The sequence below is a fragment of the Leminorella richardii genome, assembly GCF_900478135.1.
In the GTDB taxonomy this organism is placed as follows: Bacteria; Pseudomonadota; Gammaproteobacteria; order Enterobacterales; family Enterobacteriaceae; genus Leminorella; species Leminorella richardii.
Genome location: NZ_LS483470.1, coordinates 2,378,360 through 2,839,732 on the forward strand (window position 1 = coordinate 2,378,360; position 461,373 = coordinate 2,839,732).

Sequence of the window (461,373 nt, forward strand, 5' to 3'; positions counted from 1 at the left end):
CAGGTCGGATTTAGCGAAACCTTTACCTATGAGATTAACGTTCAAACAGACTGGGACGACATGTTTACTGAATGTCAGTCTCTCAGCCTGTTTTCCAGCCGCAAGATTTTCATTCTGTCCCTGCCTGAAACTGGCGTCAACGCCGCCATTGGCGAGCGCCTGATCGCACTGAGCGGCCTACTCAACGTCGACGTTCTGCTTATCCTTCGCGGCCCGAAGCCGACAAAGGCGCAAGAGAACGCCGCCTGGTTTAAAACGCTGGGAGAACACAGCGTTCTCGTTAGCTGTCAAACGCCTGAACAGGCTCAGCTACCGCGCTGGGTAGCACAGCGGGCGAAAATGCATCAGCTAACTATCGATGAAGCAGCCGTACAGCTACTCTGTTACTGCTATGAAGGAAACCTGCTGGCGCTGTCTCAGGCGCTTGAAAGACTTTCCCTTCTGTTCCCTGACGGCAAGCTGACGCTGCCGCGCGTGGAGCAAGCCGTCAACGATGCCGCCCACTTTACGCCCTATCACTGGGTAGACGCCGTTCTGGCTGGGAAAATCAAACGTGCCTATCACGTTTTGCACCAGCTCAGGCTGGAAGACGTCGAGGCGCTGATCCTGATTCGAACTCTGCAAAGAGAGCTGCTTCAGCTGCTTCACTTGCAGAGAAAAATGCAGGATACCCCCCCTCAGAGCGCTGTTCGATCGGCAGAAGATATGGCAAAATCGGCGCCCTTTGATAACTCAGGCGCTACAGCGTCTGAATGCAGCTCAGCTGGCGCAGGCCATTTCTCTGCTGACCCAGATAGAGCTCACCGTAAAACAGGACTTTGGTCAGTCCGTCTGGGACGAGCTTGAAAGCCTGATGATGCTGCTGTGCGGCAAACCCTTACCCGAGGCGGATTAAACATGTCTGACAGGACTGATAGTCAAGAGGCGATCCACGCCCTGTTTGGGGGAACGTTCGATCCCATTCACTACGGTCACCTTAAGCCGGTTGAGGCGTTAGCCAAAGAGGTCGATCTGCAACATATTACGCTGTTGCCAAACCACGTTCCGCCTCATCGCCCTCAGCCAGAAGCCAACGCCCAGCAGCGCCTAAAGATGGTAGAGCTCGCCGTTGAGGGAAATCCGCTGTTCTCTGTGGATGAAAGAGAACTTCACCGCACAGCGCCCTCTTACACTATTGATACACTGGAAGAGATCCGTCGCGAAAAGGGCGCTCGACTGCCGCTGGCGTTTATTATCGGTCAGGACTCGCTGCTAACGCTGCACTACTGGCACCGCTGGCAGTCTCTGTTGGACTACTGCCACCTGCTGGTCTGCGCCCGTCCCGGCTATGCCAGTCGACTTGACACGCCGGAGCTTGAACGCTGGCTGGAAAACCACCGTACTGCTAACGTCAGCGACCTCAAGCAGCAGGCTCACGGTCTTATCTATCTTGCCCACACGCCGCTACTCGACATTTCAGCGACTGACATTCGGCTGAGAAAGCACAGAGGCCAGAGCCTCGACGATATGCTTCCCCCGTCAGTGCAGGCCTATATTGAGCAACAGGGCTTGTACATGTAAAACCGGAATCATGCTATGATTCCAGCAACACAATACCGAGTTTAAGCGCATCTCGTCAGATGTGGGGGTACACGCCTACCGCATTGACGATCTTTTTTTGCGCAGCCTCTACTGACGGCTGCCTTATGAATATATGACTTAAACATTTATTTAAATGAACGACTGGGACATTTTGGGGGAACCTTTGCAAGGCCGCGAGCTCCAATCATTTGTTATCGATAAAATCGAAGACGTAAAGGGTCAGGACATTGTGACTATCGACGTCAGCGCCATCTCCAGCATTACTGACTGCATGATCGTCTGTACCGGAACGTCGAGTAAACATGTGCAAACCATTGCCGACCGCGTTTTTCAGGCGGCTCGTCAGGCAGGTTTAGACCCGCTAGGCGTTGAAGGCGCCGCTGACGGCGACTGGATTGTCGTTGACCTTGACGACGTCATGGTGCACGTCTTGCAGGAAGAAAGCCGCAAGATATACGAGCTGGAAAAACTCTGGAGCTAACGGGTGAAGCTACAGCTTATCGCCGTCGGCACCAGAATGCCCGATTGGGTGCAAACCGCGTTTGACGACTATCAGCGCCGATTCCCTAAAGACATGCCGTTTGAGCTGGTAGAGATACCCGCAGGAAAGCGCGGTAAAAATGCGGACATTAAGCGTATTCTTGATAAAGAAGGCGAGCTGATGCTGGCCGCTGTCGGCAAGGGTAACCGTATTGTCACGCTGGATATCCCAGGTAAGCCCTGGGATACGCCGCAGCTGTCTCAGCAGTTAACCCAGTGGAAGCTGGACGGGCGTGACGTCAGTCTGCTTATCGGCGGTCCAGAAGGATTGGCGACAGCCTGTAAACAGGCTGCGGAACAAAGCTGGTCGCTGTCTCCGCTGACACTACCGCACCCGCTGGTGAGAATTGTGGTCGCTGAAAGCCTTTATCGCGCATGGAGCATTACCGCGAATCACCCGTATCATCGCGAATAATCATTGTGAATAGCCATTTGAATAATGTAGTTTTTGGATGAAAAAAGAACCTAACGCCTTCCGTGATCACACGGCTGAATCAGCACTTTTTCTACGTCGAGCCCTGATCGCGATCGTCATCGTTTTTATCCTTATCGCTATTCTCATCGCCAACCTGTATACCATCCAGATTGAGCGCTTCGAAGATTACCGCACTCGTTCCAACGATAACCGCATCAAACTGGTGCCTATCGCCCCCTCTCGCGGCCTGATTTATGACCGTAACGGTACTGTGCTAGCGGAAAACCGCACTATCTATCAGCTCGAGCTGGTGCCTGAAAAAATCAATAATCTAAAAGGCGTCATGGAACAGCTTCGCCCTATCGTCAATCTCGACGATGAGGACATTGCCAACTTTCAGAAAGAGCGTAAAAACTCACGGCGCTTCACGCCTATTGCCCTGAAAACCAAGCTGACTGAGCTGCAAATTGCCCGCTTCGCCGTCAATCAGCACCGCTTTCCCGGTATTGAAATTAAGGGCTATCAGCGTCGCTACTATCCCTACGGCTCGGCCCTTACTCACGTCGTCGGTTATGTGTCTAAAATCAACACGCAAGACTTAGAGCGTCTGGCAGCCAGTGACAAGCTACAGGACTACTCAGCGACCCACGATATCGGCAAACAGGGCATTGAAAAATATTACGAAGACGTGCTGCACGGCAAACCAGGCTATGAAGAAGTTGAGGTCAACAGCCGCGGCCGCGTTATTCGTCAGCTCAGCGAAAAACCGCCTCAGGCGGGTAAAGACATTTACCTGACTATCGATCTGAGCCTTCAGCAGTATATTGAAGAATTACTCGGCAGCCGGAGAGCGGCGGTCGTTGTTAGCGATCCCCGCGACGGCGGCATTCTCGCTATGGTTTCAAGCCCCAGCTACGATCCAAACCTGTTCGTCGACGGCATCAGCTACGCAGACTACCAAGCCCTGCTTAACGATCCTAACCGCCCGCTTATCAACAGAACCACGCAGGGGACTTATCCCCCTGCGTCAACAGTGAAGCCCTATATCGCTGTTGCTGCGCTGTCTTCAGGAGTAATCACCAAGAAAACGACGCTCTTCGACCCCGGCTGGTGGCAGTTACCCAATACTGACAAACGCTATCGCGACTGGAAGCGTTCTGGTCACGGCCAGCTAGACGTAACGCGTTCGCTGGAAGAGTCCGCCGATACCTTTTTCTATCAGGTTGCCTATGATATGGGCATTGATCGCCTTTCATCCTGGATGAAGAAGTTTGGTTACGGTGAATACAGCGGCATCGACATTGCTGAAGAGTACCCCGGCGTGATGCCAACCCGTGAATGGAAGATGAAACGGCATAAGAAGCAGTGGTATCAAGGGGACACCATTCCCGTTGGGATAGGTCAAGGCTACTGGACCGCCACGCCGATTCAAATGTCCAAATCGCTGGTTACGCTGATTAACGACGGTCTGGTTAAAACACCTCATCTACTGTTGGGTACTAAGGTTAACGGCAAGCTGGAACCCTACCAGCAGACGGAAAACACTCATATTGGCGATATTCACTCTGGCTATTGGGAAATTGCTAAAGACGGTATGTACGGCGTTGTTAGCCGTCCTAACGGTACCGCACGGCGCATATTCGCCGGCACTCCCTACAAGGCGGCAGGTAAATCCGGTACAGCGCAGGTCTTTGGCCTGAAGAAAAACGAAGTTTACAACGCGAAAAGAATTTCTGAACACCTGCGCGATCACGCATTGTTTATTGGCTATGCCCCTTATGAAAATCCTAAGGTGGCCGTATCGATGATTCTGGAAAACGGCGGAGGCGGAGGCGGTAACGCAGGACCTATCGTGCGCCGCGTTCTCGACCACATATTGCTGAACGACCAGAATACCGCGCTGCCCGAATTAACGTCGTTGCCGCATGAAGGCGATTGAGAACAGTCATACAGGTAATCAATGAGCGATAATAAGAAGCCGTCGTTTTGGACCAAAATCCATATCGACCCGATCCTGACCTTTTTTGTGCTGACCCTTTTAGCCTACAGCTTCTTTGTCCTGTGGAGCGCCAGCGGTCAGGATCCAGAAATGATGCAGCGCAAGATCAGCCAAACCGTGCTGGGGCTCACCGTGATGCTAGTAATGGCGCAAATTCCGCCGCGCATCTACGAAAACTGGGCGCCCTATCTCTATATTTTCTGCGTGATTTTACTCATTCTGGTAGACGTATTCGGGCAAATCAGTAAAGGCGCTCAGCGCTGGCTGGATCTGGGGTTTGTTCGCTTTCAGCCTTCTGAAATTGCAAAAATCGCCGTGCCGCTGATGGTCGCCCGCTACATAAACCGAGACTCTTGTCCCCCCTCGTTAAAGAATACCGGTATCGCTTTGGTGCTGATCTTTTTCCCCACTCTTTTGGTGGCTGCCCAGCCTGACTTGGGAACGGCCATTCTGGTAGCGGCTTCAGGGCTATTCATTCTGTTTCTTGCCGGCATGAGCTGGCGACTGATTCTCATCGCCGCGCTGGCCCTCGCTGCATTTATCCCGATACTCTGGTTTTTCCTGATGCACGACTACCAGCGTGGGCGAGTGATGATGCTGCTTGACCCGGAAAGCGATCCGCTAGGCGCGGGCTATCACATTATTCAGTCGAAGATTGCTATCGGCTCTGGCGGCCTGTGGGGCAAGGGATGGCTGCACGGCACGCAGTCACAGCTCGAGTTTTTACCGGAGCGCCATACTGACTTTATTTTCGCCGTGCTGGCTGAAGAACTGGGGCTGGTTGGCGTTTTGGTGCTGCTGGCGCTTTATCTTTGCGTCATTATCAGAGGCTTTATGCTGGCCGCCAACGCGCAAACCAGCTTTGGTCGAGTGCTTATCGGCGGCATTGTGATGATTTTGTGTGTGTATGTTTTTGTCAATATCGGTATGGTGAGTGGAATTTTACCCGTTGTTGGCGTACCGTTACCGTTTATCAGCTACGGCGGCTCGGCTCTTATCGTACTTATGGCAGGGCTGGGTCTTGTGATGTCGATACACACGCACAGAAAGCTGCTTTCCAAAAACGTTTAAGGGGTGTTTGATGCGTAAATCTTGGCTATGGATTGGAACAATGAGCCTGTTTCTGGCGGCCTGTCAGACAACGCCGCCCACCAGCACCCTGCCGCCGCTGCCCCAAAACGGCCCGGCCAAAGAGATCGGCGGCGCTGAGCCGCGCTACGAGCCCTACAATCAGGGCACGATGAAAGACTATAAGGTCAACGGCAATACTTATCGCATCGTGACCAACCCGGAAAACTTCAGTCAGGTCGGCCTAGCCACTTGGTACGGCAAAGAGCTTCACGGCAATAAAACCGCCCTCGGAGAAGTCTTCGACGCTAACGAACTGACTGCTGCACACCCTACTCTGCCTCTCCCCAGCTATGTTCGCGTGACGAACCTAAGCAACGGGCGTCAAATTGTCGTTCGGGTTAACGATCGCGGGCCCTTTACTAAAGGCCGCATAATCGACCTGTCCAAAGCCGCTGCCGATCGCCTGAACGTCACCAGTCAAACTAAAGTCCGCCTTGACGTTATTATTGTTTCACCGGACGGCAGTCTGTCTGGCCCCGGCACCATTGGTTCTACAGTCGTTAAACAGAGCTATGCTCTCCCCTCTCGACCTGACTTTGGCAACGCCAACGGTTTGAGCGCCCAGCAAAGTGAAAGCGTTAATCTTCCTGCGCAGCCGGACAATAGTCTCTCTATTCCAACACCACCTCCGGCTGATGCGCCAACAACCCGATTAAATGCTCCTACTCAAGGTGAGAACGTCACGCTACCCACCGCGCCAGACAGCCAGCTCTCAATTCCCGCTTCTCCTGATGCGGTTGCCGTAGTGCCTGCGCCGGTAAATGCGGATAACGCCCGTCAGGTTAGCGACAGTACTTCAGCACAGGGCTTTGTCGTTCAGGTTATGGCGACCAACGATCGCGCCAGAGCGCAAGCGCTACAGCAGAACCTCAGCAGCCAGTTGAGCGTTCCCGGTCGGATAACGGAAAGCGGCGCGTTTTATCGCGTTCAGATGGGGCCTTTCACAACGAAAGCTCAGGCTCAGTCCTTACTGCAACGCCTTTCTGACAGTGGGCATGCAAACAGTTTTATCACTACCGCCAGCGCTCGCTAGCGTGGTGTAGGCAGGGTCACATACCCTGCCTATTGCAATATTTCTAAGTCTTTTAACGCGTCTGAACAGCTCTTTGCGCTGCATCAGATGCTCTCTGGAATGTCACTTGCTATACTGTGGCCGTTTTTAACTTTTTTACGGATAATGTTGTCCCGCTTATGAAACCGATCTTTGCACACCAGAACGTTAGCCATCCGTTAATGAAAAGCCTCGCATTAAGCGCACTTATCGCCTTTAGCGGTGCCGCTGCGGCCGACCCTAACGACGTCAACCTCACTACCGTCATTCCCGCGGTTCCGCAAATTGACGCTGAGTCCTATATCCTGATGGACTACAACTCAGGAAAAGTGCTGGCAGAAATGAACGCTGACGCGCGTCGCGACCCTGCTAGCCTGACGAAAATGATGACCAGCTACGTTATCGGCCAGAGTATCAGGGCCGGAAAAATCAGTCTGGACGATCAGGTCACCATCAGCAAAGAAGCGTGGGCAACGGGTAACCCAGTCTTTAAAGGCTCTTCACTGATGTTCCTACAGGCGGGTACACAGGTTAAAGTGGCCGACCTTAATCGCGGCATTATCATTCAGTCCGGTAACGACGCCTGCGTCGCAATGGCGGAACACGTGGCCGGAAGTCAGGACGCCTTCGTCAACATCATGAACAACTACGTTCAGGCTCTGGGGCTGAAAAATACACGCTTTGAAACCGTACACGGTCTTGATGCTCCGGGTCAGTACAGCTCAGCGCGCGACATGGCCATTTTAGGTCAGGCGATCATTCGCGACGTGCCGGAAGAGTATTCTGTCTACAAAGAAAAAGAGTTCTACTTTAACAATATCAAACAGCAGAACCGTAACGGACTGCTGTGGGATACCGGGCTCAATGTTGACGGTATCAAAACCGGGCACACCTCAGCAGCAGGCTACAATCTGGTGGCTTCCGCGACAGAAGGCAACACTCGCCTGATTTCTGTCGTTATGGGTGGTCGCACCTTTAAAGGACGCGAAGCAGAAAGCAAAAAGCTGCTGACCTGGGGCTTCCGCTTCTTTGAAACCGTAACGCCGCTGGCGGCAGGCAAAGAGTTTGCCTCTGAGCCAGTTTGGTTCGGCGATACCGATCGCGTTCAGCTGGGTATCGATAAGAATGCCGCCCTCACCATCCCTCGCGGACGCTTAAACGACCTGAAGGCCAGCTATACGCTGACCGATCCGGAAATTAACGCACCGCTGACGAAGGGTCAGGTTGTCGGCACCATCAACTTCCAGCTGGACGGCAAAACCATTGAACAGCGTCCGCTGGTGGTTCTGAATGAAGTCCAGGAAGGCGGCTTCTTTGGTCGTATGGTTGACCACGTCAAGCTGATGTTCCACCGCTGGTTCGGCTAGCAATTTGATAATGTTTATCTCAAACTCGCCGCGGAATACCGCGGCGAGTTTTTTATGTAGCTTTAAAAATTTCCTGATTCAGAAAGAGAACCCCGCGCTCAGCGTTCCCACAACGCCAGCGCTTTCACGACCTGCCGCTATGGCCTTTACGCTTACACCCGCAGTAAAATTTCTGCGTTTAGCGCTCAAAGAGACTCCCGCCTTATACATATTGCGATCGTTTAGCGCAGAGGACTGTTCAATTTCCCATTCATAAATTTCCCCGTGGCTAACCGCGTTCGAGCAGCTGAGACGACGCTCATAGCCAACGTTTATACTGGGACGAATGCTCCATTCGCTAATTAGCCAGTCAGGTATTTTCGCTTCTAAACCGCTCACCAGACGCGTCTGGGTCTCGCTCACGCCATTTATGTCTAGCGCCAGTTCGCTTCCCCTTTCTCTAAAACCGTTCAGATTCAAATGGGAAACCTGTACGCCTAAACGGGGATCCAACGTTACGCCGCCCTGTGTCAGCAGCCAGCCAACGGAGGCGCGGGCGCCCAAAAGCTCTCCGCGACTATCGCCTTTAGCGGTACCGAGCCCTTCACCTAACGAGCGGGTACTTTGGTAGTCCACATAGCCGACGTTGCCCTGCAAAGCGCTATAAGGCCCCTGCTGTAAATCACTCAATGCCGCACGGACGCCAAACGTCATATAGACACTGTCTGTTTTTACATTACCACCCGCGCTGCTTATAGAGCCATATCCGTAGCCAACGCCCGCATTCGCCGAAATTCGCTCGTTGAAACGATGCGTTCCTCCAATCAATATTCCGGTCGTGTGCTCTGTGCTGCTGTTTTGCGCCTTGGAGCCGTCAGTCCCCATATAGCCGTTTATTTAGCTTAACCAGACTGTACTTTCCCCCGGCAGCAACCTATCGCCGACAGCCCAAGGGGCAATCGTATCGTCTATTTGCGAAATTTGCCGAAGCAGATAGCTTTGCGCATCGGCATGAACCTGCCCGCCAACTCGCTTCTCCACGCCGCCAAGCGTTCCCCGATCGATCGCCGACTGTAAGTAATAGTTATACTGGGTATAGCGTCCGGACAGTGGCGAGTCCTGTAGTGCGTTCAGCAGCGACGCCCCTGAAGCGCCGTTGCCGCTCAGAGACGACTCGCTGGGAAGCTGCCTATAGCGCACCATTTTTCCACGCAGCGCATATATCGTTGCCTGATCCAGACCTAATCCCTGCTTTAAATAGTTATCGAGCGAGCCGTAACTTTGGGTTATCTGATCAAATCCCGCCTGCAGCCAGCTGGCCTGAACGCTCATCAACTGCGCATAGCTGGGTTGCAAAGCGGGCGGCAGAGCGGCAAGCGTGGCCGAAATCCTTTCGGCGGTATAGTCGTTTGTAGCCAAATAGTCCTCAAAGATGGTACTCCGATCCACCCCGGCAATTGACTGTAGGAGCGCGGCCGTCCAGCCGGTACGATCTTTACCTGCGGTACAGTGAAACAGCGCTGCATTTTCTGCGCTAGCCATTTCCCGCAGTACTTGGCCAAAGCCCTGACGTGAATAATCGCTGGTGACAAAATCCCGCTCAACCTGCTCCATCATCGAATTAATGTCTTCTGGGGTCATACCGGCAAGCGTTGAATTAATAGCGCCACTGCTTGCCGTACCGATAATATCAACGTGGATATAGCGAGCGCCGCTGGGAAGCGTATCGGGTATTTTGGCAATCTCATCGTCAGTGCGAAGATCGATAACTTTATTGATACGTAACCCGTTTAACACGTTCAGATCTGACGCGGTTGGCGTTAACGCATTAGAGCGATAAAACACGCCCTGACGCATTTCTCCCCCCTGGCTCGTGGCGTAGGCAGCGGTTGTCCCAGCCACGTCGCGGAAATTATCCATCCCCTGTAGATGTGGCGTTAATAAAAGAGTTTCAGCAGCAATAGATGGATAAGAAAGAACAAGAGCGGTCAGAGTAGCGATATACGTTTTTATCAGTTTCAAAACCAGTTCCTTAGGTTAATCATAAAAAAATCACGCTGATTCTAGGTAGCCAACGTGAATGAAATATGACAAACGGATAAACGAAATATGACAGCCAGAAACGGCTTTCCAACCTTCCCCAGCCGTCATTGTTAAGAACAGAAAACAGTACGACCGCTTGAAAAATGCGATTTCGTCGCCATATAGTAAAAATAACGAACGCTATTGGAGTCGCCATGAAAACGAAACTGAATGAACTGCTCGAATTCCCTGCTCTTTTACTTATAAAGTCATGGGGCTAGCCAAACCAGAGCTGGTCGATCTGGTGGTGGAGGTCGTGCAGCGTCATGCTCCCGGCGACTACACCCCACAGGTCAAACCCAGCAGTAAGGGAAACTACCACTCGGTTTCCATTACTATCAATGCTACACACATTGAGCAGGTAGAAACGCTGTATGAAGAGTTGGGCAACATCGAGATTGTCCGTATGGTGCTATAATACAGCGCCTGTATTCTTACTGAGAAAAGTCGGGTTCTGCCCGACTTTTCTTTAGCTATCGTTTCTCTACTCAATTCCTATGCTGCATGTCCCCGGTTTTCCTTAATCAGCAAAGCTGCCTACGCCAGTTTTGCCCATAACTGTACTATGTTGTTCGATTTCATCTGGAGCAATGGATAAACGACGGGTATAATATCGTCATTAATTTTTAACGTTACGATGACTTCTTTGCAACAAAACACGCTTATCCTACGTCAGCTTGGCACTCAGCCCTATCAGGCGGTATCCAATGCGATGCACACCTTTACCGATCGGCGCGACCAACAGGCGCCCGATGAGCTCTGGCTGGTGCAGCATCCCCGCGTGTTTACCCAAGGGCAAGCCGGCAAACCAGAGCACGTGCTGGCAGCAGGCGATATCCCAGTCATACAAAGCGACAGGGGCGGCCAAGTAACTTATCACGGCCCCGGTCAGCAAATTATGTATGTGCTCATTGACCTGAAAAGAAAGAAAGTCGGCGTTCGAGAACTGGTCACCGCGCTAGAAGAAACTGTCATTAATACCCTCGCTGACTTCAGTATTGCATCTGCCGCCCGTCCCGATGCGCCAGGCGTTTACGTCAAAGATAAAAAAATCTGCTCTCTGGGGCTTCGCATCCGCAGAGGCTGTTCCTTCCACGGGCTAGCGCTAAACGTGGATATGGATCTGGAACCCTTCACGCGTATCAATCCCTGTGGCTATGCAGGTATGCAGATGACACACATGAAACAGCTTAACGCGTCGGTCAGCGCGTCTGCCGTCCCGCCGATTCTGGTGCGGGAATTCACTCAACGACTCGGCTATCAACATACTGAGCAAGGCAACTGGAATCTTAAAGACTATGAGTAAACCCATTCAGATAGAGCGCGGCGTCAAGTATCGCGATGCCGATAAAATGGCCCTGATCCCGGTCAAGTCCGTCGAAAGCGAATCTCCGCAGCCTCTGCGCAAGCCTGAGTGGATGAAAATAAAGCTGCCCGCCGACTCCACGCGCATTCAGGACATCAAGTCCGCCATGAGAAAAAACGGTCTGCACTCCGTTTGTGAAGAAGCCTCATGCCCTAATCTGGCAGAATGCTTTAACCACGGTACGGCAACCTTTATGATCCTCGGTGCTATCTGCACCCGACGCTGCCCGTTCTGCGACGTTGCCCACGGTCGACCACTGCCGCCGGATGCCGGAGAGCCCAGCAAGCTGGGGCAAACCATTAAAGATATGGCGCTGCGCTACGTCGTTATTACCTCTGTTGACCGCGACGACCTTCGCGACGGCGGTGCTCAGCACTTTGCTGACTGTATTAGCGCTATCCGCGCACAGAGCCCTAATATCCGGATAGAAACGCTGGTTCCAGACTTTCGCGGCAGAATGGATCGCGCGCTGGAGATCCTGAACGCTACGCCTCCCGACGTGTTTAACCACAATCTGGAAAACGTCCCGCGCCTGTACCGTCAGGTTCGTCCCGGTGCAGACTACGCGTGGTCGCTCAAGCTGCTTGAACGGTTTAAAGAGGCTCATCCAGAGATCCCAACTAAATCCGGTCTGATGGTCGGTCTTGGCGAAACCAATGAAGAAATTATCGAAGTGATGCGCGATTTGCGCGCTCACGGCGTAACAATGCTGACTCTGGGCCAATACCTCCAGCCAAGCCGTCACCATCTTCCGGTTCAGCGCTATGTAAGCCCAGAAGAGTTTGAAGAGATGAAGACTGAAGCACTGTCAATGGGCTTTACCCATGCTGCCTGTGGCCCTTTTGTCCGCTCATCCTACCACGCCGATCTTCAAGCTCAGGGTGTTGAAGTGAAATAAGATCGTCGGTATATAAACATGAAAAAGCGCGCCGCTGGCGCGCTTTTGCGTTCTATTGAAGCCGAAATATTCAGGAAACTTTCTTGTTTTCCACCTGCTCGGCGTGCGTCTCACTGGCGTTACTGTCAGAGGGCGTTTCGTTTTCCATGGCCTTTTTAAAGCCTTTGATCGCTGCACCAAGGTCGCCACCGAGTGTGCGCAGTTTGTTCGTCCCAAACAGCAGGACAATCAGTGCCCCGATGATTAGCAGCTTAGTAATGCTTATACCCGCCATATTAACCTTCTTACTTTATCTCTTGTTGATTGACTCAACGTCATTAATCCCACACCTGTTGTACGACAAATATAGCCTAATCACAATCTTGAAATGTAACAGATTCCAAAAAATTCGAATTATCAAACCTTAAGGAATAGTCATCCCTTAAAAAAGGCGTCATAACGCCTATGATTTTATATTGTTGTTCTATTTTTACGACGAATATGTATAAAAAACTCCCTTTTTCGGCATCAAGTGAAAGCTTTTTATTAAAGAATAATATAAACAGGCCTGCTTATAAAAAAATGCAATTACTGATTACCCTAATATATTATTTTTTATAAAGAAATGATAACTATTCATATCTACACGGCGTGGATTTTCATCCCCAAAAACCGCTAACTTACCGTATTACTGCACCTTCTGACATTTTGAAATCTATTGTGCAAATAACTGTTGGAAATCAAAACAGCGCGTACTTTATCTTTAGTGTGTTAGAAGATTTCATTCAGAAAGCAACATGTTCAGAAATGCTACACTCAACCTGCCACGACTAGCGCCATTAGCGTCAATATCCACTGGGTTGCCACCCCCGCAGCCGCGCTAAACAGCAGTCGCCGAGCTCCCCGCCAGCGCACCTCCATGCCCACATCGGGAATAGCTTTCCTTCCCCAAAACAGCCCTAGGGCGGCGTCAAACTCAGCCTCTCGCTCCGGGTGTCGGTACAGCAGCGCAAACAGTCGGCAGTCCATCCACATTCGCCAGCAGTAGTACTGAGCAAATAGACCGCCCCCCATCGCCATGGCAAACAGAAACGAACCTTTTCCGCTGCTAACCACCAAGCACAGGCCAACAATCACCGCTGCCGCAGATAAAGCCGCAATATAGCGCCAGCTTTTTAGTGCCGTAATCAGCACCGTTCCCGCCACTGGATGTTGTATCATGCCTGCTCCTTATGGTTTCACGTACTCTTTTGCCCACTGGTCTAACACGGCAACATGAGACTCTCTAAAGATGACTCCAGGGCGCTTCTGCTGAACGCACTCCACTGCCTGAGCCACAGTAACAGCCACCCGCTGCTGCAAAAGCCAGGCAGCCACCACCGTCGCACTGCGGGATAGCCCCAGCGCACAGTGCACCAAGACATTTCCTTTACCGCTGAGCCTGTCGAGAACCTGTACCGACTGCTGCAGCTCCTCCACACTTGGCGCCAGCAAATCCAGCTGCGGACATGCGGTGTAAAAGGCGCTGTGTGCATGTCGACTACGGGGCCATTCTGACGTCATGTCCAGCACTGCGCCCGCTTCAATCGGCGTTTTAGGGTAGCACCCTAGGACAATCCCAGGAGTGATTTCATTACTTGCTGGGAACTTGGCGCTGAAATATCGAAACGAGCACCAGGCACCCAGCCAGTAGGGAGCAAGTAAAACTCGGGCTGAGGGAGAAACATTGCCACGTTCGTTTTTTTGGAAAACCCCATCCCCTAAGCCAAGATACCCCAAAGACACCATCAGCAGCGCAAAGGACGGCCAGAGAAACAGCCAGCCTGCCCCGCCTAGCCCTACTGCCGATAGGGCGCAGACACTGCCACCAACAAAATAGTAACTCGCCAGCCGTCGAGCAAACGGATCGCGGCTTGGCTTCCAGCGCCAGCGTTGAGCTATCGGCAGCGCATAGCTAATCACGATACCGACAAACAAACCGGTTACTACGTCGATAGCATGATGCTGCCAAGTGGTTAATACCGAAATACCAATCAGGGAAAACCAGCTGTGCAGCAGCCAGCGCCAGCGCGCCGCCACGTGGGGGCAAAAGCGCAGCCACAGCAGCCAAAGCAAAATAATGTGCAGAGAGGGAGCCTGATTATAGGGTAAGTCGAACATCTCTAACTGGGCAAACAGCCAGCCGAACATCCCATCACTTTGCGGCCGCACAAAGCTAAAGCGTAGCGGAAACAGCAGAAAACCAAGGCAGGCCACCGTTGACGCCGTCAGCAATCGACAGCCGTGAACCCACAGTTCCCGGCGCGATGTACAGACAAACAGCGAAATGCCGTACAGCAGGTCAATGCTCCAATAGGGAACAATCGTCCAGGGTAAAAACGGAATGGAAGACTCCCATCCAAAAGCGAAAATCGCCACGTCGCTGCGGGTAGCCGTAAACTGATTCACCTGGCCGTAAGTCAGAAAAAAATAAGGGCCAAGAAACAGCAGCCAAAGCAAAGCCCGAGGCCAAAGCTCACGCCTGACGCTCGAACCTGATGCGTTTTCTTTTATCATTCGTTAACCATTCTGGCAAAGCGCAGAGTTCGGAGGGAAGGCCACCTTAGCAAGCGGCCTTTCCATCAGATCCATGCGCGCTAGCGCTTCTCGGCGATAGATACGCTGAAAATGCCCCACTCGTCGATAAGCTCCAGACGCTTCACGAAGCCCGCTTTTTCCACCATGCTGTCCATTTCACCCTGCGTTCTGCGGCGCATCACCCACGGCTTACCGCTCTGATGGCTGGTTAGCAGACGTGCAATCGTCTCCAACTGAGGATGCCAAGGCTGGCCGGTATAAACCAGCATGCCGCCGGAAGGAATTGCGTCCCCCAGCCCCATCAGTGATGCCTGAACCGGACCGTTATCGGGAAACAGCTCGTACAGGCCTGAGACAATACCCAGCGTTGGTGAAGGATCCAGCGTCGCCAAACTCTGACGGTCAAAAGCGTCGCCAACCACAAAGCGCGCTTTGTCCTCAAGACCGCGAGAAATAATCATCTCGTTGCCCTTCGCCACGTTCAGTTCGCTGTAGTCCCGCAGCAAAATGGACTCTACGCCTTCAGCGTTGCCGATCGCGTCAAGGATATAGCGCCCGTGCCCAGCGGCAATGTCCACCATGCGAATGGGCAGTCCCTTGGCCTGAAGTTCGGCTATCGCCTGACCAATCAGCGCCTCAATATTCACTTTTCGCTGGCGAATACCGCGCCAGCCGATGCTATTAAGGTAAATTTTATCGACAAAAAGACCAAAGGCGTTACTTCCCTCTGGCTGGTTACGATACACATAGTCAAGAGTGCTGCCGGAGTCAAAGCCGGTCTCAAAGCCGAGCCGTACCCCCTTGGATGATGTTCCTAGCGCTGCCATGGCCTTTTGCATACCGGCATAGGCATAGCGCTTGATAGAGTAGTGAGGCAGCGGTGCCTGTAGGGTACGGTATTCATCCGCTGTTGGGCTCCACCGATCTTCTTCGGCATAGTCGTGATACACCGGAGCCTGTGCAAATACGCAATCGATAAACGCTCGAATTTTATCAAACGCTAGCCTGCGGTCTTTCTCCCCAAGGGTATCGTGATAGAAGCCGCCTAAAACGTGTTTTTCTTTCACTGTCGTATTCAGGCGCTCGTAAAACTGATGCTGAGGCTTGTGGTGAACCACGTAGTCATCGCCGGAAATTAACAGCTGTGTTGGTACGGTAATCGCCGAAGCGTCCGCGACGATGCGTTCAGAAGTCTGGTAAAGCTCCAGCAGAATGTTCACAGCAATAGCGCGCGTAATCAACGGATCCTGATTAAACGATTCAATGCGCGCTTCGTCGTGGGTCAGATACTTGCCCTTCACGTAAGAATTCACATAGAACAGGCCGCGGAAATTCTTCATCAACCCCAAGCCGGCTCGGGCAAAGGGCACGTAGAGCTTCACCTTGAAGGCTGGAGAAGCAAGAACCAGCGCGCGAATTTTAGGCGCATAGTCGTGAACCCAGGTTGCGGCCAGCACAGCGCCAACACTCTGGGCAATCACCACCAGGTTTTCCATCGGCACGCCGCTGTCTTGAACAACGTAGCGAATAAACTCGTCAACGTCCTGCACCGACCGCCCAATGCTTGGGCTGTGGCCGCGAGGCCCCGGTGACTTGCCGTGCCCTCGAGCATCCCAGGCATACATAGGAACGCCGGGCATATTCAGTTCATCAACAATATGCTGCAAACGGCCTGAATGCTCATGGCCGCGATGAAAAAGAACGATGACGCGATCGGACGGCTCCCCCTCAGACTGCCAGCAGCGAAAAAACAGTTCTGTTCCATCAGAGGTCTTAAACTGACGCTCTTGCGCCACTCTCGGTTGAGATAAACTCATGACTTACTCCCTTGTGCTCTGTCTTGCAATGCGATAAACCGCTCTTGGAGAGCCTGTATAAACTCTCCCTTCTCTTCGCGGCAGTAGACGGGACTATCGATAAATACGTCGATAAAAAAGGGAACGGGTATCCACTGCCCTTTTCCCATCGCTTTTCCTAAACCGTACATAAATACGGGGGTCACCGGCACGTCGGGAAACTGCCGACACAGGTACCAGAGGCCTGACTTAAACGCAGACAGCGTTTCGGGTTCACCTCGCGTTCCTTCGGGAAACAGGATCAGAATTTTTCCCTCCTTCAGCGCCTGAACGCAGCCCGCCAGAGGATCGGACTCCTGAGGGTTGCCGCCCCTAACCACCGGAATAATGCCGACCACCTGCGTGGCAAACCAGGCCATCAGGCGGTTTTTCAAAAAGTAGTCCGCCGCTGCTGCGGGCTGCACCAGATGTACCTTAGACAGAGGAAACAGCGTCAGCAGCGTTAACAGATCCAGATGGCTGTTATGATTGGCAATAATAATCGCTGGCCCTTCCTGAGGCAGACGGCGACGGTTTATCACCGATACACCGAGCCAGGCCAGCACCACCGGGTATGCCACCAGAATCACAAACAGACGACGCAGCCATGGGTTCACGTCACCACCTCCCCCGTTCAAAAACGCGACATCATTAAAAATGCAGCCTGTTTAAAAGTGCAGCCTGTTTAAAAGTGCAGCCTGTTTAAAAGTGCAGCTTGTTTAAAAATGCAAATAGTACAGCACGTGGAAAAACAGCGGCGCGGTATAAATCAGAGAGTCCAGACGATCGAGAATACCTCCGTGCCCCGGCAGCATGCTGCCGGAATCCTTCACGCCAATGTCTCGCTTCACCGCGGACATCACCACGTCACCAATAAAGCCGGTTACACCAATAAGAAACCCCATCCCCAAAGACTCCCAGCCCGACAGCGGCGTCAGCACGCCCCCCAGCAGCCAGGCTAGGAACATGGTTGTAGCAATGCCCCCCAGTAGCCCTTCCAGCGTCTTATTTGGGCTAACTTTAGGGATCACTTTGATGCGCCCTAGGCTTTTTCCCCACAGGTACTGAGCAATATCGTTACACTCCGTCAGCGCCACCAGATAGATAACCAGCAGCGGCCCGGTTTCCGGCGCCTTGCTTGGTAAAACGGTCAGGTAGGCAACGTGGCTAATGGAGAATACCGTCGTCATGACGCCCCAGTGCAGCATCGACGCAGAGTGAAGAAAATTTTTGTTGTTGCCGATCAGCACCATGCGCATCGGCAAAAACAGGAACACATAAACCGGGATAAACACCAAGAACATGCTGTACCACTCAATGCCAACCCAGTAATACTGGATCGGAATGGCGATATAGGCCCACAGAAGCGGCATGCTGTCAGAACGGCGTGTGGGAATAAGCGTTAAGTACTCTTTCAACGCCAGAAAGCTGATAGCCGCAAAGACGGTAAGAGACAGCGCTCGCGGTGTGGCAATGGCCAGCGCGAAGACAATGACGATCCACCACCAGGTGGTAATACGCTTTTTCAGCTCGCTCCAGTCCTTTTCCGGCGAGCGCTGGGCCAGCACGCCAATCGTTACGCTAGCAACGACTAAGAGCGCAAACAGAATAAGCAGCGCGCGAATGAGTATTGGGCTCATTTTACGACTCCCTAAAGATTAGCGAACTTCCGCCAGCGCTCTGCGGCAGCGGTTGATACAGGTCCAGACCAGCAAAACGCTGACTGCCACAAACACCAGCCAGCTCCAGGCTAAAAGCTGCGGCCAAAGCGCCAGAGCTAAGCCGTAAGCACCAAAGACCAGCGCCCGATCGCTTTTCCCCATCGGCCCGTCATAGCGGCGAGAAGCGCCGATAGTCTGCGCCAGCACGCCGCAAAATTCAGTCATTGCCGCCAGCAGCACCGCCACAACCACCAGCCAAGGCGTCGCCCCGGGCAGTAGCGCAAAAGGCAGGTAGAGCGCCGCATCGGATACCACGTCCCCCACTTCATTGAGCAACGCCCCCAGCTTAGACTGCTGGTGATACTCGCGCGCCAGCAGGCCATCGATAGCGTTAAGAGCCATTCTGATAAAAAGGAAAACGGGGAGAATAACGAACAGAGAAGCGATAGGGAAAATCGTCAGCAGCGCGCCAACGACAACCGAAGCAATCAGCGCCGCCAGCGTGACCTGATTTGCCGTCACTCCTGCACGATACAGTCGATGAAGCAGTGGCCGAAGCAGTGCCTGAAATTTGGGTTTAAGATCGTATACAGTCATAATTCCCTTTATCTATGCCGACGCTTAATGTCGTCACGCTACAATAGAGCCCACACACAGGCAACAAGAAAGCGTAGGTTTTCCGAAGTGTTAACAGCCTAAATTGTAACATTTCTCTGCCATTTCCCCTAAAGACTGACAAAACTTCACTTTGGCTTCACGGATAGACAATAGTCTGCTCGGCAGAATAATAAAGCAGGACGTTATACCTATGACTTCTCGTCACCGATTAGCACTTTATTCCCTACTGGTCTTCGCGCTTCTGGCGCTGTTTATTCCGTCAGGCCGCAGCTATGAGCCTCAAACGGGCGATGTGATTTTTCACACGTCTCGCTCGTCACAAAGTCTGGCTATCCAGCAGGCAACAGACTCCCCCTACAGCCACATGGGCATGGTGGTTATTCGTAACGGTAAGCCCTATGTATTTGAGGCCTCACGTCAGGTTGTCTATACCCCCCTCAAAGAGTGGATAGCCAGAGGCTCTCGCGGCGCCTTCGTTGCCAAGCGCCTGCAAACAGCGCTGACACCGGCACAGCAGGCTGCGCTGAGTAAAATGGCAAAGCGCTACGTAGGAAAACCCTACGATCTTACCTTTTCCTGGTCAGACGATCGCCAATATTGTTCTGAAGTCGTCTGGAAGGTGTACTTCAAAGCGCTGGGAATGGAAGTCGGTCATCGGCAAAAGCTGGGGGATTTTGATCTTAGCCATCCCGCCGTCAAGGCTAAGCTAAAAGAGCGCTACGGCAGCCGCATTCCCCTTAATGAAACGGTTATTTCGCCGAAAGCCATGTTTGACTCAGGATTGCTTTATACGGTCGCGGAAAAATAGCCTGCCATTTATAACTTGTTATTTATAGCTTGCTATTTATAAGAATGCGCCCTAACATGCGCCGGTTTCTTACACCCAATCACTTTTACCCGCAAAGGAGGTATAACATGCAGCAAACTCAACGTAATACCCTTTGCAGGCGTATTCAGGGCTAGTTACTTCTCGTTCTTTCCCCCTGGCTTCGGCCTGCCAATTCTCTTTTTTATTATTTACCTTTCCAGGAATTGGTTATGGGCAATTTTATTCGTCCTCTATCCGAGCGCGTCTCTTATATCGCGTCGGATAACCTTTGGATCGAAGGTTTAGCGATCCAACAATTACATACAGTGGCAGAAATGCCGGGCATGACACGCGCTGTCGGCATGCCGGACTTACACCCAGGCAGAGGCTACCCGGTCGGCGCCGCCTTCTTTTCTGTGGGCCGCTTCTATCCGGCGCTAGTGGGTAACGATATCGGCTGCGGCATGGGTCTGTGGCAAACGTCAATGCCGCAGCGACAGACTCGTCTCGACAAGTTGGAGAAACGCCTAAGCGCCTTGAGCGACTTCGCCTCTTCGGAATGGCTTGCAGAGCACCTAGCGCCGGACATACAGCAGCATCCGTTCAGCTATGCGCTGGGCTCAGTCGGCGGCGGCAATCACTTCGCCGAGGTGCAGGCAGTAGATCGCATTTACGATGACAGTGAAGCAAGTCGCCTTACTCTCGATGCCAGCACCCTGCTGCTTCTGGTTCACAGCGGCTCTCGTGGGCTTGGGCAGGACATCCTGCGGGCTCACGTCGACCGCTTTAATCACAGCGGTCTTGAGGAAGGCAGCGACGAAGCGCTGCGCTACCTTGAAGCACATCAACAGGCGCTCGAATTTGCCAGACTGAATCGTCGCCTTATCTCGCTTCGCCTGCTGGAGCAGATTAAAGGCGAAGGCCGCCTCTTGACGGACGTCGACCATAATCTGGTTGAATCGTGCCGTCTGGGTAAACAGGACGGCTGGCTGCATCGCAAAGGCGCAACGCCGTCTCATCGCGGCCCGGTTGTTATTCCCGGCTCGCGGGGAGACTACAGCTATTTGGTCAGGCCGATAGTGTCAGAACAAAGTCTGTACTCACTGGCGCACGGTGCAGGCCGCAAATGGATGCGCTCAGAGTGTAAAGGCCGACTGTCTGCACGCTTTACGCCAGAGCAGCTGGGCCGAACTGAAATGGGTAGCCGAGTTATCTGCCAGGATCGCCAGCTAATTTATGAAGAAGCCCCACAGGCCTATAAGCCGATAGACAGCGTTATCGATACGCTGGCAGGGGCAGGCCTTATCGCCCCAATAGCCCGCCTGAAGCCAGTGCTGACTTATAAAACCGGAGGAGGAAAAAGTAAATGATACTGCTACAACTCTCCTCTGCTCAGGGGCCTGAAGAGTGCTGCCTAGCGGTCAGTAAAGCGCTGCATCGGCTTAATAAAGAAGCCGATGCAGCACAGGTCAGATTGGAATGCTTAGAACAGGAGCCAGGTCAAAACCCCGACACGCTACGCTCAGTGCTGGTCTCTCTCCAAGGTGAAGGTGCCGAAAATCTGGCTGAGCGCTGGTGCGGCTCTCTGCTGTGGATATGCCAAAGTCCCTATCGGAGTCATTATGGTAGGAAAAACTGGTATATCGGCATTGCCAGCTTTAAGCAGACCGATCCTACGTTAGAGGGGCAGATTCGCTTTGAAACGCTGAGATCGTCTGGGCCCGGAGGGCAGCACGTCAACAAGACAGACTCAGCCATTAGGGCTACGCATACGGCAAGCGGGATTAGCGTTAAAGTCCAGTCAGAACGTAGCCAGCACGCCAATAAAAAACTTGCCTTATTGCTGATATCACACAAGCTCGCTCAGTTACAGCAGCAGGCTCAGTCGGATTTAAAAGCCAAACGGCGTCTGTTTCATCACCATATTGAAAGAGGAAATCCTTCACTCATTTTTAAAGGTGAAGCATTTACTCCCGCATAAACCAATATTTATTAATCCCACGCCGCTTGCTTAGACAGAAGCGGCAATAAAACGCTGAGGTTCATCGTTATCACAATTCTTCTGTATGTATAAGAAGCTTATTAAAGGCAATATCGCAATAGAAGATAGGCTGTTATTACGTAAACGTAGAATAAATAGTGATATAAATAAAGAAAAGTTATTAAGCGCCAGCTGTATAAAACACGGCTGAATAAAACACGGCTGAATATGAAATAGTGGAGAGGAAATTTATGAGGGTGATAAATAAAACCACACCGCAAAAAGTTTGCGGTGTGGTTTTAAACGAAATTAGCAGCCCAGTTGAGACAGGGTCGGCTTGAACGCATCCATAGCAGCTTTGCAGCTGTTCTTCAGAGCTTCTTTATCAGCCATCTGCTTCCAAGACTCGGTAGCCTGATCCATCTGAGTTTTAAACTGATCGGCCATTGCCTTGTTGTCTTTACCCAGCTTGTTTACACAAGCAGTGATGGTGTTCACGTACTCATTACACTCAGCCGGTAGACCGTTGTCAGCTTGAGCAGCAGGCTTGTCTTTTTCACCACAGCCGCTTAACGCCAGCAGAGAAAGGGCAACAACAGAAGAGAGAAGAATGCGAGAAGGTTTCATGTATTCATTTCCTTGAAATATATTTATCTAAAATAACACGTTAGAACAACATCATGATTGTTCTTCAGAAATTATATCACTAATTAATTAGTATGAGTAGCCTCAACGAAGCCAACGTGTTTTAACATAGAGATACAGCACATCTAATAATGTTAAGAAAATATTTCATTCCAACGGCGTCATTGCCGCAGAAACCGGAAATTAAAAAATTTTTTTAGTCATAGGCAACACATGAAAAAGTAAGCAATAAAAAAGCCAATGTGTTGTGATTAACCAAAGAGATAACAGTAGCGCTTGGCAACAGCGTTTAGACCAACGTTCGCATCAGATACGGGTAGCAATACACACTCCCCTTTATTTTCCACAGTGTTTAGCCACATAGGGATTGTCATTTCCCTGCACCTTCTGGATGCGCCTATTTCGTTCACATTCCCAAGCCGTGGCCGGATAAAGCATATCCCACACGCGAAAAAGCTCTTCTTGCCGTTTAGACAGGTTTAAACGATAGCGATCGCGCATATAAAAGTAGGTTCTTGCTATCGCGCCTCGTGCTCTTTCAGGTGGTTCTGCAGCGCGCTGCTTAAAATCGATCTTCATCTGGCACTGGCCGTATTGAGAAGCGACCCCGTTCCACTGCTCAAAACGAAAGTTAGAACGATCATAGTTCACTTCACCAATCGCAGGCTGCAAATTGTGTAGGTCGGTCTCCATCTGGTTATAAACCGGATCTTTAGTACAGTTTTTTCGCCCCCCGCTTTGCCAACATCGCCGCTGGTGGCCAAACTGCCAGGCGGGAACCACGTGCTCCCATTCAATTCTTCCGGCTCGTTCTACATTGCTGCGGATCCGATAGCCGCAGCCCTGCAAATCAGGGATACCCTTTTTACCCTGCCAGCGAATATTACAGCCGCAGTAAAACGTCTTGGCCTTGTCTTTATGAATATCAATCGCCAATCGCTTCGCTTTACTAAAGCTGATGCCTGACGACGCGCCGCTCTCTTTCCCATAAAGCGGAGAAATGAAGAAAGCGATAAGAAGCAGACATGCGGCGCGGTAATGCATAACGTAAACGCTCGGTAGCAACAGCAAAGGTCGGCAGAGTAGCGGATTTAGCTATGTTAGACAACCGCGCTCTCAGGCCAAAAAGATAAATACCGTTTCGTATAGAGAAGTTTATTTAAATATAAACACCTAAAATAGCGTTAGTTTATATATTTTATAGAGAAAAGCGTTATTTTACCGGAAAATATAAATCCGCTTAGTGTACTAAAGAACACCTGTACTTACTGGGGTTATATGATATAAATAGCCTTAGCAAAGTGACCCTTAAAATATAAAGAGGTTTCTATGTATCCCGACTTTACGTTTCAATGTTCAAAGTGTGGGCATGACGCTTTTCGCTCCGAACACCCGGTAAAGTCACTGGACGACATACACGGCGCCATCTGTTCAAGATGCTGCAAGCCCGTTGCACTAAAGGATATTACCGCCCATAAAATACGCAGAATACAGCTCATTATTCAAAGAAAAGTGACTGAAGGAGCATCTATGGCTTAGATCTAACGAGTTGTGTAAAAATTATCTCTTGTTTTAAAATTAACAATCAAACGTAATGATATAAATTACAAAAAAGTTGATTTAAAATATAAATTCCGCAAAAAATAGAATTAACCTATAACAATAGGCAATGCTTAAAGGGCCTTAGATGACGACTCTAAAATATCCCCGATTATCAATAATCGGGGATGTATAACGTCTCATACAGCTACTGTGAAAATCCTCTACGGATAGCATCTACTGGCAGCATCACCGTATCAAAGAGAAAAGACAGTGGAACGTCGGCATAGTAAACCGGAGAACCTTCTCTAGCCTGATCGAGTGAGTACTGGGTTCCCGAATAGTACTCATCACCGTGCCCGTTGAATCTACTAGTAAAGCTGCCGCAGCCAGCTAGCCCCGCCAGTGCAAGCGCCAGAATCCCAACTCTTATTCGCATACGCCCTTCTCACTCTTCATCAACAGTCGCGAACAAAGACACTCACTCAACGATCACTGACAGGGAACAACCTCTCCAGTCACTTCGAGAATGCACATATCCTGTCTATTTCGAACCCGATAGCAGCCGGAATCGTCACACCAGCGGTCTACGGCATACGTTGATTCATCAACAACTCGCACGCGACCCCGGCGATCGGAGCCAGAAGTTACAGAAGAAGAGCGCGCTGCACGAGGATTAAAATAGTAGTTATTCCCCTTACAGTCGTTAAATGACGCAGACCGCTGACCGGAAGCATCCGTGTATTTTTCTACACAAACCTCATAGCTCTCAGCCTGAGCCAGCGATGAGCCCATCATGACAGCGGCTCCAGCGAGTATAAACAGCAGACGTTTTTTCATTGTTACATCCCTTCTTTACAACTTCCCTAAGTTAAAAATCACCGCGCTACAGCGTTATGACGTTGTTAGCGCCAGCTTCAGGCCAAAGGCCAGAAACAGAGTCCCGATACATCCATGAGATAAACGGGCAAGGCTGTAACGCTGTTTCAGCGCTGCGGCTAAAGTTGCTCCACCAAAAATGAGCACCGACAGATATACCATACTGAACGTTTCTAAAATAGCGCCCAGAACAAAAAACGGCATTGCCGTACCCGGATAGGCAGGATCGACAAACTGCACAAAAAACGATACGTAAAAAATAATCATTTTCGGGTTGGTCACGCTCAACAGCACTGCCTTTCTAAAACAGTTCGTTTTTACTAACGCAATGGCCGCCGCCTTTTCTCCACTACGGCGCTTTGTCAGCGTGGCATAGAGAATTGTCGCCCCTAAATAGAGCAGATAGGCCGCCCCTGCATATCTAACAATATTAAAGAAAAGCGGAGAGGTTTTTACCAAAGAGGCTACGCCTAAAAACGCGAGAAAGATCAGTGTTGCATCCCCAAGAAAAACGCCTAGGGCAGCCTTATATCCATCTTTAACACCGTATTTTGCACTGCTGGTTAACACAAACAGAGAGTTTGGCCCAGGCACTAGAGTGATAAAGGCTACGCCAATAACGTATGTCCACAGATTGATCACACCCATGCTTTCCAACATGTTTTTCCACTCCACCCGCTAAATAACAATCACCGGTTTTCATACGCCTTGTACCGGTTCAGATGAAGAGAAATATACAGACAAATAAACCAAAATCAACGCAATATAAAACAATTTAAAACTGCATTTTATAAAAAATGCAAACCATAAAACCAATACCAAGGCTTAACTATGAAATAAAAAACCAATTAAAAATAAAAAGCAGACAAAAGCATGATATTGCACGATAGAAGAAGAATTTTTCTTTTAGCTATCACTGTGCCTGTAAAGATGACGAGACGGTTTGTATTACATACCACGGAGCCTATGACATCCCGTAATGGTAGACAACATAGCACACAGAGAGGGTGAAACTAACGGCAGCAATGAGGAAAAAAAGCGGTAAAAAAGACACATTCTTTCCCCCTACTCCGGCAGCATAGCGAATCAGTAACGCCAGCGCGGCAGGAAAGATAATAAACATCAAGAGGGGTAGACCAGCCATTCGCGTTGCTCTCGTCTATCGTAAAAAATTTACTGTTGCTTCTATTATAGCCCACGCGAAAAACAGCCATGTTCACTACAGATCGCTTAACTGGTAGCTCACCGTATTCTTTTTCATGGTTTCATCATCGACATAGCTCACATCAATACCGCCGCTCTCAACCAGTCGATAGGACATCTCCATTGTGCCAAACTTTTCCTGCGCATCCCCCCAAACAATACGATTTCCGCTGGTACGACACAGATAGCTGAACGTAAGCTGCCTGGATTTCTTAAAAGTTACTAGGTAATCGCCGCTTTTACGCTGCTCAGAGACAGAAATACGTGCGTTAACCTCACGACCGCTAAGCTCGAAGTAACTGGCAATCGCTGCCTTACACTTCTGTTTATCATCCATGACGGGCTTGGCTAGTGCACTTCCAGACAGCGCGGCAAAGGCCAACACAACCATCTTTCCCAATCGGATCCCTTTTCGCTTCCCTGTCATTATCCTATTCCTAACCTGTGCACACGAATTGAACATCATATGACAAAGATTTTTGAAAGAGAATGCAATTTAGGTAGTTAATGCTTAGTGAAAGATGAAAAAATCGGGTTACTAGGTGGTAAAAAAAGAAAAGCCCCGATGGCGATCGGGGCAAAGCGAGCAATTTAACAGTATATCTAATCAAGCCATTCGGTGAGGATGTGCCTAATCGCTGTATAAATTATTACATAACGATAAGTAAGTCAACACAGGGAATGACGTAACCCTATTTATTTTTAAAACACATCAGCCGTTATGATTTGCCCGATACAGTTCCCAGGAATCGACCTGAACGCCGTCAGAGAAAGAGCAAAGAGAGTAAGTGCCATCGGCATTCTGCCGCGTCACTACCTTTCCACCAGCCTGAACACAGTATTCATCAGCCGGGTTACCCTTTCCCCCAATTGATGCACTGCTGGGCGACTCCGTCGCCGATGAACATCCTAACAGAGTCGCAGCAGCCAACAGGCCAGTGCCAAGGCAAAGCCCTTTCCCCCAGTTTTTCATCGTTATGTCCTCATTCGCCAAAAATCCTGCGTTCAACGTGTCGGCATGAAGCGCTCTTCCTACTAAGTCGACGCAAAAACCAGTCAGTGCGGTGAAATAGACTACTTCTCTACCAGTTCAGCAACGTCGGAAGAGTTAATCTGACGCTCATTGCCTTCTAAATCCGTATAGCGTGTCATCCCAGTTTCTTTATCCAGTTCAGGCTTACCGTCCGTGACTATTGTCTGACCGGTTTTAGTGGTCATAACGTACTCATTTGCACAGCCAGACAGGCCGAAAATCAGCATCAGCCCAGCGATCGCTACCATCATGTTTTTCATGCTCACCTCCACATTTTAGCAACAGAGCCTTACGCCCGGCAGAAAAAACAACCGGTGCAATTATTAACATAGTCTCGTTTTCTCCTATGGGATAAACATCTAATGCTAATTTTGGAATCAATATCACGGGCAAATTTATCGCTCTTACTTGCCTGTTCACTTTGTGACCCCGCTCCGATCTCTGCTGTAGTGGACTTGATATAGTGAATATTGGGTTAAACAACCATTAAGGAGGTATTATGTTTCCAGAATACAGAACGCTGATCTCCCATCTTAAAACTGTCCACCCCCGTTTCCACTCTCTGTTCGAAAAACACAACACGTTAGACCATGAAATCATTAGGTTAGAATCTCAAGGAGGCTCTTCTCTAAGCGATAAAATATCCCAGCTAAAAAAAGAGAAACTGCGGATTAAAGACGAGCTTTACCGCATCTTGAAAGAACAGGATACTGCCGCAGAGGCCTAGTCGGGTTAAGCCCTCTCCTATAAGAGTAAATTGGTACACAGCCCTGACTGTGGGGCTGTTATGCCGACAACACACCTTAAGAACCATATTTACCGTCTTTAAAAACGCAATAGCATCCACATTTACCTTGGGTATAATAAAACCGATTTTGTAAAGAGACTGGCACAATAATCAAAGCGTATCGTGCCCGAGCCTGTACCGCACTGTGTACAATACGACTCTCTCTTTCCGTTTATTTGCGGGGCAAAAGCAGCGAAACAGGCCCTTAGAAACAAATCAAAAAGGAATTGATATGAAAAAGATGATGCCCGTTCTTCTGATACTATGCGCAACCTCAGCCTATGCCGCAGAAGAAAACACGCTTAAAGAAGGCGTAAAAAGCACCGTCTCCGGCATCATTTCCGCCGGCAAAGACATGATGAGCGGCGCAAAGGACGGTGTTGATGAAGGACGGAAAAGCGGTGACAGCATTGATGGCGCCGTACTTGTCAACGACGGAGAAAACTTGAAAAAATACCTGAATGTCTCTGCGCTGAAAGTCGAAAAAACGGGTGACAAAGAGTATCAGATCACGCTGGCACTGCGTAACGATACGGACAAAATCATCAGATTAACCAATCTGGAAGAACAAAAGTCGCTTCAGCTCTTGGATAAAGATAAGTTCGTCGCCTACCTGAAAGTTCCGCATATGGACGTCAGCGTTCCAGCTAACGCTGCACTGAGGGAACGCTTCGTTTTTGCCCAACAGGAAGAGGTTCCAACTGTCCTACGCCTCTATGGTGTTGATATTACCCTCCCTGCACCTAGCGCCCCCTAACCACCGTTAAAAATAACTGAAACCGAGGAGCGGTAACATACGCTAACGCCCCTCGGTTAATTTATCCCTCTCAGCGAAGCCCCACGCTCTCGCAGTACGACTACTCCCGAATCTGTTCAATCACTTTACAACTGCCTGTCGCAAGCCCTGTTTCTTGTTCTAGAGTGCCGTCTATACACATGTTTTTCATTCTTAACGTTGCCAGACGGGCAAACTCTTCAGTTCGCTGCTGATACTCAGGAGAATTTACCTTTACGCTGTTTTCCTTTGCAATTTCTCGCGTGAGATGGCGTAAAACAATTCTTACGCGCAAATCTTTTTTCACCACTGGGCGAGCGTCAAGATAGTCGTTGAGCGCATCGGCAAATGCCGAACCACCATATAAAGAGCAAAATGCCAACGCCATCGCGGCTATTCCCTTATTCATTTTTTCCCCTTTCCCTAAACGTTCACCCACACATTATATCCCCAAACGTCGTGTGAGTTTTCTTTCCTTTACCTCACAGCAAACCCGATTAAAACTTCTCTTTAAAAACGTTAATTCCCTTATCTTTGACCAAAAGCAAAATGATAATGAAAATAATTATCACTCTCCATTGTATGTACCCCTATAGTCTGATTCAATAAAGCCCGCCGCCGAGGGGAAACGTCGCCTCGTTATCCCATTCTTTTAATGCGCTCGCGGTCAATTTAATCAGCTTTATTCAAGGGAAAAAGACATGAAGAACTATAAACTATTGGCAGGGCTGCTTCCCGCAATGATGGTAGCGGGAGCGGTAAATGCGGCCGAAGTCTACAACAAAGATGGCAATAAGCTGGACGTTTCCGGTCAAATTGAAGGCAATCACTACTTTTCAAGCGATAAGGGTGAAGACGGAGACAACAGCTTCGTTCGCTTTGGCATCATGGGTGAAACTCAGGTTAACGAGCAAATCACTGGCTATGGATTTTATCAAGCAGAGCTGACCGCTAGCTCCGCCGAAAACAGCGGTGACAACGGCTCAACCACTCGCTATGCCTATGCCGGTATTAAAATCGGTGACGCAGGCTCGCTGGACTACGGCCGCAATAACGGCATTCTGTACGATATCGGCGGATGGACTGACGTCCTGCCTGAGTTTGGCGGCGACTCCTATCAGCAAACCGACGTATTCATGACCCAGCGCGCTGGCGGTTTGGCAACCTATCGCAATAAAAACTTCTTTGGCATGGTTGAAGGCCTAGACTTCGCCGTTCAGTATCAGGGTCGTAATGACGCTGGCGATCGCAACGGAACTGACCGCAACGGCGACGGCTGGGGTATGTCAACAACCTACGATTTGGGTATGGGTTTATCCTTTGGCGTTGCCTACGCGTCATCTGACAGAACCGACGCTCAAAGCGCAGACGGCCGCGGTGACCGCGCAAACGCCGTTAGTACCGGCTTTAAATACGATGATAATAATATCTATTTAGCCGCTATTTATGCCCAGACTTACAACATGAATCTATACGGTAGCGATGACGAAGTCGCTAACAAGACTCAAAATATTGAACTGGTTGCCCAATACCAGTTTGAGTCCGGCCTGCAACCCTCTCTGGCCTGGGTTTATTCGAAAGGTAAAGACCTGCAGCACGATATCGGCACCAAAACCTATAACAGCGAAGAGCTGGCTAACTATATTGACGTAGGCGCTAACTACTACTTCAATAAAAATATGGCTGCCAAGATCGACTATAAAATCAACATGCTGGACGACAACACCTTTACCAAAAACGCGGGTATCTCTACAGACGATATCGTCTCTGTCGCGTTTGTTTATCAGTTCTGATAAACCCTGTTCTCCACAAAGAAAGGCGCCTTTGGCGCCTTTTTTATCAATATGTAACCCGTCCTGAATAGGGTTAACACATTCTGCTACTTTTGCGCGACTTTCTTCAGCGCTAGGGGCAGCAGTTCGTCCAGCTGCTTCTCAACAGTCCGGTAGGCTTCAAGAGGCTTACCATAAGGATCCGAAAGATCTTCCTGCTTGTTGGCTGCAAATTCAGCTAGGGTATAAACCTTATCCTTCGCGGCAGGGAAATTGGCTAGGATTTTATCTTTATGCCCCTGAGTCATGGTCAACAGCAGGGTCGACTTATCGATGTCAGCCTGCGAAAGCTGGGTGGCCTTGTGGTGAGAAATATCAATACCGCGCTCTTTAAGAACGGTTTCCGTTCCCTTTTCTGGCGTCGTTTCTTTTGGATCGACATTCACGCCACGAGATTGAACCAAAATATTCAGGTTTTCCTTTTTAATCAGATCGGAAGCCAGCGCCTCTGCCATTGGGCTGCGACCAGTATTTCCGGTACAGACAAAGGTCACCAGCGGCTCTGCGGCAGATGCCACCATACTAAAAAGCGACAGCGCGCCAGCGATCATTAAATGATTAAGTTTCATGCTATTCCTTTTGATGTGTTGCATATCATCGGTAACGGTAAACCTGAACGTTGGCGTAGCCGTTCCGAGGTATTTTTATAACGATAACGAACCCTCACCTCTACTGAGTGATTATTTATGCAATAAAAGAGAGGATTTATACTATACGATTGACGGAACTGTCAGGCAACAGGTTAAGCACAGGGGAGAATAAATTTACTTTTAGCGGATGCCGTTAACGTTTATCAACGGCACCCGCTTTTGCACTTTTTTATATTGAGCCTATATCATCAGGCCTACATCGGATCGTGATACATTTCGCACGCCTGTAGCGTATTCTGCATCAGCGTTGCAACCGTCATAGGACCAACACCGCCGGGAACCGGCGTGATCCAGGCCGCACGCTCTGCCGCCGTATCATATTCCACGTCACCGACGACTTTGCCGCTTTCCAACCGGTTAATGCCGACGTCAATCACGATCGCACCCGGCTTGATCCACTCACCGCGCACAAATCCGGGACGCCCAACTGCGGCAACGATCAGATCGGCCTCGCGCACTTTCTTTTCCATATTTTGCGTAAAGCGATGAGTGATGGTTGTAGTACATCCCGCTAGCAGCAGCTCAAGCCCCATTGGGCGGCCAACAATGTTAGAAGCGCCGATAACCAGCGCATCTAGGCCATAGGTATTGATGTCACAGCGCTGCAGCATGGTGATAATGCCGCGCGGTGTACAGGGGCGCAGCTTCGGAGCCCGCTGGCACAGGCGACCAACGTTATAGGGATGAAAACCGTCAACGTCCTTTTCAGGAGAAATGCGCTCTAAAATGCGGGTATTGTCAAAGCCTTCTGGCAGAGGAAGCTGAACCAGAATACCGTCAATAAGCGGGTCGTTGTTCAGGGAATCAATCAGCGTGAGTAGCTCACTCTCAGAACAGGTGCTGTCGAGATTAAACGAACGCGAGAGAAAGCCAACTTCTTCACAGGCGCGGCGCTTGCTGTTGACATAAATCTGCGACGCGGGGCTTTCCCCAACCAGAACCACCGCCAGACCGGGCGCTCTCCTGCCCGCCTGGAGCCGCTGCTGTACGCTAGCGGCAATTTCCGCTCTTAGCTGCTGAGCGATTGCCTTACCATCAATAATCTTTGCTGACATCTGAGAATCGATCCACTTTATTAACCACGGGGGAGACTATTCTGTCAGATGAACGGCGTTCTGTCAGGGGTAATTGAGATCAAATATCGCCTGCGTAGCGCTCAGGTTATCGCCAGTTAAGAGAGAAGCGGCGCATTATCGACCGCTTAGCGGCTAAAATTATTGACTGACCGAGGAAGAGCCGTATAATCCCAGCCCACTGACGCGTTTGTCGCGTCGCTCTTCCCAACGCTCCCATAGCTCAGCTGGATAGAGCAACGGCCTTCTAAGCCGTAGGTCGAAGGTTCGAATCCTTCTGGGGGCGCCAATAAAATCAATGAGTTACTATTAAATCATCTTTTTGAAAAGAACCAGCAGGCGCTGTATCTAGATATAGGTTGGCCTGATTCTATTCCTTCTTCAATAACGCCAGTACCTTCAGCATACATCCCAAGTTGGATACCGTGTATTTCAACACTTCGTACTAATTACTGCAGTTTCCAGTAGTCATCGGCAATCCAAACGCTTTTGACATATTTGATTTAATCGTTGGGTATTCACATCGGCCCTTTTTTCTAACGACAGATATAGGGCACTTTCCCCGCTTGCGATATCACGAAACTCAAGGCGATCGTCTTGAGCAATCGTCAAAAACTCAGTGGAGAAACGAAACTCGGGTGAGGCATATTTTATTCTAATCTCACCCTCTACGCTGTTCATCACCATTTCACGCTTTCTTTCCTGAGCCCCAGATTCAACTTCAGACAGCCACAGGCGCTCGTTTTCTACATAGAGAATAAGAGAAACACTGTTATTTACCCAGCAGCCGATAGAAAGCTCATATTTCTCAATGAGGCTGTCACACTGGTTTCCACTGCCAAAGGCAGGGTTCAAAGCACAGCCCATAGTGAGAATGGCTATCAGGCCTCTGAGCGCCCTTTTCATATTCTTAAGCATATCTATCTCTTCCCTGAATAATAGATTTGGCAGGCTAGCAAAAGCCGCTGAACGTTACCAGCGGCTTAATAAAAGCTAACTATCGGGCTAAATAGCCTCCGTCAACCGGGTAAACTCCTCCGGTACAGAAGCTGGCTTTATCAGAAAGCAGAAACGCAATAAATTCAGCAATCTCTTTTCTTTCCGCCATTCTCTCCATCGGGTGGCTGTGGCTAAACGCCTTCCTGACGTCGTCCGGTAACGCTTTCATTCGCGGTGTATCAACATATCCCGGCGCGACAGCATTAACGCGAATATTCTTGGTTGCAAACTCTAAGGCAGCCGTTTTGGTCAATCCCACCACACCGTGTTTGGCAACTGTATAGGGTGCCAGTCCTTCTATCCCTACAAATCCGTTCACTGCTGACAGGTTAACAATGGCACCGCCCCCACTCTTTAACATTGCCGGTATTTCATATTTTAGGCAGTAAAAGACGCTGCTAAGCGTGTTAGAAATAACCCGATCCCAGTTTTCTAAAGACTGTTCGGGAATACACAGGTTGTGATCTCCCGTCGTACCGGCGTTATTAACGGCACAGTCGACTCTGCCGAATCGTGCCATCACGCTTTCAACCATACTTTGTACCGAAAAGGGATCTGAAACATCGCACTCTACGCCAAATGCGGTTACGCCAGTGGAATCAAGAAAGAAGGCTTTTTCTTCTGACTGTGCTTTGTTTCTGGAGGCAATAACGACCGATGCCCCCTGTTCATGGAGTATTTCTGCAACAGTTTCGCCAATACCGTTAGTACTTCCCGTTACGATGGCGACGCGCCCCGTAAAATGACACATATCTCCTCCAAGGTTGTCTTAATGTACCCTCTAAAGACTCTACTCCTGGATCCCATGAGATAATAGAAAATATGCTCACTGACGCTGCCGTACGGTTAACGACGTTTGCCCTCTAACAGAGGCAGTGCGCTCTGCGCTACAATGCCCATGACAATAAGGGCAATGCCCCCTAGAGCCAGCGGGTTAGGCATAAGCATGCCTAAAATCAGCGTTTCCCCCAGCAGCGTAAAAATCACCTCACCGGACTGCGTTGCCTCCACTGTCGCCATCTTTTTCATATCCCGCCTAACCAATTGGGTCGCGGCAAAGAAAAGCACAGTGGCAATGACGCCAGCAAACAGCGCCACTAGGAAGGACTGTGTCATCTGCCCCGCACTGGGCAAACCGTGATCCCAATATCCCCACAGCATGATCAGCAGCCAAAAAGGCTGACTGGCCAGCGTCATGTTAAACACTCGCTGGAGGGTATCCACATCATCCTGACAGACAAACATCATCTGGCGATTTCCCAGAGGATACATAAACGCCGCAAACACTACCGGCAGCAGGCCAAGCAGTACCTGATACAGACTAGCCGAGACGGCCTGCTCCCAAAGCATCATGACTACACCAAACAGGATCAGTAAAGACCAGCGCAGCTGTCGCCAGGGAATGTGGTGTCGAACACCGTCGGCGCTCGACAAAAAGGGGATCAATAAAGTGCCCGCAATAATGGTTATCTGCCAGCTTCCCGCCACTAGCCAGCCCGGCGAGAAAACGCTGGCAAACGTCAGAGGCGCATAGAACAGGCCAAAGCCGACAGTGCTCCAGAGTAAATAAGCTTTCTTGTGCGCCAACAGGTGACGAAGACTGTGGCGAAGACCGCCGCGCACCGCCAGCACAGTCGCCAGAATGGGCAGCATAAATACAAAGCGCAGTGCTGTACTCCACAGCCAGCTGCCGCCTTCAAGCTCCATCGTACGGTTCAAGATAAAGGTAAAAGAGAAGAAAAACGCCGCAAGGATACCGAAAATAAACGCCTTCATGCCCTCTCCCGATAGGTGACATTCTCGCACAACTCTATTAGGCTGTGCGTTATAACGCATGTTTAAGACAGCTTATCACTGTGCGCTATAACGCACAATCAGCAAAAAGAGGCTTGGATGAGTGAACTCACCAATTTTATTGGGGAAAGACTAAGATCGGCTCGGCAAGAACGCGGCTGGAGCCTCGACAAAATGGCTGAAATCTCTCAGGTCAGTAAGGCCATGCTGGGGCAAATCGAAAGAGGTGAATCTAATCCAACGGTTCTGACCCTTTGGAAGATCGCCACAGGATTTCAAATCCCTTTTAGCGCCTTTTTACCCAATCAAACAGCCGAAGATAAAGACCTCACTTTAGCGTCAGGACAAGAAGTCATCGAGGCCAAGTCTATTCAGCCCTTCGATCCGGTTTTAGGCTATGAAATACTGCTGATTGCACTACGCCCCGGCGGCTATCACGCCTCGTGTGCTCATGAAGAGGGGGTTATTGAGGACGTGATGCCCATCAGCGACAGCGTTGTTATCGAGGCCAACGGCGTCAGCCACACTGTCGCGCCGATGGCCTCTCTTCGCTTTAACGCAAGCAGAGAGCACAGCTATGCTAATCCCAGCGCTGACGTCGTGCACTTCTATAACGTTGTTCACTACCCATCGCGTCGAAAATAACGCGGCTACTGGGTCAACGGTTCGCCCTTCAGCGGCTGGTTTTCCCGCCAGTGGCGCACCTTGTCCAGCTCAAACAGCGTCGACTGTTTGAAGTCCATTGACCACAGCTGCAAATACCCTTCGACAACGCGGTAGTGTTCATACTCCATCGGAATGATGGTTTCCCCCATCTCACTGACGATACCAAGCTTTCGCTCCTTACTGTCGTAATCACCGAGAGTAAGCGCATAGGCGTCAATGTCGGGAATATACTGAAGCTCGCTGCCTTGGTGGCTAAACAGCACGTTCCCTTGCCTATCAATTAGGCTAACGCTTCCACTTTCACTCGCGACAATGAGACGGTTTCTCCCGTTAACTTCCTCGATTCTTTTCCCTTGGGCTAATAGTCGCCCTTCTTTATCAAACAGATAGTCGCGCAGATAATCGACTGATGTGATGCCCCCAGACTCTACTTCTTTTATATCGGAAGCGAGAAACACGCCGTCTTTCCAAGACAGCTGACTGTGCGACGGCGCCAGCAGCCACTTCTGAGCCTTCAGGTCGTAAATCCCTAATTTCCCTTTATCGCCCGCAATAGCCAAATGCTGTTCGACAATCTCTTCAAACGCCGCCGTATGAAGCAGCAGCTTGCCGTTTTCATCAAAGATAAATCCTTCCGGCGTCCTGCGGTAAGTTCCCTGCTGGTTTATTTGCTTCCACTTGGTACCAACAATAAAGGGCGGCGTTTCGCTAAACTCAAAATAGCCGTCTTTAGGATTTGCAACAATCAGGTTGCCCTGCCTATCAATCAGCCCCTCATACAGCGCAAAGTGACGGTCGTCTGGCTCGCTGCTGGCATAACGCTTCTGGCTATACTTAAACAGGTTTTTCCGCTCTTCTGGCGAAATCACCGGAAACTTAGTCAAATCGAGCTGCCTAAAAACGTGCAGAAACAGCATCCTTTCTAAGACATTACCTGACTCGTAGGGTACCGTAAGCTTCAGCGTTAACCCATCGCCCACGTCCACATAGTAGTCGTAGTCCTTACCCTCCTCATCGCCATAGGTAAAAACGTTCCCTACTAGCTTGCCCTTAGGATTGCGCTTTTGTGAATCAGCAGTTAATTTCGCGATAGGTTGCCCATAAAGCTCAATATAAACACTCTTCTCAAACGTTTCTGACGGGTATTTTACCCGCACTGACGTCATGGAATCGCCCCGCTCGATAAAGCGATAGGGCTTTTCCAAAATCTGGTCGACGCTTTGCCAAATCGCCTGATGAACATCCGCAACGTTAAAATAGTCACTCACTTTGGCCTGATACTTTTTTTCCAGCGCGGATTGAGAAAGCGACAGATCGTCCATCGTCACAACGTTCTTACCGCGGTAGCGCTCATCCATCGTGCGCAAGATAGAAAAGACCTGTACCGCGGCCTCTACCGTTTGCACGTTTGCCAGACCGATAAAGTAGCGTTGAATTGACTCATCATATTGAAAGTAAAATACTTCCATAGCACCATGCTGATTGTAATACACCGCACCGTTCTCGGACTGAAACAGCACGTCACTTTGGCGGGACAGCCATGAAGTCAGATTAAAATCGTTTTTTTTCGCACTGACGACAAACAGCTCAGCGTTAATATTATTTTGCCTGTTGTTGAACCGGTAGATAGACGTATCTTCATTATTCAGGTCGATCAGTAATCCTTCCATTTTGCGCACATAAATCCCTGAATTTCTCAGGCTGAGCGTGTCGTATACATCAACGGGAAGTTTAATGTTAAAGCGCCCGTAGGGAGAAAATAGGATACCGGGAAAATCCTTCATCGGTGCGCGGTTAAAAGTCTCTTTTTCTTTAAGCAGTCTCTCTTGATAGGCCTTTTCCTGCTGCTCAAAGCGCTGCTTCATTGACACTAGCTCGGGCGTTTTTTCATCCACACTTTTCAGCGTCATGGTGATAACGCAGTCATAAAAGCCGCAGGTCATCTCCTTGTCCGACACCAGCTGGATAACGCCCTTTCCGTCCGTTTTTACCGTAACCCAGCCGTCGTTTATCTGTATCCGACCGTCCTTAACGCTCTCGATACGCTTGCCGTCAACCGTGTAGTAAGACACTTCCGCTGGCGTGATATGGAAATAGATATCGTCTTTGACCTTACCAATACTCTCGGCGATCCCTTGCTGGAGAGACATTCGCCCTTCGGCGTCGTCTTTCTCGTTACTGTTGTCGAACTCCACGCGGATGTCGTCAATCAGGTAGTCACCGTCTTTAGGCTGGCTCTCTCCGTCGCATCCTGACAGCAACAGTGCAAACAGCGCTGCGTTAAGATATTTTTTCATGATCTCGCCTCTTTCGCGAAAAAAAGCCTCTGAACGCGCGGGCGTCAGAGGCCATTAGCCAAGCATTGCGTAACCGACGGCGTTTTATCTACTTACGTCGCCAAGTTGTGCCGCCCGCGCCGTCTTCCAGCACGATACCCATCTCCGTCAGGCGATTGCGCGCTGCATCGGCAGCGGCCCAGTCTTTTGCGTGTCTGGCGTCATTGCGCTGTTTAATCAAGGATTCAATTTCAGCCACTTCATCGTCGTCACCGGACTGAGAGGCGCCCTGCAAAAACGCCTCTGGCTCCTGTTCCAGCAGTCCCAAAACGCGAGCAATCCGGCGCAGTTCCGCCGCCAGCTGGTTTGCCACTGCTGCGTCTTCAGCCTTTAAGCGGTTCACTTCCCGCGCCATGTCAAACAGCACGGAATAGGCCTCTGGAGTATTAAAGTCGTCGTCCATCGCTTCGCGAAAACGCGACTCGTACTCCGTATTGCCCTGTGCCGCAACAGACTCGTCAGTACCGCGCAGCGCAGTATAGAAGCGCTCAAGTGCCGCTCTGGCCTGTTTCAGGTTTTCTTCGCTGTAGTTAAGCTGGCTACGATAGTGGCCTGACATCAAAAAGTAGCGCACGGTTTCCGCATCGTAGTGCTTAAGCACGTCGCGAATGGTAAAGAAGTTGCCCAGAGATTTAGACATTTTCTCCCTGTCGATCATCACCATGCCGGAGTGCATCCAGTAGTTCACGTACGGTCCATCATGGGCGCAGGTAGACTGGGCAATTTCGTTTTCGTGGTGAGGGAACATCAGGTCAGAGCCGCCGCCGTGAATATCAAAGTGTTCACCCAGCTGCTTACCGTTCATCGCAGAGCACTCAATGTGCCAACCAGGGCGACCCGGCCCCCAGGGCGATTCCCAGTTTGGCTCGCCCGGTTTAGACATCTTCCACAGCACGAAGTCCATGGGATTGCGCTTAACGTCAGCCACTTCAACGCGAGCCCCGGCCTGCAGCTGCTCCAGATCTTGACGAGACAGCAGCCCGTAGTCCGGATCGGTATCCACGGCAAACATCACATCGCCGCTGTCTGCCACGTAGGCGTGATTGCGCGCCAGCAGTAGCTCCACCAGCTCGATAATTTCTTTAATATGGTGAGTTGCCCGCGGCTCCAGATCGGGGCGAAGGATATTCAACGCGTCGAAGTCAGCGTGCATCTCCGCCAGCATGCGCGCCGTCAGCTGGTCGCAGCTCTCTTTATTTTCTGCCGCGCGGCGAATAATTTTGTCGTCAACGTCAGTCACGTTGCGCACATAGGTCAGATCGTACCCTGCAAAGCGCAGATAGCGAGCCACAACGTCAAACGCGACGAAGGTTCTACCGTGGCCGATATGACACAGATCGTAAATCGTTACCCCACACACGTACATCCCCACTTTACCGGGGTGAATAGGCTTGAATTCCTCTTTCTGTCTGCTCAGGGTGTTAAAAATCTTTAGCATGGGGTAACCGTTATTCTGTGTTGTGTGGTTAAACGAAGCCGCCCGTACAAACGTTAATCGTCAGGGCGTTAATCAACATATTGAAACCTGATTAAAAGACCTTTGCAAGAGAAAGGCCAAGATCTCGAACGATGCATAAAAACAAAAGCCGCTGAACACAGTGCGCAGCGGCTTAATCATTCACGTCAGAAAACGCTAAAACCAGGGAGACTGGCTCATCACGCCGTAGTAGAACAGCATCCGACCGCATACCGCAGCAGAAAGCACCACCAGCATCAGAATGCCGCCAGTCGCCGTTGACAGTGTAGGTTTACGCAGCAGATAAAATGCCAGCGCGCTTCCCGTCAGTACGCCGCCAAAAATCAGCCAGCCAAACAGCCCTGAACTAAAGATAACTATTGCGCTCTGCATCAGCTGATCCTGTCGTACTAGCCCTTGGCCGTACCACAGAATAACCACCAGCAGCGCCGCAGCCCCCAGCAGAATACCGCACGGTAAAAGGCCCGGCAGCGCGCCGCTCTCCTCACTGCTGACGGCGTTACGAACGCTTATTACCAGACTCAATGTCACAAAGCCCAGCAGCATCGCAGTCGCGATAAAGCTCAAGTGAGTCATTACAGAGTGCCACATCGGGTGGCTGCTCATCTGATAGTAAACCTGTGCTGATACCAAAACAGCGGCAATCCCCACGAAAGAAGTCAGCAGGCTAAGCCCTTTAAGCAGCGCCTGTCGACGGCCGAGAAACACAAAGGCTACTGTCCAAAAAAACGCGACCGCATTCAGCAGGAAAAAAGCCACCACTTCGCGGCTAAGCCACGAGTGCTCGATGCCCAAAATGGCGCGATAGGCGCCGGTTGGCGTCCCCAAGTGCAAAAGCGACAACAGAGAACCAATAGCGTTAACAATAAATACGCCGACAGCAAGCTTTCGCAGGCAGGCGAAGCGCCGTTCATCCGTCAGCCACGCTGGCTGAAGGTAAACAAGCACCGTGATGGCAACGATTGTGCCCACGGCCCACTGGCAGAGCACGGTAAAGAAAACCAAAGGAAGTTCATATTCAGACATGGCGTTACTCCTTATCGCCTGCGGGAATGATGACGATATTCGGGCCGCTGATGCGATGGTCCGGCAGCTTATAGCGCGTTTCAATACGCGACAGATCGGCACTGTGGCGACGGCGCAGCTCATCAATGTCGCCAAACTGCAGAACGCCAGCCGGGCAGGACTCCACGCAGCGAGGCATTAGCCCCTCATCTAAACGCTCCGCGCACATATTGCACTTGCTGGTCTTACCCTCAACTGGGTCAAACACCGGCGCGTTGTATGGGCAGGCCATAATGCACATCCGGCAGCCGATACACTTTTCGTGATCCTGCACCACGATGCCGTCAGGCCGCTTGGTGTAGGTACTTGCCGGACATACCTTCAAACACTGAGGGTCGTCACAGTGGTTACAGGACATAGAGATATAGGCGATGCTGTTCGGATCGTCAGAGCTGAACTCTCTAACCTTTCGCCACTGCACTCCGGGTGGCGTGACGTTTTCCGATTTACAGGCCATCGAACAGGTTTTACAGCCGTAGCAGCCGCGCATATCCACGAGAAATCCATACTGTCTAACCATGATTATGCCTCCGCCCTGACGTCAACCAGGGTGCTGTTACAGCAGTGCCCAGTACTTAATATTTCGGAATAGTCGTTAGTGACATGACTGCTGCTGCCACCCTGCTGTTCCCACCAGCCGTTGTCCAGACAAACAACGCCGCGCTTGATTTGGCGCGTAACGATAGCGATAGCGCGATGCTCTCCCCGGTCGTTGAAGGCAACCGCCCACTCGCCGTTTTGAATATTGCGCTTCGCCGCATCGTCAGGATGGATCAGCACATTGGGCTGATTGCGCTGTATTTCCAAGATCCATTCATTCATGCCGTGGCTAGAGTGAATGCTGCGCGCCAGCTTGCGCTGAACCGCCATCAGTGGATATTTCTGCGCCAGCTCTGGCGAGCCCTTGGGCGACTCTTTCACCTGCATATAGGTCACGATGGGCGAGAAGTTCTTTTTCTGCCACTCTTCAATAAAGAAGTGTGCTTTTTTGGTCGGAGTACGGAAAACGCCGTCCTTAAAGGGTATCCACGGTGCCTCAACAGGCTTTACCGGGCCTTTTTTCAACTGCTCAATGGTGACGCCGGTGCCCTTCAGACAGTTTTCAATGTAGTGCTCGATCGGCTGATTAAACACTTCACCGAAGCCAAAGCGCTCCGCCAGACGGGCAAAGATCCAGTAGTCAGGTTTAGCCTCGCCCACTGGTTCAACGGCTTTTTCCATCAGTTGGATATAGTGACTGCGCACGCCGGCCATCAGGCTGACGTCCTCAAAAATGGTCGTTACGGGCAATACCAGATCGGCATACATCGCCGTAGAGGTCATCAAGTTGTCAGCCACCACCACAAAGGGCACCTTCTTCAATGCCTTTTTGACCATATTGGTGTTAGGCAGCTGAGTGACAGCACTCAGCGTCATAATCCACCAGAAATTGATCGGATGCGGGCGTTCATTAACAATCCAGTCCCCTAGCTTGGCGACGGGAATAGAAGGGATCTTTTCGGCATTGGGTGCAGGCGGGACTGGCGCATTAATTTTAGCCATCTGACGAACGCCACCGGCATCACACACACCGCCACCGGCTTTGCCAACATTACCGGTCAGAAGCGCCAGATAGAACTGGCTGGCGGCCACGTAGGTACCAAACTCCGTACGCTGTGCGCCGGACATGTTCTGCACGATCATTGACGGCTTGTTGTTAGCGTATTCCCGAGCTAAACGCAGCACTGTCGCGGCAGGTACGTCTGTTTCGGCTTCAACTTTTGCCACATCCCACGGCTGCGCTTCAGCACGCATCAGTTCAAATACAGTGGTGTAATCGGCGTTAGCAGGCAGCTCTGCCTGAGTTAATGCAGGTACGATGCCTGGCACATCGTGACGAACAAGACGCTGACTTGCCGTATCGTAGACAAGATAGCTTTCTTTATCCTCAGCACTTTCTCGCTTTTGCTTTTTATCAGCATCCACCAGATAGGGTGCACCGGTGTGTTGACGCAGATAGTCAGCGTCGTAAAGCGCCTCATCCATAATGATTTTAATCATGCCGAGCGCTAGCGCAGTGTCCGTACCGGGAACAATCGGGATCCACTCGTCGGCCTTAGCTGCCGTTTCACTGTAACGAGGATCGATGACAACCAGCCTCGCCCCGCTAGCCTGTGCCTTTAAGTATTCTTTAAAGTAGGCCTGCATCGTTACCGCCGGGTTGTTACCCCAGCAGAGGATATAGCGGCTATCGGCAATGGTGTCACGGGTATCGGCATATCTCAGCCCAAGCATCGGTATCATTGCCGCCGTAACGGCTGCACAGCATAGCGATCCAGCCTGCTTCGTTGAACCGCCTAGGTAGTCGAAAAAGGCTTTCCCCATATCGTTTTTGATAGAGTCCATGTTGCCCGAGGCGGCCGAAATCAACATGCCCTTGTTGCCGTGGCTGGCAATGGTGTCGCGAATATTTTTTTCTATCAGATCGAGCGCTTCATCCCATGTAATGGGCTTGAACTTTCCTTCACCTTTCTCACCTATTCTCAGCATCGGCGTTTTTACCCGCAGAGGGTGAGATACCCACTTGGTGCGACTCATGCCCCGCAGGCAGCACTTGACGTTAAAGTCTTTGCTGGCCTCGATCTTCTTCAGCTCGCCCTGATGCACGTAGGCAGTCAGATTGCAGTGCAGACATTCCATTGCGCAGGTCGATCTGAATGTCTGGTAGTCACCCAGCTTAAGGCGAACAACCGGCAGTGGCTTCTTGTCCTCACTGGCCTGCGAAAACGCACAGGGAGACAGGGATGCCAGACCAATCACGCCGAGCCCTTTCAGCAGGGTCCGGCGCCTCATTCTGATCTCCGATAATTTTTTCATGATATTCCTCACCACGTTCTTGTTTTTGTCATCTTGCTCACATCGATGATTATGGGTCTTACAGATCAAATAAGACACCATAAGTAAACCATGGTTAACTTATGGTGTACTGATCGAGGTCAATTTAGTACCAAATAAGTGTCACCGAGATGTTGCAGATTTAAGCGTACAAAAAAGATGAAATAGATTTAAATCAGCTAATTAACGAGGTATACCTTGAATAACAAGAAGATAGTCAGGAATAAAAAGAGGTGTTAGGCTATGCCACTATTCACTCGATTCCTTAAGGCTTAAATGCATGTCAGAAACCCAGACTCAAGGCGTGAACTCTGTCGAAATCGCGGTTACCGTGCTGGATGCCATCGCTGAACTCGGCGCTTCCGCAAGGGCTATCGACATTGCCCGGCTGTCAGGGCTGTCGAAAAGTCGACTGCACAAATATCTGGTTTCGCTGTGTCGAAGCCAGCTTATCTATCAGGATCCAGAAACCAGCCTCTATTCTCTGGGCAACAAGCTCTCTCTTTTAGGAGAAGAGGCCAAGTCGCAAAACGGACTCATCATTACAATCAACAATGCGCTGTGTCAGCTGAGAGACGAGCTCAACATTTCTACTGGCCTAGCCGTTATCGTTAACGATGTGCCAACGCTAACTCACTACAACCGCAGTAATAAAAATATTGAGCTGGACTATAAAGACAATACGCCACTGCCATTAGCCAACAGTGCGGCGGGTAAAATATTTCTGACGTTTTCAGAGCGCTTTAAACATCAAGCAATCATTGATGCTGAAGAAAAAGCGCATATCCTGCAGCTAGGGTACTCAATGCGCTTAAGTGAAACGGAGGGTATCCCCGGCGCTCGCGCTATTGCCTGCCCAATCTTCAATACGGCGAAAAAACTCCTAGGGTCAGCTGTAATTATGGGTATTTTGCCCGACGATCGCAGTGAAATGCAGCGCCTTGCCGAGCGCCTGCTCAATGCGATAAAAGGTATTCATATAAACTAGAAACACTGCCGATGCGGGAAAAGCACCTCAAGAAATACGATAGTGCAGCCGCTACGGCCTTCATATACAATACCGCACGATGTACTCTAACCAGGCTTAGGATATTCAATGATTACTCTTCATACCAACCACGGCGATATCGCGATCAAACTGTTCAGCAACGAAGCGCCGGTCACCGCCGCTAACTTTCTGGACTACTGCCGCAGCGGTTTTTATAACAACACTGTATTTCACCGCGTGATCAACGGCTTTATGATTCAGGGCGGCGGCTTTGAACCCGGCATGGTTCAGAAAGAGACAAAGGCCACCATCAAAAATGAAGCCAATAACGGCTTAAAAAACAAGCGCGGCACGCTGGCCATGGCTCGCACCTCTGCCCCCCATTCTGCTACCGCACAGTTTTTTATTAACGTCGTCGACAATGACTTCCTGAACTTTCGTTCTGAAAGCATGGACGGCTGGGGCTACTGCGTTTTTGCCGAAGTTGTTGAAGGCATGGACATTGTAGACAGCATCAAGCAGGTTAAAACCGGGCGCAGCGGTATGCATCAGGACGTTCCGGTTGAAGACGTCGTTATCAACAGCGTTACCGTCAGCGAATAAGTCACTATCCACTTTCGATGACAGTTCTGTTTATCGCCGATCTTCATTTAAGCGAAGCTGAACCGGCAATTACTGCCGGTTTTCTTGCGTTCTTACAGCGCGATGCGGCAAACGCCAGCGCGCTGTATATTCTCGGCGATCTGTTTGAATTCTGGATTGGCGATGACGACCCGAGCGAGCTGCACGAGCAGGTTGCTCAAGCGTTGTCAGCGCTGCACGATCGCGGTGTCCCCTGCTATTTTATTCACGGCAACCGCGACTTTCTCCTCGGCAAACGCTATGCCGATCGCTGTAAAATGACGCTGCTTCCCGAGAAACAGGTGATTGACGTTTACGGCACTCAAACCCTTATTCTCCACGGCGACACGCTCTGCACGGATGACCCAAGCTATTTACGGTTTCGGCGCTATATGCATAACCGGTTTATTCAACGCGCCTTTCTGTGTCTTCCGCTTTTCCTTCGCCTTAAGATAGCCAACCGACTGCGCAGCCAAAGCACTATGAGTAACCAGACCAAATCTCAGGTCATGATGGACGTTAACTCGCTGGCCGTAATTAGTGAAATGAAAAAGTACGATGTTGTTCACATGGTTCACGGGCACACTCACCGCCCGGCTATTCACGACATGACTATTAAGGGAAAACTCTCTGAACGCGTAGTGCTTGGCGCCTGGCACTCTCAGGGCTCCGCACTATATGCTTTTCCCGACGGCAGCATCGATCTTACCAGCTTCCCACTGTAGTTTTTCCACCAGCATTTACCCGAACCGAGAAAACGCAAACGTTTCCCTTGCCTCGTCGGCATGATATGCTTGCGCCCCTGAAAGAGACTATTATGTTTACTCCCGCACGATTTTAGGAGCGTTCCCCCTATGCCAGCCAGCGCCGCCAAGGCCAAAATCGCCATTGTGATGGGTTCCAAAAGCGACTGGGCAACGATGCAGTTTGCCGCAGAAATCCTGACCGCGTTAGACATCCCGTTTCATACCGAAGTCGTCTCCGCACACCGCACGCCGGACAAGCTGTTTAGCTTCGCTGAAAGCGCAAAAGAAAACGGCTTTGACGTCATTATTGCCGGTGCGGGCGGTGCAGCTCACCTGCCGGGTATGCTGGCCGCTAAGACGCTTGTCCCGGTACTCGGTGTGCCGGTTCAAAGTGCAGCGCTCAGCGGCATAGATAGCCTCTACTCTATCGTTCAAATGCCGCGCGGCATTCCCGTTGGCACGCTAGCTATCGGTAAAGCCGGAGCGGCTAATGCCGCTCTGCTGGCGGCACAAATTCTGGCACTTCACGATAGCGCTATTCATCTCCGCCTTGCTGACTGGCGTCAGGCACAAACCGACGAAGTGCTGAACAACCCCGATCCCAGGGAGAACCCATGAAGCCGGTCTGCATATTAGGAAACGGTCAGCTTGGACGCATGCTGCGTCAGGCGGGAGAACCCTTGGGGATCGCTGTTTACCCGGTTGGGCTTGATGCCGAACCCGAAGCCGTCCCTTACCAGCATGCAGTGATTACTGCCGAAATAGAGCGCTGGCCGGATACGCCTCTGACGGAAATCTTGGCACGGCATCCGGGCTTCGTTAATCGCGACGTTTTTCCCCTCCTTGCCGATCGCCTGACGCAAAAGCGCCTATTGGATACGCTAAAGCTGGCGACGTCCCCCCTGGCAGCCTCTGGAAAAACACGAGCAGTGGCCAGAAGTCTTTCAGTCACTCGGGGAGCTTGCCATCGTCAAGCGCCGCGTCGGCGGCTACGACGGCCGAGGCCAGTGGCGGTTAAGAAAAGAAGATGTAAACACTCTACCGCAGGACGCCTACGGTGCAGCTATCGTAGAACAGGCGATTGCGTTTCGCGGCGAAGCGTCTCTTGTCGGCGCGCGCAACCATCGTGGAGAGTGCGTCTTTTATCCGCTCACTCATAACCTGCATGAAGAAGGGATTTTGCGCGCCAGTGTGGCTATTCCCGCTTCTGATGCACATCTACAGCATCAGGCAGAAACGATGCTCTCGGCTATTCTTAACGCGCTGGATTATGTCGGCGTGATGGCCATGGAGTGCTTTATTGTTGGCGATAGCCTGCTGATTAACGAACTGGCTCCTCGCGTTCATAACAGCGGACATTGGACGCAGAACGGCGCCTCTATCAGCCAGTTTGAGCTTCACCTGCGGGCAATCCTTGACCTTCCAATGCCCCAGCCGGACGTCCACAGCCTGTCTGTCATGATCAACCTGATCGGCACCGACGTGAACTCCCAATGGCTATCGCTACCGTTGGTTCACCTGCACTGGTACGATAAAGAGGTGCGCCCTGGCCGCAAGGTCGGTCATTTGAACCTGAATCACACCAGCGTTGAATCGCTCTGCGACTCCCTCACCCAGATGAAGCCCATGCTCGATGATGCCTATCAGTCCAGCCTCAAGTGGACGATAGCAACGCTGAGAGAGAATGGATAAACCTTCCCGGTATCCTCGCTTAACGGCGAGGTTACTGCTTTTGCCCCTCTTTCTTCTCTACCGTTATCATGGTGACAAACGGATGATACTGCCAGGGCACGCCTTTTCCCTTCTGGTACATTTTAGAGATAGTGCCGTCCAGATAAAGCATTTGGCGGATCTTCAGCTTTGATTTCGCGTAGCAGGCAAAATCATAAAAGTTGCTCCCCTGCTGGCTCATCATAAACACTACGTCACCGCTGTCGGTAATACCAACGCCGTTACGGATCTTGTGCGATTCCACGCTGGGCTTCAGGCGAGAATTAATCGCGCCATTCTCAATCAGTATTGGCCCAGACTGTACGGCAAAATCTACCCCTTTGAGGGATTTAAACGCCTTTAGCCGAGCGATACCGTAACGCTTGCCCTTAACGTAAAACACCCCTCCGGGGCGAATAAAAAAGTTGCCGCCGCCGGAAGCAAGGTTCAGCCCCACTTTTTGCTCACCGTTTTCCACATACAGGCCAAGAGGTGCATACTCCTTGTCATATATGCCGCCGTTCATCGCCATTTGCACTCGCCCGTCGTTATCGATGCTTGCCAGCAAAGAACGCAAAGAGCCATAGGCCTCGCCGTTCTCTTTCTGCCAGTACATTTTTACTTGCTCGGTTTGAGGCTTGAGAGTGTAGGTTTGCAGCGTTAGGGAGGGATCGGAAAGCGTGCAGTTGTCGGCGGCAAAAGTGCTAAAAGATAATAGTGTTAGAGTGGCTAGAACCCATATCGACGTCATGATGATTGCAATATCCCTATGATTTAGTCATGTCGATAGCATCACTTTTTTGCAGAATATACGGCATGATCTATCTCATTACCGCTTTGCCGGAATGAGCAATCATAACACTCCCCACTCTGAAACCAGCATTCTATGTATCCATCTTCACAGCACCACCTCGCTACACTCATTCCCCAATCCATCGAACAGCTTTTTTCTGGATGCACCCCGAGCTTTTCTTGAATATCACGCTCTGTCAGCCTAAGAAACTCTTCAGCATTCAGCGTGTTGAGAGCTGGCAGCACTGTTTGTGGTGGTAGCTCGTTATGCAGTGGCTGCTCATTTTTCTGATGTCTCTTTTCTTTTTCGCGCTCGTGCAGCAGTCGTGGTAAATGGTAGACAAACAGCGCAAATAAAACGAATAGGCGATATATCCAATAGATTGGTATCGCTACTAAAAAAAAGACAATGCCAATTAAAGACCGAAGTACATCAATAATTGGCAAAATTATTTTCATGGCGTGCCCCATCCACGTTGGCTCAAGCTCTATCCGATTGTAACGACATACTCAAGATCGACTCACCGAGCAATGAGCCTAGCATCAATCAGCTCCGCCACCAGTACCGTACCGGGGCCGTCCAAGAAGTATTCGCTTTCTTGAGGCTCACGCAGCGACATCACCAGCCCACCTTCTACCTCCATCGTATGGCCCGCAGCCATTGTTGCGCCGCTGTCCAACAGATAGCGCAAGACGCCGTTGAAGATGTCGCTGTATTTCTGCCCTTCGTCGTGCCCTGACGCCAGCGCGGCAAAGTCCGGCAGGCCGAAGTCGTTTGCACCGTAGGTCCGCATCCAGACGCCGTCAACACCTTCAACGTCATATTTCACAAAACCGCAGAACAGCATCGTTAACGGCAGGCCGTAGCGCAGCATATTAAGCCCATATTTCTCTGCTGCCATTTCGCCCAGCACGCCCGCAGGCAGTGAGGTATGGGCATTTTCATTCAATACTGCCAGAGCCCCACAGTTCTCTAACGCCCCAGCCACTAGAGCTAGCGCGACATACTGCTCCAGAACGCTATCGTCGTAACCGGCGTACCAAAGAATAATATGGCTCTGGCTGGCGCGAACATCTGCTTTCATGTCTGCACCATAGTGTGAAGGCGCAACACACTTCTCCAAGTGCTCTGCCGGGAAAGGAGCATTAAAGCCAACCATGCGAACAACGTGCTTTCCCCAGCCAACCAGTGCGAAGAAATCGCCAAGCTCGGGATCTCTCTGGCACTTCGCCTGCTTCATTGACGGATCAAAACCGCGTAGTGTTTGCTCAAGTTTGCCTTCATCAATAGAAAGCTCGCTGCCAAATACCACCTGCAGGCTGACGCCATTATCACTATCAGGGTTCGCTACCAGATCCGAGGACTGCTGATTGTCTTTATTATCACGACGACCAAAAAAACGGGAAAGAATGCTCATTAAACGCTCCTTGTTAGCATTGCCGAGTACGTCAGGCTCTATGAAGTGAACTCAGCGGCAATTATATAGAGTTGCTCCCGCATGAGTTACTACTTCTTGCTTGCCGTTCTTAAGAAAGTAGCTCATTCACAATTCGTTATGAAAAATTGACTACAGCATTAAATTCATTGCGATCTGCTTTCAAATAACACCATTTCCTTATTGCTCAACCCCAGTGAGCGCAGTACTGTCGCCTCCGCAAGAAAGGCAAAAACTATCTGATTTTTTTCGCTATTCCATCACGATAGCAGGAGTATTTTTAAATGTTCATGGCAAAATTTCTGCGCAATATTCAACTATCCAACTTGTACCGCACCCCATTAGGACCACAATAGACACACAGTCTATTGGAGAAAATATAATGAACAGTGCAATGTTAAAAGTTCGGGTATCTGAAGAATTAAAGGCCGCCGTCGCTAAAACTGCACATGAATACAACTTGGACATGTCCAGCTTTATTCGCCTCGTATTAACTCATGCGACAAAAACAAATCAGATTCCTAACTCCACTACTCAAGCGGCTATTCATGAGCTGGAAGACGGCCATGGTGAACGAGCCACCAGTGTTGATGAATTTTGGAAGGGGATTTTTAAGTAATCATGCTGAAAATTCGGTATGCAGCAGCGTTCAAACGGGATATGAAGAGCTATCAAAACGATATCTCAGCCATCACGGCAATCAACACGGTATTAAGGCTGTTGGTAACAGGATCGCCGCTACCATACAGGTATAAATAGCATCGACTAAAAGGATACTATGCCGGATATCTGGAGTGCCACGGAAAACCCGACCTTCTATTAATTTACCAACGAACGGAAAAAGAGCTTCTTCTATATCGAGTTGGCAGCCACGCGAAGTTATTTAAGATGTAATTCCGCTGAGACTCTTACTCCAAATCTTAATTTAAGTTTATTGCGATCTCTATCCAGAGAATTCAACGCAGCTCTTGTTCCACATAAATTACAGCTTTATCGTTCCTCTCTATATTTACAAAAACAAGCTTAATCAGCATACGGATACATCAGAAAAATAGGCTGTTTTTCATAAGTGACTGGGAATAAAACATCATGCTATAGTTGTGTTATTTATTAACACAGGAGGATCTATGCCAAGAACGACCAGTATCACTATCGGTGAACAGTTGGATGAATTTATCAGTCGCATGATCGCCTCCGGTCGCTATGGTTCAACCAGCGAAGTCGTACGTTCAGCGCTTCGTCTTTTGGAACAAAAGGAATCTGAAATGGATGCATTAAGAAAAGCGGTTCTTGCTGGAGAACAGAGTGGGGAGAGCAATATGACACTGCATGAAATCGCAGCTAAAATAAAGCAAAAGCACAGTGTATAAGCTGTCCCATCTGGCCGCTATTGACTTTGCCAGCATTTACGAATACACGCTAACTGCATTCGGTGCGGCCCAGGCCGACGACTATACAAACGCCTTAGAAAACATCCTAGGGTCAATCGTGCAGTCACCCTTTATCGGACGTGCCTATCCGGATATTCATCAAGAAATCCGTAGAGTAGACTATCGACATCACGCTATATTTTATCGGATTCGGAAGAATGACGTTTTTGTACTGCGTATACTGCATCAGCAGATGGAACCACTGATCCACTTTTCTGCGGAGGAATAGCTCATCATTCGATGTAGTAGACGCAGGCAGAAAACAGCTCGGCATCGCCCACAGAAAGACAATACACCTCGCTGTTTTCTCTCCTTTCTTTCCCTATCTACTCCTGATACCGCCGGTAGAGCGCCTTGCCGCCCAGCAGGCGAACTCCCAGCCAGCCACCGCACAGGGACAAAAGCCCGGCACAGAACGCAGGAAGCAGGATCCACATCGTGAAGTTTGGCTGCCACGGGAAGTCAAACAGCGTACGCTGTAGCCACCACAGAGAAAGCTCAGCGCCTACCGCAGCGACAATCCCAGCCGCCAGCCCCAGTAGAGCAAACTCACTCCACAGAGTGCGCCTAAGCAGCTTTTTACCTGCTCCCAGCGTGCGGTAAACCACCAGCTCCTGCCGCCGCTGCCGCATGCCAACCTGAACCTGCGCCAGCAGAAGCAATCCCCCGCAGACGATCACTAACGCTACCATCGCTTCTAGCGCACGTCCTACCTGTTGAAATACGGTCGTCACCTGTTTAAGCATACTGCCGATGTCCAACAGGCTTAAGGTTGGATATGTACGATACAGATCGACCAGCGCCGTGCCGTCCTGCTGGTAGCGGAAGCTAGTCAAGTAAGTCTGAGGCAAAGAGTCCAATGCTCCCTGAGGGAAGATAAAGTAAAAGTTAGGGCGCAGGCTTTCCCAGTCTACTCGGCGCAGGCTGGAGATCGTCGCGCTGAACTCCTGCGTATCGCCGGTAAAAGTCAGCTTATCGCCGATATCTAGCCCTAAGCGATCGGCCAGCCCAGCATCGATAGAGACTTCCCCACTTTTCGGCGGCCAGACTCCCTTGGTCACCACGTTAGGAGATGTCTTATCCCCGTGTAACCAAGTCAAGTTCAACTCGCGATTAACCGCCTCGCCCCCGGGATCGTCCTCTTTAACCCTTTCCGTCGCCTTTTGCTGGTTAATGCCGGTCAAACGAACGCGAACGATAGGATAGAACTCCCCCGGTTCAATGCCTTTCTCACTAAGAAACTGCTTGAGAGAAGGTAATTGTCCTTCTGTCATGTTCATCAGAAAATAGTTAGGGCTGTCTGGCGGAACCTGCTGCCGCCAACGGTCTAACAGATCGCCCCTCAGAACGATAAGCAACGCCAACAGCATAAACGAGAAAGAAAAGGCAGAAAGCTGAGCCGTCGTCACCCACGGCTGCCGCAGCAGGCGATTTACCGCCAACCGCGCCGCTAGCCCTTTGAGCGTCAACCGACGCAGCAGAAGCAGGCTGCACCAGCCAAACACACCCAGCAGAAGAGAGAGCGCCATAATGCCGAATAAAATACCCCACCAGGTCAAATCGAATCCGGCCACCAGCGCTAACAGCACCATGACGGTCGCCAGCATGGCGGGAATGTAAACTTTCAGCGGCCAAACGTTGGACATAGCGTCGGCCCGCAGCACGCGTAAAGGCCGGGTCGCCAGCAGCTGCACGTAAGGGCGAAGCCCCACCATCAGAGAAATAGTCAGCAGCGCGCCTAGGCTCCACAGCCACGGCCACGGCCCGGCAGGCGGCAGCGCTTTCGGCAACAGCGGCGCCATCAGCGCCATGAGCCCCTGTTCAAACAGAATGCCAATCAGGCTGCCAACCACCCCCGCCAGCGCCAGCACTGACAGCCACTGACCGATAATCAGCCTGCGCAGCGCTTTACGCCCCGCGCCTAGCGTCTTAAGCACCGCCACCAGACTGTACCGACTGCGGCAGTAGTGCCCCATCGACACAGCTACCGCAGCAACCGCCAGCAGCAGGGTCAGCACCGCCGACAGTAAGAGGAAATTTTGCGCGCGCTGTAAAGACTTGCCTACCGCCGTACCGGACTGTTCAGTACCGAACCACCGCTGATCGGGACGAAGCTGTGGCGTAATAAACTCACCAAAGCGGTCGAGCGCGTCCGTAGAACCCGCAAACAGATAGCGATAGGTTAAGCGACTGCCCGGCTGCACAGCGCCGGTTTTTTCGATGTCCTGATAGTGAATGAGAATGCGCGGCGCGGTTTGGAACGGATTAAACCCCGAGTCCGGCTCCTGAATCACCTCACCGTTAACGGTGAGTATAGTGTCCCCCACTTCCAGCCGATCGCCGTTTTTTAATCCCAGCAGAGCCATCAACCGTGGAGCGACCAGCGCCGTACCCGGCTGCGGCTTTTGTTGAGGCGGCAGCGTATCCAAACTGCCGTACAGCGGATAGTTCCCATCAACGGCCTTTACCGAAGAAAGCAGAGGCGCATCGTTGGCATAGGCCATTGTCATAAACGACAGCTGTCGGCTGACAACCAGCCCCTCTTCTTGAGCTTTCTTCAGCCAGGCATCATCAATCGGGCTGCTGGCCGTTAACACACGGTCAGCGGCAATAAAGTCCCTGCTTTGCTGACTCAGCCCCCTGATCCATACGATCGCTGACGCGCCCCAGCGCCAATACGCAGGCCACTGCCAGAGTTAAAGAAAGCCAGACAATCAGCAGCGACGGCGAACGCCACTCGCGCCAGAACCAGCGCCAAATCATGCCGCCTCCCAAAGCTTACCGTCACGAAGGCGCAGCTGGCGCTGACAGCGAGCCGCCAGCGTTTCATCGTGAGTAACCAGCACCAGCGTTGTGGCGAAATCTCGATTGAGAGAAAACAGCAGATCGGCAATTTTTACACCCGTCTGGCGATCGAGGTTACCGGTTGGCTCGTCAGCAAACAGAATGGTCGGCCGACTGATAAACGCCCTAGCAATAGCGACCCTCTGCTGTTCACCGCCTGACAGCTGAGCCGGTAAATGACCGGCTCGGTTGCCAAGCCCTAGCTGCTCTAACAGAGCCAGTGCCTGTACTTTGCTGTCGCGCTCAGCGTCACCACGCAGCAGCGAAGGAAGTTGAACGTTTTCCAACGCTGTTAGCGTAGGCACCAGCATAAAAGATTGAAAAACAAAGCCCACGTCTTTCGCTCGCAGAGCAGCTCTGGCCTCTTCGTCCATATTTGGCAAGTCGTGCCCTAAAAGCCGAACGTCACCGCTTGTGCCGTCGTCTAGGCCTGCCAAAATGCCCAACAGTGTTGACTTCCCCGAACCTGACTCGCCGATAAGCGCGATCGTCTGTCCTGAATTGACAACCAGCTCAACTCCGGTGAGGATGTTAAGCATGTTCTCTCCTTCACCAACAGACTTATTTAAATGACGAACTTCAAGAACGTAATTTTCAGACATCTACCAATCCTTTTGTTGCTGGGGCTGTCGTCTTTGCGCGTCGCGGCGGCGGACACGCTGCTTATTCTGGGGGATAGCCTGAGCGCAGGCTACCGGTTGCCTATTGAGCAGGCTTGGGCCACCCAGCTAGCCGAACGCTGGAAGGGGCAGCCCGGCGCGCCAACCGTTATTAACGCCAGCATTAGCGGCGACACTGCGGCTCAGGGCTTAGCCCGCCTGCCTGAACTTATCAAAACACATCAGCCCCGCTGGGTGCTGATCGAGCTGGGCGCTAATGACGGCCTGCGCGGCTTCCCAACCGCAGACATCGAGCGCGATCTCACGCAAATCATTACCACTGTCAAGCAGGCCAACGCCCAGCCTCTGTTGATGCAGATCCGCATCACGCCTAACTACGGCAAACGCTATACCGATGCATTCACGGCAATGTATCCCAAACTGGCGCAGGAACAAAACGTGCCGCTGCTGCCCTATTTTATGGAAGACGTGGTGGTCAAACCGGAATGGATGCAGTCCGATGGGCTTCATCCTACCGCAGAAGCCCAGCCGTTTATTGCCGACTTTATGGAAAAAGCGTTGGCTCCATACATAAGTTCCCAGTCTACAGCACAGTCGAAACAGAGCTAAGTCACGGAAAGGTAAAGTTATGCAAAAGGCAGTATTGATTACCGGCTGTTCCAGCGGCATCGGGTTGGTGGTTGCCAACGATTTAAAACAGCGCGGCTATCGTGTGATCGCTACCTGCCGCAAGCCAGAAGACATCGAGCGCCTTCAGCAGCTGGGGTTTGAAACCATCAGGCTTGATTTGGACGACAGTGACAGCGTTCATGAGGCGGCTGCCGAAGCGCTCAGACTCACAGAGGGTAAGATCTATGGCCTGTTCAACAACGGCGGCTTCGGCATTTACGGGCGCTTAAATACCATTACTCGCCCGCAGTTTGAACGCCAGTTCTCCACCAATCTGTTCGGCGCCCACGAGCTGACCCAGCTGCTTTTGCCCGCCATGCTGGCTCAGGGTGAAGGGCGCATTATCCAAACCAGTTCGGTGATGGGCATTATTTCTACCCCCGGCAGAGGGCTGTATGCCGCCAGCAAGTATGCGCTGGAGGCGTGGTCAGACGCGCTGCGCCTTGAGCTTTACGGCAGCGGCATTCAGGTTAGCCTGATTGAGCCGGGGCCCATCAGCACTTCGTTTACCCACAACGTCAATCAAACCCAGCAGGATAAGCCTGTGGAGAACCCCTCCATTGCCCGACGCTTTACCCTGCCGCCGGAAGCGCTGCTGCCTGCCATTCGTCACGCGCTGGAAAGCCCTCGCGCAAAAATCCGTTACCGGGTAACTCTTGTCACTACGGCAATGGCAATTTGTAAACGCCTGCTGCCCGACAGGCTGATGGACATCATCTTAAAAAATAAGGGATAGACTTCAGCAACAGTCTTGAAAAATACAGCTGAAAGCCATATATCGTTGATAGCTACGACAGATACGACAGCTACGATATAGCTACAAAATAAACAAACGTTTAAAAGAGAGTGCCACATGCCAGCGAACTTCGTTATTGACGTCAATGAGTCTAACTTCCAACAGTTATTGGAACAGTCTTCACAGACGCCGCTGCTGTTTTACTTCTGGTCTCCTCGCAGTCAGCACTGTCAGGTTTTAGAGCCCGTACTGACCAAGCTCAGCGCCGAGTACGGCGGTAAGTTTATTCTTGCCAAAATCGACTGCGACAGCCAGCCGATGGTCGCTGCACAGTTTGGCATCCGCGCCATTCCAACCGTTTATCTGTTTAAAGACGGCCAACCGGTAGACGGTTTCCAAGGGCCACAGCCTGAAGAGGCCGTTCGCGCCCTGCTCGACCGCGTTCTTCCCAAAGAGGAAGAGCTAAAGGCCGCCGAAGCGCAAGACCTGATGCAGGAAGGCCGCTTTATTGATGCCCTTCCTTTATTGAAAGAAGCCTGGCAGCTCGATCAAAAGCGCAGTGACATTGCCATGCTGCTGGCAGAAACTCAAATCGCCCTGAACCGCAGCGAAGAGGCAGAAACGGTTCTTTCCGCTATACCACTTCAGGATCGCGACACGCGCTATCAGGGGCTGATCGCCCAGATTGAACTGCTAAAACAGGCCGCCGATACGCCGGAAATTCAGCAGTTGCAAAAGCAGGTTGATGCGGAACCAGATAACGCCAAACTGGCAGTTCAGCTGGCTCTACAGCTGCATACCGTAGGCCGTAATGAAGAGGCGCTAGAGCTGCTGATGGGCCACCTCAAGCGGGATCTCACCGCCGCCGACGGCGACGCGAAAAAGACCATGATGGATATTCTGGCTGCACTGGGCACCGGCGACGCGCTGGCGTCCAAGTTCCGCCGTCAGATGTATTCGCTGTTGTACTAAGAGCGACTCATACACAAGACAAAAACCAAGGGCGCTGAAGCGCCTTTGGTTTATATCAAAATAGACGATATAAGCTATTCAAACGCCAGTCTAACAACGCCATTTTCATAAGCAACGCTGATTTGCTCCAGCGACGACAGCGCTTTATCAACACGCGCCAGATCCGGCGTGGCTTCCGCATTGACCGCAATGACTTTACAGCCCGCCGCTAGGCCGGAGGCAATGCCTGCTGCTGCGTCTTCAACAACAATGCACTCTTCGGGTAAAAAGCCCAAGCGCTGAGCGCCGAGAAGATAAGCGTCCGGCTCCGGTTTGCCTCTGGCAACCAGCTCGGCGGTTACAAATACCTCCGGCTGAGGTATCCCCGCCGCCCGACTGCGCGCTTGAGCAATAGGGATCGTGCCTGAAGTAACAATAGCCCAGGGAATACCCAGCTCATTGAGCCGGTTCAGCAGCAAAACAGCGCCGGGTAGCGCAACGATGCCGTCAGTATCAATCGTTTCCTGATGCTCCAGCGCCTTAAATTCCTTTTGAATGTCTTCATCGCTGTAGCCTGCCATAAAGTGGCGCAGAGAGGTGATAGCCTGCTTGCCGTGAATAAAATCTAACACCTCTTTTGGATTGAGCGCGTATTTAGCGGCCAGCGTCAGCCATGCCCGCTCTACCACCGCCAGCGAGCTTACCAGCGTGCCGTCTAGGTCGAATAGAAAACCTTTACCGTTCAAATTTTGCCTTCCCGTTTTTATCCAGCCAAAGAGAAAAGACCCGCATAAAGCGGGTCCTGTCATCAAGAATAAATCAGGCGTTGATAATTTGCGAAATCTCTATTGCGCAAAGGTGATACTGACGCGGGCAGGATTGCCAAATGGCCAGCATGCGCTGGTACTTGTCCCACATCTTGGTTTGAGAGTTGAAGCCGTGCGTACCGGAATCAAAGTGGGTATAGCGACCTTCGGTGTTCACCAGAAAACGAACGTAGCTTAAATAGCGCGCTTCAGTCGCGGCGTCGAAGCCTAGGAACGCAATGCGGCGTTCGTCAATTTCGGCCTTGTCTTTCAGATGCTCCCTCAGGTTTTCAAACGAAACGCGCAGGGCGTGGTGCATTTCCATAATGTTGATAATGGTGCGACAGGTTTCCTCACTGAGCTCACCGAACTCGCGCTCCAGCTCCTTCATCTGCAGGCCAAAACCGCGCTCAACAATAGTCTGCAAACGACGATAGCGCTCAGCGTTCTCAGGATCCAACATCGTCATCATTTTGTACTGATTAGAAAGAATCAGTCTTTGAGCATTGGTCATTTCCACAATAACAACTCCTACGCGTTGAAAACAAAAGATAATTCTGTCCAGGTCGCGCCGAGGGCGTCCTTAATAGCTAGAGAATGTCACATTGCGCTAAAGAGTGATACCCGTTTAGCGCAATTTTTTGTGCATATTTGAGAGAAAAGGCGGAGTAGATCAAAAAGCGGCCTTTAACAGATCGGGCCGCTGGCTGAAACGATTACAGATCGTCGAGAAAGGTTTTGTCTAATTGGCTAAAAGCCTGCTTGAGAAGCGCTGCTAAATGCTGGTAGGTAGGCTCCCCTTCCAGCGGTTCAAACGACTGCCCGGCTTCGGACAGTTTATCTCTTAGGGAAAAGAACCACTGCCTGAGTGAAGGAGGAAGTACGGTGCATGAACGCTTTCCTAACCACCAAAGACCCTGCATCGGCAAACTGCAGGCGAAAATGGCTGTCGCCACAGCAGTACCCAATGAGCCGTTCATAGCGATTTGCCACGCTAGCGTAAAGACAGCGATCGGCGGCATAAAGCGCACACCAAAACGCGTAGCGGTAACGATACGGCTTTCGGGAAATACCGCGTTGAGGCGCTTTTCAGTTGGCCAGGTTTTCATGTAGGTTTGGCCGCGCTGAAAAAGTTTCAGCCAGCCCAAAGAGCCTGAAGAACGTTTCATAGCGCATTGCCTCTAATTACCCACACACCACAGTTATACCCTATCGTGCGCCAACTGTCAGATACAATCGTGCGCTTGGGCATTGGACGAAATCAAAAAAAACAGCAAATTTTCAAAAAAACACATAAAAAACTTGATGTAGTTTAATAAATATCAATTTAATTTGTAATTTGGTTTTCTTTTTAACTGCGCCAGGATTATGCTAATCAGCGCCCCTCTGGGCCCGTTTAAAAAGTAATAAATAATAGCAATAACCTGTTTTCAGGCAATTGTGTACAATAGCAAGAAACACCACGCGGGTACGCGGCGAAAAGGCGATTTTAGGGGCATCTCCCCTACCGTCAGACGCTACGCTCCCGGCTTTTTTATTTCCAATCACGAATAAAATAGGTACTTCTCATGTCGAGTAAGCTGGTTCTGGTTCTTAACTGCGGTAGTTCTTCTCTGAAGTTTGCCATCATTGATGCTGCCAATGGCGAAGAACACCTTTCTGGTTTAGCCGAGTGCTTCAGTCTGCCAGAAGCCCGTATCAAATGGAAAATGGACGGAAGCAAGCACGAAGAAGCCCTTGGAGCTGGCGCTGCCCACAGCGAAGCTCTGAATTTCATCGTTAATACTATTCTGGCTCAAAAACCAGAGCTGTCAAACAGCCTGACGGCGATCGGCCACCGCATCGTACACGGCGGCGAGCAGTTCACTCAGTCAGTCGTGATTACTGACGATGTCCTGAAAGGCATCAAAGCCGCTGCGCCGTTCGCGCCGCTGCACAACCCAGCTGGTCTTATCGGCATTCAGGAAGCCTTCAAAGCGTTCCCTTCTCTGAAGAATAACAACGTGGCCGTTTTTGATACCGCTTTCCATCAGACCATGCCGGAAGAATCCTTCCTGTATGCCCTGCCCTACAGCCTGTACAAAAATCACGGCGTGCGTCGCTACGGTTTCCACGGCACCAGCCATTACTATGTGAGCCGTGAAGCAGCCAAGATGCTGAACAAGTCCGTAGATGAGCTGAACGTGATTACCTGCCATCTGGGCAACGGCGGTTCTGTTTCCGCTATTCGCAACGGCAAGTGTGTTGATACTTCTATGGGTCTGACCCCGCTGGAAGGTCTGGTCATGGGCACCCGCAGCGGTGACATCGACCCGGCGATCATTTTCCACATGTACGACGTGCTTGGTATGAGCATGGAACAGATCAACACCATGCTGAACAAAGAGTCTGGCCTGATGGGTCTGACTGAAGTGACTAGCGACTGCCGCTACGTTGAAGACAACTATGCCGAAAAGGCTGACGCCAAGCGCGCAATGGACGTTTTCTGTCACCGTCTGGCCAAATACATCGGTGCCTACACGTCACTGATGGACGGTCGTCTGGACGCGGTTATCTTCACCGGCGGCATCGGTGAAAACGCAGCTATGGTTCGCGAACTGACTCTAGATAAACTGGCTCTGCTCGGCTTCGCTGTTGACCACGAGCGCAACCTGGCTGCCCGCTTCGGCAAGTCAGGCAACATCGCCAAAGACGGCACTCGCCCAGCGCTGATTATCCCAACCAATGAAGAGTTGGTTATCGCGCAGGACGCAGCCCGTCTCGCTGCATAAGAATAGAAGGTCACACCGTCAGCTAAGGCTGGCGGTGTCGTTTTGACGAAAGCACAACCGAAAGAGGGTTAGCCGTGTCTCGTACAATCATGTTAATTCCTACTGGCACCAGCGTAGGCCTGACTAGCGTCAGCCTCGGTGTCGTACGCGCTATGGAGCGCAAAGGCGTCCGTTTGGGCGTGTTCAAGCCCGTAGCCCAGTCCCGCTCTGGTGACAACGTGGCGGATCAAACCACCACCATCCTGCGCGCAAACTCTAACGCCACCACAGCCGAACCGTTGAGTATGACGCTGGTTGAAAGCCTGCTGAGCAACAACCAGCAGGACGTGCTGATGGAAACCATTGTTGAGCGCTACCAAGAATGTGCCAAAGGCTCTGAGGTAGTTCTGATCGAAGGTCTGGTTCCTACGCCAAAGCACCAGTTCGCCAACGCTCTGAACTATGAAATCGCCAAAACGCTGGGTGCAGAAATCGTTTTCGTTATGTCTCTGGGCAAAGATTCTCCGGCTCAGCTGAAAGAGCGCATCGAACTGGCTCGCTCCAACTTCGGTGGCAGTAAGAATGAAAACATCACCGGCGTCATCATCAACAAGCTGAATGCTCCGGTTGACGATCAGGGTCGCACCCGTCCGGATCTGTCAGAAATGTTTGACGATGCCTCTCAGTCCAAGCAGATCGCCAACGTCGACACTGCCCAGCTGTTCAGCAACTCTAGCCTGCCGATTTTGGGCTGCGTTCCATGGAACGTTGACCTGATCGCTACGCGCGCCATCGATATGGCTCATCACCTGAAAGCGCGCATTATCAATGAAGGGCAGATCCGCACTCGCCGCATCAAGTCCATTACGTTCTGTGCGCGCAGCATTCCTAACATGCTGGCTCACTTCCGCCCTGGTTCCCTACTGGTTGCCTCTGCGGATCGTCCTGACGTTCTGGTCGCCGCCTGTCTTGCCGCCATGAACGGCGTTGAAATCGGCGCAATCCTGCTAACTGGCGGTTACGAAATCGACGATCGCACCGCTAAGCTGTGCGAACAGGCGTTCGAAACCGGTCTGCCTGTGTTTATGGTTGATACCAACACATGGCAAACGTCTCTGTCTCTGCAAAGCTTCAGTCTGGAAGCGCCGTCAGACGACCACGAGCGCATTGAGCTGTCGCAAAACCACATCGCTAACCACATCAACAGCGAGTGGATTGACCAACTGACCGCCAACACCGAAGGCTCACGCCGCATGTCTCCACCGGCGTTCCGCTATCAGCTGACCGAGCTGGCTCGCAAAGCTAACAAGCGCGTTGTGCTGCCAGAAGGTGACGAGCCGCGCACCATCAAGGCTGCCGTTATTTGTGCCGAACGCGGCATTGCTCAATGTATCCTTCTAGGTAACCCAGAAGAAATTAAGCGCGTTGCCGAAGCGCAGGGCGTTGAGCTGGGTAAAGGCATTGAAATCATCGATCCGGATGCCGTTCGCGAGCAGTATGTGCCTCATCTGGTTGAGCTGCGTAAGAGCAAGGGCATGACTGAGGTCGTTGCCCGCGAGCAGCTGCAGGATAACGTGGTTCTCGGCACGCTGATGCTGGAACAGGGTGAAGTTGACGGTCTGGTTTCCGGTGCTGTTCACACCACTGCAAACACTATCCGTCCGCCGCTTCAGCTGATTAAAACGGCTCCGGGTAGTTCACTGGTTTCCTCCGTGTTCTTTATGCTGCTGCCTGAGCAGGTTCTGGTTTACGGCGACTGCGCCATTAACCCAGACCCAACCGCTGAGCAGCTGGCAGAAATCGCGATTCAGTCTGCTGACTCTGCGGCAGCCTTCGGTGTCGATCCTCGCGTAGCGATGATCTCCTACTCTACCGGCAACTCCGGCAGCGGCAGCGACGTAGAAAAAGTGCGCGAAGCGACCCGCCTCGCTCAGGAAAAGCGTCCAGATCTGGTTATCGACGGCCCACTGCAGTACGATGCGGCCATCATGGCAGACGTAGCCCGTTCCAAAGCCCCTAACTCACCGGTTGCAGGTAAAGCCACGGTCTTCATCTTCCCTGACTTGAACACCGGTAACACCACTTACAAAGCGGTTCAGCGCTCTGCCGATCTGGTCTCTATCGGGCCAATGCTGCAGGGTATGCGCAAGCCGGTTAACGACCTGTCCCGCGGCGCACTGGTAGACGATATTGTCTATACCATCGCTCTGACAGCGATTCAGGCCGTTCAGATCGAAAACGCGGCTCAGTAAGACTGTGTAATAAAACGGGCCGCTGAAAAGCGGCCCGGAAAAAATGCATAGACTGATTAAAAAGCGCCGAAATCTACTTCGTTTCGGCGCTTTTATTCTGTCGAAAATAAAACAGAAAATACCGATAAAGACCTTCAACCTCTGAGATATCAGCGGAAAAACGTTCTGCAAATTGTTTGACCTGTATCGCCTCCAGTGCAGAGTTATACTCGCTGTCTTCAAGCTCGTTGAGCATACAAAAAAAGTATTCACAGTCTACGCTGTCTTCACTGCAACAATCGACGAAACGTCCTGATTCCAACAAAAATGACGCCCAGGAAATCATCCTGTAGTGATACTTGATAAATAAACAGGCCGCATAAAAATCAGCCGGTCGTTCGAAAACAACCGCCGGGCGCCAATAGGCATGGGAACGGGCGATGTTGATAGCATCCGGCTGATATTTTACTTCATAGAGATCCATTATCCAGTCAGGTGGGGAATCTTCGCGCCGAATAACCTCATTACACCAAGGAAGATAGTATTTGTAGTTGATCAGCTCGGCCTCCAGCATGAGGCCAAGCCGCACGGCAAACGCCTTTGATAAAGGCAATAAGCCGGATGGAAGACTATGGCTCAACCGAAGCCGCCTGACCCATTCCGTCAGGATTGCGCGTCAGCCACAGGTTCAGCGCCTTGATAGAGTCAGGAGTAAACTCTTCCTCGCGCTGGTTGATCTCTTCCAACGTCATCCAGTGAACGCTCTCTACTTCGTCTTCCTGTAGCGCAAACGGGCCATGAGACACGCAGCTAAACAGCGCGCCCCATACCATGCAGCTCTCGGACTCGTAGTAAAACGTCCCGTGATCGGCAAACGGCACATCGGCAATACCCAACTCCTCTTCTGCCTCGCGGCGAGCGGAAGCCAGCATATCTTCGCCCTTCTGCACAACGCCGCCTGCGGCAGCATCCAGCCATCCCGGATAGAAATCCTTATTTTGCGTGCGGCGCTGAACCAGCACCTTGTCCATTCCGTTATGCACAACAATGTAGGTCGCTCTGTGACGAAGATTTTTTTGCCGCATCTGCTGACGCGTGGCCTGCGCCATCACGTTATTATTTTCATCGACCACATCAACCCACTCGATGCGTGCTGCCTGGCTTTGCTCTTCCATCTATGAAAAACCTTTTATAAAGATACCTGAACGAGGGTTTGCCCCTGCGATAGCGTCATGACCCGAAGTTCCCCCTCATCCAGCAGCCCAAAGCTTGCCGGATGGCCGCCTTTGGGCAGACTGACCGAGCCGGGGTTAAACAGGAACAGCTGTTCCCATTTTTCTGCCTGAGGAATGTGAGTATGCCCGTAAACAAAAACGTCGCCTGCGCCCAACGGAGGCAGCTTTTGCGGATGATAATGGTGGCCGTGTGTCAGAAAAAGCCGCCGATCCTCAAGCAATACCTGCTGCCAGGTTGCCTCAATGGGAAACGTCAGCAGCATCTGATCGACTTCGCTGTCACAGTTTCCCCGTACGGCAATAATGCGCTCAGCAACGCTGTTAAGCCTATCGGCCACCTCAGCGGGCGCATACCCTTCGGGAAGAGGGTTGCGCGGCCCGTGATACATCAGGTCGCCCAGTAAAATCAACCGATCGGCCTTTAGGCGAACGAACTGCTCCAGCACCTTTTCGGTGGCGGGCAGAGAGCCGTGCAAATCGGAAGCAAACATCAGCTTCATTGATACGCTACCCTGAAACTAAACGTGTCGGCAAATATACCGCACTTTACCGCGTCATGCGATGGTTTCTCTATATAGCGATAAGCCCCGAAAGCACCTTATGAAACAGATAGAGCAATAAAAAATCTACTGATGTTGTGAGCCATCAAACGCTATTGCGCCACGAGTTCGCTATGATTAAGGTAGTCACACTGTATTTTCTCTTTTGTGCAAGACGGTTCAACCCGTTACGGCAGTTTCAGGAGATCGCCCATGCATATACTGATCACCGGCGCAACCGGCCTTATCGGACGCCCTCTCACCAAGAAGCTTCTTTCTCAGTCGCATGAGGTTACGCTGCTAACCCGCAGCTCTGACAAGGCCAGAGCGCTGTTTGGCGAATCAGTCTCTATCTTAAACTCTTTAGACCACCTCCCCTCATTGGACAACGTTGACGCTGTGATTAATCTGGCTGGAGAGCCCATTGCCGACAAGCGTTGGACCGACGAGCAGAAACATCGCCTTTGTCAGAGCCGCTGGCAGCTAACTGCTCAGATTAGCAAGCTGATACAGGAAAGCCACACACCGCCGTCGGTTTTCATCTCCGGTTCAGCGGTTGGCTATTACGGCGATCAGGGGCAAAGCATTGTGACGGAGGATGAAACGCCCCACAGTGAGTTTACCCACATGCTGTGCCAACGCTGGGAGGCCGAAGCCCTTCAGGCGCAAAGTGAAAAAACGCGAGTTTGTCTTCTTCGTACCGGCATCGTGCTGTCAACGGAAGGGGGCGCACTGGCTAAAATGATGCCGATCTTCAAGGCCGGGCTCGGTGGCCCTTTAGGCTCTGGGCTTCAGTATATGCCCTGGATACACATCGACGACATGGTGAACGGTATCCTGTTTTTACTCAATACGCCGGTTCTTCAGGGCCCTTTTAATATGGTTGCCCCTTACCCCGTTCACAACGAACTGTTTACCGACCTGCTAGCGTCCGCTCTCGACAGACCACACCTGTTCCGCACGCCAGCCTTTGCCGTCCGTCTGCTGATGGGTGAAGCCTCAATATTAGTTCTTGGCGGGCAGAGAGCGCTGCCCAAGCGGCTGGAAGATGCAGGATTTGAGTTTAGCTATTCCGAGCTGGAGAACGCGTTTAAAAACCTGTTTCCCGTTGGCTAACTGGAATAGCAGCCATCAGGACTTGCCGCCCTGCCAGCGGGTAAACAGATCGGTTTCAATATCGAACTGATCCAGCACGCGACAAACGGTTTGGTCGATGATATCTCCGATGGTTTCAGGCCGATGATAAAAGGCCGGCATCGGCGGCATAATAACCGCACCCAGTTCGGCAGCCTGAGTCATCAGGCGAAGATGGCCTAGATGCAGCGGCGTTTCCCGCACGCATAACACTAGCGGCTTTCTCTCTTTTAACGTTACGTCTGCTGCCCGGCTCAGCAGTTCGTCCGTATAGCTATTGACGATGGCCGAAAGGGTTTTCATCGAACAGGGAAGAATGACCATTCCGTGACAGCGAAAAGATCCGGAAGAGACGGAAGCGGCGATGTCACGCACGTCGTGAACCACGTCTGCCAGCTCGGTCACTTCGCGCAAAGAAAAGTCTGTCTCCAACGACAGCGTCTGACGGGCAGCCTGGCTCATGATCAAATGGCTTTCAATCTGCGGGCAGTCTTTCAATACCTGTAGCAGGCGTACGCCGTACAGTGCACCGCTGGCGCCTGAAATGCCAACAATCAGTCTTTTCATCATGGGGATCGCGTCCTTCCTCTCTGTTTGACCACAGACTTTGCCGCAATCACTGGCCTTAATCAATCTTAATCATAGAGAAACTTATTCATAGAAGAAAAAGGCGCGACCTTCACTTACCCGCAGGTAAAAACAGAGGATCGCGCCTATTTGGGTGCGGGGAACAACCGGCTGCTAAATCAGCCTTCGTTATAGATCTCGAGATTCTCTACGCTCTGATGCTCACGCTCTGCCTTCACGTCATCGTTGCGCAGACCGTCAAGATAGTTGAGATAATGCTGATCGATATCGTTAGTAACATAAATCCCGTCAAACACCGAGCTTTCAAACTTTTCGATGTCCTGATTATCATCTCGCACGGCCTCAACCAGATCGTCTAGATCTTGGAAAATTAGCGCATCGGCACCAATGATACGGTTAATTTCCGCCACGTCTCGGCCGTGAGCAATCAGCTCATTGGCGCTTGGCATATCAATGCCGTACACGTTAGGAAAACGAACTTCAGGTGCCGCAGAGGCCAGATAGACCTTCTTGGCTCCCGCTTCCCGCGCCATTTCAACAATCTGTTCAGAAGTGGTGCCGCGCACGATGGAGTCGTCCACCAGCAGCACACATTTATCGCGGAACTCGGCCCGATTGGCGTTCAGCTTGCGGCGTACGGATTCCTTTCTCTTCTGCTGACCGGGCATAATAAACGTGCGCCCCACGTAGCGGTTTTTCACAAAGCCCTGTCGGTATGGCTTATCCAGAATGCGGGCAATTTCCAACGCAATATCGCAAGAGGTCTCAGGGATGGGGATCACGACGTCGATATCCAAATCGTCCCACTCTCTGGCGATCTTCTCTCCCAGCGTTTTTCCCATCCGCACACGGGCACTGTAAACAGAGATTTTGCTAATAAACGAATCCGGGCGGGAAAAATAGACGTATTCAAACAGGCACGGGTGATTCTGCGGATTATCGGCACACGGTTCGGTAAACAGCTGCCCTTCCAGCGTCACGTAAACGGCCTCTCCCGGTTCAACGTCACGCATAAATTCAAAACCAAGCGTATCCAGCGCCACGCTCTCTGAGGCCACCATATATTCCTGCCTGCCGTCATCCAGCTTGCGCTTACCGATGACTAAGGGACGAATGCCGTTAGGATCGCGAAATGCCAGCATGCCGTGGCCGATAATCAAAGCAACGCAGGCATAGGCACCGCGGATCAGGCGGTGAGTATTGCGCACCGAGGTAAAGATATCCTCTGGCGTCAGCGGATAGTGACGAAAGTTATCCAATTCGCTGGCTAGAATATTAAGGAGCACTTCAGAGTCAGACGAAGTATTGACGTGGCGACGGGCAACTTCAAACAGCTTGTCTCGCAGCTCGTGGGCGTTGGTTAAATTGCCGTTGTGGGCTAAAGAAATACCGTAGGGGGAGTTCACATAAAACGGCTGCGCCTCTGAAGCGCTAGAGCTGCCGGCAGTCGGATAGCGAACGTGGCCGATGCCGAGCGTGCCCTGCAGGCGCTGCATGTGCCGCATTTCAAACACGTCTTTAACCAGTCCGTTGGCCTTTCTCAGGCGAAAGTTATTGTTTTCATCAATAGTGACTATGCCCGCGGCGTCCTGCCCGCGGTGCTGAAGCACCGTTAGTGCATCATAAATAGACTGGTTTACGGGGGTGAACCCGACAATGCCGACAATACCGCACATGCTGTCTCTTCCTCATCAGTATCGCCGACCGCAACCCCCGTTAACTCGCTAGGGTATTGCGTTCGGCAGAAAACTCGACGAACTCTGTAAATGGTCAAAGAACCATTTGATTAGTGGGCTAAATTGCGGGATCAGCTGAGACTGAACCCAGGCTTCGCTTTGAGAAAACGCCGTAAAGGAATCGAGGAAAAACAGCAGAGCAGCAACAATCAGCACACCGCGCAGCGCACCGAAGCAGATACCCAGTACGCGATCTGTACCGGAAAGCCCCGTATGTTTAACCAAAGACCCAATCACATAGTTAACGATAGCACCCACAATTAGCGTCGCAACAAACAACGCGGCAATGGCAATGGCATTACGTATCAGCTCGTCCTGAAACTGCGTAAAGTAGACCGTCAGGTAGGGATAAAAACGACTGGCGACAAAAAACGCCGCAACCCAGGTCACCAACGACAGCGCTTCACGAACGAACCCACGAATCAGGCTGACCAGAAGAGAAAAGGCAATAACGCCGATAATGACATAGTCAACCCAGTTCAGCATACCCACATCCATGCAGTGACGTAAAACTTCATACAATTTACCTATACAAAATACTACGCCGTCGCGTTGCGGCGCATTTTACCAGAAAAAGAAAACGTTTGCGTATCGATTTTATCGGTAAGCAAACGTTACCGTGCAGTTGTATATGCTTTAACCTGCCCGCTGAGGCCCGTCAGGCGATTAAGCTCCGGCAAAGCAGACTCCAGCTTCTGTTTTGACGGGTCAGGCCCAACGATAAGGCGCGTCACTTTACCCTGAACCGGCGTGGCAGGAATAGTGTAGACCCGATATCCCGACAGGCGCAGCGTTGCCACCAGCTCATTAACCCTGTCTGCATTCTTTAACGCACCGAGCTGAACAATATAGGCCTGCCCGACAGGCGCCTTTTCCTGAGGCTTGTCTACTGGCTTATCTTTGGGCTTGTCCTTAGGCTTCTCAGCTTCCGGCTTAGTCACCGGCTTCGCCTCGGCAGGTTTACTTTCCGGCTTTGTTGACGCTGTGGTACCTGTTGCGGTCGCGCCTGCGGTGCCTGCTGTTGATGTTTCTTTTGGCGGAGACGTTGGCGGTGCGGTATCTGGCGGGGTCGTTCCCGCTGTTTGAGCAGAAGCGCCCTGTCCCTGTTTGTCATCGGAACTACCGCTGGCCGCTGGCGGTGTCTGCGGCAGGTTATGGTTCACCGACGGTAAAATTTCGGTATTCTGATCGTCACCCTCTTTGGGCACCAGCGGAATAGAAGCAAACGTGTCTTCATAGTGCTTCTTTTTACCATCAAACAGGTTGGGCAGTACGATCACGCCAATGGCGACAATAATAACTGCACCAACCAGCCTGTTTTGAAACTGACTAGCCATGCTGTTCTCCCTCTGACTGTGCTTCCATCACGTGAGCAACGGTATGAAACGAGCCGCAAACCACAATAGTGTCTTCGGGGCGCGCATCTTTCAGCGCCTGCTGCCAGGCCTGTGCCACGTCGGTAAATATTCTGGCGCCGGGTAGATGCTCGGCCAAAAGTTCGGCCTTGGCGCCGCGAGGCCCCTCAAGGGGAGCGCAGTACCAGATGTCCACCTGAGGCTTCAGGCATGCCAGCGTGCCTGCGATATCTTTATCCGCCAGCATCCCCACTACGGCATAAACGCGACCGCCGGATTTTGGCAAAGACGACAGGCGCTGAGCTAGATAGGCCGCCGCGTGGGGATTGTGGGCCACGTCTAAAATTCTCAGCGGCTTCTCGCCGATGGTCTGAAAACGGCCGGGTAGCGATGCCTGCGTTAATCCTTGACGAATAGCGTCAGGCTCAACGTTCAGCCCAGAATAGCAAAGCGCCGCCAGCGCCGTCGCCGCATTCGGCAGAGGAACCAAGGGTTCCGGCAGGTTATCCAACTCAATATCCTTTGATTGCCAGCGCCATACGCCTTCTCTAGGCTCATCAAACGACCAGTCCACTCCACGCCGATAAAGAGTCGCTCTCGTCTCTGCGGCAACATCAGCAATAGAGCTTGGCATGTCCGGCTCGCCCACTACCGCAGGCTTATCAGCACGAAAAATACCGGCCTTTTCTCGGCCAATGGCTTCGCGATCGGCGCCAAGCCAGTCGGTATGGTCTAGCGCGATGCTGGTAACAACGGCAACGTTAGGGTCAACAATATTTGTGGCGTCCAGTCGACCACCCAGCCCTACTTCCAAAATCACAGCATCAAGCCCTGCGCGCTTAAACAGATCTAGCGCGGACAGCGTGCCAAATTCAAAGTAGGTCAGGGATGTGCTTCCTCTCCCCTGCTCAATGCGGGAAAAGGCCTGACTGTGTTCACTCTCCGCCAGCTCTACGCCCTGAATTCTCACCCGTTCGGTATAGCGTACAAGATGAGGAGAGCTATAAACGCCGACGCGTAGCCCCTGCGCCATAAGAATCGCTTCCAGCGTGCGGCAGGTGGTTCCCTTACCGTTGGTGCCAGCGACAGTGAAAATAAAGGGGGCAGGATGAAGAAGATCGAGTGATGCCGCGACGGCACGAACGCGCTCCAGTCCCAGTTCAATAGCCTGACTGTGCAAGCGCTCAAGATAGTAAAGCCACGCGGCGAGAGGCGACGTGGCTTGAGGTATGTCCAGCTCTTTCATGATTCCCGTTCACTTAGCTACGGTTTCACCCATCGGCCCGAACGCTCGGGCCGCTGATTGACAGTTTGTCGCGAACGAGCCGAAAAACTATTCGGCGGGCTGTTCGGGCTTCGCCACCGTTTCCGGCTCATCGCTTTCGGCGACAACGATCTCATCACCCTCGTGAGGCTGAGGCTGATGCGTCATCTTGGCCAGCAAACCCGCCAAGCGGTCGCGCATTTCTGTCCGACGAACAATCATGTCGATTGCGCCTTTCTCGATCAAAAACTCACTGCGCTGGAACCCTGGAGGCAGCTTCTCGCGAACGGTCTGTTCAATAACGCGAGGACCGGCAAAACCGATAAGCGCCTTAGGCTCGGCAACGTTGACGTCACCCAGCATAGCCAAACTTGCCGATACACCGCCCATCGTAGGATCGGTCAGAACGGAGATATAGGGAAGCCCGCGTTCCTGCATTTTCGCTAGCGCTGCGCTGGTTTTCGCCATCTGCATCAGTGAGAACAGCGACTCCTGCATACGAGCGCCGCCGCTGGTAGAGAAGCAAACTAAAGGACAACCGTCTTCCAGCGCCTGTTCAACCGCTCTAACAAAGCGAGCGCCGACAACGGACGCCATAGAGCCGCCCATAAAAGAAAACTCAAACGCGGCAGCAACGACAGGCATTCCGTGCAGAGTGCCCTTCATCACGACCATGGCGTCTTTTTCGTTAGTCTCTTTCTGAGCCGCAGACAGACGATCTTTGTATTTTTTAGAGTCTTTAAACTTCAGCAGATCCTTGGGCTCAAGCTCACTGCCCAACTCCGTTTCGCTGCCTTCGTCTAGGAAACTGTGTAAACGCGCGCGCGCGGTGATGCGCATATGGTGATCGCACTTCGGACAAACTTCCAGATTGCGATCCAGTTCGGCGCGATAGAGCACCTGCCCACAGCTGTCGCACTTGGTCCACACCCCTTCAGGAATACTGGCCTTGCGCGTAGGCGTGCTGCTTTTACTTAAAATTCTTTCAATCCAGCTCATGATGACCTTTCTGTTTAAATCGGCGACTCGCAGGCCTCGCTGCCAGACGAAAATCGTTCTTTAGCAGCGACAGCCGGTGTCGAACACAAAGACGCCGTCCATTAAACCATATCACCCCGACAGAGTGGAATAAAACTTGTCGGAGCCCCACATTCTCAACGTAATTTGTGCAGCGTTCGTTGTTTTACTGTACGTTTTTGTTCTTCGCTGCCGCCCTGCGGTGACGCAGCACCTCTATAACACCGGGCATAATAGAAATAATGATAATCGCAACAATCAGCAGTTTCAGGTTCTCCTGCACGATTTTCAAATCGCCGAAAATATATCCTGCATAGGTGAACAACACAACCCAGACCACTGCGCCAATCACATTATAGGCGGCAAAGTGACGATAGCTCATATGCCCCATTCCCGCCACAAAGGGCGCAAATGTCCGCACAATGGGGACAAACCTCGCTAAAATAATGGTTTTTCCGCCGTGGCGTTCGTAAAAGGCGTGGGTTTTATCCAGATAGCTTCTCCGAAAAATTCGGGAATTAGGGTTTTTAAACAGCCTCTCCCCAAACAGCCTGCCAATCGTATAGTTCACCGCATCACCGATAATAGCGGCAGTAATCATTAATAGCGCCATAAGGTGTACGTTAATATCGTTACCCGGCAGCGCAGCAAGTGCACCGGCGACAAAAAGCAGGGAGTCACCGGGTAAAAACGGTGTCACCACCAAACCGGTTTCACAAAACAGAATCAAAAACAGAATGCCGTAAACCCACATACCGTAGTTTTCAAAAATCTGCGCCAGATGCACATCGATATGCAGGATAAAATCAATCAGATAGGTAATGTATTCCATAACGGGATTTATTCACCAAGATCGTTATTCAAAAATAGCGGCCCAATAGGCAATGCAGGAAGCGCAAAACGCTCTGGATAGTCCACAGAAACCAGATACAGGCCTTCGGCCTTAGCCGTTGCCGCCGCCTGAGTGCGGTCCTTAGCCGCCAACAGCTCCGCCATCCAGCCTTCTTCCTGATTACCGCAGCCGATTTCCAACAGGCTGCCAACAATGTTCCTCACCATATGGTGAACAAACGCATTGGCCTTTATGTCTACCACGACGTAGGGCCCGTGTCGCGTGACCTTTAAATGATTTACATTCCTCCACGGCGTGCGGGACTGACACTGCACTGCGCGGAAAGAAGTGAAGTCATTTTCTCCCAGCAGACTCTGCCCAGCTCGGTGCATACGCTCTTCATCCAAAGGCAGATGAAAATGACTCACGCCGCGCCCGAGAATCGCAGGCCGCAGGCGGTGATTATAAATAATATAGCGGTAGCGGCGAGCCGTTGCGCTAAACCGCGCGTGAAAATCCGGCTCCACGTTTTTTACCCACCTTACGGCGATGTCCGACGGGAGATTGGCATTAACGCCCAGCGTCCAGGCCACGTCTTTTCTTTGCACCTCGGTTTCAAAGTGCACTACCTGCCCAGTCGCATGCACGCCAGCATCGGTTCTTCCGGCACAAAATACGGTGACGGGGCTGTTCGCAACCTGGCTCAGCGCTTTTTCCAGCTCGCCCTGAACGCTGGCAACTTCCTGTTGACGCTGCCAGCCATAATAACGGCTGCCGTCATACTCAATGCCTAACGCAATCTTCACGCCTGAAGACATCAGTACAGGTACTCCCGAACCAGGCTCTCCGCAGTTTTCACCGCCATCAGCGCGCCGCCAAAGCGGACATTATCCGCCACAGACCAGAATTGCAGGCGTTCCGGCTGGCCGTAGTCACCGCGCAGGCAGCCAATACTCAAATGCGGGTTTCCCGTCGCGTCGCCAACCTGAGTCGGGTAGTCGCCCTCTTCGCTGAGCTGAATGTCATCAGCGCCTTCTAAGGCCTGAGTGGCCTCTTCAGGAGACATTTCTCTCATGCCTTCAAAATGGACTATCTGCCCGTGACCGTAGAATACCGATGACAAAACGCATGAAACGGATACAGGTAAAGTGTCGTCCTGAAGAACTTTACGTACTTCATCTACCGCGCGACGCTCTTCAGGCACGCTGCCTTCTGCATCCGGCATAAGGGGAAGCAGGTTAAATGCCAGCTGCCGTGTAAAAATGCCCTCTTCTATCGGCAACCCGTTGAGCAGCTTGGCGCTTTGCCCTGCAAGTTCATCCACTGCCGCCTTACCGTAAGAAGACGCAGCCAGCATCACCGTGGCCTGTAGACGGGCGAGCCCAGCAGCTTCAGAAAGCGGTTTTACTGCTGTTAACAGTTGAGCCGTCAGGCTGCCAGCAACGGAAATAATGTTGCGGTTTCGGTACTCAGACAGCGCAGAGTCGTTAACACCAGGGACAACCAGTGGCACGTCAGGCTCCAGCGCGAAAATGCCGCTGCTATCGATAACAATGCAGCCATCGTCTGCTGCCGCTTGCGCATAGCGTAAAGACGCCTCCGAGCCCGCAACGAAAAATGCCATTTGGGCTAAAGACCAGTCAAACTCTGCCGCATCCTGTACGATATGACTCTTGCCATTAAAGCGAATATTTTCACCGGCTGAGCGCTCGCTGGCTAAAAGATAGAGCTCGCCAACGGGAAACTCGCGCTCTTGAAGCAGTTCGAGCAGCGCCTCACCCACAGCACCGGTTGCGCCAAGAACAGCAATTTGCCATCCGTCAGTCATACAGAATTCTCCGAAAATAAATAAACAGAATAGATAGTTAAAGCGTCATTACACAGAAACGCAACAACAGAGGCCTTTCAATAAAAAGCCTCTGTTTTCTTTATTTGCTGCGTAGATTACAAGAGCGAGGTCGTAAATCCCAACTGCCTCAGACGTTCTGCCGTTTCCGCGCTATCGCACTCTACCAGCAGTGAGGACCACTCTCGGCGCTCAACGTACTCTTTTCGCAGGCGGTCAAACTCGCCCTTGATGCCAGCGGCTCTGCGTAAAGGGCCATCATCGCGGCGAACATCATACACTAAATGCACCAGTCGTTTTAGCCGAGCTTCATCAAGCTCGCCACAAAAGCGAATTCGGTTAAACTCAGCCTGAGGCAGCAGCGACGACAGCGTGATTCGCTCTGGTCGACCTAGATACTCACTGAGTGCCTGATAAATCTGCGTAGTACCGCGTGCTTTGCCTTCTAACGAGTAGCCAGCAATATGGGCTGTGCCGATATCCACACGGTGCAGCAGCGGCACAATCAAATCGGGCTCCGGCTCCCAGACGTCAAGCACGGTATGAAGCTTTTTGCCTTTTTCCAACGCCCTAAGCAACGCAATATTATCAACCACGGCCCCCCGGCTGGCGTTAATCAAAATCCGCCCATCGGGGAGCGAAGAGAGTAAACTGTCATCAGCCATGTGAAAGGTTTTATACTCGCCGTCTTTAATTAGCGGCGTATGGAACGTCAGCACGTCCGCCTCTTTCACCAGTTTTTCCAACGGCCAGAAGGTTTCTCCATCGCTATTCTTATCGCCATTTTTCTCACGAGGAGGATCGCACAGCAGCGTTTTGACCCCCATAGCACTCAGGCGATTGTTCAGCCGCGATCCCACGTTACCTACGCCTACGATGCCAACAACCTTGTCCTTAAGGAGAAAGCCGTCGCGCTCGGCCAGCGTTAGTAAAGAGGAGATAACGTATTCCACTACGGCGATCGCGTTACAGCCGGGGGCACTGGAAAAACCAATGCCGTGCTGCTTTAGCCAAAGGTTGTCGACATGGTCAGTGCCTGCGGTCGCTGAACCGACAAACTTCACTCCCGTGCCGCTCAACAATTCGCCGTTAACCTTCGTCACCGAACGCACCATCAGGACGTCCGCACCATTGAGTCTTACAGGCGTCAAACCGCGCCCAGCAACAAGCTCCACCTCTCCCAGTCGCCCAAAAAGCTCTCGGGCATAGGGCATATTCTCATCCGCCAGAATTTTCACATTCGCATTCTCTTGTAATGTCCGCTCCCTGGGAAAACCACAGCTCAGACAGTGAAAAAAGTCTCAGCAGCACAAAAAGACGACCGTTCAGGCAACCGTCTATATTCTGTCAGTCACATCGCGTAACCCTTATACGCTTATACGATTGTCAACCAATTGGGTACAATGCTAATTCAGTACACTGTTATTTCAGTACACTGTTATTTCAGTACACTGTTATTTCAGTACAATGTAATGAAGAATGGCTCGAAAGTACATGGATGCAGAACGATTTGTCCGCCCTGCTCCTGCGCTCTGGGGCGTTTCTCCCCCCTCTTTCAACCTTCACTAATTTCTTTTTACGGAGCGAAATATGAAGCGTGCAGTCGTCGTCTTTAGCGGTGGTCAGGACTCAACAACCTGCTTGATACAGGCTCTGGCCAACTATGATGAAGTACACTGCGTCACTTTCGATTACGGTCAGCGCCATCGTGCAGAAATTGACTGTGCAAAAGCTCTTGCCCTAAGCCTGAAGGCTGCGGCACATAAAGTCATGGACGTCAGTCTGCTTAACGAACTTGCTGTCAGCAGCCTAACCAGAGACAACATCCCTGTACCGGCACAGGTTGAAGACGGCGTTCCCAATACGTTCGTGCCCGGTCGAAACATTCTGTTTCTGACACTGGCCGGCATCTATGCCTATCAAATCAAGGCTGAGGCCGTTATCACCGGCGTATGCGAAACCGACTTCTCCGGCTACCCAGACTGCCGAGACGAGTTTGTCAAAGCGCTTAACGTCGCCCTGCGCCTTGGTATGGACTACGATCTTAAACTAGTTACACCGCTAATGTGGCTCAACAAAGCCGAAACCTGGGCTCTGGCTGACTACTATGATAGCCTCGACCTGATACGCCACCAGACACTAAGCTGCTATAACGGCATTCAGGGAGACGGCTGTGGAGAATGTGCCGCCTGTCGCTTAAGGGCGAATGGCCTTAACCGCTATCTGGAAAACCGGCCGGTCATTCTGAGGGAGGTCAAGCAGAAGCTCGCCCTCCCGTAACGGAAACGCGCTACAGCTTCAGGCGAGAAAGATTGCGCTCAACGGTAGCAAGCCCAATGCCGGGAACGTCCTGAAGCTGCTCAATGCTGGAAAAAGGCCCATTCTGCTCGCGGTAGTTCACAATGCTCTGCGCTTTTTTCAACCCAATACCCAGCATCACTTCCGACAGCGCCTCCGCCGTTGCCTGATTGATGCTGACCTGCTCGTTTATCAGCGCCTTTTTTCCTTTGGCTGCGGCAGGCTGTTCCACTGTAGTGGGCGGCGTCGACGCTGCCTCCGGCTGACTCTCTTGTGCATATGCCAGGCTCGAAAACAGCAGAGAACCGGAAAATAGAACCGTCAATAGTGTTGAAACCGATTTTTTCATTGTATGACTCCTTCTCATTGGATTAATGAATGCGCCGCACGCTGCGGCAGGAGTACATTGCGGGGATCGGTAAAAATGAACAATCAGCAAAATATAAATATGGAAAAGGCCGCGAAAGCGGCCTTTAAGAGTTGAACTACGTTACATCAGGATGCGAGTCGCATCGCATTTATTTGATGCCCGCAGCCTCACCAATTTTGATTTTTGCCTTAGCCCGCAGACTGCCAAGCAGAGCATCAAGGGTAGCTTCACCGGCCTGCTTAGCCAGCTGTGTGGTCACAGCCTTCGCCTGCTCGCCTTCCAGCTTGCCCGCTTCTACCGTATCCAGAGCGACGATCAGCACGTTACCCTTCATATCGCTAGCCACGCCGAATTCCGGCTTGCTGTCCTTCGGTAACGGCATTGCAAAAACTGCATCAGCAATTTGCGCATCGTCTGAGAAACGGGTTACGTCCTGACGGTCACCAAACTTCACACCGGCAGCAGCCAGAGCCGCATCACCAGTGCCGCCCTTCAGAGCAGCGATCAGTTCCTGCGCCTGCTTGCGAGCCATTTCAGCAACGTTCTGGCGCTTAAGCAGCGCGGTAATTTCAGCAGAAACGCTGTCAAACTCTTTTACCGCTTCAGGGCGATGCTCTGCAATTCGCAGCATAAAGGCGCGATCGCCTTCAACGCTAATCAGATCGGAGTTTTGCCCCGGGGCGCCGTTGCCGCCGAAGAGGCTGCCGTCAAATATAGTCTGCACCACTTCAGGATAGTTAAGCTGCTGCGGTACGTCTTCACGAGTAAACCAGTCGGTCTCAACCACTTTCAGGCCAGAGGCTTTAGCAGCACCGTCCAGAGACAGGCGATCGTTGGCGGTTGCATCCATGATTTTAGACTGAAGGTCTTCAAACTTCTCGTAAGATTTGTCCTGCATCAGAGCCTGGGTAATCTCGGACTTCACGCTCTCCAACGGCTTCTCTTTCGAGGTTTCGGTACCGTTTAAACGAACCACAAGGTAGCCAAGATCGGAACGGATCACATCAGACAGTTGCCCGTCGGCCGTTAGCTTCGCTGCCAGAATGTCGTCTGGGATCGCAGTAGTTTCCAGCCATCCAAGATCGCCACCTTTGGCGCCAGAGTCTTTATCGATAGACTTCTCTTTTGCCAGTGTAGCGAAATCTGCCCCTTGCTTAAGCTGTTCAACAACAGCCTTAGCGTCACTCTCTTTCTCAAGCACAATCACGCTGTAGTCAAAGCGAGGCTTCTGAATAAACATTGGCTTGTTTTTCTGATAGAAGTCGGCAATTTCCTGCTCGCTCACCGTCAGGCCTTCGCTCAACGACGCTGCGTCAACTTCAATGTAGCTAACCTTTACGGTTTCTGGTGTGGTAAAGCGCGCTTTGTTCTGGTCATAGAACGCTTTTACCTGCTCAGCGGAAGGCTCAGCCTCTTTCTTTTCTGCCAGAGCGGTCATGTTGACAGGCGCCAGTCGAACGCCTCTCTTTTGCTGGATAAGCGCAGCAGCAGACTCAGCCTCTGTCGGTAGTGCAAAGTCGCTACCTGCGAAAGCGCGAACAATCTGCTGAGACAGCAGCTGCTTGCGCATAATTTCTGCGTACTGCTCCGGCGAAACCATAATGCGGTTCAGCAGGTCACGGTACTTCTCGTTGTCGAATTTTCCGTTAGTGAAAAAATCGGGAGAATTCTGAATCGCCAGCTTAACCTGATCGTCACCAATCGCCATGCCCAGACTGGCAGCGTACTGGTCGATAAGCAGGTCGTTAATCATGCGGTTCAGCACGTCCTGACGCAGCTGCTTCATATAGTCTTCGTTTGCCATCAGCTGGGAAAAGTTTTCACCAAGCTGTTGCTGAAGGCGGCTGCGCTCGTTATTAAAGGATTGCTCAAAATTCGCGCTACTGATTTCCTGCCCGTTGACTTCCGCCACGTAGTTTTCAGAACTGCCCAAGTAGCCGCCAACGCCGGTTAAAACAAACGACAGCATAATCAAGGCCAGAAGAACTTTAAGCACGACGTTATTAGAAGCCGCGCGTAGATTGTCCATCATAGGGTGACAACTCTCCGCTGTATTAAGTCTACATCATGAAACACCAGCAACATTGCCAACCCTATGGGGTGCTCTCAGCGGGCAATGGGGGTTTCTGTTTACGTTCGCCTTTTAAAAGGCACAAAAAAAGCGCATCAAATTGATGCGCTCCTATTCTACCAGTTCATTGCCGGAAGGTAATGCTCTACCGGGCAAAAACGGGAAAAATCTTAGTTCACGGCATCCTTCAGGGCTTTGCCCGGACGGAAAGCTGGCACTTTGGCTGCAGCGATTTTGATTTCTTTGCCAGTTTGCGGGTTACGACCGGTGCGAGCAGCACGCTCACGAACGACGAAAGAACCAAAACCAACCAGAGAAACTTGGTCACCGCTTTTCAGTGCTTCAGTGACTGCGTCAATGATGGCGTCTAATGAACGGCCTGCGGCTGCTTTAGAGATATCCGCTCCAGAAGCGATACGTTCAATCAGTTGTGATTTATTCACTATAAAATCCCCTTTACGATAAATTGTCGTCCCTGATTCGTGATAGGGATACGACACAGTTACATCAAGTAAAACAAGCGATAGCCTGCTAACCTGACAGGCTAATTTAACGGCACATAAAAAAACTGGCAAGAGAGAAATCTCCTGCCAGCCCCAGTTTTATCCAGAATATTTGCTCTACATCACTTTTTTGCCTTCTTGGCAGCCACTGGGCGAGCCCCGAACGGCGGGTTTTGCAGCGCGATCTCCAACACTTCTTCGATACGCTCAACCGGATGAATATCCAAATCGGCAATCACGTTATCAGGAATCTCTTCCAAATCACGTTTGTTTTCCGCTGGAATCAGAACGGTTTTAATGCCTCCTCGGTGAGCTGCCAACAGTTTTTCTTTCAGCCCGCCAATGGGCAGCACCTGACCGCGAAGTGTAATTTCACCGGTCATCGCCACGTCGGCACGTACTGGGTTACCCGTCAGGCAGGAAACCAGCGCGGTGCACATTGCCGTACCGGCGCTTGGGCCGTCTTTCGGCGTTGCGCCTTCCGGCACGTGAACGTGAATATCGCGCTTCTCGTAGAAGTCTTCGTTGATGCCGAGCTTTTCTGCGCGCGCACGCACAACCGTTAGCGCAGCCTGAATAGACTCCTGCATCACCTCACCCAAAGATCCCGTATAGGTCAGCTTACCTTTACCCGGCACACAGGCGGTTTCGATGGTCAGCAAGTCGCCACCCACTTCCGTCCATGCCAGGCCAGTCACCTGACCCACGCGGTTTTCGCTGTCTGCGCGGCCATAGTCGAAGCGCTGAACGCCCAAAAACTCTTTCAGGTTGTCAGCGTTAACGATGATGTGCTTCACCTTCTTGTTCATCAGCAGCGTTTTCACCGCTTTACGGCACACCTTGGAGATTTCACGCTCAAGGCTACGCACTCCCGCTTCTCGCGTGTAGTAGCGGATCATCGCGATAATGGCGGAATCCTCCACGGACAGCTCGCCCTTTTTCAGCGCATTGCGCTCAAGCTGCTTCGGCAGCAGGTGCTGCTTGGCGATATTGAGCTTTTCGTCTTCCGTATAGCCGGAAAGGCGAATCACTTCCATACGATCCAGCAGCGGCGCAGGGATGTTCATGGAGTTTGAAGTCGCCACAAACATCACGTCGGACAGGTCGTAGTCTACTTCCAGATAGTGGTCGTTAAAGGCGATGTTCTGTTCAGGATCGAGCACCTCCAACAGCGCAGAAGCCGGGTCACCGCGCATGTCAGACGACATTTTGTCAATTTCGTCCAGCAGGAACAGCGGGTTTTTCACTCCCACTTTCGCCATTTTCTGAATCAGCTTACCCGGCATAGAGCCAATGTACGTGCGACGGTGACCGCGAATCTCCGCTTCATCACGCACTCCACCCAGCGCCATACGGACGTACTTACGCCCGGTCGCGTTAGCGATAGACTGCCCCAGCGAGGTTTTACCTACGCCCGGAGGCCCAACCAGACACAGGATTGGCCCTTTGATCTTGCTGACGCGACTCTGTACTGCCAGATACTCAAGGATACGGTCTTTAACGCGATCCAGCCCGTAGTGGTCGGTATCCAGCACTTCTTGAGCTTTGAGCAAATCTTTTTTCACTTTGCTGCGCGCGTTCCACGGCACCTGAATCATCCAGTCGATATAGCCGCGAACCACGGTCGCTTCTGCGGACATCGGCGACATCATCTTCAGCTTTTGCAGCTCAGCTTCGGTTTTTTCCTTCGCCTCTTTCGGCATTTTTGCCGCTTCAATCTTGCGCTTGAGCGTCTCTATTTCATCCGGCGCATCGTCCATTTCGCCCAGCTCTTTCTGAATGGCCTTCATCTGCTCGTTCAGATAGTACTCGCGCTGGCTTTTTTCCATCTGCTTTTTCACGCGGTTACGAATGCGCTTTTCTACCTGCAGCAGATCGATTTCAGACTCCATCATCGCCATCAGGAATTCCAGACGCTCACCGATGTCAGCCATTTCCAGCACAGTCTGCTTATCACTCAGCTTAAGTGACATATGTGCGGCAATGGTATCGGCCAGCCGAGCAGGATCCTCAATGCCATTTAGCGACGTCAGAACTTCCGGCGGGATTTTTTTGTTCAGCTTGATGTAACCGTCAAACTGGTTAATCGCCGTACGGATAAGCACCTCTTGCTCCTGCTCATCCAGCCCGACGCTGGGCATATACTCCGCCTGTGCCGAAAAGTGTTCACCGTTGTCGCTGAGTGCGGTGATTTTGGCGCGCTGTAGCCCTTCCACCAGCACTTTCACTGTACCGTCAGGCAGCTTCAACATTTGCAGAATAGAGGCGACGGTCCCTACGTTGAACAAATCGTTCACGCCGGGTTCGTCCATCGTGGCGTCCTTTTGGGCGACCATCAAAACCTTTTTATCCTGCTCCATCGCCGCTTCAAGGCAGCGAATAGACTTTTCTCTGCCGACAAACAGCGGGATCACCATATGTGGATAAACCACGACGTCTCTCAGAGGCAGCGCAGGGATTTCAATGCGTTCGGAACGCTCAGCATTCATAGAACTCTCTCTTTGTTCGCTTTCACCGACGGGCTGTCGACAAAAAGTGGGATATGTTAATCACATGATACATGATGAGTATATGGGGACGACGGATTGACATTCAACCGTACATAAAGAGAAAAAGTCTCCGAACCGCGTTCAATGGCATAGAGCCTTATTTAACAGGGGATTATCAGAAGAGTAACGTAAGCAAGCGGCTGGCGAACGTAATAAAAAAGCAGAGCTTTCACTCTGCCTTTTTTATTAACGAGAATGCCCGAAAGCGTTTGGGGTATAAAACTACTCCCCTGCCGCCTGCGCTTCCTGCTCGGGCTGACCGTAAATCAGCAGCGGTTGAGACTGCCCTTCGATAACAGATGCATCGATGACCACCTTCTCAACGTTTTCCATTGAGGGAATGTCGTACATCGTATCCAACAGTGCGCCTTCAACGATAGACCGCAGGCCGCGAGCGCCGGTTTTGCGCGCCATGGCTTTTTTCGCAATCGCCCGAAGCGCCTCTTCACGGAACTCCAGATCGACGCTTTCAAGGCGGAACAGCGCCTGATACTGCTTGGTCAGTGCGTTTTTCGGCTCTTGCAGGATCTGCAACAGTGCGGCCTCATCCAGCTCGCTCAGCGTTGCCACAACCGGCAGACGACCGATGAACTCAGGGATCAGACCAAACTTGATCAAGTCTTCAGGCTCGACCTGCTTGAGCAGCTCGCCTTCGGTCGATCTGTCTGACGGATTTTTCACTTTCGCCACGAAGCCAATGCCCGCACCGGTTTCTACCCGACGATCGATCACTTTATCCAGCCCTGCAAACGCACCGCCGCAGATAAACAGAATCTTAGAGGTATCTACCTGCAAAAACTCCTGCTGCGGGTACTTGCGACCACCCTGAGGAGGCACGGAAGCTACGGTTCCTTCAATTAGCTTCAGCAGCGCCTGCTGTACGCCTTCGCCGGACACGTCACGCGTAATAGACGGATTGTCAGACTTTCGGGAAATCTTGTCGATTTCGTCGATATAGATAATGCCGCGCTGGGCCTTCTCTACGTCGTAGTCGCACTTTTGCAGCAGCTTTTGAATAATATTTTCGACGTCTTCGCCCACGTAGCCGGCTTCCGTCAGCGTTGTGGCGTCGGCCATAGTAAACGGCACGTCAAGGAAACGCGCCAGCGTTTCCGCTAGCAGGGTTTTACCGCTGCCGGTAGGACCAATCAGCAGGATGTTGCTTTTGCCCAGCTCAACGCCGTCGTTGCTACTGCCGTTACGCAGTCGCTTGTAGTGATTGTATACCGCAACCGCCAGCACCTTTTTCGCCTGCTCCTGACCGATAACATAATCGTCCAGGTGATGGCGGATTTCGTGCGGCGTCGGCAGTGAATTGCGCTCTCTGTGCGGAACGATCTCTTTAATCTCTTCGCGAATGATGTCGTTACACAGATCGACGCACTCATCGCAGATATACACCGACGGACCGGCAATCAGCTTACGTACTTCATGCTGGCTTTTGCCGCAAAAAGTACAGTAAAGCAGCTTTCCTGAACCGTCTTTGCCTTTATCTGTCATCAGCAAACCTCTTAAATTTCATCTTTTCTTTTGCATCCTGCGCCAAAAGCCCCAGCGAGACAAGGAGCATACCGCCTATTGCTGCGGTATGCCTCGCCTTTTTCATGCGGTTTCTGAATTCCTATATGGCGCCTGCCAGAGGAATTACAAGCGTGTGGTCAGAATTTCGTCCACCAGCCCGTACTCTTTGGCTTCTTGCGCCGACATGAAGCGATCGCGGTCGGTATCTCTTTCAATGATCTCGAAAGGCTGACCGGTATGCTGCGCCATCAGTTCATTCATGCGACGCTTCGTCTTAACGATTTCCTCAGCGTGGATCTGAATGTCTGACACCTGCCCCTGGAAGCCTCCCAGCGGCTGGTGAATCATCACGCGGGCATTCGGCAGGCAGAAACGCTTGCCTTTAGCGCCTGCGGTCAACAGGAAAGAGCCCATTGAGCACGCCTGCCCCAGACAAATAGTGCTGACATCCGGCTTGATAAACTGCATGGTGTCGTAAATCGACATACCGGACGTGATCACGCCGCCCGGCGAATTGATATAAAGATAAATGTCTTTTTCCGGATTTTCCGCTTCCAGAAACAGCAGCTGGGCGACAATCAGGTTAGCCATATAGTCTTCAACCTGACCGTTAAGGAAAATGATGCGGTCCTTTAACAGACGGGAATAAATATCGTAAGAGCGCTCCCCTCGGGAAGTTTGCTCAACCACCATTGGTACTAACGCCATATTTGGCTCCATGCCCGATGAAAAATTGTCTTGATTACCACTGTAGGACATTTGTGTCTCCCGATAAAAAATGGCCCGGAAACAGAGCCTCCGGGCCATATTTGCAGAAGTATAGTGATTAAGTCAACTATTAACCTGCATCCACAGTCAGCCTTATGCTGCCGGAGTCTGATTCATCAACTCGCTGAATGACATGGCTTTTTCAGTGACTTTGGCGCCAGCCAGCAGAGTTTCCACTGCGACTTCTTCCAGCGCCACGTTGCGCATGTTGTTCATCAGCTCGCTGTTCTTATTATAGAACTCAATCACCTCTTGTGGATCTTCATAAGCAGAAGCCATTTCTTCAATCAGCGCGCTAACGCGAGCCTGATCGGCTTTCAGCTCATTTTTACGGATCACTTCACCCAGCAGCAGACCGACCTGAACGCGACGCTTAGCCTGCTCTTCGAACAGTTCGCGCGGCAGCTCCATTGCCTGCTGTTGGTTACCGCCAAAGCGCTGAGCAGCCTGCTGACGCAGAACGTCAACTTCGCTGTCGATCAGAGAAGAAGGGATCTCAACGTCGTTAGCCTTAACCAGACCGTCGATAACCTGAGTCTTAACGCGGTTACGGATAGCGCCTTTCAGCTCGCGCTCCATGTTTTTGCGCACTTCGGTCTTCAGACCGTCCAGTGAGCCATCTGCAACGCCGAAGCGAGAAACGAATTCAGCAGTGAACTCTGGCAGTTCGCGCTCTTCTACCTTCTTGAGCACGATAGCGAACTGTGCCGCTTTGCCCTTCAGATTTTCAGCGTGGTAGTCTTCAGGGAAGGTGACGTCGATAGTGAACTCGTCGCCCTTCTTGTGACCAACGATGCCTTCTTCAAAACCTGGGATCATACGACCCTGCCCCATAGCCAGTGCGAAATCACTCGCCTTGCCGCCTTCAAACTCTTCGCCGTCGATGGTGCCAGTGAAGTCAACGGTCACTCGATCTTCTGCTTTAGCGTCAGTATCGATGTCTTTCCAGGTTGCCTGCTGCTTGCGCAGGGTGTCCAGCATGGTGTCGATGTCTTCTTCTTTTACTTCAACAACCGGCTTTTCAACTTCAATCGCGTCCAGATCTTTAAGCTCAACTTCTGGATACACTTCGAATTCAACGCTGTATTGGAAATCTTCACCCAGCTTGTACTCGCCTGGAACGTACTTCGGCGCGCCAGCAGGATTGATTTTTTCTTTGATGATGGCGTCAATAAAGTGACGCTGCATCAGCTCGCCCAGCACGTCCTGACGCGCGGAAGCGCCGTAGCGCTGAGCGATAATGTTCATTGGCACTTTGCCCTTGCGGAAACCGTCGATACGCACTTTCTTGGCGATATCAACCAGCTCTTTCTTGACAGCTTCTTCAATCACGTCCGCTGCGACGTTAATTGACAAACGGCGCCCTAGGCCTTGAGTTGTTTCAACTGAAACTTGCATCTTGTTACCTCAAAAAATCACAGTGCTCGGTCAACTCCAGAAGCCGCTTTTAGTCGACGCGCTGTCAGACCAATAGCACCTCTTAAGACCGGGAAGGCCGCACGGAACGGAACCTAATCCCTTATCGTCAGAAGCATCCCGAATGAAGTCAGGAAAAATAGACGCCGCATTATAGCCGCGCATTGTGCATGAGTCGAGAAAAGAGAGGCGCTTAGCGGCGATAAATCGCAATTTTGCGTTCTACCACGCGTTCTTATGACACCGCTAAAACCGTAATTCTGCAAAAAACAGCGCAGAGTACGTTTACCATCAACGCTTTTCTCACTTACCGCCGCTAGCCTTTACAGACAGGTGAGTCAGGCACATCATCTTGAGCGCTTTCCCACTCCTGTGGCGTATAAGTATGCAGCGCCAGCGCGTGTACCTGCTGCGCCATCTCTTCCGCCAGTAGTCGATACACCATTTGATGGCGAGCTACCGGGCGCTTGCCCTCAAACTCGGCTGATACAACGATAGCCTTAAAGTGCGTCTGTGAGCCCGGCGGCACGTGATGCATATGGCTTTCGTTAACCACTTCGATAAACGTCGGCGACAGCGCCGACAGCTTTTGTTCTATTTGCTGTTGCATCATTTAAACAGACTCCCCCTTTTATCTACCCGCAAAACGGTCAGTATTTCGGGACTGACTTCCCCCTTCGGCCTAGACAAACGGCATCTGGCGCAAGAAATGCATCATAGCCGTTTTCCCGACACTGTGCGTAAAAATCCGCGCATTTCCCTCACAGTCATTGGCGTTTACGCCCTAAACAGAGAAAAGTGCGCGACTTAACCTACACTTTCCTCTTTTCCAGACCGAGAGCAGTGATATGATATGCCCTGCTCGTGATGGGCATCCGCGATCTGGTCGCGGCAGCCACCAGCGCTACCCTGTTTTTAAAGCCGCTGTTTTTGTTAGAACATATTTTGTTAGAACATATAACAGCGGAATGAAATGGACTCCCAACTGACGATAATAAAGGCTTACCGTGAGAAAAATGACTTTATCCCAACGCCTGCTTTTTCCCCTGCTGGCGCTGTTTATTTTAGCCGGTTGCTCAACGCGTCCTAACACGACGCTGAACATCAATCCTGAGATGACGCTCCCCCAACAGGATACTAGCCTGATGGGCGCAACAATTAGTCTGGTCAGCGACGACCAGCGTCAGGATCCGTCTTTAGCCAAGCTTAATCGCGACGGTCAACTGCTTAGCCTGACGCCGTCTCGCGATATGCGCTTCCTGATGCAGGAAGTGTTAGAAAAGCAGCTGCGCGCTCGCGGCTACATGGTCGGCCCTGAAGGCAGCGTCAACGTGCAAGTGGTGATCAACAACCTGTTCGCTGACGTGCAGGAAGGCGATCTGCGCTACAACATCTCTGCCAAGGTCGATATTTCTATTATCTGTCAGGCGAAAAGCGGTGCAACGCAGACCAAAAACTTCCGCTCTACGCACAACGTCAAGGGCGCCTTCAGCGCAACCAATAAGAATGTGGAAAACGTGCTTAACGATGCGCTGACCTCCACCATCAAGGAAATGGCTGAAGATACCTCCATCAGCGACTTCATTCGCCAGAACGCGCGCGGCTAACTGCCAGCATGTCTCTCCCGCCGTTTCGGCGGGGAGACGGCAACATTATGACAAATCACTACTTTAAAGCGTTCACCGAACGTAACGCCGCTGTGCTTCTGCTGCTGGGCTTCGCCTCCGGTCTGCCTCTTGCTTTGACCTCCGGCACGCTTCAGGCCTGGATCACCGTCGCCGGAATGGACGTCACCACCATCGGCTTCTTCTCGCTGGTCGGTCAGGCCTACGTCTTCAAGTTTCTTTGGTCGCCGCTGATGGACCGCTATCGTCTACCGTTTCTCGGTCGGCGCCGCGGCTGGATGCTATTAACCCAAATTGCACTGGTTGTTCTGATTTTGGCGCTGGGCTGCCTAACGCCGCAAAGCGATCTTTGGCTGATGGCGGCTATCGCCATGCTGATCGCCTTTTTCTCTGCCTCACAGGACATTGCCTTTGACGCCTATAAAACCGATGTGCTCAGTGCCGAGCAGCGCGGTAACGGCGCGGCTATCTCCGTACTGGGCTACCGGCTAGCGATGCTGGTATCCGGAGGTTTGGCGCTGTGGATAGCCGACTACTATATTGGCTGGCAGAGCACCTATTGGCTGATGGCGTTACTGATGGTCGTCGGCATTATTGCTACCCTGTGGGCCAGAGAACCAGACACTACGCCATCGCCCAAAACGCTCAAGCTGGCGGTGGTTGAGCCGCTGAGAGACTTTTTTGGCCGCAATAACGCTTGGCTCATTCTGCTGTTAATTATTCTGTACAAAATGGGAGACGCCTTCGCCGGCAGCTTAAGCACCACGTTTCTTATTCGCGGAGTTGGTTTTCTACCCGGAGAAGTGGGACTGGTCAACAAAACGCTGGGGCTGTTCGCCACTATTATCGGTGTGCTGATCGGCGGCATTCTAATGCAGCGCCTGACGCTGTTTCGCGCCCTAATGCTATTTGGCATTTTGCAGGCGCTCTCCAACTTCGGCTACTGGATACTGGCGGTAACCGACAAAAGCCTTGTCACTATGGGCAGCGCTATTTTCTTTGAAAACCTGTGCGGAGGTATGGGTACAGCCGCGTTTGTGGCTCTGCTGATGACTCTATGCAACAAGTCGTTTTCTGCCACTCAGTTCGCTCTGCTTTCCGCACTGTCTGCCGTTGGTCGAGTCTATGTCGGCCCCGTCGCGGGCGTGCTGGTGAAGCACTACGACTGGGCGATCTTTTACCTGTTCACCATTGTTGCTGCCGCTCCGGGGCTTTTTTTGTTGGCCGTCTGTCGCCAAACGCTGGAACACACTCAGCAGACTGGCAGTTTCCTGCGCAAGAAACACAACGTCCGTGGCTACTGGTGGGCTATTCGACTAGTGGCCTTCGGCGCACTGCTACTGCTGCTTTGGCTGGCTCTGCTGTTAGTCTCGTACCTGACCAACGGCTCCGAGTTGATTGACCTTATTCAAAGCATTCTGGCCTATCTCGGACTTACGCTATGCCTGATAGGCACGGCAATAGGCTGCCTGCTGGACTACCTGTCCGTCCGGCAGTCCAGCCGCGCCGAGTTGCGAAATCCGTAAAAAAATGGCATCGCTTTCGATGCCATTTTTCACTCTTATCTCTACCCGTCCTACCGAACCGCCCTTTCTCTCAAGCGGCAGCTGCTTTCAAACTACTTCTGCCCGTAGTAAGCATTCTTACCGTGCTTACGCAGGTAGTGCTTATCCAGCAGCTCCTGCTGCATATCCCCCAGCTCTGGGGTCAGCTGCCGAGTAAACAGGTTCATGTAGGCAATTTCTTCCAGCACGACGGCGTTGTGCACCGCGTTGTCCGGCGAAGTGCCCCAGGCAAACGGACCGTGGGAGTTTACCAGCACGGCAGGAACGTCTTTTGGGCTGATGCCGCGAGACATAAAGGTATCAACGATAACGTTGCCCGTTTCCAATTCGTAGTCGCCTTCAATCTCTTGCGGCGTCATACGACGAGTACAGGGGATCGCGCCGTAGAAGTAGTCAGCATGCGTGGTGCCCCATGCGGACAGATCCCGCCCCGCCTGTGCCCAGATGGTGGCGTGACGTGAATGGGTATGCACAATGCCACCAATTTCAGGAAATGCTCGGTACAGCGCCAAATGGGTATCCGTATCAGAAGACGGCTTTTTGCTGCCTTCAACGACCTTTCCCGTATCTAGGCTAACTACAACCATATCCTCGACACCCATGTGTTCATACTCAACGCCGGACGGCTTGATCACTATGACGCCGTTTTCGCGATCGACACCGCTAACGTTACCCCAAGTAAACGTCACCAGATTATGGCGAGGTAGCGCCAGATTGGCTTCCAGCACCTGCTGTTTTAACTGTTGATACATGGTTCATATTCCAAATGTCGTAAAATGCCAAGGCTAAGCGCCGGATAACCGACGCTTAGCCCTCTAAAAATCCATCTGTTAGCGGCACAGCTTGTAATAAACTTCGTTCCAGCGGATCTCGTTCTTAAACGCTGGAATTCGCGTGTCATTGTCGATAACCAACAGTTCAATGCCGCACATTTCTGCATAAATGCGCAGGTGCTCGACGTCCAGTGCCTGAGTAAAGACTGTGTGGTGGGCGCCGCCCGCCAACAGCCAGGCTTCGACCGCCACGTCCAGTGAAGGATGAGATTTCCACAGCGCGCTGGCTACCGGCAGTTTCGGCAGCGCGTGCGGCGCTGTTACCGTATCAACAGTATTTACCAGCAGGCGGAATCGATCGCCGATGTCTATCAGGCTGGCGTTTAGCGCAGGCCCCGCCGGAGCGGTAAAGATTAGTCGAGCCGGATCGTCCTTGCCGCCAATGCCCAAGTGCTGTACGTCAAGCAGCGGCTTCTCTTCGCTGGCAATCGACGGACACACTTCCAGCATGTGGGATCCCAACACCAAGTCGTTACCCGCCGCAAAGTTATAGGTGTAGTCTTCCATAAAGGAAGTGCCGCCCTTCAGGCCAGAGGCCATCACCTTCATAATGCGCAGCAGCGCTGACGTTTTCCAGTCACCTTCGGCGCCAAACCCGTAGCCCTGCTGCATCAGGCGCTGTACGGACAGCCCCGGAAGCTGCTTAAGGCCATAGAGGTTTTCGAACGTCGTGGTAAAGGCGCCGAAACCGCCGCGTTCAAGAAACGTTTTAATCCCCAGTTCAATGCGGGCTGCATCAATCAGGTTAGCGCGCTTGGCTCCGCCCACTTTCACTACGTCAGTCAGACGGTAAGTAGCCTCATACTCGTCAATCAGCGCGTCAATGTCCCCTTGAGAAACGGCATCCACAACGGAAACCAAGTCCCCTAATCCATAGCCGTTTACCGCATAGCCAAAAGCGAGTTGTGCAGACACTTTATTGCCTTCGGTGACCGCCACTTCGCGCATGTTATCGCCAAAGCGCGCAACTTTCAGGTTTTGGCTTTCATACAAACCGGCCGCCACTCGCATCCATCGGTCGAGCTTTTGATGAACGCGCTTGTCCTGCCAGGAACCCACTACCGACGTAAACTCGCGGCGCATGCGGGCGCCAATAAAGCCGAACTCGCGACCGCCGTGAGCAGTCTGGTTCAGGTTCATAAAGTCCATATCGATGCTATCCCAAGGGATCTCATTGCGGTACTGAGTGTGCAGCTGTAGCAGCGGCTTTTCCAACACGTTCAGGCCGCCGATCCACATTTTGGCGGGAGAAAACGTGTGCAGCCAAGTAACGATACCCACACAGCTTTTCTGGTAGTTGGCTTCCCGGCACACGGTCAGGATTTCATCCGGCGTGGTAGCCAGAGGCTTCATCACCAGTTTGATAGGCAGCCCCGCCTCTTTATTTAGGCCATCGACCACTTCCTGCGCCTGAGAGGCAACCTGCTTGAGCGTTTGCGGCCCATAAAGATGCTGACTGCCGACAACGAACCAGACTTCTAACTGACTAAAAACACTCATATCGACTCCTCTCGGACGGGCGCGGCGCTATTGCGTCAGGCTCTGCGTCACATTCAACGGATTAGTTTGTTTTGGCGGCATAGCAGGGCTCAGCAACGCTGCCCCACTGCCGATAACGCTGATACAGCTGTTCATACTTGGCGGCTCTCGCCGGATCCGGCATCAGAGTGCGCTCCGTCGGGCTAGCCATGCTGGCCTGCGCATGAGGAATCGTCTCGTAAACTCCCGCAGCCACCGCGGCGAAAATGGCGGCTCCCAGCGCACAGCACTGATCGGAAGCCACAATCTGCAGCGGGCGATTCATCACGTCGGTACAGACCTGCATAATTACTGGAGACTTGCGGGCAATGCCTCCCAGCGCCAGCACGTTCTCTACCGGAATATTTTGCTCAACGAAGCACTCCATAATGGCGCGAGCGCCAAAGGCAGTTGAGGCAATAAAGCCGCCAAACAGGGTTGGCGCATCGGTGCCCAGATTCAGATCTGCTACTACTCCCTTTAGGCGCTGGTTGGCAAACGGCGTACGGCGACCGTTAAACCAGTCCAGCACCACCGGAAGGCGATCCAGAGAGGTTTCTTTTGCCCAGGCTTCCGTCAGCGCAGGCAGCAGCATGGATTCAACCTGCTTAAGGGAAGCGGCCATATCGGGATTCTGCTCTGCGGCATAGTTCAACGGCCACGCCAGCAGGCGGCTAAACCAGGCGTACATATCGCCAAAAGCGGACTGCCCGGCTTCCATACCGATAAGGCCGGGTACTACGCTACCGTCAACCTGACCGCAGATGCCTGCAATAGCGCGATCGCCAACCAGGCTTTCATCCGCCAGCAGAATATCGCAGGTTGAGGTACCAATCACTTTCACTAGCGTATAGGGCTGAGCCCCGGCGCCAACCGCCCCCATGTGGCAGTCAAATTCACCGCCGGAAATCACTACGTTCTCGGAAATACCGAGGCGCTGAGCCCACTCTTTACTGATTTTCCCAACCGGTTTCTCAGCGGTATGCGTGTCGGTAAACAGCGGATAATCAAGGTCGTTAACCAGAATAGGATCCAGCGCGCCCAAAAACTCCCGCGGCGGCAGCCCGTTCCAGTCCATATGCCACAGCGCCTTGTGCCCTGCGGCACAGCGGCTTCGCGTTACGCTTGCTGGCGCTTCAGTACCGGAGAGCAGCGCCGGCACCCAGTCACAAAGTTCGATCCATGAGACGGCGGCGTTACGCACCGCCGAGTCGGCTCTTGAAACGTGCAGAATTTTAGCCCAAAACCATTCGGAAGAGTAAACGCCGCCGATGTAGCGGGTATAGTCTTCAAACTGGCCTCCGTGGCACAGTCGGTTAATCTCTTCCGCTTCTTCGATAGCAGTGTGATCCTTCCACAGTACGAACATGGCGTTTGGGTTATTAGCAAACTCTGGCCGCAGTGCCAAAACTCGCCCTTCTCTATCAATAGGTGCAGGTGTAGAGCCTGTCGTATCCACGCCTATTCCAACGATACCTTCGCGCTGAGACGGCGTCAGCATCGCAACGACAACTTTGATTGCCGACTCCATGGATTCGATGTAGTCCAACGGATGGTGGCGAAACTGGTTGTCCGCCGGTTGGCAAAATAATCCCTGCTTCCAACGAGGATAGTAAACAACCTCGGTAGCCACTTCCGCACCGCTGGCGCAGTCTACGGCCAGCGCCCGAACAGAGTCACTGCCAAAGTCCAAACCGAGCGCGATGGTGTCTTTCGCCATGTAAACCTCTAGCGTCAAATAAAAGTAAAAAAGAAGAGTAAAAATAATTTGGGGATACCATAAGAAAAAGCGGCTATAGCGGCGAGGAGCCGTTGGCTAGATATATGCACAATATTGCTTTCTCTTTACAGATTGTGATCCAGCTCAAAATCGAAATACATCACTTTTTAACTGAATATATGAACTAAATTGCTGTAATTCTCATTTGTGATGGCGCTCTAATCTCTCATATGTTTTTACGTCTAATAATAAAGTCACGTTGTTAAAAATTTTGAAACTATCGGCTCAATATCCAGATAAATAGGTGAATCGATACAGGTCAACATTTTACAACTCAGGTACATCTCGCTGCATCACCCACTTTTATGACAGCTATTTTAGCTATACGGATACGAACAGGAGAGATAGACGATATGCATAAATTCACTAAAGCGCTCGCCGTGATAGGACTGTCTGCGATTATGTCACATTCAGCTATCGCTGAAACGATGAAGCTCGGCTTTCTTGTTAAGCAGCCTGAAGAGCCCTGGTTCCAGACAGAATGGGCATTCGCCGATAAAGCAGGTAAAGATCTTGGCTTTAGCGTCATCAAAATCGCCGTACCCGATGGAGAAAAAACCCTTAATGCCATCGACAGCCTTGCCGCCAGCGGTGCAAAAGGCTTCGTTATCTGTACTCCAGATCCTAAACTTGGCTCCGCCATTATGGCGAAAGCCAAGAGCTACAACCTGAAAGTCATCGCTGTTGACGACCAGTTTGTTAACGCCAAAGGCAAACCGATGGAAAGCGTGCCGCTAATTATGATGGCCGCAACAAAAATCGGCGAGCGCCAGGGGCAAGAGCTGTGGAAAGAGATGAACAAGCGCGGCTGGAACATTGCCGAAACGGGCGTGATGGCGATCACCTCAAACGAACTCGATACCGCTCGTCGCCGCACCTCCGGCTCAATGGCGGCACTGAAGGCCGCGGGCTTCCCCGAAAAGCAAATCTATCAAGTCCCTACTAAATCTAACGATATTCCCGGCGCCTTTGACGCTGCCAACTCTATGCTGGTGCAGCATCCTGAAGTGAAAAACTGGCTGATCGTCGGCATGAATGACAACACCGTTCTGGGCGGCGTGCGCGCAACCGAAGGGCAAAATTTCAAGCCTGAGAACGTTATTGGCATCGGAATCAACGGCGTTGACGCCGTTAACGAACTCTCCAAGTCTAGCGCAACCGGCTTCTACGGCTCACTGCTGCCAAGCCCAGACATCCACGGCTACAAGAGCATCGAAATGCTCTACAACTGGGAAACCAAAGGCGAAGAACCTGCTAAGTTTACTGAGGTCACCGACGTTGTGCTGATTACCCGCGACAACTTCAAAGTTGAACTTGAGAAGAAAGGGTTAGGGGGCAAGTGATCCTTTGGTGGGCAGGTCTCCCCTGTTCGCCCGATAAGGCACCCCAGCCATTACGTTGATAGTTGAAATGCGCCTGTCTTGCGGCCTTCTCGGCCGTCAAAACAGGCGCCACTGAGGAATCGACCTATGTCTGTGCAACAGTCTCCCTACATTGAATTTTGCGGCATCAGTAAAGCCTTTCCCGGCGTGCAGGCGCTATCGAACATTAGCTTTTCCTGTCACGCGGGGCAGATCCACTCGCTGATGGGGGAAAACGGTGCCGGTAAATCAACGCTGCTGAAAATTCTTAGCGGAAACTATACGCCGACCGAAGGCGAAATTCGGCTAAAGGGACAAACAGTCAACTTTAGCAATACGATGGATGCCCTGAACGCCGGTATCGCCATTATCTATCAAGAGCTGCACCTTGTGCCCGAAATGACAGTGGCGGAAAACATCTACCTCGGTCAGCTACCAACCAAGGCAGGTGGCATCGTTAATAAAAAGCTTCTTAACTTTGAGGCCCGCATTCAGCTAGAGCATCTGGGATTAGATATCGACCCAGACACGCCGCTAAAGTACCTGTCTATCGGCCAGTGGCAAATGGTGGAGATCGCCAAAGCGCTAGCGCGCAACGCCAAAGTGATAGCCTTTGATGAACCCACCAGTTCCCTCTCTGCCCGCGAGATCGACAACCTGTTTCGCGTGATCCGCGAACTTCGCGCCGAAGGGCGAGTGATCCTCTATGTTTCCCACCGCATGGAAGAGATTTTCGCACTGAGCGACGCTATCACCGTCTTTAAAGACGGCTGCTACATGAAAACATTTACTGATATTCCCAATCTTGCTCACGACGAACTGGTGCAAACCATGGTGGGCCGAGAGCTGGGAGATATTTACGGCTACAGCCCGAGGCCCCACGGCCCATTGCGCTTTGAGCTAAAAGACGTCAAAGCGCCTGGCGTGAAGCACCCCATCAGCTTTCAGGTTCGCCAAGGGGAAATCGTCGGCCTGTTCGGCCTGGTAGGCGCCGGACGCAGCGAGCTGCTTAAAGCGCTATTCGGCGCTACTCGCATTCAAGAAGGCACTGTCAGTCTTGATGGCCAACCTCTAAACATTCAGTCGCCAATAGACGGCATCACTCAAGGCATTATGCTCTGCCCGGAAGACCGTAAGGCTGAAGGCATCATTCCGGTGCACTCGGTGCGAGACAACATCAACATCAGCGCGCGTCGTAAAACGCTGTCTGCCGGATGTCTGATCAACGACGTTTGGGAGGCCAGCAACGCTGCCCTGCGTATTGATGAGTTAAACATCAAAACCCCGTCCGCCGAGCAGCTGATTATGAACCTTTCCGGCGGAAACCAGCAAAAGGCCATTCTCGGCCGCTGGCTTTCTGAAGAGATGAAAGTCATTTTGCTCGACGAGCCGACCCGAGGTATTGACGTCGGCGCTAAGCACGAAATTTATAACGTTATCTACGCACTGGCTAAAAAGGGGATCGCCGTGGTGTTCGCCTCAAGCGACCTGCCGGAAGTGCTTGGTCTCGCTGACCGCATTTTGGTCATGCGTGAAGGTGCCATCTCAGGCGAGCTTAGCCACGACGACGCCACCGAAGAAAAAGCTCTCAGTTTGGCCATGTTAACGACAGTCGCCAAAGCGGCTGCCTAAAAAAGGAATACGTCATGTCGACAATTACGCCTCCAACTACGTCTACGCCCTCATCTGTCAACATAAAACACAAGAGCGCGGGCGGCGGCGTCAGCCTTTCCCGCATTTGGGACAGCTACGGCATGCTGGTGGTCTTCGCCGTTTTATTTATCGCCTGCATGATTTTCGTCCCTAACTTCGCTTCCTGGATCAACATGCGTGGACTAGGACTGGCTATTTCCATGTCTGGCATGGTGGCCTGCGGCATGCTGTTTTGCCTGGCCTCTGGCGATTTTGACCTATCGGTCGCTTCCGTTATTGCCTGCGCTGGAGTAGCGACTGCTGTAGTCATTAACTATACCGAAAGCATTCTGCTTGGCATTGGCGCCGGGCTGCTGCTGGGGCTGGCATTCGGCCTGCTTAACGGTTTTGTCATTGCCAAACTCAAGATAAACGCGCTGATTACTACGCTGGCAACCATGCAGATCGCTCGCGGTCTAGCCTACATCATCTCTGACGGCAAAGCGGTCGGCATTGAAGAGGAAGGCTTCTTTGAGCTAGGTAACAGCAGCTGGTTCAGCGTGCCTGTGCCTATCTGGATCACGCTGTTCTGCTTTATTCTGTTCGGCTTTCTGCTCAACAAAACCACCTTCGGTAGAAATACGCTGGCGGTGGGGGGTAACGAAGAGGCTGCCCGACTGGCGGGGGTGCCTGTCGTGCGTACTAAAATCATTATTTTTGCCCTGACAGGCCTCATCTCAGCGGCAGCGGGCATCATTCTCGCATCGCGAATGACCAGCGGCCAGCCGATGACGTCTATAGGCTATGAACTTATCGTCATCTCCGCCTGCGTGCTGGGCGGCGTCTCCCTTAAAGGCGGTATCGGTAAAATTTCCTACGTCATTGCCGGGGTGCTGATTTTAGGCACGGTAGAAAACGCCATGAACCTGCTGAATATTTCTCCGTTCTATCAGTACGTGGTTCGCGGCCTGATCCTGCTTGCTGCCGTTATCTTCGACCGCTACAAGCAGTTGGCAAAACAGAAGGTCTAAAGGGTACACTAGGGCGCATACACCTTATCGGTTTGCGCCCGTTCTTATTACACACAGACAAACCGTCAGCCCTAGGAGTAAAGCGTGTACCAACGAATCGCCTCAGACTCGCAGCCAGACCCCCTACTGCCCGGCTACGCCTTTAATGCCTACCTAGTGGCGGGGCTTACGCCTATAGAAAAAGGAAGCCCGCTCGACTTCTTTATCGATCGCCCTAACGGTATGAAGGGATATATTCTGAACTTGACCACTAAAGGCCAGGGTCAGGTGCTTGAGGGAGAGGATGCTTTCTACTGTAACCCCGGCGATATGATGCTGTTTCAGCCTAAAGAGCCCCACTACTACGGACGGGCACCGGGCAGCTCATGCTGGTATCACCGCTGGATCTATTTTCGCCCCCGCGCCTACTGGGCCGACTGGCTGGAGTGGTACAGCCAAACGAACCGCATTGGTCGCCTGACGCTACACTCACAGGAACTGAGAGAAGAGTTTGAGCAGCTGTTTGTGTCGATTGAACAAACTCACCAGTCTGGTCGACGCCTGTCGGAAGAGCTGGCGATGAACCTGCTGGAAAGGCTGCTGTTGCGCTGCATTGAAGAAGACCCTCAGCTGCCGCAAAAAATCATGGATCCCAGAATTATTGAAGCCTGCCAGTACATGACCAGCAACCTGTCAGAAGACGTGCGCATCGAAGACATCGCCAACCACGTCTGCCTGTCACCATCGCGCCTCGCCCACCTGTTTCGCGAGCAGGTCGGCGTCAATATGCTGCGCTGGAGAGAAGACCAGCGGGTGATCCGCGCCAAGCTGCTGCTGCAAACAACTCAGGAATCTATTGCCAGCGTCGGGCGCATCGTCGGCTATGACGATCAGCTCTATTTCTCCCGCGTTTTCCGCAAGCGGGTTGGCGTTAGCCCTAGCGATTTTCGCCGTCGCAACCTAGCGCTGACTATGTACTCTGCTTCGGAGAACGAAGCGCTGGTTTAAACAATTCCAACTCTCATGCTTCTGGCCGCTCTTTTTTGGGCGGTCAATCCTCTTTTTATACATTTATCGATGGAAATGTGTCTTTAGGGCATCTCACCATAGCGATAGCCAACGTCGATACGCACTTTTTCATTTAAAATTCGAATAAAATAACATTCCTTAAATTATTTTATCGTTTCAGCATTTATATATAACTATGAATTCAGCATTGAAAAAGAAAAAATAAAATCTCGTATTGATTTACGATTTTATTTTTTCTTTTAATAAACCCAACAGGACAGCGATAAATAGGGAGGTCACCTCGCATCAACCCATATGATGCTAAATTGTGATCTTCATCTCAAATTAAAACAGCAGCGTTAGAATCCATATTTAAAGCAAAAAAATACATAACGGTTTTATCATTAAAACTCTACAGTCCTTTTGCGCAATGCCGGTTTCATCGGATTTCAGAAAGGATATGATAGCAACAGTGGGGAATTTTTCATTCGGTGAGTAAAGATTATGTAGCTAACTATTACATAGTCGAGCCCATTAATTATGGACTATTTTCACCTTTCGGTGCTTTATATTGCGCATTAAAACAGGCGGCATAGCGCCGTATTTTTATACGTTGTGATTTAAACCAACCTATTTTTTACCACCAAGCAGAGGTATGCGATGAGTAAAACGAATTTAAAAAAACTATTGTCGGCAAGCGTGCTGGGATTAATGGTCTGCGCTAGCTCGGCTATGGCAAAAGAGATTGAAGTCGTCAATATCTCTAAAGTTGCCGGTATGCCCTGGTTTAACCGCATGGGCGATGGCGTAGAGAAAGCGGGAAAAGATCTGGGTATCAAAGCCTATCAGATTGGCCCATCCAGCACCGATGCACCACAGCAGGTTAAAATCATTGAAGACCTGATCGCCAAAAAAGTCTCTGCTATCACTATCGTTCCTAACGACGCTGATGTACTTGAGCCGGTCTTCAAAAAAGCGCGCAGCCAGGGCATCGTCGTTCTGACTAACGAGTCCCCGGGGCAGCCGTCTGCCAACTGGGATGTTGAAATCATCGACAACCAGAAGTTCGCAGCCGATAACGTTGAAGAAATGGCGAAGGCCATGGGCGGTAAAGGCGGCTATGTTATCTACGTTGGCGGCCTGACTGTGCCTCAGCACAACCTGTGGGCAGACCTGTTCGTTAAGTATCAAAAAGAACACTATCCAGACATGTTTGAAGTGACCAGCCGTATGCCAGTCGCTGAAAACATCGATGACGCTCGTCGCACTACGCTGGATCTGATGAAAGCTCACCCTGACATGAAAGGCGTGGTTGCCTTTGGCTCTCAGGGCCCGATCGGCGCTGGCCGCGCGGTGAAAGAGAAGCGCGCTCGCGGTAAAGTCTTTGTCTTTGGCATGATGATCCCGTCTCAGGCGGCGTCTCTTATCAAGAGCGGCGATATCGCTATGGGCGTTACCTACGATCCGGGTACAGCTGGCTATGCGCTGACTGCCGTTGCCAACAAGATCCTGAAGGGTGAAGAAATCACCAAAGATCTGGAAATCCCAACCCTAGGCAAAGCTGATGTGGATATGGAAAAACGCATCATCAAATTCCATAACGTACTGCGCGTCACCAAAGACAACGTAGACAGCCTCTACTAAGTTCTTATCGCAGGCACCCGGCGTTAACCCGCGCCGGGTGTTTTTGCCATTCTGCTGTTTTAAGCGTCGGGCTCTTAACCATCCGACGCTTCTACTCTAAATAATTCGAGTTGCAGGAAGGCGACAAACGAGAGAATCCCAAGAGCTTACATAAGTAAGCGACTGGGGTAAGCGAGTGCAGTCAACGCATCTGCAGCTCGAATTATGACGAGTAGAGTGGGTTAATCCGTCTACAAGAGGTAATCATGAAGCCATTTATTTCACTGGCAAACATCAGCAAGACGTTCTACGGCGTCAAGGCTCTGGACAATCTGGCGCTCACTCTGCTGCCTGGAGAAGTTCACTGTCTGGCTGGGCAGAACGGCTGCGGAAAATCGACCCTGATAAAAATCATCTCCGGCGTCTATCAACCGGACGACGGTGCGAGCATCGAAATTGACGGTCGCCCCTACTCTCGCCTGTCCCCTGTGGACTCGGTCAAAGCGGGCGTTCAGGTTATCTATCAGGATCTTTCTCTATTCCCTAACCTAACGGTTGCCGAAAACATCGGTATTCATCAGTACCACAAAAAGGCCTGGGTTAACGGGGGAGAAATCCGCCGCATTGCCGAACAAACCGTTAAAAGCATCGGCGCCGAGTTAGATCTAGACGCCATGGTAGAAACGCTGCCTATCGCACAGCGCCAAATCGTTGCGATTTGCCGAGCGCTCGCGCAGGAAGCCCGGCTGATCATTATGGACGAGCCGACCGCCTCTTTAACCATGCAGGAAGTTAAAGGGCTGCTGAAAATGGTCCACGACCTGAAAAAGCGGCAAATTTGCGTGGTGTTTGTCAGCCATCGCCTTGACGAAGTGATGGACATTTCCGACCGCATTACCGTCCTCAAAGACGGCAAGCTTATCGGCACCTACCCTGCCGCAGAGATAGACAACAAAAAGCTGGCCTTCCTGATGACTGGCCAAGCGTTTTCCTACGAATGCCTGCCTCCGATTCAGCAGCAGGGTGAAGTGGCTCTAGAGGTGAAAAACCTGAGCCGCAGCAGTGAATACCGCAACGTTTCTCTGCGCGTGCATAAAGGGGAAATCGTCGCTGTGACCGGCCTGTTAGGCGCGGGGCGTACCGAGCTTTGCCTAAGCCTGTTTGGCCTTACTAAACCTGACTCTGGCGATATTCTAGTGGAAGGTAAGCCTGTTCACTTCTCCAGCAACCGCGACGCCATCAACGCAGGCATCGGCTACGTGTCGGAAGACCGCATGAGCACAGGGCTGGTGATGGAGCAGTCAATCAATGACAACATTATCTCCACCATCCTGTCGCGGTTAAAAACCGCGCTGAAGTTGATTAACAAAAGCAAGTCTGACGAGGTGGTAAACGGTCTGGTAAAACAGCTGACCATCAAAATCGGCAGCGTTAACCTGCCGGTCAACACCCTGTCAGGCGGGAACGCCCAGCGCGTCGCTATTGCCAAATGGCTGGCGATCAAGCCTAAGGTACTTATCCTCGACTCCCCTACCGTTGGTGTAGACATCGCCAACAAGGCAGGCATCTACCAAATCGTCTCTGCGCTGTCGGAAAACGGCATCGCTGTTCTGATGATTACGGATGAAATCGACGAAGCTTTCTTTAACAGCCACCGGATCCTAGTGATGCGTAAAGGCGAGCTAACGTCGGAATTCCTACCGGGAGAAACCACGGAGGCCGAGCTGGCAGAGGTAGTTAATGGTTAATAAATTCGGCATTAAAAAACACGAGATGTTCCTCGGCCTGACGATCCTCGTCATCGGAGGCTATCTTTCATTCGCTAGCCCTGACTTTATGACGCTGGGCAATGTTTACGATCTGGTTAATAACTACGCGATGCTGACCATTCTGGCCTGCGGTCTGTTCATCGTGTTAATTTCCGGCGGTATCGACATCTCGTTCCCGGCGATGACTATTATCTCCCAATACGTGATGGTTACGCTGATTCAAAACACCACCGGAAACTTTGCGCTAGCGTTCGCTATTAGCGGCGGCATTGGCCTGCTGCTTGGGCTTATTAACGCACTGTTGGTAAACCGGCTGAACGTACCGTCCATCATTATCACCATCTCAACGCTGAACATTTTCTACGGCCTGCTGCTGTACTTAACCAAGGGCGTTTGGCTGTACAGCTATCCAGAATGGTTTGAACACGGCGTCATGCTGTTTAAGTTCACCGCCGCTGACGGCTACGACTACGGGCTAAGCCTGCAGATCCTGACGGTCATTGCCGTGGTGGCGCTGACCGGCATCATCATGAACAAAACCAGCATCGGCCGCACCATTTACGCTATGGGCGGCAATAAAGAGGCCGCATCCCGCATGGGCTTCGGCATTCTAAAGCTGCAGATGTTCGTTTATGGCTATATGGGGCTGATGTCTGGCGTCGCCGGTGTGGTTCAATCCGCGACGGTTCTGACCGTTGCGCCGGACTCACTGCTCGGCTACGAGCTAACGGTTCTGGCGGCGGTGGTGCTGGGCGGCACCAGCATTGTCGGCGGGCGCGGTACACTGCTGGGCACCCTGCTGGGAGTTATCCTGCTGGCGGTGCTGCAAAACGGCCTTAATCTGCTCGGTATCTCTTCTTACTGGCATACCGTCGTTACCGGTCTGGTTATCGTCGTCAGCATCAGCATGACGGCCTGGAGCCAGCGTAAAAGTCAGGGAGTTGCGCTATGAGCGGCAGAAAAGTCAAAGACAACGTAGAGATTTACCTAAGCCTGCTAATTGGCGCAACCGTCGTCGCCTTCAGCTTTCTCATGCCCGGCGTCTTCTGGTCGGCGGCTAACTTCCAGTCTATCGCTTCCCAAATGCCGGTACTCGGCGTGCTGGCGTTAGCGATGGCAGTTACCATGCTGACCGGCGGCATCAACCTGTCGATTATCGCCACCATGAACGCCTGTGCGCTGGCAATGGCCTGGGTCGCAACCAACTATCCGCCGGACGCCTTCGGCATGTCGCTGATGCTGCTGGCAGGGCTTGCCATGGCGATGGTCATCGGCTTCGTCAACGGCTTTTTGATCGCCGTCGTTCGCGTGTCGCCGATTCTGGCCACGCTGGGGATCATGACGCTGCTTAACGGTATCAACATTCTGATCTCCAAGGGCTCGGCGATATCCAACTTCCCGGACTACATTCTGGTGATCAACAGCGCCAGCTTGCTGGGTATTCCGGTACCGCTGCTGGTGTTCTTGGCGGTAGTAGCCGTAATGTGGGTCATTCTGGAAAAATCGGCATTTGGGCGCACCGTTTACCTCATTGGCTCTAACGAGCAGGCCAGCCACTACTCCGGTATCAACACACGCAAAACGCTGATTTGGGTCTATATCCTCTCTTCCGTACTGTGCGTGATTGCCGGGCTGTTGATGATGTCCAAGCTTAACTCGGCTAAAGCGTCCTACGGTGAATCCTACCTGCTGGTGTCCATTCTGGCGGCAGTGCTGGGCGGGATTAACCCTGACGGCGGCTTTGGCAAGGTGTTCGGCATGGTGATGGCGCTGATCCTGCTGCAAATGCTGGAGAGCGGCCTGAACATTATGGGCGTGAGCAGCTATATTACGATGGCGCTCTGGGGCGGGCTGCTGCTGGCGTTTATTTTCCTGAAGGGGATAAATTTGTCGGGGCTGTTTGCCAAGTCCAATTAAGTTAATCTATTGGTCAGAGAACGGCGGGCAAATTGCCCGCCGTTTTATTTTTTTAAACTCCATTACAGTGTGAAAAACGCATCGATTTTCACACTGTCGCGTCTAGAGCATAAAGGTATAGTCTGATATAAAACAATTTCATTAAGATAATATTATTAATAGTCATTAGAAAGGATCTCGTATGTCCCCATCAAAGGCCGCGCTAGCCTCGCTAATTCTGGCGCTAGCCTGTAGTGCCCAGGCAAACATGCGCGCGGCGTTTAATTATATCGAAGCACCCTCTTCCCCACTAGCGCCGCCAAAAGCCTCTGTATCAATACCGCAGCTCATAGTGCAAAAAGAAACGCTGGATATTGACTGCGATGACAGCAGATGCTGGGTAGAAGCGGTTTACCATCTAACGTCAAGCGCCGACGCAATGCTTGAATTTGCTTTTATCATGCCCTCCAATACCCCCGTAGAGGCAAAAGTCGCAGGTCACTACAGCGCATCAAAAGTCACGTTAGAAAAAGAGGAAATTAATCAAAAGGAGTTGAAATATAGCTGTTCATCGTGGAGCCACTGCGCCGACAGTCTGCCGCTTTATCGGGCATCCTTTATTGGGAAAGTGTTCAAAGGCAAGAATACGGTTGAGGTCGCCTACTTTCAGCCTCTGACGCTACTGGAAAGGGACTACGGCTACTTCACCGACAGCCGCTATGTAGAAGTATTTATCTACGAATTAGCGCCGCTAAAAGAGTGGCAACTAGCCGACGACTTTACCCTTGACGTAACGCTGTCAGCGCTGCGTAAACGCCCTGAGAGGAACAAAGGCTGGAGCCTGTTCAGCTCGCGTTCTGTGAACTGTTTCCTTTCTGGTCAAAAAGTGGAAAAAGACGGTGACTACCTGAATTTGGCCGCAAGCCTTGATAAGAATTTTCCCAACACGCTGATTTGCAATATGGGAGACAGCGACCTGATAAAAGACAACTAGCAATCAATAGAAAAATATCAGGAGAGGTCGTTCACAAATCCCCGCCGAAGCGGGGTCAGACATCAGGATTAATCTCGGAAGTTGTTGAACTGGAACGGCTGCCCCAGCTCGGCACCCTTCACTAGGGCAATCACGCTTTGCAAATCGTCACGGGCTTTGCCGGTCACGCGCACCTGATCGCCTTGGATCTGAGCTTGCACCTTGATTTTGCTGTCTTTAATCAGCTTCACCAGCTTTTTGGCCATCTCACTTTCAATGCCCTGCTTAAGCTTGGCCTCTACGCTGTAGGTTTTACCGCTGTGCTCTATTTGCTCAGGGATATCCAACGCCGCGCCGTCAATACCGCGCTTGGCCAGCTTATCGCGCAGAATATCCAGCAGCTGCTGTACCTGAAACTCAGACTCGCTGGCGACCTTGATGGTTTCGTTTTTTTCATTTAGCTCAAAGCTGGCGGGCACGTTGCGAAAGTCCCAGCGGTTAGTCAGTTCACGGCTGGCGTTTTCTACGCCGTTGCGCACTTCCGGCATATCGACTTCAGACACAATATCAAAAGATGGCATACTCTCTTCCTTTTTCGTCGTATAACGCTTTTCATCATAGGTAATTTGTGCATGATAACCGTTATGTTCGCGCCTGCAAAATATCAGGCTAAATCTTTCCCGATAACGTTTCCCTATAAAGGAGTAAACCCATGGCACCTCGCGCTTTAGTCTGTCTGGCCCACGGCAGCGAAGAAATGGAAGCCGTCACTACTATCGACATTTTGGTCAGAGGCGGTGTTAACGTTACCACCGCAAGCGTAGAGGGGGACGGCTGTCTGGAAATCGTCTGTTCACGCGGCGTCCGCCTGCTGGCCGATCGCCCGCTGGTCGAAGTAGCCGATGAACAGTTTGACGCCGTGGTGCTACCCGGTGGCGTAAAGGGCGCGGAATGCTTTCGCGACAGCCCGCTGCTGGTCGAAAGAGTTCGCCAAACTCACCTTAGCGGCCACATTGTCGCCGCTATCTGCGCTGCCCCCGCGCTAGTGCTGGCCTATCACAACCTGTTCCCGGTCGGCAACATGGCGGTCTACCCCAGCTTTAAGTCCCAGATTCCGGAAAACCAGTGGATCGACCGCCGGGTTAACTTTGACGACCGGGTGAATCTGGTCACTAGCCAAGGGCCTGGAACCTCTATTGATTTTGGCCTCAAGCTGGTTGAACTGCTGGTAAGTCGGGAAAAGGCCGCTGAAGTGGCAGAACAGCTGATTGTAGCTCAGGGGATTTACGCGTATTTTTAGCGTCAAGATTAATGCAAGATCAGCACTTCTCTTCAATACGTCGCTGCTTTAGCCTAGATGTAGAAACGGCCAGCGACGTGCTGTATGGACAATCGTCACAATCCAGATGATACCTGCTTTATTATCTATTTGATAAACCATTCGGTAGTGTTCATGAGGAATCAATTCTCTTGTTCCCTCTATTTTCCCCTTCACACCTATCATCGGATATTTTACTAGCCTGACTACAGATTCGCTGAACAGTTCATCCAGATCAATCGCTGCTGTTGGATTTCTTTCTGACAAATACTCCCAAATAGCAATACGATCTAATAGTGCTTCTTTCGTCCATTGAACCTTCAAATTTTGCCTGCCAGCTTATTCCTTCGTGCAAGGAACATCTGTTCAACATCCTCATTACTTATACCTTCTCCTGCACGTATAGACTGTTGGCCACTCTCGACTTTCTTTGCTATGTAGTCATCATAATTCTGAGATTCTCGCTGCCGCTGTATATATTCTCGCATTAAATCTCGCATCACCTGCGAAGCAGGCCTGTGATTTGCCTTTGCGGCAGCCATAAAACTTTCACGCAGAGAAGGCTCCAATTTCATAGTGAATACGGCATCTTTAGGCATGATCTTTTCTCTGTCTGATTTCTTATACTGGCTAAGTATATACACTGTCATTACCTTTTACTCCTACCGTTTTTCATTGAAATAGCTGACATCTAGGCCATTAACTCTTGGTTACTAGCTGAAGCTATTCAATACCAGTTGACGAACAGAAAACACTATTGTCACTTGATTTCAATATGAGTCATAGCAGACATCCTCTATTTTGCGAGACATCACGAGACATAGCGTTCCGATAGAGCTTTTAGCCTTTTCACATACTCATTTCGTTTCATATCACCAATAAAAAAGGCTCGCCAAAGCGAGTAATGCCAGTCAGTTAAGCAACTGACTGGCAGTTTTTCTCCAGGCTTTACTGTATTTTTTTGGCCTTTCCTTTACCACTCTCGGGAAGGCTCGTTCTCTTCTCACTGGTAGCCTTACCAGTTGCCCCATGCTTTCAAGATCACGCATTAGCTCTGGGATACGCCCCGGCGAAGCGCCCTGTAGTGTCATCAGCATCCTCATCACCATTCCGCATGACTCCGAGAAGCTCAGTTGATTTGACCAGTAACCTTTCAGGCTTCCTGCCATTTTAATCATCTGATATCTCACAAGATTATAGGCCAGCAACACACCCCACAGCTCCTGCTCCACAAGCTCTGGCTTTTTACTTCTCAGCGTTAGCCTGCTCAGTTGCATCGTCTGTTTTATCTCCCGGTAACCCAGTTCGATTTCCCACCGATGGCTGTACAGGTCTGCCATCTCTCCACCCGGGAAGCGCATTGCATCCGTCATTGATGTCAGGAGATAGCAGGTTTTTCCTTTGCGGGTGAACGTCAGCAGTCGGGCCGTCATTTCTTCTCCCAGCTCCGGCCATTTTTTTCGTGCCTGTGGACTGGTTTTCAACCTTACCAGATGGTCGCCTTTACCCAACTTTCTCACTTCTTCGTATTGCGCACCCTTTCTCAGCGGTATCATCCAGTGCCGGTGCTCTCCCGCCTGATTCCAGGCATTCAACAGGCCAAGCGAGTAATAGCCTTTATCAAGCAGGGTCAGCGTATTATCGCCGGTCTGCTCTATCAGTTGCTCTGCGAGGACATTTTCACTCTCTTTCATCGTGCCGAAGGCGGCAGCAGTAAGCAGATGGCTGGTCAGTTCCATCTGGCAGACCATTTTTACCTGAGGATACATCCCCGGTTGTCCCGCAAAAGTCTGACGCGGGAAGGCGATATCATTTTCGGGTGTATCCTGCGTTCGCCAGACCACGCCATCCAGGGCTAGCAGAGTTAGACCGCACCAGTGCGGGTGTGTCGTGGCTCCATGCCAGAGCTGCGCGGTTTGTGTGAACACACGGCGAACAGCCTCGCTTCCCAGGCGCTGGCGGGCCTGGATTACGGCACTGGGGGCGACAAAGGGACGGTTGCCCGGCAGCATGATATCCAGCCGATTGACGATTTGGTGAAGCGGTTCTTTGCGTTCGAGAGCCATACCGACAATGCACCAGACCATCATTTCGAGCGGGAGACGACGTTTGCGCAGAGTGACGGAGCCAGATTCGGCAATGCAGCGGGAAATCAGTTCGGGGTCCAGAAAGTCACCCAGTGAAGTCATAGGGTTACGCAAAGAGTCGTAACGAGATACCAAATCAAGAGCCTGTCCGATGTGCATAAAAAATCCGGAAACGAGTGAACATTTCCGGATTCTTACACAACTACTGGAGCGGTCAATCGATCCTTAACTGATCAGCATTACTCGCCAAAGCGAGCCCCTTTCGTCATACCGGCAAAACCTACCTCGCCGCCCGATACACCTTCACGTTATTGAAGCCCTGCTCTTGCAGGTAAAGCGCCTGCAGGCGGCTCATCACGCCGCGTTCGCAGTAGAGCAGATAGGTTTTCGATCTGTCCAAATCGCCAAACGCGGTACCAAGCTTATAGAACGGAATGTGCTGGGTTTCAACACCCTCCAGCGCCAGCGGGCGGTTTTCTACTTCGTCCACTGAGCGAATATCGATAATCACATCGCTCGCGCTAAACGCCGCAACAGTCTCCACTTCAGCGACCTGTTCCTGTGCCTGCTCGGCGATCTGACGGATATCCATGTTGACTGCATTCGCCACGACGTTTTCAAGAATGCTAAAGTCAAACTTGGCCTCTTCTTCCTCGATCTTGGCCTTCACCGCCTTTACGGTCGGGCTTTTTGAGATCACGCCGCAGAACTCCGGCATGGTCTTGGCGAAGTCTTCAGTACCGATCTTGCGTGCAATATTGATGATGTGCTCTTTGTCGTGAGAAATCAGCGGACGCAGGATCAGCGTATCAGAAGCATTGTCAATCAGGCGCAGATTGGTCAGCGTCTGGCTGGACACCTGCCCCAGCGCTTCGCCGGTGACAATGGCCTGCACGCCGTAGCGCTCGGCCAGCGCCGAGGAGGCGCGCACCATCATGCGCTTGAGCACAACGCCCATCTGGCCGTCATCAACCTTTTCGAGGATCTCGCCAACCACTGGTGCAAAATCAACGGCTAAGAAACGCACCTTGTGGGAGCTGCCATAGCGGCTCCACAGGTAGTGTGCCACCTGCTTAACGCCAATCTCGTGGGTTGCACCGCCTAAGTTAAAGAAGCAGTAGTGTACACGGCAACCGCGGCGCATCAGCATATAGCTGGACACACCCGAGTCGAAGCCGCCGGAAATCAGCGACAGCACGTCTTCCTGTGAGCCAATGGGAAAACCGCCCAGCCCTTCGTAGCGAGCCTGGATCATAATCAGGCGATCGTCTTCAATTTCCAGACGCACCGTCACCTGTGGCGACGTCAGGTTGACCCTGGCGGATTCGATATGCTGATTCAAACCGCCGCCCACGTAGCGTTCTACGTCCTGAGAAGAAAACTCGTGCTTACCGCGGCGCTTAACCCGCACGCAGAAGCTTTTCCCTTCCAGCTGTTCCCGGTAGTTAGCCAGCGCCTGCTCGAAAATATTGTGCATGTCGCTATAGGGCTTCTCATCTACCTCTAGAATGTGGTGAATGCCGGGAATACGCACCAGCGCATCGCGCACTGTCGGCGCATCGGCCTCGTCTTTAATCCGGACTTCGATAAAATCCCAGTGACGAATGACGGCGCACTCTTCCAGACTTTGCCTGAGAACGTTGCGAATATTGCCGGTCAGCATTTTGATAAAGCGCTTGCGCACGGACTGGCTTTTAATCGTAATTTCGGGGAACAGCTTAATGATAAACTTCATGATCTTCGCGAATTGAATGGGTTAGATGGCTTAACGGGTCGTCGTTTTTAAGGCGAGCGTTTTTAGGGCGTGGATTATACACCCTGAAGGGGGCTAACGCATTAGTAATCAACACCAGAGCAAACCAGCAGCCGCTAGCTCGAACAGGACACCACTATCCCCTTCCCCTCGTCTGGAGGCGGCGCATCCAGCGACTCGAACTCTTTGGCATCCAGATAGGGATTAAGCAGGCTTCGATGCAAGAGAGACAGCGGCGCTACGTCGTCGCGCTCTGCACCTTCTATAGCCTGTTGCGCGAGATAATTACGCAGCACCCGGCGGGGGCTGGCGGCGCGGATGCTTTCTTGCCGCAGGGCATCGTCAACGTCTTCACGCCGCAGGCGCTCGCACCAGCGACGGTGCCAGTCATCAAAGGCGGCTCTATCAATAAAGTCGTCCCGCAGGGCAATCGACGAGCCGCTCTGCTCAATCTCAGACAGCCCGCGAAGCGTCAGCGTGTAGTCACGCCGCTCCTTTTCCATCAAATCTAACAGCGCGTTTAGCAGATCGCTGTCACCCTCTTCCCGTGTAAACAGCCCAAGCTTCGCCCGCATCCGCAGTCCGTATTCTTCCCTCAGTGCCGGCTCATAGGCCGCCAGCCCGGCCTGTAGCTGTTCAATGCTCATTATGCCTGAGAGTGCGTTAGCCAAACGGTGCAGGTTCCAGTAGGCAACTGAGGGCTGGGCGTGGAATGCATACCGCCCCTGATAGTCGCTGTGGTTACAGATAAAGCCGGACTGATAGTCATCCATAAAGCCGTAGGGACCGTAGTCAATAGTGATCCCCAGAATCGACATGTTGTCGGTGTTCATCACGCCGTGAGAAAAGCCAACCGCCTGCCAGGCGGCAATCAGCCTGCCGGTGCGTTCAGCTACGTCTTTAAACCAGAGGAAGTCGCGCTCTGACTCGTTAATCAATTCCGGCCAGTGGTGACACTGAACGTAGTCCAAAAACCGCCTAAGCTGTTCCTGCTGTCCGGTATAGAAAAAGTGTTCGAAGTGACCAAAACGAATGTGACTCGGCGCAATGCGCATCATCATGGAACCGCGCTCCACCGTTTCGCGGTAGACCGGCTCATCGCTTGCAACAATAGTCAGTGCGCGAGTAGTAGGGATCCCCAAACCGTGCAGCGCCTCAGAGGCGAGAAACTCCCTCACCGTAGAACGCAAAACTGCCCTACCGTCTCCCATTCGGGAGTAAGGGGTCAGCCCTGCGCCTTTTAAGTGCCAGTCCAGCCTGGTGCCGCTTTTGGTGACCTGCTCCCCCAGTAAAATGCCGCGCCCGTCCCCCAGTTGCCCTGCCCACGCGCCGAACTGATGACCGCTGTAAACCTGTGCCAGTGGCTGCATCCCCGGCAGCAGCGTCTCTCCAGCCCACACGCCTGAGTTTTCCGGCTCAAACAGCGCAGAAGGTAAATCCAGCTCTACCGCCAGCGGCTCGCTGTGGTACAGCAGCCGGGCGCCTTTAAGAGGCGTGGGTGACAGTGCTGTATAGCATCCCGGCAGTTCGTCAAAGTAGCTGTGAACAAATTGAGGCATTATTCTCTCTGCTTTTTCTAGGCATCTGAAAGCAGTGTAGAGCGCAAAGCCCATAATTAACACGGACGAAAAATAGGGAAATAGGCGGTAATTTCACTCTGAACCTACGGCGACGCAGGTTTAACGAAAGCGTAAAATGTTAAAATTATGTACAAGCGCACAATTTGACGGTTAACTCTGCTAACCCGAGGTGATTTAGTGGTAGACTCTGGCTCTGTCATTTTCCTTCAGCGATAGTGCTGCCGTAGCGCCTCAAAACGGCGCATATTTCCCCCCTTTTTGGGTAGAGAAATGCTGACGCGAATCTGGCCTGATATTATACTGCCTCGGTGTTGTCGCAAAGACAGAATGCTGAATTAAAGACTAGACGAATCAAAGCGATATCGGATATGCCCAAGATGCCCAAAAAAGCGCCGGAAGCGGCCAGTTTTGAAACTGCCCTCAGCGAGCTGGAACAGATTGTTAACCGACTTGAAAACGGCGACCTTCCGCTGGAAGATGCCCTGAACGAATTTGAACGCGGGGTTCAACTGGCGCGTCAGGGGCAGCAGCAGCTACAGCAGGCGGAGCAGCGCGTCCATATTTTACTCAGTGGCGATCCTGAAGCGCCACTGACGCCGTTTAATCCGGATGAAGCCTGATGACTACTTTCCTACAGCTTCAGTCCGTCTATCGCCAGCGCGTCGACAGCGCCCTTGAGCGCTACCTTTCCGAGCTGCCAGAGCCTCAGTCACCGCTGGTTGAAGCCATGCGCTACGGAGCCCTGCTGGGGGGAAAGCGTCTGCGTCCGTTTTTGGTTTACGCCACGGGAAAGATGCTGGGGCTGTCTACCGAAACGCTGGACGCCCCGGCAGCAGCCATTGAATGCATTCACGCCTATTCGCTGATCCACGATGATTTACCCGCCATGGACGACGACGACCTTCGCCGTGGGCAGCCAACCTGCCACATCAAGTTTGGCGAAGCCCATGCGATTTTAGCGGGTGACGCACTGCAAACGCTGGCATTTTCTATCCTTTGCGATGCCAACATGGCTGACGTCACTACTGCCGATCGCGTCGCCATGCTGAGCGAGCTGGCACAGGCCAGCGGCGCAATGGGCATGTGTGCGGGTCAGGCGCTAGACTTAGAGGCAGAAAAGCGTAAGGTAAACCTGACAGAGCTTGAGCGCATCCATCGTCATAAAACCGGCATGCTGATCCGGGCATCGGTTCGTCTTTCCGCGCTGGCTGCGGGAGCTCGCGCGGCGTCAGCGCTGCCGCTACTGGATCGCTACGCCAGCGCTATCGGTCTGGCATTTCAAGTTCAAGACGATATTCTGGACGTCATCGGCGCTACGGAAAAAACCGGCAAGCGCCAGGGGGCCGACCTCCAGCATGAAAAAAGCACCTACCCTGCCCTGCTGGGCATAGAAGGCGCGCAGGCCAAAGCGTTAGAGCTTTATCAAGAGGCGATAAGCGCCCTGTCTGAGCTCGCGTCGCAGTCCTATGACACGACGGCATTACAGACACTGGCCGGTTTTATTATCGAACGCGATAATTAAGCCGTACTTTTAAGCACACTATTGAACGAGTTTTGGATGAGCCTTGATATAACCCAATACCCTACGCTGGCGTTAGTCAACAGCCCCGACGATTTACGCCTAGTCGCTAAAGAGAATTTGCCCAAGCTGTGTGATGAGCTTCGGCAGTATCTGCTCAACAGCGTAAGCCGTTCCAGCGGGCACTTGGCATCCGGCCTTGGCACGGTAGAACTAACGGTCGCGCTGCACTACGTCTACAATACGCCCTTTGACCACATCGTTTGGGACGTGGGGCATCAGGCCTATCCGCACAAAATTTTGACCGGCCGCCGTGACGATATGCCAAGCATTCGCCAGAAAAACGGCCTGCATCCCTTTCCCTGGCGGGAAGAGAGCGAATACGACGTGCTGTCAGTTGGGCACTCCTCCACCTCTATCAGCGCTGGGCTCGGCATGGCCGTAGCCGCGCAGAAAGAGGGTAAAGGCCGCCGCACCGCCTGCGTAATTGGCGACGGGGCGATGACTGCCGGTATGGCCTTTGAGGCGATGAACCACGCGGGCGACATCAAGCCTGATATGCTGGTGATCCTCAACGACAATGAAATGTCGATCTCTGAAAACGTCGGTGCACTCAATAACCATCTGGCGCAAATCCTGTCCGGCAAGCTGTACGCAACGCTTCGCGAGAGCGGCAAAATGATGCTTTCCGGCCTGCCGCCGATCAAAGAGCTGGTAAAGCGCACCGAAGAGCACCTGAAAGGCATGGTGGTGCCGGGTACGCTGTTTGAAGAGTTTGGCTTTAACTATATCGGTCCGGTAGACGGGCACGACGTGCAGGGGCTGGTGCAGACGCTGAAGAATATGCGCAGCCTGAAAGGTCCACAGCTGCTGCACATTATGACCAAGAAAGGGAAAGGCTACGCTCCCGCCGAACAGGATCCCATTGGCTGGCACGGCGTGCCAAAATTCGACCCTGAAACTGGCACCCAGCAAAAAGGCCGCAGCGCCTATCCAAGCTACTCTAACGTATTCGGCGACTGGCTGTGTGAAGAGGCCGCTGTCGACGACAGGCTGATGGCGATTACGCCCGCTATGCGCGAAGGCTCAGGCATGGTGCGCTTCTCGAAAGAATATCCACAACAGTATTTTGACGTCGCCATCGCTGAACAGCACGCGGTCACTTTTGCCGCTGGCTTAGCGATTGGCGGCTATAAGCCAATTGTCGCTATCTACTCAACCTTCCTACAGCGCGCTTACGATCAGGTTATTCACGACGTGGCGATCCAAAAGCTGCCGGTAATGTTCGCCATCGACCGCGGCGGCATTGTTGGCGCTGACGGACCTACCCATCAGGGTGCGTTTGACCTGAGCTATCTACGCTGTATCCCCGATATGGTGATCATGACGCCAAGTGATGAAAACGAGTGCCGCCTAATGCTGCACACAGGGCATCACTATCAGGATGGTCCGACAGCGGTTCGCTACCCTAGAGGTAACGGCGTCGGTGCTGAACTGACAGCGCTAGAAGTACTGCCTATCGGCAAAGGCCGGCTCTGCCGTCAGGCTGATAGCGATCGACAGGGTAAAAAAGTCGCTATCCTCAACTTTGGTACTCTGCTGCCAGAAGCGCTGAAAGCGGCTGAACAGTTAGGCGCCACTGTCGCTGACATGCGCTTTGTAAAACCGCTGGATGAATCGCTTATCCGCACGCTGGCAAGTGAACACGACGCTCTGATAACTCTGGAAGAAAACGCCGTTATGGGCGGAGCTGGCAGCGGCGTTAACGAATGGCTGATGGCACAGCGCCTGAGCGTTCCGGTTCTTAATCTCGGACTGCCGGATGCCTTTGTCCCACAGGGTGGGCAGGAAGAGATCCGCGCCGACTTAGGGCTTGATGCAGACGGTATCGTTGAACGCTATCGCAAGTGGTCAGAAAACTAAGCCCCAAACCTCAATCCAGATAAGTCAAAAGCCCTCTTAGCGAGGGCTTTTTCATGTCTAGCGACCGCTTATCAATTATTGAAAGTGATCGTAACCGCGAGCGCCTGACTCTACCGGCTTCTCTCCATCAAACAGCCTGAAACCACCGTTAGCGGTAATCTGGCCAATGCAGGTACAGGGCTGAGCCAGCGCTGACAGGCCTTTTTCAACCGCCTCTCGATTTTTCTCGGAAACCGTGAAGCACAGCTCATAGTCCTCACCGCCGGCTAGCGCCCACTGCTGAGCCTGTTCCCGTGAACAGCTTCGCAGCAGCGCCTCGGATAGTGGCAGTTTGTCCAGCTGCACTTTCGCACCGCAGCCGCTGGCTTTGAGAATGTGGCCCAAATCGGACGCCAGTCCATCAGATAAATCCAACACGGAAGAAGCCAGCTGGCGCAGCGCCTGCCCTGCCAAAACGCGCGGAGAAGGCCGCAGGTGGCGCTCAAGCAGAAATCTGCGGTCAGTCTGGTCGTTCACGTCCAGCTTATCCAGCAGTATCGCTAGCCCTGCGGCGCTGTCCCCTAAAGTACCTGTCACATAGATCCAGTCCCCTGCTCTGGCGCCGCTGCGAGTGAGCGCCATATTCACTGGCACCCAGCCGTGAACGGTCAGCGTCAGGCTCAAAGGCCCTCGAGTGGTGTCGCCACCGATTAGCTGCATGCCATAATAGTCCAACAGGGAAAACAGACCATCGCTAAAAGCCGACAGCCAGGATTCATTCACCTCAGGCAGGGTAATCGCCAGCGACAGCCATGCAGGGTCAGCACCCACGGCAGCCAGATCGCTTAAGTTGACCGCCAGCGCCTTATAGCCTAAATCCGCGGGACTAATATCAGGAAGGAAATGGGTTCCACAAACCAGCGTATCGGTGCTGATCGCCAGTTCGTTTTGCAGGACGGGAACCAGCAGCGCACAGTCGTCGCCAATGCCGAGGCGGACATCCTTACGGTTATCTTTCTGCCGGTGGAAAAAGCGGGTAATCAGGTCAAATTCACCGCATGACATAAGCACGATACTCCAAACCAACGAAAAAAATCAGGCCAGCAATGCCGGCCTGAAAGAGCGTGTGCAGCAGCCTTGAGACTACTTATCCTTGCCTGCGTCTTTACGAACGCGCAGCCGGGGAACGACCTTGTCCAGAACGCCGTTAACGAACTTGTGGCTATCTTCCGCGCCAAAGGTTTTAGCGAGCTCAATGGCTTCGTTAATCACCACTTTATAGGGTACGTCTTCACGCTTGCTCAGCTCATAAACCGCAACGCGCAAAATCGCCCTTTCAATCTGCCCCAGCTCGTCCAGCGTGCGGGATAGATAGGGAGCCATCAGCTTATCCAGTTCAGAAGCCTGTGTCGCTGCCCCGGAAAAAAGCTCACGGAAATAGGTTAAATCAACGCCGTTGACGTCCTGTTCCGTCAGGAAGGCTAATTCGACATCGGCGATATCATTTTTCGATATCTGCCATGAGTATAGCGCCTGAACGGCGCACTCTCGGGCTCGGTGGCGAGCTGAAGGTTTCACTGATCTACCTCTTAAATTCAATCACACTTTCACAGCGCTCAGCGCGCTGTGTTTCAAGCTTTAATCGCCTTGATGACGTTAATCATTTCCAGAGCGGTCATTGCGGCTTCAGCCCCTTTGTTACCAGCCTTGGTACCAGCACGCTCGATCGCCTGCTCGATGTTTTCCGTCGTCAGTACGCCAAAGGCAACGGGAATGTGGCTGTTCATTGCCACGCTAGACAGACCAGAGCTGCACTCACCCGCTACATATTCAAAGTGGGCTGTGCCGCCGCGAATAACGGTACCCAGAGCAATAACCGCGTCATAGCGATCGGTTTCAGCAAGGGTGCGTACCGCTAATGGAAGCTCATAGGCGCCCGGCACCCATACGACTGTAATGTTGGCGTCAGAAACTTGGCCAATGCGCTTAAGGGCGTCAATTGCGCCTTCCAGCAGGCTGTCGTTAATAAAGTTGTTAAAACGCGCAATCGCGATAGCGACGCGCGCCTGCGGTGCAGCAACATTGCCTTCGATAACGTTCATACGTGTAATCCTTGGTGTTTTACTTTAATTACAGGGTCAAGGGGGCGGATTCTACCACATTCTTTCACGCGCTGCGCTGCGGATTTACACCGCCGCCGCTAGAATTCGGCGCGCGGCAGCAAACTCAGCCGCAGATCGTCACCGACGCGTTCAACGTCGCCAAAGGTAAAGCGCGGCGCGTCGGCCAGGCGCTCGATGCCCGGCAAGTGACACAGACCGCGCGCATCGTCTCCCAATAGCTTCGGCGCGGTATACAGCACCAGTTCGTCCACTAGCCCCTTGGTCAACAGCGCACCGGCAAGCGTAGCGCCCGCTTCCGTCCAGACACGGTTAATCTGCCGACGCCCGAGCTGCATCATCAGGACGACCAAATCGACACCACCGGCGGAGGACGGAACCAAAAATTGTTCAACATTGTCTGGCCAGCGCTCATCGCCCTTTTGAGTACGAACCAGCAAAATGGGCCCGGGTAGAGAAAAAACTTTCAAATCAGGCGTCAGCCGGTTTCTGGCATCCAGAATAACGCGAAGCGGCTGTCGCACACTCTCTTTGGGATAAGCTGACCGAACGTCGTCAGACAGATCTTCCCAGCGCACGTTCAGCGAAGGGTTATCCGCCAGTACCGTTTCGCTGGTGCTTAAAATCGCACAGCTCTGTGCCCGATACTGCTGCACGTCGCGCCGAGCAGCGGCAGACGTAATCCACTGGCTTTCACCGGACGCCATGGCCGTTTTGCCGTCCAGAGAAGCGGCCATTTTAAGCTGAAGGTAGGGAAAACCGGTTCTCATGCGCTTAAAGAAGCCGCGATTTAGCGCCTCCGCTTCTGCCATCATCAGGCCGTGCTCAACCTCAATGCCGGCCTGCTGTAGGCGATAAAGGCCACGCCCCGCCACTTCCGGATTAGGATCCTGCATAGCCGCGACGACCCGCGCAATGCCTGCGGCAATTAGCGCGTCGGCACAGGGTGGCGTTTTCCCATGGTGGCTACAGGGTTCTAGCGTTACGTAAGCCGTCGCACCGTGCGCTTTTTCTCCCGCAGCGCGCAGCGCGTGCACCTCTGCGTGGGGTTCACCGGCGCGATGGTGATAACCCTCACCAACAATAGCGCCGTCACGCACAATAACGCAGCCGACGTTAGGATTGGGTGACGTCGTAAAGCGCCCCCGCCATGCCAGTTCAATAGCCCGCGCCATATAAACAGCGTCGTTGTGCATAGCCTTATTACTCATAGCGTCTCAGTCCTGCAGTTTGGCGATCTCTTCACCAAACTCGCGAATGTCTTCAAAGCTACGGTAAACAGAGGCGAAGCGAATGTAGGCGACCTTATCAAGCTTGCGCAGCGCTTCCATCACCAGATTACCCACCATAGACGCCTGAACCTCCCGTTCACCGGTCGCCCTCAGCTGGGACTTAATATGGCTAATAGCCAGTTCAATATCGTCCGAACTGACTGGGCGCTTTTCCAATGCTTTCAGCATGCCTCGGCGCAGTTTATCTTCATCAAAGGGCTCGCGGATATCGTTGCGTTTGATGATGCGGGGCATAACCAGTTCGGCGACTTCAAAAGTCGTGAAGCGCTCATTACATACCAGACACTGACGACGGCGGCGAACCTGTGAGCCATCGCCCACCAAGCGTGAATCGATCACCTTGGTATCTACGGCGGCACAAAATGGACAGTGCATAACGTCTCCTGAAAAATGTCTGAAAGATCCGCCTGTAAGGCGGCGCCTCGGCCCTATTCTAAACGCCTGAGTTGAAGAGCGATATACCTCGGATGCATTGGAAGCCATATTTTTCTAACCGACAGATAAATAAAAACGCGAAACCGAGCAACATTTCCCTCTATCTCAACAAAATCCTTGTCATATCCCCTCAGCCCTATGCCGTTTCTCTTTATCTTACACTGACATCAGACCGATATTTTTATTATTTCATAACGTTAAGTTTATATCGCGAATTCGCATCCATAACCTACTTAAATAGGAGTGACGCTATGAACGAAAAATTTATTGGCTCGGTGATCAATGCCCTGCCGCTGGAACACATGATCGGCGGCCCGCTGCAGGCCATGATTAAAGCCCAGATTCAGGCAACTAAATCGTATACCGACTTCTTACTGTCGGTCTGTATTAAAGACGGAAAAGCAAACGCCGTTCAGTTTGACTACGACGAAACCGTCGTCGACGAACAGGGTGTTGTGCAGGGCGTGATGACAAAAACCATGCGCATTCCCCTGCTGGCTGCCGTCACTCACCCGATCATCTGTATTGAAGAGGGTACGATCGACTTTGAGTTAGAAATCTCACAGAGCGAATCAGATAGCAGCAGCACTGAAGCCGAAGCCAGTCTGGAAGCCTCTGTCGGCTGGGGGCCTTTCAGAGCCAAAGTCACCGGTCGCGTCTCCCACAAATCAGAACAAACGCGCAAAACTGATACCCGCGCCAAGTACAGCATCCACACACAAGTGAAGCGTCAAGACCCACCAGAAGCGCTGATGCGCGTCATTGACTTCTTAACGGAGTCAGCAACCAAGCCGGTGGTTCATAAGACAAATAGCGAGAAGCTTGGCGAGTTTCAAACAACGGAAACGCTGCAGCAGAAAGAAAAACAGGCCGCGTAGTTCCTCCTAGTTGAAGAACGTTGATTCATTAACGCCACCAAGAGGCGGCTTTTTGTAGCGCCTCTTTATGTCAGGAGTTTCTTATGTCATTGAAAGACTGGTTACGAGGAAAACCCGACGCTCAGGAAATGTCAGGTGAAGATATAGGCGGAGCGGGAGGCGGCGAGTCGCCTCAACCGCCGGAAAATCGCGGTTCGCCCATCACGCTGGCGGACATTACGCGCGGAATGCAGTACGCCGCTACCGCCGCCAACCAGCTTATTGCACACCAGTATATGCAGTCGCTGGAGCCCTTCTTCGAGCCAATGCCAGACGGCCGCCTGTCGCCCCGCACCGTACAAATGATGCTGGATGAAAAATACAACTTCGAGCTGCCCCTCATTGCGCTGGCGACCCCGCGCGGGCTCATGCTTGAAGAGATGAAAGTTCACCTCACCGTTAGAACCGATGCGGTCGAGCAGTTTGAAGGCGCTCCCGGAGAAAATAACGACACCGTCGGCCGCTTTCAGGTCAGCCTGTCACCCCATAGTAAAGACAAAGGCGGCAGGGACAGCCAACACGTTGACATCGAAATGCTGTTTAAAGTGCTGGAGCCCCCCGAAAGCGTCATGCGGCTGATTGAAGAGTATACCAACCGCGTACTGCCTAAACCTGTTGATACGGAGGAATAATCCATGCCTAAGCTTCCAGAATGTACCGGCCAGGCCGGTATCAACCTGATTAAAGAATTTGAAGGGCTTAAATTAGGCAAATATAAAGACGCCGTTGGGCTTTGGACCATCGGCTACGGGCACTTGATTCGCCCTGAGGAGACGTTCGATCGCCGACTCACAGAAGAAGAGGCGGAGTCCCTGCTGCGTAAAGACCTCCAAGAGGCAGAAAAGGGCATTAAGCGTCTGGTTTCCGTGCCGCTCACTCAAAACCAATTTGATGCGCTGGTCTCTTTCGTCTTTAACGTCGGCGTCGGCAGGCTTGAGAACTCAACGCTGTTAAAAAGGCTTAACGTCAAAGACTACCCCGCCGCCGCCGCCGAACTGCTGAAGTGGAATAAGGCCGGCGGAAAAAAGCTGGCGGGCTTAACCCGGCGTCGCAAAGAAGAAAAAACGCTGTTTACGCAATAAATACATCTATCAACGACATCCTAAGGAGATCGCCATGAAAGTACGTCATGCTCCCCTGTTCTTTACCACGATACTGCTCTTCACTATAACCAGTGCCCTTTGCCGAGCAGATGCGTCCGAAACTGTTAGCTGTGAGTTGGCAATCGCTAACGCTAACACTGCGTTTAAGCAGCAAAGCGGCAGCGAAATTAACGATGAAAAAAGTCTGGTCGCGCTGATACGCGTCCTCAACCGGGATAACGCCCTCCCCATTGACTACGTCACCACCAAAAAGGCAAAAGAGACTGGCTGGGATGGAACGGGCTCCCTGTGGAGCAAGTTCCTGCTGAATAAGAAAATCATCGGCGGAGATCCCTACTCGGGAAAACCCGTATCAGACAAAGGGAGCTGGTTTACCGCCGATCTGGAATCTGTGTCGGGCAACCGTAGCAGCAAGCGCCTTATTTACAGCCTGGACAGCAGAACCCGTTATTTATCCACCGAACTTTATGAAAGCTCGGTAGAAATCGTCCCCTGCCAGTAATACGGCGCTACAACACTTTATATTCTAAACAAGAGAAGAGTTATATGTTTTCCAAATACACCACTAAGCAGCCCGCTAGCGGCAACCTAAACCAGTGCGGCGGCTATGCGCTGGCAGCGTTGGCTCACGTTCACGGAACCTGCACAGCCGATCTTCCTGACGGTAGCGCAGTTTACGACAAAATAATCGCACATCAGGCGGATATTGGCCTAGGGAAGGAGTTGGATCTATTTGCTCCCGCAAATACTAAAGGGGCCAGAAGCCTGCCTTCCAGCCTGATAAAAGCGGCGAAAGAGCTTAGCTTTGCAAAGTACAAGCTCACCGTGACAAAGGAATACGGTGAAAAGCAACCGGAACTGATCGCATTTGAAAAAGTCCGTCTGGATGAAGAGGTGGAAATTACCGAAGGCAGCGTGAAGGCTTTCAACCAGTTGTTAAAAAAAGACGGCTACTATCTGGTTCTGGTCAACGACGGCAATCACTGGATTGCCATGGGGAAAAAAGGAGACAACACCTATTTCTACGATCCCGCTGATGGTCAAAGCGGAGTTTACGATGCATCAAAATCATCGATTAACTTCTCAGGCGTCATCATCCGGCTCAACTAAATATCACGAAATGTCTTAAAAAGTCGGCCCATAGCGCGCAGCGGTTCGCTATGGGTCAACGTCCAACACGACTTCCGTACGTGAGGCGCTATGGATACTACCCCGATTGACGCCGGCATCGGCGTCATCTTTTATCAAGGACTTTCTTCGCTGTCCGGCCTGCTTGGCGGGCTGAGCATCTCATTTTTTTGGCGGCCTAAAAAGCTCCACCAGCGCGGTCGATTTGCAGCGGGTTTAATCATCGGCAGCATCAGCGTTTCCGCCAGCTTCGCCTTTACCGGGCTCACGTCGCGCTGGCTGGGCATGAGTATAGGTGAAATCGACATTGCCTTAGGCATTGGGTATTTCATCGGCGCGATTAGCGTTGGGGCTATCGCCTGGCTTGGCAATTTTTTCAGCCACCGCGAAGACAGCGACCTGCTCGAGGTGGTTAGCGACATAAAAAGCACCGTTTCATGGACCACCCCGCCATCCAAAACGAGGCGGCGCGCCCTTTCATCAAAAACACGACAAAAAGAGGATGATGATGATGAATATAACCTTTGAATGGCTATTTTTCTTACTGCTGGCCATTATTAATATTATCACCGCCATGCTAATTTTTTGTAGTGCTCTCCATCCGTTTATATATCGGGGGCCAGCTTGGTACAAGCTAGCGTTAATTATTACAGCCTTCGGATTTTCGGCTCAAGGGGCATTAAGCCTACCTTATTTAATTTATGGAAGTGAAGTATATAATAATTCACTTCCCATATGGGCATTAAATGACATTGGCATTGCCGTAATTAGTGGACACTACTTCTATAAAATAATCATGAAAAAATAGCCTATGTCTTTTAGCGTCACCCCGCATGGACAAAGGCAAATATTATTTAATTTAGCATTAATTATATTTTCTCCTGCGAATCTCTCGCATAAAAACCTAAGGAGAAAATATGTTAACCACAACAAATAAGCCATTTATAAATAATATCATCTATTCCATTTTATTTATTTTTGGAATAGCGATATCAGGGATATCCTACTCTGCCTGTGTTGTACCAGATGGTGTAATTGGTAAAAATGGTGAGCAACTCACTCAAACCAAAATCGATAAAATAATATCGAAGGAGAAAGGCGCCCGATCCAAACCGGAAGAGTATCTGGATGGAGAGTATATCCGTTGTCATTTGAATAGTTTTTCCAACGGCGCGTCAAGGTTAGTAAAAAAGGAGGTACACGACAAATATGGTGTGGGCAAACCGGATGGAGAAAAAACAGAATTTGTTAGCACAAAAGAAAATATTGATCAAATATTAAGAGATACGGAAGGGGATAGAGTCGCTATCGCCAAGAGGCTTGGCCTTTACGACGAGACTTTTTCAGGTGATATTGTCAGAATTGATTTTATACCAACAGAAAAATACGTTCCCGCCATCCCTTCGGGGAATGAATTCGGCGCAAACGATAAATGGATACCAGGAGGGAAGTTACCAAACGGCGAGCTTGAAGCAGTAATTAAAACAAAGGGCATGACAGTAGGGGCTGACTATACGATTACGATACTGGACCTGAAGCCATAATGATAGACTGATTTTGCGCGGGCATGCTATTACTAGCATGCCTGTTTTTTCAATAAAATAAGGGAGTTTGCCAATTTGGATAACATAACAGAACTATGCTCATCCCAATGGAACTATATACTGTACAGTGTTAATGGACGTACGGTTATTACCGTTATATTTTTTGACATCGTTGACTACTACAGAAGCTTTTATTTATTAGATAGCGAAATAACACTGAACGAAAAGGCTTTGGTTAATTTAGCTGAAAACATAAGAAATAACGCAAAAAGTTATGAAAACAGAGAGCGCTTTCCCGCGGTGTTTGTGTAACCAGTCACGGACATTATGGCCGCAATGCGGCCATAACTAAGTCACTACTCTTCCTCAACAAACATCATCGCCGCCTGCGTGCGGTTATTAACGTTCAGTCGTCGAAAAATAGACTCCAAATGGGCTTTTACCGTACCTGCGCTAATGTTCAAACAGCGGCTAATCTGCTTGTTAGATTGTCCGTCAGCAAGCAAGCTAAGAATTTCTCTCTGACGTTCACTCAATGTTTCTATTGAGCGGTAGTGTTCATCATCAAGCACGGAGCTGTCGGGCAGGCATATCAATCCTGTTTCTGCAGCTCGCAAAACTTGAACCACGGCTTCCAGCGGCTGATCTTTACAAATAACGGCAACGGCGCGGTGTCGCAAATATTGACGCACCCGCGATTTTTTCACCTTTCGCAATGAAACGATAACGTGCACTTGCGGATATTTTATAGACAGCTCATCAAGCAACGCTATACAACAAATATGTTCCATTTCCCCGTCGAGTATAATAATTGAGATCCCCCCCTCATTTAATTCCAACCAGAAGCTGTCAATATTACTAGTATTAACTACCCTTGCCTCTGGCAACATTTTGACTAACCCGACGTTCAATCCATGTGCATAAATCGGCAATGTATCAATGATTAAAACATTCATTTGTATCCCCCTATGATTATTATAACATCCACTATCACCTACGCCGTAAAAATGAAAATATAGCTATTAAACAATAAAATAAAGACGACATTTGCCGTATGCCATTTCGCATAACAAGCTGTTAGCCTAGCAATGAAAAAAAATGAATAAATTAGTTAGAAAAGACTTCCTGTCATTTAAAAACCTATTATTAAAAAATAAAGTAAAAAAACCCATTACTATTTATATAAACCCCAAAAATAAATGGCTACATAAAACAGTTTAAGAAAGAAAAAATGGCAAACATTCCCGAACATACAGAAAGAAATGAAATCATACTTATAAAATGCGTTGAAACACTTAAGTTAAGAAAATACCGCAACACCGTTGGCTTGTGGACCATCAGCTACGGCCACTTAATCCTCCCCACAGAGACATTTTATCGCAGTCTTGCCGAAGAAGAGGGAGAATCTCTACTGCATGAAGACCTTTTACAAACAGAAAGAGGCATTAAGCGGTTGGTTACTGTGTCGCTCACACAAAATCAGTTTGATGCGCTGGTTTAACGTCGGCATCAGCTAGTTTAAAGCCTCAACGTTGTTAAAAAGGCTCAATGCCAAAAACTCCCCCAACGCCGCCAATGAACTGCTAAAGTGGAATAAGGAGGGAGGGTAGAGTACTGACGGGCTTATCTCGCAGTCGCATGGCCGAGATAGATTTGTTTAATCAAACAGAAACTCAAAGTCAGGAAGCCTAAACCGGCATGTTTATCTGCATGGCTCTCCCTGCCGCGCAATCCACCGTTGATGAACCCATAGCGTCGCCAAAAGGATCCCACCGCCAATCAGCGTCTTTCCCCACGGCGGCTGCTCCTGCCAGAGGGCGAAGTTCACTATTAAGCCTACGGGGATCATAGCGTTGTTCATGATAGCCAGCGTGCCGGCATCCACCCGACTAGCGCCATAGTTCCACATAAAGTAGCCCAGCCCGGAGGCGCCAAATCCCAGCCACAGCAGAATCAGCCACTGGGTCGTCGTTGTGGGCAGTTGACTTGCATCCCCCTGCCACAGCCAGGCTACCGCGGCAACACACAGAGCGCCGAGATAGAACAGCGCTCCGGCCTGTGTAGGCGGCAGTGTATAGCGCTCCATCGCACGCTTATAGCCCACCTGCCCCAGCGCAAAAAAGAAGTTCGCCGCCTGAATAATCGCCATGCCGAGCCAAAAACCCGGCTTAGGCTGGCTAAAGTTGATCACCCCTGCCCCCACTACCGCCAGCGCGGCACTGAACAAATAGCGCCAGCGCAGCGCCTGACCGCGAAGAGCATCGTAAATCAGCGTGATATAGATGGGCATGGTAATGCCAAACAGCAGCACCTCTTCCACACTCAGGTAAAGAAACGAATGATAGTAAAACAGGTACATGACGCCGAGCTGGCTGGCGCCCGAGGCCATAAAAGCTAAGGCGGGGAGTAAAGAAAGGCCTTTAGGCTTTAAAAAGGGAACGAACAGCAGGCTCGCCAGCCCGATTCGCATCAGAACGGAAAACCACGGATCCACCTGACCGGCCAGATAAACGCCGATTAGGCTGAAAGAAAACGACCAGATAATCGTCGTTACAATAAGAAAAGGCATAGAGGCTCCAGTGCCATCAGGCGCTGCGGTAGAGGGAATAGTCAGCAACCGCGGTGGATACGGCCTGCGTCAGTCGAGTCAGCTGTTCCGGGTGAATAATGTAGGGCGGCATCAGATAAATAAGCCGCCCAAAGGGCCGGATCCACACGCCGCAGTCAACGAAAAAGCGCTGTATTTTCGCCAAATCGACATCCTGCTTCATTTCCACTACGCCAATAGCGCCAAGCACTCTAACCTGCTGAACAAACTCGCTCGATGCCAAGGGAGCGAGCTCCCTCTTCATCTGCGCTTCAATCTGAGATACCTGATTCTGCCAGTGGTCTTCCGCAAGCAAATCAAGGCTCGCACAGGCAACGGCGCAGGCTAGTGGATTCCCCATAAAGGTAGGCCCGTGCATCAGGCAGCCTGCCTCGCCGTTGCTAACAACGTCCGCAACACTACGCCGGGCTATCGCTGCGGACAGCGTCATATAGCCCCCGGTCAACGCTTTGCCGACGCATAAAATGTCGGGTACGACGTCGGCGTGCTCACAGGCGAACAGCCTGCCGCTGCGGCCAAATCCGGTAGCTATCTCATCGGCAATCAGCAGTACGCCGTATTCATCACACAGTCGCCGTATGTGGCGGAGATATTCAGGGTGATAAAAGCACATCCCTCCGGCCCCTGAACAATAGGCTCTAGAACGATGGCCGCCAGATCTCGGTGATGCTCAGCCACTATTTGAGCAATCGGGACAATGGCCTTTTCCTGCCACGTGCCGCCAAACGGAATGTCCATTCCATCGATAAACAGTCCATCAGGCAAAAAGCCGCGATACAGGGAATGCATCGACGAAGCCGGGTCGCTAACCGACATGGCGCCAAAGGTGTCTCCGTGATAGCCCCGAGTTAGAGAAAGAAAGCGCCGCCGAGGCTCACCTCGTCCCTGCCAGTACTGAAGTGCCATCTTCATGGCGACCTCAACCGCTACCGAGCCAGAGTCAGCGAGAAAAACGCACTCCAATCCTTTGGGCACCATCTCTATCAGCCGCCGACATAGGGCAATAGCAGGCTCATGAGTTAAACCACCGAACATCACGTGTGACATGTTAGCCAACTGTGCCGTCACCGCCTGATTTAGCACTGGGTGGTTATAGCCGTGCACCGCCGCCCACCAGGACGACATGCCGTCAATCAGGCGTTCTCCGCTCTGTAGATAAATCTCACATCCCTGCGCACGGCTCACGGGATAACAGGGCAAAGGCTGTGACATGGAGGCATAGGGGTGCCACACGTGGCGACGATCGAATTCTTCATCAGTTAGCGTATTGGTCATCATGAGTTAATGGTCTTATTTAATATGTAAACTAAATTGACATTAATTTAGTTTACAAATATCTTTTTTCAAAACCAACACTTTTTACTGAGAAATAAATGGAAAGCACAATGACCGCCCCCTTACGCTGGACGCAGAGCGCTGCAGAGGCTCTGTTTAACGAACCTCTGCTGGAACTGCTGTTTCGCGCGCAGTCCGTTCACCGCCAGCACTTTAACCCCCGCGTTATTCAGCTCAGCACGCTGCTGTCGATTAAAACCGGTAACTGCCCTGAAGACTGTAAGTACTGCCCGCAAAGCGCGCGCTACCACACTGGCGTAGGCAGCGAACCGCTTATGGAGATAGAGCAGGTACTGGCCGCCGCCAGACGCGCCAAAGCCTCAGGAGCCAGTCGCTTTTGTATGGGGGCTGCCTGGAAAAACCCGAAAGACCGCGATTTACCGCACCTCGAACGCATTATCGACGGCGTTAAACGGCTAGGTCTGGAAAGCTGCATGACTCTGGGGATGCTGAGCGCCTCTCAGGCGCAGCGGCTAGCTAAAGCAGGGCTGGACTACTACAACCACAATCTGGATACCTCACGGGATTTTTACCCAAGCATCATTACCACTCGCCGCTACCAAGAGCGGCTCGATACCCTAAGCCACGTTCGCGAAGCGGGAATGAAGGTATGCAGCGGCGGCATTGTCGGGCTGGGTGAGTCCGTTCGCGATCGGGCCTCACTGCTTATCGAGTTGGCTAACCTGCCCGAACCGCCACACAGCGTCCCCATCAATATGCTGGTTAGCGTAGCGGGTACGCCGCTGGAAAACGGCTCACCGGTCGATCCGTTTGACTTTATCCGCACCGTTGCCGCCGCGCGCATTATGATGCCAACGTCCTACGTTCGGCTTTCTGCCGGCAGAGAGCAAATGAGCGAACAGACACAGGCCATGTGTTTTATGGCAGGGGCTAACTCCATCTTCTACGGTTGCCAGCTACTGACGACCCCGAATCCAAATGAAAATCGCGATCTGGCGCTGCTAAAAAAGCTGGGGCTGGAAACGGCTCACGGCAGCGTCGCACCGGAAGAAGATGAACGCCTTCACCGCCTTGCTGAACGGCCAAAAGAGGCTGACACAGCCCTTTACTACAACGCCGCACGCTGAGGAGATACGATGCCGCTACGCTGGTTTGTCACCGCAACGGATACCGATGCGGGAAAAACGCTCGCCACTTGCGCCCTGCTGCAGGCTTTCATTGAACAGGGCTATCGCACCGTCGGCTACAAGCCGGTTGCATCCGGCGCTTTTCCCACGGCTGACGGCCTAAGAAACGACGACGGTCTCAGGCTATGGGAGCAGGCCAACCCTCGCCCTCGCTATGAAGAAATCAACCCACTGCTGTTCAAAGAGGCCACCTCACCTCATCTCGCCGCCGCGCTGGAAAACAGAGAGATAGATCTCGATGCGCTCTCTTCGGGGCTATCGCGGCTCACTTCTCGCTACGATGTAACGCTCGTGGAAGGCGCTGGCGGCTGGCTCACGCCGCTTAACGAGCGGGAGAACCTGTCGGACTGGGTCATACGGGAAAATCTGGGGGTCATTCTGGTGGTTAATCTGAAGCTAGGCTGTATTAACCATGCCCTACTCACCCAGCAGGCAGTGCTGGGCGCAGGTCTGCCTCTGGCGGGCTGGATAGCCAATCGCACGACTGCCGATCCGCATCAGGAGTCGGCCTATATGGAGACGCTGACGCAGCGCATTAACGCCCCCATGGTGGGCAATATCCCCTATCTCACTCAGCCGTTTGACAAACATCTGGCACCGTTTATTCACCTTGCCCCACTTCTCTCTCACCCATAAAAAAACCCGCCTTCTAGCATCAGTAAGGCGGGTTTTTTAGTTAGCTAGCTCAGAAGGATTACGGCAGTAGTGAAGGCTGGTCGGCCCCCTCTTTTTCCACCTTGGTCGGCAGCATATGTTCGCGCTTCACGCCGAGCTTCAGCGCCATATAGGCAGCAACCCAGATAGAAGACGCTGTACCCAAAAGGATACCGATAGCCAGAGACTCCGAGAAGCCCTTCAGCATTTCGCCGCCGAAGAACAGCAGGCACAGCACCGCCAGCAGCGTGGTGCCGGAGGTCATCAGCGTACGGCTCAGGGTTTGCGTCAGCGAGACGTTCATGATCTCGTACGGCGTACCGCGACGGATCTTGCGGAAGTTTTCTCGCATCCGGTCAAATACCACGATGGTGTCGTTCAGCGAGTAGCCGATAATCGACAGCATTGAGGCTACGATAGTCAGGTCAACTTCGCGCTGGAAGAACGAAATGATACCCAGCGTGATCACCACGTCGTGCGCCAGTGCAAATACTGCGCCGGTCGCCAAGCGCCACTCAAAGCGAACGCCGACATAGAGCAGGATACACAGCAAACAAACGATGATCGCCATTAACCCTGACTGCGCCAGTTCTGCGCCAACGCTAGGGCCAACAAACTCAATACGCTTGATGGTCGCACCCTGATCCGCATTTTTGTGCACCACATTGAGGATCTTGTTGCTCAGCGTTTCGCTGTTCATCCCCTCAATGGGCGCCATGCGGATCATCACATCCCGACTGCTGCCGAAGTTTTGCACGATCGGATCCTTAAACCCTTCCGCACTCAGCTCTTCACGCACCTTCTCCAGATCGATCGGGTGGGTCAGCTTCACCTCAACGACGGTACCGCCGGTAAAGTCCAGACCCCAGTTAAAGCCCTTCATTCCCATAATCACGAATGAAGCGACAACCAGAATCATTGAGATAACAAAAGCGGCGTTCCCCACGCGCAGGAAGTCAAACACCCTGCGTCCGTGGTTAAGCTGCTCTACTTTATATTCCTCTGCCACAACAGACTCCTTAAATAGACAGCTTAGCGACGCGTTTGCCGCCGTATACTAGGTTCACGATGGCGCGAGTGCCAACGATCGCCGTAAACATAGAAGTCAGTACGCCGATTGACAGCGTAATGGCAAAGCCCTTGATCGAACCGGTACCGACTGCATAAAGGATAGCGGCGGTAATCAGCGTTGTCAGGTTGGCGTCCAAAATACTGCTGAAAGCGCCGTTATAGCCTTCATGAATCGCCTGCTGCACGCTGCGCCCGTTTTTAAGCTCTTCCTTTATACGCTCGTTGATAAGCACGTTGGCATCCACCGCCATACCTACCGTCAGCACGATACCGGCAATCCCCGGCATACTCAGCGTCGCCCCCGGAAGCAGCGACATGGTTCCGACGATCAGAATAACGTTCACCAGCAGTGCCATACTGGCCACGATGCCGAAGAAGCGGTAAACCAGCAGCATAAAGATAACGGAGACCATCAGTCCCCAGAAGCACGCTTCCAGACCCTGTTCGATGTTTTGTTGCCCCATGGAAGGACCAATGGTGCGTTCTTCAACGATCTGGATCGGCGCAATCAGCGCACCGGCGCGCAGCAGTTCTGACAGCGTCCGCGCTTCCTGTGGCGTTGAAATGCCGGTGATCTGGAACTTGTTGCCAAGGCGATCCTGGATCGTCGCAACGTTGATCACCTCTTCATGCTTTTCCATGATGGTTTTGCCGTTGGCATCTTTCTTACCGCTGTCTTTATATTCAACAAACAGCGTCGCCATTGGCTTGTAGATGTTGTCCTTGGTGAAGTTGGACATGATGTCGCCACCGGCGCTGTCCAGCGTGATATCAACCTTCGGACGCCCGTTCTGGTCCATGCCGGACTGAGCGTAGGTGATATGGTCACCGGTCAATACCACTTTCTTGTACAGCACGACCGGAGAGCCGTCCTGACGATACTTCACTTCAGACTTGCTGCGGTCGCGACCGCGCAGTACTGAAGCGGCATCAATGCTGGAGTTAACCAGACGGAATTCCAGCGTTGCTGTCGCACCAAGAATCTCTTTAGCGCGAGCCGTATCCTGAATACCCGGCAGTTCAACGACGATGCGCTCTGCGCCCTGACGCTGAACAACCGGCTCCGCTACCCCTAACTGGTTGACGCGGTTACGCAAAATAGTGGTATTTTGCTGAATAGCGTCTTCACGCGCTTCTCTCAGGCGCTCATCGCTCATCGTGGCCGAGAAGCTGTTGTTAGCCTCTGCGGTGAACACCAGATCGCGATGACGCGGTGTCAAATAGTCTATTGCCTTCGTGCGGCTGTCAGCATCTGGGAAACGGCCAATAACGCTGCCGTTACTGCCCTTTGCAATTTCTGAGAAAGGGATCTTCTGAGACTGAAGCTCGCTTTCAATACCGTCCAGCGTCTGCTCTTGCAGCTTGGCCATTGCTGTTTCCATATCCACTTCCATCAGGAAATGAACCCCGCCGCGCAGATCCAGACCAAGCTTCATCGGCTCGGCGCCAATGGCGCTCATCCAGGCAGGCGTAGTGGGAGCAAGGTTAAGAGCAACAACGAATTTGTCACCCAGTGCGTCCATCAGCACTTCTCTGGCGCGCAGCTGAACGTCGGTATTGTCAAAGCGGATCATCACTGTGCCGTTAGGCTCTAGCACAGATGACTTAAAGGCAATTGTCTCTTTGGTCAAAGCGTCTTCAGCCTGACCCAGAGTAGTCTGGTTGGCGATAGCGCCGCGAGCACCAGAAATCTGAATCGCCGGGTCTTCGCCGTAGAGATTAGGAAGCGCATACAGCAAACCAATGCAGATCACGAAGATCAGCATCAGATACTTCCATAAAGGGTAGCGGTTTAACACGATAGTTTCCCTTCGGGAAAAACAAAAAACACAGCGCCCCTTTTTACAGGGGCGCTTTCATAAATCAGAGCGCTTTCATGGTGCCTTTAGGCAGAACAGCGGCAACGAAGTCGCGCTTGATGGTCACTTCAGTGGTGTCGTTCAGCGCAATCACGATGTAGCCAGTATCAGAAACTTTAGATACGCGACCTACCAGGCCACCGTTAGTCAGCACTTCATCGCCTTTAGAAATAGAACTCATCAGGTTTTTATGATCTTTAGCGCGCTTTTGCTGAGGACGCAGGATCATAAAATAGAAAATCAGACCGAACACCACCAGCATGATGACCAGAGAGTAAGGGCTGCCTTGGGCTGGCGCACCGGCAGAAGCGACGGCGTCAGAAATAAAAAGACTCATTAATGAGATTCCTCTTTGTGTTATTGGGATGAATTCGCTAATAAAGGTGGAACGGGTTTCCCCATTCTGCCATAAAAATCGGTAACAAAGTGCTCTAATGTACCCTGTTCAATGGCCTCACGTAAACCCGCCATCAAGCGCTGATAGTATCTCAGGTTGTGAATGGTGTTTAAGCGAGCGCCGAGAATTTCATTACAGCGGTCAAGATGATGCAAGTAGGCCCTGCTATAATTGCGACAGGTGTAGCAATCGCAATGTGCATCAAGCGCAGATGTATCATCTTTATATTTTGCATTGCGGATTTTAACCACTCCATCGGTAACAAACAAATGTCCATTACGCGCATTGCGCGTCGGCATCACACAGTCAAACATATCGATACCGCGACGCACGCCTTCGACCAGGTCTTCCGGCTTGCCGACGCCCATCAAATAGCGGGGTTTGTCTTCCGGAATTTGTGGGCAAACGTGCTCTAAAATCCGGTGCATGTCTTCTTTGGGCTCACCTACTGCTAAACCGCCTACTGCGTAGCCGTCAAAACCGATGTCCACCAGCCCCTTAACGGAAACGTCCCGCAGATCTTCGTACACGCTGCCTTGAATAATGCCAAACAGAGCGTTTTTGTTGTTCAGCGAGTCAAAGCGATCGCGGCTGCGTTTGGCCCAGCGCAGCGACATTTCCATCGAGCGTTTGGCGTAATCCCAGTCCGCAGGGTAAGGCGTACACTCATCGAATATCATGACGATGTCGGAACCCAAATCGTACTGAATTTCCATCGACTTTTCCGGGCTAAGGAAAATCGCGTCGCCGTTGATCGGGTTGCGAAAGTGAACGCCCTCTTCGGTGATCTTACGAATATCTCCCAGACTGAAAACCTGAAAACCACCTGAATCCGTCAGGATCGGGCCGTGCCAGTTCATAAAGCCGTGCAGGTCGCCGTGCTGGCGCATAATTTCCTGCCCCGGACGCAGCCACAGGTGGAAGGTATTGCCGAGAATAATCTGCGCGCCGGTTTCTTTGACCTCTTCCGGCGTCATGCCCTTTACCGTTCCGTAAGTACCAACCGGCATAAAGGCCGGGGTCTCTACCGAACCGCGTTCAAAAACCAGACGACCGCGACGCGCGCGCCCGTCTTTCTTTTGTAATTCAAACTTCACTTAAAGCCTCCGCTACCAGAGAAACAGTCTGGCTCGATATAGTGGAGAACGCTAAAACCGCATTCACCCGTTGTTCCTAGCGGTCATGTTGACGCGCTGAGGCGTCGGATTTTACACGTTTTATGGATAAGCGGCGAGATGTCTACGCGTTTCTATAGCTCTTTTGAGCGCTCTAAGATAAAGAATGGCTGTTACACCCATTATTTAGCAATTCTTGTTAATAACCTCATCCACTGCCTGTAAATTCTGAGTAATAAACATCGCATCGCCGTAGCTAAAAAAGCGGTACTGCTTGTCTACAGCCCAGCGATAGGCCTTCATAGTGTTGCTGTAGCCGGCAAACGCGGAGACCAGCATAATCAGCGTCGACTCAGGAAGGTGGAAGTTGGTGATCAGAGCGTCAATCACTTTGAAGCGATAGCCGGGGTAAATAAAAATAGCCGTGTCGTCAAAGAAGGGCTTTAGCTCCCCTTCTCCTGAAGCCTGTGCGGCGCTTTCCAGTGACCGCACTGATGTGGTACCAACGGCAATCACGCGGTTGCCGCGCGCTTTACAGGCCAACACTGCGTCAACAACGTCCTGCGGTACCTCTGCATATTCCGAGTGCATGATGTGTTCTTTTACGTCGTCAACTCTGACTGGCTGGAAAGTACCCGCGCCGACGTGCAGCGTGACAAATGCCGTTTCAACGCCTTTACGGCGCAGCGCGTCAAGCAAAGGCTCGTCAAAGTGCAACCCCGCCGTTGGTGCAGCGACCGCGCCCGGCTTTTCGCTGTAGACAGTTTGGTACAGCTCTCGGTCAGCGTCTTCATCTGGGCGGTCAATGTAGGGTGGCAGCGGCATATGCCCGGCAGCGTTAAGGATTGTCAACACATCGCGGCCATCGTTAAACTGCACTTCAAACAGAGCATCGTGGCGGGCAACCATTGTCGCAGGAATCGACTCGTCGTCCCCCAGCAGCAGCTCAGTTCCCGGCTTGGGCGCTTTTGACGCCCGCACGTGAGCCAGCACGCGACGGTCGTCCAGCACGCGCTCGACCAGCATCTCGATTTTCCCCCCGCTGGCCTTTCGGCCGAACAGGCGAGCAGGGATCACTCTAGTGTTGTTAAACACGAGCAGATCGCCTTCTTCAAGCTTGTCCAGAATGTCAGTAAACACGCCGTCAGACAGCTCACCGCTTTCGCCATTGAGGCTTAGCAAACGGCAGGCGCTGCGTTTTTCCTGGGGATAGTGGGCAATTAATGACTCGGGAAGCTCAAATGAAAAATCGGATACGCGCATGATCTTTTACGTTTAGATAAACAGGCGGCCTAGTCTAGAGGCTGTCCTGACGGGCTGCAAGTAAGAAGTAGGCATAGAAAAGAATCTACACAAAAACGCCCCTACTCGAATATTTTAAATCAGTACCGCTTCGGCAGCAGAGAGACGCAGGGCTGACATTAGTCTATACTTGCGCCATGAATTTTCTTGCCCACCTTCACCTTGCCTCTCTTGCCGACAGCTCGCTGCTTGGCAACCTGATGGCCGACTTTGTTCGCGGATCTCCCAACGCCGACTATGCACCCGACGTGGCCAGCGGAATTATGCTTCACCGCCGCGTAGATAAGCTGACGGACAACCTGACAGAGGTCAAAGAGGCAAGAACGCTGTTTAGTCGCCCTAACTATCGCGTATCGGCAATCGCCCTAGACGTGCTGTGGGACCACTTTCTGTCAAAGCACTGGGCAACTATCACCCCACAGACTCCTTTACCTCTCTTTATTGAGCGCGCCAGAGCCGACATTGAGCCCTATCTTTTCACTACCCCCCCCGGCTTTCAGCACCTGAATAAGTACATCTGGCGGGATCGCTGGCTTGAACGCTACGCCGAACTGCCGTTTATTGCCGATACGCTACAGAGTATGGCCGCTCGCCGCCCTCGGCTTGAGGCGCTATCGCACTGTATGGACGATATCGAGCAGAACTATGCGCTGCTGGAAGCCTGCTTTAAACGCTTTTATCCAACCATGATGGTGCAGGCCAAAAGCCGTCAGCTATAGGCGCTGCCTTACTCGCGTTTTACGAGTAAGAAATGCCGTAATGAAGGATATTTTTCGATAAATAGCGAGCTATCCGTCGGTAAATTAACGTATAACGCCTTTACAGCCCCAAGTGTTATGGGTATGTTTATCAACTGTATAACAACAGGGCATCTATAGGTAGAAACTATCCCAATAATCGGTCAGATGACCTTTCAGCTCAAGACTCGACTGCCTATACTAGCCGCCATGTTTCGTATTCATTAACGTATTTTAACAGGAGAGTTATTATGGTTCTGGTTACTCGTCAAGCACCTGATTTTACCGCTGCTGCTGTTCTTGGTAACGGCGAAATCGTTAACAACTTCAACCTTAAGAATCATCTGAACGGCAAACCTGCTGTCCTGTTCTTTTGGCCAATGGACTTCACCTTTGTTTGTCCTTCTGAACTGATTGCTTTCGATCACCGTTACGAAGAGTTCAAAAAGCGCGGTGTTGAAGTTGTTGGTGTTTCTTTCGACTCTGAATTCGTTCACAACGCATGGCGTAAGACCCCCGTTGACAACGGCGGCATCGGCGAAGTGAAGTACGCAATGGTTGCTGACGTTAAGCGTGAAATCCAAAAAGCCTACGGCATCGAACACCCAGACGCAGGCGTTGCTCTGCGCGGTTCATTCCTGATTGACAAAAACGGTGTTGTTCGCCACCAGGTCGTTAACGATCTGCCGCTGGGCCGTAACATCGACGAAATGCTGCGCATGGTTGACGCCCTGCAGTTCCACGAAGAGCACGGTCAGGTTTGCCCGGCACAGTGGGAAAAAGGCAAAGAAGGTATGAAAGACTCCCCAGAAGGCGTTGCCAAGTACCTGTCTCAAAACGCTGCTGCGCTGTAATTCGCGCCCCGCGTAAGCAAAAAAGAGCCGCATCGCGGCTCTTTTTTATGCTCTCTCACCAGTCTAAAACTCATTTAAAAATAAATCGCGACGCTATTTCACTCTCTATCCACGTTGACTAAAAATAAGCAAACATAAATAAAAACACACCCTGCTTTTCATGGTAAGCCACTTCATTCTGCCTTACTCAGACGTTCATGCCTCCCTGTCCTGCTGTTGAATCTTATCGCTTATCGGGTATAAAGACACAAAAGCCCCAGGGTCAACCTTACCCCTGGGGTTTTATTTCCTACACACCTGCTTTAAGGTGCGAGTCCCACTACCAGCTATAGCGCACGTTCAGACTAAAGCTCGCATCACCGTAGCCGTGGCTACCCTTCTGACCGGTTCCCTGTGCGGTTATGCTCAGCTGTTCGCCCAGATTGGCCTGAATACCTGCCTTCAGCTCGGCTCTGTCAGCGGGAAGATCCTGCTTCACCTTCGCGCCGTCAAACGCAACAGAGACATCGTCTGCACCGTGCAGCCAGTTGGCTTCCACAAACGGTTGGATAACATTGCGATCTTTATCCAGCTTACCCGCCATCCGCAGGCCTAGACGACTGCTCCAGGCATCGCCATTCTGGCCGTCAACCCGAACGCCGTTAACCTCTACCGCATCGGCCCTGTAGTCCTGCCACACAACCTGCGCCTGAGGGATAAGGCTCAGCGTTCTGCCTTCAGCGATAACGATATCGTGGCGATAGCCGGTTTCCAGCGACACGGCATTTGCCGTTGAGTCGTAGCTCTCCGACCCCAAGTCATCATTATTCACCGTATTGTCATAGATACCGTACTGATACCAGCTGTCGACATACAGGCCTTGGTGAGTTTGAGCGTCAGCAAACCAGGTCGCGTAGACACCCAGATTGTAGCCGTCTGCGCTGCCGGACGCAGAGAACTGGCTACCGTCTGCACCGCGGTTGCCAGTACTGTCGGTATCCGCTTCAACATAGCTGCCCATTACGCCGACCTTCAGGCTTTGCGTGCCGCTGTTCCACACGGCGATATCGCCGCCCAGTTGAACCTGAGTATAGTGATTATCGATATCGACATTACCACTCGCCGCCGTAGAGTCTGCCTGCCCGGCTTTAAACCGCAGCCAAAGGCTGTCGTTCTCAGAGCGGTACTGACTCCCTTCACGGTCAAACAGCGTCTGCATTTGCAGGTTTTTCATCATTGACTGATTGCTAACAAATACGCCAATGTCTGGACGGTACTGTGGCGTGACAGGGCCAACGGGATCGACAGGATCAACGGGGTCGACTGGATCAACAGGATCTACGGGGTCTACAGGCTCATCTGGCGTCTTGGATATTGAACGCAAGTACCAGTTGCCGCTGTCCTTGTACAGCCGGTACTCATATAGCCCAATTTGTAGACGATTACCTTGAGTAAACGCACCGTCTGAACTGCCGCCGACGCTTACTACCTCAATGCCTCTATCAGTTAGCGCTCCCTGGCCACCGACGTTATTGACCATCAGCGTCGTGCTGCCAGAGGTGTTTCCGGTGACAATCAGCTTATCCGTTGGCGAGCTGTCATCCCCTAACTGTGAATTCAACGTTAGCGTACCGCCACTGCCTATATAGTCACCGTTAATCTGAAGTTTGCTTCCCGGTGTACTGTTGCTGCTCGCGATATTTCCCGCATTCGTCACGCTGCCGTTGACGGTAAATAATCCGTCGACGCTCAGTAGCCCTTGGTCGCTAATATTTACGCGACCGTTAACGACACCGCTACCCCCCAATACCGCTGAGCTCGCTACGTTCACAGCCTGCTGGCTGCCACTTGCACCAATGATACCGGAGCCCGTCAGCCACAGAGCTCCGTTCTGCACGTCGGTCGTGCCGCTGTAGGTGTTATTGTTGCTTAGCGTAAGAGTCCCTTCATCGATTTTCACTAAGCTACCGCTGCCGCTGACAATGCTGCTTAACGAGCCCTCACTCAGCTTCAGCGTGGCGTTGTTCTCCACGTTACCGCTGCCTAGCGCGCTGGCATTGTGCCCAATCAGCGTACCTTCGGTAATCACTGTGCCGCCGCTGTAGGTATTGCTGTCAGAGAGCGTCAGCGCACCCTCTCCTATTTTCACCAGCATACCGCTGCCGCTGACTGTGTTGCTTAACGAGCCCTCACTCAGCTTCAGCGTGGCGTTGCTCTCCACGTTACCGCTGCCCAGAGCGCTAGCATTGTGCCCAATCAGCGTACCTTCGGTAATCACGGTGCCGCCACTGTAGCTATTGCTATCAGAGAGCGTCAGTTCACCTTCTCCTATTTTCACCAGCATACCGCTGCCGCTAACAGTACTGCTCAGCGTCCCCTCTCCAATCTTAAGCGTCGCGCTGTTTTCAACGTTACCGCTCCCCAAAGACGCCGCTCTTTCAGCCACCAGCGTCCCACCATTTATTACGGTACCGCCGCTGTAAGTATTATCTGCGGCCAAAACCAGCGTGCCGTCCCCTTCCTTGGTCAACGTTTTACCGTTCCATCCGGTAGCGGCTTCCGGCGCGACGTCCACCAGAGAAGTATTCAGGGTAAAGCTCTGGCTGGCCTCTGTCAGAGTAAAGGTGCCGTGTGCTGGCGTCATGGAGGCATAGCTGCCTGCATACCAGCTCAGCCCCGCACGCAGTTCATACTGTGTCTTGTCGGTTTCCTTAATACGCCCACTGATAGTTATGAAATCTACCTGCTGCGCGTACATTCCAGCCACAGTCAGGCTGTCAAAATCACCAGCGATGTCGCTATCAGAGTCAATCAGCGTGAAGCTATAGGGTGAACGTTCAAACCTATCTTCGATATTGCCAAACCCGCTGATGTTAAGGCCGCCGCCAAGGGTTACGCTGTCTGCAGTAATTATTGGGCTTGTAGCTGGGTCGCCGAGCTCAATATCAAGGGTGCTTCCGCTCTTCTGGGTCAGCGATGTTGCGTCCAGCGTAACGCCCGCCGCCAGCGAAGTAACCGCCCCATCATGAGTCGTCACGTTTGCCAGAGTAAATTGCCCGTCTGCGTCCAACACTAGGATGCCCGAGTTGTCCACATCGCCAGTACCCAGCGCCTTGAGGTGCGTAGCCGTCAAAGTACCGCTAGCAATGGTTGTTCCTCCGCTATAGTCGTTGCTGCCGCTTAGCGTTAGCTCACCGTCGCCAGTTTTCTCCACGCTGCCAGTGCCGCTGACAGCGGAGCTCAGCGTGCCTTCATTCAGGCTCAGCGTGCCCTTGTTGGCAATGTTGCCCGTCCCCAGCGCGCTGGCGTTATTGGCAGACAGCATACCGCTTTCAATGGTCGTGCCGCCGCTGTAAGTATTATCGTCATTCAGAGTCAGCACACCGCTGCCGGTTTTTACCAGATTTCCGGTACCGCTCAGTATGCCCGCCAGTTCACCCTGACTCAGCTGTAGCGTTCCTTCGTTCGCCACGTCTCCGCTACCCAGCGCTCCGGCGTTATCGGCAATGAGTTTCCCCTCTTCGATAGAGGTGCCGCCGCTGTAACTGTTAGCCGCATCTGCCAACGTCAGATCGGTGCTGCCCGTTTTCACCAACTCTCCCGTACCGCTCAGGTTCGCGTCAAGCTGTCCTTCTCCCAGCTTCAGGGTCGCATTATTCTCCACGTCACCTGAACCCAGTGAGCGAGTATGCTCGGCCTCTAGAGTACCGCCATTAATCACCGTACCACCGCTATAGGTATTGGTGGCTGACAGGATCAGTGTGCCATCACCCTCTTTAGTCAGCGTTTTGCCGTCCCAGTCGGTCGCCGGTTCTGGCGCTACGTCTACCAGAGCAGTAGTAACCTCAAAGGTTTTATTTTCATCTAGCGTAAAGGTGCCGTGAGCCGGCGTTACGGCATCTGACAATAAGCTTGCTGCATACCAGCGCAGGCCGTTACCTATCAGATATTTCGTGTTGTCATCCTTGCTGATCCCACCAGTAAACGCCAGATAGTCCGGTACGGTAAGTGGATCTGTCGACAGGCTGGTAAAGTTGCCGACAAGAGGATTATCGGCATCAATCAGCGTGAGCTGCATCTGCTGTAGGTCTGCGTCAGAAGTCAGCGCATTCAGGCCGAATGCATCGCTGATATTACTGATATGCAGCACGCCGTTTAGCGCAATGTCCGTCCCCGTCATCAGCGGCTTTCCAGCATCACTACTCTGAGACATCGCGCTAAGATCGACATCTAGCTCGCTGGTTTCCCCAAAGATTACCGTTTTAGCATTTAGCGTACTATAAGCGCCGCTGTCTGCGTTGTAGTCAAAAACGACTTTACCCGAGTTAGTCAGGGTGGTTAGACTTGAATCGGTGATGGCGTCTGCGGTGATATTCCACTGTGCCCGATCTGCCAAGCTGAGATTTAGGACAGAGCCACCGTTGAACCAGTCCTCTACATAGGTTGCGCCCTTAAAATGGGATCCCGCATCCATAGCGAGATCAATCGTTCCATATCCCTGATTGAGAACATCGCCAGTGATGTTCATTACCCCTTCTCCGGTAATAACCCCACCGCGATAAAATCCTCCACCACTGGCCGATAAATAAGGATTGAGAATAGCCGCACCGGCAGCATCAGCCAGAATGGTAGTATTTCCCTTCAGGTTAACAATACCACCATACATAACTAACACACTGAATCCCTGAGTAACTTGGCTCGTATCAATCGTCACATTTTCTGCATTAATCACACCACCGTTAGGATTGCCGTCACCCATAGCCCATAAGCCCTGAGCGCCGCTTCCGGTCATGATGATATCGGTATTGGAAATATTCAGCGTGTGCCCGGGATACTGGGCAGTAGCGCCAAAGCCGCTCACTGCATAGATAGTATTTCGATTTTGTTCAGTACCGTGGAAATTAAGCGACGTCACGTCACTGCCAAACCCTTTGTAGGAAACAGCAATACCGTTAGTACGCCCAGAATCTCCAACCTCTCTGCCATCAACAACGCTGCCTGCACCTATCGTTGAATTTCCACGTAGAACAGTAATGCCTGTCGAGTTCTGTGTTTTAACCGTCAGCGCTTCTGCGGTCAGTTCACCATCGGTCACCCAGATTGTATCCGCCGTACCCGTGGCGCTTACGCTACTCCCGGTGCCGAGATCCACGGTTCCGCCGTCGATCTGAATCCCGTATGTCCACTCGCCGTCTACGTCTATTGTCAAGCGATCGGCCGTAAAAGAATTCGGCTTATACCCAGCGCCCCATCCCGTCACAACAACACCGCCGCCAGAGGTATAGCCGTGCATTGAAATAGTACTGCCACTGCCCAAGTCGGCACTGGCGCCTTCGCCGTAAACCTGAACGCCGTACCCGGTTATGCTTTTACCTGCAGAGCCGGTTAACATCTCCAACGTCAGGCCGCTTGCGGTAAAAGATGAATCAGTCGATTGCAGATAAACACCCGTGGAGCCATTGGTGCCGCCAGATATTCTAATTGAGCTTCCCTCGCCAAAATCGGCCTGGCTACTCTGACCTATCTTTATTCCATACGATCCGCCAGCCCCGGCAATGGCGATATTCATTTCGTCAGCAGTGAGCTGGCTTCTCTGACCTAGCGTAATGCCTGCCGTAGAAGCGCTGGCCATGCTTTCCACTTCAATACGGGTCTGTTTTCCTAGATCAATCGTCATATCCTTAGCGAATTCAGCATTAAGCCCAGTAGCCTGCCCAGCGGCTTCAGCACGAATAAGCCCCGCATCAAGAGTAAGGCTACCACTGCTATTGCTACCGTCTAAATAAATGCCGTTGGCAAAGCTCGAGCTTGACTTAACCGTAATAGAGCTTCCCTTTCCCAAAGACAAAGCCCCCTGCTTCACACCGCTGAAAATCCCGTATGCGTTACCATCGCTGACGACATCAATTAACAGCCCTTCTGCACTGACGCTCGTTCCTATGTTATTTCTACCAAGATAGAGACCAAATCCTGTGCCAGCGACGTGAATTTCGGTATCAATGCCCAGATCGTTGTTGACGCCGTTATCGAGCTTAATACCGGTGGAGCTGGCCCCTCCACTCACATTAATGACTGCTTTTCCGTCTATCTGTAGGCCGCTCCCGCCAGCCACAGTGCTGTCTACTCCGATTCCCCCTGTCGTTACAGTCACCGTATCGCCATCTTGCAGTGAAATACTGGCGCCGCTTTGCGGCCCGACCTCAGCGGCGTTAGCGTAGCCAATGCCTGATAACAGCAGGCCAACGGCAGCGGCCCTCACGCGGCCCTGAATCCGGCTGTCACCGCGAGCCAGCTCGGAGGCAACGACGTACATATTCCGGGCGGCATTCCAGACAATGTTATAGCTTCTATTCATATGTTTTATTTCTCATTATTGGTAAAACAGCAGGGAGCTGTAGGGCATGAATAACCGTAGAGAAAATGCTTAGAGGAGTAATAAAAATACCGACCGATTTCTATCGGGGATTTTGAATAGGCGAATAGAATTAATGAGCAAAAAACATTCTCTTTTTGCTCTTTTAGCATTCCAACATTTTTTCGCACATCGTTACGGTATACTTTATTAATTCTTTAAGTAACCTCGTCCCTTATATTTTAAATGGCGAACAGCAAAACCCTTTCACTGATTAATAAGATAATCTGTTGATATCCATTGCTTATTCACGTCACAGCGAGGATAAAAAGCCTACTTGTGATAAGAATAAGCTGGAATGCATCTATATTACGCAATAAAACCTCGATCGTTAAGATCGTAGATTTAATTTCTTTAATAAAAAAATCCAAGAAATAGGCGCATTAAAGTGTAAATATCACACACTCTATAATTAAAAAATAAAACAATAATAAATATCAAAAAATAAAAAATAAAATTAATGAATAGAAATAGGCGCTATTGAAAAGGAAGGAAAAAGATATGCTGATTTAATACCAATGATTCACTACCTATCTTTTACATATTGAACATCACGTTAATACAGCGGCATTAAACAAGTCGGGCCAGTCAACCTACATTGACCGGCCCGATAATCCCTAAATATTTATGGCTGAACGCTCTGGCTACTTACTGCCCCGTATCGCCCTGTTCACATAGTAGGCCAGCACCATGAAAGCAACCCAGGCCAAGCCTACGTATAGAGAGACCCGCGTCGTTGGGAAGTAGCCGATAAGCACGATAATCCCGACCAAAAAGACTAATGCCACGACTGACGTAGTGGTTCCGCCGCGTAGAGGGAACTCCAGACTGGCTACCTGTTCCGGCGTCAGCTTTCTACGAAAGCCAATCTGTGCCAGCAGAATCATAATCCACACCCAGACGGTCGCAAACGTCGCCAGTGAGGCAATCACAACGAAGACGTCTTCAGGAATAATATAGTTCAGATAGGCTGCCACCAGCAGGCCGATCATCATGACGATAACCGTCACCCACGGCACGCCGCGCTTGTTCACTTTAGTAAACACCTTCGGCGCGTGCCCCTGCTCGGCAAGCCCAAATAGCATACGGCCAACGCCAAATACGTCGCTGTTAATAGCGGAAAGCGATGCGGTGATAACCACAAAGTTCAAAATACCCGCCGCCGCAGTGATGCCTAAATTTTCAAAGGTCAGAACAAACGGGCTGCCGTGCGTCCCTACTTGATCCCACGGGAAAATCGACATAATGACAAACAGCGTACCGACGTAAAAAATTAGAATACGGAACGGTACTGAGTTAATCGCTTTGGGAATGGTTTTGCGCGGATCTTCGGCTTCACCGGCGGTGATACCGATAATCTCAATGCCGCCGTAGGAGAACATCACCATCTGCAGAGAAAGGATCATCCCCATCACGCCGTGAGCAAAGAAGCCGCCGTTCGTCCACAGGTTGTGTATTCCCGTCGGCTGCCCCTGATTGCCAAAGCCCCAGATAATAATGCCCAGCCCGGCCAAAATCATGATGATGATGGTCGCAACTTTGATAAAGGCCAGCCAGAACTCAAACTCGCCGAACACCTTGACGTGCACCAGGTTAATCGCACCGATAATTAACACCACGCTCAGGCACCAGACCCACAGCTGCACCGTCGGAAACCAAAAGCTCATGTACAGGCCGAACGCTGTCACGTCGGCAATGGCGACGATCAGGATTTCAAAGCAGTACATCCAGCCTGTCAGGTAACCGGATAGCGGCCCCAGATAGTCTTGCGCGTAGCGGGAGAACGACCCCGCCTGAGGGTTGTGAACGGACATCTCCCCCAGCGCGCGCATGATGATAAACGCAAAAATGCCGCCTATAAGATAGGCCAGCAGGACACTAGGCCCTGCCATCTTGATGGCGCTTGCCGAGCCGTAGAACAGGCCCGTTCCGATGGCAGAACCCAGCGCCATAAAACGAATATGGCGAGCGGTAAGCCCCCGTTTAAGCTTATTGGTCTGTTTTTCCATGCTATGTTTACTCTTCTCTTATCATTATTACGCCGCAGACGTGGCCGCGGCGTTTTTATACTCCGGGTCGTTTTGCCCGGTAGTCCAACCTAGATCGTTTAAGCGTCAGACGCTTTCTTTGGCACCGCAATCAGTCGATCAAGAATACCCGCAATCACCAGTGTCACTAGCATCGGCAACAGCCACGCCAACCCCTGATTAGCGCCGGGCAGATGTTCAATCCATGCAGGCAGCAGATAGACCAAAGAAGAGCCCTTTACAGCGTCCAAAACGCCGACCAGCGATGTTACCAGCATTACCGGGATCATAACACGACTTTCACATCTCCACAGTTTGCCGATAAAGCTTAGCAGCACTAGCGCAATACAGGGAGGATAGATGATTGTCATGACAGGAATGGAGAATTTAATCAGGTGGCTAAGGCCCATGTTGGACACCACCATAGAGAAAATCGCCAGAATAAAGACCAAAGACCGATAGGAGAGCGGCAGCAGCTTAGAGAAAAACTCTGCACAGGCACAGGTCAAGCCAATGGCCGTCACCATGCAGGCGACAAAAATCAACACGGCTAAGAACAGGCTGCCGTAGTTGCCAAACGTGTACTGTATGTAGGCATGCAGCACTTCCGCACCGGTGGTGGCGTCAGGCACCAGCGAGCCGCTGTTTGACCCCAGATTGAACAGGCTAAGGTAAACCAGCGTCAGCCCAATTCCGGCGATAATGCCCGCAATAATGGTATAGCGGGTCAACAGCATCGAACTAGACACACCGCGCGAACGCGCGGCATTTACGATAATAATACCGAACACCAGCGCCCCAAGGGTATCCATAGTAAGGTAGCCTTCAACAAAGCCTTTCGAGAAGGGAATGTTTTGATAAACCTCTAACGCAGGAAGAGTGTGCCCAGCAGGCCAAATCAAAGCGGCAATACCCAGAATAGCCAGCGATACGATCTTTAGAGGCGCCAAAAAGCGCCCAACAGAATCCAAAAGCTTGCCCGGGTATAGAGACACCAGGATCACTAAAGCAAAATAGACCAGGCTATATATAAGCAGAGGCAGCGGACTTTCTTTGTCCGTCAGCAGCGGAGCAATACCCAGCTCAAAGGAAACGGTAGTGGTTCTCGGCGTGGCGAACAGCGGCCCGACAGACAAATAGCACACCGTCGCTAAAAGCAGACCGGCTTTTTGCCCGATAGGTGTACTTAACGCTTCCACCCCACCGCCGACGCGCGCCAGCGCAATGACTGTAATAACGGGAAGCCCAACAGCGGTTAACAGAAAGCCAAAGGAGGCAATCCACACGTTTTCCCCTGACTGCAAACCAACCATAGGTGGAAAAATAATGTTTCCCGCACCAACAAACAGGGCAAAGGTCATAAAGCCCAGAGCGATAATATCTCTTGAATTTAGCTGTTTCATAATAAAAAAATTGGGTAAAAAATGAATTTTTTTCCGGTACGCCGCCGACCCAACATCTGAGACATTTTTCCAACTACCATCAAAACCTGTTATTGGAAAAATTTCAGTGTTAAAGCCGAGAAAGAAGGCATTCAACGCGTGGTTTTTCACCTCCGCGCCATTCGGGACGCGCTAAGTAAACACAATAACAGTGTTAAAAAACAGCCCTTAGCGGTCATCATAGAATAATTATCTAAAGAAAATTCAAATACAGGTCATAAAGCAACACATTACAGCATAAACGACCAATAATCATCGAGCGATGCGATGGAATTTTAATCAACTCGCTGACTAAAAAATATCGACAGGTAAGCAAGCGTCGTTTTTCGAAGCCAGATCGGCAAAATAAATATCTAACGGTATGAATGAGAGGATTTTGTGCCGTGATGTTGCCACACTTTCTATAACATTATTTCTTCTGCCATTAGTTATGTTTCACGCCTAAAAGCAGATACCATAAGGAAAAAAACAGTGTGCGAACGTCAACAACGCGCGAGGGTAATCATGAAGCCGACACGGCTACGCTGGAGTAACGAATTCATGTATCAGGCCATCCTGAGGCACGACCGTGACTACAACGGAAAATTTCTCACCTGCGTGCTGTCGACCGGCATCTACTGCCTGCCCTCTTGCCCAGCGAGAAAGCCACTGTTAAAAAACATTCGCTTTCTCGCCACAGAGCAAGAGGCCGTAGAGGCGGGCTTTCGCATCTGTAAACGCTGCCGCCCCGATCTGTTCTATCGCGGGGAAGATACAGAAGTTAGCCTGTTTAACGCCACTCTTGAACGTCTTCGTGCCTCGCCAGTGCAGGTAAAAAGCGTCGCTTCCCTCGCCAAACTGTGCGGCGTCAGCACTACCAAGCTTAACGAGCTGGTTCGCCGCCACGCCCACCTATCCCCTGCCGATCTGATCGTCAAAGTGCGCCTACAGGCTGCAAGCCACGCTCTGTTAAATACCTCAAACAGCGTGCTCGATGTAGGGCTAAGCGCGGGCTTTGCCAGTGAGGCCAGCTTTCATCGGCAGTTTTCCGCCCATATGTCCATGACGCCCGGCGCCTACCGCACGCTGCGTCAGGCGGACAGCTTTACAATAAAATTACCGGAAAACTACTCTCCAGAGGGCATCTGGCGCTATCACCTGCGAGATAAAAGCGGCCTAGCCGAGCGCTTCGAAAACGGCGTATTTACCCGCGCCCTGTGGCTGGGGGATCGCCCAGTCGTCATAGAAGTGCAGTTGGACAACAGACAGGCTTATTGTCAGTGGACCATAAAACAAGAAGACAAAGCAGCGTCTATCAGCCCCGGTGTAGATATTTACCGTCAGGTTATTAGACTATTGGGTCTTCATACTGACACTCAGGGACTTTATGCCGCAGCCCAGCAGAACCCAACGTTAAAGCGACTCACTGACTCAACGCCAGTTCTGTACGTACCGCTGACGGCAACGCCGTTTGAAGCACTGACATGGGCCATCATTGGGCAACAGATAAACCTGACCTTTGCAGCTGCACTGCGTCACGCCCTGATCGAACTTGCTGGAGCTGAGAGTAATATTCCGGGGCTTTGGGCTCACCCACGCCCAGAAGACATCGCAGCCCTTACTCCCGAAGACCTGACCGGTATCCGCTTCTCTCGCGCCAAAGCTAACTACCTGATCGGCGCCGCAAAGGCCATCGTTGACGGCTCGCTCGATCTTGATGCGCTAGCGAACGGTTCAGCAGTTGCCGCAGAACAGGCGCTCTGCCGCTTGAAAGGCGTCGGCCCTTGGACAGCCCGCTATACGCTCATCCGCGGGCTGGGCTTTGCCGACAGCGCCCCCATTGGCGATAGCGGCTTAGCGACTGCGCTGGAACACTTTTATTCACTAGAATCTCGTCCTAATGCCGCGCAGTCAGAGCAGTTGATGCTTGCCTTTACGCCATTTAGAACCCAGGCAACCACCCACCTGTGGGAAACACTGAGGAAACCTCATGCAACAGAGTAATAAACCCTTGCGCAGCGCCGTTGCCTACGGCCTAATCGACAGCCAGTTTGGCTCGCTTATCGCGTGGATTGACGACAAAAACCGACTGGTTCGACTCTCGTTTCACCTAGAACACGATAAAGGCTATGCCCAGCAGCACGGCATCGAACGCAGCGACGAGCGCGTCGCCTTTGTTGCCGAGCAAATCCATCAATACCAGCGGGGTGAGCGCCGTCAGTTTTCTCTGCCCATTGCCCTCAACGGTACGCCTTTTCAAATGCGCGTCTGGCAGGAACTGTGCGACATTCCACTAGGGGAAACCATTACCTACCGCACACTGGCGGAACGCATTGGTAACCCCAAAGCCGTGCGAGCTGTTGGCAGAGCCAACGGCACCAACCCCATTAGCCTTATCGTCCCCTGCCATCGGGTTATTGGTTCTGACGGCTCACTGACGGGCTATGAAGGTGGGATCGCGGTGAAGGAAAAACTGCTGAATTTCGAAAAGGCCTTCGGCAACGCATCATGGTAAAAACGCTCCTGCTGTTTATCGCCACGGCGCTGGCGGAAATTGTCGGCTGCTTTTTACCCTGGCTTTGGCTGAGAAAAAGTGCGGCTCCCTGGGTGCTGCTACCGGCAGCAGGCAGCCTGGCTCTGTTTGTCTGGTTGCTGAGCCTACATCCTGCCGCCAGCGGGCGGGTTTATGCAGCCTATGGAGGGATCTACGTCGCTACTGCGTTAGTGTGGCTGCGCTGGGTCGACGGAATTAGGCTTTCTACCTATGACTGGCTAGGAGCAATTGTCGTTGCATGCGGCGCGCTTATCATTATTGCGGGGTGGCGATCCTGACACTCTTTTATGCCCGTCCGCGTCAACTTTGTGATAGCGACATCACAAAAGGAAAAAAGGATCCGCTATAACAGAAAGCATTGTCGTACCTTCAATAATGTCTCTCTATTAAGGATCGCCCATGCCGGATTTATCGCAGATTATCGCTTTCTCACTGCTGTCCCTCGGTATGGCGCTGACCCCCGGTCCCAATATGATTTACCTTATCTCTCGCTCCCTGTCACAGGGGCGAGCGGCGGGGTTAATCTCACTGATTGGCGTTGCTCTGGGCTTTCTTTTTTACCTCTTTTGCGCTGCGGCGGGGATCACCACGCTGCTGCTGGCTGTACCCTATGCCTATGATGTACTGCGCGTGGGCGGCGTTATTTATTTGCTGTATTTGGCCTGGCGAGCCGTCAAGCCTGGGGGCGTTTCGCCATTTCAACTGAGAGAATTGCCTAAAGACAGCCCTAAAAAGCTGTTTATGATGGGCTTTATCACTAACCTGCTGAATCCACAAATCGCCATCATGTACCTTTCTTTGCTGCCACAGTTTATTACACCGGCCCACGGTAACGTAATGACTCAGTCGCTGATTTTAGGAGCAATACAGATAGCTTTCAGCATTACGATCAACGCCGCCATCGCAATTAGTGCTGCCTACATCGCAAAATATTTAACCGGTCGCCCCGCTTGGATCCCCATTCAGCGCTGGATTATGGGCGGTGTGCTTGCAGGCCTTGCCGTTAGAATGATGTTTGAAGCGCGGCGATAGCAGAGTTAACCGTATCGAGCGTTAAAAATGGTCTATGCTTAAGCTGTCTTTTAAATAACAACGATATCAACGGAGTAACTATGAAAACAGTTATTGCTGCCTCGCTGCTTTCCCTTTTTATGCTTGCTGGCTGCAGCAGCTCGCCCAGCGTAGGTAACTGGTCAAGAGAAAACACCGCTGCGGAAACAGTCAATGCCGACAGGATCCAGTGTGAAGAAGAGAGCAGGCTGTCAGCCAATTCCGGCTATCACCTTGACGCTATCGACAGTGGCGGCACTGATGAAGCAATCAACAATATCCTCGTACAGGAAAAGCAGCAGGTTGACAAAGTAGGTGAGTGCATGAAGGCCAAGGGATACGATAATTATTAAATCCTACACACTCTTAGCCTCTGGTAAGCCCCCTCTGCGGTGCAGCAAATATGTTAGCGCTGCTGAGGGTTACTCTTTGTAGGCCTCATAGATATATTTAATCTGAAAGCTTCTTTTACATGCCAGACAGCGGTAGCGAACGATACCTGATTTAGCCTTACCGTGCAGCCTAACGTACTCCACGCGCCCACAGTAACGACATGCAGGTCTTTCTTTCTTTTTCAATAAATAACTCATAACAAACCCAACCACCTTTTTCTTAGATAACCAAAGGAAATAAGATAAAAAGAGTCACCCACCCTTATTAGACACTTGTAAATAAAAAGCTACCCGCTAATCATTTTAAGGAAAAACGTCAAGGAGACTATAAGAAACACTCATACTGTTATAAGTTATATTGAAAAACCAATAAATGAAAAATGAAATAAATACAAATTTGAATACTTTAAAATGCAATTAAACGCCTCTTTCTCTGTGCATTAATCCTGTCACAAAAAAAGGGGAAATAAAATTATCAGATCATTATTTCACTCACATAAAGAATTAAAAATTAATATAATAATTAATTATAGAATTATATTTCAATCAAACAATACGTAACATTCTAATAGTCTAACAATTAATAAAAAAAGAAAATAAATCTCGAGATGAGATTTGAGTTTAATAACAAGATAAGGATAAGGTATTGAGGTTCACAGCCAAGGAGCATTAATAATTTGATAAATAAAAAGAAATTTTTAAATAAAAAAGAGCCAAATTATTAGTACTCTCACACTTATTACTACCTATAAATTTTACACAATGTAAATGTAATTATACATATAAAAGACAACTACCCTACAAGTATGACAAAAATCCATGACAACAGATTTAATAATAACAATAAAAAATTAATAGCAGAAAGGCATATAACTTCAGGCTATGAAAAGCGACGCTTTTTCGATTAGCCATAGAAATGGCGATCCATAGATCGCCATTCCGTCAATTTTACATATTGCACTTAACGTCGAATCAAGTCGTCTCCGTAACCGATCCACTTATAGGTCGTCAACGCTTCCAGCCCCATAGGGCCTCGGGCGTGGAGCTTCTGGGTGCTAACAGCCACTTCAGCCCCCAGCCCAAACTGCCCGCCATCGGTAAAGCGCGTACTGGCATTAACGTACACAGCAGCAGAATCAACCTCATTCACAAAGCGCTCTGCATTCAGCAGCGAGCGGGTCAGGATGGCATCAGAGTGAGCGCTCCCGTGTTCACGAATGTGTTCAATGGCCTCATCGAGCCCCTCAACAACCACTACGTTCAGGTCTAAGGAAAGCCATTCGCTGTCCAGTTCTTCATCGTTAAGCGCCACCACGTTGGCTTCACCGGTAAGGTGCATCTGCGCCTCTGGCGTGGCGTGTAGCGTTACGCCAGAGGCCGCCATTTTTTCACTCAGTCTTGGCATAAACGAAGAAACGATCGAACGCTGCACCAGCAACGTTTCCAGCGTATTGCAGGTGCTAGGGCGCTGAGTTTTCGCATTTTCAATCACCGTTAGCGCCTTCTCGATGTCTGCCGTCTCGTCGACAAAGGTATGGCACACACCAATACCGCCGATGATAACGGGGATAGTCGAGTTCTCTTTACACAGTTTGTGTAACCCCGCTCCGCCGCGAGGAATGATCATATCGACATAGCGATCGAGTTTTAGCAGTTCGTCTATCAGCGCGCGATCGGGGCTATCAATAGACTGCACCGCCGCAGCGGGAAGCCCACATTTCTTCAGCGCCAGCTGGATCACTGCGACCATTGCCTGATTGGTGTTTACGGTCTCTTTGCCGCCCCTCAGGATCACCGCGTTACCGGTTTTCAGGCACAGTGACGCAACATCGATGGTTACGTTAGGTCGAGACTCGTAAATCACGCCAACTACGCCGAGCGGCACGCGACGGCGCTGAAGGTTAAGCCCGCTGTCGAGCATAGAACCGTCAATCACGTGCCCAACGGGATCGGTCAGGCGATACACATGGCGAACGTCGTTGGCAATGCCAGCCAGCCGTGAAGGCGTCAGCAGTAGACGATCGATCATGGCATCGCTCAGGCCACCCTGCTTGGCATTGGCGATATCTTTTTCATTCGCCGCCAAAATAACGTCACTGCTGGCTTCCAGCGTGTCCGCAATAACGGCCAGCGCCTGATTTTTTTTCGCCGAGCTTAGCAGCGCCAGCTGCCAGGAGGCTTTCTTAGCCGCAATACCCATTTGTTCTAACACTGGCGATCCTCCTAATTCACTATCATGTCGTCGCGATGCACGGCAACTGCCCCGTACTCATACCCCAAGATCTCGTCAATCTGCTGGGAATGACGACCGGCAATCATTCGTAGTGCGTCACTGTTGTATCGAGCAACGCCGTGTGCCAGATCGCGGCCGTTCTTATCGCGAATGCGGATAACTTCACCGCGGGAAAAGTTCCCCTTCACGTCCTGAATGCCTTTTGGCAGTAAAGAGCTGCCGCGCTCCATAATTGCCTGCACGGCACCGTCGTCAATACTGATTTCACCGGCGGGAGGCGCGCCAAAGATCCAACGTTTGCGATTTTCCATCGGGGACACCTGAGCGTGGAACCGAGTTCCGACGGAAACGCTATTGATCACGTCAACAATAACGCCTGGCCTGCTGCCCGCCGCAATAACCACTTCAATACCCGCTCTTCCCGCTACGTCAGCGGCCTGAAGCTTGGTCGCCATTCCCCCCGTACCCAGCCCTGACACGCTGTCACCAGCTATGGCCTTTAGGGCGCTATCAATGCTGTGTACTTCTCTTATCAGCTCCGCATCAGGATTCGCGCGCGGATCGGCAGTAAACAACCCCGGCTGGTCAGTCAGCAGCAATAGCTTATCGGCTTCACCAAGGATCGCCGCCAGCGCTGACAGGTTGTCGTTATCGCCCACTTTAATTTCCGCTGTCGCTACAGCGTCGTTTTCATTAATCACAGGGATAATGCGGTTATCCAGCAGCGCCTGCATCATGTCGCGGGCGTTCAGAAAGCGCTCGCGATCTTCGAGGTCAGCGCGGGTCAACAGCATCTGGCCAATATGGATGCCGTAAAGAGAGAAAAGCTGTTCCCACAGCTGAATAAGACGGCTTTGCCCCACTGCTGCCAGCAGCTGCTTTGAAGCGATCGTTGCCGGAAGTTCAGGATAGTTCAGATGCTCTCTCCCGGCGGCAATCGCACCGGAAGTGACAATAATAATGCGGTGCCCCAACGCATGGAGCTGCGCGCACTGGCGAACCAGCTCAAGGATATGCGCACGATTCAGGCGCAGCGAGCCACCCGTTAAGACACTGGTTCCCAGTTTGACAACCAGAGTTTGGCCGTTATTCATAGTTATTCTGCCGTCACTAACACCAAGGAAATAAAGAGAGAAGACCTTTTTAGCAGGTGTCACGCATTATGCCAACAGGCAGAGAGCGAATATCGATAAAAATCCTTGGCTACCGCAGAATCAGCGGAAGGGCATCTGCTCACGCGCGGATAAAGACCGCGCGTGAAGCAATAAAAACTAGCGAGCCCTCTCGCGCAGCGACAGGTTTAAAGAGGAGAGATAGTCATTCAGGCGGCGCTGAAACGTCTGCAGGTTGTCGTCAATTTCAGCCTGAACGGCTGGATCTTTAATGGCTTTTGCCTGCCAGTCTCCTGCTTTATCGTAAAGGCCAATTTGATAGTGATAGGTAAACCCCTGTTCGTCAGCGTCTAATTCGAGCCACCAGCCCCAAAACTCTCGCTTTTCCGGTGCAGGCTTGCTGCTTACGCATACTGCCAGACAGTCAAAAAAGTAACGATGCCCCTTACACTGTGACTCCCTGATGTAGGGTCCCAGTCCAACAAACTCTTTCATAAGCCGACTTCTTGAATGACCGTTCGATAACAGCATGGATAGCCCCTATTTTATATGTATGTCATCTGTCGCTTACCCATATCCTAGCCGCACCAAACTTGATTAACTTCGTGCGAAAAGAATCGAGAATTAACGTTATATTAACATATTTTTGTTTGGATCCATCCTGTCAATTGTGTCAGTCCATCCTTGAGGTTACTCAATAAAGGCGTCGCCCCAACGGTAATCAGTTTGCCTTCCGCGCTAGAAGAGGTAATCAACTTGGATTCAGTCAGCGGGCTAATCACGTCTTTTTCAAAATGGACACTACACATCGGTAAAGGATTCCGGCGGCCAAGCAGCCCCTGAACCTTCAGCGAATAGCGGCTCAGCTCGCTTTGCAGCATATTGTCCGTGGTGGAATCCAGCTTCAACCGGCTGGCAATAATGTCGCGATACACCATTGGCGTACTGGCCTGACTGCTTTCATTAACGAACAGATCGTGAACAATCGGCCCAATACAGGCAACGCCCTGTAGTCGATGGGATTCCAGATAGCCCAGACGAACGGCAACGTTCGCGCCGAACCGAACCCCCAGCGCCGCTACGCGCCTGTCGTCTATCCAAGGAACGTTACCAAGCTGATGCAGAACCTGACGGTGCAGCAGGCTGGTGTCCTCTGTTAGCGGCCACTTGGAAGAAAAACCCAGTGAGGGTAAGTCAACACACAGCATGGCAATGCCGTTCGGCGCCAGATAGTTCCGGAACAGTGGGGAGTAATCACTCAATAGATTATCCAAGCTGCCACACATCAACACTGTCGGATAAGGCCCCTTTCCCCCCTCCGGCAGGTGCAAAAATCCGGTCAGTGTGCCACCGTCAACTCGAAACTCTAGCGACTTCAGCTCATAGGGAAGGTAGTTGGCCGCTTCTCGATAGGCGCGGTCAGCGAGAAGCTCTGCCTGCTCTGCCAGCGGATCTCCCCGCAAGTGTGGATAGCTGGCGATACTGTAAAAATTGCACGCCTTTAGCCAGTAGGCTCCCGCTTTGGCGGGATCTTTACAGGCAAGGTCAAGCGCCTCCTTTTGCCACACCATTCCTTCCTTTGCCCACTCGTAGATCCAGTTGCCACCCCGATAGCCAATAACGGTATCCAGCAGCGCTTCATTTGTGCGTTCATTTGTTGACGCAGCAATGCGCGCCAATACGTTTTCAACCTCAATAGGATCGACGCCTCGCCACGCCCAAATAATTTTGTTAATCATCCGATACCAGTTCGACTGGCTTTCACCGTCCAGCGAGGAGTGAACGCTGCCACTGGTTTGCACTACGCGCCTGACCAGCGTCGAGGTTTCAGGGTGTTTGAATGAAGGTTTAAACAGTATTTCAGACAGATTTGACTTTGGCATCTATGGACAACCGCCTCCGGCTTTAACGCGAAAGAGTGAGGGCAGCGGCCATGATACTCAATAAAATAACGCGCGGGAAGTGAAAGGCTACGACCATTTTTCTCGGCCTCTGAGGCGGAAAAATAGAACAACACTCAACATTAGAAAGTATTTAAAAACGCTGATAACTAATATTGAATCGATTAACTAACACATCTTATTTACTGAGACTACAATGTTATTTATTAATACAAAAAGACTATTTTTAAAAATAGACAACAAATAAAATTTCGTTTTCATTAAAATGAAAAAATAAAAATAACCGCATGATATTTATGACAAAATATTTTATTTTATAATTTTTGGCATATTTTCACCTGCTCGCTATAGTTATCAATAGGATAAATTAAAAAGGCTTAAGCCCTATTCCCGCCTCAACCCCTGACGGTAAAGGCGCCCATTTTTATTATTTAAATATAATTTCTCTGGTTAATGACTTTTTATTGAAAATTATTTAAAGGTGGCAACATGAAAATACGGTCAGGACTAGTATTAGGGCTATTGTCTGCACTGAGCACTCTTCCCTCTTTTGCCGATGAGGTCAGCGGTACCCTTGGTGTACAGATGACCATCACCAGCGGCTGCGCCATTAACGGCAGCGGCACGTCGGGCGCCAGTTTGGGAACGCTAGACTTTGGCACTGCGGCAACGCTCTCTCAGGCTGTCATATCGGAAGCCAGCAGCAGCACATCAGGCACGATTCACATCCAATGCACAAATCAGCTGCCGTATCGGATCTTAGTCGGTGCAGGGCTGCACGACGACGGCACCCAGCGACGCATGTCTAACGGCAGCGAGTATATCCTCTACAACCTATACCAAAATGCCGGGCTTAGCACTGCCTGGGAAAATGCCACTGAAATTTCGCGTACAGCAGACGGTACTCAGGAAAGTCTGGCTGTCTATGGCCGAGTTCCAGCTCAGGACACGCCGAGCGCTGCCGCCTATACCGACACGGTACAGGTTACGGTCAGCTGGTAGCTTAGGTACTTACCTGAAGATGAGCACGTGCGGCCAGCGAGCAGGTTGGATACAGCACACTTGTTGGCTTTATCTGTTTTGTCTGCCGCTTTCTCTTTTGCCTTTCAGGGGAAGCGCAGAAACACAGACAGCTTCTCTGGGTATTACCGCAGCACTGTTGCCTACCTGTCAGGCTGGCACGAACGTTGGAGGCGTAACAACCTTCGGTACGCTGAACTTCGGGAGCCGAACGCTGACGTCGCAAAACACTGACACAGTCGGTCAGGCAAACGCAGGCGCCATTTCGGTGCAGTGCTCTACCGGCGTTGTCTATCGCGTTGTTATCAGCGGCGGCAACAGCGGCAACGTAACGCAGCGGCGCATGCAGGGCAGAAATATCGGGCAGACGCTGTCCTACAACCTTTACAGTAACGCTTCCTATACCACTCTATGGGACGACGTTACCGGCATCAGTCAGACGGCATCGGGCCAGCCAGAGCTGCTTCCGGTCTATGGCCGTGTACCTACCCAAAACACGCCAGCGGCAGACGTCTATCAAGACACTGTTCGGGTCACAGTCAGCTGGTAGAGGAAAGAAGATGAACCTCCATTTGCTCCATTTACGCCTTCGTCAATCCGCTCTACTGGCGCTGCTGTATAGCGCCTCAGTTGGACTTGCCCACGGTGACACACTCAGCCAGAACATTCAGGTTAGCGCGACGGTCACGGCGGGCTGCCTGCTCGGCGCCAGCGGTGCTTCACTCGGCGTCATTAACTTTGGCAGCAACATCACCAACCTCGCTAACCCTATCGACGTTTCTTCTACCGTCAACGCTGGATCAATTTCGCTGAAGTGCACCCCTAGCACTCTGGTAAAAGTGGATATCGACAGCGGGCTTTATGCCAGCGGCGGTATCAGCGCAGGCAGAGCAATAAAGCACTCAACCCTAAGCAATACCCTGAAATATCAACTCTATCAAGACAGCGGGCACGCCACTATTTGGGGTAACGGCACTAACGGTGGATCGTCACAGAACGTCACTGCCGATGGCACTCAGCAAACGCTAACGGTTTATGCCCGACTGCTGGCTCAGTCCAACCTTCCCGCGGCGGGCCAGTACAGCGATACCGTGGTCGTCACCTTTACCTACTAATAAGATCGCACCTTTGGGACAACATAATGATTAACTTACGCACGCTCTTTCTGACTCTAGCTCCTCTGATCCTGACCCCAATTGCCCACTCGGCCTCCATCCTTATTTCACCTATCGACCCAGTGATTGAGGGGAATCAAAACAGCACCTCTCTGTGGCTGGAAAACAAAGACTCTCGCCCGTCTATATGGAAATCAAAGCGGTTCGCTGGGAACAGCAAAACGGCGAGAGCGTCTATGTTAAACAGAGTGATATCGTTATCAGCCCGCCTTTCGCCCTTATTTCCCCCGGCAAACGCCAGCTGATTAGGCTGATGAAAAATCAGGCTGTCCCGCAAGGGCAGGAGCACGCCTACCGCATTATTATTGATGAAGTCCCTCAGGCTGCGGGAAACGCCGGAGAACCGACCATCGGCATTAACTTTCAGATGCGCTATTCCGTTCCACTGTTTGTTAACGGAGCGGGTCTGACCTCGCGGCAGGATGCAGTAAATAAAGATACCGTCTTAGCACGCCCGGCGCTCAGCTATCGCGTCACACAGGGTAAAAACGGCTCGCAGCTTGAAGTGACAAACACCGGCACCGTTCACGCCCGGTTATCAGGGTTAAGCTCCACTGCGGGAAGCTCCGTGATTGAAGGATTAGTTGGCTACGTTCTACCTCACGCCACGATGTCCTTTCCTTTACCAAAAGGAAAAAATCCCGGCAGAGGTTCCCTACAGGCGATAGTAAATAGCGATCGGGAGCCGACGCGTTTAGCGCAGCACTAACGCCATGCTCCCCACTGTTTGGTCGTCGCTCTCGCCCTGTACCTGTTCCGCTGCGCTGCTTTTGCTGCTGGCGGCAGTGCCTTTTGCTAGCGGTCAGGAACCTCCTGCATCGCTTCAGGGGGAGCTTCCCGATATGTCTCTGATGCTGGAACCCGTGATCAACGGCCGCGTCGGGGAAAAGGTCATACCAATAGACTATCGCAGCGGCCACTACTACGCACAGGCCGCCGATTTAGCCGATCTTGGTCTAACCGTCGATACTTCCAGCGAACAAAGCGTAGCGGTGGACGAACTGAAAGACGTCACAGTGACTTACGATGGTGAAAGCCAAAGGCTGTTTATTAATGTCCCTATCGACTGGCTTCCGGAGCAACGGCTGACTGCTTCTGGAGCAGAAGCCTCTTCTGAAACAGCTACGTCGGAAAACCCACTGGGCCTGCTGTTTAACTATGACGTTTACGCCAGCCACTCCTCGAATAGCAACACATCCAGTACCGCTTCAGCCTATACCGAGCAGCGGCTGATGGGCTTCTTTGGCACCTTTTCAAACAGCGGTGTGTACAATCAGCGCCTGAGCGGTGAACAGAGTGACAGCGACAGGCGGCGGTATCTGCGCTATGACACCCTGTGGCACTACGATGACGAAAAGCGCATGCTAAAGTACGTGGCCGGTGACGCGATTACCGACTCCCTGCCGTGGAGCAGTGCGATCCGCTTTGCCGGAGTACAGATCTCTCGCAACTTCTCCGTCAGGCCTGATTTGATCACCTACCCTCTGCCCCAGTTTGCCGGGCAGGCGACAGTTCCCAGCGCTGTAGACGTATATCTCGACAGCTACAAAACCTCCAGCGTGAACGTCAATCCTGGGCCCTTTACTGTTGAAACCGTGCCCTATATTAACGGAGCGGGAGACGCCACCGTGGTCGTTACCGATCCGCTGGGGCGACAGGTTAATGCCACTGTGCCTTTCTACGTTTCCAGCGCCCTGCTCAAACCGGGCCTGATTGACTTTAGCCTGTCCGCAGGCAAAATTCGCAATGCCTACAGCGTGGAAAATGCCGATTACGGCAATGCCATTGCTAGCGGAATCATTCGAGCAGGAGCCACCCAATGGCTAACGCTGGAAGGTCGAGCGGAAAGCGCGGACGGGCTTAGCGTCGGCGGCCTCGGTGGCGTAGTCCGAGTCGGCACCTTCGGGGTGATTAACGGCGCCTACAGCGCCAGCCGGGCTCGCGACGGCGCCTTTAGCGACTCTGACGACCGCGCAGTACCTGATACCCAACCCGATAATACCGACGGAGAAACAGTAAGCTCCCGCGGCCACCAGCGTTCGCTGGGCTATGCTTACACTCAGCGCTACTTCAGCATTAGCGCACAGCAGATTGACCGCAGCGAAGGCTATGGGGATCTGTCTAACTATAAAAGCGGCTATCAGCAGGATAAGCGCCGTCGCCAGATCTCCGGCAGTCTGTCGCTACAGCGCTTCGGCTCTCTCGGTGTCGGCTATTTTGACATCACGCAGCATGACCAGAGCCGAACGAGGCTGATGAACCTATCCTACAGTACAACGCTGTTCGGCAGCAGTAGCCTCTATGCCTCAGTAAACCGCGAACTGGACGCCAGCGGCTACAGCGCGCAGGTCTCCGTCAGCATACCGCTGGGAGATCTGGGGAACGCCAGCCTCAGCTCTAGCCGAGACGCTAAAAACCGCTGGAATCATCAGGCCACCTACAGCAAGTCGGCTCCCATAGACGGAGGATTAGGGTGGGCGCTCTCCTACGCTATGCAGCCAGACGGCAACCCTGACTATCGACAGGCCAGTCTGGACTATGCCGCTAAAAACTTTCGGCTACAGAGCGGCGTTTACGGCGATCGCGACGAAACCTACTGGGGAGAATTCAGCGGCTCACTGGTTGCCGTTAAGGGCAACGTTTTTACTTCCAGAACGATTAACGACTCATTCGCTCTGGTATCGACTAACGGTTACCCCGACATTCCCGTTCGCTATGAAAACCAAACTCTGGGAAAAACCAATCAGGACGGCTATCTGCTGATCCCTACCGTCAGCGCCTATTCGGTGGGTAAATACGAAATCGAGCCCCTTGACCTTCCCGCCGATGTCCAAATCCCTGAAGTGGAGCAGTATCGTGCCGTCAAAAGCAGCGGCGGCACGGTTATCGAGTTCCCACTGCGTAAAGTCGTGGCAGTAACGCTAACACTGGTAGATGAAAACCGAACGCCGCTTCCCAGAGGCAGCCTGGTACGCCAAGAGGGGCAACAGGATATTGCCTATATCGGCTGGGACGGCGAAACCTACATTGGCAACGCCACCGCTGAAACGACCTTGAAAATCAGCCGTGCCGACAACGGACGACAGTGTCAGGCTCATTTCAATCTCCCCAATCCCCTTCCCTCCGGCGGCTGGACGCCGGGGAAAGTCATCTGCGAAGAGAGTCATCATGAGTAAAAAAACGCTACGCGCCGCTTCGGCGCTTATTTGTGCACTGGGTCTTCTTCTCTCCGGAGCCGTTAATGCAGCCTGCAGCGTTGCCACACAGCAGTTGAGCATCAGCCTAGGTACTGCCAGCGCTTTTAACATTAACAGCACTGCCCTAGCCTCTTCTGGAGCGGGAGGAATGAGCTGTACAGGCATTAGCATTGCCCTGCTGGCGGACAACTCGCTCTCGGGGATAATTTCCTCAACAACCGGACAGATGAATCTGGTTAATGAGCAAGATACCAGATATAAAATCCCCTACGGAGTGTACGCAGACTCAGGCTATAAAAACGCGTTTAATACAGCAACAGCACTCGAATACGGAAAATCTGGCCTTGACCTACTGGGTCTCGCGGTTATCAGCGGCGGGCTTAATGTAACGCTTTACGTTAGAACGACAACTGGCGCTACGACGCCAGTGCCTGCCGGCACCTATAGCGATACCATTACGATTTTCTGGAAGTATCATCTCTGTAGTGCTCTGCTATGTATCGGCAATAGCGTAGAAGACAGCAGCGGCACCAGCAAAATCAAAATCTCCGTTGTTGTCACTAAAGACTGCAAAATCGACAGTACTCAAAGCATTACGTTCGCCCCCAGCGCGCTGGTTGAAAGCTTTGCTACCGTGACGCCCACTGTCCAGCTCACCTGTTCACTGAACACACCCTACACCGCCTATATCAACAACGGTCTCAACTACAGCGCACCGTGGCGAAGAATGAAAAAAACCAACCCTGATGCCTACCTCCAGTACAACCTTTACGCGCCAAATGCTTCTACCGTTTGGAGCAGCACCTCCCCTATTTCCGCTTCCGGTTCCGGGGGGCCTCAGATAATTTCCTACACTGCTCGAATAAATTCGAGCCAGCCTCCAGCTTCAGCGGGAACCTATACCGATACGGTGCAGTTTGTCGTAGAGTATTAGCCAACCCCCCCACTGTTGATGGGGGAATGGCCTCCCCCTACACACTGGAGAAAAAAATGGATCAAGTTCAGGACATACCCAAAGTCGCCGATCTGTGTGACGCCTATCGCAGCACCGTGAAAGTGCTGTCCCCCATCTTTTATGACTTCGGCGGCAAGGCCAGCTTCAGCGGCCCGGCGGTCACCGTAAAATGCTTTGAAGACAACACGGCCGTTAAGGCCCTGTCGCTAACAGAAGGCCACGGCCGCGTACTGGTGGTTGATGGCGGCGGCAGCCCGCGCTGCGCTCTGTTAGGAGACAATCTGGCGATGAACCTGCTCAATAACGGCTGGCTGGGCGCCGTTATTTACGGCTACATACGCGACCGCGCCGAGCTGGCAGCCCTGCCTATTGGCATCAAAGCACTTGGTGCCAACCCTCTAAGATCCGCTAAAGAAGCACCCGGCGTAGTGGGCAATCCCGTTGAATTTGCCGGGCAAATCATTCAAAACGGTGACGTTATTTATGCCGACGAGGATGGGATTATTATTTTGAATCATCGGTAAGAAGCACTGGCTGGTTAGTTTTTAGGGTAAACCTGACAAATTAATGACGGCGAATGTTCTGACTACAAAATATTTCGACCACAAAAAGAAAGCCCCGGTCATTTCCGGGGCTGAAGATTATTTCATCAATTTCAAGTTAACTTTTCGGTGCTTTTTTTTGAGCTTGATAAAAATTCTCGTGCGGCTCTAAACTCAAAAGGTACAACTCAATTTTATTTTCTACCCAGCTATAGCCAAGCAGCGTCAATTGATTATTTAACTTAAATTTATGTACCCTCAGATAGCTTAGATCCCCTTTCTTTTGTTCCCCTAATTCAGGGTTGTCTACGATCTTATCAATCTCATCTTCTACTATTTGCTGCAGTTTCTCAGGCAGTTTATCTAATGCCTTTTCAAAACGGTTTGATTGATAAACATCAATCTCCCGATTTTGGGGTCCTTCTGACATATCGACTTACCTTCTGGTTATCGACTTCACCCTTTGCCAGCAGGGTTTCAAGAATGAAGCTATACGGCAAATCTGGGTTATCTTCAGCGATTCGGCCGATTTTCGCCCAGTGTTCAATTTGCTTAGGAACACTTCTACTTGAAGCCTCTGCATAGATCTTAACGTCAGTAACGAAGTCATCATCTAGACGGACGCTTGTGGCCATGGTTCATACCTCAACGTTGATAAATGTGTGGTCAGCACATATAAAACTTATCGCATCAAGTCGCTTTATGCAACAATTTGTCGCATAAATCACTTATAAAAAAGAACCGCAACGTTATCCGTTACGGCTCTCTTAACAACCTAGCTGGCAAACATTTTTTAGAGTGTCTAATAACCCCTATTACCGATACGTCGGCAATACGTTTAGCGAAGAGAGAATATGCGCCAGCATAGTCAGCACGCCAAAGGCGATAACGATGTACACCAGCGGTGTGCCGCCCCAGGTGCGAAACATCGGATTACCGAACTTGACGCGGGAAGCTTTTGCCAGCAGTGCCGGAACGATAATCGCCCATACCGCAAACGCCAGCCCGGCATAGCCAATAGCATACAGGAAGCCGTTTGGATAAATAGAGCACAGCAGCGCCGGAGGAATATAGGTGACCAGCGCCGTTTTGGCTCGTCCGCCGTTGTCATCTTTGAATTTACACAGGTCGGCAATGTAGTCAAACAGCCCCAACGTTGCCCCCAGCATTGAACTTGCCACCGCGAAGTTGGCAAAGAAGGTCAGAATGACGTCCATTGATGCGCTGTTGAGAATGCCGCCCATCGCGGTAATAAAGACGTCAATGTTGCCACCCTGCGCGATGATGGGCTTAAAGTCAGCGCGGGATATGTTGCCCATCGTACAGTAAAGCCAGAACGCATAGAGAAACAGCGCAAACAGCGTACCGATCAAAATACAGGACACGATACGCTTTGGATCTTTTCCATAGTGTTTCACCAGGCTCGGCACGTTACCGTGAAAGCCGAACGAAACGATACAGAACGGCAGCGTCATCAGCAGATAAGGCAGATAGGTCGTACCCTGCGGCGCTATCAGATCCATCAGATTATCGACTTGTACATAGCCGAGCAGGCTGGCGAAAGTCATAAAGAAGGCGATGAACTTGCCTAGCAGAAGGATCGTCGTAATGCGGCTTACTGCCGTTGAACTCCACCAAACGATGAAGGCAACGACAACTGTGAAGATGACTCCTGTCACTCGGGAGGATATGCCTAAGTTCAGATAGTGCGTCAGAGTTTGGGAGATAACTGCTGCACTACCGGATATATAGGCATAGGCGAGAATATAAAGAACAAACGCGAAGGTAAAGTTGGTCACCAGATTCCAGAATCTCCCCAACAGATCCTTGGTTAATGTGTCAAAACTGGCGCCAATGCGATAGTTAAGGTTGGCTTCAAGCAGCATAAAGCCAGCCATAATCATAATAAAACAGGTAACGACAAGAACAGCTAAAGACCACGAAAACCAAATACCGGACATAGCTACCGGCAAAGAAAACATTCCGGCGCCGACAACGGTCGCGGTGGTAATCATCGCCCCGCCGATAACCGATTTGCCTTTACTCTGGGCAGAGCTTTGACTCTCTACGCTGACCGTCATAATCGATTCCTTTATTGCAAATTTTAAGTGGAAAAAACCTTTTCATGACCCAGACTGTGAAGCTCCAGACAATAACGCCCTTCATCCGCCCGAATGAAGGGCGCTTCCTTTATCCCCTAAGGGAAAACGCCTTACTTGAGAGGCTCAAAGCGAGCGGTGAAGAAGCGTAAGAACTTAGGCTCATACACCATGTCCAGCCCTTTGATATTCTCGCGGTTCTTGTACAGGCGAATGACTGACTCAGCAACAATATCCAGATGCGCGTAGGTGTATACGCGACGAGGAATTGTCAGGCGAACCAGCTCGAGCTTCGGCATGTGGTTTTTACCGGTTTTCTTGTCGCGCCCGGCGGAAATGATGCCCCGCTCCATGCTGCGAACGCCGGAGTCGATGTACAGCTCAGCCGCCAGCGACTGCGCAGGGAACTGCTCCTGAGGCACGTGCGGCAGGAACGCCTTGGCATCCAGGAACACCGCATGGCCGCCAACAGGCCTAACGATAGGTACACCAGCGGAGGTCAGTTTGTCTGCCAGATAGTAGCACTGGGCAATACGGTGCTGAATGTAGGCAAAGTCCACTGACTCAACGATACCGCGAGCCATGGCTTCCATATCGCGCCCGGCCAGGCCACCGTATGAAGGCATGCCTTCATACAGCACCACCATTTCACAGGCTTTTTGATACAGTTCGTCGTCGTTCATGCACAGGAAGCCGCCGATGTTAACCAGACAGTCCTTCTTGCCGCTCATGGTGCAGCCGTCAGAGTAGCCCATCATTTCTTTCAGGATGGCGGCGATAGTGGCGTCTTTGTACTCAGGCTCACGCTCTTTAATGAAGTAGGCGTTCTCAACGCAGCGAGTTGCATCGTACATCACCAGAATACCGTGCTTACGGCACAGCTTGCTGACTTCACGCATGTTGGCCATGCTAACTGGCTGACCACCCGCCAGGTTTACCGTAACGGCCAGGCAAACATAGGGGATCTTGTCAGCGCCAACTTCGTTAATCAGCTTTTCCAGCTTGGAGACATCGATGTTGCCCTTAAACGGCAGCTCTTTTTGTGAGTCGTGCGCTTCGTCGATGATGATGTCAACGAAGGTGGCGCCGTTGCGCTCTTGGTGGGCACGCGTGGTGGTGAAGTACATGTTGCCCGGTACATAGTCGCCGTCTTTGATCAGCAGCGAAGAGAGCAGGTTTTCGGCACCGCGCCCCTGATGGGTCGGTACTACGTGCTTATAGCCGTAGTATTCGGCAACCACGTCCTGCAGATGATAGAAGTTGGCGCTACCGGAATAGGCTTCATCTCCCAGCATCATCCCCGCCCACTGGTTGTCGCTCATTGCAGTGGTGCCGCTGTCGGTCAGCAGGTCAATATAGGTTTGTTTTGACTGTAGCAGGAACGTGTTGTAGCCAGCGTCTTTAATATACTGCAAGCGCTGCTCGCGAGTGGTCATTGCAATTGGTTCAACGACTTTAATTTTATAGGGTTCAGCTGGATATGACATGATACTTTCCTCATTTGGCTATTTTATTAATAACGTTTATTCCGGACGCTTTTATTTTTACTTTTTACGTTATCTTTTCAATAGCGTTGCCCAATGCCATAAAAACCCTTTCTGTAATATTATTATTACGAGTGCCATTTTAATGAAATTTCATTTAAACACCGCTTATCATCCCTCGCTCAAGTATAAATAGGTCCATTTCCGTGATAGAAGTCATACTTTAAATTAAACACACGTCGTAAGTTACATTACAGATGTCGTTTGGACACTTAATTTTTTATGTACATAATATTTTACACTGGATAGGACTTTTAAATTAATTAAATATCAATTAAATACATAAATATCAGCCAGGCAACAAAAAATTGAGACCCAGGTCAATTGACTACAGCGATTAAAGATGGTTACCTCGCGGGGGGGTAAATTTCATCTAAAAATACCGCTAAAAAAGCGAAAATATAAGATAATTAGTTCAATAAAGAGTAAGTTAAAAAGGAAATAGCGCTCAATCAATAAATAATAACCAAGCGCTATTCATTATTAATATATGAAATTTATAATGGGTTAGTAAAAATAGAGTGATAGGATTTACTGATAGGCTGTGAGTATTCTACTGTATTAATAATTTAAATATGTTTATTGGAGTTAACAATATGGGCAATATAAATCATCCATAAAGTCGTCCGGATTAATATTTTTATCAGGCACAAGAATAGTCATTTTGCCATGTTTTTCACATTCAATCTCTTGAAAGCCCCCCTGTTGAATAAGATAGCTAGTGTCTAAATCACTCCAGCCACACCATGGGCAGCATTGAATGTGTGCATCAGTGTTTGCAGCAATCTCCAACTCCCAGTTACATTCTCCACATTGAATTCTTTGAATGGTTTTAGCATTCATTAAAATTCTAACGCTAGGCTTCATGATGGCGCCCTTTTAGTGAAGGAGACTGCTGCTCTGCGGTTAAGCCCATTGGATCCAGAGTTAAACCTTAGCTTCAGCTCTGTTTAAAGACTCAAGAGCCATTGTCGCTATCCGGCTGCGCTCTGACCCCTCGGCCTCTTTGCTGATGACTCTTAACAGCTTTTCAATGATTGACTGCCTGTCTATCGGTAAATTTTTGTCGCACAGCTTTACAACCATTTCACCAATAATTTGCTGAATTGCTTCTTTTGCGCTCGCCATAGCCCACCTCATTGATTAATGGAATACTCATTAAGCTATATTCATCTTTCTTATTCAAGGAGTAATTGTGGAAGAGTACGACTCTCTTTCGTTTCTGCGCAGTGCGCAACAAAGAGGGCAAATAAGCGCATAGGGCAGAGAGGATTACACACAAATACCACTTTACCTCCCTTAAAGCCCCCCCTTCTAACCCTCTCCTCACCCTATCTACACGTTTTAGTACTCAAAGTGGTGCATTTCCCCCTTTTTCGCCACTTCTATAGCGATAGTAAGAAAAAAGAAAAAAAAAATCCCGCGCGGGACACCCGGCGCGGGACTTTATTAACGAGCTAAGACGTTAGCGAATTACGCTTGGCCTTTAACTTCTTTCAGACCGTTGAACGGTGCACGGTCGCCCAGCACTTCTTCGATACGGATCAGCTGGTTGTACTTGGCTACGCGGTCAGAGCGGCTCATAGAACCGGTCTTGATCTGGCCAGCAGCAGTACCAACAGCCAGATCGGCGATGGTAGCATCTTCAGTTTCACCTGAACGGTGAGAAATCACAGCGGTGTAGCCTGCGTCTTTCGCCATCTTGATAGCGGCCAGCGTTTCGGTCAGAGAACCGATCTGGTTGAACTTGATCAGGATAGAGTTAGCGATGCCTTTCTCGATGCCTTCTTTCAGGATCTTGGTGTTAGTTACGAACAGGTCGTCACCCACCAGCTGGATTTTGTCGCCCAGCACTTTGGTCTGGTAAGCAAAGCCAGCCCAGTCAGACTCGTCCAGACCGTCTTCGATAGACACGATCGGATACTGCTTGGTCAGCTCTTCGAGGAAGTGAGTGAACTCTTCAGAAGTGAACGCTTTGTTGCCTTCACCGGCCAGAACGTACTTGCCGTCTTTGTAGAATTCAGACGCGGCACAGTCCATCGCCAGAGTGATGTCTTTGCCCAGCACGTAGCCAGCGGCTTTAACGGCTTCAGCGATAACAGCCAGTGCTTCAGCGTTGGAGCCCAGGTTTGGCGCATAGCCGCCTTCGTCACCTACGGCAGTGTTCATGCCTTTGCCTTTCAGCACTTTTGCCAAGTGATGGAAAACTTCAGAACCCATGCGTACGGCTTCTTTCAGCGTTTTCGCGCCAACTGGCTGGATCATGAACTCTTGGATATCAACGTTGTTGTCAGCGTGCTCGCCGCCGTTGATGATGTTCATCATTGGCAGAGGCATAGAATATTTACCTGGGGTGCCGTTCAGCTCGGCAATGTGCTCATACAGCGGCATGCCTTTAGAGGCAGCAGCGGCTTTTGCAGCAGCCAGTGATACAGCCAGAATAGCGTTAGCGCCGAAGTTGGATTTGTTATCAGTACCGTCCAGCTCGATCATGATACGGTCAATGTTGGCCTGATCTTTTGCATCTTTGCCAACGATAGCCTGAGCGATTGGGCCATTAACGGCGCCAACGGCCTTCAGAACGCCTTTACCCAGGAAGCGAGACTTGTCACCGTCACGAAGCTCTAACGCTTCGCGAGAGCCGGTGGAGGCGCCTGACGGCGCAGCGGCTAGACCTACAAAACCGCCTTCTAAATGCACTTCCGCTTCAACGGTCGGATTGCCACGAGAGTCGATAATTTCACGACCGAGCACTTTAACGATTTTGGACATTCGGTTTTCCTCTAGTCACACGTTGATTTAACAACAAACTGTAGACAACGGCGGCTCAGCCGCCACGCGTCCCGCTCTGCTTGGGCAATAAACGCCAGGACTGTATCACTGGCGTTTTATTGCTTTGCCCTTCAGAAGCGGGCCTTCCTGAAAATACCTGACTATACCCGCCATACTTCAACTCGAAATACTTAAGGTATAACTGACCGCGCTTAGTCGCACTCGCCGCTGCGGCACTTTTGATACTCACCGGCGGCTTTGACGAAACCGGCAAACAGCGGATGGCCGTCTCTCGGCGTCGACGTAAACTCCGGGTGGAACTGACTGGCTACAAACCAAGGATGGTCAGGAAGCTCAATAATTTCCACCAGCTTGTGGTCAGCGGAACGCCCCGCAACTCGCAGCCCAGCCGCTTCAATCTGCGGCAGCAGCATGTTGTTCACCTCATAGCGGTGACGGTGACGTTCTAAAATTGTCGGTTCGCCATACAGCTTACGCGACAGGCTGCCTTCTGTCAGATGACACGGCTGGCTGCCTAAGCGCATGGTGCCGCCCAAATCGCTCTCTTCGGTACGAACCTCTACATTCCCTTCTTCATCGCGCCATTCAGTGATAAGCGCAATAACCGGGTATTTGCAGTCCGGCACAAATTCAGTCGAATTGGCGTCGGCCATGCCGACAACGTTTCGGGCAAACTCCATCATCGCCACCTGCATGCCTAAACAGATCCCCAGATAGGGCACCTTGTTCTCGCGAGCATAGCGCGCGGCGGTAATTTTGCCTTCCACACCGCGGTAGCCGAAACCACCGGGAACCAGAATCGCATCAAGGCCGGAAAGAATTTCTTCACCCTTGGCTTCGACGTCCTGCGAATCGATTAGCTTTATATTAACGCTGAATCGATTCTTCAGTCCACCATGCTTTAATGCTTCGATGACAGATTTATACGCATCAGGCAGTTCAACGTACTTGCCGACCATGCCAATCGTCACTTCACGGGTAGGATTAGACTCTTCATAAATAACCTGTTCCCACTCGGCCAGGTTGGCTTCTGGGCAGGAAAGGTGGAATCTTTTACAGATAAACTCGTCAAGACCCTGAGATTTCAGCAGGCCAGGGATCTTATAAATGGAGTCAACGTCTTTCAGAGAAATAACCGCTTTCTCAGGTACGTTACAGAACAGTGCAATCTTGGCGCGTTCGTTAGCCGGGATGGCGCGGTCAGAACGGCACACCAGAATGTCTGGCTGAATGCCGATAGACAGCAGCTCTTTCACCGAGTGCTGAGTCGGCTTGGTTTTCACCTCACCGGACGCCGCCAGATAAGGCACCAGCGTCAGGTGCATAAACAGCGTGTGCTCGCGGCCGATTTCCACCGCCATCTGGCGGATAGCCTCAAGGAACGGCAGGGATTCGATATCACCCACTGTGCCGCCGACTTCCACCAGCGCAACGTCGTGACCTTCTGCACCGGCAATAACCCGCTCTTTAATGGCGTTGGTAATATGGGGAATCACCTGCACAGTGGCGCCCAAATAGTCGCCGCGGCGCTCTTTGCGCAGCACGTCGGAATAAATGCGGCCAGTAGTGAAGTTGTTGCGGCGGGTCATCTTGGTGCGAATAAAGCGCTCGTAGTGCCCCAAGTCCAGATCGGTTTCGGCACCGTCCTCGGTAACAAACACTTCGCCGTGCTGAATAGGACTCATGGTGCCTGGATCGAGGTTAATGTAGGGATCCAGCTTCATCATTGTGACGTTTAGGCCACGAGCCTCAAGAATAGCGGCAAGAGAAGCGGCTGCAATGCCTTTGCCGAGTGAGGATACAACCCCACCTGTTACGAATATGTAATTAGTAGCCATGCTGAACCTGAAGGTTAGGTTTATAAAGACGAAAAAAGAGAAGTACTAGGACGGGAAAGCAGTATACCAGAGCCTTCCCGCCACAACAATTAATGAAAGCCAAACGGGGAAAAATTTCGGGCATCTGCCCAGCGGCAGGCGCTACTCCTTTGTCTGGCGTTCCTCTTCTTTGACTTGGTGCCACACCATGTCCATTTCTTGCAGCGACGCCTGCTCTAACGATTTTCCTGACGCTTTGACAATCTCCTCAACGCGGCGGAAACGGCGCTCAAACTTGCGGTTCGCTACCTGTAGCGCGCTTTCGGCCTTATGGCCAAGATGGCGAGACAGATTTACCGTCGCAAACAGCAGGTCGCCCAGCTCTTCTTCCAGTTTAGACTCATCAATCACCGCCTGCCTGGCTTCGTGCATCACCTCTTCCAGCTCTTCATGCACTTTATCCACTACGGGGCCAAGGGTCGTCCAGTCAAAGCCGACGTTTGCACAGCGCTTCTGAATTTTATGCGCCTTCATCAGCGCGGGCAGCGCGTCAGGAATATCGTCCATCACAGAAAACTGCGCCTTCTTTTCTCGCTCTGCGCTTTTGCGCTGCTCCCACTCAACGCTGACACTCTGAGCATCTTCTACGTTCAAATCGCCAAACACGTGGGGATGGCGGCGTACCAGCTTGTCGCTGATAGCGTTACAAACGTCGTTAAAGTCAAAGCGCCCCTCTTCCTGCGCCATGCGGGCGTAAAACACGATCTGGTAAAGCAAATCCCCCAGCTCATCGCGCAAATCGCTAAAGTCAGCCCGCTGAATAGCATCCAGCACTTCATAGGTTTCTTCCAGCGTATAGGGGGCGATGGTGTTGAACGTCTGTGCCTTATCCCATGGGCAGCCGCCTTCGGGCGCTCTCAGGGTGTCCATAATGCCCAGCAGGCGATCTATTGGGGTCACGTTACTCATCTCTTTGTCTGCATTAACAGTAAATGGGGATAGCGCTGGTTCCAACTAGCGCCGACTGACACAGGTTTATCAGCCCCATCGCTCTCGACGGGGCTGATATCCAATTAGGAACTACTTGCTGCCCAAGCGCTTGGCTTCGATGATGTCCGGCAGTTGGTTAATCCGGGACAGCACACGAGACAGCGCCTGAAGGTTATAAAGCTCAATTTCCATATCAATGGTGGCCATCTGCTTTTTCACATCGCTGCGGCTGGACACGCTCAGAACATTCACCTTTTCGTTCGCCAAGATGGTGGTAATGTCGCGCAGCAGGCCGCTGCGATCGTTGGCAACCACTCGCACTACCAGCGAATAGCCGCTGGAGTAGCAGTCGCCCCATACGGCTTCCACGAGGCGCTCAGGGGCGTGTGTCTTAAGCTCTTGCAACTGGTCACAGTCGGCCCGGTGGATGGAAATCCCCCGGCCCTGAGTAATAAAACCAACAATGTCGTCGCCGGGGATCGGCTGACAGCAGCGGGCAATGTGGTGCATCAGGTTACCCACGCCCTCAACAATGATCTGGCTATTGTTTTTGGCATTGCGCTGCTGTGCCGCCGCCGTCTTCTGATTGAGCTGACGCAGCGCTTCCCGATCGGCCTCTTCTGCGGTCGGTTGATTAAACTTACTTTGCAGGAAGTTCACCAACTGGTTAAGGCGAATATCACCGCCGCCAATGCCTGCCAGCACTTCATCAAACGAGTGGACGTTGTAGCGCGGCACCAGCAGCTTTTCAGCCTCTTTAAAGCTGATGTTCAGCCGCTCCAGCTCTTCGTCCAGCATTTGCCGCCCGGCCACGACGTTTTTATCGCGATCCTGCTTTTTAAACCACGCCTGGATCTTGGCTCTCGCCCGCCCGCTGTTAACAAACCCTTGGTTAGGGTTTAACCAGTCACGGCTTGGGTTCGGCTGCTTCTGGGTGATAATTTCAATCTGATCGCCCATCTGCAGCTGATAGGTGAACGGCACAATGCGGCCGCCGATTTTCGCGCCGATACAGCGGTGGCCGACGTCACTATGAATGTGGTAGGCAAAGTCCAGCGGCGTTGAGCCTGTGGGCAGGTCGATAACGTCGCCCTTAGGAGTAAAGACATACACGCGGTCGTCGAATACCTGACTTCTAACCTCGTCAAGCATTTCGCCGCTGTCGGACATCTCCTCCTGCCAGGCGATAAGCTTACGCAGCCAGGCAATGCGTTCTTCGTAGCCAGAACGGCCGGACACCGCTCCCTCTTTGTACTTCCAGTGTGCCGCAACGCCCAGTTCAGCGTCTTCATGCATCTGTCGAGTGCGGATCTGGATTTCTACCGCCTGCCCCTTCGGCCCGAAGACAACGGTATGAATTGACTGATAGCCGTTCGGCTTAGGGTTGGCAACGTAATCATCAAATTCGCTAGGCAGGTGGCGGAAGTGGGTATGAACAATCCCCAGCGCGGCATAGCAGTCCTGTAAGCGCTCCACCACAATACGCACCGCTCGCACGTCATACAGCTCTTCAAACGCTAGCGACTTCTTCTGCATTTTGCGCCAGATGCTGTAGATATGCTTCGGCCGGCCGTAGATTTCTCCTTGAATGCCCTCTTCTTTCATGGACTCGCGCAGGGTCTTCACAAAGTTATCAATATAGACTTCTCGGTCGATACGCCGCTCGTGCAGCAGGTTGGCAATCTTTTTATATTCATCCGGATGCAGATAGCGGAAACAGAAATCTTCCATTTCCCACTTCAGTTGGCCAATCCCAAGTCGGTTAGCCAACGGCGCATAAATGTTAAAACACTCTTTAGCAGCAAGAACCCGAATCTCTTCCGATTCGTCCTTTACCTCTCTCAGGTGGGCGATGCGTTCCGCCAGCTTGATGACCACGCAGCGAAAATCTTCCACCATCGCCAGCAGCATGCGGCGCACGTTATCCACCTGAACGGAGCCATTGTTGCCGCTTTGGGTAGCTTTGAGTTGACGTATCGCGTCCATTTCCAGCACGCCGTGCACCAGATTGGCGACGTCGTTGCCGAACTGCTCTTTCAGCGTTTCGTCATCAAGAATGCCTTCGTCCGCTAGCGGGAACAGCAGCGCTGCCCGCTGGCTATCGATATCCATGCTCAGGGTGGCGAGAATTTCCACAACCTCCAGCCCCCGCCAAAGCAGCAGAGAGGCATCCGGCTTGTCTTTCACTCGCTGTTCGCAATACCGCCAGGTCGCCGCCAAACGTTCGCCCTGTTCTGGATTGACAATGCCCAGATTAGCGATCCATTTATCCAGCTCAAACTCACCGGCTGTATTCAAATGGGCACTTCTTACCGCAACCATAACGCTTCCTCACTGCTTACTACTTTGAGAGATTTGACTGACACACAAACAGCGCCATTGACTCAACGTGCCCGGTCTGCGGGAACATATCAAGTATGCGCAGACCGCCAAGCGCATAGCCGCCTTCTAGCAGCGCTTTGCTGTCCCTAACCAGCGTTTGCGGGTTACAGGAAACGTACACAATGCGCTTAGGAGCAAGTCTGACTATCTGCGCCATTGCCTCAGCGGCCCCGGCGCGGGCGGGGTCTAGCAACACTTTATCAAATCCCTGACGCGCCCACGACTGTTTACTGACGTCCTCTTCCAGATTGTGGTGTAAAAAAGTGACATTATCCAGACCGTTGTCCTTTGCGTTCTGCTGCCCGCGAGCCACCAGCGAATCAACACCCTCGACGCCCACGACCTCTTTAGCCCTTTTCGCTATCGGCAGCGTAAAGTTTCCCATACCGCAGAACAGGTCCAGAACTCTATCCGTCGGCTGTAAATCCAGCCAGGCCAGCGCCTGTTCAACCATCCGCTGGTTAACGCCCGCGTTGACCTGAATAAAATCGCGCGGGTTAAACCCCAGCGTCAGGCCGTCCAGAAGATAATGAGGCTCCAAGCCCGTTAGCCGTTCCAGCACGTCACCTTCCCCGGCCAGCCAGACGGCTACGCCAAAAGCTTCAGCAAACGCCATCAGTCGCTGACGATCGCCGTCAGACATTGGGACTAAGTGCCGAAGCACCAGCAAAGGCCCGCTGTCTGCCTTCACCAGTTCCGCATGCCCCAATTTTTTCACACTGCCTAAAGAGGAAAGGCATTGGTTAAGAGGTTCCAGCAGCGCGTCTAACTCAGGCTCCAAAACCGGGCAGTGCGCGATGTTAACTACATCGTTAGACATCTGCTGACGAAACCCCATCACCAGACGCTTTTCCTTCGTCGAATACTGTAAACCAAAGCGCGCCCGACGCCGGTAGCCGTAATCAGAGGCAAAAATGGCCTCTTCCTGTTGAACGGACAGCCCCGTCTCCCGTAAAAACAGCTGGCTGAGAGCGTGAGATTTGCTCTTCTGCTGCAGCGCTGACGACGCGTGCTGTTGATTACAGCCACCGCAAACGCCGTAGTGCAGGCATGGAGGTACTACCCGCTGGTCGCTGGAGGAAAGACGGCGCACAGTTTTCGCTCTGGCGTAGCTGCGCTTATCCTCATAAATACGGACTTCGACACGCTCCTCTGGCAGCGCATCAGTCACAAAAATCGTTTTTCCCTCGTGGCGAGCCACGCCTTGTCCTTGTGTATCGAGCTCATAAGGGGTAACAATAAGTTTCTGTTGTATCGCCTTCCTGCGGCTAGGCGAGTAGAATTGCACCATGGTGATATATAACCTAAATAGTTCAGGCGGCACACGCATCGCAAAAAACGCGGCAAACGCGTTTGCGGCCTGAAATAGGGCGGGTATCGCATCCCGTCACTGTGTTATGAAATAGCCTGATTCGCTACAGACAGTCGATTGTCCCATACTGGAACCCTATGACCAAATACAGCCTTCGCGCCCGAATGATGATTTTGATCCTCGCCCCGACGCTTCTTATTGGGCTTTTGATCAGCACATTTTTCGTGGTACACCGCTACAACGAGCTGCAAGACCAGCTAGTGGACTCGGGCTCGAGCATCATTGAGCCTCTCGCTATCGCCAGCGAGCACGGTATGACCTTCAGCAACCGCGAAGGCGTACGCCAGTTGGTCAGTATGCTGCACCGCCGTCATTCCAATATTGTACGGTCAATTGCCGTTTTCGACACGCAGAATCACCTGCTGGTCACGTCCAACTTTCATCAAAACTATGCACTGTTACAGCTGCCCAAGGGTACGCCTGTCCCCGATGACCTAACCGTTACTACCCGAGGCGACTCACTTATTCTGCGCACGCCTATCGTGTCGGAAAACCAGCTGCCTGATATGGACGTCAGCCTTGAACCAGGGCACAGAACGCTGGGCTATATCGCCATTGAGCTCGATTTACGCACCGTACGCCTACAGCAATATAAAGAGATCTTCGTAGCCACGCTGCTGCTAAGCCTCTGCCTGTGTATCGCGATGCTGTTTGCCTACCGATTGATGCGTGACGTTACAGGGCCCATCCGCAACATGGTCAACACCGTTGACCGCATTCGCCGAGGCCAGCTGGATAGCCGGGTTGAGGGCTATATGCTGGGCGAGCTTGATATGCTGAAGAACGGTATCAACTCAATGGCTATGTCGCTCACCGCCTATCATGAAGAGATGCAGCAAAACATCGATCAGGCCACGTCTGACCTGCGGGAAACGCTCGAGCAGATGGAGATCCAGAACGTAGAGCTGGATCTGGCGAAAAAGCGCGCTCAGGAAGCAGCGCGGATCAAATCAGAATTCTTAGCCAACATGTCGCATGAGCTTCGTACACCTCTTAACGGCGTAATAGGCTTTACCCGTCAGACGTTGAAAACCACGCTGACGCCGACGCAAACCGACTATCTGCAAACCATTGAGCGCTCTGCCAGCAACCTGCTGAATATCATCAACGACGTACTCGACTTCTCGAAGCTGGAAGCGGGCAAGCTCGTGCTTGAACATACACAGTTCTCCCTGCGCGATACCATTGATGAAACCGTTATTCTGCTGGCCCACGGTGCGCACGAGAAGGCGCTGGAGCTAACGCTGCACGTCGCCAATGACGTGCCCGACAGCGTGATCGGCGATCCTCTTCGCCTACAGCAGGTCATCATGAACCTGCTGGGTAACGCCATTAAATTTACCGAACAGGGCAATATCGACATCTACATTACGCTGCGTCACTTCTATGACAACAGCGTGGATCTTGAAGTGCAGGTCAAAGATACCGGCATCGGCATTTCCGACCGCCAGCAGTCACAGCTGTTCCAAGCCTTCCGTCAGGCCGATGCCAGCATTTCTCGCCGCCACGGCGGTACAGGGCTGGGGCTAGTGATTACTCAGCGTCTGGTCAGAGAGATGGGCGGCGATATCAGCTTCCAAAGCAAGCTGCATCAGGGCTCTACTTTCTGGTTCTACATTAATCTGGAGCGGGCGGACGGTGATATGCCTGAAGTCGTTCCCCATCTGGATAAAATTTCCGGCCAGCGCATTCTCTATATCGAAGAAAACGAAGGGGCAATGCAGGCCGCGCTGGAAATCTTTAGGGACGAGCCCGTCGAGGTTATCCCCTATCCCTGCTTTGAGCTTATCCCCGAACGGCATCAGGACTATGACGTTGTTCTTCTGGGGATGCCGGTTAACCTAATGGACGTTCAACACTACAAAGACAGCGTTATCAAAGAGGCGCTGAGCATTTCTCACCGCCTGATCTTGGCTATCCCTAATCGCCCGAATATCGACGTCGAGGCTTTGAAGCAGGCTGGTGCACAGGTTTGCCTGAGTAAACCGCTTTCCCGCAACCGCCTGTTCGACGCTCTGCTTAGCGCTCGCCCAGACCCGCTACTGCTAGTAGCAGAGCCGGTGAAAGATATCCACCTGCCGCTCACGGTAATGGCGGTGGACGATAATCCAGCTAACCTGAAGCTTATCGGCGTGCTGCTGAAAGACATCGTATCTCACGTCATCCTGTGTAACAGCGGTGAAGAGGCCATTGAACGGGCGAAGGATACGAACCTTGATATCATCCTGATGGATATCCAAATGCCTGAAATCGACGGCATTAAAGCGGCTGAGATCATACATAAGCTGCCAAACCATCTGACTACCCCTATTGTTGCCGTGACGGCCCACGCGGCCATCGGCGAGCGTGAACGGCTGATTGGCTGCGGCATGGACGACTATTTGGCTAAGCCAATTAATGAAGAAATGCTTATCGGCGTTCTGCAAACTCAGTGCCGCATCTCGCCGGAAGCGGACTTCCGTGCGGCAAAGCCCGCCGTTGAACAGGCCGCCCCAGTACAGGCTCCTGACGCTCCCTCAGAGCCCCCCCGCTCTCTAGACTGGCAGCTAGCCCTTACTCAGGCCGCCAATAAGGAAGATCTGGCCAAAGACCTGCTAAAAAGCCTGATTGAATTCCTGTCAGAGGTTGAAGCGCGAGTGCAGGCAGTGCTGGACGGCAATCCGGATGAGGATATCGTCAATCTCATTCACAAGCTGCACGGCAGCTCCAGCTACAGCGGCGTGCCGAGGCTGAAGCAGCTGTGTAACTATCTGGAAGGCCAGCTCAGAAACGGCACTACCGCCGCTGACCTAGAACCTGAGTGGCTTGAGCTGCTGGACGAATTCGAAAACGTGAGGCGAGAGGCAACTGCCTATATAGGCTGATGCTGTTCCCCATGAAAAAGCCCTCGTTCATTACGAGGGCTTTTTTGTTTATGGCTGCTTATACCTTCTGGTTTTTACTTCCTAGCCGCCAGCATCAGTGTCTTCATATCGGCTACTGCATCTTTCAGGCCAGACATCACCGCTCGGCCAATAATCGCATGACCAATATTCAGCTCATATATTTCCGGCAGCGCGGCAATCGCCTGCACGTTGTGGTAAGTCAGTCCATGGCCTGCGTTGACGCACAGCCCTTTGCCTTTCGCATAGCTGGCAGCGTGCGCAATTCTCTTCAGCTCTGCCTCACGGGCAATTTCCGTCACCGCGTCGGCATAATGGCCAGTATGGATCTCAATAAAGGTCGCGCCAGACGACACTGCTGCATCGATTTGCCGCACGTCAGCGTCGATAAACAGCGAAACGGCAATCCCTTCATCCATCAGCCGCCCCACTGCCACGGTCATCTTATCCAACTGACCGGCTACGTCCAGACCGCCTTCCGTCGTGACTTCCTGACGCTTTTCCGGCACTAGGCAGCAGAACGCGGGCTTTACGTCGCAGGCAATGCCGATCATTTCATCAGTAACCGCCATTTCCAGATTCATGCGCGTCTGTAGCGTTTCCCGCAGCAGGCGAACGTCGCGGTCAGTAATATGGCGTCGATCTTCACGCAGGTGCACAGTGATACCGTCTGCCCCGGCCTGCTCGGCAATAAACGCTGCCTGAACCGGATCGGGATATGCAGTGCCGCGCGCGTTACGTAACGTGGCTATGTGATCGATATTAACGCCTAACAGCAAGTCCGACATGATTTCTACCTCGAGCGTACAAAATAAAAAACGGTGCCGCAGCGCACCGCGGTGCAGCAGTCTGAAAACGATATCTCATTTTTACCGGATTTTTTGGTAAAAGAAAATCACATGGGACGTTTGGCGGGAATTAAATCGCGTAAAGCTGGGGCTACTCACCGTCAGCATCGGCTGACGGCCTGCGGGGAATGAACTGTCGAAAAAGCTCTCGGCTTTTCAGAGGCTTTCCACCCAAATAGGGCTTAAGCGCCATGCGGGTAAAGCGCTTGGCGGAACGCAGCGTTTCCTCATCGGGAAAATCTCGACTCGACAGTGCCGTCAAGTCTCGCCCGGTAAAAGAGTGACGGTCTATCACCAGACTGGCGATAAACCCCTTCTCTTCCCTATAGCGATAGGTCATCGTATCGCTGACCGGCTCACCGCTGCCGGCACAGTGTAGAAAATCGATGCCGTAGCCCAAGTGCTCAAGCAGCGCTAGCTCAAAGCGCCGCAGCGTGCGTTCAGGCGAGCCAGAGTCACCGGCAAGCTGCTGAATGCAGGCCAGATAGTCAAAAAACAGTGAGGAATAGGGAGTTTCGTCTTCCAGAACCCGTGAAAGCACTTCATTCACGTACAGGCCGCTGTAGAGAGTAATACCGGACAGCGGAAGCGCCAGCGAAACGGCTTCAGCACCGCGCAAAGTCTTTACGCCCCCCTTGCCGCCCCACCGCACCAGCAGCGGCGTAAAGGGCTGTAAACAGCCCTTTAGCTGAGAGCGACGGCTTCGAGCCCCTTTCGCCAGCGCCTTAATGCGGCCGTGGCTTTCAGTAAACAAATCCAGCATCAGGCTGGTTTCGCTATAGGGTCGCCCGTGCAGCACAAAAGCGCGTTGCCAGCCGTCCATCAGGGCAGTCCTAGAGGTCGTCCGTGTAGCCCAGGCTTCTTAGCGCACGCTCGTCGTCCGCCCAGCCCGATTTAACCTTCACCCACAGCTCTAGGTGAACCTTCGCCTCGAACATCTCTTCCATGTCTCGACGGGCTTCAATGCCGATGGTTTTGATCTTTTGCCCTTTATTGCCGATGACCATCTTCTTCTGGCCATCGCGCTCCACGAGGATCAGGCCGTTGATGTCAAAGCCACCGCGCTCGTTGGCCGCAAAGCGCTCGATTTCAACGGTCACGGAATAAGGCAGCTCTTCGCCCAAAAAGCGCATCAGCTTTTCGCGGATAATCTCCGCAGCCATAAAGCGCTGTGAGCGGTCAGTAATGTAGTCTTCCGGGAAATGGTGATCCGCTTCCGGCAGCTGCTCGCGCACGATTTTCGCAATTGCGTCAACGTTAGTCCCTACCTCAGCAGAAATAGGCACTACCGCGTTAAAGTTCATCTGCTGGCTTAGAAACGCAATGTGCGGCAGCAGTGAATCTTTATCGGTGACGTTATCGACTTTATTGATCGCTAAAATCACCGGGCACTTAACGTTGCGCAGCTTGTTAAGCACCATTTCGTCATCCGGCGTCCAGTGGGTGCCTTCGACAACAAAAATAACCAGCTCAACGTCGCCAATGGCGCTGCTTGCCGCTCGGTTCATCAGACGGTTTATCGCCCGCTTCTCTTCAATATGCAGCCCCGGGGTGTCGACGTAGATCGCCTGATAGGGACCTTCAGTGTGGATCCCCATAATGCGGTGGCGGGTAGTCTGCGCCTTACGCGACGTGATAGACACCTTTTGCCCCAGCAGCTGGTTAAGCAGCGTTGACTTGCCGACGTTAGGGCGACCCACGATGGCAATAAAGCCACAGCGGCTGGTTTCTTGATGTTCTGTCGTCATTCTAATCCTAAGTGCTTAAGAGCCTGTTCTGCTGCCGCCTGTTCCGCTTTGCGGCGGCTGGCGCCGATGCCGACGATGTCGTCGCTAATGCCGCTAACCTGGCACTGAATGGTAAATTCCTGATCGTGAGCCTCGCCTTTTACCTGCGTCACCAAGTAGGTCGGCAGTGGAAGATGGCGGCCCTGTAAAAATTCCTGCAGCCGGGTTTTGGGATCTTTTTGCTTGTCCCCCGGGCTAATGTATTCCAAACGGGAATGATACCAAGCCAAAATCAGCGCCTGAATCTGGTGAATATCGCTGTCTAAGAAGATGGCACCTATCAGCGCCTCTACGGTATCAGCCAGAATCGACTCGCGGCGGTAGCCGCCGCTTTTCAGCTCACCTGGCCCCAGCCGAAGGCATTCCCCCAGCTCAAACTCGCGGCCGAGCTCTGCCAGTGTATTGCCGCGCACCAGCGTAGCGCGCATGCGGCTCATGTCACCTTCGTCTACCCGAGGAAAGCGCTGATACAGCGCATCGGCGATAACAAAGCTCAGAATGGAATCGCCCAGAAACTCCAGACGCTCATTGTGTTTACTGCTGGCGCTACGGTGCGTCAGCGCCTGCTGCAAAAGCGCCTGCTGCTGAAACGTATACCCGAGTTTTCGCTGTAGCCTTTCAATAATGATAGGGTTCATGCATGTCCAAAACTAAATTCAAATCCAATAAAAGCGCCTGGTTCGCTCAACGGGCCAAGGCGTCCCGAAATAGTAAAATCCGGATTCAAGTCAGGCTTAAATCCGGATGTTCGTCGCTTCATCACCGACTCAAGACTGTACACGGCCAAATGTGTGGCACAGCCCAGTATACCCTAAATGTGTCAGTCAATCCCACCAATGCGGCTTAAGCGTACGCCGGTCGGCCACTCGCCTTCCTGCTTCTCAAAGCTCATCCAGATACCGGTAGCCTTACCGACAAAGTTCTCTTCCGGCACAAATCCCCAGTAGCGGCTGTCCGCGCTGTTATCGCGGTTGTCGCCCATCATGAAGTATTGCCCTTTAGGAACGATCCAAGTGTTAGCAGGAGAACCCGGCTGCTGATAGTACTCTCCAGCGCTGGTGACAACGTTAGGAATAGTCAGCGTCTGGTGGGCAACCTCGCCCAGCGTTTCTTGACGCTGCTGCATATCCACACCGCGCAGGCCTTTAGCCCGTTCGGCCTCGGTTTCCAGATCGAAAAAGCGGGTTTTCATCTGGCCAAGGCGCCCTTGTTCAGGCTCAAAGCCGATAAACCAGTTACTCTTTTCCTGAGGCGAATAGGTTAACTCTTGAGCCGGTGCGCAGTCTTTGTCCGTTGGGCAGGCTGGCGTAATTGTCAGCTTTTTTGAGACCGGATCGTAGTGCACAGTATCACCCGGCAATCCGACAACGCGCTTAATATAGTCGACGTTTTTATCCAGCGGGTATTTGAATACGGCGATATCGCCTCGCTGAGGCTTACCGGTTTCAACCAGCGTCGTCTGAGTAATGGGATCTTTAATGCCGTAAGCAAACTTTTCCACCAGAATAAAGTCGCCAATCAGCAGCGTCGGCATCATCGAACCGGACGGAATTTGAAACGGCTCATAGAGAAAAGAGCGCAGAACAAACACGACTGCCAGTACGGGGAACAGCGATCCTAAACCGTCCATCCAGCCTGTCGGAGTCGCAATGCGCGCCAGCGACTCGCGATCGATTTTACCTTCAGTCTCCACTCTGAGCGCTTCAATCTTGAGGCGACGAGCCGGCCCCCACTTAAAGCGCTCCAGGCACCAAAAAATGCCGGTTACCAGTGTAGCTACGGCCAAAATCAAGGCAAACATATTCGCCATGCGAACTCCTTAAGACTTACCAACGTGAAGAATGGCCAGAAACGCTTCTTGCGGAACTTCAACGTTCCCCACTTGTTTCATGCGCTTCTTACCATCTTTCTGTTTCTGCAACAGCTTTTTCTTACGGCTGACGTCACCACCGTAGCACTTCGCCAGAACGTTTTTACGCAGCTGTTTAACTGTGGAGCGGGCAATAATGTGGTTGCCAATCGCTGCCTGAATTGCAATATCAAACTGCTGACGTGGGATCAGCTCGCGCATTTTCTCCACCAGCTCGCGACCGCGAGTCTGGGAGTTATCTCTGTGGGTAATCAGCGCCAGCGCATCGACGCGATCGCCGTTGATCATCACGTCAACACGCACCATGTCAGAGGCCTGGAAACGTTTGAACCCGTAGTCAAGAGAAGCATAGCCACGGGAGGTAGACTTCAGACGGTCAAAGAAGTCCAGCACCACTTCCGCCATGGGAATATCGTAGCTTAGCGCCACCTGATTGCCGTGATACACCATATTGGTTTGCATACCGCGCTTTTCAACGCACAGCGTGATGACGTTACCCAAATATTCCTGCGGCAGCAGCATATGACATTCCGCGATAGGCTCGCGCAGCTCGTCAATGTTGTTCAGCGGCGGCAGCTTGGAAGGGCTGTCCACGTATACGGTTTCACCCGCCGTGGTGATCACTTCATACACTACCGTCGGTGCGGTAGTGATCAAATCAAGATCGTACTCGCGCTCTAAGCGCTCCTGAATGATCTCCATGTGCAGCAGGCCAAGGAAGCCGCAGCGGAAGCCGAAGCCTAGCGCTGTCGAGTTTTCCGGCTCGTAAAACAGAGAGGCGTCGTTCAGGCTTAGCTTGCCAAGAGCATCGCGGAAGGCTTCATAGTCATCAGAACTGATGGGGAACAGGCCTGCATAGACCTGCGGCTTGACCTTTTTAAAGCCCGGCAGCGGCACTTCCGCAGAGCGATGGGCGCTGGTCAGCGTATCCCCGACCGGAGCACCTAAAATGTCCTTAATGGCGCAAACAACCCAACCTACTTCGCCGCAACCCAGCACTTCTGTATCAATGCGCTTAGGGGTAAAGACACCCAAGCGATCGACACCGTAGGTTTGCCCGGTACTCATGACCTTGATCTTGTCATTTTTACGCAGCACGCCGTTTTTAATTCGCACCAGCGAGACAACGCCCAAATAGTTGTCAAACCAGGAGTCAATTATCAGCGCCTGCAAAGGTTCGTCGGCAGAGCCTTCCGGCGGTGGAATATCGCGTACCAGACGTTCTAAAACGTCCTGCACGCCGACGCCGGTTTTGGCAGAGCAGCGCACCGCATCGGTCGCGTCAATACCAACAATATCTTCAATTTCCTGCGCTGCGCGATCGGGGTCTGCCGCTGGCAGGTCGATTTTGTTCAGCACTGGGACCACTTCCAGATCCATTTCAATGGCGGTATAGCAGTTAGCCAGCGTTTGGGCTTCTACGCCCTGCCCGGCGTCGACCACCAGCAGCGCCCCTTCACAGGCAGCCAGCGAACGAGAGACTTCATAAGAGAAGTCGACGTGCCCGGGGGTATCGATAAAGTTGAGCTGGTAGGTTTCGCCGTCTTTAGACTTATAGTCCAACGTGACGCTGTGGGCTTTAATCGTAATACCGCGTTCCCGCTCCAGATCCATAGAGTCAAGAACCTGCTCGGCCATTTCCCGATCGCTTAAGCCACCGCAGATCTGAATGATGCGGTCAGACAGGGTCGACTTGCCGTGGTCAATGTGGGCAATGATCGAGAAGTTTCTTATGTTCTTGTTTGCAATAGCTTTATTATCAGTCATTCACCTAAATCCGGCTGATATAGAAATACGAGGCAGCGCGGCTGGCCTTGGCCCACCGCGCTGCCAAAAAATTGTCTGTCACCATTAAACTGGCGGACATTCTACACGTCGACATAGTTAAAACCTAGCAGCATACGCGATTGAATTATCGCCACAGCCTCTATTACCGCCTTGCTGGTGCCTGTTGCTCATTTATACCCCTAATTAGGGCATCTTTCTGAACAATCAAAAAAACTGAATGATAATGTCAATTTACTCCGCTATTCATTCGCATTCAGTTATCTATAATGACACACATTGAAAGGACGTTACCTTTCTCTCTCAAACTAACTGGAGTGAATTACCATGAAAAATGTTAAACTTATCGCAGCTGCAGCCGTATTATCCGCTTTCTCTTTCAGCTCTTTCGCCGCTCAGCAGGTTGATCGTTCTAAAACAGAAAATTTGGATAAAATCGGCACTGTGTCCGTCAGCAGCGCTAACAGCCTGTCTGCACTGGAAAGCCAGCTGGCCGCAAAAGCAGACGCTCAGGGTGCTAGCTACTACTACATCGTTTCTGCTTCAAGCAACAACAAAGTCAACGGTACTGCGATTCTTTACAAGTAATATCGAACATCCTGTCTTCCCATAGTACGACGTTTCATCATTTCCTTGTCTTTTCACTCCGCCTCGGCGGAGTGTTTTTTTATCCTTTTCCTACGCCGTTTATGTCTTCATCTATGCCTTTACGCTGACTCCTCGTCAACGTTCACACCGGGAAGTGCGACTCGTACAATTGCTGGCCTCATCGCTGGCTTGGTCGCTAAACGATTCGCATAAAATCGCGCTGTAATAAATCCCGCTAAACCGCCAAGCGCAGCACCGCCTATAGCTGCCAGATCCGTGTCCAGCCACAGGTAGAAAAGGGAAGAAAACAGCAGAATGCCTAGAAGCGGCACGGTGTAAACCAACAGAGCAGAAACCAGCAGGCTAGATTCTGGGATCGCCAGCGCAACGCGCTGACCGGGAATCAGAGGATCGTCGTGTTCAATTTTAAGCTCATGAATGCCGCTTGGCCCTAGCTTGCTTAGCACTCGAGTTCCACAGCTTGATGATGAACGACAGCCTGAGCATCCTGAACGCTGCTCACATCGCAGCGTCGCTACGCCCTGTCGCCAGTCAACAACTGTCGCCCACTCATGAAGCATTTTTTAGAGCCTTACTTAAAAACGACGCTACCGGCAATACGCTTTGCCGTTGCGGGAGGTAGCTCACCGATAATAGTGATTTCTACTTTATTGCGCGTCTCGGTATGAATGGTTCTCCGCCCCTGCCGCAGCAAATGCTCACCGGACTGATTGCCCGTTGGGGAAATGCTAAGCGAAAAACTAAACAGGCCATCGGAAAACAGACGAGATTCAATGACGGTATCCATTCCAGGCACGCCGTGTCGGCTTCGGGACGATTCAATAAAGCCTGCAGGAAGCCAACTGGCGTTCCAGTTAAGATTTAGCTTATCTCCGGGAGGCACTGACAGCAGCGGCGGCATGCTGGGTAAAGGATAGCCCGCCATTTTCTGACGAACGCTATCGCCTTCGTTAAAGGCAATAACGCGAAACTGTTCCAGCGTATCCCCATCGCGATCGATAATATCGGTTCTCAACGGGATACGCGTTTCTGTATCTAACCATACAGCGTAGCTATAGCGCAGACCGTCTTTCGGAACAATCCTCACCACATCACACAGGCGATTAGCTATGCGCGAGCGCCCCACTTTGACAAAGTCATAGTAGCGCTCAAGGCGTGAAATATCGGCAAATACCAGCGATGGTAAGGAGTCAACAATGTGATCGCCACGTATGCTAAACGGCTCCATGCCGGGTTCAAAATAGCTGACTTCAGCTCCGCGCATGATGGCTTCACGCTGTGGGCCATCCATATTAATCAGTTGAACCAAAGGCTGACCGTTTTGCAGAGAGTGGCTGTACTGCAGAGATTCAACGCCCATTTTGTTGACGTTGATATAGGCAAGTTCATAGTTCATTGCCCGGCTGGCGGAGGTCATTTCCTCAAGCAGGGCTTCAGTTGAACTCTGACCATCAGCAAACGCCGGGGAGACGAGTCCCCCCAGCAGGCTACAGTAAATAAAAGCGGCTAACTTCATCGACTATTGAGATAAACCTTGTTGTGCAGAAGTGCTGTTCTTAGCATTGCTGTTGGCCGGCGGCTGCACGGTCTTTAACTGTTCAGCATGTAAACGGCGCTGTAACTCATAGTCCTGCAGAATAGCGTTGATGCGCTTACGCTGCTCCAGAGCCTGCTGATTAATATTCTGAGCGCCTTCGGTGGCGACATCAAAACTGACAGGAGAAGGCTGACCGCTTAGGGGAACAGTGTTAAACACAGGTGTCTCTGGCGAGTTCTCGTCAGTCTGTTGGTTATACTGCTGTACCCCAACAATAACGACCAGAGAAACACAGGCGGCTAAGCCCACTTGCCCCATCTGGGAAAACCACGGGCGGACTTTATGCCAAAACGGCAGCGTCGACCAGGTTGCCGGATGCGGCTGTGAAATTTCAGGTTGAGAAATGTCGTCCATTTCAGGTTCAAGCGCTAGCGCAGCAGACACTTTATCAGCGATATCCAGATGAACTGTCTCGCCGATGTCTCCCCGCATGGTATCGCGGATCAGGTGATAGCTATGCCAACTTTGCTGAAGCGTTCTATCTTGGGACAGCATTTCGATCGCACCATTGTCAATCGATTCACCGTCCATCAGAGCGGAAAGCTTTTCTTTTTGCATGCCTTGTACCCTTTTGATTACAACATCCTAATTGCCTAAAAATACAGCTTAGCGCTGTATCAACGGTTGTACTTTATTATCTATCGCTTCACGAGCCCGGAAGATGCGAGAGCGGACGGTACCTACCGGGCAGTCCATAATTTCTGCGATCTCTTCATAGCTCAGACCATCGATTTCCCGCAGGGTGATTGCCATTCTCAAGTCTTCCGGCAACGCTTCGATGGTACTAAAAACAATGCGCTTCAGTTCATCAGACAACATTAAGTTCTCAGGGTTCGAAATTTCTTTCAATGCACTCGCATTTTCGAAATTTTCTGCATCTCCTGCGTCTACATCGCTAGACGGAGGGCGCCTACCCTGAGCAACCAGATAGTTCTTTGCCGTGTTGACCGCAATACGGTACAGCCAGGTGTAAAATGCGCTGTCTCCACGGAAAGACGCCAGCGCCCTGTAAGCTTTAATAAACGACTCCTGTGCCACGTCAGACACATCTGCCTGTGGCACATAGCGAGAAACCAGACCCGCAACTTTATTCTGGTAGCGAACAACCAGAATATTAAAGGCGGATTTATCTCCCTTTTGGACTCGTTCAACCAACGCCTGGTCGGTTACCTGCTCGCTCATTCGAGGTAATGTCTCCTCAACTATCTCGATGCGTAGTTATTGCTGACCCGTTCTTTATCTTCACTTTGAGCAAGCAATCGTTAGAAACTCACTATTGTAATAAGTTCCATAACGTTACGCAGAACTGTTTCGATTTGCCGATGATTTCGTCGGCCTTAACGCCATTTGGCATGTGTCACTAGCCGCTCGCAGCGGCCTAAAGTGTTATAGGCTAACATAAAGTTTATCATTAAACCTCAAACTTACTCGCTTTGACAAAAGCCACAGTGAAATTATATTTTTCTAAAAAAAGAGATAAAAATCTTTCGTTAACGCCCTGTAGGCTTTTGTATAGTTGCCTCCGTCCTCTTCACGAATAAACAGATACTGTTCATCACCGCTACACGGCGCTCGAGTCAGCTCCAACAGCGTGAGATAAGGAGCCCTGCCCACTCTGTCACTGACGTGAGTTCGGCGTCGGATAAACCACCCGTCTTGGGCGGCCTGCACAAGCAATGCTTCTGCGGGTGCAGTAGTCAGCATTAAAGAGAATGCGCCTTCCGGTTTCAGCAGTCGCTTGGCGTATGCCAGTAAGTCCGCATGCCGAAGCCCTGTCGCATAACGCGCTTTTTCTCTCGGCGCATCCCGACACTCACAGCCCTGCGGGTAATAGGGAGGGTTACAGACAATCGCGTCATAGCCACCCGCCTGCTGCGCGACAAACGTGCTGATATCAGTATGAAAAATCTGAATACGCGACGACCAAGGAGAAGCCAGAACGTTTTCCCTTGCCTGTGAAACAGCACTCTCATCAATATCTACCGCATCCAGTTTGGTAGAAGATGCACTTCGCTGTGCCAGCATCAGTACCAACAGCCCCGATCCAGTGCCAATATCGAGAACTCTGTGGCACTGTTCGTTAATAGCGGCCCAACTGCCAAGCACGATCCCGTCAGTCGTCACTTTCATGCCGCACTTATCGTGCGCGACAAAAAATTGCTTAAACGTAAAACCGCCGGGGCGATAGGAAGGCCGCTGCTCTTTGTTAGTCATGTGTCTTGGCTCGATAGGACTGGCATTTTTCTATCCTGCTTATTACAACGCTGTGTTATCAATTTTAACCGATACGATAGGAAATATGTCCCCCCTCGTTATCTTAAATAAGAGAATGCCCACCAGCGAGCGCGCTGTTCCTTCATCTATGAAAGAAAGAACAGCAGAAGATCGACAATAACGAGTGAAGATCCGGCATAATACATCTATAATCGGCGCCCCAAGCAGAGGTAGACCATGACCGTATTAGATTTTTCCGCACTAGAACTCGACCAGCCGCTGTTAGACGCCTTGAACGACAAGGGCTACGTTCGCCCGACGGCGATCCAGTCAGCCGCTATTCCACCCGCGATGGAAGGCCGTGACGTTCTCGGCTCGGCGCCGACCGGTACGGGTAAAACCGCTGCCTTTCTGCTCCCTGTTCTTCAGCACCTGCTCGATACGCCGCGTAAAAAGTCAGGGCCGCCTCGCGTGCTCATTCTGACACCAACTCGAGAGCTGGCAATGCAGGTCGCCGATCAGGCGCGAGAACTGTCTGCCCACACTCACTTAGACATCGCCACCATCACCGGCGGCGTGGCCTACATGAATCACGCCGAAGTGTTCAGTGAAAATCAGGACATTGTCGTCGCCACTACTGGGCGGCTTTTACAGTATATAAAAGAGGAGAACTTCGACTGCCGCGCCGTTGAGGTTCTTATTCTTGACGAAGCCGACCGCATGCTCGACATGGGATTTGCTCAGGATATCGAGCATATCGCAGGGGAAACCCGCTGGCGCCAGCAGACCATGCTGTTCTCCGCCACGCTGGAAAGTGAAGCTATCAACGACTTTGCCGAGCGTCTGCTTAAAGATCCGGTCCGCGTGGAGGCTGAAGCTTCCCGTCGTGAAAAAAATAAAATTCACCAGTGGTACTACCGCGCGGACGAGCTGACACACAAAACCGCCCTGCTCTGCCACTGGCTGAAGCAGCCTGAAGTCAGCAAGGCTATCGTGTTTGTCCGCAAGCGCGAAAGGCTGCACGAGCTGGTGCGCTGGCTGCGGGAAGCCGACATCAACTGCTTCTATATAGAAGGCGAGATGGTGCAGGCCAAGCGCAACGAAGCCATCAAGCGACTTCAGGAAGGCACGGTTCGGGTTCTTATTGCTACGGACGTCGCCGCGCGCGGTCTGGATATTCTGGACATCAGCCACGTCTTTAACTTTGATATGCCGCGCACGGCGGACACCTATTTACACCGTATCGGCCGCACTGGCCGCGCAGGGAAAAAGGGCGTCGCTGTTTCGCTGGTTGAAGCCCATGACCACCCGCTGTTGGAAAAGATTGAGCGCTACCTGAAAGAGCCAATCAAAATGCGTGTCATTGATGAGCTTCGCCCGACCACGAAAACGCCAAAGCCGGGCGACCACAAGCCGTCCAAGAAAGCCAAGGCCAAAGCGGCGGAAAAGCGCAAAGAAAAAAGTAAAGAGAAGAAAGTGAAGGTTCGCCATCGCGACAGCAAGAACGTTGGCAAGCGCCGTACGCCCGCCGCAGCCGCAGCCGCAGAATCTTCACCAAAAGAAAGCTAATGCTTTGTTATACCTAATCAGTCCGCATAAAAAAGGCCGCTCACAAGAGCGGCCTTCTTACATTCTAGCGAAAGAAATTACAGGCTTTCAGTGAAAGTACGAGTAATAACGTCGCGCTGCTGTTCTGGAGTCAGAGAGTTAAAGCGAACTGCATAGCCAGATACGCGGATGGTCAGCTGCGGATATTTTTCTGGGTTGTTGACAGCATCTTCCAGAGTTTCACGGCTCAGAACGTTAACGTTCAGGTGCTGACCGCCTTCAACGCGAACAGTCGGTTTGACTTCCATCGGCACTTCGCGATACTCGAACTGGCCCAGTTGGCTGGTCGGTACAACCTGATCTTCTACGTAGTCAGCTTTCGCACAAACGCAGCGCGCTTCTGATTTTTCATCGTCCAGCAGCCAGAAAGAGTTTAACAGTGCTGCGTTGTCTGCTTTAGTAATTTGGATACCGGTAATCATTTGGTGTCTCTCCATCAGTATTTAAAATCAACGTCCTGTGAGCGCTGGAAACAACAAACGACTTCTTGCAGCGCATCTGTAGGACTAACCCGTTTGCTATATCTTCTTATATAACAGTGAAATTAGATGAATACTTTGATTAAAATCAATTTTCAAAAATCACAAAATTTATCGTTTTTTACAGCTTTTTGTTTTGTATCAATAATTGCTATTTTAACGTCTTTAATTATTTTTGTAAATTTTCAAATTTTTTTATAACGCCGTCCAGATATTGATAAAAAAGCTCATCATTATTTTGGCCTTACGGTATGATTTCCCAACTAACTTCGGAAACTTCCGCTCCCTTAAAAAGCAAGGAGACGTTGATGAGCGACAAACTGACGTGGCGAGACGTAATTGGTCAGGAGAAAACCCAGCCCTACTTTCAAGAGACGCTAAAGTTCGTTGCCAACGAACGCGCTGCGGGCAAAGCCATTTATCCGCCTCAGAAAGATGTCTTTAACGCCTTCAGCTCAACAGAACTGGCAGACGTCAAAGTCGTGATATTAGGGCAAGATCCCTACCACGGCCCTAATCAGGCTCACGGGCTTTCGTTTTCCGTACTGCCCGGCATTAAGCCGCCACCGTCACTGGTCAATATGTACAAAGAGCTCAGCCAGGATATTCCCGGGTTCCACATTCCTAATCACGGATACTTACAAAGCTGGGCCGAACAGGGCGTCATGCTGCTCAATACCGTGCTTACCGTCGAACAGGGTCTGGCGCACTCTCACGCGAGCCTCGGTTGGGAAACCTTTACGGATCGCGTCATCAGCGCCATCAATGAACGACGCGACGGCGTTGTCTTCCTGCTGTGGGGCTCACACGCACAGAAAAAAGGCCGCATTATTGATAGAAAACGCCACCACGTTCTGGCTGCACCGCATCCGTCTCCGCTGTCTGCCCATCGCGGTTTCTTAGGCTGCCACCACTTTTCCCAAACTAACGCGCTGCTTGAGCAACAGGGGCTAGCGCCTATCAACTGGCAACTGCCGGATCTTTAGTCAGGCTTTGGGTCAATAATAAATATTTGGGTCAGTAATAAATAAAAGAAAAGAGCCGCATTTCACCTGCGGCTCTTTTCTATTGCTATAGCTGTTAGCGTTTACCGCCGTTATTCAATCTTCGTCGGCTGATCGAGTGTGTATTTACCCGTCAGAGACGTCAGGAAAGCGACAATGTCTTCGACGTCCTTTTTCGGCAGCTCGTTTTCCAGCTGGAACTTCAGCATCATTTCAACGGCGCCTTCCAACGAGTTAATGCTGCCGTCATGCAGGTAGGGGCCAGTTTGCTCAATATTACGCAGCGTCGGCACCTTAAAGCGGAAGCGGTCACGCTCAAAGGTCGTGAAGTTAAAGCGTCCGAGATCCACATCAGTAAGCCCATTCCCCCGTGCGGCGAAGTAGTCCTCTTTCAGGCCCATCATTTCAAACGACTGGCCGCCAAGGTTTTTACCCACGTGGCAGGTATCACACTTGTTGTCCTTGAACAGCTGGAAGCCGCGCTTTTGCTGTGCGGACAGCGCGCTATCGTCCCCTTTCATATAGCGGTCGAAAGGAGAATCCGGCGTTACCAGCGTTTTCTCGAACTCAGCAATAGCATCGGTAATAGCGTCTGCTGAAAAACCTTCAGGATAAACGGCAACAAATGCGGCGCTTAGTGCAGGGTCTTTCGCCAGCTTGTCGATGATCTGCTCCCAGGATTCAGACCCCATCTCGATAGGATTCAGCGGCGGCCCACCGGCCTGTTCCTGTAGGTTCTTCGCTCGCCCGTCCCAAAACTGTTCGACGTTGTAAACGGAGTTAAACACGGTTGGCGCGTTGATAGGCCCGAACTGACCGTTAATGCCTTTAGAGGTCACCAGATTATCTACCCCGCCGCTGGAAAGACGGTGGCAGGTTTCACAAGACAGAGAATCATCACCGGACAGTCGATTGTCATGGTAAAGCACTGAGCCAAGCGCAACCTTTTTAGCGTCCACTGGCATCGGTTCAGGAAGAGGCTGAACGGCTTCGTTCTTGAATTCGTCCCTCACGCCTTTTGTGACGTAATACGTCGCGCGCTGCGCTTTAGCCCAGTTAAGGATTGCCTCACGATCTTCGTCACTAATGCCACCATTCCAGTGAACGGCGGTATAGCGAGTCGGAGGCATATTGCCGTCTTGAATCACTCGCTCTATCTTGGCCAGATCGGATTCCGGCGCTGCCGTCCCGCCAATCAGGCTGTCCATCGTGGCCTGAAGGTTAAAGTGGACGTAGCCCATTTCTACATCGTAAGTCATCAGCTGTTTAGCAATGGGAAACGACGCGTAGAACGGCATATCGGCATTGCCGGTATGACAATATTCACATCCGCGCTGATAAAATATTTCTCGCACTTTCGCATCGCCCTTTGGCGTTGCAGTTTCAATCAGTCGAGCGCTTCTGTCCTGATCGTAATTATAAATGTAGGCCGCCGTCCCCAAATAGCCGACAATGCCGATAGCACATGCCCCTATAAAAATTTTCTTTATCATAGTGATTCCCGCATCTTGCTTCGTTTTATTTGAATTTCATGAGAAAAAGTCACTCATGAAGATAAAGTACGGGAATTATGGGTGCTGGTGTAAAACACAAGTTGATGGGGATCAATTAGATGAGGCAGTTGTACCTATCGTTAGAATAGGAAACGGCTATTGATAAACTATTTTATATTCAAAGCGTTGCTAACAGCGGGGGAGAAATCTTTTAAAGGTGTGACGGCTGAAAAGAGGAAAATGAATGAAACGCTGAGGCGGTATCTTCTTACTTTACCGCCTCAGCCACCAGCAGGCGCTATTTAGAAACAGCGACCATCGCCGGACGAATCAGCCGACCGTTTAGCGTATAGCCCTTCTGCATCACCATCATAACGCGGTTAGGCTCATGCTCGGCAGACTCCATCATCGTCATCGCCTGATGAAGTTCAGGGTTAAACGGCACGTTCGTCTCTTCAATCGGCTCTACGCCGAATTTAGCCACAGCATTCAGCAGCGACTTCAGCGTCAGCTCAACACCTTCAACGAAAGCGGCGACATCAGTATTTTCTTTACTTGTCGTGGTCAACGCTCGCTCAAGGTTATCAATGACAGGCAGCAGCTCGATCGCAAACTTCTCCAGCGCAAACTTGTGGGCTTTCTCCACGTCCTGTTCAGCGCGACGACGAACGTTTTCAACCTCAGCGCGAGCGCGCAGCTGACTCTCTTTTTCCAGCTGCTGAGCTACGGCTAGCTGGCTCTCAAGATTTTCGATGCGCTCAAGATATTGGCTGACGGTATCCGTCTCTGCGGCTTGCTCAGCGGCGTCCATCTGCTGATGCTCGTTATTTATCTCTTCTGAGACTTGCTCATTAGGGGTATTTTGTTCTTTACTACTCATGTCTATCTCCGCAGTTTGGCATTACGCTTGCTTACTTTGCCTATATTATGGGGATGAAAAACGACGAATCAAGGAAGTCGTACATATTCTCTGAATGTTAGACAGGAAACCGTAAATGAATCATAACGCATTCAGTTGCATTGGCTTAGTGGGCCATCCCCGTCATCCCGCGGCGTTAGCCACCCATAAAACGCTTTACCACTGGCTGGTGTCAAAGGGCTACGCTGTTATCGTCGAACAGCAAATCGCCGGGGAACTCGACATTCCGGGAGCTACCACCGGAAGCCTGTCTGAAATCGGCCAGCTCGCGGATCTTGCCGTGGTCATCGGCGGCGATGGCAACATGCTGGGCGCGGCTCGCATTCTCTCGCGTTATGACATTAAAGTCATCGGCGTTAACCGAGGTAATCTCGGATTTCTCACTGATCTAAACCCGGACAATATTCAGCAGCAGCTGTCAGAAGTGCTGGAAGGCAACTATATCAGTGAAAAACGCTTTCTGCTGGAGGCACAGCTTCACCGCGCCAATCAGCCAACGCGCACCAGTACGGCGATTAACGAAGTCGTGTTACACCCCGGCAAAGTCGCTCATATGATCGAATTTGAAGTGTATATTGACGACAACTTCGCCTTTTCCCAGCGTTCTGACGGGCTGATTATCTCTACGCCGACGGGCTCTACCGCCTACTCTCTCTCCGCCGGAGGTCCAATTTTAACGCCAACGCTGGACGCTATTACTCTGGTGCCCATGTTTCCCCATACGTTGACGTCACGTCCGTTGGTGATTAACGGCACCAGCACCATTAACCTGCGCTTTGCCCACTACAGCCGGGATCTGGAAATTAGCTGCGACAGCCAAATCGCCCTGCCGATCCAAAAAGACGAACACGTGATTATTAAGCGCAGCGAGGCTCAGCTTCACCTCATCCATCCAAAAAACTACAGCTATTACAATACGCTAAGCACCAAACTGGGCTGGTCGAAAAAATTGTTCTAAAAGCGTTCAATCTTCTTTACTGTATAAAAAACCAGTTTATACTGTACGTAACTACAGTAGCTGGTTTTTTGTTTTTTACAGCTTTCAAAGAAACGAAACGGGAAGAGAATCATGCTGGCACAGTTAACCATTAGCAATTTCGCCATCGTTCGCGATCTGGAAATCGACTTCCACGCGGGCATGACGGCGATTACAGGTGAAACCGGCGCGGGTAAATCTATTGCTATTGATGCGCTAGGGCTTTGTCTGGGCGGGCGCTCAGAAACAGCCATGGTGCGTTCCGGTGCCAGCCGAGCCGACGTCAGCGCGCGCTTTTCCCTGAAAGACACGCCAGCCGCCCGCCACTGGCTAGAAGAAAACCAGCTAGACGATCAGCAAGAGTGTATTCTGCGCCGCGTAGTCAGCGCCGATGGGCGCTCAAGAGGCTTTATTAACGGCACGGCGGTACCGGTTTCCCAACTGCGTGAGCTTGGTCAGCTTCTGATTCAAATCCACGGCCAGCACGCCCACCAGCTGCTGCTCAAGCCCGATCACCAAAAGCGCCTGCTTGATGCCTATGCTCACCGTACTGACCTAATGACCGAGATGAAGCAGGCTTATCGGCAGTGGCATCAAAGCTGTGCGCAGCTTGCGCAGTACCAGCAGCAGAGCCTGGAACAGGAGTCTCGCGTTCAGCTGTTGCAGTACCAGCTAAAAGAGCTAAACGATTTCGCCCCTCAAACAGGGGAATATGAGCAAATTGATGAAGAGTACAAGCGCCTGTCTAACGGCGGCCAGCTACTCTCTCTGAGCCAACAGGCGCTACAGGTTTTAGCCGAAGATGACGAGCAAAACGTTTTAAGCATGCTCAACCATGCCCGGCACAGCCTGCAGGAGCTGGCCTCCATCGACGAAAAGATGAGCGGCCTGCTAAACATGCTGGAAGAGGCCTCTATTCAGGTCAGTGAAACCAGTGAAGAGCTTCGCCACTACGCCGAGAAAATGGAAATCGATCCGGTTCGCCTTTACGAACTGGAACAGCGCCTCTCCCGGCAGATTGCCCTTGCTCGTAAGCACCATATTGCGCCGGAACAGCTGCCGGAACTGCATCAGCAGCTTCTGGAAGAGTTCAAGCAAATCAGTCGGCATGAAGAAAACTACGAATCGCTGGTGCAGGACGTTGAGCGTCACCATCAGTTTGCACTGGAAGTGGCTAATCGCCTACACCTGCTGCGCATCGAATCCGCTAGCGAACTGGCCTCGCTGATTACCAGCAGCATCCACGCGCTAGCCATGCCGCACGGCCAGTTAACCATTGACGTACAGTGGCAGCCGGAGCACCTAAACGCAGAAGGCGCCGATCGCATTGAGTTTCTGGTCAGTACTAACCCCGGTCAGCCACAGGCTCCTTTAGCCAAGGTCGCATCAGGCGGTGAACTTTCGCGTATCGCTCTGGCTGTACAGGTCATTACTGCACAGAAAATGGAAACTCCTGCGCTGATTTTTGATGAAGTTGACGTTGGCATCAGCGGGCCGACTGCCGCCACCGTCGGCAAACTGCTTCGCCAATTGGGTGCGTCGACTCAGGTCATGTGCGTAACCCACCTGCCTCAGGTTGCCGGCAGCGGGCATCATCATTTTTACGTTAATAAGCGCACAGACGGCGCGGAAACTGAAACTGACATGGTTCTGCTGGACAAAGCCGCGCGTCTGCAAGAGCTGGCTCGGCTTCTGGGGGGCAGCGAAATTACCCGTAATACGCTGGCTAACGCCAAAGAGCTGCTGGCGGCCTGAAAAATAACCACCCGTTAAGTCAACTTTTTGCCAAACTTGCAGTCAAACCTAAACGCATCCGCCCAGCCGATGCGTTTTTTTATACAACGGACTGATAAACCCGACGATGAAGGTTTCCAAATGCCGCAAGGTCTATTATCATCGTCAACCTATGTTCTAAAGGAAAGTATACTATGCGCTGCAAACTGCTGACTGCCGCCGTGATGGCAATTGGAATTGTAACAACCGGATGCTCTACGCTAGAGAAGGTGGTTTACCGTCCGGACATCAACCAGGGTAACTATCTGGAACCTGGGGATGTCGCTAAAGTGCAAAAAGGCATGAGCAAACAGCAGGTGGCCTACATTCTCGGCACGCCAATGCTGCACGATCCGTTTGGCTCAGACACCTGGTATTATGTCTTCCGCCAGCAGCCTGGCCATCAGGACGTTTCTCAGCAAACCGTGACGCTGACCTTTGACAGCGGTGGCATGCTGACTAGCGTGACCAACGACACATCAATGATGAAGCAGGAAGACTAGTTTTTTCTATCTTTACTTGTCGTATAAATTAAAAAAGCAGGGCGTCTAAGTACATTTACTATGACGCCCTGTTTTTTGACTTTTCTGCCCGCATTCGCCGCAGTTCTTTCGGGTCAGCAATCAAAGGCCGGTAAATCTCCACCCTATCGCCCTCTTTAACTTCGTCCGTTAGCTTCGCCGCACGGCTAAATATGCCGACTTTATTCACCTTGAGATCGATATCCTGCCGGGTTTCCAACAGGCCAGACGTGCGAATAGCCTCTTCCACCGTTGTTCCCTGAGGCACGCTGAGGGCAATCAGAAACTGTTTTTCCGGTAGCGCGTACACAACCTCAATACTAATGTCCGACACCGTAAACCTCTTTTGCCCGCTTGATAAAGGCCTGAACCATATTCTGCGCCAGCTCGTGAAAAATCCGCCCAAAAGCGATCTCTACCAGTCGGCTGCTAAACTCAAACTCTAGGGCAAACTCGATTTTGCAGGCATCGTCGCCCAGCGGCGTAAAGTGCCAGCCACCCTGTAAGGTTCGAAACGGGCCGTCTACCAGCGTCATATCGATAACTGAGTCCACCACCATTTGGTTACGGGTAGTAAAGGTTTTGCGTATCCCCACTTTCGCCACATCAATAGAAGCCACCATTGTCGTTTCAGTCTTCTCGTGGATCCGGCTGCCGACACAGCCCGGCAAAAACTGCGGATAAGAGAGCACGTCGTTGGCTAAATAGTACATCTGCGCGGCACTGTAGTTGACCAGAGCAGAACGCTTGATACGCTGCATGAAACTTCCTAACTTAATCAGATTTGGGAAAAATAGTTAAGGCAAAAGTAAAAACGCCGCAAATCATATCACTTAACGTTCACGGGCCCAAACGCCTTCCGTGTGCCCTCTTTCCTTCTCGCTAGCGCTACGCGTTGCTATAAAAAATCACGCCGCCAGCGGGCGCGAGGGATATCTTTCGGCCCATCATTCAGTATAATAAAAAGTACTATGACTAAGAAAAAAGCCTACAAACCCGGTTCCGCAACCATTGCGATGAACAAACGCGCACGCCATGAATACTTCATTGAAGAAGAAATCGAGGCGGGTCTTGCCCTGCAAGGGTGGGAAGTCAAATCCATGCGCGCCGGCAAAGCCAACATCAGCGACAGCTATGTGGTTTTCCGCAACGGTGAAGCCTACCTGTTCGGCGCCACCATCACGCCGCTGAACGTGGCCTCTTCCCACATCGTCTGCGATCCAACCCGCACTCGCAAGCTACTGCTTAACCGCAAAGAGCTTGATAACCTGTTTGGCCTAGCGAATCGCGACGGCTATACCATCGTCGCTCTCTCTCTGTACTGGAAGAACGCTTGGTCGAAGATCAAAATCGGCGTTGCTAAAGGCAAGCAGTTGCACGACAAGCGCACCGACGTCAAAGACCGCGAATGGCAGTTGGATAAAGCGCGCATTATGAAGCACGCCAACCGCTAAGCCGCTGGCGTCTAGCTGCTGAATTCTGTTATACTTGTTTTAACACTCTGGGGCTGATTCTGGATTCGACGGGATTTGCGAAACTCAAGGTGCATGCCGAGGTGCGGTAGGCCTCGTTAACAAACCGCAAAAAAATAGTCGCAAACGACGAAAACTACGCTTTAGCAGCTTAATAACCTGCTTGAAGCCCTCTCTCCCTAGCCTCCGCTCTTAGGACGGGGATCAAGAGAGGTCAAACCCAAAAGAGATCGCGTGGACGCCCTGCCTGGGGTTGAAGCGTTAAAACTAATCAGGCTAGTTTGTTAGTGGCGTGTCTGTCCGCAGCTGGCAAGCGAATGTAAAGACTGACTAAGCATGTAGTACCGAAGGCGTAGGAATTTCGGACGCGGGTTCAACTCCCGCCAGCTCCACCAAAATTCTCCATCGGTGATTACCAGAGTCATCCGATGAAGTCCTAAGAGCCCGCACGGCGCAAGCCCTGCGGGCTTTTTTGTGCCTTCAATTTGTCCTGCGAAGTCTGATGCCAACTAATTAAATCCGAACCTTTTAGGCACCTTGTTAGGCACCTCATAAAGCTTTATTGTTTTTGAGGTGCCTAAAACTATGGAAACCCGGCAATGGCAAGACAAACCAAACCTCTATCCGTTAAGGAAATCGAATCTGCTAAACCCAAGGAAGCGGACTACGTTCTCTATGATGGCGATGGCCTTGAGCTACTCATCAAATCCAGCGGGAGTAAAATCTGGCAGTTTCGCTACATTCGCCCTGTCACCAAGAAACGAGCAAAGAAAAGCATAGGCCCCTACCCGTCAGTTACCCTTGCCGATGCCAGAAACTACCGTGCAGAGTCCCGCTCACTCCTGGCTAAACAGATTGATCCGCAGGAACATCAGCAAGAACAATTGCGTAGTTCGCTGGAAGCCAAAACCAATACTTTCCAGCTCGTAGCTGAACGTTGGTGGAATGTGAAGAAAGCCAGTGTGACCGAAGACTACGCAGAGGATATCTGGCGCTCTCTTGAGAGAGATGTTTTTCCTGCGATTGGCGACATTAGCGTTACAGATATTAAAGCTCATACACTGGTTCAGGCCGTGCAACCGGTTCAGGCCAGAGGAGCACTGGAAACTGTTCGTCGCCTGTGTCAACGTATTAATGAGGTCATGATCTATGCCCAGAACACAGGGCTGATTGATGCTGTTCCCAGCGTTAATATCGGTAAAGCCTTCGAGAAGCCTCAGAAAAAGAACATGCCCAGCATTCGACCGGATCAGCTACCTCAACTGATGCAGACAATGCGAACAGCCAGCATTAGCCTTTCCACACGCAGCCTGTTCATGTGGCAACTTCTTACTATCACCCGCCCAGCCGAAGCGGCTGAGGCTCGCTGGGATGAAGTTGATCTGGAAGCACGAGAATGGAAAATTCCCGCATCACGAATGAAAATGAACCGTGACCATACCGTTCCTTTATCAGATGAGGCAATGGCTGTTCTGGAAATAATGAAGCCGTTAAGCGGCAACCGAGAATTTATATTCCCTAGCCGCATCAAGCCAAACCAGCCGATGAACAGTCAAACCGTAAACGCATCGCTAAAACGCGCAGGTTTTGGTGGGGTGCTCGTTTCACACGGCCTGCGATCTATCGCCAGTACAGCCCTAAATGAACAAGGCTTTCCGCCTGATGTCATTGAGGCAGCACTTGCCCATGTAGACAAGAATGAAGTTCGTCGCGCTTATAACCGCAGCGATTACCTGGAGCAGCGTCGTCCAATGATGCAGTGGTGGGCTGAATTAGTCATGTCAGCAGAGTATGGAAATATGATTGAGACTGGCATGAAAGGAATGCGATTGGTCGGGTGAATTATGTTAACTACTTTTCACTCAGCGTTTTGGAGGATATGGTGTAATTGTCTATTTCCGTCCGGTAAGTGCTAGAAACGACATTATTAGCATAATTTAATCTCATCGAGTGAGAAGCAATTGAATATATATGAGCCTGAACGATGGATACTGTTGAGTAACACGATATGGGGTTCACTTTAACTTACTTATAGGCTTGTGTATCTGACATGAGCATTCATCCTGACACATACCATAAGCCTTCGTGTTGTTGCCAGATATCACACCACCTTACGAAGTCATAGACGCAACTAACACCAGCAAAGAGTGTTTGATCTGGCTGGTCAGCGTCTGCTTTGCAGAGTGCCACTGTGAATGAGGCTGCTGAAGCCGATCATTGGAAGGAATTAAACTGAAGATGGCACATAATCAGCCTAGTCACAAAGGATAAAAGAATAACGTGTATTTAGCCTTTCCTTGGCGCTGACAAAAATTTACGAAGCTCTCAGACCTTGGGTACCGCAGTACCTCTTTTTTACTTTGTCCTGTATCAATTTAATTGCAAAGAACGTTGATGCAATACACCACATATAGGTTTTATTATCTTAACCAGCTCATTATGTTGTGCTCATGAGTAGAGCAGGTAATTTCAGGATGGCCCCGAACTGCATGCCAGAGGCTATTTGACTAGTCGAATTGTTGAAAGAATAAGGAGTCTTAATGGAACGCAAAGATCTGCATTACACATATTCGCCGAAAGCAGTTCCTGGTGATGATCCCCGCAAAACAAAAGAGGACGCGACAAAGTTCAGCCGCCATGAGGAGTATGAAGTTCTCACCCTCATCAATTCGTTCAGTGATAGTAACGGAAAAACACTCCCGCTACGTTCGCAGCAAATTATTGAGTGGATGATTCACGATCATCTACCTTCACATATTCAAGGAAGACAGAATGTCAAAAACTGGGTTATTGAAAAATTTCCAACACTTAAAAATCAGTACCCACGTTAACAGAAGCCGCCCCTGGGCGGCTTTTTCGCCTGATATTCCCCATTATCTATTCTGTCACTTACCGTCGTGCGGCCTGATGTTGCCACAGAAATTAGGTCCAAGCATCATACACCTTGCGATTGTTCGCTCTGCACCATAAGCGAACTTTTCTGATATTAAATTGCGGCAATTAGCAGGTAGATCAGTAAGCTAATCCTCTCCTGCCATAAGAAAAAGCTACGTTACTTATAACTTCCCAGCGCGTATAAAGATCACACATAACTCAGTAGGGACAATAATACTTTTCCATGCACCGTTGGTTTTTCCCAATCCGGCGTTAACGAGGCCATCCAAAAAGGCCTCATCCATTTCCACTGGTTGGTCAGAGTTGATGGCAACAAATGCCGCCAGTTCTTTGATATCAAATGAGGGAATGCGTTCAAGAGCAAACAACAAACGCCGAAGAATATTAAAATCGATCTCTTCTCGCGCGAATCTCTGCCGCAACTTCAGGCTTGTCTGCTCTTTCCATCCGGTCGATGATTTCAATCAGTCTTGCACCAGCCTTACCAGCGAACTTATCGTCTTCATTCAGCCGTTCGGTCATATTGCTCCGTTCAGCGTCCGACAAGTCTGAGAAGTGAGTAAGGAAACGAATAACCTTTTCAGAAAATAGCTGATCCCTTACAGAATTAGTAGTTTTGTAAAGCCCGACAACAGTGTTGACAAAAGGGATAGATTCAAGAATGTTTGATTCAATCAAAGAATCAACGCCAAGCTCGGCATATTCTTTGCCTAACTCGACTACCTCATCAGATTTTAAGGCGCTGACTAATGCGCTACCACGTTTGGTGTCTTCTGTCATAATTCCTCAATTACATATTTCTATATTTAGGCAACCCAATGTTCTGCCTACATTGAGTCGCTCTTTCTTATAGTGAACTATTATTGATGCCTGAAGAAAACATCACTCGATCAATACCCCAATAGTCAAGTAAGCAAAAAAGAGTGCTTCGAAGTTCAATGCTGGCCGTTTCATGTGAGGAAAATTCCCTTTTCATTGCAAGTTGCTCGAACTCTTTAGCAACAGAAAATAAAGTTCTGGCAACATCGTTCTTTGAGAAAAACTCTCCCAAGATAGTAGTATTCAATTGTGCCAACTGTTTCTCTACACTTAGCCTTACTTGCCGGGAGATTGCGGGCCCGTCATTAGCATGACCTTCGACCAAGCCCATTGCTACATTCAATACTTTTTTCAAGCCTAAGCTGCCTCTGGATCCATAGGTAAATCCATCTTTAATTTGCGTGCTGCGCTCGGGTTGATCCAAGAATGAAAGTTCTTTCATGCAGAAATCCACCGCGATGGCGACAAAAGAACAGACCAAGTAAAGGCATCGGAGAGCAGTCTCACGCTGAGTGTCCTTAGTGATAGATTGCTCGGCAAAAAACTTTCCCTGTCCAAGCCATTCATTACAACTATCGAATGAAAGCGATTGAGCCAGAAGACTCTTAGAAAGAACTATTCTACCTCGCCAATCACCATCCAGTTTATTCAGAGAATAATCATTTATCTTAGCAAAGAACTCTTCATCCGAAAGCCTAATCCCATTTGGACCTTCAGAATTAGCTAGCTTACTGAGGAAGTTACCATCAAGGACAAGAATACCAAGATCTCGTCCAAAATCTTTGACTTCTTGACGCTTATCAGTTGTTGCCACTATCGCATTGGTAGCTTTTGTTGCAATTCGTAACCCCTGCACCCAGAAAATTCGTTCTATGGCTTGAGGCGTTTTTTTATTTTTAGCATCAACCAACGTAATTTCGCGAGATACAGAAGATGTTCGACTATAGAGCCATAGATCAATATCAGTGACGTCAAAACCTTCATATACAAACGAAACACCGCGAATAACGTAATACCCAGCCTTGAGGAAATAACTACGCAACAATTCCTCCATCCTTGGCCCTTTGGACAAAGTTTGCAGGTTCTTACTCATAACCCACCTCCTTTTCGAAGGATCGAAAGCATGTCATTCGTTGCCTTGGGACTTATCATGGTTTGTGTCCTTCGGATCTTTTCTCTATTATGCTCAGGACCACTAAATGTTGTAACTGCTGCGGTAGGTAAACTACTTAGAGAATGCTCGCTGACATCTCCTTGCCGGATCGCTTGAAGGGCTAACTCACCAACTTCTTTTTTAAGTAGTCGAAGCATTGGTCCTGTCCGTCCCTTCTTGGTTCCTTGTTTGACCTCAACTACACCTTTCAATTCGAGCAATTTGTAATCTTCAGCAATCGCCGCTACAGGGCCAACGCTTTCACCACGAACCAAAGCACTTAGCAAGGCATCAACCATTTGTATTTGCCCGCGCACGTATGAGCTCTTTGTCATACCGTAAGTAACAGAGCTAACGAAGGCTTTAGCGAGATCGAAAGCATCATCAACCATTGAATTACTATATTTCGAGAATGCCGAAGGTAAGGTTAGAAATCCAACATCTTCATTTGAGTTGCTAACAACACTAATATCAAATAGACCAATTGCAGTAACTTTCTGAAAGAGAGGTTCCCCTAAAAACTGCTTCGCATGGTCAACACTAACACATGCTTGCTTACGCAAAATCTCTGTAACCTCATTTAGTTTCGCCTGCTCTGATGCGTTGAGCGAATCCAAAACAGCTTTGATTTTTTGAGTTGCATCTCGACGAAACAGGTTACCATTGAACAACAATGTATTTTTACTATCAAGTTTCTCTGTATCTACAAAACCTATCTGCTCTGCGTCTGAGAATAGTTGACTGAGATCGGAGCTAGCTAGCTTATACATATCAGCGAGATCACTGGCGATATCATTTTCAAGTATTGGTGCTATTGATGCGTGCTCTGCAAGATCGATTGAAGCTATCTCATTAGCGCCAGGATTTAAGGAGTCGAAGAGGTCTGAGGTATGCAGCAGCGCTGTACTGGTTGTCACGCCAAGAACAGCAATTCCACCCGCAGACGTATCAATAAGTTGCTGCTGCTGTAAAACTTCTACAAGTTTTGGAAGCTCAAAAGTTGTATTAATGTTAGCGGCTTTTGCCAAAACAGTCAGCCTGTCATTGTTTACTGTCGTGTCCTGATTAGCTGAAATGGCTGATAATAATATCCCTGCCTTACCCGCCAAGTAGGTTTTCTCATACCCTGATTGGTTGGTAACTCCTTGCAACTTATTTGTATGATGAATTAACCACGACCCTTTGGTTTTCTTATCCATTTATCACCTTCACGGAAGACATAAACAGTAACTACGGAAATTCAACTTTCATAATCCTGTGTGACCGAACCTTACATCAGTACACCACCATCTAATGTAGCTTCAGCTAAGCGGACTAAAACACACATAATCATAAATGCTTCCCGTTGATTTAAACACGGCAATGTTAATCATGCCTATCATTTATGAGCAAAAATGAGAACTTCAGCTCCTCGCTCAAAGTAGACCTGAAGTCGCAGGTATGAGGTGAACTGAAGAGGCAATAAATTTTCACTGACAGTAAAATTTCATTGCCAAAAAACAAAAAAAATGCTTTATTTATTACAGGTCAGGCGTTCCGCCTGAGCTGTGTTCTTTAAAATGATTGTTCTCATCGTAACAGCGAAGGTCTGGCGTATTTGCCTGCTTATCAGGCCGCTCCTTCATCCGGTGTTGGAGATTTTGACGGGCAGACCAGCATCATCGGTCAGTCTGAAGCACGTTCGTCATGATGGTGATTCGTAGCCAGTCGCGATATGCGGCTCCAGGGCAACTGCACTATCGGAATAAACGGGGCTTCATCGTCGCGAAGACTGGTGTTGGGCTTGCGCATCGGGTTGGCTCCTTTCGGCCATCGCCTTGTTACGGGGCTTCGGCGTTTTGCCGATTCAAAGGAGAGCAACATGAATCACGATACTTTAAAGAACACCATCGCAACGCTTGAAAAGCTGCGCGATGCTCACTGCAGCCAACTCGATGCTGGCGCTCTGGCAGAGCTGGAAGATGTATTGCGTCAGTTACGCATTCATCGTGACAGCCCAGTAAGAAGCGGGTTCCGGTTTGACGATATCGTCTTCCGGGCACTGCGTATTATTGACGTTGTGGTCCGTCTGATCACAGATATTGATGATTGGATGAAATAATGCAACAGAGCCAAGACGCAGCAGGCCCAATATTTATTTACGGAGTTAATTATGAATATCGGACAGGCTATCAAGTTATGCCGCACTAGAAGGGGAATATCACAGACGGATTTAGCTCGGAAGGCAGAATGTTCTGTTTCTTATCTTTCCATGCTCGAAAACAATAAGCGAGATCCGACGCTTTCAACCCTTAACAGCATTGCTTCTGCTCTCAACATTCCTGTCAGCATTATCTTCTTTATTGCAGCAGAGGCTGGTGATCTTAACGGTATTGATAAAGGACTCCAAGGAGAACTTGCGCGTACTGCGCTGGAGCTGCTTAATGATTCACACTCCGTCTGACTCACCCTTCTATAGCAAACGACGCATCAGCAGTATGACAGCGCTATCAAAAGCGCTGAACATCTCTCCTATCGAACTCCTTAATCTAGCCAATCGTGCGGACCATATGTACCGACTCGCCAACTCGATCACTAAGCCTGACGGAAGTACGCGCCAGACTTGGGATGCATATGCACCTCTAAAAAAAGTACAACGCAATATCAGGCACAATATTCTTGATTACGTTGTTTATCCAGCATATTTGACAGGTAGTCTGAAAGGCTGTGATTATAAAACCAATGCAACTTTACACGCTGGCTCTTCGATTGTTATTAATGAAGATATCACGCTTTTTTTCCCGTCAACTTCAGACACAATAGTGCATAACATATGGCAACATTTCTTTGGCTTCGGTAATGAAGTAGCTGAATGTTTGACCAAGCTGACGACCCGACAAGGGGAGCTACCTCAAGGTGCCATCACTAGTTCATTTCTGGCTAACCTGGTGTTTTGGAAAGATGAACCGATACTGCAAGCCAGTTTTCGGGCAAGAGGAATTATTTATTCCCGCTACGTTGATGATATTGCCGTCTCTTCAGTAAACTTTCTTGATAAACCAACTAAAACGAATGTGATAGCCTCGATTTATGGCATGCTTTCCAGGCACGGTTACCAGCCCAAACGAGCTAAACACGAAATCAGAACATCTGGGCAACGGATGGAAGTTACCAAGCTTTCGGTGAATTCAAAACCTGGTCTCTCTTCCGCTAAGAAAAGTCAGATACGATCGGCAGTCTATCATTTGGAGCAAGCCATTCTCAGGGGCGAAATTATCGAGTTCGATAAGGGCCCTTATGCACAAACATTGGGACTGGTTCATTTATTAGCCAGATTCCATTCTGGTAAAGCAAAAAAACTTAAACAGCGCTTGCTTGCTCTTAAGAGTGCGGGACACGCGAATATGTATCCATAGTGTAAGAACCAGGACAAAAATTTTTTACTAAGGTGAAGGCGTGGCAATCTTTGACATTGAAAAGGACGAATTACTTCGGCTCTCCGATTCTCAGCTGGAAGAGCTGATAGCTCGGCTAGCGGAAGCTGAAGTGGCAATACATGGTCATAGCCCTGCATGTGTAAATTGGTCTGGTTCAATTACAGCCCCTGACGGAGGAATTGATATCCAAGTTCAGGTTCCAGTTGATCAACTGGAACCAGGCTTTCTTGTAAGGCCTAATACGGTCTTTCAGGCAAAGAAACATAAGATGCCTAAGTCTGCAATTGAGAGGGAAATTGGCACCGGCAAAGCACTTTCTTCCATCATTTCTGAACAAGCCAGAAAGCAAGGCAGTTACATCATTGTCAGCCTGGGTGATGATTGCTCGCCGTCAGGAAAGAAGGAGCGTCTCAAAGCGATGAGGGATGCAGTAAAAGATGATCCTAACGAAAGTTATCTTCATCTTGATTTCTACGACCGCTCCAAACTCATCCAATGGTTGCGCCAACATCCATCAGTCATGCTGTGGGTAAAAGCAAAGCTTGGGCAAGGGTATTCCGGTTGGCAACCCTACGGAGCCTGGAGCAATCCACCACAAGGTGTTACAGACACTTTAATCTCAGCCCCAGGCGTAACCATTACTTTACCATCGGGAAAGGGGCAAAAACTCAAAATTGATGGAGCAATTAACCCAATGCGAGCACTGATCCGTTCGACGAACAAGGCTGTTCGTATTACAGGATTGTCTGGTGTTGGAAAGACTCGAATTGTTCAGGCGCTCTTTGATGAAACTGTTGGAACAGATGCGCTTGACCGGACAGTAGCTATTTATGTTGATACTGGCTATGAGCCAGTACCGTCAGCTACAGCAATGCTTGATAACCTGCTCGCTGAAGGCCGACGAGCAATTATGATCCTTGATAACTGCCCATCAGAACTCCATGCTTCGCTTGCCAGCAAAGTATCAGCCGCAGGGAAAGAAGTAAGTCTCATCACGATCGAGTACGACATTAGGGATGACAAACCACAGACAACTGAGGTCATCCACATTGAGACAGATGGTCCAGAGGTGGCAGAGCAACTTCTTATCCGTCGCTTCCCTTCTATTGGTCAGAATAATGCCCGTCGGATTGCAGAGTTCGCAGATGGGAATGCAAGAGTGGCTTTGGCTATAGCGGAAAGAGTGGAGGAAGGTGAGAGTTTAGCCCTACTTTCAGATGCGCAGTTGTTTAATCGCTTGTTTGAACAACGTAATCATCCCGACGGCCATTTACGGGAGCAAGCTGAAATATTGTCACTGGTGTATTCGTTCTCGATATCTAGTCCAGATGCAGCTACCGATGAACTGGAAATATTGGGTGCGCTCTCTGGTTATCCCAAAATCCAGTTATTCAAAGCTGTTACGAAGTTGATGGAACGTCATATCGTTCAGAAAAGATCTCACTGGAGAGCTATCTTACCTCATGCCATTGCTAACAGATTGGCAGCATCCGCACTCGACAGTATTCCCGTTGATCAACTTAGGGCGACTTTTGAAGCTCCGGATTGTGAGCGTTTATTAATGTCTTTTTCGCATCGCTTGGGGTTGTTGCATGACCATCCTGTTGCGAAAGAAATTGTAGAAGCCTGGCTTCAGCCTGAAGGAATGTTAGGAAGAATAGCCGAGTTAAATGATATTTCGTTACGAATACTTGGGTATATCGGACCGGTTGCACCTGAAGCATTGCTCGACAGAATTGAGGCCGTACTCTCATCATCTGATTTCAAAGTTATGGAGCCGGGCTACAATCCGCAGCGACGTAGTATTCTGCGTCTTTTACAATTGATGGCATACGAACCGAACGCCTTTGAACGATGCGCCAGGCTTCTTATTCAAATGGCAGAGGACGAAGCCGATAATAATGACCTGGATTCTGCTCGAAACATAGTCCCAAGGTTTTTCCAGGCGTATCTGTCTGGTACTCATGCATCCCTAAGCCAGCGTATTGCTTTAATGAACGAATGCATTGCATCAAGCATTATTACGCGTAGATCTTTGGGCTTCAAGATGCTGTCAACTGCATTGGATGGCCCGCCGTGGTCAGGATTTGGGGTAACTGAGTTTGGAGCCCGCCCAGAGATTATGGATACGAACCCAACTATGATGAACTTATAGAGTGGCGAAGCGCTTTCATTGATGTTGTGGTCCGATTAGGGACTTCCGGAGATCCTGAACTTGAAGGACTCGCACGCTCAATCCTTGCTAACGAATTTAGGGGAATATGGTTTCAAGAAGGGATGCGAGACAAACTCGTCGATGCTGCCCGCACATTAAATGCTTTTAGCCCTTGGGGTGAAGGTTGGAAAGCCGTTCGTTCAACGATCTATTTTGACTATACCAAGCATAACGATGGAAATGATGTTGAGCAGTTGCCGGACAATCTTGCTGCCTTAGAGAAAGAGTTAGAACCCACTGAGTTAATTCCAACAATAAAGACATATGTGTTAAGTACAAATCATGATTATTGGGCACTGGATTCGGATTTTGATCACGAGGATTCCAATAAATATGCCGCAGCCGGAAAAAGACTGGAAGCCAAGGCACTTCTATTGGGACAGGACTTTGCATTATCAAATCATGTGATTGAGGAGTTAGGAGCAGAGCTGTTCTCCATCGGTGGAATGCCCTATCGTGCCGTCTTTGGTCGAGGACTTGCTCGAGGGGAACATGATCTACGTATTGGCTGGCAGCGACTTGTTGAACAAATAGAAAAGCAGCCAGATGTTAACAAAGACTTTGGAGTCCTTGAAGGATTCATTGAGGAAGTTGACTCTGTTGATCAAGCATTAGCACAGGACTTACTAGAGCAGTGTGCACAACATCAAATTCTTCGACAAGCGTTAGTAAGCTTACATCCATGGCGGCAGTTCACCGTAAATGACTTGGATCGCTGCATGAAGCATTTGGATGATCCGGACATTCTCCCTTTCATGTATGAGCCGATTTTATGGCAAGAACAATACGCCAATTTACCGAGAGTTCGTGTTCTCGATCTTGCAGAGCGGCTACTAAGAAAAGTAAGCGGAGATAACGTCATTTTGCATGCGCTATCCATGAGACTACATGGTAAAGATAAATCTGCAGATACACTTGGTGCAGACTTTCGGTTGATCGGTCTTGCTGCAGCAATCCAGCGGATTAAAAACAGCGACAGAGGACAAAGAGGGACAATTGATTTTTACATGGAACGAGTTATTGATGCCGCGTTGCGTTTCGATGGTAATGAGGCAAAAAAAATTGAGTGGTTGGACACAATCTTCAGTGTCATCGATGAGCACTATGGATATGTGTCTGGATTTCATAAAACTATAGCTACAACAGCAGCCTTAATGCCAGAAGTATTTCTCAATCGCATTTTTGAAGGTACAGAGGAACAGCAGCAAAGAAGACAATTCTTTATTGGGCGTAGTGGCTTACGCACTTATCCCCTTGCAAGGATAAATACAAACGTTTTAATTGCATGGTGCAACGCCAGAAATGATCCCCGTGTTTGGCCCGTAGTAGCTGGTGGCGTAACTCTTTGGTCAAAAAATGGTGAACAGAGTGCACTGACCATACACGAAGTGGCTATAGAACTTTTAGAGGCCTCACCTGAGCCACTAGCTGTACTTGAGTCTTTTGCTGGGCGAATCACTCCATCATCCTGGACTGGTAGCCTGGCGAACATAATGCAAGCTAGATCAAGCGCCATCTGTGTGCTGAGTAAACACAAGCGTCCAGATATCGCCGAGGCTGCCAAAATAGTTTGTGAAAAAATGATTCAGTGGGTGGAACGCCAAAAAGAGCGTGAACAACTGGAAGATAGTGAACGGGAACAGCGGTTTGAATAAAGGCTACTATCCCTAGTCTATACGAAAACTCTGCGTTAAGGAGAAAGTAATGGAATCTGCACGTGATAAACGTACCGGAGAAAAAGTCGAGGCAGAAGATCTCTGGCTGCTAGATGATGTTGATACCAGTGGCTATGTATGCTGGGGATGTGGGATTGAGATGTATCCTTCCGCTTGGCAAAAAGGAAGTAAGAAAAGACCGTCGTTTAATAAAATGCCTGGAAAAGAGCATATTAACTGTGATGCAGATGCTGAAAGCACAGTGGTTAAGCAGGGACAGAAAAAAAGCGTCCGCAACATGCTAGACAGCGCACCGGGTTTGATGCCCGCAGGGTTAAAATTGATTGAACAACGACCCGTTGTTGATCCTGGCACTACTGGTAGCGACAACAACACCAATCCAATACGTTCTACATCGTCAGCATCCAGCGGGGGAAATGCTCCAGCGCGGCAATCCCGCCGCCCGGTTAATGCTATTCGCCAGATTTGTAGGGCATTTATTCGCTTCCCGTATGACCGTGGTATGTCATTAAATATCCAGGGTATTAATGCCGATACTTACATGACCGTGTTTAAAAAACTAAAAGACCCGGTTCAACCCTACCCTGAGCGCCGAGTTTTTTATTCGCAGTTGTTATGGCAGAAATTTGAGCAAGACGAAAACCGAATTGTCATTCCGCTCTCGGGAGAATGGGCAAAAGACGAATCTGGTAAGTTTAAGCCCTCGCGTAGCTATAAACTACACATTGAGTGGGGAGGCTGGTCAAAAGCCAAAAAGACTATGCTTTTGAATGAGCTTGAAACTGTGCAGGAAGAAGCAAAAGAAGCAGTAAATAAAAAAGCTAAAGAGAGAGCTCAAGTCTTCTTTATCGGTGAACAAAGCACTGAGAATCCGGAAATCTTCTACGTGAGTGATTACCGGTTAATCTGCGCGATTATGGGATATATAATTTACCCCTGACGTAAATGGGCCTTCTTGCAAAATGCAGGCCCATTTATATAATTATTTTCGACTACCACTAAGGCTACGTCAAACCTATAAATTTCATTCGATTTCTAGTGTAGACACAATTACAACTGTCATATTAACAATGATTGGATTTCCAATAGATTTATGTTAGGTATTTTCATAGCGATGTAATTTCAAAACCCATCAAGACTGATCGTATAGTAGCCTCCTGATAGACATAAAAATATCAAACCCATAAAAATATTAATTGTTAGTATCGTTCTTTAGGACTTTATCAATCTCTACTTTTAGATCACCTGTAGACCATTTATTAAGTCTGCGGCGGATAGTTTCCTCTCTATCGCCTGTATCATTTATCCATTTATCTGGATTGATCTTTTTATCATTATTACAAATATAGGGCATTAAATATTCAAGAAGTTGACGTTTATTTTTCCAGTCGCTATGTGAAGGAATATCCCCAAGTAAGATTACAACTGTATCTTTAATATATTCAAGTTCTGCAAGTTTATTCTTCCCTCCAGCGCTTGAACGCGCTCTTCTGCATACTTTATCAAAACCACTTCTTAATCGATGAAAACTCGGTGATTCTCGGTTATCATCTTGCGAAATACAGACATTCATATAAGAATAAGCATCAAGAAGAAACTTACAACTTTCTTTTTTATTGCCCAATGAATATTGGAACTGCGCCCAGTAAAAATCTTCTAAAGCCATAGATAGATATATATATTCATAATGTGCATCATATAGCCTTGCTAATCCTTTCAGTTTATACCCGTCCATTTCTCCTCGAATTTCAATCCGATATTCTGCATATGTTTTCTTATAAACAAAAGGTTTCTCAACCATTATTCCATCAACATTTATAAACTCTTGTGAGTAGCGTATATTGTCGCTATTAGTCATATCTACAAAATATTGACATTGTATTTTTGAATACTCAATAATTTTAAATTCTTCAATTTTATCATAGGCTCTTTGCCTGTAAGTGCGCAGAACATCCTGGTTGCTCTCCTTTTTTTCGACTTTAAGTTTCCATTCCAGCTCAAGAAGTTTGTCCTCACAAGCGGTACAAACTTGCAGATAGAAATCATCAAAAAAATTCGCACCCACATCCTTCATGAAAAGTAAATCCCTAAAGTGATTTTATTTTAATGTTACTTCCAGTGTATGACAGCCCCAGCGTGGTTGGCAATATGGACCCACCTGAACAAACTCATACTAAGGAAGCCTAGATGTTACAGAACCCTCCCTCCTTACATACATCCAGTTACGCAAATATTCCTGATTCACCGAGGATCTTGAGGCTAAAAGATGTCATGAAAAAAATGGGAATTTCACGCTCAACCATATACGACTGGCTTAATCCAAAATCGCCACGCTACGATGGAACATTTCCAAAACAAAAACGCTTGGGAAAGCAATCCGTTGGCTGGCTGGAGTCAGAACTGAATGAATGGGTAATGCGACGTTAGATATCATTTCACCGTATCAGTGAACCGGGGCAATGCCCCCGGTTTGCTCCACAAAACCACATTCCTCCCCGTAATTCGAATGCAAAAAAAAACAGACCTGTATTACCGCAATGAATACATTGCAGCGAAGTTGCTGTATCGAATTTTTTTCATTCCGGAGGCTACATGTCTGATTCCTTTGAACGGGGCATTAATGTCCTGAAGCAACCTTTATCCATTCTTCCTGAACATATCTCCGATTTGGTTCTGGAGCATATACGCCAGAGTATTCATTACGAACCCGTGATTGGCATCATGGGAAAAACAGGTGCCGGAAAATCCTCGCTTTGCAATGCCCTTTTTGAACATCCTCTCAGCCCAGTCAGCCATGCAGAAGGCTGCACACGTAAACCTTTGCATTTTACCCTGAACGCTGGAGGACGCAGCCTGACGCTGATCGATCTGCCGGGCGCAGGTGAATCACTGAATCATGATGAGATATATCGCCAGATGTACCAAGAACAGTTACCGAAGCTGGATCTCATTCTCTGGGTGATGAAAGCCGATGACCGAGCCTGTACCACAGACGAAGAGTTCCACCGTTTTCTACTGGATTGTGGCGTATCGACAGACAGAATTGTTTTTGTTATCAACCAGGCTGACAAAGCCGAGCCATCACTGGAATGGGATCGTGAAAAAGGATCTCCTTCAGTGAAGCAACTCATGACGCTCACAGCGAGAAGTGCTGCCGTTTCCCGACAGTTCTTTACCCCTTACCCGGTGCATGCTGTTTCAGCAAAAACCGGTTACAACATGTCTCGTATAGTTGAAACAATGATTTTTGCCCTGCCACCAGAGGCTACCAGTGGCGTCTTTCGCCAGATCAGGAAAGAACATCGCACCAAAGAATCGGAGACGAAGGCCCGAAAGGATTTCGCGGATTTGTTGGGAGAATTATTGAGCAGGATTCTGGAGGCCATACCTCTCCCCAACGTGATACGCAACGGGCTGGGAGTGCTCAGAGAAGGGCTGGAGAATGCAGCTACCGCAATATGGCACTGGTTTTTCTAATACATCTACCCACTGAGTTAAGCCACCTGAAAATTATGAATTCAGCGACAGGATATGTCGCGACCTGCTTCAGTTCTGTCTCTGAAAAAAATAGTTATTGTTAATCAGGATATTACTTAGTTATTTGCCTGGACGTTTTTTCTCTATTCCTCCTGTTACTACGACATATCCTGTCGTGCTCATGATTCATAATAACATCATTAAAAACAGTAAGTTATCCATGGACATTTTTCTGATGAACACTACATCGACTCGTTATGACCGGTTTGCCATCAGGCTGACACAGATTATCAGCCGGTTACTGTCAGGAGAGTCTCTTGACCTAAAAACCCTGGCAGAAGAGTTTGGAGTATCTGAACGAACGCTACAGCGAGATTTCCACCAACGATTACTCCACCTTAATATCGTTAGTGAGAATGGGCGCTGGCGACTTGATGGGAAACGCTTTACAGACAGTTCGTTAGATGTTCTGGCGTTTATGCGCAACACCGGAATCACTCAATTGTTTCCGTCACCTGATCGCAGGTTGATGCATTACCTCACGGGTGAAACGTCATATTCTCCCTGCCTTATCTGGTCTTCATCGCATTCTGACTCGGTTGTGTCATCAGAATGTTTTCAGCGACTGATACAGGCGATCTGTCAACAAAACTGTATTCATTTGCTGACTGGCAATGATTCTCACGCGGTCTTTGAACCTTATCGTCTTATTCACACGGAAGGAAATTGGTATTTAGTTGCCTGTCAGGCCGAAATAATCAGGGTTATTCCAGTAGCCAGCATCAACCAGGTGAAGTTAACCACAGAGAGTTTTGTGCGCAGAGATGACATCTGCCATCTCACTGCGTGTGAGCGGTTCATCTCATCCTTACCTCATGTTCCTTATATCCATGATGTAATGAACTCGGCTAATCATCGTTCATATAAAAAATATTATTCATCAAATAAATAGTAGTAAAAGAGGAGCAACTTCATCAATTAAGAATAATCTCCTCACTTAATCAGTAGGCTATATGAATATTGTAAAAATAAAAACATCTTTATATTTAATAATGTTGTTAAGCAGTTCTTCGCAGGCTGGTCAGGAAAACTGGGAGCTTAAATGTACACTTGATACTGGTGGGGTTATGACACTGAATCATAAAAAAGATACCGTATATATTACCTATAAATCACAGGATAAAAGTTCTGATAAAGGCAGCGTAGTCATCAAAATGGATACTAATTCAGGTGAAGCACAGCAGTCCATCACAGCAAATGATGTTACTGACAATAGAGTCTTTGTATTGCGAGGAACTAGAGAGAATATAGAAGGCGCTATGGCTATCACTTATGAAGAGTACAAAGGTCAGCCTGATGCTCATATCAGTGTCATGAACCCTATGGGTAAAGAAACTGAAAGTCACGCCTGTCTGACCGGTACGATTACTACCAGGAGTGATTTACTTTATACAGGTATCGAACATGCGCCCTTCATTCATTAAAACCAGATTAACCGTCTTATCAGGCCTGATTTAGTCAAGGCTACGTAATTTACCAAAACTTCAAAAGGAATCACTCATGTCTAAACAAAAAGTACTTACTGGATTGTTTATCGGCTGCTCAATATTTATTGTTGCTGGCTGTGATAATGTATCCGCTTCAGACAATCAGGAAATTATAAAATCACAGGTATTATCAAATATAGACTCAACCAGAACCCTGGGGACTGCATTAGAGCATCGCCAGCGATGTGAATCGTTTAAATGGGAAGATGGAGCCGATGAGCAAGGACGCCAAACTGTTACTTATACGTGTGATATGTCGGCATCTGCAACTAATAGTATCTGGAAAAGGGAAATGACTCGGTTTGCTAATGGCTACGCCAGTTTGATAGAAAGCGCAAAGCGCTCTATAGACCAATACAATGAGGCCTGTGTCGCCAATGGAAGTGATCCTTATTGCTTTAAGAAAGAAGCAGACAATTCAAAATTGAAAGAAGGTTTAAGTGCTGCTAAAAAACTGGCTGAAAATGAAACCATCAAAGTTAAGCAAGTTATTATCTGGAGCGTTTTACCTGGTACAGAACACCCCGTCCAACTGCTCTCAGCAAAATATTACTTTGATTTTAATAATGACTCCCAGAGCTGGGCCAGCCAACAAGGAGATAATCTTCTAAAAGACATTTACAACAACAATGAGAAAAATAACCCCATTATAGGTTTAATCAGCTACGAAGCAGCTAAAGTTAACTGTTCATACAGAGAAATTGCAGCCGCATGTAATTTGTGTGATTCATAGACATCGTTTCAATTTCTCAGCTCAAGTTCAAGTTTGTAATTTTGCTCCTGTACATGTTCTTCACTGGGCTGATAGCTTGTTTGGACGGCGTCAGAGTAAGGCGTTTGCTCAGCTAGCTCGAAGTAGCGCTCCATCGGTGTTTTACCGTTGTGTGCGCTATGAGGGCGCTCCCAGTTGTAGTAGTGCTGCCATTCCGCCAGTAGATCACTCAGGTCGTTAGCAGCCAAGTCTATGGTTGCGTAAAACTCAGCTTTATCTGTTTTTTGGGATCGCTCAACTTTGCCATTAAGATGAGGTGACGCAGGTTTATTCGGACGGAACTTGATGCCGTATTCTTTTAATTTTTCCTGCACCTTAACAGCAAAAAACTCTCTTCCCCGGTCCGTTTGGAACCGCTGTATTGGGAAAGGCATTTCTTCAATAACACAATCGATAAAATCCAATGTATTTGCAGCCGTGCGACGAGAGTAAAAGCCTTAGGACCCTGTATCGAGTGCAATCATCAATAGAAGTGTACTGATATAAACCGGGACCAATCTTGCAGGTATCCATCTGGACACGATCACCAGGAACAGGGCGTTCGTAGCGAATGAAGTCAGCTTTACGTCGGAACTTAACAACAGGCTTAACCTGGTTCTGGCAAAGAACCTTGTGGATCGTTGCTATAGCCAGAGAGATCGAATGAAGCCTTTTTAACTCGCTTTGAATACGTCTTGCACCCAGATTCCGCAGTGTTCGTAACTCCAGAATCAGAGCAATTTCGTCGGGGCCAGTCTTAGTTGATGGTGAATGTTTAGGACGACGGCTGTGGCTTTCCAGACCGGCTATACCCTGTGCCAGATATCTGCGCCACCATTTACGTAATGTGGGGCGAGAAATGCCGCAGCGACGACATACGAACCCCGCATCACCAGACGTCTCATAGAGTTTTACCCACTGTAACCGCTGCTGAATTTCCCTGTTCATAGTAAGGCATTATAGTGAAACGATGTCTATGAATCACACAAGTTAGTGATGACGTTGTGATTTCCCGACAAGAACTTTCAGATTTGTTTTTAGAGACGCTAGAGTTTACTCGTGTCCAAAAGCTTAGAAGGTCTCTTGCCAATCATGACCCCTCTCTTCATCTTGATTGATACAAATGGCTAGTGCCATACTGCTGTGACATTGATTCCCGTTACATTGCTCAAAAAATCAGACAGTTAGTATTTGGTGTCGCTTTCAGCTAGCTCTCCAAAATTCTCCATCGGTGATTACCAGAGTCATCCGATGAAGTCCTAAGAGCCCGCACGGCGCAAGCCCTGCGGGCTTTTTTGTGTGGAAATTTCGGATTCTGGTTCAACTCCTGCAGTTCAATAAATTTTAGAAAGCTCGTAACTATTAAAACTTATGAGCTTTTCTTTACAACGAGATTGCAAAATCTAACCCCATGAATTAATTATTATTTTATCTTTTCTGTAACATGTTAATTTTTATTTAATTTATTCAATAATTCACTAATACATTTACCTAGAGCTAGCCCAAGTAATGGTGGTACAGCATTTCCTACCTGAGTATATTGAGGAACCTCAAATTTTTCGCATCTGCCCACCTGTCGTTATTTTCGATCTAAAAATAAAGTTATCAGGAAAAGACTGAATTCTTGCCATCTCTCTAACAGTTAAAACTCTTAATTCACTTTTATCATAATGACAAGCATCATCAGGAATAGATAATGCAGCAGGTGCAGGTAAATTAGCATTCAATGCTTTTTGAGTTTGTTTTTTCGTTGGATGTGATTGTAAGTATTTAATAAATTCTGATTTCAATAAAACTTACCCATCTTATTGTTATCTTTCAAATAATCAAAATTTTTAAGCACATCCCATATAGAATCAGAGATCACACTATCGTTTCCCTTCAAAATATTAAAAACCGCTTTATTAATATTTTTATCATTACATTCTTGAAGCACTTGATATAGTCTTAAATCTTCTCTGGACATAGTAACTATTACTACGATACTCATGATTATAAATTCTATCTCGCTTTTGTAGTATAGTTGAAAAAGGTTTATTTAAATTATCACAAAAAATGATGATTTACTTGGTTTATTCATTTTTAGATCATCTAATGCCTCACTAACCGATACAGGCGTATGGCCGACTAAATGATGAAGAAATGATGTCTTAAATAAAGATAAATTATCATCTTTAGTCACATCAAAATAAGGCAATGTACCGAATATAGCTTCTTGTGGCTGCTTCTGTACCAACTGATAAAATACCTTAGATTCTTTAAATAGTTTTAATTCTGAATCTATAGTTGAAAAAGTTTTCTCTAATTCTTCAAAAATATCATGACGAATTGCAATCATAATAAAGCGAGGTCTATTTTGAGGAACTCCGGCAAATCGAGCATTAACATGTAAGCATAAAGGAATATATTTCTTAGTAGCAAAAACTTTCGCAACTTCAAACCAGGCGTGAAATAAATTATCATTTTTATCTTTAAAAGCTCTTAAAATACCAGTGACATTCTCTAACACTGCTATTTTAGGTTGAACATGTTCAACAAAGCTGGCAAATTCCCACGGCAGGGTATTTTTATCACTATCCTTTTCTCTTAATCCAGCCATACTAAAACTCTGGCAAGGTGGCCCTCCGGAAACTAAATCGACCCATTTACCATTAAATCCATTCCGTATTGTATCCAATAGCACTTTGTTATTTTTTAAAATATTTATTTAATTGAATAATATTACTATAATTAAATTACCTTTTAATAACTCTACATTCGGTGGCAAATCAGTATTTGTTACTGAATCAATCGGATATTGAAAAGGATTTTCTCTTAAGCGTTGTGATAGTGTATCGAATTGACTGCTAATCCAAAAGGCATGTTTAGGCTTATGGTTATCTTTCGCCATTTGCTGAAAATCTTCATTAAAAAAATTATATGCAAATGTCTCTGCAGCCATTGGTGACAATTCATTAGCTAGCAGGAGTTCAAAACCAGCCTTGTCTAACCCTAATGATAGTCCCCCGCAACCAGCAAATAGCTCTATATGATTGAATTTATTTTTCTTTTTCAATATACACCTATATAAATAAACAGTACTACGATAAAGCACATTCTAATCTAAAAAAAAAGAAATGTCCAGGCGGCTATGGTGAGTTTAGTTGACTTTTTCGAGGCGCCTCGATAATCTGAAAATCAGGCTTAGAGAGAAGCCTTCAGCCCAAGTTAGTAAAGACCCTTTGCGTCCTCTCTGTAATGACTAGTTTCAACTTGCACTTTTAACTTATTTATGGGCAGTAAGTTTGGTGTATGTATCTATTTGAAACTTTTTTGTTACAGAGAGGCATACATGTCCAAACAAATTCTAGTTACGCGTTCACAATATGAACGATTCAAACAACGTGCTAAACAATTAAAAAAACAAAGCAACACTCTCAGTTTAGATGATGCATTACAAATAGTTGCCAAAGAAAATAAATTTGGTAATTGGAAAGCTATAACTAATGCCTATAAATTAAATCAAAAATTATCTATTCCAACTCCCAATGTTTCGATAAATTTCATTCACGATGAAGATATTGAATTAAGTGAAGATGAAGAGCAAGATATAAAAAATGAGCGTCACCAAGATCTTGATGATGAAATAAAATTAAAAGTCATTAATAATAAAAAAGAGCTAGCTCAACTTGCCATTGAGTTTTCTATATTTGAGCCTACAACCACTGGCCTTAAAAAAGCATTTTGGACTCTACCTCTCCTATTAGAACACACTTTGAACTTACAAAATTTCATTTTTATGAACAACAGAAACAAGGAGCTGATGAATATGGTGTAAAAAAGCATGCCTACTTTGTCACACCAACTGAACTAATCGAGTCGCAAGTTAGTTTATATCGGCCTAAAACAAAAAAAGGCGATCCTAGAATGTGGTTTACAGGTCTAGGAAAATTTGCACCTGCCGGTTCTCAAGTTGCAATTGTTGTTTTTAAAGATAGTCTTTATTTAATTAATCTCAGTGAGATAAACTTAAAAAATGAATTGCAACACTCAAATGAAATAAAGAAATTCATCAATGAATATCTACATGAAAATAACTCCATTGCAGATGAGCTTTTAAGTAAGTTAAAAGAATTGGCAAAGCATCCTATTCGGGCAACTCATCAAGGAGATACTGCGATTGGAATGTCAATCGAAAAGGCATTAGGAATCGCAGCCAACTCGAGCAAACTCCCCGATTACAAAGGCATTGAGCTAAAATCAGGACGTAATTCGTCAAAGAATCGCTCAACTTTATTTGCTCAAGTAGCTCAGTGGGATATCAGCCCATATAAGAAAAGTGCTGAAATTCTGGATAAATTTGGCTATTTCCGTGAAAAAGATTTTAAACTCTATTGTTCCGTTAGCAGCCAAAAACCGAATAGCCAAAGTCTTATATTTAAAATGGACAAAGATGAATTACAAGAATGGTCAATAAAAATTGATAATGGAGAAACAAAACATAAAGAACATATCGCAAGCTGGAGCGGCTCTCTCTTAAGAGAACGTTTAAAAGAAAAGCATGCTGAAACTTTTTGGATAGAAGCATCAAGTACATTTATTGATGGCACTGAATATTTTCAGTTACTCTCAGTAACTCACACAAAAGCACCATTATTAAACCAACTAATGCCATTAATTGAAAGTGGTGTTATTACAATGGATCATCTTATTAAGCGCTCAGGAAAAAATAATAGAGTAAGTGAGAAAGGTCCATTATTTAAAATAGATCAAAAAAACTTTGATCTTTTATTTCCCGAACCAATAAAATACAAACTTATTTAAATGTTAATCGATGCATACTAAACCAAGATTTTTAGTATGCATTTCTTTCATAGTTACTTATTTTTATAAAACTTTAATAATCAATCAAATATCGAAGATTGGATCTTAGAAATATTACGAGATAACCTCTGAACTCGTGGCCTTTCCTTACTTATTAAATCCCCCCATCACCCCGAAGCAATCAACACCCTACTCCCCGGATTACTTTTCTTAAACCGATGATACTGCAAAATCAATTCCGCAAGATCGTCATCAACCGCATAGAAATACGCTTCTGGTACATCAAGCGCCGTAGCTAGCCTACAGACCAATTTAAAATCGGGAGAATGGACTTCCTTTTCATATGAACTAATACGAGCGCTTGCCGACTCCTCATCCAAGCCAGCGCGAACACCGAGTTCTGCCTGTGTCAGGCCTGCACTTACTCTTGAAATTTTCAGTCTTTTCCCAATCACAGCAGTAACCTAATTCCTGTTTACATGCAGAAATTATCCGCCTACGAACTCCGCCCCTCTTCATGCATTCCCTTATAAATTCATGTATTACTTTAATTTGAGTTAAATCAAGAGCATTATTCAAGAGTTGTATGATTTATCACGGTTTAACAAGGAAAATATATGAATAAACAAACAGCCATAGACTGGCACTCTGCCGACGTTATCGCAGCGCTAAAAAAGCGGGGCACCAGCCTAGCAAAACTCTCACGAGAGGCAGGTCTGGCCTCTTCAACGCTGGCAAATGCTCTGGTACGCCCATGGCCAAAAGGCGAGTGGTTAATTGCAGCAGTAATAGGGCTTCATCCCGAAGAGATTTGGCCCAGCAGATACGTTAAAGAAAGACAAAAGCGAGCGCCAAAATCACCACTTCCGATATGTATTTGTATCCCCGAAGACAGCACCAACACACAACAAACTGAGTAGTGAAAAGAAAATGCATTAACCAACTTGTCGGGAGTTCTATCTTAAATAAAACAGTGGGGGCTGTTTATATTTACACAACCAGATCAAAATCCTACTGCTCTTTTCCTCTTAAGCTCTTCTTCCCTTCCTGATATTATCCAAATAAATAGAGGGCATTTCCCATGAAAACACCCCCTATCTATTAGGTAACCTTTAGGCTCACGTCAATAAAGCGCTACCCATCATGTCGGCAACCAACAATCAAAAACTATACTTAACCCCAATCGAAGCCTGAGAATCGCGATACCCTTTATCACCAACCTGCTGGGCGACGCTGCCCCATACGTTTAGCCGGTTGTTAAAGTTGCTTTCAATACCTACTTTGGCTTCTCCAATGTTGCGTGTACCTGTTTGATAATCAGATACATCGTTCATTGTCACACCGAAGTTCTTTGTATTGTGTAGCCAGTTAATCTCAACAAACGGCTGCAGTGTTCGGCCGGTCTGAGCATCCACCTTACTCTGTGCCTGACGATAGGCGCGCAGGCCTAAACGCGTGGACAGGTTATCGCCGTTACCAGTGACTCTTGTGCCGTTCGCTTCATAGTGCTTATCAGCATGAACACCCATCCACGTCACCTGCGCTTTTGGCTGTAGCCAATAGCTTACGCTATCGCTCTGGCTTAGATTAAAGCTGTATCCCGCTTCAATCGACGCTGACCATCCTTTGGAGTGGTATTTCTCTTCTGAAAGCCCATCGCCCTGAACGGAGTTATTAAACCAGGCGTGCTGTATCCAGCTGTCAACATATAGTCCGGACTTATCCTGCTGGTTGGCATACCAAGTGCCGTATACCCCGAGCGAATAGCCGTCCACTCTGTTTTTGGACTTGTAAGCGCTGTATTGAGCATCCGTATGGCCACGCGCATAGCCATAGCCCGCCATAACGCCTAAATGGAAACGGTCTAAGCCAGTCTGGCTCCACTGAGCGATATCGCCCCCCAGCTGCACTACGTAGCGATTAGTCTGCGTTTTCGCTTGGCCGGACTGCGTTTTGCTGCGATTGTGCCCGCCTTCCTGACGCAGCCACATGCTGGTGACTTTCGCCTCACCGGTTAAATAATCGGTATACTGTGTTTCACCTAACCTATCGTGCAAACGGGAGAGGAATAGCGTATTGGCTGACGCCAGGTTTGCAATATAGCCCCCGATTTCAGGGCGTATGACATGAATACCCCCACCGCTATTCCCCTCTTCAGGCTGAGATGGAGTTGCAGGATCTGTGGGGTCAGTAGGATCTGTCGGTCCCGTTGGGTCTGTTGGGTCTGTTGGATCTGTCGGATCTGTTGGGTCAGTGGGATCCGTCGGCTCTTCATAAAGAGCGCTGGTTAGATACCAGTTCTTGCCCGATTTAGCGACGCGATACTCATAAGCGCCGGCAACGACGCGGTTTCCAAGCGCAAAGGTACCGTCGGACTCCCCAGCAACCGTAATAATTTCAATGCCATCGGTAGTTTGTGTACCGCTGCCGTTGTAGTTATTAACGAATAGACTGGTTGTGCCTGAAGTATTTCCGCCTACCACGAGCCTGTCTGTTTCAGAGTCATCATCACCCAATGCGGTATTAAGGGTTAAGCTTCCACCGCCGTGATAGTTACCATTCACTGTCAGCGTTTTAAATGTTCCATTGTTATCAGGAGACAGAAAAGCAACCGAGCCGCTATTTGCAAGCGTTAACAGTGTCGAACTGTCAGTGATATTCCACTGGCTAGTATCGTTGATGGTCATACTATCAACGTAGGGCGTCCGGCCAGTGAATGATGACCCATGACTCAACGTCACGCCTAAAGAGGCGCTAGCATTATTGGATTGAGAAATAATATCGCCGAAAATATGTGAATTATCGGCAGTGATATCCACCGTGCCTGACTGTACCGCTGAGCTTAAATCACTCACGTTGATAGCGACACCGTCTACACCACCCGTACGACCAATAAGCGTGGAGTTATTCAGGTTCAGAGCTAACGAACCGCTTTGATTCTGAATGGCATAGCCATCCTGCGCCTCAATATGGCTATCGACGATCTGTAAGCTGTTGGCATCGCTGGTATTCGCGGTATTAAAAACAATGCCGTGGCTATTATTCCCGGTCACATTCAATAAACTGTCATTCAGCTTAACGTTAGCGCCATTTTGTACCCGCATTCCGGTAGATGAGTCACCATGGATTTGTGCATTAACGCGATCCGCATGCAAAATGCTCTCGGCTTCTTTGGCAAAAAGCCCCGTTGCGTTTTCGCCGTAAGCCGTTAGTTGGACATTATTAAGATAAATCTGTGAACCGGCAGACTCAGATCTCACGCCGTAGCTATTCGCACCGTCAGCGTTAAGCGTGATACTGATATCAGACGCCGTGATCTTAGTGGGTGCTATGGCATCACTATTATTGTGATGGGCATACAGCGCGTTGCTGTTATTGCCAAAGGTGATAATTTCACTATTATCGGCTAACAGTATCTGACTACCGTTTTCCATAGATACCGCGTTACCACTACTGCCGCGCATCTCTATTTTGGTATTACGGACTTCCGATATTTCCTGACTTTTATTCGCATATATCCCCTTAGTGCTATTTCCATGGGTGATAATATGTGAATTATCCATCAAGAGCTGGGAACGACTAATTAGCCAAACGCCGTAACCAATAGTGGCATCCCTTTGCGTTTCAATGGTTACATTATCAAAAATGCCTTTAGAGGCCTGAGTCTGGTTTGGTTGCGTAATATTTGAATCCCATGATAGCGCGGAACCATAGTTGCCTATCCCGTGAATATACGTATTCCGGGCAGTGATCAGCGCACCATTGCGTGCATTGAAACTGGTTCCAGCACTAAGAAACGTTATATCAGAATCAGTGACGTGAGTGCTTGAACCAATTCCCCTCGTATTCAATCCATGCCTCTGAGCAATCATCTCAGTATTATGAAATTTGGCTGTCGCACCATTAACCACTTGTATAATATAGTTAAAAGTCTCTATCTTGGAGTCAGATATATCAACAAGCGTATCCGAACCATATGCATAAATAGCCCGAGTGCTGTCTGCTGTCCAATAGCCATTACTGGGATTTAGATGATTGATCGTTGCGCCCGTCAGAAATACCTTGCCGCCATTGGTAACGTTAATAGCTGCGGAGTCTCTATTAACAGTACCGCTGGGGTGAGTCACAGAAATAAGGACGCCGTCTCCGGTAATCGTTCCCGTGCCTGTCGCACTCAATGCCAGCCTGCCGTTAGCCAGCAGGTGCTGCTCATTGGGGGTTAAAGTAATATCTTGCCCGTTTGCGGCGCTGACGGTTGTGGTTACAGCCGCATAAACCTGAGGAGAAATGAGCGCAGTGGCGATTGCTGAGGCAACAGCAGCCATTTGAAAGCGTTTTTTATGGCGACGAAGTGCGGGTGTATAGTCCATTAGTATTGATATCCTTATCCATCATGGTTTATTTAAATCTTTATAATCAGTGTGCTATTTATTATTTTTATAAATTATTAACAATTTCCAATGCAATGATTAAATAGAAATACTATATCAATGTAGTTTAAAGCAACCCATTAGTCAACATATTTAAATTTTTAACAAAAGAATGGAATCGATAATTCCACATAAAAGAAAAGAACAATTAAAATTAAATTATAGAATAAAATCAATTAGATAATAAAATTCAGTTTGTTGTAACAACGTTAATCAATATTCAATGCACTGTAATAAAGGCCGCATTTTCACACGTATTTTCCAATATTTTAAGAAGATAAGAATCATATTGAAAAATATGAACTCCACTAATTAAATCTAAACACTTCAAATATACAACACTATGAAAGCTCAGGCGATGTCTAAAAAAACAATGCATTTAAATGAAAAAAGATCTCCTAAAAAAGGTTACTCTGCCTTGATATCAAGCTCCTCAGATAGGGCTCACATCATAGCAACTCAAAAAGTAGATACGAGTATTTAACACTCCGATGCGTCTCAATGAATAAGTGAGGTTTAATAGCCTATCCCCGACGAGAAGGAAATACGTATATGCTAACTACACCGTTAAGGTTGAGTGGATTACTCATTCTACTTTCGCTCGTGCTAATAGGGCTAAACCTTAGGCCGTCAATGGCGGCTATTGGCCCGATGCTAAATTCAATACGCTCGGATATTTCACTCACGTTCACCATGGCTTCACTGCTGACAATGCTACCCGTGTTTGCCATGGGTATCGCGATGTTTTTCGGTATCAACTTAAGTAACCGAATGGGCGAACATCAACTTATTGCCTATTCGTTAGTTCTCATCGCCGGTGCAACACTTTATCGCTACTATGCCCAAAACGCTGAAAACCTCTTAGCCACTGCGGTTGTCGCAGGTTTGGGAATTGCCCTGATTCAAGCAACTGTGCCTAAAATTATTAAAAGCCGATTCCCTAACTCTATCGAGCTCTATATGGGGGTATACGTCACCGCTATTATGGGAGGTGCTGCATTATCAGCTTCGGCATCACCATTTATTGGAGAGTACAGTTCAAACTGGCGTGTGGCGCTGTCGGTGTGGGGATGTTTAGCAGTACTGGCTCTTGTTTCATGGTTTACCGTTAAACAATATATTGGCTCAACGCTACGTAAAGCCAATCGCACCGTTCCCCAAAATCCACCTGCTTTTTACAAGAGCTCTAGAGCTTGGATATTAGGCATTTTCTTTGGTTTAGGAACCTCTGCTTACACGTGCGTACTCGCCTGGCTACCTCCTTACTACGTTGATCTTGGATGGCAGGATAAAGAATCAGGGCTAATTTTAGCCTTCTTAACTTCTGTAGAAGTGTTGGCTGGCTTAGCAATACCGGCGATTGCAAGCCGCAGTAAAGACAGACGTGGAACTCTATATTTCCTCTTGCTCTGTATTATTGTTGGCTTTAGCGGACTGATGATTAAGCCAGAGTCACTCGCTTTAGTGTGGGGCATCCTGCTTGGCCTAGGAATTGGCGGGCTATTTCCGATGAGTTTAATTACTGCTATGGATCACATTGAAGACCCGACTCAGGCAGGCCAGCTAACGGCATTTGTACAGGGTATCGGCTATATGATTGCGGCGATGTCGCCTCTTGTGGCTGGCTATATTAAAGATACTTACTCAAGCTTTACCACCGCTTGGGCGATACTCGCAGTGATTGCAGGCGTGATGATATTTATCGCTCACAGATTCAAACCCGCTGACTATGGCAAGTATTTTGCCAAGGTAACGGATTAACCTTCACCGATCTTCTGGCAGGCGAGAATAATCTGTTTTCTGAGCCACTGGTTGGCAGGGTCATTTGAAGATGTCTCACTCCAAAGCATATCGACATCAAAACCCAGCAGCTCTTTTGGCGCTTTTCTGCAATGTAGAGAAGCGTGCTGGTTCGAGAGCTTGTGATAAATCTTATGTGGCAGCAGCATCATCATCTCCGAAGACGTCAGCATTTTCAGGCCCGAATAGTAGCCATTGGCTTTAATGGTGACATTTCGTTGAATATTTTGCTTTTTTAATACACTGTCAACCATGCAGTGATTCTCTAACCACGGAGAAGGAAAAACTTGCTTATAGTGAACCAGCTCTTCAATAGTGAGTTGTCCCTCTGGCTGTGCGATATCACCCCCAAAGACGGCCAACAGCTCATCATGCAAGATAGACTGACTGCATAGACTATTGGGGTACTCAATGCCCGGCGTTTTTAACACGATGCCGATATCAATCTGGCGGTTTTTTATCTCTTCAAAGGGGATCTTTGTTTCAGGACGAACGACGTCTATTTTGATTTTTAACCCTTCTTTGAGGATCTCTTCTATCAGAAGAGGAATAACCAAAATTTCAAAATACTCGGGAGAGAAAATAGTAAATGTTGTTTCATATTCCTTTGGCAAAAAATACTGTTTCTCATCAACGCAAAGGGATATTTTGTTCAGAATATCCTCTATATATTTAATGATACTTTCTGATTTCGGCGTTGGCTTCATTCCGCCTTTCGAACTAATAAAAAGCTCATCATCGAATGCAGCACGAAGGCGCTTAAGGCTATAGCTGACAGAGGACTGGCTTAAAAATAGTATTTCCGCCACTTCAGTCACGCTTTGATGGGTATATAAGTGGTAAAAAATCTCTAAAGCCTGAAAATCAAGCTTTCTTAATTTCTGCCGAAGTGCAACTTTCTTACCCACTCTTCCCCCTGCACGTTTAAGAAAATGGCTATATCCAAAGTTGAATCCCCATCAGCACAGTATCCATTATTTATACCGCATTAACCAAACGCATTCCCCATCAGCATAAAAAAGAAAGGCCGCTTACCTACATGGCGGCTCCCTGCTTGGCACACGGTGACTCCGTCTCGTTTAACGCCGAACTGTTAGCTGCTATACCGCTATTCACACTGCTCCCACTCAAAGAGTTAGCTCCCTGACACCAACCGTAGCCTCCGGTGCCGTAGCCCTTCACTGTACGGTCAGCGCTGGTTTTAAATAAGCAAAAGAAGTTGTTGAGACATAGCTCCCCCTTCTTTCTGACGTACCCCACTATACTCAGCAAACCAATGAACAATCAGCGCGGTTCCCCAATGCGTCCACTCACTACCGGCAAGATTTACGCTTCCGACGACCACTTTTTGCTGGTTAACCCTCCCTTTAACATACAAAAACATCGGCATCAGTTTCTGCATCTGTTTATCAGCCTTAGTGACGCTCCCCTTTCTTTTCACATTGCGCAGCAGGAGGTGACTGGCCTCGGCATTATGCTGCAGTCCAACACTGAACACGCTATCGACTTAAACGCCTCACCGCCCTGTGCCTTTTTATTGGTCGATCACACTTCTCGCCTGGGGCTGACGTTAAAAGCCCACTCATTAAAAGCATCGGAAAACCCCTACGCCGTCTTACCCACAAAGACCGCCGACGCCCTCAGGCTTCTCTTTTGTTCAATTTTAGAAACGGCAGTGGATGCAGAGAGCTACCATTCCCAGTGGCAGCAGCTTTATCACATCATGGGTATCGCCAGCGGTAAGAACTCACATCGCGTTCCCGACAGGAGAATTAGTAAAGCACTAGACATACTGAACGCTGAGGGAGTTTTTCATCTGACTTCGGCTCAAGTTGCCGACAGGGTTTATCTGTCCCCCAGCCGCTTTTCCCACCTTTTTAAACAGCACACCGGCAGCACGTTAAAAAGCTATTTGCTGTTTAAACAGCTGCTCAGCGCGCTGAGCGCCATCACTCAAGGCCAGAGCGTCACCGTTGCCGCAGTTAACGCTGGGTTTGATTCCCCCTCTCATTTATCCAACAGCTGTAAAAGGCTCACTGGCCTTCAGCCTAGTCTCCTGCATAAAGTCAGCGGTTTTTTGCAAGTTTCACGCTACCACTAGGGCTACATTGAAATCTCTCAAGACCCTAAGGAGGCAGCAAATGAAAGACTATCTGCAAGAAACTCGATTATTAGATTTTAATCACCCTGCTATCCAACAGCTGATTGCCGACAGACAGTGGCAAAACCTCAGCGAGCAACAGCAAATCCTGCAGGCCTATAATTTTGTTCGCGATGAGATCCCGTTTGGCTTCAACGTAAACGATACCCTCAGCGCCTCCACCATCCTGCAAGAGGGACTGGGTCAGTGCAACACCAAAACCATCCTGTTTATGGCGCTCTTGCGTGGGCTCAATATTCCCTGCCGCCTACACGGTTTCACTATCGATAAGCAGCTACAGGCCGGCATTATGAATGACGATGTCTATGAGGCCATGCCTGATGAAATCGTCCACACCTGGGCCGAAGTCTATTTCAATCAGCGCTGGTACAACATGGAGGGGCTTATTCTCGACCTGCCTTACCTCACCGGGCTACAGCGCAAGTTTGCAGACCAAACGGATACGTTCTCCGGCTACGCGGTCGCAACGCCAAACCTGCAGCAGCCGCCAGTTTACTGGAACGGCAACAATGACACCTATATTCAAAAAGAGGGTATCGTGCAGGACTTCGGCACATTCGATTCGCCGGATGAATTTTTTGCCCAGTACACACAGAATATGAGCGAAGAAAAAATGAGGCTGTTTGGCGAACGCTTGCGCCACGATATTAACCGCAGTATTGCCCAAATCAGGAAAAGCGCCAGCGATACGTAACCCAAACCAAAGACCCGTAACCGCTACGGCTGCGGGCCTTTCTGATAGCAGAGACGACGTTTCCTCTGCTACATCCCCTGATAAAGCGGCCCTTCTCCCCCCTGTGGCGCGGTCCAGGTAATATTCTGCGTCGGGTCTTTAATATCACAGGCTTTACAGTGCAGGCAGTTCTGCGCATTAATTTGTAGGTAAGGCTGTTCCTGCTCGTGCAATATTTCATACACCCCTGCCGGGCAGTAGCGCGTTTCCGGCGCGGCATACTTCGTTAGGTTAACGGTAATAGGGATCCTGCGGTCTTTCAGCTTCAGGTGGCAGGGCTGCTCTTCCTGATGGTGGGTATTGGATAAAAATACCGAAGACGGGCGGTCGAAAGTCAGAACGCCGTCAGGCTTTGGGTAGTCAAGCGGAACATAGTTCTCTGCCGGTTGCAGAGCCTGATGATCTTCTTCTGTAAGTTTCAGCGTCCAAGGCGATTTTCCCTTAAGCAGAAGCTGCTCCGCGCCAAACAGCGCCGAGCCAAGATAGAGCCCTTTTTTCATATAGGGTTTGAAATTGCGTGACTGATAAAGCTCTTTGTATAGCCAGCTTTCTTCAAAACCGCGTTGATAAACGCTCGACAGCGTGGCGTCATCCGCCAGCGTCTGCCCCTGCTGTTCAGCAGCCTGTAGGGCTTCAAACGTCGCTTGGGCAGCCAGCATGCCGCTTTTTACCGCACAGTGACTGCCCTTAATGCGCGCCGCGTTAAGGAACCCGGCGTCGTCCCCTAACAGGGCACCGCCTTTAAAACTCAGCATCGGCAGGGAAGACAGTCCTCCGGCCACCATGGTTCTGGCGCCGTAGCTAAGCCTTTGCCCATGCTGTAAACAGGCACGGATTTCCGGATGCGTTTTCAGCCTCTGGAACTCCTCGAACGGTGACAAATAGGGGTTGGCGTAGTTCAAACCAACCACCAGCCCGATGGCCACCAGATTGTCACCGTAGTGATACAGGAAGCCGCCGCCGTAAGTGTCCGCCCCTAGCGGCCACCCTGCACAGTGGATAACCAAACCCGGCTGATGCTGTTCTGCGGGAATTTGCCACACCTCTTTTAATCCCAATCCGTAAGTCTGCGGCGCGCTGTCGCAATCCAAAGCAAAGCGCTCGATCAGCGTTTTTCCCAACTGCCCCCGACAGCCTTCGGCAAACAGCGTCGCCTTCGCCAACAGGTTAATCCCCTGCTGATACTGTGCTGTGGGCTGACCAGCCTTATCCAACCCCATATCGCCAGTGGCCACGCCGATAACCGCGCCGTCATCGCTATAGAGCACTTCTGTACCGGTGAATCCGGCATAAATCTCTACGCCCAGCTGCACAGCCTGTCCGGCAAGCTGCTCACAGACCACGCCCAGGCTGCCAATCACATTGCCGTGATTCTTAAAGCAGCCCGGCAGCATCCACTGAGGGATAGACGTCGCCCGCTGAGCCCCCAGAAAGAGAAAGCGGTCTTCACTCACGGGCGTTAGAGGCACGTTCAGCGACTGCTGCCAATCGGGAATCAGCTCATTCAGGCCAATCGGGTCAATAATCGCGCCGGAAAGAATATGCGCGCCAATGCTGGCACCTTTATCGATCAGGCAGACGGAAAGTGAATACTGATGCTGCTGCGCCAGCTGTTTAAGGCGAATCGCCGCAGCCAGCCCGGAAGGCCCGCCGCCGACAATCACTACGTCAAACGACATGCTCTCCCGCTCAGGCTGCTCACTAAGGTTCTGTTGACTGATATCCATACTGCCTCCCGATCGCAAAAAAGGTCTACCACACAGAGCACAGGTCTTTACGCCAGCGCTTTTTCCAGCTCGGGCAGCACCTGAAACAGGTCGCCGACAATGCCGTAATCCGCAATCTGGAAAATCGGCGCGTCCCGGTCTTTATTGATGGCGACAATAAGCTTGCTCTCTTTCATGCCTGCCAGATGCTGGATAGCGCCTGAAATGCCCACCGCGATATAGAGCTCGGGAGCCACGATTTTGCCCGTCTGCCCGACCTGATAGTCGTTTGGCACGTAGCCCGCATCAACGGCGGCTCTTGACGCTCCCACGGCGGCGCCCAAGAGGTCAGCAATGTTCTCAATCAGCTGGAAGTTCTCTTTTGAACTCAGCCCTCGCCCGCCGGAAATCACAATGTTAGACGCCGTCAGCTCTGGCCGAGAAAGAGACGTTAGCGACTGGCTCACGTAGCGGGTCAATCCGCAGACCGGCGCAGCGCTTACCGCCTTAACTGGCGCGGACTGTTCGCTACGCTCAGCGGCAGGAAAGGCAGAACAGCGAGCGGTCACCACCAGCTGGCCGCCGCAATTTTGTACAGTTTCTAGCGCATTGCCGGCATAAACGGGTCGAACAAACGTGTTTTCATCGAGTACATCGGTAATATCCGATACTTGAGCCACGCCCAGCGTCGCGGCAAGTCGAGGCGCAATATTCTTACCGTATCCGGTGGCGGGAAACACCACGTGACTAAAAGCCGCCGCCAATGGTGCAATGGCTTCTGTCACCTCTTCCGCCAGCTGGCTGGCATAGTGTTCAGCGTCGCACACCAGCACCTGACTCACGCCGGCAATATTGCGCCCCATCTCCGCCGCCCCTTGGCACTGATAGCCGACAACCAGCAGCTGGATAGTCTCCTCCTGCCCTCCGGCTATTTTCTGCGCCGCAGCTACCGCATTCAGCGTGCTGCTCTTTAATGCCTGATGGTCGTGTTCGGCAATCACTAAAATCGTTACGTTACTCATTTTCTGCATCCCCTTACATCAAATTGCTTTATGTTCTTTTAATACCGCTACCAGCTGCGCCGCGTCCTCTAGCCACTCACAGCGAGCGCTACGCTTGGCGGGCTCAGAAACCCGCAGCGTCGTCAGCTGCCCAGAGGGGGAAAAATCAAGCGATGCCAGCGAGAGTATCTCCAGAGGTTTGCTCTTGGCCTTCATGATGTTGGGCAGGCTCGGATAGCGCGGCTGGTTAAGGCGCAGATCCGCCGTCACTACGGCGGGCAACGACAGGGAGAGAGTTTCCAGTCCGCCGTCAACTTCTCGCGTCACCTCAAGGCGCTCGGGCTCAGTAACAGCCACTTTTGATGCACAGGTCGCCTGGCTGCACTTCAGCAAAGCCGCCAGCATTTGACCGGTCTGATTTTCATCGTTATCAATCGCCTGCTTGCCCAGCAGAATAAGCTGCGGCTGAACCCGTTCGCTGACGATTTTCAGCAGTCTGGCGACGTCCAGCGGCGCCAGCGGTACCGCCTCGGCGTTCTCAATGAGAATCGCCCTGTCTGCCCCCAATGCCAGCGCGCTGCGCAGAGTTTCTTGAGCGGTTTTATCACCAATAGACACCGCAACGACTTCACTCGCCAGTCCGGCCTCTTTCAGGCGAACCGCCTCCTCCAGTGCAATTTCATCGAAGGGATTGATGGCCATTTTGACGTTCGCCAGCTCAACGCCGGAGCCGTCGGCCTTGACGCGTATTTTAACGTTATGATCGATAACTCTTTTTATGCCAACTAGAATTCTCATTGAACGCTCCTTCACGTTTAGTGCTTGCACAGAGAGCCAAGGGCACTGGCTGTCCGCTCAGTTAACGGTGTTCCGGCAGAATCAGCTTAGCGGCAATCGACGGTCGCCAAATCTTGGTCGCCGCGTAATACACCGCGCCCGTCACCAGCAGGCCGACAATCCAGGAAATATCAGTACCGCCCAGACTCTCTACCAGAGGGCCGGTATAAAAGTGAGTGGCGATAAAAGGCAGCTGAATAACCACTCCCAGCAGATAGGTGAAAATGCCGACCAGATTCCAGCGGCCGTATCGCCCGTTGGGATCGGACAGCGCCGGCAGGTCATAGCGGCCTTTAGTCACTAGGTAGTAATCCACCAGATTAATGGCGCTCCATGGGGTAAAAAACGCCAGCAGGAACAGTAAAAAGGCAGTGAACAGTTTCAGAAAGGCATGCTGCCCCAGCAGAGCCAGCAGCGTGGAGAACCCCACCATGGCGATGATAAAAAACAGCCTCAGCCGGGGGGTAATCTGATGCTTACCGCTAAAGCCGCTGACGATGGTCGCCAGCGACATAAAGCTGCCGTAGGCGTTAAGGGCGGTGATGGTCACTTTGCCAAAGAAAATGCCAAAGTAGAGCAGCGCCGCAATCAGCCCAGTGCTGCCGAGGCTAACGATATACGACACTTCATGCCCGGCAAACTGGTCTCCGGCAATGGCGGCAGCAAACACCCCCAGCACCATCGAAGCCTGAGTGCCAATCACTGTTCCCAAGCCTACCGCCAGAAACGCCTTTCCCGTTGGCGTCTTGCTGGGCAAATAGCGAGAGTAGTCCGCTACATAAGGGCCAAAGGCAATCTGCCAAGAGGCGGACAGAGAAACCGCCAGCAGAAAGTTGGTTATTGTAAAGTGACGATTAGCCAACAGCGCCTGAATATCGTATCCGTACAGTATTTTGAAAAAGAGATAGAAGAAGATGACGATACCCACCACGCTGGCGACTTTCCCCAACAGATGGATAACGCGATAGCCGCAGACCGTGATGCCGATAATCACTACGCCAAAAATCATCACCCCCAGCTTGTCGTTAACGTTGGCCAACTGGGCAATTGCCTGCCCCGCCAGCACGGTTCCCCCTGCGGAAAACCCTACGTACATGGTGCACACCAAAATAATCGGCAGCACCGCGCCGTAAACGCCAAACTGCACGCGGCTTGAAATCATCTGCGGCAGGCCGAGCTTCGGCCCCTGCGCGGCGTGCAGCGCCATCACGCTGCCCCCCAGCACCTGACCGATAAACAGGCCGATGAGCGACCAGAAAACGTCACCGCCGAGCACCACCGCCAGCGCACCGGTCACGATGGCGGTAATTTGCAGGTTAGCCCCAAACCACAGGGTAAACTGGCTGAACAGGCTGCCGTGCCGCTCGGACTCGGGAATATAGTCAACGGATCGCGACTCAATCAGTGGCGCGCTCTGGGACGAATAGGCTGTCTCTTGCTGCGGGTTATCAACAATAGCCATGATGCGTGCTTCCTCTCGTTATCGAACGGATTCGGGAATGTTGCCTTTTCTCGTGCCTCTCCGGACACTGTAGTTCTTCGAGCACTCTTCCCTGCGGCCCATCTGGCTATGGCGCAACCCCGGCTGCGCCTATCGGGTATTCAACAAACTGCGAGAAATAATGATTTTCTGAACTTCAGAGGTACCCTCAAAGATGCGCAGAATGCGCGCATCGCGCACGTAGCGCTCTAGCGGCAAATCCCGAATGTAGCCATAGCCGCCGTGCAGCTGCAGCGCAGCATCGGTAATAAATCCGGCGCACTCGGCGGCAAACAGCTTGGCGGTGGCGGAGTCGAGGCTAAAGCGCTCACCGCTGTCGCGTTTTTCAGCGGCCTGCCAGGTCAGCATGCGCGCCGCCTGTAGCTGAGTGTGCATGTCTGCCAGCCGCCACTGGGTGCCCTGATAGGCGCCAAGAGGCTTAGGACCAATCTGCCTGTCCTGTATCCACTGTAGGCTGCTTTCCATCGCCGCTCGGGCAATACCGAGGGACATCGCAGCCACCTCTACCCGACCGCGGTCCAATACTTCCATCGCCGTTGCAAACCCCTGCCCCTCTTTTCCCAACAGCGCTGAATCAGGCAGACGACAGTCGAGGGCAAGCTCATAAATAGTGCTGCCGCGCAGGCCCATGGTTTTTTCCGGGCTGGAAAAAGCGATCCCTTCGGTGCCTTTTGGGATCAGAAACGCGCTGATGCCGTTGTGGCCTGCGGAAGGATCCGTTTTGGCGTACAGCACAATAAAGTCCGCTTCGCGAGCGTTGGTGATGTAGTGCTTATTGCCCTGAATGTGCCAGCCGTCCTCTTCCCGCTTGGCGACGGTGCGCATGTCAGCGGGGTTAGAACCCGCTGCCGGTTCCGTTAACGCAAACGCTCCCAGCAGTTCACCGCTGGCGGCACGAGGCAGCCAGTGACTCTTTTGCTCTTCAGTACCGCCAATCAAAATCGAGTCTGTCGCTAAAAAGTGAGCCGTCAGCGCCGATGCCGTTGAGGCACAGGCCGCGGCAATAGCCTCAACCGCCTGACTCATCGCTACGCTGCCGACGCCAAAGCCGCCGTAGGCTTCCGGCAGGTTAATGCCCATACAGCCCATTTCTCCCAGCGCCGTCAGGCTTTCCTGACAGAAGGTTTCGCTCTCGTCGTAGCGCTGAGCCTGGGCTTTCAGAACGTCTCGAGAAACGTTTTCGATGGCATCAACAATGGCGCGCTCTGTTTCATTGATTTCAAAGCTCATGGGTAGCTCCTGTTAAAGAAGGATGGGCTGAAAAGCCGTACTCGTCGTTAGCCTCCCCCAGCGTCGGCGCTCGGGTGACGGCGTGCGGCTTATAGCCGTTAAAAAATACCGGCTGAACCACTAGGGGGTTGCCCCTGTCGTCAGGCTGTACTAGCAGTTGGCGAACCTGGGCGTGTTCGCTCTGCGTCACCTGAGCCAGATTGTGAATAGGAGAAGCGGGTACGCCCGCATCCAGCAGCAGATCGCACAGCGCGTCGACGCTAAATGTCGATGTCCAGCGTTCGATGTACTGCCTTAACTGCTTTTCGTTCTGCGTCCGGCTGCCGTCGTCGATAAAGCGGGCATCGCTCGCCAGCTCAGGCTGCTCCATGCACTCGCACAGGCGCTGGAACAGGCGCTGGCTAGCGACGGCAATCACTACCTGACCGTCAGCGGCGCGGTAAGTGTCAAACGGCGTTGAAACCGGATGGCGGTTACCGATAAGCCCCGGCGCCTGACCGTGAGCAAACAGATTCGACAGGCCAGTGACCTGCATACTCACCAGCACGTCCAGCATGGCGACGTCGATATACTGTGCGTCAGGATGGTGGTGCTCTCGGGCAAACAGCGCGCTGCTCACCGCCCAGGCGGCATAAACGCCCGCACACACGTCTCCCAGCGACTCACCGCTGCGCGTCGGGCCAGTTTCCGGGAAGCCGGTGACGCTCATCAAACCGGACATCGCCTGTGCGACAATGTCGTAAGCCGGGCGCGTCGACAGCGGGCTGTGCTGACCAAAGCCAGAAATACTGACGTAAATCAGCCGCGAGTTGTGCTGCCGGAGAGTATCGAAATCAATGCCCAGTCGCTGAGTCACGCTGGGGCGAAAGTTTTCTACCACCACGTCGGCTTCAGCAACGAGGCGATACAGGTGCTGGCGGTGTTCCGGGCGCTTAAAGTCCAGCTCGATGCTCCGTTTGCCGCGATTAATAAGCCCGTAATAGACGCTCTCACCGTCAAAAAACGGCCCTAGGTGCCGACTGTCGTCGCCGTGCTCTGGCGCTTCGATCTTAATCACCTCGGCGCCCAGATCGGCCAGCATCGCTGTACAGTAAGGCCCTGCCAGCACTCGGCTTAAGTCGAGAACCCGTATGCCGCTCAGCGGGCGATAGCCTTCGGTTTGCTGTGTTTCTTTATTCATTTTGCTCAATGCTCCGCAGAGTAAAGCCGAACGGTGTATGTACCTGAAGCTCAACCGCCTTTCTATAGAGCCGAAAAGGCGGCTGTCTCACTGGTAGAATTGCTGCTATTTCTCCATCGGCAGGTGTAACCCCTGCTCTTTGGCGCACTGGCGGGCAATTTCATAGCCCGCGTCAGCGTGGCGCATCACGCCGGTTGCCGGATCGTTGTGCAGCACACGGGCAATGCGCTCGTCGGCCTCGTCAGATCCGTCACAGACAATCACCATGCCGGAGTGCTGAGAGAAGCCCATACCGACACCGCCGCCGTGGTGCAGTGACACCCAGGTCGCACCGCTAGCGGTATTGAGCAGTGCGTTAAGCAGCGGCCAGTCGGACACCGCGTCAGAGCCGTCTTTCATTGACTCTGTTTCGCGGTTCGGGCTGGCGACGGAGCCAGAGTCCAGATGGTCGCGACCGATAACGATCGGCGCAGACAGCGTGCCGTTGCGCACCATTTCGTTGAAAGCCAGCCCAAGACGAGCGCGCTGCCCCAGCCCTACCCAGCAGATACGTGCAGGCAGGCCTTGGAAGCTGATACGCTCCTGCGCCATATCCAGCCAGCGGTGCAGGTGCTCATCGTCTGGGAGCAGCTCTTTCACCTTGGCATCGGTTTTATAGATATCTTCCGGATCGCCAGACAGCGCAACCCAGCGGAACGGGCCAACGCCGCGGCAGAAAAGTGGACGAATGTAGGCAGGAACAAAGCCCGGGAAGTCAAAGGCGTTCTTAACGCCCATTTCCAGAGCCATCTGGCGAATGTTATTGCCGTAGTCAAAAGTGGGAACGCCCTGTTCCAGGAAAGCCAGCATGGCTTTGACGTGTTCAGCCATAGACTGCTTGGCGGCCTGAACGACCACAGCAGGCTCCGTTTTCGCTCTGGTCACGTATTCCTGCCAGCTCCAGCCTTTGGGCAAATAGCCGTTGAGCGGATCGTGGGCGCTGGTTTGGTCAGTGACTAGATCGGGACGCACGCCGCGCTTAACCAGCTCGGGCAGCACATCGGCCGCGTTAGCGCACAGGGCAATCGAAATGGCTTTTCCTTCTGCGGTGTACTGCTTCAAGCGCGCCAGCGCGTCGTCAAGATCGCGCGCCTGTTCGTCGACATAGCGCGTCTTCAGACGGAAGTCGATGCGGCTCTGCTGGCACTCCACGTTCAGAGAACAGGCTCCGGCAAGGGTTGCCGCCAGCGGCTGAGCCCCACCCATCCCCCCCAAACCCGCTGTCAAAATCCAGCGACCGCGCAGGCTGCCGTTGTAGTGCTGGCGAGCCGCTTCAACGAAGGTTTCATAGGTACCCTGCACAATCCCCTGACTGCCGATATAGATCCAGCTGCCCGCAGTCATCTGGCCGTACATCGCCAGCCCTTTGGCATCCAGCTCGTTGAAATATTCCCAGTTTGCCCAGTGAGGCACTAGGTTGGAGTTTGCAATCAGAACCCGAGGCGCATTGCGATGGGTGTTAAACACGCCCACCGGCTTGCCTGACTGTACCAGCAGGGTTTCGTCCTCGTTCAGGTCTTTTAGCGTTTCAACGATCTTGTCGTAGCATTCCCAGTTGCGCGCCGCCCGGCCAATACCGCCGTAAACCACCAGCTCGTGCGGGTTTTCGGCCACTTCCGGATCGAGGTTATTCATCAGCATCCGTAAAGGCGCTTCGGTCAGCCAGCTTTTGGCCGTAAGTGTATTCCCCTGAGGTGCGCGCACGTCGACGCGGCGAAGACGATTTTCAGCAGTCATAACGGTGTCCTTTAGGTTTCGGATAAAAAGGTTTCGGATAGCTATGTTTCAGATAAAAGTCAGCGACGGCTGCCTATAGCCGATCGGTTAATTTGAAACATTTACGCAACATAAATAACCAATGATTAATATATACTTGTATATACAAGCTAGCTCAATAAAATTTTTATGCTGCAAGAGTGGGAAGAAAACCTGCCGGACACGATAAGCGTAGTTGAAATTAGATTAGAAATTACAATTAATTAAAATTAACTTTAGAATGGAAAAATGCTTTCAGCTGTGACTGTTTTCTTAAAAAATAGGGCAAAAAAATTGGTTAATTTTGCGGCGCACATCACAAAAAATTAAACAATTAATTAACATAAATGAGACGCTAGGCGACCTTATTCCGAGACCGAAGCTCAACTATGGCCCAGTAGCCTTCGGCATAAAGGCTGAAAGAAGAGAAAGAAGCACCGTTTTGCAGCAGCGCGCAGTCATAGCGCCCTAAAGAAAGCGAAGGAGAGTCGGATAAATCAATGTCTAGCCTGTCCCCAGCGGAAAAAATCAGCAACACGTCGGCATAGCAGTCCAGCGTTTGAGGTTCAGCAGCACCCGCGCGCCAGCTCAGCTGCGCCTCGTACTCTTCCGACCGATAGATAAGGTTAAAGTCTAACAGGGGGCCGTCAATCAGCTGACTGTCTACTTGGCTATCACCGGAAAACGCCACCGATTCAAACTGCCGTAAAGAAACAGGTGGCGCATCGTCAATGTGCAGCCGCATTCCCCCACCGCTCAGCACAGAGAGCAGACGATGATAGCCGGAGTAAGTTGAAAATGCGCCCGACTGGCTAACAGTCGCCATCGAGAGCCGCCACTGGAAATCATTGCCATCTTCAGGATAGCGCACAATTTCACGGGTGGTTCCTGCGCCGTTTTTCCAACGCATTTCCCGGTAGTCGCCGTAGCGCAATATCTGCCATTGATTCATGACATAAAGTGCCCTTTCAGGCGGTGGCGTGAACCGGGATAGAGCAGGCGCGCATAGCTGACGTTATGCTGCTTTGACCAGGTTCGGCGGCAAATCAGCAGGCAGGGTTCGTGAGGTGCCAGCCGCAGCCACTTGCTCTGCTGAGTTGAGGCGGAAACCGCTTCGACAATATGTTCCCCTTCTGTCAGCGGAGCCAGCCGGTTAAGGTAGATATTCGGCGTGATCAGAGTGAAGTCCTGCTGTAAATATTCAGGAGCGATAGCCGGATTCACGTAGCGATCTTCAATCTGGATTGGCACATCGTTTTCATAGTGAATGATGGTGGAGTGAAAAATCGTACTGCCGAGAGACATGTTTAGCGCCGCCGACTGCTCTCGGTCGGCGATGCACTCTTCAAGCAGCATCACGTCGCTGCGGTGCTGATGGTGTCTGGCGAGGATCTCGTCGGCAATATTCTGAATTTCCAACAGTGAAGACTGCCTTTTAGGTTCGGCAACAAAGGTTCCTACGCCCTGCATTCTCACCAGCAGCCCTTCGGCGGTCAGTTCGCGCAGCGCGCGGTTGATCGTCATACGGCTAAAGCCGAGCTGCTGAACCAGCTCTGTTTCCGAGGGTACGCGGTCGTTCGGACGCCACTCGCCGCAGAGGATTTTATCCGCCACCATCGCCTTGACGCGTGCGTAGATCGGAAGCGGGCCGAGCTGCTTTAATGCGAGTTTTCGTTCTGGTGGTGTCATCGCCAGAGTTCCTGTTTCGGTTGTCATGCAGTCGCGGTAGCGAAACCTGCTTTACCCCAATTCTAGTGACAGTTGCTCAGTATGTATAGCCAGCCTCATTGAGCAAACAGCATCAAACTATCTCGATGCAGACGAACCTAAAGCCTTATGCTGCCAGTCGTGTAGCAGCTGCCAGATAATTCTCCCCGCCACCCGGGCACCAAGCTGCTGGGTATCAAACTGAGGGTTGTACTCCACCAGATCGACTGCCCGCAGCCTGTCGTGTCGACAAACGCCTTTTAGCAACGGCAGCAGGTTTTCTATCGGCAGGCCGTAGGCCGCCGGTGCCGACACGCCGGGCATCTGCCAGCCGGGCAACACGTCGAGATCGAGCGTCAGATAGATCGCGTCGCAGCGTTCAATAAAAGCGTCAATCTGGTGAGCCACTTCCGCTAGCCGAGAGGTATGGCAGTCGCTGTCCCAGACAACTTCAACCCCTAGACGCTGGGCTTCTGACACCAGGGCTTGGGTATTGGCGGCAAGGCTTGCGCCCACGCACAGATAGTGAAAAGGCCTGTTCTGCTGCTGACAGTAGTCAGCTAGCTGCCTAAACGGAGTGCCGGACGTCGCACGGCTGCTGGCGCGTAAGTCCAGATGGGCGTCAAAGTTGATAATGCCAACCCGACTCTCGGGATAAGCCTGATAGATGCCCATGCCGTGAGCAAACGCCGTTTCGTGCCCGCCGCCGAGCACCAATGTACATCGCCCCCTTTGCTGGCAGGCCTGAACTTTGCTGCTTAATGCCTGCTGAGCCTGCTCTAACTGGTCGTCTTCTACGTAAAGCGTGCCTATGTCAATCAGGTCGTCATGCCCTCGGTGGCTGGCCAAGTTAGCCAGCGCCCGGCGCAGCGCATCCGGTGCGGCAGCGGCTCCCGCGCGTCCCTGATTGCGCCGAACCCCTTCGTCGCAGGCAAAGCCCAGCATCACTACCGACTGTGAAATGGCATCGAGCCGATCGTAATGGCCCTGTGCGACGGTTTGAAACACTCTCAGAGCGTTATCTGCTTCCGCCAGATCGTTACGCCCCTGCCAGACCTCAGGATCGGTCACTGCCCAACGGCTCATGGTTGCCCTCCGGTCAATGTGGCACTGTCGTGGCTCACTTCACCGCGAAATACCCGCTGAGACACAAGATTTCGCCCTAACTCATAGACGATATCCACGGGCTGTTCCGCCTCCCAGACGATAAAGTCTGCGTAAAATCCGGCGGCAAGCTGCCCGTGGGTATTCTGTCGATTCAGCGCTTGAGCGGCGTGGCGCGTTACGCCAGCCCACGCCTCTTCCACGGTCAGGCCGAACTGTACGCAGGCCATATTCATCGCTAGGCGCAGGGAGGCAAATGGGCTAGTGCCGGGATTAAAGTCGCTGGCAACCGCCATCGGTACTCGATAGCGACGCAGTAAATCAACCGGAGGAACGCGCTTTTCCTTCAAAAAATAGAACGCCCCCGGCAGCAGAACCGCCACGGTGCTTTGCTGACTCAGCGCGGCGATGCCCGCTTCATCGAGATACTCAATGTGATCCACTGACAGGCCGCCGTGTCGAGCCACCAGCTCGCTGCCGCCAATATTAGACATCTGCTCCACGTGGCCGCGAACGGGGATCTGTAAACGTGCGGCAGCGTTAAACAGCCGCTCGCTCTGCGCCAGCGAAAAACCCACGCTCTCACAGAAAACGTCAACGGATTCGAACAGCCCTTTCTCCCACAGCTGCGGCATGATGGTTTGGCAAATCAGGTCGATATAGGTATCGGGATTATCGCGGTATTCCGGCGGGGTGGTGTGGGCAGAGAGCAGCGTCGGGCTAATGTCTACCGGATATCGCTCGCCAAGCCGTTGAGCCACCCGCAGCTGCTTTTCTTCACTGGCGAGATCCAAACCGTAGCCTGACTTGATTTCCAGCGTCGTGACGCCCTCGCTTATCAGTGCCTTCAATCGCTGCTCGCTGATAGCCAACAGCTGCTGCTCGCTTTCAAGGCGCGTCGCCCGAACCGTGGCGTTAATGCCTCCTCCCTGCTGACTCAGCTCGGCGTAAGAAACGCCGTTTAGCCGCTGTTCCCACTCGTTCGCCCGGTTGCCGCCGAATACCAGATGCGTGTGACAATCTATAAGCCCCGGCGTAATCAGTCTGCCGGCAACATCGATCGCCGTTAGCCCTTTATCATCGACAGCACCGCGAGGCACCACAGCCTGGATCTTCTCTCCTCTGACGATCAGATCGTAGCCATCCAATATCCCATAAGGGTTTTTGCCATTTTCAACCATCGTTGCCAGACGCGCGTTACGCCAGATAACGTCTGAAGCCTCTCGCTCAGCTGCCATATTTTTTCTCCCACACAGGTTGTATATACAATTAGCTCACCGTTGTGGATCCTGTCAATATTATTGATACGGGCGATGAGAGAGGAGCGAGTAAGCAAACGAGAGTCAAGAAGTGTCTTCAGAGGCAGGATGCACGTCAATCAAAGCGCCCGATGATGACCACCGGGCGCCGCAGGATCAAAAGACTATTTGCGCCAAAAAGTAGCCGACCACCAGCGACGAAGCCGTAGTGACAAATCCCGGCAGCATATAGCTGTGGTTGACAACGTATTTACCAATCTTCGTTGTTCCCGTGCGATCAAAGGCAATACAGCCAATGATTGACGCCCCGGCGGGAATCAAAAAGTATCCGCTCACTGCGGGAAACATGGCGACTAAAATCGCTGGGGAGATGCCAATCGACAGCCCCAGCGGCATCAGCGCCGTGACCGTTGCTCCTTGGCTAAACAGCACCGCAGAGATCAGGAAAAGCACCAGCGCAAACAGGAACGGCATTTGCTGCAAAAGCTCAGAGAACACTTCGAAGAATACCGGCGTGTAGGCTTGAAAAAACGATCCCGTTAGCCAGCTAATGCCAAAAACGGATATCACCCCTGTCATGCCCGATGAAAATACCAAGCCGGACACCGCCTTGCCGGGCTTTGCTTTACCAAACAGCATGATAAAGCAGGCTGTCGCCAGCATAACCATCTGGATCATGTGCGGAATAGACAGCCGCGAAACCTTGCCGTTAACCTCCCACTGCGGCAGCAGCTGATTTCGATCCGACCTCTTTTATCGTTTAAACGTGGTGGAAATCAAGCTGCCGCCGCTGAGGGAGCGCCAGGAAGATATCCCGCTTATGCTGGAAAAATTCATCGCTATTCAGGCGCAGAAAAATGCGCTGCCTATCAAGAAAGTCCATCCAGAACTGTTAGCCTTTTTACAGTCCTACTGCTGGCCGGGAAATATCCGTGAGCTGATGAACGTCGTCGAGTGTCTGATGATTTCCAGCGAGCATCCGAACTGGCTGACTCTTGACGACCTGCCGACGCATATCACAACAGCCTGTACTTCGGGCAGTTTTACGGCCGCTCCGGCAGATCTCAATCTTAAGCAAGCCGTTGAACATTTGGAGAGGTCGTTTATTCTTGACGCACTGCGCCGCACGGGCAATAACCGCGTGAAGGCAGCAGCGCTGCTGAACATTCCGCGCGTAACGCTGTATAAAAAAATTCACGACTACAGTCTGGAATAGGTAAGCACCGCGTTCGGGCTATTCCACCAGCGAGATGTTGACATCCATATACTTTGAGAAGTCGTGTGCCAGCTGAATCGGCGAGTCGCTGTCCATTTTTTTCATCATGTTATGACGATGAATTTCTACCGTGCGCAAAGCCAGACAGAGACGGTCGGCGATAACCTTATTGGGGTGGCCTTCCAGCACCAGCGTTAGAATCTGCTTCTCCCGCTCGGTCAGCTGATTCCAGGCGCTTTTCAGTCGACTATGCTGCTCAAACCAGGTGAATTTCTCCTGACTGTTTAGCAGCGCCTGCCGGATAACCCTGAGCAGTTCATCAACGTCAACGGGCTTTTCCATCAGGTCAAACGCGCCGTTTTTAAAAATTTTGCTGGCCGTTGGTACATCAGCATGGCCGGTCAAAAAAATAACGCTGAGCACGTTATCCTGCCGCAGTAGCTGCTCCTGCAGCTCTACCCCCGTCATGCCCGGCATGCAGATATCCAACAGAACGCAGCCGGACTGAGTCACGTCAACCTGCTGCAAAAAATCATCCGCTGACGAGAAGCTGACTAGCGTAATGCCCACCGCCTCAAGCAGCCAGGTCAGTGAGTCGCGAATAGCGGGATCGTCATCAACCAAATAGACATTCGTTAAAGTCATACCCTATCCTCGCGTTTTAGCGGCAGCGTAAAGCAGATACAGGCGCCAATCGGCTGTTCCTCAGCCCAAATGCGCCCGCGGTGGGCTTCAATAATGCGTTTGCAAATCACCATGCCTAAACCAAGGCCGTCGTCTTTGCTGGTGACAAAGGGCACAAACAGCCGCCCTCTTTGCGTGTCCGTCAGGCCAATTCCGCTATCGCGAATTTTTAACGTCACATCATCAGAAGATGGAATCAGCTCAAAGGTCAATTGAGGCTGGTCAGCGGCAGGCGCCCGGAGCCGAATGGCCTCCAGTCCGTTGCGAATAAGATTAACCAAAACCTGCTGAATCAGGATCTCGTCGGCAATAACAGTGACCTTCGGTGATTCAGGCACTGTCACCTTAATGCCCGCGCGCTTGAGATCGCTGGAGAACAGCGCCAGCGCGTTGGTAATAATGTGGTTTAAACAAATCTCGTCCTGCTTTTCCGGGTGCCGTTTAATAAAGAACCTGACGTGCTGAATCACCTTTTTGGCATTGGCCGTTTGCTGGATAGCCAGCTCGAGAGCGTTATCCAGCGCGGCGATGTCCAACGGCTGCTGCTGTAGCCGCATTCTGCATCCAACAACGTAGTTGTTAATCGCCATCAGCGGCTGATTCAGTTCATGAGCCATGCCCGCGGCCATTTCCCCTGACAGTAAAATCCGCTGCGCTGAATAGAACTGTTCCTGCTGCGTGCGGATCCACTCGGCAGAGGCCTGATTCAGCTCCATCATCTGCTGTAGCTTACGCGTTCGGGTTTTCACCAAGTAGTTCACCCGCAGGTGATAGCCCACCAGCAGTAGCCCATATCCCAGAGCGATAAACAGCCATCCACGATACTTCTGCCACAGCACGCTCAGCTGAACGCCGTCGTCAGACAGGCCTATGTCCTGCATTAGCTCAACGACGTTTTTATCGTTAATAGGCACTGTCCATCCTCGATACTCCCCCTGAACGGTAGCGGGATCGCCGGGCTTGATAGACAGCAGCGCCTGAGCAATTTCTCTGGCCAGCTGTTCATGAACGTGCTGCATACGGGACAGCGTCCAGTGCGGGTAAAGCGGGGTTGAGCTTTGGCAGGGAAGCACTGACTGCGAGTAGGGTTTCACCACGTTAAACTGGTCGGCATTAAATCGCCCAGCCTTAATGGACTGTTCCAAAACGCACGTCGGCAGGATCGCAATGTCCGCTTCCCCTGCCGCCAGCTGCTGTAGTACGTTTTCCTGCGGCAGCCCGACAAAGCGCAGATGAGGGAAGTCTCTTGTGGGATCCAGCCCCTCATTCAGCCATTCTCGCTTAGCGATCTGAAAGCCGCCAAACGCCTGAGGCGTGGTGGCAATAATATTTTTGTCTTTTATCTCTTCCCAGCGGGACATTACCGGCGTATCTCTTCGGGCGATAACCGTAGAACCAATGGCGTAGCGGGGCTCTCCGTAGAGAGGATTCAAGCTCAGCATTCTCACTGCGTCATAGTCGTGCTGATACTGTAAAAACTTAACGCCGTTAGTAATGGCAAAATCAATAGTGCCGCTGGCAACTAGCTGGTCGATACTTTTAATATCGCCGGTAATTAAAATAAACTGGTATTGAGGAAAGCGCTGATTTAAATAATCAATCGTAGGCTGCCAGCGATAGACGCCTTTATTCGTTTCATCAAACGACAGTACACCCACGCGTATACTGTGCCGTTGAGGAAAGGTTTCTGCCTTCAGAGTAGGAGTCATAAACAAAATAATAAACAGCAATATGCCTATTACGCCTTTCAATCTGTTTAGCTGACGCACCGTGTCTCCCACTCCTACCCGCTTATTTTACCCGTTTATCCTGCCCCTACATTAGGCTCTATGGCCCACACAATATTGATATACATCAAGCGGCAGGAGGATGTGCGGTAAACCACTATAGAGGCCAAAAAGCCATTATTGCAATGTGTTGCAAGTCATCATAAATATAAAAAGGTATTCACATGGAAAACAATAAATCCAGACGTCAGTTTATCCGCCTGGGGCTGACCTCCGCCGCTGTTGCCCCTCTGGCTGCCGTTATTCCTTTTACCGCTCAGGCAGAAGACTCCCCGCTCAATATTCTCTGGGATGAAGAAATGGACGTGCTGGTACTCGGTACCGGCATGGCGGGTTTCACTGCCGCCATCAAAGCAGCGGAGACCACCCCCGGACTCAAAATCGTTCTGGCGGACAAAATGTCCCGACTGGGCGGCTCATCATTAATTTCCGGACTCAACATGGCTGTCGTCGGCTCGCCGTGGCAAAAAGAGGCGGGTGTTTTAGATGACTCGTGGGAACTGCTTTTAAAAGATATTGAAAAGGAGTCCAGAGGGTACAGCCATATCGAATTAACAAAAACCATCGCTCAGAATACCCTGTCACTGTTCAACTTCCTGTGTGACCACGGCGTGGAGTTTGACAAAACCATCGGCAACGGCACGGGCATAAAATCCCTTGGCGGCCACTCTCGCGCCCGCTGCGTCTGGCCGGTTCACGGCGGCAGCGGAATTGTAAAAAGCCTGCAAAAATACATTCAGGAAAAGCTGCCCAACATTGACATCCGCAAGCAGGTGCTGCTGGAAGAGATTATTCGCAACCCGGCCGGGCGCGTGATCGGCGTTCGGGTAAGGGAAAACTACGTCTTTAACCGCGAGGTCAAAGACTTCGGCCTGAATGACAGTCCAGAATTTAACAGCACTGGCAATACCCGCTACTACAAGGTTAAGCGCGGTCTGGTCATCGCCACGGGCGGCTACAATCAGGATCGCAAATTTCGCGGCGATGAAGTCGGCGCCCTGTACAACTCCGTTTCAACCGCCAACCCCGGCGCAACGGCCGGTGCGCTGAAAGCCATGATCAAAGCGGGCTTTAAACCGATTCATATGACGCTCTTTCGCTTTGCCTTCCCTATTCCTACCGAAGACATTCTCTGGGGTATTTTGGTGAATCCGCGAACCTGTCAGCGCTTTGTGGACGAATACAACAATAACGACCGTCAAGGGCTGGGGCTGAAGATCCTGTCTGAACGCATGAAGATAGACGGCGAGCAGATTATCCTGATTTACGACCAGACCGGCGTGGACAACTATCACGACAAGCAGCGCTTGACGCTCTCTCTTGAAGGCAAAAACGGCACCGAAGGCACCATGTGGAAATTTGACACACTGGAAGCGCTGGCGGCCAACTTCAATATGGATATAGCTGAATTAAACAAAACCATCGCCGAATACAACCAAAACATGGAGAACGACAAAGACCAGTTCGGCAAACCCAAAGAACTCATGAAAACCTCAACGTCTATTGGTAAAGCGCCCTACTACGCTATGTGGCTCAACCCTCGCTACAACTACAGTCAGGGCGGCGCCATGATCAATACCGAAGCTCGCCCTCTCGATATTGTCACACAGCAACCGATCCCCGGCGCATTCGTGTGTGGCGAAGCCTCGGCAGGAAGCTATGGATATATTCGCTTAACCGCCTGCGGCAGCCTTGACTGCGGCGTTTTCGGCATGATTGCCGGAGAAAACGCCGGAAAAGAAACGCCTTGGGAATAAGTGAGATATCAATATGAAAACATTATCTTTTGTACTGGCTTTGCTATACGCCCTCTTCTCCCCTTCGGCGCTGTCCGAACCGGTGAAAGAGGCTGCTGCCCCACAGCAAAGCGCCGTCAGCCATGCGCAAACAACGCATCCGCTCAAGGCACATCATCAGAAGCTGAACCTGCCCTGTTCTGCCTGCCACAAAGAGCAGGAGGTCTCCGAGTATAAACCGTTAGCCACCAAGGACTGCCTGACTTGTCACGGTAGTGCAGAAAAAGTGGCGAAGCGCACTGGGTTTATGGACGTCAACCAAACCAACCCTCACCGCTCTCTGCACGACGGGCTGGACTTAGACTGCTATGAATGCCACGCCGAGCACAAGCCGTCGAGCAATCTGTGCGAGACCTGCCACGACAACACGCGCGACTGGTTTGGACCTACGCCATAAGAAAGGAAAAGCAATATGAGTAGAATACGTTTTATTTTCTTACTTGCCTGCGTAACCGCTCTGATGGGATTGGGTATCAGCCTGCTCGGCGCCGAGGTAGTCAAGAAAACGGGTGATGAAGCCTTTTGCGGCAGCTGCCATGATATGCAGCCGATGGTCAAAACCTTTCAGCAGGATACCCACGGCGGCAACAACGCGCACGGCTTCACCGCCGAGTGTGTGGACTGCCACCTTCCCCACAACAGCACGCTGGGATATCTGGTTTCAAAAGGCAGCCAGGGCGCTAACGATGTGTTTAAAACGGTCTTTACCGATACGTCAAAGATAGACTGGCTCGCCCACCGTAAACAGAGAGAAGAGTTCGTTTATGATTCCGGCTGCCTGAAGTGCCACAGCAAGCTGTTAGACAAAACAGCGGCCAGCAATCCCAAGTCGCTGGAAATGCACCAGCACTACAAAGAGATGCAGAAAAGCGAAACGCCGCTTAAGTGTGCTTCCTGCCACGTCACCGTGGGTCACAACGGCGCGCTGCGAGGGGAGTTAAACCAAACGCATCCTGAATATAAGTTCTTAGAAGAGCGGCTTGGCGCTAAAAAAGAGTAGCAATTGCTTTGCTATCCCCGCCCCCGCCAGAGAGAAAGTCTGGCGGGGCTTTTATTTCAGCCCTAAAAAGCGGGAAGAAAATAAGGGTATCTGCTAACGTACTATTATCTTAAAATGTGTGACTAGCGCTAACAAACAGCGCTAGTCTTTTGTTTCTTTTAACAGAATACAACCGCAGCTCACTCGAGGGTCGTCCAGCGGGAGCTCCGCCACCGCCGCGCTGAGCGCACTATGTCTTAAAAAACCATATAGGTGATATCACGTGTCACTCGAGCTGATTCTGTTCTTACTCGCAGGCGCCGCCGCTGGCGGCTTTATCAACGGCTTGGCCGGTTTCGGCACTGCGCTACTGTCATTGGGGATCTGGCTACAGGTGCTGCCGCCCTGGCAGGCCGTCGCCATTGTGGCGGCGATGTCCGTCGCCAGCGGAGTTCAGTGCCTGTGGCTGGTTCGCCGCGACTTGGTTCAGGGAGCAAGACGACTGCCGCGATTTCTGTTACCCGCGCTGATTGGTCTGCCTCTCGGCACCCTCGCGTTAAGCAGCATAAGCGCTACCGTCTTAAAACTCACCATTGCCGGATTTATGCTGCTTTACGGCGTGTTTTTCACCTTTCGTAAATCGCTCCCTCAGCTAGACCGCCCCAAACCGGTGATTGATGCGCTAATCGGATTTTCCGGTGGTGTGCTTGGCGGCGCGGCGTCCCTTTCCGGCGTCCTGCCTACTATGTGGTGCGCCATGCAGCCGTGGACAAAGAATGAAACCAGCGCTGTTCTTCGCCCCTATAACGTCCTGATTTTAGGCATTGCTGTTGCCCTCTTTGCCTGGAATGGCTACTACACGGGAGAAACCCTGCTCCTCATGGCTATTGCGCTTCCCGCCACGCTGATCTTTTCACAAATAGGCATGGCGGTCTTTCGGCGGCTCACCGATAACCAGTTTCGTCGGCTGCTGGTTTGGCTTCTATTTGCCTCAGGGCTATTGCTTACCCTGCGTGAGCTGGCTTAATAACAGCAGAGTTCCGAATAAGTTGAAATAGAAGGGATAAATTGAATCTCATCGAACATCAATAACAATCAATAACAATCAATAAAAAAGTAACTTCAATTATAATAAGCCATATAATAACGGTGTGATATCTTATTTATTAGAAAAATAAAGGAGTTGCTGATAGAATAAGCGTTGCTTTTTTACACCATTAAAAAGGACTTTATTTTGAAGAACTACACGCTCTCAAACCGCTTTTTACTTCTTGCCAGTCTAGGACTGGCCGCATCGTTTAGCGCTAACGCGCTCACAACGCTCGGGGATGCAGACTTTCCCTCTGCGGGCAAAAACTCCTCCGCGGACGCATTGAATATCGTAGCCAATAGCCCAGTCATTAATATCACCTCTGGTGCAGGACTAGACTCTACGACGAATCATATTGATATTAATGCCGCGAGCACTCTGACGATAAAGTCAACCGCTACCGGAAACTATAACTCGTCAACAGGTATACGCGTTGGAGCAGGCGGATTGACATCCAATAGTGATATAAACCTTGATATTAAAGACGGTCGCGGAATTTATATTATTAACAGCGGCCTTGCTCAATTTAATAAAAAAGTGGATATCCGCAATACCAGCACCTCCGCCAACAGCTTTATCGGCATTATGGCCTACACCACTAGCAGTAACGGCGGTTCAGCCACTTTTGCCGACGAAGTCAGCATTACCTCAACGGGAAATGACAGCTACGGGATCGTCGCTCAAATAGGCAATAACCCGGCCGAACTTGGCGCCGATCTGACTTTTAACGGGAAAGTAACGGTAGACATGCAGGGAACCGCCTCAACGGGCGTGAATATACAGCAGCTTTCAGGAGCCAACCCTAGCGCCGGCAGCTTTATCCTGTTTAATAACGGACTCGACGTAGCCACCAGCAACGGCACTGCCGTTTCAGCAGAGCAGGAAGGCGGCATCATTACCATTAACGGCGACAGCAGCATCGTCTCCCGCAATACCAGCGGTGGCGCCTATAACGCCATTGAAGCGGTGATGGGTACGGTAAAGGTAGACGGAAAATCCACTATTGAAGGCAACATTGAGGCTATCAACACAGGCGTTGTCGACCTTAACCTTCACGCGGGCTCTAACGTTACCAGCATGATGGATAACTATAGCGTCAACGTAACGTCTCTGCCTGCGGGTTATACTCCGGGGAAAATCAACGTTGCCATGCAGACCGGCGCAGTCTGGAATATGAGCAACGATTCGTATGTCGACGTGCTGAACGGCAGCGGCACCGTGAAGTATCAAACTACCGCCGCCCCTTACGGCACGCTGTCGGTTCAGGATCTGAGCGGTTCAACAACCTTCGTGATGCGCACTGACATCGTCGGCGACGGCGCGGGCAACAATCAGGGTGACCTGCTGCGCGTGACCGGCACCTCTGCCGGTAATCATATTCTAAACGTTCTCAACAACGGCTCTGCGCAAACCAACGGTACCGAAGTGCTGACCGTGGTTGAAACCAGCGACGGTGCTGCACAATTCGCCATGACCAGCAAAGTGGAACTCGGCGGCTACCTGTACGATGTGCGCCAGAACGGCAACGACTGGGAGCTGTACGGTGCGCCTAAGCCTGTTACTCCGCCGAATCCGGGCAACCCCGATCCCGGCACGCCTAACCCAGGCCCTGAAATTACCACCACCGCCGACGCGGGCGCCAACTTCCTGAACATTGGTTACCTGATGAACTACGCAGAAAACCAAACCCTGCTTCAGCGCATGGGCGACCTGCGCCAGAACGGCGAGCGTGGTGACATGTGGCTGCGCGGCTTTGCCGGTAAGTTTGACTCCTTCTCCAGCGGCAAGCTCAGCAGCTTTGACATGAGCTACAGCGGTATGCAAATCGGTGCCGACAAGCGCATTTCTGCGGATATGCCGCTGTTTATCGGTGCTTTCCTGGGTCAAACCCACGCGAGCCCGGACTACCGCTCTGGCGACGGTACGGCGAAGTCCAGCAATGCCGGTATCTACGGTACCTATATGGCTGACAGCGGCTTCTATCTGGATGCGGTGGCCAAGTACTCCCGCGTGAAGAACAGCTTCAACGTCAAGGACAGCCAAAACGCGACCGTCGACGGCAGCGGCAGCTCTAGCGGCCTGAGCTTCTCGCTGGAATCCGGTCAGAAGTTCTCTTTCGGCACCGCCGGTCAGGGATTCTATCTTGAACCACAGGCGCAGTTTACCTATGGTCATCAGGATTCGACTTCCCTCACCGCGTCCAACGGCCTGAAAGTTGACCTAGACAGCTACCGCTCCATGACCGGCCGCGCCTCTGCGCTGTTCGGCTACGAAATGTCCGCTGGTGACAATAAGGTCAATGTCTACCTGAAAACCGGCATGGTCAGAGAGTTTGACGGCGACGTCGACTATCGCCTGAACGGTTCGAAGGAAAAGCACACCTTCAAGGGCAACTGGTGGAACAACGGCGTTGGCGTCAGCGCCCAGTTGAGCAAGCAACACGTGCTGTACCTCGATCTGGACAGCTCAACCGGCAGCAAGTTTGACCAGCGTCAGGTGAACGGCGGCTACCGCTTCTCGTTCTGATAGCTTATGGCCCGCAGGTTAAACCCTGCGGGTTCTGTCATAAAAAAATCCCTTTCATGATGAAAGGGATTTTTTATTACACGCTCTTAAAAGCCACCAAGCGATGATGAGTCGCCTGTTTGCCTAACCTTACTTAACCTTACTCCTGCCAGTTTCTTTCCAGAATTGCCGCCAGATCGGCAGCCGTTTCTAAATCCAGCCACTGAGCTGCGGGAACCTCTTTTTTCAACAGGCGCTCCACTTCCATCATCATGCTGGCGAAGGTGACGCTATCCAGGCCCGGCTTAAGCTGTTCCAGAGTGCTATCCGCCTCAATGCGATCGACAGGAACCGACAGGCAGTTGGACAGAATCGTTTTGCTTTGCTGTAAATAGTCCATCTCAGAGCGACTCCTCATCGTTATGGATAACCGTAAATTGATTGGCCAAATAGGCGCTTTTCGCCTGAGCGCGAGCCATCTTGCCGGAAGAGGTCAGCGGCAGGCGTTCGGCAATGAAAATAATTTCTGCATCAATCCCTGTTGCCCGCGCTATCGCACTCTTCATCGACTGCACCAGATGACGTAGAGCCGACAGATCCTGAGCCACTGTCGACGGAATAGAAACCAGTGCCGCCAGTCGCTCCTGCTGAGCGTCGTTCAGGCCGATAGCCGCCACGCTGCCCGCGGCTAACTGTGGGGCAGCCTGCTGTAGCATCCACTCCACGTCCTGAGCCCACAGGTTTCGGCCGCGAACGATAATCACGTCCTTTTCTCGGCCGCTGATATACAAAAGCCCCTGCGACATATAGCCGAGATCGCCGGTATACATAAAATCGTCCCGATCGAAAATGATGCTCTCACTGTCATCAATATAGCCCGTCACTACGCTGGGGCCTTTCACCCAGATTTGACCAACCATACGCTCGGGAAGGCGTTCGCCCCCTTCCGCTTCGGTAATCTTAATGTCAAAACCGGGCAGCACTCTGCCGCAGGAAACAATCGCTTTCTCCGGCGCGTCGTCTGGGGTATCTACCGCAGCGGGTGTGTCCAGATCCGATGCTGTTACTGCTAGCGTGGTCTCTGTCAGACCATAGCACGGCAGGAACGCCTTTTCCTGAAATCCAGACGGTGCGAAACAGGCAGAAAACATCGCCAGCATCTCAGCGCTTATAGCGTCGCCGCCAATACCGGCCACGCGCAGTGAAGAGAGGTCAAGACTGGGTTTGTCCTGACTTTCAGCATAGGCCTTCATCGCCAGCTGATAGCCAAAGGCAGGGGAAAAGGTAATGGCGGTTTTATGCTGACTCATCAGTTTCAGCCAGATCAGCGGATTTTGCACAAAGTGTTCCGCGCTCAAGCAGTCTACCGAGCGCTGACCGTATACCGAAGCCAATATAAAGCCCACCAGCCCCATATTGTGATGAAACGGTAGCCAGTTAAACGAGCGGTCTTCGTGCCGCAGCTTCATACCGTATTTCAACACGGCATGAATATTGGTTTCCAGATGCCGCTGATTGAGCAGCACCCCCTTCGGGTGTGTCGTTGAACCCGAGGAAAACTGGATATAGGCCGGATCTTCCGGGCTCAAAGGAGAGAGTTCCGACTCTAGCGGCTGGTGAAGGGAGGATGCCCGGGCCAGTATGTTTTCACTCACAATCAGAGGCCGAGAGAGGCGCGAGCCAATCGCGTCGGCAATATTGCGAGAGCACAGCACCCCTTTTGCGTCAGCGCTATCGAGCAGCAGATTAAGCTTCTCCGTGTAGGCCACCATGCCGCCGGGGTTCAGGCTAAACGCTACTGGACAAGGGATCAACCCCGCATACTGACAGGCAAAGAACAGGATCAAAAATTCCGGCGTGGTTTCTGCTATCAGTGCCAGCCGATCGTAGCGAGGAAAGCCCTGTTGTTTTAAGTACAGCGCAGCCCGCATGGATTCCAGCTTCAACCGCCTATAGTCAAGCACCGCCGTTAACTGGCCGGATGCATTGAAAAAGTTAAACCCCGCCTCGCCGCTGGCCGCATAGGACAACGCCTCGGTGGTGGTGTGAAAATCGCCGTGACGGATAGGAATACTGTTTAACGTCGGTGTCATGGTCAGCGCGTTTGGCATAGCCCTAGATCCCCTTATTCAGACCGAAAAGAGGAAAAAATCAGGATATCGACCCGCTCACCACTTGGCGCAAGGCACTCATCTTTCAGGGTAGCTTCCAGCACAAAGCGGGGATTCTTCACAAAGCAGAAAAGCATGCGTCGATTTTTCGCCAGGATCCGCGCCACCATTTTGTACAGATCGCGATAGAGATAAAAGTGATCCAACAGGGCGTCAATTGTCGCCCACAGTACCGCTTTCCCCGAATAGCCCGGCTCACCCACGCCTGCGGTAATATTGCCAACTTTGTGATTCAGATTAACGTCGATGGTATAAAAGCCCACCAGACGGTTACCGTTTTGCTTGTCAAAGATGCCGATAAAGTAGTTGTGTTTGTTATCAAAGCGAGCGACATACTCTGCCATTTGCTGAGGAGAAAGGTTGAGAGGCGGCAGGTTGAGCCCCTCCATCATTTCAGGGCTGTTCATCCATGTCAGAAAGGAAGCCGACACGTCGCTCGGCGTTAGGCTTCGTAATAGAAATCCGTTGGTTTCAATAAAAATCGGCACACCTGCCAGATTGGATGCCTGCTGAGTCATAGGATTTTCCCATTTTATTCATCGCTATAATGCAAAATATCCGCGACGTTAAATTTAACGTCGCGGATAGGCTTTGCAACACGTTTACAGACTATCAGAAACGCCAGTTAAAGTAGACCTTCCCGCCGTGATCCTGCGTGTTGTTACCGATATTGCCGTTGTACATCACGCCGATATCCACAGACGATGTCGCTCGGATTTCGGTGCCCACTTCCAGCACTGCTACGTCTCTGCTGATAGAGGTACCGATAACCTCAAAGCGGTTTGCGCCGATAAGGTTCATCTTTGCCGTTGGCGTCACGTCGTTATAGGCATGGCGCCAGCCCAGATTGCCCCAAACGTTCACGCTTTGGCCGTTGTCCAACGCATAGTCCTGAGAAGCGCGCAGACCCAGTGTGGTAAAGAACATGTCCATACTCTCGGCTGCGCCGTGCAGTCTGGCTTTACCACCGCGCTCAGTAAAACCGTCAGTTTCCACGTGCACGTAGGCCGCGCCAACGTACGGCTCAAGCTTAAGGCCGTTCTCCATCTCAAACAGATAGCGCCCTTCGGTAAACACCTGCGCTGTAGAACCGTTATAGTCAGCTTTTGGATTATCCTTCAGCTTCTGCAGTTGAACATGTCGCTCAGTAGAAATATCGTGCCACGTATAGCCTACGCCAGTATGCAGATTGAAGTTACCCCACTGACCTTTAGTATAGGCGCTGGCGTGATAGTCGTAGCGATCCGCTGAAGAGTTGCGGTCAGACACGCGAATATTTGCCTTGCCGTATCCCCCCGCGATCCCCAGCGTCCACGTCTCGTTCAGAGACTTGTCTACACCCAGAATAACGCCCGCAATGTCCCGCTTCATCTGTGCCGCATTCTCGCTGCTGTCGAACGTGCCCCAAGAGGTATAAATATGCCCCCAGGCACCGTTTCCAACAGCAGGATCCCGCAGGCGGTTGTTAACCGCTTCGCGCAGGAAGCGGCTGTCTTCCAGCATGGCCGCTTTTGCTGAGGCGTGGATCTCACCGGACAGCTGATTCAGCGCGTCTTTGGCTGACTCTTTGTCCGGCTGGGAGATAATCTCGTCGGTAACGTCGTTATCGTCCTCTTCGTCGATGCCGCCGCCTACGTTACACTCGTTGGTGGTCATGCCGTCCATGCAGATGTCCTGATCGTTACGAGTCACGACCAGATAGGCGTTATTCGCATCGTACTCGTAGCCCATATCAACGTAGGGTCGAGCCGTCAGCGCGCCAAACTCACCGCTAACGCCCCCCGTCGCGCTGAGGATATGCCAGCGGCTTTCGGGAACGTAAAGCAGGGTATCGCCTCCCGCTACGGCAAGCACGTTCGCACCGCCCAGCGTGGCCATGCCGTCCACTTGAATCAGGTCTGAGTGGTAATTGTTAACCGTCTCACCCTCGGCGTTAACGGAGGTATAGTCCAAATCCGTCGTCAGGTTGGCGACGTAAATCGCCCCCGGAGCCATGGTCAGGTCGCCAGCTACGGTCAGCACCTGTGGGTCGACGGTATTAAACGCACCGGGAGAGATAGCGCCGCCGCGATTGACGGTAGTCGCTCCAACAGTGCCTACACCGGCCAATGTGCCGCTACCAGAGACGGTAACGGTACCGCCCAGCACGTTATTTACTTCCAGCGTGCCGCCGCTAATCAGAGTTTTCCCGGTAAAGGCGCTGCGGTCAGTGTCAAAAACGGTAACGCCGCTAACCTGTTTGATAGTGCCCTGCCCCGGCGCGCTGCTGATAACGTCAAGGTCAAAGCGGTACTGGCCGCTGCTGTCAGTGTGGTTAAACACCAGATTGCCATCACCTGCACCCATGATGATACTGTTAGCCTCAACGACGCCCGCTGCCTGCGGTGCTGCATTTTCCGCACCGCCGATGTTCAGCGTGCCAACGCCGTCAGCCTGATTGCCGAGAAGCAGGTCGCCCAGCTGAGTGCTGTCGAAAACGGGGTCGTGATATGACGCGTTGGTATCGGGATCGTATTGATAACCATAGTTTATCCAGCCAATGGACACCCGACCACCGTTAGCCAGCGTCAAACTGCCTGTACCGCTTTCACCGATGGACAGGTTCCCCACTCGGTTATAGTAGTCGCCAGACGTTGAAGAGCTGCCCGAGACGATCCATTCACTGCCCTCGCCGGATACCGTGACAGAGCCGCTTCCGCCGTTAACGCCTACGTAGGCGCCTGTCGCGTTAAGATCGCCAGATGCCCCCATCGTTGCCAACCGCCCACCGTCACTCACCAGCACGCTGCCGATACTGCCTACACCCTGCCCAACGCTCAGCCCCTGCCCAAAGTAAACGCGGCTTGGATTTATCGCCCCGTCTCTGGTCATTGAACCAGAGATAGTCAGCGCGCCGCTCCCCCTGATTCAAGCCGATAGCGGCTGAAGGTCCAGTGTAAGTATCCCCCCCCCATTGAAGGCGAGATAACCACTTTACCGCCGGACAGTACGTTCATTGAACCTTGGCTGTTGGTTCCGTTGCCTAAAGAAAAGGCAAAGTCGGTAGGATTTGCCCATGCGCCTTTATCGATAGACATGTTACTACCGTCGACACTGAGACTTCCTTTACCGCCGTCAACGCCCACCTGAAGCCTATCGGCCTGAACGGCGTAATAGGACATATACTGTTCAGTCACAGCTTTCCCGGTGCCAAACAGAGACACAGAGCCTTGGCTGTTGAGGCCTGAACCTATCGTCAACGACATAAAGTCAATATTGGAAGAAGCGCCGCTGCTGGCGTCGCCATGACGGTATTCTAGCGCTCCCGACGCGCCTTCACTGCCAATGACAGCATTGCCACCCAGATAGGCATAGTTTGGATAACCCGTTCCCGTATCCGTGTGGGTGAGCTGTAGCCGGGCATCGTTACCCGCTCCGCGGCCGATATACATCGAACCATCCCCATACTCAAAGTTCGGATAGGTATTGTTAAGATCGAAGTTAACGAACTGACCGCCGCTATCGAGCAGGTAGATATCACCAGCGCTGAGCGAAGGAGGGCTGAGAGTATCCCAGTTATTGACGTCTAAAAACTGGTTATTACCGGTAGAGTTGGTCCAGTAAGAATCCGCAGACACAGAAAAAGATGCCAGTGCAGGAAGCATGGCAACCAAAAGCAGATTCTTTCTAAAAGAGTTTTTTTGAAACTTTCCGTGTTTTTTCAAAGCGGTTCACCTTTATCCCTGGCAGACATAATAACCTACATGAACTATTCTACATTAGAGACACGCTTTAAGTACAGTAATAATAAAACTTTACAATCATTTCAATTGTTACAATCACAAGAAAAAATGTAATTTATTGATAATAAACGCATTAATCAACAATTTATTGATAAAATTAAAGGTGTTGCTGAAATTAAAAAAACAGTATCAAGAAGTAATTTTCACTAACTATTTTATCAACAACCACATCAAAAAATAAAATATTTTTCTTAATAGCATGCTAACTAAATAGATGTAGTCATCAATAACCCTAAGATATTTATCTGAATTTATTTGTTGTTCCATTCAATAAAAAAAAGCCTGCGTAATGACTCACGCAGGCTTTGCTCTAGAAACAGGCTGATTATTAGATCAACGCCCCTTCCACACCGGCTCACGCTTCTCAGCAAACGCCGCTGGGCCTTCCAGAGCATCTTCTGAATGCAAAACTGACGGGTAGTTTTTCAGCTTGCCGCTGCGGATATGGCGATAGCCCTCTTCCACTGACAGTTCGCTGGTTTCACGGAAAATTTCCTTGATGGCAGCAATCGCCAGCGGTGCACTCTGGCACAGCTGGTTAGCCAGCTCGCGGGCTTCATCCATCAGCCGCTCGCTTTCAACTACGCGGTTCACAATCCCCCAGCGCAGCGCTTCTTCTGCGTCCATTCTGCGGCCAGTCATCATCATTTCATTGGCAATGGTTGGGGGAATCAGCTTGGGTAAACGCAGCATTCCGCCGCTGTCAGGAACGATCCCCAGCTTGCTTTCCGGCACGGCAAAGCTGGCGTTGCTGGAGCAGATAATCATGTCTGCCGCCAGCGCCAGCTCAAAGCCTCCGCCAAAGGCATAACCGTTTACAGCGGCAATCACCGGCTTGTCCAAATCAAACAGTTCCGTCAGGCCGGCAAACCCGCCGGCGCCGAAGTCAGCGTCGGGAGCTTCCCCTTCCGCCGCCGCCTTAAGATCCCAACCCGCAGAGAAAAATCGCTCGCCAGCGCCGGTAATAATAGCAACGCGCAGAGTTGGGTCATCGCGAAATGCGATAAAGGCTTCACCCATTTCAAAGCTGGTTTTTGCATCAATGGCGTTTGCCTTAGGGCGGTCTAACACAATTTCCAGAATCCCACCGCAGCGGGTGACGTGTAATGATTCGCTCATATTCATACTCCATATAAAAACAGATAAAAAGAATAAGACAGTGCCGCCAAGTGAAAGCAGGGTGCAGAAGGCCGCCGCACCGTTCATATTGCGGTGCGGAAAAGCACATTCAGCAGTTTCTCTCTCCGACTCAGTGCAGCCCTTTTTTGATCACTTTTCCGGAACAGCTTCTCGGTAAACTCTTTCTGATTTCTAAAAACGAAGGCACTTTAAACTTGGCCATGCGGCTTTCACAAAAGGCAAAAAATTCCTCTTCACTCATGGTTTCCCCTTCGTTCAGAACAATAAACGCCTTAATGGCTTCATCCCTGATGGAATCCTTTAGGCCAATCACCGCCACGTCCATCACTTTCGGGTGGGTAGAAATTATGTTTTCCAGCTCCACGCAGGAGATGTTTTCACCGCTGCGCTTGATCATGTTGCAGCTGCGCTCAACGAAGTAGAAAAAGCCTTCATCGTCCACATAGCCATAGTCGCCGGTGTGCAGCCAACCATCAGCATCCAGAGCTTTGGCGGTCTCCGCTGGCATGTTGTAGTACTCTTTAAACAGCGTCTTCCCCGGCACGCCCTTAAGGCAAATTTCGCCGGTCTCTCCCGCTGGCAGCACATTGCCCTTTTGATCTCTGATTTGCGCGGCGTATCCCATTCCAACGCGCCCGATCGACGGCCAGCGGCGCTTGTCACCGGGCCTATCACCGATAGCGCCGACGATAGTTTCCGTCATGCCGTAAGAGGTCAGCAGCCTGACGCCAAAGCGCCGTATAAACGCGTCCTTTTCCTGCTCGGAAAGATTGAGGTAGAACAGCACATCGCGCAGGCAGTGCTGCCTTTCCCACGGCATTTTGGGCTGCATCATCAGGGTTTTAATCATCAGCGGAATACATTCAGTCACCGTGGCGCGGTATTTACACACCTGCGACCAAAACGCCCGGGCGCTGAACTTCTCCAGCAAAACAAAGGTTGCTCCAGCGGAGAAAGCCGCCATGGCGGCGGTGCACTGGCAGTCGATATGAAACGCCGGCATTGGCGTCATATACACGTCGTCCTGACGTAGCGCGCACTGCCAAGAGGTGTAGTAGCCGGCAAACCGCAGATTGTAGTGAGTGATCACTACCCCTTTGGGGCTTGAGGTGGTACCTGAGGTAAACAGAATTTCTGCCGTGTCCTCCACGCTTAGCGCTACTTTTTGAACTAAATGGGCAGGCTGCTCACGCTTTAGACTGTGGAAATCCAGCGCGTTGACAGCATCAGCGACACCGTCGATGAGAATCACCTGCCGCAGAGGTGAATCGTTCTCCTGCCGAATGTCTTCATAGATAGCGACAAACTCGCTGGACGTCACAACGATGGACGCGTGGCACATGCGAACGATGTATTCACTTTCTGCCTTAAGCAGGTTAGCGTTCACCGGCACCATAACAGCACCGATTTTAGCCAGACCAAACCAGCAAAAAATGAACTCCGCACAGTTATTCAGATGCAGCGCGACCCGATCGCCCTTAGCCACCCCTAGCCCATAGAAAAGGTTCGCCGTGCGGTTAATCTCTTCGTTAAGCTCACGGTAGCTGTACTCCGACGCCAGCCCCTGCAGGTTCTCTACAATCAGCGCCGTTTTGTCGCCGTGCAGCTCGGCCAGGTCGTCCCACATCTGACGTAAATTCTGCCCACCAATTATATCCATTGCGTATCCGCTCTTCGCACCGTTGCTGTGCTGATGAAAGCCGAGCAGCGGCGGTAAACCGCTGCCCGGTTATCACTGCAACCGCTGTTATTTTCCAAGCTTGGCTAACCCTTTAGCCGCCAGCGCCTCAATTTGTGTGTCACTGTAACCAATGTTTGTCAAAATAGCAGCTGTATCCATACCAAGCGTTGGCATACCGCGCCAAATTTGACCAGGGTTATTCTTAAACTTAGGCATCACGTTAGGCCCTTTGCAGTCGCGCCCGTCCATGGTTTTCCAAGTGGTGATTGACTCACGCGCAACGTACTGCGGGTTGCCTTCCAGTTCCGGGATCGTCAGCACTTTAGTAGAAGCGACCTTCAGCTCAGCAAAGCGCGCCAGCACTTCGGCGATAGATTTCCCGGCTAGATACTCGTCCAGCTTGTCTTCCACCAGCTGCCCGAACGGACACTCAATGCGGTGGATCAGCTGCGTGCTGTCGGGAATTTCCGGCGTTCCCCACAGGTGCTCAATGCCCATATCTTTAAAGGTTTCGCGGATCTGGTTAACGCCCACTAATTCCATAACGATGTAGCCGTCTTTGCACTTGTACAGGCCACAGCCGGTATAGTAGGGATCTTTACCCTTAGTCATGCGCGGGCAAACTTCGCCACCGTTGAAATAGTCCATCATGAAGTACTGCCCCATACGCAGCATGACTTCATACATGGCGACGTCTATGCTTTCGCCAACCCCCGTCTCTTTCACCTTATGCAGCGCGGCAAGCGTGGCTGTGGTTACCGTCATTCCTGAAAAATAATCGGCGGTATAAGGGAATGCGGGCATCGGCTGATCTTTGTCGCCGTTCTGGATCAGGTAGCCACTGAAGGCCTGCGCAATGGTGTTGTAGGCCGCCAGATTGGTGTATTCCTCTGTGCCGTACTGGCCAAAACCGGAGAGGTGAGCAATCACCAGCTTTTTATTGTGCTGCCAAAGAAGCTCGTCAGTAATGCCGCGACGGGCAAAAGCTGGCCCTTTACTGGCCTCAATGAAGATATCCGTCGTTTCCATCAGTTTTAAAAAGGCTTCCCGCCCTTCGTCTTTAAAGATGTTCAACGACAGCGCGTGCAGGTTACGCCGTGAAAGTTGTGGATAGTTGGGCTGAACACGGATTGTATCGCCGTAGGCGACGTTCTCAATCCAGATAACCTCAGCGCCCCACTCGGCAAACATCTGTCCGGCAAACGGACCTGCGATTTCAATACCGGAAAAAACCACCCTGAGCCCGGAGAGCGGGCCAAACTTGGGCATGGATAGCCGTTCTGACATACGCATTACCTTCTTTCTAAAAATCATTATTCAGGGCGCCGCTGGCGAGGCTGGCTGGCGCCCTACCTTGCCTAACCGTTAGCGATACTTCTTCAGCTCTGCACGGCCCAGCGTCAGAATCTGCATTTCGTCAGAACCACCGGAAACGCGGTCAACGCGCAGGTCGCGCCAGAAGCGAGTAATGCGGTGGTCACCGGCGATACCGACGCCGCCCAGTACCTGCATGGCCGTGTCCACAACTTCAAACGCCGCGTTGGCGCAGAAGTACTTACACATAGCGGCGTCGCCGGAGGTCATCAGGCCGTTGTCGCTCTTCCACGCTGCTTCAAACAGCATGTTCTTCATGGAGTTCAGCTTGATGGCCATATGGGCGAACTTCTCTTGGATCAGCTGGAAGCGGCCAATGGCTTCGCCAAACTGCACGCGCTGGTTGGCATAGCGAGCGGCGTCTTCATAAGCGCAGTAGGCAGTGCCGTAGTTGGTCAACGCCACTAGGAAACGCTCGTGGTCAAACTCTTCTTTCACGCGGTTAAAGCCGTTGCCTTCACGGCCGAACATGTCTTTCTCTTCCAGCTCGACGTTGTCAAATACCACTTCACAGCAGCTGTCCATGCGCAGACCCAGCTTTTCCAGCTTGGACACTTTGATGCCTGGCTTGCTCATATCGACAAACCACTCGGAGTAAATCGGCTTGTCCGGCGAGGCGCTGTCGCGAGCCATCACCACCAGATAGGGGGTATAGGCGCTGCTGGTGATAAAGCACTTGCTGCCAGTGAGATAGACTTTGCCGTTCTTACGGGTGTAGTTGGTCTGCAGGCTGCCGACGTCGGAACCCGCTCCGGGCTCAGTGATCGCCGAGTTCCACATCTGCTTACCGGTGCCCTGAAACGCCATGATCTTGTCGATCTGCTCTTGCGTACCTTCACGCAAGACGGTATTAAAGCCGCCCGGCAGTTGATACAGCACGTAGGTCGGCGCGCCCAGTCGGCCAAGTTCCGCCCAAACGGCAGCCACGGTGACGAAACCGGCGTCAAGGCCGCCGTGCTCTTCCGGCAGCAGCAGGCTGTCGATGCCCATATCAGCCAGCGCTTTAACAAAGCGCTCAGGGTATTCACTGTTGCGATCGCACTCGGCGAAGTAGGCTTCCCAGTTTTCCTGCGCCATCAGGTCGCGAATACCGGCAACAAACAGCTCCTGTTCATCACTTAATCTAAAATCCATACTTTTAACCTCTTTAAATGTTCAAATTCACAGTAAAAACAATCAGTCTTTCCAATTCTTCTTGGCATCCTTGATAAAGGAGAGCGTGACCATAATGTTGACGAAGAAAAGCGGACAACCGCCGGCGATAATCGCGGTCTGGATCGGCTTAAGCCCACCCAGCGCCAGCAGAACAATGCCGATCACCCCAACCAAAACGGACCAGCCAATGCGCACCAGCAGCGGTGGCTCTTCACCATCGCGCACCGCGCGGCAGGTAGACATCGCCAAGGTATAGGAACAGGCGTTAATGAGAGTGACCGTGGCGATAAAGCACAGGATAAAGAAGCCCCAGATCGTTGCAGTACGCATCGGCAAGGCGGCCCAAGTTTCAATGATGGCGCGCGCAACGCCGTACTGTTCGATAAGGTTCGGAATATTGATGACGTTTTTATCCATCAGCAGCAGCGTGTTACTGCCGAGGATCGTCCACAACAGCCACGTACCGGCGGTCAGGCCTGCGACCATTCCCAGGCACAGCTCACGTACGGTGCGTCCTTTAGAAATTCGGGCGAGGAAGATACTCATCTGGATGGCGTAAATTACCCACCATGCCCAGTAAAAGACGGTCCAACCCTGCGGGAACCCGCTTTTGCCGATGGGGTCGGTATAAAACAGCATGCGCGGTAAATAGGTCAGCAGCGTACCCACCGAGTCGGTGAAGTAGTTGACCATAAAGCTGGCGCCGCCCACGATGCACACCCAGCCCAGCATCAGGAAGCTTAGATAGCTCCGCACATCACTGGCGATCTTCACACCCTTCTGCAAACCACAGGCTACGCAGATAGCATTAAGAATGATCCAACAGGTAATGATGATGGCGTCCAGCTGTAGGGTATGCGGTATGCCAAACAGGAATTGAATACACTCCGTAACCAGCGGTGTTGCTAGACCAAGGCTAGTACCCATGGCGAAAATCAGCGCAACAAGATAAAAGTTGTCAATAATGGTGCCAAACAGGCCATTGACGTGCTTTTTACCCACCAGAGGCTCTAGCGTAGAGCTGGGGCGGATAACTTCCATTTTGCGCACAAAGAAAAAGTAGGCAAACGCAACAGACAGGAAGCTGTATGTTGCCCACGGCAGTGGCCCCCAGTGCAGCAGGCTGTAGGCCAGCCCCATCTCTTTCGCGGCAAGCGAATTGGGCTCCAGTGCAAACGGCGGGCTAGAGACGTAGTAGTAAATCTCAATCGATCCCCAAAACAGCACTGCTGCGGATGTACATGATGCGAACATCATGAAAATCCAGCTGGCGGTACTAAACTCCGGCGCTTCATCACCCAAACGCTTTCTGGCATAGGGGCCGAAGATAAGCCAAAACCAGCCGAAGAACATCACGACCATGTACCATTCAAACGCCCATCCCCAAACGCTCGTCACGTAGCTGAAGACCGCGTTAATCACTTCATTGGCTGCATCCAGATCGCGGACAGTCAACCAACAAAGTATTCCAACGATAATAAGCGGAGGAAAAAAGACCTTTGGCTCTATCCCGCTTTTTTTCTGTTTACCTGCTTCTGTTTCACTCTTCATTGATGTCTCAGCCTCATGGAAATACTTTCCTCGCAATGACAACCTGAGGGTATAGTTTTTAAACAAGCGCCTTTTGCCTCACCTTATATAGATAGGCACACTCCAACGCCGATAGGACTTTTTATAAAAACAAAATATAGAAGTAATAAAGTGCCACATTTTAGATTGAGATTATCAATTCCAAATATATCCCTTAACGTGGAGACAACGCGGCTGATTAATACGGAACTTATAATGGAATTTAAGACCGTAATAATCCGTGATCTTAATCAAGTTATCCTTCCTGTCGATGTGGGCTTTCACCGCTACCTCGTGAGAATTTAGTCAAAAAACCGTCAATTAATTAAAATATATCAATAAGTTAAATTGATACCTCATTATGAGTAAGACGTCTAGTTTGCCGAGTGACTCTTTCAATATTGGTGATCTAGGTATTACTTTGACAGGGGGAATCATGGTATTTCTATTGCCGTCAAAATGATTCCCTAAAGAGGATGTGGATAAGTAGAAATTATTAATCTGATGACCCGTCGAATAGTTTTATTTATGAACGACTATCCCGAACTTTATAAACGGTTTTGAATAAAACCGTCATTTTGATTTGTTCTCATTGTGTACTTACTTCCTTATTTGGGAGTTGTTTCACAATATTGAAAATTATATTGCCTATCGGAGAAGTGATGAAAATTATTGCATGCTATAAGCTCATCCCCGAGGAGCAGGATATTACCGTTAACGGTGATGGCTCTCTGAACCTCAGTAAGGCGGATGCCAAAATCAGCCAGTTTGACCTTAACGCGATTGAAGCAGCCAGTGCCTTAAAACAGCAGAATGACGATGTCCATATTGTCGCCATGAGCGTGGGTGGCGAAGCGCTAGCAAATCCTAAAGGCCGCAAAGACGTACTGTCTCGCGGTCCGGATGAACTGATTGTGGTATCTGACGCAGGGCTGGAAAACCTCCTTCCTCATCAAACCGCAACCGTGCTGGCGGCAGCAGCGCAAAAAACCGGTTTTGATCTCATCCTGTGCGGCGACGGCTCAGCGGATCTGTATGCACAGCAGGTTGGGCTGCTGCTCGGTGAAGCGTTGAACGTAGCGGCCATTAACGGCGTTAGCCGCATCATCGGCCTCTCCGACGGTCAGGTGCAGGTAGAGCGCACGCTGGAAGACGAAGTCGAAACCCTGACGCTCAAGCTGCCGGCGGTCATTTCCGTCTCCACCGATATTAACGATCCGCAAATCCCTTCCATGAAGGCGATTCTCGGCGCGGCCAAAAAGCCCGTTCAGGCTTGGAAGCCGGCTGATTTAGGCCTCGGTGGCGTGGCCTCTTACACGGCAATGCTTAGCGTGCAGGCTCCACAGCAGAAAGCGCGCGGCCGGGTGATTATCGAAGGGGACGGCGAAGAGCAAATCGCCGAGTTTGCAGAACATCTGCGTAAAGTTATCGGCTAATGGAGGTCATCATGAGTAAGTTTTCAACCGTTTGGGTATTTAGCGACGACGCCTCCCGCCTGCCAGAAATGATGGGCGGCGCTCTGGCGCTGGGCGAAAGCATTCAGGCTGTCACCGTCAGCGACGCGCAGTCCACGCAGGCTTTTCGCCTGGGTGCCTGTGCTGCCCACCAGCTGGGAGCAATTCCAAGCGATCGCATTATTGAGGACTACGCGGATACGCTAGTGCGCGCTATTAAAGAGCACAGCCCTTCCGCATTGGTGATATTGCCCGCAACGCGTCGCGGAAAAGCGCTGGCAGCTCGCCTCGGCGCTCGTCTGCAAGCAGGCGTTATCAACGATGCCGCAGAGCTTGTCTGCGAAGAAGGCCATCCGGTCGCCACCCATATGGTGTACGGCGGTTTAGCCTTCGGTAAAGAGCAAATCACTACTGCCTATGCGGTCGTCACCCTAAGCAGCGGCGTTTTTGCCCCAGCTGAAGAAAATGCCTCTCTTAGCGGCAGCGCAAGCTCGCTAACGTTCGTTGAGCCAGCCAACCCTATCGTTTGCGTTTCTCGCAGCGCCAAACAGGGTGAAAGCGTCGACTTAGGCAAAGCCCGTCTGGTGGTCAGCATCGGCCGCGGCATTGGCAACAAAGAGAACATCGCTATTGCAGAAGCCTTCAGCAGCGCGATTGGAGCGGAGCTTGGCTGCTCCCGTCCGGTAGCGGAAAACGAAAAGTGGATGGAGCGGGAACGCTATGTCGGCATCTCCGGCATCATGCTTAAGCCAGAGCTGTATCTTGCCCTTGGCATTTCTGGACAGATCCAGCACATGGTCGGCGCCAACGGTGCGCAAACCATTATGGCTATCAACAAGGATAAGAACGCGCCCATCTTCCAGTACGCAGACTATGGCATTGTCGGCGATCTGTTGAAGATTGTGCCCGCCCTGACCGACGCATTAAAACGTTAACGACACGGCGGAGCCCGCACCGGCTCCGCCCTTCTCGCTGGAGACACTATGTCTGAAGATGTATTTGACACCATTATCGTCGGCGCAGGGCTAGCGGGCGCGACGGCCGCTCTGGTGCTAGCGCGCGAAGGCGCCAACGTTTTGGTGATAGAGCGCGGTAACTATGCAGGGGCAAAAAACGTGACCGGCGGTCGGCTGTACGGCCACAGCCTGGAGCGACTTATTCCTGGATTTGCCGAGCAGGCACCGATTGAGCGACGCATCACTCGAGAAAAAATCTCGTTTCTGACGGACGACAGCGCCGTTACCCTCGACTATCACAATAGCCGTGACGCAATGCCGCCACAGGACTCTTACTCTGTGCTTCGCGCTAAGTTCGACCCTTGGCTAATGGAGCAGGCAGAAGCGGCTGGCGCTCAGTTTGTTCCCGGTATTCGAGTCGACAAGCTGATTCAGCGCGACGGCAAAGTCGTTGGCGTAGAGGCAGACGGAGACGTGCTGGAAGCCAATACCGTCATTCTGGCTGAAGGGGTCAACGCCATACTGGCTGAGCAGATCGGCATGGCGCAGCCGGTGTCATCGGCATCTGTCGCCGTCGGCGTGAAGGAACTGATTGAACTGCCCCGCGAGCTGCTGGAAGCCCGCTTTGGTCTGGAAGGCAACGAAGGCGCGGCCTGGCTGTTTGCCGGCACGCCGTCTGACGGCCAAATGGGGGGCGGCTTTCTGTATACCAATGGAGAAACCCTGTCCCTCGGCGTCGTATACGGCCTACACCATATCGAACATGCCAAAAAATCTGTTCCCCAACTGTTGGAAGACTTTAAACATCACCCTGCCGTTCGGCCGCTTATCGCTGGCGGAAAGACCATTGAATATGCCGCGCACGTGGTGCCAGAAGCGGGTATCAACATGCAGCCCAGGCTGGTTGGCGACGGCGTGCTGATCGCCGGTGACGCTGCGGGCATGTGTTTGAACCTCGGATTTACCATACGCGGAATGGATTTGGCTATTGCCTCTGGAGAAGCTGCTGCTCGGGCTGTGTTAGAAGCAAAAGAGAAGAACGACTTCAGCGCTCAGGGTCTGGGCGGTTATCTACAGCAGCTTGAAAACCTGTCGGTCATGAAGGATCTGCGCCACTACCGCAAAGTCCCCGCCATGATGGACAACCCGCGCATGTTTACCCTCTATCCACAAATGGTGGCGGGCATTATGGCGGATCTGTTTACCGTTGACGGTCAGCCTCCACAGCCTATGCGTAAAAAAATTATGCGCCGCTGCAAAGAGGTGGGCTACATGAACCTGCTTAAAGACGGCATAAAAGGAGCGACCGCGCTATGAGTGAGCCAGTCAACGTTGACGTCAAGCTGGGCGTTAACAAGTTTCACGTGGACGAAGGCCATCCGCACATCGTGATTCGCGAACATCCGGATATGGCGGCGTTTCGTCTGTTGACGCTGGCCTGCCCTGCCGGTCTGTATAAACAGTTAGAGGATGGCGGCATCCGTTTTGACTACGCCGGCTGCCTGGAATGCGGCACCTGTCGCATTCTGTGCCGCAGCTCGGTGCTGGAAGAGTGGGTTTACCCACGCGGTACCTTCGGCGTGGAGTATCGATACGGCTAATGCTGCAGCGGCAGAGTCGGTTGTTTCCGCCTCTGCCCTGTTTAACGTCGCTTTCAGGAGACATTCATACCGATAGCGCCACGACTTGAAGGGTAACGAGTACAACAACGAGAGCCCTCCGGTTACCCGTTATGACGGGGAGGTGCCGCAAGATGGCCTACTACTTATGCAACAGAATAAACGATTTGACGATATCAGTTTTTCGCCGGTTCACCGCAAGATAATGCTTTGGGGCAGCGGTGGCCCCTTTCTTGACGGCTACGTTTTAGTCATTATCGGCATTGCCCTGGAGCAGTTAAAACCCGCTCTGCAGCTAGACGCCAACTGGATTGGCCTCGTTGGCGCAGCCACGCTGGTTGGGCTATTTATCGGGACGTCTCTGTTCGGCTACGTAGCGGACCTTGTCGGCCGACGCTTAATGTTCCTGATAGACATTGTCGCCATTGGCGTTATCTCCGCTGCGACGATGTTTGTCTCTTCTCCGCTGGAGCTTGTGCTGCTGCGGTTTCTTATCGGCATCGTTATCGGCGCCGACTACCCTATTGCCACCTCGATGATCGCCGAATTCTCCAGCACCAGCCAGCGGGCGTTTACCATGGGCTTTATTGCCGCCATGTGGTATATCGGTGCAACGGCGGCGGACTTGGTCGGCTATCTTCTCTACGACGTGGAAAACGGCTGGCGCTGGATGCTCGGCAGCGCGGTGATCCCCTGCGTTATTATTCTGCTTGGGCGATTTGACCTGCCGGAATCTCCTCGATGGCTGCTCCGCAAAGGGCGAGTTAAAGAGTGTCAGGAATTGATGATCAAACTGTTCGGGCAGCCGGTCACGTTTGAAGAAGAGGACGTTCAGGAAACCCGATACAGCCAGATCTTTACGCGCCGCCACTTCACTTCCATCCTGTTTGTTGCGGTTATCTGGACCTGTCAGGTGATCCCCATGTTCGCGATCTACACTTTCGGCCCTCAGATTATCGCACTCTTAGGGCTGAATGAAGGCAAAGAGGCTGTGCTGGGCAACGTTGTTATCAGCGTATTTTTTATGATTGGCTGCCTGCCCGCCATGTACTGGCTGAACAGCGTAGGTCGACGGCCTCTGCTTATCGGCAGCTTTGCCATGATGACAATGGCGCTGGCCGTTTTAGGCTTTGTTCCAGAACCGGGCATCTTTCTTATCGTCAGCGCTTTTGCGCTATACGCTTTCTTTTCCGGTGGCCCCGGTATTCTACAGTGGCTCTATCCTAACGAGCTGTTTCCCACCGCGATCCGAGCTTCAGCGGTGGGAGCAGCTATGTCTCTAAGTCGGATAGGCACTGTTGTGTCGACCTACGCTTTACCGCTGTTTATGCAGCAGAACGGTATTTCCGCAACAATGCTGGTTGGCGCAGGAATTTCTCTGTTCGGATTGATCGTTTCCATTATCCTTGCACCAGAAACCCGTGGACTAACGCTAGAACAAACCAGCAAAATCAAGCTGTGTTAAACATCGGTTTTAAGCGGGCGTCGTTGACGCCCGCTTTATATATTTAGAGATGCTGACAGAAATATTCAGCGCCGTCGCGAAGTGCACGATCCGCAGCGTCCATCATTCTTGAATAGTGTAAAAAGGCGTGAAGCGTACCCGATGCGATCTGATAGCGGCACGGCTGACCGTGAGTCTGTAAGGTCTGATACAGGGCTCGACTGTCGTCAATCAGCGGATCGAATTCCGAACCAAGAATAAAGCAGGGCGGCACGTCACGCGTTAAATCGTTATTAAACAGGCAGTAATAAGGAGATTCACGATCCCGCTCGTTGGCTAAGTAGGCGTCTTCGTACTCCTGAAGATCCTTTGCTGTCAGCCCGTCCCAGGATCCGCCGTACAGTCGGCGAGTGGCGGAATCCCTCAGGCCAAACAATCCATAGTAGAGTAAAACGGCAGTGACGTTTCCGCAGTCGATCTTATGGTCGCGCAACCATAGCGCAGTTGCCATCGCTAACATCGCACCGGCTGAATCACCGGCAAAGCCGATCCGCTGAGGATCCAGATTAAAATCAGCGGCTCTCTGGTGGAAAAACTGGCAGGCGGAAACAGTTTCTTCGATCGCCTGGGGAAATTTCGCCTCGGGCGAGAGCGTATAGTCAATGCCGATAACCGCGCAGCCGGTATAGTGAGCCAGTAGCCGCATAATACGATCGTGGGTATCGAGGCTGCCGAGAATATATCCACCGCCGTGTAAATAAAACAGCGTCGCCCTACTATCCTGCTTCGGATAATAAATTCTTGTCGCCATTACTCCATAATCAGTTTCAACATTAACCTGTTCTGTTTTTAACATTACCGGCCCCTGTTCATTCCAATACTTTCGCTCTTCACAATAGCGTTGACGAAGAGTTTCATATCGTTCATCGAGAGATGATGGCTGCGGATTTTCTAATTGAAACTGCAAGACACTACGCATTTCCTCTGAAACCATTTCAAGAACGTTGACTTTATTTTCCTGCTTCATTTTTCCCTCCTGATGTGTGTCTTGTTATTTTACCCTGCTCTAAATCTCGAACTGAGATCTCTGACATAAAAATCTAATATCATGAAAAAAAAGGAAATATAAAAATATCCATGAATTAATCTTATTTTTAAACTGAAAAAATAAGCAATCTGAATACCATCAAGCACAGAGGTAAAATAAAAAAATCCATGGTGAAATAATGTCAAAAAATTATTTTTAATCACGCTATTGATACGTAATCAGAACAATGTATTAACATAAAAATGAAATACCTTTTTTTATAAAAAAATAGCATAAAATTCATGGTGATTAGTGATGCAATTAGGTATATTCAAAGACATCCGTAGCGCATGCGATAAAATAAAGCTGGCCGTGTTGTTTCACCCTATCTTGACGCAAAAACACACAAATACAGCAACGCTCGGTTAATTAAGTTAACGACCTGATTAAAATAGGTGAGAATATGTATAGAGAGTGTGTTCAAGAGCCTTTATATCTTTCCGTCGCCCGCTGGATTATGCAGCAAAAACGATGGGTTAGCGCCACTGAGATTGCGGAGCACTTCGAGCTAACCACCTGTAAAGCCATCAATACGGTTTCCTATATCCTTTCCGAAGTGGATGAAATCGTTTGTAAAACCAAAAGCGTTCCCAATCAGCTTGCCGGTAGAGGCTGCCAGTGCCAACGGCTTATTCAGGTTGATAAAATTGATGAGCTGATCTCAAGCCGCATTAAAAATGCCGTCAACGCCGAAAGCGACGCAGAAGATCGTTTGGAACAGGTTGGTCGCGTTCCCCCTTCAGAACTGAACCGGGAACAAAAGTGGCAGTGGATGCTGTCGAAAGGGCAAAGAAAGTAGCGCGAAAGCGCATTCCCTTACTTGTCTAATACTTGGCTAATATTCAGCGCTATAGGCATCTTACAACTTGCCTATAGCGCCAATGAGCCTGTTTTAAAGGTAAACGGCTTTAAAAGGCGACTCGATGCTGATTTCAGGCTGATATCAGCGACGCCAAATCTTTAGACTGTCCGCTTTGAATCAGTCGCTCAATAAAACGCTTCCACACTCGCTCCATCTTTTTCTGGTAGAAAAATCCGTTAAATGTCGCCAGCGGAATTAGCGCGCTTTCACCGATATTATCCACAATAATCAAACGCTTTTCTCCCGATGCATTCTTACGCAGCAGGATATTCTGGGGTTTGATGGTCATTGTCACAATGCGGTTGCGAAACAGATAGGCCTTCAGGTCTTCCAGCAGGGGAATGAGCTTAGGCGCAATCTCCTCACTGCTTGCACTCTCAAGGTAGTCAGAAAGGGCTTTTGACGGCGATCCGTCTCCATCACAAATAAAATCAAAGATGTGCCCAACGCCCATATCGGTATCAATCGAGCCCAGATACTTGGGCAGCCCGCTCCAATCAATGCCGCGAGCCTGAAGGTGCTGATAGTATGCGAGCTCCCGCTTGACCTCTTTCTCCCCACCGCTTTCTTTATTAAACAGTATTTTTATACACTGAGCCGGGTTATTGGGGTGAACAAAACACATCCTATGGCGGCCAGTGCCTATAGGCTGTGTAGCTGAAAGCTTCATCTATCTAAACGCTCCCTCTATAAACAACGTCAAAAAATATAAACTTGGCGGCCAAACTACCGCACGCCGAGTATAACAACGCCTATAGCGCTCGCCAATCCTATATTTTTAAAACGCTTTAAAGGTGATGAGATGACACACAATTCTACTTACCTTACCTTTAGCCGACTTACTAGCTGAAGAGATCGGCTACGCTGCAAAGCAGGCCATTACCGCTCTAGCGTTTTCCCCCTCTTTGGAACGTGTATAAAGCGATCATTCCTCTTGATTTGATACAGTGGGCTAGCCGTTAACCGAAGCTTTATCTTGTTTCAGAGTATCGTCTTCCAAATGCACTAAATTCGCACTTAGCTTGCTGCGTAAGTTCCGTGCCTTAGGCAACCTAAAGGTGTGTAAAAAATATATTTCTCAATATTAAATTTATGCGCATCGCAGAATTAACATTCTGCTTGCCACAATCCGATAAAAAAACAAAACACCTCAGCCAGTTACAAAAAATAGTATTAATTTTATTCGAATATGGCTTTCACATGTTCTTTCAAAACACCTTAAAAAAGAAAAATAAAATAAAATCAAAGAAATAAATAACACCTCTCTTCATAAAACCGCTCATATCATAAGTGGAATTGAGTTTACCCTTCTGTGACAATATTATACTATTGACCCGATTTAACGCGTTTGAATCTATTCAATGACGTTATGTTGCTTTTCCAACATAAAAAACAACAAAACGAGCGTGAATAACTTCCCCACTGATAAGGACATTGAGTAATGAAAAAAAGGATCCTCGCTAGTCTATTAGTATTAGGCACCGCCGCCCTTTCTGGCTGTGACGATAGCAAATCTGAGTCTTCACCGGCTTCCGTACCGACTGCGCCAACTTCTTCCTCATCTTCATCGTCGCCAGCCTCTGCACCAGAAGCGCAAACGCCCGCTGAACCCAAGATGGACGATCAGGAAAAAGCCTATCTGACGTCAAAGAAAACCTCTCTTTATATTAAGGCCACTAACGCCTTTGGCAGCGGCCCTCTGGACGGCACATCAAGCTGGCCGGAAAAAGAGAAAAAGGTCAAAGCGGGTATTGAGAAAAAAGACTACCGCGTCGTGGAGTCTTTCCTGTATTTCAGCTCTCGCGGTCACGTTCGCCTCAAGGAAAACCTGCAGCTGGCTCTGAAAGAAGACAAAATCACGCTGGACGCTCTGGATGAAAAAGCCGAGAAGCTCATTGCCGAGCTGGACAAGCTCATCCCTGTCTGGGAAAAGCTGGAACAGTACAACAAAACGAAAAAGTTTGAAGACGACAATGGCGCACAGGGTAAGGAAATGATGGAAATCTTCACCCCTGCTTACAACAGCGTGAAAGCCCTGTATGCCGACTTTGGCAAAGACGTCTCCGCTGCGGCGAGTGAAATGAAGAAACAGCGCATGGAGCGCTACAAACAGGAAGGTCGCCTGTTAGAGCTATATAGCGAAGAGTCCATCGAGCTGGCTCGCGGTATCTTACACCAGTTCAAATCCACTAAAGACTTCAAGAATAAAGAGAAAGTAGACGCTGCCAACGCACTGCTGGCTCAGCTAGAAGAAAAACTGGAAGCCCAAATCGCCGAATATAAAAAAGCGGAAGAAGAAGGCAAAAACCCTAGCAGCTACTATAAAACGATTAACGACCAGCTTATCAACTTCATCGGCGACTACCGCAAAGCGCGTAAATCACCGAATACCTGGGTTGAATACATGTACAACGACTTCAACCGCGCAGTGGATGCTAATAACAACATTCGCTAAATAAAAAGTCTGGATTGGATCGTAAAAACGCACGGCCTGAGCCGTGCGTTTTTTATGTTTTTTTACTTAAACTGGCCGATCCAGCTTCTCTGCTGCCTTCTCCAGCAAAGTGTCCAGGCTGGAAGGCAGCAGGCGATTTTTAACCGGGCGGCTCTCTTCGAGCAGCTTCGAGCCGATCTTTCTGTCCATGGTATAAACGCTAACTTTGCCTTCTCGATGCGAATAGATCAGCAGGCCGTCAATGCCTGTGCCGTCATAATCTACAAAGCGGTTAAGCACTGTTTGCATACGTCGCTTTGCCGCGTCGTCACCGTTGACGGCAGCGCGCAGTTCGCTAATTTCCAGCCCAACGGGCAGGGTGTACAGATAAATCACGCCGATATAGTCATTGTCTTTAGCACCGTTGCATAAGAAACAGTCCTCTTTTTGCACTTCTGACAGCCGCTCCATCTTTCGAAGCTCTATGGCCAGCGCCTGCCCGTCCTGATAGGGGGCTTCGGAAATATCGACGAACGCTAAACGATAAGGGCCAGGAGCGCCCGCCTGAACTGACAGAGAAAAAACGCTCATGGCCGCCATAGCGACCAGCGCAAACCATTTTCCAAACCGGGACATATCCATCTCCATATCAAAATTTTTTATTGTACTTTCAGCCTCTACTCTAGCTAAAAGCGAATCCCCAGCAGTTCAAGAGCTTCGCGCGGCATGGAAAAGCGACTGGTCTTTTGCGGGTCGACCACTTGGCACACTTGAAGATCGCCAATAATGCTCATCAGGCTAATGGCATCAGGGGGATTAAGCCCCCCGCGCTCTACCAGCAAACGAGACATGTTCTTCGTGGCGCGCGCTGCCGCATCGTCTAACTGAATCTCTGAAGCCAGAGTATAAACACGCGTGCTGTCGACCACCATCGGCAGCGGATAGGGCCTCCCCTTGACCACTTCAACCGACAGCAGCACTTCTCCCGCCACCTCCAAGCCACAGCCAGAAACCTCACCGTCCCCCATGCCTGCATGGAGATCCCCCAGCGCCAGTAGCGCTCCGGGAACGTTGACCGGCAACCACAGTGTCGCTCCCTCTCGGATAACTTTGCTGTCCATATTTCCACCGTGATCTCCCGGCGTACCGCAGGAAACTGCCTCACCTTCCGGCGCGACGCCAATAACGCCAATCATCGGCGATACCGGTGCGCGAATACCGCCGGGCAGCAGTGCAACACCGTCCACCAGCGCCACACTGTGCACCTGCGATTCCGTTAGCTCATCCCCAAGTACGCCAAGCTGCGGCAGCGTTACCATAACCGCCTGTGAAGAGGTTATGGTAATGCGCTTGATGGTGACTTTTAGGCTGTCCCCCGGCTCGGCTCCTTCAATCCAAACCGGGCCTGTCGCCGGATTAATTCTCTGCCAGTCGAGGCTGCTGAACGGTGTTTCAGTGGACGTTATCTGATCCTCGAAACAGTCGCAGGTTTGAAACAGCAGCTCTGTACCGGCAGGCACGCGGCACGCTGGGGCATTATCGGCAGACATGGCATAAACAAGCTGAGTGCGGGGAATAACAGTCATCAGAGGCTCCGGTGCTTTTCTTATTCTTTAGGTTAAGCGGACATAGCGCTAAAATAGCGACGTTCTTCGTCTTCGACAATAAAAGGATTTTTCATGTTTGGCTTTGGCAAAAAACATACAACCATCAGGGTTGAATTTGTGAAACAGGGCGAAAGCGCTCCCTTTATGCGCTCGGATGTCCCAATCGATAGCCTGCCCGATACGTTTGAAATAGACACCACGCTACACATCAAAGAGGAAGAGTGGCAAGTGGTGAGTGCCCTTCCGCCGCAAAAAAGTGAATTTCGCAAGACAGGAAAAGTGACCATTGAGCTGGCGCAATATGAGACAACAATGGTCGATCCCAGCCAAATCCTGTTTAGCCTGCCAACGATTAATGACGCCGTGCCGGAGCAGGAAAGCGCGCCGTCTTTAGAAAATATGCTGGTTCGCCATGAGGATGACTGGCGACAAACTGAATTTGTCTCACAAACTCAGCAAGACGCTATTTCGCTAGAATTTAACGACATTGTGAATATCTATCACCACCAGCGCCAAGAAGCAGGGTTTACTCAACTCCACCTGCGTAAGCGAATTTCACAGCCGTTGAATGACGATACGCTGACACTCGCTGCGCTTCATCAGTCGTTTAGTGTCGAACACATTTACGCCGGAGTGGCTTTCAGCAGAGTCGCCGCGGTCATTACTCATGGGTTTGCACTCCGCCTCACCTCGGGTTTTACTTTATGGGGTCAGACTGACCAGCTGGGCCATATTGTCGCTTTGAACCTCCAGCAAGAACCTGACGCTAAGGCTGATATGATAAGTGCCGAAATGGACCGCTTTCTCGCTGACTATCGGCTGCTGCTGGTTGACTGGGTGCGCGTATTTAGCTGCGGGCAAGAAGGCGCATCTTTTTCTCAATTCGATGACTAGTCGCCTGCTCAAAGCGTGCCTGCTCTGGCACGCTTTGGTTTCTCCCTATTTATTAATAATGATATGGAATAAAAACGCCCTTACATCATGTCAGACTAAACTTTGAACAACGCTTTTCCCCGCCCTATACTGAACAAATTAGCAATGAAAAATGAAAAATGCGTACAGCGTTTTATCATCACTCTCTTGACGGTCGCGGAACGTACCGCCATTCACCAGCGGACTGGCTAACCCGATCGGCATTCCTTTGGGTTTTTCTCTCTATCTTGTAACTAACAGCATTCATGCATGCAGCGCCAGGCCTAACGGTCTCTTCAGCCTTACCTCTTTCTGAGGCGGGCTGCGCTACAACAAAGTGACGGAGAAACTATGAGCTCATCCTCTATTGAAGATATCGGCATTCAAACCAGTTCCTGGTATCGGATGGCCGATGAGCTGCTACAAAAGGCAGATATTCGAATTAATGGCTTACGGCCGTTTGATATTCAGGTTCATCATCCACAGTTTTTTAAGCGAGTACTGCGGCAGGGGTCTATGGGGCTGGGGGAAAGCTATATGGACGGCTGGTGGGACTGCTCGCGGCTGGATATATTTTTCCACCGTATTCTGCGCGCCGGGTTGGAAAGCTGCATCCCTAAACGCTTCAGCGACCTAATGCGCCTTGCCGGAGCGCGGATTTTTAATCTACAGTCGACAAAGCGCGCTTGGATGGTCGGCAGGCGGCATTACGATCTCGGCAACGATCTATTCAACGAAATCCTCGATCCCTATATGCAGTACTCCTGCGGCTACTGGAAAAACGCCAGCACGCTGGAGCAGGCTCAGCAGGACAAGCTGAAGATGATCTGTGAGAAGCTCCAACTGCGACCGGGGCTGACACTGCTGGATATTGGCTGCGGCTGGGGCGGGCTAGCCGCCTATGCAGCCAAGCATTACGGCGTCAGCGTGCACGGCGTCACCATTTCGGCACAGCAGCAAAAGCTGGCGCAGGCGCGCTGCTGCGATCTGGACGTCAATATTATCCTACAGGACTATCGTGATCTGCATAACCGCTACGACCGCATCGTTTCTGTCGGCATGTTTGAACACGTTGGCCCTAAAAATTATGACACTTACTTTAAGGTGACCGCGCGCAACCTTAAGCCAAACGGGCTGTTTTTACTGCACACTATCGGTTCCAAAAAGACGAAGGCTAACGTCGATCCGTGGATCAACAGGTATATCTTTCCTAACGGCTGCCTGCCCTCCGTCGCTAACCTGTCCCACGCCTGTGAGCGCCACTTTGTGATTGAAGACCTGCACAACTTCGGTGCCGACTACGATCCCACACTGATGGCTTGGTATCAACGCTTTATCCAAAACTGGGATCGGCTAGCCGGGCGCTACGATGAGCGCTTCAAGAGGATGTTCAGCTACTATTTAAACGCCTGCGCGGGCGCTTTTAGGGCGAGAGACATTCAGCTTTGGCAGGTCTTACTGAGCCCAAACGGCGTGGAGGGAGGACTGAGAGTGCCCCGCTAGACGGCTAACAAAAAAAGCGCCCCGCCTCGGGCTTCGAGGCGGGGCGCTTACTGTCGTTTATCGAACTGATGCTTTACACCAGACGCTCGATCAGGCTGTCGGTTTCTCCGGTCAGGAAGTGAATCGGAGCAACTTCAATGACCGTATAGGCGCCCGCAGAGATCTTCATGGTTGCCCGCGCGGCGGACACCAGAAACTGCGACGTCAGCGCCGGGTTATTGATTCTCATTGAGTACTCAAACAGCTGATTCTGGGTCGCGCCGGAAACGCCTTTGTGGGTCATGTGCACACCGTGCCCCATGTCTTTCAGGCTGTCTACGCAGTCGACCTGCTTCACGTGAGTCTCATCGGAGGCAAAGTAGTCATCGGCTTTCAGAGTGCGGGCTACCGTCTCAAAATCAGCCCCCCTCTCTAGCTCAACGTACACTAGGCGACGGTGAATACCAGTGCCTAGCGGCACCGTAATCGACAGGGCGTCTTTCACGCCGGCAATAGACTTCGCCGCGACCGAGTGCCCCATGCTCATGCCTGGGCCAAAATTGGTATAGGTGATGCCCTTGGGCGCCATCGCCAGCATCAGCGCGCGAATAATAGAGTCAGACCCCGGATCCCATCCGGCAGCAATGATTGAAACTGCACCATTGGCCTTAGCGGCCGGATCCAGTGAGTGCTTAAGGTCGACAATCTTGGAGTGAACGTCAAAGCTGTCAACCGTGTTGATACCCTTAGCCAGAATGTCTAGCGCCACGTCTTTCACGGCGCGCGTCGGGGAGCACAGAATAGCCACGTCGACGTTATCCAGCTTATCGATAGAGTCCACTACAGGGTAAGGCGCCAGCTCTGCCGGTTTGTCTCCCACACTGCGGCGCACTACGCCTGCAATCTCAAAGTCGTCAGCCGCATTCAGGGCTTCGATCGCATATTTTCCGATGTTGCCGTAGCCGACAACCGCTGCTCTGATTTTCTTAACCACGCTGTTTTCCTATTCATCATTATATTTTTGTTCATCGTGAAGTTGGCCCTGCCCCATCTCTGGACTAAAAGCGCCACAACACGCCTTAGCATAACACCGGAAAAAAGCGATCCCCCAGCCCTTTTTTATAAAATTTCCGCCAAAGCCAATGGGTTACTTAAAACCGATATATTCCCAAACCAAAAATAAATAAAAAGCGCGTTTATCATTGGAGGCAGCTTATCAAACGGTGATACAATACGCGTCGGATTTTTCCCCTCGCCTTAGGCAGTGCTCTTTTGTTGCGCCATTACGTTAAAGTCATTAGGTAAGTCATTAAGGTTTTTTTACATGCATCATAACGATGTTACTGAGCGATCGCTGTTTTCGCTGAGCTGGCCGATTTTTATCGATCTCCTGCTGCACTTTTCAACTTTGCTGATCAATACCTATATGGTCAGCCAGGTTTCCAAGTCCTATCTGGCCGCTATGGGGCCGGGTAACCTGGTGTTCGATCTGTGCATTACTATCTTCAGCTTTATCAGTGTGGGCTGTAGCGTTGTTATCGCTCAGTATCTGGGAGCTCGCCAGCCGGAAGTCGCCAAGAAGGCTATTCACGTTTCCATCGCCTTTAACTTTGTTATCGGCCTGTTTTGTGCGGCCATTCTGTTCTTTTTCGGCTATCGGGCGCTGGAAATTATGAACATGCCGCCGCACCTGATGAAGGACGGCTTTAGCTATCTGCATATTCTCGGCATCTGCCTGATCCCTGAAGCGGTTTCTCTGATTCTGGCCGCCTGCCTGCGGGTGTACGGCAAGTCGAAAGTAGCGATGTACGTGACGCTTATCGTTAACGTTATCACCGTCATCGGCAATATCTTTGTGCTCTATGTGTTTGACGCCGGGCTGGTGGGCGTCGCGTGGTCAACGGTGTTCGGTCGAGTTATCTGTATCATCCTGCTGGCCTGCCTGCTTAACTACGGCCTGCGCATTCGCCTAGAGTTCCGCCTGTTTTTCCACTGGTCGATGGATCTGCTGAGGAAAATTCTCTATATCGGCCTGCCCGCGGCTGGCGAAAACCTGCTGTGGATAGTGCACTACATGACGGCCAACGCGTTTATCGGCCTGATGGGGGAAACCGCGCTGGCGGCTCAGACGCTCTATTTCCAGATAGCGCTGTTCGTCATGATGTTCGGCATTGCCATTAGCATCGGCAACGAAATCTTCGTCGGCCATCTGGTCGGCGCCAAGCGTTTTGAAGACGCCTATCGGCGCACGTTCAAAAGCCTGAAGTTTGGCATCGGTGCAACCATCGTCGTCGTGGTGGTTTTTTGGATATTTGATAAAAACATCATGGGGCTGCTGGCAAAAGATCAGGACATGATCAACATGCTGCTGCCGCTGTTTATTCTATCGGTCTTTCTTGAGCCGGGAAGAACTTTCAATATCGTTATGGTCAACGCTCTGCGCGCCTCAGGCGATGCATGGTTCCCGGTCAAAACCGCGCTGTTTTTTATGTGGTGTGTGTCGATTCCTATCGGCTACTTCCTCGGAATCAAAATGGGGATGGGGATTATGGGGATTTGGATCGGCTTTATGTGCGACGAGTGGCTGCGCGGCTTAGCCAACACCTGGCGCTGGAAGTCCCGCAAGTGGCAGGCAAAGCGTTTAGACATCTAACTAATGGCTGGCTTTAGCTTTCTAAGGCGCCTCTTACGGCGCCTTTTTTCGTCCTCTCGCTCCCTTTCCGTTAGGCAAGCGTAAAAAAAGCGTAAAACGCACCCCAGTGCATTGAACAATTTCCCTAACCTGCAATGATGAGGGTACGCCACCTGATAAGGAGTATAAGGAAATGCTAAGGAAAACACTTAAGAAAACCCTATTTATCGCTATCCTGGCCATCTCATTTTGTGCATCTGCCGCTACTGAAGCGCGCGATCGCCATAGTAATAACCGCCACGGGCACTATCAAAAACACAATAATGATAGATCCTATAAGTATAAGAACAATCGTGGCTACAGCCACAAAAATTACAATAAGCGCTACTATGGCTACCGCTATATTCTGGGCAATGGCTATAAGTATCGCTACGATAATCACGGCTATCGCCATGGCTATAAGTCGTATTCTCGCCCGTATTACAACAGCTCTCGCTACAATCACCGACCGAGCCATTCTCGTCCAGGCCACGGCCGCCCCGCTCATTTGCGCTAAGTGAAACGTGCACTTTCCCGCGGAGTCGTTCATAATTTATACAAAGACGGCACCGCGGGGATAAACGCTCATGGTAAAATTTAGCTATACCATCACCTATGTCGACAGCGTTGAAAAAACGCTTAACTTCTTTAATCAAGCCTTTGATTTACCCACGCGCTTTTTACACGAGAGCGGCGCCTACGGCGAGCTAGAAACGGGAGAAACAACCCTAGCCTTCGCCGACCGGCAGCTTGGCGACAGCCACTTCCCCGACGGCTATGTACACTGCGGCGACAGCAAAAAGCCGTTGGGTATGGAAATAGCTTTAGTCACTGATGACGTCACTCAGGCTCACGCCTCAGCGTTACTATATGGCGCTACCGAACTTAAAGCACCGGAGGCCATGCCCTGGGGACAAACCGTCTCTTATGTGCGTTCACCTTCCGGAATCTTGATTGAGCTATGTAGCCCTATGGGATAATGCAGCATCCCGTAAAGCCGTCTTTGCCAACGCGTGTTTCAATGAGATAATCGCGGCATCTATCCATTTTCTGGACTGCCTCCGGTAGAAGACGGTCTACCGTTTGCTCTAATTCGAGGACTTCACTATGAAGCTATACGTTTACGATCACTGCCCCTACTGCGTAAAGGCGCGCATGATATTCGGCCTGAAAAACATTCCGTTTGAAATGGTGACCCTTCTCAACGACGATGAAGAAACGCCGGTTCGCATGATCGGCCAGAAGATGGCGCCCATACTGGAAAAAGACGACGGCAGCTTTATGCCTGAGAGCATGGACATCGTTCACTATGTCGACAAAGAGTTTGGTACGCTAGCGATCACTGGAAGCGCTAACCCTGCCGTAGCTAACTGGTTAAAAGAGGTTTCAGCCTACCTTAATCACCTGCTGATCCCCCGCTATGCCAAGGCAGAATTCTCCGAGTTCAGTACGCCATCCTCTCGTGCCTACTTCGCCAAAAAGAAAGAGGCCGCTATTGGCAGCTTCGAACAGCATCTTAACAATACGCCAGCCCTTAAGGCCCAACTGGAAGAAGACCTGCTCAAGCTTGACGCTCTGATTCAGTCACCGGAAGCCTGTAACGGCGAGCTTTCTGTAGACGATATTCACCTGTTCCCCGCCCTTCGTGGGATGTCCATCGTTAAGGATGTACACTACCCCACCCGCGTAGATGCCTATCGCAAAACGATGTCAAAACGCAGCGGCGTTAACCTGCTGGACAGCATCGCTCAATAGCGTTCAGAACGGATTAGCTCTATAAAAAACGGCGTTCCACAGGCAAATGCGGAACGCCGTTTTTATTCCCTGCATCGCCTTTCATTCAGTTTTTTTGACCGTCTTCGTGACACAATTCCGCTATCTCTACACACTCAATGAACTACACTTAATATAAACATTAAGGAGGTTTCATTATGATTTATCTACGTAAAGCCGACGTTCGCGGCCATGCTAATCACGGCTGGCTGGACAGCTGGCACAGCTTCTCATTTGCCGATTATTACGACGAGAACTTTATGGGATTCTCCGCGTTACGCGTTATCAATGAGGATCGGGTTTCTCCCGGACAGGGTTTTCCAACTCATCCCCATAAAAACATGGAGATCCTCTCCTACGTGCTGGAAGGTGCTATCGAGCATCAGGACAGCATGGGCAATAAAGAGCGGGTTCCCGCAGGGGATTTCCAAATCATGAGTGCAGGTACCGGCGTTCGCCATTCGGAATACAACCCGAGCGCGACCGAACCGCTGCACTTTTATCAGATTTGGATTATTCCCAGCGAGCAGGACATCGCACCGCGCTATGAGCAAAAGTCGTTTACGGAAAAGCATGCTCGCCAGCTGGTGCTCTCACCGGATGCACGCGACGGTTCGCTGAAAGTTTATCAGGATATGGAACTGTGGCGCTGGGCGATGGATGATGGGGAAAAGGCAGAATATCCTATCACTAAAGGTCGCCGAGTTTGGCTTCAGGTAGTGAAGGGTCAAATTGACGTCAACGGCGTACAGGCCTCCGCCAGCGACGGCCTCGCCCTGTGGGACGAAGCCAAACTGAACGTGACCGCCTACGGTGACAGTGAAGTGCTGGCGTTTGATTTGCCAGGGGTTTAAGGAGATAGGGGTTAATAAACTACGTAAGTGAAGTGAATAGCGCCCTTTTGGGGTTATTTACTTCACTTCTAATCCTAATTTATTTTTCCTTCTTCTTTATAAACATTTGGTCCCACCACAATATATTTCTTCATATTGCAGTAAATACTACGCGAAAACCCACATGAATGCTCTCCACCTCCATAGAAAGTGGATTAAGATTGATAAATAAATTTGCCACTAAAAATAGGAGAAAGCTAAATTAATCTCTTATTTCAGCAGCATTAATATTTATTTCACTGTTGAGAAGTTTTTTGCCGGGTGATATCGATAAATTGTTTTTTCGGATATGTCGTAAATACGGGAAATTTCCGCACGGCTGTGCCCTTTTTCAATTAAACGGCCTATCTGCTCCCACTGCTCAACCGTTAGCTTCGGCCTCCTCCCACCGATTCGTCCCTGTTCCCGCGCGGCGGCCAGCCCGGCATTCGTTCGCTCAACAATAAGCTCACGCTCCATCTCCGCCAGCGCCCCCATGACATGGAAAAAGAACCTTCCCATGGATGAAGAGGTATCAATGCTATCGGTAACGCTGCGAAAGTGTACGCCTCGCTGATGCAGCTCATCAATGAGTAAAACCAGGTTTCTCATCGATCTTCCCAGTCTGTCGAGCTTCCATACTGCAAGTGTATCTCCCGTATTTAGCTGCTTCAGCGCCTTCTTTAATCCAGGCCGCTCAGCCTTTTTACCGCTCATTTTATCTTCAAAAATGTGCTCACAGTTTAAGCACTCAAGCGCCTTTCGCTGTAGTTCAGTATTTTGTTCATTTGTTGAAACCCGAACATAGCCAATGATTGCCATTTTCAGCGTCCTTATTTTGGGAAAGAAGAGGGATATTGTGGCAAACATGAGGAATAAAGGCATTCTTGTAAACCTTGGTTTGGGGGAGGCGGCAAAATTAGCAGCGGCCAAGGCTCTTTTGTCAGACCATGGTTGGCTATCAATACCAATAAAAGTAGGTGGATCAGAAACTGCAATTATTATTCAGTGGGGAAAGTGGACAAGCGGAGTAGGAGCTGCAAGTTATAAATGTGATATCACATATCCAATCGCCTTTCCGACCGGATGTTTTAGTATAACAACTAGTACCGGAATCACTTCGGCTAACTATGATGCTGTACCTGAATACAGAAATGCACAACAAACCTTTTCTATTGGCATGCCAACTCGATTCGGTGCCGACGCCCAAATTTATGTCACAACGGGTTCTTTAGCTCATTCCCGACAGCTTATGTGGATAGCAATTGGATACTAATATGAAAAATTATATATTTAGCGCAATAAATAACATGTTTTATCCGTTGGCACTCCGCGAAGTTTATGATGCGGCCGGGACATGGCCTACTGACGGCTTAGAGGTTGATGACGCTCTGTTTACTAAGCTCAGCGGGGTTGCGCCAGAGGGAAAAATTCGGGTTGTAAGTGAGGGCGGTTTGCCATGCTGGGTGGATATTCCACCATTGTCGGTTGATGAACTGATAACGGCAGCGGCCGCTGAAAAACAGAGGCTGATTACAGTGGCAAATACAGTTGTTGAGCCGCTGGCTGATGCTGTTGAATTAGAAATGGCCACAGCTGAAGAACGTCAGAGATACGACGAATGGCGGAAATACCGTGTTTCGCTAACTCGCGTTGATATCACCGCCATCCCTATTAATTGGCCACTGCCTCCGGCTGCGTAGGCCATTTGATAGTCGAGGCCGTAACATTTACGGCCTCAATTTTGTCGAGATAGTCTAACCAGCGGTTAAATTCCGCCTTTTCAATTGCGGATAACCGCCCTAGGGCTAATTTCGATGGCTATTGCCGAGAACTGATGTACTCGTTTGTCGCCTCTATTATCCTTTATTTTTCAACGGACGCAGTCACTATCAGTTCATCAACTACCGGAGGTAAAATATCTACCCAGCACGGGAAACCATCGTCGCCTGCTCCTCTTGATTTACCTTCTGGAGCAAAACCAGAGAATTCGGCAAAGCTGGTATCATCGACAGGACGTGCATCATGTGGCCATGTTCCCGCATGTTCATACATCTCCCGTAACTCTGTCGGATAAAATGAGTTGTCCGTAGCACTAAAAACGTAGTTGTTTGTCATTTTAATACCCTATTGCTATCCAAGATACAGATGGGATTAGTTCCATTTGATATTGCGTTTGCAAGCGGCAAATTCCTCCGAGCCTGCTACTGATACTCAAATTAGGTATTGCGACCCATTGAGTGCTAGTACCTCCATGCTGCAGTGAGCATGTTGCTGAACAACATATCGATGGAAACGCGATCGGAAAACCCATTGATACTGAGCTCTGAATCCATCCATCGACGCCTGGTGTGGTTCCTCGTGACGATATCGATACAGACCCCCACTGGATAATGATAGTTTGTCGAAAAGAACCGATCGCTACCGGTATTGATAACCAGCCGTTTTGACTGTTCAGGGCAGTAATGCCACTTCGAGACGCCGCATCCCCCAAACCAAGGTTTGTAAGAGCATCAGCCACATTGGTTAAATCCGCTAAATTGGAGTCTTTCATCAGTGCTTTTCCAGCCAAATCATAGGCTGATTTCACCGCTTTAGACGTTGCTGCAACATCTTCATCACTGCTGTTTACGGCGTTATTTAACTTGGTTAATCCAGAAACAGTCAGAGAGGCCGACGGCGGTGTAACGTAGCGTTTTAGCGTTTCGCCTTTAAGGGATTTATCTAGAATTCCCTGACGAACTAACATCAGATCTCCGTTGTTTAATTCACTCGCGAGATCGAGTTCCGATAAAGTCAGTTTTTGTTCATCAAGCAAGGCAAGCAGTGCCAGCTCTTGTTCAAGAGTTAAAGCCATATATTCCCCAATATATTATTAATCAGATACTATATAAAGAATTAAAACAACACATTTAAAATTAAGAAAGTTTGACAATATAATTGAATGAAATATTTCTTATTGTTACCTCTATATTTCCTGACTCGTTAATAGATATGTTATGTAAATGACTACCTAAAGCTATGCTATGAGAGTGAGATCCAATGCCTACCGTATGCGTATGAGCACCTATTCCTACAGTATGTGTATGAGCTCCTGCTGATGGAATAGTTACAGAATAGTTTCTAGAATTATTATCACCATTTGCCGCTATATTCACATATGCATCACGGCCAAAACCAATAGATGCTTGAGATGCATGGGTATGTGCACCAGCTGAATTTGTCGTCTTTGTGCCATAATCAAACGAGCTAGTCGTCTTCGTCCCATAATCAAACGCCGATGTCGCTTTCGACCCCAAATCCGTATTTGAAATACTTGCCGTATGCGTGTGGGCTTTATTACCATCCATCTCATACGAAAGCACATCTCGACCGGATTCCGGTTTCCCTTTAATCGTCCAGCCGCGCATATCGGGGATAACGCCTGACGGATACGCCTTTGCTAGCTGAGGATAGAGGGCTTTATCAAACGCCTGCCCGACCATCGCTGCATAGCCTTCAGGAATAATATCCGACGGCCATGGAATGGGAGCACCCACGGGATAACACAAGGACGGAATGTCCGACAGGCCGAGATTCTTTCTGGCTTCCAGACGGTCAGTTAAATCAGACAGGTTGGCGCTTTTTACCAGCGAACCTTTTGCCAGATCGTAAGCCTCTTTTACCGCCTTTGGCGTTGCCGACGTGGTTTCATCTCGGCTGTCGACAGCGCTGTTTAGTCTCACAATGCCGGAGACCGTCAGAGAAGCCTCTGGGGGCATCACATAGCGCTTTAATGTATCGCCGGTGATTGACTTATCGATGATGCCCTGACGCGTCAGCATCAGGTCGTCGGAGCCCAGCTCCGTCGCGGCCGGAAGTTCCGACAGGGTGGTTTTTTTATCATTGAGCAGCGCCAACAGCGCCAGCTCCTGTTCAAGGGTTAAGGCCATAATGTTTCCTTTGCGTTTTCCTATAGAAAATCGCCGCTCAATGCCCGACGTCGGACAGCCGACATCGGGCAACCGGGAGATTGCTTATCGAATAAAAATAAGAGAAATAAACTATGTAGTAGGGAGATCGGGCCAGACAGTAATGGGCGCGTTCTGAGTATCAATGCGAGACAACTTAACGCGATAGGCTCGCCAGGCTTTAAGCATTTCCTCATCGCCTGACTCAGCCAGCCCCAGTTCAATGGCATCGCTTAGCGTATCAATCGCTACGTTGGCCTTCTGTTCTAAACTGCGTTTTTGCTGCGCGGCGGTCTCTATTTCAGACTGACGCTTCGCCGTTTCGTCCGTTACCCAGCGATCGCCGTTCCAAGTGTCAAAAGGCGTTATAGGGCTAAGCGTTGTTACATTCGAAGGGAGAGAGCCAAGAGCAGTAATCTCTATCGGTTCTCCCGTTTGGATGGAATACGCTTCAATACCTCGATGGTCTTCCATGTATTTCCACTCTTTATCATCTCGACAAACGGCAAATCCGGATTTAGCAGGCAAAGGAACATCAATATAGCTATAGGCTGGAACCCCTGTCCCTACAGAGATCCCCTCATCAGATTCAAAGAGGAACTCTTCAAAATCAGGAGATACATTATAGAGATGAACTGTTCCAGCTCGTGTAGCTAAGCCCAAGTCATTAAATTTTGCACGACTCATTATGCAGCTCTCACAATATATAAGAATGCAATATTACGTGGACGAGTCTCTGTTCCAAATGTCCCAATATCTCCCGTAGCTTGCTGAATATTTGTCAGATCTCCCTTCGTTAGAGGAAATGTTACCGCCATATCTGGGGTAGCCGTGATCTCACGATTTACTGCAATTCTTGTTGTCCAGGCGCTGTCATGCAATGAGGCGTATCTTGTATTGGGTGCCGGGACCGACCCCGCACAGCTTGGAAGATAGTGGTTGTGGCTTTCAAACGCATGAGACTGGAGACTCAACAATTTCCTCCCCGCATCCACCCCTCTCCCATCATCCCACCCGCGAATAAACTCCCCTCGCAGATCGGGCAGCACACCAGACGGGTAGCCCTCAGCCAGTTCGGGATAGCGCTCCTTGTCAAACGCCGCGCCGTTACACTTCAGGTAGCCCTCGGGGGCCTCCTCCAGCGGACAGGGGATCGGCATCCAGGCGGGAATAACTCGACCAGCCAGCTCTTCACTTTTATCCTTTACTTCATTCGCCAGGCGATAAAGATCGCGCATCAGCCAGTTTAGGTACTGGGCAGGGAGCGGCATGCCGGGGGCATCGCGGGTTTCTGGCGTAAAGCCGTTGCGCATAATGGCTTCCGGCAGCGGGACAACGTTAATCTGTCCGTCGGGAAAGACGATGTGATTTTCTGCAAACGTAGTCATTGGAATACTCCAGGTAAACGGTATCCGTTATCGAACACCTCATAGGTTGTACTTACCGCCAATATGCCTTTGGCAGCGCGGATCTTGGCTCGGTTGGCCAGAAGCGGCGTTTTAGCCGGCACCATGCCGCTCAGGCGAGCGGAGCCGATCGGGTTACTGCCGCTCACGCTCAATCCCTGCTCGTTAACCTGCAGCTCAGCGTCGCCCTGCTCGCTGGTCACGCTCAGGCCGGACGGATTCGACAGTCGCCCCGTTCTCAGAGGCTGAGCCCGACCGTAGCTCACCATCAGCGGCACGGTCTCTATCGCCGCAGGCGCGATGTCCTGCAGGATCGGCTGGCTGCCCGGAGGAACAGTTTTACCGTTAGAAAACAGCAGCGCACAGGCCGGATAGCTTTCCAGATACTGGATGTCTGTCGCCTTAGTCAAAAAGCGCACGCCTTCAATCAGATCCTGAGGTCTACCGCGAGAACTATTGCTGAGAATGCGCGACTTGATGGCAATGCGGTACTCTTCGTCCCCTCGGCTCTGGCGCGAAACGCCAACGATATAGCCGCAGCCGTCAAGCTGTTCGCCTTCTGCCGTATCGACCCAGCGCTGGTGCTTGATGGCGTTCAGATCGTCGGATAGCTCCTCCAGCGGAGTCACCATTGACTCCACCAGCCCTTTCACCTTCTCTTTATCGTGAAACTGCCCCACAAGGCGCGACAGCGCCGTTTTTCTAAAAGAAGTGGTCATAGGCCGATAACCTCCAGCCGAGCCTCGTCAAATACCGCGGTGCTGCGCTTATCAATGGCGATATTGCCTTCTCCGTAGGCCGGTAGCGCTTCTGGCGATTCGGTGACTGCAGCTTCAATAACAATCCCGGCAAGTCCGGTGGTGTTGGCGTAGATAGGCCCCAGCATGCGCTGAAGAATGATGTCTTCACCGATGCTAAGAGATTCACCGTAGCTCATCACCGCCCGCTTGATGGTGCTGATAATGTCCTGAGGCAGGGCCTCTTCATCGTACAGCCCGGTTACATGCACGCGGATCCAAGCGTATTTTTGCGTGGCGCGCGAGAAGCAAATGCGCTGGCCGTCACCGTTCTCGTCCTTCACCATAATGGAGTTAGCGCCGTAGGTTTCGATGCCCGCGGGCTTATGCGTCCACAGGGCGTCAGCGACGCTTTGATCGCTACCGCCAACTACCAGCGCTTCAAAGGCGTGAGGTGGAATGCCGTCATCGGACGTTTGGTTAGTTCGGTTCTCAAAAATTCGCACTTCGCTAACGCCGGACACGTCCTGAATCAGCCGAGCGCGAATCGCTTTCACTGTCGCAGAGCCCAGCGACTGGCGGGACTGTTCAAATCGGGTGCGCAGCTCGGTGTCGCTCTCCCGTTCCCGCCCGGTCACGCCTTCAACCAGATTGCACACGTCCTCCCAGCCGCTGCGTGGTGTAACGATTTCGCGCAAAGCTCCCTGAGGCAATACCCGGCGCCCTTCGTTCATTGAAACAAAGCGAGCGGGCGAGCCAATGCGAACCATCTTCATCCGCTCACCAACGGACAGGGCAAACGGCGTCACGCCGTCAGTGGCAAAGATCCTGAGGCGCCCGTCGTCTAGCTCGTAGCGCATCGCGTCGGGATTAAACTGTTGCCCTAGTCCAAATGCAATCTCTTCCAGCGTCGCGTTAGAGCCGGAAAGATAGCTAATCAGCATGCCGTTTACGTTAAGCACGTAATTCATACCGCTTTGCACGTTAACGTCTATTAACGTATCGACGGCGTTGGCTCGGCTGATAACCGCGTCCAATACGCTTTGATAACGCTGCACACCGTCAGACGCCTGCGCCCCGCTTTTCAGCAGCGTTGACTCCCTGCCATACACCGCCGCAATCGTCCAGGTCGCTGTCGCGGTAAAGCGCGTAATACCCACGTAGGACACTGCGCCGTCCAGAGAGACGCCCTCAGCGCTGAACGGATACATGGCGTGATAGGTGTCCTGCGCCTGCTCATAAAGATTGGCCAGCGCCTCCGCCCAGATGCCCTCCAGCTGACCGATAACCGAATCGGGCTGTGTGTTAATCGGGCCAAAGCGGTTGATCAACAGGCGGTCATACTCTTTTTTCAGTTCGGCCAGCCGCTTGACGGCATAGCCCTCTTTCGTTAAAGCCATTATTGATTACCTTTATAGTTAATCAGCCCATAGGGCGTCTTGACGGCAAACTGCACCGTCAGGCTTCGCGTTTGCCGATCGAACTCATAGTGAAACTGGGTAATTTCCCGCACGCCGTCCACATCAAGAATGCTGGTTTTTAGCGCGGCCAGCGCGCCGTTTAGCGTGATCTGTTTACCGAGGATCTGCTGAAGGTACGGCGTGCCAAAGGCAGTGTTTAAAAACCATTCGCCGCGCCACAGCTTTAGCTTTATCCGCAGCTGTTGATGTACGCGCTCAGCGCCGTCTACCCAGCTCAGATCGTTGCGACTCAGGTCGAGATCGCCTGAAGAATCAAGCGTTAAATCAATCATTGCGCTGGCCCCGTCGATGGCCCATCGTGTTCACGATGAGTATGTTGGATAAGAGAAATACCGCTGCCCTGAACGTCGCCTGTGGCTTTAACCGTGCCGTTGATCGTGGCGCCACCGCGCCCGGACATGCCCGACTGATAGCTAAGCTGCCCTTCGGTAGTTAAAAGGCCTTTGTTCAACGTTTCGGGCGTAGTGATTTCCACACCCGCCGGCGCGTTAATCAGCAGCTTGCCGTCTTCAGTTAACGCCACGTAAGCGTCGTTGAAGTAAAGCTGCATTTGGTCGTTTTCCTCACCACGTCCGGTAGACGCCCCGAACCCGCCCACAATGCAGTAGGCATCGTTAAGGGAAAAACGCCGTTCATCATCGCTGCCGTCAACGGCCTGCTGGCAGAACACCAGCAGGCACTTGTCTCCCGGCCGCACAGGCCCTTTGACCCCAGCCGTATCGCCCGCGAAGCGCGGCCACATGACCGGGACGTTGGGGATGACGGGGTAGGCTATCTGGCTACCGTCGTTAAACCGCTTTTGTGGGATCGGTTTTACGCTAGCAATTCCCGCACTGTAGCTTTCAATAATGCCGTCAACGGCGGTATTGATTTGGCTATTCTCGGTCTGAATCAGCGATTGGAGCGCTTGGAGTAGGTTACTGTTTTCAGCCATACGTTCTCCTTAATCTACCGCTTTAAGCTGGCATTCCGTCAGCCATTCGCCCTGATGACTATCCCCACTGTGCGTCACGGTTTCGGCACGAAAAAACATTCTCGGCCGGCCGATATCGTCAGTATCAATCATCGGATCTAGTGAGAGGACATGGCTTTCCAGCCCCACGTAGCAGCCCGGATACAGACGAGGCTGTAGCAGGCACTTCACGTTGTAACCGTCGATTTGAAAATGTTCCCCCTCTTTTCGGCTCTCTGACAGAACCATGCCTGACGGCGGTGAACTTTCCCCCTGAGACTGCTTACGCGTAGAGTCCACCACCCGTTCTGGTACACCAATCAACCCATTGTCTGGCGTTAGAACAACGATCTCATCACCGGAGGGATTATTCCTGTCCAGTATTTGAATTTCGTTATTTTGGATGGACCAGGTCAGCCCCAGATAAAGGCACACATCATTCATTGCCGTCTCAGCCTTTCCACAGAATGAGAATCCTCGTAAATAGGCTTTATCGGTAATACTTTTAGGTAGAGGCTTAACGGGAATGGAAAATGATGCCATCACGTCATCGAGAACGCTCAGCGCCGACGTACCCGGCGAATAGCTAAGAGAAATCTTAGTGTCTCTTAATGCCAAGATGCCGTCTCGAACAGACAGCTCGGTAATAATGTCGTTACCTTCACTGACAGTCCAAGCGCTCACGACTGAGCCAGTGAAAATAGTCACAGGCCCAATATCGTGTTCATAGCCCGCCTTGAAGATCACGTTATTATTGACCCGTTCAACAACACTGCGGGTCTGTTTATTCATGTTATAGATTTTTAAATTTAGCTTATTGACTGCTTTATCATTATCTTTTTCAATTGAAAATGAAAAGCGTAAGTCGCGAATAATAACGGCCTCACCGTTAGGCTCGCCCACGATTAATTCAGCGACACGGTTAAATAACATATCGCTATTCCTTACAGATAAGAAAAAAGTCAGGTGTTGTAGTTAAGTAATATAGCTAGCGTTACCGTTAAGAGTTGTCATTACGATAAAGCAGTAAGTGATCATTTCCCAAAGAGTCAAAGTCAGGACGCTCTTTTCCACTGTTATTATCGTAAAAAATAAAGTCCCCAGCAGGAGACTTAAGGTTATACCTTGCGATAAGCGGTATATTTTTAACAAGCTTAACGCCGCTGATAATTAACTCACGATTACGTTGGTAAACATTCATTGACCAATAGCCGTGAAGCTCATTCCAAATCACTCGTAATGAAAAGGTTTCACCATCTAGCGTGACGTCTAACCGCTGGTCTGCCTGACCCGCAATGAGAGGGATCTTGATATATTGCACCATAAAGCACTCCGCTTATTTTTACCAACCTCGGCCAGTATCTACCGTCTGGCAGCCATTAGGACCACAGCTGCCAAAGTCATAGGTACTGCCAGCGTCAGTCTCAACGTCCTGGCTTACCGGCTCAGTGGGCACTTTTCCTCGATTTGCCTCTGGCGACGACTGCCGAGAGGTACTTTCTGACTCCGAGTTTTCCGAGCTGATACCTGCATCTTCTGAGCTCACCAGCATCGTGGACACACAGCGTACGTGAGTAAACGTCGCGTTAAACTCAATGCTCTCACCCGCTTCTGGCGATCGAGGAATACTCAGGCTAGTCAACACCATATCGGGATACACTTTATACTGGGTATAAACCGTCATCGGTCTCTTGTCTTCCATCAGCGCATAAAGCTTGTCAAAAGCCTGCTGAACGGGAGACTCCAGACTGAGTCCGTTAGCCATTTTGTCCAAAAGCGTCCCAAGTTTTCCTCGAACAGATGCGTTGCTGATAATGCCGTTTATCTGCAGCGTATCGGGATCCCGTTGAACGTGATCGCTAACGGGCTCACCCTTTTCCACCGGATTACTGGTGGTTTGCGCTGTCCAGCTGTGGGTTTCGCTAGTGATCACTTCAAATTCCATATTGAAGAAATCACCGTCCAGAGTGACAACGCTATTTTTGTTATTCAGATACTTCGCCAAAACGCCCCATATATTTCCCATCAGGTCTGCCCCCTGTTGATCTCATTAACCAACGTCTTGTTCCCTTGAGCAGCGCCTTCTTTTGCCATCTCAGCAACTTTATTAAGTAAATCCTGAGGAGAATTAGCGTTAACCTGTAAGTTGATTTGTTGGTTACTGGTAATAGATGACTGATTAGTGGTCGTTACCGCCACGGCTTGAGTGGCAGACAGGTCAGGTAGGCCAAAGCTTCCGTCAGAAACCATTTGGCTCAGCCCTGGAGCGGGCTTCGTCAGCTGCTTATTTACATTAAGAAAACCGTCTTTAGGCGCTTTTCCAGCTTCACCACTCGATTTTTCCTCTTTTCCGCCTAAGCCAAGCCAGCTCATAAACTTCGAACCCGCGGCAATGAACGGATCAACGATAAAATCAAAGGCACCCTTGAGCACGTTTGTAAAACCATCAAAAATGCCCATAACGCCAGAACACAACTGTTCAAAGCCGGCCAGAATCTTCTTCGAGTCCAAGTGAAAAAGACCATCGAAAATCCCCCACGTTCCTAACACCATATCAGTGAGGCCAGAAAATATGCCCTTAATTCCATCCCACACCTGCATCAGTGAAGCTAGATAGTTTTCCCAAGGGCCAATCAGGCTGCCAATATAGGAATCTTCGCCGCTGATCCAGTGGTAGGCATCAATCAGCGCAAAAATCAGGCCAATAATTATCGTAATCGGCCAGCCTAAACCGGCAAAAGCCAGCCTTAGTGCCATAAGACCGGTTCTGACGATGCTCATTGCTGGGCCGAGTTTTCCCATAAAGGACAGCAGTACAGATATTACTGGCCACGCCTTCCCTAGCCAGGAGACGACGCTGATAATAGACAGGATTGTCTTACCGGCAAACATCGCACCGATGATGCTACCAATGGCCATCAGAGCGTTATCTACGCCGCCACACTTCACTATCAGCCAGTCAATGGACTTTTCAACCAGATCAAACCCTTTGATAAACAGGTTAGAGACTTTGGTAATCAAACCGCTTTTGTTTTCCAAAGCGAAAAGCAGCTCGTCCCAGCGGTTGCTGACTTTGGTTACGGCGTCGTCCCACTTCATCGGTAGGCTATCGACGCCTTTTTGCAAACCGGGCGCAGCCCTCTTCAACCCCTTCTCAAGCTGAACGCCGGTAATTCTTCCCTGCTTCGCCATTTCCAAAAGCTGCTTACTTGACAACCCCATCCCACGGGCTAAGTCCCCTAACGTTTTTTCACTGAGCTTTGAAAGAAAGCCGTTCATGGCTTCAGCGTCGATCTTGCCTTTTTTGAAAGATGAAGACAGCAATGTCAGTGCCGATGCCTGTTCTTCTGTATTCCCCGTTCCCAGCCTAAGCGCGTTCGACATGGCGTTTAGTGTATCGGTCACCGCTTTGGGCGACTTAAGCAGAGACTGACTGTTTTTCGCCAGCGCCACATAGGCGTCGCCGTAAGCCTTCATCGGCATTCGCGCCTTATTGGCCTGCTGAGTCAAATAGTAGACCCCATCGGCTGAATCACAGAAAACCTGAGGAAGCCCCTTAATTCTTTGCTGTAACGCCTGTAGATCACCTGCACTTTTTACCATCGCGGTCAAAGACAGCTTGCCGCCAAACCAACTGTTGAGCGTGGAGAATCCTTTCTGCACCTTATCTGAGGCAGCTGAGATCTTTTCCGCCCACGACTGCGTCTTTTTTTCTGATTCCTGAAGTTTGGTGTTGATTTTTCCAACGCGAACGCTAATCACGTTAACGGTATTTGATGAAATAAGACGATTCTCGATGTTGACCTGAGAAATCTTCTGATTCACTACCGTTAATTGCTTAACGAGCGTTGAAAGCGTCACCGACAGCGAGTTGTAGATGGCGAGTTGATTTGACGATATTGTCGCCTGAGCACTCATTTACGGCTCTCCTGTTGCGCCTGAATCTGCATATCTTCACGCATATCCAAAAGCGCATTGATTTTTAACAAATCTTCTACGCAAACTGCGCCGGATTTAACGGCCTCTAGCGTGACCAGATTGGCCATGACGGGCCGCCATATCCACAGTTCTTCTTGAAGAGAAGGACACAGTTCACCGCAGCTATCACTCTCGGCTACGGCTGCTCGACCTCGGTATCGAGGGCGCCAAAGCGGTTGCCCAACTGCTCGATAAAAGGGGCAAAGTTAAGCTTTAACACCTCCCATACCAGTAGATAAAAATCGAGCAGGTTATCGACGGTGAAGCAGAGGTTCATATCCGTCGAAGAGGCAATCTTGCGCTTGTTTTCTACCGAGTAAGTGCCTGCTGCCGCCAAAATGGGAAACAGCACCTCTTCATGGGTTTTTTCATCCAAACCGGAAAAAAGCTCAAGAATAGAAGCGGCTTGTGCGCCATTGTCCCGACCGATAAGCGCTAGCCCTGGAGCAACAATAGATTTCAGCTTCAGCAGCAGACGGCCAGCGTCAAATGCGTTCATTTTTCCCGCAGTAAACTCACGATTCCCGATGATGAAAGTTTCAACGTGCATTCGTTTTCTCCATAAAGAAAGGGGGCTAACGCCCCCGATAACAAAATTCAGATAATAAAAAAGCGCCTCTTGGCGCCGTTCTCACCTACTTTTGGCTAAAAAGCTTAGTTTCCGCCAACAAACAGCTTGAGATCGGCACATTCAAACGTCCAGGTACGATCGCCTATCGCATCGCCAAACGCCAGTTCAGGTACTGCCTTCAGCCACGCCTGACCGGCTGAGCACAGCGTGGTGCCATTACCGTCAGTTACGCTGATAGGCAGAACCGGTGAACCGTCTTCGTTAAAGTTGTCGACATAGAAAAGTTTGGAAAGCTCATCGTTCACGCCGCTGGTTTGCAGCAGCTTGATTTCAATAGTTCCGCTCTTGTTAGCACTGCGAACGCGCGCTACACCGCCGTCAATGCCCACTTTCGTGGTGTAAAGTTCAGCGGTACGCTTTACCGAAATCGCGTCCCCATCGCTAAAGCCGGAAATCAATACCGGTCCAACGGTGACAAATACCTGATCGCCTTTATAAGTGCCTGTTAATTCTGCTGCCATCGTAAAATGCTCCTGTTAGCGGTTAATTACTGTAGTTCGTATGACAGATTGCCGTCGATGTTGGTTAAGTGGATAGCGCCAGCCAGGCGGGCGGAGAACGACAGGTTCAGCACGCGGGCGGCCTTGTCCTGGAACGGAACCTCAACGCTTCTGGGATAAGTCACCACGAAGCCTTTGACGCTATTGCCGTCAGCGTCGATTTCGTCCGGCGCGATGCCGCCCACGCGCTGTCCTTCCATCAGACAGCCGGTCAAATTGTTGACAATCAGCGCGATGCCGCCGTCGGTGTAAGGCACCTTATTGCGGTTGATCATCAGCGTACTCAGGCTGGTCTGAATGGTATCTGCCAACCAGTCGCGGAAGCGGATCACGTCGACCCACTCGCCGCTAACCACTTTGCCCGGCGTCGTCAGGTAAATTTGCGGCGCAAAGCGCTCAAAGGTGTTGCCGCCCTTCTTGACGATGGTCTGCTGTTCGGTTGCGCTCCAGTCGGAAGCCTGAACGCCAGAAAGCTGTTTCAGTGCCCAGGTTTCACCACCCGGAGCGATGGTAAAGCAGCGCCCCATCCAGGCCATCTCCAGATACTGGTCTGCCGCGTGTTTATCAACGATAACCGCCGTGCGCAGAAAGCGTTTTTCCATCAGGCGAGACACAATGTCCGCTGAGCTGGAAGCATCAACGATGTCTTCGTCAGCGCTGGAGGTAAAGAAGATCTTGGTTTGCGTTTCTGCCCACTCTGCGGCAGCCATTTGCAGAGCGGCATCGCGCTTAGTCAGAGCAAAGCCGTACCAGTTGGCGTCTTCCGCCTGAATGGCGCTCAGCTGAGCACTCATAGAAGCCGCCTCTACTTCACTGTCAGCGGCAACGTCCAGTCGGCCTACTTTGCACATCTGCGGGCGCGGCGTTTGGCTGAATACTGCCTGCAGCGCTTTTAAAACGTCGGCGGGCAGATTGTCCTCAACGGCTGCGTTGTAGTCCTGATAGACGCGAACGCGCTCAGAAAACGCAGTCAGCGGAGCAACAATCATAGGCACACCAAATACGCCGCGCGCAACGCTGGTCGTACTCAGAGCAATATTTACGTTCACAATTTGATTCAGAGAACCCATTGTTTTACCTCGTTATGTTAAAAGTAATATCGCCGCCGTCGGTGGCGGCCTGAACACGCTCAATGACGCTTACTGCGTCTTTGATTGTTACGGAATAGTGGATAAAAAAGCTTAGGTAGGTCTCTGAATTCGGCGTCCATTGGGCGTCTTCCTTCATTTCCGTTTTAAGCAAAGGACTTCCCTCTATTCCAATTTGTGCCAGCTGAAAACGCTCTGACACAGAAATCTTTCTGAAGCCGTCAATCAGCGGGGTCAGCACAGCGGCAGCCTCACCGCCAACGCAATGCACGGCGATTTCAGCGCGCCGCTGACCGCGCAGTATCAAATTGCCGTCTTCATCAACGGTTCTCACCAGCTCGTCTCCCATGCCCAGCGCAGAACAAGAGACGATACTCAGTTCAGCGTAGGGCTCAGGAGGCGGCGTTTCGCCCTTTACGATCAGGGCGACGCTCAGCAACGGCTGCAGATGCGCCTGTAGCCGCTGTTCAATGGTTGTTGCCATAGAAACCTCAGAGATGAATATGGATGATGACAAAACAGGAAAAAGAAAAGGCCCTGCGAGCTGCGGGGCCAAAGAGTAGTACATCAACGAAGGCTAAACGCCAGACCGTCGGGCTGAGACCTTTTTATGCATCGTAGCCCAAACGTGCACTATGACTGCAGCTACGTCAGCGCTCCCTTTAGCGCTTCGCCCCATGGGGAGGATGTACCAAAAAAGCCAGAATCCTCTCTTTCTTGTGCGCCAAAAAGCAAAAAGCCCGCATAGCTATGCGGGCTTTTTGTTAACAACGTTTAAGATAGAGTTTTACGACTTTATAGTGGTTATTATACCTGATAATCAGATTAATTCAACCCCTAAAAGTTGTTTTTAACAACAAAAAAGAAAATAATTAAAACAAGGCCAATCATAAAGCCCACAACTAAAAAGATAACAGCCGGCTAACCGCAGGAAATCAGAACTAAATGCGAATAGGCTTAAGCGTCAACACTCGGATAAGCCCCTGTACAGCAACCGTAAGATAAAAGAGAGGAACAAATATTACCCCAATGACCAACAGCATCAGACCTAGCGCAAGCAAAAGTGCGACAGTGCTATCTGGGCTGGTGACATTCATAAGACCGTTGGCTAAACCTTCAATAAAAGGAACCTGCTGAAATCGTGCATATAGCCAGGCGGCTCCAGAAAGCACAGCTCCAAGCCAAAATGACAGCCAGCAAACGGCCGCAGTGAAAGAAACGCCATTGGTTCTCATTAGGTTATTCCTTTAAAGAGAGCAGGATAATGCGAAGTGTCCTATATTAACGAAAAACGCTTAATCGCAAACGGACTTTTACTGATTCAAAATTTCTCTGACTCCCCGTAGCCGCTCATTACACTGCTCGATAGCCACCAACAGTTCAACCACATAACCAGGATAATCGCCGTAGTTTCTTACCCGATATTCCGGCGCCTCACAGGGTTGAAACAGGCTATTGGGCACCGGTAGCGGCATTAACGGAGGAGACTCTGTCGCGCAGCCGCTCAGTAACAGCATCAGGAACGCGCTGGCTCGCACAGGGGACAGTCCGCTGTGCTTCGTCAAGCTCTGCGCGAAGTCTTCCCGCTTCGCGATCGCTTTCACTTTTTTTCTTCGCCACATCGTCTAGCACCTCCTGAATTCTTGTGTATTGACGCCTAAGCGCTTCACCACTGGCTCTCTCGGTGCTCAGTTCGCTCTCAGTCTGTTCCAGTCTGACGGCGAGGGACTTCATTTGCCCAAAAGTCCACCAGAGAGCCAGCCCCAATAGAACAATCATGACGCCAGGCGCGGCATACTTAACGAGTGCATTCATGATTCAAACATCCGCTTTTCCAGCCGACGGCGGCGCTCCAGCCCGGCAAACCGTTTCCCGTTGGCAAACACCCAGCGAGAAAACTCCTCGGCAGCGCCCACATAGTCCCGCCCGTTGAGCTTACGCAGCAGCGTAGAAGTACTCAGCGCTCGAGTGCCGCAGTTGAAGGCGAAAGAGACTAGCGCGTCAAACTGCCCCTGAGTGAGGGGAACCCGCGCCAGAATGCGAACGTCCTGCTCTACGCGAACTAAGTCTGCCTTTAGATAGCGCTCCGCCTGAGCCTGAGAAATCTCATCGTTCGGCCTGACGCCCGAAGTATGACCATAGCCGATGGTCCAAACGCCTGCCGGGCAGAGGTAGGCTTTTAATCGGCAGGATTCAAAAGACTTAATCAGGTCAACACCCTGCTGACTAATCATCATGTCGCTCTTCTCCCAGTCGCTTAAGAAAGCGCTTTTCCAGCAGCTTGATAAACTCAGCACCGGACCACCCCGCCAGCCCCGCCATACCGCCGGCAAATTCGGCGGCCCAGTGGTAGTAGCTGGCCATCAGTAACACCATGGCACCCGTGAAAACGGCAACAACGGCCTGAAGAAACAGAATCGACCAGCGAAACTCCTCCCCGTTCAGGATCCGATAGGCGTAGCTTGCAACAGCGCCAAGTAGCGTCATTGCGAGTACCAGTACGTGACTAATAACGTTGTAACTTTGTAGTTCTTTCATTGGCATGAAGTTCCCCCTGAAAAATAGGAATAGAAAAAATGAAAAAAAGGCATAAAAAAACCTCCCGAAGGAGGTTGAAAGTGAGTGAATGGCTATCGGCAATAATTTCATCGTGCCGAATACACAAACCTAACGGTGCTCGTAGAGCAACAAAAAAGCCCACAACGATGTGGGCTGCTTAACACTGAATCTGGATACATAAAGATGACTTTATAGTGCCTACTATACCTTATAATCAGATTAAATCAACTATTTTAAGTTGTTTTTACAACTTTATTTTACTGCTGTCCGATCGTAAAAATGCCGCTTTTCACTGCGGCATTTGATGAACATTGACATAGAAAGAGGATTTTCTAGGCGGAGAACGCCTCCCCAGTTTGGACAAAAATTTGCCCGGCAATAAACGCCTCGGCAATTCGCAAAATGCCCGCCACATAGCTCTGTGCTTTCCCCAGCTGCTTTGCCAGTTTTGACTGACTAATTCGATAAACATAGTGTGCAATCACTAGCTTATAGGCAAGGCTATCAAAATGACGTAGACCAGCGACGGCAGAATCCACCACCATTCCCTGGCTGTCATCCGTGCGAAAAAGCGCTGAAGATTCGGCCGGTAAAGATGCCTGAAAGGTCACGTTAACCTTGGCATAGTCGGTGCCAACACCACAGCGAGCCCAGTTTCCCCACATCTCTAATGTCGTTTTAATACTGTTCATTCACTCCCCCGATAACACAACCATTAGTTGTAAAACTATAGTAATAGATAATTATCGGTTGATCAACACAAATTAGTTGTTATAGTAGATGTACGTTTCGTGACGATTTCCAGACCCGATTACATCAAGAGAGAGCCTTATGCAAACGCTAGCAGAACGCGTCGCCTGGAGACGTGAACAGTTAGGCCTGAGTCAAAAAACGCTGGCGGAAAAAATCCAGGTCAGTCAGCAGTCGATAAATAAAATAGAGTCTGGGCAGACTCGTGCGCCACGCAGCATAGATAAACTGGCCGAAGCGCTAGATGTCACACCCCAGTGGCTGATGTTCGGTGAGGGTCAGGTTCGCATTAAGTCTGCAGACGTCTATGACTCTGAAATAAAGGCCAGCAGCCTGAAAGTTGAAGAGTGGGAATCCATGAACCATGACAAAGATGAGTTCATTGAGGTTTCTATGCTTAACGTTGAAGCCGCCTGTGGCGACGGCACCATGGCGGAAAACGAGCACGAGATTTATGCACTCCCCTTCCGCCGCTATACGCTACGCAGAATGGGCGTAAACGCCCGCAACGCGCGCGTGGTCAGGGTTATAGGTAACAGCATGGCGCCCATGCTTCGCAGCGGTGATGTGGTAGGAATAGACACAGCCAACCACTCACAGATTGTTGACGGTGACCTTTACGCTATTCGCGACGGCAACCTAATCCGCGTCAAGCAATTAGTGCCTCGCCCCGACGGCGGCATTATTATCAAAAGCTTTAATAATACCGACTACCCTGACGAGCAATTAAGCCGAGAAGAGTTCGAACAAAGAATCCACATTATTGGTCGAGTGTTTTGGTCGTCTACGCTTTGGTAATTGTCTTACCCATCTCTCGCCGCCCTTAAGGGCGGCCTCTTCTTACCCTATATAGGCCGCTTTCAACCCTGCCCTTAACCCCGAATTTACGCACTCTAAGTGTATTTCTTTGCACGCGTCAATAAAGTCGCAGAAAAACGTTGCAAACGCGTTGTAATAATGCATTAAATTAATCAACACACATTAATCATCTAAAAAAACTAAAACAAATAATATTTACTAGCTGGTAATAATACAGTTATAATACAACAATACCAAAAAGGAGAAGAGTGCACATGGGAAGTTCATTTTCACCAACGGAAGATATATTAAACCTATATTTATCAATGCAGGATGATTTTCCTTACGAAGAAATTCATCTAACCCGCCTTAACATGCATACCTATTCAAAGCTGCTTGATTATCGCAATAAAAACTTTAAATCTCTGGGTATTAACGAAACGCTTTTCATGGCGCTTGTCATTCTAAATACTCAAGAAAATAAGTCTATCCAACCCTCAGAGCTAAGCCTTGCTTTAGGTTCATCAAGAACTAACGCAACACGTATCGCTGATGACTTGGAGAAAAAAGGTTGGATCGTTCGTAAGGAAAGCGATCGCGATCGCCGCTGTTTGCACCTGTTTTTAACTCAGTCCGGTCAAGACTTTTTAAATAGTCTTCTTCCGCAGCAAAACTCTAACCTGCTAAAAATTTGGTCTGCATTTACCAAAGAAGAACGTCAGCAGCTAGAAATGCTAAACCGCAAACTGCTAACACGTTTAGAGACGCTCGACCCCGCCTAACGATGACTTAATCGTTATCTCAGGCTGTGCTCCCTGACGTTTTGCCCTCAGCGAGCCGTAAGGAAGCGCAGCCTAACTGATTTTTCTGTTTAGCTTTATATGCGTTTACTCAATACAACGCGAAATATCCGAATAATTCTCCTGCCCTATCGTCTAAAATACTTATAAACTACATCGTTAACATATACGCTACACGGCTTTTAATAAGCCCTTTTCAATCGTTATATTGAAGGTAATACTGAATGTCCGCGGATACTTCTGCCCCGCAGCCCAATAGTAAGAAGCGTTCACGCAAGCTGGCAATGACGCTGGCGGCTACGCTGTTTATCGCTATTGGCGCTGGTTACGCCGTTTACTGGTTTGTTGCCCTTCGTCATCATCAAACGACAGATGACGCCTATGTGGCCGGCAATCAGGTTCAAATCATGTCGCAAATAACCGGTAACGTGGCGGCAATTTATGCAGACAACACTGATAGAGTAAAAAAAGGCGACGTTCTGGTCATGCTTGACCAAACCGATGCCCTTCAGGCGTATGAGCGTGCGCAAACTGCGCTGGCCAACAGCGTGCGTCAAACGCACCAGCTGATTATTAACAACCGCCAGCTGAAAGCGAATATTGCGCTCAAAACCACCTCTCTAAATCAGGCCTTAGCAGACCTAAGCCGCCGCGAGACGCTGGGAAAAACCGGCGCTATTGGTAAAGAAGAGCTGCAGCACGCTAGAGACGCCGCCGCCAGTGCCCGCGCCGAGCTGGAAGTCGCCCAGCAGCAATATCACTCTAACAACGCTCTGGTGTTAAACACGCCGCTGGAGCAGCATCCTTCGGTTTTACACGCTTCATCACAGCTTCGTGACGCTTGGCTAACGCTGCAAAGAACTAAAGTTGTTGCCCCCATTGACGGCTATGTTTCTCGCCGCAGCGTACAGGTTGGCGCACAAATTTCAGCTAATGCGCCTCTGATGGTGATCGTTCCTGCCGATCAGATTTGGGTTGATGCCAACTTTAAAGAAACTCAGCTGGCCAATATGCGTATTGGCCAGCCTGTCGAACTGATCAGCGACTTTTACGGTGATGACGTTGTTTACGAAGGCACGATTGTAGGCCTAGATATGGGTACCGGCAGCGCGTTTTCACTACTTCCCGCACAGAACGCCACCGGCAACTGGATTAAAGTCGTTCAGCGCCTGCCCGTCAGGATAGCTCTGGATCCTCAGCAGATCGCCAAACACCCCCTCCGCATTGGTCTCTCGATGGAAGCGACCGTCGATACGCAAGACCAGCAGGGTGAAGTGTTAGCACAAACTCCTCGAAATGCGGTGGTCTATCAGACAGACGCCCTGACCTACTCTCTTGAGCCGGTTAACGAGCTGATTGCCAAGATAATTCGCGATAATGCCGGGCAGCCTGAAGATAAATGAAATCACCAATGACGCCCCTTGAGGGAGCCAAGCTAGGCTGGATCACGCTCGCCCTAGCGCTGGCAACCTTTATGCAGATCCTGGATTCGACGATCGCCAACGTGGCGATCCCCACGATCTCTGGCGATCTAGGATCATCCCTGTCTCAAGGAACATGGGTCATTACCTCATTTGGTGTCGCCAACGCTATCTCTATCCCGCTCACCGGCTGGCTGGCGAAGCGACTGGGAGAAGTTCGCCTGTTTATGGCGGCTACCATACTGTTCGTCATCGCCTCATGGCTGTGCGGCATGTCGCACAGTCTGGAAATGTTGATTGCTTCTCGCGTGCTTCAGGGGCTAGTGGCGGGTCCGATCATGCCGCTGTCTCAGAGCCTGCTGCTTAACAACTACCCTCCCCTTAAGCGCAGTATGGCACTGGCTCTGTGGTCAATGACGGTGACTGTCGCCCCGATTTTCGGCCCGATCCTCGGCGGCTGGATCAGCGACAACTACCACTGGGGCTGGATTTTTTATATCAACGTGCCGGTCGGCCTCGCAGTAGTGGCTATTACTTGGTTCATCCTCAAAGACAGAGAAACCGAGACGGAAATCAAGCCTATTGATACTGTAGGTCTGGTGCTGCTGGTGGCCGGTATTGGCTGCTTCCAGATGCTGCTCGACAGGGGAAAGGAGCTGGACTGGTTCGAGTCGGGAGAAATCATTACGCTCGCCGTCATTGCGGTTGTCGCCATCACCTTCCTGATTATCTGGGAGCTGACGGACGATCACCCCATTGTCGATCTCTCACTGTTTAAATCGCGCAACTTCACCATTGGCTGCCTGTGCACCAGTCTGGCGTTTATGCTGTACATTGGCTCTATCGTGCTGCAGCCACAGCTTCTACAGGTTGTTTTTGGCTATACCGCCACTTGGGCGGGCCTCGCCGCGGCGCCAATTGGGCTGATACCGCTAATGCTGGCGCCCGTTATCGGTAAATACGGGCCTAAAATCGACCTGCGCCGTCTGGTCACGTTCAGCTTTATTGTTTACGCAGCCTGCTTCTACTGGCGAGCCTATACGTTCGAACCCAGTATGGGATTCAGCGCCGTGGCTTGGCCGCAGTTTTTCCAAGGATTTGCCGTAGCCTGCTTCTTTATGCCGCTGACGACCATTACCCTCTCGGACGTTGAGCCGTCGAAAATCGCGGCGGCCTCCAGCCTGTCCAACTTCTTGAGAACACTGGCTGGCTCTATCGGTACATCCATTACCACCACCGGCTGGACACAGCGCGAGGCACTCCACCACGAGCGACTCACTGAAGCAATCTCGCCTTACAACCCGCTGGCTCAACAGACTTACGACACACTGGAAAAGCTAGGCATGAGCTCAACGCAGGCCTCAAGCTATCTTAGTAACCAGATAACCAACCAGGGTCTTATCATGTCTGCCAATGAAATATTCTGGCTTAGCGGAGCGGTTTTCCTCACTCTGCTGGTGTTTGTCTGGTTCGCTAGGCCGCCGTTTATTATTGGCGGCGGTGGCGCTCGCCCCAGCGGTGGGGAACATTAGTCTCCATGTAGATAGCAAAAAGCCCCGCTAAAAATCAGCGGGGCTTTTTATAGGTATCGCCTATAAGCACATTCAGAGACTTCAAGACCTTCCAAGCCGGTAAGCCATGGCGACGTTTCTGGCTGCCATCCTGACGTTATCCGCCGCCTGCTTTAGGGCATCATCCAACGAAGTGATTGTGTACAGCACGCTGAACACCGCATCTAATCCGTGTTGGTAAACCACCTCAACGTCGCTGCTCAGGCTACCGGCAATGGCAATAACCGGTTTGCCGTAGCGCTTGGATACGCGCGCCACGCCAATCGGTACTTTGCCGTTTACCGTTTGGCTATCGATACGGCCTTCGCCAGTGATCACTAAATCCGCATCTTTAACCGCTTCATCGAGCCCAACCGCTTCAGTGACAATATCAATACCAGGGCGAAGCTCCGCCCCCAAGAAGGCCAGCAGCGCCGCTCCCATCCCTCCCGCAGCTCCTGCGCCCGGTACGTCATTGACGTCTAGCGCCAAATCGCGCTTAATCACCTGCGCGTAGTGCAGCAGGTTCGCGTCCAACTGGGCAATCATCTCTGGCGTTGCGCCCTTCTGCGGCCCGAAAATGGCAGAGGCACCCTGCGGACCCGTTAATGGATTAGTCACATCACAGGCGACCTCAAAGCGGCAGGACTTAATGCGTTTGTCCATTCCGCTAACGTCTATTCTATCCAGCCTGGCAAGCTCCGCTCCGCCAAAGCCTATTTCTCGGCCTTCTTTATCGAGCAGCCTTGCGCCCAGCGCCTGCACCATACCTGCACCGCCATCGTTAGTTGCACTACCGCCGATGCCAATAATGCAGTGCGTCACGCCGCGATCTAATGCGCTAGCGATTAACTCCCCAGTGCCGTAAGACGTTGTCACCATCGGATTGCGCCGGTTGACCGGTACTCTTTCTAAACCGCTGGCAGCGGCCATCTCAATAATGGCGTAGCGCTCATCGCCGGACAGGCCAAGAAAAGCCTCTCCTCTTTCTCCTAATGGATCGGTCACGTCTACGGTAAGAGTTTTTCCTGACGTCGCGGCCACCATCGCGTCAACTGTCCCCTCTCCCCCGTCAGCAACAGGCAGCTTAACGTACTGCGCATCAGGGAAAACTTCACGGAATCCAGCCTCTATTTGTAGAGCAACGTCCAGCGCGCTCAGGCTCTCTTTGTAGGAATCCGGTGCGATGACTATTTTCATAACCTATCCATATAAAAGATGACTAAAAAACCAGTGTAATGCGTCCAGCCTGAGCCGCGGGCGTGACTGCCCGCGGCGCGGCGTCATTACCGGGCGACTTCCACTTTCGCCAATTTCTCGTAGTAGCGAGCCAGAGCGCTGTGGTCACAGGTACCCATATCGTCAGCCTTCAGCGCCTGCATCATTTCCATCACCGCCGCAGTCAGCGGCAGCTGAGCGCCAATGCCGTGAGAAGTATCCAGCGCGTTAGCCAGATCCTTAATGTGCAGATCGATACGAAAGCCCGGCTTGAAGTTGCGATCCAGCACCATCGGCGCTTTTGCATCCAGTACCGTACTGCCCGCAAGCCCGCCGCGAATCGCCTGATAAACCAGCTCAGGGTTCACGCCCGCTTTGGTTGCCAACACTAGCGCTTCAGACATCGCGGCAATGTTCAGCGCAACGATCACTTGGTTAGCCAGTTTGGTGACGTTACCGGCACCCACATCGCCAGTGTGAACCACGGATCCAGCCATTGCTTTCATGATGTCGTAGTGTTTATCGAAAATCGCTTTGTTACCGCCCACCATAACGGACAGAGTGCCGTCGATAGCCTTTGGCTCACCGCCGCTAACGGGTGCATCCAGCATTTCTACGCCTTTTTTGGCAAGCTCAGCGTGAATTTCACGACTGGCCAGTGGAGCAATAGAGCTCATGTCGATAACAACCAGCCCGGCCTTCGCACCCTCAATTACGCCGTTCTCTCCCAGAACAACGTCCTTAACGTGTGGCGAGTTAGGCAGCATGGTGACTACAACGTCACAGACTTCAGCAACCGCTTTTGGTGATGCAGCAGAGGTCGCTCCGGCAGCAACCACTTCAGCCACAGCATCCGCATTGCGATCCATAACCACCAGCGAGTAGCCCGCTTTCAGCAGGTTCTTACTCATTGGTTTACCCATAATGCCGAGTCCAATAAAACCGATTTTCATCACTTATTCCTCATAGTCCATAAACCCCGCACGGCTATTCGTGCGGATTGCTAAAACCGTGAAGGTCTCTGAGTTTGAGACCTTTTGCCTTACTTATTTACCACTGCGGTATTTGTCACTCAGCGCCTGCGTCGCGCCGCGGAAAACGCCAAGATCGCTGCCGACGGCAACGAAGGTCGCGCCCCATTCCAAATAGCGACGGGCATCGGCTTCTACCGGTGCCAAAATTCCACAGGCCTTACCGTGCTTTTTGGCACAGTCAAACACGCTGCGAATCGCCTTTTGCACGTCTGGGTGCCCGGCCTGCCCCAAATATCCCAGTGCAGCGGACAGATCGCTTGGGCCAACGAACAGCGCATCAACCCCTTCAACGGCAGCAATAGCGTCGAGGTTATCTAACCCTTCCTGACTTTCGATCTGCACGATCACGCTGATATTGTCGTTAATTTTGCCGAAATAATCGGCTTCAGTACCGTACTGGTTGCTGCGGTGAGACACGGACACGCCGCGAATACCGTGAGGTGGATAACGAGTAGAGGCCACGGCTCGCTTGGCTTCCTCTTCTGTCTCAACGAACGGGATCAGGAAGTTGTAGAAACCGATATCCAGCAGGCGCTTGATCGTCACCGGATCGTTAGACTGAGGGCGCACGATGGGCGTACTGTCAGAGTCTTTCAGCGCCATCAGCTGAGGAATAAACGTGCCCACGTCGTTAGGAGCATGTTCGCCGTCAAGCAGCAGCCAATCAAAACCCGCATAGCCCAGCACCTCGGTGGTGATAGGGTTTGCCAGAGCAGACCAGCAGCCGATAAGGCGCTTGCCGTCTTTCAGGTCGCGACGGAACAGATTGGGAATGTAACTCTTAGCCATAATAAAACCTTCTCTCTATTTGTGGCGCTTAGGCCGTCCATTTATCTATCGATGTGACGGCATCAAAGCGTCTGTGGGCCGAGATATCGGCCCTTTCAGTCATTAGCGCACCAGACAAGGACGCTTGTTGTCGAACGTCCAGTTAGGGATCAGATACTGCATTCCCATGGCATCGTTGCGCGCGCCCAGCCCCATATTTTTGTACAGCTCGTGGGCTTTAAGCACTTGGTCCATATCGATATCAACACCCAGACCCGGCTTCTTAGGTACCTGAACCATACCGCCTTCAATCTTGAGCGGCTCTTTGGTAATGCGCTGGTTGCCTTCCTGCCAGATCCAGTGCGTATCAATTGCGGTGATTTTGCCCGGCGCTGCGGCAGCGACCTGAGTAAACATCGCCAGCGACACGTCGAAGTGGTTGTTAGAATGAGAGCCCCAGGTCAAACCCCACTCGTGACACATCTGCGCCACGCGAACAGAACCCTGCATTGTCCAGAAGTGCGGATCCGCCAGCGGAATATCAACAGAGTGCAGCTGAATGGTGTGCCCCATTTGACGCCAGTCGGTGGCGATCATGTTAGTAGCGGTCAGCAGGCCAGTTGCGCGGCGGAACTCTGCCATCACTTCACGACCGGAGTAACCCTGTTCAGCACCGCAAGGATCTTCTGCATAGGCCAGCGAACCGCGCAGGTATTTACCAATTTTGATAGCTTCATCCAGTGACCACGCACCGTTCGGATCCAGCGTAATGCGCGCCTGTGGGAAGCGCTTAGCCAGCGCCACGATGGACTCTGCCTCTTCTTCCCCAGCCAATACGCCGCCCTTCAGTTTAAAGTCGTTAAAGCCGTATTTTTCATAGGCCGCTTCCGCCAGACGGACGACGGTTTCCGGCGTCAGCGCTTCTTCATGACGCAGGCGATACCAGTCGCACTTGTCGCTGGACTGGTTTTGATAAGGTAAATCGGTCTTTGTGCGATCGCCGATATAGAACAGGTAGCCAAGCATTTCGACTTCATCACGCTGCTGCCCGTCACCCAATAGAGAGGCAACCGTCACGCCCAGATGCTTACCTAGCAGGTCCAGCATGGCGGCTTCGATAGCGGTAACAACGTGAATCGTCGTGCGCAGGTCAAATGTCTGAAGGCCACGACCGCTGGAATCGCGATCGGCAAACTGGTCGCGCACCGCATTCATTACGTTTTTATATTCGCCCAGCGTTTTACCAATAATCAGCGCTTTGGCGTCTTCTAGCGTTTGGCGGATCTTTTCACCACCGGGGACTTCACCCACACCAGTATTGCCCGCACTATCCTTCATAATCACGATATTGCGCGTGAAATAAGGCGCGTGGGCACCGCTCAGGTTTAACAGCATGCTGTCATGACCGGCAACGGGAATGACCTGCATCTCAATAACGCGTGGCGTCGAATTAGGGGTCGTCATGTTATTCACCTTATAATCATTAATTCATTATTCAGTTAGCGAACCATCGCCGGGCGTTTTTTATCAAACGTCCAACCGGGGATCAGATACTGCATGGCCTGTGCGTCGTTTCGCGCGCCGGACGGCATCTTTTTATGCAGCTCGTGCGCCTTCTCTACCTGCACCATATCCAGCTCAATACCTAGACCAGGCTTATCGCTCAGGGCTATCTTGCCGTTGACGATTTGCAGCGGTTCTTTCGTCAGGTGTTGGCCTTCCTGCCAGATCCAGTGGGTATCCAATGCAGTCGGATTACCCGGCGCAGAGGCGCCAACGTGGGTAAACATCGCCAGCGAAATATCAAAGTGGTTGTTGGAATGGCAGCCCCAGGTTAACCCCCACTCGTTGCACAGCTGCGCCACGCGGGAAGCGCCGGTTAGCGTCCAGAAGTGCGGATCAGCCAGAGGGATATCCACCGCCTGCAGCATGATGGAGTGGCACATCTCTCGCCAGTTGGTTGCCACCATGTTAGTGGCCGTCGGCAGCCCGGTTGCCCGGCGGAACTCCGCCATCACTTCGCGCCCGGAATAGCCGTTTTCTGCGCCGCACGGGTCTTCTGCGTAAGTCAGCACGTGATTCATGCCCTTACACAGCCGGATGGCTTCATCAAGTGACCAAGCGCCGTTAGGGTCCAGCGTAATGCGGGCATCCGGAAACGCGCTGGCCAACGCCGTCACGGTTTCTATCTCCTGTTCACCCGGCAGCACACCGCCCTTCATTTTGAAATCTTTAAAGCCGTAGCGATCTTTGGCCGCAGCCGCCAGCTCAACAACTGACGCTGTATCCATTGCTTCCTGATGACGCAGGCAGTACCAGTCGTGCTTGCCCATTTCCGGCGCCAGATAGGGAAGATCGGTTTTCTGGCGATCGCCGATATAGAACAGGTAGCCCAGTACCGTCACTTCATCCCGCTGCTTGCCGGGGCCGAGCAGTTCGGCGACCGGCACGCCCAGGTGCTGTCCCATCAGATCCAACAGAGCAGACTCCAGTGCAGCCACCGCGTTAACCCGCAGCTCGAATGTCCAAGCGCCTTTACCAAAAGTGTCATAATCCGCATTCAGGTTGCCCTGATGCATCTTGTCTACCAGACGGTTAAGAATGGCGACCGACTGCCCTTCAACGTGGGGAATCGCCTCCTGTAGCGTCCGCAGGATCGTCTCTCCGCCTGGGGCTTCACCCACGCCGGTGTGACCGGCATTGTCCTTAAGGATGACGATATTTCGCGTAAAATAAGCGCCATGAGCGCCGCCGACGTTCATCAGCATGCTGTCATGACCGGCTACCGGAACAACCTGCATAGAGATAATTTTTGGCGTGTCTTGAGTGTGCATAGCGGCCTCCTTTCCTATTACAGCTTAAGTTCGATACGCTGGATTTTTCCGACCACAAACAGGTAGCTAAAGATCGCGATGGCTGCGTGGATACCCACGTAAATCAGCGCTCCGTTGAACGAACCGGTAGAGTAGACGATATAGCCGATAGCGATTGGCGTAACGATGCCGGAAATGTTACCGCACATGTTGAACAGACCGCCGCTTAGGCCGCTGATCTCTTTTGGCGCGGTATCAGCCATAACCGCCCAGCCCAGCGCGCCGATTCCCTTACCGAAGAACGCCAGAGCCATAAAGCCTACGACCAGCATTTCAGATTCGATATAGTTACAGAACACCATTGAGATAGAGAGCAGCATACCCAGTACGATAGGCGTCTTTCTTGCAAACGTCACAGACCCGGTGCGCTTCATCAGGTAATCAGAGATAACGCCGCCCAAAATACCGCCCGCAAAGCCGCACAGAGCAGGTACTGACGCCACAAAGCCCGCTTTCAGAATCGACATACCGCGAGCCTGAACCAAGTACACCGGGAACCAGGTAATAAAGAAGTAGGTTAATGCGTTGATACAGTACTGGCCGATATAGATACCCACCAGCATCCGCGAGCTAAGCAGCTGCTTGACGTAACTCAGCTTTGGACCAGAACTGGCATCTTTTTTACCGCCCGCCTGATCCATATTGGTCAATGCGCCACCGCGTTCGATATGATCGATCTCACCCTGATTGATGCTCGGGTGGTCTTTCGGGTTATGGATAACCTTCAACCAGATAAAGCTAACGATAATGCCTAAGGCACCCATAAAGTAGAACACAAACTGCCAGCCTAGTTCGTGGGTCAGCCAGCCCATGATTGGGGCGAAAATAACCGTCGCGAAGTACTGCGCTGAGTTAAAAATAGCGACCGCAGTACCGCGCTCCTGCGCCGGAAACCAGGCAGCAACGATGCGGCTGTTACCGGGGAAAGAAGGCGATTCTGCCAAACCTACCAGGAAGCGCAGCGTAAACAGCAGCACCAGTGCCCACATGCCGCTTAAAAAGCCAATCGCGCCCTGTAACAGGGTAAAGGTTGACCAGGTAAAGATGCTCCAGAAATAAACGCGCTTGGAGCCAAATTTGTCTAGCAGCCAGCCGCCCGGCAGCTGACCCAGTACGTAAGCCCACGAGAACGCAGAAAAGACGTATCCCATACCGATGGCATCAAGCCCCAGCGCAGAAGACATCGGCGCGCCGGCAATGGACAGCGTTGCGCGGTCACCGTAGTTAATTGCCGTCACGGCAAACAGCATGACAACAATCCAGAAACGCACGCGGGTGGGTTTTACCCCTCCGACGCTAGCGTTTGTCGCTGAATTAATAGACCCCATGTTATTCTCCTGTAGATAAAGTTATTTACCTTATCCAATCGTTTTAATTCTGTTAGTTGATAAGCTTTATTGGGCGAGAATAATTTCCAACGGTGATATCCTTCCGTTCAGAGTTATTTCCCCGGTAAGAAATAAGAAAATAGAAAAATAAGAATTCACAGTTCCGCTGAGATGGATACTACTGGCTATACGCAAAACGGGTCATTGGGCATATGCCCAATGATTTATGTAATTTAGGCTATTTCCTAGTCAAAAAATGGCGATAACACTGTAAATAATAAATAAAATCATTAGATTGCACCTTCACTAACATCAGGAGAAGAAATCGGTAATTCATGCGGAAAGGTGAAACTCATCACATAATATTCGATGAATGAAACACGCTACGATTACGTCAGAAAAATAGCTATTGTTATTTTTAATGTTTGGCAGTAGATATATTGTCAGGACGTAATTGAAAAATAGAAAAGCATTCACGCAACCGCTACTGATATGTCTGCTAAAAATAGCCTGATCGCATTTATTTAATGAAGGATCTACAATGAATAAAGAAAAAAGCCTCTCGACGCCGCTTTATATTAAAGTCGACGAGCAGGACAATGTAGCGATAGTCGTAAACGATAACGGCCTTCCCGCAGGCACCCGCTTTAGCTGCGGCCTTGAGCTGGTGGAAATGGTGCCTCAGGGCCATAAGGTTGCGCTGAATGATATCGCTAAAGGCGAAAGTATCATTCGCTATGGTGAAATCATCGGCTATGCCGTTAAGGATATTCCCCAAGGCAGTTGGATAGAAGAATCGCTGGTGGAGCTTCCCGAAGCGCCAGCACTGGAAACGCTTCCGCTGGCCACCAGTGTTCCCCCTGCTATGCCGCCTTTAGAAGGCTATACCTTCGAAGGCTACCGCAACGCTGACGGCAGTGTGGGTACCAAAAACCTGTTGGGTATCACCACCAGCGTTCAGTGCGTGGCTGGCGTCGTTGACTACGTGGTCAAACTTATCGAGCGCGACTTGCTGCCCAAATACCCTAACGTTGACGGCGTTGTCGGCCTGAATCACCTCTACGGCTGCGGCGTTGCCATCAACGCTCCTGCTGCCGTCGTGCCTATCCGCACTATCCATAACCTAGCGCTCAACCCCAACTTTGGCGGTGAAGTCATGGTGATTGGACTGGGCTGTGAAAAACTTCAGCCGGAAAGGCTGCTGGAAGGTACTCCAGACACGCAAAAAATTATCCTGAAAGACAGCCCGATCGTTCGCCTGCAGGACGAGCAACACATGGGCTTTGGCGCCATGGTTCAAGAGATTATGCGCGTCGCGGAGATACATCTTCAGCGGCTGAACGCCAGAACCCGTGAAACCTGCCCCGCGTCTGAGCTGGTGGTCGGTATGCAGTGCGGCGGCAGCGACGCCTTTTCCGGCGTAACGGCCAACCCAGCAGTAGGCTTCGCCTCCGACCTTCTGGTGCGCGCTGGCGCAACGGTGATGTTCTCTGAAGTCACCGAAGTGCGCGACGCTATCCACCTGCTGACGCCGCGCGCCATCGACGAACAGGTCGGTAAACGCCTGCTGGAAGAGATGGCCTGGTACGACAACTATCTCGACAGCGGCAAAACCGACCGCAGCGCCAACCCCTCTCCGGGCAACAAAAAGGGTGGGCTGGCCAACGTGGTGGAAAAAGCGCTGGGATCCATTGCCAAATCGGGCAAGAGCGCCATTATCGAAGTGCTGTCACCGGGTCAACGTCCAACCAAACGCGGGCTTATCTACGCAGCTACGCCTGCCAGCGACTTTGTCTGCGGCACCCAGCAGCTAGCCTCAGGCATTACACTACAGGTGTTTACCTCCGGCCGAGGCACCCCCTACGGCTTGGCTGCGGTACCGGTTATCAAGATGTCGACCCGCAGCGCGCTGGCAAAACGCTGGTTCGATCTGGTAGACATTGACGCAGGCACCATTGCTACTGGTGATGCAACCATTGAAGACGTCGGCTGGGAGCTGTTTCACATGCTGCTAGACGTGGCCAGCGGCCGCAAAAAGCCGTGGTCCGATCAATGGGGCCTCCATAACGCGCTGGCGGTGTTTAACCCAGCTCCGGTGACCTAGTAGGTTAATGGATTAGTATTGAGATGGAAAAGCGGCTCTTTGTGGGTCGCTTTTAAAAGGAAAAGCTTTAAAAGAAGTCTGTTTATTAATCCTTAAAGGATTTAATAACGTAACGCAAGACGTTACCAATAAAAAAGAATAGGTGCACTAAGCTACTCTCGGGAAAATAGTGAACGCCATTGCAGTTCAAAAAGCGCCTCCTGATGTTCTATAAGAAGCCGTTCACGCAATGCCCTCCATTCTATCCAACTACATCGAGATTGATGGTGGCGTAGACCTTTTCTGTACGCTAAAGGTAATGCAATAACTCCAATGAGTAAGAACATCAAACACCCAATAGCCACTATCTTATTTCCAGCTATATCGATACTTTCTCCCCCAAAATAATTTATGAGCAAAATCACCGCCAACCCAATGCAAATGATGCTTCCCCGAATAATCCAATGTGAAACATATAGCGTAAAGCCGCAGATTTAGGGTGCTGAACAATACATATCCTTCGCTCTGGGTGAACGTTAAAAGCAACAACCTCATAAATACCATTTTCCGACGGTACAGCATGCACAGTCACCATTACCTCTTCAGCCAGGAAGATGTATCGCTCTACCGGTAAAAACAGGCTAAACTCATCCTCACAACCATCTAACCTAAATATCAGTAAACAACCATCGGAAGTGGTATAAGGCCAGCTCTGTGGGGAACGACAAAGCTTCAGATTTCCTGTCCTCGTTATCATTAATTTCGCTCCCTAACAATGATAAGTCTAAACGCGCGCTCTGCCGCCCTCCCCCATTTCATCCACAATACACATTCAATTCCCAACAACACCAACAAGAGCAGTCCCCACAGCGAGAAAATAGCGTCAATTGATATGGCAGCCGCCAACAGATACTTAGGCAGATCCACCAAAAATATAAATGCAGTAAGTAAAAAAATGATAACAGCTTGCTTTAGCACTCCCTTAGCCAATTCTAATAATCTGTACTTCTGAATTGGGGCAAGAACGACGCGGGAAGGCTGAACTATCCACCGAGAAACGCTGCCTAATTTCTTATCTTCAGTAAAAGATACCGTTACCGGTTCACCAACAACCAAGTCCTCACAGTGAGAAAAACTTCTGCGAAAGTCAAAATCATCGTCATAGTAAAAAATTCTATTAGAAATATTTAAACGATAGCTAATGGCGTTTGAAAAAATATTTTTTTCACAGGATATAAGTTGACCTGAATAAACGCCTTCAAAATAAGAGAGTTCAGGTTTGTTCACATTAATCTTAGGACAGATACTCTCGGCTTTTTGAAAATCGACCAGACTCTGGTAGAGATCTTTATCTGTCGGCGCATAATCTCCCACATCGCGCATAGCCTTACTTATTGCAGTAAGGGCAATGACAAGCTCATTATAGCTGTCGAAACTAAGATGAAATTCCCCTTCAGTGATGCTTAAGCTACTCTTTAACTCTGGCAATTCCCGCCGACAAACTATTTGCCAGAACTCCATTAGCCAAAAATCGCCTTTGGCACCATAGCGCTTTGACGCTGGTTTCTTAATACAATCCAAAATATCCTGAGTTTTTTTCGTCCATTCAACTCGGTATTCATAGCCTGGCACAAAAGGATATTCACGCAATAAGTCCGGGTCGTCAGCAGGATCTCCCCATTCATCCAGTTCATAACCACTAAAGTCATAGTCGTCCTGCAAAAAACCTACAAGTTGTAAATCGAGGTTAGGTATTTTAGCAATATCGACCATTCCCCAACTGCCCTCCTTCCGTAGAGAGGACTCAATACTTTCCTGAGGAAGTAAAAGGTTTTCCAGAGAGAAATTAGCTAGTTGATTAAACTTATTCTTAAAAAGTATTCGGCTCTCTTTTTTGTCCATACTTATGGTAAGTTCCCTTTAGCCAGCATTCGCAACTTCCGTTCAGCATAAACATATATAACCGTAACGACTATAAAAAATACCTTCTTAAATAAAATTTATATTTTATAAAAGTAAATAGCAGTCATTCAGACTGTTGAAATGATAAATACTTTATCAGCACCCCCTACTCCTCATCCAGCTGTAGCGCAATATACAGCTGCATATGGTCGTCAAACTTCTTCAGGTTAAGCCCGGTGATATCAGAAATGCGGTTGAGGCGATAGTCGAGGGTATTTCGGTGGATATAGAGTGACTTTACTGTCGCGCCGGGGTGCATATTGTGTTTAAACCACGCCAGCAGCGTGCGGCGCAGCAGGCCGTTATTGTCCATAGCCTTAAGCTTAGAAAGGGGGCGGCTTAGCTCATTAACCTGCCAGCCACCGCGCAGGCTGTCGAGCAGCACAGGCAGCATCAGGTCTTGGTAGTAGTAGCTGCGCTGTTCCGGCATTCTTTTTTTGCCGACCGACATAGCTGCCTTGGCCGTACTGTAGGAGCGCGCGACGCTTCCCGGGCCGGAGAAATGGTTGCCAAGCGCAACGCTAACTTTAAGGCGAGTGTTTTCTGACATGCGCTGCAGCAGGCTGTCCACACGCCGGCGGTGTTCATCCGCATCCCAGCGGCCGTGGGAGTTTAACGCAGGCTGTAGCACCACCATCTCGTTCAGGGACACAATAGCAATCAGGTTGTCTCTATCAGGCATCGTCAGCAGGGTTTGTACCTGCTGTAGCTCTGTCATGGAAACCTCAACGCCGAGACTGCCGCTTTCCAGCTCAATCAGCGTCACTATTCTTGGCTGCGTGAGATCGATACCCAGGCGCTGCGCCCAGCCAATCAGTGCCGTTGGCAGTTCGTCACTGCGAATAAGGTTCAGAACCAGCGCTTCACGCATCCGGCTGTCCTGAGCCAGCATGTTAAGCAGTCTTGCCTGTTCCAGCATCATCTCTGCTGCCATGCTGACGAGCTGCCCGTTTTGACGCATCGTATTGGGCTCACCCGTCAGGCCGATCACCCCCACTATGTCCCCTTCCACTCGCAGAGGAAGATTAATGCCGGGCTTAACGCCTCGAAGGCTTGCAGCAACGGCATCATTGATTTCTACAATTCGCCCTTGCGACAGTGCTAACAGCGCGCCTTCATGCAGCTCACCGATTCGATTAATGTCACCGCTGCCGATAATGGTGCCTTTAGCATCCATTACGTTGATATTGCTATCAATAATCTGCATGGTTCGATTGACGATGTCCTGAGCGAGCTTGGCATCAAGGTGGTAAAAAGACATGGCGGTATCCTTACGACGCGTTCAACTTACCAAGGCTAATCGTAGTAAACCGTCGGCGCATTGTGCAATTGCACAAAATTGCGCACCATTTATTCAAAATGAGGGAATAATCACATTTATCAACAAGTCAGGACAAGGGAAAAACAATTCTCTAAATAGAACGCTTCAAAATGAATAGTAAAAACTATCGATTTCCCACTGTCCTCGGGGTAAATATCCCGGTCACGCCGCGCAAAAACTGTACTGTACGCCAAAAAACGGTCGTAGCTTACAGCGCCTCCGTCTCTTTCATCTCCTCTATATCAGCAGATTTCAGCATCCCAATCAGGCGCTGTAAAATCGGCGTTAGCTGCGAGGCGTCGTAAACAATGTACAAATCTGCCGGAATGCGTTCCTCAAGCGGCCGAAAAACGACACCCGGCCAGTTCATCTGTGCGTAGCTGTCTGCCATCAAGGTTATCCCCACGCCCATACTCGTCAGCGCCAGCACGGTTTGGGGCTCAACGGCTTCACGAACAATATTGGGAGAAAAACCGGCACGAAAGCAGACCTTTTGTAAAAAAGACCAGTCCGAGTGCGCAGCTGGCAACGTCACGAAAGGCTCATTTCTCAGCTCGCCAAGAGGAATCGCGCTATAGGCAGCCAGCCGGTGGTTTCTTGGTAGTGCAACCAGATAGGAAGCGCTACGCAGACGCTCGCCGGTCAGCCCCAGCGGGAGTGTTGTCGCCATTCTCCAGATACCGGCATCAATTTCATGATTTTCTAACAGCGCTATCTGCATACCGGGCGACTTTTCGCGAAACAGAATGTCTACGGTCGGATTTTCCTGCATGAAGCGTAAGAAAAAGGGGCGTAGCCCGCCCCACAGCGCAGTACCGACGATACCCAGTTCGACTCTTCCACGCTCACCTCGCCCAATTTGCTCAACTTTTGCCAGCGCCTGATTAGCAGCCTGCAGCAGTAGCCTCGCCTCTTCCATAAGGACTTTACCAGCATGGGTTAGCGCAACACTGCGGGAATGGCGAATAAACAGCATAGTGCCCAATTGGGATTCTAGCTCTTTGATATGAATGCTTAACGGCGGCTGAGACATATTCAGCCTCGCCGCTGCTCTACCAAAGTGCAGCTCTTCTGCAACCGCCAAAAAGTAGCGCAGCAGCTTCAGGTCAGTCCGATAAATTCGCTCCGTCTGGTTCACTACTGACTCCCGTTTGGGGACGCCCCATTAATGGTATTCTCGCTAAAATTGTCCCGGCTACCAAATCAACACTCGCCAGTGAAACAGTTTTTTAATAGGCATTTTGCGACGAAGTCTCTGAACGATCTTCCAACGTCGCCAGCAGGCTTGTTAATAGGCTGGATGCGCCAAAGCGAAAATTCCTCGGCGTTACCCATTCATTGCCCAACAGGCGCGCTGCGATATCCAGATAAACCTGAGCCTCCTGCGCTGAACGCACTCCGCCTGCAGCCTTAAACCCGCACCTACCGCCTTTTTCCGCAATGACCTGAAGCATGACTTCTGCCGCTTCAGGCGTCGCGTTGACCGGCACCTTTCCGGTAGAGGTCTTGATAAAGTCCGCACCGGCGTCAATCGCAATTTGTGATGCCTGACGGATAAGTGAAGGATCGCTCAGCTCACCGCTTTCAATAATGACTTTCAGCAGCTTATCACCGCAGGCCGCTTTACAGGCCGCCACCAGATCGTAACCGATCTGGGTATTACCCGTCTGTAACGCACGCCACGGAAACACAACGTCAACTTCGTCTGCACCGTCAGCGATCGCTGCTCGAGTTTCCCGTTCTGCCAGAGCGATATCTGCCGCCCCTGCCGGGAAGTTGGTCACTGTCGCGACTTTTACCGACTCCAACCCCAGCTCCGCTAGCGCTTGGTGAGCTTTGGCAATAAATGCCGGATAAACGCAAACCGCAGCGGGGTGGCCAAACGCCGTGTTGGCGTTTTGGCACAGCGACTGAATCACTTCGGGCGTGTCGCTCGCGTTAAGCGACGTTAAGTCCATCAGAGTTAAGGCTTTCTGTGCCGTATTTTTTAAGCTTTGCATGTGTTATTTCTCCGTCTATTTTCGGTATATCCGCGCTATTGCATTACCCATTTAACGGCCAGATAGCCAACGTACATAAATACAATGGTCAATACGCCTGGCAAAACGTTCGGCGCAGGAATAGGCACGCGTAGAAAAGTACACAGTGCCCCTACGGTAAAACCAACGCCGGACGATAGCAAAATCTCTTTCATTTAAAGCTCCATCAAACAGTATTTCAAACGGGAGTATTTGTCCCTTCTCGGTGAAAACAGAACGCCGCATCTTCGCCTAGGCCAAGAGCGCGGCGTGATTCATCAGTGCGCAATGCTGGCCTGCGACAGCTTTTCTGGCTCATGGCGATAGCGGAAAGTGAAGAAGAACACCACAGCCAGCGCCAGCGCATAGGCGGCAAACACTAGCCATATGGTTTGCCAGTCCCTAACGCCGTTAACAGTGAAATAGTCCACCGCTTTACCGCTCAGAATAGCGCCGACATAGGCACCAACGCCGTTGACCATCGTCATAAATAGTCCCTGAGCGCTTGCGCGAATATCAGAGCTGGTCTCTTGCTCAACAAACACCGAACCGGAAATGTTGAAGAAGTCAAAAGCGCAGCCATAAACAATCATCGACAGCATCAACAGGATAAAGCCTGTCGAAGAAGGATCGCCGTAGGCAAACAGTCCAAAGCGCAGTGTCCAGGCAATCATGCTGAGCAGCATCACTGTCTTGATACCAAAGCGCTTTAAGAAGAACGGGATAGCCAGAATAAACACCACTTCCGACATTTGTGAAACGGACAGCAGGATAGACGGGTACTTCACGACAAAGCTGTCTTTAAACTCAGGATTGAGCGCAAAGTCGTGTAGAAACGGATTGCCAAAAGTATTGGTTATCTGCAGCACGGCACCCAGCAGCATGGCAAACATGAAAAACACCGCCATTCTCGGCTTTTTAAACAGCACAAAGGCATCCAGCCCCAGCATATTGACCCAGGTCTGATCTTTCTTTTTATTCGCCGTCGGAATGGAGGGTAATGTCATCGCGTAAACGGCCAGCAGCAGCGACATACCGGAAGCGATATACAGTTGAATATTGCTCAACTCCAGCTTCAGCAGGCTTATCGTCCACATTGCAACAATAAAGCCGATGGTGCCAAACACGCGGATCGGCGGAAAATGAGTGACGGTGTCTAGTCCCGCTTTTTCCAGACAGGAGTAAGAAATGGTGTTAGACAGCGCGATAGTCGGCATAAACGCCATGGCGTTAACCAGCATAACCCAAAACATCAGCGTCGGATCGTTGACCGTTGCCGCGTAAAACAGTGCACAGGCGCACAGCAAATGGCAAAGCGTATACACCTGATTGGCGCGCATCCACTTGTCGGCCACAATGCCAATCAGGCTTGGCATCAATACTGCCGCCAGCCCCTTGGTGCTATAAACCATCCCTACGGACGCGCCGTTAAAATGCAGGGTTTTTATCATGTAGGAACCCAGCGTCACCAGCCAGCTCCCCCAGATGAAATACTGCAAAAATGACATGATCTTTAAGCGATTTTTAATGCCCATCGGTTTCCCCTTTTGATTATTATTGGGCAAAGCCGGGCGCTGGCGTCCTGTCGTATGACAGGACACCCGCTTACGTCGGCCTTAGCCTCTTTTTGGTTACCGCAGTTGGAGTTAGGCCAGCTTGCGCAGGAAGCCGCAAATTAGCGTAATAAAGTTTTGAGTAGAAAGCTTGGCCGCAGCCAGCGTTTGTTCATGGGACAGGGCAACGCTACCAAGGCCTTCGGCTAGGTTAGTGATCGCCGAGACGGCAACAACTTTCAGCCCACAGTGGCGTGCAGAAATCACCTCAGGAACCACAGACATGCCAACGACGTGACCGCCTATAATCTGCATCATGCGGATTTCCGCCGCAGTTTCGAAGTTCGGCCCCGGATAAGAGACAAATACCCCTTCAGACAGCGGAAAACCTGATTCTTTCGCAACGTCCTGTAGCAGCGCGCGGTAGTCCGCATCATAGGCATTCGCCAGTGAGAAAAAACGCTCGCCGAATCGCTCGTCATTAGGCCCAACCATCGGCGTGCCCGGCATAGTATTGATGTGATCGCACAGAGAAACCAGACTGCCCGGCTCGACGTCAGCCCGCAGAGAACCTGCCGCATTAGTAGAAAACAGCAGTTCACAGCCCAGCAGCTTAAAGGTGCGGATAGCATCGGTCAGTATGTCCATTCCGCGCCCTTCGTAAAAATGTCCGCGCCCTTTCATGCAGGCCACTGGCACACCGGAGAGCGTCCCCAGCACCAGCTCGCCCGCATGGCCATGCACCGTGCTGACCGGAAAACCGGGCAGCTTTTCGTAAGAGATCGCTACAGCGTCTTCAATCTGCTCGGCCAGAACGCCTAATCCAGAACCTAAAATAAACGCCACTTTAGGAGTAAAGTTCGGCTTGGATGCTCGAATAATATCGGCAGCATAAAAAGGATTTTGAGAGAGTCCGGTTTTCGACATGGTAGAGTTTCCTTATTTTTATTAGCGTATCTTGAATCGTGAAACAAGAGGTATTCTTTATCGCTCTATTTATACCGATGATGAAAATACTTTATCCAATATTGTTTACTGCCACGATCGATATAAATTTAATATCAATAAGGCGTGCGCATTCCTGTTATATATACACAGACTCTTTTTGACAACTTAATACCCGACACGCTTCTTCATTTTGAGACACTGTCGGGATATACGCACGGAGACAACATGCGCGCAATCGTTTTGATTATGGACTCTTTCGGCATTGGCGCAACGCCAGACGCCGAGCGCTTTGGCGACGCGGGTTCAAACACGCTGGGCCACATCGCCGACCACTGCCTGGCGACGCGTTCAGACGCCCGCCCGCTCACGATGCCCCATCTGGAACAGTGGGGCTTAGGACTGGCAGGTCAACTGGCCAGCGGCAGTCTGGCCGCTGGCTTCAATCCCAACCCGAAAACGATCGCCGCCTGGGGCGCAGCCAAAGAGGCATCATCAGGCAAAGACACACCGTCTGGCCATTGGGAGCTGGCGGGAGTGCCGGTGCGCTTTGACTGGGGCTACTTTCTACAGCCACAGGACACCTTTCCCGAAGTGCTGCTAAATAATCTTGCGCGCCGCGCCGGGCTGCCGGGCTTTTTAGGCAACTGCCATTCGTCCGGCACGGTGGTTCTGGAGCAGTTTGGCGAAGAGCACATGAAAACCGGCAAGCCAATTGTTTACACCTCTGCCGACTCGGTGTTTCAAATCGCTTGCCATGAGGAAACCTTTGGCTTAGAGCAGCTTTATCAACTGTGCGACATCGCTCGTGAAGAGGTCGATCCCTATAATATTTGTCGGGTTATTGCCCGTCCGTTTGTCGGTAACGCAAAAACCGGCTTTACCCGCACCGGCAATCGCCACGATCTAGCCGTACCACCGCCCGCAGATACTGTATTGAAAAAGCTGGTGGACGCAGGTGGGCACACTATCGCCATTGGTAAAATTTCCGATATTTATGCTGGGGTAGGAATCAGTACAAAAATCAAGGCAAACGGTCTTGACGCCCTGTGGGACGCCACTTTTGATTCCGTTAAGCAAGGGCCAGACTTCAGCCTGATCGTGACTAACTTTGTCGATTTCGATCAAAATTTTGGCCACCGTCGCGACGTTGAAGGATATGCTCAGGCACTGGAACAGTTCGACCTGCGCCTGCCGGAGCTTTATTCCCTGCTTAGAGAAGACGATGTGGTCATCATTACGGCCGACCACGGCTGCGATCCAACCTGGCCGGGCAGCGACCACACGCGAGAGCACGTTCCCGTGCTGGTCTATGGCAAGCGCATTGTGCCTGAAAGCCTTGGTATCAGAGACACATTCATTGACATCGGCCAAAGCTTAGCGACCTGGTTTAATCTGCCTCCCTTCGATGAGGGCGTGAGCTTCTTGAAAAAGCCAATGTAGTCACTTTCCATGTCACACTTTAGCCGGGTCTTTACTCGGCTAAAATATTTTTGACACAGCACTGCCTCACTATATTGAATTGCTCGCCTATATTTCGAGCCTATTTGATATCAGTCACATATTCACTCTCATCTATTTACAACGCTTTTTCCCCTACCTAAAACAGCAAAAGATAATTCACTGTTTTATTTAGTTTAATAGCGCAGTTTTATTATCGATATCAAATTAATATCGATAGTGAAAAATATGATATTGGTATTCTGAATTATCCTCTTTTACTTTCTTCCCGTACGAATAAAAAAAGTATTTCAAACTCACTGCCACGACATTTATTCGGCATCTTACTTACTAAAGGGAATAACATTAATGAAAAAATATCTCCCCGGTGCACTTGCGCTGGCTGCCGTTTTATTTACTCCACTTTCTCATGCAGAATATAAGTGGGGCTTTGCCGATATTGGTATCCACTACTTGGACTGGACAGAGCGCACCACTCACAAAACGTCAGACAAGTCCCACAAGGACGACTTCGCCTATCTAGAAATTGAAGGTGGCGCAGGCTTTAGCTGGGGGGAAACCTACGGCTTCTTCGACTGGGAAAATCCGTTTAATGCACGCCACGATGAACCCGGCAGCGAACAGCGCTATACGTTTAAAAACACCAACCGCGTCTATCTTGGCGATACCGGTCTAAACCTCTACACGCACGTCTATGGAACCTATGGCTCCCCCAACCGTAGGAACTTCCACGACGTGATGTTCCTTTACGGACTGGGCTACAACCTAAAAGTGAACAACTTCTGGTACAAACCGTTTATCGCCAAACGCTACACGGACCAAACCTACTACAGTGGCAACAATGGCTACGTGTTTGGCTGGGTTGCAGGCTACGACTTTGCACTCGCAGGCCAGAACTTTGCGCTAACCAACTGGAATGAATATGAATTCGACCGCAAGGGGAAATACGCCGCGGGCAACGGCGGCACTGATGGCCTTAACGGCGGGGCCGCTCTATGGTGGAAGGCTACGCCTGCCGTTACCGCTGGCGTACAGTATCGCTATGCAGACAACAAGCTGGGAGAGCGCTTCTTACAGGACGGTATCATCTATTCTCTGAAGTATAACTTCTAACGAATGTTACCAGACCGGGCGACAAAGCCCGGTCATTCTTGAGTATTCCATTCGCTAACGCGCACTCAGTCCGCCGCCATCAGCCGCCGATACTCGTCGTAGGCGTACAGGTCTGTCATGCCGCTGATATAGTCTTGAATCAGTCTGGCTCGATAATAAAACTCCCTAATTTCCCGCTGCGCTTCAGGCAAATGCCCCAGCTGAGCCACGGCTTCTTTGTAGGCCATGCAGTGTTTGGTGGACAGTTTATGGTAAAGGCGCGTTTCAATCAGATAGCCGCGATGGCGATTTTCACTCACCAGCTTGTTAAAGTCGGCCATGGGTATATCCAGCAGCGGGCTGTAAATATCCAATAGGCCGCTGATCACCCGGTATCCCTGCAGCTCAAGCTGCTCTACTTCGTCCTGACTGAACACATAGGTTAACGCAACGTCTTTGTAGACGCTCAGCAGCTTAAAGGCCTCGTCTCCACCTTCCAGCAGCGCTTGGTTAAAGCTGCCTTCAAAAATGGCGGGCAAGTGAGTAATAAAGCGCTCAGCGGCTCTGGGCACTAGCTGGGCAATAGTGAACACCCGCAGGTACATAAAAAACTGGTCTTCTCTATGGCGATGCCCGCTACCCTGCTCAACCTTACGCAGCGCGCCGCCAACAGTTTTATCAAACAGGTCGCCCGTATTAACGTCGCCCCAGGCGCTCTTCAAATGATCGTACAGCTGCTCGACGGTCAAAATATTCTTCTCTACCGCGTCCTCCAGATCGGCGATGCAGTAAGAGATATCGTCAGCGGCTTCCATAATGTAGGTCAAAGGATAGCGGCTAAAGCCTTCCATCCCTAGCTGATAGCGCAGCTCAGAAACGAATCGCTCTTCGGCCATGTAGTAGCCGGGCTTTTTCATCAAGTAGCTGTATTCCTCAGGCACCTCACCGGACCAGTAGGCAGGTCGAGTATACTTCAGGATGCAGGCTACCTGAGAGTAGGTCAGATTCAGCTTTAGCAGCGTGTGCACTAGGCGAATCGCCTGCGCATTACCCTCGAAGTTACCGAGATCCTGACAGACCCGCAGCCTGAGCTGGTTGAGTTCGGGCTGTTCATCCTCTTGGCGCAGGCAGGGGTAATGGCACAGTTTTCCGGCGCCATCGCGCAAGCGCTTGCGAAACCAGTTGTTAATCGCCGCCTCACCAAAGTGCCCGAAGGGGGGATTGCCGACGTCGTGCATCAGGCAGGCCATCTCAACAATGCTTTCAAAAGAGTCGACTAGATTTTCCAGCCCCAGTTCCTGCAGTCTTCCCGCCTTTTTAAGGCGAGAAAAGATCTCTTTAGCGATATGTCGTCCGACCTGCTGAACCTCCATTGAGTGGGTCAGCCGACTGCGCACCGCGGCGTTGCGCTCTAAGGGAAAAACCTGCGTTTTCTGCTGAAGACGGCGGATCGCCGCAGAGTTGATAATTCGACCGCGATCGCTTTCAAACTGACGGGAAATATCATATTCGCCCTCAGGTACCGATGAGGAGCTAAAAGGACGCTGAATTCTGATTCGCTTAGAAAAATCAATCCCGGACATGGCCTTTCCTAGTCTGTGCTTACGCCGTCTGTTCACTCTTCCCACCGCAATCGGGGCTTAGCGTATAAAACAGCGGAGCTATCTCAATGAAAAATAAAATGCTTTTATGCGTTTGATGAAAAAGTGCTCCGGAAACCATCATACATCATCCACAACGGGATAAAAGAGGTTCATTGACTGAAAAACTCTGCACAGGGGGAGACTCATTTCTTCTCTTTGCATGTTAGACTACGGCGCACATTTATACCCAGATTCATACTCGGGTTTATACCCAAGCTTATACCCAATAGAATGCGGGACTACACCATGAAAGTAGGCATTATTGGTGCAATGGAGCAGGAAGTTACTCTGCTGCGTTCACAGATTGAAAATATGAACACACTGCAGCGCGCCGGATGCGAAATTTACACCGGTCGCCTGAACGGCGTTGACGTAGCGCTTCTGAAGTCCGGCATCGGCAAGGTTGCCGCAGCAATGGGCACTGCACTGCTGCTGGAAATCTGTCGCCCCGACGTCATTATCAATACCGGTTCTGCCGGCGGCCTGTCTCCGTCGCTAAAAGTGGGTGACATTGTGGTTTCCAGCGAGGTTCGCTATCACGATGCCGACGTTACCGCCTTTGGCTATGAACCTGGCCAAATGGCTGGCTGCCCCGCGGCTTTTACCGCCGATTCTGCGCTGATTGACCTCGCCGAGCGCTGCATTCGCCAGTGTAACCTTAATGCTGTAAAAGGCCTGGTATGTAGCGGTGACGCCTTTATCAACGGCGCTGAGCCGCTGGCTCGCATTCGCACCACCTTCCCTCAGGCGATTGCCGTTGAAATGGAAGCGACAGCCATTGGTCACGTCTGCCATCAGTTCGGTACGCCGTTTGTTGTGGTGCGTGCGATTTCTGACGTCGCCGATCGAGAGTCTCATCTGAGCTTTGACGAGTTTCTGGTGCTGGCGGCCAAACAGTCATCTCTGATGGTCACGACCATGCTGGGCGAACTGGCAGAACGCGCGCCGTGATGATAAGCAAGTTCATGCGCATTCGGCTAGCCCGATGGCTGTTAGCCATCCTGCTGCCCCTTGTTGGCATCTCAGCCTTTGCCGCTGCCAAGCGCGTTATCAGCTTTGCTCCGCACGCCACTGAACTTGCCTATGCCGCTGGCCTCGGCGATAGCCTTATCGCCGCCAGCGACTACTCCGACTACCCCCCTGAGGCAAATCGCCTTGAACGAGTCGCTTCCTGGCAAGGCATCAACCTTGAGCGGGTATTAAACCTCAAGCCCGATCTGATCCTCGCCTGGCGGGGCGGCAATCCGCAAAAAGTGCTGGATCAGCTGAGTGGATTCGGCATTCCTATTGTCTATACCGACGCTGACAGCGTGGAAGGTATCGCGGACAGTCTGTCACGGCTTGCCGCCTATAGCCCCCGCCCGGAAGAAGCACACAAGGCGGCTCAGGCGCTTTTGAATCAAAAGGCCGAGCTGGAAAAACGCTATAAAAAAACCAACGCCGCACCGATACGCATTTTTCTCCAGTTCAGCCATCAGCCTCTCTTTACCGCCTCGGAAAAAGCGCTACAGAGTGAAGTGGTTTCTCTGTGCGGTGGAAAAAACGTGTTCGCCGACAGCCCGGCCCCTTGGCCGCAGGTCAGCCGTGAACAGGTTTTAGCGCGTCAGCCTCAGGTAATTCTTATTGCCGGGGACAGCGCTCAGGAAAATAACGTCAGGGCATTTTGGCGCGGGCAGCTAGAGGTCCCCGTCATTAGCGTTCCTGAAGACTGGTTTAACCGCAGCGGCCCAAGGATTATGCTGGCCGCTGACGTGGTGTGCCAAAAGCTTTCGCAAATTTCATCTGGTTCATAGGATTGGAGCACTGATAAATGCTGGTTTACTGGCTAGACATACTTGGAACGTCGGTCTTTGCCATTTCGGGCGTTCTTTTGGCGGGAAAGCTGCGGATGGATCCTTTTGGCGTGCTGGTGCTGGGCGTCGTTACCGCGGTTGGCGGTGGAACCATTCGGGACATGGCGCTGGCCAATGGCCCAGCGTTTTGGGTAAAAGATCCTACGGATCTGGTGGTCGCTCTGGTGACCTGTGTCGCCACAATCGTTCTTGTACGCCATCCGCGCTCGCTGCCCAAGTGGATCCTGCCGGTGCTGGACGCCATTGGTTTGGCGGTCTTCGTCGGCATTGGCGTCAATAAGGCGTTTGCTGCCGGAACAGGCCCGCTGGTGGCGACCTGCATGGGCGTACTGACCGGGGTTGGCGGGGGTATTATTCGCGACGTACTGGCGCGGGAAGTACCGATGATCCTGAGAACCGAAGTCTACGCGACAGCCTGTATTATCGGCGGCTCCGTTCACGCGGCGAGCTACTACTTTTTCAACATTAATTTGGAGCTGGCAGCCTACCTTGGCATGGTCATCACTCTGGTAATCCGCCTGGCTGCCATCCGCTGGAGCCTCCGTTTACCGACGTTCAGCCTCGATAAATAGCAAAAAGCACGGCTTTGCCGTGCTTTTTCACTTTCAATGCCGCTTAAAAATCAAATGCTAAACGACGAACCGCAGCCACAGGTGCTCTTGGCGTTCGGGTTCTGAATGATAAAGCGCGAGCCCTCAAGGCCTTCGGTATAGTCAACCGCGCCGCCAACGAGGTACTGCAGGCTCATCGGGTCTACAACCAGAGAAACACCCTGCTTTTCAATGACCATATCGCCATCATTGACCTTTTCATCAAAGGTGAAGCCGTACTGAAAGCCGCTGCACCCGCCGCCGGTGATATATACACGCAGCTTGAGTTCGGGATTGCTTTCATCAGCAATCAGCGCTTTGACCTTATTGGCTGCCGCATCGGTAAATTCCAAGGGCAGTGCTGTTGAATCACTCATCAATTGTCTCCGGCTTATCTATTCTGTCTCGCTACATGGGCGGACTATTAGTCTCTACAATTATCCAATAGTTGACTAAAACGTTCAAGTATTCTGCACGGGTCTGCGCTATCACCAGCGCTAGTGAAGCCGTTAGGCACCACAAGCTACGCCCCATTTATCTATTTTACAACAGCTGAACCCACGATGAGAGCAACAACGTGCGCTTTTACCTTAGGCAGTGTCTCGCAATTGCCAGCAGTAGCGACGCCAAGCCCACAAGACGTCATCAAGTGTGACAACACAGAGTACAAACATTAACAATCCAGCGCTGTTATTTAGCGTCAGTTCTTTTAGAATAAACGGCGTTTCCCTATTTTTCAGATAATAAAGGCAGGAGCCCGCCAACTATGAGCAAATCAGAAAATTTATACGCACAGGCACAGAAAGTGATCCCCGGCGGCGTCAACTCCCCGGTTCGCGCCTTTACCGGCGTTGGCGGCGTGCCGCTGTTTGTTGAGCGCGCCGACGGCGCCTATCTCTACGATGCAGACGGCAAAGCCTATATTGACTATGTCGGCTCTTGGGGGCCAATGATCCTTGGTCACAACAACGATGTCATTCGCGATGCCGTGATAGAGGCAGTGACCCGAGGCTTAAGCTTTGGCGCGCCGACAGAAATGGAAGTCGAAATGGCCACGCTGGTCACCGAGCTGGTGCCGTCAATGGACATGGTGCGCATGGTTAACTCCGGCACCGAAGCCACCATGAGCGCCATTCGCCTCGCTCGCGGCTTTACCGCGCGCGACAAAATCATCAAGTTTGAAGGCTGCTACCACGGCCACGCCGACTGCCTGCTGGTAAAAGCAGGCTCCGGCGCGCTGACGCTGGGCCAACCTAACTCGCCGGGCGTCCCGGCTGACTTCGCCAAGCATACGCTAACCTGCACCTACAACGATCTGAGCTCCGTTCAACAGGCGTTTGAGCAACACCCTGAAGAGATTGCCTGCATCATCGTCGAACCGGTCGCCGGAAACATGAACTGTATTCCACCACAGCCGGACTTCCTACCCGGCCTGCGTCAGCTGTGCGACCAGTACGGCGCGCTGCTTATCATCGACGAAGTGATGACCGGTTTTCGCGTAGCGCTGGGCGGCGCACAGGCCTACTACGGCGTGACGCCTGACCTCACCTGTCTGGGCAAGATCATCGGCGGCGGCATGCCGGTCGGTGCATTCGGCGGCCGCCGCGACGTGATGGCCGCTCTGGCACCAACCGGTCCCGTTTATCAGGCGGGCACTCTGTCCGGCAACCCCATCGCCATGGCCGCGGGCTACGCCTGTCTGAGCCAGCTGACCGACGTGGGCATTTACTCACAGCTGGCGGAAAGCACCAAAACGCTGGCTGAAGGGCTGCTCAGCGCCGCTAAGCGTCAGGGAGTTCCGCTGGTGGTGAACTACGTGGGCGGTATGTTTGGCCTGTTCTTTACCGATGCCAATACTGTGACCTGCTATCAGGACGTGGTGAAGTGCGACGTAGAGCGCTTTAAGAAGTTCTTCCACCTGATGCTGGAAGAAGGCGTCTATCTGGCGCCGTCCGCCTTTGAAGCCGGCTTTATGTCGCTAGCTCACTCAAAAGAAGACCTCCAGAAAACCATCAGCGCCGCCGAACGCTGCTTTGCAAAGCTGGCATAAGCGCTTACTCACCGAAAACAAAAAGGCCGCATCGTTTTTGATGCGGCCTTTCTCTTTATTTATTCGCTATAAAACGCCTGACGCCTGTCTTCATATGCAGCGCCTGTTATCTATGGGTGCAGTTCAACAAACTCATGCCGCTCGTTAAGCCGATACTTCACCCCGGCACGGATGCCGTTTTCTCCTTCGTAGGCCACGGCAAAGCGCATCCTCTCTCCGTCAAAATAGGATAGCGCGGCGCTGCCTCCCTCGCCCAGCACCACATAGTCAACGCTGGCGGTGGAAACAACCTGCGAACCTTTTCCCATCGCCACCAGCCTAGCGCCGTCACCGACGTTAGCAATGGCGCTTTGTTCACTAAAGCTTGAGATATGGCTTAAGTCCCCTGCATTGGCGACTTTAGCGCTTTCTCCGGCGCTGCCAATACGCGCCCTCATGCCCGCGCTGGCGATGCGTACGCCTCGCCCTGTACTGCTTATTTTTGCAGAATTGCCCGCACTGGCGACTCTGGCTCTTTCGCCTGAGCTACCGATACGCACGTCGTGACCAACACAGCCGATGCGGGCCGCATAGCCCGCGCTGGCGATCTGAGAGGCATAACCGGAGCTGCTCAGCCAGCCGTATTCTCCGGTACTGCCTATGTGAGCATTTACTCCACTACAGGCAATGCGCACGCTGCCGCCACAGCTGCCCAAACGGGCGCTATCCCCCGCGCTCCCAACCTGAGAGGCACTGTCGACGTCCATCCAGCGGTAGCCGTCAACGTCCGACGCTGTTTTCTGGCTGTAGTCGCTACGGTGTGTTGATAGGGAAATATGAACAGAAACAGAAGACTGATTGAGATCGAAAGCCAGAAGATCGGTCGCTCGGGTTTCTTGGCGAACAAATCCCTCTTTCTCCAGCCAAAGAGAATAGGCGTACTCCACCAGACTGGTGGCCCAGTCAACGCGGCCGCTTTGGATCAGCTGGCTGTGTACGTCAGCATAGCGCCCCCCGGAGGGAAAGCGCCTCAAAAACCAGCGGTAAATGTCGGGGCTGACGCGCCAGCCCCGAAGCTCGCGACGAGTAATTAGCATCGCTTAGTGACGGTGATAGCCATCAACCATGCACTTAAAGGTTTCCGTCGGCGTGCGCCCGGTAGTGCAAAGGTAGAGGTGACCAAAGATGAAGAACACGCTCAGCGCTGCCAGCACAAAGTGCGCCTGTAGGATCCAGTAACGCGCCCCTGCAGCACCAAAGGAAACCGCTTCTGGGTAAAGGGACAGCAGCCCACTGATTAGCAACAGCGGCACCAGCGCATACATCACGCCCAGATAGGCGACCTGCTGTAGCGGATTAAACTTCGACTGCTCCGTGGCGGGAAACGGATGGTCTTCCCCCTTCATGATGCCAAACAGATAGAAACGCGTCTGCTTCATAGCTCGCCCTATCCACCCCTGCGGCTTGATTATATAGTGGTGACCGTTGCCCCCCACGGCGTTAATCAGCACAAAGCACAGCCAGCAGGCAACGAGCAGCAGGCCGCAGATCTTGTGTACACCTACCAGACTTTTTACCGCTTCAGTCGCGACCAGCCCAAAGTGGTTAATCATTCCGCTGGCCAGCAGCAGGATGAATAACAGCGCGTTAGACCAGTGCCAAAGACGGATAGCCTTGGAGTAGAGATACACCTTTTCATGACTTTCCCCGTGCTTTTTGCCACTCTGGCGCGCCCGCAGCATCGCGTGCAGTGCCAGTACCAGCAGCATGGCCACCAGCGCCAGTCCAGCGATAGTCAGCCATACGGGCCAGTACTGTGGCGTAAACAGCGGCACGTACTGATGCAGCTGTGACTGGAACTGCTCAGCATTCAGCGCGGCGTTCATACGCTATCCCCCTTTTTTATCAGGTGTTGACCGAAAAGGCGGTACAGGTGAGGTTGACCTGCGCCTTTTAACCGGTACTCATAGAACTTGTTGTTCTCAAGCCAGTTTTTCACCTCTGGGCTGTCCTCTTTGCCGAAAATCAGCGCATTTTGAGGACAAACGTTGACGCATATCGGCATAAATCCCTTGGCGAGGCGAGACTCGACGCAAAAATCGCACTTGTCTGCCACTTTGGTTTTGGGATTCAAATAGCGAACCTGATAAGGGCAGGCGCCAATACAGTAGCTACAGCCGATACAGACTGACGTATTTACCCTGACAATGCCGTTCTCATCGCGATAAGACGCGCCGGTTGGGCATACTTCAATACATGGAGCGTCTTCGCAGTGCTGACAAGAGTGCCGGAAAAAGTGGTACTGAGTTTCGCTGTCGTTGTCAGAAACGGGAATATGGGCGATAGACAGGCGGCTGCCGCTGTCGGGGACGTGGTTTACCTTACGGCAAGCCCGTGCGCACAGATTACAGCCGTTACAGCGGGTTTCATCGTGGATCATCGCATAGCGTACAGGCTGGGTTTTGCCCGATGCCGCCAACACGCTTCGACCGGGACCAGTAAAAAAGATCACCGTCCCCATGCCGATAACAAATTTACGCCGAGTGTAGGTCATCTGCTCATCCCCCGGTTCTGTTGACGGCAATAGCCTGGCTTTCGCCATAACGCTAAATATACCTTGCTCATTTGTCTTGCTCCGCCATTGCCTATTTCTCATCAATGAAATAGTGAAAGTGGTTGCTTAACGAGCCGCGGCCTGTCGGTTTTCTTTTTTCACTGCCGCGACCTGATGGTGCTTTAAACGTTTACGGATTCTGGAACCGTTCTACCTCTAGCCATTCGCACAGCCCGTAGGCCTTGCCGAAGCTCATAAAGCGTTCGCTGAACAGGTACTCCACGTCGTTTGACGACGATACCCTGCGAATGTCGGCGTAGTCTGGATGCGTCTCTATCGCCACCAGCGCCGCATCAACTTCTTCAGAGGAGAAACGGTACGGCTCCTGTGTCAACATCGCCACTTTGTAGGGGCGCGGATAGGTTTCACACTCAAACCTCACCGCGTGCGCAATGGTTTTACAGACGTCCTTTTCCATCACCAAAACGCACATGTTGGCATAGTTGGTCGACATGCTCTGCGTCGAGTAGTAATAGCGTTCCTTCTCACCCTGGCAAACGCTAATGTCACTACAGGCTTCACTGTCGAACACGTGGCGCATTACCTCATCCAGATCCTGCTCAGAAATCGAATACGGCGGCTGATGAAACGTCTCGTGCGCCACCAGCGAGCCGGTGAGCGAACGCTGACGAATAAAGTCAGCCACGATATCCACCGGAGACAGCGCCTGTGCATCCAGCACCGCCTGCGCTTCATCAATTTCCTGCTGCAGCGAGTCGGCCGAGTTTGTCGACCGGCCAAACAGCCGGCGTTTACGCTCGTCGACGACGTCTTCCGCATCAGTCGCCTCACCGGGCGCCAGAATCTCTTCGTTTAACGCACTCATCGATACCCTCACCGAACTTAAGGCAGCAGGTTCATCGAGGCTAAATCAACCGCGACGTCCTCAAGGCCCAAACGGTGGAGCGTCTCTTTTGTCGGGCAGCCCAGCTCGGGATCCCAGCCCATCTCGGTGTAGAACATGGTCATCGACTTATACATATCGTCGCGATCCATCTTGTCCGTTCCCTCCGTAAAGACCGGAATCTTCGGATCTTTATCAAACACCCATGAGCAGATGAGATCGTGCTCGTTGCGCATATCTTTGGTCTGCATCAGCTTCACCGTATAGGCGCGGTGCAGCGTGAAGATACGCTCAGCGGCCAAATCCAGGCTTGCCTGAGTGGCATCGTCACCGGTTACCGCTTTGAAGAACTTGGCTTCAAGCTCCAGATCGCCGCGATAGTTGCGGCTCTTCAGCGGTGATACCGTCATCGGCCATACCCAGTTACACAGCGTCACGGCGTTGTGCAGGCAGACTTTGAGCAGCGTCCACTTGGCGTACTTAATCTTGGCGGGATTAATCGGCGTATAGTTTTTAGTTTCGTCGTAGGCGTCCTGAGAGCCGAACAGCTCGCCTGCAACTTCTCGCTGCAGCTTGAGCGGCAGACCTGACCCAATAAAGTTGATGTGGGTATGGGTCATACAGTCGCGGTTAAACATACAGTTAGTGATAGCGCCAACCTGTGCCGACGCCTCGTTGGCGTGGTGGACCGGATAGCCAAACGGCGACCACAGTTTGTTTTTTGCGTATCCCCAGTACTCTTCACCCAGATCCCAGCGTTCGGCGATAGCGTGAGAGCCGTCTGACAAATGGCTTAGCTCGCCCACGCGGTGAGCCAGACGATAATAAAGATCTTTGACGAAGTTGATGTCACCCGCCTCCAGCTGATCCCAGCGGATTTCCGCATACTCTTCCGGCGGCAGTACCCGCTTAAAGACGCCTTTGCTGTAGCAGTAGCTAAAGTCGCGGTGTAGCTGACCGTAGTTACACCACAGGCCGTAGTCGTCAAACAGGTTTAGCCCCACCAGGTTACCCACCACGCGACCGTCATCTTTGTCGTCAAAATCTTTCGGGCCGTTGGGGAAAATAGTGGTATGAACAAAGTTCGCCACGCAGGTGTTACCGCCTGTGCTCGGCACACCAAAATCCTTCACTCTGGGAATGTTCATCTGAGTCATACAGCGGATGGGGCAAGAATGGCAGCCGCTCATCTTCACCGTGTACTTCTCAGCCGCTGGCCCTAGGTCAAATACTGACTTATAGGTTCTGAAACCAACGGTATTTTGGTTGCCCGGAGGAATCTCACCGGTTTCAATCGGCCCGCCTTCAGCGGCGCCCCAGTACAGACCTTTGCGCGCCGTCCAGCGCGAACCGGGAGACGAATATTCCGCCCAGGCCTGCGGCGTACTCGGTACAACGTGGTTGTTGTTGGCGCCGATAAGCTCGGTCATCATGTAGTCGTTGAGGCGCTTCATTTCGTGACGATCGGCAATGCCGACGCCCTTGGTGCCCTGAATGGCGATCGCCTTCAGCTTTTTGGAGCCCATGACTGCACCAGTACCCGCCCCGCCGCTGTGGCAGCGGCTGTTAAGCATGCCGGACAGAGGCACCAGATTTTCCCCTGCCTGGCCGATAGTCGCCACGCAGGTTTCTGCGCTGGTCATACCGCAGATCTCTTCCGTTGTGGCGCGCGTGCCTTTGCCCCACAGAAAATCCGCCTTCTCAATGCTGACTTTATCGTCTTGGATGTTGATCCAGACCGGCGTTTCAGACTTGCCTTCAATAATGATGACGTCATAGCCAGCAAACTTCATCTGCGCGGCGAAGAAGCCGCCCATGTGCGCATCAACGACCAGATTGCCCTTGGTAAAGGTCGACAGACTGGTGATATTGACGCGAGAGCTACAGGGAGCGCCTGAACCGGTTAACGGCCCAACGGCGAACACCAGCTTGTTGGCTTCGTCAAAGGGTTTGGTGCCGGGAGGCACTTCGTCATACATAATGCGGTAGCCGAAGCCCATACCGCCGATATACTGTTTGTATTTACCTGAATCTTCGAGAGAGATTTTTCCCGAAGAGAGGTTGATTCTTAATATGTTACCCGTCCAGCCATTAGCCATGATCTTTTCCTTAACACGCTGAAATCTAAAGGAACCATTGTTCGGATTGCACTCCTCAGACCGTAATGTCTTGCCACTCGATGACTTTTAATGCTCCCGTCGGGCAGGCGCTCGCGCACTCGCCGCACAGAACACACTTCGACGACTTGTGAGTCTCAGTGTTAACGGTCGCCATCATCCATGGACAGGCGGTAGTACAGGCGCTACATCCGATACAGCGCTTATGATCAACGGTAATACACCCCTCTTTCTCGCTGTAGGAGATGGCGCCGATCGGGCACACCTTCATGCACTGAGGGTCTTTACATTGCCTGCAAGTATCTGGCGTATAGTTCAAATCGCCGAAAATTCCCCCGCCAGAGCCAACCCGACCGTCACCAAAGTAGTAGTTGCGGTGGATTTTAATTCTGGAGAAGAAGGTTCCGACGGCCCCGTCATTGTAGTTGGTGCAGGAAATCTCACAGCGATGGCAGCCGGTACATCTGGCTCTTTGCGTAACCAACACCCCTTTGGGGGTCGTTATTAAGCCAACGGTACCGCTATCCACATCTTCCTGTGTACAGCCGAATAGTGATAACAAAGAGGGGGCTATGGCCAATCCCGTAAGGCCTTTACCTGAGATACGTAGAAACTCGAGTCGTGTTAAACCACTATCTAAAAATGGACGTTCGACGTTATTAGACATTTATTTCACATCCTCTTCCGTACTCGCTGAAATAACAACACGTTCGATATTATTTTTATAGTAAAACCACATTTACCCAAAAAGAGGTAAGAGCCTAATAATAGTTACTCTATTTATCAAAACAATCTGTGATCGTTATCAATTTAAACCCAATAACCTTACCATTAAAAAGGTTATTGATATTCATTATCATTATTTATATATCATTTAATTATTACGGCATCTCTAGCTAATAATTAAAAAAACGTTTATTTTTCATGAAAGAGGCTCTATTTATTACATCTTATAAAACAAAATGTTAATGAAAATTAAGTTGATAAAGAAAGCTCTAGCTTCCTTACCTCTATACATGAAGACATACTTTCATAAAAAAATAACAAATATTTATCATTTTAAAGCCGTGTGAAATCTGCTATTTAATATGGATTAAATAGCCAAACATTGACCCAAGAAACACGTTTTTCAAATAAGGAAGAAAGAAAAAGGATACAAAACAAAAGAGAATGGTAAATAGAAAAAATATCTATAGAGAATAATTCACAAATCGTAGGTAATAAAAAATAAAGGGACGACAGTCCAAAAAAGGAAAAGAAGGCAAAAACGTCGATTATTTTCCCTTTAAAAAGCCCGGTAGTCCGCCAGCACCCGTAGGAAATCTTCCACACCGCAGCAGGACATACTCTCTTCATCGTAGTAAAACATGCCCTCTTCCAGTTCGTCACCGTCGAGTTCAAGCTGATTAGCACGCACGATGACTTCTTCTGCATCAAGCCAAAGGGTGTATTCATGGCCCACTTTCTGCCACTGTCGTTCAGTACCCCGCACCTCTGCTATGGCCTGCTCTACTTCATCAAGCAGTGAAGTATTTCCCTTCACTTCTTCATTGAGCCAGTGGCCAACCGCTTCGTGCTCCATAGAGAAACGGGCAACGACCTGACCGGTGATATCTAAAATAAATTCATAGTCCATTGTGTGCTCCCGTTATGCATTCTGCTGTGCTACTTACTATGATACTCATGAATCGCACCGCCGTACCACGGCGGCGTCATGTTATTTCCTTCTATAGTAAAAAACCGCGCCAAGGCGCGGTTTTTTTATGCATCAACCCTCAAGCCGTCGCTATACGGCAGCCTGAAAAATCACACCCTCAGCCTTCTTGGTGTACTGGTTAAGCTGGTCAAAGTTAAGATAGCGATAAGTATCACTCGCCGTCTTGTCGACTTCAGCCATATACCCCAAATACTCTTCTACCGTAGGTAAACGACCTAACAGAGAAGCCACCGCAGCCAGTTCCGCAGAGGCCAAGTAAACATTAGCACCTGTCCCCAAGCGGTTAGGGAAGTTACGGGTCGAGGTAGATACAACCGTTGCCCCTTCATTCACTCGCGCCTGGTTCCCCATACACAGCGAACAGCCCGGCATTTCAATGCGCGCACCGTTCTGGCCAAACACGCTATAGTAGCCTTCTTCACTCAGCTGAGCGGCGTCCATCTTAGTTGGTGGAGCCAGCCACAGCCGAGTTGGCAGCTTACCCTTCACGTTTTGCAGCAGCTTGCCCGCAGCACGGAAGTGGCCAATGTTAGTCATACAGGAACCAATGAACACTTCATCAATCTTGTCGCCGGTCACCTCTGACAGCAGGCGAGCGTCGTCTGGATCGTTTGGCGCACACAGGATCGGCTCTTTAATCTGGTTCAGATCGATGTCGATAACGGCAGCATATTCTGCGTCTGCATCGGCTTCAATCAGGGTCGGATTGGCCAGCCACTCTTCCATCGCCTTCACGCGGCGCTCAATAGTGCGAACGTCGCCGTAGCCTTCAGCAATCATCCACTTGAGCATCACGATGTTAGAACGCAGATATTCTGCTACCGGCTCTTGATTCAGCTTGATGGTACAGGCTGCCGCAGAGCGCTCTGCAGAGGCGTCTGCCAGCTCAAACGCCTGCTCGGCTTTGAGGTCAGGCAGGCCTTCAATTTCCAGAATTCGGCCAGAGAAGATGTTCTTCTTGCCCTTCTTCTCAACGGTTAACAGCCCCTGCTTAATGGCGAAATAAGGGATCGCATGAACCAGATCGCGCAGCGTAATGCCGGGCTGCATTTTTCCGCTAAAGCGAACCAGAACTGATTCAGGCATATCCAGTGGCATTACACCAGTCGCTGCCGCAAACGCCACCAGACCAGAGCCCGCAGGGAAAGAAACCCCAATCGGGAAACGAGTATGGGAGTCACCGCCAGTACCGATTGTATCCGGCAACAGCATGCGGTTTAGCCATGAGTGAATAATGCCGTCTCCCGGGCGCAGAGAAACGCCGCCGCGGTTCATAATAAAGTCAGGCAGTGTATGGTGTAGCTGCACGTCAACAGGCTTTGGATAAGGGGCGGTGTGGCAGAACGACTGCATAACCAGATCGGCGGAAAAGCCGAGGCAGGCCAAATCCTTTAGCTCGTCGCGGGTCATACCGCCAGTGGTATCCTGCGACCCTACTGACGTCATCTTCGGCTCGCAGTACTCGCCTGGGCGGACGCCCTTCACGCCGCATGCCTTACCCACTACCTTTTGCGCCAGCGTATAGCCTTTGCTGGAAGCGTCAGCAGACTTAGCCAGAACAAATACGTCGCTCGCCGGCAGCCCTAAAGACTCGCGAGCTTTTGACGTCAAGCCACGGCCAACAATCAGTGGAATACGACCACCCGCGCGGACTTCATCAGCCAGCACGTCGGTTTTTAGCTTAAAGGTGGACAGCAGCTCGTTGCTGCCATGACGGCGAACTTCCCCTTTGCTGGGGTAAATGTCGATAACATCGCCCGTGTTGAGTTGAGAAACCTCAACGTCTTCAATCGGCAGTGCGCCCGCATCTTCCATCGTGTTAAAGAAGATAGGCGCAATTTTTCCGCCCAAAACGACACCGCCGCTGCGCTTGTTTGGCACAAACGGAATATCGTCGCCCATAAACCACAGCACAGAGTTAGTAGCGGATTTGCGGGATGAACCAGTACCGACAACGTCGCCCACGTAAACCAGCGGGAAACCCTGCTCTTTCAGCGACGCCAGCTTTTTCACCGGGCCGACCTTACCCGGCTGATCCGGCTCGATGCCATCGCGGGCAATTTTCAGCATCGCCATCGCGTGCAGTGGGATATCCGGGCGAGACCAGGCATCCGGCGCGGGAGACAGATCGTCAGTGTTGGTTTCACCGCTGACTTTAAACACGGTCATCGTCAGTTTTTCAGCCAGAGCGGGACGAGAAAGGAACCACTCAGCATCGGCCCAAGACTGCATGACCTGCTGCGCGTAGACGTTGCCCGCTTTCGCTTTAGCTTCTACGTCATAGAAATTGTCAAACATCAGCAGAGTGTGGGATAGCCCTTTAGCGGCAATCGGTGCCAGCGCGTCGTTATCTAACGCATCAATCATCGGCTGGATGTTATAACCGCCCTGCATGGTGCCCAGCAGCTCGACAGCCTTTTCTGGCGATACCAGAGGAGACACTGTTTCGCCCTTAGCGACAGCGGCCAGAAAGCCGGCTTTTACGTAGGCAGCTTCGTCAACGCCCGGCGGTACACGATTGGTCAACAGGTCAAGAAGCGTCTCTTCTTCCCCTGCGGGAGGATTTTTCAATAATTCAACCAGACCGGCGGCCTGCTCGGCACTCAGCGGCTTGGGTACGACACCTTCAGCAAGACGTTCAGCAACATGTTTACGATATTCCTCTAGCACGACGACTTCCCCCACTAACTTGTTATTTTAAGCAGTAAATTTTATGATTTTAATGCACATAAAATTGTTTACCTGCGGTATATTTGCACTGAGAGTAAATTGCATCAGAGCACCGATTTAGCCTAGTCACAAACGAAAATTCTGTTACTTTAATCACACTAAGTCTATATGCACTTTATAACGTTTATGGTGTAAATCAGGCGTCAAGCAGGCTCTCGCGGCAGAATTTCACAAGTATAGCTATTTATCACATTTTCGTTACAATTTTGCAAAGAAAATAGCTTTCGTTTTTCTATTTATTTTCAGATATATTGGGCTGTATCGCTTAACTCAAAGTGATACAGCTGCAAACAAATTGCGTTCGGGATTTCATTCACGAAGGGATGTCGGGATGATGCGAAAACCACGTTTAAGACTTTACCACCTCATACTGCTACTCATGGCGCTCAGCGTCGTAGTGCTGCTTATCCTGCGCTTCTCATCTCTCCATATCCACGCAGACATTTATCACTCAGAAGTCAGCAGCGACCCCGAAGAGCTTTGGGATCCGTTATACTCTGCCCTCGAGTTCGGCATGCAGTATTTTCTGATTGCGCTGATCCCTGTCGGCACGCTGATTTCTGCACTGATGTTTTTTCTGTTCCGGGAAGACACTCAGTCGTACTAGTCTCTTCTTCGCTTAAACACCAGACATAAAAAAACCGCCGAAGCGGTTTTTTTATAGTTTTTTATAACAGAGCAGAAAGAAAAATTACTTCTTCTTCGCCTTCGGGTTTGGCAGGTCGGTTACGGTGCCTTCATAGACTTCCGCCGCCAGACCTACTGACTCGTGCAACGTCGGGTGAGCGTGAATGCTCAGTGCGATATCTTCTGCATCACAGCCCATTTCGATAGCCAGACCGATTTCACCGAGCAGCTCGCCGCCGTTGGTGCCAACAATCGCGCCGCCAATAATGCGGTGAGATTCTTTATCGAAAATCAGCTTAGTCATACCGTCTGCACAGTCGGAAGCGATCGCACGACCAGAAGCCGCCCACGGGAAGGTGGACACTTCGTAGTTAATGCCCTGCTCTTTCGCTTCTTTTTCCGTCAGGCCAACCCATGCCACCTCTGGTTCGGTATAGGCAATAGACGGAATAACTTTCGGGTCAAAGTAGTGTTTCTTACCGGCAATAACTTCAGCGGCAACGTGGCCTTCGTGAACGCCCTTGTGCGCCAGCATTGGCTGGCCGACGATATCGCCGATAGCGTAAATGTGCGGCACGTTAGTACGCATTTGCTTGTCTACGCGAATAAAGCCACGCTCATCAACTTCAACGCCAGCCTGACCAGCGTCCAGCGTCTTACCGTTCGGCGTGCGGCCGATAGCTACCAGAACCGCGTCATAGCGCTGAGGTTCAGCAGGCGCTTTCTTGCCTTCCATAGAGACATAAATACCGTCAGCCTTCGCTTCAACGGCCGTCACTTTGGTTTCCAGCATCAGATTAAACTGCTTGCTGATGCGCTTGGTAAAGACCTTAACGATGTCTTTATCCGCAGCAGGAATAACCTGATCGAACATTTCAACAACGTCGATCTGAGAGCCCAGCGCGTGGTAAACGGTACCCATTTCCAGACCGATAATACCGCCGCCCATGACCAGCATGCGCTCCGGAACGGTTTTCAGCGCCAGCGCGTCAGTAGAATCCCAAACGCGAGGATCTTCATGAGGAATAAACGGCAGTTGGATCGGACGAGAGCCCGCCGCGATAATGGCGTTGTCAAAGTTGATATTGGTTACGCCGTTTTCGCCTTCTACCGCTAGGGTGTTAGGGCCAACAAATTTGCCAAGGCCGTTAACCACTTGAACCTTACGCATTTTAGCCATACCGGACAGACCGCCCGTCAGCTGGTTCACCACCTTTTCTTTCCAAAGGCGGACTTTTTCAATATCGGTTTTCGGCTCGCCAAAGACGATACCGTGTTCAGCCAGCGCTTTGGCTTCTTCAATCACTTTTGCCACGTGCAGCAGCGCTTTTGAGGGAATACAGCCGACGTTCAGACACACGCCGCCCAGCGTTGAGTAGCGCTCAACGATAACGGTATCCAGCCCCAGGTCTGCACAGCGGAAAGCGGCAGAATAGCCCGCGGGGCCCGCGCCAAGTACCACAACCTGAGTTTTAATATCAGTACTCATCTATGTACCTCTTCATTATTTTTCCGACCCACCGGCGTAGGGTTTTGCGTTATACCCGTCATACTTCAAATTGCCTATGGCATTTTGTCATGCAACTCGAATTATTTAGGGTATTGTTACCGCTCGTTTTGCCAGAAGCCTAACCAACCGTTTTAGTTTACATAAACATAACAATTGTGCAAACGCCAGAAGGTAATATTCGTGTCGCCTAGAATAAAACGGGCCAGCCTAAGCTGGCCCCGAAGGTTACATCACCAGGCGGCGAATATCAGACATCGCGTTGTTGATGAAGCTGATGAAGCGAGCACCGTCCGCCCCGTCGATCACTCGGTGATCGTAGGAAAGCGACAGAGGCAGCATCAGGCGCGGCGCAAACTCTTTACCGTTCCAGACTGGCTTCATTGACGACTTGGAGACGCCAAGGATAGCCACTTCCGGCGCGTTGACGATTGGCGTAAACGCCGTACCGCCAATGCCGCCCAGACTGGAAATAGTAAAGCATCCGCCCTGCATATCAGCAGCAGTCAGTTTGCCAGCGCGAGCCTTCTTAGAAATTTCAGCCAGCTCGTGAGACAGCTCAATAATGCCTTTCTTGTTCACATCGCGGAATACCGGCACGACCAGGCCGTTCGGAGTATCCACCGCGACGCCGACGTTAATGTATTTCTTCAGCGTCAGCTTCTGACCGTCTTCAGACAGAGAGCTGTTGAAGCGAGGCATCTCTTCCAGCGCTTTTGCAACCGCCTTCATGATGAAGACCAGCGGAGTGATTTTCACATCCAGCTTTTTCTTCTCGGCTTCAGCGTTTTGCTGCTTGCGGAAAGCTTCAACGTCAGTGATATCGGTTTCATCAAACTGCGTAACGTGTGGGATCATCACCCAGTTGCGGTGCAGGTTGGCGCCAGAAATCTTCTGGATACGACCCAGTTCGACTTCTTCCACCTCACCGAACTTGCTGAAGTCAACCTTCGGCCAAGGCAGCAGACCTGGCAGAGAACCGCCCGTACCGGCAGCAGAAGCACCGGACTCAGCGCGCTTAACCGCCTCTTTCACATAGGTCTGAACGTCTTCTTTCAGGATACGGCCTTTACGACCGGTTCCTTTCACCTTCGCAAGGTTAACGCCGAATTCACGAGCCAGACGGCGGATAACTGGGGTCGCATGTATATAAGCATCGTTTTCAACGAAGTCGCTACCGGCAGAAGCCCCAGCCGCAGGCTTAGCAGCCTGAACCGGAGCCGCTGGTGCCGCGCTAGCCGCAGGCGCTGGAGCGCTGGCTGCTGGAGCCGCAGCTGGCGCACTGCCGGCCACTTCGAAGGTCATGATCAGCGTACCGGTAGACACCTTGCTGCCCACCTGCACTTTGATCTCTTTGACCACACCGGCAAACGGTGCAGGCACTTCCATAGAGGCTTTATCGCCTTCTACAGTGATCAGGGACTGTTCAGCCTCGATCTTGTCGCCCACTTTGACCAGCACTTCGGTGACTTCGACTTCATCACCGCCGATATCCGGCACCTGAACGTCTTTCACAGAAGGCGCTGAAGCTGGTGCAGAGGCCGCTGGGGCACTTGCAGCAGGAGCAGCCGCTGGCGCGCTGCCAGCCACTTCAAAAGTCATGATCAGCGTACCGGTAGACACCTTGCTGCCCACATGCACTTTGATCTCTTTCACTACGCCAGCAAACGGTGCAGGCACTTCCATAGAGGCCTTATCGCCCTCTACGGTGATCAGAGACTGTTCAGCTTCCACTCTGTCGCCGACTTTCACCAGCACCTCGGTGACTTCCACTTCGTCACCGCCGATATCCGGTACCTGAACGTCTTTCACCGCAGAAGCGGCAGGCGCTGCGGCTACGGGAGCCGCTGCTGGAGCTTCAGCCTGAGGCGCTTCTGCGCCAGCGGCTTCAAAAACCATAATCAGTGAACCGGTAGACACTTTGCTGCCTACCTGCACTTTGATCTCTTTCACCACACCGGCCTGCGGAGAAGGCACTTCCATGGAAGCTTTATCGCCTTCTACCGTGATCAGAGACTGTTCAGCCTCAACCTTGTCGCCCACTTTGACCAGCAGTTCGGTAACCTCTACCTCGTCTGCGCCAATGTCCGGCACTTTGATTTCAATCGTCATTTATTCTTACCTCTATATACCAGACGCTTATGCCAGACGCGGGTTAACTTTATCAGCGTCAATACCGAACTTGGCAATCGCTTCAGCCACAACGTCAGCCTTCACTTCACCGCGCTTTGCCAGCTCGCCCAGCGCCGCAACCACGACGTAGGAAGCGTCCACTTCAAAGTGGTGACGCAGGTTTTCACGGCTGTCAGAACGGCCAAAGCCGTCGGTACCCAGCACGCGGAAATCGCTGGCCGGAATAAAGTTACGGATCTGCTCAGCAAACAGCTTCATGTAGTCAGTAGAGGCTACGGCTGGCGCATCGTTCATTACCTGAGCGACGTAAGGTACACGCGGAGTCTCTAGCGGATGCAGCATGTTCCAGCGTTCGCAGTCCTGACCGTCACGAGCCAGTTCAGTGAACGAAGTCACGCTGTACACGTCAGAAGTCACGCCGTAGTCTTTGGCCAGAATCTGTGCAGCCTGACGAACGTGCGGCAGGATTGAGCCAGAGCCCATCAGCTGTACGTGGCCACGGTTGCCTTCGCCGCTTACTGTCTCAAGCCGGTAAATACCCTTGCGGATACCTTCCTCTACGCCTTCCGGCATAGCCGGCATGTGGTAGTTTTCGTTCAGCGTGGTGATGTAGTAGTAAACGTTTTCCTGGTTACCGTACATGCGCTGCAGGCCGTCGTGCATGATCACAGCGACTTCATAAGCGTAGGTCGGATCGTAAGAGATACAGTTCGGGATAGTCAGCGCCTGAATGTGGCTGTGACCGTCTTCGTGCTGCAGGCCTTCACCGTTCAGCGTTGTGCGTCCAGAGGTGCCGCCGATCAGGAATCCGCGCGCCTGCTGGTCGCCTGCCGCCCAGCACAGATCGCCGATGCGTTGGAAACCGAACATAGAATAGTAGATATAGAACGGGATCATCGGGAAGTCGTTGGTGCTGTAAGATGTGGCAGCAGCCAGCCATGACGCTCCGGCACCCAGTTCGTTAATGCCTTCCTGAAGGATCTGACCTTTCTCGTCTTCTTTGTAGTAGGCAACCTGCTCGCGGTCCTGCGGTACATACTGCTGGCCTTTCGGGCTATAGATACCGATTTGACGGAACAGACCTTCCATACCAAAGGTACGGGCTTCATCTGCCAGAATCGGCACCAGACGCGGTCCAATAGAAGCGTCTTTCAGCATCACGTTCAGTGCGCGAACGAAAGCGATAGTGGTAGAAATTTCTTTGTTCTGCTCTTCCAGCAGCGCGCTAAACTCGCTCAGTGCAGGAATAGTCAGAGGCTGAGTAAACTCAGGCAGACGGGTTGGTACATAGCCCTGCAGCGCGCTGCGGCGCTCGTGCAGATACTTGTACTCTTCAGAATCTTTATCCAGAGAGATAAGCGGCAGCTTTTCGATGTCTGCATCGGCAACCGGCACGTTGAAACGATCGCGGAACTGGCGGACGCCGTCCATGTTCATTTTCTTGACCTGGTGAGCGATGTTCTTACCTTCAGCGGTATCGCCCATGCCGTAGCCCTTGATGGTGTGAGCCAGAATGACAGTAGGCTTACCCTGAGTCTCCTGTGCTTTCTTCAGCGCAGCATAGACTTTTCTCGGATCGTGACCGCCGCGGTTCAGCGCCCAAATCTCGTCGTCAGTCATGTCTTTGACCAGCGCAGCCGTCTCAGGGAAGCGACCGAAGAAGTGCTCACGAACGTAGGCACCGTTCTTAGACTTGAACGTCTGGTAGTCGCCGTCAACGGTTTCGTTCATCAGCTGAATCAGCTTGCCGGAAGTGTCTTTCTTCAGCAGCTCATCCCAGCGGTTGCCCCACATAACTTTAATCACGTCCCAACCGGCGCCCTTGAAGATGCCTTCCAGTTCGTTAACGATTTTACCGTTACCGGTGACTGGGCCATCCAGACGCTGCAGGTTACAGTTGATGATGAACACTAGGTTATCCAGCTTGTCGCGGGTCGCGATAGTAATTGCGCCTTTGGATTCTGGCTCATCCATCTCACCGTCGCCCAGGAAAGCATAAACGGTTTGTGCAGAGGTATCCTTCAGACCGCGGTTATGCAGGTACTTCAGGAAACGCGCCTGATAAATTGCACTCATTGGGCCAAGACCCATAGAAACGGTTGGGAACTGCCAGAATTCAGGCATCAGTTTCGGGTGCGGATAAGAAGAGAGACCGTTACCGTGTACTTCCTGACGGAAGTTGTTCATCTGATCTTCTGTTAGGCGGCCTTCAAGGAAGGCGCGGGCATAGATCCCCGGAGAGATATGGCCCTGGAAGTAAACCAGATCGCCGCCGTCTTTGGCGTTACGCGCGCGGAAGAAGTGGTTAAAACACACTTCGTAAATCGTTGCGGAAGACTGGAAAGACGCCATGTGACCACCGAGCTCCAGATCTTTCTTGGAAGCGTGCAGTACAGTCATAACGGCGTTCCAACGAATAATAGAACGAATGCGGCGTTCCAGATCGAGGTTACCCGGATAGGCCGGCTCTTCTGACGTAGGAATAGTGTTAACGTAGTCAGTAACGAATGATGAACCTGAAGGCAGGTTGACGCCGCCCTTACGTGCAGAGGCTAAAACCTGGTCGATCAGGTATTGAGCGCGCTCAACGCCTTCTTCACGGATGACCGATTCGATCGCCTGCAACCAATCGCGGGTTTCAATCGGATCCACGTCTTGATTTACAATTTCCGACATGGTGGTTTCCTTATTCTATCTTTACGTTGTTGGTCAAAGCCTGTCTCAATAACGTCTCTGACATCGGCGCCGCAAGACGCCATTAAGACAGGCTCAGTGGTTAAGTTGAGCGTCGAACGCTCGTTAATCCTTACGCTGCAATAACCGTAGCGATCGCTCGCGGCGGCTGTGCTCTCTATCTAGCTCTAGCAGCACTTCCTCAATAAAGGCTAAATGTCGATGCGACGCGGCCCGCGCCTTTTCTGGCTCTCGGGCCACAATGGCTTCGAAAATACTAGCCCTGTGGTTACTCACTCTTTCCAGCATCTCGCGACGGGAGTAGAGCAAATCAAAATTCTGACGGACGTTTTGTTCAAGCATTGGCGCCATACAGCGCAGCAGGTGTAGAAGGACGACGTTGTGGCTGGCCTCTGTGACGGCGGTCTGGTACTGCATAACCGCGTCTGCTTCTTTCTGTCGGTCCCCAGAGGCCTGAGCAACCTCAATCTGCTGGTGGTACTGACGAATTCGCTGAAAATCCTCATCGGTCCCCCGAAGAGCGGCATAGTAGGCGGCAATGCCTTCCAGCGCGTGGCGGGTTTCCAACAGGTCAAACTGGGACTCAGGGTGATCGGCTAGCAGTTCGCTCAGCGGATCTCTGAGGCTTTGCCAAAGGTTGCTCTGAACAAACGTTCCCCCGCCCTGACGGCGGTAAAGCAGCCCTTTCGCTTCAAGGCGCTGAACGGCCTCTCTCAGTGAAGGACGGGAAACGTCGAACTGCTTGGCGAGTTCTCGTTCGGGAAGCAGTTTTTCTCCGGGCCGCAGGGTACCTTCAAGGATCAGCGTTTCAAGCTGCCGTTCAATGACGTCAGAAAGCTTGGGTTGGCGGACCTTGTTATACACCATAATGCGTTAAAATGCCTCGAAGTCAATTGGTATTACCAATATCAAAAGCTTGACGGTAAAGTAACAAAATATTCACCTTTTGTCCATATGGCCTTTGACCAAAATCATTAAATGCCACCTATCATTCTGATATGCGGTAAATATCGTTAACTATCATACGGCTAACAAAGTGGTGATAATTTCATCTAAAACGAAAAAATTTAACGTTTTAGAAACGAATAAAAAGTAGAACTGAAGCGGATCAGCAAACCAATTAATGAATAATCATTCTATTTTTATAAATAATATTTTACTCATACTGATAAATAAGCGTTAATCATGGCTTAAAAAGGCGTGCATTCGCGTAGAAAAACGTCTGATTCTACACCGCCTGTTTTTATCAAAAACGCTTTCTTTATTATCTCGCTGCCGGTGAATGTTAAAACTCAGCATTGGTTTAGTGGGAGTCGTGCTAGCAAAGTGACACAACACCGCTTCACCTAGCCTCAAGCAGGCAAAATCAACGCGATAAGGGCTAACACACTTCAGAAAGAACTGTGGCGAAACAAATTAATACTTTGAAAAATAAAAATATTTACATCTATCGTATGAAATTGATGACACCCGGATAAGCGACTCAGCGCTTCGGGAAAAGAAAAAGAATGCAAACGGTGGCATTTATCACTATTCTTGCCGTTCTGATAGTGCCTGACGCAAAATGTTTTACCCACAAGCGTACAGATTTCATTACATTTGGCACCCATCGTCTAAAATCAGTCTGGCTTTAAAGAATAGAAAACATCGTTAGTAGTGCGACAATTGCGAGTGAAGGAAAATAATAATGAGTGACCAGCTCAAACGCGGTCTTAAAAATCGTCATATCCAACTAATTGCCCTCGGTGGCGCCGTGGGCACAGGTCTGTTTCTCGGCAGCGCACAAACCATCAATATGGCTGGCCCCGCCGTAATATTAGGTTACGGTATTGGCGGTATTATTGCCTTTCTCATCATGCGTCAACTGGGCGAAATGATCACCGAAGAGCCGGTTGCAGGCACCTTCAGCCACTTTTCATATAAATACTGGGGGCCGTTCGCAGGCTTTCTGTCCGGCTGGAACTACTGGATGCTGTTTGTACTGGTCAGCATGGCCGAGCTTACCGCCGTTGGCCTCTACGTCCAGTACTGGTGGCCGGACATCCCCACTTGGGTATCTGCGGCCTTTTTCTTTGTGCTGATAAACCTTATCAACCTGACCACGGTGAAAGTCTACGGTGAGATGGAATTCTGGTTTGCCATTATTAAAGTCGCTGCCATTATTGGCATGATCGCCTTTGGCTCCTACCTGCTTATCAGCGGCGGCGGCGGCCCGGAAGCGGGGCTGAGCAACCTTTGGTCTCAGGGAGGATTTATGCCCTTTGGCTTTGAAGGGCTAGTGATGGCTACGGCGATTATCATGTTTTCTTTTGGCGGACTTGAGCTGATTGGCATTACTGCCGCTGAAGCCGATAACCCAGAAAAATCGATTCCTAAAGCCATTAACCAAGTGCTATACCGCATTCTGATTTTCTACATTGGCTCGCTGGTGGTGCTGTTGTCTCTCTATCCGTGGACAAAAGTCGTCGAAGGCGGCAGCCCGTTCGTGATGATTTTCCATGACCTAAACAGCACCGTGGTTGCTACCGCGCTTAACGTTGTGGTACTGACGGCAGCACTGTCGGTCTACAACAGCTGCGTCTACAGCAACAGCCGGATGCTCTACGGCCTGGCACTGCAGAAGAATGCCCCTAAGGCACTGGCGAAAACCAACTCGCGCGGCGTACCGGTGAATGCCATTCTGTTCTCAAGCACCGTGGCCGCTATCGGCATTATCGTCAACTACGTGATTCCGAAAGAGGCTATCAGCATTTTGATGTCGCTGGTGGTTTCCAGCATTGTGATTAACTGGGCCATGATCAGCCTGTCTCACCTGAAGTTTCGCGCGGCAAAAAATAAAGAAGGCGTGACAACGAAGTTTAAGGCTATCTGGTCGCCCTTTAGCAACTATCTATGTCTACTATTCTTGGCCGGCGTGCTGGTGATTATGTATATGACTCCCGGCATTCGCATTTCCGTCCAGCTGATCCCCGTTTGGCTGCTGATATTAGGCATCGGCTACGGGATCACGAGGAAAACCGTTCACTAGAGCTTCTTTCTCCTATCCCGCGGGCTTGCCTGCGGGATATCTCTCAGCCATCTCCGCGCTATTTCCCTATCAGGCGACGATAACGATCCCAATAAAAATGTGCTCCAGGGTCAGTTTTTCTTCCCGGCGCAATATCGCTGTGCCCCTGGATCCTGTCAGGTGTAATCGGGTAGTGCTCCATCAGCAAATTCGTTATGCGGGCAAGCTGGTGGTATTGCTGCTCAGTAAAGTCAACAAAGTCTGTCCCCTCCAGCTCGATACCGATCGAAAAGTCATTACAACGATCTCGCCCTTCAAATAGCGAAACGCCCGCGTGCCACGCCCGTTTATCAAAAGGAACGTACTGAAGAATTTCGCCATCGCGCCGAATCAGGCAGTGCGCCGACACTCTTAAATGTTGAATCTCAGCAAAGTAAGGATGCTCTTCCGCCTTTAGCATGCCGGTAAACAGCTGGTTAATATATGGCCCTCCGAATTCACCCGGAGGGAGGCTGATGTTATGTACCACAAGCAGAGAGGGTTTTTCCCCTTCAGGGCGGTCGTCGAAGTGGGGAGACGGTACGCGAGTAACACCGTCAATCCAGCCGTGAGTCAACTTCATAGATTTCAAAATATCCCTTTCACCAAATATGCTTTTGATTATAAGGCCGTCGGAAGCAACCGCGTAGTCTGCACTGCCTATTTCGATAAATATTGCGCTCCTGCTTCCGGTTTTTTATGCAATAACCCATCGGCCAAAAAAAACTTTCGCCCTTTCCCCCATATCCATAAGTTCTCTCTTTTTTAGCCTTCTCTTTCCATGCATCGTGGCGTCGCTTGTTTATGCCTCTTACCACACACAGGAGTACGACCATGAATACACAGTCCGGCTTTACGCTGTTTGAATTGATGATAGCAATTGCCATCATCGCCATCCTTACCGCTGTCGGCGTCCCTGCTTATCAGGGTTACGTTCAAAAGGCGGCGCTGACCGATATGCTACAGGCTATGGTGCCCTATAAAACCGCCGTTGAACTTTGCGCACTGGAGCAAGGCGCTCTGACATCTTGTCAGCAGGGCAGCAGCGGAATTCCCGGTACCCGAACGACGCGCTATGTTTCTCAAATCAGCGTCACGGCAGGTGCTATAACACTCGTCGGCCAAAATGCCCTAGAGGGACTCTCTGTTACGTTAACGCCACAGTTGAACAGCACAACAGGCGATCTTAACTGGCAGAGAACCTGTAGTGACAGTCAACAAAACGCTCGACGTCTGGAAGCCTGTAACGACGTATTTCGATTTGACGGTGGGGTAAGCCGTCCATGAGTACAGATACTGAACATAACTCTATCAGCGAAGAAATCACCGACGAGTGCTTTCGCCATCGACTTGTCCCCATCGATATCGATGAACGAAAGCTGACCGTCGCTGCTGCAGAAGGAGAGCGCCCGGAAGGCGCTATCCCGCTCCTGTCGTTTATTAGTCGGCGGGACGTTCACGTCGTCTTCTGGCCTAAGCCCAAAATCGAAAACTACCTGCAGAGGGTGCCCAGCCGGAATATTTCTTCGCCAGAAAATGATGAAACACAGAATCTTGGCGCACAGGAAGGCGAGAGCCACTATCCGCCAGAACATAGCGACGACGCGGTGGTACAGTTTCTGAACCAGCTTATTCGTCAAGCTATGCAGCGCAGGGCATCCGATATCCATTTTGAGCCTTACGCCAACAGCTACCGCATCCGCCTGAGAATAGACGGCTCGCTTCAGGAGGCCGCCGCCCCGCCGCTCAACGTCGCGGCGCAAATAACATCCCGCCTAAAAATCATGGCGAACCTGAATATTGCCGAACGCCGACTGCCTCAGGACGGGCAGATGATCTTTCACGACGATCGGCAAAGGCGCTCGCTGCGCGTCTCAACGCTTCCGGTTTCTGGAGGTGAAAAAGTAGTGCTCAGAGTGATGCCAACGGGTACCGATATTCACTCCATCGCATCCATCGGCATGTCTGACGACGAGCAGCGCCGCTATCGAGAAACGCTGTCTTTACCTCAGGGCATGATTTTAGTCACCGGCCCAACGGGAAGCGGTAAAACCATTACGCTCTATAGCGGCTTGGGCTATCTTAACGACGCCTTCCGAAACCTGTGCAGCGTAGAAGATCCCATAGAAATACCGCTTAGCGGCATTAACCAAACGCAGGTAAACGGCAAAATAGGCCTTACGTTCAATACAGCGCTGCGCGCCTTTCTTCGCCAAGACCCCGACGTGCTGATGGTGGGTGAGATCCGTGACCAAGAGACGGCCAGCACGGCTATTGAAGCCGCACAAACCGGTCATTTAGTGCTGGCAACTCTGCACACTAACGGCGCGGCAGAAACGCTGGTTCGGCTTGGGCAAATGGGCATTGCATCCTATCTGCTGGCCTCCAGCCTAAAGCTGATTATCGCTCAGCGTCTGGTGCGCTGCCTTTGCCCTCACTGCAAACAACCCGCTCAGCAAACCAATATGCCGGAAGAACATAATGAACAAAATGGAGTACAGGGATATGTTGCCACTGGATGTGAGCGCTGTGTAGGTGGCTACTATGGCCGAACCGGCGTTTATGAAATGCTCCATCTGACGGATATTGTTCAGCGCGGTATTGCTGATGGGCTTAATGCAGAAGCGCTCCACAGATTGGCCTGTTCCCAAGGCATGGTTTCACTTAAGCGCGCTGGGATGAAACTGGTTGAACAGGGCATAACGACGCTTAATGAACTCTATCGGACCCTTGGCAGCGATCGCTGGAGCGATGAATGAAAAAAGAGCGCCTCTTTCTCTGGCGAACGCCAGAAGGCAAACGCGGTGAACTCGTTGCACAGTCGCGAGAGCACGCACGATACCAGTTGGCCTCTTATGGCCTACTGGGTGCCAGAGTGGTACAGGAAACCCGATTGAGAAAAAACGTCTGGCGACCACAGGCGCTCGCCCCTATTGCCAGGCAACTGGCAACCCTGCTTCAAGCCGGACTACCGCTGGTCAGCAGCCTCGAACTGATTGCCGATGAGCATCCTTCCCCGGCCTGGCGCTACGTGCTTCGCGCCGTCAAAGAGCAGATTGTTCAGGGAACGCCGCTGTCTCAGGCTATGGCAAGTTATCCGGATGCATTTCCCCTGCTGTTTACTGAGCTTATCGCTACTGGAGAGCTCACTGGCAGACTGGAGCAATGCTGCCAGCTTCTGGCCGAGCGGTTAGAAAAACAGGCAGCGCTAAACCATAAAGTGCGCAAGGCGCTTCGCTACCCGATCTTTATTCTCGGAGCCTCTTTGCTAGTGATGCTGATCGTACTCGCCTTTGTACTTCCCGCCTTTAAGGAGATCTACGACACCTTCAACGCTCCCCTTCCGGCATTTACTCGCGGCGTGCTGCTTCTTTCAGACGTTGTACAGCGCTACGGCCTCGCATTTTTACTGTTCGGCTGCGGGATAACTATTTATTACGCCAAGCGGCTTCACGGCTTAGAAAAATGGCGCAGAAAGGAACAGGCGCTGTGCCTGAAACTGCCGCTTTTAGGCAAGCTCGTTGAAACAAACATACTGTGTCGATTTTTCCGTACCCTAGCAATTACCCAGCGTTCTGGGCTGTCCCTCACGCGCAGTCTACAGTTCACGGCCAATGGCTGCGGCAGCCTGTTCTATTCCGATGCCGCACTGTCAGTGTTAAGCCAAGTAGAGAGGGGCTCCTCGCTGTTTCGGGCACTAAAGCAGTTATCTCTGTTTCCCAGCCTGTCGCTTCAGCTAATCCGCGCGGGCGAAGAGTCCGGTACGCTAGACGCCATGCTGGAAAGGCTGGCTGACGTGTATGAAAACGAGGCTGAGCAGCTGGCAGAAAACCTAACCTCAAGAATAGAACCGCTTTTAATGGGGGGGCTGGGCATCACCATTGGCGGCATGGCAATCGCTATCTATTTGCCCATATTTCAGTTAGGGAACGTTGTCAGTTAAGAAACGTTGCCAGCTGGCTACCAGCGCCTCTTCACGCTACGGATAAAGCTTAGCCCTCTCAGAAAGTGAGGCACAACAGCGGCAAAGAACAATAGGATAGCGATAAGTGAGATAGCAATAACATAGAGACAAAATAGCGATAAAACTGCTCGCTATAGCCGCCATTTTCACGTTTACTATTGTGTCCTAGTCTACGCCGCTGCGAGGAAACATGCGCTTCAGGCAATATTTACCGCTCATTGGAGCACTGTTCACCCTCTACATCATTTGGGGTTCGACCTATCTGGCCATTCGAATTGGCGTAGAAAGCTGGCCGCCGTTCATGATGGCCGCTGTGCGCTTTCTTCTGGCAGGAACGCTGCTGCTGGTTTTTCTACTGCTTCGTGGGCACAGGCTTCCATCGCTACGACTCATGCTCAATGCTGCTCTGATCGGCACACTGCTGCTGGCAATAGGTAACGGTTTTGTCACCGTAGCTGAACATCAGGATGTTCCCTCAGGTATCGCTGCCGTTATTGTGGCAACGGTTCCACTGTTTACACTCTGTTTTAGTCGGCTTTTCGGCATCAAAACGCGCAAGCTGGAGTGGTTTGGTATCGCCATAGGCCTGACGGGCATTATCCTGCTCAATAGCGGAGGCAATCTGAGCGGCAACCCTTGGGGAGCGCTGCTGATCCTTATTGGTTCGATTAGCTGGGCCCTGGGTTCCGTATTTGGTGCCCGCATCGCGCTGCCGACAGGAATGATGGCGGGGGCAATTGAGATGCTGGCAGCAGGAATTATTTTGGCACTGGCGTCACTCTTCAGCGGCGAAAGGCTAACGGAAGTGCCTACCCTGTCCGGCTTTTTGGCGGTTGGCTATCTGACACTGTTTGGCTCTCTTATCGCCATCAACGCCTATATGTTCTTAATCCGCAGCGTTCCACCCGCAATTGCTACCAGCTATGCCTATGTCAACCCCGTTGTGGCCGTACTATTAGGCACCAGCCTGGCAGGGGAAAGACTGTCGCTAACGGAATGGATTGCTCTGGGGATTATTATTTTCGCCGTTGTACTGGTAACGCTCGGAAAATATCTCTTTCCTAAAAAACCAGAGCCCTCGGTGGTGGAAAAAAGCTAAAAAAAGTGCGCTTCTTTGAGCGCACTTTTCCTTTATCTATTCATTTATTTTTTATTCACACTAGGAATCAGAACTGGTTAAACACGCGGTTTTCCTGCTCGGCTACGCGAATAAAGGTTGTACGTTTGGTCAGCTCTTTCAGACGAGAAGCCCCGACGTAAGTACAGGCCGAGCGTAGTCCACCCAGAATGTCCTTCACGGTATTCTCCACTGGCCCACGGAAAGGCAGCTGTACGGTCTTGCCTTCAGCGGCGCGATACTTGGCTACACCGCCTACGTGGCGATTCATGGCGGATTCAGAGCTCATGCCGTAAAACAGCATATAGGCGCTGCCGTTCTCTTCAATGACTTTGCCTTCGCACTCTTCGTGAGCTGCCAGCATACCGCCCAGCATGACGAAGTCTGCACCGCCACCAAACGCTTTGGCTACGTCACCCGGCGTCGTACAGCCGCCGTCGCTAACAATTTGACCGCCCAGACCGTGAGCTGCGTCTGCACACTCAATGACCGCAGACAGCTGCGGGTAGCCAACGCCGGTTTTTACCCGAGTGGTGCATACAGAGCCAGGGCCAATGCCCACTTTAACGATATCGGCACCGGAAAGGATCAGCTCTTCGACCATTTCACCAGTCACAACGTTACCGGCACAGATTACTTTATCCATATAGGCTTCACGCGCCTTATTCAGGAAGCGTACAAAGTGCTCTGAATAGCCGTTAGCCACGTCAATGCAGATAAACTTCAATGCCGGTGACAGCGCCAGAATTTGGTTAAGCTTGTCGAAATCCGCGTCAGAAGTGCCGGTAGACACCATTACGTGGCGCAGCACTGACTCCGACGAGCGGGATACAAACTCACGCCAATGCTCAACGGTATAGTGCTTATGAACAGCAGTCAGCACATCAAAAGATGCCAGCGCCGCTGCCATGCTGAATGTGCCAACGGTATCCATGTTGGCCGCAATAATCGGTACGCCAGACCATTCATGGCCTGAGTGTTTGAACGTGTAAGTGCGCTCAAGCTCTACCTCTGAGCGGCTTTGTAACGTAGAACGCTTAGGACGAATCAAAACGTCTTTGAAGCCCAGCTTCAAATCTTCTTCAATACGCATAGTGACTGGTTTCCTGGTTTTTGGCGACGTATCGCAAGTTAGCTATAGACTCTACATAATTCGAGTTGCAGGAAGGCGGCAAGCGAGATAATCCTCAGAAGCACATAGATGACTATGTGACTGGGGGCAAATCCACCGAAGCAGATTTAAACGCCGCTTGCAGCGGCCTCGTCAGAGGTCGAGCCCATTTTTGAGCCGAATAACAAGCGCTGCCAACGCGTCTGCAACTTAAAATACAACAGGCATAAGCGGTGTGTTGGCCATTCCCAGTGACGTAATCATACACATGAATAATAACTGAGCAAGTCTGATACTTTCGCCAAATTTCAGATATACTCCCATAAATTTACCTGTGAAAAGGCAGGTAATGAAGGCTCTTATGGATAACGTCTTCTCCCTGCTTACGTTTGGCCTGCTTGGCCTGTTTATCGGCAATCTCGTCAGCCGTCTAGCCCACACAATTCCTACCGCAATAAACGCTCATCAACGCTTTTGGTGCTGCTTGTCCTCCTCTCTCAGAGCCCTACGATCGCCCCTCTGCTGCGTTAATAACAGTACGCTATACCTGCTACGAATATCGCTGCCTTACCGTTTTTTTCACCATGGTCGCTGCCCCCGCTGCCAGCGGAATATCTTATTTGAATCAGCGCTGGTGGAACTAGGATGCGCATTTCTCTTTATGGCTCTGGCGCACGGAACGCCTTATTCAATCTCTCTGGTAATAATATTGGCAATCACCGCCAGCCTTATTTTGCTGGCGCTTATTGACGCAAAACACTGCCTGCTGCCCGATATCGTCACGCTGCCTCTTTTAGTCAGCGGCCTTATTTGTGCCTACCTAGACCTTTCTCCACAGTCCTTTAGCGAAGCCATTGGCGGCACACTATTTGGTTCTGCGCTGCTTTGGCTTCCTGAGCGCCTGTTTTGGTACCTTCGTCGAGAACACGGCCTAGGACAGGGTGATATCAAGCTGATGGCAGCCGCCGGAGCCTGGCTGGGTGCACATATCCTCCCCCTAGTTCTGCTTGTCGCCTGTCTGACAGGGATGATATTTTTCATTCTGCAACGAGTTGCTCTGCGCAATATCAACCGCCATATCCCCTTCGGCCCCTTTATTACCTTCAGCATGTGGCTTGCACTTCTCGAAGATCCCTTTATCATCAACTTATCGATACGTATACAGGCTGGGCTATGAGCTATATTGTTGCGCTTACCGGGGGCATTGGCAGCGGGAAATCAACCGTCTCAGACGCGTTTGCCCGTCTCGGCGTGCCTGTCGTTGACGCCGACGTTATTGCCCGCCAGGTCGTTGAGCCCGGCACTGAGGCGCTGGCACAAATAAGCGCCCGCTTTGGCTCATCCATACTGCATGCAGACAAAAGCCTTAATCGAAAGCGCCTTCGCGAGATTATCTTTAATCAACCAGAAGAAAAATCCTGGCTAAACGCGATGCTTCACCCCCAGATCCAGCAGGAAACTCAGCGCCAGCTTGCCGCAGTAACGGCACCTTATGCGCTTTGGGTTGTCCCACTATTAATTGAAAACAACCTGTGCTCTCGGGCTAACCGTATTCTGGTTGTTGACGTCAGTGAAGAGACACAGCTGCGCCGCATTCTGGCGCGCGATGGAGGAGACAGGCAGCAGGCTGAGAAAATTTTAGCCGCTCAAGCGTCCAGAGCACAGCGACTAGCCTGTGCTGACGACATCATTATGAACGATGCGTCTCCCGAAGCGCTTATGCCCAAAGTAGAGCAGCTACATCACTCCTATTTAATTTTAGCTAACGAATTCAACAGGTAGGTTCCATCTATCATGAGCGATTTATCTCAGAACATCCTTTTTGAACATCCGCTGAACGAGAAAGTTCGTACATGGCTACGCATTGAATTCCTGCTGCAACAGCTGCAAAACAGCCACTCGCTGACAGGGCTACCCAACACACTGGGCTTCTTTCGCTGTATCAGCGAACTGTTAGATATTATCGATCGCGGCGACGTCCGCACTGAGTTGGTCAAAGAGCTTGAGCGCCAGCAGCAGAAGCTGATGCAGTGGATTGACGTTCCCGGCGTTGATGTAGAAAGGCTTAACGCGCTGCGCCACAGCCTGAAAGATATGTCCAACGTGCTCTTGGCAGCACCGCGACTAGGACAAGCCCTTAAAGAAGACCGCCTTATTGCCATGGTTCGCCAGCGCCTGAGTATTCCCGGCGGCTGCTGTAGCTTTGATATGCCGATCCTTCACATGTGGCTGCACGCTCCCAAGCAGGAGAGGGACAAGCAAGTCTCTGACTGGGTAGAAACAATGGAGCCCCTCAATAACGCGCTGAATGCCTGTTTAGATCTTATTCGTCAGTCTGGCCATTTTCAGAAGCAGACCAGCCTGAACGGCTTTTATCAGGATAACGCCGAAGACTGTGACATCCTGCGCATTCGCGTTGACTCAGCCCATCAGCTCTATCCGCAGGTGTCTGGTCATAAAACCCGCTTCGCCATTCGCTTTATGCCGTTCGACAGCGAGCTGGGTGAAACGCCAGAGCGTTTCTCTTTTGATATCGCCTGCTGTTAGGCTATCTGACCCCATTGAACCAATAACGTTAATCAAACAAGGAGACGCGCGGCACAATGAACGACACGCCGATGACAGTTAAATGTCCTACCTGTGGGAAATCGCTAGAGTGGAGCGAAAAGAGCCCCTATCGCCCATTTTGCAGCAAGCGGTGCCAGCTTATCGACCTCGGTGAATGGGCCGATGAAGGAAAGCGGATCCCCAGCAACGGGGAGCTTTCCGACAGTGAAAGCTGGGGAGAAGAGGAAAAGTAGTTTACCCTCAGGCGCAATAGCGCAGCTTGAGATCCTCAACGATCGGCCGGTTAGCCTCAGGGAACTCATCGGCCGTCAGCGATTCTATAGGTAACCAGCGCGACTCTTGCTCTTCTTGGCTTTCGGGGATCCCTTCCCAACGCTCAACGATAAAAAAATGCAGCGTCAGGTTGCGATCGGGGTAGTCGTACTCCAACACTCTAAGCAATTCTGGCTCATCGACATGAATGCCAACCTCTTCCAAAAGCTCCCTGCTCAGAGCCTGCTCTGCGCTTTCTCCTTTGGTCGTCTCAACTTTTCCGCCGGGAAACTCCCAAAATCCAGCCAGATGGCTCCCCTTTTGCCTGCGGGTAATAAAAATCAGCCCTTCTGCGTTAACGATCGCACCTACGGCAATATCAATGCGCTTCTTTTCCATATCGTTCTCTTTTTATAAACGGCTACAGACATAAAGAGCGCCAGAGGCGCTCTTTAATCTAACAGCTGCGAGAATCGCCAGAACTTAGTTCAGTCGACCGTGGCACTGCTTGTATTTCTTACCCGATCCGCAAGGGCAAGGATCGTTACGGCCAATCTTGCGCTCTTCGCGCACAACCGGACGATTACCTTCCGGCTCTTCCGCCAGCGCATTGTCGCCCTGATGGCTAAACTGCTGCTGGCGAGCCAGACGCTCAGCCTCTTCACGACGCTGCTGTTCGACGGCCTCAACCTCTTCCGGCATACGCACCTGAACTTTGCTCAGGATGCTGATCACTTCGTACTTCAGCGCTTCAAGCATGTTGGCAAACATTGAGAAAGACTCGCGCTTGTACTCCTGCTTCGGATCTTTCTGCGCGTAGCCCCTTAAGTGGATGCCTTGACGCAGGTAGTCCATCGCCGCCAAGTGCTCTTTCCACATGGTGTCCAGAGTTTGCAGCATGACGCCCTTTTCAAAGTTGCGCATCATCTCTTCGCCGACAATCTCTTCCTTCTCTTTGTAGCTCTTCATTGCTTCTTCAATGATGCGCTCGCGCAGCGGCTCCTCGTGAAGATCGTGCTCATCATCCAGCCATTGAGCGATAGGCAGCTCAAGCTCAAAGTCGTTTTTCAGGCGCGCTTCTAACCCCGGAACGTCCCACATTTCTTCCAGAGACTGAGGCGGAATGTAGTTATCAATAACCAGATTAAAGACGTCCCCGCGAATACTTTCAATCGTCTCGCTGATATCGCTTACGTCCAGCAGCTCGTTGCGCTGAGAGTAAATAGCGCGGCGCTGGTCGTTAGCAACGTCATCGAATTCCAGCAGCTGCTTACGAATATCGAAGTTACGGCTTTCCACTTTACGCTGCGCGTTAGCAATAGCCTTGGTTACCCACGGGTGCTCGATGGCTTCCCCCGGCTTCATACCCAGCTTGCGCATCATGCCGGCAACGCGGTCAGAAGCGAAGATACGCATCAGGGCGTCTTCTAAAGAAAGATAGAAGCGTGATGAACCCGGGTCACCCTGACGGCCTGAACGGCCGCGCAGCTGGTTATCAATACGACGAGACTCGTGACGCTCGGTGCCAATAATGTGCAGGCCGCCTGCCGCCAGTACGCGGTCATGGCGCTCTTGCCATGCATCTTTAATCGCTTTGATTTGTTCTTCTGTTGGTGACTCCAGCTCGGCAATTTCGCTCTGCCAGCTGCCGCCCAGCACGATATCGGTACCACGACCGGCCATGTTGGTGGCGATGGTTACTGCGCCTTCCTGACCGGCGTTAGCAACGATCTCGGCTTCCTTCTCGTGGAACTTCGCGTTCAGTACCTGGTGAGCAATACCGGCTTTTTTCAGCTCGCGAGACACGACTTCCGATTTTTCAATCGAAATGGTCCCCACCAGCACTGGCTGACCGTTGGTACTGCGCTCTTTGATGTCTTCGATGATCGCATCGATCTTCTCTTTTTCCGTCATGTACACCAGATCGGGCATGTCTTTACGGATCATCGGACGGTTTGTTGGCACCACAATAGTGTCAAGGCGATAGATTTGACGGAATTCGAACGCTTCCGTATCCGCAGTACCGGTCATACCAGCCAGCTTCTCATACAGACGGAAGTAGTTCTGGAAGGTGATAGAGGCAAGCGTCTGGTTTTCGTTCTGAATGTCGACACCCTCTTTCGCTTCCACCGCCTGATGAAGGCCGTCTGACCAGCGACGGCCTTCCATCGTACGACCGGTATGCTCATCAACGATGATAACCTCGCCGTCCTTAACAATGTAGTCTACGTCGCGGGTAAACAGCGCGTGGGCGCGCAGAGCTGCCGTAACGTGGTGCATCAGAACGATGTTAGTAGGAGAATAGAGAGATTCGCCTTCAGCCATTAAGCCAGTATCCATCAGCAGAGACTCTACCAGCACCAGACCACGCTCTGTCAGGTTAACCTGACGGCTCTTCTCATCAACGGAGAAATGGCCTTCGCCCTGGAAGGTGTCTGAATCTTCTTTTTCCTGGCGCTCAAGCTTAGGAATAATCTTATCGACTTTACGATACAGCTCAGAGCTGTCTTCCGCAGGGCCAGAAATAATCAGCGGCGTACGGGCTTCATCGATAAGGATGGAGTCCACTTCGTCCACTAGCGCATAGTGCAGCGGGCGCTGTACGCGCTCTTCCGGGCTGAACGCCATATTGTCGCGCAGGTAGTCAAAGCCGTACTCGTTGTTGGTACCGTAAGTGATATCTGCTGCATAGGCTTCACGCTTGGCTACAGGCGGCATACCGGGAAGGTTGATGCCAACAGTCAGCCCTAAAAACTCAAACAGAGGGCGGTTGTTTTCAGCATCTCGACGCGCCAGATAGTCGTTGACGGTTACCACGTGCACACCGCGGCCAGAAATAGCGTTTAGATAAGCAGGCAGCGTTGCCGTTAAGGTTTTACCTTCACCGGTGCGCATCTCTGCAATACAGCGCTCATTCAGCACCATACCGCCGATCATCTGGACGTCAAAGTGGCGCATACCAAACACGCGCTTACTGGCCTCACGCACTACGGCAAAAGCTTCAGGGATCAGCGACTCCAGCACTTCACCTTTTTCCAACCGCTCGCGAAACTCTTGAGTTTTGGCCTTAAGCAGCTCGTCGCTAAGGGACTCATACTCTGGCTCTAGGCGATTAATTGCCTCAACGGCCTTACGCATACGGCGCAGCGTACGATCGTTGCGGCTACCGAAAATCTTAGTCATCATTTTGGTTAACATAAATATAGAACCTCTTTATGACTGCCTATTGGCAGTACGAAAACGGGAAACGTTACGTCAAAAAATTATCCGAATCGCACCACTGCGAGAGTGGGAATTGAGAGCGAAACGGCGATACATCACGCTAACGCAAGAGGCCCCGCGCGAATGCCCTGCACTCGGGCTAACCAAAACCTGACGGGATGAGGAGAATAGAAAACGTCTGCCGGAGAGAGCTTAACCAACAGCTGAGGCAATTGACGCTTAGTAGTTGCAGAAGAGACAGAGAGAAAGTCCAGCAGCGCGCAGTGGCTAAGGTCAGAACTTCCTTTTTGAGCAGCCTTGACGATCTCTTCATCAGCATTAACCTGCTGGAATGAGGCCGCCAGACGCGTCAAATAGTTGCGCAGCGCGAAACGCTGCCAAGAGTTCAAATTCTGAAGTGGACGCGGGTCTGCGGTATGAAACAGGGCCAGTTGCCCCATGCCCGGAACGGCGGTATTGTTTGCATCGAGCTGGGAAAACGCCGTCGACAGAGAAACCTGTTGAGGAAGCCCGTCCAGATTGACGGGCGCGCCGACGCTGGCCGCTACCACCCCGAACAGAAGGTGAGGCCAAAAATAACGCCTGCCAAATTGTCGCCAACGATTTAGAATGCCCATTATCGACTAACCGTTTACTACTCCGGAACTCCACTATGCGAGACAGCCGCCCGCTATTATTAGATACGCTGTTTAGCGATGCAAATTTATTGCGCGACCTTCAACAGCGCGCCATCGCCCTGCTTAAGCTAAACAATGCCGTTAAAGGGCTGCTGCCTAAGGCTATGCACGAACACTTTCGTGTCGCTAACTACCGTCAAAGCGTTCTGGTACTCGAAGTGGCTAATGCCAGCTGGCTTACCCGCCTTCGTTACGAACAGCCCGCTTTACTTACGGCGCTCAGACATGAGATTTTACCATCATTAGCTTCAATCGACATAAAGATTAATCCGTCTCTAAGTACAAAAACGCAGCATTCAATCGCTTTTCGCCCTTTTCAACCAGAAGAAAATGATGGAAAACCGGTACGTACACTCAGTTTACAGAGTGCAGAACAGCTTAGAGGATTGGCCTCAAAGAGTACGGGGAAACTAAAAGAGAGATTAGAACGACTTGCTGCGCTGGCCGGAGAGAGAGGTGCCAGCGCAACAGATCGTGATAAAAAACCGCAGTAGGCGCGTTAGGCCAAAACGGTTCTCGACGTTTTGAACGCCAGAGGCATTTCAGCTTCGTCTTCGAAGGTCACAAACTCCCAAGCTTCCTGCTTAGCCAATACGGCCTGCAGCAGCTTGTTGTTTAACGCATGACCAGACTTAAAGGCGGTAAACGCGCCAATAACGTTATAACCACACATAAACAGGTCGCCGATAGCGTCCAGCATTTTGTGGCGAACAAACTCGTCTTCAAAGCGCAGACCGTCTTCGTTTAACACGCGATAGTCGTCAACAACGATAGCACAGTCAAAGCTACCGCCCAGGCAAAGCCCTTTAGACTGAAGATACTCAATATCGCGCATAAAGCCGAAGGTACGAGCCCGGCTAATCTGGCGTACAAAGGCGTCCGCCGAGAAGTCCATGCGATAACGCTGTGAACCCGCGTCAATGGCCGGATGGTTGAAATCGATAGTGAAGTCGAGGCTAAAGCCGTTGTATGGCTTCAGTTCAGCCCACTTGTCGCCGTCTTCCACGCGCACCGGCTGAGTGATGCGAATAAACTTCTTCGCTACGTTCAGCTCTTCGATGCCCGCATCCAGCAGCAGGTAGACAAACGGAGCCGCGCTGCCGTCCATAATCGGAATTTCAGGCGCGTCAACTTCAATAACGATGTTGTCAATCCCCAGACCCGCCAAAGCGGCATTCAGGTGTTCAACCGTCGAGATACGTACGTCATCTTCATTTACCAGACAGGTACACAGCATGGTATCACGTACGGATTTAGCGTCCGCCGGAAAATCAACCGGTGGCGTTAAGTCAGTACGACGATAGATGACACCCGTATTCGCTGCAGCAGGGCGCAGCGTCAGGGTGACTTTACGGCCGGTATGAAGACCGACGCCAGTCGCCTGAATAATGCGTTTTAGTGTCCGCTGTTTAATCATCGTAATATCTCGCAACGTTAATCCAATATCCCATAGCATATACTATGGTTTCCGCCTTACTTTAACATAAAGAGCGGAGAATCAAAATCATTCAGCGTATTCAGCCGAATTAGTCAGCCTGCTTACGCAAAAATGCCGGAATGTCCAGATAGTCCGGTTCTTTGCTCGGCTGTACGCTTTGATCGTTAACCACTTTCGCCACAGCCGGCTTGGTTTCCTGCTGCTGAAGCGGCGCCAGACCGTGCTGGCCATAGCGATGGTCAACAGGCTGAGGCGCGGGTGATTTAGAAACCAGCGTAATTTCAGGACGCTTGTCCATACCGATGCCGGTCGCGACAACAGTAACGCGCAGCTCATCGCTCATCTCTGGATCCAGAGAGGTACCGATAACCACAGTTGCGTTATCGGACGCAAAGGCACGGATAGTGTTACCGACGGTTTCAAACTCGTCCAGACGCAGGTCAAAGCCGGCAGTAATGTTAACCAGAACGCCGCGAGCGCCGGATAGGTCGATATCTTCCAGCAGCGGGCTGGAGATCGCCATTTCAGCAGCCTCTTCGGCACGGTCTTCACCGCGCGCTACGCCAGAGCCCATCATCGCATAGCCCATTTCGGACATAACGGTACGCACGTCAGCGAAGTCTACGTTCATCAGGCCGGGGCGAGTAATCAGCTCAGCAATACCCTGCACAGCGCCTTTAAGCACGTCGTTAGCCGCGCCGAACGCATCCAGCAGAGAGATACCGCGACCCAGCACTTTTAGCAGCTTGTCGTTCGGAATAGTAATCAGAGAGTCAACGTGCTTGGAGAGCTCGGCAATGCCCTGCTCTGCAAACGTCATGCGCTTTTTGCCTTCGAAGTTAAACGGCTTGGTCACTACCGCAACCGTCAGGATGCCCAGATCCTTCGCCACTTCGGCAACGACTGGTGCAGCGCCGGTACCTGTACCGCCGCCCATGCCCGCTGCGATAAAGACCATATCGGCCCCTTCCAGCGCTGCGCGGATCTGCTCACGGTCTTCTTCCGCCGAGTTACGGCCCACTTCTGGGTTCGCACCGGCGCCAAGGCCTTTGGTGACACAGCTACCGATTTGGATAGTCTGGCCTACCGCTGTTTTTCTCAGTGCCTGAGCATCGGTATTGATGGCGAAGAAGTCCACGCCTTCAATGTGCTCACGCACCATGTGTTCGACAGCGTTACCGCCGCCGCCGCCAACGCCGATGACTTTAATCACCGCATCGTTGGTTAGCTCCATCGGTTCAAACATAGTCTCTCTCTCCGTTTTTGACGCTTAACGGTGAATTATCGCCTAAAACACGTCAATTGCACCACTAAATTAAAATTCTTTACGCAACCAGCCGCTAATACGCTGCGCCCAACTACGCACCGATGTTCTTTTTTCTACATCAGACTCTCCCCGAAGGTGAGACTCTTTACCGTAGTGCAGTAGACCTACCGCCGTTGAGTAGTAAGGCTCTTGCGCATAATCCGTTAGTCCCGTGATGTTCAGCGGCTGCCCGATACGCACCTGCGTATGGAACACTCGTTGAGCACACTCCGCCAGACCGTCAATCTGAGCGGCTCCGCCGGTAAGTACAATACCCGCGGCTAAATGATGTTTTACGCCCTGCTGGCGAAGCTGTTCCTGAACCTGCAGGATCTCATCGTTAACCAGATTCAGCAGTTCGGTATAGCGCGGCTCGACCACGTCTGCCAGCGTTTGACGCTGCAGGCTGCGGGGAGGACGCCCGCCCACGCTGGGCACTTCTACCGTTTCATCTTTGCTCACTAGCGATCCCATCGCGCAGCCGTGACGCACTTTAATGGCTTCCGCATCAGTCGGCGGGGTACCAAAGGCGTAAGCAATGTCGCTAGTGACAACGTTGCCAGCGTAAGGGATGACCTTGGTGTGTCGCAGCGCGCCGCCGGTATAGATGGCAATATCCATCGTGCCGCCGCCGATATCGATCACACATACGCCCAGCTCGCGTTCATCTTCCGTTAACACAGCATAGCTTGCGGCAAGGCCGGCAAATATCAGTTGGTCAACTTTTAAACCGCAACGCTCTACGGCTTTGACAATATTTTTCGCCATATCGTTATGGCAAGTAATCAAGTGCACTTTAGCCTGCATGCGCACGCCTGAAAGGCCGACAGGGTTTTTGATGCCTTCCTGATAGTCGATGGCGTATTCCTGCGGGATCACGTGCAGAATGCGGTGCTCGTCGCGCACGCGGACGGATTTCGCGGTATGCACCACGCTCTCGACGTCTTCCTGCGTCACCTCTTCTTCAGAGATAGGCACCATGCCGATTTCGTTCTGGCAGCTAATATGTTTGCCGGACAGCGCCAGATAGACAGACGCAATTTGGCAGTCCGCCATCAGCTCAGCCTGATCGATAGCACGCTGCACTGACTTCACCACTGACTCAAGGTCGTTTACGCCGCCCTTGTCCATACCTCTCGACGGGCAACTGCCGACGCCGATAATGTTGACCATACCGTCAGGCAGCACCTCACCAACCAGCGCGGCGACCTTCGCCGTGCCGATTTCCAGTCCTACCACCAGTTTTCTGTCTGTCGATTTGATCATTGTCGTTCTGCCTGACTCTGTTGTTGTGTCCAGTCAGATAAAATATTCTGACCATCAATAAATGCGGGCGCCCAGCCTACTGCTGCCCCGGTGTCGTAACGCATGTCCAAAGAGGCAATGCGCTTATCCTCTGGCGCCTGCTTGAGCAGCATTGGGTAGAGTGCGATAAACCGCGTAAGCCGTTGAGTACGGTTTTCTCTGCCCAGTTCAATGCGGACATCGTTGTCCAACACCAGCTGCCACGAGCGACGCTCGCTCATTGACACCGTTTTTAACGTAAACTTGGCTTCCGCCAGCGCGCTGCTCATGCTGTTATAGCCTTCCAGCACCTCTTTCTCGCCGCCTTCCGGCCCGTACAGCATCGGTAGCGAACGATCGCTGACCCGCTCTGCCGGCACGCTGAATACGTTACCGTCTTTATCCATTAGTTGAAGATCGTTCCAGCGAGCATAGGGAACGTACTCAACGATGTGTATCTTTAGTTCGTCAGGCCACTGCTTGCGCACGCTGGCCTGCTTAATCCACTTAAGGTGCAGTATCTGCTGCTGCAAAACGTCGACATCCTGTGACATAAAAGTACCCGGCGAACCGGATGAGAGCACGGCCTGACGGATATCATCATCCGTCGTAATTGCCCGCTCCCCAGTCACAACCAGACGAGACAGCGGAAGCCGCTGCGGATCGCTCATCCACTGCACAACAGCCCAGCATCCCCACGCCATGGTCGCAATTACCATCAGCAGAAAAACGATGCCGACTAGCTGCGTTCCATTGCTACGCCCGGAGCGCCTTTTTTCCTGCTCCTCCCGGACGTTTCGTGCCGCCTGAGACATATCAGTCAGCCAACGCCAGGATCTTTACAACCAGTTGGGAAAAACTCAGGCCGCTCTCACGCGCAGCCATCGGCACCAGACTGTGGTTAGTCATCCCCGGTGCAGTATTCACTTCCAACAGATAAAACTGACCGTCGCTGTCCAACATCACGTCAACACGACCCCAGCCCCGACAGCCAACGGCACGGTAAGCAGACATCGCTAAATCCCTCAGGGCCTGCTCTTTGTCAGCGTCTAAGCCGCTTGGGCAAAAATACTGTGTCTCATCGGACAGGTATTTCGCCTGATAGTCATAAAATACGCCAGCAGGCTGAATGCGGATAGACGGCAGAACCTCATCGCCCAAGATGGCAACTGTAAATTCAGGACCGCTTAGCCACTTTTCTACCAGCACGCTGGTATCGTGCTGGAAGGCGCTTTCAAGAGCCGGTACCAGCTCTTCGACGGCGTTAACTTTACTCATACCAACGCTAGAACCTTCACAGCTCGGCTTGACGATCAGCGGCAGGCCCAGGCGGGCAACGATCGCCTGCGCGTCAACCTTCGCCAGATCTTCACTCTTTAGCGCCACGTAAGGCGAAATCGGTAAATCAGCGCCCTGCCACAGCAGCTTAGTACGCCACTTGTCCATCGTTAGCGCTGAAGCCATTACGCCGCTGCCGGTATAGGGTAGACCAAGAAACTCCAGTACGCCCTGCAGCGTGCCGTCTTCACCGCCGCGACCGTGCAGCGCAATAAATACTTTGTCGAATCCATCCGCTTTCAGCTGAGCAACCGGATAGGTTTTCGGATCGATAGGATGGGCGTCAACACCCGCCTCTTTCAGCCCGGCAAGCACCGCTGCGCCTGAATTTAGTGATACTTCACGCTCTGCGGACGTTCCGCCAAAGAGCACAGCGACTTTCTCAGCCATGATTTTCCTCGTTTGTATTTATTGACTGTAACTTTAAATCTGCTAATCGGCGCGCCACGCGCCCAATGTTTCCAGCGCCCTGCATCAGCACCAGATCGCCGCCGCGCACAACCTGCGACAGCATCTGCGGCAGTTCGTCCGCGTTGGTCACTAAAATAGGATCCAGCTTGCCGCGGCCGCGAATAGTGCGACACAGAGAGCGGCTGTCCGCGCCGGGGATCGGCGGCTCGCCTGCGGAATAAACGTCAAGCATAAACAGCACGTCAACCTGAGACAGTACGTTAGCAAAATCGTCATACAGGTCGCGGGTGCGAGTATAGCGGTGAGGCTGGAACACCATCACCAGACGGCGCTCTTTCCAACCGGCTCTGGCGGCTTTGATAGTCACGTCCACTTCGCTAGGGTGATGGCCGTAGTCATCAACCAGCATGATGTCGCCGTCTTCCCTCTCGAAGCTGCCCAAGAAGTCAAACCGCCGACCGGTTCCCTGGAAGTTAGCCAGCGCCCTGATGATCGCCTCGTCTTCGATCCCCTCTTCCGTCGCTGTCGCAACAGCCGCCGCGGCGTTCAGCGCGTTGTGGCGGCCAGGGGCATTAAGCATAACCTTCAGATCGCTGCGATCCTGACGGCAAAGAGTGAAGAACCCTTGAGAGCGAACCTGCTCGTAGTCTTTTACCCTGACGTCCGCATCTTCGCTAAAGCCGTAGGTAATGACCTGACGCCCAACCTGAGGTATTAATTCGCGCACGACCGGATCGTCAATACACATGACTGCACGACCGTAGAACGGCAGGTTGTGTAAAAACGTAATAAACGTCTGCTTCAGATTTTCGAAGTCGCCCTGATAGGTATCCATGTGGTCGGCTTCAATGTTCGTGACAATCGCAACCATCGGCTGCAAGTGCAGGAACGAAGCGTCGCTTTCATCAGCTTCAGCAATCAGGTAGCGGCTGCAGCCCAGCGCGGCGTGAGTGCCTGCGGCTTTTACCAGACCGCCGTTAACGAAGGTCGGATCCAGACCGGCCTGTGCATAGATGCCCGTAACCATCGCCGTAGTGGTCGTCTTACCGTGTGTACCGGCAATAGCGATACCGTGACGAAAGCGCATGATCTCTGCCAGCATTTCTGCACGGCGGATAACCGGAATGCGCGCTTCCCGAGCGGCAACCACTTCAACGTTGTCTGCCGGGATCGCCGTAGAAACCACAACGACGCTGGCACCCAGCACGTTTTCCGGGCGATGGTTGAAATGAATTTCAGCCCCTAGCTCGCTCAGCTGCTGCGTGACCGCGTTCGGCGCCAGATCGGAACCGCTGATGTGATACCCTTCGTTGGCCAGCACCTCAGCAATGCCCCCCATACCCGCGCCGCCGATGCCGACAAAATGGATATGCCGAACCCGGCGCATTTCAGGCACCATGGTGCGAAGCTTTGCTAGTCGCTGTCTGTCTACACACTCGTTCACTGTATTCTTTTTACTCTCGTTAACCCGCGGGGATCGCCCGCAAAAATCTCATTTATTTAGCGACGCTTTTAACCACGTCGGCCACTCGCTGAGTGGCATCGGGAATCGCTATTGTTTTCGCCTGCATCGCCATCGCTAAAAGGCCAGAGCGGTTAAGCTCCTCCAGCGCAACGGTGAGCGTATCGACGTTAAACTGTGGCTGTTCAATAATCTTCGCCGCTCCGGCTTTTTCCAGCGGCAGCGCGTTCCAGTACTGCTGGCGATCTTTATGCATAAAGGGCACAAAAATGGCCGGGAGCCCCGCCGCCGCAATCTCGCTAACGGTTAGAGCACCGGAACGACAAACGACAACGTCAGCCCATTCATAGGCAGACGCCATGTCGTCAATAAATTCAGTAATTTTATGGTGGGTCATCCCACGCTGCTCGTAGTCTTTCTGAACGCTTTCCTGCGAGCCTTTTCCTACCTGATGCCAAATGGCGATTTTGTCACCCAGCCGCTCAGCGGCCTGAGGAACCGTTTGGTTCAACACGCGAGCGCCCTGGCTGCCGCCCACGACGAGTACGCGAATAGGCCCGCTGCGTTCAGACAGGCGAACCTCCGGTGCTGGTAAAGCCAGCACGTCAGTGCGTACCGGGTTACCCACGACGTCCGCATTCGGAAACGCGCCGGGAAACGCCTGTAGGACACGAGTAGCAATTTTAGCCAGCCAGCGGTTAGTTAAGCCCGCAATGCCGTTCTGTTCATGGAGCACCACAGGAATGCCGCAGCGCCACGCAGCCAGCCCACCGGGGCCAGACACATAGCCTCCCATGCCGAGCACCACATCAGGCTGGTAGTTGCGCATAATGGCCTTTGCCTGACGAACCGCGCGGAAGATGCGAAACGGCGCGAGCAGCTGCGCAACAATACCCTTACCGCGAAGGCCGGAGATAGTAATGAAGTCAATCTCGATTCCGTGTTTAGGCACCAGATCTGCTTCCATTCTGTCCGCTGTACCCAACCAGCGAACCTCCCAGCCCTGCGCCATCAGGTCGTGCGCGACAGCCAGACCGGGGAATACGTGCCCGCCAGTGCCACCCGCCATAACCATTAAACGCTTCTGCTTCATCGAGAACCCCTTACGTGCGCCTGGCAATTAACCAAACGCGTTTCATAATCTATTCGCAGCAGCAGCACCAGCGCCACTGACATCACCAACAGGCTCGAACCACCGTAGCTGATAAGCGGCAGGGTCAGCCCCTTGGTTGGCAGAATTCCCGCCGAAGCGCCCACGTTAACCAAAGATTGGAAGCTAAACCACAGGCCGATTTCACAGGCTAAAAATCCGGCGAACCGCTGATTGGCTTCTAGCGCGCGGCGCCCAATCTGCATCGCTCTAAAAGCGACGAAGAATACCATTAAGAGCACTAAAACCACACCCAAATAGCCCAATTCTTCACCAATAATGGCAAAAATGAAGTCGGTGTGGGCTTCTGGCAGGTATTCCAGCTTCTGAACCGAGTTGCCTAGCCCCTGCCCCCAGAGCTCGCCTCGGCCAAACGCCATCAAAGACTGAGTCAGCTGATAACCGGCACCAAAAGGGTCTGCCCACGGATCCCAGAACGACGTTACCCGGCGTAGACGATAAGGCTCAGCAATAATCAGCAGCACCACTGCAAACACGCCGGAGCCGATAATCGCCAAGAACTGCCACAGCTTGGCACCGGCTAAAAACAGAACGCCTAGAGTGGTCACAAACAGCACGATAACCGTCCCTAGGTCAGGCTGCGCCAGAAGAAGCACGGCCAGCACCACCATCACGCCCATCGGCTTACAGAAGCCCCAAAAATTGTTGCGAACTTCGTCAACCTTACGAACTAAATAGCTGGCCAGATAGAAAAACAGCGCCAGCTTTGACAGCTCCGCAGGCTGGATCCTCAGCAGACCTAAGTCAATCCAGCGGGATGCTCCTTTAACCGAACTGCCTACAACCAGAACCACGAGCAGCATCAGAATCGCGATCATCAGGATGACCGGACTGTATTTCTGCCACAGCGACAGCGGGATGCGAATGGCCACCAGCGCAACGATAAAGGCTAAGCCGATATAGACCGCATCACGCTTAGCAAAGAAGAACGGGTCATCTGTATAGCGCTGAGCAATGGGCATCGATGCCGACGTCACCATAATAAAACCAACAATCGCCAGACCAAACGTGAACCACAGCAAAGTGCGATCGTACATCACGTCGCAGTCTGCTGCGCTGTTCTGGCGACTGCCGTTGACCCACTGAGTAAAGCGAGCCAAAGGCTGGTTAAAACTCAACAGGCTCATTTAGCCTAACTCCTGAGCCAGACGGGCAAACTCGTGCCCTCTCAGCTCGTAATTTTTGAACTGATCCAGACTGGCGCAAGCAGGCGATAGCAGCACCGTGTCCCCAGGCTTCACGCGACTGGCGATCTTCGCCATTGCTTCTGCCATAGTTTCCGTCATTTCGGCAATTTCCGGGCGCAGGTTAAACAGCGCCTCACGGTCTCTGCCGAAACAGTAAATACGCACACGATCCCCCATCAGGTGGGAACGCAAAGAAGAGAAATCGGCCGACTTACCGTCACCGCCTAACAGCAGGTGCAGCACGCCCTCAACCTGAATGCCGTTAAGCGCCGCTTCCGTACTGCCGACGTTGGTTGCTTTAGAGTCGTTAATCCAGCGCACGCCGCCGTTATCCCATATCAGCTGGAAGCGATGCTCCAGACCGCGAAATTCGGTAAGCGCCTGCAGGCTGGATGCTCTCGGCAGGCCAACAGCGTCAGCCAGCGCCAGTGCCGCCAGCGCATTTAGGTAGTTATGCTGACCAACAACCTTCATTTCTGCGGTGTTCAACACCTTTTCACCGCGAACCCGCAGCCAGGTTTCACCCTGTTGACGACTAAGGTGGTAATCACCGATATCCACGCCAAAGCTGACGCAGCGTTCATCGGCGCCGTGCAGCGGCATGGTAAGCGCGTCGTCTGCGTTAACCACACAAACCTTTGCATCGTTATAAATGCGCAGCTTGGCTTCACGGTACTGGCTCATTCCCAGCGGATAGCGATCCATGTGGTCTTCAGTGACGTTAAGAATCGTTGCTGCCGCCGCATTCAGGTTTGAGGTGGTTTCCAACTGGAAACTGGACAGCTCCAGCACGTACAGCTGGCATTCGTCATTCAGTAGAGAAAGCGCCACCTGACCAAGGTTGCCGCCTACGCCAACCTGCCAACCTGCCGCCTTCGCCATGTCCCCTACCAGAGTGGTAACGGTGCTTTTACCGTTGGATCCGGTAATCGCGACGATTGGCGCCTGCGCTTCGCGACAAAATAGCTCAATGTCGCCAACAATTTCGATACCGGCTGCCGCAGCCTCTTTGAGTACGGGCGTCGCCAGCGCGATACCCGGGCTAACCACCAGCAGATCTGCCTCTAGGATCCAGTCACGGTTCAGGCTGCCTGCGTGACACTCAACGCCTTCAGGAAGCTTGTCCATTCCCGGCGGTGCTGCGCGGGTATCCATGACGCGAGGCGTCACGCCGCGCGACGTAAAGTAATCGACACAGGATAAGCCTGTGAGGCCTAGTCCGATGATAACAACCTGTTTATCCTGATAGTCGATTGCCATAGTTAACGTACCTTAAGTGTGGCTAAGCCAATTAACACCAGCATTAGGGAGATGATCCAAAAGCGCACGATAACGCGCGGCTCCGGCCAGCCCTTAAGCTCATAGTGGTGGTGGATCGGCGCCATACGGAAAATGCGCTGCCCGCGCAATTTGAATGAGCCAACCTGTAGAATCACTGACAGCGTTTCCACGACGAACACGCCGCCCATAATGACCAGCAGGAACTCCTGACGCAGCAGCACCGCTAAAATACCCAGCGCGCCGCCGAGAGCCAAAGAGCCGACGTCACCCATAAAGACCTGCGCCGGATAGGTGTTAAACCACAGGAAGCCCAAACCAGCACCGATAATAGCGGTACAGAAAATAACAAGCTCGCCCGCGTGGCGGATGTAAGGGATGTGCAGGTAGGCGGCAAAGTTGACGTTACCGGTTGCCCACGCTACTAAACCAAGGCCCGCAGCAACAAACACCGTCGGCATAATCGCCAGCCCGTCTAGGCCGTCCGTCAGGTTGACCGCGTTACTGGTACCGACGATAACAAAGTAGGACAGCAGAATATAAAACGCCCCCAGCTGAGGCATGACGTCTTTGAAAAATGGCACCACCAGCTGTGTGGCGGCAGTATCTTTACCTGCGGCATACATAGCAAATGATACAGCCAGCGCAATGACTGACTGCCAGAAGTACTTCCAGCGGGCAATCAGCCCTTTGGTGTCTTTGCGCACAACCTTACGGTAGTCATCAACAAATCCGATAGCGCCGTAGCCCAGCAGCACAAACAGCGCACACCAGATATAAGGGTTACCCAGATTGGCCCACAGCAGAACCGATACGGTAATCGACGCAAGAATCATAATGCCGCCCATTGTCGGCGTGCCGCGCTTGCTGAAGTGAGATTCTGGACCGTCGTTTCGCACGACTTGACCAATCTGAAGCTTCTGCAAATAGGCAATCAGTCGTGGCCCCATCCATAAAGAAATGAACAGCGCAGTCAGCAGGCTGACGACGGCGCGAAACGTCAAATAGGAAAAGACGTTAAAGCCGGAATAAAGAGAGGCCAATAGATCGGCCAGCCATACTAACATTGAACTATCTCCTGTACTCGGTGCACAACCTGCTCCATCGCAGAGCTGCGTGACCCCTTAACTAATATCGTTATCACTGCGTGCTCAGACAGCAGCTGCTTTAAACGCTGGGCAACCGCTTCTTTATCCTGAAGATGTTCACCACGCCCGCTGGCTGCACTTATCGTTTCGCTAAGTGTGCCAACGCTCAGCACTTTATCCACACCGGCAAGGCGAGCCGCCTCACCAACCTGACGATGACACTCAGCTGCGTCATCACCCAATTCACCCATATCGCCCACGACCATGACGCGGTAGCCAGGCATAGTCGCCAGCGTTTGCGCAGCGGCAGTCATAGACCCAACGTTAGCGTTATAGCTGTCGTCTAACAGCAGCTTTCCCTCACCTAATGAAAGGGGAAACAGCCTGCCGGGAACGGCGCCAAGGGTTGCTAATCCGGCTTTCACTGATTCCAGCGTTGCCCCTACAGACAGCGCCAGTGCAGCAGCAGCCAGTGCGTTCGCCACGTTGTGAGGCCCCGGCAGAGGCAGCGTAACGTCTATCTCACCCAGCGGCGTATGCATTAAAAACTGTGAGCCCAGCGGGGTTGCCGTTACTCGGGTCGCATAAAAGTCGACGCCTTCGGTTTGCTGCCCGGAAAATAACCAGACTCGCTTATTCGCCAGCGCATCGCGCCAGCCGTCCAGATCGTTGCTGTCAGCGTTAACAATCGCGACACCGTCAACAGGCAGACCGCCAAAAATTTCGCCCTTCGCCTTCGCGACGCCCGCCAGTGAGCCAAAGCCCTCTAGGTGAGCCGCTGCCAGGTTATTGACCAGAGCGGTTTCCGGCTGAGCCAAATTCACCGTATAGGCAATTTCACCCGCGTGATTAGCGCCCAACTCAATCACTGCAAAGCGATGAGACTTGGTCAGACGCAGCAGCGTCAGCGGCGCGCCGATGTCGTTATTCAGGTTTCCGGCGGTATAAAGCACCTCGCCACACTGCTGTAGAATCGCCGCCGTCATCTCTTTGACGCTGGTTTTCCCAGAGGAGCCGGTCAGCGCTACTACTCTGGCTGGCACCTGCTGCCTCACCCAGGCTCCTAGAAGCCCCAGCGCGATGCGGGTGTCTTTCACTTCAATTTGCGCGATATCAAGAGGCAGGTGGTGGTCTACCACCAGCGCCGCCGCACCTTTCTTTATCGCCTCGGCAGCAAAGTCGTGCGCGTCAAAGCGCTCGCCCTTCAGTGCAATAAACAGGCTGCCTTCTTCAACTTTGCGCGTATCAGTAACGACCGACGTAAACTGACGCCCGATGATATCCTGCGTTCCGGCGATCAGCCTGCCGTCAACGGCGGCCGCCAGCTGAACTAGCGTTGCCGGGATCATGCTAATACCCCTTTCGCCATGCCAAGCAGGCTGGCGACAGTTTCTCTATCCGAATAGTCCAGCTTGCGAGTGCCAATAATTTGGTAGTCCTCATGGCCTTTACCGGCAATAAGCACCACATCATCCTTTCCGGCCTGCATTATAGCGCTAGCCACAGCTTCAGCCCGCCCAGAAATGGCCCGAGCACGACCTGCATCAATAAAACCGGTTAAAATGTCCGCCACGATATCTTTTGGCTCTTCGCTGCGCGGGTTATCGTCGGTTACAACAACGCGATCCGCCAGCCGTTCGGCAACGCCGCCCATTAACGGACGTTTGCCCCGATCTCGATCGCCGCCACAGCCAAATACACACCAAAGCTCACCTTTACAGTGCAGGCGAGCGGCCTCTAAAGCTTTTTCCAGCGCGTCCGGCGTGTGGGCATAGTCAACCACCACCGTTGGACGACCCGGTGCACTAAAAACTTCCATCCGACCGCATACCGGCTCAAGCTGGGCAGTTGTCTCGACCAGCTCAGAAATCTCATACCCCAGCACCAACATGACGCCAAAGGCCACCAGCAGGTTGCTGACGTTGAATGCGCCCATTAGGCGGCTTTCCAGCACCCCGGCACCCCAGCTTGAATCAAAGGATACCGTGGCGCCGTTATCGTGATAGCTAACCTGTGAGGCCTTCAGCCAGCGGCCGCGCCAGTCTGCGGGAAGGTTGTCCTCCATGGTGACCGCTACTGCGTCCGGCATATCCGCTATGTGTCGCAGGCCAACGGAATCATCGACGTTGATGACTGCCTGCCCCACTTGATGCTCGTTAAACAGCCGCCACTTGGCCGCTTCGTACTCTTCCATACTTCCGTGGTAGTCCAGATGGTCACGGCTCAGGTTAGTAAAGGCGGCAGCGGCAAACTTCAGCGCGGCAACCCGAGCCTGCACCAGACCGTGAGAAGAGACTTCCATCGCGGTAAAGGTTGCGCCCGCCTTCGCCAGTTCGTTCAGCTCGCGCTGTACGTCAACGGCGGAGCCGGTGGTATTTTCACTTGGAATAACCTGTCCCAGCAGGCCGTTGCCTACTGTACCCATCACCGCACTGCGCTCGCCCAACAGCTGGCTCCACTGCGCCAGAAGTTGAGTCGTAGTTGTTTTACCGTTCGTACCGGTCACGCCTACCAGCCGCATACGGGCCGATGGCTCGCTGTAAAAGCGCCCAGCAATCTCTGACAGTTTCTGATTCAACCCCTGGATATACACCACGGGAACACCGTGAGAGATAGTCACGCTGCCGTGTTCCGCTTCGCCTTCAGCTTCAGCGATAACCGCAGAAGCGCCCTGTGCGATAGCCTGAGCAATATAGCGACGACCGTCAGCCTGATGCCCTTTTACTGCCAAAAACAGATCCCCTGCCGCAGCCTGACGGCTGTCCAGCGTCATCTCTTTCAGGCGGCACTCTGGGACGTCAATACGCCACGGAGCAAGCAGATCTTTTAGGCTAAGACTCTCCACCGGTAGCTCCTTTCTGATTGATTACGAGTTGGCTCTTCTCTTCTTCCGTCAGGGCGTCTGGCTTAACGTTCATCGTTCTCAGCACGCCGCCCATAATGGCGCCAAACACCGGAGCGGAAACCGCGCCGCCGTAGTACTGCCCGGCAGAAGGATCGTTAATAACGACGACCAGCGCGTAGCGAGGATTGCTCGCTGGCGCTACGCCTGCGGTATAGGCAATGTATTTATTGACGTAGCCACCGTTAGGCCCAACCTTTTTGGCTGTACCTGTTTTAATAGCAATACGATAGCCTTTCACTGCCGCCTTGGTACCACCGCCACCCGGCAGGGCTACGGATTCCATCATATGCACCACAGTACGCACTGTATTTTCCGGGAAAACGCGCGTTCCCTGTACCGGCGGATCGATTTTGGTGATCGACAGTGGACGATAAATTCCGCCGCTGCCGAGCGTTGCGTAGGCACGCGCTAACTGTAACGGCGTTACCATTAGCCCATAGCCAAATGAGAAGGTGGCCCTCTCTATGTCAGACCACCGTTTTTTTCTTATAAATAAGCCACTGCTTTCTCCAACCCCCAAATTGGTAGGCTGAACCAACCCAAAGCGCGTGTAGGTATCTACCAGTGCGTCAGGCGGCATATCCAGCGCCAGGTGAGAAACCCCGACGTTACTGGATTTTTGCAGAATACCCGTCACGGTCAGCTCCGGATAAAGCGCCACGTCTTTAATTTCATGGCCGTTTACCCGGTAAGGACGCGTATTCAAAACGCTATTTTCTTTAATGATGCCCCGGTCAAGCGCCGTCAGCACCACTAGCGGCTTGACGGTAGAGCCCGGTTCAAAGATATCGCTAATGGCGCGGTTGCGGAAAAAGTCGGCGGGAGTGCCCACCCGGTTATTCGGGTTATAGGAGGGGCTGTTGACCATCGCCAAAATTTCACCCGTGTTCACATCCACCAGCACCGCACTGCCTGACTCCGCCTTGTTAGCCGTTACGGCGTTACTCAACTCGCGGTAAACCAGCGCCTGTAGGCGCTCGTCAATGCTTAGCGTCAGGTTGTGGGCTGCCTGACTGTCGACAGAAGAGATGTCCTCAATGACGCGGCCGTAGCGGTCTTTACGCACCGTGCGCTCGCCGGACTTTCCGACCAGCTTGTCTTCAAAGCTTTTTTCGATGCCTTCAATGCCCTGGTCGTCAATGTTGGTAAAGCCAACCACGTGGGCGGTTACAGAACCAGCGGGATAAAAGCGGCGGGACTCGCGCTTAAGGTAAATGCCCGGCAGCTTGAGCTTGCGGACGTAGTCTGCCGTTTCAGAGCTGACTTGACGAGTAACATAAACAAAACGCCCTTTAGGATTGGCGTTGATGCGTTCAGCGAGTTTTTCTAACGGCATACCGGCTACGTCAGCCAGCGCCTTCCAGCGCATATCAGAGGAAATACCTCCGCGCTCGTTAAGTTCTTTAGGGTCGGCCCAAATGGCATTAACCGGCACGCTGACGGCCAGAGGGCGCCCAAGGCGATCGGCAATCATACCGCGCGCGGTAGGCACTTCCTGCACGCGCAAAGAGCGCATATCGCCCTCTTTTACCAGCTTGTCCGGCTCAATAACCTGAAGCCAGGCAGCGCGAGCCATTAAACCCGCCATCGCCAGTACGATAAACAGACACAGCAAACCAAAACGCCAGCTTACAAAGCCGGCTTCATTCTCGGGTCGTTTGACCTTAATTTTATTGGTTCGCGCTGCTTTCATCGTATTTTTAGCCAAGGTTGTATTTATTCCATTAATTTTTTATTTCGCGCTCCGTGCGCAATTTCTATTTCTGAATAACTATCTGTTCTTGATCCGGTGTGACGTGCTGCATATATAGCTTCTCGCTCGCCAACCGCTCGATGCGGCTGTGGTCGGCTAGGGCGTTCTCTTCCAGAATCAGGTTACGCCACTCAATTTCCAACGCTTCGCGCTCTAGGATCAGCTGTTCCCGTTCGGCGGTCAGCAGGCGCGTCCGGTGGCTCGACAGCACCACCGCTACGGCAGAAACCAGTACCAGTACGGTCAACAGCATTGGCAGTTTAGCGTGCAGCAGCAGGTCGTCTTTGATGATCGCCGCGAGGCTGTGGCGCTCATTCGGGATCACTGTTCCGTCCTCTCGGCAATGCGCAGCACCGAGCTTCTGGCGCGAGCGTTAGTGCCGATTTCCTGCTCTGAAGGCATCATTTTGCCAGCGATTTGAGCTTTCTACCGCCGTGCTCTCTCAGCTGCGCTTCCGTCAGCGGAATACCGGCAGGCACCTTCGGCCCCTGACTGTGCTGACGAATAAAGCGTTTAACAATGCGGTCTTCCAAAGAGTGAAAGCTAATCACTGACAGACGCCCGCCTTCGGACAGCGCGGTTAGTGCGCCGTCCAGCGCGCGTTCAATTTCTTCCAGCTCACTGTTGATATAGATACGGATCGCCTGAAAGCTGCGAGTTGCCGGATGCTTGTGGCGATCTTTAATCGGCGTCGCGGCGGCAATAACGTCTGCCAGCTCTTTCGTTCTCGTCAGCGGCTGTTCCCGGTTACGCTCTACAATGGCGCGGGCGATACGCTTAGCGAAACGCTCTTCACCAAAGGTTTTCAGCACCCAGGCGATGTCTTCTTCTTCCGCCTTTAACAGCCAGTCTGAGGCAGAAATCCCACGGGTAGGATCCATTCGCATGTCCAGCGGACCGTCGCGCATAAAAGAGAACCCGCGCTCTGCGTCATCCAGCTGCGGTGAAGAAACCCCCAAATCCAGCAAAATACCGTCGATACTGCCGCTTAGCCCCAGCTCGCTAACATAGGCGGCTAGGTCAGAAAAAGGTCCGTGAATAATAGAGAAACGGGGATCGTTGATGGCAGCCGCTGCCGCAATAGCCTGCGGGTCACGGTCAATAGCGATAAGGCGACCGCTTTCCCCTAGCTGAGAGAGAATCAGACGCGAATGCCCCCCACGGCCAAAAGTACCGTCAATGTAGATGCCGTTTTGCTGAACGTTCAGCGCGTTAACCGCTTCGTCCAGCAGCACAGTGGTGTGCTGAAATTCTGTCGACATAGCTATAGTGACAAATCCTGTAACCGTTCAGAAAGAGGGTGTTCAGCGAGCTGTGCCGCCTCAATGTCTTCCTTAACCTGTTGATACCATGCCTCTTCGTTCCACAGTTCAAACTTATTGAACTGACCAACGAGCATCACTTCCTTCGTTAGAGAGGCGTGACTGCGAAGCGTAGGGGCGATCAGTAGACGACCTGCATTATCCATTTGGCACTCGCTTGCGTGCCCCAGCAGCAGGCGCTGAACGCGACGCTCTACTGGATTCATGCTGGACAGCTTCGCCAGCTTTTCTTCTATTTTTTCCCATTCGAACAGGGGGTAAAGCAACAGACACGGCTGGTGGAGGTCAATGGTGCATACCAATTGCCCTCCACATTCATCCTGTAAGGAATCTCGATAGCGCGTCGGCACGGCTAGCCGGCCTTTACTGTCGAGATTTACCGTTGTTGCTCCACGAAACATGGGCGGGTCACTCCTTCGTGACAAGATTTACCACTTTACCCCACAAATTCCCACTAAGATAGAGTTTAAGGAGGGTATTAAAAGCTTGTCAAGACGCAGTGAAGCCTCTTTTCCGCGCACGCGGCGCTTTTCGCGGCTTTTTCACTGGGGTGATCGATGGGCAATAACGAAAGCAGGTAAATTAATAACATGAATAATAACAACATTTCTTTTTTATGAACGCGTTGGTTAACATAATGCGAAGCGCATTAAGCTAACGGGAAAAAATATGCCAATTTGAAAAAAAACTTCTGTCGCCAGACTCGCTCATTCAGGAAATGAACCATGAGGAGAAAGAAAGGAAAACGCGGCGCTATTTTACTCGTCGGGTGATATTTACCTTAGTCCTTAAAAGTAACATAACGTAACGATCGGAGCCGCTGTCAGAGAAAGCGTGTCGAGCCCGCTACGGGGCCCGACATATAAGGAAGGAAAAGAGGCCGATGCTGTCAGGCGCGGCTTAGGCAACCACGGCGACAAAGGTTACGGCGAATTCGCGTTAGCCCCGGCTTCGGCCGCTGAGGTTCATCAATGCTGGCCAGAACCAGTTCCAGCACTCGCTCTGCGACTTCCCGGTGACGCTGAGCGACGGACAGAACCGGACACTCAAGAAAATCCAGCAGCTCGTTATCGCCGAACGTAGCAATCGCCAAATCGGTTGGCAAATGCCCCTGCTTTTGCAGAATCACGTCCATCACGCCCTGAAGCAGGGAGAAAGAGGTGGTGTAAATCGCCTGCGGAAGGGGATTGGACTGTAGCCAGTGCCCAAACGCCTCAGCGGCGGACTCGCGCTCATAGCTGTTAGCGTACAGATAGTTAACCGGGCGCTTGTCTTCTTTCCACGCCTGACGGAAACCCTGCTCACGCAGTTGGCTGACAGACAGCTCCGGCAGCGCGCCAAGATACACTACCGAGTCGGCCTTAAACTGACGCAACTCCCCTGCCAGCATTTCGGCGTCTTCGTAGTCAGCACCGACGACGCTGATGAAGTGCTCGCGATCCAGCGCGCGGTCAAGAGCAATGATAGGGAAATTGCTGTTAACCCAGCGCTGATAGAACGGATGCTCAGGAGGCAGCGCAGTGGAGACAATCAGTGCGTCCACTTTGCGCTGGAGCAGATGCTCTACGCAGCGCATTTCGTTGTCCGGCTGGTCTTCTGAACAGGCGATCAGCAGCTGATAGCCGCGCTGGCGTGCCTGACGCTCAAGATAGTTAGCAATTCGGGTATAGCTGGTGTTTTCCAAGTCAGGGATAACCAGCCCGATAGAGCGGGTACGACCGGCTCTCAGACCCGCCGCAACGGCGTTGGGTTGATAATTATGTTCCCGGACTACCGCCATGACCTTCTCGACCGTTTTATCGCTCACCCGATACTGCTTCGCCTTACCGTTTATGACGTAGCTGGCCGTGGTGCGCGATACGCCCGCAAGACGCGCAATTTCATCCAGTTTCACATTAGCCCCTTAAGTATTTATTTAAACCCCATAGAGGGTTACACACCCCTCATATTAATACAGATATCCCGACAATATGAAGATTTAATCTGATTCCGGTCAATGAGATAGAAGCTTAATCCATTCAGCCTGAATGGATTAAAAAGCGTAGTGAATAAAGGTTCATAACCCTGCCGTGCCTACATAAACGGATAAAAAACGCCGCGTCACTGCGGCGTTCTGATCCTGAAGCAGCGTTTATGCTCAGCGCATAATCCTCTCACCGCGCCCTACGCCAACGAGCCCTGAGCGCGCAACCTCCACCAGCTCACCCGCGTCGCGCATGGCGGCGAGAAACGCGTCCAGCTTGCCGCTGTTGCCCACCAGTTGGACAGTATAAAGCGATGAGGTGACGTCAACGATCTGCCCACGGAAGATATCAGCACAGCGCTTAACCTCTTCTCGCCCCTCTCCTGACGCTCTGATTTTCACCAGCATAATCTCGCGCTCAACGCACTCGCTGTCGATAAGCTCAGTCACCCGCAGTACGTCTACCAGCTTGTGCAGCTGTTTTTCAATCTGCTCAAGCACCTTGGCATCGCCCTTGGTCTGAATGGTCATACGGGACAGTGTCGGATCGTCGGTCGGCGCTACTGTCAGGCTTTCAATGTTGTAACCACGCTGAGAAAACAGGCCAATCACGCGAGACAGCGCACCGGACTCGTTTTCCAACAGGACTGATAGAATACGGCGCATCGCTAGCTCCTCTCCGTTCTGCTTAACCACATTTCGTCCATCGCCCCACCGCGGATCTGCATCGGGTAGACGTGTTCTCTTTCATCAACGGCAACGTCAACAAACACTAGGCGATTTTTCACCGCCAGCGCCTCAGCCAGTTTGCTTTCCAGCTCATCCGGTCGAGAAATAGAGATACCGACGTGACCGTAGGCTTCCGCCAGTTTGACGAAGTCCGGCAGTGAATCCATATAGGAGTGAGAATGACGGCCAGCGTAAATCAGATCCTGCCACTGTTTCACCATGCCCAGGAACTTGTTGTTCAAATTAAGTACCACCACCGGCAAATCGTACTGCAATGCCGTGGACAGCTCCTGAATGTTCATCTGAATGCTGCCGTCACCGGTCACACACACTACCGTTTCCTTCGGCAACGCCAGCTTCACGCCCAGTGCAGCGGGCAGGCCAAAGCCCATGGTGCCGAGGCCGCCAGAGTTAATCCAGTGTCTGGGCTTATCGAACGGATAATAGAGAGCGGCAAACATCTGGTGCTGCCCCACGTCAGAAGCCACATAGGCCTTGCCTTCCGTAAGACGATACAGCGTTTCAATCACTGCCTGCGGTTTAATGCGATCGCCGCTTTTGTCGTAGGCCAGAGAGTCTTTGGTTCGCCATTCGTCGATATTTCGCCACCAGCCGCTGAGGTCAGCAAAGCTTTTAGCCGGATCGCGCTGTTTTAAAAGCGCCAGCATTTCACTGAGCACCTGCTTGGCATCCCCGACAATGGGCACGTCAGCGTTAACTGTTTTAGATATAGAAGTTGGGTCGATATCGATATGCAGCACTGTCGCATCCGGGCAGTACTTCGCCAGATTGTTAGTTGTGCGATCGTCAAAGCGCACGCCGACGGCAAAAATCGTATCGGAGTTGTGCATGGTCAAGTTGGCTTCGTAGGTGCCGTGCATACCCAACATGCCGATAAAGCGTTTATCCGTTGACGGAAACGCGCCAAGCCCCATCAGTGAGCTAGTGACGGGCAGATTCAGCATCTCTGCCAGCTCTTTCAGCTCAGCATCACAGCCGGAGGCAATCGCACCGCCGCCGACATAAACCACCGGCTTTTTCGCCGCCAGTAGCACCTGCAACGCCCGTTTGATTTGCCCACGGTGACCGTGAGTCGTTGGGTTATACGAACGCATAGATACCTGCTCCGGATAGGAGTATGGGATCTTGATTGCTGGATTAAGGATGTCTTTCGGCAGGTCAACAACGACTGGGCCAGGTCTACCCGTGCTGGCAACGTAAAAGGCTTTTTTCAGCACGCTAGGAATATCTTCGACATGCTTCACCAAAAAGCTGTGCTTAACCACCGGGCGGGAGATGCCCACCATGTCGCATTCCTGAAAGGCGTCGTTACCAATCAGCGAGGTAGCCACCTGCCCCGACAGCACCACCAGAGGCACAGAGTCCATATAGGCAGTAGCAATACCGGTAATAGCGTTCGTCGCTCCCGGTCCGGACGTCACCAGCACTACACCAACTTCACCGGTCGCGCGGGCAAAGCCGTCCGCCATGTGAACCGCTGCCTGCTCGTGACGCACCAGCACATGGTCAATGCCCCCTACCGTATGCAGCGCGTCGTAAATATCGAGCACTGCTCCACCCGGATAGCCAAATACGTGCTTCACGCCCTGATCGATAAGCGACCGAACGACGATCTCGGCGCCTGATAACGTCTCCATTAAACTCCTCCTGGGTAAGCCGTGTTTGCCACAAAGCCGTTTACTGTTGGTTTATTGTTCTTTTTCTCTCTTCCATATGCACTAAGGAAAAATGCACAGAGGAAAAGTCAGAAAATTAGAATAATTATATGGAGCGAAAAAAGATAGCCAATCGATAACGTATTACCACACCCGCTATCCATTGATAAAGAGGTTTTCTCGGCGTCGACAGCGTGACGCCGAGATAATACAGTAAAACAGTACAGTAAAAATGAGCCTTTATCGCCTTCCCGGCAGCATGGCAGCAATCAGGTTTTTACGCAGCCAAAGCGATACGCCAACAACGGCTAAAACATGAAGGCAAACCAGCGCCGTCACTGCGTTGACTAACCAGAGATGCCACTCTTCCACCGGCCACCGATCGATAAGCGAAGTGTCCTGCGCCCAGCCGGTAAAAGCGACGACCGGGAGCAGCAGCCAAAACAGCCAAATAGCAATAGCGCCCAGCGGGTTATGGCCCAGCGCACTCGGCGACTTTCGTTCAGCCATTTCGTGAACGTGCTCTACCAAAGCAGCTTTAGTGGGAATAATGGCAGACAGGCGAGCCGGGCCTCGAGCCCCGGTCGCCCCCCCAAATCAGGCGTACTGCAATCAGCGCGACAATCACCAGGCCAATGCTCTGATGCCAGACGCTTCCGGGCTCCGTCAAATACAGTCGATTTGACAAAAAGCCCAGCGCCACGCACCAGTGGGTCAACCGAACGACGCGATCCCAACGCTCAGCCATCATTTATACTTCTTGTGATACTCGTCGCGAGTAACCTTAAACTGCTCGGCGGCCTTTTTAGCTTCGTCGAGTTTGCCTTCATCGACCAGAGCCTGTGCACCGTCGATTTCGCCAATCAGAACGTCTATGCCGTGATGGTAGTCGGTGACTTCCGCGCTATCAGAGGCTTTGCCTTCCAGCTTGGTCGGTGTGCCCTGTTTGGCTTCCTGTGCGGCCTGCTTCATGGCTGCCAGTCCCTCTTTGAAGGCCTCCGCAGAATCGGCATTCAACACGGCGCGATAGTTCTTAGCGAGGCTCTTCATCGGCGCCTCGACGTCGCTGGCGTTAACGGCCGCACCAAAGGTCAGCGCGCCTGCGGCCATCAGACCAATTAACCACTTGTTCATTTTTGCTCCTAAATAAGAAGTAAGAAATAGAAGATAAGAAATCGACATTGCTCTGAGATTTTGGTCTCATCAATCTAACGGATACTGTTAACATGATGAGAAACGTAAACATAACAAAAATAGAACAAAAATAAAACAAAAGACAGCGCAAGCAACAGCACAGTCAGGCAAGATAAAAAACAATCGTTGACAACAATCCGGCAATCCAGTATCAATATCCCCCTCAACCGAATTAACAAGGTGCTGATTACATGTTCAACATTCGCCTCCTTAGCCTCCTCCTCCTCGCATCTCCTTGCGCGGACGACTTGTGGGCAGCGAACTGAACTGAATCAGAAAGAACACAAGAACCCGCGCAGACTGCGCGGGTTTTTTTTTGACCTCGCAGGACGCCGAAGCCGGTAAACCGTCAAACACTGAAAGGAACACGTCATGAGCCAACAAGTCATTATCTTCGATACCACCCTGCGCGACGGCGAGCAGGCGCTGCAGGCCAGTCTGAATGTAAAAGAAAAAATGCAGATAGCTCTGGCGCTAGAGCGCATGGGCGTTGACGTTATGGAAGTGGGCTTTCCGGTATCCTCCCCCGGTGACTTTGAATCCGTACAGGCTATCGCTCGCCAGATTAAGAACAGTCGCGTCTGCGCTCTGGCCCGCTGTGTGGATAAAGATATTGACGTCGCCGCCGAAGCGCTGCGCGTCGCTGAAGCCTTCCGCATTCACGTATTTTTGGCGACCTCTACGCTGCACGTTGAATCCAAGCTGAAGCGCTCGTTTGAAGACGTTATGGAAATGGCTGTTCGCTCAGTCAAGCGCGCTCGTAACTACAGTGACGATGTCGAATTCTCCTGTGAAGACGCAGGGCGTACGCCAATAGACAACCTGTGCCGCATCGTCGAAGCCGCCATCGGCGCCGGTGCTACCACCATTAACATTCCCGATACGGTCGGCTACACCGTTCCCCGCCAGTTCGGCGGCATCATCGAAAGCCTGTACCAGCGCGTTCCTAACATCGATAAAGCTATCATCTCCGTCCACTGCCACGACGATCTGGGCATGTCCGTCGCCAACTCCATCACTGCCGTGCAGGCAGGCGCCCGTCAAATTGAAGGAGCGATGAACGGCATCGGGGAGCGCGCCGGGAACTGTGCGCTGGAAGAAGTCATCATGGCCATCAAAGTACGTCAGGACATTCTGGGTGTGCACACCAATATCAACCATCAGGAAATCTACCGCACCAGTCAGTTAGTCAGCCAGCTGTGTAATATGCCTGTACCCGGCAACAAAGCGGTCGTAGGTTCAAACGCTTACGCGCACTCTTCCGGTATCCATCAGGACGGCGTGCTGAAAAATCGCCAAACCTACGAAATCATGACGCCGGAATCCATTGGCTATAGCCAAGTACAGCTGAACTTGACCTCTCGCTCTGGCCGCGCCGCCGTGAAGCACCGCATGGAATCGATGGGCTATAGCGAAAACGACTACTCACTGGACGAACTGTATGCCAACTTCCTGAAGCTGGCTGACAAAAAAGGCCAAGTGTTCGACTACGACTTGGAAGCGCTGGTCTTTATCAGCAAGCAGCAGGAAGAACAGGATCGCTTCTCGCTGGACTACTTCAGCGTGCAGTCAGGCACCAACCTGATGGCGACCGCTACTGTGCGCCTGATCTGCGACGGTGAAGTGAAGTCAGAAGCCGCTACCGGCAACGGCCCTGTAGACGCAGTTTATCAGGCTATCAACCGTATCGCTGAGTACCCAATTTCTATCGTCAAATACCAGTTGACCGCCAAAGGCCAGGGTAAAGACGCGCTGGGTCAGGTAGACATCGTGGCGGAATATGAAGGGCGACGCTTCCACGGTATGGGTCTGGCAACCGACATCGTCGAGTCATCTGCGCTGGCGCTGGTGCACGTGCTGAACCACGTATGGCGCGCCCAGCAGGTGGAAGCGCAAAAGCAGAAGCTGGCGCACGTTTAAATAAAAACGACATTGAGATTGTTGACAAAGGTCTTGAATAAAACTTACGGAGTCAAACGGCGGGAGAGGCCTCCGTTGGGGTCGACTTGGCGTAAGCCAACGACAAACCGGCCTTGCCGGTTTGAACAGCGCTAGCGCTGGCCCTTTAGGGTGAAGCCCGAAGGGCTTCATAACTGCCCGTAGGAGGGCTAGGCCCGCCGCACTCCCAAAGCTAATACAAGCGCCCTCCCGACCGAGCACGATGGTGATATAAGTAGGCCGTATTTTCGGTCGGAATATCCTCTAAAGCTTATAAGGATGGTTTGTCAGCAGTCTAATTGGTTTAGCATTATTAAAAATAAACAATAGAGGTAAAGAGCAACTATGACGCGTTCCTATCACATTGCCGTTCTACCGGGAGACGGCATCGGCCCAGAAGTCATGCAGCAGGCGATAAAGGTGTTAAACGCCGTACGCCAGCGTTTCGCTATGGACATCACGACGCAAGAGTATGACGTCGGCGGCGCTGCTATCGATCGCCACGGCATGCCGCTGCCGCCGCAAACGCTGGAAGGCTGTGAAAAGGCTGACGCAGTGCTGTTCGGTTCGGTTGGCGGCCCCAAATGGGTACACCTGCCGCCTGACGAACAGCCGGAACGCGGTGCCCTGCTGCCCCTGCGTAAACACTTCCAGCTGTTTTCTAACCTGCGCCCAGCCAGCCTGTACAAAGGTCTGGAAGACTTCAGCCCGTTAAGAAGCGACATCGCCCACAAAGGGTTCGACATTCTGTGCGTGCGCGAACTGACCGGCGGCATTTACTTCGGCCAGCCTAAAGGGCGCGAAGGCAGTGGCCCACAGGAAAGAGCCTTTGATACCGAGGTGTATCATCGCTTTGAAATTGAGCGTATTGCCCACATCGCTTTCGAAGCGGCACGCAAGCGCCGCTCCAAGGTGACCTCGATTGACAAGTCCAACGTGCTGCAAACCTCCATCCTGTGGCGCGAAGTGGTGACAGAAATTGCCAAACAGTATCCCGATGTGGAGCTGAACCACATGTATATCGACAACGCGACGATGCAGATGGTGAAAGAGCCGTCACAGTTTGACGTGGTGCTGTGCTCCAACCTGTTCGGCGACATCCTGTCCGACGAATGTGCGATGATCACCGGCTCAATGGGCATGCTGCCGTCAGCCAGCCTGAACGACAAAGGCTTTGGCCTGTACGAACCGGCAGGCGGCTCTGCGCCTGATATCGCGGGTAAAAACATCGCCAACCCGATCGCCCAGATCCTATCGCTGTCTTTACTGATGCGCTACAGCCTGAACGCTAACGACGCGGCTGACGCTATTGAGAACGCGGTCAACAAGGCGCTGGCGCAGGGATTCCGCACCGGTGACTTAGCGGGCAGCGGCCCGTCTGTATCTACCAGTCAAATGGGCGACGCTATCGCTCAGTTCGTCGCAGAAGGAGCATAACTATGTCTCAGACAATGGCCAAAACACTGTATCAAAAGATCTATGACGCTCACGTAGTGTATGAGGCAACGAACGAAACGCCCCTGCTGTACATTGACCGCCATCTGGTGCACGAAGTCACTTCTCCTCAGGCATTTGACGGCCTGCGCGCCATGAAGCGCCCGGTTCGCCAGCCGGGGAAAACCTTTGCCACGATGGATCACAACGTTTCAACTCAGACCAAAGACATCAACGCCTGCGGCGAAATGGCCCGCATCCAGATGCAGGAACTGATTAAAAACTGTAAAGAGTTCAACGTCTCTCTGTACGATCTGAACCACCCTTATCAGGGCATCGTGCACGTGATCGGGCCAGAACAGGGTATGACTCTGCCTGGCATGACTATCGTGTGCGGCGACTCCCATACAGCCACCCACGGCGCGTTCGGTTCGCTGGCCTTCGGCATCGGTACCTCCGAAGTGGAACACGTGCTGGCGACGCAAACTCTGAAGCAGGCGCGTGCCAAAACGATGAAAATCGAAGTGAACGGCGCTACCGCACCGGGCATCACGGCAAAGGACATCGTACTGGCAATCATTGGTAAAATTGGCCACGCAGGCGGCACCGGCCACGTAGTGGAATTCTGCGGCGACGCCATTGAGGCGCTGTCGATGGAAGGCCGCATGACCCTGTGTAACATGGCGATTGAAATGGGCGCCAAGGCCGGGCTGGTTGCGCCGGACGACGTGACCTTCAGCTACGTGAAAGGCCGCCAGTTCGCACCCAAGCCTGAGCAGTGGGACGAAGCCGTCGCCTATTGGCGTACGCTGAAGTCCGATCCGGGAGCCACCTTTGACGCAGTTGTCACATTAAACGCCGAAGAGATCGCCCCGCAGGTGACTTGGGGCACCAACCCCGGACAGGTAATGGCCGTTGACCAGAATATTCCCGATCCGGCTGCTATCAGCGATCCTGTTGAGCGCGCTTCAGCGGAAAAAGCGCTGGCCTATATGAATCTGCAGGCAGGCCAAAAGATGACCGACGTCGCTATCGACAAGGTGTTTATCGGCTCCTGTACTAACTCCCGCATTGAAGATCTGCGCGCTGCCGCAGCGGTTGCCAAAGGGCGCAAAGTGGCTCCCGGCGTTGTTGCCATGGTCGTGCCTGGCTCAGGCCCGGTAAAAGCGCAGGCCGAAGAGGAAGGTCTGGACAAGATCTTTATCGAAGCCGGTTTTGAATGGCGTCTGCCCGGATGCTCCATGTGTCTGGCAATGAACAACGATCGGTTAGAGCCCGGCGAGCGCTGTGCTTCAACCAGTAACCGCAACTTTGAAGGCCGTCAGGGCCGAGGCGGACGCACCCACTTGGTCAGCCCCGCGATGGCCGCCGCTGCCGCCGTCAGCGGCCACTTTGCCGACATCCGTTCGCTGGCTTAAGGAGACAACAGAATGACGAAGTTTACTCAACATACCGGCATCGTAGTGCCGCTAGACGCCGCCAACGTAGATACGGACGCCATTATTCCTAAGCAGTTTCTGCAAAAGGTCACCCGTACCGGCTTTGGCCAGCATCTGTTCAACGACTGGCGTTTTCTGGACGACGCAGGGCAACAGCCCAATCCAGACTTTGTGCTGAACAAGCCGCGCTATAAGAGCGCATCCATTCTGCTGGCGCGGGAAAACTTTGGCTGCGGCTCGTCCCGCGAGCACGCGCCGTGGGCGCTGACCGACTACGGCTTCAAAGTGGTGATTGCGCTAAGCTTTGCCGATATTTTTTACGGCAACTCGTTTAACAACCAGCTGCTGCCGGTCACACTGGCAGAGGCGGAAATTGACGAACTGTTCGCACTGGTAGGCGCTCAAGAGGGCGTTACCTTTACCGTCGATTTGGAAAATCAGAAAGTGATTGCCGGTAGTAAAGAGTATGCCTTTACTATCGATCCCTTCCGCAAGCACTGCATGATTAACGGCCTGGACAGCATCGGTCTGACCCTGCAACATAATGACGCTATCAGCGCCTATGAGGCAAAGCAGCCCGCGTTCTTACGCTAATACACCATAAACATAAATAAGCCTCCGCAAGGAGGCTTATTTCAGATTGATGACAAAGATCTCAAATAGAATTTAAGTATATTACGGAGCTAAACGGAGGGAGAGCGCTACTCGCTTCGCTCGCCCTTCGGGCCAACACTTCGTGTTGTTCAACGCCTAAAGGCGTTGTCCGTTGGGGTCGACTTGGCGTAAGCCAACGACAAACCGGCCTTGCCGGTTTGAACAGCGCTAGCGCTGGCCCTTTAGGGTGAAGCCCGAAGGGCTTCATAACTGCCCGTAGGAACGGTAGGCCCGACGCCCACCTAAGGCTAATAAAGGCGCTCTTCCGGCCGAGCACAATAGCGATATAAATAGGCCGTATTTTCGGCCGGAATATCCGCTGAAGCTAATTTAGTATGGTTTGTCAGCAGCCTGATTTCATAATAATCTCATCAGACCGACCTACATTAATATATTATCCCCCACACTCTTTTCATTAATTTAAATAACAAAACACACATAATTTAAACAAAATAGAAACAAAGATTATTAATTTATAATTAGAATACAAATCAATAAATTAATAAAAATTTTCACGATGAAACACATTCTTACTCAAATATCATACAAATATTATTTCATTAAAAAACATACAGATAAAAACAAAATAATTACATATTACTCTATTCGGATTATTGATTATTTCCCTTCATTAACGTATTAATATGTTCACTGCTAATATATAGCGCAAAGATAGTTAAGTCTTAAATACACTGAATAGTTTTAAAACCACATTTTGACCGATAGCGATGCCGTACTTTTATTCTCTTGTGCGGCCGTCCGATCGCGTCTTCAGGAAGAAAGCGCCGGGAACCGTTCCCGTTTTGCACCGATCGGCCCCATCTGTTACCTATTGCTCAAAGTGCCGTTTACAAGGCAAACTTTTAATGAATACTGATAGCACACAGGTACATTACGCGATTAACGGTTGGCTACTCGATAGCACGACCGATTCCCTGATCCACCAAAAGACCCGAGAGATCAAACGCCTCGGTGAGTTCCAATTCAGGCTCCTGATGATTTTGAGCGAAAGCCCTGACACGATATTTTCCAGAGACCGCCTGAATGCGCTGGTTTGGGAAAAGCGCGTCATCGGCCAAAACAGTCTCCCTAACGCTATCCACGCGCTGCGTGCTGCACTAGAGGACTGCGGAAAGAATCAGAAGGTGATAAAAACCGTTCCGAGGAAAGGTTACCTTCTCGATAAAGCCTACTGCATAGCCCTGACGCCAGAAACCGAAAGCTCAGAGCCTGCTGTCGATGGTGACATCACAGTAGTGGCATCACCTCAACTCGACAGCGTAGAACTGTCTAACAAACCAGAGGAAACGGTCAATCAGCCAGAAAGCGACTATCTCCATAACATCAGTTTGCTCCAGACAGACTGGGTTGCTCCTGAAACCATCCAAAAAGCGGCCTCCCGGAAAAATCGGTACTATGTCAGTCTGCTAACTCTAGTGTTTAGCGCGCTGCTCCTAGGCGCATTCTTGCTTCCGCCACCTCAGGCTTTCTCCGGTATTGATACACTCAAAGAGGAACAAGAGTGCCTGCGCCCCGACCTTCGGTTTAATCATTCCGACGTATCTCCCTCCTCACTGGCAAAGATTCTACACCTGCTAAAAGAAGCCTAACGCCTGACCAAACATTTAAAAGCGAGACAGCGTGAGAAAAATACTCATTTATCTCACGCTGTGCTATTTACTGTTTCGCGACATTTCGACAAAATTGAATAACTTCTTTACTACCCAAGCGCGCTATTCTCGGTTCCTCTAAGGTTATCCGATCTGCCTGCGCAGCAAACGCCTACTCTTCAGCGACGAAAAAACCGTACACTGACCCGCGGCGTTTCACTTATAACGCGCCGCTCCAGCGCTTGGCGTTTAGTTTATTAACTTTAGGAAAAGTGCATGATAGGTCCATATCTCAACGGTGCCGCCATCTTTTTTGGCGGCGCCCTCGGCCTCGTTTTGGCGCCCTTCATCCCACAGAGATTGAGAGAAGGCCTTCCCGCCGCGTTTGCCATGACCTCTATCGCCATGGGCATCATAATGACCATCAAGGTGCAGCAGCTGCCCGCCGTCGCACTGGCGCTGATCCTTGGGGTCGCCATTGGTGAACTTTGCTATATGGAGAAAGGCGTTCAGCGGTTTGGCACTTGTGTTCAACGCGCACTGTCTCGCGTTGTCCCCCAGCGGCATCACGGTATGACGCAAGAGGTGTACAGCCAGAACTTTAGCGCGCTGATCGTACTGTTCTGCGCCAGCGGCACTGGCGTAGTAGGCTCACTCACAGAGGGCATGACCGGCGACTATCAGCTTTTGCTGGTCAAGTCGCTACTGGACGTGTTTACCGCCGCTATTTTCGCCACTTCACTGGGCGTCGGGGTGATGACCATAGCCCTTCCCCAACTGGCGATTCAGGCTACGCTGTTTTATTCAACCCGCCTTATCATGCCCTTTATGAATGAGATAACGCTGGGAGACTTTTCCGCCTGTGGGGGGATCCTGATGATCGCCGTTGGGCTTCGCATCGCGCAAATCAAGTCGTTTGCCGTGGTGAACTTCCTGCCTGCGCTAATTCTTATCGTGCCCATATCCCTTTACTGGCATAAACTTATGGGGTAATTCCCCCTTGCTGCGCGCTGGGCGTAAATCGCGCTTTCTCCGCGCGGCAAGAGCCACTACAATGCTGATACCTCAACGGGGTGCTTATATCAGGCTGTGTTCTGCCGCTATATCCGATGGCAGAACACAGACTAAGCTGAGAATGCGTTCAACTGCCTGAACCTTACCCGTAGAACCTGATCCGGTTAGTGCCGGCGGAGGGATTTGAGAACGCGTTCGACTTTTGTCTGCCGCTGAACGCGCCGCTGTCTCAACACCCTTTACTCTCCGCCTTTGACCTTTCGCACTGGCTTTATCGCTGACTTAACAAGCTGATTGAATAAACAGGAGAGCAACGTGTTAAAAAGACTGACTATTGCAGCGCTGCTGCTGGCTTCTACGCCCGCTCTGGCGGCTGACGACAAGCCTACGCTAACAGTCTATACCTATGACTCTTTCGCCTCTGAATGGGGCCCTGGCCCTAGCGTTAAGCAAGCCTTCGAAAGCGAGTGCGGATGCACCTTGAATCTGGTTCCCCTATCTGACGGCGTCTCCCTGCTAAATCGCCTGAGAATGGAAGGCAGCAACAGCCGCGCTGACGTTGTGCTTGGCCTAGACAACAATCTGATCGCCGCCGCGAGAAAAACCGGCCTGTTTGCCCCTCACGCCCTCAATGACGGATTGAAAAATCTGACCGTTCCCGGCGGCTGGCAAGACGATACCTTTATTCCCTATGACTACGGCTATTTCGCCTTTGTCTACAATAAAGAAACCCTGACGACGCCGCCCAGCAGCATGAAAGCGCTGCTGGACGATCCGCAAAAATGGCGCGTGGTCTATCAGGATCCGCGAACCAGCACCCCAGGTCAGGGCCTAATGCTGTGGATGCAGAAACTGTACGGTGACGAGACGTCACAGGCGTGGCAAAAGCTGGCGAAGAAAACCGTCACAGTGACTAAGGGATGGAGTGAGGCCTATAAGCTGTTTTTAAAAGGCGAAGCCGATCTGGTGCTCAGCTATACCACCTCCCCGGCCTACCACATCGTTGAAGAAAAAACCGACCGCTACGTCGCCGCACCGTTTGAAGAAGGGCACTATTTACAGGTAGAAGTTGCGGGACGGCTCAAGTCCAGCAAACAGCCAGAACTGGCAAGCCAGTTTATGGCGTTTATCATGACGCCTGCTTTCCAGAACGCTATACCGACGAAAAACTGGATGTATCCTGCAACAGATATCCCACTACCAGAGGCATTCAACCAGCTGACCAAGCCCGCCAGCGCGCTGCAGTTTAGCGCAGAAGAGGTTGACGCTAACCGAGCCTCGTGGATCCGAACGTGGCAAAGCGCCGTCAGCCGCTGATAGCGCCCTGGCTGTGGCCGGGGCTGCTGTCCGGCAGCCTGATTGTCACCGTAGCGCTCACCGCGTTTGTCTCCCTGTGGCTATACGCACCGGCAGACAATCTGAGTTCACTGCTAAGGGACGACTATCTGTGGCACGTGGTGCGATTTACGTTCTGGCAGGCGCTGCTGTCCGCCGTTATTGCCATTTTTCCCGCCATTTTTATTGCCGGAGCGCTGTTTCGCCGGGAGTTTGTGGGAAAGCCCTGCTGCTTCGCCTGTGCGCTATGACGCTGGTGCTGCCAGTGCTGGTGGCGGTATTCGGGCTATTGAGCGTTTACGGTCAGCAGGGTTGGCTCTCTCAGCTTTTACGCCTGATGGGCTTTACGCCAACGTTCTCCATCTACGGCCTGACGGGAATTCTGCTGGCTCATGCATTCTTTAATATGCCTCTGGCAACCCGGCTTCTGCTACAGTCGCTGGAAGGCATTGCCGTCGAGCAGCGCATGCTGGCAGCTCAGTTGGGAATGAACCACTGGCAGCGCTTTCGCTTTATTGAATGGCCTGCTCTAAGGCGCCAGATCCTACCTACCGGCGCGCTAATTTTTATGCTGTGCTTTGCCAGCTTCGCTACCGTACTGACCCTCGGTGGAGGCCCTAAGGCGACAACTATTGAGCTAGCTATCTATCAGGCGCTCTATTACGACTTTGACCTTCAGCGCGCCGCGCTGCTGGGTTTGATCCAGCTGTTCTGCTGCCTGCTGGTTATTTCTGTCAGCCAACGGCTTAACGCAGTCTCTCCTGTTGGTGCGACTTATGCACAGCGTTGGCGGGATCCTAACGACTCGCTGCCGCGCCGGATCGCCGACAGCCTCTTGATTATCGCAACAGTTCTGTTTCTGATTCCTCCGCTGCTGTCAGTCGTTATCGACGGCCTCAACAACGCAGCGCCCAGTGTTTTAAGTCAGCCTGCTCTCTGGCAGGCGACATTGACCTCAGTGCGCATTGCCGCTGCCTCTGGGCTGCTGTGTCTGACGCTGACCATCATGCTATTGTGGAGCAGCCGGGAGCTCAAGCTGCGCCACAGCCCGTGGGGAGGCCGACTTGAAGCCTGCGGCACGGTAATATTGGCGATGCCCGCTATCGTTCTGGCGACGGGCTTTTTCCTGCTGCTGAATCACGCCGTCGGTGCAGGTGTTACTCTTCCTGTGCCTGCGGATGCGCTGGTGGTTTTTACCAATGCTCTGATGGCAGTTCCCTACGCACTAAAAGTCTTGGAAAACCCCATGAGGGATCTGGCTGAGCGCTACACGCCCCTGAGCCAGTCTTTGGGAATGACTGGCTATCATCGCCTAAAGTGGATTGAGCTTCGCGCCCTTAGACGACCAATGGCACAGGCGCTGGCCTTCGCCTGCGTACTGTCTATCGGCGACTTTGGCGTTATCGCGCTGTTTGGCAATGACGAGTTTCGCACACTACCCTATTACCTTTATCAGCAGTTGGGCAACTACCGCAGCGCCTCCGCGGCCGTTACCTCACTCTTACTACTGCTGGTAAGCCTTACTCTGTTTACCCTGATTGAACGATTACCCGGACGCTATGATCGCACTTAATGAACTGTGCTACCCCTACCCGCCTCTCACCCTACGCTTTAACCTTCAGGCAAAGGCGGGGGAACGCATCGCTATTCTTGGCCCCAGCGGCGCGGGTAAAAGCACGCTGCTGCATCTTATTGCCGGATTTATCTTTGCCCAAAGCGGGGAGCTATGGCTTAACGGCCAAGATCATCTCAGCACGCCGCCTTCAGAAAGGCCGGTGTCCATTCTGTTTCAGGAAAACAACCTGTTTGCTCACCTTACCGTTGAACAAAACATTGGCCTTGGGCTGGATCCCGGCCTTCGCCTGACGCCTGAACAGCGGCAAAAAAGGCTGGATATTGCCCAGAGAGTTGGTCTAGCAGACTATCTTGATCGTCTGCCCTCTCAGCTCTCCGGCGGCCAGCGACAGCGGGTTGCTCTGGCGCGTTGCCTGGTGCGCAACAGGCCTATCCTGCTGCTGGACGAGCCCTTCTCCGCGCTGGATCCTGCGCTGCGTGCTGACATGCTGTCGCTGCTGGAAGAGGTCTGTGATGAACAAAAGCTGACGCTGCTGATGGTTTCCCACAATCTGGACGACGCGAAGCGCATCGCCGCCAGAACGCTGCTAGTTAACAAGGAGAAATTGTTTACGACGGCTCAACACAGGGGTTAGTAACGGGTAATGCTGCGGCAGCGGCTCTGCTGGGTATTTCCTGAGGGTTAACGTTCAGGGAGCCGATTTAGCTCCTGCCTATCCCATGTCTTATACTAGGCTGTGTCCCGCAGCCTAACTATCATCGCGAAGCCGCGACAGCCGCTGCGCTTCCTGCTCAACTTTCATCAGCACGTCGCTAAACACGTCCACAGGCTGCGCGCCCGAAACCGCGTACTTGTTGTCAAAGATAAAGAATGGCACCGACGTAACCTTCATCTGCCGGGCAAGAGCCTCATCCGCTCGCACCCCGTCACCATAGCGATTGCCGGACAGCAGTTCCCCCACTTCAGCCCGCTGAGGCCGACCTGCTCCCCCAGCGCGATCAGCGTGTCTCTTTCTGAAATGTTTCGCCTTCGCTGAAAAATGCGCTCATCAGGGCATCACCTATCGCGTCAGCCTTACCCCTCTCGGCAGCAAAGTGCTGCAGTCGGTGAGCGTCAAAGGTATTTGCCGGGATCAGCCGATCAAAGCGGAAAATAAGCCCCGTCAACGCCGCCTGACGCGCCGTGTGCTCAGTCATCTCCCTCGCCCGTTCGATACTCATATCGTACTTTTCCGCCAGATGGCGATAAACGTCACCACCACGCAGGGATACCGCTCGCGGATCCAGTTCAAAGCTTCGAAACACAAGCTCCGCGCGATCCGTCAGGCCACAGGCAGCCAGTGCGGTTTTAAGATGGCGCTTGCCGATATAGCAAAACGGACAGGAAAAATCCGACCACATTTGTATTTTCATTATTCGCTATTCCTACTCTTTCAAAACCGACGCAAAAGCCATAACGGCTGCCGTTTAGCACAAGAGAAATCGCCTGCGTGCTGCGCCTGAACTGTGTCTAAAATAACGCCACCTGATTAAAAGGTAGAACATGCCGCCGCTAAACTTGCAGTCTACGCGGCAATGAAAGCGTAAGGATGTGACCGCGATCGACTATCCCGCCGAGAAACGGCGGGATAGCCAAGAGAGTTAAGGGTAACTCTGAATGGAGGTAAGCGTTAACTTCTGGTCTTTAAAGGTAAAAAAGTAGTTATCCAGCCCAACGCAGCCATCAATCTGCTCATCGGTAGCATTATCCATAGAGTCTACTTCAATGCGTAAAAGCAGCCCCGGCGCGCGATCGCCAAGCGCCTCGGCAGAAAAGCTGCCGCTAAAGGTTGTTACGCACGCGCTTTCTTTGTTTTCAATTTTATAGGTGTCAACGCGCATAGCTCCTGCATTAGGCTTAATATGGCTAAGTGCCTGTAGCCGATAAACAATGTTGTCACCGCACGCCACAATGTCAGCATCAGTCAGTTTCGTAGTCTCATCTGAACAGATTTCCGGCCCTTTCTCTCCCCAGGAGAGGTGATCGCGCTGGTAAACCTCTGAGTCAATGAAGGTGCTCAGCTGGCGAATGTCTTTTTTCTCAATAGCCATCTGAAAGCGACCAAGCTGAAGCAGAGACTCTGTGCGCTCCGCGTCATTCAGCTCTTGCGGCTGAGCCTGCACGGTAGAACAGATCATAGCGGCGGTAAACAGGGTAAGAAGTTTTCTCTTCATGAGTCAGCTATCCTTTTCAAAACGAAATATCGGTAAAATTCAAACAGTCTGCCGCACAATTTATACACAACCCAACCGTTTGCAACGATTTTTGTTAGGTATGCCCTGAAGTCGCGTGTCCTGCGCAGTAAAAGCGTTAACACCTGTATGGATATACATGTTAATCTGTTTATCCTCTTTCTCGGGAGTATCTGCTCCCTAAATCCGATTTTCACATAAGGAACATAGGGCGTGAGCGCGGCGCAACAGGGTTTTATTCTTACTCGGCACTGGCGGGATACGCCCGCGGGTATCGAGGTCGACTACTGGCTGCCACCGATAGCGGGCCAGTTCGCCTGCGCATCCCCCTCCAGCAGGCCGTTGCCTTTGTTCCTACAGATCGTCGAGCCGACGTTGAAAAGCTTATCGCTAATGAGCGAGGCTGCTGGCTAAAACCGCTCAGCATGAAAGACTTCCAGCGCCGCCCGGTTGACGGGCTGTACTGCAATCAATATCGCCAGCTCCAGCGGCTGGAAAAGCAGCTCACAGAAGCCGAAGTGCCTCTGTACGAGGCGGATATCCGTCCTCATGAACGTTACCTGATGGAGCGATTTATTACCGCACCGGTTTGGTACGACGGCGAGAAAGCCGCCGACGGCAGCGTAAAAAACGCCCGCCTCAAGCCGGCTCCCGACTACCGCCCGACTCTGCGCTTTGTCTCGCTGGATATTGAAACCTCAGAGCGGGGTGAGCTTTATTCCATAGGGCTCTACGGCTGCGGCCAAAGTCAGGTTTACATGCTGGGGCCGCAGAACAGCGAACAGCCACCGCCAGAAGGCGTAGATGTGGAATACGTCGCCAGCCGCCCGCTGATACTGGAAAAACTCAACCAGTGGCTGGCAGAGCACGACCCCGACGCGATTATCGGCTGGAACTTGGTGCAGTTTGACCTTCAGGTACTGCAAAAACACGCCGAGCGCTACCGGGTTCCCCTGCTGTTTGGCCGCGGCGGTAGTGCCCTTGAGTGGCGTGAGCACGGCTTTAAGCAGGGGCATTTTTTCGCCTCCGCCAGCGGCAGGCTGATTATTGACGGCATTGAAGCGTTGAAAAGCGCCACCTGGAGCTTTCCTTCTTACAGTCTGGAAAACGTTGCCCGCGAGCTGCTTAACGAAGGCAAGGCGATTAACAATCCCTATCAGCGCATGGACGAAATCAACCGCATGTTCCGGGAAGATAAGCCTGCGCTTGCCTACTATAACCTGATGGACTGCGTGCTCGTGGCGCGCATTTTCGACAAAACTCAGATGTTCTCGTTCCTGCTGGAGCGCGCGACGGTTACCGGTCTGGCTGCCGATCGCAGCGGCGGCTCTGTTGCCGCCTTTAGCCACCTTTACCTGCCGCGTATGCACCGCATCGGCTTCGTTGCGCCTAGCCTAGGTCGACTGCCGGAAGAGCACAGCCCCGGCGGCTACGTCATGTCGTCAACGCCCGGCCTGTACGACTCCGTGCTGGTGCTCGACTACAAAAGCCTGTACCCCTCGATTATTCGCACTTTTCTTATCGATCCGGTTGGCCTTATTGAGGGCACACTCAACCCCGACGACCGGGACACCGTACCCGGTTTTAGGCAGGCGCAGTTTTCCCGCCGCGTTCACTGCCTGCCCGATATCGTTAAGGGGATCTGGCAGGGTCGAGAAGAGGCCAAGCGACAGAACAATAAACCCCTTTCTCAAGCGCTGAAAATTATTATGAACGCCTTTTATGGCGTTCTCGGCGCCAGCGGCTGTCGCTTTTTCGACCCTCGTCTAGCCTCGTCGATTACTCTGCGCGGCCACGAAATCATGCTCAAAACCCGCGAACTGATTGAACAGCAGGGATTTGACGTTATCTACGGCGATACAGACTCCATCTTTGTCTGGCTGAAAGAGAAGCACGACAACCCGCGAGCGCAGAAAATCGGCCGGGAGCTTGTCGCCCACGTTAACCAGTGGTGGGCGACGACACTGAAAGAAAATATGGGGCTGGAGTCCGCTCTGGAACTAGAATTTGAAACCCACTTTAACCGATTTTTAATGCCCACCATTCGCGGCGCCGAAGAGGGCAGCAAAAAGCGCTATGCCGGGTTTATCGTTCGCGACGACGGCAGCGAGGAGATCGTCTACAAGGGTATGGAAACCGTGCGCACCGACTGGACGCCTCTGGCTCAGCAGTTTCAGCAAGAGCTCTATTCGCTTATTTTCCACGGCCTTCCCTACCAGTCCTTCATACGCGACTATGTGGAGAAAACCCTTCAGGGAGAGTTTGACGACCGGCTGATCTACAGCAAGCGTCTGCGCCGTAAACTGGCCGACTACCAGAAAAATGTCCCGCCGCACGTCAGAGCGGCTCGTCTGGCAGACGACTACAATCAGGCGCACAGCAGGCCGCTGCAGTATCAAAACGGCGGCATTATTCGCTACCTGATAACGCTACAGGGGCCTGAGCCACTGGAAAACCTTCATTCTCCCATCGACTATCAGCACTATGTCTCTCGACAGCTCGAACCGGTTGCAGATGCAATTTTGCCGTTTATGCATGATAATTTCGATTCGCTGGTTACAGGGCAATTAGGCTTGTTTTAACAACCGCCTGTCATTACCATATCGCCCTTAAATTTTTATACTCGCCGCACAGCAAACGCGCTGGCTGAGCTTGTCCGAGCGAGCCCCATCACCATTAAGAAGCCGAAAGATATATGCCTTTTACTGTAGGTCAACGCTGGATTAGCGACACGGAAAGTGATTTAGGATTGGGAACAGTGGTCGCAGTGGACGCGCGCACGGTTACCCTGCTGTTTCCCGCCATTGGCGAAAATCGCCTGTACGCGCGTAAAGACGCGCCAATCACTCGAGTTGCATTCAATCCCGGAGATCGCGTAACCAGTCATGAAGGCTGGCAGCTCATCGTTGATGAGGTAAAAGAGACTGACGGCGTTCTCACCTATATCGGCCAAAAGGTCGACGGTGATGAATCCCCTGTCTCCCTGCGGGAAATTATGCTCGACAGCAAGCTTACCTTTAGTAAGCCGCAGGACCGTCTGTTCGCTGGGCAAATCGACCGCATGGATCGCTTTAGCCTGCGCTATCGCGCCAGAAAGTACCAAAGCGAGCAGTACCGCATGCCTTGGAGCGGCCTGAGCGGCATTCGCGCCAGCCTTATCCCCCATCAGCTGCACATTGCCCATGAAGTGGGCCGCCGCCACGCACCGCGCGTGCTGCTGGCAGACGAAGTCGGTTTAGGTAAAACCATTGAAGCCGGTATGATTATTCACCAGCAGCTACTGGTGGGTCAAGTAAGCCGCGTGCTGATCGTCGTGCCGGAAACGCTACAGCATCAGTGGCTGATTGAAATGCTCAGGCGCTTCAATCTGCACTTCTCTCTGTTCGATCACTCCCGCGTGGCAGAAGCCATGCAGCAGGATGCGGAAAACCCGTTTGAAACGGAACAGCTGGTCATCTGCTCGCTGGACTTTATTTGCCAGCTCGATGCCAAACAGCAGGCGCTGATGGTTGACGCTGGCTGGGATATGCTGATCGTTGACGAAGCGCACCACCTTGAGTGGAGTGAAACTGCGCCCAGCATCCAGTATCAGGCCGTTGAACAACTGGCACAGAGCATCCCTGCCGTTCTGCTTTTGACCGCGACGCCAGAACAGCTTGGTCAAGAAAGTCACTTCGCTCGCCTGCGCCTTTTGGATCCAAACCGCTTCCACGACTATCGCGAGTTTGTTGCTGAACAGCAAAAATACAAGCCGGTTGCCGACGCAGTCAGTCTGCTGGTTGGTGGAGAGACTCTGAATAACGATGCCCTCAACGCCCTTGGCGAGCTGATTAGCGAACAGGACATCGAGCCGCTACTCAAGGCTGCAAACCTGAAAAGCGACGAAGGAGAAAACGCCCGCCAAGAGCTGGTTACCATGCTGATGGACAGGCACGGCACCAGTCGCGTGCTGTTCCGCAATACGCGTCAGGGGGTAAAAGGCTTCCCTCTGCGCTATCTGCACCAGATCAAGCTGCCGCTACCCGCACAGTACCAAACGGCGTTCAAAGTCGCCCGCATGATGAACGGCACTGAGCCGCTCTCCTCGCGCGCTCACGATATGCTTTACCCCGAGCAGATTTTCCAGTCACTGGAAGGCGACGGCATCAGCTGGCTCAACTTTGACCCGCGCGCGCAGTGGCTCATTGACTACTTAAAGCAAAACCGTCAGGAAAAAGTGCTGGTGATTTGTGCCAAGGCCGCTACAGCGCTTCAGCTAGAGCAGGTGCTTCGCGAACGCGAAGGCATCTACGCCGCAGTGTTCCACGAGGGGCTATCGCTGGTTGAGCGCGACCGCGCTGCCGCCTGGTTCGCCGAGCGCGACAACGGCGCTCAAGTGCTGCTGTGTTCTGAGATCGGCTCTGAAGGCCGTAACTTCCAGTTTGCTAACCGCCTGGTTATGTTCGATTTGCCGTTCAATCCAGACCTGCTGGAACAGCGCATCGGGCGTCTCGACCGTATTGGCCAAAGCCGCGATATCCACATTATGGTGCCCTATCTGGAGGATACCGCTCAGGCGATCCTTATCCGCTGGTTCCATGAAGGGCTCGACGCCTTTGAACACACCTGTCCTACTGGGCGCCCGGTATACGACGCCGTTCACGATGACCTCATGGGTTATCTGTCTGAACCGTCGAAACAGGAAGGCTTTGACGACTTTATTGCCCGCAGCCGTGAAAAGCACCTTGATCTCAAAGCGCAGCTGGAAAACGGCCGCGACCGCCTGCTGGAAATGAACTCTAACGGCGGCGAGCGCGCACAGGCGCTGGCTAACGACATCGGCGAGCAGGACAACAACGTTGATCTTATCGGTTTTACCCTCAACCTGTTTGACATCGTGGGCATCAATCAGGATGACGACACCGATAACGTCATGATCCTCACGCCATCCGACCACATGCTGGTGCCAGACTTTCCCGGACTGCCGCAGGACGGCTGCACCATTACCTTCGATAGGGAAACGGCTCTGTCCCGAGAGGACGCTCAGTTCATCAGTTGGGAACACCCTATCGTTCGCAACGGCCTCGACCTTATTCTGTCGGGAGATACCGGCAGCAGCGCCGTTTCTCTACTGAAAAACAGGGCGCTGCCGGTCGGCACCATGCTGGTAGAGCTGATTTACGTGGTAGAAGCGCAGGCGCCTAAAAACCTACAGCTTACCCGCTTCCTGCCCCCGACTCCGGTTCGCCTGCTGCTTGACCGCAAGGGTAGCGATCTGGCGGGCAGCGTGGAGTTCGAAAGCTTCAACCGCCAGCTTAACGCTGTCAACCGACATACTGGCAGTAAGCTGGTAAACGCGGTTCAAAAAGAGATCCACGACGTTCTGCAAATGGGCGAACGCCTGATAGAAGAGCGCGCCAGCGTGCTGATCGATGCGGCTCGCCGCGAGGCCGACGACACGCTAGAGCAGGAACTGAGCCGCCTAAACGCCCTGAAAGCCGTGAACCCGACCATTCGGGACGACGAGCCAAAAGCCATTGAGCAAACGCGCCAGCAGATCCTAGAGTGTCTAAAGCAGGCAACCTGGCGGCTTGACGCGCTGCGGCTCATTGTTGTCACTCACCAGTAGTCCGAGGAACGGCGTCATGATGGAACACTACGATCCGCCAACCGAGCCCTGGCTCCACGTCCTGTATCAGGACGACCACATTATTGTGGTCAACAAGCCAAGCGGTCTGCTGTCGGTGCCGGGTAAAGCGCCCGAGCACCGAGACAGCATCATGACGCGCGTTCAGCGCGATTTCCCCGGTGCGGAGTCCGTTCACCGACTGGACATGGCCACCAGCGGCGTGATGGTGGTGGCGTTAACCAAGGCCGCCGAGCGAGAGCTCAAGCGCCAGTTCCGCGAGCGGGAGCCGAAAAAAAGCTATATCGCGCGGGTGTGGGGGCATTTGGAAAAAGATGAAGGGCTTGTCGATCTGCCGCTTATTTGCGACTGGCCAAACAGACCAAAGCAAAAAGTCTGCTTTGAAACCGGTAAAAGCGCGCAAACCGAATACCAAGTGCTCAGCCGCGATGCGGACGGCTCAACACGTGTTCTACTGATGCCGATTACGGGGCGCTCTCATCAGCTGCGGGTTCACATGCTGGCGCTGGGTCACCCCATTCTTGGGGATAAGTTCTACGCGCATCCAGAAGCAAAAGCCATGGCTCCGCGCCTACAGCTGCACGCGCGAGAGCTGCACATCACCCATCCGAAGTTTGGCGGGCCGATGCACTTTACCTGTGAGGCGGATTTTTAACCGCAGACAGCGGCAATAGATAGATGTAGTAGATAACTAAGATGGTGTGACTATTGTGACGACTAACTGCCGTCATTCGCATCCCTTCAGGTGAGAAAGCAGTTCGTCAACGCAGGTCTTTACGTCTTTCCCTGCCGTATCGATAACGATCCTAGGCTCCTTCCAAGGCCAGTACTCTCTTTCATGCATAATCTGCTGCCAGGTTGGCAGCGTCAGTCCGGGCACATCCGACTGGCGGGACTCAACCCGGCGACGATGCTCGACTTCATCACTACAGATAAACTCAACGTCTAAAGAAGGAACGCCCGCTTCGCGAGCCACCTCTTGCCAGCGCATGCGAGACCAGTCAACGGGATTGACGCAGTCCGCTATCACGCAGTGCCCCAGCAACAGGTTATCTTTTGCCATGGCACAGCAGACTTCGTACCCAGCGATGCCCACATCGCGCTGCAGAACATTTGCGCGGCAAATCGCCTGCTCTGCCGAATCAATTCTTAGATAAACCGCCTGAGTTCGCGCCGCGAGCGCCTTAGCAATAGTGCTTTTGCCAACGCCCGGCAGGCCGCTGAAGACAAGCAACAGATTCTCTCTCATCATGGCGATACGGTCTCCGTGGGCTATTTAAACCCCTTTTCCCGTTTAATTAAGTCGTAGGCGGCCTGAATTTCCTGCGCCTTCTGCTTGGCGAGTTCCATCATTTCCGGCGGCAGCCCTTTGGCCACCAGCTTGTCTGGGTGGTGCTCTGTCATCAGCTTACGATAGGCGCGCTTGATGGTCGCCGCATCGTCTTCGGGCTTAACGCCGAGCACGCTACAGGCGTCAGCGAGAGTTGGCCCTGACTGAGGGCGGTATCCTCCTTGCCCCTGACCTTGCCATCCGCCTCCGCCGCCAAACTGGCGACCGCTTTGAATCATATCCAACAGCCTGTCTAGCTGTATGCGGGAAATGCCCAGCTCTTCGGCAATAACGTGCAGCACTTGGCGCTCGTTGGGGTGCAGCTCACCATCGGCAAAGGCAGCCTGCAGCTGAATCTCGAGAAACATGCGTAAAAGATCGGCGCGCCCAAAGCTAATGGCTCTAAACTCTTTAAGCTTTGCCCGCAGAGGGTAGTTACTCTGTTTACCCTCGCGAAACGCCTGCTGAGCCTCTTCTCGGCGGGTGCCGAACAGCTGCATTCTGTCCATGATCATGGCGGCGTTCTTGATATCCAGCTCTGTCACCCGCCCCTTCGACTTGGTCAAGTGCCCCATAACCTGAAACGTGGTTTGGAAAAACAGCGCCTGACGCGCCTGCTGATTGGCAAAAAAGCCTCCGCGCCGGGCTTTTCTTGTATTGTCGATCATATGACCGACGATCAGCCCAAAAAGAATCGCCCAGAACCCACCGCCGGAGACGATACCCAGCAAAACGCCCAGAATTTTTCCCCAATACTGCATATTGCCCTCAATTGACCATGCCGCGAACTGCAAATTGCATTATCATACTCGCCAAAGATTGAACCGCCTAACGGTGATGGTAAGATTTAACGCTGGAGTAACAGCCGGGAGTAGGCTACTCTCACACGATTTACTTCTGCTAACATGTATACTTGGAAACGTTCGGACTGTCTTTTCAGACAGGTTTTTTGCTGTCTCAGCGCCGAATAAAACGGGTAGAACTCGCTAATACCGCGTAGCTCAAAGGACGATCGGGTATAGCCGCAACAGATGGAATATCAAGACTAAGCGCATGAAAAAACGTTACCCCACTCTGCTGGCCACCACCGTTTGGATGGCTTTATACAGCCAAAACGCCTTGGCCGACAACCCGCTTGCCGAGCAGTGTATGCTCGGTGTTCCAATGTATGAACGCCCTTTGGTTTCAGGCGATCCAAACAGTCTGCCGGTTCACATTGAATCCGACGACAGTCAGGTCAACTATCCTGCCAGCGCTATTTTTACCGGGAACGTCGTCATTGAACAGGGTAACCGGCTGCTGAAGTCTGATGAAGCTGAACTGCATCAAACCCCGCAAGAGGGTCAGCCCGATCCGCTGCGCACCGTAACGGCAACCGGCAACGTTCGGTATGACGACAACATGATCAAGCTCAGCGGGCCAAAAGCGTGGTCTAACCTGAACAGCAAAGACACTGACCTGTATGAAGGCCAGTATCAGATGGTCGGCCGCCAAGGCCGCGGTCAGGCTGACGTGATGAAAGTGCGGGAAAACAACCGCTACGCCATTCTTGAAAACGGTACTTTTACCTCCTGTCTGCCCGGCGATAACAGCTGGAGCCTTGTCGGCTCAGAAATTATCCACGACAGCGAAGAAGAGCTGGCGGAAATCTGGAACGCACGGTTTAAAATCGGCCCTGTCCCGGTTTTCTACAGCCCCTATTTGCAGTTCCCCACGGGCAACAAGCGTCGTTCAGGCTTCCTGTTGCCAAATGCCAAGTACAGCAACACCAGCGGGCTTGAATTTGCCCTGCCGTACTACTGGAATATTGCGCCAAACTTCGATGCCACCATCACTCCGCACTATATCGCTGAACGCGGTATGCAGTATCAGAACGAGTTCCGCTACCTGCTGGCGCCTGGTGCTGGCTTGATGGAGTTCGACTGGCTGAAGGGTGACGACAAATTCTCCACAGACTATCCGGATGAAGAGAACAGCGACCGCTGGCTGTTTTACTGGCGGCACTCCGGCGTCATGAACCAGCACTGGCGCTTTAACGTTGACTACACCAAGCTGAGTGACTACCGCTACCTGAGCGACTTTGACAGCGAATACGGCTCCAGCACCGACGGCTACGCCACCCAGAAATACAGCGTAGGCTACGGCGCACAGAACTGGAACGTCACTGCGGCAATGAAAAAATTCCAGATCTTCTCTCGCGGCGGTAACGCTAACGCCTACCGCGCCGAGCCGCAGGTCGACTTTAACCACTATATGTACGACCTAGCCGGGTTCGATCTCCGCACCTACGCGCAGGTGGCCAAGTTTACCAGCGAGAGCGCCAGCAACCCGAAGGCCGTGCGTTCTCACCTTGAGCCAACTCTCAGCTTCCCGCTGGCTAACCGCTGGGGCAGCATCGATAACGAATTCAAGCTGATGGCGACTCACTATAATCAGGACATTCCTGACTATGCCAAAAACGCCCAGCTAAAAGACTCAGTAACTCGCGTACTGCCGCAGTACAAAATCTCCGGCAAGCTGGTTTTCGATCGCCCTATCGATATGTGGCAGGACTACACTCAGACGCTGGAACCCCGCGTCCAGTATCTGTACGTGCCGTATAAAGATCAGAGCGAGATCAATATTTATGACTCTACGCTGCTGCAGTCTGACTACACGGGCCTGTTCCGCGATCGCTCCTACAGCGGCCTTGACCGCATATCTTCTGCGAATCAGGTCACTACAGGTTTAACTACCCGAGTATACGACGAAGGGCAAAACGAGCGCTTTAACGCCTCTATTGGCCAGATTTACTTCTTTGAAAGATCCCGTACCGGTGACGACAGTAACTACTATTCCAAGACGGATAAAGACAGCGACACCGGCAGCGTTATCTGGGCTGGCGATACCTTCTGGAAGATTAACTCCAACATGGGTCTGCGCGGCGGCGTTCAATACGACACTCGCCTCGACACGATTTCTGTTGCCAACGCCGTTGCGGAATACCGTAAAGACAGCGAACGTGTGCTTCAGCTAAGCTACCGCTACGCCAGCCGTGAGTACATTTCAGCCGTGCTGCCAAACAGAACGGCGAACCCGGCCTACGATCAGGACATTTCTCAGGTTGGTGGCATCGCGACCTGGCCAATTGCCGATCGCTGGTCAATGACGGGCGGCTATTACTATGACACGAAACTAAACAAGGCTGCCGATGGTCTAATAGGCGTTCAGTACAACACATGCTGCTGGGCGGTCGGCGTTCGCTATGAAAGAAAGATCGTCGGTTGGGAAAGCGACAAGTTCAACAGCGAGTACGATAATAAAGTATCGTTCAACGTTGAGCTTCGCGGCCTGAGCAGAAACTACAACCGCGGCGGAACCAAGATGATGGAAAGGGGCATTCTCCCTTACCAGCAGGCCTTCTAAGAGCCTACGCTTCGGTCTGAACACATAACTGTTTATTTTTACGATGAACCCGCTAAAAGCGAATGATGAGATGAAAAAAGTAATGAAAAATTGGAAATCGCTGGCTACCGGCTTAGCGCTGTGCACGTCAGTGGCATCCATGTCGTTGGCATCGTTTAACGCGCTTGCCGCGCCGCAGGGTCAGCACGTCGATCGCGTCGCCGTTGTTGTGAACAACGGAGTGATTCTGGAAAGCGACATCAACACCATGATGGCGTCGGTAAAAAACAGCGCACGCCGCGCGGGTCAGCAGCTTCCTGATGATAGAACGCTTCGCGCTCAAATTACCGAGCGTCTGGTGGTGGACACCATCATCGCCCAGATGGGTGAACGCATGGGAATTAAAATCGATGACGCTCAGGTCGACCGCGCCATTGCTGATATCGCCCGCCAGAACCGCATGGCGCCCGCACAGTTGAAAAGCCGCCTAGCGGCTGAGGGCATCAACTACGGTAAGTATCGTGAGCAGATCCGCAAAGAAATGCTGATGAGTGAAGTCAGAAACAACGAAGTGCGCCGCCGCGTTACCATCCTGCCACAGGAAGTTGACGCCCTGGCCAACCAGATTTCTAAGCAAATCAGCGGCAGCGCTGAGCTTAACCTTAGCCACATTCTAATTGCCATGCCGGAGAATCCAAACGCCGAGCAGGTCGCTAAAGCGAACGAGCTGGCAACCAATCTGGTTGAACAGCTAAAAAATGGCGCAGACTTCGGCAAGCTGGCGGCATCCTTCTCCAACGATCCTCAGGCGCTGAAAGGCGGCCAGATGGGCTGGGCAAAAATGGAAGAGCTGCCGTCCATTTTCTCAAACGATCTGCAAAACTCGAAGAAAGGCGGCATCGTTGGCCCTATTCGATCTAACGTCGGCTTCCACATACTGAAGGTTAACGACATTCGCGGCGAACAAAAGGCGATTTCCGTACTGGAAGTGCACGCCCGCCACATTCTGATCAAGCCCTCTATCGTAATGACAGACGATCAGGCGCGCGCCAAAATTGCCTCTCTTGCCGATGATATCAAGAGCGGTAAAACCTCGTTCCAGGAAGCGGCTCGTAAATATTCAGAAGATCCGGGCTCGGCTCAACAGGGCGGCGACCTTGGCTGGTCATCCCCAGAGTCTTACGATCCGGCTTTCCGCGATGCGCTGATGCGCCTGCAGAAAAACGAAATCAGCCAGCCTGTTCGCTCCTCTTTCGGCTGGCATCTGATCCAGTTTATGGAGTCTCGTCAGGTTGATAAAACCGATGTGGCGCAAAAAGATCGCGCCTACCGCATGCTGTTTAACCGTAAGTTCTCGGAAGAAGTACCAAGCTGGATGCAGGAAGTCCGCGCGGGCGCTTACGTGAAAGTCATGGACAACAGCAGTGGCGCTGCACAGTAGCCCACAGCGGGTCGTCATCACGCCGGGGGAACCCGCCGGCGTGGGGCCAGACCTGACAGTTCAGCTGGCTCAGCAAAGCTGGCCGGTTGAACTGGTTGTCTGCGCCTCAGCAGAGCTCTTGCAACAGCGGGCAGCCCATCTGGGGCTGCCTTTGCAATTACGCCCCTATACGCCCTCTCAGCCTCCTCGCCCACAGGAAGCGGGTACTCTTACTCTGCTGCCAGTGGAGCTACGTGCACCCGCTACGCCGGGTCAGCTCAGCGTCGCAAACGGTCAGTATGTGGTAGAAACCCTTGCTCGCGCCTGCGACGGCTGCCTGAACGGCGAATTTGCCGCCCTGATAACCGGGCCGGTGCACAAGGGTGTGATTAACGATGCGGGCGTTCCCTTTACCGGCCATACCGAATTCTTTGCAGAAAGAAGCCACCGTCAGCGCGTGGTCATGATGCTGGCGACAGAAGAGCTGCGCGTTGCGCTGGCAACCACCCACCGCCCCCTGTCGCAGGTCTCCGCGGCCGTGACGCCGCAAAGCCTGACAGAGACGATAGAAATCCTTTATCGCGATCTGCAGGAAAAGTTTGGCCTTACTCAGCCCTGTATCTATGTCTGCGGCCTGAACCCTCACGCGGGTGAAGGCGGCCATATGGGTCGAGAAGAAATTGACGTCATTATTCCCACACTGGACTCACTGCGCCAGCGCGGGATGAATTTGGTTGGGCCTCTGCCCGCCGACACGCTGTTTCAGCCCAAATACTTACAGCATGCCGACGCCGTGCTGGCCATGTACCACGATCAGGGGTTGCCGGTATTAAAATATCAGGGCTTTGGCAGAGCCGTTAACATCACGCTGGGCCTGCCCTTTATCCGTACGTCGGTCGATCACGGCACTGCGCTGGATCTGGCTGCCACAGGGCAAGCCGACGCAGGGAGCTTCACCGTTGCTCTTAATCTCGCTATAAAGATGATAAATAATCGTAATGAATAATAGAGTTCACCAAGGCCACTTCGCCCGCAAACGCTTCGGGCAAAACTTTTTAAGCGATACCTATGTCATTGACAGCATTGTTTCGGCTATTCACCCGCTGTCGGGTCAAGCCATGCTGGAAATCGGCCCCGGGCTTGCGGCACTGACCGAGCCCGTCGCCGAGCGGATAGACCACCTGAACGTTATCGAGCTGGACAGAGATTTGGCCGCTCGGCTGGCGGTCAACCCCAAACTGAAAGACAAGTTGACTATCTACCAGCAAGACGCCATGACCTTTGACTTCGCGGCGCTGTCTAAAGAGCTGGGTCAGCCGCTCAGAGTGTTCGGCAACCTGCCCTACAACATTTCAACTCCGCTGATGTTCCACCTTTTTAGCTATACTGGAGCTATCAGCGACATGCATTTCATGCTGCAAAAAGAAGTGGTCAATCGCCTGGTCGCCAGTGAAAACAGCAAGGCCTACGGCAGGCTCAGCGTGATGGCGCAGTATTACTGCCGAGTAATTCCGGTGCTGGAAGTTCCTCCTACCGCCTTTAAGCCCGCGCCCAAAGTGGACTCGGCAGTCGTCAGGCTCATTCCACACGCGACTCTGCCCTACCCCGTAGAGGACGTTCGCCTGCTCGGTCGCCTGACGACAGAGGCCTTTAACCAGCGCAGAAAAACCATCCGTAACAGCTTGGGTAACCTGTTTACAGCAGACCAGCTGACCGAGCTTGGATTGGACTTAAACATGCGGGCGGAAAACGTCTCTGTTGAACAATACTGCAAGATGGCCAACTGGCTGTCGCAGCGCGGCGTTTCACCGCAGGCTGAACAGGAATAACCATTATGATCGATAAGCCCCGGATTTGTATTCAGGCACAGAGCTTCTACGTTGAGGCTCAGTCGCAGCCAGAAGAGGATCGCTTTGTGTTTGCCTATACCATGACGGTACGCAATCTGGGGCGCGAACAGGTGCAGTTGATGGGCCGCTACTGGCTTATCACTAACGCAAACGGCAAGCAGACTGAAGTTCAGGGGGAAGGCGTCGTTGGCGAACAGCCCCTGATCCTGCCCGGCGGAGAATATCAGTACACCAGCGGTGCGGTGCTGGAAACGCCGCTGGGGACCATGGAGGGGCACTACAAAATGATCGACAGCGACGGTCGCCCCTTTGAAGTCATTATTCCGGTCTTTCGCCTCGCCATTACCTCTCTGATTCACTAGGGCTTCACTGTTATGGCAACACTGTTAGTGGGCGACGTCCACGGCTGTTTTAATGAACTGCAGTCCGTTTTGGCACAGGCCGACTTTAATCCCCAAAAGGACACCCTGTGGCTCACTGGCGATCTGGTTGCCCGAGGCCCTGACTCTTTAGAAGTGCTGCGCTATGTTTGCTCACTGGGAGACTCCGCCCGCTTAGTCCTAGGCAATCACGACCTGCACCTGCTGGCAATATACGCAGGCATTAGCCGCAACAAGCCTAAAGATAACCTGACTCCCCTTCTGGAAGCGCCGGACTGCGATACGCTGATCAACTGGCTGCGTCGCCAGCCGGTTCTTCAGGTAGATGAAGAGCAAAAAATCATTATGGGGCACGCGGGTATCAGCCCGCAGTGGGATCTGGCAACCGCCAAGCGCTGCGCGCGCGAGGTTGAGGCCATTCTCTCCAGCGACAGCTATCCGCTGTTTCTTGACGCCATGTACGGCGACCTGCCCAACTGCTGGAATGACGACTTATCCGGGCTTCCCCGCCTGCGCTACAGCACCAATGCTCTCACCCGCATGCGCTACTGCTACCCAAACGGCTGTCTGGATATGATCTGCAAGGACATTCCTCAAAAAGCGCCAGCCCCTCTCAAGCCCTGGTTCAGCCTTAACGGCCCCGTGGCACAGGAGTTTTCGATTGTCTTTGGTCACTGGGCTTCGCTGGAAGGGGAAGGCACACCTGAAGGCGTCTACGCCCTCGATACCGGCTGCTGCTGGGGTGGACAGCTCACGCTGCTGCGCTGGGAAGACAAGCGCTATTTCTACCAGCCCTCGCTGGCACAAGAGCACGCAGACCCCATCTAACCCACTTAGCCTATTAAAACAAACCGGGCCAAACGGCCCGGGTAACAAATAGCGTCTAGCGAACGCGCTCTAGTATCTCAAAGCGGTACGCGTGACCGTTCTTTTCGTCCGCCTCGTGCCGTTCAGAAAAATGCTGAGTCCAGCTGTAGCGCTGGTAGTCAGGGAAATGGGTATCACCGGCAGGCGACGCTTCAATATGCGTCAGGTAGAGTCTATCGGCTCTTTCCAGCGCCTGTTGATAAACGTTACCTCCGCCTATCACCATCACTTCATCTACGCTACCCGCTTCGACAAACGCCTGCTCCAGCGTCGTTACCCAAACCACCCGATCGTCACTTTGGCTCTGGCGGCTAATAACGATGTTCTTACGCCCCGGCAGCGGCCTGCCGATAGACTCATAGGTTTTACGTCCCATAATCACCGGCTTGTTGAGGGTGTTTTGCTTAAACCAGGCGAGATCTGCCGGCAGGTGCCACGGCATGGCGTTATCAGCGCCGATAGTTCGGTTATCTGCCATGGCGGCAATCAGGCTAACGATCATAACGGTGTCCCTTTATTATTTGTTCTATTAATTGTTCGAAAGCTCTACCGAGCACTGCATCAAGCACTACACGCTTGGGCGTCGGCGATAAATCCACAGTGCCGGAAGAGAAAGTCCAATAGAAAGCGCACCGACGATAAACGACGCCCTCAAAAAGTAAGTTATCAGCGTTTCAAACAGCTGCGGCGAATAGCCCTTGTGGGACAACTCAACCAAAGCAATCATCGCCTTATAGGCGAATACGCCGGGAAACATCGGAATAACCGCCGCCACAGTGAACACTTTCGGATGCGCCAAAAAGCGCCGCGACCAGCGAATGCCGATAGAGCCTATCAGCATACTGGTCAGCAGTGTGCTCCACTCCAGCGGCAGCTGATAGTATATCAACACGGTACGAAAGCCGTACCCTATTGCCCCCAGCAGCGCACAGTACTTCAGCGCTTTCACCGGGACGTTAAACACCAGCGCAAAGCCCACGGCGGGTACAGACGCCAACAGCATATTTTCAATCAGCGTAAGAATCAGGTTCATAGCCAGCTCCTAAATCCCCAAACCGCCATTGCTACCACCACACCGATACAGGTAGACAGCGTCAGCAGGCTCGCCATTGTCCAGCGGGCAATGCCGGTATTGATATGGCCTTTAAACATATCAGCGACGGCATTGATAAGCGGAAAGCCCGGCACCAGCAGTAATACACAGGAAGCCATGGCAATAGGTGCTTTAGAGATATCGAGCCAGTTCACCAGCCAGCCTGACGCAGTCGTCGCGACAAACGCCGTGGCGAAAAAGTTGATAAGAGGATTCATCTGGATGGAAGTCAGCACCTGTCGGGCATACATCGCCAAGGCACTGGCAAAGAAGGTGGTGGTCACGGTATCGAGATTTCCCCCAGCCAGCCGACAAAAGCAGGCGCAGGATAGCCCAACCATCACCACCATCAGCCAGCGCGGGTAGCGCAGCGGCTTGATGTTATCCAGGCGTTTTTGTACCTGTTCGATATCCAGTAGGCGGTGCTCGGCCAGAATGACGATGCGCTGCACTTCCGTTACCACGTGCATATTGATGCCGCGGTCGATGTTCTTGCGAGTGGAGGTCACACAGTGCCCCCGGTGAATAGTACTCAGCACCACAGCGTTAGCGGAAATGGAGCTTTCCACGTTCTCAACGCCCAGCGCAACCCCCAAGCGACTAGACAGCTGTTCAACCAGCATACTTTCCGCACCGTGCTGAAGCAGCAGCAGGGCGCACTGAATGCACAGTCGGGTAATCTCCCGCTGGCGGTGCTCTATATGGTCAGACTCCACGCGTTTCACCTGACAAAAAAGGATGACAATCAGAAAGGACCGTAAGCATAGCACCGAGACTTAAGCGGCTTCAAATGGCGCGGGCCCTTACAACGCTATTTCTTTCATTTTAGAAAGAAAAAAGAAAGCCCGCGAGTCGTGCACTTTCGCGGGCTTTTTACTGACTTAAATAACGGCTATTTTAAGAGCCGATGCATTTCCTGTACGGAAATCACCTTCTCTGTCGCATCAGCGTTCATCGCCATGGTGGTGGCAAAGCCGCCGTTCAGCGTGGTGTCGTAATGCACCTTGTACTGCAGCGCGCTGCGGCGGATAAGCTTCGAGTCCTCAATCGCCTGACGCCCCTCAGTGGTGTTAACGATATAGTCGTATTCGCCGTTCTTGATCCTGTCCTGAATGTGCGGACGACCTTCATGCACCTTGTTCACCAGCCGTGGATTAATGCCCGCTTCCCCCAGAACAACCGCTGTACCGTGAGTAGCGTCTAGGTCGAAGCCCTGCTTAAGCAGTTTAGCGGCTAGGTCGACAACGCGGGACTTGTCCCCTTCGCGCACGGAGAGCAGCGCGCGCCCTTTCGGGATACGCCGCGAGCTGCTGCCCAGCATCGCCTTGGCGAAGGCCTCGGCAAAGCTGCGGCCTACGCCCATCACTTCACCGGTTGAGCGCATTTCCGGCCCAAGGATAGGGTCTACGCCGGGGAACTTGTTAAACGGCAGAACCACCTCTTTTACCGAGTAGTACGGTGGGATCACCTCTTTCGTCACGTTCTGCTCAACCAGCGACTTGCCGACCATCACGCGGGCAGCTACTTTTGCCAGCGGAACACCCGTTGCCTTGGAGACAAACGGTACGGTGCGCGCCGCGCGCGGGTTCACTTCAATCAGGTAGACATCGTTGCCCTTGACGGCAAACTGCACGTTCATCAGTCCGCGCACGCACAGCTCAAACGCCAGCTTTTCTACCTGACGGCGCATCTCGTCCTGAATATCCTGACTGAGGGTATAGGCCGGCAGCGAACAGGCCGAGTCACCGGAGTGCACGCCCGCCTGCTCGATGTGCTCCATAATGCCGCCAATCAGTACACGCTCACCGTCGCAGATGGCGTCGACGTCCACTTCAATCGCATCGTCGAGGAAGCGATCCAGCAGTACCGGGGCATCGTTAGAGACGCTGACGGCAGTCTGGAAGTAGCGGCGCAGGTCGCCTTCGTCATAGACAATCTCCATAGCTCGGCCACCCAGCACGTAGGATGGGCGCACCACCAGTGGATAGCCAATCGTCGCCGCCTTGTCCACCGCCATTTCAATGGTCGATACCGTAGCGTTAGCGGGCTGGCGTAGCCCCAGGCGAACCACCGCCTGCTGGAAACGTTCACGGTCTTCAGCTCGGTCGATAGCGTCCGGCGAAGTGCCGATAACCGGTACGCCTGCGGCTTCAAGGTCTCTCGCCAGCTTCAGCGGCGTCTGGCCGCCATACTGGACGATAACGCCCTGCGGCTGCTCAACGCGCACGATTTCCAGCACGTCTTCCAGCGTGACCGGCTCAAAGTAGAGGCGGTCAGAGGTGTCGTAGTCAGTGGAAACGGTTTCCGGGTTACAGTTGACCATGATGGTCTCATAGCCGTCTTCACGCAGCGCCATGGAGGCGTGTACGCAGCAGTAGTCAAACTCAATGCCCTGCCCGATACGGTTTGGCCCACCGCCCAGCACCATGACTTTCGGCCGATCGCTGTTCGGCTTGGCTTCACACTCTTCTTCATAAGTGGAGTACATATAGGCGGTGTCAGTGGCAAACTCTGCCGCACAGGTGTCGACCCGCTTATAGACTGGATAAAGGCTGAACTTATGGCGCAGCTTGCGCACTTCTGCTTCCGAAACGCCAGCCAGTTTGGCTAAGCGCGCGTCGGCAAAGCCTTTGCGCTTGAGCTGGCGCAGGAAAGTCTCATCCAACCCAGTGACGCCCAGTTCAGCGACCTTCGCCTCTAGCTTAACCAGCTCCTCGATTTGCACTAGGAACCAGCGGTCGATGTTGGTCAGATTAAAGATGCCGTCAACCGACATCCCCGCGCGGAAAGCATCGGCGATGTACCAAATCCGCTCGGCGCCCGCCTCTTTCAGCTCGCGGCGAATACGGGTCAGCGCGTCAGCGTCGTCCAGATTGACTTTCGGGTCAAAGCCGGTTGCTCCCACTTCCAGACCACGCAGCGCCTTTTGCAGCGACTCTTGCTGAGTGCGGCCTATCGCCATCACCTCCCCAACTGACTTCATCTGAGTCGTCAGGCGGTCGTTAGCGCCGGCGAACTTCTCAAAGTTAAAGCGAGGGATTTTGGTCACGACGTAGTCAATAGAAGGCTCAAACGAGGCCGGGGTTCTGCCGCCGGTAATATCGTTCATCAGCTCGTCGAGGGTGTAGCCTACCGCCAGCTTGGCCGCAATCTTGGCGATGGGGAAGCCCGTCGCTTTAGAAGCCAGCGCCGAGGAGCGCGACACCCTAGGGTTCATTTCAATGACAATCAGCCGCCCATTCTTCGGGTTAACTGAAAACTGCACGTTCGAGCCACCGGTCTCAACGCCAATCTCGCGCAGCACCGCCATCGAGGCGTTGCGCATAATTTGGTACTCTTTGTCCGTCAGGGTTTGAGCGGGAGCGACGGTAATGGAGTCCCCGGTGTGAATGCCCATCGCGTCGAAGTTTTCGATGGAACACACGATGATGCAGTTGTCATTCTTGTCCCGCACCACTTCCATTTCATACTCTTTCCAACCGATCAGCGATTCGTCAATCAGCAGCTCTTTGGTGGGTGACAAATCCAGACCGCGCTCGCAAATCTCTTCAAACTCTTCCCGGTTATAGGCAATACCGCCGCCGGTGCCGCCCATGGTGAAAGACGGGCGAATAATGCAGGGGAAACCGACGTCTGCCGCGACGGCGTACGCCTCTTCCATGTTGTGAGCTATACCGGAGCGGGCAGTGTCCAGACCAATTTTTTTCATCGCTTTGTCAAAGCGCTGGCGATCTTCGGCTTTATCAATCGCGTCGGCGGTAGCGCCAATCATGGTGACGCCAAACTCGGCCAACACGCCTTGGCGCTCCAGCTCCAGCGCACAGTTCAGCGCCGTCTGGCCGCCCATAGTAGGCAGCACCGCGTCCGGGCGCTCTTTTTCAATAATCTTGCGCACCACTTCCCAATGAATGGGTTCAATATAGGTGGCATCGGCCATCTCCGGGTCGGTCATAATGGTGGCCGGGTTGGAGTTAACCAGAATAACGCGATAGCCCTCTTCTCTGAGAGCCTTGCACGCCTGTGCCCCAGAGTAGTCAAATTCGCAGGCCTGGCCGATAACGATCGGGCCAGCACCAAGGATCAGGATACTTTTAATGTCTGTACGTTTTGGCATGGTCAATGGCTCCCGATCTTAGTTTGCTTTATTTGTGCGGTAGATCTGAATCAGTTCAATAAAGTGGTCAAACAGCGGGGCTGCATCGTGCGGCCCGGGGCTGGCCTCCGGGTGCCCTTGGAAGCTAAAGGCGGGGCGATCTGTCCGGTGGATACCCTGTAACGTGCCGTCAAACAGTGACTTGTGCGTTGTGCGCAGGTTAGCAGGCAGTGTCGATTCATCAACGGCAAAGCCGTGGTTCTGGGCGGTAATCATCACTGTGTTACCGTCAAGATCTTTCACCGGATGGTTGCCACCGTGGTGACCAAACTTCATCTTCTTGGTTTTCGCTCCGCTGGCCAGCGCCAACAGCTGGTGGCCTAGGCAGATGCCAAAAACCGGCACGTCGGTGGTCAGAAAGTGTGATATCGCCTGAATGGCATAGTCACAGGGGGCTGGGTCACCGGGGCCGTTGGAAAGAAAGATGCCATCAGGGTTCATCGCCAGCACGTTTTCTGCCGGAGTCTGGGCGGGCACTACCGTCAGGCGGCAGCCGCGATCCACCAGCATGCGCAGAATGTTACGCTTTGCGCCGTAGTCATAAGCGACTACGTGGTAGGGAAGTTCGCTTTCACTGCTTGCTGCCGGCAGCTCTCCCTCCAGCGTCCAGCTTCCCTGTGTCCAGCTGTAGGCTTCTTTCGTTGTGACTTCTTTCGCTAAGTCCATTCCTTCTAGCCCAGGGAAGGCCTGCGCTTTCTCTAGAGCCAGCGCAGCGTCGGGCGCATCACCGGCGATAATGCAGCCGTTTTGAGCGCCTTTCTCACGAAGCAAACGCGTCAGCTTACGGGTATCGATATCCGCAATGGCGACGATATTGTTGCGCTTTAAGTAGTCTGACAGGCTTTCCTGACTGCGGTAGTTGCTGGCAATCAGGGGGAGGTCGCGAATAATCAGCCCCTGCGCGTGTACGGCGGAGGACTCTTCATCTGCTGCATTGGTACCGATGTTGCCGATATGGGGATAGGTAAGAGTAACGATTTGGCGTGAATAGGATGGATCAGTCAGAATTTCTTGATAACCGGTCATGGAAGTATTGAATACCACTTCCCCAACCGCCGTACCTACGGCCCCTATTGCGCGGCCTTTAAATTGGGTTCCATCTTCCAGAACCAGTAGCGCGGTTTTACTCAAAGCACCCTCCCAGATAGAATAAACAGTCAAAAATAGTGAATATTAATTCATTTAACTATACCTTCTAAATAGGCACAAAAAAAGCCTCATCGGCAAATTTTGAGCAAATTGGGCGCATTCTAAAGACAGGTGCGTCCTTTGTCCACTAAAACACACATATTTTAGTTTATTTTGAGGCTTTCGCATTAAAATAAAGTCATAATCAAAGAAAAAATCAGGTAACAATGGAAAAGTAAACGATTGCTATCCATTTCGCTTAATAAGCCTTGTTGAAATTGATAGGAATAGCAAAAAATAGAACTTCGATGTAAAAAATAGATCAAAAAAATAAGATAACTTATAAAAATAAATAAATTTAATGAAAAACAAAACCAAGCCCCATAAAATCAAATAAAAACTTATCCATATAAATTTAAAGGAGAAAAAATGATAAAAAAAAGACAAAGCCAAAGCCTTGTCTTTTAAAATTTGAATTTTAAATACAGAAATTAGTCATTCAAAGATAAAACATCTCTCATGCTGTATAAACCAGATTTATACTGACTCAGCCATTCAGCAGCGCGCACTGCGCCGTTGGCAAACGTCATTCTGCTTGACGCCTTGTGGGTAATTTCAACTCTCTCACCAATGTCGGCAAACATCGCTGTGTGCTCACCCACGATGTCCCCAGCGCGCAGCGTCGCAAAGCCGATCGTCTGGCGGTCGCGCTCGCCGGTGTGCCCTTCCCGACCGTACACGGCACACTTTTTCAAATCTCTGCCGAGCGTGTTAGCAATAGCCTCTCCCATTGCCAGCGCGGTTCCTGAAGGTGCATCCACTTTATGCCGATGGTGGGCTTCAATAATTTCAATATCGGTATAGTCGCCCATAACCTTGGCGGCCTGCTCAAGCAGCTTCAGCACCAGATTCACGCCTACGCTAAAGTTGGCGGCAAACACAATGGGGATCTCCCTCGCGGCAGTATCGATAGCGGCTTTTCCTGCATCGTCAAAACCTGTCGTACCGATCACCATGCCCTTACGGTGCTGGCGGCAAAAGGCAATGTGCGCCAGAGTACCTTCCGGACGGGTAAAATCGATGAAAATATCGAAATCGTTAGCCACTGCGTCAAGGCTGTCATTAATCTTTACGCCGACCGCACCAATACCGGCCAGTTCACCCGCGTCTACGCCAACCAGTGATGAGCCTTCGCGCTCCAGCGCTGCACCCAGTACTACGCCCTCGGCCTGAGAGACGGCCTGAATCAGTTGACGCCCCATACGCCCGCCGGCACCGGCGATGGCAATCCTAACCTGTTTCGTTGACATGCTGTTCCTCTAAATAGTTAACGCTATGGTTACGGGTCAGATTAACGCCCTCTCCCATCGCGTGACAAACACATTTACTTATTCTTCAGTCGGTTCGAACAGTTATTCTTATGTTCAACCCCGTAGAGATAAACCAAATACGCACAAAAACGGGCTGAAAAATCAGCCCGCTAACAAACCTACTGCCTGAACGCTATCGGGAATTAATCGACCTGCTTTACCCGCAGTTCTTTCGGCACTTCAAACACAATACTTTCTTCGCGCCCTTCCATTTCAACGGCGGGTTCACCGCCCAGCGCGCGTAGCTTATCTATCACCGCCTGAACCAGAACATCAGGCGCCGATGCGCCTGCAGTAACGCCCACAGAGGCAGCGCCCTTCAGCCAGACTTCCTGAATGTCGCTTGCGGTATCAATCAGGTAGGCGGGCTTTCCTACCCGCTGCGCCAACTCAGCCAGCCGGTTGGAGTTAGATGAATTTTTGGAACCCACGACCAGCACCACGTCAGCACCCTGCGCCAAATTGCGCACAGCCTCCTGTCGGTTAGTGGTCGCGTAGCAGATGTCGTCTTTACGCGGCCCGATAATATCCGGGAAGCGCTCGCGCAGGGCGTCAATAATATCCGATGTATCGTCAACAGAGAGCGTTGTCTGCGTCATAAAGCACAGGTTGCGCTCGTTCTTGACGTTAAGATTCCAGACGTCCTCCGGTGACTCCACCAGATACATCCCGCCCTCTTGGTTGCTGTACTGTCCCATCGTGCCTTCCACTTCAGGGTGCCCAGCGTGGCCGATCAGGATCGCTTCACGCCCCTTGCGGCTGGCGCGAGCCACCTCCATATGCACTTTGGTCACCAGCGGGCAGGTGGCATCAAATACGGTGAGATCCCGCGCCTTCGCCTCAGCGCGAACCGCCTGAGAAACGCCGTGCGCAGAAAAAATCAGAATAGCGCCGTCTGGCACTTCACTCAGCTGTTCAATAAATACCGCACCGCGATCGCGCAGGCTGTCGACAACATAGCGGTTATGCACCACTTCATGGCGAACATAAATAGGCGCACCGTAAATTTCCAGCGCGCGCTCAACAATGCTGATTGCCCGGTCGACCCCGGCACAAAAGCCGCGGGGGTTTGCCAACAAAATCTGCATGCTTATTCTCCAGACGGATAACAGAAGCGAGCGCCCGCATTGGACGCTCGCCGTATATGCACTCGCGTAGCCGAACCTAGTCGGCAGCCTTCTCTTTTTTAAAGATAAAGCCTTCCAGCACGACCATCACTGCGCCGATACAGATCGCACAGTCAGCGACGTTAAACGTCGGGTAGTGCCAGTCGCCGATATAAAAGTCAAAAAAGTCGACAACAAAGCCGTGATACAGGCGATCGAACAGGTTGCCCAGCGCACCGCCGATAATTAACGCAAAGGCGATATTGCTCCAGCGCTCTAGCGCCCGTGAACGGTACATCATCACGATAAGCACCGTGGTGATCGTCACCGCTACCGCCGCCAGCGCCCAGCGCTGCCCCATAAAGGAGCTGAAAGCGGCGCCGTAGTTGCGGGCATAGTAAAGATTAAAGAACGGCAGAAGATCGACAGACTCTCCCAACTGAAACTTACTGATGACCACGAACTTAGTGAGCAAGTCCACAACCAGTACGACGACCGCTAGCCAAAGCCAGCGGACGCCCGTTGATAAAATAGGCTTCTTCATCAGGCAAACTTACGCTCTTCGCCCTGCCCCGCAACGTTAGTTGCGCAGCGACCGCACAGCTCCGGCTGCTCGGCGTTTTGGCCAACGTCCTGAGTATAGTGCCAGCAGCGCGGGCACTTGCAGCCAGGCGCTTTAGCCAATCCGACCTTAAGCCCTTTGAGCATTTCGCTCTGCTGAGCATCCGATGCGGCATTCGCCAGAGGCGCAACCTTCGCGCCAGAGGTCAGCAGCACAAAGCGAAGCTCATCCTGCAGCGCATTCAGCCGGTTCTCAAGCTCAGGCTCTGCGTACAGCGTGACTGATGCTTCCAGCGAGCCGCCGATAAGCTTATCAGCGCGCGCCTGCTCCAGCACCTTGTTCACTTCACCGCGCACTTTCAGCAGCGAATCCCAGTATTCGTCGTTCATTGACTCACCGTCAGCCAGACCAAACAGCCCCTGATACCATTCGCCGGTAAAGACAAAGGCATCGCGCTCGCCCGGCAGGTACTGCCAGATTTCATCGGCGGTAAAGGACATCACCGGCGCCATCCAGCGCACTAGCGCTTCGGCAATATGATAAAGCGCCGTCTGACAGCTGCGACGCGCCAGACTGTCGCCCTTGGCGGTGTACTGGCGATCTTTGATGATATCCAGATAGAAAGAGCCCATCTCGATGGAGCAGAACTGCATCAGTCGCTGAATAACCACGTGGAAGTCGTAGTTATCGTAGCTATAGGCAATTTCCTGCTGCGCCTGCAGCGCTTTGCCTACCGCCCAGCGGTCCAGCACTACCATCTCTTCCGGCTTCACCATATCGCGCACCGGATCGAAACCATTAAGGTTCGCCAGCAGGAAGCGGGCGGTGTTGCGAATACGGCGGTAGGCGTCAGCAGAGCGCTTGAGGATCTCGTCAGACACGGCAATCTCACCGGTATAGTCTGTAGAGGCCACCCACAGGCGCAGAATGTCGCCGCCCAGCTTGTTCATGACTTCTTGAGGGCTAACAGTGTTGCCGATAGACTTCGACATCTTACGACCCTGACCGTCAACGGTAAATCCGTGAGTCAGCACTTCACGATAGGGCGCTTTGCCCTTCATGGCGGTAGAGATCATCAGGGATGACATAAACCAGCCGCGGTGCTGATCCGAGCCTTCCAGATACATATCGGCGCTGTGGCCGTGGAATTCGGGACGAACGTCAACCACAGAAGCGTGCGTCGACCCAGAGTCGAACCACACGTCCAGCGTATCCGGCACTTTAACGTAGTCGGCCGCTTCATCACCTAGCAGATCTTTTGGATCGAGATCCCACCAGGCCTGAATACCGTGCTCTTCTACGCGCTGGGCCACCTGCTCCATCAGCTCCAGTGAACGAGGATGCAGCGCATCCGTCTCTTTATGGACGAACAGCGACATTGGCATACCCCAAGTGCGCTGGCGAGAGATACACCAGTCAGGGCGGTTTTCTACCATGCTTTCGATACGCGCCTGCCCCCAGTCCGGGATCCAGCGTACTTTCTTGATCTCAGCCAGAGACTGCTTACGCAGGCCGTTCTGATCCATGCTGACAAACCACTGCGGCGTCGCGCGGAAAATAATCGGCGACTTGTGGCGCCAGCAGCAGGGGTAGCTGTGCTGTAATTTTTCAACGTGCAGCAGCGCACCGCGGCTTTTCAGCAGTTCAACGATAACGTCATTGGCCTTAAACACGTTCATGCCGTCCAGCCCTTCGCCGGTGCCGGGCAGGTAGCAGCCGTCAGGGCCAACCGGGTTGGCGACTTCAAGACCGTACTTCAAACCAATAGTATAGTCGTCAGGGCCGTGGCCCGGCGCGGTATGAACGGCACCGGTACCGGCGTCCAGCGTAACGTGCTCGCCCAAAACGATCGGCACGTCGAAGTTCAGGAACGGGTGCTTAAAGCGCATCAGCTCAAGGTCAGCCCCTTTGGCACAGCCCAGAACCGCCCAGCGTTCAATACCGGCGCGCTTCATGACGCTCTCAACCAGCTCAGCGGCCAGAATCAGCGTGCCATCCTCCACCTGCACCAGCTGGTAATCAAATTCAGGGTGCAAAGAGATAGCGCGGTTAGCCGGCAGAGTCCACGGCGTGGTAGTCCAGATAACGGAATAAATCGGCCCATCGACGCGGTGAACGCCAAAGGCTTTAGCGACAGCAGCCGGATCGACGGCGGCAAAGCGCACGTCAATAGACGGCGACGTTTTATCGTAGTACTCCACTTCGGCTTCCGCCAAGGAAGAGCCACAGTCGATACACCAGTGCACTGGCTTAGCGCCCTTGTGCAGGTGACCGTTAGCGATGATTTTACCCAGCGCGCGGATGATGTTGGCTTCCGTCTGGTAGGCCATGGTCAGATAGGGGTTGTCCCAGTCGCCCAGCACGCCGAGGCGGATAAAGTCTTTCTTCTGCCCTTCCACCTGGCCGGCAGCATAGCTGCGGCAGGCCTTGCGGAACTCTGATGCGCTGATTTTTTCGCCGGGTTTACCCACTAGCTGTTCAACCTTCAGCTCAATCGGCAGCCCGTGGCAGTCCCAGCCGGGAACGTAAGGCGCATCAAAACCCGCCAAGCTTTTTGACTTGATGATAATGTCTTTAAGAATCTTGTTGACCGCGTGACCAATGTGAAGATCGCCGTTGGCATAGGGAGGGCCATCGTGAAGAATAAACGTTTTCTTACCCTTCTTGGCCTGGCGAATCGCACCGTACAGGTCCGCTTCATACCAACGCTTCAGCATATCCGGCTCGCGCTTGGCAAGATCGCCGCGCATCGGAAAGCCGGTTTCTGGCAGGTTCAACGTGTTCTTATAGTCAGTCATTCGATTCTCTGTTCCATTATCTCGACAAATAGATTAAGTCCGCACCGTCTGCCCAAAAAACCGACGGGCGGTAGCGACATCGTTTTCAATCTGTTGCTTTAGCGCCTCCAGCGACGCAAAGCGCTGCTCGTTGCGCAGCTTTTCTCTGATGACAACGTTAATATGGCGGCCGTAAAGATCCATATTGACGTCCAGCAGGTGCACTTCAAGCTGCTGACGCACGCCGGACACCGTAGGGCGTGTGCCAATATTGGCCACGCCAGGCAGCGGAGACGGCGTCAGCCCGGTAACTTCAACGGCGTAAACACCCTTTATCGGCGCAACCAGCCGCTTCATCGGCAGATTAGCCGTAGGGAAACCGATTGTGCGCCCTAATTCGTCACCGTGCACCACTCGCCCGCTCATGCCGTAAGGGCGCCCTAATAAAGATTCTGCCAGTGCCAGATCGTCATCGCGCAGCGCCTGACGAATCATCGTGCTGCTGATGCGCTTGCCGCCTTCACAAAAGCTCTGTGTATTCGTGACCGAAAAGCCGTTTTGCTCCCCAGCCTCTTTCAGCAGGGAGAAATCCCCCAGACGGCCTGCACCAAAGCGAAAATCGTCGCCCACGGTCAAAAACTTAACACCTAGCCTTTCAACCAGCAACTGAGAAATAAACTCTTCTGCGCTGATGTCGGCAAACGCTTTGTCAAACTTGACGCACAGCAGGTAGTCAACGCCCGCTTCTGCAAGGTGTTGGCACTTATCCCGCAGCCGTGTCAGCCTGGCGGGCGCTTTGTCCGGAGCAAACAGCTCCATCGGCTGAGGTTCAAAAATCATTACCATCGTCGGGAGGCCAAGACGTTCTCCCTCCCGCTTTAGCTGGCGCAGCAGTGCCCGATGGCCCAGGTGGACGCCGTCAAAGTTCCCTATCGTCAGTACGCAGCCGCAGTGACGGGGACGTAGGTTATGTATGCCGCGAATCAGCTCCATAGATCAGCTCAGGGATTCTCTACAAATCGAAGGCGCCGATTATAGCAACTGCAACACCGAAGGTTAACCGGCGATTGCGCGATCGCTTAAAATCTTCGGCCTTTTACAGCAGCAAAAGTCACCGATAAACGTCTCTTAGCGCTTAGTTCTTCAGCACACGCGTAAAGAAAACGCGTTAATGACTGTATTCCGATACGTAAAGCTGTTAGAATTCTGCGCCATCGATAACCGCGGTGTCGCTTCTTCTTTGTTCCTGAAAAAATTGTTCGTGGAATAAAAAATAGCGGCGCTAATTTGTACAAATCCGTTGACAAAAGAAGGCTGAAAGGGCATATTCCTTCGCCTTTAGAATGTCCTCAAGAAACTATTTGGGAGTTGGACCTTGGCTAATATCAAATCAGCTAAGAAACGCGCCATCCAGTCTGAAGCGCGCCGCAAGCACAATGCAAGCCGCCGCTCAATGATGCGTACCTTTATCAAGAAAGTACGTATGGCGATCGAATCAGGTGACAAAGCTGCTGCAGTAGCTGCGTTCAGTGAAATGCAACCAATTGTTGACCGTCAGGCAGCAAAAGGCTTAATTCACAAGAACAAAGCTGCACGTCATAAGTCACACCTGAGTGCACAAATCAGCGCTATGCAGTAATGCTTCACGCTGTTTAAAAAAACCGGCAATGCCGGTTTTTTTATGCCCAAATTTTGTGTCAAAGGCGCGGCTTATGCCGCAGCCTTCCCATGTAAACGACCAAGCGCCGACTTCAACATTCCATAGCCCAGCACCGCAGCCAGCGTTGAGCCCAGCAGGATCCCTAACCTCGAATATACCATCAGTGCATCCTCTTGCCCTTCAAATGCCAAAGAGGAGATAAAGATAGACATAGTAAAGCCGATACCGCACAGCACTGAAACCGGAAAAATCAGCTTCAGATTAATGGACGGCGGCAAGGAAACCAGCTTGACCTTAAGCGCCAGCCAGCAAAAGCCAAAGATACCCAGCGGCTTGCCCACTACCAGACCTGCCATGATGCCAAGAGGTAGCGCATCGACCAGAGACGATGCCGTTACCCCACCCAGCGACACTCCTGCATTTGCGAAAGCAAACAAAGGCAGGATCAGAAACGTCACCCACGGGTGAAGCTGGTGAATAAGGCTATCCAGCGGCCTGCTGCTGTCTCTGCCGCTGAGCGGAATAAAGAACCCAGTGATAACCCCCGCCAGCGTTGCGTGTACGCCAGACTTCAGCATAAATACCCACAGTACGGCTCCCACTGCCAGATAGGCTATCTTATTGCCAACTCCGCATCGGTTCATCAGCACCATGGCGGCAATCGCGGTCGCAGCACCTGCCAGCGCAATACCGGAAAGCGTCTTGGTATAAAACAGGGCAATAATCACAATCGCGCCCAAGTCATCAATAATCGCCAGCGCCATTAAAAACGCCTTCAGGCTGGTTGGAACTCGGTTGCCCAGCAGCGCCATGACCCCTAAAGCAAACGCGATATCGGTAGCCGCCGGTATCGCCCACCCGCTGCGCGTTACCTCATTGTCTGCGTTAAACGCTAGGTAAAGCAGAGCCGGTATTACCATTCCGCCAATGGCCGCCACGACGGGAAACATCGCTTTGTCTCTGCCAGCCAGCGAGCCTTCAATCAGCTCTTTTTTCACTTCCAGACCAATCACCAGAAAAAAGATCGCCATCAGGCCATCGTTAATCCAATGCGCCAGTGAATGACTTATTTCCAGAGTTCCCGCCTTAAATGCGATGGGAAGATGCAAAAAGCCTTCATACGCTGCCTGTAGAGGGGAATTAGCGACAATCATTGCTGCTATAGCTGCTAAAATCAGCAAAATACCGCCGGAAGCCTCCAGCTTGAGAAACTGGCGTAAATAGTAAGTCATTGCTCTTATCCCTTCACTCAACAAGACGATGAGTATTTTTCATTGCCATTAATTTAGGTAGGCAATAGTACAAAACAACACATATTTTAGTAAAGTTATGCGATTAAACCAAAACAGGATAGTCAAAGTAGAAAAACAACAAGAAGAGTAAAAAAAGAATTTAAATATCAATATTATAAAAATTACTTATTCAATAAAAATGCTCATCTACCGGGTAGAAGATTTACACAACTTCACTGATTCCTTCTTCAAAGAATAGCGTTATAGAATAAAAAACGCCCGACCAAGAAGGCCGAGCGCTGTAGTTAAGCCTGACGAGAATGCAAAGAGCTAGCCGGTCAAATCGTCAAAAAACTTCTTCACGCCGTCAAAAAAGGACTTAGAACGCGGACTGTTTTTCGAGCCTTTATCGCCCCCTAAGGACTCATCCAGCTCTTTCAACAGCTGCTTTTGCTTTTCGTTCAGCTTAACCGGGGTTTCAACCACAACCCTGCACAGCAGGTCACCCTGACTGCCGCCCCGTACGGACTTCACGCCTTTGCCGCGCATGCGGAACAGCTTGCCCGTTTGAGTTTCTGCCGGGATCTTCAGGTTGACGCGACCGTCCAGCGTCGGTACTTCAATCTCGCCGCCCAGTGCCGCCATAGCAAAGCTGATAGGCACTTCGCAGTAGAGGTTGTTGCCGTCCCGCTCAAAGATCGGGTGCTGCTTAACCTGAACCTGAACGTACAGATCGCCCGCCGGAGCGCCGTTCTCACCGGCCTGCCCTTCACCGGATAACCGTATACGGTCGCCGGTATCAACACCCGCAGGGATCTTGACCGACAGAGTCTTGGTCTTTTCAACGCGCCCCTGACCGTGGCACTTATTGCAGGGATCTTTAATGATCTTGCCGCGCCCGTGACAGGTAGGACAGGTTTGCTGTACGGCGAAAAAGCCCTGACGCATTTGCACTTGGCCGCTGCCGTGGCAGGTACTACAGGTCGTTGCAGAGGTTCCAGCCTTCGCACCGCTGCCGTGGCACACGTCGCATTCAGCCAGCGTTGGAATACGGATCTCTTTGGTCACGCCGCGCACCGCCTCTTCCAGCGTGAGCGTCATCGTATACTGAAGGTCGGCACCCCGGCTTGCGCGCTGACGGCGGCCGCCAAAGATGTCGCCGAAAACGTCGCCAAAGATATCGTTAAAGTCAGCGCCGCCGCCAAAGCCGCCGCCGCCCATACCGCCCTGTTCAAAGGCAGCATGGCCGTACTGATCGTAGGCCGCTTTCTTCTGCGAGTCAGTAAGAACCTCATAGGCCTCTTTGATTTCCTTAAACTTCTCTTCGGAATCTTTGTCGCCCTGATTGCGGTCAGGGTGATGCTTCATCGCTAGGCGCTTGTAGGCCTTCTTGATTTCACGCTCGTCGGCATCGCGACCTACGCCCAGAATCTCATAATAGTCTTTCTTTGCCATCGGTGGACTTTACCCTATATATGCGTACACGGGCGTAGAGTTTCCTCAACGCCCGTGCCAAGTTCCGTTAACGAGCCCCGCTAGGGCTCGCTACCGTGCCCGCTTAGGGCGATTACTTCTTGTCTTTAACTTCTTCAAACTCGGCGTCAACGGCGTCGTCATCTTTACCGGAGGTGCTCTGCTGAGCCCCTGCATCGGAAGATGCGCCTTCAGCATGCTGCTGCTGAGCCATTTCCATCAGCTTGCCGGACGCTTCCACCAGAGCCTGGATCTTGGCTTCGATATCCGCTTTGTCTTCACCCTTCAGTGAAGTTTCCAGCGCGCTCAGAGCGCTTTCAATAGCGGCCTTGTCGCCTGCATCCAGTTTGTCGCCAGCTTCAGTCACCTGCTTACGAGTGCTGTGCAGCAGGTGGTCGCCCTGGTTACGAGTTTGAACCAGCTCTTCAAACTTACGGTCAGCATCGGCGTTAGCTTCAGCTTCGCGCACCATTTTCTGAATTTCATCTTCATTCAGGCCAGAAGAAGCCTTGATGGTGATGTTCTGCTCGCGACCAGAGTTCTTATCTTTCGCAGAGACGTGCAGAATGCCGTCGGCGTCGATATCAAAAGGTCACTTCAATTTGCGGCATACCGCGCGGTGCAGCCTGAATACCGTCAAGGTTGAACTGGCCCAGCGACTTGTTGTCAGCCGCGCGCTTACGCTCGCCCTGCAGCACGTGGATGGTCACTGCGGACTGGTTGTCTTCCGCCGTTGAGAACACCTGACTGTGCTTGGTCGGGATCGTCGTGTTCTTGGTGATCAGCGACGTCATCACTCCGCCCATGGTTTCGATACCCAGAGACAGCGGGGTAACGTCCAGCAGCAGTACGTCTTTCACATCACCGGACAGCACGCCGCCCTGAACCGCAGCGCCGATAGCAACGGCTTCGTCTGGGTTAACGTCTTTACGCGGCTCTTTGCCGAAGAAGTCTGCCACTTTCTGCTGAACCAGCGGCATACGGATCTGACCGCCGACCAGGATAACGTCCTGAACGTCACCAACAGACAGGCCAGCGTCTTGTAAAGCCACTTTGACCGGCTCCAGAGAGCGGTTAACCAGATCTTCAACCAGAGACTCAAGCTTAGCGCGAGTCACTTTAATGTTCATGTGCTTAGGACCGGTCGCGTCTGCGGTGATGTACGGCAGGTTAACGTCGGTCTGTTGTGCAGAAGAAAGCTCGATCTTCGCCTTTTCAGCGGCTTCTTTCAGGCGCTGCATCGCCAGTGGATCGTTGCGCAGGTCAAAGCCCTGCTCTTTCTTAAACTCGTCGACCAAATAGTTGATCAGGCGCGTATCAAAGTCTTCACCACCCAAGTGGGTATCACCGTTGGTCGCCAGAACTTCGAAGGTTTTCTCGCCGTCGACTTCGTCGATTTCAATAATAGAAATATCGAAGGTACCGCCACCCAGGTCGTATACCGCGATAGTGCGGTTACCCACTTCTTTATCCAGACCGTAGGCCAGCGCAGCCGCAGTCGGCTCGTTGATAATACGCTTAACGTCCAGACCGGCAATGCGGCCTGCGTCTTTGGTTGCCTGACGCTGAGAGTCGTTGAAGTAAGCCGGTACGGTAATAACCGCTTCGGTGACTGTCTCGCCGAGGAAATCTTCCGCGGTCTTTTTCATTTTCTTCAGCACTTCTGCGGAAATCTGTGGCGGAGCAATTTTTTGCCCTTTCACTTCAACCCAGGCATCGCCGTTGTCAGCACCGATAATTTTGAACGGCATGATGTCTTTGTCGCGCTGAACTTCGTCATCGCCAAAGCGACGGCCAATCAGACGCTTGATTGCAAAAAGCGTGTTCTGAGGGTTGGTTATCGCCTGACGCTTGGCCGGCTGGCCCACCAGAATTTCGCCGTCCTGGGTATAGGCGATAATTGACGGGGTAGTACGATCCCCTTCTGCGTTTTCAATGACGCGTACCTGAGTACCGTCCATCACGGCAACGCATGAGTTCGTTGTTCCCAGGTCAATACCAATAATTTTACCCATTGCATGTTCTCCACTTAAAAAAACTGTCTTCGTTCACATACTCACCTATATGGGGATGGTAAATCGCTTTTCAACTGTCGTTTTACACATCACTACCCAAAATAATTCACACTGCACGGCTTAAAACGCTGCCCCTGAAAGGGAGAGGCCTCAAGGGCCGGAGTATTTATAGCCAACACATATGCAGTGTGAAACAAAATGGGTATACAGGCTTGCCTTAACCGTTGTTCATAACATGGGGTCAACCCTGCGGGCATCAAGGGGGAAAAATAAAAAAATTTCCGCCTATTTCTGATCTAAACCATTGTTTAACGCTTACGCGCTCATTATGATGCGGCGCTTGCCTGAAAACTTGTGGTAGACCGGCAGGCAGCGCAAAACGCCACCGCTTTAGGCGGAATAAAAAAACAGTTTATTAAACAACGTATTCGACTGAGTACAGGGGATATATGCACTCAATTAAATTAGCGAACCCGGGTCCGTTAGGATTGATGGGATTTGGTATGACCACCATTCTGTTAAACATCCATAACGCGGGATTCTTTCCGGTAGTGACTGCTATCGTCGCCATGGGAATTTTTTACGGCGGCATCGCTCAGGTTATTGCCGGCATTTTAGAATTCAAGAAAGGCAACACTTTCGGCGTGACTGCTTTTACCTCTTACGGCTTTTTCTGGCTGACGCTGGTCGGCATTTGGTACCTGCCGGGTAACGACCACGTTTCCTCCACTGACGGCACTTTCCTGGGCATCTATCTTGCTCTGTGGGGCGTGTTTACACTGTTTATGTTCTTCGGCACCCTGAAAGCCAACCGCGCACTGCAGTTCGTTTTCGCCAGCCTGACCGTACTGTTCTTTATGCTTGCTATCGGCAACATTACCGGTAATAAAGGCCTGCTGAACATTGCTGGATTTGAAGGCATCGTCTGCGGCGCCAGCGCAATTTATCTGGCAATGGCGGAAGTGTTGAACGAGCAGTTCGGTCGCACCGTTCTGCCTATTGGCGCGCCAAAAGGTCAGTCACACTAGTATCGCTGCACCATCAAATAAAGACCGCATTTCAAAAACAGCCGTCAGGCTGATAGAAATGCGGTTTTTTTATATCGCTATATTTCCTTCACTTTTTCGCTCTGCCACATTCTCGTCTAAATGGCCAAACAGGCGCTGGCAGTATTCCATCAGGTACTCAACGCAAACCTGCAGCTTAACGCTCTGATAAAGCGGCTCCTGATACACAGCCCAAATGTTAGCACTCTGGGAATACTCAGGAAGAATGCGCACCAGCTCGCCCCGTTCAAGGAACGGCATTACGTCCCATTCTGAACGTAAAATCACGCCTTTTCCCTCCAGCGCCCAGCGCAGAACAATCTCCCCGCTGTTGGAAGAAAGGTGACCGGAAATTTTTACCGACTTCTTATCTTTGCCCTTTTTCAGCTCCCAAATACCGGGAGTGACGTCCCGCTCTTTGGTAATCAGACAGTCGTGACCAGACAGCTCGCCGAGGGAGCTAGGCAAACCGTGTTTTTCTATGTAGGCCGGTGCGGCACAGAGAATTCGCTTATTCTCCGCTAGCCGACGTGCAATGTAGTTTTCCGCAATGTCGTCGTTGATGCGGATATCCAGATCGATACCGTCCCGGCTTAGGTCAATCTGCCGGTCAAACAGCTCAAAGTGGATATGCAGCTCAGGGTAGAGCCTCATCAGCTCGGTAATCGCAGGAGCAATGTGCGTGCGCCCAAATCCAAAGCTACAGCCGATGCGGATCATCCCAACCGGTAGGGTTTTCATTTGCGTAACGTCGTTTACCAGCGTCTGCATGTGACTGAGTACGTTCAGGGCGTGGTCATAGCAGCGCCTACCGCTTTCCGTTAACACCACGCCGTGAGCCGAACGGTTGAGCAGCGTGGTATTGAGTGTGGACTCAAGGATATGTATGCGCTTGGTGACAAACGCGGGCGTCTGCCCAAGCTTCTCCGCCGCGCCGCTAAAGCTGCCGCAGTGCACAATCTCCACCAGAACCTGAAGATCTTTAGGAAGCGGATACTGATTTAACGCCATTGCCCTGCCCCTTGAATGAAAAATCCCTACTCACCAGAGATGATAATGAACTGAACGTTGCGCCGCTTCAATCGGCATCCTGCCGTTATTTACCAAGTGCGAGTCAAAACCCCTTTTATTCCTGTGGAATTGCCAGTCTCCATCATGATTTCAGAGGTAAATTAACAAAACGCTAATCAATCATTCACGGCGCCAGAAAAAATTAATCCTTACTTCCTGTGGTAGTTTCCTCTCGACGTTGTCGATTTCTTTCGTTTTACCCCGAAGCATTCAATAGCTATTCAATAGCTGGAGCCATGTCAATGAGTATACAAAACAAGCAGGAAGCCGTCGGTAAGCTGACGCAGATCGTCGCCGACTTTACCGCCATGATCTCAACCCGCATGCCGGACGACGTTGTCGATAAGCTAAAAGAGCTACGAGACGCTGAAACCTCACAAATGGGGAAAATCATCTACCACACCATGTTCGACAACATGGAAAAAGCCATTACTCTCAACCGCCCTGCCTGTCAGGACACCGGCGAAATCATGTTTTTCGTTAAAGTGGGTAGCCGCTTCCCGCTGCTGGGAGAGCTGCAGGCCGTATTAAAACAGGCGGTGGAAGACGCTACCGTTCAGGCTCCTCTGCGCCACAACGCGGTGGAAATCTTTGACGAGGTCAATACCGGTAAAAATACCGGTAGCGGTGTGCCTTGGGTCACCTGGGACATTGTTCCAGATGGTGACGATGCGGAGATCGAGGTCTATATGGCCGGCGGTGGCTGCACCTTACCCGGTCGCTCAAAAGTGCTGATGCCTTCTGAAGGCTATGAGGGCGTCGTGAAGTTTGTGTTTGAAAACATTTCGACGCTGGCGGTCAACGCCTGCCCTCCCGTTTTGGTCGGAGTCGGTATCGCCACCTCGGTGGAAACGGCTGCCGTGCTGTCCCGTAAGGCGGTTCTTCGCCCTATCGGAACCCGCCACCCGAATCCGATCGCGGCCGAGCTGGAAGTGCGGCTAGAGGAAGGCCTTAACAAGCTGGGCATTGGACCTCAAGGGCTAACCGGAAACAGCTCCGTAATGGGCGTACACATCGAATCCGCCGCCAGACACCCTTCTACCATTGGCGTTGCCGTTTCTACCGGCTGCTGGGCGCACCGCCGGGGAACGCTGCTGGTTCACCCTGACCTGTCATTCGAAAACATTTCTCACACCCGGAGCACGCTATGAAAAAGATCCTGACAACCCCTATCAGCGACGACGACCTGAAGGACATCCGCGCTGGAGACGTGATTTATCTGACTGGAACGCTGGTGACCTGCCGCGACGTTTGCCACCGCAGGCTAATAGAGCTTAATCGCCCTATTCCTTATGACCTGCGCGGCAAGGCGATTTTCCACGCCGGCCCTATTGTGCGTAAAAAAGACGACGGTTGGGAAATGGTTTCCATTGGGCCAACCACCAGTATGCGCATGGAGGCGTTTGAAAAAGAGTTTATCGAACAGACCGGCGTGAAGCTGATTGTAGGCAAAGGCGGCATGGGGCCACTGACCGAAGCAGGATGCAAAGAAAACAAGGCTCTGCACGTTATCTTCCCTGCCGGATGCGCGGTAGTCGCCGCGACACAGGTTGAAGAGATCGAAGAGGTTCACTGGACTGAGCTGGGCATGCCTGAATCGCTGTGGGTCTGCCGCGTGAAGGAGTTTGGCCCTCTGGTGGTCTCAATCGACACTCACGGCAACAACCTGATTTCAGAAAACAAAAAGCTGTTTGCCGAACGCCGCGAGCCGCTGGTCGAAGAAATCTGCCAGCACGTTCACTACATAAAATAATAACAAGATAAGAAAGACCGGGAGCCCATTCACCTGGGCTCTGCGCCTCTCTCCCTTTACAGGACACCACAATGGCTACGCTCCGCAACTCTTGGCGGTATTTTGTGCCGCCTGTTGTCAGTATTCTTATTGCCTTAATACCTGCTCCCACAGGGCTTGAAGCCCACGCCTGGCTCTATTTCGCCGTATTTATGGGAGTTATCGCTGGGCTTATCCTCGAACCGGTTCCCGGCGCGGTAGTGGCAATGATCGGCATTTCTGTTATCGCGATTCTCTCCCCGTGGCTGCTGTTTAGCCCCGCTCAGATGTCGCAGGAGGGTTTCAAATTCACCTCTAAGGCGCTGTCCTGGGCAGTATCGGGATTTTCCAACTCGGTTATCTGGCTTATCTTTGCCGCCTTTATGTTCGGCATTGGCTATGAAAAAACCGGCCTCGGCAGGCGTATCGCCCTAATGTTGGTCAAAAAGATGGGACATAAAACCCTGTTTTTAGGCTACGCAGTTATGCTTTCAGAGCTGGTGCTGGCTCCGGTTACACCGTCGAACACCGCTCGGGGCGCGGGAATTATCTACCCGATCATCCGCAACCTTCCCCCTCTCTATGACTCTAAGCCTGACTCGCCAAGCTCGCGCAGCATTGGCTCTTACGTCATGTGGATGGGCATCAGTGCGGACTGTGTCACCAGCGCCATCTTTCTAACGGCGATGGCGCCCAACCTGCTGCTAGCCGGGCTGATGAAGGGCGCGTCCGGTTCGGCACTAAGCTGGGGTGACTGGTTCTTAGGCATGCTGCCTTTGAGCGTTCTGCTGGTTCTGTTAGTCCCCTGGCTGGCCTACGTCCTCTATCCACCGACGCTTAAGGCGGGCGATCAGGTGCCCAAATGGGCCGGTAAAGAGCTGGAAGCAATGGGGCCGCTCTCCCGTCGCGAGAAGTGGATGCTGGTGCTGATGCTGGGAGCTCTACTGCTGTGGATTTTCGGCGGTGATTTCGTTGATGCGGCCATGGTGGGCTACGGCATCGTCGCGGTAATGCTGGTGATGAAAATCATCAGTTGGGAAGACATTATCAGCAACAAATCCGCCTGGAGCGTCTTTTTCTGGCTTGCGTCCCTGATTACTCTGGCGACTGGCCTGAACAACACCGGCTTTATCGCCTGGTTTGGCCACCTTCTGGCACAGGGGCTCAGCGGATTTTCACCGCTGATGGTTATGGTTGCGCTGATTGCCGCGTTCTACCTGCTGCGCTACTTCTTCGCCAGCGCGACCGCCTACACCTCCGCGCTCGCGCCGATGATGATTGCCGCCGCCATGGCGATCCCCGGGATCTCACTGCCAGTGTTCTGCCTGATGGTGGGCGCAGCCATCGGACTGGGCAGTATCCTCACCCCTTATGCGACAGGCCCTAGCCCGATTTACTACGGCAGCGGCTACCTGCCCACAGCGGACTACTGGCGACTCGGCGCCATTTTCGGTGCCGTTTTCTTTGTTCTGCTGATCGCCACTGGCCTGCTGTGGATGCCTCTGGTGCTGGCATAGCTAGCTTGCTGCCTCTCACTACAAAAGCCGACGCTCCGTCGGCTTGATTCATTTCGTTAAAAACAGATCGTAAGGAGCTACTGTGGAACTTAATCAACTCCGGTGTTTCATCGCCGTTGCCGATGAACTCCATTTCGGCCACGCGGCGCAAAAGCTTGATATGCTGCCGTCAACGCTGGGGCGCTATGTCAGGCTGCTGGAGGAAACCTTGGGCATTCGGCTTTTGGCCCGCTCAACCCGCAACGTCTCCCTCACGCCTCACGGTCAGCTTTTTCTTGATGAAGCGCGCGACATCGTCGGCGGTGCCGATCGCCTGGTTCAACACTTTCAAAAGTTAGGCCGACAGCAGGGAGGAAAGCTACGGATAGGCACCATAGACAGCACAGCCGTCAGCCTGATACCGCAGATCCTGCACGCCTTTCGTAGTGCTCACCCGGATGTAGAGATCCAAATTGTGGAGGATAAGTCCTCAAGGCTGCTGCCTAAGCTTCAGTCAGGTCATTTGGATCTTATTTTCATCCGCCCGGCGGAACGCCTGCGCGAGGGGCTGGAAAGCCGCTTTCTGTTTTACGAAGACATTGTTCTCGCGATGTCTGACAGGCACCCGCTTGCGCGCCTTCACGAGATCCACGTAGAAGATCTGGCAGACATTCCGCTGATTGTCCCACAGCGCAGGGTTCGCCCCCACAGCCACGACCTGACGCTGAACCTGTTTCAAAACGCCAACTTCAAGCCGCAGCTGGTACAAATTGGCGATGAAAAGCAGACCATTCTCAACATGGTGGCCGCCGAAATAGGCGGTGCGGTCATGCCCCGATGGGTCACTCGTATGTCTGTGCCTAACGTCAGGTTTATTCCTCTGGCGAAAGGGTGTGAACACGTGCGGGAAATGCTGCCCGTTGCCGCCGTCTGGCTAAAAGGCATTCGCGACGAAACGCGAGACAGCATGATGGCTATTGTTATGCGAGAGCTGGAAAAAGCCTCGGAACAGGGTTAGAAGCAGTCCGGCCGAGCCCATCTTTCTCAGCCGAACTATTTTAGAACAGCGCTATTGCGACAGCACCGACGACAGCGACGACACGCGGTTCACCAGACGGCCGATCTTGTCGATTTCCACTTCAATCACGTCGCCCTCCTGCATAAACAGCGGCGGATTGCGCTTTTTCCCTACGCCTCCGGGGGAACCGGTAATAATGACGTCCCCCGCAACCAGCGGGCTAAAGCGGGAAATGTACTCCACCAGCGCGGCAATAGAGTTAACCATATTGCGCGTCGAATCGTTCTGTACCTGATTTCCGTTCAGATAGGTTTTGATAGTGAGATCCTGCGGGTCGGTAATGTCATCGCGAGTCACCAGCCAAGGGCCAAACGCGCCGGTTTTGCGCCAGTTCTTACCGGAAGTGAACCAGGTAAACTGCATATCCCGCACTGAACCGTCCATAAAGCAGCTATAGCCGGCAATGTGCTCCAGCGCGTTTTCGCGTGAAACGTTGTCCGTATCTTTACCGATAACGACGGCAAGCTCCCCCTCATAGTCGAACTCGCTGCTGTCGTCTGGCTTACAGAGCGCGCCGTCGTGTGCAGTAAGGGAGTCGGGGAAGCGAATAAACAGCGTGGGAGCATTAATGGTTTGTTCAAACTCGATGCGCTTTTCCATGTAGTTCATACCGGCACAGAAAATCTTACTTGGGTTTTCGATAACGGGTAAAAACTGAACTTCATCCAGAGTAAAATCCGCCTGCTCCAGCTTCATTTGCCTAAGTTCGTCTAAAACCTGCCCTGCAATCGCCGATTTAAGATCGGGAAAATAGGCGCTATAGCGTTTTCCCAGATCGTAAATATGGTTCCCTTCAATCCGCCCCCAGGTTTTATTACCTGTTTTCGGATTAATAAAACTTAATAGCTTCATAGTACTGCCCCGCATAGCCTGGTTAATTAAAAAATATGACTGATTAATTCGTTATGTTTCTATAGTCAATCGCCTGCGCGTCTCTCTACGCATGCATTGCACATGCGTAGATAAGGCCTCGATATTTTCTGTGAAGACATAATTAGCATCAATGTAAATAATTAATTATTTAAATTGCTTAATTTGGTTAATTTTTATCGCATTAATACATCCTGTATAAATGACTTATTCCGACAGCAGCGCTTCTCCCTGTTCCTGCCTATTTTGCTTTTCCCGTTTTTCCTGCTTCCTGCGGTTGTAGTCAACCAGCAGCGTCAGCAGTGCCGATACCACCAGCATTCCGGCGACGCAGTAAAGCGCGGCGGAGAAGTCCCCCGTTGTCTCTTTTAGCCAGCCGATGATCGTTGGCCCAGCGAAGCCCCCCAGATTCCCGATAGCGTTAATCGCTGCAAGGCCGGCCGCTGCCGCCGGCCCGGAAAGAAAGAGTGAAGGAATGCTCCAGAGGGGCGGCTTACATGAAGAGATGCCGATATTCGCCATCACCAGCGCCACAACGGCAACCCACAGAACCTGAGACGACCCCGTCAGGATAAACCCAACGCAGGCCAACAGGCAGGCGCAAACCACGTGCCAAGTGCGCTCTTTGGTTTTATCCGAATGCCTCGCCCACAGGATCATGGAAACCGCCGCCAGCGCCGAAGGAATCGCGTTGATAAAACCAATCTGCAGCGTGGTTAATCCAAAGGATTTAATAAACTGCGGCGACCAAATGTTAAGAGAATAGAGCCCAGCGGATGTGCCAAAGTAAACCACGGCAAGGGTCAGTACGCGGATATCCGTTAACCCCTTCCAGACGCTGGTCTTTACTGCCACCGCCTGATTTTGTTTTTCCGCCGCCAGCGTGTCGATAAGCCACTTTGTTTCTGACGCTGTCAGCCAGCGGTTTTTCTCTGGACGATCGTTGACATAGAACAGGGTAAATACCCCCATAATGCCCGCAGCGATAGTGCACAGTAAGAACATCAGCTGCCATCCCTTAAGCCCCAGTGCACCGTCCATACTGAGAATCGCGCCCGCTAGCGGTGACCCCAGCATAGCGGACAGCGGTGCCGCCGCCATAAAGAGCGCAATCACCTGCGCCCGGCGCTTAATAGGGAACCAGGTGCTCAAGTAGAGAATGATGCCGGAAAAAGACCCCGCCTCGGCAACACCCAGCAGAAAACGCACGATATAGAAACCGGTCGCTGTCTCGACGTACATCATAAAGGCGGTAATCACCGACCAGCTGAGCAGTATCCTCGCCAGCCAGATTCGCGGACCGACTTTCTGCAAAATAATGTTAGAGGGAACGTCTGAAATAAAATAGCCAAGAAAAAACAGCCCTGCCCCTAGCCCAAACACCGCGTCAGAAAAGCCGAGATCCTGATTCATGGTCAACGCGGCAAAGCCAATGTTAATTCGGTCAAAGAAACCGACAAAATAAACAATCATGACGTAAGGGACAATGCGCCAGGTTATTTTCTTTAGCGTGGTATGTTCTATAGAATTATTCATATTATTTTTCCGATGTGATAGGAAACGTCCTAGCCGTTTTGAATATTGACGAATAGGATGTAAAACACTGCCCACGGAAAATATGCGCTGGCGCGATGGGATAATCATCCCACGGAAATTATATAAAAATTTAGCATGATCCCTTTAGTCAGAGATAAAACGTCGAAATTTCCCCCATAAAAATACTATTTCAATTAAATACATGACGTTAGACTGCCGATAAAACCACCTTTTCTACTTTTTCATTGACTCAATCATCCGATATTACGTACTCATATTTGTGATAAAACTCAATTTTTAGACACTTTCATAGGCTAACGCCTTGCTAAGCCCTAAAAACAGGTTTTAGCGCCATCGCTGAATGAAGGAAATCGCTATTTTTGCCCAAAAGATAGGGCGAAACGAAAGAGATAAGATAGACGCAGAGCAAATAGATAGATCGCAATAACAGCTACGCCCCGTTTATCAAACGGGGCGTAGCATTTAATCGTAATGCGATGTATTGGTAAGGATTGGCTTTCTACCCCGCTACAGCAGAGCCTTCCTCTTCCACCTTCTGCGGCGAACTGACTAGCGTCGATTCCGTTTCATTCAAATCGTGTCGCAGGTAGATCCCCAACAGCAGGCCCATAATCGACAGCGCTAGCACGTAATAGGCCGGAGCCATTGGAGTAAGCTTCATAATGTAAGTCACGCATACTGGCGTCAGGCCGCCGAAAATAGCGTAGGACACGTTATAAGAGAAAGAGAGACCAGAGAAGCGGATCTCCGCCGGGAAGGCCCGCACCATCACGAACGGCACGGCCCCCACGACGCCAACGCACAGCCCGGCAATCCCGTAAGTGACAAACAGCAGGTCAACGTTGGTCGCCGAATGGTAGAACGTCCAGCTGGCCACCGCCAGCAGCAGGCTGCCGCCGATAAAGGTTTTACTGGCGCCAAATCTGTCTGCCGCCAGCCCCGCTATCACACATCCGACGCACAGCGCGATAATCGCTACGCTGTTGGCCTTCAGGGCAATAACGCGATCGATACCAAACTGGGTTTGCAGGTAGTTAGGCGTCATCAGGATAACTACCACGATCCCCGCTGACAGTAGCCAAGTCAGCAGCATGGAGACGACCACCGCACGGGGGTAGTTCAACACTACCGACTTTAACGGAAGCTCCGCCGCCAGCGCCTTACGCTGCTGCATTTCAACAAACACCGGCGTCTCTTTCAGCCAGCGGCGCAGGTACATAGCCACTAAACCAAAAATACCGCCCATAAAGAATGGAATGCGCCAGCCGTACTGATGAATGCTTTCCAGAGACATGGACGAGTTAATCACCGTGGCAATAAAGGAACCCAGCAGAATGCCTATCGTCAGGCCTGCGGTTAAAACGCCACAGGCAATACCGATACGCCTATTCGGCACGTGCTCTGCCACAAATACCCATGCCCCCGGCACTTCACCACCGATCGCCGCGCCCTGCAAAATGCGCATCAACAGCAGCAGCAGCGGTGCCGCAATGCCGATGGTTTCGTAGGTTGGCAGCATACCCATTGCCAACGTCGGTACAGCCATCAGCAGGATACTCAGGGAGAACATCCGCTTGCGCCCCACCAGATCGCCAAAGTGTGCCATCACAATACCACCCAGTGGGCGAGCCAGATAGCCCGCGGCAAAAATGCCGTAAGTCTGCATCAGCACCAGCCACTGCGGCATGCTGCTTGGGAAAAACAGCTCACCAATCACGACGGCAAAGAAAACGAAAATAATGAAGTCGTAAAACTCCAGCGCGCCGCCCAGTGCGGCTAGGGTTAACGTCTTGTAGTCCTGCTTATTCAGAGGGCGATTTTTTTGCTGAATCATAAAAAACCATCGATTGCCATAGAGTGATAAAAATAGAACAGAGATTTCTGTAAAATATTTTTTACTATATCGTAATCATAACAATACACCAGCAAAGAAAGTATCTATTTTGTAAAAGCGAGGGCGGAATCGGTTAATAGCCAAATAAAGAATGGAAAATAGCCTTTGAGCCGAGCAAATGAGCTAGCGTTCGGCGACGGGTGCCGCCGAACGGGAAAGGAATATAGAGCGGAAAAAGAAACTATTGAGGGCGAACAGCACTCTTTGGCCGGAAAGCCGCAACCACGTCGGAATGGGTTTCCACGTAAGGGCCGTCCAGCAGCTGAATGCAGTAGGGAATGCTGGCGAAAATGCCCAACACCAGCACTTTTCCGCTTTCGTCCTTCACTCCTTCCAGCGTCTCTTTAATGGACTTCGGCTGCCCCGGCAGGTTGACGATCAGCGCCTGCTTGCGAATAACGCCGACCTGACGCGAAAGTATCGCCGTTGGCACGTAATGTAGGCTTATCTGGCGCATTTGCTCACCAAACCCCGGCATAATGCGATCGGCTACTGCCAGCGTCGCGTCCGACGTCACGTCGCGACGCGCCGGGCCTGTTCCGCCGGTGGTCAGCACCAGATGACAGCCGCGCTCGTCCACCAGCTCGCAAATCGCCTCTTCAATCATCGCCTGCTCGTCAGGTATCAGGCGGCTTAGGGTTTCAAACCCGCTGCTGACCGCCGTCTGCAACCATGACTCCAGCGCCGGGATCCCCTGATCCTGATAAATACCGTTAGAAGCGCGGTCAGACACCGAAATCAGACCAATGCGTAGTTTGTTCATAGTTACATCCTGCGTTGCTAAACCCTGTAGATATGGGTCGATATCATACGCTGATTGCGGCGGGTTTGGCAGTGTTGGGTGGTGAAGGGTGAAAATGCCGATCCGAGGGCCAATAGAAACGATATGACTAAATTACTGGATGAGCCCCCATATTTTCTAGCCGCTTTTTTGATATGATGCCGAGAATAACATCATTGCAGAAGTTACTGTTTATATCTGATTGAATTAAGGAAGATGATTAAATAAACATTAAAAAATCTGAGCTGGCCTCTGTCCTTATCTGAATATTAAATATGAAAGGAATCGTTAGATATGAAAATGTTAGCAAGTAAAGTATTTGATGAACGTTCCCTACCATTAGGAGAAGATTATGGCGATTATAATCTGAGCGTTCCGGGCGTTTCTGATTCAATTGGCATTTTTATTTCCGAGGCAACCATTGGGGATGACAACTCAATTATAAAAGCTGCCGCTTTTCTTGATAAGATTGAAAAGTGGAATAATGATTGTCGAAAAATATTTTTAGAAACTGAGAATGCTATCGTAAAAGACTATTTTGAATTTTATTTAGAAGAAGTCCCGCACGTTTTTGAGACAGAAAATCCAAGCCAAATATCAACGCAAGAAATGATTAATAAATTGAAGCTAAACGGCGTTGCAAGCCATGGCCGAGGGGCGGAGCAAAGTTTCAATGTAGATTTCACATTAGGGTACGATCAGCTATTGGTCATGAACTTTGATGCCGATTTTTCAACACAAGATATTACTTGGGAAAGTTAACATACCGATTGCAATAATTCCCTTTTAGTATGTTGTGCCGACGAACTTAAAAACCGGCGCTGTAAACAGCACCGGTTATGTCTGGCTGAAGGGCAAAAAGCCAATAGGACGCCAGTACATAAACCTGACATTCAAAATCCATAAGAAACTAGCAGGGGCAATAATAAGGCTTCGGAAAACTATTTTTTTGAGACCTTTATATATTCTTCAAGCTCATCACAAAAGCTCCCTTCATTTTGAAGGCCAGCACTTGCAATATCAGTCACTTTAATTTTCCCATCAACCTTTTCAAAGTCAATAAAATAGCCAAAAGCCCCCTGATCGTCGCACATTCCCCTGAGTTCGTTTGGTAACCGCATATTAATCAACTGGACACACTCTTTATTTTCGGGGAAATGAATTATGGATATTACTTCTGTCGAATTAGTTTTGATAGATGATTTCTTACGGTAAACCACTTCAGTCGATAGCTTAATAATATCTTCATTTTTCCTTAGAGCTGAAAAATCGGTCCATCTCTTCACTTTTTCTGATGAAATGTTCTCAATATACTGTACACCGCCCTTCGCCACCCCAATCACAATGCTTTCAGCCTCATCTTTTTGTATACATTGCTGAGCAAATGCAGAAGGAAACGAAGTAAAGAGCAAAACAACAAGTAGTGTGAATATTTTCATATACTCTCTTTCACATGTATTCACTATCTTCTTTCAATACCATTTCAGCCCTCAGAACTGCCGTACTTTATATAAACAGGCCATTATTTAACACATTCAGCAACGCTGCTCTGTCCTTTCAAAAAATATTGCTACCCGCCTCGAAATTCCAGATTTTCATTTAATTACATCTGGACTTACCCTCCCTCACTGATTAAATTTACAGGTGATATTTAACGCGATGCGAACGTGCGCCAACACGCCCGCACCGCTCATCACAGTCACTATTAAACAGGAATAGCAACAATGACTAACGCCGATTGTATTTCAGATCTGTTCGAACCAGAAGTCTCTCCCTCAAATAACCGCCAACTGAAGGTCGGATCTGCGAGCCGTTACCCGGATTACACCCGTATCCCGACAATTATGATGAAAGGCCAGTGGCTGGAAGAAGCAGGTTTCACCACCGACACCAAAGTAAACGTGCGGGTAATGAACGGCTGCATCGTTCTCACCGCCAAGCGGCCAGAGCCGGAACTGGTGCAGTCCCTGCGCCAGATGCGCAAGCTCTCCGCCCGTAAGCAAAAGCAGGTGCAGGAGTTTATCGAGGTGATTACCGGCAAAGCTCGTCGACTGGCGTAAAAAAAGCGTCCGAAGACGCTCTTCTATTGCCGGCCCGAAGGCCGGCATCGTCAAAACAAAGCCGATTACATCAAACCAACAATCATCGTTTCCAGCTTGCCCTGGTCAACGGCAAACTTGCGGATGCCGTCGGCCAGTTTTTCAACGGCCATCGGATCCTGATTGTGCTGCCAGTAGAACTCGGCTTCGGTCAGCGCCTGTGGGCGTGCCTTCACTTCACCGCTGTAGGACAGCTTACGCTCAAGCTCGCCCTGACTTTCAGACAGCTCTTTAAGCAGCGCTGGAGCGATGGTCAGGCGGTCACAGCCGGCCAGTTCGATGATTTCACCAGAGTTGCGGAAGCTGGCGCCCATCACTACGGTGCTATAGCCGTGCTGCTTGTAGTATTCATAAATAGCGGTAACGGAGATCACGCCCGGATCTTCCGCCGGAGCAAACTCTTTCTTGTCGCCGTTGGCCTTATACCAGTCCAGAATGCGGCCGACGAACGGAGAAATCAGGTAAACGCCCGCTTCGGCGCAGGCGCGAGCCTGGGCAAAGGAGAACAGCAGGGTCAGGTTACAGTTGATGCCCTCTTTCTCCAACTGCGCGGCGGCGCGAATGCCCTGCCAGGTGGAAGCCAGCTTGATAAGAATGCGATCGTTGGAGATGCCCGCATCGTTGTAGAGCTTAATCAGGCGCTTGGCCTTGGCGATGCTGGCCTCGGTGTCGTAAGACAGGCGCGCGTCTACTTCGGTAGAAATGCGACCGGGGATCAGCTTGAGAATTTCAAGGCCGATATTGACCGCCAGCTTGTCGGAAGCGTCAACGATCTGCTGTGCGCGATCGCTGCTCTGGCTCTTAGCCCAAGCGATAGCGTCGTCGATCAGCTTGCGGTATTCCGGCAGCTGAGCGGCGTTCAAAATCAGAGAGGGGTTGGTGGTAGCATCCTGCGGCTTGTAGAGTTTCATGGCGGCGATATCGCCGGTATCCGCGACTACCGTGGTGATCTTGCGTAAAGAGGTAAGTTTATCAGTCATGATCGTTCTCGTGTTGAGCCAGTCGGCCTTGGTCATTGGGATTTATCGATAATAACACGACTTATTTCGGGTGTAACGATGTCGGCTCTCGTTCTGTGAAACGATACAGCAACCAACCACCGCTATATTAATTAACCAAATGATAATAAGGATAAAATACCTAGCAGTTTGTTACCCTATTGAATCTATCGATTTTTCCACCGCTGATTTCTGGTACATTGTTACGTAAATGTATTTCAGGAGCTGACTATGCTGATCGCAATCTCCCCTGCCAAAACGCTGGACTACACCAGCCCGCTGGTAACAGCGCGCTACACTCAACCCGAGATGCTGGATCAGTCTGAACGGCTGATAAAACGATGCCGCAAACTGACTCCCGCACAGATCGGAAGCCTGATGAGCATTAGCGACAAGCTTTCCGGGCTTAATGCCGCTCGCTTTGCGGAATGGACACCCGAATTCACGCCGGAAAACGCCCGTCAGGCACTGCTGGCGTTCAAAGGCGACGTCTATACCGGGCTGCACGTTGAGGACTTCAGCGAGCAGGATTTCGACTTCGCTCAAGAGCATTTGCGTATGCTTTCCGGCCTTTACGGCGTGCTGCGCCCGCTCGACCTGATGCAGGCCTATCGGCTGGAGATGGGCACCAAGCTTGAGAACGAGCGCGGTAAGGATCTGTATGCTTTCTGGGGCAAACGCATTGCCGAAAAGCTGAATCAGGCGCTTGACGAGCAGGGAGACCGCATTCTGGTCAATCTGGCCTCTGATGAATACTTTAAAGCGGTGCAAACCACAGCACTAAACGCCACCATCATCAAACCGACCTTCCTCGATGAGAAGAACGGCAAATACAAAATCATCAGCTTCTACGCCAAAAAGGCGCGCGGGCTGATGAGCCGGTTTATTATCAAAAATCGTCTGACAATGCCGGAACAGCTGGTGGACTTTAATCTTGAAGGCTATCAGTTTGACGAGAGCGCTTCCGCCGGGAATGAGCTGGTGTTTAAGCGCCCCGAGCAGCACGCCTAGGCTGAACGCTATAACCTAAGCGTATTGAATCTATTAAGCATAAAAGCCCCCTTTGCCTCACAGACAAAGGGGCTTTTTTATTAAGGTACGCTTACTTCGGCAGATCCATCAAAAAAGCGCGCAGCGGTGAAAAATCCGCCGGCAGATAGTGGGAAAGCAGCGGCAGCTCGGCTCTGTCCGCCAGCGCCTTCGGCAGCGGCAGCTCGGTCGCCAGAACCTCTTCCACCACCTCTTTAAACTTGGCCGGATGCGCCGTGCCCAGGAACAGGCCGTATTCGCCCTCTTTCAGGCTGTCGCGCAGCGCGCGGTAGGCGATAGCGCCGTGCGGCTCAGAGGTATAGCCCTTCTTCGCCAGCTCGCGCATTGTTTCACGGGTGGTTTCATCGCTAATGGCCTCATAGGCCAGGCTGCTTAAAGGCCAGTCTTTACGGCGGAACAGCTCCTCGATGCGCGGCCAGTTGTTAGGCTGGCTGACGTCCATGGCGTTAGACAGGGTAGCCACCGTCTTGTGCGGCTCCCAGCGGCCGCTCGCCAAATAGCGCGGCACCGTGTCGTTGGCGTTGGTCGCGGCGATAAAGCGCTTCACCGGCAGCCCCAGTGACTTCGCCAGCAGGCCTGCGGTCAGGTCACCGAAGTTGCCGCTGGGAACCGAGATCACCAGCTGATTGCGCTGCTCTGGAGTCAGCTGAGAGGCGGCCTCGAAGTAGTAGCAAATCTGCGCCAGCAGGCGGCTGATGTTGATGGAGTTCGCTGAGTTAAGCCCCAGTGCGACCTTTAAGTCTTCGTCGTCAAAAGCCTGCTTCACCAGCGCCTGACAGGCGTCAAAATCACCGTCGATGGCAACAGTATGGATATTGCCGCCTAGGGTACAGAATAGCTTCTCCTGCAGCGGGCTGATCTTTCCGTTAGGGTACAGGATCACCACGCGAACGTTCTTCAGGCCGTAGAAGGCGTGAGCCACCGCTGCACCGGTATCGCCTGACGTCGCCGTCAGAATGGTAACGGGCTTATCCCCCGCGACTTCCGCCAGCATCTGGGCCATGATGCGACCGCCAAAGTCTTTAAACGCCAGCGTTGGGCCGTGGAACAGTTCCAGCGTGCCAATATCCTCTTCCACACTCACTACCGGAGCGGGAAACTGGAATGCCTTAGCGACGCGCTCAGCGATGGCCTGCGCAGCAATTTCATCACCAATGTAGGCTGAAAGAATGCGGGCGCTGCGGCTGACGAGGTCCATCGCCAGCAGTTCGTTGATTTCTTGGGCGTCAAACGACGGCAGTTCGGCGGGGAAAAACAGCCCCTGCTGCTTGCCTAATCCTTGGCGCACCGCCTGACCAAAGCTGACCTGTTCGTTGTGATCTTTTAAGTTATACAGTTTCATTGTGTTGACTGATTTCCATTAGTTCAGTTGACGCGCGCCTGCGGTATCCAGACGGCAAATGTGAACGAAGCCTTCTTCATTCTGCACATAGTTTTTCTCAAGCCAGCTTTTCAGCCGCTGCGCCGTATCCAGACGATCGGTCACGGTAAACAGCGTTGGGCCGGAGCCTGAAATGCCGCACGCCAGCGCGCCGATGTCCTGAGCGGCTTTGCGCGCTTCGGCGAAGCCGGGCAACAGGCGGGTACGGTAAGGCTCCGCAATCACGTCCTGCATCAGCTTGGCCGCCAGCAGCGGCTGCTGGGTGTGGCAGGCGTGAACAAAGCCCGCCAGATAGCGCCCGTGGCGAATACAGTCCTGACGCAAATACTGGGCAGGTAAAATGGCGCGCGCCTCAGCGGTAGACACTTTAATGCCAGGGTAGGCCATCACCCAGTACCATTCGGCAAAGCCCGGTACGGACTGACTGATAATGCCGTTTTCTTCCAGCATTAGCTGCATGCCGCCCAAATAGCAGGGCGCCACGTTGTCGTAGTGAACGCTGCCAGAAATGCGCCCTTCCAGCTCGCCCATCATTGCCAGAAGCTCGGTTTCATCAAACGGCCTATCGCAGTATTCGTTCAGCGCCATTAGCCCGGCGACGACGGAGCAAGCGCTGGAGCCTAAACCCGAACCAATCGGCATATTCTTTTCCAGCACCATCGCTACCGGCAACTGACGCCCGAGGCGCTCACAAAACAGCTCCCAGCACTGGTAAACAATGTTCTCTTTAGGCTCGCTGGGAAGCTTGCCGACAAAGTGCCCTTGATTCGTCAGGCTAAAGCTGTCAGCCGCTTCGATGCTGACGCAGTCCCCCAGAAGCGTTCCGTCAGCTGGCGAGACCGCCGCGCCCAGCACGTCGAAGCCGACGCTAACGTTACCAATGGAGGCCGGTGCATAAATCTTAATCATGTCAAACTCCCAGTTTTCCTGACAGGGTACGCAGAACGTCAGCAAATACGCCCGCTGCCGTTACGTCATTGCCTGCACCGTAGCCTCGCAGCACCAGCGGCAGAGGCTGATAGTAGCGAGTGTAAAACGCCAGCGCGTTTTCACCGTTCTTCACTTTAAACAGCGGATCGTTATCGTCCACGGCTTCAATTTTCACACTGCACTGTCCGTCCTCAATCGCGCCGACATAGCGCAGCACTTTGCCCTCTTTGGCAGCAGCCTGAACGCGTTGCGCAAATTCTGCGTCCAGCTGCGGCAGTCGCTGCATAAACGCTGCGGTGTCACCACTGGCGTCAAAGGACGCAGGCAGTACAGAGTCTACCTTGATATCTTCCAGTTCCAGCGCATAGCCCGCCTCACGAGCTAAAATCAGCAACTTGCGCGCCACGTCCATACCGGACAAATCGTCGCGCGGATCCGGCTCAGTATAGCCCTTCTCTTTCGCCAGCCGAGTCGCCTCTGACAGGCTCAACCCTTCATCAAGCTTACCGAAGATAAACGACAGCGAGCCGGACAGGATACCGGAAAAGCGCAGCAGCTCGTCCCCGGCGTTCAGCAGGTTTTGCAGGTTCTCGATAACCGGCAGCCCGGCGCCAACGTTAGTATCGTACATAAACTTGCGGTTGCCTGCACTGGCAGCCTGCCGTAGCTGATGATAATAGTTCATCGAGCCGGTGTTGGCTTTCTTGTTCGGCGTCACCACGTGGAAGCCGTCGGCCAGGAAGTCTGCATACTGGGAAGCCACTTCTTCGCTCGACGTACAGTCAACAATCACGGGATTAAGCAGGTGGAACTCTTTCACCAGACGGATCAGCCTCCCCAGATTAAACGGCTCTTCTGCCGCCGCCAGCGCTTCGCGCCAGTTTTCTAGCGGCACCCCCAGAGTGCTAGTGACCATGCCGCGCGAGTTAGCGATGCCGCACACTCTCAGATCGATATTTTTCTGCTTCAGCCAGGGCTGCTGACGCTGAATTTGGTCCAGCAGCGCGCCGCCAACCCCACCGACACCGATAACGAACACGTCCAGTACCTGATTGGTTTCAAACAGCACCTGATGACTCGCTCTGACCGCAGTGATCGCCGAATCGTTGTTAACGACAGCCGAGATAGAGCGCTCTGACGAGCCCTGAGCGATAGCGACAATGTTGATATTGGCGCGAGCCAACGCGGTAAAAAAGCGCGCTGACATGCCGCGCAGCGTGCGCATGTTGTCGCCTATGACGGAAATGATTGCCAGCCGCTCAACCACGTCCAGCGTATCCAGCAGGCCGTCTTTCAGCTCCAGATAGAACTCATCTTCCAGCGCTTTCTTAGCGCGCGACAGCTCACCCTGAGGAATACAGAAGCTGATGCTGTATTCAGATGAAGACTGAGTGATCAGCACCACTGAAATCCCAGCGCGGGACATCACAGAAAACACCCGCGCCGCCATGCCGACCATGCCCTTCATGCCCGGACCGGAAACGTTAATCATCGCCATGTTGTTCAGGTTGGTAATGCCCTTGACCGGATAGCGATCGTCACCGCTTTCACGGCTAATCAGCGTGCCGGGAGCCTGAGGATTGGCGGTGTTCTTAATCAGACAGGGAATTTGGAACTGGGCGATAGGGGCGATAGTGCGAGGGTGAAGGACTTTGGCACCGAAGTAAGACAGCTCCATAGCCTCCTGATAGGACATCGATTTTAACAGCCTCGCCCCCGGCACAGAGCGCGGGTCACAGGTGTATACGCCGTCGACGTCAGTCCAGATTTCACAGCTGTCAGCGCGCAGGCAGGCAGCCAGCACCGCGGCGGAATAGTCGGAGCCGTTGCGCCCCAGAACGACTAATTCCCCCTTCTCGTTACCGGCAGTAAAGCCGGCCATCAGGATAATGTGATCCTGAGGAATTGCCATCTCCACTAGGCGGCGGCTGGACTCTGCGATATCTACAGTCGATTCTAAGTAGTGGCCGTGAGCCAATAGCATGGCGACTGGATTGATCACTGTCACCCCATAACCGCGCGCCTTAAAGACAGACTCCATGATGGCGATAGACAGCTTTTCACCGCGGCTGATGATGGAAGCATTTACGCTGTCCGGGCATTGGCCAAGCAGAGAAATGCCGTGCAGCACGTGCTTGAGCTGCGCGAATTCCTGCTCCACAAGACGACGAAGACCCTCTGCATCAAATCCCGGCTGGATTTTTTCCAAACCGCTCAGCAATTCTGAAAAAATCTGCTCTGCATCACGCATGTTGGTCATAACGTCCTGACCGGCGACGGTCTTTTCAATCATCGCCACCAGATGATTGGTTATTTTTGCCGGAGCGGAAAGCACGGTAGCCACTTGGCCCTGACGCGCGTTGTTCTCGATGATATCCGCGACGCGCACAAAGCGTTCGGAGTTTGCTACTGATGTACCGCCAAATTTCAGAACTCGCATTTTCGGCCTCTTTGCCTGTTCAAATTGTCGATTTTCCTACCGCTAGTCACGGTGAAAAATAAGCCAAAAAAAAGCCCGCACTCGATTTTCAACGGTGCGGGCTTTTTTTAGATTTTCTTTACGCGTCAGCCGCACCGCTCCCAGTAATGTCGGTGGTGGTGGTCGTCATAATAATGCGGCTGATGCTGTACATAATTCGGTTTGTCTCTGTCTTTGCACTTTCTACTGTGTGTTGTTCGTGTATTGTCAGTGGGCGCATTGTCTCGCGCCCTATACTGGTTAAAGCAAATACCTGTCAGAGTCAACTTTTTTTTCGTTTTTCAACAAAAAAGCACATTTTCTTTCTCATGCTGCATTTCAAAAAAATGAACTTTTTCACCGTATAATCAATCAATTAAATTGAACTTTAATTCTATGACCTGAAAAATGACTATTTTATACCTTTTTAGCAGTTTATTCATCTAAAAAGAACGTCTTTTTTAACGTTCTATCGACAGCCAACCTGACCTATCACTCTGTTATTTAAATAATAACATTTCACTTTTCGGAAAACATGCCCAACACATTATGTAGCAAAAATGATAACATTACGTTAAAATAAATTCCAAATATAAACAAGAATGCAATAAACACCTAACGAGACAAAAAACATGAATATGGCTATGAAAAACAGAGATTATATAGGAAAATCGTCGAGTCGAAATGGATGACACACGTCTCAAAATGAGAACAAAATGTGAGAAAAAGGTCAAAGAATGTCATTTCATATGCTCAAAATCTGTAGATTTTTCTCACAAATCGGCTAATGTGTTATAACTATTATTGACATATATCAACAAGCCCCAATTTTGTTGATTGGTAAAAGAGAGACTCCTGTTATATTACTGCCGCATAAAACGGCTACAGGCGATCGATTTTAACAAATCATGGGTATGTCGGGTCGCAAGTTTAGCCTAACCAGCGATTGTGTTGAAATTTGAAACAGCATTGAAGGGCAATATCCCTTACTGTGTGCAGTGGTCTGCCTTAACGAGAGCGTCATGATTCGGCGCCAAGTCGGGATCGCTGTAATATTACAATTTGATTTTGTTGGCAAACTTAGGTAACAGACATGCAAACCCCGCATATCCTGATCGTTGAAGACGAATTAGTAACTCGTAACACGTTAAAAAGCATTTTCGAGGCGGAAGGATACGTTGTCTTTGAAGCCAATGATGGTGCAGAAATGCATCGGATTTTGTCCGACCACAGCATCAATCTGGTTATCATGGATATCAACCTACCCGGTAAAAACGGCCTACTGCTTGCGCGGGAACTGCGCGAACAGGCCGCAGTCGCCCTTATGTTCCTGACCGGCAGAGATAACGAAGTCGATAAGATCCTTGGTCTGGAAATTGGAGCCGACGACTACATTACCAAACCTTTCAACCCGCGTGAGTTGACCATTCGCGCGAGGAATCTGCTGTCCCGCACCATGAACCTCGGTGCCGGCGCGAGCGAAGAGCGTAAACAGGTAGAAAACTACCGCTTTAACGGCTGGACGCTGGACATCAACAGCCGTTCACTGATCGATCCAAGCGGTGAAATGTTCAAGCTGCCTCGCAGCGAGTTTCGCGCCATGCTTCACTTTTGTGAAAACCCCGGCAAGATCCAGTCGCGCGAAGAGCTGCTGAAGAAAATGACCGGGCGCGAGCTTAAACCGCACGATCGCACCGTAGACGTGACGATTCGTCGCATTCGCAAGCACTTTGAATCAACGCCGGATACGCCAGAAATCATCGCGACCATTCACGGTGAAGGCTATCGCTTCTGCGGTGACTTGGAAGAATAAGAACTCAGTCTGGTTCTGAGATGAAAAAGCCTCCGCAAAACGGAGGCTTTTTTAATGGAATAACTTACTTCCCTTCCTGAGCCCAGGGAATGATCGGTACTGTGCTAAGAGCATTTTTCGGCGAGCCGTCCACCAGCTTGTCGGAGTAAACCAGATACACTAGCGTGTTGCGCTTATCATCGTAAAAACGGACAACCTGCATGGATTTAAATACTATTGACGTCCGTTTTTTAAAGACTGTTTCACCGTCAGCCTTGCGGTTTTTAATCCTGTCACTCAGGGAAATCGGGCCAATCTGAATGCAGGAAAGCGCACCGTCGGCGGTGTCTTCCGCTAGCCCCAGCCCACCTTTGATGCCGCCCGTTTTCGCCCTGCTCAAGTAGCAGGTCACGTTTTGCACGTCAGGATCGTCAAATGCTTCAATCACAATCTTGTGATCCGGTCCAAGCAGCTTAAACACGGTATCAACCGAACCGATCTGCTCGGCGTTCGCAGCGCCGAGTCCCAAAAAAGCCAGTAGGCTCGCAGCCAGAATCCCCTTTTTCACGCTTTTTCTCCGATAAATATCATAGCTAGTACCGGCAATGCCCCATTTAATTATGAATAAAATAGTCCACCTAATCGCAGGGCAGGGTATTGCGTCGCCCCCACTAACTTGGTAAAAAGTGCTATCCCGAACCGCTGGAAACGTTAACAATGTGCTTTATTCTAGGCGATTTTACTACCCTAAAATAAATACATCGTTAATTTACACTACGCATCGGTACTATCACTCTGTAGATAATGTGCCCTATATCATGAGGAAGTCTTTTTATGGATCAAGCCAGTATTATCCACGATCTCTTGGACTGGCTGGAAAGTCATCTCGATCAACCCCTTGCATTGGATAACGTAGCGGCAAAGTCGGGCTATTCCAAGTGGCACCTACAGAGGATGTTTAAAGAGGTGACAGGCCAGGCTATTGGTTCTTACATTCGAGCCAGACGTTTGTCGAAAGCTGCCGTTGCCCTTCGGCTGACTTCACGCCCTATACTGGACGTTGCGCTACAGTACCGCTTTGACTCTCAGCAGACCTTTACCCGCGCGTTCAAAAAGCAGTTTACTCAAACGCCTGCATTTTACCGCCGCTCAGACACCTGGAGCGCCGTTGGCATTTGTCCGCCAATTAAGCTCTCAGGCAACAATCTGGTTCCCGTTGAGTATGTGACTCAGCCAGAGAAGCGCCTAGTTGGCATTACACAAAGCTATACCTGCACGCTGGAAGATC

At 51.6% G+C, this 461,373-nt stretch carries 428 protein-coding genes, 1 tRNA gene, 1 other RNA gene, 14 pseudogenes, 1 riboswitch and 1 other annotated feature (2 of these 446 only partly in view); of the genes and pseudogenes, 178 read left to right on the plus strand and 266 right to left on the minus strand.

Features of this window, described 5'->3' with window-relative positions; translation table 11 throughout:
• The 8 genes and pseudogenes from holA to dacA form a co-directional block, all read left to right on the plus strand.
• A pseudogene (holA, locus tag DQM29_RS10905) lies at positions 1-895 on the plus strand (DNA polymerase III subunit delta) (it extends 129 nt beyond the left edge of the window).
• A 2-nt stretch (positions 896-897) separates the two neighbouring features.
• The gene (nadD, locus tag DQM29_RS10910; protein ID WP_111740719.1) at positions 898-1,560 is read left to right on the plus strand and encodes a nicotinate-nucleotide adenylyltransferase; all 663 of its coding nucleotides are present in this window, start codon (positions 898-900) and stop codon (positions 1,558-1,560) included.
• Between the two features lie 184 nt (positions 1,561-1,744).
• Positions 1,745-2,062, plus strand: a complete 318-nt coding sequence (gene rsfS / locus DQM29_RS10915) for a ribosome silencing factor (protein ID WP_111742070.1) — start codon at positions 1,745-1,747, stop codon at positions 2,060-2,062.
• A 3-nt stretch (positions 2,063-2,065) separates the two neighbouring features.
• Positions 2,066-2,536 (plus strand): 23S rRNA (pseudouridine(1915)-N(3))-methyltransferase RlmH, encoded by a 471-nt coding sequence (rlmH, locus tag DQM29_RS10920; protein ID WP_111740720.1) that lies wholly within the window; start codon positions 2,066-2,068, stop codon positions 2,534-2,536.
• Positions 2,537-2,573: 37 nt separating this feature from the next.
• Entirely contained in the window at positions 2,574-4,475 is a 1,902-nt protein-coding gene (gene mrdA, locus DQM29_RS10925; RefSeq protein WP_111740721.1) for a peptidoglycan DD-transpeptidase MrdA, read from the plus strand.
• A 21-nt stretch (positions 4,476-4,496) separates the two neighbouring features.
• The gene (gene mrdB / locus DQM29_RS10930; RefSeq protein ID WP_111740722.1) at positions 4,497-5,606 is read left to right on the plus strand and encodes a peptidoglycan glycosyltransferase MrdB; all 1,110 of its coding nucleotides are present in this window, start codon (positions 4,497-4,499) and stop codon (positions 5,604-5,606) included.
• A gap of 10 nt (positions 5,607-5,616) precedes the next feature.
• A complete protein-coding gene (gene rlpA / locus DQM29_RS10935) occupies positions 5,617-6,699 on the plus strand; it encodes an endolytic peptidoglycan transglycosylase RlpA (protein ID WP_111740723.1) in 1,083 nt (360 codons plus the stop codon).
• Between the two features lie 200 nt (positions 6,700-6,899).
• The gene (dacA, locus tag DQM29_RS10940) at positions 6,900-8,084 is read left to right on the plus strand and encodes a D-alanyl-D-alanine carboxypeptidase DacA (protein ID WP_422385823.1); all 1,185 of its coding nucleotides are present in this window, start codon (positions 6,900-6,902) and stop codon (positions 8,082-8,084) included.
• Positions 8,085-8,162: 78 nt separating this feature from the next.
• On the opposite strand, the gene DQM29_RS18280 is transcribed toward dacA, so the two are convergent.
• Positions 8,163-8,948 (minus strand): autotransporter outer membrane beta-barrel domain-containing protein, encoded by a 786-nt coding sequence (locus DQM29_RS18280; protein WP_197708815.1) that lies wholly within the window; start codon positions 8,946-8,948, stop codon positions 8,163-8,165.
• 12 nt (positions 8,949-8,960) lie between these two features.
• Positions 8,961-10,085, minus strand: a complete 1,125-nt coding sequence (locus DQM29_RS18285) for a tyrosine-protein phosphatase (protein ID WP_197708816.1) — start codon at positions 10,083-10,085, stop codon at positions 8,961-8,963.
• 215 nt (positions 10,086-10,300) lie between these two features.
• Between DQM29_RS18285 and ybeD the strand changes: the two are divergent.
• The 3 genes and pseudogenes from ybeD to lipA all read left to right on the plus strand — a co-directional run bounded on the left by ybeD (position 10,301) and on the right by lipA (position 12,409).
• Positions 10,301-10,563: pseudogene (ybeD, locus tag DQM29_RS10950) on the plus strand (DUF493 family protein YbeD).
• Positions 10,564-10,782: 219 nt separating this feature from the next.
• Entirely contained in the window at positions 10,783-11,451 is a 669-nt protein-coding gene (gene lipB / locus DQM29_RS10955) for a lipoyl(octanoyl) transferase LipB (protein ID WP_111740724.1), read from the plus strand.
• On the plus strand, positions 11,444-12,409 hold the full coding sequence (gene lipA, locus DQM29_RS10960; RefSeq protein ID WP_111740725.1) for a lipoyl synthase: 966 nt from the start codon (positions 11,444-11,446) through the stop codon (positions 12,407-12,409). Before lipB ends, lipA begins: the two co-directional genes overlap by 8 nt.
• A 70-nt stretch (positions 12,410-12,479) precedes the next feature.
• Here the strand turns inward: lipA and tatE are convergent, their stop codons facing one another.
• The 7 genes from tatE to DQM29_RS10995 form a co-directional block, all read right to left on the minus strand.
• Entirely contained in the window at positions 12,480-12,683 is a 204-nt protein-coding gene (gene tatE, locus DQM29_RS10965) for a twin-arginine translocase subunit TatE (protein ID WP_111740726.1), read from the minus strand.
• Between the two features lie 521 nt (positions 12,684-13,204).
• Positions 13,205-13,609 (minus strand): hypothetical protein, encoded by a 405-nt coding sequence (locus tag DQM29_RS10970; protein WP_111740727.1) that lies wholly within the window; start codon positions 13,607-13,609, stop codon positions 13,205-13,207.
• 9 nt (positions 13,610-13,618) lie between these two features.
• A complete protein-coding gene (locus tag DQM29_RS10975; protein ID WP_111740728.1) occupies positions 13,619-14,944 on the minus strand; it encodes a phosphatase PAP2/dual specificity phosphatase family protein in 1,326 nt (441 codons plus the stop codon).
• Positions 14,945-15,024: 80 nt separating this feature from the next.
• Positions 15,025-16,782: a bifunctional alpha/beta hydrolase/class I SAM-dependent methyltransferase gene (locus tag DQM29_RS10980; RefSeq protein WP_111740729.1), complete on the minus strand. Its 1,758-nt coding sequence runs from the start codon at positions 16,780-16,782 to the stop codon at positions 15,025-15,027.
• The gene (locus DQM29_RS10985) at positions 16,779-17,417 is read right to left on the minus strand and encodes a lysophospholipid acyltransferase family protein (RefSeq protein WP_111740730.1); all 639 of its coding nucleotides are present in this window, start codon (positions 17,415-17,417) and stop codon (positions 16,779-16,781) included. The genes DQM29_RS10980 and DQM29_RS10985 overlap by 4 nt, the downstream gene beginning before the upstream one ends.
• A 102-nt stretch (positions 17,418-17,519) precedes the next feature.
• Positions 17,520-18,440: a phosphatidate cytidylyltransferase gene (locus DQM29_RS10990; RefSeq protein WP_111740731.1), complete on the minus strand. Its 921-nt coding sequence runs from the start codon at positions 18,438-18,440 to the stop codon at positions 17,520-17,522.
• 18 nt (positions 18,441-18,458) lie between these two features.
• Entirely contained in the window at positions 18,459-19,058 is a 600-nt protein-coding gene (locus DQM29_RS10995; protein ID WP_111740732.1) for a CDP-alcohol phosphatidyltransferase family protein, read from the minus strand.
• Between the two features lie 211 nt (positions 19,059-19,269).
• On the opposite strand from DQM29_RS10995, the gene DQM29_RS11000 reads away from it, so the two are divergent.
• From DQM29_RS11000 to prfH, 3 genes are all read left to right on the plus strand, one after another.
• Complete coding sequence (locus DQM29_RS11000) at positions 19,270-19,887, plus strand: YiiX family permuted papain-like enzyme (protein WP_111740733.1); 618 nt, start codon at positions 19,270-19,272, stop codon at positions 19,885-19,887.
• 230 nt (positions 19,888-20,117) lie between these two features.
• Positions 20,118-21,257 carry an RNA ligase RtcB family protein gene (locus DQM29_RS11005; RefSeq protein WP_111740734.1) on the plus strand — a complete coding sequence of 380 codons (1,140 nt, stop codon included), beginning with the start codon at positions 20,118-20,120 and terminating at the stop codon, positions 21,255-21,257.
• Positions 21,254-21,868: a peptide chain release factor H gene (gene prfH / locus DQM29_RS11010; protein WP_111740735.1), complete on the plus strand. Its 615-nt coding sequence runs from the start codon at positions 21,254-21,256 to the stop codon at positions 21,866-21,868. The genes DQM29_RS11005 and prfH overlap by 4 nt, the downstream gene beginning before the upstream one ends.
• 309 nt (positions 21,869-22,177) lie before the next feature.
• Here the strand turns inward: prfH and DQM29_RS11015 are convergent, their stop codons facing one another.
• On the minus strand, positions 22,178-22,495 hold the full coding sequence (locus tag DQM29_RS11015) for a hypothetical protein (RefSeq protein ID WP_111740736.1): 318 nt from the start codon (positions 22,493-22,495) through the stop codon (positions 22,178-22,180).
• Positions 22,496-22,849: 354 nt separating this feature from the next.
• Positions 22,850-23,557 carry a deoxyribonuclease I gene (endA, locus tag DQM29_RS11020; protein WP_111740737.1) on the minus strand — a complete coding sequence of 236 codons (708 nt, stop codon included), beginning with the start codon at positions 23,555-23,557 and terminating at the stop codon, positions 22,850-22,852.
• A 285-nt stretch (positions 23,558-23,842) separates the two neighbouring features.
• On the opposite strand from endA, the gene DQM29_RS18745 reads away from it, so the two are divergent.
• Complete coding sequence (locus DQM29_RS18745) at positions 23,843-24,052, plus strand: ECs_2282 family putative zinc-binding protein (protein ID WP_415270867.1); 210 nt, start codon at positions 23,843-23,845, stop codon at positions 24,050-24,052.
• Positions 24,053-24,260: 208 nt separating this feature from the next.
• Here the strand turns inward: DQM29_RS18745 and DQM29_RS11025 are convergent, their stop codons facing one another.
• The 6 genes from DQM29_RS11025 to DQM29_RS11055 form a co-directional block, all read right to left on the minus strand.
• Complete coding sequence (locus tag DQM29_RS11025; protein ID WP_111740738.1) at positions 24,261-24,491, minus strand: YceK/YidQ family lipoprotein; 231 nt, start codon at positions 24,489-24,491, stop codon at positions 24,261-24,263.
• 53 nt (positions 24,492-24,544) lie between these two features.
• Entirely contained in the window at positions 24,545-24,892 is a 348-nt protein-coding gene (locus DQM29_RS11030) for a hypothetical protein (RefSeq protein ID WP_111740739.1), read from the minus strand.
• 54 nt (positions 24,893-24,946) lie between these two features.
• On the minus strand, positions 24,947-25,591 hold the full coding sequence (gene leuE, locus DQM29_RS11035; RefSeq protein WP_111740740.1) for a leucine efflux protein LeuE: 645 nt from the start codon (positions 25,589-25,591) through the stop codon (positions 24,947-24,949).
• A 559-nt stretch (positions 25,592-26,150) separates the two neighbouring features.
• Entirely contained in the window at positions 26,151-26,561 is a 411-nt protein-coding gene (locus DQM29_RS11045; protein ID WP_145960362.1) for a hypothetical protein, read from the minus strand.
• A gap of 285 nt (positions 26,562-26,846) precedes the next feature.
• On the minus strand, positions 26,847-27,107 hold the full coding sequence (locus DQM29_RS11050; protein ID WP_111740743.1) for a putative hemolysin: 261 nt from the start codon (positions 27,105-27,107) through the stop codon (positions 26,847-26,849).
• A gap of 101 nt (positions 27,108-27,208) precedes the next feature.
• Positions 27,209-27,427, minus strand: a complete 219-nt coding sequence (locus DQM29_RS11055) for a YgdI/YgdR family lipoprotein (RefSeq protein ID WP_111740744.1) — start codon at positions 27,425-27,427, stop codon at positions 27,209-27,211.
• A gap of 239 nt (positions 27,428-27,666) precedes the next feature.
• On the opposite strand from DQM29_RS11055, the gene DQM29_RS11060 reads away from it, so the two are divergent.
• Both DQM29_RS11060 and DQM29_RS11065 read left to right on the plus strand, forming a co-directional pair.
• The gene (locus DQM29_RS11060) at positions 27,667-27,894 is read left to right on the plus strand and encodes a DUF465 domain-containing protein (RefSeq protein ID WP_111740745.1); all 228 of its coding nucleotides are present in this window, start codon (positions 27,667-27,669) and stop codon (positions 27,892-27,894) included.
• Between the two features lie 292 nt (positions 27,895-28,186).
• Positions 28,187-28,711, plus strand: coding sequence for a hypothetical protein (locus tag DQM29_RS11065; RefSeq protein WP_111740746.1), 525 nt, complete (start codon positions 28,187-28,189; stop codon positions 28,709-28,711).
• A 100-nt stretch (positions 28,712-28,811) separates the two neighbouring features.
• Here the strand turns inward: DQM29_RS11065 and DQM29_RS11070 are convergent, their stop codons facing one another.
• Entirely contained in the window at positions 28,812-29,168 is a 357-nt protein-coding gene (locus tag DQM29_RS11070) for a hypothetical protein (RefSeq protein WP_145960363.1), read from the minus strand.
• 262 nt (positions 29,169-29,430) lie between these two features.
• On the opposite strand from DQM29_RS11070, the gene DQM29_RS11075 reads away from it, so the two are divergent.
• Positions 29,431-30,522: a porin gene (locus tag DQM29_RS11075; RefSeq protein WP_111740748.1), complete on the plus strand. Its 1,092-nt coding sequence runs from the start codon at positions 29,431-29,433 to the stop codon at positions 30,520-30,522.
• A gap of 86 nt (positions 30,523-30,608) precedes the next feature.
• On the opposite strand, the gene DQM29_RS11080 is transcribed toward DQM29_RS11075, so the two are convergent.
• Both DQM29_RS11080 and folD read right to left on the minus strand, forming a co-directional pair.
• The gene (locus tag DQM29_RS11080) at positions 30,609-31,130 is read right to left on the minus strand and encodes a low molecular weight protein arginine phosphatase (protein WP_197708817.1); all 522 of its coding nucleotides are present in this window, start codon (positions 31,128-31,130) and stop codon (positions 30,609-30,611) included.
• Between the two features lie 275 nt (positions 31,131-31,405).
• Positions 31,406-32,266, minus strand: a complete 861-nt coding sequence (gene folD / locus DQM29_RS11085; RefSeq protein WP_111740749.1) for a bifunctional methylenetetrahydrofolate dehydrogenase/methenyltetrahydrofolate cyclohydrolase FolD — start codon at positions 32,264-32,266, stop codon at positions 31,406-31,408.
• A gap of 230 nt (positions 32,267-32,496) precedes the next feature.
• Between folD and DQM29_RS11090 the strand changes: the two genes are divergently transcribed.
• Positions 32,497-32,573, plus strand: a tRNA-Arg gene (locus tag DQM29_RS11090).
• 179 nt (positions 32,574-32,752) lie between these two features.
• On the opposite strand, the gene DQM29_RS11095 is transcribed toward DQM29_RS11090, so the two are convergent.
• The 3 genes from DQM29_RS11095 to DQM29_RS11105 all read right to left on the minus strand — a co-directional run bounded on the left by DQM29_RS11095 (position 32,753) and on the right by DQM29_RS11105 (position 35,059).
• Positions 32,753-33,202, minus strand: coding sequence for a hypothetical protein (locus DQM29_RS11095; protein WP_111740750.1), 450 nt, complete (start codon positions 33,200-33,202; stop codon positions 32,753-32,755).
• 79 nt (positions 33,203-33,281) lie between these two features.
• The gene (locus DQM29_RS11100; protein WP_111740751.1) at positions 33,282-34,034 is read right to left on the minus strand and encodes an SDR family NAD(P)-dependent oxidoreductase; all 753 of its coding nucleotides are present in this window, start codon (positions 34,032-34,034) and stop codon (positions 33,282-33,284) included.
• 95 nt (positions 34,035-34,129) lie between these two features.
• Positions 34,130-35,059: a DMT family transporter gene (locus tag DQM29_RS11105; protein WP_111740752.1), complete on the minus strand. Its 930-nt coding sequence runs from the start codon at positions 35,057-35,059 to the stop codon at positions 34,130-34,132.
• 117 nt (positions 35,060-35,176) lie between these two features.
• Between DQM29_RS11105 and DQM29_RS18570 the strand changes: the two genes are divergently transcribed.
• Positions 35,177-35,722, plus strand: a complete 546-nt coding sequence (locus DQM29_RS18570; protein WP_111740753.1) for a helix-turn-helix domain-containing protein — start codon at positions 35,177-35,179, stop codon at positions 35,720-35,722.
• Positions 35,723-35,727: 5 nt separating this feature from the next.
• Here the strand turns inward: DQM29_RS18570 and DQM29_RS11115 are convergent, their stop codons facing one another.
• The 5 genes from DQM29_RS11115 to DQM29_RS11135 all read right to left on the minus strand — a co-directional run bounded on the left by DQM29_RS11115 (position 35,728) and on the right by DQM29_RS11135 (position 43,477).
• Positions 35,728-38,040: a hypothetical protein gene (locus DQM29_RS11115; protein ID WP_197708819.1), complete on the minus strand. Its 2,313-nt coding sequence runs from the start codon at positions 38,038-38,040 to the stop codon at positions 35,728-35,730.
• 88 nt (positions 38,041-38,128) lie between these two features.
• Positions 38,129-39,517 carry a cysteine--tRNA ligase gene (gene cysS / locus DQM29_RS11120; protein ID WP_111740754.1) on the minus strand — a complete coding sequence of 463 codons (1,389 nt, stop codon included), beginning with the start codon at positions 39,515-39,517 and terminating at the stop codon, positions 38,129-38,131.
• Between the two features lie 195 nt (positions 39,518-39,712).
• Positions 39,713-40,582: a dimethyl sulfoxide reductase anchor subunit family protein gene (locus tag DQM29_RS11125; protein WP_111740755.1), complete on the minus strand. Its 870-nt coding sequence runs from the start codon at positions 40,580-40,582 to the stop codon at positions 39,713-39,715.
• A 4-nt stretch (positions 40,583-40,586) separates the two neighbouring features.
• Positions 40,587-41,141 carry a 4Fe-4S dicluster domain-containing protein gene (locus DQM29_RS11130; protein ID WP_111740756.1) on the minus strand — a complete coding sequence of 185 codons (555 nt, stop codon included), beginning with the start codon at positions 41,139-41,141 and terminating at the stop codon, positions 40,587-40,589.
• 2 nt (positions 41,142-41,143) lie between these two features.
• Complete coding sequence (locus DQM29_RS11135) at positions 41,144-43,477, minus strand: molybdopterin-containing oxidoreductase family protein (protein ID WP_111740757.1); 2,334 nt, start codon at positions 43,475-43,477, stop codon at positions 41,144-41,146.
• Between the two features lie 298 nt (positions 43,478-43,775).
• Between DQM29_RS11135 and DQM29_RS11140 the strand changes: the two genes are divergently transcribed.
• The 5 genes and pseudogenes from DQM29_RS11140 (at position 43,776) to purK (ending at position 47,542) form a co-directional block, all read left to right on the plus strand.
• A complete protein-coding gene (locus DQM29_RS11140; RefSeq protein ID WP_111740758.1) occupies positions 43,776-44,483 on the plus strand; it encodes an IclR family transcriptional regulator in 708 nt (235 codons plus the stop codon).
• Positions 44,484-44,591: 108 nt separating this feature from the next.
• Positions 44,592-45,086 carry a peptidylprolyl isomerase B gene (gene ppiB, locus DQM29_RS11145; RefSeq protein WP_111740759.1) on the plus strand — a complete coding sequence of 165 codons (495 nt, stop codon included), beginning with the start codon at positions 44,592-44,594 and terminating at the stop codon, positions 45,084-45,086.
• 17 nt (positions 45,087-45,103) lie between these two features.
• Positions 45,104-45,829: a UDP-2,3-diacylglucosamine diphosphatase gene (gene lpxH / locus DQM29_RS11150; RefSeq protein ID WP_111740760.1), complete on the plus strand. Its 726-nt coding sequence runs from the start codon at positions 45,104-45,106 to the stop codon at positions 45,827-45,829.
• 129 nt (positions 45,830-45,958) lie between these two features.
• Positions 45,959-46,468, plus strand: a complete 510-nt coding sequence (gene purE, locus DQM29_RS11155) for a 5-(carboxyamino)imidazole ribonucleotide mutase (protein ID WP_111740761.1) — start codon at positions 45,959-45,961, stop codon at positions 46,466-46,468.
• A pseudogene (gene purK / locus DQM29_RS11160) lies at positions 46,465-47,542 on the plus strand (5-(carboxyamino)imidazole ribonucleotide synthase). Before purE ends, purK begins: the two are co-directional and overlap by 4 nt.
• A gap of 31 nt (positions 47,543-47,573) precedes the next feature.
• On the opposite strand, the gene DQM29_RS11165 reads toward purK, so the two are convergent.
• From DQM29_RS11165 to DQM29_RS11175, 3 genes are all read right to left on the minus strand, one after another.
• Complete coding sequence (locus DQM29_RS11165) at positions 47,574-48,311, minus strand: phosphodiester glycosidase family protein (RefSeq protein ID WP_111740762.1); 738 nt, start codon at positions 48,309-48,311, stop codon at positions 47,574-47,576.
• A gap of 41 nt (positions 48,312-48,352) precedes the next feature.
• Entirely contained in the window at positions 48,353-48,811 is a 459-nt protein-coding gene (locus tag DQM29_RS11170; protein ID WP_111740763.1) for a hypothetical protein, read from the minus strand.
• Between the two features lie 62 nt (positions 48,812-48,873).
• The gene (locus DQM29_RS11175) at positions 48,874-49,770 is read right to left on the minus strand and encodes a DUF4261 domain-containing protein (protein WP_111740764.1); all 897 of its coding nucleotides are present in this window, start codon (positions 49,768-49,770) and stop codon (positions 48,874-48,876) included.
• 400 nt (positions 49,771-50,170) lie between these two features.
• On the opposite strand from DQM29_RS11175, the gene DQM29_RS11180 reads away from it, so the two are divergent.
• From DQM29_RS11180 to DQM29_RS11195, 4 genes are all read left to right on the plus strand, one after another.
• Positions 50,171-50,407, plus strand: coding sequence for a type II toxin-antitoxin system RelB/DinJ family antitoxin (locus DQM29_RS11180; protein WP_111740765.1), 237 nt, complete (start codon positions 50,171-50,173; stop codon positions 50,405-50,407).
• 170 nt (positions 50,408-50,577) lie between these two features.
• Positions 50,578-50,682, plus strand: coding sequence for a type II toxin-antitoxin system YafQ family toxin (locus DQM29_RS18615; protein WP_338418320.1), 105 nt, complete (start codon positions 50,578-50,580; stop codon positions 50,680-50,682).
• A 233-nt stretch (positions 50,683-50,915) separates the two neighbouring features.
• A complete protein-coding gene (locus tag DQM29_RS11190) occupies positions 50,916-51,158 on the plus strand; it encodes a type II toxin-antitoxin system ParD family antitoxin (protein WP_111740766.1) in 243 nt (80 codons plus the stop codon).
• Positions 51,151-51,447 carry a type II toxin-antitoxin system RelE/ParE family toxin gene (locus DQM29_RS11195; protein WP_111740767.1) on the plus strand — a complete coding sequence of 99 codons (297 nt, stop codon included), beginning with the start codon at positions 51,151-51,153 and terminating at the stop codon, positions 51,445-51,447. Before DQM29_RS11190 ends, DQM29_RS11195 begins: the two co-directional genes overlap by 8 nt.
• A gap of 97 nt (positions 51,448-51,544) precedes the next feature.
• On the opposite strand, the pseudogene ybbP reads toward DQM29_RS11195, so the two are convergent.
• Together ybbP and ybbA are read right to left on the minus strand one after the other, a co-directional pair.
• Positions 51,545-53,981: pseudogene (gene ybbP / locus DQM29_RS11200) on the minus strand (putative ABC transporter permease subunit YbbP).
• A complete protein-coding gene (gene ybbA, locus DQM29_RS11205) occupies positions 53,978-54,664 on the minus strand; it encodes a putative ABC transporter ATP-binding protein YbbA (protein WP_111740768.1) in 687 nt (228 codons plus the stop codon). Before ybbA ends, ybbP begins: the two are co-directional and overlap by 4 nt.
• Here ybbA and tesA point away from each other — a divergent pair.
• From tesA to DQM29_RS11220, 3 genes are all read left to right on the plus strand, one after another.
• Positions 54,632-55,291: a multifunctional acyl-CoA thioesterase I/protease I/lysophospholipase L1 gene (gene tesA / locus DQM29_RS11210; protein ID WP_111740769.1), complete on the plus strand. Its 660-nt coding sequence runs from the start codon at positions 54,632-54,634 to the stop codon at positions 55,289-55,291. The two genes, ybbA and tesA, sit on opposite strands and share 33 nt — an antisense overlap.
• Before the next feature lie 19 nt (positions 55,292-55,310).
• On the plus strand, positions 55,311-56,087 hold the full coding sequence (locus tag DQM29_RS11215) for an SDR family oxidoreductase (protein ID WP_111740770.1): 777 nt from the start codon (positions 55,311-55,313) through the stop codon (positions 56,085-56,087).
• A 117-nt stretch (positions 56,088-56,204) separates the two neighbouring features.
• Positions 56,205-57,059, plus strand: coding sequence for a co-chaperone YbbN (locus tag DQM29_RS11220; protein WP_111740771.1), 855 nt, complete (start codon positions 56,205-56,207; stop codon positions 57,057-57,059).
• Positions 57,060-57,133: 74 nt separating this feature from the next.
• Here DQM29_RS11220 and DQM29_RS11225 read toward each other — a convergent pair whose 3' ends face one another.
• The 3 genes from DQM29_RS11225 to yfbV all read right to left on the minus strand — a co-directional run bounded on the left by DQM29_RS11225 (position 57,134) and on the right by yfbV (position 59,013).
• Complete coding sequence (locus tag DQM29_RS11225) at positions 57,134-57,784, minus strand: sugar phosphatase (RefSeq protein WP_111740772.1); 651 nt, start codon at positions 57,782-57,784, stop codon at positions 57,134-57,136.
• A 73-nt stretch (positions 57,785-57,857) separates the two neighbouring features.
• Positions 57,858-58,364, minus strand: a complete 507-nt coding sequence (locus DQM29_RS11230) for a YfbU family protein (RefSeq protein ID WP_111740773.1) — start codon at positions 58,362-58,364, stop codon at positions 57,858-57,860.
• A 196-nt stretch (positions 58,365-58,560) separates the two neighbouring features.
• Positions 58,561-59,013, minus strand: a complete 453-nt coding sequence (gene yfbV / locus DQM29_RS11235; protein WP_111740774.1) for a terminus macrodomain insulation protein YfbV — start codon at positions 59,011-59,013, stop codon at positions 58,561-58,563.
• A gap of 399 nt (positions 59,014-59,412) precedes the next feature.
• On the opposite strand from yfbV, the gene ackA reads away from it, so the two are divergent.
• Both ackA and pta read left to right on the plus strand, forming a co-directional pair.
• Positions 59,413-60,615, plus strand: a complete 1,203-nt coding sequence (gene ackA, locus DQM29_RS11240; protein WP_111740775.1) for an acetate kinase — start codon at positions 59,413-59,415, stop codon at positions 60,613-60,615.
• A 74-nt stretch (positions 60,616-60,689) separates the two neighbouring features.
• The gene (pta, locus tag DQM29_RS11245) at positions 60,690-62,846 is read left to right on the plus strand and encodes a phosphate acetyltransferase (protein WP_111740776.1); all 2,157 of its coding nucleotides are present in this window, start codon (positions 60,690-60,692) and stop codon (positions 62,844-62,846) included.
• A 73-nt stretch (positions 62,847-62,919) separates the two neighbouring features.
• Here pta and DQM29_RS11250 read toward each other — a convergent pair whose 3' ends face one another.
• From DQM29_RS11250 to yfcE, 3 genes are read right to left on the minus strand one after another with little or no spacing between them, the layout of a single operon-like run.
• Positions 62,920-63,465, minus strand: coding sequence for a hypothetical protein (locus tag DQM29_RS11250; RefSeq protein WP_145960364.1), 546 nt, complete (start codon positions 63,463-63,465; stop codon positions 62,920-62,922).
• On the minus strand, positions 63,455-64,000 hold the full coding sequence (gene yfcD / locus DQM29_RS11255; protein WP_111740778.1) for an NUDIX hydrolase YfcD: 546 nt from the start codon (positions 63,998-64,000) through the stop codon (positions 63,455-63,457). Before yfcD ends, DQM29_RS11250 begins: the two co-directional genes overlap by 11 nt.
• 14 nt (positions 64,001-64,014) lie before the next feature.
• Positions 64,015-64,560 carry a phosphodiesterase gene (yfcE, locus tag DQM29_RS11260; protein ID WP_111740779.1) on the minus strand — a complete coding sequence of 182 codons (546 nt, stop codon included), beginning with the start codon at positions 64,558-64,560 and terminating at the stop codon, positions 64,015-64,017.
• Between the two features lie 252 nt (positions 64,561-64,812).
• Between yfcE and DQM29_RS11265 the strand changes: the two genes are divergently transcribed.
• Positions 64,813-65,715: a TIGR01777 family oxidoreductase gene (locus DQM29_RS11265; RefSeq protein WP_111740780.1), complete on the plus strand. Its 903-nt coding sequence runs from the start codon at positions 64,813-64,815 to the stop codon at positions 65,713-65,715.
• A 15-nt stretch (positions 65,716-65,730) separates the two neighbouring features.
• Here DQM29_RS11265 and DQM29_RS11270 read toward each other — a convergent pair whose 3' ends face one another.
• The 10 genes from DQM29_RS11270 to pdxB all read right to left on the minus strand — a co-directional run bounded on the left by DQM29_RS11270 (position 65,731) and on the right by pdxB (position 75,609).
• Positions 65,731-66,300: a UbiX family flavin prenyltransferase gene (locus DQM29_RS11270; RefSeq protein WP_111742073.1), complete on the minus strand. Its 570-nt coding sequence runs from the start codon at positions 66,298-66,300 to the stop codon at positions 65,731-65,733.
• Positions 66,301-66,479: 179 nt separating this feature from the next.
• Positions 66,480-67,997: an amidophosphoribosyltransferase gene (gene purF, locus DQM29_RS11275; RefSeq protein WP_111740781.1), complete on the minus strand. Its 1,518-nt coding sequence runs from the start codon at positions 67,995-67,997 to the stop codon at positions 66,480-66,482.
• A gap of 48 nt (positions 67,998-68,045) precedes the next feature.
• Positions 68,046-68,540 (minus strand): colicin V production protein, encoded by a 495-nt coding sequence (cvpA, locus tag DQM29_RS11280; RefSeq protein ID WP_111742074.1) that lies wholly within the window; start codon positions 68,538-68,540, stop codon positions 68,046-68,048.
• Positions 68,541-68,671: 131 nt separating this feature from the next.
• Entirely contained in the window at positions 68,672-69,394 is a 723-nt protein-coding gene (gene dedD / locus DQM29_RS11285) for a cell division protein DedD (RefSeq protein WP_111740782.1), read from the minus strand.
• On the minus strand, positions 69,387-70,658 hold the full coding sequence (gene folC, locus DQM29_RS11290; protein WP_111740783.1) for a bifunctional tetrahydrofolate synthase/dihydrofolate synthase: 1,272 nt from the start codon (positions 70,656-70,658) through the stop codon (positions 69,387-69,389). The genes dedD and folC overlap by 8 nt, the downstream gene beginning before the upstream one ends.
• Positions 70,659-70,745: 87 nt before the next feature.
• Positions 70,746-71,675, minus strand: a complete 930-nt coding sequence (gene accD / locus DQM29_RS11295) for an acetyl-CoA carboxylase, carboxyltransferase subunit beta (RefSeq protein WP_111740784.1) — start codon at positions 71,673-71,675, stop codon at positions 70,746-70,748.
• 184 nt (positions 71,676-71,859) lie between these two features.
• A complete protein-coding gene (locus DQM29_RS11300; RefSeq protein WP_111740785.1) occupies positions 71,860-72,525 on the minus strand; it encodes a DedA family protein in 666 nt (221 codons plus the stop codon).
• A gap of 8 nt (positions 72,526-72,533) precedes the next feature.
• Entirely contained in the window at positions 72,534-73,343 is an 810-nt protein-coding gene (truA, locus tag DQM29_RS11305) for a tRNA pseudouridine(38-40) synthase TruA (RefSeq protein ID WP_111740786.1), read from the minus strand.
• Positions 73,343-74,353, minus strand: a complete 1,011-nt coding sequence (locus tag DQM29_RS11310; protein ID WP_111740787.1) for an aspartate-semialdehyde dehydrogenase — start codon at positions 74,351-74,353, stop codon at positions 73,343-73,345. Before DQM29_RS11310 ends, truA begins: the two co-directional genes overlap by 1 nt.
• Before the next feature lie 116 nt (positions 74,354-74,469).
• Positions 74,470-75,609, minus strand: coding sequence for a 4-phosphoerythronate dehydrogenase PdxB (gene pdxB, locus DQM29_RS11315; protein ID WP_111740788.1), 1,140 nt, complete (start codon positions 75,607-75,609; stop codon positions 74,470-74,472).
• A gap of 352 nt (positions 75,610-75,961) precedes the next feature.
• On the opposite strand from pdxB, the gene queC reads away from it, so the two are divergent.
• Positions 75,962-76,651, plus strand: coding sequence for a 7-cyano-7-deazaguanine synthase QueC (queC, locus tag DQM29_RS11320; RefSeq protein WP_111740789.1), 690 nt, complete (start codon positions 75,962-75,964; stop codon positions 76,649-76,651).
• Between the two features lie 10 nt (positions 76,652-76,661).
• Here queC and DQM29_RS11325 read toward each other — a convergent pair whose 3' ends face one another.
• The 8 genes from DQM29_RS11325 to DQM29_RS11360 all read right to left on the minus strand — a co-directional run bounded on the left by DQM29_RS11325 (position 76,662) and on the right by DQM29_RS11360 (position 86,480).
• Positions 76,662-77,018 (minus strand): ComEA family DNA-binding protein, encoded by a 357-nt coding sequence (locus DQM29_RS11325; RefSeq protein WP_111740790.1) that lies wholly within the window; start codon positions 77,016-77,018, stop codon positions 76,662-76,664.
• Positions 77,019-77,187: 169 nt separating this feature from the next.
• Positions 77,188-79,071 (minus strand): peptidylprolyl isomerase, encoded by a 1,884-nt coding sequence (gene ppiD, locus DQM29_RS11330; RefSeq protein ID WP_111740791.1) that lies wholly within the window; start codon positions 79,069-79,071, stop codon positions 77,188-77,190.
• A gap of 209 nt (positions 79,072-79,280) precedes the next feature.
• A complete protein-coding gene (hupB, locus tag DQM29_RS11335; protein ID WP_111740792.1) occupies positions 79,281-79,553 on the minus strand; it encodes a nucleoid-associated protein HU-beta in 273 nt (90 codons plus the stop codon).
• Between the two features lie 182 nt (positions 79,554-79,735).
• A complete protein-coding gene (lon, locus tag DQM29_RS11340) occupies positions 79,736-82,102 on the minus strand; it encodes an endopeptidase La (protein WP_111740793.1) in 2,367 nt (788 codons plus the stop codon).
• Positions 82,103-82,384: 282 nt separating this feature from the next.
• Complete coding sequence (clpX, locus tag DQM29_RS11345; protein WP_111740794.1) at positions 82,385-83,662, minus strand: ATP-dependent protease ATP-binding subunit ClpX; 1,278 nt, start codon at positions 83,660-83,662, stop codon at positions 82,385-82,387.
• A gap of 144 nt (positions 83,663-83,806) precedes the next feature.
• On the minus strand, positions 83,807-84,442 hold the full coding sequence (clpP, locus tag DQM29_RS11350) for an ATP-dependent Clp endopeptidase proteolytic subunit ClpP (RefSeq protein ID WP_111740795.1): 636 nt from the start codon (positions 84,440-84,442) through the stop codon (positions 83,807-83,809).
• 102 nt (positions 84,443-84,544) lie between these two features.
• The gene (gene tig, locus DQM29_RS11355; protein WP_111740796.1) at positions 84,545-85,849 is read right to left on the minus strand and encodes a trigger factor; all 1,305 of its coding nucleotides are present in this window, start codon (positions 85,847-85,849) and stop codon (positions 84,545-84,547) included.
• Positions 85,850-86,183: 334 nt separating this feature from the next.
• The gene (locus tag DQM29_RS11360; RefSeq protein ID WP_111740797.1) at positions 86,184-86,480 is read right to left on the minus strand and encodes a BolA family protein; all 297 of its coding nucleotides are present in this window, start codon (positions 86,478-86,480) and stop codon (positions 86,184-86,186) included.
• 403 nt (positions 86,481-86,883) lie between these two features.
• Between DQM29_RS11360 and DQM29_RS11365 the strand changes: the two genes are divergently transcribed.
• Positions 86,884-87,474: a YajG family lipoprotein gene (locus DQM29_RS11365; protein ID WP_111740798.1), complete on the plus strand. Its 591-nt coding sequence runs from the start codon at positions 86,884-86,886 to the stop codon at positions 87,472-87,474.
• 47 nt (positions 87,475-87,521) lie between these two features.
• Positions 87,522-89,018 (plus strand): muropeptide MFS transporter AmpG, encoded by a 1,497-nt coding sequence (ampG, locus tag DQM29_RS11370; RefSeq protein ID WP_111740799.1) that lies wholly within the window; start codon positions 87,522-87,524, stop codon positions 89,016-89,018.
• A gap of 92 nt (positions 89,019-89,110) precedes the next feature.
• Here the strand turns inward: ampG and araD are convergent, their stop codons facing one another.
• From araD to DQM29_RS11385, 3 genes are all read right to left on the minus strand, one after another.
• Positions 89,111-89,809 (minus strand): L-ribulose-5-phosphate 4-epimerase, encoded by a 699-nt coding sequence (gene araD, locus DQM29_RS11375; protein ID WP_111740800.1) that lies wholly within the window; start codon positions 89,807-89,809, stop codon positions 89,111-89,113.
• Between the two features lie 78 nt (positions 89,810-89,887).
• Complete coding sequence (gene araA / locus DQM29_RS11380) at positions 89,888-91,390, minus strand: L-arabinose isomerase (RefSeq protein WP_111740801.1); 1,503 nt, start codon at positions 91,388-91,390, stop codon at positions 89,888-89,890.
• Between the two features lie 61 nt (positions 91,391-91,451).
• Positions 91,452-93,128 carry a ribulokinase gene (locus DQM29_RS11385; protein ID WP_111740802.1) on the minus strand — a complete coding sequence of 559 codons (1,677 nt, stop codon included), beginning with the start codon at positions 93,126-93,128 and terminating at the stop codon, positions 91,452-91,454.
• A gap of 413 nt (positions 93,129-93,541) precedes the next feature.
• Here DQM29_RS11385 and DQM29_RS11390 point away from each other — a divergent pair, with 413 nt between their 5' ends.
• The 9 genes from DQM29_RS11390 (at position 93,542) to DQM29_RS11430 (ending at position 104,481) form a co-directional block, all read left to right on the plus strand.
• A complete protein-coding gene (locus DQM29_RS11390) occupies positions 93,542-94,531 on the plus strand; it encodes an arabinose ABC transporter substrate-binding protein (protein ID WP_111740803.1) in 990 nt (329 codons plus the stop codon).
• A 126-nt stretch (positions 94,532-94,657) separates the two neighbouring features.
• A complete protein-coding gene (gene araG / locus DQM29_RS11395; RefSeq protein ID WP_111740804.1) occupies positions 94,658-96,181 on the plus strand; it encodes an L-arabinose ABC transporter ATP-binding protein AraG in 1,524 nt (507 codons plus the stop codon).
• A 14-nt stretch (positions 96,182-96,195) separates the two neighbouring features.
• Positions 96,196-97,212, plus strand: a complete 1,017-nt coding sequence (araH, locus tag DQM29_RS11400; RefSeq protein ID WP_111740805.1) for an L-arabinose ABC transporter permease AraH — start codon at positions 96,196-96,198, stop codon at positions 97,210-97,212.
• Between the two features lie 84 nt (positions 97,213-97,296).
• The gene (gene araC / locus DQM29_RS11405; protein ID WP_111740806.1) at positions 97,297-98,199 is read left to right on the plus strand and encodes an arabinose operon transcriptional regulator AraC; all 903 of its coding nucleotides are present in this window, start codon (positions 97,297-97,299) and stop codon (positions 98,197-98,199) included.
• 711 nt (positions 98,200-98,910) lie between these two features.
• Positions 98,911-99,843, plus strand: coding sequence for an autoinducer 2 ABC transporter substrate-binding protein (locus DQM29_RS11410; RefSeq protein ID WP_415270886.1), 933 nt, complete (start codon positions 98,911-98,913; stop codon positions 99,841-99,843).
• 245 nt (positions 99,844-100,088) lie between these two features.
• On the plus strand, positions 100,089-101,570 hold the full coding sequence (locus DQM29_RS11415; protein WP_111740808.1) for a sugar ABC transporter ATP-binding protein: 1,482 nt from the start codon (positions 100,089-100,091) through the stop codon (positions 101,568-101,570).
• The gene (locus DQM29_RS11420; RefSeq protein ID WP_111740809.1) at positions 101,563-102,543 is read left to right on the plus strand and encodes an ABC transporter permease; all 981 of its coding nucleotides are present in this window, start codon (positions 101,563-101,565) and stop codon (positions 102,541-102,543) included. Before DQM29_RS11415 ends, DQM29_RS11420 begins: the two co-directional genes overlap by 8 nt.
• Positions 102,540-103,508 carry an ABC transporter permease gene (locus tag DQM29_RS11425; protein WP_111740810.1) on the plus strand — a complete coding sequence of 323 codons (969 nt, stop codon included), beginning with the start codon at positions 102,540-102,542 and terminating at the stop codon, positions 103,506-103,508. The genes DQM29_RS11420 and DQM29_RS11425 overlap by 4 nt, the downstream gene beginning before the upstream one ends.
• A 181-nt stretch (positions 103,509-103,689) precedes the next feature.
• Positions 103,690-104,481: a hypothetical protein gene (locus DQM29_RS11430; protein WP_111740811.1), complete on the plus strand. Its 792-nt coding sequence runs from the start codon at positions 103,690-103,692 to the stop codon at positions 104,479-104,481.
• A gap of 68 nt (positions 104,482-104,549) precedes the next feature.
• On the opposite strand, the gene DQM29_RS11435 is transcribed toward DQM29_RS11430, so the two are convergent.
• Positions 104,550-105,041, minus strand: a complete 492-nt coding sequence (locus DQM29_RS11435) for a YajQ family cyclic di-GMP-binding protein (RefSeq protein WP_111740812.1) — start codon at positions 105,039-105,041, stop codon at positions 104,550-104,552.
• A gap of 131 nt (positions 105,042-105,172) precedes the next feature.
• On the opposite strand from DQM29_RS11435, the gene yajL reads away from it, so the two are divergent.
• Positions 105,173-105,760, plus strand: a complete 588-nt coding sequence (gene yajL, locus DQM29_RS11440) for a protein deglycase YajL (protein WP_111740813.1) — start codon at positions 105,173-105,175, stop codon at positions 105,758-105,760.
• A gap of 48 nt (positions 105,761-105,808) precedes the next feature.
• Here the strand turns inward: yajL and DQM29_RS11445 are convergent, their stop codons facing one another.
• The 5 genes from DQM29_RS11445 to DQM29_RS11465 form a co-directional block, all read right to left on the minus strand.
• Positions 105,809-106,102, minus strand: a complete 294-nt coding sequence (locus DQM29_RS11445; RefSeq protein ID WP_111740814.1) for a type II toxin-antitoxin system RelE/ParE family toxin — start codon at positions 106,100-106,102, stop codon at positions 105,809-105,811.
• Complete coding sequence (locus DQM29_RS11450) at positions 106,099-106,428, minus strand: CopG family ribbon-helix-helix protein (RefSeq protein ID WP_232054902.1); 330 nt, start codon at positions 106,426-106,428, stop codon at positions 106,099-106,101. The genes DQM29_RS11445 and DQM29_RS11450 overlap by 4 nt, the downstream gene beginning before the upstream one ends.
• A gap of 261 nt (positions 106,429-106,689) precedes the next feature.
• Entirely contained in the window at positions 106,690-108,024 is a 1,335-nt protein-coding gene (locus DQM29_RS11455; RefSeq protein WP_111740815.1) for an IS4 family transposase, read from the minus strand.
• Between the two features lie 121 nt (positions 108,025-108,145).
• A complete protein-coding gene (thiI, locus tag DQM29_RS11460) occupies positions 108,146-109,600 on the minus strand; it encodes a tRNA uracil 4-sulfurtransferase ThiI (protein ID WP_111740816.1) in 1,455 nt (484 codons plus the stop codon).
• 134 nt (positions 109,601-109,734) lie between these two features.
• Entirely contained in the window at positions 109,735-111,177 is a 1,443-nt protein-coding gene (locus DQM29_RS11465; RefSeq protein ID WP_111740817.1) for a protein adenylyltransferase SelO, read from the minus strand.
• Positions 111,178-111,575: 398 nt separating this feature from the next.
• On the opposite strand from DQM29_RS11465, the gene xseB reads away from it, so the two are divergent.
• The 3 genes from xseB to dxs are packed head-to-tail and all read left to right on the plus strand — an operon-like array spanning position 111,576 to position 114,640.
• Positions 111,576-111,818 carry an exodeoxyribonuclease VII small subunit gene (gene xseB, locus DQM29_RS11470; protein WP_111742076.1) on the plus strand — a complete coding sequence of 81 codons (243 nt, stop codon included), beginning with the start codon at positions 111,576-111,578 and terminating at the stop codon, positions 111,816-111,818.
• Positions 111,818-112,720 carry a (2E,6E)-farnesyl diphosphate synthase gene (gene ispA / locus DQM29_RS11475; protein ID WP_111740818.1) on the plus strand — a complete coding sequence of 301 codons (903 nt, stop codon included), beginning with the start codon at positions 111,818-111,820 and terminating at the stop codon, positions 112,718-112,720. The genes xseB and ispA overlap by 1 nt, the downstream gene beginning before the upstream one ends.
• Before the next feature lie 36 nt (positions 112,721-112,756).
• Positions 112,757-114,640: a 1-deoxy-D-xylulose-5-phosphate synthase gene (gene dxs / locus DQM29_RS11480; RefSeq protein ID WP_111740819.1), complete on the plus strand. Its 1,884-nt coding sequence runs from the start codon at positions 112,757-112,759 to the stop codon at positions 114,638-114,640.
• 75 nt (positions 114,641-114,715) lie between these two features.
• On the opposite strand, the gene thiL is transcribed toward dxs, so the two are convergent.
• The 5 genes from thiL to nrdR form a co-directional block, all read right to left on the minus strand.
• Positions 114,716-115,684 (minus strand): thiamine-phosphate kinase, encoded by a 969-nt coding sequence (gene thiL, locus DQM29_RS11485; RefSeq protein ID WP_111740820.1) that lies wholly within the window; start codon positions 115,682-115,684, stop codon positions 114,716-114,718.
• A gap of 78 nt (positions 115,685-115,762) precedes the next feature.
• Positions 115,763-116,197 carry a transcription antitermination factor NusB gene (gene nusB, locus DQM29_RS11490; RefSeq protein WP_111740821.1) on the minus strand — a complete coding sequence of 145 codons (435 nt, stop codon included), beginning with the start codon at positions 116,195-116,197 and terminating at the stop codon, positions 115,763-115,765.
• Positions 116,198-116,250: 53 nt separating this feature from the next.
• Entirely contained in the window at positions 116,251-116,721 is a 471-nt protein-coding gene (gene ribH, locus DQM29_RS11495) for a 6,7-dimethyl-8-ribityllumazine synthase (protein WP_111740822.1), read from the minus strand.
• Positions 116,722-116,819: 98 nt separating this feature from the next.
• Entirely contained in the window at positions 116,820-117,935 is a 1,116-nt protein-coding gene (gene ribD, locus DQM29_RS11500; RefSeq protein WP_111742077.1) for a bifunctional diaminohydroxyphosphoribosylaminopyrimidine deaminase/5-amino-6-(5-phosphoribosylamino)uracil reductase RibD, read from the minus strand.
• Positions 117,936-117,956: 21 nt separating this feature from the next.
• Positions 117,957-118,406 (minus strand): transcriptional regulator NrdR, encoded by a 450-nt coding sequence (nrdR, locus tag DQM29_RS11505; protein ID WP_027275956.1) that lies wholly within the window; start codon positions 118,404-118,406, stop codon positions 117,957-117,959.
• A gap of 311 nt (positions 118,407-118,717) precedes the next feature.
• Between nrdR and DQM29_RS11510 the strand changes: the two genes are divergently transcribed.
• The 8 genes from DQM29_RS11510 to DQM29_RS11545 all read left to right on the plus strand — a co-directional run bounded on the left by DQM29_RS11510 (position 118,718) and on the right by DQM29_RS11545 (position 123,158).
• Positions 118,718-119,344: a DUF2589 domain-containing protein gene (locus DQM29_RS11510; RefSeq protein WP_111740823.1), complete on the plus strand. Its 627-nt coding sequence runs from the start codon at positions 118,718-118,720 to the stop codon at positions 119,342-119,344.
• Between the two features lie 83 nt (positions 119,345-119,427).
• The gene (locus tag DQM29_RS11515; RefSeq protein ID WP_111740824.1) at positions 119,428-120,015 is read left to right on the plus strand and encodes a DUF2589 domain-containing protein; all 588 of its coding nucleotides are present in this window, start codon (positions 119,428-119,430) and stop codon (positions 120,013-120,015) included.
• Between the two features lie 3 nt (positions 120,016-120,018).
• Entirely contained in the window at positions 120,019-120,465 is a 447-nt protein-coding gene (locus DQM29_RS11520) for a lysozyme (protein ID WP_111740825.1), read from the plus strand.
• Between the two features lie 34 nt (positions 120,466-120,499).
• A complete protein-coding gene (locus DQM29_RS11525) occupies positions 120,500-120,988 on the plus strand; it encodes a ribonuclease (RefSeq protein ID WP_111740826.1) in 489 nt (162 codons plus the stop codon).
• A 44-nt stretch (positions 120,989-121,032) separates the two neighbouring features.
• Complete coding sequence (locus DQM29_RS11530; RefSeq protein ID WP_111740827.1) at positions 121,033-121,596, plus strand: hypothetical protein; 564 nt, start codon at positions 121,033-121,035, stop codon at positions 121,594-121,596.
• A 90-nt stretch (positions 121,597-121,686) separates the two neighbouring features.
• Positions 121,687-122,142 carry a hypothetical protein gene (locus DQM29_RS11535; RefSeq protein WP_111740828.1) on the plus strand — a complete coding sequence of 152 codons (456 nt, stop codon included), beginning with the start codon at positions 121,687-121,689 and terminating at the stop codon, positions 122,140-122,142.
• Positions 122,123-122,422 carry a hypothetical protein gene (locus tag DQM29_RS11540; protein ID WP_111740829.1) on the plus strand — a complete coding sequence of 100 codons (300 nt, stop codon included), beginning with the start codon at positions 122,123-122,125 and terminating at the stop codon, positions 122,420-122,422. The genes DQM29_RS11535 and DQM29_RS11540 overlap by 20 nt, the downstream gene beginning before the upstream one ends.
• Before the next feature lie 109 nt (positions 122,423-122,531).
• A complete protein-coding gene (locus DQM29_RS11545) occupies positions 122,532-123,158 on the plus strand; it encodes a hypothetical protein (protein ID WP_111740830.1) in 627 nt (208 codons plus the stop codon).
• Positions 123,159-123,514: 356 nt separating this feature from the next.
• Here DQM29_RS11545 and DQM29_RS11550 read toward each other — a convergent pair whose 3' ends face one another.
• The gene (locus DQM29_RS11550) at positions 123,515-124,114 is read right to left on the minus strand and encodes a response regulator transcription factor (RefSeq protein WP_111740831.1); all 600 of its coding nucleotides are present in this window, start codon (positions 124,112-124,114) and stop codon (positions 123,515-123,517) included.
• 275 nt (positions 124,115-124,389) lie between these two features.
• Between DQM29_RS11550 and DQM29_RS18620 the strand changes: the two genes are divergently transcribed.
• Positions 124,390-124,659 (plus strand): lysozyme, encoded by a 270-nt coding sequence (locus tag DQM29_RS18620; protein WP_332102940.1) that lies wholly within the window; start codon positions 124,390-124,392, stop codon positions 124,657-124,659.
• A 31-nt stretch (positions 124,660-124,690) separates the two neighbouring features.
• Positions 124,691-124,768 (plus strand): hypothetical protein, encoded by a 78-nt coding sequence (locus tag DQM29_RS18750; protein WP_415270887.1) that lies wholly within the window; start codon positions 124,691-124,693, stop codon positions 124,766-124,768.
• Positions 124,769-124,860: 92 nt separating this feature from the next.
• Here the strand turns inward: DQM29_RS18750 and DQM29_RS11560 are convergent, their stop codons facing one another.
• Positions 124,861-125,727: a DMT family transporter gene (locus DQM29_RS11560; protein ID WP_111740832.1), complete on the minus strand. Its 867-nt coding sequence runs from the start codon at positions 125,725-125,727 to the stop codon at positions 124,861-124,863.
• A 16-nt stretch (positions 125,728-125,743) separates the two neighbouring features.
• A pseudogene (bioA, locus tag DQM29_RS11565) lies at positions 125,744-127,044 on the minus strand (adenosylmethionine--8-amino-7-oxononanoate transaminase).
• 107 nt (positions 127,045-127,151) lie between these two features.
• Here bioA and bioB point away from each other — a divergent pair.
• Entirely contained in the window at positions 127,152-128,189 is a 1,038-nt protein-coding gene (gene bioB / locus DQM29_RS11570) for a biotin synthase BioB (protein ID WP_111740833.1), read from the plus strand.
• Positions 128,190-128,198: 9 nt separating this feature from the next.
• Positions 128,199-128,885, plus strand: a complete 687-nt coding sequence (gene bioD / locus DQM29_RS11575; RefSeq protein ID WP_111740834.1) for a dethiobiotin synthase — start codon at positions 128,199-128,201, stop codon at positions 128,883-128,885.
• 58 nt (positions 128,886-128,943) lie between these two features.
• Here the strand turns inward: bioD and secF are convergent, their stop codons facing one another.
• The 5 genes from secF to queA form a co-directional block, all read right to left on the minus strand.
• The gene (gene secF, locus DQM29_RS11580) at positions 128,944-129,912 is read right to left on the minus strand and encodes a protein translocase subunit SecF (protein WP_111740835.1); all 969 of its coding nucleotides are present in this window, start codon (positions 129,910-129,912) and stop codon (positions 128,944-128,946) included.
• Positions 129,913-129,922: 10 nt separating this feature from the next.
• Positions 129,923-131,773, minus strand: coding sequence for a protein translocase subunit SecD (gene secD / locus DQM29_RS11585; protein ID WP_111740836.1), 1,851 nt, complete (start codon positions 131,771-131,773; stop codon positions 129,923-129,925).
• Between the two features lie 64 nt (positions 131,774-131,837).
• The gene (gene yajC, locus DQM29_RS11590) at positions 131,838-132,170 is read right to left on the minus strand and encodes a preprotein translocase subunit YajC (RefSeq protein ID WP_111740837.1); all 333 of its coding nucleotides are present in this window, start codon (positions 132,168-132,170) and stop codon (positions 131,838-131,840) included.
• A 20-nt stretch (positions 132,171-132,190) separates the two neighbouring features.
• The gene (gene tgt, locus DQM29_RS11595) at positions 132,191-133,327 is read right to left on the minus strand and encodes a tRNA guanosine(34) transglycosylase Tgt (protein WP_111740838.1); all 1,137 of its coding nucleotides are present in this window, start codon (positions 133,325-133,327) and stop codon (positions 132,191-132,193) included.
• Between the two features lie 204 nt (positions 133,328-133,531).
• Positions 133,532-134,608: a tRNA preQ1(34) S-adenosylmethionine ribosyltransferase-isomerase QueA gene (queA, locus tag DQM29_RS11600; protein ID WP_111740839.1), complete on the minus strand. Its 1,077-nt coding sequence runs from the start codon at positions 134,606-134,608 to the stop codon at positions 133,532-133,534.
• Positions 134,609-134,784: 176 nt separating this feature from the next.
• On the opposite strand from queA, the gene DQM29_RS11605 reads away from it, so the two are divergent.
• Together DQM29_RS11605 and DQM29_RS11610 are read left to right on the plus strand one after the other, a co-directional pair.
• Positions 134,785-135,366 carry an acyl carrier protein phosphodiesterase gene (locus tag DQM29_RS11605; RefSeq protein WP_111740840.1) on the plus strand — a complete coding sequence of 194 codons (582 nt, stop codon included), beginning with the start codon at positions 134,785-134,787 and terminating at the stop codon, positions 135,364-135,366.
• A gap of 269 nt (positions 135,367-135,635) precedes the next feature.
• A complete protein-coding gene (locus DQM29_RS11610; RefSeq protein ID WP_111740841.1) occupies positions 135,636-136,238 on the plus strand; it encodes a peroxiredoxin C in 603 nt (200 codons plus the stop codon).
• Positions 136,239-136,557: 319 nt separating this feature from the next.
• Here the strand turns inward: DQM29_RS11610 and DQM29_RS18575 are convergent, their stop codons facing one another.
• From DQM29_RS18575 to brnQ, 3 genes are all read right to left on the minus strand, one after another.
• Positions 136,558-142,572 (minus strand): autotransporter outer membrane beta-barrel domain-containing protein, encoded by a 6,015-nt coding sequence (locus DQM29_RS18575; protein WP_111740842.1) that lies wholly within the window; start codon positions 142,570-142,572, stop codon positions 136,558-136,560.
• 701 nt (positions 142,573-143,273) lie between these two features.
• Positions 143,274-144,638, minus strand: coding sequence for a proline-specific permease ProY (gene proY, locus DQM29_RS11620; protein WP_111740843.1), 1,365 nt, complete (start codon positions 144,636-144,638; stop codon positions 143,274-143,276).
• A gap of 98 nt (positions 144,639-144,736) precedes the next feature.
• On the minus strand, positions 144,737-146,062 hold the full coding sequence (brnQ, locus tag DQM29_RS11625) for a branched-chain amino acid transport system II carrier protein (RefSeq protein WP_111742078.1): 1,326 nt from the start codon (positions 146,060-146,062) through the stop codon (positions 144,737-144,739).
• A 540-nt stretch (positions 146,063-146,602) separates the two neighbouring features.
• Between brnQ and DQM29_RS11630 the strand changes: the two genes are divergently transcribed.
• From DQM29_RS11630 to DQM29_RS11650, 5 genes are all read left to right on the plus strand, one after another.
• A complete protein-coding gene (locus DQM29_RS11630) occupies positions 146,603-148,081 on the plus strand; it encodes a DNA-3-methyladenine glycosylase 2 family protein (protein WP_111740844.1) in 1,479 nt (492 codons plus the stop codon).
• Entirely contained in the window at positions 148,068-148,592 is a 525-nt protein-coding gene (locus DQM29_RS11635) for a methylated-DNA--[protein]-cysteine S-methyltransferase (protein ID WP_111740845.1), read from the plus strand. The genes DQM29_RS11630 and DQM29_RS11635 overlap by 14 nt, the downstream gene beginning before the upstream one ends.
• A complete protein-coding gene (locus tag DQM29_RS11640; RefSeq protein WP_111740846.1) occupies positions 148,586-148,909 on the plus strand; it encodes a YnfA family protein in 324 nt (107 codons plus the stop codon). The genes DQM29_RS11635 and DQM29_RS11640 overlap by 7 nt, the downstream gene beginning before the upstream one ends.
• Positions 148,910-149,030: 121 nt before the next feature.
• Positions 149,031-149,663 (plus strand): LysE family translocator, encoded by a 633-nt coding sequence (locus DQM29_RS11645; protein ID WP_111740847.1) that lies wholly within the window; start codon positions 149,031-149,033, stop codon positions 149,661-149,663.
• Between the two features lie 80 nt (positions 149,664-149,743).
• A complete protein-coding gene (locus DQM29_RS11650) occupies positions 149,744-150,034 on the plus strand; it encodes a hypothetical protein (protein ID WP_111740848.1) in 291 nt (96 codons plus the stop codon).
• Between the two features lie 69 nt (positions 150,035-150,103).
• Here DQM29_RS11650 and DQM29_RS18830 read toward each other — a convergent pair whose 3' ends face one another.
• From DQM29_RS18830 to frsA, 5 genes are all read right to left on the minus strand, one after another.
• Positions 150,104-150,271 carry an IS1/IS1595 family N-terminal zinc-binding domain-containing protein gene (locus tag DQM29_RS18830; RefSeq protein ID WP_462927048.1) on the minus strand — a complete coding sequence of 56 codons (168 nt, stop codon included), beginning with the start codon at positions 150,269-150,271 and terminating at the stop codon, positions 150,104-150,106.
• A gap of 763 nt (positions 150,272-151,034) precedes the next feature.
• Positions 151,035-152,285: a glutamate-5-semialdehyde dehydrogenase gene (gene proA, locus DQM29_RS11655; RefSeq protein WP_170126524.1), complete on the minus strand. Its 1,251-nt coding sequence runs from the start codon at positions 152,283-152,285 to the stop codon at positions 151,035-151,037.
• An 11-nt stretch (positions 152,286-152,296) separates the two neighbouring features.
• Positions 152,297-153,400, minus strand: a complete 1,104-nt coding sequence (gene proB / locus DQM29_RS11660; RefSeq protein WP_111740850.1) for a glutamate 5-kinase — start codon at positions 153,398-153,400, stop codon at positions 152,297-152,299.
• A 177-nt stretch (positions 153,401-153,577) separates the two neighbouring features.
• Complete coding sequence (gene crl / locus DQM29_RS11665; protein ID WP_111740851.1) at positions 153,578-153,949, minus strand: sigma factor-binding protein Crl; 372 nt, start codon at positions 153,947-153,949, stop codon at positions 153,578-153,580.
• Between the two features lie 104 nt (positions 153,950-154,053).
• Positions 154,054-155,301 (minus strand): esterase FrsA, encoded by a 1,248-nt coding sequence (frsA, locus tag DQM29_RS11670; protein WP_111740852.1) that lies wholly within the window; start codon positions 155,299-155,301, stop codon positions 154,054-154,056.
• 507 nt (positions 155,302-155,808) lie between these two features.
• Here frsA and DQM29_RS11675 point away from each other — a divergent pair.
• The 7 genes from DQM29_RS11675 (at position 155,809) to rraA (ending at position 162,190) form a co-directional block, all read left to right on the plus strand.
• On the plus strand, positions 155,809-156,321 hold the full coding sequence (locus DQM29_RS11675; protein ID WP_111740853.1) for a Csu type fimbrial protein: 513 nt from the start codon (positions 155,809-155,811) through the stop codon (positions 156,319-156,321).
• 19 nt (positions 156,322-156,340) lie between these two features.
• Entirely contained in the window at positions 156,341-156,889 is a 549-nt protein-coding gene (locus DQM29_RS11680) for a Csu type fimbrial protein (RefSeq protein WP_111740854.1), read from the plus strand.
• A 10-nt stretch (positions 156,890-156,899) separates the two neighbouring features.
• Positions 156,900-157,454, plus strand: a complete 555-nt coding sequence (locus tag DQM29_RS11685) for a Csu type fimbrial protein (RefSeq protein ID WP_170126525.1) — start codon at positions 156,900-156,902, stop codon at positions 157,452-157,454.
• A 154-nt stretch (positions 157,455-157,608) separates the two neighbouring features.
• Positions 157,609-158,223, plus strand: coding sequence for a fimbrial biogenesis chaperone (locus tag DQM29_RS11690; RefSeq protein WP_111740856.1), 615 nt, complete (start codon positions 157,609-157,611; stop codon positions 158,221-158,223).
• Positions 158,224-158,227: 4 nt separating this feature from the next.
• Positions 158,228-160,690: a fimbria/pilus outer membrane usher protein gene (locus tag DQM29_RS11695; RefSeq protein ID WP_111740857.1), complete on the plus strand. Its 2,463-nt coding sequence runs from the start codon at positions 158,228-158,230 to the stop codon at positions 160,688-160,690.
• Complete coding sequence (locus DQM29_RS11700; RefSeq protein WP_111740858.1) at positions 160,683-161,645, plus strand: Csu type fimbrial protein; 963 nt, start codon at positions 160,683-160,685, stop codon at positions 161,643-161,645. The genes DQM29_RS11695 and DQM29_RS11700 overlap by 8 nt, the downstream gene beginning before the upstream one ends.
• 56 nt (positions 161,646-161,701) lie before the next feature.
• Positions 161,702-162,190, plus strand: a complete 489-nt coding sequence (gene rraA, locus DQM29_RS11705; RefSeq protein ID WP_111740859.1) for a ribonuclease E activity regulator RraA — start codon at positions 161,702-161,704, stop codon at positions 162,188-162,190.
• A gap of 136 nt (positions 162,191-162,326) precedes the next feature.
• Here rraA and DQM29_RS11710 read toward each other — a convergent pair whose 3' ends face one another.
• The 11 genes from DQM29_RS11710 to rlmD all read right to left on the minus strand — a co-directional run bounded on the left by DQM29_RS11710 (position 162,327) and on the right by rlmD (position 175,124).
• The gene (locus DQM29_RS11710) at positions 162,327-162,638 is read right to left on the minus strand and encodes a type II toxin-antitoxin system RelE/ParE family toxin (protein ID WP_111740860.1); all 312 of its coding nucleotides are present in this window, start codon (positions 162,636-162,638) and stop codon (positions 162,327-162,329) included.
• The gene (locus DQM29_RS11715) at positions 162,607-162,843 is read right to left on the minus strand and encodes a ParD-like family protein (RefSeq protein ID WP_111740861.1); all 237 of its coding nucleotides are present in this window, start codon (positions 162,841-162,843) and stop codon (positions 162,607-162,609) included. Before DQM29_RS11715 ends, DQM29_RS11710 begins: the two co-directional genes overlap by 32 nt.
• Before the next feature lie 180 nt (positions 162,844-163,023).
• A complete protein-coding gene (gene mtr, locus DQM29_RS11720) occupies positions 163,024-164,289 on the minus strand; it encodes a tryptophan permease (protein WP_170126526.1) in 1,266 nt (421 codons plus the stop codon).
• A 131-nt stretch (positions 164,290-164,420) separates the two neighbouring features.
• Complete coding sequence (locus DQM29_RS11725; RefSeq protein WP_111740863.1) at positions 164,421-165,794, minus strand: tyrosine phenol-lyase; 1,374 nt, start codon at positions 165,792-165,794, stop codon at positions 164,421-164,423.
• Positions 165,795-166,439: 645 nt separating this feature from the next.
• Entirely contained in the window at positions 166,440-166,718 is a 279-nt protein-coding gene (locus DQM29_RS11730) for a hypothetical protein (protein ID WP_111740864.1), read from the minus strand.
• Positions 166,719-166,778: 60 nt separating this feature from the next.
• Complete coding sequence (locus DQM29_RS11735) at positions 166,779-166,979, minus strand: hypothetical protein (protein WP_111740865.1); 201 nt, start codon at positions 166,977-166,979, stop codon at positions 166,779-166,781.
• Between the two features lie 345 nt (positions 166,980-167,324).
• Positions 167,325-168,623 (minus strand): phosphopyruvate hydratase, encoded by a 1,299-nt coding sequence (eno, locus tag DQM29_RS11740; RefSeq protein ID WP_111740866.1) that lies wholly within the window; start codon positions 168,621-168,623, stop codon positions 167,325-167,327.
• A 212-nt stretch (positions 168,624-168,835) separates the two neighbouring features.
• Positions 168,836-170,482, minus strand: coding sequence for a glutamine hydrolyzing CTP synthase (gene pyrG / locus DQM29_RS11745; RefSeq protein ID WP_111740867.1), 1,647 nt, complete (start codon positions 170,480-170,482; stop codon positions 168,836-168,838).
• A gap of 141 nt (positions 170,483-170,623) precedes the next feature.
• Positions 170,624-171,430, minus strand: coding sequence for a nucleoside triphosphate pyrophosphohydrolase (mazG, locus tag DQM29_RS11750; RefSeq protein WP_111740868.1), 807 nt, complete (start codon positions 171,428-171,430; stop codon positions 170,624-170,626).
• A 111-nt stretch (positions 171,431-171,541) separates the two neighbouring features.
• Positions 171,542-173,773 carry a GTP diphosphokinase gene (gene relA, locus DQM29_RS11755; RefSeq protein ID WP_111740869.1) on the minus strand — a complete coding sequence of 744 codons (2,232 nt, stop codon included), beginning with the start codon at positions 173,771-173,773 and terminating at the stop codon, positions 171,542-171,544.
• A gap of 19 nt (positions 173,774-173,792) precedes the next feature.
• Complete coding sequence (rlmD, locus tag DQM29_RS11760) at positions 173,793-175,124, minus strand: 23S rRNA (uracil(1939)-C(5))-methyltransferase RlmD (RefSeq protein WP_111740870.1); 1,332 nt, start codon at positions 175,122-175,124, stop codon at positions 173,793-173,795.
• Between the two features lie 158 nt (positions 175,125-175,282).
• On the opposite strand from rlmD, the gene barA reads away from it, so the two are divergent.
• Positions 175,283-178,069 (plus strand): two-component sensor histidine kinase BarA, encoded by a 2,787-nt coding sequence (gene barA, locus DQM29_RS11765; protein ID WP_111740871.1) that lies wholly within the window; start codon positions 175,283-175,285, stop codon positions 178,067-178,069.
• 74 nt (positions 178,070-178,143) lie between these two features.
• Here the strand turns inward: barA and pdxJ are convergent, their stop codons facing one another.
• From pdxJ to lepA, 6 genes are all read right to left on the minus strand, one after another.
• A complete protein-coding gene (gene pdxJ / locus DQM29_RS11770; RefSeq protein WP_111740872.1) occupies positions 178,144-178,875 on the minus strand; it encodes a pyridoxine 5'-phosphate synthase in 732 nt (243 codons plus the stop codon).
• A 151-nt stretch (positions 178,876-179,026) separates the two neighbouring features.
• Positions 179,027-179,758 (minus strand): DNA repair protein RecO, encoded by a 732-nt coding sequence (gene recO, locus DQM29_RS11775; protein ID WP_111740873.1) that lies wholly within the window; start codon positions 179,756-179,758, stop codon positions 179,027-179,029.
• Between the two features lie 10 nt (positions 179,759-179,768).
• Positions 179,769-180,683, minus strand: coding sequence for a GTPase Era (era, locus tag DQM29_RS11780; RefSeq protein ID WP_111740874.1), 915 nt, complete (start codon positions 180,681-180,683; stop codon positions 179,769-179,771).
• Positions 180,680-181,360 (minus strand): ribonuclease III, encoded by a 681-nt coding sequence (gene rnc, locus DQM29_RS11785; protein ID WP_111740875.1) that lies wholly within the window; start codon positions 181,358-181,360, stop codon positions 180,680-180,682. The genes era and rnc overlap by 4 nt, the downstream gene beginning before the upstream one ends.
• 182 nt (positions 181,361-181,542) lie before the next feature.
• On the minus strand, positions 181,543-182,532 hold the full coding sequence (lepB, locus tag DQM29_RS11790) for a signal peptidase I (protein ID WP_111740876.1): 990 nt from the start codon (positions 182,530-182,532) through the stop codon (positions 181,543-181,545).
• A 9-nt stretch (positions 182,533-182,541) separates the two neighbouring features.
• The gene (gene lepA, locus DQM29_RS11795) at positions 182,542-184,359 is read right to left on the minus strand and encodes a translation elongation factor 4 (protein WP_111740877.1); all 1,818 of its coding nucleotides are present in this window, start codon (positions 184,357-184,359) and stop codon (positions 182,542-182,544) included.
• A 345-nt stretch (positions 184,360-184,704) separates the two neighbouring features.
• On the opposite strand from lepA, the gene bhsA reads away from it, so the two are divergent.
• The gene (gene bhsA, locus DQM29_RS11800; protein WP_111740878.1) at positions 184,705-184,965 is read left to right on the plus strand and encodes a multiple stress resistance protein BhsA; all 261 of its coding nucleotides are present in this window, start codon (positions 184,705-184,707) and stop codon (positions 184,963-184,965) included.
• Positions 184,966-185,084: 119 nt separating this feature from the next.
• On the opposite strand, the gene rseC is transcribed toward bhsA, so the two are convergent.
• The 5 genes from rseC to DQM29_RS11825 all read right to left on the minus strand — a co-directional run bounded on the left by rseC (position 185,085) and on the right by DQM29_RS11825 (position 188,797).
• A complete protein-coding gene (gene rseC, locus DQM29_RS11805) occupies positions 185,085-185,546 on the minus strand; it encodes a SoxR-reducing system protein RseC (RefSeq protein ID WP_111740879.1) in 462 nt (153 codons plus the stop codon).
• An 11-nt stretch (positions 185,547-185,557) separates the two neighbouring features.
• Positions 185,558-186,502 carry a sigma-E factor regulatory protein RseB gene (gene rseB, locus DQM29_RS11810; RefSeq protein WP_111740880.1) on the minus strand — a complete coding sequence of 315 codons (945 nt, stop codon included), beginning with the start codon at positions 186,500-186,502 and terminating at the stop codon, positions 185,558-185,560.
• A 3-nt stretch (positions 186,503-186,505) separates the two neighbouring features.
• Positions 186,506-187,141 carry an anti-sigma-E factor RseA gene (gene rseA / locus DQM29_RS11815; RefSeq protein WP_111740881.1) on the minus strand — a complete coding sequence of 212 codons (636 nt, stop codon included), beginning with the start codon at positions 187,139-187,141 and terminating at the stop codon, positions 186,506-186,508.
• Between the two features lie 48 nt (positions 187,142-187,189).
• Positions 187,190-187,765, minus strand: a complete 576-nt coding sequence (gene rpoE / locus DQM29_RS11820) for an RNA polymerase sigma factor RpoE (protein ID WP_111740882.1) — start codon at positions 187,763-187,765, stop codon at positions 187,190-187,192.
• Between the two features lie 282 nt (positions 187,766-188,047).
• Complete coding sequence (locus DQM29_RS11825) at positions 188,048-188,797, minus strand: tRNA1(Val) (adenine(37)-N6)-methyltransferase (protein ID WP_111740883.1); 750 nt, start codon at positions 188,795-188,797, stop codon at positions 188,048-188,050.
• 237 nt (positions 188,798-189,034) lie between these two features.
• Between DQM29_RS11825 and srmB the strand changes: the two genes are divergently transcribed.
• A complete protein-coding gene (gene srmB / locus DQM29_RS11830; RefSeq protein ID WP_111740884.1) occupies positions 189,035-190,366 on the plus strand; it encodes an ATP-dependent RNA helicase SrmB in 1,332 nt (443 codons plus the stop codon).
• A 77-nt stretch (positions 190,367-190,443) separates the two neighbouring features.
• On the opposite strand, the gene grcA is transcribed toward srmB, so the two are convergent.
• The gene (grcA, locus tag DQM29_RS11835) at positions 190,444-190,827 is read right to left on the minus strand and encodes an autonomous glycyl radical cofactor GrcA (protein WP_111740885.1); all 384 of its coding nucleotides are present in this window, start codon (positions 190,825-190,827) and stop codon (positions 190,444-190,446) included.
• Positions 190,828-191,192: 365 nt separating this feature from the next.
• Between grcA and ung the strand changes: the two genes are divergently transcribed.
• On the plus strand, positions 191,193-191,870 hold the full coding sequence (ung, locus tag DQM29_RS11840) for a uracil-DNA glycosylase (protein WP_111740886.1): 678 nt from the start codon (positions 191,193-191,195) through the stop codon (positions 191,868-191,870).
• 110 nt (positions 191,871-191,980) lie between these two features.
• On the opposite strand, the gene DQM29_RS11845 is transcribed toward ung, so the two are convergent.
• Positions 191,981-193,381, minus strand: coding sequence for a cytochrome-c peroxidase (locus DQM29_RS11845; RefSeq protein ID WP_111740887.1), 1,401 nt, complete (start codon positions 193,379-193,381; stop codon positions 191,981-191,983).
• A 298-nt stretch (positions 193,382-193,679) separates the two neighbouring features.
• On the minus strand, positions 193,680-194,261 hold the full coding sequence (gene grpE, locus DQM29_RS11850; protein WP_111740888.1) for a nucleotide exchange factor GrpE: 582 nt from the start codon (positions 194,259-194,261) through the stop codon (positions 193,680-193,682).
• A gap of 115 nt (positions 194,262-194,376) precedes the next feature.
• Here grpE and nadK point away from each other — a divergent pair, with 115 nt between their 5' ends.
• The 3 genes from nadK to bamE all read left to right on the plus strand — a co-directional run bounded on the left by nadK (position 194,377) and on the right by bamE (position 197,552).
• A complete protein-coding gene (gene nadK, locus DQM29_RS11855) occupies positions 194,377-195,258 on the plus strand; it encodes an NAD(+) kinase (RefSeq protein WP_111740889.1) in 882 nt (293 codons plus the stop codon).
• A gap of 111 nt (positions 195,259-195,369) precedes the next feature.
• On the plus strand, positions 195,370-197,031 hold the full coding sequence (gene recN / locus DQM29_RS11860) for a DNA repair protein RecN (protein WP_111740890.1): 1,662 nt from the start codon (positions 195,370-195,372) through the stop codon (positions 197,029-197,031).
• A 173-nt stretch (positions 197,032-197,204) separates the two neighbouring features.
• Positions 197,205-197,552 (plus strand): outer membrane protein assembly factor BamE, encoded by a 348-nt coding sequence (gene bamE / locus DQM29_RS11865; protein WP_111740891.1) that lies wholly within the window; start codon positions 197,205-197,207, stop codon positions 197,550-197,552.
• A 58-nt stretch (positions 197,553-197,610) separates the two neighbouring features.
• Here the strand turns inward: bamE and DQM29_RS11870 are convergent, their stop codons facing one another.
• Complete coding sequence (locus tag DQM29_RS11870) at positions 197,611-197,904, minus strand: RnfH family protein (protein ID WP_111740892.1); 294 nt, start codon at positions 197,902-197,904, stop codon at positions 197,611-197,613.
• Complete coding sequence (locus DQM29_RS11875) at positions 197,891-198,331, minus strand: SRPBCC family protein (RefSeq protein ID WP_111740893.1); 441 nt, start codon at positions 198,329-198,331, stop codon at positions 197,891-197,893. The genes DQM29_RS11870 and DQM29_RS11875 overlap by 14 nt, the downstream gene beginning before the upstream one ends.
• Positions 198,332-198,541: 210 nt before the next feature.
• On the opposite strand from DQM29_RS11875, the gene smpB reads away from it, so the two are divergent.
• From smpB to DQM29_RS11895, 4 genes are all read left to right on the plus strand, one after another.
• The gene (smpB, locus tag DQM29_RS11880; RefSeq protein WP_111740894.1) at positions 198,542-199,024 is read left to right on the plus strand and encodes an SsrA-binding protein SmpB; all 483 of its coding nucleotides are present in this window, start codon (positions 198,542-198,544) and stop codon (positions 199,022-199,024) included.
• Between the two features lie 49 nt (positions 199,025-199,073).
• Positions 199,074-199,437, plus strand: a transfer-messenger RNA (tmRNA) gene (gene ssrA / locus DQM29_RS11885).
• Between the two features lie 204 nt (positions 199,438-199,641).
• Complete coding sequence (locus DQM29_RS11890) at positions 199,642-200,883, plus strand: integrase (RefSeq protein WP_111740895.1); 1,242 nt, start codon at positions 199,642-199,644, stop codon at positions 200,881-200,883.
• A 699-nt stretch (positions 200,884-201,582) separates the two neighbouring features.
• Positions 201,583-201,873 carry a hypothetical protein gene (locus DQM29_RS11895; protein WP_111740896.1) on the plus strand — a complete coding sequence of 97 codons (291 nt, stop codon included), beginning with the start codon at positions 201,583-201,585 and terminating at the stop codon, positions 201,871-201,873.
• A gap of 225 nt (positions 201,874-202,098) precedes the next feature.
• Here DQM29_RS11895 and DQM29_RS18415 read toward each other — a convergent pair whose 3' ends face one another.
• The 4 genes from DQM29_RS18415 to DQM29_RS11910 form a co-directional block, all read right to left on the minus strand.
• Complete coding sequence (locus tag DQM29_RS18415) at positions 202,099-202,305, minus strand: hypothetical protein (RefSeq protein WP_232054903.1); 207 nt, start codon at positions 202,303-202,305, stop codon at positions 202,099-202,101.
• A gap of 16 nt (positions 202,306-202,321) precedes the next feature.
• Positions 202,322-202,717, minus strand: coding sequence for a hypothetical protein (locus DQM29_RS18420; RefSeq protein WP_232054904.1), 396 nt, complete (start codon positions 202,715-202,717; stop codon positions 202,322-202,324).
• A 67-nt stretch (positions 202,718-202,784) separates the two neighbouring features.
• Positions 202,785-203,849 carry a hypothetical protein gene (locus tag DQM29_RS11905; protein WP_111740897.1) on the minus strand — a complete coding sequence of 355 codons (1,065 nt, stop codon included), beginning with the start codon at positions 203,847-203,849 and terminating at the stop codon, positions 202,785-202,787.
• On the minus strand, positions 203,846-205,108 hold the full coding sequence (locus tag DQM29_RS11910; RefSeq protein WP_111740898.1) for a hypothetical protein: 1,263 nt from the start codon (positions 205,106-205,108) through the stop codon (positions 203,846-203,848). Before DQM29_RS11910 ends, DQM29_RS11905 begins: the two co-directional genes overlap by 4 nt.
• Before the next feature lie 662 nt (positions 205,109-205,770).
• On the opposite strand from DQM29_RS11910, the gene DQM29_RS11915 reads away from it, so the two are divergent.
• The 6 genes from DQM29_RS11915 (at position 205,771) to DQM29_RS11935 (ending at position 212,156) form a co-directional block, all read left to right on the plus strand.
• Positions 205,771-206,010: a hypothetical protein gene (locus DQM29_RS11915; RefSeq protein ID WP_111740899.1), complete on the plus strand. Its 240-nt coding sequence runs from the start codon at positions 205,771-205,773 to the stop codon at positions 206,008-206,010.
• 51 nt (positions 206,011-206,061) lie between these two features.
• Complete coding sequence (locus DQM29_RS11920) at positions 206,062-206,352, plus strand: helix-turn-helix domain-containing protein (protein ID WP_004104673.1); 291 nt, start codon at positions 206,062-206,064, stop codon at positions 206,350-206,352.
• Complete coding sequence (locus DQM29_RS11925) at positions 206,333-207,304, plus strand: reverse transcriptase family protein (RefSeq protein WP_111740900.1); 972 nt, start codon at positions 206,333-206,335, stop codon at positions 207,302-207,304. The genes DQM29_RS11920 and DQM29_RS11925 overlap by 20 nt, the downstream gene beginning before the upstream one ends.
• A 40-nt stretch (positions 207,305-207,344) precedes the next feature.
• A complete protein-coding gene (locus tag DQM29_RS18625) occupies positions 207,345-209,480 on the plus strand; it encodes a magnesium transporter CorA family protein (RefSeq protein ID WP_332102942.1) in 2,136 nt (711 codons plus the stop codon).
• Positions 209,481-209,602: 122 nt separating this feature from the next.
• On the plus strand, positions 209,603-211,195 hold the full coding sequence (locus DQM29_RS18630) for a hypothetical protein (protein WP_332102943.1): 1,593 nt from the start codon (positions 209,603-209,605) through the stop codon (positions 211,193-211,195).
• A gap of 49 nt (positions 211,196-211,244) precedes the next feature.
• Entirely contained in the window at positions 211,245-212,156 is a 912-nt protein-coding gene (locus DQM29_RS11935; RefSeq protein WP_111740901.1) for a hypothetical protein, read from the plus strand.
• A gap of 252 nt (positions 212,157-212,408) precedes the next feature.
• Here DQM29_RS11935 and DQM29_RS11940 read toward each other — a convergent pair whose 3' ends face one another.
• The gene (locus DQM29_RS11940) at positions 212,409-213,290 is read right to left on the minus strand and encodes a hypothetical protein (protein WP_111740902.1); all 882 of its coding nucleotides are present in this window, start codon (positions 213,288-213,290) and stop codon (positions 212,409-212,411) included.
• A gap of 113 nt (positions 213,291-213,403) precedes the next feature.
• On the opposite strand from DQM29_RS11940, the gene DQM29_RS11945 reads away from it, so the two are divergent.
• The 5 genes from DQM29_RS11945 (at position 213,404) to DQM29_RS11965 (ending at position 216,973) form a co-directional block, all read left to right on the plus strand.
• Positions 213,404-213,643, plus strand: coding sequence for a helix-turn-helix transcriptional regulator (locus tag DQM29_RS11945; RefSeq protein ID WP_052232688.1), 240 nt, complete (start codon positions 213,404-213,406; stop codon positions 213,641-213,643).
• Positions 213,644-213,808: 165 nt separating this feature from the next.
• Positions 213,809-214,693, plus strand: coding sequence for a GTPase family protein (locus tag DQM29_RS11950; RefSeq protein WP_111740903.1), 885 nt, complete (start codon positions 213,809-213,811; stop codon positions 214,691-214,693).
• A 235-nt stretch (positions 214,694-214,928) separates the two neighbouring features.
• Positions 214,929-215,645 (plus strand): helix-turn-helix transcriptional regulator, encoded by a 717-nt coding sequence (locus DQM29_RS11955; RefSeq protein WP_111742079.1) that lies wholly within the window; start codon positions 214,929-214,931, stop codon positions 215,643-215,645.
• Positions 215,646-215,706: 61 nt separating this feature from the next.
• Positions 215,707-216,177 (plus strand): hypothetical protein, encoded by a 471-nt coding sequence (locus DQM29_RS11960; protein ID WP_145960365.1) that lies wholly within the window; start codon positions 215,707-215,709, stop codon positions 216,175-216,177.
• Positions 216,178-216,253: 76 nt separating this feature from the next.
• Positions 216,254-216,973, plus strand: coding sequence for a hypothetical protein (locus DQM29_RS11965; RefSeq protein WP_111740905.1), 720 nt, complete (start codon positions 216,254-216,256; stop codon positions 216,971-216,973).
• Here the strand turns inward: DQM29_RS11965 and DQM29_RS11970 are convergent.
• The 5 genes and pseudogenes from DQM29_RS11970 to DQM29_RS18305 all read right to left on the minus strand — a co-directional run bounded on the left by DQM29_RS11970 (position 216,968) and on the right by DQM29_RS18305 (position 220,046).
• A pseudogene (locus tag DQM29_RS11970) lies at positions 216,968-217,939 on the minus strand (IS481 family transposase). The gene DQM29_RS11965 and the pseudogene DQM29_RS11970 overlap by 6 nt on opposite strands.
• Before the next feature lie 602 nt (positions 217,940-218,541).
• Positions 218,542-218,781: a DNA cytosine methyltransferase gene (locus DQM29_RS18425; RefSeq protein WP_232054905.1), complete on the minus strand. Its 240-nt coding sequence runs from the start codon at positions 218,779-218,781 to the stop codon at positions 218,542-218,544.
• Positions 218,778-218,981 carry a hypothetical protein gene (locus DQM29_RS18295; protein WP_197708820.1) on the minus strand — a complete coding sequence of 68 codons (204 nt, stop codon included), beginning with the start codon at positions 218,979-218,981 and terminating at the stop codon, positions 218,778-218,780. The genes DQM29_RS18425 and DQM29_RS18295 overlap by 4 nt, the downstream gene beginning before the upstream one ends.
• Before the next feature lie 48 nt (positions 218,982-219,029).
• On the minus strand, positions 219,030-219,590 hold the full coding sequence (locus DQM29_RS18300; protein ID WP_232054906.1) for a DNA cytosine methyltransferase: 561 nt from the start codon (positions 219,588-219,590) through the stop codon (positions 219,030-219,032).
• A 108-nt stretch (positions 219,591-219,698) separates the two neighbouring features.
• On the minus strand, positions 219,699-220,046 hold the full coding sequence (locus DQM29_RS18305) for a DNA cytosine methyltransferase (protein ID WP_197708822.1): 348 nt from the start codon (positions 220,044-220,046) through the stop codon (positions 219,699-219,701).
• Positions 220,047-220,322: 276 nt separating this feature from the next.
• On the opposite strand from DQM29_RS18305, the gene DQM29_RS18310 reads away from it, so the two are divergent.
• Complete coding sequence (locus DQM29_RS18310) at positions 220,323-220,808, plus strand: hypothetical protein (RefSeq protein ID WP_197708823.1); 486 nt, start codon at positions 220,323-220,325, stop codon at positions 220,806-220,808.
• 89 nt (positions 220,809-220,897) lie between these two features.
• On the plus strand, positions 220,898-221,794 hold the full coding sequence (locus DQM29_RS18315) for an MvaI/BcnI family restriction endonuclease (protein WP_197708824.1): 897 nt from the start codon (positions 220,898-220,900) through the stop codon (positions 221,792-221,794).
• Positions 221,795-221,961: 167 nt separating this feature from the next.
• Here DQM29_RS18315 and DQM29_RS11985 read toward each other — a convergent pair whose 3' ends face one another.
• Complete coding sequence (locus DQM29_RS11985; RefSeq protein ID WP_111740906.1) at positions 221,962-222,249, minus strand: helix-turn-helix domain-containing protein; 288 nt, start codon at positions 222,247-222,249, stop codon at positions 221,962-221,964.
• A gap of 162 nt (positions 222,250-222,411) precedes the next feature.
• Here DQM29_RS11985 and DQM29_RS11990 point away from each other — a divergent pair, with 162 nt between their 5' ends.
• Positions 222,412-222,714 (plus strand): helix-turn-helix domain-containing protein, encoded by a 303-nt coding sequence (locus DQM29_RS11990; protein WP_111740907.1) that lies wholly within the window; start codon positions 222,412-222,414, stop codon positions 222,712-222,714.
• Between the two features lie 240 nt (positions 222,715-222,954).
• Here DQM29_RS11990 and DQM29_RS11995 read toward each other — a convergent pair whose 3' ends face one another.
• A complete protein-coding gene (locus DQM29_RS11995) occupies positions 222,955-226,164 on the minus strand; it encodes an autotransporter outer membrane beta-barrel domain-containing protein (RefSeq protein WP_111740908.1) in 3,210 nt (1,069 codons plus the stop codon).
• A 693-nt stretch (positions 226,165-226,857) separates the two neighbouring features.
• On the opposite strand from DQM29_RS11995, the gene DQM29_RS12000 reads away from it, so the two are divergent.
• Complete coding sequence (locus DQM29_RS12000; protein WP_232054907.1) at positions 226,858-227,985, plus strand: cyanate transporter; 1,128 nt, start codon at positions 226,858-226,860, stop codon at positions 227,983-227,985.
• Here DQM29_RS12000 and DQM29_RS12005 read toward each other — a convergent pair.
• A complete protein-coding gene (locus DQM29_RS12005; RefSeq protein WP_111740910.1) occupies positions 227,982-228,932 on the minus strand; it encodes a LysR family transcriptional regulator in 951 nt (316 codons plus the stop codon). The genes DQM29_RS12000 and DQM29_RS12005 overlap by 4 nt on opposite strands.
• A 368-nt stretch (positions 228,933-229,300) precedes the next feature.
• Between DQM29_RS12005 and DQM29_RS12010 the strand changes: the two genes are divergently transcribed.
• A complete protein-coding gene (locus DQM29_RS12010; RefSeq protein WP_111740911.1) occupies positions 229,301-230,125 on the plus strand; it encodes a helix-turn-helix domain-containing protein in 825 nt (274 codons plus the stop codon).
• Between the two features lie 40 nt (positions 230,126-230,165).
• Positions 230,166-230,879 (plus strand): transglutaminase-like domain-containing protein, encoded by a 714-nt coding sequence (locus DQM29_RS12015; RefSeq protein ID WP_111740912.1) that lies wholly within the window; start codon positions 230,166-230,168, stop codon positions 230,877-230,879.
• 68 nt (positions 230,880-230,947) lie between these two features.
• On the opposite strand, the gene DQM29_RS12020 is transcribed toward DQM29_RS12015, so the two are convergent.
• From DQM29_RS12020 to DQM29_RS12075, 12 genes are all read right to left on the minus strand, one after another.
• A complete protein-coding gene (locus DQM29_RS12020) occupies positions 230,948-232,645 on the minus strand; it encodes an electron transfer flavoprotein-ubiquinone oxidoreductase (protein WP_232054908.1) in 1,698 nt (565 codons plus the stop codon).
• A 47-nt stretch (positions 232,646-232,692) separates the two neighbouring features.
• On the minus strand, positions 232,693-233,646 hold the full coding sequence (locus tag DQM29_RS12025; RefSeq protein ID WP_111742081.1) for an electron transfer flavoprotein subunit alpha/FixB family protein: 954 nt from the start codon (positions 233,644-233,646) through the stop codon (positions 232,693-232,695).
• Positions 233,647-233,664: 18 nt separating this feature from the next.
• Positions 233,665-234,423, minus strand: coding sequence for an electron transfer flavoprotein subunit beta/FixA family protein (locus tag DQM29_RS12030; protein WP_111740913.1), 759 nt, complete (start codon positions 234,421-234,423; stop codon positions 233,665-233,667).
• Positions 234,424-234,484: 61 nt separating this feature from the next.
• Positions 234,485-235,924, minus strand: a complete 1,440-nt coding sequence (locus DQM29_RS12035) for a purine-cytosine permease family protein (protein ID WP_111740914.1) — start codon at positions 235,922-235,924, stop codon at positions 234,485-234,487.
• Between the two features lie 129 nt (positions 235,925-236,053).
• Positions 236,054-237,193, minus strand: coding sequence for an acyl-CoA dehydrogenase family protein (locus DQM29_RS12040; protein WP_111740915.1), 1,140 nt, complete (start codon positions 237,191-237,193; stop codon positions 236,054-236,056).
• Positions 237,183-238,373: a CaiB/BaiF CoA transferase family protein gene (locus DQM29_RS12045; protein WP_111740916.1), complete on the minus strand. Its 1,191-nt coding sequence runs from the start codon at positions 238,371-238,373 to the stop codon at positions 237,183-237,185. The genes DQM29_RS12040 and DQM29_RS12045 overlap by 11 nt, the downstream gene beginning before the upstream one ends.
• Before the next feature lie 105 nt (positions 238,374-238,478).
• Positions 238,479-240,149, minus strand: coding sequence for a urocanate hydratase (gene hutU, locus DQM29_RS12050; protein ID WP_111740917.1), 1,671 nt, complete (start codon positions 240,147-240,149; stop codon positions 238,479-238,481).
• A 373-nt stretch (positions 240,150-240,522) separates the two neighbouring features.
• A complete protein-coding gene (locus tag DQM29_RS12055) occupies positions 240,523-241,119 on the minus strand; it encodes a HutD/Ves family protein (RefSeq protein WP_111740918.1) in 597 nt (198 codons plus the stop codon).
• Positions 241,116-241,856, minus strand: coding sequence for a histidine utilization repressor (gene hutC, locus DQM29_RS12060; protein ID WP_197708867.1), 741 nt, complete (start codon positions 241,854-241,856; stop codon positions 241,116-241,118). Before hutC ends, DQM29_RS12055 begins: the two co-directional genes overlap by 4 nt.
• A gap of 117 nt (positions 241,857-241,973) precedes the next feature.
• Positions 241,974-242,960 carry a formimidoylglutamase gene (hutG, locus tag DQM29_RS12065; RefSeq protein WP_111740920.1) on the minus strand — a complete coding sequence of 329 codons (987 nt, stop codon included), beginning with the start codon at positions 242,958-242,960 and terminating at the stop codon, positions 241,974-241,976.
• Positions 242,957-244,216, minus strand: a complete 1,260-nt coding sequence (hutI, locus tag DQM29_RS12070) for an imidazolonepropionase (protein ID WP_111740921.1) — start codon at positions 244,214-244,216, stop codon at positions 242,957-242,959. The genes hutG and hutI overlap by 4 nt, the downstream gene beginning before the upstream one ends.
• 177 nt (positions 244,217-244,393) lie before the next feature.
• Positions 244,394-244,915, minus strand: a complete 522-nt coding sequence (locus tag DQM29_RS12075) for an anaerobic C4-dicarboxylate transporter family protein (RefSeq protein ID WP_232054909.1) — start codon at positions 244,913-244,915, stop codon at positions 244,394-244,396.
• Between the two features lie 88 nt (positions 244,916-245,003).
• Here DQM29_RS12075 and DQM29_RS12080 point away from each other — a divergent pair, with 88 nt between their 5' ends.
• Complete coding sequence (locus DQM29_RS12080) at positions 245,004-245,453, plus strand: AAA-type ATPase lid domain-containing protein (RefSeq protein ID WP_145960366.1); 450 nt, start codon at positions 245,004-245,006, stop codon at positions 245,451-245,453.
• An 18-nt stretch (positions 245,454-245,471) separates the two neighbouring features.
• On the opposite strand, the gene DQM29_RS12085 is transcribed toward DQM29_RS12080, so the two are convergent.
• Together DQM29_RS12085 and DQM29_RS12090 are read right to left on the minus strand one after the other, a co-directional pair.
• Positions 245,472-246,098 carry a response regulator transcription factor gene (locus tag DQM29_RS12085; protein WP_111740924.1) on the minus strand — a complete coding sequence of 209 codons (627 nt, stop codon included), beginning with the start codon at positions 246,096-246,098 and terminating at the stop codon, positions 245,472-245,474.
• Complete coding sequence (locus DQM29_RS12090; protein WP_232054910.1) at positions 246,095-247,906, minus strand: sensor histidine kinase; 1,812 nt, start codon at positions 247,904-247,906, stop codon at positions 246,095-246,097. Before DQM29_RS12090 ends, DQM29_RS12085 begins: the two co-directional genes overlap by 4 nt.
• A gap of 182 nt (positions 247,907-248,088) precedes the next feature.
• Here DQM29_RS12090 and DQM29_RS12095 point away from each other — a divergent pair, with 182 nt between their 5' ends.
• The 5 genes from DQM29_RS12095 (at position 248,089) to DQM29_RS12115 (ending at position 254,315) form a co-directional block, all read left to right on the plus strand.
• Entirely contained in the window at positions 248,089-249,681 is a 1,593-nt protein-coding gene (locus tag DQM29_RS12095) for an FAD-dependent oxidoreductase (RefSeq protein WP_111740925.1), read from the plus strand.
• Positions 249,682-249,694: 13 nt separating this feature from the next.
• On the plus strand, positions 249,695-250,117 hold the full coding sequence (locus DQM29_RS12100) for a cytochrome c3 family protein (protein ID WP_111740926.1): 423 nt from the start codon (positions 249,695-249,697) through the stop codon (positions 250,115-250,117).
• 15 nt (positions 250,118-250,132) lie between these two features.
• Positions 250,133-250,720 carry a cytochrome c3 family protein gene (locus tag DQM29_RS12105; protein ID WP_111740927.1) on the plus strand — a complete coding sequence of 196 codons (588 nt, stop codon included), beginning with the start codon at positions 250,133-250,135 and terminating at the stop codon, positions 250,718-250,720.
• Positions 250,721-250,982: 262 nt separating this feature from the next.
• Positions 250,983-251,726: a sulfite exporter TauE/SafE family protein gene (locus DQM29_RS12110; RefSeq protein WP_111740928.1), complete on the plus strand. Its 744-nt coding sequence runs from the start codon at positions 250,983-250,985 to the stop codon at positions 251,724-251,726.
• 207 nt (positions 251,727-251,933) lie between these two features.
• Positions 251,934-254,315: an autotransporter outer membrane beta-barrel domain-containing protein gene (locus DQM29_RS12115; protein WP_145960367.1), complete on the plus strand. Its 2,382-nt coding sequence runs from the start codon at positions 251,934-251,936 to the stop codon at positions 254,313-254,315.
• Between the two features lie 139 nt (positions 254,316-254,454).
• Here DQM29_RS12115 and DQM29_RS12120 read toward each other — a convergent pair whose 3' ends face one another.
• The 10 genes from DQM29_RS12120 to caiT form a co-directional block, all read right to left on the minus strand.
• Positions 254,455-254,694, minus strand: a complete 240-nt coding sequence (locus DQM29_RS12120) for an acyl carrier protein (protein WP_170126527.1) — start codon at positions 254,692-254,694, stop codon at positions 254,455-254,457.
• Position 254,695: 1 nt separating this feature from the next.
• Positions 254,696-256,405 (minus strand): AMP-binding protein, encoded by a 1,710-nt coding sequence (locus DQM29_RS12125; protein ID WP_111740931.1) that lies wholly within the window; start codon positions 256,403-256,405, stop codon positions 254,696-254,698.
• Between the two features lie 14 nt (positions 256,406-256,419).
• Positions 256,420-256,983: a GNAT family N-acetyltransferase gene (locus tag DQM29_RS12130; RefSeq protein ID WP_111740932.1), complete on the minus strand. Its 564-nt coding sequence runs from the start codon at positions 256,981-256,983 to the stop codon at positions 256,420-256,422.
• 94 nt (positions 256,984-257,077) lie between these two features.
• Positions 257,078-259,336, minus strand: a complete 2,259-nt coding sequence (locus DQM29_RS12135; RefSeq protein WP_111740933.1) for an autotransporter outer membrane beta-barrel domain-containing protein — start codon at positions 259,334-259,336, stop codon at positions 257,078-257,080.
• Between the two features lie 14 nt (positions 259,337-259,350).
• A complete protein-coding gene (locus DQM29_RS12140; RefSeq protein WP_111740934.1) occupies positions 259,351-260,169 on the minus strand; it encodes a hypothetical protein in 819 nt (272 codons plus the stop codon).
• Between the two features lie 411 nt (positions 260,170-260,580).
• Complete coding sequence (gene caiD, locus DQM29_RS12145; protein ID WP_111740935.1) at positions 260,581-261,366, minus strand: crotonobetainyl-CoA hydratase; 786 nt, start codon at positions 261,364-261,366, stop codon at positions 260,581-260,583.
• 130 nt (positions 261,367-261,496) lie between these two features.
• Entirely contained in the window at positions 261,497-263,047 is a 1,551-nt protein-coding gene (caiC, locus tag DQM29_RS12150) for a crotonobetaine/carnitine-CoA ligase (RefSeq protein WP_111740936.1), read from the minus strand.
• 87 nt (positions 263,048-263,134) lie between these two features.
• Positions 263,135-264,355 carry an L-carnitine CoA-transferase gene (caiB, locus tag DQM29_RS12155; RefSeq protein WP_111740937.1) on the minus strand — a complete coding sequence of 407 codons (1,221 nt, stop codon included), beginning with the start codon at positions 264,353-264,355 and terminating at the stop codon, positions 263,135-263,137.
• Positions 264,356-264,433: 78 nt separating this feature from the next.
• Positions 264,434-265,576 carry a crotonobetainyl-CoA dehydrogenase gene (gene caiA, locus DQM29_RS12160; protein ID WP_111740938.1) on the minus strand — a complete coding sequence of 381 codons (1,143 nt, stop codon included), beginning with the start codon at positions 265,574-265,576 and terminating at the stop codon, positions 264,434-264,436.
• Between the two features lie 42 nt (positions 265,577-265,618).
• A complete protein-coding gene (gene caiT, locus DQM29_RS12165; protein ID WP_111740939.1) occupies positions 265,619-267,148 on the minus strand; it encodes an L-carnitine/gamma-butyrobetaine antiporter in 1,530 nt (509 codons plus the stop codon).
• Positions 267,149-267,828: 680 nt separating this feature from the next.
• Here caiT and DQM29_RS12170 point away from each other — a divergent pair.
• The 5 genes from DQM29_RS12170 (at position 267,829) to DQM29_RS12190 (ending at position 272,660) form a co-directional block, all read left to right on the plus strand.
• Complete coding sequence (locus DQM29_RS12170) at positions 267,829-268,602, plus strand: electron transfer flavoprotein (protein ID WP_111740940.1); 774 nt, start codon at positions 267,829-267,831, stop codon at positions 268,600-268,602.
• An 11-nt stretch (positions 268,603-268,613) separates the two neighbouring features.
• Positions 268,614-269,555: an FAD-binding protein gene (locus tag DQM29_RS12175; protein ID WP_111740941.1), complete on the plus strand. Its 942-nt coding sequence runs from the start codon at positions 268,614-268,616 to the stop codon at positions 269,553-269,555.
• A 48-nt stretch (positions 269,556-269,603) separates the two neighbouring features.
• Positions 269,604-270,893 (plus strand): FAD-dependent oxidoreductase FixC, encoded by a 1,290-nt coding sequence (fixC, locus tag DQM29_RS12180; protein ID WP_111740942.1) that lies wholly within the window; start codon positions 269,604-269,606, stop codon positions 270,891-270,893.
• A complete protein-coding gene (locus DQM29_RS12185; protein WP_111740943.1) occupies positions 270,890-271,177 on the plus strand; it encodes a ferredoxin family protein in 288 nt (95 codons plus the stop codon). The genes fixC and DQM29_RS12185 overlap by 4 nt, the downstream gene beginning before the upstream one ends.
• A 166-nt stretch (positions 271,178-271,343) precedes the next feature.
• Complete coding sequence (locus DQM29_RS12190) at positions 271,344-272,660, plus strand: MFS transporter (RefSeq protein ID WP_111742083.1); 1,317 nt, start codon at positions 271,344-271,346, stop codon at positions 272,658-272,660.
• A 43-nt stretch (positions 272,661-272,703) separates the two neighbouring features.
• Here the strand turns inward: DQM29_RS12190 and aes are convergent, their stop codons facing one another.
• Complete coding sequence (gene aes / locus DQM29_RS12195) at positions 272,704-273,666, minus strand: acetyl esterase (protein WP_111740944.1); 963 nt, start codon at positions 273,664-273,666, stop codon at positions 272,704-272,706.
• Between the two features lie 463 nt (positions 273,667-274,129).
• Between aes and caiF the strand changes: the two genes are divergently transcribed.
• A complete protein-coding gene (caiF, locus tag DQM29_RS12200) occupies positions 274,130-274,525 on the plus strand; it encodes a carnitine metabolism transcriptional regulator CaiF (protein ID WP_111740945.1) in 396 nt (131 codons plus the stop codon).
• A gap of 133 nt (positions 274,526-274,658) precedes the next feature.
• Here caiF and yrbL read toward each other — a convergent pair whose 3' ends face one another.
• Positions 274,659-275,258, minus strand: coding sequence for a PhoP regulatory network protein YrbL (yrbL, locus tag DQM29_RS12205; RefSeq protein WP_111740946.1), 600 nt, complete (start codon positions 275,256-275,258; stop codon positions 274,659-274,661).
• A 771-nt stretch (positions 275,259-276,029) separates the two neighbouring features.
• Here yrbL and DQM29_RS12210 point away from each other — a divergent pair.
• Positions 276,030-277,043 (plus strand): DUF3829 domain-containing protein, encoded by a 1,014-nt coding sequence (locus DQM29_RS12210; RefSeq protein WP_111740947.1) that lies wholly within the window; start codon positions 276,030-276,032, stop codon positions 277,041-277,043.
• Between the two features lie 66 nt (positions 277,044-277,109).
• On the opposite strand, the gene DQM29_RS12215 is transcribed toward DQM29_RS12210, so the two are convergent.
• Positions 277,110-277,658, minus strand: coding sequence for a hypothetical protein (locus tag DQM29_RS12215; protein WP_111740948.1), 549 nt, complete (start codon positions 277,656-277,658; stop codon positions 277,110-277,112).
• A 50-nt stretch (positions 277,659-277,708) separates the two neighbouring features.
• Complete coding sequence (locus tag DQM29_RS12220) at positions 277,709-278,608, minus strand: acetamidase/formamidase family protein (protein WP_111740949.1); 900 nt, start codon at positions 278,606-278,608, stop codon at positions 277,709-277,711.
• A gap of 138 nt (positions 278,609-278,746) precedes the next feature.
• On the opposite strand from DQM29_RS12220, the gene DQM29_RS12225 reads away from it, so the two are divergent.
• Both DQM29_RS12225 and cfa read left to right on the plus strand, forming a co-directional pair.
• Positions 278,747-279,523: a hypothetical protein gene (locus tag DQM29_RS12225; RefSeq protein WP_145960368.1), complete on the plus strand. Its 777-nt coding sequence runs from the start codon at positions 278,747-278,749 to the stop codon at positions 279,521-279,523.
• A 369-nt stretch (positions 279,524-279,892) separates the two neighbouring features.
• Complete coding sequence (gene cfa, locus DQM29_RS12230) at positions 279,893-281,044, plus strand: cyclopropane fatty acyl phospholipid synthase (RefSeq protein WP_111740951.1); 1,152 nt, start codon at positions 279,893-279,895, stop codon at positions 281,042-281,044.
• Between the two features lie 73 nt (positions 281,045-281,117).
• Here cfa and DQM29_RS12235 read toward each other — a convergent pair whose 3' ends face one another.
• On the minus strand, positions 281,118-282,017 hold the full coding sequence (locus tag DQM29_RS12235) for a diaminopimelate dehydrogenase (protein WP_111740952.1): 900 nt from the start codon (positions 282,015-282,017) through the stop codon (positions 281,118-281,120).
• Positions 282,018-282,347: 330 nt separating this feature from the next.
• On the opposite strand from DQM29_RS12235, the gene DQM29_RS12240 reads away from it, so the two are divergent.
• From DQM29_RS12240 to DQM29_RS12260, 5 genes are all read left to right on the plus strand, one after another.
• A complete protein-coding gene (locus DQM29_RS12240; RefSeq protein ID WP_111740953.1) occupies positions 282,348-283,676 on the plus strand; it encodes an MATE family efflux transporter in 1,329 nt (442 codons plus the stop codon).
• A 172-nt stretch (positions 283,677-283,848) separates the two neighbouring features.
• Positions 283,849-284,211: a hypothetical protein gene (locus DQM29_RS12245; protein WP_111740954.1), complete on the plus strand. Its 363-nt coding sequence runs from the start codon at positions 283,849-283,851 to the stop codon at positions 284,209-284,211.
• Positions 284,212-284,281: 70 nt separating this feature from the next.
• Positions 284,282-284,674: a VOC family protein gene (locus DQM29_RS12250; RefSeq protein WP_111740955.1), complete on the plus strand. Its 393-nt coding sequence runs from the start codon at positions 284,282-284,284 to the stop codon at positions 284,672-284,674.
• Positions 284,675-284,801: 127 nt separating this feature from the next.
• The gene (gene grxB / locus DQM29_RS12255) at positions 284,802-285,449 is read left to right on the plus strand and encodes a glutaredoxin 2 (protein WP_111740956.1); all 648 of its coding nucleotides are present in this window, start codon (positions 284,802-284,804) and stop codon (positions 285,447-285,449) included.
• A 176-nt stretch (positions 285,450-285,625) separates the two neighbouring features.
• Positions 285,626-286,321: a pirin family protein gene (locus DQM29_RS12260; protein WP_111740957.1), complete on the plus strand. Its 696-nt coding sequence runs from the start codon at positions 285,626-285,628 to the stop codon at positions 286,319-286,321.
• Positions 286,322-286,591: 270 nt separating this feature from the next.
• On the opposite strand, the gene DQM29_RS12265 is transcribed toward DQM29_RS12260, so the two are convergent.
• A complete protein-coding gene (locus DQM29_RS12265; protein ID WP_111740958.1) occupies positions 286,592-287,161 on the minus strand; it encodes a recombinase family protein in 570 nt (189 codons plus the stop codon).
• Here DQM29_RS12265 and DQM29_RS12270 point away from each other — a divergent pair.
• Positions 287,151-287,615, plus strand: a complete 465-nt coding sequence (locus DQM29_RS12270) for a gp53-like domain-containing protein (protein ID WP_111740959.1) — start codon at positions 287,151-287,153, stop codon at positions 287,613-287,615. The genes DQM29_RS12265 and DQM29_RS12270 overlap by 11 nt on opposite strands.
• The gene (locus tag DQM29_RS12275; RefSeq protein ID WP_232054911.1) at positions 287,605-288,042 is read left to right on the plus strand and encodes a tail fiber assembly protein; all 438 of its coding nucleotides are present in this window, start codon (positions 287,605-287,607) and stop codon (positions 288,040-288,042) included. The genes DQM29_RS12270 and DQM29_RS12275 overlap by 11 nt, the downstream gene beginning before the upstream one ends.
• On the opposite strand, the pseudogene DQM29_RS18635 reads toward DQM29_RS12275, so the two are convergent.
• From DQM29_RS18635 to DQM29_RS12385, 25 genes and pseudogenes are all read right to left on the minus strand, one after another.
• A pseudogene (locus DQM29_RS18635) lies at positions 288,014-288,457 on the minus strand (tail fiber assembly protein). The gene DQM29_RS12275 and the pseudogene DQM29_RS18635 overlap by 29 nt on opposite strands.
• A gap of 1 nt (position 288,458) precedes the next feature.
• Positions 288,459-289,196 carry a tail fiber protein gene (locus DQM29_RS12285; RefSeq protein WP_111740961.1) on the minus strand — a complete coding sequence of 246 codons (738 nt, stop codon included), beginning with the start codon at positions 289,194-289,196 and terminating at the stop codon, positions 288,459-288,461.
• Between the two features lie 340 nt (positions 289,197-289,536).
• Positions 289,537-289,884: pseudogene (locus DQM29_RS18755) on the minus strand (phage tail protein); the annotation flags it as partial.
• 138 nt (positions 289,885-290,022) lie between these two features.
• A pseudogene (locus DQM29_RS18760) lies at positions 290,023-290,271 on the minus strand (hypothetical protein); the annotation flags it as partial.
• Positions 290,272-290,382: 111 nt separating this feature from the next.
• Positions 290,383-290,976 (minus strand): tail fiber assembly protein, encoded by a 594-nt coding sequence (locus DQM29_RS12295; RefSeq protein ID WP_111740963.1) that lies wholly within the window; start codon positions 290,974-290,976, stop codon positions 290,383-290,385.
• Positions 290,976-291,677 carry a phage tail protein gene (locus tag DQM29_RS12300; protein ID WP_232054913.1) on the minus strand — a complete coding sequence of 234 codons (702 nt, stop codon included), beginning with the start codon at positions 291,675-291,677 and terminating at the stop codon, positions 290,976-290,978. The genes DQM29_RS12295 and DQM29_RS12300 overlap by 1 nt, the downstream gene beginning before the upstream one ends.
• Positions 291,674-292,414 (minus strand): baseplate wedge 1 family protein, encoded by a 741-nt coding sequence (locus tag DQM29_RS12305; RefSeq protein WP_111740964.1) that lies wholly within the window; start codon positions 292,412-292,414, stop codon positions 291,674-291,676. The genes DQM29_RS12300 and DQM29_RS12305 overlap by 4 nt, the downstream gene beginning before the upstream one ends.
• Complete coding sequence (locus DQM29_RS12310; RefSeq protein ID WP_111740965.1) at positions 292,411-293,832, minus strand: hypothetical protein; 1,422 nt, start codon at positions 293,830-293,832, stop codon at positions 292,411-292,413. Before DQM29_RS12310 ends, DQM29_RS12305 begins: the two co-directional genes overlap by 4 nt.
• A complete protein-coding gene (locus DQM29_RS12315; protein ID WP_111740966.1) occupies positions 293,832-294,185 on the minus strand; it encodes a contractile injection system sheath initiator in 354 nt (117 codons plus the stop codon). Before DQM29_RS12315 ends, DQM29_RS12310 begins: the two co-directional genes overlap by 1 nt.
• The gene (locus tag DQM29_RS12320; RefSeq protein ID WP_111740967.1) at positions 294,182-294,847 is read right to left on the minus strand and encodes a Gp138 family membrane-puncturing spike protein; all 666 of its coding nucleotides are present in this window, start codon (positions 294,845-294,847) and stop codon (positions 294,182-294,184) included. Before DQM29_RS12320 ends, DQM29_RS12315 begins: the two co-directional genes overlap by 4 nt.
• Positions 294,848-294,856: 9 nt before the next feature.
• Positions 294,857-295,798, minus strand: coding sequence for a phage protein (locus DQM29_RS12325; protein WP_111740968.1), 942 nt, complete (start codon positions 295,796-295,798; stop codon positions 294,857-294,859).
• A gap of 67 nt (positions 295,799-295,865) precedes the next feature.
• Positions 295,866-296,189 (minus strand): phage baseplate plug family protein, encoded by a 324-nt coding sequence (locus tag DQM29_RS12330; RefSeq protein WP_111740969.1) that lies wholly within the window; start codon positions 296,187-296,189, stop codon positions 295,866-295,868.
• Positions 296,190-296,207: 18 nt separating this feature from the next.
• Positions 296,208-296,891: a phage baseplate protein gene (locus DQM29_RS12335; RefSeq protein ID WP_111740970.1), complete on the minus strand. Its 684-nt coding sequence runs from the start codon at positions 296,889-296,891 to the stop codon at positions 296,208-296,210.
• Positions 296,891-298,783: a tape measure protein gene (locus DQM29_RS12340; protein WP_111740971.1), complete on the minus strand. Its 1,893-nt coding sequence runs from the start codon at positions 298,781-298,783 to the stop codon at positions 296,891-296,893. The genes DQM29_RS12335 and DQM29_RS12340 overlap by 1 nt, the downstream gene beginning before the upstream one ends.
• Positions 298,780-298,911 (minus strand): hypothetical protein, encoded by a 132-nt coding sequence (locus tag DQM29_RS18580; RefSeq protein ID WP_269472290.1) that lies wholly within the window; start codon positions 298,909-298,911, stop codon positions 298,780-298,782. Before DQM29_RS18580 ends, DQM29_RS12340 begins: the two co-directional genes overlap by 4 nt.
• A 68-nt stretch (positions 298,912-298,979) precedes the next feature.
• Positions 298,980-299,393, minus strand: coding sequence for a phage tail assembly chaperone (locus DQM29_RS12345; protein ID WP_111740972.1), 414 nt, complete (start codon positions 299,391-299,393; stop codon positions 298,980-298,982).
• A gap of 104 nt (positions 299,394-299,497) precedes the next feature.
• Positions 299,498-299,935, minus strand: coding sequence for a phage structural protein (locus DQM29_RS12350; RefSeq protein WP_111740973.1), 438 nt, complete (start codon positions 299,933-299,935; stop codon positions 299,498-299,500).
• A gap of 26 nt (positions 299,936-299,961) precedes the next feature.
• A complete protein-coding gene (locus tag DQM29_RS12355; protein ID WP_111740974.1) occupies positions 299,962-301,044 on the minus strand; it encodes a DUF3383 family protein in 1,083 nt (360 codons plus the stop codon).
• A gap of 4 nt (positions 301,045-301,048) precedes the next feature.
• Positions 301,049-301,546 (minus strand): phage neck terminator protein, encoded by a 498-nt coding sequence (locus DQM29_RS12360; protein ID WP_145960369.1) that lies wholly within the window; start codon positions 301,544-301,546, stop codon positions 301,049-301,051.
• A gap of 457 nt (positions 301,547-302,003) precedes the next feature.
• The gene (locus DQM29_RS12365; protein ID WP_111740976.1) at positions 302,004-302,297 is read right to left on the minus strand and encodes a hypothetical protein; all 294 of its coding nucleotides are present in this window, start codon (positions 302,295-302,297) and stop codon (positions 302,004-302,006) included.
• Positions 302,298-302,375: 78 nt separating this feature from the next.
• A complete protein-coding gene (gene lysC, locus DQM29_RS18765) occupies positions 302,376-302,579 on the minus strand; it encodes an Rz1-like lysis system protein LysC (RefSeq protein ID WP_145960370.1) in 204 nt (67 codons plus the stop codon).
• On the minus strand, positions 302,515-302,877 hold the full coding sequence (locus DQM29_RS12370) for a hypothetical protein (RefSeq protein ID WP_111740977.1): 363 nt from the start codon (positions 302,875-302,877) through the stop codon (positions 302,515-302,517). The genes lysC and DQM29_RS12370 overlap by 65 nt, the downstream gene beginning before the upstream one ends.
• Positions 302,874-303,299 carry a lysozyme gene (locus DQM29_RS12375; protein WP_111740978.1) on the minus strand — a complete coding sequence of 142 codons (426 nt, stop codon included), beginning with the start codon at positions 303,297-303,299 and terminating at the stop codon, positions 302,874-302,876. Before DQM29_RS12375 ends, DQM29_RS12370 begins: the two co-directional genes overlap by 4 nt.
• A complete protein-coding gene (locus DQM29_RS12380) occupies positions 303,289-303,606 on the minus strand; it encodes a phage holin family protein (protein ID WP_170126528.1) in 318 nt (105 codons plus the stop codon). Before DQM29_RS12380 ends, DQM29_RS12375 begins: the two co-directional genes overlap by 11 nt.
• Before the next feature lie 347 nt (positions 303,607-303,953).
• On the minus strand, positions 303,954-304,313 hold the full coding sequence (locus tag DQM29_RS12385; RefSeq protein ID WP_111740979.1) for an antiterminator Q family protein: 360 nt from the start codon (positions 304,311-304,313) through the stop codon (positions 303,954-303,956).
• Positions 304,314-304,452: 139 nt separating this feature from the next.
• On the opposite strand from DQM29_RS12385, the gene DQM29_RS12390 reads away from it, so the two are divergent.
• The 4 genes from DQM29_RS12390 (at position 304,453) to emrB (ending at position 308,922) form a co-directional block, all read left to right on the plus strand.
• Positions 304,453-305,169 (plus strand): XRE family transcriptional regulator, encoded by a 717-nt coding sequence (locus tag DQM29_RS12390; RefSeq protein ID WP_111740980.1) that lies wholly within the window; start codon positions 304,453-304,455, stop codon positions 305,167-305,169.
• 275 nt (positions 305,170-305,444) lie between these two features.
• Positions 305,445-305,951: a transcriptional repressor MprA gene (mprA, locus tag DQM29_RS12395; RefSeq protein WP_111740981.1), complete on the plus strand. Its 507-nt coding sequence runs from the start codon at positions 305,445-305,447 to the stop codon at positions 305,949-305,951.
• Between the two features lie 242 nt (positions 305,952-306,193).
• Entirely contained in the window at positions 306,194-307,372 is a 1,179-nt protein-coding gene (emrA, locus tag DQM29_RS12400; RefSeq protein WP_111740982.1) for a multidrug efflux MFS transporter periplasmic adaptor subunit EmrA, read from the plus strand.
• Between the two features lie 8 nt (positions 307,373-307,380).
• Entirely contained in the window at positions 307,381-308,922 is a 1,542-nt protein-coding gene (emrB, locus tag DQM29_RS12405; protein ID WP_111740983.1) for a multidrug efflux MFS transporter permease subunit EmrB, read from the plus strand.
• A gap of 81 nt (positions 308,923-309,003) precedes the next feature.
• Here the strand turns inward: emrB and DQM29_RS12410 are convergent, their stop codons facing one another.
• The 6 genes from DQM29_RS12410 to DQM29_RS12435 all read right to left on the minus strand — a co-directional run bounded on the left by DQM29_RS12410 (position 309,004) and on the right by DQM29_RS12435 (position 316,161).
• The gene (locus DQM29_RS12410; RefSeq protein ID WP_111740984.1) at positions 309,004-310,140 is read right to left on the minus strand and encodes a glycerate kinase; all 1,137 of its coding nucleotides are present in this window, start codon (positions 310,138-310,140) and stop codon (positions 309,004-309,006) included.
• Positions 310,141-310,226: 86 nt separating this feature from the next.
• On the minus strand, positions 310,227-311,111 hold the full coding sequence (garR, locus tag DQM29_RS12415; RefSeq protein ID WP_111740985.1) for a 2-hydroxy-3-oxopropionate reductase: 885 nt from the start codon (positions 311,109-311,111) through the stop codon (positions 310,227-310,229).
• Between the two features lie 93 nt (positions 311,112-311,204).
• Positions 311,205-311,981, minus strand: a complete 777-nt coding sequence (garL, locus tag DQM29_RS12420) for a 2-dehydro-3-deoxyglucarate aldolase (RefSeq protein WP_111740986.1) — start codon at positions 311,979-311,981, stop codon at positions 311,205-311,207.
• A gap of 102 nt (positions 311,982-312,083) precedes the next feature.
• Positions 312,084-313,424, minus strand: coding sequence for a glucarate dehydratase (gene gudD / locus DQM29_RS12425; RefSeq protein WP_111740987.1), 1,341 nt, complete (start codon positions 313,422-313,424; stop codon positions 312,084-312,086).
• A gap of 35 nt (positions 313,425-313,459) precedes the next feature.
• Positions 313,460-314,794: an enolase C-terminal domain-like protein gene (locus DQM29_RS12430; protein ID WP_111740988.1), complete on the minus strand. Its 1,335-nt coding sequence runs from the start codon at positions 314,792-314,794 to the stop codon at positions 313,460-313,462.
• Between the two features lie 17 nt (positions 314,795-314,811).
• Entirely contained in the window at positions 314,812-316,161 is a 1,350-nt protein-coding gene (locus tag DQM29_RS12435; protein ID WP_111740989.1) for an MFS transporter, read from the minus strand.
• A 541-nt stretch (positions 316,162-316,702) separates the two neighbouring features.
• Between DQM29_RS12435 and garD the strand changes: the two genes are divergently transcribed.
• The gene (garD, locus tag DQM29_RS12440; RefSeq protein WP_111740990.1) at positions 316,703-318,265 is read left to right on the plus strand and encodes a galactarate dehydratase; all 1,563 of its coding nucleotides are present in this window, start codon (positions 316,703-316,705) and stop codon (positions 318,263-318,265) included.
• Positions 318,266-319,000: 735 nt separating this feature from the next.
• Here garD and DQM29_RS12450 read toward each other — a convergent pair.
• The 7 genes from DQM29_RS12450 to xapA form a co-directional block, all read right to left on the minus strand.
• Positions 319,001-320,146: a hypothetical protein gene (locus tag DQM29_RS12450; RefSeq protein WP_111740992.1), complete on the minus strand. Its 1,146-nt coding sequence runs from the start codon at positions 320,144-320,146 to the stop codon at positions 319,001-319,003.
• A gap of 166 nt (positions 320,147-320,312) precedes the next feature.
• A complete protein-coding gene (locus DQM29_RS12455; RefSeq protein ID WP_111740993.1) occupies positions 320,313-321,467 on the minus strand; it encodes a CdaR family transcriptional regulator in 1,155 nt (384 codons plus the stop codon).
• A gap of 268 nt (positions 321,468-321,735) precedes the next feature.
• Entirely contained in the window at positions 321,736-322,665 is a 930-nt protein-coding gene (locus DQM29_RS12460) for a LysR family transcriptional regulator (protein ID WP_111740994.1), read from the minus strand.
• A gap of 91 nt (positions 322,666-322,756) precedes the next feature.
• A complete protein-coding gene (deoC, locus tag DQM29_RS12465) occupies positions 322,757-323,527 on the minus strand; it encodes a deoxyribose-phosphate aldolase (RefSeq protein ID WP_111740995.1) in 771 nt (256 codons plus the stop codon).
• A gap of 35 nt (positions 323,528-323,562) precedes the next feature.
• Positions 323,563-323,721, minus strand: a complete 159-nt coding sequence (locus tag DQM29_RS12470) for a XapX domain-containing protein (protein ID WP_111740996.1) — start codon at positions 323,719-323,721, stop codon at positions 323,563-323,565.
• A gap of 102 nt (positions 323,722-323,823) precedes the next feature.
• Positions 323,824-325,080, minus strand: coding sequence for a nucleoside permease (locus DQM29_RS12475; protein ID WP_111740997.1), 1,257 nt, complete (start codon positions 325,078-325,080; stop codon positions 323,824-323,826).
• Positions 325,081-325,191: 111 nt separating this feature from the next.
• Complete coding sequence (xapA, locus tag DQM29_RS12480) at positions 325,192-326,025, minus strand: xanthosine phosphorylase (protein WP_111740998.1); 834 nt, start codon at positions 326,023-326,025, stop codon at positions 325,192-325,194.
• Positions 326,026-326,271: 246 nt separating this feature from the next.
• On the opposite strand from xapA, the gene DQM29_RS12485 reads away from it, so the two are divergent.
• Together DQM29_RS12485 and DQM29_RS12490 are read left to right on the plus strand one after the other, a co-directional pair.
• Positions 326,272-327,486, plus strand: a complete 1,215-nt coding sequence (locus DQM29_RS12485) for a phosphopentomutase (RefSeq protein WP_111740999.1) — start codon at positions 326,272-326,274, stop codon at positions 327,484-327,486.
• Between the two features lie 366 nt (positions 327,487-327,852).
• Positions 327,853-328,617 carry a nucleoside-specific channel-forming Tsx family protein gene (locus DQM29_RS12490; protein ID WP_111741000.1) on the plus strand — a complete coding sequence of 255 codons (765 nt, stop codon included), beginning with the start codon at positions 327,853-327,855 and terminating at the stop codon, positions 328,615-328,617.
• Positions 328,618-328,682: 65 nt separating this feature from the next.
• On the opposite strand, the gene dgt is transcribed toward DQM29_RS12490, so the two are convergent.
• Positions 328,683-330,179 (minus strand): dGTPase, encoded by a 1,497-nt coding sequence (gene dgt, locus DQM29_RS12495; protein WP_111741001.1) that lies wholly within the window; start codon positions 330,177-330,179, stop codon positions 328,683-328,685.
• Between the two features lie 306 nt (positions 330,180-330,485).
• Here dgt and mtnN point away from each other — a divergent pair, with 306 nt between their 5' ends.
• From mtnN to DQM29_RS12510, 3 genes are read left to right on the plus strand one after another with little or no spacing between them, the layout of a single operon-like run.
• Complete coding sequence (gene mtnN / locus DQM29_RS12500; protein WP_111741002.1) at positions 330,486-331,190, plus strand: 5'-methylthioadenosine/S-adenosylhomocysteine nucleosidase; 705 nt, start codon at positions 330,486-330,488, stop codon at positions 331,188-331,190.
• Positions 331,190-332,032: a vitamin B12 ABC transporter substrate-binding protein BtuF gene (btuF, locus tag DQM29_RS12505; RefSeq protein ID WP_232054914.1), complete on the plus strand. Its 843-nt coding sequence runs from the start codon at positions 331,190-331,192 to the stop codon at positions 332,030-332,032. The genes mtnN and btuF overlap by 1 nt, the downstream gene beginning before the upstream one ends.
• Positions 332,033-332,049: 17 nt before the next feature.
• Entirely contained in the window at positions 332,050-332,664 is a 615-nt protein-coding gene (locus tag DQM29_RS12510) for a TRIC cation channel family protein (protein ID WP_111741003.1), read from the plus strand.
• Positions 332,665-332,714: 50 nt separating this feature from the next.
• Here DQM29_RS12510 and erpA read toward each other — a convergent pair whose 3' ends face one another.
• Positions 332,715-333,059, minus strand: a complete 345-nt coding sequence (gene erpA, locus DQM29_RS12515) for an iron-sulfur cluster insertion protein ErpA (RefSeq protein ID WP_027274645.1) — start codon at positions 333,057-333,059, stop codon at positions 332,715-332,717.
• Between the two features lie 389 nt (positions 333,060-333,448).
• Between erpA and hemL the strand changes: the two genes are divergently transcribed.
• On the plus strand, positions 333,449-334,732 hold the full coding sequence (hemL, locus tag DQM29_RS12520; RefSeq protein ID WP_111741004.1) for a glutamate-1-semialdehyde 2,1-aminomutase: 1,284 nt from the start codon (positions 333,449-333,451) through the stop codon (positions 334,730-334,732).
• 110 nt (positions 334,733-334,842) lie between these two features.
• Here hemL and DQM29_RS12525 read toward each other — a convergent pair whose 3' ends face one another.
• The 8 genes from DQM29_RS12525 to acnB form a co-directional block, all read right to left on the minus strand.
• Positions 334,843-335,808, minus strand: coding sequence for a YdhT family protein (locus DQM29_RS12525; RefSeq protein ID WP_111741005.1), 966 nt, complete (start codon positions 335,806-335,808; stop codon positions 334,843-334,845).
• A 3-nt stretch (positions 335,809-335,811) separates the two neighbouring features.
• Positions 335,812-336,597 (minus strand): thiosulfate reductase cytochrome B subunit, encoded by a 786-nt coding sequence (gene phsC / locus DQM29_RS12530; protein WP_111741006.1) that lies wholly within the window; start codon positions 336,595-336,597, stop codon positions 335,812-335,814.
• Complete coding sequence (locus tag DQM29_RS12535) at positions 336,594-337,265, minus strand: 4Fe-4S dicluster domain-containing protein (RefSeq protein WP_111742087.1); 672 nt, start codon at positions 337,263-337,265, stop codon at positions 336,594-336,596. Before DQM29_RS12535 ends, phsC begins: the two co-directional genes overlap by 4 nt.
• A 190-nt stretch (positions 337,266-337,455) precedes the next feature.
• Positions 337,456-338,151, minus strand: coding sequence for a YdhW family putative oxidoreductase system protein (locus DQM29_RS12540; protein ID WP_111741007.1), 696 nt, complete (start codon positions 338,149-338,151; stop codon positions 337,456-337,458).
• 17 nt (positions 338,152-338,168) lie between these two features.
• Positions 338,169-340,268, minus strand: coding sequence for an aldehyde ferredoxin oxidoreductase (locus DQM29_RS12545; protein WP_111741008.1), 2,100 nt, complete (start codon positions 340,266-340,268; stop codon positions 338,169-338,171).
• A gap of 55 nt (positions 340,269-340,323) precedes the next feature.
• Complete coding sequence (locus DQM29_RS12550; protein WP_111741009.1) at positions 340,324-340,953, minus strand: ferredoxin-like protein; 630 nt, start codon at positions 340,951-340,953, stop codon at positions 340,324-340,326.
• 618 nt (positions 340,954-341,571) lie between these two features.
• The gene (gene yacL, locus DQM29_RS12555; protein ID WP_111741010.1) at positions 341,572-341,922 is read right to left on the minus strand and encodes a protein YacL; all 351 of its coding nucleotides are present in this window, start codon (positions 341,920-341,922) and stop codon (positions 341,572-341,574) included.
• 150 nt (positions 341,923-342,072) lie between these two features.
• Entirely contained in the window at positions 342,073-344,673 is a 2,601-nt protein-coding gene (gene acnB / locus DQM29_RS12560; protein WP_111741011.1) for a bifunctional aconitate hydratase 2/2-methylisocitrate dehydratase, read from the minus strand.
• 391 nt (positions 344,674-345,064) lie between these two features.
• Here acnB and DQM29_RS12565 point away from each other — a divergent pair, with 391 nt between their 5' ends.
• On the plus strand, positions 345,065-345,340 hold the full coding sequence (locus DQM29_RS12565; protein ID WP_145960371.1) for a hypothetical protein: 276 nt from the start codon (positions 345,065-345,067) through the stop codon (positions 345,338-345,340).
• A gap of 84 nt (positions 345,341-345,424) precedes the next feature.
• On the opposite strand, the gene lpdA is transcribed toward DQM29_RS12565, so the two are convergent.
• From lpdA to pdhR, 4 genes are all read right to left on the minus strand, one after another.
• On the minus strand, positions 345,425-346,849 hold the full coding sequence (gene lpdA / locus DQM29_RS12570) for a dihydrolipoyl dehydrogenase (RefSeq protein WP_111741013.1): 1,425 nt from the start codon (positions 346,847-346,849) through the stop codon (positions 345,425-345,427).
• Positions 346,850-347,095: 246 nt separating this feature from the next.
• On the minus strand, positions 347,096-348,979 hold the full coding sequence (aceF, locus tag DQM29_RS12575) for a pyruvate dehydrogenase complex dihydrolipoyllysine-residue acetyltransferase (protein WP_111741014.1): 1,884 nt from the start codon (positions 348,977-348,979) through the stop codon (positions 347,096-347,098).
• Between the two features lie 27 nt (positions 348,980-349,006).
• Positions 349,007-351,676 carry a pyruvate dehydrogenase (acetyl-transferring), homodimeric type gene (aceE, locus tag DQM29_RS12580; RefSeq protein ID WP_111741015.1) on the minus strand — a complete coding sequence of 890 codons (2,670 nt, stop codon included), beginning with the start codon at positions 351,674-351,676 and terminating at the stop codon, positions 349,007-349,009.
• Positions 351,677-351,799: 123 nt separating this feature from the next.
• The gene (gene pdhR / locus DQM29_RS12585; RefSeq protein ID WP_111741016.1) at positions 351,800-352,561 is read right to left on the minus strand and encodes a pyruvate dehydrogenase complex transcriptional repressor PdhR; all 762 of its coding nucleotides are present in this window, start codon (positions 352,559-352,561) and stop codon (positions 351,800-351,802) included.
• Between the two features lie 820 nt (positions 352,562-353,381).
• Here pdhR and DQM29_RS12590 point away from each other — a divergent pair.
• Complete coding sequence (locus DQM29_RS12590; protein WP_111741017.1) at positions 353,382-354,722, plus strand: amino acid permease; 1,341 nt, start codon at positions 353,382-353,384, stop codon at positions 354,720-354,722.
• A gap of 58 nt (positions 354,723-354,780) precedes the next feature.
• Here the strand turns inward: DQM29_RS12590 and ampD are convergent, their stop codons facing one another.
• Positions 354,781-355,323, minus strand: a complete 543-nt coding sequence (gene ampD / locus DQM29_RS12595) for a 1,6-anhydro-N-acetylmuramyl-L-alanine amidase AmpD (protein WP_111741018.1) — start codon at positions 355,321-355,323, stop codon at positions 354,781-354,783.
• Positions 355,324-355,574: 251 nt separating this feature from the next.
• Here ampD and ppdD point away from each other — a divergent pair, with 251 nt between their 5' ends.
• The 4 genes from ppdD (at position 355,575) to yedA (ending at position 359,803) form a co-directional block, all read left to right on the plus strand.
• The gene (ppdD, locus tag DQM29_RS12600; protein ID WP_111741019.1) at positions 355,575-356,027 is read left to right on the plus strand and encodes a prepilin peptidase-dependent pilin; all 453 of its coding nucleotides are present in this window, start codon (positions 355,575-355,577) and stop codon (positions 356,025-356,027) included.
• A complete protein-coding gene (locus DQM29_RS12605; protein ID WP_111741020.1) occupies positions 356,024-357,499 on the plus strand; it encodes a GspE/PulE family protein in 1,476 nt (491 codons plus the stop codon). The genes ppdD and DQM29_RS12605 overlap by 4 nt, the downstream gene beginning before the upstream one ends.
• Positions 357,496-358,683 (plus strand): protein transport protein HofC, encoded by a 1,188-nt coding sequence (gene hofC / locus DQM29_RS12610; RefSeq protein ID WP_111741021.1) that lies wholly within the window; start codon positions 357,496-357,498, stop codon positions 358,681-358,683. The genes DQM29_RS12605 and hofC overlap by 4 nt, the downstream gene beginning before the upstream one ends.
• A 211-nt stretch (positions 358,684-358,894) precedes the next feature.
• Positions 358,895-359,803, plus strand: a complete 909-nt coding sequence (gene yedA, locus DQM29_RS12615; protein ID WP_111741022.1) for a drug/metabolite exporter YedA — start codon at positions 358,895-358,897, stop codon at positions 359,801-359,803.
• 67 nt (positions 359,804-359,870) lie between these two features.
• On the opposite strand, the gene DQM29_RS12620 is transcribed toward yedA, so the two are convergent.
• A complete protein-coding gene (locus DQM29_RS12620) occupies positions 359,871-360,914 on the minus strand; it encodes a GMP reductase (protein WP_111741023.1) in 1,044 nt (347 codons plus the stop codon).
• A 367-nt stretch (positions 360,915-361,281) separates the two neighbouring features.
• Here DQM29_RS12620 and DQM29_RS12625 point away from each other — a divergent pair, with 367 nt between their 5' ends.
• The 4 genes from DQM29_RS12625 to yacG are packed head-to-tail and all read left to right on the plus strand — an operon-like array spanning position 361,282 to position 363,733.
• Positions 361,282-362,109 carry a prepilin peptidase gene (locus tag DQM29_RS12625; protein WP_111741024.1) on the plus strand — a complete coding sequence of 276 codons (828 nt, stop codon included), beginning with the start codon at positions 361,282-361,284 and terminating at the stop codon, positions 362,107-362,109.
• On the plus strand, positions 362,106-362,714 hold the full coding sequence (gene coaE, locus DQM29_RS12630) for a dephospho-CoA kinase (protein ID WP_111741025.1): 609 nt from the start codon (positions 362,106-362,108) through the stop codon (positions 362,712-362,714). Before DQM29_RS12625 ends, coaE begins: the two co-directional genes overlap by 4 nt.
• A gap of 12 nt (positions 362,715-362,726) precedes the next feature.
• Positions 362,727-363,479 (plus strand): cell division protein ZapD, encoded by a 753-nt coding sequence (gene zapD, locus DQM29_RS12635; RefSeq protein ID WP_111741026.1) that lies wholly within the window; start codon positions 362,727-362,729, stop codon positions 363,477-363,479.
• Between the two features lie 56 nt (positions 363,480-363,535).
• Positions 363,536-363,733, plus strand: a complete 198-nt coding sequence (yacG, locus tag DQM29_RS12640) for a DNA gyrase inhibitor YacG (RefSeq protein ID WP_232054915.1) — start codon at positions 363,536-363,538, stop codon at positions 363,731-363,733.
• A gap of 7 nt (positions 363,734-363,740) precedes the next feature.
• Here yacG and mutT read toward each other — a convergent pair whose 3' ends face one another.
• The 3 genes from mutT to secM all read right to left on the minus strand — a co-directional run bounded on the left by mutT (position 363,741) and on the right by secM (position 367,591).
• Entirely contained in the window at positions 363,741-364,151 is a 411-nt protein-coding gene (gene mutT, locus DQM29_RS12645) for an 8-oxo-dGTP diphosphatase MutT (RefSeq protein ID WP_111741027.1), read from the minus strand.
• A gap of 84 nt (positions 364,152-364,235) precedes the next feature.
• A complete protein-coding gene (gene secA / locus DQM29_RS12650; protein ID WP_111741028.1) occupies positions 364,236-366,950 on the minus strand; it encodes a preprotein translocase subunit SecA in 2,715 nt (904 codons plus the stop codon).
• 119 nt (positions 366,951-367,069) lie between these two features.
• Complete coding sequence (gene secM, locus DQM29_RS12655) at positions 367,070-367,591, minus strand: secA translation cis-regulator SecM (protein WP_111741029.1); 522 nt, start codon at positions 367,589-367,591, stop codon at positions 367,070-367,072.
• 35 nt (positions 367,592-367,626) lie between these two features.
• Here secM and DQM29_RS12660 point away from each other — a divergent pair, with 35 nt between their 5' ends.
• Positions 367,627-368,145 (plus strand): DUF721 domain-containing protein, encoded by a 519-nt coding sequence (locus DQM29_RS12660; RefSeq protein ID WP_111741030.1) that lies wholly within the window; start codon positions 367,627-367,629, stop codon positions 368,143-368,145.
• 5 nt (positions 368,146-368,150) lie between these two features.
• Here DQM29_RS12660 and lpxC read toward each other — a convergent pair whose 3' ends face one another.
• The 22 genes and pseudogenes from lpxC to cybC form a co-directional block, all read right to left on the minus strand.
• Positions 368,151-369,068, minus strand: a complete 918-nt coding sequence (gene lpxC, locus DQM29_RS12665) for a UDP-3-O-acyl-N-acetylglucosamine deacetylase (protein ID WP_170126585.1) — start codon at positions 369,066-369,068, stop codon at positions 368,151-368,153.
• 109 nt (positions 369,069-369,177) lie between these two features.
• Positions 369,178-370,335: a cell division protein FtsZ gene (gene ftsZ / locus DQM29_RS12670; protein WP_111741031.1), complete on the minus strand. Its 1,158-nt coding sequence runs from the start codon at positions 370,333-370,335 to the stop codon at positions 369,178-369,180.
• Positions 370,336-370,404: 69 nt separating this feature from the next.
• Entirely contained in the window at positions 370,405-371,661 is a 1,257-nt protein-coding gene (gene ftsA, locus DQM29_RS12675) for a cell division protein FtsA (RefSeq protein WP_111741032.1), read from the minus strand.
• The gene (gene ftsQ, locus DQM29_RS12680) at positions 371,658-372,494 is read right to left on the minus strand and encodes a cell division protein FtsQ (protein WP_111741033.1); all 837 of its coding nucleotides are present in this window, start codon (positions 372,492-372,494) and stop codon (positions 371,658-371,660) included. Before ftsQ ends, ftsA begins: the two co-directional genes overlap by 4 nt.
• Position 372,495: 1 nt before the next feature.
• Positions 372,496-373,407 carry a D-alanine--D-alanine ligase gene (locus DQM29_RS12685; protein WP_111741034.1) on the minus strand — a complete coding sequence of 304 codons (912 nt, stop codon included), beginning with the start codon at positions 373,405-373,407 and terminating at the stop codon, positions 372,496-372,498.
• A complete protein-coding gene (murC, locus tag DQM29_RS12690) occupies positions 373,400-374,827 on the minus strand; it encodes a UDP-N-acetylmuramate--L-alanine ligase (RefSeq protein WP_232054961.1) in 1,428 nt (475 codons plus the stop codon). Before murC ends, DQM29_RS12685 begins: the two co-directional genes overlap by 8 nt.
• Before the next feature lie 97 nt (positions 374,828-374,924).
• Positions 374,925-375,983 (minus strand): undecaprenyldiphospho-muramoylpentapeptide beta-N-acetylglucosaminyltransferase, encoded by a 1,059-nt coding sequence (gene murG, locus DQM29_RS12695; protein WP_111741036.1) that lies wholly within the window; start codon positions 375,981-375,983, stop codon positions 374,925-374,927.
• A complete protein-coding gene (ftsW, locus tag DQM29_RS12700; protein ID WP_111741037.1) occupies positions 375,980-377,188 on the minus strand; it encodes a cell division protein FtsW in 1,209 nt (402 codons plus the stop codon). The genes murG and ftsW overlap by 4 nt, the downstream gene beginning before the upstream one ends.
• The gene (gene murD, locus DQM29_RS12705; RefSeq protein WP_111741038.1) at positions 377,189-378,508 is read right to left on the minus strand and encodes a UDP-N-acetylmuramoyl-L-alanine--D-glutamate ligase; all 1,320 of its coding nucleotides are present in this window, start codon (positions 378,506-378,508) and stop codon (positions 377,189-377,191) included. It lies immediately after the preceding gene.
• A gap of 2 nt (positions 378,509-378,510) precedes the next feature.
• Positions 378,511-379,593, minus strand: coding sequence for a phospho-N-acetylmuramoyl-pentapeptide-transferase (mraY, locus tag DQM29_RS12710; protein WP_111741039.1), 1,083 nt, complete (start codon positions 379,591-379,593; stop codon positions 378,511-378,513).
• Positions 379,587-380,963 (minus strand): UDP-N-acetylmuramoyl-tripeptide--D-alanyl-D-alanine ligase, encoded by a 1,377-nt coding sequence (gene murF, locus DQM29_RS12715; RefSeq protein ID WP_111741040.1) that lies wholly within the window; start codon positions 380,961-380,963, stop codon positions 379,587-379,589. Before murF ends, mraY begins: the two co-directional genes overlap by 7 nt.
• Positions 380,960-382,459 carry a UDP-N-acetylmuramoyl-L-alanyl-D-glutamate--2,6-diaminopimelate ligase gene (gene murE / locus DQM29_RS12720; RefSeq protein WP_111741041.1) on the minus strand — a complete coding sequence of 500 codons (1,500 nt, stop codon included), beginning with the start codon at positions 382,457-382,459 and terminating at the stop codon, positions 380,960-380,962. Before murE ends, murF begins: the two co-directional genes overlap by 4 nt.
• Positions 382,446-384,212, minus strand: a complete 1,767-nt coding sequence (gene ftsI / locus DQM29_RS12725; protein WP_111741042.1) for a peptidoglycan glycosyltransferase FtsI — start codon at positions 384,210-384,212, stop codon at positions 382,446-382,448. Before ftsI ends, murE begins: the two co-directional genes overlap by 14 nt.
• Before the next feature lie 64 nt (positions 384,213-384,276).
• Complete coding sequence (gene ftsL / locus DQM29_RS12730) at positions 384,277-384,597, minus strand: cell division protein FtsL (protein ID WP_111741043.1); 321 nt, start codon at positions 384,595-384,597, stop codon at positions 384,277-384,279.
• Positions 384,594-385,534: pseudogene (gene rsmH, locus DQM29_RS12735) on the minus strand (16S rRNA (cytosine(1402)-N(4))-methyltransferase RsmH). The gene ftsL and the pseudogene rsmH overlap by 4 nt, the downstream one beginning before the upstream one ends.
• Before the next feature lie 2 nt (positions 385,535-385,536).
• Entirely contained in the window at positions 385,537-385,995 is a 459-nt protein-coding gene (gene mraZ / locus DQM29_RS12740; protein ID WP_111741044.1) for a division/cell wall cluster transcriptional repressor MraZ, read from the minus strand.
• Positions 385,996-386,483: 488 nt separating this feature from the next.
• Complete coding sequence (gene cra, locus DQM29_RS12745) at positions 386,484-387,488, minus strand: catabolite repressor/activator (protein WP_111741045.1); 1,005 nt, start codon at positions 387,486-387,488, stop codon at positions 386,484-386,486.
• Between the two features lie 243 nt (positions 387,489-387,731).
• Positions 387,732-388,223, minus strand: coding sequence for an acetolactate synthase small subunit (ilvN, locus tag DQM29_RS12750; RefSeq protein WP_111741046.1), 492 nt, complete (start codon positions 388,221-388,223; stop codon positions 387,732-387,734).
• Positions 388,224-388,225: 2 nt separating this feature from the next.
• On the minus strand, positions 388,226-389,944 hold the full coding sequence (ilvI, locus tag DQM29_RS12755) for an acetolactate synthase 3 large subunit (RefSeq protein WP_111741047.1): 1,719 nt from the start codon (positions 389,942-389,944) through the stop codon (positions 388,226-388,228).
• A gap of 258 nt (positions 389,945-390,202) precedes the next feature.
• A complete protein-coding gene (locus tag DQM29_RS18445) occupies positions 390,203-390,472 on the minus strand; it encodes a cytochrome b/b6 domain-containing protein (RefSeq protein WP_232054916.1) in 270 nt (89 codons plus the stop codon).
• A gap of 28 nt (positions 390,473-390,500) precedes the next feature.
• The gene (locus tag DQM29_RS18450) at positions 390,501-390,713 is read right to left on the minus strand and encodes a cytochrome b/b6 domain-containing protein (RefSeq protein ID WP_232054917.1); all 213 of its coding nucleotides are present in this window, start codon (positions 390,711-390,713) and stop codon (positions 390,501-390,503) included.
• Positions 390,710-391,096, minus strand: a complete 387-nt coding sequence (gene cybC, locus DQM29_RS12765; protein ID WP_111741048.1) for a cytochrome b562 — start codon at positions 391,094-391,096, stop codon at positions 390,710-390,712. The genes DQM29_RS18450 and cybC overlap by 4 nt, the downstream gene beginning before the upstream one ends.
• A 432-nt stretch (positions 391,097-391,528) precedes the next feature.
• Here cybC and leuA point away from each other — a divergent pair, with 432 nt between their 5' ends.
• The 9 genes and pseudogenes from leuA (at position 391,529) to thiQ (ending at position 402,834) form a co-directional block, all read left to right on the plus strand.
• A complete protein-coding gene (gene leuA / locus DQM29_RS12770) occupies positions 391,529-393,076 on the plus strand; it encodes a 2-isopropylmalate synthase (protein ID WP_111741049.1) in 1,548 nt (515 codons plus the stop codon).
• 363 nt (positions 393,077-393,439) lie between these two features.
• A complete protein-coding gene (gene leuB / locus DQM29_RS12775) occupies positions 393,440-394,531 on the plus strand; it encodes a 3-isopropylmalate dehydrogenase (protein ID WP_111741050.1) in 1,092 nt (363 codons plus the stop codon).
• 14 nt (positions 394,532-394,545) lie between these two features.
• A complete protein-coding gene (leuC, locus tag DQM29_RS12780; RefSeq protein WP_170126586.1) occupies positions 394,546-395,946 on the plus strand; it encodes a 3-isopropylmalate dehydratase large subunit in 1,401 nt (466 codons plus the stop codon).
• A gap of 12 nt (positions 395,947-395,958) precedes the next feature.
• Positions 395,959-396,561 carry a 3-isopropylmalate dehydratase small subunit gene (gene leuD, locus DQM29_RS12785; RefSeq protein ID WP_111741052.1) on the plus strand — a complete coding sequence of 201 codons (603 nt, stop codon included), beginning with the start codon at positions 395,959-395,961 and terminating at the stop codon, positions 396,559-396,561.
• Between the two features lie 926 nt (positions 396,562-397,487).
• Complete coding sequence (locus DQM29_RS12790) at positions 397,488-398,231, plus strand: winged helix-turn-helix domain-containing protein (protein ID WP_170126530.1); 744 nt, start codon at positions 397,488-397,490, stop codon at positions 398,229-398,231.
• A gap of 276 nt (positions 398,232-398,507) precedes the next feature.
• Complete coding sequence (locus tag DQM29_RS12795) at positions 398,508-399,224, plus strand: DUF554 domain-containing protein (protein WP_111741054.1); 717 nt, start codon at positions 398,508-398,510, stop codon at positions 399,222-399,224.
• Positions 399,225-399,290: 66 nt separating this feature from the next.
• Positions 399,291-399,445, plus strand: a riboswitch (TPP riboswitch).
• Between the two features lie 115 nt (positions 399,446-399,560).
• Complete coding sequence (thiB, locus tag DQM29_RS12800; RefSeq protein WP_111741055.1) at positions 399,561-400,562, plus strand: thiamine ABC transporter substrate binding subunit; 1,002 nt, start codon at positions 399,561-399,563, stop codon at positions 400,560-400,562.
• Positions 400,538-402,153, plus strand: a pseudogene (gene thiP, locus DQM29_RS12805) (thiamine/thiamine pyrophosphate ABC transporter permease ThiP). Before thiB ends, thiP begins: the two are co-directional and overlap by 25 nt.
• Positions 402,140-402,834 (plus strand): annotated as a pseudogene (gene thiQ, locus DQM29_RS12810) (thiamine ABC transporter ATP-binding protein ThiQ). The pseudogenes thiP and thiQ overlap by 14 nt, the downstream one beginning before the upstream one ends.
• A 70-nt stretch (positions 402,835-402,904) precedes the next feature.
• On the opposite strand, the gene DQM29_RS18585 reads toward thiQ, so the two are convergent.
• The 3 genes from DQM29_RS18585 to DQM29_RS12820 form a co-directional block, all read right to left on the minus strand.
• Entirely contained in the window at positions 402,905-403,117 is a 213-nt protein-coding gene (locus DQM29_RS18585) for a DsbA family oxidoreductase (protein ID WP_197708825.1), read from the minus strand.
• Between the two features lie 37 nt (positions 403,118-403,154).
• The gene (locus DQM29_RS18590) at positions 403,155-403,568 is read right to left on the minus strand and encodes a DsbA family oxidoreductase (RefSeq protein ID WP_197708826.1); all 414 of its coding nucleotides are present in this window, start codon (positions 403,566-403,568) and stop codon (positions 403,155-403,157) included.
• 228 nt (positions 403,569-403,796) lie between these two features.
• On the minus strand, positions 403,797-404,369 hold the full coding sequence (locus tag DQM29_RS12820) for a hypothetical protein (RefSeq protein WP_111741056.1): 573 nt from the start codon (positions 404,367-404,369) through the stop codon (positions 403,797-403,799).
• Between the two features lie 231 nt (positions 404,370-404,600).
• Between DQM29_RS12820 and DQM29_RS12825 the strand changes: the two are divergent.
• The 3 genes and pseudogenes from DQM29_RS12825 to rluA all read left to right on the plus strand — a co-directional run bounded on the left by DQM29_RS12825 (position 404,601) and on the right by rluA (position 410,668).
• Positions 404,601-406,969 (plus strand): annotated as a pseudogene (locus tag DQM29_RS12825) (DNA polymerase II).
• 113 nt (positions 406,970-407,082) lie between these two features.
• Positions 407,083-409,995, plus strand: a complete 2,913-nt coding sequence (gene rapA, locus DQM29_RS12830; protein ID WP_111741057.1) for an RNA polymerase-associated protein RapA — start codon at positions 407,083-407,085, stop codon at positions 409,993-409,995.
• 19 nt (positions 409,996-410,014) lie between these two features.
• Positions 410,015-410,668: a bifunctional tRNA pseudouridine(32) synthase/23S rRNA pseudouridine(746) synthase RluA gene (rluA, locus tag DQM29_RS12835; protein ID WP_111742090.1), complete on the plus strand. Its 654-nt coding sequence runs from the start codon at positions 410,015-410,017 to the stop codon at positions 410,666-410,668.
• Between the two features lie 72 nt (positions 410,669-410,740).
• Here the strand turns inward: rluA and DQM29_RS12840 are convergent, their stop codons facing one another.
• Positions 410,741-411,265, minus strand: coding sequence for a P-loop nucleotide/nucleoside kinase family protein (locus DQM29_RS12840; RefSeq protein ID WP_170126531.1), 525 nt, complete (start codon positions 411,263-411,265; stop codon positions 410,741-410,743).
• A 20-nt stretch (positions 411,266-411,285) separates the two neighbouring features.
• Positions 411,286-412,104 (minus strand): co-chaperone DjlA, encoded by an 819-nt coding sequence (djlA, locus tag DQM29_RS12845; protein ID WP_111741058.1) that lies wholly within the window; start codon positions 412,102-412,104, stop codon positions 411,286-411,288.
• Positions 412,105-412,396: 292 nt separating this feature from the next.
• Here djlA and lptD point away from each other — a divergent pair, with 292 nt between their 5' ends.
• The 6 genes from lptD (at position 412,397) to apaH (ending at position 419,205) form a co-directional block, all read left to right on the plus strand.
• Positions 412,397-414,748 (plus strand): LPS assembly protein LptD, encoded by a 2,352-nt coding sequence (gene lptD, locus DQM29_RS12850; RefSeq protein ID WP_111741059.1) that lies wholly within the window; start codon positions 412,397-412,399, stop codon positions 414,746-414,748.
• Positions 414,749-414,830: 82 nt separating this feature from the next.
• Positions 414,831-416,168, plus strand: a complete 1,338-nt coding sequence (gene surA / locus DQM29_RS12855) for a peptidylprolyl isomerase SurA (RefSeq protein ID WP_111742092.1) — start codon at positions 414,831-414,833, stop codon at positions 416,166-416,168.
• Positions 416,152-417,153 (plus strand): 4-hydroxythreonine-4-phosphate dehydrogenase PdxA, encoded by a 1,002-nt coding sequence (pdxA, locus tag DQM29_RS12860; protein WP_111741060.1) that lies wholly within the window; start codon positions 416,152-416,154, stop codon positions 417,151-417,153. Before surA ends, pdxA begins: the two co-directional genes overlap by 17 nt.
• Positions 417,146-417,976, plus strand: coding sequence for a 16S rRNA (adenine(1518)-N(6)/adenine(1519)-N(6))-dimethyltransferase RsmA (rsmA, locus tag DQM29_RS12865; protein ID WP_111741061.1), 831 nt, complete (start codon positions 417,146-417,148; stop codon positions 417,974-417,976). Before pdxA ends, rsmA begins: the two co-directional genes overlap by 8 nt.
• A gap of 5 nt (positions 417,977-417,981) precedes the next feature.
• A complete protein-coding gene (gene apaG / locus DQM29_RS12870; RefSeq protein ID WP_111741062.1) occupies positions 417,982-418,359 on the plus strand; it encodes a Co2+/Mg2+ efflux protein ApaG in 378 nt (125 codons plus the stop codon).
• Positions 418,360-418,371: 12 nt separating this feature from the next.
• Positions 418,372-419,205, plus strand: coding sequence for a bis(5'-nucleosyl)-tetraphosphatase (symmetrical) ApaH (apaH, locus tag DQM29_RS12875; RefSeq protein WP_111741063.1), 834 nt, complete (start codon positions 418,372-418,374; stop codon positions 419,203-419,205).
• 55 nt (positions 419,206-419,260) lie between these two features.
• On the opposite strand, the gene folA is transcribed toward apaH, so the two are convergent.
• The 10 genes from folA to ribF all read right to left on the minus strand — a co-directional run bounded on the left by folA (position 419,261) and on the right by ribF (position 432,426).
• Entirely contained in the window at positions 419,261-419,746 is a 486-nt protein-coding gene (gene folA / locus DQM29_RS12880; protein ID WP_111741064.1) for a type 3 dihydrofolate reductase, read from the minus strand.
• Positions 419,747-419,812: 66 nt separating this feature from the next.
• Positions 419,813-420,277: a threonine/serine exporter family protein gene (locus DQM29_RS12885; protein ID WP_111741065.1), complete on the minus strand. Its 465-nt coding sequence runs from the start codon at positions 420,275-420,277 to the stop codon at positions 419,813-419,815.
• Positions 420,274-421,053: a threonine/serine exporter family protein gene (locus DQM29_RS12890; protein ID WP_232054918.1), complete on the minus strand. Its 780-nt coding sequence runs from the start codon at positions 421,051-421,053 to the stop codon at positions 420,274-420,276. The genes DQM29_RS12885 and DQM29_RS12890 overlap by 4 nt, the downstream gene beginning before the upstream one ends.
• Before the next feature lie 176 nt (positions 421,054-421,229).
• Positions 421,230-424,451 carry a carbamoyl-phosphate synthase large subunit gene (carB, locus tag DQM29_RS12895; protein WP_111741066.1) on the minus strand — a complete coding sequence of 1,074 codons (3,222 nt, stop codon included), beginning with the start codon at positions 424,449-424,451 and terminating at the stop codon, positions 421,230-421,232.
• 18 nt (positions 424,452-424,469) lie between these two features.
• Positions 424,470-425,621 carry a glutamine-hydrolyzing carbamoyl-phosphate synthase small subunit gene (carA, locus tag DQM29_RS12900; RefSeq protein WP_111741067.1) on the minus strand — a complete coding sequence of 384 codons (1,152 nt, stop codon included), beginning with the start codon at positions 425,619-425,621 and terminating at the stop codon, positions 424,470-424,472.
• Positions 425,622-426,109: 488 nt separating this feature from the next.
• Positions 426,110-426,928 (minus strand): 4-hydroxy-tetrahydrodipicolinate reductase, encoded by an 819-nt coding sequence (dapB, locus tag DQM29_RS12905; protein WP_111741068.1) that lies wholly within the window; start codon positions 426,926-426,928, stop codon positions 426,110-426,112.
• A gap of 203 nt (positions 426,929-427,131) precedes the next feature.
• Complete coding sequence (gene ispH / locus DQM29_RS12910) at positions 427,132-428,076, minus strand: 4-hydroxy-3-methylbut-2-enyl diphosphate reductase (RefSeq protein WP_111741069.1); 945 nt, start codon at positions 428,074-428,076, stop codon at positions 427,132-427,134.
• 76 nt (positions 428,077-428,152) lie between these two features.
• A complete protein-coding gene (lspA, locus tag DQM29_RS12915; protein ID WP_111741070.1) occupies positions 428,153-428,638 on the minus strand; it encodes a signal peptidase II in 486 nt (161 codons plus the stop codon).
• Positions 428,638-431,454, minus strand: coding sequence for an isoleucine--tRNA ligase (gene ileS / locus DQM29_RS12920; RefSeq protein WP_111741071.1), 2,817 nt, complete (start codon positions 431,452-431,454; stop codon positions 428,638-428,640). The genes lspA and ileS overlap by 1 nt, the downstream gene beginning before the upstream one ends.
• Before the next feature lie 33 nt (positions 431,455-431,487).
• Complete coding sequence (gene ribF, locus DQM29_RS12925) at positions 431,488-432,426, minus strand: bifunctional riboflavin kinase/FAD synthetase (RefSeq protein ID WP_111741072.1); 939 nt, start codon at positions 432,424-432,426, stop codon at positions 431,488-431,490.
• 382 nt (positions 432,427-432,808) lie between these two features.
• On the opposite strand from ribF, the gene rpsT reads away from it, so the two are divergent.
• A complete protein-coding gene (rpsT, locus tag DQM29_RS12930) occupies positions 432,809-433,072 on the plus strand; it encodes a 30S ribosomal protein S20 (protein ID WP_111741073.1) in 264 nt (87 codons plus the stop codon).
• Positions 433,073-433,143: 71 nt separating this feature from the next.
• Here the strand turns inward: rpsT and nhaA are convergent, their stop codons facing one another.
• The 3 genes and pseudogenes from nhaA to dnaK form a co-directional block, all read right to left on the minus strand.
• Entirely contained in the window at positions 433,144-434,325 is a 1,182-nt protein-coding gene (gene nhaA, locus DQM29_RS12935) for a Na+/H+ antiporter NhaA (protein WP_111741074.1), read from the minus strand.
• Between the two features lie 330 nt (positions 434,326-434,655).
• Entirely contained in the window at positions 434,656-435,780 is a 1,125-nt protein-coding gene (gene dnaJ, locus DQM29_RS12940; protein ID WP_111741075.1) for a molecular chaperone DnaJ, read from the minus strand.
• Positions 435,781-435,892: 112 nt separating this feature from the next.
• Positions 435,893-437,813: pseudogene (gene dnaK, locus DQM29_RS12945) on the minus strand (molecular chaperone DnaK).
• Between the two features lie 449 nt (positions 437,814-438,262).
• Here dnaK and satP point away from each other — a divergent pair.
• Complete coding sequence (gene satP / locus DQM29_RS12950) at positions 438,263-438,841, plus strand: acetate uptake transporter (protein WP_111741076.1); 579 nt, start codon at positions 438,263-438,265, stop codon at positions 438,839-438,841.
• Between the two features lie 69 nt (positions 438,842-438,910).
• On the opposite strand, the gene ttdR is transcribed toward satP, so the two are convergent.
• Complete coding sequence (ttdR, locus tag DQM29_RS12955; RefSeq protein ID WP_111741077.1) at positions 438,911-439,870, minus strand: L-tartrate utilization transcriptional activator TtdR; 960 nt, start codon at positions 439,868-439,870, stop codon at positions 438,911-438,913.
• A gap of 302 nt (positions 439,871-440,172) precedes the next feature.
• Here ttdR and ttdA point away from each other — a divergent pair, with 302 nt between their 5' ends.
• The 4 genes from ttdA (at position 440,173) to DQM29_RS12975 (ending at position 444,215) form a co-directional block, all read left to right on the plus strand.
• Positions 440,173-441,081 carry a L(+)-tartrate dehydratase subunit alpha gene (gene ttdA, locus DQM29_RS12960; RefSeq protein WP_111741078.1) on the plus strand — a complete coding sequence of 303 codons (909 nt, stop codon included), beginning with the start codon at positions 440,173-440,175 and terminating at the stop codon, positions 441,079-441,081.
• Positions 441,078-441,683 carry a L(+)-tartrate dehydratase subunit beta gene (gene ttdB / locus DQM29_RS12965; RefSeq protein ID WP_111741079.1) on the plus strand — a complete coding sequence of 202 codons (606 nt, stop codon included), beginning with the start codon at positions 441,078-441,080 and terminating at the stop codon, positions 441,681-441,683. The genes ttdA and ttdB overlap by 4 nt, the downstream gene beginning before the upstream one ends.
• Positions 441,684-441,754: 71 nt before the next feature.
• The gene (locus DQM29_RS12970; RefSeq protein ID WP_111741080.1) at positions 441,755-443,218 is read left to right on the plus strand and encodes an anion permease; all 1,464 of its coding nucleotides are present in this window, start codon (positions 441,755-441,757) and stop codon (positions 443,216-443,218) included.
• Positions 443,219-443,300: 82 nt separating this feature from the next.
• Complete coding sequence (locus DQM29_RS12975; protein ID WP_111741081.1) at positions 443,301-444,215, plus strand: LysR family transcriptional regulator; 915 nt, start codon at positions 443,301-443,303, stop codon at positions 444,213-444,215.
• 51 nt (positions 444,216-444,266) lie between these two features.
• On the opposite strand, the gene DQM29_RS12980 is transcribed toward DQM29_RS12975, so the two are convergent.
• The 4 genes from DQM29_RS12980 to mog all read right to left on the minus strand — a co-directional run bounded on the left by DQM29_RS12980 (position 444,267) and on the right by mog (position 449,359).
• A complete protein-coding gene (locus DQM29_RS12980; protein WP_111741082.1) occupies positions 444,267-445,127 on the minus strand; it encodes a fumarylacetoacetate hydrolase family protein in 861 nt (286 codons plus the stop codon).
• 225 nt (positions 445,128-445,352) lie between these two features.
• Positions 445,353-446,681, minus strand: a complete 1,329-nt coding sequence (locus DQM29_RS12985) for an MFS transporter (protein WP_111741083.1) — start codon at positions 446,679-446,681, stop codon at positions 445,353-445,355.
• 520 nt (positions 446,682-447,201) lie between these two features.
• Entirely contained in the window at positions 447,202-448,536 is a 1,335-nt protein-coding gene (locus tag DQM29_RS12990) for an MFS transporter (RefSeq protein WP_111741084.1), read from the minus strand.
• A 241-nt stretch (positions 448,537-448,777) separates the two neighbouring features.
• Positions 448,778-449,359, minus strand: coding sequence for a molybdopterin adenylyltransferase (gene mog / locus DQM29_RS12995; protein ID WP_111741085.1), 582 nt, complete (start codon positions 449,357-449,359; stop codon positions 448,778-448,780).
• A gap of 312 nt (positions 449,360-449,671) precedes the next feature.
• Here mog and DQM29_RS13000 point away from each other — a divergent pair, with 312 nt between their 5' ends.
• A complete protein-coding gene (locus DQM29_RS13000; protein ID WP_111741086.1) occupies positions 449,672-450,139 on the plus strand; it encodes a DUF2004 domain-containing protein in 468 nt (155 codons plus the stop codon).
• A 179-nt stretch (positions 450,140-450,318) separates the two neighbouring features.
• Here DQM29_RS13000 and DQM29_RS13005 read toward each other — a convergent pair whose 3' ends face one another.
• Positions 450,319-450,816, minus strand: coding sequence for a hypothetical protein (locus DQM29_RS13005; RefSeq protein WP_197708827.1), 498 nt, complete (start codon positions 450,814-450,816; stop codon positions 450,319-450,321).
• 285 nt (positions 450,817-451,101) lie between these two features.
• On the opposite strand from DQM29_RS13005, the gene symE reads away from it, so the two are divergent.
• Positions 451,102-451,437 (plus strand): endoribonuclease SymE, encoded by a 336-nt coding sequence (gene symE, locus DQM29_RS13010; RefSeq protein ID WP_111741087.1) that lies wholly within the window; start codon positions 451,102-451,104, stop codon positions 451,435-451,437.
• A 65-nt stretch (positions 451,438-451,502) separates the two neighbouring features.
• Here symE and tal read toward each other — a convergent pair whose 3' ends face one another.
• Positions 451,503-452,456, minus strand: coding sequence for a transaldolase (tal, locus tag DQM29_RS13015; protein WP_111742094.1), 954 nt, complete (start codon positions 452,454-452,456; stop codon positions 451,503-451,505).
• A gap of 249 nt (positions 452,457-452,705) precedes the next feature.
• Between tal and yaaA the strand changes: the two genes are divergently transcribed.
• Complete coding sequence (yaaA, locus tag DQM29_RS13020) at positions 452,706-453,485, plus strand: peroxide stress protein YaaA (RefSeq protein WP_111741088.1); 780 nt, start codon at positions 452,706-452,708, stop codon at positions 453,483-453,485.
• A gap of 91 nt (positions 453,486-453,576) precedes the next feature.
• Here yaaA and thrC read toward each other — a convergent pair whose 3' ends face one another.
• The 4 genes from thrC to DQM29_RS18210 all read right to left on the minus strand — a co-directional run bounded on the left by thrC (position 453,577) and on the right by DQM29_RS18210 (position 458,534).
• Complete coding sequence (gene thrC / locus DQM29_RS13025) at positions 453,577-454,866, minus strand: threonine synthase (protein WP_111741089.1); 1,290 nt, start codon at positions 454,864-454,866, stop codon at positions 453,577-453,579.
• A gap of 18 nt (positions 454,867-454,884) precedes the next feature.
• Complete coding sequence (gene thrB, locus DQM29_RS13030; protein ID WP_111741090.1) at positions 454,885-455,814, minus strand: homoserine kinase; 930 nt, start codon at positions 455,812-455,814, stop codon at positions 454,885-454,887.
• Between the two features lies 1 nt (position 455,815).
• Entirely contained in the window at positions 455,816-458,275 is a 2,460-nt protein-coding gene (gene thrA / locus DQM29_RS13035; RefSeq protein ID WP_111741091.1) for a bifunctional aspartate kinase/homoserine dehydrogenase I, read from the minus strand.
• 64 nt (positions 458,276-458,339) lie between these two features.
• Positions 458,340-458,461, minus strand: a sequence feature (Thr leader region).
• Positions 458,394-458,534, minus strand: a complete 141-nt coding sequence (locus DQM29_RS18210) for a hypothetical protein (protein ID WP_170126532.1) — start codon at positions 458,532-458,534, stop codon at positions 458,394-458,396. (Overlaps the previous feature by 68 nt.)
• 852 nt (positions 458,535-459,386) lie before the next feature.
• Between DQM29_RS18210 and arcA the strand changes: the two genes are divergently transcribed.
• The gene (arcA, locus tag DQM29_RS13040; RefSeq protein WP_111741092.1) at positions 459,387-460,106 is read left to right on the plus strand and encodes a two-component system response regulator ArcA; all 720 of its coding nucleotides are present in this window, start codon (positions 459,387-459,389) and stop codon (positions 460,104-460,106) included.
• Positions 460,107-460,170: 64 nt separating this feature from the next.
• On the opposite strand, the gene creA is transcribed toward arcA, so the two are convergent.
• Positions 460,171-460,653: a protein CreA gene (gene creA, locus DQM29_RS13045; protein WP_111741093.1), complete on the minus strand. Its 483-nt coding sequence runs from the start codon at positions 460,651-460,653 to the stop codon at positions 460,171-460,173.
• Positions 460,654-460,919: 266 nt separating this feature from the next.
• On the opposite strand from creA, the gene robA reads away from it, so the two are divergent.
• A protein-coding gene (gene robA / locus DQM29_RS13050) for an MDR efflux pump AcrAB transcriptional activator RobA (protein ID WP_111741094.1) crosses the window boundary here: on the plus strand, positions 460,920-461,373 show its 5' portion. It continues 416 nt past the right edge of the window; 454 of the gene's 870 nt are visible here — the first part of the coding sequence; its start codon is at positions 460,920-460,922; its stop codon lies off the right edge, out of view.

Coding starts and splice junctions, on each gene's coding strand:
- nadD (WP_111740719.1), top strand. CDS start 898: ATGTCTGACAGGACTGATAGTCAAGAGGCGATCCACGCCCTGTTTGGG.
- mrdA (WP_111740721.1), top strand. CDS start 2,574: ATGAAAAAAGAACCTAACGCCTTCCGTGATCACACGGCTGAATCAGCA.
- mrdB (WP_111740722.1), top strand. CDS start 4,497: ATGAGCGATAATAAGAAGCCGTCGTTTTGGACCAAAATCCATATCGAC.
- rlpA (WP_111740723.1), top strand. CDS start 5,617: ATGCGTAAATCTTGGCTATGGATTGGAACAATGAGCCTGTTTCTGGCG.
- dacA (WP_422385823.1), top strand. CDS start 6,900: ATGAAAAGCCTCGCATTAAGCGCACTTATCGCCTTTAGCGGTGCCGCT.
- DQM29_RS18280 (WP_197708815.1), bottom strand. CDS start 8,948: ATGGGGACTGACGGCTCCAAGGCGCAAAACAGCAGCACAGAGCACACG.
- lipB (WP_111740724.1), top strand. CDS start 10,783: ATGACTTCTTTGCAACAAAACACGCTTATCCTACGTCAGCTTGGCACT.
- lipA (WP_111740725.1), top strand. CDS start 11,444: ATGAGTAAACCCATTCAGATAGAGCGCGGCGTCAAGTATCGCGATGCC.
- tatE (WP_111740726.1), bottom strand. CDS start 12,683: ATGGCGGGTATAAGCATTACTAAGCTGCTAATCATCGGGGCACTGATT.
- DQM29_RS10970 (WP_111740727.1), bottom strand. CDS start 13,609: ATGATACAACATCCAGTGGCGGGAACGGTGCTGATTACGGCACTAAAA.
- DQM29_RS10975 (WP_111740728.1), bottom strand. CDS start 14,944: ATGATAAAAGAAAACGCATCAGGTTCGAGCGTCAGGCGTGAGCTTTGG.
- DQM29_RS10980 (WP_111740729.1), bottom strand. CDS start 16,782: ATGAGTTTATCTCAACCGAGAGTGGCGCAAGAGCGTCAGTTTAAGACC.
- DQM29_RS10990 (WP_111740731.1), bottom strand. CDS start 18,440: ATGAGCCCAATACTCATTCGCGCGCTGCTTATTCTGTTTGCGCTCTTA.
- DQM29_RS10995 (WP_111740732.1), bottom strand. CDS start 19,058: ATGACTGTATACGATCTTAAACCCAAATTTCAGGCACTGCTTCGGCCA.
- DQM29_RS11000 (WP_111740733.1), top strand. CDS start 19,270: ATGACTTCTCGTCACCGATTAGCACTTTATTCCCTACTGGTCTTCGCG.
- DQM29_RS11005 (WP_111740734.1), top strand. CDS start 20,118: ATGGGCAATTTTATTCGTCCTCTATCCGAGCGCGTCTCTTATATCGCG.
- prfH (WP_111740735.1), top strand. CDS start 21,254: ATGATACTGCTACAACTCTCCTCTGCTCAGGGGCCTGAAGAGTGCTGC.
- DQM29_RS11015 (WP_111740736.1), bottom strand. CDS start 22,495: ATGAAACCTTCTCGCATTCTTCTCTCTTCTGTTGTTGCCCTTTCTCTG.
- endA (WP_111740737.1), bottom strand. CDS start 23,557: ATGCATTACCGCGCCGCATGTCTGCTTCTTATCGCTTTCTTCATTTCT.
- DQM29_RS18745 (WP_415270867.1), top strand. CDS start 23,843: ATGTATCCCGACTTTACGTTTCAATGTTCAAAGTGTGGGCATGACGCT.
- DQM29_RS11025 (WP_111740738.1), bottom strand. CDS start 24,491: ATGCGAATAAGAGTTGGGATTCTGGCGCTTGCACTGGCGGGGCTAGCT.
- DQM29_RS11030 (WP_111740739.1), bottom strand. CDS start 24,892: ATGAAAAAACGTCTGCTGTTTATACTCGCTGGAGCCGCTGTCATGATG.
- leuE (WP_111740740.1), bottom strand. CDS start 25,591: ATGTTGGAAAGCATGGGTGTGATCAATCTGTGGACATACGTTATTGGC.
- DQM29_RS11045 (WP_145960362.1), bottom strand. CDS start 26,561: ATGACAGGGAAGCGAAAAGGGATCCGATTGGGAAAGATGGTTGTGTTG.
- DQM29_RS11050 (WP_111740743.1), bottom strand. CDS start 27,107: ATGAAAAACTGGGGGAAAGGGCTTTGCCTTGGCACTGGCCTGTTGGCT.
- DQM29_RS11055 (WP_111740744.1), bottom strand. CDS start 27,427: ATGAAAAACATGATGGTAGCGATCGCTGGGCTGATGCTGATTTTCGGC.
- DQM29_RS11060 (WP_111740745.1), top strand. CDS start 27,667: ATGTTTCCAGAATACAGAACGCTGATCTCCCATCTTAAAACTGTCCAC.
- DQM29_RS11065 (WP_111740746.1), top strand. CDS start 28,187: ATGAAAAAGATGATGCCCGTTCTTCTGATACTATGCGCAACCTCAGCC.
- DQM29_RS11075 (WP_111740748.1), top strand. CDS start 29,431: ATGAAGAACTATAAACTATTGGCAGGGCTGCTTCCCGCAATGATGGTA.
- DQM29_RS11080 (WP_197708817.1), bottom strand. CDS start 31,130: ATGAAACTTAATCATTTAATGATCGCTGGCGCGCTGTCGCTTTTTAGT.
- folD (WP_111740749.1), bottom strand. CDS start 32,266: ATGTCAGCAAAGATTATTGATGGTAAGGCAATCGCTCAGCAGCTAAGA.
- DQM29_RS11095 (WP_111740750.1), bottom strand. CDS start 33,202: ATGCTTAAGAATATGAAAAGGGCGCTCAGAGGCCTGATAGCCATTCTC.
- DQM29_RS11100 (WP_111740751.1), bottom strand. CDS start 34,034: ATGTGTCATTTTACGGGGCGCGTCGCCATCGTAACGGGAAGTACTAAC.
- DQM29_RS11105 (WP_111740752.1), bottom strand. CDS start 35,059: ATGAAGGCGTTTATTTTCGGTATCCTTGCGGCGTTTTTCTTCTCTTTT.
- DQM29_RS18570 (WP_111740753.1), top strand. CDS start 35,177: ATGAGTGAACTCACCAATTTTATTGGGGAAAGACTAAGATCGGCTCGG.
- DQM29_RS11115 (WP_197708819.1), bottom strand. CDS start 38,040: ATGAAAAAATATCTTAACGCAGCGCTGTTTGCACTGTTGCTGTCAGGA.
- cysS (WP_111740754.1), bottom strand. CDS start 39,517: ATGCTAAAGATTTTTAACACCCTGAGCAGACAGAAAGAGGAATTCAAG.
- DQM29_RS11125 (WP_111740755.1), bottom strand. CDS start 40,582: ATGTCTGAATATGAACTTCCTTTGGTTTTCTTTACCGTGCTCTGCCAG.
- DQM29_RS11130 (WP_111740756.1), bottom strand. CDS start 41,141: ATGGTTAGACAGTATGGATTTCTCGTGGATATGCGCGGCTGCTACGGC.
- DQM29_RS11135 (WP_111740757.1), bottom strand. CDS start 43,477: ATGAAAAAATTATCGGAGATCAGAATGAGGCGCCGGACCCTGCTGAAA.
- DQM29_RS11140 (WP_111740758.1), top strand. CDS start 43,776: ATGTCAGAAACCCAGACTCAAGGCGTGAACTCTGTCGAAATCGCGGTT.
- ppiB (WP_111740759.1), top strand. CDS start 44,592: ATGATTACTCTTCATACCAACCACGGCGATATCGCGATCAAACTGTTC.
- lpxH (WP_111740760.1), top strand. CDS start 45,104: ATGACAGTTCTGTTTATCGCCGATCTTCATTTAAGCGAAGCTGAACCG.
- purE (WP_111740761.1), top strand. CDS start 45,959: ATGCCAGCCAGCGCCGCCAAGGCCAAAATCGCCATTGTGATGGGTTCC.
- DQM29_RS11165 (WP_111740762.1), bottom strand. CDS start 48,311: ATGACGTCGATATGGGTTCTAGCCACTCTAACACTATTATCTTTTAGC.
- DQM29_RS11170 (WP_111740763.1), bottom strand. CDS start 48,811: ATGAAAATAATTTTGCCAATTATTGATGTACTTCGGTCTTTAATTGGC.
- DQM29_RS11175 (WP_111740764.1), bottom strand. CDS start 49,770: ATGAGCATTCTTTCCCGTTTTTTTGGTCGTCGTGATAATAAAGACAAT.
- DQM29_RS11180 (WP_111740765.1), top strand. CDS start 50,171: ATGAACAGTGCAATGTTAAAAGTTCGGGTATCTGAAGAATTAAAGGCC.
- DQM29_RS11190 (WP_111740766.1), top strand. CDS start 50,916: ATGCCAAGAACGACCAGTATCACTATCGGTGAACAGTTGGATGAATTT.
- tesA (WP_111740769.1), top strand. CDS start 54,632: ATGACGAACTTCAAGAACGTAATTTTCAGACATCTACCAATCCTTTTG.
- ybbA (WP_111740768.1), bottom strand. CDS start 54,664: ATGTCTGAAAATTACGTTCTTGAAGTTCGTCATTTAAATAAGTCTGTT.
- DQM29_RS11215 (WP_111740770.1), top strand. CDS start 55,311: ATGCAAAAGGCAGTATTGATTACCGGCTGTTCCAGCGGCATCGGGTTG.
- DQM29_RS11220 (WP_111740771.1), top strand. CDS start 56,205: ATGCCAGCGAACTTCGTTATTGACGTCAATGAGTCTAACTTCCAACAG.
- yfbV (WP_111740774.1), bottom strand. CDS start 59,013: ATGAAACGTTCTTCAGGCTCTTTGGGCTGGCTGAAACTTTTTCAGCGC.
- ackA (WP_111740775.1), top strand. CDS start 59,413: ATGTCGAGTAAGCTGGTTCTGGTTCTTAACTGCGGTAGTTCTTCTCTG.
- yfcD (WP_111740778.1), bottom strand. CDS start 64,000: ATGGAAGAGCAAAGCCAGGCAGCACGCATCGAGTGGGTTGATGTGGTC.
- yfcE (WP_111740779.1), bottom strand. CDS start 64,560: ATGAAGCTGATGTTTGCTTCCGATTTGCACGGCTCTCTGCCCGCCACC.
- DQM29_RS11265 (WP_111740780.1), top strand. CDS start 64,813: ATGCATATACTGATCACCGGCGCAACCGGCCTTATCGGACGCCCTCTC.
- DQM29_RS11270 (WP_111742073.1), bottom strand. CDS start 66,300: ATGAAAAGACTGATTGTTGGCATTTCAGGCGCCAGCGGTGCACTGTAC.
- purF (WP_111740781.1), bottom strand. CDS start 67,997: ATGTGCGGTATTGTCGGCATTGTCGGGTTCACCCCCGTAAACCAGTCT.
- dedD (WP_111740782.1), bottom strand. CDS start 69,394: ATGGCTAGTCAGTTTCAAAACAGGCTGGTTGGTGCAGTTATTATTGTC.
- folC (WP_111740783.1), bottom strand. CDS start 70,658: ATGAAAGAGCTGGACATACCTCAAGCCACGTCGCCTCTCGCCGCGTGG.
- accD (WP_111740784.1), bottom strand. CDS start 71,675: ATGAGCTGGATTGAAAGAATTTTAAGTAAAAGCAGCACGCCTACGCGC.
- DQM29_RS11300 (WP_111740785.1), bottom strand. CDS start 72,525: ATGGAATACATTACCTATCTGATTGATTTTATCCTGCATATCGATGTG.
- truA (WP_111740786.1), bottom strand. CDS start 73,343: ATGTCTTCAGGCGTGAAGATTGCGTTAGGCATTGAGTATGACGGCAGC.
- DQM29_RS11310 (WP_111740787.1), bottom strand. CDS start 74,353: ATGACTGACGGATGGCAAATTGCTGTTCTTGGCGCAACCGGTGCTGTG.
- queC (WP_111740789.1), top strand. CDS start 75,962: ATGAAGCGTGCAGTCGTCGTCTTTAGCGGTGGTCAGGACTCAACAACC.
- DQM29_RS11325 (WP_111740790.1), bottom strand. CDS start 77,018: ATGAAAAAATCGGTTTCAACACTATTGACGGTTCTATTTTCCGGTTCT.
- ppiD (WP_111740791.1), bottom strand. CDS start 79,071: ATGATGGACAATCTACGCGCGGCTTCTAATAACGTCGTGCTTAAAGTT.
- lon (WP_111740793.1), bottom strand. CDS start 82,102: ATGAATGCTGAGCGTTCCGAACGCATTGAAATCCCTGCGCTGCCTCTG.
- clpX (WP_111740794.1), bottom strand. CDS start 83,662: ATGACAGATAAAGGCAAAGACGGTTCAGGAAAGCTGCTTTACTGTACT.
- clpP (WP_111740795.1), bottom strand. CDS start 84,442: ATGTCCTACAGTGGTAATCAAGACAATTTTTCATCGGGCATGGAGCCA.
- tig (WP_111740796.1), bottom strand. CDS start 85,849: ATGCAAGTTTCAGTTGAAACAACTCAAGGCCTAGGGCGCCGTTTGTCA.
- DQM29_RS11360 (WP_111740797.1), bottom strand. CDS start 86,480: ATGATGCAACAGCAAATAGAACAAAAGCTGTCGGCGCTGTCGCCGACG.
- DQM29_RS11365 (WP_111740798.1), top strand. CDS start 86,884: ATGACTTTATCCCAACGCCTGCTTTTTCCCCTGCTGGCGCTGTTTATT.
- ampG (WP_111740799.1), top strand. CDS start 87,522: ATGACAAATCACTACTTTAAAGCGTTCACCGAACGTAACGCCGCTGTG.
- araD (WP_111740800.1), bottom strand. CDS start 89,809: ATGTATCAACAGTTAAAACAGCAGGTGCTGGAAGCCAATCTGGCGCTA.
- araA (WP_111740801.1), bottom strand. CDS start 91,390: ATGAGTGTTTTTAGTCAGTTAGAAGTCTGGTTCGTTGTCGGCAGTCAG.
- DQM29_RS11385 (WP_111740802.1), bottom strand. CDS start 93,128: ATGGCGAAAGACACCATCGCGCTCGGTTTGGACTTTGGCAGTGACTCT.
- DQM29_RS11390 (WP_111740803.1), top strand. CDS start 93,542: ATGCATAAATTCACTAAAGCGCTCGCCGTGATAGGACTGTCTGCGATT.
- araG (WP_111740804.1), top strand. CDS start 94,658: ATGTCTGTGCAACAGTCTCCCTACATTGAATTTTGCGGCATCAGTAAA.
- araH (WP_111740805.1), top strand. CDS start 96,196: ATGTCGACAATTACGCCTCCAACTACGTCTACGCCCTCATCTGTCAAC.
- DQM29_RS11410 (WP_415270886.1), top strand. CDS start 98,911: ATGGTCTGCGCTAGCTCGGCTATGGCAAAAGAGATTGAAGTCGTCAAT.
- DQM29_RS11415 (WP_111740808.1), top strand. CDS start 100,089: ATGAAGCCATTTATTTCACTGGCAAACATCAGCAAGACGTTCTACGGC.
- DQM29_RS11420 (WP_111740809.1), top strand. CDS start 101,563: ATGGTTAATAAATTCGGCATTAAAAAACACGAGATGTTCCTCGGCCTG.
- DQM29_RS11425 (WP_111740810.1), top strand. CDS start 102,540: ATGAGCGGCAGAAAAGTCAAAGACAACGTAGAGATTTACCTAAGCCTG.
- DQM29_RS11430 (WP_111740811.1), top strand. CDS start 103,690: ATGTCCCCATCAAAGGCCGCGCTAGCCTCGCTAATTCTGGCGCTAGCC.
- DQM29_RS11435 (WP_111740812.1), bottom strand. CDS start 105,041: ATGCCATCTTTTGATATTGTGTCTGAAGTCGATATGCCGGAAGTGCGC.
- yajL (WP_111740813.1), top strand. CDS start 105,173: ATGGCACCTCGCGCTTTAGTCTGTCTGGCCCACGGCAGCGAAGAAATG.
- DQM29_RS11450 (WP_232054902.1), bottom strand. CDS start 106,428: ATGACAGTGTATATACTTAGCCAGTATAAGAAATCAGACAGAGAAAAG.
- DQM29_RS11455 (WP_111740815.1), bottom strand. CDS start 108,024: ATGCACATCGGACAGGCTCTTGATTTGGTATCTCGTTACGACTCTTTG.
- thiI (WP_111740816.1), bottom strand. CDS start 109,600: ATGAAGTTTATCATTAAGCTGTTCCCCGAAATTACGATTAAAAGCCAG.
- DQM29_RS11465 (WP_111740817.1), bottom strand. CDS start 111,177: ATGCCTCAATTTGTTCACAGCTACTTTGACGAACTGCCGGGATGCTAT.
- xseB (WP_111742076.1), top strand. CDS start 111,576: ATGCCCAAAAAAGCGCCGGAAGCGGCCAGTTTTGAAACTGCCCTCAGC.
- ispA (WP_111740818.1), top strand. CDS start 111,818: ATGACTACTTTCCTACAGCTTCAGTCCGTCTATCGCCAGCGCGTCGAC.
- dxs (WP_111740819.1), top strand. CDS start 112,757: ATGAGCCTTGATATAACCCAATACCCTACGCTGGCGTTAGTCAACAGC.
- thiL (WP_111740820.1), bottom strand. CDS start 115,684: ATGTCATGCGGTGAATTTGACCTGATTACCCGCTTTTTCCACCGGCAG.
- ribH (WP_111740822.1), bottom strand. CDS start 116,721: ATGAACGTTATCGAAGGCAATGTTGCTGCACCGCAGGCGCGCGTCGCT.
- ribD (WP_111742077.1), bottom strand. CDS start 117,935: ATGCACAACGACGCTGTTTATATGGCGCGGGCTATTGAACTGGCATGG.
- nrdR (WP_027275956.1), bottom strand. CDS start 118,406: ATGCACTGTCCATTTTGTGCCGCCGTAGATACCAAGGTGATCGATTCA.
- DQM29_RS11510 (WP_111740823.1), top strand. CDS start 118,718: ATGAACGAAAAATTTATTGGCTCGGTGATCAATGCCCTGCCGCTGGAA.
- DQM29_RS11515 (WP_111740824.1), top strand. CDS start 119,428: ATGTCATTGAAAGACTGGTTACGAGGAAAACCCGACGCTCAGGAAATG.
- DQM29_RS11520 (WP_111740825.1), top strand. CDS start 120,019: ATGCCTAAGCTTCCAGAATGTACCGGCCAGGCCGGTATCAACCTGATT.
- DQM29_RS11525 (WP_111740826.1), top strand. CDS start 120,500: ATGAAAGTACGTCATGCTCCCCTGTTCTTTACCACGATACTGCTCTTC.
- DQM29_RS11530 (WP_111740827.1), top strand. CDS start 121,033: ATGTTTTCCAAATACACCACTAAGCAGCCCGCTAGCGGCAACCTAAAC.
- DQM29_RS11535 (WP_111740828.1), top strand. CDS start 121,687: ATGGATACTACCCCGATTGACGCCGGCATCGGCGTCATCTTTTATCAA.
- DQM29_RS11540 (WP_111740829.1), top strand. CDS start 122,123: ATGATGAATATAACCTTTGAATGGCTATTTTTCTTACTGCTGGCCATT.
- DQM29_RS11545 (WP_111740830.1), top strand. CDS start 122,532: ATGTTAACCACAACAAATAAGCCATTTATAAATAATATCATCTATTCC.
- DQM29_RS11550 (WP_111740831.1), bottom strand. CDS start 124,114: ATGAATGTTTTAATCATTGATACATTGCCGATTTATGCACATGGATTG.
- DQM29_RS18620 (WP_332102940.1), top strand. CDS start 124,390: ATGGCAAACATTCCCGAACATACAGAAAGAAATGAAATCATACTTATA.
- DQM29_RS11560 (WP_111740832.1), bottom strand. CDS start 125,727: ATGCCTTTTCTTATTGTAACGACGATTATCTGGTCGTTTTCTTTCAGC.
- bioB (WP_111740833.1), top strand. CDS start 127,152: ATGACCGCCCCCTTACGCTGGACGCAGAGCGCTGCAGAGGCTCTGTTT.
- bioD (WP_111740834.1), top strand. CDS start 128,199: ATGCCGCTACGCTGGTTTGTCACCGCAACGGATACCGATGCGGGAAAA.
- yajC (WP_111740837.1), bottom strand. CDS start 132,170: ATGAGTCTTTTTATTTCTGACGCCGTCGCTTCTGCCGGTGCGCCAGCC.
- queA (WP_111740839.1), bottom strand. CDS start 134,608: ATGCGCGTATCCGATTTTTCATTTGAGCTTCCCGAGTCATTAATTGCC.
- DQM29_RS11605 (WP_111740840.1), top strand. CDS start 134,785: ATGAATTTTCTTGCCCACCTTCACCTTGCCTCTCTTGCCGACAGCTCG.
- DQM29_RS11610 (WP_111740841.1), top strand. CDS start 135,636: ATGGTTCTGGTTACTCGTCAAGCACCTGATTTTACCGCTGCTGCTGTT.
- DQM29_RS18575 (WP_111740842.1), bottom strand. CDS start 142,572: ATGAATAGAAGCTATAACATTGTCTGGAATGCCGCCCGGAATATGTAC.
- proY (WP_111740843.1), bottom strand. CDS start 144,638: ATGGAAAAACAGACCAATAAGCTTAAACGGGGGCTTACCGCTCGCCAT.
- DQM29_RS11630 (WP_111740844.1), top strand. CDS start 146,603: ATGAAGCCGACACGGCTACGCTGGAGTAACGAATTCATGTATCAGGCC.
- DQM29_RS11635 (WP_111740845.1), top strand. CDS start 148,068: ATGCAACAGAGTAATAAACCCTTGCGCAGCGCCGTTGCCTACGGCCTA.
- DQM29_RS11640 (WP_111740846.1), top strand. CDS start 148,586: ATGGTAAAAACGCTCCTGCTGTTTATCGCCACGGCGCTGGCGGAAATT.
- DQM29_RS11645 (WP_111740847.1), top strand. CDS start 149,031: ATGCCGGATTTATCGCAGATTATCGCTTTCTCACTGCTGTCCCTCGGT.
- DQM29_RS11650 (WP_111740848.1), top strand. CDS start 149,744: ATGAAAACAGTTATTGCTGCCTCGCTGCTTTCCCTTTTTATGCTTGCT.
- DQM29_RS18830 (WP_462927048.1), bottom strand. CDS start 150,271: ATGAGTTATTTATTGAAAAAGAAAGAAAGACCTGCATGTCGTTACTGT.
- proB (WP_111740850.1), bottom strand. CDS start 153,400: ATGAATAACGGCCAAACTCTGGTTGTCAAACTGGGAACCAGTGTCTTA.
- crl (WP_111740851.1), bottom strand. CDS start 153,949: ATGCTGTTATCGAACGGTCATTCAAGAAGTCGGCTTATGAAAGAGTTT.
- frsA (WP_111740852.1), bottom strand. CDS start 155,301: ATGCCAAAGTCAAATCTGTCTGAAATACTGTTTAAACCTTCATTCAAA.
- DQM29_RS11675 (WP_111740853.1), top strand. CDS start 155,809: ATGAAAATACGGTCAGGACTAGTATTAGGGCTATTGTCTGCACTGAGC.
- DQM29_RS11680 (WP_111740854.1), top strand. CDS start 156,341: ATGAGCACGTGCGGCCAGCGAGCAGGTTGGATACAGCACACTTGTTGG.
- DQM29_RS11685 (WP_170126525.1), top strand. CDS start 156,900: ATGAACCTCCATTTGCTCCATTTACGCCTTCGTCAATCCGCTCTACTG.
- DQM29_RS11695 (WP_111740857.1), top strand. CDS start 158,228: ATGCTCCCCACTGTTTGGTCGTCGCTCTCGCCCTGTACCTGTTCCGCT.
- DQM29_RS11700 (WP_111740858.1), top strand. CDS start 160,683: ATGAGTAAAAAAACGCTACGCGCCGCTTCGGCGCTTATTTGTGCACTG.
- rraA (WP_111740859.1), top strand. CDS start 161,702: ATGGATCAAGTTCAGGACATACCCAAAGTCGCCGATCTGTGTGACGCC.
- DQM29_RS11710 (WP_111740860.1), bottom strand. CDS start 162,638: ATGTCAGAAGGACCCCAAAATCGGGAGATTGATGTTTATCAATCAAAC.
- DQM29_RS11715 (WP_111740861.1), bottom strand. CDS start 162,843: ATGGCCACAAGCGTCCGTCTAGATGATGACTTCGTTACTGACGTTAAG.
- mtr (WP_170126526.1), bottom strand. CDS start 164,289: ATGACGGTCAGCGTAGAGAGTCAAAGCTCTGCCCAGAGTAAAGGCAAA.
- DQM29_RS11725 (WP_111740863.1), bottom strand. CDS start 165,794: ATGTCATATCCAGCTGAACCCTATAAAATTAAAGTCGTTGAACCAATT.
- DQM29_RS11730 (WP_111740864.1), bottom strand. CDS start 166,718: ATGAAGCCTAGCGTTAGAATTTTAATGAATGCTAAAACCATTCAAAGA.
- DQM29_RS11735 (WP_111740865.1), bottom strand. CDS start 166,979: ATGGCGAGCGCAAAAGAAGCAATTCAGCAAATTATTGGTGAAATGGTT.
- eno (WP_111740866.1), bottom strand. CDS start 168,623: ATGTCCAAAATCGTTAAAGTGCTCGGTCGTGAAATTATCGACTCTCGT.
- pyrG (WP_111740867.1), bottom strand. CDS start 170,482: ATGGCTACTAATTACATATTCGTAACAGGTGGGGTTGTATCCTCACTC.
- mazG (WP_111740868.1), bottom strand. CDS start 171,430: ATGAGTAACGTGACCCCAATAGATCGCCTGCTGGGCATTATGGACACC.
- relA (WP_111740869.1), bottom strand. CDS start 173,773: ATGGTTGCGGTAAGAAGTGCCCATTTGAATACAGCCGGTGAGTTTGAG.
- rlmD (WP_111740870.1), bottom strand. CDS start 175,124: ATGGTGCAATTCTACTCGCCTAGCCGCAGGAAGGCGATACAACAGAAA.
- barA (WP_111740871.1), top strand. CDS start 175,283: ATGACCAAATACAGCCTTCGCGCCCGAATGATGATTTTGATCCTCGCC.
- pdxJ (WP_111740872.1), bottom strand. CDS start 178,875: ATGTCGGACTTGCTGTTAGGCGTTAATATCGATCACATAGCCACGTTA.
- recO (WP_111740873.1), bottom strand. CDS start 179,758: ATGGACGGCTGGCAACGCGCTTTTGTGCTGCACGGGCGACCCTATAGC.
- era (WP_111740874.1), bottom strand. CDS start 180,683: ATGACGACAGAACATCAAGAAACCAGCCGCTGTGGCTTTATTGCCATC.
- rnc (WP_111740875.1), bottom strand. CDS start 181,360: ATGAACCCTATCATTATTGAAAGGCTACAGCGAAAACTCGGGTATACG.
- lepB (WP_111740876.1), bottom strand. CDS start 182,532: ATGGCGAATATGTTTGCCTTGATTTTGGCCGTAGCTACACTGGTAACC.
- lepA (WP_111740877.1), bottom strand. CDS start 184,359: ATGACTGATAATAAAGCTATTGCAAACAAGAACATAAGAAACTTCTCG.
- bhsA (WP_111740878.1), top strand. CDS start 184,705: ATGAAAAATGTTAAACTTATCGCAGCTGCAGCCGTATTATCCGCTTTC.
- rseC (WP_111740879.1), bottom strand. CDS start 185,546: ATGCTTCATGAGTGGGCGACAGTTGTTGACTGGCGACAGGGCGTAGCG.
- rseB (WP_111740880.1), bottom strand. CDS start 186,502: ATGAAGTTAGCCGCTTTTATTTACTGTAGCCTGCTGGGGGGACTCGTC.
- rseA (WP_111740881.1), bottom strand. CDS start 187,141: ATGCAAAAAGAAAAGCTTTCCGCTCTGATGGACGGTGAATCGATTGAC.
- rpoE (WP_111740882.1), bottom strand. CDS start 187,765: ATGAGCGAGCAGGTAACCGACCAGGCGTTGGTTGAACGAGTCCAAAAG.
- DQM29_RS11825 (WP_111740883.1), bottom strand. CDS start 188,797: ATGACTAACAAAGAGCAGCGGCCTTCCTATCGCCCCGGCGGTTTTACG.
- srmB (WP_111740884.1), top strand. CDS start 189,035: ATGACCGTATTAGATTTTTCCGCACTAGAACTCGACCAGCCGCTGTTA.
- grcA (WP_111740885.1), bottom strand. CDS start 190,827: ATGATTACCGGTATCCAAATTACTAAAGCAGACAACGCAGCACTGTTA.
- ung (WP_111740886.1), top strand. CDS start 191,193: ATGAGCGACAAACTGACGTGGCGAGACGTAATTGGTCAGGAGAAAACC.
- DQM29_RS11845 (WP_111740887.1), bottom strand. CDS start 193,381: ATGATAAAGAAAATTTTTATAGGGGCATGTGCTATCGGCATTGTCGGC.
- grpE (WP_111740888.1), bottom strand. CDS start 194,261: ATGAGTAGTAAAGAACAAAATACCCCTAATGAGCAAGTCTCAGAAGAG.
- nadK (WP_111740889.1), top strand. CDS start 194,377: ATGAATCATAACGCATTCAGTTGCATTGGCTTAGTGGGCCATCCCCGT.
- recN (WP_111740890.1), top strand. CDS start 195,370: ATGCTGGCACAGTTAACCATTAGCAATTTCGCCATCGTTCGCGATCTG.
- bamE (WP_111740891.1), top strand. CDS start 197,205: ATGCGCTGCAAACTGCTGACTGCCGCCGTGATGGCAATTGGAATTGTA.
- DQM29_RS11875 (WP_111740893.1), bottom strand. CDS start 198,331: ATGCAGCGTATCAAGCGTTCTGCTCTGGTCAACTACAGTGCCGCGCAG.
- smpB (WP_111740894.1), top strand. CDS start 198,542: ATGACTAAGAAAAAAGCCTACAAACCCGGTTCCGCAACCATTGCGATG.
- DQM29_RS11890 (WP_111740895.1), top strand. CDS start 199,642: ATGGCAAGACAAACCAAACCTCTATCCGTTAAGGAAATCGAATCTGCT.
- DQM29_RS11895 (WP_111740896.1), top strand. CDS start 201,583: ATGGAACGCAAAGATCTGCATTACACATATTCGCCGAAAGCAGTTCCT.
- DQM29_RS18420 (WP_232054904.1), bottom strand. CDS start 202,717: ATGACAGAAGACACCAAACGTGGTAGCGCATTAGTCAGCGCCTTAAAA.
- DQM29_RS11905 (WP_111740897.1), bottom strand. CDS start 203,849: ATGAGTAAGAACCTGCAAACTTTGTCCAAAGGGCCAAGGATGGAGGAA.
- DQM29_RS11910 (WP_111740898.1), bottom strand. CDS start 205,108: ATGGATAAGAAAACCAAAGGGTCGTGGTTAATTCATCATACAAATAAG.
- DQM29_RS11915 (WP_111740899.1), top strand. CDS start 205,771: ATGAATCACGATACTTTAAAGAACACCATCGCAACGCTTGAAAAGCTG.
- DQM29_RS11920 (WP_004104673.1), top strand. CDS start 206,062: ATGAATATCGGACAGGCTATCAAGTTATGCCGCACTAGAAGGGGAATA.
- DQM29_RS11925 (WP_111740900.1), top strand. CDS start 206,333: ATGATTCACACTCCGTCTGACTCACCCTTCTATAGCAAACGACGCATC.
- DQM29_RS18630 (WP_332102943.1), top strand. CDS start 209,603: ATGCGAGACAAACTCGTCGATGCTGCCCGCACATTAAATGCTTTTAGC.
- DQM29_RS11935 (WP_111740901.1), top strand. CDS start 211,245: ATGGAATCTGCACGTGATAAACGTACCGGAGAAAAAGTCGAGGCAGAA.
- DQM29_RS11940 (WP_111740902.1), bottom strand. CDS start 213,290: ATGAAGGATGTGGGTGCGAATTTTTTTGATGATTTCTATCTGCAAGTT.
- DQM29_RS11945 (WP_052232688.1), top strand. CDS start 213,404: ATGTTACAGAACCCTCCCTCCTTACATACATCCAGTTACGCAAATATT.
- DQM29_RS11950 (WP_111740903.1), top strand. CDS start 213,809: ATGTCTGATTCCTTTGAACGGGGCATTAATGTCCTGAAGCAACCTTTA.
- DQM29_RS11955 (WP_111742079.1), top strand. CDS start 214,929: ATGAACACTACATCGACTCGTTATGACCGGTTTGCCATCAGGCTGACA.
- DQM29_RS11960 (WP_145960365.1), top strand. CDS start 215,707: ATGAATATTGTAAAAATAAAAACATCTTTATATTTAATAATGTTGTTA.
- DQM29_RS11965 (WP_111740905.1), top strand. CDS start 216,254: ATGTCTAAACAAAAAGTACTTACTGGATTGTTTATCGGCTGCTCAATA.
- DQM29_RS18295 (WP_197708820.1), bottom strand. CDS start 218,981: ATGAGTATCGTAGTAATAGTTACTATGTCCAGAGAAGATTTAAGACTA.
- DQM29_RS18300 (WP_232054906.1), bottom strand. CDS start 219,590: ATGGCTGGATTAAGAGAAAAGGATAGTGATAAAAATACCCTGCCGTGG.
- DQM29_RS18310 (WP_197708823.1), top strand. CDS start 220,323: ATGTCCAAACAAATTCTAGTTACGCGTTCACAATATGAACGATTCAAA.
- DQM29_RS18315 (WP_197708824.1), top strand. CDS start 220,898: ATGTGGTTTACAGGTCTAGGAAAATTTGCACCTGCCGGTTCTCAAGTT.
- DQM29_RS11990 (WP_111740907.1), top strand. CDS start 222,412: ATGAATAAACAAACAGCCATAGACTGGCACTCTGCCGACGTTATCGCA.
- DQM29_RS11995 (WP_111740908.1), bottom strand. CDS start 226,164: ATGGACTATACACCCGCACTTCGTCGCCATAAAAAACGCTTTCAAATG.
- DQM29_RS12000 (WP_232054907.1), top strand. CDS start 226,858: ATGGCGGCTATTGGCCCGATGCTAAATTCAATACGCTCGGATATTTCA.
- DQM29_RS12010 (WP_111740911.1), top strand. CDS start 229,301: ATGAACAATCAGCGCGGTTCCCCAATGCGTCCACTCACTACCGGCAAG.
- DQM29_RS12015 (WP_111740912.1), top strand. CDS start 230,166: ATGAAAGACTATCTGCAAGAAACTCGATTATTAGATTTTAATCACCCT.
- DQM29_RS12020 (WP_232054908.1), bottom strand. CDS start 232,645: ATGGATATCAGTCAACAGAACCTTAGTGAGCAGCCTGAGCGGGAGAGC.
- DQM29_RS12025 (WP_111742081.1), bottom strand. CDS start 233,646: ATGAGTAACGTAACGATTTTAGTGATTGCCGAACACGACCATCAGGCA.
- DQM29_RS12030 (WP_111740913.1), bottom strand. CDS start 234,423: ATGAGAATTCTAGTTGGCATAAAAAGAGTTATCGATCATAACGTTAAA.
- DQM29_RS12035 (WP_111740914.1), bottom strand. CDS start 235,924: ATGGCTATTGTTGATAACCCGCAGCAAGAGACAGCCTATTCGTCCCAG.
- DQM29_RS12040 (WP_111740915.1), bottom strand. CDS start 237,193: ATGAGCTTTGAAATCAATGAAACAGAGCGCGCCATTGTTGATGCCATC.
- DQM29_RS12045 (WP_111740916.1), bottom strand. CDS start 238,373: ATGAATAAAGAAACACAGCAAACCGAAGGCTATCGCCCGCTGAGCGGC.
- hutU (WP_111740917.1), bottom strand. CDS start 240,149: ATGACTGCTGAAAATCGTCTTCGCCGCGTCGACGTGCGCGCACCTCAG.
- DQM29_RS12055 (WP_111740918.1), bottom strand. CDS start 241,119: ATGAATCAATGGCAGATATTGCGCTACGGCGACTACCGGGAAATGCGT.
- hutC (WP_197708867.1), bottom strand. CDS start 241,856: ATGACACCACCAGAACGAAAACTCGCATTAAAGCAGCTCGGCCCGCTT.
- hutG (WP_111740920.1), bottom strand. CDS start 242,960: ATGAGCCGTTGGGCAGTGACCGATCCTGAGGTCTGGCAGGGGCGTAAC.
- hutI (WP_111740921.1), bottom strand. CDS start 244,216: ATGGCAGCTGAGCGAGAGGCTTCAGACGTTATCTGGCGTAACGCGCGT.
- DQM29_RS12075 (WP_232054909.1), bottom strand. CDS start 244,915: ATGATCCAGATGGTTATGCTGGCGACAGCCTGCTTTATCATGCTGTTT.
- DQM29_RS12085 (WP_111740924.1), bottom strand. CDS start 246,098: ATGACTTTAACGAATGTCTATTTGGTTGATGACGATCCCGCTATTCGC.
- DQM29_RS12095 (WP_111740925.1), top strand. CDS start 248,089: ATGGAAAACAATAAATCCAGACGTCAGTTTATCCGCCTGGGGCTGACC.
- DQM29_RS12100 (WP_111740926.1), top strand. CDS start 249,695: ATGAAAACATTATCTTTTGTACTGGCTTTGCTATACGCCCTCTTCTCC.
- DQM29_RS12105 (WP_111740927.1), top strand. CDS start 250,133: ATGAGTAGAATACGTTTTATTTTCTTACTTGCCTGCGTAACCGCTCTG.
- DQM29_RS12120 (WP_170126527.1), bottom strand. CDS start 254,694: ATGGACTATTTACAGCAAAGCAAAACGATTCTGTCCAACTGCCTGTCG.
- DQM29_RS12125 (WP_111740931.1), bottom strand. CDS start 256,405: ATGCCAAACGCGCTGACCATGACACCGACGTTAAACAGTATTCCTATC.
- DQM29_RS12130 (WP_111740932.1), bottom strand. CDS start 256,983: ATGACTCAGCAGGCATCCAATCTGGCAGGTGTGCCGATTTTTATTGAA.
- DQM29_RS12135 (WP_111740933.1), bottom strand. CDS start 259,336: ATGACCAGAGACGGGGCGATAAATCCAAGCCGCGTTTACTTTGGGCAG.
- caiD (WP_111740935.1), bottom strand. CDS start 261,366: ATGAGCGAATCATTACACGTCACCCGCTGCGGTGGGATTCTGGAAATT.
- caiC (WP_111740936.1), bottom strand. CDS start 263,047: ATGGATATAATTGGTGGGCAGAATTTACGTCAGATGTGGGACGACCTG.
- caiB (WP_111740937.1), bottom strand. CDS start 264,355: ATGTCAGAACGGCTATCCATGCCCAAGTTTGGCCCGCTCTCCGGGCTC.
- caiA (WP_111740938.1), bottom strand. CDS start 265,576: ATGGATTTTAGATTAAGTGATGAACAGGAGCTGTTTGTTGCCGGTATT.
- caiT (WP_111740939.1), bottom strand. CDS start 267,148: ATGAAGAGTGAAACAGAAGCAGGTAAACAGAAAAAAAGCGGGATAGAG.
- DQM29_RS12170 (WP_111740940.1), top strand. CDS start 267,829: ATGAAAATTATTGCATGCTATAAGCTCATCCCCGAGGAGCAGGATATT.
- DQM29_RS12175 (WP_111740941.1), top strand. CDS start 268,614: ATGAGTAAGTTTTCAACCGTTTGGGTATTTAGCGACGACGCCTCCCGC.
- fixC (WP_111740942.1), top strand. CDS start 269,604: ATGTCTGAAGATGTATTTGACACCATTATCGTCGGCGCAGGGCTAGCG.
- DQM29_RS12185 (WP_111740943.1), top strand. CDS start 270,890: ATGAGTGAGCCAGTCAACGTTGACGTCAAGCTGGGCGTTAACAAGTTT.
- DQM29_RS12190 (WP_111742083.1), top strand. CDS start 271,344: ATGCAACAGAATAAACGATTTGACGATATCAGTTTTTCGCCGGTTCAC.
- aes (WP_111740944.1), bottom strand. CDS start 273,666: ATGAAGCAGGAAAATAAAGTCAACGTTCTTGAAATGGTTTCAGAGGAA.
- caiF (WP_111740945.1), top strand. CDS start 274,130: ATGTATAGAGAGTGTGTTCAAGAGCCTTTATATCTTTCCGTCGCCCGC.
- yrbL (WP_111740946.1), bottom strand. CDS start 275,258: ATGAAGCTTTCAGCTACACAGCCTATAGGCACTGGCCGCCATAGGATG.
- DQM29_RS12210 (WP_111740947.1), top strand. CDS start 276,030: ATGAAAAAAAGGATCCTCGCTAGTCTATTAGTATTAGGCACCGCCGCC.
- DQM29_RS12215 (WP_111740948.1), bottom strand. CDS start 277,658: ATGTCCCGGTTTGGAAAATGGTTTGCGCTGGTCGCTATGGCGGCCATG.
- DQM29_RS12220 (WP_111740949.1), bottom strand. CDS start 278,608: ATGACTGTTATTCCCCGCACTCAGCTTGTTTATGCCATGTCTGCCGAT.
- cfa (WP_111740951.1), top strand. CDS start 279,893: ATGAGCTCATCCTCTATTGAAGATATCGGCATTCAAACCAGTTCCTGG.
- DQM29_RS12240 (WP_111740953.1), top strand. CDS start 282,348: ATGCATCATAACGATGTTACTGAGCGATCGCTGTTTTCGCTGAGCTGG.
- DQM29_RS12245 (WP_111740954.1), top strand. CDS start 283,849: ATGCTAAGGAAAACACTTAAGAAAACCCTATTTATCGCTATCCTGGCC.
- DQM29_RS12250 (WP_111740955.1), top strand. CDS start 284,282: ATGGTAAAATTTAGCTATACCATCACCTATGTCGACAGCGTTGAAAAA.
- grxB (WP_111740956.1), top strand. CDS start 284,802: ATGAAGCTATACGTTTACGATCACTGCCCCTACTGCGTAAAGGCGCGC.
- DQM29_RS12260 (WP_111740957.1), top strand. CDS start 285,626: ATGATTTATCTACGTAAAGCCGACGTTCGCGGCCATGCTAATCACGGC.
- DQM29_RS12270 (WP_111740959.1), top strand. CDS start 287,151: ATGATTGCCATTTTCAGCGTCCTTATTTTGGGAAAGAAGAGGGATATT.
- DQM29_RS12265 (WP_111740958.1), bottom strand. CDS start 287,161: ATGGCAATCATTGGCTATGTTCGGGTTTCAACAAATGAACAAAATACT.
- DQM29_RS12285 (WP_111740961.1), bottom strand. CDS start 289,196: ATGGCTTTAACTCTTGAACAAGAGCTGGCACTGCTTGCCTTGCTTGAT.
- DQM29_RS12295 (WP_111740963.1), bottom strand. CDS start 290,976: ATGAGTCGTGCAAAATTTAATGACTTGGGCTTAGCTACACGAGCTGGA.
- DQM29_RS12300 (WP_232054913.1), bottom strand. CDS start 291,677: ATGACTACGTTTGCAGAAAATCACATCGTCTTTCCCGACGGACAGATT.
- DQM29_RS12305 (WP_111740964.1), bottom strand. CDS start 292,414: ATGACCACTTCTTTTAGAAAAACGGCGCTGTCGCGCCTTGTGGGGCAG.
- DQM29_RS12310 (WP_111740965.1), bottom strand. CDS start 293,832: ATGGCTTTAACGAAAGAGGGCTATGCCGTCAAGCGGCTGGCCGAACTG.
- DQM29_RS12315 (WP_111740966.1), bottom strand. CDS start 294,185: ATGATTGATTTAACGCTTGATTCTTCAGGCGATCTCGACCTGAGTCGC.
- DQM29_RS12320 (WP_111740967.1), bottom strand. CDS start 294,847: ATGGCTGAAAACAGTAACCTACTCCAAGCGCTCCAATCGCTGATTCAG.
- DQM29_RS12325 (WP_111740968.1), bottom strand. CDS start 295,798: ATGTTATTTAACCGTGTCGCTGAATTAATCGTGGGCGAGCCTAACGGT.
- DQM29_RS12330 (WP_111740969.1), bottom strand. CDS start 296,189: ATGGTGCAATATATCAAGATCCCTCTCATTGCGGGTCAGGCAGACCAG.
- DQM29_RS12335 (WP_111740970.1), bottom strand. CDS start 296,891: ATGGGAAATATATGGGGCGTTTTGGCGAAGTATCTGAATAACAAAAAT.
- DQM29_RS12340 (WP_111740971.1), bottom strand. CDS start 298,783: ATGAGTGCTCAGGCGACAATATCGTCAAATCAACTCGCCATCTACAAC.
- DQM29_RS18580 (WP_269472290.1), bottom strand. CDS start 298,911: ATGGCCAATCTGGTCACGCTAGAGGCCGTTAAATCCGGCGCAGTTTGC.
- DQM29_RS12345 (WP_111740972.1), bottom strand. CDS start 299,393: ATGCACGTTGAAACTTTCATCATCGGGAATCGTGAGTTTACTGCGGGA.
- DQM29_RS12350 (WP_111740973.1), bottom strand. CDS start 299,935: ATGGCAGCAGAATTAACAGGCACTTATAAAGGCGATCAGGTATTTGTC.
- DQM29_RS12355 (WP_111740974.1), bottom strand. CDS start 301,044: ATGGGTTCTCTGAATCAAATTGTGAACGTAAATATTGCTCTGAGTACG.
- DQM29_RS12360 (WP_145960369.1), bottom strand. CDS start 301,546: ATGGCAACAACCATTGAACAGCGGCTACAGGCGCATCTGCAGCCGTTG.
- DQM29_RS12365 (WP_111740976.1), bottom strand. CDS start 302,297: ATGAGAACCAATGGCGTTTCTTTCACTGCGGCCGTTTGCTGGCTGTCA.
- lysC (WP_145960370.1), bottom strand. CDS start 302,579: ATGCTGTTACTGAGCGGCTGCGCGACAGAGTCTCCTCCGTTAATGCCG.
- DQM29_RS12370 (WP_111740977.1), bottom strand. CDS start 302,877: ATGAATGCACTCGTTAAGTATGCCGCGCCTGGCGTCATGATTGTTCTA.
- DQM29_RS12375 (WP_111740978.1), bottom strand. CDS start 303,299: ATGATGATTAGTCAGCAGGGTGTTGACCTGATTAAGTCTTTTGAATCC.
- DQM29_RS12380 (WP_170126528.1), bottom strand. CDS start 303,606: ATGCCAATGAAAGAACTACAAAGTTACAACGTTATTAGTCACGTACTG.
- DQM29_RS12385 (WP_111740979.1), bottom strand. CDS start 304,313: ATGAACAGTATTAAAACGACATTAGAGATGTGGGGAAACTGGGCTCGC.
- DQM29_RS12390 (WP_111740980.1), top strand. CDS start 304,453: ATGCAAACGCTAGCAGAACGCGTCGCCTGGAGACGTGAACAGTTAGGC.
- mprA (WP_111740981.1), top strand. CDS start 305,445: ATGGGAAGTTCATTTTCACCAACGGAAGATATATTAAACCTATATTTA.
- emrA (WP_111740982.1), top strand. CDS start 306,194: ATGTCCGCGGATACTTCTGCCCCGCAGCCCAATAGTAAGAAGCGTTCA.
- emrB (WP_111740983.1), top strand. CDS start 307,381: ATGACGCCCCTTGAGGGAGCCAAGCTAGGCTGGATCACGCTCGCCCTA.
- DQM29_RS12410 (WP_111740984.1), bottom strand. CDS start 310,140: ATGAAAATAGTCATCGCACCGGATTCCTACAAAGAGAGCCTGAGCGCG.
- garR (WP_111740985.1), bottom strand. CDS start 311,111: ATGAAAATCGGTTTTATTGGACTCGGCATTATGGGTAAACCAATGAGT.
- garL (WP_111740986.1), bottom strand. CDS start 311,981: ATGGCTAAGAGTTACATTCCCAATCTGTTCCGTCGCGACCTGAAAGAC.
- gudD (WP_111740987.1), bottom strand. CDS start 313,424: ATGACGACCCCTAATTCGACGCCACGCGTTATTGAGATGCAGGTCATT.
- DQM29_RS12430 (WP_111740988.1), bottom strand. CDS start 314,794: ATGCACACTCAAGACACGCCAAAAATTATCTCTATGCAGGTTGTTCCG.
- DQM29_RS12435 (WP_111740989.1), bottom strand. CDS start 316,161: ATGGGGTCTATTAATTCAGCGACAAACGCTAGCGTCGGAGGGGTAAAA.
- garD (WP_111740990.1), top strand. CDS start 316,703: ATGAATAAAGAAAAAAGCCTCTCGACGCCGCTTTATATTAAAGTCGAC.
- DQM29_RS12450 (WP_111740992.1), bottom strand. CDS start 320,146: ATGGACAAAAAAGAGAGCCGAATACTTTTTAAGAATAAGTTTAATCAA.
- DQM29_RS12455 (WP_111740993.1), bottom strand. CDS start 321,467: ATGTCTTTTTACCACCTTGATGCCAAGCTCGCTCAGGACATCGTCAAT.
- deoC (WP_111740995.1), bottom strand. CDS start 323,527: ATGCAAAGCTTAAAAAATACGGCACAGAAAGCCTTAACTCTGATGGAC.
- DQM29_RS12470 (WP_111740996.1), bottom strand. CDS start 323,721: ATGAAAGAGATTTTGCTATCGTCCGGCGTTGGTTTTACCGTAGGGGCA.
- DQM29_RS12475 (WP_111740997.1), bottom strand. CDS start 325,080: ATGGGCATTAAAAATCGCTTAAAGATCATGTCATTTTTGCAGTATTTC.
- xapA (WP_111740998.1), bottom strand. CDS start 326,025: ATGTCGAAAACCGGACTCTCTCAAAATCCTTTTTATGCTGCCGATATT.
- DQM29_RS12485 (WP_111740999.1), top strand. CDS start 326,272: ATGCGCGCAATCGTTTTGATTATGGACTCTTTCGGCATTGGCGCAACG.
- DQM29_RS12490 (WP_111741000.1), top strand. CDS start 327,853: ATGAAAAAATATCTCCCCGGTGCACTTGCGCTGGCTGCCGTTTTATTT.
- dgt (WP_111741001.1), bottom strand. CDS start 330,179: ATGTCCGGGATTGATTTTTCTAAGCGAATCAGAATTCAGCGTCCTTTT.
- mtnN (WP_111741002.1), top strand. CDS start 330,486: ATGAAAGTAGGCATTATTGGTGCAATGGAGCAGGAAGTTACTCTGCTG.
- btuF (WP_232054914.1), top strand. CDS start 331,190: ATGATAAGCAAGTTCATGCGCATTCGGCTAGCCCGATGGCTGTTAGCC.
- DQM29_RS12510 (WP_111741003.1), top strand. CDS start 332,050: ATGCTGGTTTACTGGCTAGACATACTTGGAACGTCGGTCTTTGCCATT.
- erpA (WP_027274645.1), bottom strand. CDS start 333,059: ATGAGTGATTCAACAGCACTGCCCTTGGAATTTACCGATGCGGCAGCC.
- hemL (WP_111741004.1), top strand. CDS start 333,449: ATGAGCAAATCAGAAAATTTATACGCACAGGCACAGAAAGTGATCCCC.
- DQM29_RS12525 (WP_111741005.1), bottom strand. CDS start 335,808: ATGCTAATTACTCGTCGCGAGCTTCGGGGCTGGCGCGTCAGCCCCGAC.
- phsC (WP_111741006.1), bottom strand. CDS start 336,597: ATGAACGCCGCGCTGAATGCTGAGCAGTTCCAGTCACAGCTGCATCAG.
- DQM29_RS12535 (WP_111742087.1), bottom strand. CDS start 337,265: ATGACCTACACTCGGCGTAAATTTGTTATCGGCATGGGGACGGTGATC.
- DQM29_RS12540 (WP_111741007.1), bottom strand. CDS start 338,151: ATGAGTGCGTTAAACGAAGAGATTCTGGCGCCCGGTGAGGCGACTGAT.
- DQM29_RS12545 (WP_111741008.1), bottom strand. CDS start 340,268: ATGGCTAATGGCTGGACGGGTAACATATTAAGAATCAACCTCTCTTCG.
- DQM29_RS12550 (WP_111741009.1), bottom strand. CDS start 340,953: ATGTCTAATAACGTCGAACGTCCATTTTTAGATAGTGGTTTAACACGA.
- yacL (WP_111741010.1), bottom strand. CDS start 341,922: ATGGACTATGAATTTATTTTAGATATCACCGGTCAGGTCGTTGCCCGT.
- DQM29_RS12565 (WP_145960371.1), top strand. CDS start 345,065: ATGATGCGAAAACCACGTTTAAGACTTTACCACCTCATACTGCTACTC.
- lpdA (WP_111741013.1), bottom strand. CDS start 346,849: ATGAGTACTGATATTAAAACTCAGGTTGTGGTACTTGGCGCGGGCCCC.
- aceF (WP_111741014.1), bottom strand. CDS start 348,979: ATGACGATTGAAATCAAAGTGCCGGACATTGGCGCAGACGAGGTAGAG.
- aceE (WP_111741015.1), bottom strand. CDS start 351,676: ATGTCGGAAATTGTAAATCAAGACGTGGATCCGATTGAAACCCGCGAT.
- pdhR (WP_111741016.1), bottom strand. CDS start 352,561: ATGGTGTATAACAAGGTCCGCCAACCCAAGCTTTCTGACGTCATTGAA.
- DQM29_RS12590 (WP_111741017.1), top strand. CDS start 353,382: ATGAGTGACCAGCTCAAACGCGGTCTTAAAAATCGTCATATCCAACTA.
- ampD (WP_111741018.1), bottom strand. CDS start 355,323: ATGAAGTTGACTCACGGCTGGATTGACGGTGTTACTCGCGTACCGTCT.
- ppdD (WP_111741019.1), top strand. CDS start 355,575: ATGAATACACAGTCCGGCTTTACGCTGTTTGAATTGATGATAGCAATT.
- DQM29_RS12605 (WP_111741020.1), top strand. CDS start 356,024: ATGAGTACAGATACTGAACATAACTCTATCAGCGAAGAAATCACCGAC.
- hofC (WP_111741021.1), top strand. CDS start 357,496: ATGAAAAAAGAGCGCCTCTTTCTCTGGCGAACGCCAGAAGGCAAACGC.
- yedA (WP_111741022.1), top strand. CDS start 358,895: ATGCGCTTCAGGCAATATTTACCGCTCATTGGAGCACTGTTCACCCTC.
- DQM29_RS12620 (WP_111741023.1), bottom strand. CDS start 360,914: ATGCGTATTGAAGAAGATTTGAAGCTGGGCTTCAAAGACGTTTTGATT.
- DQM29_RS12625 (WP_111741024.1), top strand. CDS start 361,282: ATGAAGGCTCTTATGGATAACGTCTTCTCCCTGCTTACGTTTGGCCTG.
- coaE (WP_111741025.1), top strand. CDS start 362,106: ATGAGCTATATTGTTGCGCTTACCGGGGGCATTGGCAGCGGGAAATCA.
- zapD (WP_111741026.1), top strand. CDS start 362,727: ATGAGCGATTTATCTCAGAACATCCTTTTTGAACATCCGCTGAACGAG.
- yacG (WP_232054915.1), top strand. CDS start 363,536: ATGAACGACACGCCGATGACAGTTAAATGTCCTACCTGTGGGAAATCG.
- mutT (WP_111741027.1), bottom strand. CDS start 364,151: ATGGAAAAGAAGCGCATTGATATTGCCGTAGGTGCGATCGTTAACGCA.
- secA (WP_111741028.1), bottom strand. CDS start 366,950: ATGTTAACCAAAATGATGACTAAGATTTTCGGTAGCCGCAACGATCGT.
- secM (WP_111741029.1), bottom strand. CDS start 367,591: ATGGGCATTCTAAATCGTTGGCGACAATTTGGCAGGCGTTATTTTTGG.
- DQM29_RS12660 (WP_111741030.1), top strand. CDS start 367,627: ATGCGAGACAGCCGCCCGCTATTATTAGATACGCTGTTTAGCGATGCA.
- lpxC (WP_170126585.1), bottom strand. CDS start 369,068: ATGATTAAACAGCGGACACTAAAACGCATTATTCAGGCGACTGGCGTC.
- ftsZ (WP_111741031.1), bottom strand. CDS start 370,335: ATGTTTGAACCGATGGAGCTAACCAACGATGCGGTGATTAAAGTCATC.
- ftsA (WP_111741032.1), bottom strand. CDS start 371,661: ATGATCAAATCGACAGACAGAAAACTGGTGGTAGGACTGGAAATCGGC.
- ftsQ (WP_111741033.1), bottom strand. CDS start 372,494: ATGTCTCAGGCGGCACGAAACGTCCGGGAGGAGCAGGAAAAAAGGCGC.
- DQM29_RS12685 (WP_111741034.1), bottom strand. CDS start 373,407: ATGGCTGAGAAAGTCGCTGTGCTCTTTGGCGGAACGTCCGCAGAGCGT.
- murC (WP_232054961.1), bottom strand. CDS start 374,827: ATGGTGCCTGAAATGCGCCGGGTTCGGCATATCCATTTTGTCGGCATC.
- murG (WP_111741036.1), bottom strand. CDS start 375,983: ATGAAGCAGAAGCGTTTAATGGTTATGGCGGGTGGCACTGGCGGGCAC.
- ftsW (WP_111741037.1), bottom strand. CDS start 377,188: ATGAGCCTGTTGAGTTTTAACCAGCCTTTGGCTCGCTTTACTCAGTGG.
- murD (WP_111741038.1), bottom strand. CDS start 378,508: ATGGCAATCGACTATCAGGATAAACAGGTTGTTATCATCGGACTAGGC.
- mraY (WP_111741039.1), bottom strand. CDS start 379,593: ATGTTAGTATGGCTGGCCGATCTATTGGCCTCTCTTTATTCCGGCTTT.
- murF (WP_111741040.1), bottom strand. CDS start 380,963: ATGATCCCGGCAACGCTAGTTCAGCTGGCGGCCGCCGTTGACGGCAGG.
- ftsI (WP_111741042.1), bottom strand. CDS start 384,212: ATGAAAGCAGCGCGAACCAATAAAATTAAGGTCAAACGACCCGAGAAT.
- mraZ (WP_111741044.1), bottom strand. CDS start 385,995: ATGTTTCGTGGAGCAACAACGGTAAATCTCGACAGTAAAGGCCGGCTA.
- ilvN (WP_111741046.1), bottom strand. CDS start 388,223: ATGCGCCGTATTCTATCAGTCCTGTTGGAAAACGAGTCCGGTGCGCTG.
- ilvI (WP_111741047.1), bottom strand. CDS start 389,944: ATGGAGACGTTATCAGGCGCCGAGATCGTCGTTCGGTCGCTTATCGAT.
- DQM29_RS18445 (WP_232054916.1), bottom strand. CDS start 390,472: ATGGCTGAACGAAAGTCGCCGAGTGCGCTGGGCCATAACCCGCTGGGC.
- DQM29_RS18450 (WP_232054917.1), bottom strand. CDS start 390,713: ATGATGGCTGAGCGTTGGGATCGCGTCGTTCGGTTGACCCACTGGTGC.
- cybC (WP_111741048.1), bottom strand. CDS start 391,096: ATGAACAAGTGGTTAATTGGTCTGATGGCCGCAGGCGCGCTGACCTTT.
- leuA (WP_111741049.1), top strand. CDS start 391,529: ATGAGCCAACAAGTCATTATCTTCGATACCACCCTGCGCGACGGCGAG.
- leuB (WP_111741050.1), top strand. CDS start 393,440: ATGACGCGTTCCTATCACATTGCCGTTCTACCGGGAGACGGCATCGGC.
- leuC (WP_170126586.1), top strand. CDS start 394,546: ATGGCCAAAACACTGTATCAAAAGATCTATGACGCTCACGTAGTGTAT.
- leuD (WP_111741052.1), top strand. CDS start 395,959: ATGACGAAGTTTACTCAACATACCGGCATCGTAGTGCCGCTAGACGCC.
- DQM29_RS12790 (WP_170126530.1), top strand. CDS start 397,488: ATGAATACTGATAGCACACAGGTACATTACGCGATTAACGGTTGGCTA.
- DQM29_RS12795 (WP_111741054.1), top strand. CDS start 398,508: ATGATAGGTCCATATCTCAACGGTGCCGCCATCTTTTTTGGCGGCGCC.
- DQM29_RS18590 (WP_197708826.1), bottom strand. CDS start 403,568: ATGAAAATACAAATGTGGTCGGATTTTTCCTGTCCGTTTTGCTATATC.
- DQM29_RS12820 (WP_111741056.1), bottom strand. CDS start 404,369: ATGAAGAGAAAACTTCTTACCCTGTTTACCGCCGCTATGATCTGTTCT.
- rapA (WP_111741057.1), top strand. CDS start 407,083: ATGCCTTTTACTGTAGGTCAACGCTGGATTAGCGACACGGAAAGTGAT.
- rluA (WP_111742090.1), top strand. CDS start 410,015: ATGGAACACTACGATCCGCCAACCGAGCCCTGGCTCCACGTCCTGTAT.
- DQM29_RS12840 (WP_170126531.1), bottom strand. CDS start 411,265: ATGATGAGAGAGAATCTGTTGCTTGTCTTCAGCGGCCTGCCGGGCGTT.
- djlA (WP_111741058.1), bottom strand. CDS start 412,104: ATGCAGTATTGGGGAAAAATTCTGGGCGTTTTGCTGGGTATCGTCTCC.
- lptD (WP_111741059.1), top strand. CDS start 412,397: ATGAAAAAACGTTACCCCACTCTGCTGGCCACCACCGTTTGGATGGCT.
- surA (WP_111742092.1), top strand. CDS start 414,831: ATGAAAAATTGGAAATCGCTGGCTACCGGCTTAGCGCTGTGCACGTCA.
- rsmA (WP_111741061.1), top strand. CDS start 417,146: ATGAATAATAGAGTTCACCAAGGCCACTTCGCCCGCAAACGCTTCGGG.
- apaG (WP_111741062.1), top strand. CDS start 417,982: ATGATCGATAAGCCCCGGATTTGTATTCAGGCACAGAGCTTCTACGTT.
- apaH (WP_111741063.1), top strand. CDS start 418,372: ATGGCAACACTGTTAGTGGGCGACGTCCACGGCTGTTTTAATGAACTG.
- folA (WP_111741064.1), bottom strand. CDS start 419,746: ATGATCGTTAGCCTGATTGCCGCCATGGCAGATAACCGAACTATCGGC.
- DQM29_RS12885 (WP_111741065.1), bottom strand. CDS start 420,277: ATGAACCTGATTCTTACGCTGATTGAAAATATGCTGTTGGCGTCTGTA.
- carB (WP_111741066.1), bottom strand. CDS start 424,451: ATGCCAAAACGTACAGACATTAAAAGTATCCTGATCCTTGGTGCTGGC.
- dapB (WP_111741068.1), bottom strand. CDS start 426,928: ATGTCAACGAAACAGGTTAGGATTGCCATCGCCGGTGCCGGCGGGCGT.
- ispH (WP_111741069.1), bottom strand. CDS start 428,076: ATGCAGATTTTGTTGGCAAACCCCCGCGGCTTTTGTGCCGGGGTCGAC.
- lspA (WP_111741070.1), bottom strand. CDS start 428,638: ATGAAGAAGCCTATTTTATCAACGGGCGTCCGCTGGCTTTGGCTAGCG.
- ileS (WP_111741071.1), bottom strand. CDS start 431,454: ATGACTGACTATAAGAACACGTTGAACCTGCCAGAAACCGGCTTTCCG.
- ribF (WP_111741072.1), bottom strand. CDS start 432,426: ATGGAGCTGATTCGCGGCATACATAACCTACGTCCCCGTCACTGCGGC.
- nhaA (WP_111741074.1), bottom strand. CDS start 434,325: ATGACTTACTATTTACGCCAGTTTCTCAAGCTGGAGGCTTCCGGCGGT.
- dnaJ (WP_111741075.1), bottom strand. CDS start 435,780: ATGGCAAAGAAAGACTATTATGAGATTCTGGGCGTAGGTCGCGATGCC.
- satP (WP_111741076.1), top strand. CDS start 438,263: ATGCACTCAATTAAATTAGCGAACCCGGGTCCGTTAGGATTGATGGGA.
- ttdR (WP_111741077.1), bottom strand. CDS start 439,870: ATGGCGTTAAATCAGTATCCGCTTCCTAAAGATCTTCAGGTTCTGGTG.
- ttdA (WP_111741078.1), top strand. CDS start 440,173: ATGAGTATACAAAACAAGCAGGAAGCCGTCGGTAAGCTGACGCAGATC.
- ttdB (WP_111741079.1), top strand. CDS start 441,078: ATGAAAAAGATCCTGACAACCCCTATCAGCGACGACGACCTGAAGGAC.
- DQM29_RS12970 (WP_111741080.1), top strand. CDS start 441,755: ATGGCTACGCTCCGCAACTCTTGGCGGTATTTTGTGCCGCCTGTTGTC.
- DQM29_RS12980 (WP_111741082.1), bottom strand. CDS start 445,127: ATGAAGCTATTAAGTTTTATTAATCCGAAAACAGGTAATAAAACCTGG.
- DQM29_RS12985 (WP_111741083.1), bottom strand. CDS start 446,681: ATGAATAATTCTATAGAACATACCACGCTAAAGAAAATAACCTGGCGC.
- DQM29_RS12990 (WP_111741084.1), bottom strand. CDS start 448,536: ATGATTCAGCAAAAAAATCGCCCTCTGAATAAGCAGGACTACAAGACG.
- mog (WP_111741085.1), bottom strand. CDS start 449,359: ATGAACAAACTACGCATTGGTCTGATTTCGGTGTCTGACCGCGCTTCT.
- DQM29_RS13000 (WP_111741086.1), top strand. CDS start 449,672: ATGAAAATGTTAGCAAGTAAAGTATTTGATGAACGTTCCCTACCATTA.
- DQM29_RS13005 (WP_197708827.1), bottom strand. CDS start 450,816: ATGAAAATATTCACACTACTTGTTGTTTTGCTCTTTACTTCGTTTCCT.
- symE (WP_111741087.1), top strand. CDS start 451,102: ATGACTAACGCCGATTGTATTTCAGATCTGTTCGAACCAGAAGTCTCT.
- tal (WP_111742094.1), bottom strand. CDS start 452,456: ATGACTGATAAACTTACCTCTTTACGCAAGATCACCACGGTAGTCGCG.
- yaaA (WP_111741088.1), top strand. CDS start 452,706: ATGCTGATCGCAATCTCCCCTGCCAAAACGCTGGACTACACCAGCCCG.
- thrC (WP_111741089.1), bottom strand. CDS start 454,866: ATGAAACTGTATAACTTAAAAGATCACAACGAACAGGTCAGCTTTGGT.
- thrB (WP_111741090.1), bottom strand. CDS start 455,814: ATGATTAAGATTTATGCACCGGCCTCCATTGGTAACGTTAGCGTCGGC.
- thrA (WP_111741091.1), bottom strand. CDS start 458,275: ATGCGAGTTCTGAAATTTGGCGGTACATCAGTAGCAAACTCCGAACGC.
- DQM29_RS18210 (WP_170126532.1), bottom strand. CDS start 458,534: ATGCGCCCACTGACAATACACGAACAACACACAGTAGAAAGTGCAAAG.
- arcA (WP_111741092.1), top strand. CDS start 459,387: ATGCAAACCCCGCATATCCTGATCGTTGAAGACGAATTAGTAACTCGT.